Annotated in this window: 369 protein-coding genes, 2 tRNA genes, 3 rRNA genes and 3 pseudogenes (2 of these 377 cut by a window edge); 173 read left to right on the top strand and 204 right to left on the bottom strand. The window is 59.4% G+C overall.

The genetic code is table 11. The features are described 5' to 3' along the window. Positions 1 to 43, top strand: the end of a protein-coding gene (locus OQ460_RS10045; protein WP_410021968.1) for an NAD(P)/FAD-dependent oxidoreductase. 1,226 nt of this gene lie to the left of the window's left edge; only the last 43 of its 1,269 coding nucleotides appear in the window; its start codon lies off the left edge, out of view; the stop codon is at positions 41 to 43. 97 nt (positions 44 to 140) lie between these two features. Here the strand turns inward: OQ460_RS10045 and glsB are convergent, their stop codons facing one another. Then, positions 141 to 1,049, bottom strand: coding sequence for a glutaminase B (gene glsB, locus OQ460_RS10040; RefSeq protein WP_410021653.1), 909 nt, complete (start codon positions 1,047 to 1,049; stop codon positions 141 to 143). Positions 1,050 to 1,232: 183 nt separating this feature from the next. Beyond that, a complete protein-coding gene (locus OQ460_RS10035; RefSeq protein WP_410021652.1) occupies positions 1,233 to 2,120 on the bottom strand; it encodes a LysR family transcriptional regulator in 888 nt (295 codons plus the stop codon). Between the two features lie 241 nt (positions 2,121 to 2,361). On the opposite strand from OQ460_RS10035, the gene OQ460_RS10030 reads away from it, so the two are divergent. From OQ460_RS10030 to OQ460_RS10015, 4 genes are all read left to right on the top strand, one after another. Next, positions 2,362 to 3,084, top strand: a complete 723-nt coding sequence (locus OQ460_RS10030; protein WP_410021651.1) for a pirin family protein — start codon at positions 2,362 to 2,364, stop codon at positions 3,082 to 3,084. Positions 3,085 to 3,290: 206 nt separating this feature from the next. After that, positions 3,291 to 3,797, top strand: coding sequence for a sigma-70 family RNA polymerase sigma factor (locus OQ460_RS10025; RefSeq protein ID WP_410021650.1), 507 nt, complete (start codon positions 3,291 to 3,293; stop codon positions 3,795 to 3,797). Beyond that, positions 3,794 to 4,753 (top strand): FecR domain-containing protein, encoded by a 960-nt coding sequence (locus tag OQ460_RS10020; RefSeq protein ID WP_410021649.1) that lies wholly within the window; start codon positions 3,794 to 3,796, stop codon positions 4,751 to 4,753. Before OQ460_RS10025 ends, OQ460_RS10020 begins: the two co-directional genes overlap by 4 nt. Before the next feature lie 101 nt (positions 4,754 to 4,854). Beyond that, a complete protein-coding gene (locus OQ460_RS10015) occupies positions 4,855 to 7,299 on the top strand; it encodes a TonB-dependent siderophore receptor (RefSeq protein ID WP_410021648.1) in 2,445 nt (814 codons plus the stop codon). Between the two features lie 162 nt (positions 7,300 to 7,461). On the opposite strand, the gene OQ460_RS10010 is transcribed toward OQ460_RS10015, so the two are convergent. After that, positions 7,462 to 8,643, bottom strand: coding sequence for a sugar transporter (locus OQ460_RS10010; RefSeq protein ID WP_410021647.1), 1,182 nt, complete (start codon positions 8,641 to 8,643; stop codon positions 7,462 to 7,464). Between the two features lie 87 nt (positions 8,644 to 8,730). After that, positions 8,731 to 9,729, bottom strand: a complete 999-nt coding sequence (locus OQ460_RS10005) for a bile acid:sodium symporter family protein (RefSeq protein ID WP_410021646.1) — start codon at positions 9,727 to 9,729, stop codon at positions 8,731 to 8,733. A gap of 85 nt (positions 9,730 to 9,814) precedes the next feature. On the opposite strand from OQ460_RS10005, the gene OQ460_RS10000 reads away from it, so the two are divergent. Further along, positions 9,815 to 10,603: an AraC family transcriptional regulator gene (locus OQ460_RS10000; protein WP_410021645.1), complete on the top strand. Its 789-nt coding sequence runs from the start codon at positions 9,815 to 9,817 to the stop codon at positions 10,601 to 10,603. A 229-nt stretch (positions 10,604 to 10,832) separates the two neighbouring features. Continuing rightward, positions 10,833 to 11,261 (top strand): hypothetical protein, encoded by a 429-nt coding sequence (locus OQ460_RS09995; RefSeq protein ID WP_410021644.1) that lies wholly within the window; start codon positions 10,833 to 10,835, stop codon positions 11,259 to 11,261. Between the two features lie 441 nt (positions 11,262 to 11,702). Here the strand turns inward: OQ460_RS09995 and OQ460_RS09990 are convergent, their stop codons facing one another. From OQ460_RS09990 to gspG, 19 genes are all read right to left on the bottom strand, one after another. After that, positions 11,703 to 12,689, bottom strand: a complete 987-nt coding sequence (locus OQ460_RS09990; protein WP_410021643.1) for a LysR substrate-binding domain-containing protein — start codon at positions 12,687 to 12,689, stop codon at positions 11,703 to 11,705. 50 nt (positions 12,690 to 12,739) lie between these two features. Next, entirely contained in the window at positions 12,740 to 13,675 is a 936-nt protein-coding gene (locus OQ460_RS09985; RefSeq protein WP_410021642.1) for a peptidylprolyl isomerase, read from the bottom strand. Further along, positions 13,672 to 14,154: a YbjN domain-containing protein gene (locus OQ460_RS09980; RefSeq protein WP_410021641.1), complete on the bottom strand. Its 483-nt coding sequence runs from the start codon at positions 14,152 to 14,154 to the stop codon at positions 13,672 to 13,674. Before OQ460_RS09980 ends, OQ460_RS09985 begins: the two co-directional genes overlap by 4 nt. Positions 14,155 to 14,174: 20 nt before the next feature. Beyond that, on the bottom strand, positions 14,175 to 14,810 hold the full coding sequence (locus OQ460_RS09975; protein ID WP_410021640.1) for a DNA repair protein: 636 nt from the start codon (positions 14,808 to 14,810) through the stop codon (positions 14,175 to 14,177). 18 nt (positions 14,811 to 14,828) lie between these two features. Next, positions 14,829 to 16,529, bottom strand: a complete 1,701-nt coding sequence (locus OQ460_RS09970) for a putative porin (RefSeq protein WP_410021639.1) — start codon at positions 16,527 to 16,529, stop codon at positions 14,829 to 14,831. Between the two features lie 40 nt (positions 16,530 to 16,569). Next, on the bottom strand, positions 16,570 to 17,274 hold the full coding sequence (locus OQ460_RS09965; protein ID WP_410021638.1) for an energy transducer TonB family protein: 705 nt from the start codon (positions 17,272 to 17,274) through the stop codon (positions 16,570 to 16,572). A gap of 3 nt (positions 17,275 to 17,277) precedes the next feature. Next, positions 17,278 to 17,703, bottom strand: coding sequence for an ExbD/TolR family protein (locus OQ460_RS09960; protein WP_410021637.1), 426 nt, complete (start codon positions 17,701 to 17,703; stop codon positions 17,278 to 17,280). Between the two features lie 11 nt (positions 17,704 to 17,714). Continuing rightward, positions 17,715 to 19,514 (bottom strand): DUF2341 domain-containing protein, encoded by a 1,800-nt coding sequence (locus OQ460_RS09955; protein WP_410021636.1) that lies wholly within the window; start codon positions 19,512 to 19,514, stop codon positions 17,715 to 17,717. A 25-nt stretch (positions 19,515 to 19,539) separates the two neighbouring features. Further along, complete coding sequence (locus OQ460_RS09950; protein WP_410021635.1) at positions 19,540 to 21,138, bottom strand: ShlB/FhaC/HecB family hemolysin secretion/activation protein; 1,599 nt, start codon at positions 21,136 to 21,138, stop codon at positions 19,540 to 19,542. Positions 21,139 to 21,197: 59 nt separating this feature from the next. Next, positions 21,198 to 21,800, bottom strand: coding sequence for a transposase (locus OQ460_RS09945; RefSeq protein WP_410021634.1), 603 nt, complete (start codon positions 21,798 to 21,800; stop codon positions 21,198 to 21,200). 1,231 nt (positions 21,801 to 23,031) lie between these two features. After that, the gene (locus tag OQ460_RS09940; protein ID WP_410021633.1) at positions 23,032 to 35,547 is read right to left on the bottom strand and encodes a filamentous haemagglutinin family protein; all 12,516 of its coding nucleotides are present in this window, start codon (positions 35,545 to 35,547) and stop codon (positions 23,032 to 23,034) included. Positions 35,548 to 35,733: 186 nt separating this feature from the next. Then, entirely contained in the window at positions 35,734 to 36,957 is a 1,224-nt protein-coding gene (locus OQ460_RS09935) for a substrate-binding domain-containing protein (protein WP_410021632.1), read from the bottom strand. Between the two features lie 392 nt (positions 36,958 to 37,349). Continuing rightward, positions 37,350 to 38,561: a type II secretion system inner membrane protein GspF gene (gene gspF, locus OQ460_RS09930; RefSeq protein ID WP_410021631.1), complete on the bottom strand. Its 1,212-nt coding sequence runs from the start codon at positions 38,559 to 38,561 to the stop codon at positions 37,350 to 37,352. Beyond that, positions 38,561 to 39,979 carry a type II secretion system ATPase GspE gene (gspE, locus tag OQ460_RS09925; protein ID WP_410021630.1) on the bottom strand — a complete coding sequence of 473 codons (1,419 nt, stop codon included), beginning with the start codon at positions 39,977 to 39,979 and terminating at the stop codon, positions 38,561 to 38,563. The genes gspF and gspE overlap by 1 nt, the downstream gene beginning before the upstream one ends. Positions 39,980 to 40,416: 437 nt before the next feature. Continuing rightward, positions 40,417 to 42,729, bottom strand: a complete 2,313-nt coding sequence (gene gspD / locus OQ460_RS09920; RefSeq protein ID WP_410021629.1) for a type II secretion system secretin GspD — start codon at positions 42,727 to 42,729, stop codon at positions 40,417 to 40,419. Continuing rightward, a complete protein-coding gene (gene gspM / locus OQ460_RS09915) occupies positions 42,726 to 43,268 on the bottom strand; it encodes a type II secretion system protein GspM (protein WP_410021628.1) in 543 nt (180 codons plus the stop codon). Before gspM ends, gspD begins: the two co-directional genes overlap by 4 nt. After that, positions 43,261 to 44,400, bottom strand: a complete 1,140-nt coding sequence (gspL, locus tag OQ460_RS09910; protein ID WP_410021627.1) for a type II secretion system protein GspL — start codon at positions 44,398 to 44,400, stop codon at positions 43,261 to 43,263. The genes gspM and gspL overlap by 8 nt, the downstream gene beginning before the upstream one ends. After that, positions 44,397 to 45,317 (bottom strand): type II secretion system minor pseudopilin GspK, encoded by a 921-nt coding sequence (gene gspK / locus OQ460_RS09905; protein ID WP_410021626.1) that lies wholly within the window; start codon positions 45,315 to 45,317, stop codon positions 44,397 to 44,399. Before gspK ends, gspL begins: the two co-directional genes overlap by 4 nt. Before the next feature lie 8 nt (positions 45,318 to 45,325). Further along, the gene (gene gspG / locus OQ460_RS09900; RefSeq protein WP_410021625.1) at positions 45,326 to 45,775 is read right to left on the bottom strand and encodes a type II secretion system major pseudopilin GspG; all 450 of its coding nucleotides are present in this window, start codon (positions 45,773 to 45,775) and stop codon (positions 45,326 to 45,328) included. 148 nt (positions 45,776 to 45,923) lie between these two features. Between gspG and gspI the strand changes: the two genes are divergently transcribed. Next, positions 45,924 to 46,325, top strand: coding sequence for a type II secretion system minor pseudopilin GspI (gspI, locus tag OQ460_RS09895; protein WP_410021624.1), 402 nt, complete (start codon positions 45,924 to 45,926; stop codon positions 46,323 to 46,325). Here gspI and OQ460_RS09890 read toward each other — a convergent pair. Further along, the gene (locus OQ460_RS09890; RefSeq protein WP_410021623.1) at positions 46,312 to 46,743 is read right to left on the bottom strand and encodes a type II secretion system protein N; all 432 of its coding nucleotides are present in this window, start codon (positions 46,741 to 46,743) and stop codon (positions 46,312 to 46,314) included. The two genes, gspI and OQ460_RS09890, sit on opposite strands and share 14 nt — an antisense overlap. Before the next feature lie 87 nt (positions 46,744 to 46,830). On the opposite strand from OQ460_RS09890, the gene OQ460_RS09885 reads away from it, so the two are divergent. Next, complete coding sequence (locus OQ460_RS09885; RefSeq protein ID WP_410021622.1) at positions 46,831 to 47,289, top strand: GspH/FimT family pseudopilin; 459 nt, start codon at positions 46,831 to 46,833, stop codon at positions 47,287 to 47,289. Beyond that, the gene (locus OQ460_RS09880) at positions 47,286 to 47,894 is read left to right on the top strand and encodes a type II secretion system protein GspJ (protein ID WP_410021621.1); all 609 of its coding nucleotides are present in this window, start codon (positions 47,286 to 47,288) and stop codon (positions 47,892 to 47,894) included. Before OQ460_RS09885 ends, OQ460_RS09880 begins: the two co-directional genes overlap by 4 nt. A gap of 27 nt (positions 47,895 to 47,921) precedes the next feature. Here OQ460_RS09880 and OQ460_RS09875 read toward each other — a convergent pair whose 3' ends face one another. The 3 genes from OQ460_RS09875 to OQ460_RS09865 are packed head-to-tail and all read right to left on the bottom strand — an operon-like array spanning position 47,922 to position 50,074. Next, complete coding sequence (locus OQ460_RS09875; protein WP_410021967.1) at positions 47,922 to 48,845, bottom strand: FecR family protein; 924 nt, start codon at positions 48,843 to 48,845, stop codon at positions 47,922 to 47,924. A gap of 36 nt (positions 48,846 to 48,881) precedes the next feature. Beyond that, the gene (locus OQ460_RS09870) at positions 48,882 to 49,427 is read right to left on the bottom strand and encodes a sigma-70 family RNA polymerase sigma factor (RefSeq protein ID WP_410021620.1); all 546 of its coding nucleotides are present in this window, start codon (positions 49,425 to 49,427) and stop codon (positions 48,882 to 48,884) included. Then, positions 49,424 to 50,074, bottom strand: a complete 651-nt coding sequence (locus OQ460_RS09865; protein ID WP_410021966.1) for a secretin and TonB N-terminal domain-containing protein — start codon at positions 50,072 to 50,074, stop codon at positions 49,424 to 49,426. The genes OQ460_RS09870 and OQ460_RS09865 overlap by 4 nt, the downstream gene beginning before the upstream one ends. Before the next feature lie 269 nt (positions 50,075 to 50,343). On the opposite strand from OQ460_RS09865, the gene OQ460_RS09860 reads away from it, so the two are divergent. The 6 genes from OQ460_RS09860 to OQ460_RS09835 all read left to right on the top strand — a co-directional run bounded on the left by OQ460_RS09860 (position 50,344) and on the right by OQ460_RS09835 (position 55,005). Next, on the top strand, positions 50,344 to 50,610 hold the full coding sequence (locus tag OQ460_RS09860; RefSeq protein WP_410021965.1) for a hypothetical protein: 267 nt from the start codon (positions 50,344 to 50,346) through the stop codon (positions 50,608 to 50,610). A 91-nt stretch (positions 50,611 to 50,701) separates the two neighbouring features. Beyond that, positions 50,702 to 51,421: a response regulator transcription factor gene (locus OQ460_RS09855; protein WP_410021619.1), complete on the top strand. Its 720-nt coding sequence runs from the start codon at positions 50,702 to 50,704 to the stop codon at positions 51,419 to 51,421. After that, positions 51,418 to 52,761, top strand: coding sequence for a HAMP domain-containing sensor histidine kinase (locus OQ460_RS09850; protein WP_410021618.1), 1,344 nt, complete (start codon positions 51,418 to 51,420; stop codon positions 52,759 to 52,761). Before OQ460_RS09855 ends, OQ460_RS09850 begins: the two co-directional genes overlap by 4 nt. A gap of 138 nt (positions 52,762 to 52,899) precedes the next feature. Continuing rightward, the gene (locus OQ460_RS09845; protein WP_410021617.1) at positions 52,900 to 53,187 is read left to right on the top strand and encodes a DUF3649 domain-containing protein; all 288 of its coding nucleotides are present in this window, start codon (positions 52,900 to 52,902) and stop codon (positions 53,185 to 53,187) included. Next, the gene (locus tag OQ460_RS09840; protein WP_410021616.1) at positions 53,184 to 54,731 is read left to right on the top strand and encodes a PepSY-associated TM helix domain-containing protein; all 1,548 of its coding nucleotides are present in this window, start codon (positions 53,184 to 53,186) and stop codon (positions 54,729 to 54,731) included. The genes OQ460_RS09845 and OQ460_RS09840 overlap by 4 nt, the downstream gene beginning before the upstream one ends. Before the next feature lie 7 nt (positions 54,732 to 54,738). Then, complete coding sequence (locus OQ460_RS09835; RefSeq protein WP_410021615.1) at positions 54,739 to 55,005, top strand: DUF3325 domain-containing protein; 267 nt, start codon at positions 54,739 to 54,741, stop codon at positions 55,003 to 55,005. On the opposite strand, the gene OQ460_RS09830 is transcribed toward OQ460_RS09835, so the two are convergent. The 6 genes from OQ460_RS09830 to OQ460_RS09805 are packed head-to-tail and all read right to left on the bottom strand — an operon-like array spanning position 54,976 to position 63,149. Continuing rightward, the gene (locus OQ460_RS09830) at positions 54,976 to 56,028 is read right to left on the bottom strand and encodes a PLP-dependent cysteine synthase family protein (RefSeq protein WP_410021614.1); all 1,053 of its coding nucleotides are present in this window, start codon (positions 56,026 to 56,028) and stop codon (positions 54,976 to 54,978) included. The genes OQ460_RS09835 and OQ460_RS09830 overlap by 30 nt on opposite strands. After that, positions 56,025 to 57,173, bottom strand: coding sequence for a histidinol-phosphate transaminase (hisC, locus tag OQ460_RS09825; RefSeq protein ID WP_410021613.1), 1,149 nt, complete (start codon positions 57,171 to 57,173; stop codon positions 56,025 to 56,027). The genes OQ460_RS09830 and hisC (OQ460_RS09825) overlap by 4 nt, the downstream gene beginning before the upstream one ends. A gap of 22 nt (positions 57,174 to 57,195) precedes the next feature. Further along, positions 57,196 to 58,587, bottom strand: a complete 1,392-nt coding sequence (locus OQ460_RS09820; protein ID WP_410021612.1) for an MATE family efflux transporter — start codon at positions 58,585 to 58,587, stop codon at positions 57,196 to 57,198. Continuing rightward, positions 58,575 to 59,576, bottom strand: a complete 1,002-nt coding sequence (locus OQ460_RS09815; RefSeq protein WP_410021611.1) for a hypothetical protein — start codon at positions 59,574 to 59,576, stop codon at positions 58,575 to 58,577. Before OQ460_RS09815 ends, OQ460_RS09820 begins: the two co-directional genes overlap by 13 nt. Before the next feature lie 30 nt (positions 59,577 to 59,606). Further along, a complete protein-coding gene (locus tag OQ460_RS09810; protein ID WP_410021610.1) occupies positions 59,607 to 60,953 on the bottom strand; it encodes an alanine racemase in 1,347 nt (448 codons plus the stop codon). Positions 60,954 to 60,986: 33 nt separating this feature from the next. Continuing rightward, positions 60,987 to 63,149 (bottom strand): TonB-dependent receptor, encoded by a 2,163-nt coding sequence (locus tag OQ460_RS09805; RefSeq protein WP_410021609.1) that lies wholly within the window; start codon positions 63,147 to 63,149, stop codon positions 60,987 to 60,989. 178 nt (positions 63,150 to 63,327) lie between these two features. On the opposite strand from OQ460_RS09805, the gene OQ460_RS09800 reads away from it, so the two are divergent. Continuing rightward, positions 63,328 to 63,714, top strand: coding sequence for a cupin domain-containing protein (locus tag OQ460_RS09800; RefSeq protein WP_410021608.1), 387 nt, complete (start codon positions 63,328 to 63,330; stop codon positions 63,712 to 63,714). Here the strand turns inward: OQ460_RS09800 and OQ460_RS09795 are convergent. Then, the gene (locus tag OQ460_RS09795) at positions 63,711 to 64,274 is read right to left on the bottom strand and encodes a helix-turn-helix domain-containing protein (protein WP_410021607.1); all 564 of its coding nucleotides are present in this window, start codon (positions 64,272 to 64,274) and stop codon (positions 63,711 to 63,713) included. The genes OQ460_RS09800 and OQ460_RS09795 overlap by 4 nt on opposite strands. 92 nt (positions 64,275 to 64,366) lie before the next feature. On the opposite strand from OQ460_RS09795, the gene OQ460_RS09790 reads away from it, so the two are divergent. The 7 genes from OQ460_RS09790 to OQ460_RS09760 all read left to right on the top strand — a co-directional run bounded on the left by OQ460_RS09790 (position 64,367) and on the right by OQ460_RS09760 (position 71,528). Beyond that, complete coding sequence (locus tag OQ460_RS09790; protein WP_410021606.1) at positions 64,367 to 65,293, top strand: DMT family transporter; 927 nt, start codon at positions 64,367 to 64,369, stop codon at positions 65,291 to 65,293. A 165-nt stretch (positions 65,294 to 65,458) separates the two neighbouring features. Further along, a complete protein-coding gene (locus tag OQ460_RS09785) occupies positions 65,459 to 68,380 on the top strand; it encodes a monovalent cation/H+ antiporter subunit A (protein WP_410021605.1) in 2,922 nt (973 codons plus the stop codon). Beyond that, positions 68,380 to 68,724, top strand: coding sequence for a Na+/H+ antiporter subunit C (locus OQ460_RS09780; protein WP_410021604.1), 345 nt, complete (start codon positions 68,380 to 68,382; stop codon positions 68,722 to 68,724). Before OQ460_RS09785 ends, OQ460_RS09780 begins: the two co-directional genes overlap by 1 nt. Next, the gene (locus OQ460_RS09775) at positions 68,721 to 70,403 is read left to right on the top strand and encodes a monovalent cation/H+ antiporter subunit D (RefSeq protein ID WP_410021603.1); all 1,683 of its coding nucleotides are present in this window, start codon (positions 68,721 to 68,723) and stop codon (positions 70,401 to 70,403) included. Before OQ460_RS09780 ends, OQ460_RS09775 begins: the two co-directional genes overlap by 4 nt. Beyond that, positions 70,400 to 70,888: a Na+/H+ antiporter subunit E gene (locus OQ460_RS09770; protein WP_410021602.1), complete on the top strand. Its 489-nt coding sequence runs from the start codon at positions 70,400 to 70,402 to the stop codon at positions 70,886 to 70,888. The genes OQ460_RS09775 and OQ460_RS09770 overlap by 4 nt, the downstream gene beginning before the upstream one ends. After that, complete coding sequence (locus tag OQ460_RS09765) at positions 70,885 to 71,163, top strand: K+/H+ antiporter subunit F (protein WP_410021601.1); 279 nt, start codon at positions 70,885 to 70,887, stop codon at positions 71,161 to 71,163. Before OQ460_RS09770 ends, OQ460_RS09765 begins: the two co-directional genes overlap by 4 nt. Continuing rightward, positions 71,160 to 71,528: a Na+/H+ antiporter subunit G gene (locus tag OQ460_RS09760; RefSeq protein WP_410021600.1), complete on the top strand. Its 369-nt coding sequence runs from the start codon at positions 71,160 to 71,162 to the stop codon at positions 71,526 to 71,528. The genes OQ460_RS09765 and OQ460_RS09760 overlap by 4 nt, the downstream gene beginning before the upstream one ends. Before the next feature lie 27 nt (positions 71,529 to 71,555). Here OQ460_RS09760 and OQ460_RS09755 read toward each other — a convergent pair whose 3' ends face one another. Then, positions 71,556 to 71,993, bottom strand: coding sequence for a DUF3995 domain-containing protein (locus OQ460_RS09755; RefSeq protein ID WP_410021599.1), 438 nt, complete (start codon positions 71,991 to 71,993; stop codon positions 71,556 to 71,558). Between the two features lie 93 nt (positions 71,994 to 72,086). On the opposite strand from OQ460_RS09755, the gene OQ460_RS09750 reads away from it, so the two are divergent. Together OQ460_RS09750 and OQ460_RS09745 are read left to right on the top strand one after the other, a co-directional pair. Next, the gene (locus tag OQ460_RS09750; RefSeq protein WP_410021598.1) at positions 72,087 to 72,476 is read left to right on the top strand and encodes a DUF2946 family protein; all 390 of its coding nucleotides are present in this window, start codon (positions 72,087 to 72,089) and stop codon (positions 72,474 to 72,476) included. Positions 72,477 to 72,570: 94 nt separating this feature from the next. Beyond that, positions 72,571 to 74,697 (top strand): TonB-dependent receptor, encoded by a 2,127-nt coding sequence (locus tag OQ460_RS09745; protein ID WP_410021597.1) that lies wholly within the window; start codon positions 72,571 to 72,573, stop codon positions 74,695 to 74,697. 66 nt (positions 74,698 to 74,763) lie between these two features. On the opposite strand, the gene OQ460_RS09740 is transcribed toward OQ460_RS09745, so the two are convergent. The 3 genes from OQ460_RS09740 to OQ460_RS09730 all read right to left on the bottom strand — a co-directional run bounded on the left by OQ460_RS09740 (position 74,764) and on the right by OQ460_RS09730 (position 76,571). After that, a complete protein-coding gene (locus OQ460_RS09740; RefSeq protein ID WP_410021596.1) occupies positions 74,764 to 75,780 on the bottom strand; it encodes an ABC transporter substrate-binding protein in 1,017 nt (338 codons plus the stop codon). Between the two features lie 123 nt (positions 75,781 to 75,903). After that, a complete protein-coding gene (locus OQ460_RS09735; RefSeq protein ID WP_410021595.1) occupies positions 75,904 to 76,101 on the bottom strand; it encodes a hypothetical protein in 198 nt (65 codons plus the stop codon). Then, positions 76,101 to 76,571 (bottom strand): hypothetical protein, encoded by a 471-nt coding sequence (locus OQ460_RS09730; protein WP_410021594.1) that lies wholly within the window; start codon positions 76,569 to 76,571, stop codon positions 76,101 to 76,103. The genes OQ460_RS09735 and OQ460_RS09730 overlap by 1 nt, the downstream gene beginning before the upstream one ends. Positions 76,572 to 76,946: 375 nt before the next feature. Here OQ460_RS09730 and OQ460_RS09725 point away from each other — a divergent pair, with 375 nt between their 5' ends. The 3 genes from OQ460_RS09725 (at position 76,947) to OQ460_RS09715 (ending at position 77,905) form a co-directional block, all read left to right on the top strand. Next, positions 76,947 to 77,201, top strand: a complete 255-nt coding sequence (locus OQ460_RS09725) for a hypothetical protein (protein WP_410021593.1) — start codon at positions 76,947 to 76,949, stop codon at positions 77,199 to 77,201. A 145-nt stretch (positions 77,202 to 77,346) separates the two neighbouring features. Then, positions 77,347 to 77,577 carry a hypothetical protein gene (locus OQ460_RS09720; RefSeq protein WP_410021592.1) on the top strand — a complete coding sequence of 77 codons (231 nt, stop codon included), beginning with the start codon at positions 77,347 to 77,349 and terminating at the stop codon, positions 77,575 to 77,577. A gap of 85 nt (positions 77,578 to 77,662) precedes the next feature. Further along, positions 77,663 to 77,905, top strand: a complete 243-nt coding sequence (locus OQ460_RS09715; protein ID WP_410021591.1) for a DUF2789 domain-containing protein — start codon at positions 77,663 to 77,665, stop codon at positions 77,903 to 77,905. A gap of 132 nt (positions 77,906 to 78,037) precedes the next feature. Here the strand turns inward: OQ460_RS09715 and OQ460_RS09710 are convergent, their stop codons facing one another. The 12 genes from OQ460_RS09710 to OQ460_RS09655 all read right to left on the bottom strand — a co-directional run bounded on the left by OQ460_RS09710 (position 78,038) and on the right by OQ460_RS09655 (position 92,181). Further along, the gene (locus OQ460_RS09710; protein WP_410021590.1) at positions 78,038 to 78,442 is read right to left on the bottom strand and encodes a TraR/DksA family transcriptional regulator; all 405 of its coding nucleotides are present in this window, start codon (positions 78,440 to 78,442) and stop codon (positions 78,038 to 78,040) included. A gap of 348 nt (positions 78,443 to 78,790) precedes the next feature. Further along, positions 78,791 to 79,843 (bottom strand): ABC transporter permease, encoded by a 1,053-nt coding sequence (locus OQ460_RS09705; protein ID WP_410021589.1) that lies wholly within the window; start codon positions 79,841 to 79,843, stop codon positions 78,791 to 78,793. 59 nt (positions 79,844 to 79,902) lie between these two features. After that, a complete protein-coding gene (locus tag OQ460_RS09700) occupies positions 79,903 to 81,456 on the bottom strand; it encodes a sugar ABC transporter ATP-binding protein (protein ID WP_410021588.1) in 1,554 nt (517 codons plus the stop codon). 64 nt (positions 81,457 to 81,520) lie between these two features. Beyond that, positions 81,521 to 82,456 (bottom strand): sugar ABC transporter substrate-binding protein, encoded by a 936-nt coding sequence (locus OQ460_RS09695; protein ID WP_410021587.1) that lies wholly within the window; start codon positions 82,454 to 82,456, stop codon positions 81,521 to 81,523. A 48-nt stretch (positions 82,457 to 82,504) separates the two neighbouring features. Further along, positions 82,505 to 82,681 carry a hypothetical protein gene (locus OQ460_RS09690; RefSeq protein WP_410021586.1) on the bottom strand — a complete coding sequence of 59 codons (177 nt, stop codon included), beginning with the start codon at positions 82,679 to 82,681 and terminating at the stop codon, positions 82,505 to 82,507. 139 nt (positions 82,682 to 82,820) lie between these two features. Then, positions 82,821 to 83,873, bottom strand: coding sequence for a Gfo/Idh/MocA family protein (locus OQ460_RS09685; protein WP_410021585.1), 1,053 nt, complete (start codon positions 83,871 to 83,873; stop codon positions 82,821 to 82,823). Positions 83,874 to 83,901: 28 nt separating this feature from the next. After that, the gene (locus tag OQ460_RS09680) at positions 83,902 to 84,912 is read right to left on the bottom strand and encodes a Gfo/Idh/MocA family protein (protein ID WP_410021584.1); all 1,011 of its coding nucleotides are present in this window, start codon (positions 84,910 to 84,912) and stop codon (positions 83,902 to 83,904) included. Between the two features lie 19 nt (positions 84,913 to 84,931). Next, the gene (gene iolD, locus OQ460_RS09675) at positions 84,932 to 86,863 is read right to left on the bottom strand and encodes a 3D-(3,5/4)-trihydroxycyclohexane-1,2-dione acylhydrolase (decyclizing) (RefSeq protein ID WP_410021583.1); all 1,932 of its coding nucleotides are present in this window, start codon (positions 86,861 to 86,863) and stop codon (positions 84,932 to 84,934) included. A gap of 10 nt (positions 86,864 to 86,873) precedes the next feature. Then, a complete protein-coding gene (locus tag OQ460_RS09670) occupies positions 86,874 to 88,376 on the bottom strand; it encodes a CoA-acylating methylmalonate-semialdehyde dehydrogenase (RefSeq protein WP_410021582.1) in 1,503 nt (500 codons plus the stop codon). Between the two features lie 21 nt (positions 88,377 to 88,397). Then, on the bottom strand, positions 88,398 to 89,192 hold the full coding sequence (iolB, locus tag OQ460_RS09665; RefSeq protein ID WP_410021581.1) for a 5-deoxy-glucuronate isomerase: 795 nt from the start codon (positions 89,190 to 89,192) through the stop codon (positions 88,398 to 88,400). Next, positions 89,189 to 90,082: a myo-inosose-2 dehydratase gene (iolE, locus tag OQ460_RS09660; protein ID WP_410021580.1), complete on the bottom strand. Its 894-nt coding sequence runs from the start codon at positions 90,080 to 90,082 to the stop codon at positions 89,189 to 89,191. Before iolE ends, iolB begins: the two co-directional genes overlap by 4 nt. Positions 90,083 to 90,243: 161 nt before the next feature. After that, positions 90,244 to 92,181 (bottom strand): bifunctional 5-dehydro-2-deoxygluconokinase/5-dehydro-2-deoxyphosphogluconate aldolase, encoded by a 1,938-nt coding sequence (locus OQ460_RS09655; RefSeq protein ID WP_410021579.1) that lies wholly within the window; start codon positions 92,179 to 92,181, stop codon positions 90,244 to 90,246. A gap of 334 nt (positions 92,182 to 92,515) precedes the next feature. Between OQ460_RS09655 and OQ460_RS09650 the strand changes: the two genes are divergently transcribed. The 3 genes from OQ460_RS09650 to OQ460_RS09640 all read left to right on the top strand — a co-directional run bounded on the left by OQ460_RS09650 (position 92,516) and on the right by OQ460_RS09640 (position 95,603). Continuing rightward, a complete protein-coding gene (locus OQ460_RS09650; RefSeq protein WP_410021578.1) occupies positions 92,516 to 93,436 on the top strand; it encodes a MurR/RpiR family transcriptional regulator in 921 nt (306 codons plus the stop codon). A 111-nt stretch (positions 93,437 to 93,547) separates the two neighbouring features. Beyond that, positions 93,548 to 94,231: a response regulator transcription factor gene (locus OQ460_RS09645; protein WP_410021577.1), complete on the top strand. Its 684-nt coding sequence runs from the start codon at positions 93,548 to 93,550 to the stop codon at positions 94,229 to 94,231. Next, on the top strand, positions 94,209 to 95,603 hold the full coding sequence (locus tag OQ460_RS09640) for a sensor histidine kinase (protein ID WP_410021576.1): 1,395 nt from the start codon (positions 94,209 to 94,211) through the stop codon (positions 95,601 to 95,603). The genes OQ460_RS09645 and OQ460_RS09640 overlap by 23 nt, the downstream gene beginning before the upstream one ends. 8 nt (positions 95,604 to 95,611) lie before the next feature. On the opposite strand, the gene OQ460_RS09635 is transcribed toward OQ460_RS09640, so the two are convergent. From OQ460_RS09635 to OQ460_RS09615, 5 genes are all read right to left on the bottom strand, one after another. Beyond that, entirely contained in the window at positions 95,612 to 96,028 is a 417-nt protein-coding gene (locus OQ460_RS09635) for an SRPBCC family protein (RefSeq protein WP_410021575.1), read from the bottom strand. A 72-nt stretch (positions 96,029 to 96,100) separates the two neighbouring features. Continuing rightward, entirely contained in the window at positions 96,101 to 96,910 is an 810-nt protein-coding gene (locus OQ460_RS09630) for an aminoglycoside phosphotransferase family protein (RefSeq protein WP_410021574.1), read from the bottom strand. A 186-nt stretch (positions 96,911 to 97,096) separates the two neighbouring features. Further along, positions 97,097 to 97,267: a metallothionein gene (locus OQ460_RS09625; protein ID WP_410021573.1), complete on the bottom strand. Its 171-nt coding sequence runs from the start codon at positions 97,265 to 97,267 to the stop codon at positions 97,097 to 97,099. A gap of 80 nt (positions 97,268 to 97,347) precedes the next feature. Then, entirely contained in the window at positions 97,348 to 97,812 is a 465-nt protein-coding gene (locus tag OQ460_RS09620; RefSeq protein WP_410021572.1) for a DMT family transporter, read from the bottom strand. 4 nt (positions 97,813 to 97,816) lie between these two features. Next, positions 97,817 to 98,308 carry a DMT family transporter gene (locus tag OQ460_RS09615; RefSeq protein WP_410021571.1) on the bottom strand — a complete coding sequence of 164 codons (492 nt, stop codon included), beginning with the start codon at positions 98,306 to 98,308 and terminating at the stop codon, positions 97,817 to 97,819. Between the two features lie 116 nt (positions 98,309 to 98,424). On the opposite strand from OQ460_RS09615, the gene OQ460_RS09610 reads away from it, so the two are divergent. Then, the gene (locus OQ460_RS09610) at positions 98,425 to 99,357 is read left to right on the top strand and encodes a LysR family transcriptional regulator (RefSeq protein WP_410021570.1); all 933 of its coding nucleotides are present in this window, start codon (positions 98,425 to 98,427) and stop codon (positions 99,355 to 99,357) included. Between the two features lie 46 nt (positions 99,358 to 99,403). Here the strand turns inward: OQ460_RS09610 and OQ460_RS09605 are convergent, their stop codons facing one another. Continuing rightward, positions 99,404 to 100,966: a DUF726 domain-containing protein gene (locus OQ460_RS09605; RefSeq protein WP_410021569.1), complete on the bottom strand. Its 1,563-nt coding sequence runs from the start codon at positions 100,964 to 100,966 to the stop codon at positions 99,404 to 99,406. A gap of 166 nt (positions 100,967 to 101,132) precedes the next feature. On the opposite strand from OQ460_RS09605, the gene OQ460_RS09600 reads away from it, so the two are divergent. Together OQ460_RS09600 and OQ460_RS09595 are read left to right on the top strand one after the other, a co-directional pair. Beyond that, positions 101,133 to 102,941: a monovalent cation:proton antiporter-2 (CPA2) family protein gene (locus tag OQ460_RS09600; protein ID WP_410021568.1), complete on the top strand. Its 1,809-nt coding sequence runs from the start codon at positions 101,133 to 101,135 to the stop codon at positions 102,939 to 102,941. A gap of 191 nt (positions 102,942 to 103,132) precedes the next feature. Then, the gene (locus OQ460_RS09595) at positions 103,133 to 103,720 is read left to right on the top strand and encodes a hypothetical protein (RefSeq protein ID WP_410021567.1); all 588 of its coding nucleotides are present in this window, start codon (positions 103,133 to 103,135) and stop codon (positions 103,718 to 103,720) included. Here the strand turns inward: OQ460_RS09595 and cobF are convergent. The 3 genes from cobF to OQ460_RS09580 all read right to left on the bottom strand — a co-directional run bounded on the left by cobF (position 103,717) and on the right by OQ460_RS09580 (position 105,719). Next, entirely contained in the window at positions 103,717 to 104,475 is a 759-nt protein-coding gene (gene cobF, locus OQ460_RS09590) for a precorrin-6A synthase (deacetylating) (RefSeq protein ID WP_410021566.1), read from the bottom strand. The two genes, OQ460_RS09595 and cobF, sit on opposite strands and share 4 nt — an antisense overlap. Before the next feature lie 47 nt (positions 104,476 to 104,522). Continuing rightward, complete coding sequence (locus OQ460_RS09585) at positions 104,523 to 105,089, bottom strand: histidine phosphatase family protein (RefSeq protein ID WP_410021565.1); 567 nt, start codon at positions 105,087 to 105,089, stop codon at positions 104,523 to 104,525. 75 nt (positions 105,090 to 105,164) lie between these two features. Then, on the bottom strand, positions 105,165 to 105,719 hold the full coding sequence (locus OQ460_RS09580) for a DUF4865 family protein (RefSeq protein WP_410021564.1): 555 nt from the start codon (positions 105,717 to 105,719) through the stop codon (positions 105,165 to 105,167). A 93-nt stretch (positions 105,720 to 105,812) separates the two neighbouring features. Between OQ460_RS09580 and OQ460_RS09575 the strand changes: the two genes are divergently transcribed. Beyond that, complete coding sequence (locus OQ460_RS09575; protein ID WP_410021563.1) at positions 105,813 to 106,679, top strand: LysR family transcriptional regulator; 867 nt, start codon at positions 105,813 to 105,815, stop codon at positions 106,677 to 106,679. A 128-nt stretch (positions 106,680 to 106,807) separates the two neighbouring features. On the opposite strand, the gene OQ460_RS09570 is transcribed toward OQ460_RS09575, so the two are convergent. The 6 genes from OQ460_RS09570 to OQ460_RS09545 form a co-directional block, all read right to left on the bottom strand. After that, positions 106,808 to 107,257, bottom strand: coding sequence for a chemotaxis protein CheY (locus tag OQ460_RS09570; protein ID WP_410021562.1), 450 nt, complete (start codon positions 107,255 to 107,257; stop codon positions 106,808 to 106,810). 147 nt (positions 107,258 to 107,404) lie between these two features. Continuing rightward, a complete protein-coding gene (locus OQ460_RS09565; RefSeq protein WP_410021561.1) occupies positions 107,405 to 111,043 on the bottom strand; it encodes a transporter substrate-binding domain-containing protein in 3,639 nt (1,212 codons plus the stop codon). Between the two features lies 1 nt (position 111,044). Continuing rightward, entirely contained in the window at positions 111,045 to 111,671 is a 627-nt protein-coding gene (locus OQ460_RS09560; RefSeq protein ID WP_410021560.1) for a response regulator, read from the bottom strand. 343 nt (positions 111,672 to 112,014) lie between these two features. Further along, the gene (locus OQ460_RS09555) at positions 112,015 to 112,731 is read right to left on the bottom strand and encodes an MgtC/SapB family protein (protein WP_410021559.1); all 717 of its coding nucleotides are present in this window, start codon (positions 112,729 to 112,731) and stop codon (positions 112,015 to 112,017) included. 538 nt (positions 112,732 to 113,269) lie between these two features. After that, complete coding sequence (locus OQ460_RS09550) at positions 113,270 to 114,607, bottom strand: lysine N(6)-hydroxylase/L-ornithine N(5)-oxygenase family protein (RefSeq protein WP_410021558.1); 1,338 nt, start codon at positions 114,605 to 114,607, stop codon at positions 113,270 to 113,272. Between the two features lie 124 nt (positions 114,608 to 114,731). Continuing rightward, positions 114,732 to 115,214 (bottom strand): sigma-70 family RNA polymerase sigma factor, encoded by a 483-nt coding sequence (locus OQ460_RS09545; RefSeq protein WP_410021557.1) that lies wholly within the window; start codon positions 115,212 to 115,214, stop codon positions 114,732 to 114,734. A 314-nt stretch (positions 115,215 to 115,528) separates the two neighbouring features. On the opposite strand from OQ460_RS09545, the gene OQ460_RS09540 reads away from it, so the two are divergent. From OQ460_RS09540 to OQ460_RS09530, 3 genes are read left to right on the top strand one after another with little or no spacing between them, the layout of a single operon-like run. Further along, entirely contained in the window at positions 115,529 to 116,701 is a 1,173-nt protein-coding gene (locus OQ460_RS09540) for an efflux RND transporter periplasmic adaptor subunit (RefSeq protein WP_410021556.1), read from the top strand. Further along, positions 116,702 to 118,672: a MacB family efflux pump subunit gene (locus OQ460_RS09535; RefSeq protein ID WP_410021555.1), complete on the top strand. Its 1,971-nt coding sequence runs from the start codon at positions 116,702 to 116,704 to the stop codon at positions 118,670 to 118,672. It abuts the gene before it with no gap. 7 nt (positions 118,673 to 118,679) lie between these two features. After that, positions 118,680 to 120,074, top strand: a complete 1,395-nt coding sequence (locus OQ460_RS09530) for an efflux transporter outer membrane subunit (RefSeq protein WP_410021554.1) — start codon at positions 118,680 to 118,682, stop codon at positions 120,072 to 120,074. Between the two features lie 54 nt (positions 120,075 to 120,128). On the opposite strand, the gene OQ460_RS09525 is transcribed toward OQ460_RS09530, so the two are convergent. Then, positions 120,129 to 121,748, bottom strand: coding sequence for a PvdJ/PvdD/PvdP-like protein (locus tag OQ460_RS09525; protein WP_410021553.1), 1,620 nt, complete (start codon positions 121,746 to 121,748; stop codon positions 120,129 to 120,131). A 217-nt stretch (positions 121,749 to 121,965) separates the two neighbouring features. Between OQ460_RS09525 and pvdM the strand changes: the two genes are divergently transcribed. From pvdM to OQ460_RS09505, 4 genes are all read left to right on the top strand, one after another. Then, on the top strand, positions 121,966 to 123,303 hold the full coding sequence (gene pvdM / locus OQ460_RS09520; RefSeq protein WP_410021552.1) for a pyoverdine-tailoring dipeptidase-like protein PvdM: 1,338 nt from the start codon (positions 121,966 to 121,968) through the stop codon (positions 123,301 to 123,303). Between the two features lie 27 nt (positions 123,304 to 123,330). Beyond that, complete coding sequence (locus tag OQ460_RS09515; RefSeq protein WP_410021551.1) at positions 123,331 to 124,224, top strand: formylglycine-generating enzyme family protein; 894 nt, start codon at positions 123,331 to 123,333, stop codon at positions 124,222 to 124,224. 143 nt (positions 124,225 to 124,367) lie between these two features. Continuing rightward, a complete protein-coding gene (locus tag OQ460_RS09510) occupies positions 124,368 to 126,017 on the top strand; it encodes a cyclic peptide export ABC transporter (RefSeq protein ID WP_410021550.1) in 1,650 nt (549 codons plus the stop codon). A 101-nt stretch (positions 126,018 to 126,118) separates the two neighbouring features. Then, positions 126,119 to 128,554, top strand: a complete 2,436-nt coding sequence (locus OQ460_RS09505; protein WP_410021549.1) for a TonB-dependent siderophore receptor — start codon at positions 126,119 to 126,121, stop codon at positions 128,552 to 128,554. Between the two features lie 47 nt (positions 128,555 to 128,601). Here OQ460_RS09505 and OQ460_RS09500 read toward each other — a convergent pair whose 3' ends face one another. The 5 genes from OQ460_RS09500 to OQ460_RS09480 all read right to left on the bottom strand — a co-directional run bounded on the left by OQ460_RS09500 (position 128,602) and on the right by OQ460_RS09480 (position 159,282). Beyond that, positions 128,602 to 129,552: an alpha/beta hydrolase gene (locus OQ460_RS09500; RefSeq protein WP_410021548.1), complete on the bottom strand. Its 951-nt coding sequence runs from the start codon at positions 129,550 to 129,552 to the stop codon at positions 128,602 to 128,604. Positions 129,553 to 129,614: 62 nt separating this feature from the next. Then, positions 129,615 to 141,449 (bottom strand): amino acid adenylation domain-containing protein, encoded by an 11,835-nt coding sequence (locus tag OQ460_RS09495; protein ID WP_410021547.1) that lies wholly within the window; start codon positions 141,447 to 141,449, stop codon positions 129,615 to 129,617. Beyond that, a complete protein-coding gene (locus tag OQ460_RS09490) occupies positions 141,446 to 147,952 on the bottom strand; it encodes an amino acid adenylation domain-containing protein (protein ID WP_410021546.1) in 6,507 nt (2,168 codons plus the stop codon). Before OQ460_RS09490 ends, OQ460_RS09495 begins: the two co-directional genes overlap by 4 nt. A gap of 13 nt (positions 147,953 to 147,965) precedes the next feature. Continuing rightward, positions 147,966 to 151,376, bottom strand: coding sequence for an amino acid adenylation domain-containing protein (locus OQ460_RS09485; RefSeq protein ID WP_410021545.1), 3,411 nt, complete (start codon positions 151,374 to 151,376; stop codon positions 147,966 to 147,968). After that, positions 151,351 to 159,282 carry an amino acid adenylation domain-containing protein gene (locus OQ460_RS09480; protein ID WP_410021544.1) on the bottom strand — a complete coding sequence of 2,644 codons (7,932 nt, stop codon included), beginning with the start codon at positions 159,280 to 159,282 and terminating at the stop codon, positions 151,351 to 151,353. The genes OQ460_RS09485 and OQ460_RS09480 overlap by 26 nt, the downstream gene beginning before the upstream one ends. Positions 159,283 to 159,476: 194 nt before the next feature. Between OQ460_RS09480 and OQ460_RS09475 the strand changes: the two genes are divergently transcribed. Further along, the gene (locus tag OQ460_RS09475; RefSeq protein WP_410021543.1) at positions 159,477 to 159,728 is read left to right on the top strand and encodes a type II toxin-antitoxin system HicA family toxin; all 252 of its coding nucleotides are present in this window, start codon (positions 159,477 to 159,479) and stop codon (positions 159,726 to 159,728) included. Continuing rightward, complete coding sequence (locus OQ460_RS09470) at positions 159,725 to 160,090, top strand: type II toxin-antitoxin system HicB family antitoxin (protein ID WP_410021542.1); 366 nt, start codon at positions 159,725 to 159,727, stop codon at positions 160,088 to 160,090. The genes OQ460_RS09475 and OQ460_RS09470 overlap by 4 nt, the downstream gene beginning before the upstream one ends. On the opposite strand, the gene OQ460_RS09465 is transcribed toward OQ460_RS09470, so the two are convergent. Beyond that, entirely contained in the window at positions 160,072 to 161,274 is a 1,203-nt protein-coding gene (locus OQ460_RS09465) for an MFS transporter (protein WP_410021541.1), read from the bottom strand. The two genes, OQ460_RS09470 and OQ460_RS09465, sit on opposite strands and share 19 nt — an antisense overlap. Positions 161,275 to 161,416: 142 nt before the next feature. On the opposite strand from OQ460_RS09465, the gene OQ460_RS09460 reads away from it, so the two are divergent. Next, positions 161,417 to 162,004, top strand: a complete 588-nt coding sequence (locus OQ460_RS09460) for a TetR/AcrR family transcriptional regulator (protein ID WP_410021540.1) — start codon at positions 161,417 to 161,419, stop codon at positions 162,002 to 162,004. On the opposite strand, the gene OQ460_RS09455 is transcribed toward OQ460_RS09460, so the two are convergent. The 4 genes from OQ460_RS09455 to OQ460_RS09440 form a co-directional block, all read right to left on the bottom strand. Further along, positions 162,005 to 163,525, bottom strand: a complete 1,521-nt coding sequence (locus tag OQ460_RS09455; protein WP_410021539.1) for an MDR family MFS transporter — start codon at positions 163,523 to 163,525, stop codon at positions 162,005 to 162,007. After that, the gene (locus OQ460_RS09450) at positions 163,515 to 164,666 is read right to left on the bottom strand and encodes an HlyD family secretion protein (protein WP_410021538.1); all 1,152 of its coding nucleotides are present in this window, start codon (positions 164,664 to 164,666) and stop codon (positions 163,515 to 163,517) included. The genes OQ460_RS09455 and OQ460_RS09450 overlap by 11 nt, the downstream gene beginning before the upstream one ends. Further along, positions 164,663 to 166,123 carry an efflux transporter outer membrane subunit gene (locus OQ460_RS09445; RefSeq protein WP_410021537.1) on the bottom strand — a complete coding sequence of 487 codons (1,461 nt, stop codon included), beginning with the start codon at positions 166,121 to 166,123 and terminating at the stop codon, positions 164,663 to 164,665. Before OQ460_RS09445 ends, OQ460_RS09450 begins: the two co-directional genes overlap by 4 nt. Before the next feature lie 171 nt (positions 166,124 to 166,294). Beyond that, the gene (locus OQ460_RS09440) at positions 166,295 to 167,041 is read right to left on the bottom strand and encodes an AraC family transcriptional regulator (RefSeq protein ID WP_410021536.1); all 747 of its coding nucleotides are present in this window, start codon (positions 167,039 to 167,041) and stop codon (positions 166,295 to 166,297) included. A gap of 192 nt (positions 167,042 to 167,233) precedes the next feature. Here OQ460_RS09440 and OQ460_RS09435 point away from each other — a divergent pair, with 192 nt between their 5' ends. Both OQ460_RS09435 and OQ460_RS09430 read left to right on the top strand, forming a co-directional pair. Continuing rightward, positions 167,234 to 169,060, top strand: coding sequence for a glycoside hydrolase family 15 protein (locus OQ460_RS09435; protein WP_410021535.1), 1,827 nt, complete (start codon positions 167,234 to 167,236; stop codon positions 169,058 to 169,060). A gap of 138 nt (positions 169,061 to 169,198) precedes the next feature. Then, positions 169,199 to 169,762, top strand: a complete 564-nt coding sequence (locus OQ460_RS09430; protein WP_410021534.1) for a GNAT family N-acetyltransferase — start codon at positions 169,199 to 169,201, stop codon at positions 169,760 to 169,762. A gap of 89 nt (positions 169,763 to 169,851) precedes the next feature. Here OQ460_RS09430 and OQ460_RS09425 read toward each other — a convergent pair whose 3' ends face one another. Next, complete coding sequence (locus OQ460_RS09425) at positions 169,852 to 170,865, bottom strand: GlxA family transcriptional regulator (protein ID WP_410021533.1); 1,014 nt, start codon at positions 170,863 to 170,865, stop codon at positions 169,852 to 169,854. A gap of 89 nt (positions 170,866 to 170,954) precedes the next feature. On the opposite strand from OQ460_RS09425, the gene inhA reads away from it, so the two are divergent. From inhA to OQ460_RS09345, 16 genes are all read left to right on the top strand, one after another. Continuing rightward, a complete protein-coding gene (gene inhA / locus OQ460_RS09420; RefSeq protein WP_410021532.1) occupies positions 170,955 to 171,635 on the top strand; it encodes an isonitrile hydratase in 681 nt (226 codons plus the stop codon). Positions 171,636 to 171,742: 107 nt separating this feature from the next. After that, a complete protein-coding gene (locus OQ460_RS09415) occupies positions 171,743 to 172,258 on the top strand; it encodes a sigma-70 family RNA polymerase sigma factor (RefSeq protein ID WP_410021531.1) in 516 nt (171 codons plus the stop codon). Then, positions 172,245 to 173,225, top strand: coding sequence for a FecR domain-containing protein (locus OQ460_RS09410; protein WP_410021530.1), 981 nt, complete (start codon positions 172,245 to 172,247; stop codon positions 173,223 to 173,225). The genes OQ460_RS09415 and OQ460_RS09410 overlap by 14 nt, the downstream gene beginning before the upstream one ends. Before the next feature lie 98 nt (positions 173,226 to 173,323). Continuing rightward, on the top strand, positions 173,324 to 175,810 hold the full coding sequence (locus tag OQ460_RS09405; protein WP_410021529.1) for a TonB-dependent siderophore receptor: 2,487 nt from the start codon (positions 173,324 to 173,326) through the stop codon (positions 175,808 to 175,810). Positions 175,811 to 176,227: 417 nt separating this feature from the next. Then, positions 176,228 to 177,667, top strand: coding sequence for an undecaprenyl-phosphate glucose phosphotransferase (locus OQ460_RS09400; protein WP_410021528.1), 1,440 nt, complete (start codon positions 176,228 to 176,230; stop codon positions 177,665 to 177,667). Next, positions 177,667 to 179,142 (top strand): mannose-1-phosphate guanylyltransferase/mannose-6-phosphate isomerase, encoded by a 1,476-nt coding sequence (locus tag OQ460_RS09395; RefSeq protein WP_410021527.1) that lies wholly within the window; start codon positions 177,667 to 177,669, stop codon positions 179,140 to 179,142. Before OQ460_RS09400 ends, OQ460_RS09395 begins: the two co-directional genes overlap by 1 nt. Continuing rightward, positions 179,142 to 180,053, top strand: coding sequence for a glycosyltransferase family 2 protein (locus tag OQ460_RS09390; RefSeq protein WP_410021526.1), 912 nt, complete (start codon positions 179,142 to 179,144; stop codon positions 180,051 to 180,053). The genes OQ460_RS09395 and OQ460_RS09390 overlap by 1 nt, the downstream gene beginning before the upstream one ends. A gap of 6 nt (positions 180,054 to 180,059) precedes the next feature. Continuing rightward, positions 180,060 to 180,881 carry a polysaccharide biosynthesis/export family protein gene (locus OQ460_RS09385; RefSeq protein WP_410021525.1) on the top strand — a complete coding sequence of 274 codons (822 nt, stop codon included), beginning with the start codon at positions 180,060 to 180,062 and terminating at the stop codon, positions 180,879 to 180,881. 76 nt (positions 180,882 to 180,957) lie between these two features. Next, positions 180,958 to 182,937: a GumC family protein gene (locus OQ460_RS09380; protein WP_410021524.1), complete on the top strand. Its 1,980-nt coding sequence runs from the start codon at positions 180,958 to 180,960 to the stop codon at positions 182,935 to 182,937. Continuing rightward, positions 182,937 to 184,115, top strand: coding sequence for a glycosyltransferase (locus OQ460_RS09375; protein WP_410021523.1), 1,179 nt, complete (start codon positions 182,937 to 182,939; stop codon positions 184,113 to 184,115). Before OQ460_RS09380 ends, OQ460_RS09375 begins: the two co-directional genes overlap by 1 nt. Further along, the gene (locus tag OQ460_RS09370; protein WP_410021522.1) at positions 184,115 to 185,455 is read left to right on the top strand and encodes a beta-xylosidase; all 1,341 of its coding nucleotides are present in this window, start codon (positions 184,115 to 184,117) and stop codon (positions 185,453 to 185,455) included. Before OQ460_RS09375 ends, OQ460_RS09370 begins: the two co-directional genes overlap by 1 nt. 25 nt (positions 185,456 to 185,480) lie before the next feature. Then, on the top strand, positions 185,481 to 186,695 hold the full coding sequence (locus tag OQ460_RS09365) for a glycosyltransferase family 4 protein (RefSeq protein ID WP_410021521.1): 1,215 nt from the start codon (positions 185,481 to 185,483) through the stop codon (positions 186,693 to 186,695). Continuing rightward, the gene (locus OQ460_RS09360; protein WP_410021520.1) at positions 186,686 to 187,789 is read left to right on the top strand and encodes a glycosyltransferase family 4 protein; all 1,104 of its coding nucleotides are present in this window, start codon (positions 186,686 to 186,688) and stop codon (positions 187,787 to 187,789) included. The genes OQ460_RS09365 and OQ460_RS09360 overlap by 10 nt, the downstream gene beginning before the upstream one ends. Continuing rightward, positions 187,789 to 189,192, top strand: coding sequence for an O-antigen ligase family protein (locus OQ460_RS09355; RefSeq protein WP_410021519.1), 1,404 nt, complete (start codon positions 187,789 to 187,791; stop codon positions 189,190 to 189,192). The genes OQ460_RS09360 and OQ460_RS09355 overlap by 1 nt, the downstream gene beginning before the upstream one ends. After that, on the top strand, positions 189,189 to 190,010 hold the full coding sequence (locus tag OQ460_RS09350; protein ID WP_410021518.1) for an acyltransferase: 822 nt from the start codon (positions 189,189 to 189,191) through the stop codon (positions 190,008 to 190,010). Before OQ460_RS09355 ends, OQ460_RS09350 begins: the two co-directional genes overlap by 4 nt. After that, positions 190,010 to 191,416 (top strand): lipid II flippase MurJ, encoded by a 1,407-nt coding sequence (locus OQ460_RS09345; protein ID WP_410021517.1) that lies wholly within the window; start codon positions 190,010 to 190,012, stop codon positions 191,414 to 191,416. Before OQ460_RS09350 ends, OQ460_RS09345 begins: the two co-directional genes overlap by 1 nt. A gap of 24 nt (positions 191,417 to 191,440) precedes the next feature. Here the strand turns inward: OQ460_RS09345 and OQ460_RS09340 are convergent, their stop codons facing one another. The 11 genes from OQ460_RS09340 to OQ460_RS09290 form a co-directional block, all read right to left on the bottom strand. Further along, positions 191,441 to 191,986 (bottom strand): DUF4174 domain-containing protein, encoded by a 546-nt coding sequence (locus OQ460_RS09340; RefSeq protein ID WP_410021516.1) that lies wholly within the window; start codon positions 191,984 to 191,986, stop codon positions 191,441 to 191,443. Positions 191,987 to 192,203: 217 nt separating this feature from the next. Continuing rightward, positions 192,204 to 192,842 (bottom strand): glutathione S-transferase N-terminal domain-containing protein, encoded by a 639-nt coding sequence (locus tag OQ460_RS09335; protein WP_410021515.1) that lies wholly within the window; start codon positions 192,840 to 192,842, stop codon positions 192,204 to 192,206. A 50-nt stretch (positions 192,843 to 192,892) separates the two neighbouring features. Beyond that, a complete protein-coding gene (locus tag OQ460_RS09330) occupies positions 192,893 to 195,250 on the bottom strand; it encodes a DNA polymerase II (protein WP_410021514.1) in 2,358 nt (785 codons plus the stop codon). 95 nt (positions 195,251 to 195,345) lie between these two features. Then, positions 195,346 to 195,660 carry a protealysin inhibitor emfourin gene (locus OQ460_RS09325; protein ID WP_410021513.1) on the bottom strand — a complete coding sequence of 105 codons (315 nt, stop codon included), beginning with the start codon at positions 195,658 to 195,660 and terminating at the stop codon, positions 195,346 to 195,348. Next, complete coding sequence (locus OQ460_RS09320) at positions 195,635 to 196,711, bottom strand: M4 family metallopeptidase (protein WP_410021512.1); 1,077 nt, start codon at positions 196,709 to 196,711, stop codon at positions 195,635 to 195,637. The genes OQ460_RS09325 and OQ460_RS09320 overlap by 26 nt, the downstream gene beginning before the upstream one ends. A gap of 117 nt (positions 196,712 to 196,828) precedes the next feature. Further along, positions 196,829 to 198,721, bottom strand: a complete 1,893-nt coding sequence (mrdA, locus tag OQ460_RS09315; RefSeq protein ID WP_410021511.1) for a penicillin-binding protein 2 — start codon at positions 198,719 to 198,721, stop codon at positions 196,829 to 196,831. Between the two features lie 259 nt (positions 198,722 to 198,980). Further along, a 5S ribosomal RNA gene (gene rrf, locus OQ460_RS09310) occupies positions 198,981 to 199,096 on the bottom strand. A 156-nt stretch (positions 199,097 to 199,252) separates the two neighbouring features. Beyond that, a 23S ribosomal RNA gene (locus tag OQ460_RS09305) occupies positions 199,253 to 202,146 on the bottom strand. A 234-nt stretch (positions 202,147 to 202,380) separates the two neighbouring features. Beyond that, positions 202,381 to 202,456: transfer RNA gene (locus tag OQ460_RS09300), tRNA-Ala, on the bottom strand. Positions 202,457 to 202,486: 30 nt separating this feature from the next. Beyond that, positions 202,487 to 202,563: transfer RNA gene (locus tag OQ460_RS09295), tRNA-Ile, on the bottom strand. A gap of 125 nt (positions 202,564 to 202,688) precedes the next feature. Continuing rightward, a 16S ribosomal RNA gene (locus OQ460_RS09290) occupies positions 202,689 to 204,225 on the bottom strand. The 16S, 23S and 5S rRNA genes sit together here with 2 tRNA genes alongside, the layout of an rRNA operon. Positions 204,226 to 204,910: 685 nt before the next feature. On the opposite strand from OQ460_RS09290, the gene rhtA reads away from it, so the two are divergent. Together rhtA and OQ460_RS09280 are read left to right on the top strand one after the other, a co-directional pair. Continuing rightward, positions 204,911 to 205,798: a threonine/homoserine exporter RhtA gene (gene rhtA, locus OQ460_RS09285; RefSeq protein ID WP_410021510.1), complete on the top strand. Its 888-nt coding sequence runs from the start codon at positions 204,911 to 204,913 to the stop codon at positions 205,796 to 205,798. Positions 205,799 to 205,968: 170 nt separating this feature from the next. Then, entirely contained in the window at positions 205,969 to 206,250 is a 282-nt protein-coding gene (locus tag OQ460_RS09280) for a hypothetical protein (RefSeq protein ID WP_410021509.1), read from the top strand. 12 nt (positions 206,251 to 206,262) lie between these two features. On the opposite strand, the gene OQ460_RS09275 is transcribed toward OQ460_RS09280, so the two are convergent. Beyond that, positions 206,263 to 206,823, bottom strand: coding sequence for a TetR/AcrR family transcriptional regulator (locus tag OQ460_RS09275; protein WP_410021508.1), 561 nt, complete (start codon positions 206,821 to 206,823; stop codon positions 206,263 to 206,265). 92 nt (positions 206,824 to 206,915) lie between these two features. On the opposite strand from OQ460_RS09275, the gene OQ460_RS09270 reads away from it, so the two are divergent. Together OQ460_RS09270 and OQ460_RS09265 are read left to right on the top strand one after the other, a co-directional pair. After that, positions 206,916 to 207,647, top strand: coding sequence for an SDR family oxidoreductase (locus OQ460_RS09270; RefSeq protein ID WP_410021507.1), 732 nt, complete (start codon positions 206,916 to 206,918; stop codon positions 207,645 to 207,647). A gap of 34 nt (positions 207,648 to 207,681) precedes the next feature. Continuing rightward, positions 207,682 to 208,272: a 2-hydroxychromene-2-carboxylate isomerase gene (locus OQ460_RS09265; RefSeq protein ID WP_410021506.1), complete on the top strand. Its 591-nt coding sequence runs from the start codon at positions 207,682 to 207,684 to the stop codon at positions 208,270 to 208,272. Between the two features lie 32 nt (positions 208,273 to 208,304). On the opposite strand, the gene OQ460_RS09260 is transcribed toward OQ460_RS09265, so the two are convergent. The 4 genes from OQ460_RS09260 to OQ460_RS09245 form a co-directional block, all read right to left on the bottom strand. Continuing rightward, positions 208,305 to 210,113, bottom strand: a complete 1,809-nt coding sequence (locus OQ460_RS09260) for an aminopeptidase P family protein (RefSeq protein WP_410021505.1) — start codon at positions 210,111 to 210,113, stop codon at positions 208,305 to 208,307. Between the two features lie 50 nt (positions 210,114 to 210,163). Next, complete coding sequence (locus OQ460_RS09255; protein WP_410021504.1) at positions 210,164 to 211,324, bottom strand: cysteine desulfurase family protein; 1,161 nt, start codon at positions 211,322 to 211,324, stop codon at positions 210,164 to 210,166. A 232-nt stretch (positions 211,325 to 211,556) separates the two neighbouring features. Beyond that, positions 211,557 to 211,826 (bottom strand): hypothetical protein, encoded by a 270-nt coding sequence (locus OQ460_RS09250; RefSeq protein WP_410021503.1) that lies wholly within the window; start codon positions 211,824 to 211,826, stop codon positions 211,557 to 211,559. A 131-nt stretch (positions 211,827 to 211,957) separates the two neighbouring features. After that, the gene (locus OQ460_RS09245; RefSeq protein ID WP_410021502.1) at positions 211,958 to 212,323 is read right to left on the bottom strand and encodes an antibiotic biosynthesis monooxygenase; all 366 of its coding nucleotides are present in this window, start codon (positions 212,321 to 212,323) and stop codon (positions 211,958 to 211,960) included. A 221-nt stretch (positions 212,324 to 212,544) separates the two neighbouring features. On the opposite strand from OQ460_RS09245, the gene OQ460_RS09240 reads away from it, so the two are divergent. The 9 genes from OQ460_RS09240 (at position 212,545) to OQ460_RS09200 (ending at position 219,467) form a co-directional block, all read left to right on the top strand. After that, positions 212,545 to 213,018 (top strand): VOC family protein, encoded by a 474-nt coding sequence (locus OQ460_RS09240; protein ID WP_410021501.1) that lies wholly within the window; start codon positions 212,545 to 212,547, stop codon positions 213,016 to 213,018. A 249-nt stretch (positions 213,019 to 213,267) separates the two neighbouring features. Further along, entirely contained in the window at positions 213,268 to 214,476 is a 1,209-nt protein-coding gene (locus OQ460_RS09235; RefSeq protein ID WP_410021500.1) for a PepSY-associated TM helix domain-containing protein, read from the top strand. Further along, entirely contained in the window at positions 214,477 to 215,016 is a 540-nt protein-coding gene (locus OQ460_RS09230; RefSeq protein ID WP_410021499.1) for a thiamine pyrophosphate-binding protein, read from the top strand. Further along, positions 215,013 to 215,342: a hypothetical protein gene (locus tag OQ460_RS09225; protein ID WP_410021498.1), complete on the top strand. Its 330-nt coding sequence runs from the start codon at positions 215,013 to 215,015 to the stop codon at positions 215,340 to 215,342. The genes OQ460_RS09230 and OQ460_RS09225 overlap by 4 nt, the downstream gene beginning before the upstream one ends. Beyond that, complete coding sequence (locus OQ460_RS09220; protein WP_410021497.1) at positions 215,339 to 215,914, top strand: DUF6162 family protein; 576 nt, start codon at positions 215,339 to 215,341, stop codon at positions 215,912 to 215,914. The genes OQ460_RS09225 and OQ460_RS09220 overlap by 4 nt, the downstream gene beginning before the upstream one ends. Positions 215,915 to 215,948: 34 nt before the next feature. Further along, complete coding sequence (locus tag OQ460_RS09215) at positions 215,949 to 216,869, top strand: metal ABC transporter substrate-binding protein (RefSeq protein WP_410021496.1); 921 nt, start codon at positions 215,949 to 215,951, stop codon at positions 216,867 to 216,869. Then, on the top strand, positions 216,866 to 217,612 hold the full coding sequence (locus OQ460_RS09210; protein ID WP_410021495.1) for a metal ABC transporter ATP-binding protein: 747 nt from the start codon (positions 216,866 to 216,868) through the stop codon (positions 217,610 to 217,612). Before OQ460_RS09215 ends, OQ460_RS09210 begins: the two co-directional genes overlap by 4 nt. Next, positions 217,609 to 218,508, top strand: a complete 900-nt coding sequence (locus OQ460_RS09205; protein WP_169957238.1) for a metal ABC transporter permease — start codon at positions 217,609 to 217,611, stop codon at positions 218,506 to 218,508. Before OQ460_RS09210 ends, OQ460_RS09205 begins: the two co-directional genes overlap by 4 nt. Beyond that, positions 218,508 to 219,467, top strand: coding sequence for a metal ABC transporter solute-binding protein, Zn/Mn family (locus tag OQ460_RS09200; protein ID WP_410021494.1), 960 nt, complete (start codon positions 218,508 to 218,510; stop codon positions 219,465 to 219,467). The genes OQ460_RS09205 and OQ460_RS09200 overlap by 1 nt, the downstream gene beginning before the upstream one ends. Positions 219,468 to 219,614: 147 nt before the next feature. Here OQ460_RS09200 and OQ460_RS09195 read toward each other — a convergent pair whose 3' ends face one another. The 5 genes from OQ460_RS09195 to OQ460_RS09175 form a co-directional block, all read right to left on the bottom strand. Next, the gene (locus OQ460_RS09195) at positions 219,615 to 219,827 is read right to left on the bottom strand and encodes an MbtH family protein (protein WP_410021493.1); all 213 of its coding nucleotides are present in this window, start codon (positions 219,825 to 219,827) and stop codon (positions 219,615 to 219,617) included. Between the two features lie 81 nt (positions 219,828 to 219,908). Continuing rightward, positions 219,909 to 221,321: an aspartate aminotransferase family protein gene (locus OQ460_RS09190; protein ID WP_410021492.1), complete on the bottom strand. Its 1,413-nt coding sequence runs from the start codon at positions 221,319 to 221,321 to the stop codon at positions 219,909 to 219,911. 155 nt (positions 221,322 to 221,476) lie between these two features. Then, positions 221,477 to 222,250, bottom strand: coding sequence for an N-acetylmuramoyl-L-alanine amidase (locus OQ460_RS09185; protein WP_410021491.1), 774 nt, complete (start codon positions 222,248 to 222,250; stop codon positions 221,477 to 221,479). A 120-nt stretch (positions 222,251 to 222,370) separates the two neighbouring features. Continuing rightward, complete coding sequence (locus OQ460_RS09180; protein WP_410021490.1) at positions 222,371 to 223,690, bottom strand: ATP-binding protein; 1,320 nt, start codon at positions 223,688 to 223,690, stop codon at positions 222,371 to 222,373. Beyond that, on the bottom strand, positions 223,690 to 224,370 hold the full coding sequence (locus OQ460_RS09175; RefSeq protein ID WP_410021489.1) for a response regulator: 681 nt from the start codon (positions 224,368 to 224,370) through the stop codon (positions 223,690 to 223,692). Before OQ460_RS09175 ends, OQ460_RS09180 begins: the two co-directional genes overlap by 1 nt. Before the next feature lie 171 nt (positions 224,371 to 224,541). Between OQ460_RS09175 and dsbD the strand changes: the two genes are divergently transcribed. From dsbD to dsbG, 3 genes are read left to right on the top strand one after another with little or no spacing between them, the layout of a single operon-like run. Continuing rightward, positions 224,542 to 226,269 (top strand): protein-disulfide reductase DsbD, encoded by a 1,728-nt coding sequence (gene dsbD / locus OQ460_RS09170; protein WP_410021488.1) that lies wholly within the window; start codon positions 224,542 to 224,544, stop codon positions 226,267 to 226,269. Then, positions 226,269 to 227,138: a prolipoprotein diacylglyceryl transferase family protein gene (locus tag OQ460_RS09165; RefSeq protein WP_410021487.1), complete on the top strand. Its 870-nt coding sequence runs from the start codon at positions 226,269 to 226,271 to the stop codon at positions 227,136 to 227,138. The genes dsbD and OQ460_RS09165 overlap by 1 nt, the downstream gene beginning before the upstream one ends. After that, positions 227,114 to 227,875 (top strand): thiol:disulfide interchange protein DsbG, encoded by a 762-nt coding sequence (dsbG, locus tag OQ460_RS09160; protein ID WP_410021486.1) that lies wholly within the window; start codon positions 227,114 to 227,116, stop codon positions 227,873 to 227,875. Before OQ460_RS09165 ends, dsbG begins: the two co-directional genes overlap by 25 nt. A 186-nt stretch (positions 227,876 to 228,061) precedes the next feature. Here dsbG and OQ460_RS09155 read toward each other — a convergent pair whose 3' ends face one another. The 4 genes from OQ460_RS09155 to OQ460_RS09140 all read right to left on the bottom strand — a co-directional run bounded on the left by OQ460_RS09155 (position 228,062) and on the right by OQ460_RS09140 (position 244,880). Then, the gene (locus OQ460_RS09155) at positions 228,062 to 230,788 is read right to left on the bottom strand and encodes a hypothetical protein (RefSeq protein ID WP_410021485.1); all 2,727 of its coding nucleotides are present in this window, start codon (positions 230,786 to 230,788) and stop codon (positions 228,062 to 228,064) included. Between the two features lie 152 nt (positions 230,789 to 230,940). Then, a complete protein-coding gene (locus OQ460_RS09150; protein WP_410021484.1) occupies positions 230,941 to 243,870 on the bottom strand; it encodes a non-ribosomal peptide synthetase in 12,930 nt (4,309 codons plus the stop codon). A 76-nt stretch (positions 243,871 to 243,946) separates the two neighbouring features. Further along, complete coding sequence (locus OQ460_RS09145) at positions 243,947 to 244,705, bottom strand: thioesterase II family protein (protein ID WP_410021483.1); 759 nt, start codon at positions 244,703 to 244,705, stop codon at positions 243,947 to 243,949. Between the two features lies 1 nt (position 244,706). After that, positions 244,707 to 244,880 (bottom strand): hypothetical protein, encoded by a 174-nt coding sequence (locus tag OQ460_RS09140; protein ID WP_410021482.1) that lies wholly within the window; start codon positions 244,878 to 244,880, stop codon positions 244,707 to 244,709. A 137-nt stretch (positions 244,881 to 245,017) separates the two neighbouring features. On the opposite strand from OQ460_RS09140, the gene OQ460_RS09135 reads away from it, so the two are divergent. Next, positions 245,018 to 245,569, top strand: a complete 552-nt coding sequence (locus OQ460_RS09135) for an RNA polymerase factor sigma-70 (protein ID WP_410021481.1) — start codon at positions 245,018 to 245,020, stop codon at positions 245,567 to 245,569. A gap of 66 nt (positions 245,570 to 245,635) precedes the next feature. On the opposite strand, the gene OQ460_RS09130 is transcribed toward OQ460_RS09135, so the two are convergent. After that, complete coding sequence (locus OQ460_RS09130; RefSeq protein ID WP_410021480.1) at positions 245,636 to 246,649, bottom strand: GNAT family N-acetyltransferase; 1,014 nt, start codon at positions 246,647 to 246,649, stop codon at positions 245,636 to 245,638. Positions 246,650 to 246,828: 179 nt separating this feature from the next. Next, positions 246,829 to 247,452, bottom strand: coding sequence for a TetR/AcrR family transcriptional regulator (locus OQ460_RS09125; protein WP_410021479.1), 624 nt, complete (start codon positions 247,450 to 247,452; stop codon positions 246,829 to 246,831). A 156-nt stretch (positions 247,453 to 247,608) separates the two neighbouring features. Here OQ460_RS09125 and OQ460_RS09120 point away from each other — a divergent pair, with 156 nt between their 5' ends. The 8 genes from OQ460_RS09120 (at position 247,609) to OQ460_RS09085 (ending at position 256,847) form a co-directional block, all read left to right on the top strand. Next, the gene (locus OQ460_RS09120; RefSeq protein WP_410021478.1) at positions 247,609 to 249,387 is read left to right on the top strand and encodes an acyclic terpene utilization AtuA family protein; all 1,779 of its coding nucleotides are present in this window, start codon (positions 247,609 to 247,611) and stop codon (positions 249,385 to 249,387) included. A 12-nt stretch (positions 249,388 to 249,399) separates the two neighbouring features. Then, complete coding sequence (locus OQ460_RS09115) at positions 249,400 to 250,272, top strand: SDR family oxidoreductase (protein WP_410021477.1); 873 nt, start codon at positions 249,400 to 249,402, stop codon at positions 250,270 to 250,272. A gap of 3 nt (positions 250,273 to 250,275) precedes the next feature. Beyond that, positions 250,276 to 251,892 carry a geranyl-CoA carboxylase subunit beta gene (gene atuC, locus OQ460_RS09110; RefSeq protein ID WP_410021476.1) on the top strand — a complete coding sequence of 539 codons (1,617 nt, stop codon included), beginning with the start codon at positions 250,276 to 250,278 and terminating at the stop codon, positions 251,890 to 251,892. Positions 251,893 to 251,914: 22 nt separating this feature from the next. After that, positions 251,915 to 253,072, top strand: a complete 1,158-nt coding sequence (atuD, locus tag OQ460_RS09105; protein ID WP_410021475.1) for a citronellyl-CoA dehydrogenase — start codon at positions 251,915 to 251,917, stop codon at positions 253,070 to 253,072. Further along, positions 253,072 to 253,851 (top strand): enoyl-CoA hydratase/isomerase family protein, encoded by a 780-nt coding sequence (locus tag OQ460_RS09100; RefSeq protein WP_410021964.1) that lies wholly within the window; start codon positions 253,072 to 253,074, stop codon positions 253,849 to 253,851. Before atuD ends, OQ460_RS09100 begins: the two co-directional genes overlap by 1 nt. Before the next feature lie 114 nt (positions 253,852 to 253,965). Then, on the top strand, positions 253,966 to 255,900 hold the full coding sequence (locus tag OQ460_RS09095) for an acetyl/propionyl/methylcrotonyl-CoA carboxylase subunit alpha (RefSeq protein ID WP_410021474.1): 1,935 nt from the start codon (positions 253,966 to 253,968) through the stop codon (positions 255,898 to 255,900). Between the two features lie 71 nt (positions 255,901 to 255,971). Further along, positions 255,972 to 256,514, top strand: a complete 543-nt coding sequence (locus tag OQ460_RS09090) for an exonuclease domain-containing protein (protein WP_410021473.1) — start codon at positions 255,972 to 255,974, stop codon at positions 256,512 to 256,514. Positions 256,515 to 256,562: 48 nt separating this feature from the next. After that, positions 256,563 to 256,847: a pyrimidine/purine nucleoside phosphorylase gene (locus tag OQ460_RS09085; RefSeq protein WP_410021472.1), complete on the top strand. Its 285-nt coding sequence runs from the start codon at positions 256,563 to 256,565 to the stop codon at positions 256,845 to 256,847. 62 nt (positions 256,848 to 256,909) lie between these two features. Here OQ460_RS09085 and OQ460_RS09080 read toward each other — a convergent pair whose 3' ends face one another. Then, positions 256,910 to 257,716 (bottom strand): MOSC domain-containing protein, encoded by an 807-nt coding sequence (locus OQ460_RS09080; RefSeq protein WP_410021471.1) that lies wholly within the window; start codon positions 257,714 to 257,716, stop codon positions 256,910 to 256,912. Positions 257,717 to 257,779: 63 nt separating this feature from the next. Then, positions 257,780 to 258,715, bottom strand: coding sequence for a chemotaxis protein CheV (locus tag OQ460_RS09075; protein ID WP_410021470.1), 936 nt, complete (start codon positions 258,713 to 258,715; stop codon positions 257,780 to 257,782). A gap of 552 nt (positions 258,716 to 259,267) precedes the next feature. On the opposite strand from OQ460_RS09075, the gene OQ460_RS09070 reads away from it, so the two are divergent. The 3 genes from OQ460_RS09070 (at position 259,268) to OQ460_RS09060 (ending at position 261,562) form a co-directional block, all read left to right on the top strand. Then, a complete protein-coding gene (locus tag OQ460_RS09070) occupies positions 259,268 to 259,714 on the top strand; it encodes a hypothetical protein (protein ID WP_410021963.1) in 447 nt (148 codons plus the stop codon). A gap of 298 nt (positions 259,715 to 260,012) precedes the next feature. Continuing rightward, the gene (locus OQ460_RS09065) at positions 260,013 to 260,906 is read left to right on the top strand and encodes a sensor histidine kinase (protein ID WP_410021962.1); all 894 of its coding nucleotides are present in this window, start codon (positions 260,013 to 260,015) and stop codon (positions 260,904 to 260,906) included. Then, positions 260,903 to 261,562: a response regulator gene (locus OQ460_RS09060; protein ID WP_410021469.1), complete on the top strand. Its 660-nt coding sequence runs from the start codon at positions 260,903 to 260,905 to the stop codon at positions 261,560 to 261,562. The genes OQ460_RS09065 and OQ460_RS09060 overlap by 4 nt, the downstream gene beginning before the upstream one ends. Here OQ460_RS09060 and yegS read toward each other — a convergent pair. The 3 genes and pseudogenes from yegS to moaB all read right to left on the bottom strand — a co-directional run bounded on the left by yegS (position 261,473) and on the right by moaB (position 264,283). Further along, positions 261,473 to 262,448 (bottom strand): annotated as a pseudogene (gene yegS, locus OQ460_RS09055) (lipid kinase YegS). The gene OQ460_RS09060 and the pseudogene yegS sit on opposite strands and share 90 nt — an antisense overlap. Before the next feature lie 85 nt (positions 262,449 to 262,533). Further along, positions 262,534 to 263,721 (bottom strand): gephyrin-like molybdotransferase Glp, encoded by a 1,188-nt coding sequence (gene glp, locus OQ460_RS09050; protein ID WP_410021961.1) that lies wholly within the window; start codon positions 263,719 to 263,721, stop codon positions 262,534 to 262,536. 22 nt (positions 263,722 to 263,743) lie between these two features. Then, positions 263,744 to 264,283 carry a molybdenum cofactor biosynthesis protein B gene (gene moaB, locus OQ460_RS09045; protein ID WP_410021468.1) on the bottom strand — a complete coding sequence of 180 codons (540 nt, stop codon included), beginning with the start codon at positions 264,281 to 264,283 and terminating at the stop codon, positions 263,744 to 263,746. Positions 264,284 to 264,359: 76 nt separating this feature from the next. On the opposite strand from moaB, the gene mobA reads away from it, so the two are divergent. Both mobA and OQ460_RS09035 read left to right on the top strand, forming a co-directional pair. Beyond that, positions 264,360 to 264,962 (top strand): molybdenum cofactor guanylyltransferase MobA, encoded by a 603-nt coding sequence (gene mobA, locus OQ460_RS09040; protein WP_410021467.1) that lies wholly within the window; start codon positions 264,360 to 264,362, stop codon positions 264,960 to 264,962. A gap of 80 nt (positions 264,963 to 265,042) precedes the next feature. Next, positions 265,043 to 265,264, top strand: a complete 222-nt coding sequence (locus tag OQ460_RS09035; protein WP_339531873.1) for a YgdI/YgdR family lipoprotein — start codon at positions 265,043 to 265,045, stop codon at positions 265,262 to 265,264. 68 nt (positions 265,265 to 265,332) lie between these two features. Here the strand turns inward: OQ460_RS09035 and OQ460_RS09030 are convergent, their stop codons facing one another. The 3 genes from OQ460_RS09030 to OQ460_RS09020 form a co-directional block, all read right to left on the bottom strand. Next, positions 265,333 to 266,223 (bottom strand): pseudouridine synthase, encoded by an 891-nt coding sequence (locus OQ460_RS09030; RefSeq protein WP_410021466.1) that lies wholly within the window; start codon positions 266,221 to 266,223, stop codon positions 265,333 to 265,335. Between the two features lie 70 nt (positions 266,224 to 266,293). Further along, positions 266,294 to 266,629 carry a transcriptional regulator gene (locus tag OQ460_RS09025; protein ID WP_410021465.1) on the bottom strand — a complete coding sequence of 112 codons (336 nt, stop codon included), beginning with the start codon at positions 266,627 to 266,629 and terminating at the stop codon, positions 266,294 to 266,296. Positions 266,630 to 266,704: 75 nt separating this feature from the next. Continuing rightward, positions 266,705 to 266,944, bottom strand: coding sequence for a glutaredoxin family protein (locus tag OQ460_RS09020; protein WP_410021464.1), 240 nt, complete (start codon positions 266,942 to 266,944; stop codon positions 266,705 to 266,707). 154 nt (positions 266,945 to 267,098) lie between these two features. Between OQ460_RS09020 and OQ460_RS09015 the strand changes: the two genes are divergently transcribed. Then, complete coding sequence (locus tag OQ460_RS09015; RefSeq protein WP_410021463.1) at positions 267,099 to 268,829, top strand: cation:proton antiporter; 1,731 nt, start codon at positions 267,099 to 267,101, stop codon at positions 268,827 to 268,829. On the opposite strand, the gene OQ460_RS09010 is transcribed toward OQ460_RS09015, so the two are convergent. After that, entirely contained in the window at positions 268,816 to 270,024 is a 1,209-nt protein-coding gene (locus tag OQ460_RS09010) for an ammonium transporter (RefSeq protein WP_410021462.1), read from the bottom strand. The genes OQ460_RS09015 and OQ460_RS09010 overlap by 14 nt on opposite strands. Before the next feature lie 342 nt (positions 270,025 to 270,366). On the opposite strand from OQ460_RS09010, the gene OQ460_RS09005 reads away from it, so the two are divergent. The 7 genes from OQ460_RS09005 to OQ460_RS08975 all read left to right on the top strand — a co-directional run bounded on the left by OQ460_RS09005 (position 270,367) and on the right by OQ460_RS08975 (position 278,240). Further along, positions 270,367 to 270,681: a DUF883 family protein gene (locus OQ460_RS09005; protein WP_410021461.1), complete on the top strand. Its 315-nt coding sequence runs from the start codon at positions 270,367 to 270,369 to the stop codon at positions 270,679 to 270,681. A 2-nt stretch (positions 270,682 to 270,683) separates the two neighbouring features. Next, a complete protein-coding gene (locus OQ460_RS09000; RefSeq protein ID WP_410021460.1) occupies positions 270,684 to 271,070 on the top strand; it encodes a phage holin family protein in 387 nt (128 codons plus the stop codon). Beyond that, entirely contained in the window at positions 271,067 to 271,408 is a 342-nt protein-coding gene (locus OQ460_RS08995) for a hypothetical protein (protein ID WP_410021459.1), read from the top strand. The genes OQ460_RS09000 and OQ460_RS08995 overlap by 4 nt, the downstream gene beginning before the upstream one ends. Positions 271,409 to 271,649: 241 nt before the next feature. Then, entirely contained in the window at positions 271,650 to 272,981 is a 1,332-nt protein-coding gene (locus tag OQ460_RS08990; RefSeq protein WP_410021458.1) for a deoxyguanosinetriphosphate triphosphohydrolase, read from the top strand. Positions 272,982 to 273,239: 258 nt separating this feature from the next. Next, positions 273,240 to 273,686, top strand: coding sequence for a response regulator (locus OQ460_RS08985; RefSeq protein WP_410021457.1), 447 nt, complete (start codon positions 273,240 to 273,242; stop codon positions 273,684 to 273,686). A 295-nt stretch (positions 273,687 to 273,981) separates the two neighbouring features. Next, positions 273,982 to 274,608 carry a response regulator gene (locus OQ460_RS08980; protein WP_410021456.1) on the top strand — a complete coding sequence of 209 codons (627 nt, stop codon included), beginning with the start codon at positions 273,982 to 273,984 and terminating at the stop codon, positions 274,606 to 274,608. Between the two features lie 8 nt (positions 274,609 to 274,616). Continuing rightward, positions 274,617 to 278,240 carry a transporter substrate-binding domain-containing protein gene (locus tag OQ460_RS08975; RefSeq protein ID WP_410021455.1) on the top strand — a complete coding sequence of 1,208 codons (3,624 nt, stop codon included), beginning with the start codon at positions 274,617 to 274,619 and terminating at the stop codon, positions 278,238 to 278,240. A gap of 60 nt (positions 278,241 to 278,300) precedes the next feature. On the opposite strand, the gene OQ460_RS08970 is transcribed toward OQ460_RS08975, so the two are convergent. Beyond that, positions 278,301 to 278,783 carry a GAF domain-containing protein gene (locus tag OQ460_RS08970; protein WP_410021454.1) on the bottom strand — a complete coding sequence of 161 codons (483 nt, stop codon included), beginning with the start codon at positions 278,781 to 278,783 and terminating at the stop codon, positions 278,301 to 278,303. Further along, a complete protein-coding gene (locus OQ460_RS08965; RefSeq protein ID WP_410021453.1) occupies positions 278,780 to 279,670 on the bottom strand; it encodes an ATP-binding protein in 891 nt (296 codons plus the stop codon). Before OQ460_RS08965 ends, OQ460_RS08970 begins: the two co-directional genes overlap by 4 nt. A 164-nt stretch (positions 279,671 to 279,834) precedes the next feature. On the opposite strand from OQ460_RS08965, the gene OQ460_RS08960 reads away from it, so the two are divergent. Then, positions 279,835 to 282,159, top strand: a complete 2,325-nt coding sequence (locus tag OQ460_RS08960; RefSeq protein ID WP_410021960.1) for a hybrid sensor histidine kinase/response regulator — start codon at positions 279,835 to 279,837, stop codon at positions 282,157 to 282,159. On the opposite strand, the gene OQ460_RS08955 is transcribed toward OQ460_RS08960, so the two are convergent. The 3 genes from OQ460_RS08955 to msrB all read right to left on the bottom strand — a co-directional run bounded on the left by OQ460_RS08955 (position 282,143) and on the right by msrB (position 283,607). Further along, positions 282,143 to 282,595, bottom strand: a complete 453-nt coding sequence (locus tag OQ460_RS08955; RefSeq protein ID WP_410021452.1) for a MarR family winged helix-turn-helix transcriptional regulator — start codon at positions 282,593 to 282,595, stop codon at positions 282,143 to 282,145. The genes OQ460_RS08960 and OQ460_RS08955 overlap by 17 nt on opposite strands. Beyond that, complete coding sequence (locus OQ460_RS08950; protein WP_410021451.1) at positions 282,592 to 283,077, bottom strand: glutathione peroxidase; 486 nt, start codon at positions 283,075 to 283,077, stop codon at positions 282,592 to 282,594. Before OQ460_RS08950 ends, OQ460_RS08955 begins: the two co-directional genes overlap by 4 nt. A gap of 137 nt (positions 283,078 to 283,214) precedes the next feature. Beyond that, positions 283,215 to 283,607, bottom strand: a complete 393-nt coding sequence (gene msrB, locus OQ460_RS08945) for a peptide-methionine (R)-S-oxide reductase MsrB (protein ID WP_410021450.1) — start codon at positions 283,605 to 283,607, stop codon at positions 283,215 to 283,217. A gap of 203 nt (positions 283,608 to 283,810) precedes the next feature. Here msrB and OQ460_RS08940 point away from each other — a divergent pair, with 203 nt between their 5' ends. Together OQ460_RS08940 and htpX are read left to right on the top strand one after the other, a co-directional pair. Continuing rightward, entirely contained in the window at positions 283,811 to 285,022 is a 1,212-nt protein-coding gene (locus tag OQ460_RS08940; RefSeq protein WP_410021449.1) for a pyridoxal phosphate-dependent aminotransferase, read from the top strand. Between the two features lie 314 nt (positions 285,023 to 285,336). Further along, positions 285,337 to 286,224, top strand: coding sequence for a protease HtpX (gene htpX / locus OQ460_RS08935; RefSeq protein WP_084378201.1), 888 nt, complete (start codon positions 285,337 to 285,339; stop codon positions 286,222 to 286,224). A 55-nt stretch (positions 286,225 to 286,279) separates the two neighbouring features. On the opposite strand, the gene OQ460_RS08930 is transcribed toward htpX, so the two are convergent. After that, complete coding sequence (locus OQ460_RS08930) at positions 286,280 to 286,936, bottom strand: thiopurine S-methyltransferase (protein ID WP_410021448.1); 657 nt, start codon at positions 286,934 to 286,936, stop codon at positions 286,280 to 286,282. A 103-nt stretch (positions 286,937 to 287,039) separates the two neighbouring features. Between OQ460_RS08930 and OQ460_RS08925 the strand changes: the two genes are divergently transcribed. Further along, positions 287,040 to 287,807 (top strand): DODA-type extradiol aromatic ring-opening family dioxygenase, encoded by a 768-nt coding sequence (locus tag OQ460_RS08925; RefSeq protein WP_410021447.1) that lies wholly within the window; start codon positions 287,040 to 287,042, stop codon positions 287,805 to 287,807. Between the two features lie 76 nt (positions 287,808 to 287,883). Here the strand turns inward: OQ460_RS08925 and OQ460_RS08920 are convergent, their stop codons facing one another. Beyond that, positions 287,884 to 289,557 (bottom strand): DEAD/DEAH box helicase, encoded by a 1,674-nt coding sequence (locus OQ460_RS08920; RefSeq protein WP_410021446.1) that lies wholly within the window; start codon positions 289,555 to 289,557, stop codon positions 287,884 to 287,886. Positions 289,558 to 289,979: 422 nt separating this feature from the next. On the opposite strand from OQ460_RS08920, the gene OQ460_RS08915 reads away from it, so the two are divergent. Beyond that, positions 289,980 to 290,771: a crotonase/enoyl-CoA hydratase family protein gene (locus OQ460_RS08915; protein ID WP_410021445.1), complete on the top strand. Its 792-nt coding sequence runs from the start codon at positions 289,980 to 289,982 to the stop codon at positions 290,769 to 290,771. A gap of 85 nt (positions 290,772 to 290,856) precedes the next feature. Here the strand turns inward: OQ460_RS08915 and OQ460_RS08910 are convergent, their stop codons facing one another. Continuing rightward, on the bottom strand, positions 290,857 to 291,612 hold the full coding sequence (locus OQ460_RS08910; protein WP_410021444.1) for a spermidine synthase: 756 nt from the start codon (positions 291,610 to 291,612) through the stop codon (positions 290,857 to 290,859). 121 nt (positions 291,613 to 291,733) lie between these two features. Between OQ460_RS08910 and OQ460_RS08905 the strand changes: the two genes are divergently transcribed. Then, the gene (locus OQ460_RS08905) at positions 291,734 to 293,080 is read left to right on the top strand and encodes a class II 3-deoxy-7-phosphoheptulonate synthase (protein WP_410021443.1); all 1,347 of its coding nucleotides are present in this window, start codon (positions 291,734 to 291,736) and stop codon (positions 293,078 to 293,080) included. Here OQ460_RS08905 and OQ460_RS08900 read toward each other — a convergent pair. Together OQ460_RS08900 and OQ460_RS08895 are read right to left on the bottom strand one after the other, a co-directional pair. After that, positions 293,070 to 294,293: a winged helix-turn-helix domain-containing protein gene (locus OQ460_RS08900; RefSeq protein ID WP_410021442.1), complete on the bottom strand. Its 1,224-nt coding sequence runs from the start codon at positions 294,291 to 294,293 to the stop codon at positions 293,070 to 293,072. The genes OQ460_RS08905 and OQ460_RS08900 overlap by 11 nt on opposite strands. Before the next feature lie 64 nt (positions 294,294 to 294,357). After that, positions 294,358 to 294,564 (bottom strand): DUF1127 domain-containing protein, encoded by a 207-nt coding sequence (locus tag OQ460_RS08895; protein WP_410021959.1) that lies wholly within the window; start codon positions 294,562 to 294,564, stop codon positions 294,358 to 294,360. Between the two features lie 70 nt (positions 294,565 to 294,634). Here OQ460_RS08895 and OQ460_RS08890 point away from each other — a divergent pair, with 70 nt between their 5' ends. Next, positions 294,635 to 295,516: a LysR family transcriptional regulator gene (locus OQ460_RS08890; protein WP_410021441.1), complete on the top strand. Its 882-nt coding sequence runs from the start codon at positions 294,635 to 294,637 to the stop codon at positions 295,514 to 295,516. Here the strand turns inward: OQ460_RS08890 and OQ460_RS08885 are convergent. Beyond that, positions 295,506 to 296,255 carry a sulfite exporter TauE/SafE family protein gene (locus OQ460_RS08885; RefSeq protein ID WP_410021958.1) on the bottom strand — a complete coding sequence of 250 codons (750 nt, stop codon included), beginning with the start codon at positions 296,253 to 296,255 and terminating at the stop codon, positions 295,506 to 295,508. The two genes, OQ460_RS08890 and OQ460_RS08885, sit on opposite strands and share 11 nt — an antisense overlap. Positions 296,256 to 296,363: 108 nt before the next feature. Here OQ460_RS08885 and OQ460_RS08880 point away from each other — a divergent pair, with 108 nt between their 5' ends. Continuing rightward, entirely contained in the window at positions 296,364 to 297,314 is a 951-nt protein-coding gene (locus OQ460_RS08880) for a LysR family transcriptional regulator (protein WP_410021440.1), read from the top strand. 90 nt (positions 297,315 to 297,404) lie between these two features. On the opposite strand, the gene OQ460_RS08875 is transcribed toward OQ460_RS08880, so the two are convergent. Beyond that, positions 297,405 to 297,977: an elongation factor P gene (locus tag OQ460_RS08875; protein WP_410021439.1), complete on the bottom strand. Its 573-nt coding sequence runs from the start codon at positions 297,975 to 297,977 to the stop codon at positions 297,405 to 297,407. 49 nt (positions 297,978 to 298,026) lie between these two features. Next, a complete protein-coding gene (gene earP, locus OQ460_RS08870) occupies positions 298,027 to 299,160 on the bottom strand; it encodes an elongation factor P maturation arginine rhamnosyltransferase EarP (RefSeq protein WP_410021438.1) in 1,134 nt (377 codons plus the stop codon). A 163-nt stretch (positions 299,161 to 299,323) separates the two neighbouring features. On the opposite strand from earP, the gene OQ460_RS08865 reads away from it, so the two are divergent. After that, entirely contained in the window at positions 299,324 to 299,806 is a 483-nt protein-coding gene (locus OQ460_RS08865) for a GreA/GreB family elongation factor (RefSeq protein WP_410021437.1), read from the top strand. Between the two features lie 5 nt (positions 299,807 to 299,811). Here the strand turns inward: OQ460_RS08865 and cysB are convergent, their stop codons facing one another. The 4 genes from cysB to OQ460_RS08845 all read right to left on the bottom strand — a co-directional run bounded on the left by cysB (position 299,812) and on the right by OQ460_RS08845 (position 303,347). Then, a complete protein-coding gene (cysB, locus tag OQ460_RS08860) occupies positions 299,812 to 300,786 on the bottom strand; it encodes an HTH-type transcriptional regulator CysB (RefSeq protein ID WP_410021436.1) in 975 nt (324 codons plus the stop codon). Positions 300,787 to 300,889: 103 nt separating this feature from the next. After that, positions 300,890 to 301,390 carry a universal stress protein gene (locus OQ460_RS08855; protein WP_410021435.1) on the bottom strand — a complete coding sequence of 167 codons (501 nt, stop codon included), beginning with the start codon at positions 301,388 to 301,390 and terminating at the stop codon, positions 300,890 to 300,892. Positions 301,391 to 301,460: 70 nt separating this feature from the next. After that, positions 301,461 to 302,375, bottom strand: a complete 915-nt coding sequence (locus OQ460_RS08850) for a 5'-nucleotidase (protein WP_410021434.1) — start codon at positions 302,373 to 302,375, stop codon at positions 301,461 to 301,463. Positions 302,376 to 302,384: 9 nt separating this feature from the next. Beyond that, on the bottom strand, positions 302,385 to 303,347 hold the full coding sequence (locus OQ460_RS08845; RefSeq protein WP_410021433.1) for a putative 2-dehydropantoate 2-reductase: 963 nt from the start codon (positions 303,345 to 303,347) through the stop codon (positions 302,385 to 302,387). 193 nt (positions 303,348 to 303,540) lie between these two features. On the opposite strand from OQ460_RS08845, the gene OQ460_RS08840 reads away from it, so the two are divergent. Continuing rightward, positions 303,541 to 304,617 (top strand): 3-deoxy-7-phosphoheptulonate synthase, encoded by a 1,077-nt coding sequence (locus OQ460_RS08840; RefSeq protein ID WP_410021432.1) that lies wholly within the window; start codon positions 303,541 to 303,543, stop codon positions 304,615 to 304,617. Positions 304,618 to 304,680: 63 nt separating this feature from the next. Here the strand turns inward: OQ460_RS08840 and OQ460_RS08835 are convergent, their stop codons facing one another. Continuing rightward, positions 304,681 to 304,962, bottom strand: coding sequence for a GNAT family N-acetyltransferase (locus OQ460_RS08835; RefSeq protein ID WP_019692933.1), 282 nt, complete (start codon positions 304,960 to 304,962; stop codon positions 304,681 to 304,683). Between the two features lie 617 nt (positions 304,963 to 305,579). On the opposite strand from OQ460_RS08835, the gene oprI reads away from it, so the two are divergent. After that, positions 305,580 to 305,831, top strand: coding sequence for an outer membrane lipoprotei OprI (oprI, locus tag OQ460_RS08830; protein ID WP_003172710.1), 252 nt, complete (start codon positions 305,580 to 305,582; stop codon positions 305,829 to 305,831). Positions 305,832 to 306,003: 172 nt separating this feature from the next. On the opposite strand, the gene OQ460_RS08825 is transcribed toward oprI, so the two are convergent. The 3 genes from OQ460_RS08825 to OQ460_RS08815 all read right to left on the bottom strand — a co-directional run bounded on the left by OQ460_RS08825 (position 306,004) and on the right by OQ460_RS08815 (position 307,996). Continuing rightward, positions 306,004 to 306,966 (bottom strand): L,D-transpeptidase family protein, encoded by a 963-nt coding sequence (locus tag OQ460_RS08825; protein ID WP_410021431.1) that lies wholly within the window; start codon positions 306,964 to 306,966, stop codon positions 306,004 to 306,006. Positions 306,967 to 307,037: 71 nt separating this feature from the next. Next, positions 307,038 to 307,334, bottom strand: coding sequence for a hypothetical protein (locus OQ460_RS08820; RefSeq protein ID WP_084378177.1), 297 nt, complete (start codon positions 307,332 to 307,334; stop codon positions 307,038 to 307,040). Between the two features lie 56 nt (positions 307,335 to 307,390). Next, positions 307,391 to 307,996, bottom strand: a complete 606-nt coding sequence (locus tag OQ460_RS08815) for an arylesterase (protein ID WP_410021430.1) — start codon at positions 307,994 to 307,996, stop codon at positions 307,391 to 307,393. A 10-nt stretch (positions 307,997 to 308,006) separates the two neighbouring features. Here OQ460_RS08815 and OQ460_RS08810 point away from each other — a divergent pair, with 10 nt between their 5' ends. Together OQ460_RS08810 and OQ460_RS08805 are read left to right on the top strand one after the other, a co-directional pair. Further along, positions 308,007 to 308,690 carry an ABC transporter ATP-binding protein gene (locus OQ460_RS08810; RefSeq protein WP_410021429.1) on the top strand — a complete coding sequence of 228 codons (684 nt, stop codon included), beginning with the start codon at positions 308,007 to 308,009 and terminating at the stop codon, positions 308,688 to 308,690. Next, positions 308,690 to 311,200, top strand: a complete 2,511-nt coding sequence (locus tag OQ460_RS08805; protein WP_410021428.1) for an ABC transporter permease — start codon at positions 308,690 to 308,692, stop codon at positions 311,198 to 311,200. The genes OQ460_RS08810 and OQ460_RS08805 overlap by 1 nt, the downstream gene beginning before the upstream one ends. A 37-nt stretch (positions 311,201 to 311,237) precedes the next feature. Here OQ460_RS08805 and greB read toward each other — a convergent pair whose 3' ends face one another. Further along, positions 311,238 to 311,711, bottom strand: a complete 474-nt coding sequence (greB, locus tag OQ460_RS08800; protein ID WP_410021427.1) for a transcription elongation factor GreB — start codon at positions 311,709 to 311,711, stop codon at positions 311,238 to 311,240. 156 nt (positions 311,712 to 311,867) lie between these two features. Further along, a complete protein-coding gene (locus OQ460_RS08795) occupies positions 311,868 to 313,091 on the bottom strand; it encodes a hypothetical protein (RefSeq protein ID WP_410021426.1) in 1,224 nt (407 codons plus the stop codon). A gap of 249 nt (positions 313,092 to 313,340) precedes the next feature. Here OQ460_RS08795 and OQ460_RS08790 point away from each other — a divergent pair, with 249 nt between their 5' ends. The 3 genes from OQ460_RS08790 to OQ460_RS08780 are packed head-to-tail and all read left to right on the top strand — an operon-like array spanning position 313,341 to position 316,811. After that, the gene (locus OQ460_RS08790) at positions 313,341 to 314,267 is read left to right on the top strand and encodes an ABC transporter ATP-binding protein (RefSeq protein WP_410021425.1); all 927 of its coding nucleotides are present in this window, start codon (positions 313,341 to 313,343) and stop codon (positions 314,265 to 314,267) included. Next, positions 314,264 to 314,989: an ABC transporter permease gene (locus OQ460_RS08785; protein WP_410021424.1), complete on the top strand. Its 726-nt coding sequence runs from the start codon at positions 314,264 to 314,266 to the stop codon at positions 314,987 to 314,989. The genes OQ460_RS08790 and OQ460_RS08785 overlap by 4 nt, the downstream gene beginning before the upstream one ends. A gap of 13 nt (positions 314,990 to 315,002) precedes the next feature. Then, positions 315,003 to 316,811, top strand: coding sequence for a Gldg family protein (locus tag OQ460_RS08780; RefSeq protein WP_410021423.1), 1,809 nt, complete (start codon positions 315,003 to 315,005; stop codon positions 316,809 to 316,811). A 9-nt stretch (positions 316,812 to 316,820) separates the two neighbouring features. Here the strand turns inward: OQ460_RS08780 and OQ460_RS08775 are convergent, their stop codons facing one another. The 3 genes from OQ460_RS08775 to OQ460_RS08765 form a co-directional block, all read right to left on the bottom strand. Beyond that, positions 316,821 to 317,129: a class I SAM-dependent methyltransferase gene (locus OQ460_RS08775; RefSeq protein WP_410021422.1), complete on the bottom strand. Its 309-nt coding sequence runs from the start codon at positions 317,127 to 317,129 to the stop codon at positions 316,821 to 316,823. A 251-nt stretch (positions 317,130 to 317,380) separates the two neighbouring features. After that, positions 317,381 to 317,815, bottom strand: coding sequence for a DoxX family protein (locus tag OQ460_RS08770; RefSeq protein WP_410021421.1), 435 nt, complete (start codon positions 317,813 to 317,815; stop codon positions 317,381 to 317,383). 103 nt (positions 317,816 to 317,918) lie between these two features. Further along, the gene (locus OQ460_RS08765; protein ID WP_410021420.1) at positions 317,919 to 319,337 is read right to left on the bottom strand and encodes a transglycosylase SLT domain-containing protein; all 1,419 of its coding nucleotides are present in this window, start codon (positions 319,335 to 319,337) and stop codon (positions 317,919 to 317,921) included. Positions 319,338 to 319,565: 228 nt separating this feature from the next. On the opposite strand from OQ460_RS08765, the gene OQ460_RS08760 reads away from it, so the two are divergent. From OQ460_RS08760 to OQ460_RS08750, 3 genes and pseudogenes are all read left to right on the top strand, one after another. Then, entirely contained in the window at positions 319,566 to 320,372 is an 807-nt protein-coding gene (locus OQ460_RS08760; protein WP_410021419.1) for a TatD family hydrolase, read from the top strand. Between the two features lie 95 nt (positions 320,373 to 320,467). Further along, positions 320,468 to 321,949: a methyl-accepting chemotaxis protein gene (locus OQ460_RS08755; RefSeq protein ID WP_410021418.1), complete on the top strand. Its 1,482-nt coding sequence runs from the start codon at positions 320,468 to 320,470 to the stop codon at positions 321,947 to 321,949. A 232-nt stretch (positions 321,950 to 322,181) separates the two neighbouring features. Next, positions 322,182 to 322,543: pseudogene (locus OQ460_RS08750) on the top strand (terminase). A gap of 7 nt (positions 322,544 to 322,550) precedes the next feature. On the opposite strand, the gene OQ460_RS08745 reads toward OQ460_RS08750, so the two are convergent. From OQ460_RS08745 to OQ460_RS08735, 3 genes are all read right to left on the bottom strand, one after another. Beyond that, the gene (locus OQ460_RS08745; protein ID WP_410021417.1) at positions 322,551 to 323,348 is read right to left on the bottom strand and encodes an acyl-CoA thioesterase; all 798 of its coding nucleotides are present in this window, start codon (positions 323,346 to 323,348) and stop codon (positions 322,551 to 322,553) included. 112 nt (positions 323,349 to 323,460) lie between these two features. Further along, positions 323,461 to 324,222, bottom strand: a complete 762-nt coding sequence (locus tag OQ460_RS08740; RefSeq protein WP_410021416.1) for a CHAD domain-containing protein — start codon at positions 324,220 to 324,222, stop codon at positions 323,461 to 323,463. A 92-nt stretch (positions 324,223 to 324,314) separates the two neighbouring features. Next, the gene (locus tag OQ460_RS08735) at positions 324,315 to 324,593 is read right to left on the bottom strand and encodes a hypothetical protein (RefSeq protein WP_410021415.1); all 279 of its coding nucleotides are present in this window, start codon (positions 324,591 to 324,593) and stop codon (positions 324,315 to 324,317) included. A 217-nt stretch (positions 324,594 to 324,810) separates the two neighbouring features. Between OQ460_RS08735 and OQ460_RS08730 the strand changes: the two genes are divergently transcribed. Further along, positions 324,811 to 325,848 (top strand): patatin-like phospholipase family protein, encoded by a 1,038-nt coding sequence (locus OQ460_RS08730; protein WP_410021414.1) that lies wholly within the window; start codon positions 324,811 to 324,813, stop codon positions 325,846 to 325,848. A 27-nt stretch (positions 325,849 to 325,875) separates the two neighbouring features. Here OQ460_RS08730 and OQ460_RS08725 read toward each other — a convergent pair whose 3' ends face one another. The 6 genes from OQ460_RS08725 to kdpF form a co-directional block, all read right to left on the bottom strand. Beyond that, positions 325,876 to 326,571 carry a response regulator gene (locus tag OQ460_RS08725; RefSeq protein WP_410021413.1) on the bottom strand — a complete coding sequence of 232 codons (696 nt, stop codon included), beginning with the start codon at positions 326,569 to 326,571 and terminating at the stop codon, positions 325,876 to 325,878. A 46-nt stretch (positions 326,572 to 326,617) separates the two neighbouring features. After that, positions 326,618 to 329,269 (bottom strand): DUF4118 domain-containing protein, encoded by a 2,652-nt coding sequence (locus OQ460_RS08720; RefSeq protein WP_410021412.1) that lies wholly within the window; start codon positions 329,267 to 329,269, stop codon positions 326,618 to 326,620. Between the two features lie 66 nt (positions 329,270 to 329,335). Beyond that, positions 329,336 to 329,881 (bottom strand): potassium-transporting ATPase subunit KdpC, encoded by a 546-nt coding sequence (kdpC, locus tag OQ460_RS08715; RefSeq protein WP_410021957.1) that lies wholly within the window; start codon positions 329,879 to 329,881, stop codon positions 329,336 to 329,338. Positions 329,882 to 329,942: 61 nt separating this feature from the next. Then, positions 329,943 to 332,006, bottom strand: a complete 2,064-nt coding sequence (kdpB, locus tag OQ460_RS08710; protein WP_410021411.1) for a potassium-transporting ATPase subunit KdpB — start codon at positions 332,004 to 332,006, stop codon at positions 329,943 to 329,945. A gap of 9 nt (positions 332,007 to 332,015) precedes the next feature. After that, positions 332,016 to 333,710, bottom strand: a complete 1,695-nt coding sequence (kdpA, locus tag OQ460_RS08705; RefSeq protein WP_410021410.1) for a potassium-transporting ATPase subunit KdpA — start codon at positions 333,708 to 333,710, stop codon at positions 332,016 to 332,018. Positions 333,711 to 333,718: 8 nt separating this feature from the next. After that, positions 333,719 to 333,808 carry a K(+)-transporting ATPase subunit F gene (kdpF, locus tag OQ460_RS08700; protein ID WP_017128001.1) on the bottom strand — a complete coding sequence of 30 codons (90 nt, stop codon included), beginning with the start codon at positions 333,806 to 333,808 and terminating at the stop codon, positions 333,719 to 333,721. Positions 333,809 to 334,062: 254 nt separating this feature from the next. Between kdpF and OQ460_RS08695 the strand changes: the two genes are divergently transcribed. Further along, entirely contained in the window at positions 334,063 to 334,230 is a 168-nt protein-coding gene (locus tag OQ460_RS08695) for a DUF2897 family protein (protein ID WP_133098895.1), read from the top strand. A gap of 8 nt (positions 334,231 to 334,238) precedes the next feature. Here OQ460_RS08695 and OQ460_RS08690 read toward each other — a convergent pair whose 3' ends face one another. Continuing rightward, complete coding sequence (locus OQ460_RS08690; RefSeq protein WP_410021409.1) at positions 334,239 to 335,087, bottom strand: urea carboxylase-associated family protein; 849 nt, start codon at positions 335,085 to 335,087, stop codon at positions 334,239 to 334,241. A 196-nt stretch (positions 335,088 to 335,283) separates the two neighbouring features. Between OQ460_RS08690 and OQ460_RS08685 the strand changes: the two genes are divergently transcribed. Further along, positions 335,284 to 335,856, top strand: a complete 573-nt coding sequence (locus OQ460_RS08685) for a TetR/AcrR family transcriptional regulator (RefSeq protein WP_410021408.1) — start codon at positions 335,284 to 335,286, stop codon at positions 335,854 to 335,856. A gap of 28 nt (positions 335,857 to 335,884) precedes the next feature. On the opposite strand, the gene OQ460_RS08680 is transcribed toward OQ460_RS08685, so the two are convergent. The 23 genes from OQ460_RS08680 to mtnA all read right to left on the bottom strand — a co-directional run bounded on the left by OQ460_RS08680 (position 335,885) and on the right by mtnA (position 368,332). Then, positions 335,885 to 336,220, bottom strand: a complete 336-nt coding sequence (locus OQ460_RS08680) for a ComEA family DNA-binding protein (protein ID WP_410021956.1) — start codon at positions 336,218 to 336,220, stop codon at positions 335,885 to 335,887. 156 nt (positions 336,221 to 336,376) lie between these two features. Next, positions 336,377 to 338,371: a polysaccharide biosynthesis protein gene (locus tag OQ460_RS08675; RefSeq protein WP_410021955.1), complete on the bottom strand. Its 1,995-nt coding sequence runs from the start codon at positions 338,369 to 338,371 to the stop codon at positions 336,377 to 336,379. Positions 338,372 to 338,477: 106 nt separating this feature from the next. Further along, positions 338,478 to 339,500: an MraY family glycosyltransferase gene (locus OQ460_RS08670; protein WP_410021407.1), complete on the bottom strand. Its 1,023-nt coding sequence runs from the start codon at positions 339,498 to 339,500 to the stop codon at positions 338,478 to 338,480. After that, complete coding sequence (locus OQ460_RS08665; protein ID WP_410021406.1) at positions 339,493 to 340,458, bottom strand: UDP-glucose 4-epimerase family protein; 966 nt, start codon at positions 340,456 to 340,458, stop codon at positions 339,493 to 339,495. The genes OQ460_RS08670 and OQ460_RS08665 overlap by 8 nt, the downstream gene beginning before the upstream one ends. 81 nt (positions 340,459 to 340,539) lie before the next feature. Then, entirely contained in the window at positions 340,540 to 341,682 is a 1,143-nt protein-coding gene (locus OQ460_RS08660; RefSeq protein ID WP_410021405.1) for a glycosyltransferase family 4 protein, read from the bottom strand. Beyond that, on the bottom strand, positions 341,675 to 342,667 hold the full coding sequence (locus OQ460_RS08655; protein ID WP_410021404.1) for an NAD-dependent epimerase/dehydratase family protein: 993 nt from the start codon (positions 342,665 to 342,667) through the stop codon (positions 341,675 to 341,677). Before OQ460_RS08655 ends, OQ460_RS08660 begins: the two co-directional genes overlap by 8 nt. A 102-nt stretch (positions 342,668 to 342,769) precedes the next feature. Beyond that, positions 342,770 to 343,819, bottom strand: a complete 1,050-nt coding sequence (locus tag OQ460_RS08650; RefSeq protein ID WP_410021403.1) for an EpsG family protein — start codon at positions 343,817 to 343,819, stop codon at positions 342,770 to 342,772. Then, complete coding sequence (locus tag OQ460_RS08645; protein ID WP_410021402.1) at positions 343,816 to 344,658, bottom strand: glycosyltransferase family 2 protein; 843 nt, start codon at positions 344,656 to 344,658, stop codon at positions 343,816 to 343,818. The genes OQ460_RS08650 and OQ460_RS08645 overlap by 4 nt, the downstream gene beginning before the upstream one ends. Positions 344,659 to 344,722: 64 nt before the next feature. Further along, positions 344,723 to 345,733 carry a polysaccharide biosynthesis protein gene (locus tag OQ460_RS08640; RefSeq protein WP_410021401.1) on the bottom strand — a complete coding sequence of 337 codons (1,011 nt, stop codon included), beginning with the start codon at positions 345,731 to 345,733 and terminating at the stop codon, positions 344,723 to 344,725. Positions 345,734 to 345,752: 19 nt separating this feature from the next. Next, entirely contained in the window at positions 345,753 to 346,616 is an 864-nt protein-coding gene (locus OQ460_RS08635) for a dTDP-4-dehydrorhamnose reductase family protein (RefSeq protein WP_410021400.1), read from the bottom strand. A 39-nt stretch (positions 346,617 to 346,655) separates the two neighbouring features. After that, complete coding sequence (locus OQ460_RS08630) at positions 346,656 to 348,188, bottom strand: hypothetical protein (RefSeq protein WP_410021399.1); 1,533 nt, start codon at positions 348,186 to 348,188, stop codon at positions 346,656 to 346,658. Beyond that, on the bottom strand, positions 348,178 to 349,383 hold the full coding sequence (locus OQ460_RS08625) for a glycosyltransferase family 2 protein (protein ID WP_410021398.1): 1,206 nt from the start codon (positions 349,381 to 349,383) through the stop codon (positions 348,178 to 348,180). The genes OQ460_RS08630 and OQ460_RS08625 overlap by 11 nt, the downstream gene beginning before the upstream one ends. A gap of 614 nt (positions 349,384 to 349,997) precedes the next feature. Further along, complete coding sequence (locus tag OQ460_RS08620) at positions 349,998 to 350,240, bottom strand: lipopolysaccharide assembly protein LapA domain-containing protein (RefSeq protein WP_410021397.1); 243 nt, start codon at positions 350,238 to 350,240, stop codon at positions 349,998 to 350,000. Between the two features lie 24 nt (positions 350,241 to 350,264). Next, on the bottom strand, positions 350,265 to 350,561 hold the full coding sequence (gene ihfB, locus OQ460_RS08615; RefSeq protein ID WP_003218804.1) for an integration host factor subunit beta: 297 nt from the start codon (positions 350,559 to 350,561) through the stop codon (positions 350,265 to 350,267). A 325-nt stretch (positions 350,562 to 350,886) separates the two neighbouring features. Further along, positions 350,887 to 352,581 (bottom strand): 30S ribosomal protein S1, encoded by a 1,695-nt coding sequence (gene rpsA, locus OQ460_RS08610; protein WP_253394215.1) that lies wholly within the window; start codon positions 352,579 to 352,581, stop codon positions 350,887 to 350,889. 119 nt (positions 352,582 to 352,700) lie between these two features. Further along, entirely contained in the window at positions 352,701 to 353,390 is a 690-nt protein-coding gene (gene cmk / locus OQ460_RS08605; protein ID WP_410021396.1) for a (d)CMP kinase, read from the bottom strand. Next, the gene (locus OQ460_RS08600) at positions 353,387 to 355,597 is read right to left on the bottom strand and encodes a bifunctional prephenate dehydrogenase/3-phosphoshikimate 1-carboxyvinyltransferase (protein WP_410021954.1); all 2,211 of its coding nucleotides are present in this window, start codon (positions 355,595 to 355,597) and stop codon (positions 353,387 to 353,389) included. Before OQ460_RS08600 ends, cmk begins: the two co-directional genes overlap by 4 nt. A 28-nt stretch (positions 355,598 to 355,625) precedes the next feature. Next, positions 355,626 to 356,738: a histidinol-phosphate transaminase gene (gene hisC / locus OQ460_RS08595; RefSeq protein ID WP_410021395.1), complete on the bottom strand. Its 1,113-nt coding sequence runs from the start codon at positions 356,736 to 356,738 to the stop codon at positions 355,626 to 355,628. 9 nt (positions 356,739 to 356,747) lie between these two features. Continuing rightward, a complete protein-coding gene (pheA, locus tag OQ460_RS08590; protein ID WP_003172650.1) occupies positions 356,748 to 357,842 on the bottom strand; it encodes a prephenate dehydratase in 1,095 nt (364 codons plus the stop codon). Next, positions 357,842 to 358,927 carry a 3-phosphoserine/phosphohydroxythreonine transaminase gene (serC, locus tag OQ460_RS08585; protein ID WP_410021394.1) on the bottom strand — a complete coding sequence of 362 codons (1,086 nt, stop codon included), beginning with the start codon at positions 358,925 to 358,927 and terminating at the stop codon, positions 357,842 to 357,844. The genes pheA and serC overlap by 1 nt, the downstream gene beginning before the upstream one ends. Before the next feature lie 231 nt (positions 358,928 to 359,158). Continuing rightward, entirely contained in the window at positions 359,159 to 361,813 is a 2,655-nt protein-coding gene (gene gyrA, locus OQ460_RS08580) for a DNA gyrase subunit A (protein WP_410021393.1), read from the bottom strand. A gap of 325 nt (positions 361,814 to 362,138) precedes the next feature. Then, the gene (locus OQ460_RS08575; RefSeq protein ID WP_410021392.1) at positions 362,139 to 367,100 is read right to left on the bottom strand and encodes a membrane-targeted effector domain-containing toxin; all 4,962 of its coding nucleotides are present in this window, start codon (positions 367,098 to 367,100) and stop codon (positions 362,139 to 362,141) included. A gap of 155 nt (positions 367,101 to 367,255) precedes the next feature. Next, the gene (gene mtnA, locus OQ460_RS08570; RefSeq protein WP_410021391.1) at positions 367,256 to 368,332 is read right to left on the bottom strand and encodes an S-methyl-5-thioribose-1-phosphate isomerase; all 1,077 of its coding nucleotides are present in this window, start codon (positions 368,330 to 368,332) and stop codon (positions 367,256 to 367,258) included. A 109-nt stretch (positions 368,333 to 368,441) separates the two neighbouring features. On the opposite strand from mtnA, the gene OQ460_RS08565 reads away from it, so the two are divergent. The 4 genes from OQ460_RS08565 (at position 368,442) to OQ460_RS08550 (ending at position 372,041) form a co-directional block, all read left to right on the top strand. Then, on the top strand, positions 368,442 to 369,773 hold the full coding sequence (locus OQ460_RS08565; protein WP_410021390.1) for a TRZ/ATZ family hydrolase: 1,332 nt from the start codon (positions 368,442 to 368,444) through the stop codon (positions 369,771 to 369,773). A 62-nt stretch (positions 369,774 to 369,835) separates the two neighbouring features. Continuing rightward, positions 369,836 to 370,534 (top strand): bifunctional 2-polyprenyl-6-hydroxyphenol methylase/3-demethylubiquinol 3-O-methyltransferase UbiG, encoded by a 699-nt coding sequence (gene ubiG, locus OQ460_RS08560; protein ID WP_410021389.1) that lies wholly within the window; start codon positions 369,836 to 369,838, stop codon positions 370,532 to 370,534. A gap of 4 nt (positions 370,535 to 370,538) precedes the next feature. Next, on the top strand, positions 370,539 to 371,210 hold the full coding sequence (gene mupP / locus OQ460_RS08555) for an N-acetylmuramic acid 6-phosphate phosphatase MupP (protein WP_410021388.1): 672 nt from the start codon (positions 370,539 to 370,541) through the stop codon (positions 371,208 to 371,210). 90 nt (positions 371,211 to 371,300) lie between these two features. Then, positions 371,301 to 372,041, top strand: coding sequence for a YciK family oxidoreductase (locus OQ460_RS08550; RefSeq protein ID WP_410021387.1), 741 nt, complete (start codon positions 371,301 to 371,303; stop codon positions 372,039 to 372,041). A gap of 51 nt (positions 372,042 to 372,092) precedes the next feature. Here the strand turns inward: OQ460_RS08550 and OQ460_RS08545 are convergent, their stop codons facing one another. The 5 genes from OQ460_RS08545 to OQ460_RS08525 form a co-directional block, all read right to left on the bottom strand. Next, a complete protein-coding gene (locus OQ460_RS08545; RefSeq protein ID WP_410021953.1) occupies positions 372,093 to 372,851 on the bottom strand; it encodes a TenA family transcriptional regulator in 759 nt (252 codons plus the stop codon). A 79-nt stretch (positions 372,852 to 372,930) separates the two neighbouring features. Next, the gene (locus tag OQ460_RS08540; RefSeq protein WP_410021386.1) at positions 372,931 to 375,393 is read right to left on the bottom strand and encodes an EAL domain-containing protein; all 2,463 of its coding nucleotides are present in this window, start codon (positions 375,391 to 375,393) and stop codon (positions 372,931 to 372,933) included. Between the two features lie 75 nt (positions 375,394 to 375,468). Beyond that, on the bottom strand, positions 375,469 to 377,283 hold the full coding sequence (locus OQ460_RS08535) for an ABC transporter ATP-binding protein (protein WP_410021385.1): 1,815 nt from the start codon (positions 377,281 to 377,283) through the stop codon (positions 375,469 to 375,471). Further along, positions 377,276 to 377,911, bottom strand: a complete 636-nt coding sequence (locus OQ460_RS08530; RefSeq protein ID WP_410021384.1) for a DsbA family protein — start codon at positions 377,909 to 377,911, stop codon at positions 377,276 to 377,278. The genes OQ460_RS08535 and OQ460_RS08530 overlap by 8 nt, the downstream gene beginning before the upstream one ends. Positions 377,912 to 377,914: 3 nt before the next feature. Further along, a complete protein-coding gene (locus tag OQ460_RS08525; protein ID WP_410021383.1) occupies positions 377,915 to 378,856 on the bottom strand; it encodes a rhodanese-related sulfurtransferase in 942 nt (313 codons plus the stop codon). Positions 378,857 to 379,093: 237 nt separating this feature from the next. Here OQ460_RS08525 and OQ460_RS08520 point away from each other — a divergent pair, with 237 nt between their 5' ends. Genes OQ460_RS08520 through OQ460_RS08510 form a run of 3 tightly spaced genes read left to right on the top strand, consistent with a single transcriptional unit; the run spans position 379,094 to position 391,098 of the window. After that, positions 379,094 to 381,628, top strand: a complete 2,535-nt coding sequence (locus tag OQ460_RS08520) for a Tc toxin subunit A (protein WP_410040598.1) — start codon at positions 379,094 to 379,096, stop codon at positions 381,626 to 381,628. 33 nt (positions 381,629 to 381,661) lie between these two features. Beyond that, positions 381,662 to 386,533 carry a neuraminidase-like domain-containing protein gene (locus OQ460_RS08515; protein WP_410021381.1) on the top strand — a complete coding sequence of 1,624 codons (4,872 nt, stop codon included), beginning with the start codon at positions 381,662 to 381,664 and terminating at the stop codon, positions 386,531 to 386,533. Then, a complete protein-coding gene (locus OQ460_RS08510; protein ID WP_410021380.1) occupies positions 386,530 to 391,098 on the top strand; it encodes a SpvB/TcaC N-terminal domain-containing protein in 4,569 nt (1,522 codons plus the stop codon). The genes OQ460_RS08515 and OQ460_RS08510 overlap by 4 nt, the downstream gene beginning before the upstream one ends. A gap of 90 nt (positions 391,099 to 391,188) precedes the next feature. On the opposite strand, the gene OQ460_RS08505 is transcribed toward OQ460_RS08510, so the two are convergent. The 4 genes from OQ460_RS08505 to OQ460_RS08490 all read right to left on the bottom strand — a co-directional run bounded on the left by OQ460_RS08505 (position 391,189) and on the right by OQ460_RS08490 (position 398,064). Beyond that, positions 391,189 to 394,152, bottom strand: a complete 2,964-nt coding sequence (locus OQ460_RS08505; protein WP_410021379.1) for an RHS repeat-associated core domain-containing protein — start codon at positions 394,150 to 394,152, stop codon at positions 391,189 to 391,191. Between the two features lie 141 nt (positions 394,153 to 394,293). After that, the gene (locus tag OQ460_RS08500) at positions 394,294 to 396,981 is read right to left on the bottom strand and encodes an RHS repeat-associated core domain-containing protein (RefSeq protein WP_410021378.1); all 2,688 of its coding nucleotides are present in this window, start codon (positions 396,979 to 396,981) and stop codon (positions 394,294 to 394,296) included. 255 nt (positions 396,982 to 397,236) lie between these two features. Next, positions 397,237 to 397,530, bottom strand: coding sequence for a BolA family protein (locus OQ460_RS08495; RefSeq protein WP_410021377.1), 294 nt, complete (start codon positions 397,528 to 397,530; stop codon positions 397,237 to 397,239). Between the two features lie 12 nt (positions 397,531 to 397,542). Next, positions 397,543 to 398,064 carry a DUF2059 domain-containing protein gene (locus OQ460_RS08490; protein WP_410021376.1) on the bottom strand — a complete coding sequence of 174 codons (522 nt, stop codon included), beginning with the start codon at positions 398,062 to 398,064 and terminating at the stop codon, positions 397,543 to 397,545. A 205-nt stretch (positions 398,065 to 398,269) separates the two neighbouring features. On the opposite strand from OQ460_RS08490, the gene OQ460_RS08485 reads away from it, so the two are divergent. Next, entirely contained in the window at positions 398,270 to 399,658 is a 1,389-nt protein-coding gene (locus OQ460_RS08485) for a class II fumarate hydratase (protein WP_410021375.1), read from the top strand. Here OQ460_RS08485 and OQ460_RS08480 read toward each other — a convergent pair. The 3 genes from OQ460_RS08480 to pap all read right to left on the bottom strand — a co-directional run bounded on the left by OQ460_RS08480 (position 399,652) and on the right by pap (position 403,635). After that, a complete protein-coding gene (locus OQ460_RS08480; protein WP_410021374.1) occupies positions 399,652 to 400,611 on the bottom strand; it encodes a DMT family transporter in 960 nt (319 codons plus the stop codon). The two genes, OQ460_RS08485 and OQ460_RS08480, sit on opposite strands and share 7 nt — an antisense overlap. 230 nt (positions 400,612 to 400,841) lie before the next feature. After that, positions 400,842 to 402,026, bottom strand: a complete 1,185-nt coding sequence (locus OQ460_RS08475) for a thiolase family protein (RefSeq protein ID WP_410021373.1) — start codon at positions 402,024 to 402,026, stop codon at positions 400,842 to 400,844. A 91-nt stretch (positions 402,027 to 402,117) separates the two neighbouring features. Next, positions 402,118 to 403,635, bottom strand: coding sequence for a polyphosphate:AMP phosphotransferase (gene pap / locus OQ460_RS08470; protein ID WP_410021372.1), 1,518 nt, complete (start codon positions 403,633 to 403,635; stop codon positions 402,118 to 402,120). A 155-nt stretch (positions 403,636 to 403,790) separates the two neighbouring features. On the opposite strand from pap, the gene mnmC reads away from it, so the two are divergent. The 5 genes from mnmC (at position 403,791) to OQ460_RS08445 (ending at position 411,402) form a co-directional block, all read left to right on the top strand. Then, positions 403,791 to 405,782 (top strand): bifunctional tRNA (5-methylaminomethyl-2-thiouridine)(34)-methyltransferase MnmD/FAD-dependent 5-carboxymethylaminomethyl-2-thiouridine(34) oxidoreductase MnmC, encoded by a 1,992-nt coding sequence (gene mnmC, locus OQ460_RS08465; RefSeq protein WP_410021371.1) that lies wholly within the window; start codon positions 403,791 to 403,793, stop codon positions 405,780 to 405,782. 557 nt (positions 405,783 to 406,339) lie between these two features. Beyond that, on the top strand, positions 406,340 to 408,112 hold the full coding sequence (locus OQ460_RS08460; RefSeq protein ID WP_410021370.1) for an N-acetylglutaminylglutamine amidotransferase: 1,773 nt from the start codon (positions 406,340 to 406,342) through the stop codon (positions 408,110 to 408,112). Positions 408,113 to 408,115: 3 nt separating this feature from the next. Next, positions 408,116 to 409,864 (top strand): N-acetylglutaminylglutamine synthetase, encoded by a 1,749-nt coding sequence (gene ngg / locus OQ460_RS08455; protein WP_410021369.1) that lies wholly within the window; start codon positions 408,116 to 408,118, stop codon positions 409,862 to 409,864. 66 nt (positions 409,865 to 409,930) lie between these two features. Further along, positions 409,931 to 411,115 (top strand): osmoprotectant NAGGN system M42 family peptidase, encoded by a 1,185-nt coding sequence (locus tag OQ460_RS08450; RefSeq protein ID WP_410021368.1) that lies wholly within the window; start codon positions 409,931 to 409,933, stop codon positions 411,113 to 411,115. 59 nt (positions 411,116 to 411,174) lie between these two features. Further along, complete coding sequence (locus OQ460_RS08445; RefSeq protein ID WP_003192759.1) at positions 411,175 to 411,402, top strand: YheU family protein; 228 nt, start codon at positions 411,175 to 411,177, stop codon at positions 411,400 to 411,402. Here OQ460_RS08445 and OQ460_RS08440 read toward each other — a convergent pair. Both OQ460_RS08440 and OQ460_RS08435 read right to left on the bottom strand, forming a co-directional pair. After that, positions 411,399 to 411,584, bottom strand: coding sequence for a carbon storage regulator (locus tag OQ460_RS08440; protein ID WP_410021367.1), 186 nt, complete (start codon positions 411,582 to 411,584; stop codon positions 411,399 to 411,401). The two genes, OQ460_RS08445 and OQ460_RS08440, sit on opposite strands and share 4 nt — an antisense overlap. 164 nt (positions 411,585 to 411,748) lie before the next feature. Beyond that, a complete protein-coding gene (locus OQ460_RS08435; RefSeq protein ID WP_410021366.1) occupies positions 411,749 to 412,564 on the bottom strand; it encodes an SDR family oxidoreductase in 816 nt (271 codons plus the stop codon). A gap of 323 nt (positions 412,565 to 412,887) precedes the next feature. On the opposite strand from OQ460_RS08435, the gene OQ460_RS08430 reads away from it, so the two are divergent. Continuing rightward, positions 412,888 to 413,040 (top strand): DUF3309 family protein, encoded by a 153-nt coding sequence (locus OQ460_RS08430; protein WP_410021365.1) that lies wholly within the window; start codon positions 412,888 to 412,890, stop codon positions 413,038 to 413,040. Positions 413,041 to 413,134: 94 nt separating this feature from the next. Here the strand turns inward: OQ460_RS08430 and OQ460_RS08425 are convergent, their stop codons facing one another. Then, complete coding sequence (locus OQ460_RS08425) at positions 413,135 to 415,225, bottom strand: LTA synthase family protein (RefSeq protein ID WP_410021364.1); 2,091 nt, start codon at positions 415,223 to 415,225, stop codon at positions 413,135 to 413,137. Positions 415,226 to 415,542: 317 nt separating this feature from the next. On the opposite strand from OQ460_RS08425, the gene OQ460_RS08420 reads away from it, so the two are divergent. Further along, positions 415,543 to 416,013 (top strand): methylated-DNA--[protein]-cysteine S-methyltransferase, encoded by a 471-nt coding sequence (locus tag OQ460_RS08420; protein WP_410021363.1) that lies wholly within the window; start codon positions 415,543 to 415,545, stop codon positions 416,011 to 416,013. Positions 416,014 to 416,060: 47 nt separating this feature from the next. Here the strand turns inward: OQ460_RS08420 and OQ460_RS08415 are convergent, their stop codons facing one another. The 4 genes from OQ460_RS08415 to OQ460_RS08400 form a co-directional block, all read right to left on the bottom strand. Then, a complete protein-coding gene (locus OQ460_RS08415; RefSeq protein WP_010176042.1) occupies positions 416,061 to 416,252 on the bottom strand; it encodes a PLDc N-terminal domain-containing protein in 192 nt (63 codons plus the stop codon). 68 nt (positions 416,253 to 416,320) lie between these two features. Further along, on the bottom strand, positions 416,321 to 416,851 hold the full coding sequence (locus tag OQ460_RS08410; protein ID WP_410021362.1) for a hypothetical protein: 531 nt from the start codon (positions 416,849 to 416,851) through the stop codon (positions 416,321 to 416,323). Between the two features lie 44 nt (positions 416,852 to 416,895). Beyond that, positions 416,896 to 417,411, bottom strand: a complete 516-nt coding sequence (locus OQ460_RS08405; protein ID WP_410021361.1) for an ankyrin repeat domain-containing protein — start codon at positions 417,409 to 417,411, stop codon at positions 416,896 to 416,898. A gap of 96 nt (positions 417,412 to 417,507) precedes the next feature. Further along, positions 417,508 to 419,334, bottom strand: a complete 1,827-nt coding sequence (locus tag OQ460_RS08400; RefSeq protein WP_410021360.1) for a long-chain-acyl-CoA synthetase — start codon at positions 419,332 to 419,334, stop codon at positions 417,508 to 417,510. A gap of 340 nt (positions 419,335 to 419,674) precedes the next feature. Between OQ460_RS08400 and OQ460_RS08395 the strand changes: the two genes are divergently transcribed. Then, a complete protein-coding gene (locus OQ460_RS08395) occupies positions 419,675 to 419,953 on the top strand; it encodes a DUF3509 domain-containing protein (protein WP_410021359.1) in 279 nt (92 codons plus the stop codon). A gap of 55 nt (positions 419,954 to 420,008) precedes the next feature. Here the strand turns inward: OQ460_RS08395 and OQ460_RS08390 are convergent, their stop codons facing one another. The 5 genes and pseudogenes from OQ460_RS08390 to aroC form a co-directional block, all read right to left on the bottom strand. Continuing rightward, the gene (locus tag OQ460_RS08390; RefSeq protein WP_410021358.1) at positions 420,009 to 420,311 is read right to left on the bottom strand and encodes a response regulator transcription factor; all 303 of its coding nucleotides are present in this window, start codon (positions 420,309 to 420,311) and stop codon (positions 420,009 to 420,011) included. A 163-nt stretch (positions 420,312 to 420,474) separates the two neighbouring features. Then, positions 420,475 to 421,133 (bottom strand): annotated as a pseudogene (locus tag OQ460_RS08385) (PAAR domain-containing protein); the annotation flags it as partial. A 186-nt stretch (positions 421,134 to 421,319) separates the two neighbouring features. Continuing rightward, complete coding sequence (locus OQ460_RS08380; RefSeq protein WP_410021357.1) at positions 421,320 to 421,853, bottom strand: acireductone dioxygenase; 534 nt, start codon at positions 421,851 to 421,853, stop codon at positions 421,320 to 421,322. Then, entirely contained in the window at positions 421,850 to 423,010 is a 1,161-nt protein-coding gene (locus OQ460_RS08375) for an MFS transporter (RefSeq protein ID WP_410021356.1), read from the bottom strand. The genes OQ460_RS08380 and OQ460_RS08375 overlap by 4 nt, the downstream gene beginning before the upstream one ends. Before the next feature lie 13 nt (positions 423,011 to 423,023). Then, a complete protein-coding gene (gene aroC / locus OQ460_RS08370; RefSeq protein WP_410021355.1) occupies positions 423,024 to 424,115 on the bottom strand; it encodes a chorismate synthase in 1,092 nt (363 codons plus the stop codon). A gap of 142 nt (positions 424,116 to 424,257) precedes the next feature. On the opposite strand from aroC, the gene OQ460_RS08365 reads away from it, so the two are divergent. Both OQ460_RS08365 and OQ460_RS08360 read left to right on the top strand, forming a co-directional pair. Continuing rightward, positions 424,258 to 425,220, top strand: coding sequence for an alpha/beta hydrolase (locus OQ460_RS08365; RefSeq protein WP_410021354.1), 963 nt, complete (start codon positions 424,258 to 424,260; stop codon positions 425,218 to 425,220). 109 nt (positions 425,221 to 425,329) lie between these two features. Beyond that, complete coding sequence (locus OQ460_RS08360) at positions 425,330 to 426,121, top strand: hypothetical protein (RefSeq protein WP_410021353.1); 792 nt, start codon at positions 425,330 to 425,332, stop codon at positions 426,119 to 426,121. Between the two features lie 144 nt (positions 426,122 to 426,265). Here OQ460_RS08360 and prmB read toward each other — a convergent pair whose 3' ends face one another. Then, a complete protein-coding gene (gene prmB, locus OQ460_RS08355) occupies positions 426,266 to 427,174 on the bottom strand; it encodes a 50S ribosomal protein L3 N(5)-glutamine methyltransferase (RefSeq protein ID WP_410021352.1) in 909 nt (302 codons plus the stop codon). A 239-nt stretch (positions 427,175 to 427,413) separates the two neighbouring features. Between prmB and OQ460_RS08350 the strand changes: the two genes are divergently transcribed. The 5 genes from OQ460_RS08350 (at position 427,414) to OQ460_RS08330 (ending at position 430,196) form a co-directional block, all read left to right on the top strand. Then, the gene (locus tag OQ460_RS08350) at positions 427,414 to 428,004 is read left to right on the top strand and encodes a cysteine hydrolase family protein (RefSeq protein ID WP_410021351.1); all 591 of its coding nucleotides are present in this window, start codon (positions 427,414 to 427,416) and stop codon (positions 428,002 to 428,004) included. Between the two features lie 141 nt (positions 428,005 to 428,145). Next, on the top strand, positions 428,146 to 428,466 hold the full coding sequence (locus OQ460_RS08345; RefSeq protein ID WP_410021350.1) for a hypothetical protein: 321 nt from the start codon (positions 428,146 to 428,148) through the stop codon (positions 428,464 to 428,466). A 76-nt stretch (positions 428,467 to 428,542) separates the two neighbouring features. Then, on the top strand, positions 428,543 to 429,100 hold the full coding sequence (locus OQ460_RS08340) for a Smr/MutS family protein (RefSeq protein WP_410021349.1): 558 nt from the start codon (positions 428,543 to 428,545) through the stop codon (positions 429,098 to 429,100). Positions 429,101 to 429,177: 77 nt separating this feature from the next. Next, positions 429,178 to 429,723, top strand: a complete 546-nt coding sequence (gene folE / locus OQ460_RS08335) for a GTP cyclohydrolase I FolE (RefSeq protein ID WP_003442011.1) — start codon at positions 429,178 to 429,180, stop codon at positions 429,721 to 429,723. A 101-nt stretch (positions 429,724 to 429,824) separates the two neighbouring features. Next, positions 429,825 to 430,196 carry a glutathione S-transferase N-terminal domain-containing protein gene (locus tag OQ460_RS08330; RefSeq protein ID WP_410021348.1) on the top strand — a complete coding sequence of 124 codons (372 nt, stop codon included), beginning with the start codon at positions 429,825 to 429,827 and terminating at the stop codon, positions 430,194 to 430,196. A 16-nt stretch (positions 430,197 to 430,212) separates the two neighbouring features. Here the strand turns inward: OQ460_RS08330 and OQ460_RS08325 are convergent, their stop codons facing one another. Together OQ460_RS08325 and OQ460_RS08320 are read right to left on the bottom strand one after the other, a co-directional pair. Continuing rightward, positions 430,213 to 430,815: a glutathione S-transferase family protein gene (locus tag OQ460_RS08325; protein ID WP_410021347.1), complete on the bottom strand. Its 603-nt coding sequence runs from the start codon at positions 430,813 to 430,815 to the stop codon at positions 430,213 to 430,215. Positions 430,816 to 430,825: 10 nt separating this feature from the next. Beyond that, positions 430,826 to 431,992, bottom strand: a complete 1,167-nt coding sequence (locus OQ460_RS08320; protein ID WP_410021346.1) for a PLP-dependent aminotransferase family protein — start codon at positions 431,990 to 431,992, stop codon at positions 430,826 to 430,828. An 82-nt stretch (positions 431,993 to 432,074) separates the two neighbouring features. Between OQ460_RS08320 and OQ460_RS08315 the strand changes: the two genes are divergently transcribed. The 3 genes from OQ460_RS08315 to OQ460_RS08305 all read left to right on the top strand — a co-directional run bounded on the left by OQ460_RS08315 (position 432,075) and on the right by OQ460_RS08305 (position 434,746). Continuing rightward, complete coding sequence (locus OQ460_RS08315; RefSeq protein WP_410021345.1) at positions 432,075 to 432,506, top strand: MarR family winged helix-turn-helix transcriptional regulator; 432 nt, start codon at positions 432,075 to 432,077, stop codon at positions 432,504 to 432,506. Between the two features lie 191 nt (positions 432,507 to 432,697). Next, positions 432,698 to 434,056: an NCS2 family permease gene (locus OQ460_RS08310; protein WP_410021344.1), complete on the top strand. Its 1,359-nt coding sequence runs from the start codon at positions 432,698 to 432,700 to the stop codon at positions 434,054 to 434,056. A 63-nt stretch (positions 434,057 to 434,119) separates the two neighbouring features. Next, positions 434,120 to 434,746 (top strand): LysE family translocator, encoded by a 627-nt coding sequence (locus OQ460_RS08305; protein WP_410021343.1) that lies wholly within the window; start codon positions 434,120 to 434,122, stop codon positions 434,744 to 434,746. Positions 434,747 to 434,850: 104 nt separating this feature from the next. On the opposite strand, the gene uraH is transcribed toward OQ460_RS08305, so the two are convergent. After that, positions 434,851 to 435,204 (bottom strand): hydroxyisourate hydrolase, encoded by a 354-nt coding sequence (gene uraH / locus OQ460_RS08300; RefSeq protein WP_410021342.1) that lies wholly within the window; start codon positions 435,202 to 435,204, stop codon positions 434,851 to 434,853. Positions 435,205 to 435,677: 473 nt separating this feature from the next. Here uraH and puuE point away from each other — a divergent pair, with 473 nt between their 5' ends. The 8 genes from puuE to OQ460_RS08260 all read left to right on the top strand — a co-directional run bounded on the left by puuE (position 435,678) and on the right by OQ460_RS08260 (position 442,851). Further along, entirely contained in the window at positions 435,678 to 436,604 is a 927-nt protein-coding gene (puuE, locus tag OQ460_RS08295; RefSeq protein ID WP_410021341.1) for an allantoinase PuuE, read from the top strand. Beyond that, positions 436,601 to 437,116, top strand: coding sequence for a 2-oxo-4-hydroxy-4-carboxy-5-ureidoimidazoline decarboxylase (gene uraD, locus OQ460_RS08290; RefSeq protein ID WP_410021340.1), 516 nt, complete (start codon positions 436,601 to 436,603; stop codon positions 437,114 to 437,116). Before puuE ends, uraD begins: the two co-directional genes overlap by 4 nt. A 41-nt stretch (positions 437,117 to 437,157) precedes the next feature. Next, the gene (gene alc / locus OQ460_RS08285; protein WP_410021339.1) at positions 437,158 to 438,153 is read left to right on the top strand and encodes an allantoicase; all 996 of its coding nucleotides are present in this window, start codon (positions 437,158 to 437,160) and stop codon (positions 438,151 to 438,153) included. A 120-nt stretch (positions 438,154 to 438,273) separates the two neighbouring features. Next, positions 438,274 to 438,777, top strand: coding sequence for an ureidoglycolate lyase (locus OQ460_RS08280; protein WP_410021338.1), 504 nt, complete (start codon positions 438,274 to 438,276; stop codon positions 438,775 to 438,777). Positions 438,778 to 438,828: 51 nt separating this feature from the next. Beyond that, the gene (locus tag OQ460_RS08275; RefSeq protein ID WP_410021337.1) at positions 438,829 to 440,127 is read left to right on the top strand and encodes a urate hydroxylase PuuD; all 1,299 of its coding nucleotides are present in this window, start codon (positions 438,829 to 438,831) and stop codon (positions 440,125 to 440,127) included. A 131-nt stretch (positions 440,128 to 440,258) separates the two neighbouring features. Continuing rightward, positions 440,259 to 441,614, top strand: coding sequence for a nucleobase:cation symporter-2 family protein (locus OQ460_RS08270; protein WP_410021336.1), 1,356 nt, complete (start codon positions 440,259 to 440,261; stop codon positions 441,612 to 441,614). A 59-nt stretch (positions 441,615 to 441,673) separates the two neighbouring features. Beyond that, positions 441,674 to 442,069 carry a hypothetical protein gene (locus OQ460_RS08265; protein ID WP_410021335.1) on the top strand — a complete coding sequence of 132 codons (396 nt, stop codon included), beginning with the start codon at positions 441,674 to 441,676 and terminating at the stop codon, positions 442,067 to 442,069. Next, positions 442,066 to 442,851, top strand: a complete 786-nt coding sequence (locus tag OQ460_RS08260) for an outer membrane protein OmpK (protein WP_410021334.1) — start codon at positions 442,066 to 442,068, stop codon at positions 442,849 to 442,851. The genes OQ460_RS08265 and OQ460_RS08260 overlap by 4 nt, the downstream gene beginning before the upstream one ends. A 17-nt stretch (positions 442,852 to 442,868) precedes the next feature. On the opposite strand, the gene OQ460_RS08255 is transcribed toward OQ460_RS08260, so the two are convergent. Both OQ460_RS08255 and OQ460_RS08250 read right to left on the bottom strand, forming a co-directional pair. After that, positions 442,869 to 444,017 (bottom strand): patatin-like phospholipase family protein, encoded by a 1,149-nt coding sequence (locus tag OQ460_RS08255; RefSeq protein ID WP_410021333.1) that lies wholly within the window; start codon positions 444,015 to 444,017, stop codon positions 442,869 to 442,871. Positions 444,018 to 444,049: 32 nt separating this feature from the next. Then, positions 444,050 to 444,982 carry a lipid A biosynthesis lauroyl acyltransferase gene (locus OQ460_RS08250; RefSeq protein ID WP_410021332.1) on the bottom strand — a complete coding sequence of 311 codons (933 nt, stop codon included), beginning with the start codon at positions 444,980 to 444,982 and terminating at the stop codon, positions 444,050 to 444,052. Positions 444,983 to 445,100: 118 nt separating this feature from the next. On the opposite strand from OQ460_RS08250, the gene minC reads away from it, so the two are divergent. The 8 genes from minC (at position 445,101) to OQ460_RS08210 (ending at position 453,259) form a co-directional block, all read left to right on the top strand. Beyond that, entirely contained in the window at positions 445,101 to 445,838 is a 738-nt protein-coding gene (minC, locus tag OQ460_RS08245; RefSeq protein WP_410021331.1) for a septum site-determining protein MinC, read from the top strand. Between the two features lie 201 nt (positions 445,839 to 446,039). Next, entirely contained in the window at positions 446,040 to 446,852 is an 813-nt protein-coding gene (minD, locus tag OQ460_RS08240) for a septum site-determining protein MinD (RefSeq protein ID WP_154743210.1), read from the top strand. Between the two features lie 3 nt (positions 446,853 to 446,855). After that, entirely contained in the window at positions 446,856 to 447,110 is a 255-nt protein-coding gene (minE, locus tag OQ460_RS08235; protein ID WP_084381587.1) for a cell division topological specificity factor MinE, read from the top strand. Between the two features lie 190 nt (positions 447,111 to 447,300). After that, a complete protein-coding gene (locus tag OQ460_RS08230) occupies positions 447,301 to 447,936 on the top strand; it encodes an RluA family pseudouridine synthase (protein ID WP_410021330.1) in 636 nt (211 codons plus the stop codon). 118 nt (positions 447,937 to 448,054) lie between these two features. Then, positions 448,055 to 449,344, top strand: a complete 1,290-nt coding sequence (locus OQ460_RS08225) for a M18 family aminopeptidase (RefSeq protein ID WP_410021329.1) — start codon at positions 448,055 to 448,057, stop codon at positions 449,342 to 449,344. A gap of 116 nt (positions 449,345 to 449,460) precedes the next feature. Further along, the gene (locus tag OQ460_RS08220) at positions 449,461 to 449,628 is read left to right on the top strand and encodes a hypothetical protein (RefSeq protein ID WP_410022106.1); all 168 of its coding nucleotides are present in this window, start codon (positions 449,461 to 449,463) and stop codon (positions 449,626 to 449,628) included. Positions 449,629 to 449,701: 73 nt separating this feature from the next. Continuing rightward, entirely contained in the window at positions 449,702 to 451,861 is a 2,160-nt protein-coding gene (locus tag OQ460_RS08215; RefSeq protein WP_410021328.1) for a mechanosensitive ion channel family protein, read from the top strand. Positions 451,862 to 451,912: 51 nt separating this feature from the next. Continuing rightward, entirely contained in the window at positions 451,913 to 453,259 is a 1,347-nt protein-coding gene (locus OQ460_RS08210; protein WP_410021327.1) for an amidohydrolase, read from the top strand. A gap of 15 nt (positions 453,260 to 453,274) precedes the next feature. Here the strand turns inward: OQ460_RS08210 and OQ460_RS08205 are convergent, their stop codons facing one another. Then, the gene (locus tag OQ460_RS08205; protein WP_410021326.1) at positions 453,275 to 453,988 is read right to left on the bottom strand and encodes a UTRA domain-containing protein; all 714 of its coding nucleotides are present in this window, start codon (positions 453,986 to 453,988) and stop codon (positions 453,275 to 453,277) included. 349 nt (positions 453,989 to 454,337) lie between these two features. Between OQ460_RS08205 and OQ460_RS08200 the strand changes: the two genes are divergently transcribed. The 6 genes from OQ460_RS08200 (at position 454,338) to OQ460_RS08175 (ending at position 459,700) form a co-directional block, all read left to right on the top strand. Further along, positions 454,338 to 455,405, top strand: a complete 1,068-nt coding sequence (locus tag OQ460_RS08200; RefSeq protein WP_410021325.1) for an ABC transporter substrate-binding protein — start codon at positions 454,338 to 454,340, stop codon at positions 455,403 to 455,405. A 187-nt stretch (positions 455,406 to 455,592) separates the two neighbouring features. Continuing rightward, positions 455,593 to 456,399 carry an alkaline phosphatase family protein gene (locus OQ460_RS08195; RefSeq protein ID WP_410021324.1) on the top strand — a complete coding sequence of 269 codons (807 nt, stop codon included), beginning with the start codon at positions 455,593 to 455,595 and terminating at the stop codon, positions 456,397 to 456,399. Positions 456,400 to 456,404: 5 nt separating this feature from the next. Next, the gene (locus OQ460_RS08190) at positions 456,405 to 457,241 is read left to right on the top strand and encodes an ABC transporter permease (RefSeq protein ID WP_410021952.1); all 837 of its coding nucleotides are present in this window, start codon (positions 456,405 to 456,407) and stop codon (positions 457,239 to 457,241) included. Then, a complete protein-coding gene (locus tag OQ460_RS08185) occupies positions 457,228 to 458,028 on the top strand; it encodes an ABC transporter permease (protein WP_410021323.1) in 801 nt (266 codons plus the stop codon). Before OQ460_RS08190 ends, OQ460_RS08185 begins: the two co-directional genes overlap by 14 nt. Beyond that, a complete protein-coding gene (locus tag OQ460_RS08180) occupies positions 458,025 to 459,014 on the top strand; it encodes an ABC transporter ATP-binding protein (RefSeq protein ID WP_410021322.1) in 990 nt (329 codons plus the stop codon). The genes OQ460_RS08185 and OQ460_RS08180 overlap by 4 nt, the downstream gene beginning before the upstream one ends. Before the next feature lie 32 nt (positions 459,015 to 459,046). Next, a complete protein-coding gene (locus tag OQ460_RS08175) occupies positions 459,047 to 459,700 on the top strand; it encodes an HAD family hydrolase (RefSeq protein ID WP_410021321.1) in 654 nt (217 codons plus the stop codon). An 89-nt stretch (positions 459,701 to 459,789) separates the two neighbouring features. Here OQ460_RS08175 and OQ460_RS08170 read toward each other — a convergent pair whose 3' ends face one another. After that, entirely contained in the window at positions 459,790 to 460,752 is a 963-nt protein-coding gene (locus OQ460_RS08170) for a zinc-binding dehydrogenase (RefSeq protein ID WP_410021320.1), read from the bottom strand. A gap of 138 nt (positions 460,753 to 460,890) precedes the next feature. On the opposite strand from OQ460_RS08170, the gene OQ460_RS08165 reads away from it, so the two are divergent. Then, positions 460,891 to 461,373, top strand: partial view of a carboxy terminal-processing peptidase gene (locus OQ460_RS08165; protein ID WP_410021319.1) — the beginning only. Its footprint extends 1,593 nt past the window's final position; only the first 483 of its 2,076 coding nucleotides appear in the window; the start codon lies at positions 460,891 to 460,893; its stop codon lies off the right edge, out of view.

The raw sequence follows: 461,373 nt of genomic DNA, 5'->3' as shown, positions 1-461,373 counted from the left end.
AGTGGCGTGGTATAGCTTGCTGGACCGGTTGAACGTGAACTGACATCCCCTTGAAGGCAGCCCTTTCAAGGTCTATGGAAAGCCAAGCCTCACCCTTGCCCTCTCCTCACCGGGGAGAGGGGACCGACCGATCCATGCCGTTAAAACACCGACCAGCCAATCCGTTCGCTCAACAGCTCCAGCGCCTTCATCCCCGCCAACGAATTGCCCGCCGCATTCAGCTCTGGCGACCACACGCACACGGTAAATTGCCCCGGCACCACAGCCACGATCCCGCCGCCGACGCCGCTCTTGCCCGGTAACCCGACGCGGTAAGCGAAATTCCCGGCTTCGTCATACAACCCGCTGGTGGCCATGATCGAGTTGACTTGCTTGGTCTGTCGCGCGCTCAGGATCTGCTCGCCGCTATGGGTGCATACCCCTTCGTTGGCCAGAAAACAGAAAGCCTTGGCCAGGTCCAGGCAACTCATCTGCAATGCGCAATAGTTGAAATAACTGTGCAGCACCGCATCCACATCATTGTGAAAGTTGCCGAAGGATTTCATCAGGTAAGCCATGGCCGCATTGCGCGCGCCGTGCTGGGCTTCCGATTCGGCGACGACGCTGTTGACCAGCACCTGCGGGTTACCCGATAAGCGCCGGACAAAGTCGCGCATGGACAGGATCGGCACGGCAAAACGCGATTGGTTGATGTCGCAGATCACCAGGGCACCGGCATTGATAAAGGGGTTGCGCGGGCGGCCGCGCTCGAACTCCAACTGCACCATCGAGTTGAACGGCTGCCCGGAAGGCTCATGACCCAGGCGTTGCCAGATGGCCTCGCCGGAATGCTCGATCGCCTGGACCAGGCTGAAGACCTTGGAAATGCTCTGCACCGAGAACAGCGTATGGGCATCGCCTGCACAATAAAATGCACCGTCGTTGCCGTAGACCGCGATCCCCAACTGCTGGGCCGGTACATCAGCCAAGGCCGGAATGTAGTCAGCGACTTTGCCCTGGCCGATCAAGGGACGAACTTCGTCGAGGATCGACTCCAGCAACGCCTGCATATGTAGTCCTGTCATGGTTGAAAATAGGCAGTGATAAAAGGGCGGGGAGGATACCTGAAATCACCACCCCGCTCGCCATTGTGAGCGACGACACGGACCGAATCATGGGCTGGCAACTGTTATTTCCAACAGCAGGCGCATTCGGGCCCAGACTCTAACTTGCGAGTTGCACAACAATGCCGTTCAGCAGCCGCTGATCAGCTTTTCACGCAGGAACTCCACCAACGCCTGCACCGGTCGCGAACTTTGTCGATGCTGGGGGTATACCGCCGAAAGCGTCAGCGGTTCGGGGGCAAATGCTTCCAGCAACGTCACCAGTCGGCCTTCTTGCAACGCGTTGGCGACGATAAAGGTCGGCAGGTAGGTTACGCCCAACCCGGCGATGGCCGTGTCTCGCAACAACTCACCGTTGTTGACCCGCATGCGCCCGCTGACATTCAGGTGCTGCACCTTGCCATTGACCTGAAAGCGCCACTGCACCTGGCGGCTATGGCCGTATGGCAGGCATTGATGCCCGGCCAGATCTTCAGGCGCAAGCGGCGTACCGTGTTCAGCCAGATACGCGGGGCTCGCGCAATAGACTCGCGGGATACTGGCGATGCGGCGCGCGATCAGGGTCGAGTCCTCCAGGGTGCCGATGCGCAGCACCAGGTCGTAACCCTCGCTGATCAAGTCGACCGGGCGATCGCTCAAGTCCACTTCCACCGAGACGTGCGGATACCGTTGCAGGAACAACGGCAACAGGCAGCCAAGATGCGCCATGGCAAACGACAGCGGCGCGCTCAGGCGAATCGTGCCCCGAGGCTCGCTGTTTTGCCCACTGATGCCCTGCTCTACTTGCTCGACGTCACTGAGCAGGCGCAAGGCGGACTCGTAATAACTCTGGCCCAGCGGCGTAACGTCCAGGCGCCGCGTGGAGCGATTGAGCAGGCGTACGCCCAGGCGATCTTCGAGCTGGATCAGGCGGCGGCTGACAAATTGCTTGGACAGGCCCAACTGCTCGGCAGCAGCGGTAAAGCTGCCGGATTCCATGACCTGGCAGAACAGGCGCATGTCTTCAAAGGGGTTCATTGTCGCTTCTCGGTGGACATTTCGCTGTTTTATAGCTGCTCGGTCGCCCCGGCACAAACAGTTATCAAAAAGAATTCATGCCCACATCAAGCGGACGCCTGCGCTAGCGAAAACCGTCAACCATAAAGAGACAGTCATTCGCCTTTCATCTTCTTAATCGACCTGGTGAAAACCATTAACCTTCTTCTCAACCCAGGAGCCCTGCATACCGCAGCCCCGCTCCCCTTGAGGAGAAGACACCATGCTGACCCTTCGCAATGCACACGAACGTGGCGCCGCCGATCACGGCTGGCTGAAGTCGTCCCATACTTTTTCCTTCGCCAACTACTGGAACCCGAATGAACAGGGCTTTTCGGACCTGTTGGTGATCAACGATGACCGGGTCGCCGCCGGCAAGGGTTTCGGCCAGCACCCGCATCGCGACATGGAAATCTTCTCGTATGTGCTCGAAGGCGCGCTGGAACACAAGGACACCCTGGGCACCGGCTCGGTGATCCGTCCCGGCGATGTGCAACTGATGAGTGCCGGCAGCGGCGTGGCCCACAGTGAGTTCAACCACAGCCAGACGCATGGCGTGCACTTCCTGCAGATCTGGCTGGTGCCGAACGTGACCGGGGCACAGCCACGCTATCAACAGGAGCACTTCAGCGAGGCCCGGAAACGTGGACGCCTACAGTTGATCATCTCAGCGGACGGCGCCGAAGGCTCCCTCAATGTGCGTCAGGATGCGCGGGTCTATGCCGGGCTGTTCAACGGCAACGAAGCCGCCACCCTGGCCCTGGCACCGGCACGCTACGCCTACATTCATGTGGCGCGGGGCAGCGTCGAGGTCAATGGCCAGCGCCTGGGCGAAGGCGACGGCGCACGGGTGCGCAACGAGCGGGAAATCCGCTTGAGCGGCGGGCAAAACGCTGAGGTGCTGGTGTTCGACCTGCGCCCCAATGACCTGCCGCAGATGCCTTAAAGTGTCGCCGAAGGTGGTTCTGATCGGCAGCTGGAAAACCGTGTCTGATCCAACATAGTCCGCGCGCCCCCAAACCGGCTTGATCAGCCGGTTTTTTTCGTCTGGCACCCGATAATCCAACCCCACCGTCGCAGGTGATTGCAGCGACCCTCGCGCAAAAGGTAGTATTGAGAACGATTCACAATACCGTCCGAGAAAGTCGACCCGTGCAACCACCGTCAATCCGCAAGCTGGGCTTCTTTTTCAACGACCACCATCGTTGGCTGCTGCAACATATCCAGCGACGCGTGCGCAACCATGCGGACGCCGAAGACACTGCCGCCGACACCTTTTGCCAGATGCTGGCCGCACGAGTCGATCCCGACAGCATCGAGCAGCCCCGCGCCTACCTCTCCACCATCGCCCGTCGATTGATTTTCGACCGCTACCGTCGCAGTCGCCTGGAAACCGCGTACCTGGAACGTCTCGCCGCTGCCCCCGACGCCGTGTCACCCTCCCCCGAGGAACAGCTGCAACTGATCCAGGCCCTGGTGGCGATCGACCGCGCCCTCGACGGCCTGCCGCTGATCGTCAAGGCCACGTTTCTGTACAGCCAACTGGACGGCATGAGCTACGTGGCGATTGCACGCAAACTGGAGCTGTCGGAACGTACCGTCAGCCGCTACATGAAACAGGCGCTGCGCCAGTGCTACCTCAGTGAGTTGGCACCATGAGCAAAACACGTCTGGACCCGATCAGCGAGCAGGCCATCGACTGGATGGTACGCCTGCGTGCCGATCAACCGGATGCGCGCTTGCAAGAGCGCTTCAATGCGTGGTTGAACATGGACCCCGCCCATGCCCAGGCCTGGGCCCGGTTACAGGAGCGCCTGGGTGGTTCATGGAATACCCTGCGCACCCTGGATAAACGCCTGCCCGGCGAGGCCCGCCAAGTATTGCTGCAACCCCAAGGCTCACGGCGTGATGTGTTGCGCACCATCGGCGGCCTTGGCCTGTTGGGTGGTGGACTGTGGCTGGCCGCCCGCAGCCCTTTGGCAGATCGCGTGCTGGCCGACCTGCATACTGCGCGCGGCCAGCGCGAAACCTTCACCCTGGCCGACGGCAGCCGCTTGAGCCTGAACGCCGACAGTGCCGTGGATGTGCAATTCGACGTACGTCAGCGCGTGGTGATCCTGCGCCACGGTGAACTGGTGATCCAGGTCGCGAGCGATCCACAACGGCCATTGCGTGTACGCACCGCACACGGCGAAATCCAGGCGCTGGGCACGCGTTTTCTGCTGGCCCAGGCGCCGGATGCCACGCGCCTGGTGGTGTTGGAGCACTCGGTGCAAGCGACGCTGGCGGGCGGTATGCGACGCATCGTGCGGGAAGGCCAATCGGTACTGCTTTATACCGACCGGATCGTTGCAGTAGAGGGCGATCAACGCTATCGCAGTGACTGGCTCGGCGGACACCTCAACGTCCTGGACGATTCACTCGACCAGGTGGTCGCCGCCCTGCGCCCCTACAGCCGTGGTTTTGTACGAGTTTCACCGCAAGTGAGCAATTTGCGCGTCCAGGGTGTTTTCCCCCTGGACGATCCGGACCGCGCCCTGAATGCACTGGCCGAAACCCTGCCGATCCGCATCGAGCGCTTCAGCCCCTGGTTGACGCTGATCAGCGCCAAATAGGCGAATAGCAGCTTTTTTATGCAAATCACTCTTATTTGTGTCCGGTTTTTGTTTTTCGGCCCACCTATCTCCTGATACATCCACACCTTCAGGAGAATGCTGTGATTAACCGTTGGCCCCATGCCCTATCTGTCGCCGTTGCCCTTGCTACCCTGGCGAGCCCTGCCCTGGCACAGGCGCAAAACCTGTCTTTCAACCTGCCGGCAGGCCCGTTGGCCAATACGCTGAATGCGATTGCCAGCCAAAGTGGGCGGATAGTGTCCCTGGAGCCTGCGCTGGTGCAGGGCAAGCTGGCGCCTGCGGTGATTGGCCAGATGTCGGTCGAACAAGCCATGGACGGCGCACTGCAGGGCAGCGGTTTGCAGTTGCGTATCACCGGGCAAGGCAACTTCAGCGTCGAACCGCGCATCGACAACGGCTCCGCCCTGCAACTGGGTGTCACCTCCATCACTGAACACAGCGTCGATCCCACCACCACCGAAGGTTCCGGCTCCTACGCGGCGCAGGCGGTGAGCATCGGCAAAAGCAGCCACAGCCTCAAGGAAATCCCTCAGTCAGTCACCGTGATGACCCGCAAGCAAATGGACGATCAGGGCCTGGTCGATCTCAAGGACGCCGCCAACCAGACCACCGGCCTGGTCGGCGTGCAAGGCGTGGGCAAGGGCATGATTCTTACCTCGCGGGGCTTTCAGATCGACGACTGGCAGTACGACGGCGTGCCGATTCCGCGCAACACCTATGCCCTGGGTAACTGGGCAACCCAGGACCTGATTTTCTTCGACCGCCTGGAAGTGCTGCGCGGTGCGTCCGGTTTGCTCCAGGGCACCGGCAGCCCCGGCGGCGCGATCAACCTGGTACGCAAGCGCGGGCAGGCGGCACCCACCGTCAGCCTGACCGCCAAGGCCGGCAGTTGGGATCATTACGGCCTGCAACTGGACGCTGGCGGTCCGCTGAACCAGAGCGGCACAATCCGCGGGCGTATGGTCGCGGACGAAGATCAAAGCGATTCGTTTATCGACTACGAATGGAGCAAGACCCACTCGCTGTACGGTGCCCTGGACTTCGACCTGCAGGAAGACACCACCCTGGGCCTGGCCGTCAGTCGTACCAACGCCGAGTCGCGGCCAATGCTGCGGGGGTTGCCGCGTTACGCCAACGGTGATCCGATTGACCTGTCACGATCGACCTTCACCGGCTCACGCTGGAACCACTCGCAGATCGACGTCACAACCCTGTATGCCGACCTGGAGCACCGCTTCAACGACGACTGGAAACTCAAGGTCGGCGCCGTGCGCATGAGCGAAGAAAACACCGCCACCCACCAGCGCGTCCAGAGTACCGGTGCAGGCATCAACGCTGACGGCACCGGTTTGACGTATGCCGACTGGTACACCGACTTCGACTCTACCAAGGCGGGCCTGGACATGAACCTCACCGGGCATTTCGAGGCCCTTTCCATGGCGCAGGAAATCACCATTGGTGGCAACTACTCCAAGTTCACTTCCGACGACGTCATTGCGCGGACGTTCAACGCCAGCACCGATAACATCTTCGACATTGATCACAACCGCCCCGAAATCAGTTACGAAAGCCTGATGAACACCCCGGGCGGCAGTGCAACACCGAGCAAATACGACATCCGCCAAAAAGGCCTCTATGGCAGCTGGCGCGTCACGCCCATCGACCCGTTGACGCTGGTGCTCGGCGCTCGTGTCAGTTGGTATGACTACAGCTACACCTCCTCGAGCATCAAGGCAGTGACCCATGCCACCACGGTCAACGGGCCCAGTACCACGAACGAAACCGGTGAAGTCACGCCCTATGCCGGGATCGTCTACGACTTGAACCGTGAATGGGCGGTGTACGCCAGCTATACCGACGTGTTCGAGCCACAAACCCAACGCAACCTCAGCGGTGCGGTGGTCAAGCCAGTGATTGGCAGCAATTACGAGGTCGGCCTCAAAGGCCAATTGCTCGACGGCAGGGTCAATACGTCCCTGGCATTGTTCCGCTACGACCAGGAAAACCGCGCCATCACCGACTATTCCCTGGGCGAAATCTGTGGCGGCACCAACTGCGCCGTTGGCTCTGGCAAAGTGCGCAGCCAAGGCCTGGAAGCGGAAATCAGCGGCGAAGTATTGAGCGGCCTGCAACTGTTTGCCGGTTACACCTACAACACCACCAAGTTCCTCGAAGACCCGGAAAACAAGGGTCGTGTATTCAGCACCTGGACGCCCAAGCATATGTTGCGGGTGTGGAGCGACTATCAATTCACCGGCGACTGGAGCCAGGTCAGCGCCGGGCTGGGCTTTACTTCCCAGAGCCACACCCTGGGTTATGAGAGCACCTATGACGTGGCCGGCTACACCGTATGGAATGCGCGATTGGCCTATCAGTTGACGCCAGAGGTGGGCCTGGCAATGAATGCCAACAACCTGTTCGACAAGACCTACTACGCGTCCGGCTACAACCAATTGAATGGCAACAACTTCTATGGCGATCCACGCAACGTGATGTTCAGCGTGAAGTACACGCCGCAGTTCTGAAATGCGGCAAACCGAAGCTGTTTTGATATGAGGTCGATGGTTTGTGCATGACTTGAGAGCCTCCTCACCCTAGCCCTCTCCCCTTTGGGGAGAGGGCTAGGGTGGCTACCTCAAACAAAACAGCTCTCCAATTTGCCGGGCGAAAGCGCGGCCCAACCAGAATCAGCGCCCCCCACCCTGCCCAAACCGATAGATCGCCAAGCAGTAAATCCCCAGGGCCATGACCGCCAAGCCCCCGCCTGCCGCCCCAATCCAGGCAAACCCGAAGTGCCCCCCCACCCAACTCCCCAACAGGGCGCCACCACCAATCCCGATGTTGTAGATCCCGGAAAACATCGCCATCGCCACATCCGTCGCATCCGGCGCCAGCACCAGCACTTTCGACTGCAGCGCCAGGCCAAATGCCATAATCGCCATGCCCCAGAACACACTCAAACCCACCAGATACGAAACATCTCCACTGAGCGGCAACAACAACGCCAGGCACAGCGCCAGCACCGAAACGGCAATGATCAGAAAACGATAGGGATTGAAACGATGCAACAAACTGAACAGCAGTGAACCAATGATGCCCGCGCCACCAAACACCAGCAGCACCAGGGTCACGATATTCCCGCCCAAGCCCGCGACGCGTTCGACGAAGGGCTCGATGTAGCTGTAGGCCGTGAACTGCGCCGTCACCACCAGCGCCGTCAGCACATACAGCGCCACCAGCGCCGGGCGCTTGAACAGCAGCGGCAGGCTGCGTAGCGAGCCCGAGTTCTGGCTCGGCAGCAACGGCAGGGTCCGCGCCAGCCAAAATACCAATGCGGCGGCAAACGCGGCGATCACGATAAACGTGGTACGCCAGCCCATGGCCTCACCCAACAAGCGCCCCAGCGGAATCCCCAATACCATCGCCAGCGACGTACCAGTAGCGAGCAGTCCGAGGGCCTGGACCTGCTTGCCCTCCGGCGCCAGGCGCACGGCCAGCGAGGCGGTGATGGACCAGAACAATGCGTGGGACAGTGCAATCCCGATCCGGCTGATCATCAACAGGCCAAAGCTGTTGGCCACGCTCGACAGCACATGGCTGGCGATAAACATGCCGAACAGCACAATCAGTAGCTTGCGCCGTTCGACGTTGCGGGTCAGCAACATCACTGGCAGCGACGTCAGCGACACCACCCAGGCATAGATGGTCAGCATCAGCCCGACATTGGCAATCGGCATATCGAAGCTGGCGCCAATGGCGCTGAGCAAGCCGACGGGGACAAATTCGGTGGTGTTGAAGACAAAGGCCGCCAGCGCGAGGGCGATGACCGGTTGCCAGTTGGCCTGAGGTGTTGCGGCGGGTGTACTCATTGACGGGTCGCTTTACTCGATGGCGCGCCGGTCCTTGGGGCCCGATGCCAGCTTTGGAGCAGCGCGCAAAAATAGTAACACGATGGTTCAGGGATCGACGTGTGCCATCAACTCGGGAACGCTCTCCGGCCGTCGGGCATAGCGCTGGGCCAATACCGCGCACACCATCAGTTGGATCTGATGGAACAGCATCAACGGCAGGATCAACACGCCCATGGTGCTGCCGGCAAATAACACCTGAGCCATCGGCACGCCCGTGGCCAGGCTTTTCTTGGAGCCGCAGAACAGGATAGTGATGCGGTCTGCCTGGTTAAAACCACAAACCTTGCCCAACACCGCAGAGGCCACCAGCACCAATGCCAGCAATACACAGCAGGCCACCACCAGGCCACCCAGCTCCCACAACGGGATCTGGTGCCAGATGCCCTCGTTGACGGCTTCACTGAAGGCGCCATAGACCACCAGCAGAATCGACCCCTGATCGACAAATTTCAGCCAGTTCTTGTTGCGCCCGACCCACGCACCGATCCAGCGACGGGCAATTTGCCCGGCAATGAACGGCAGTAGCAACTGCACGCTGATCTTCAGGATCGCATCGAGGGTGGAGGCGCCATCGCCATGCACGTTGAGCAGCAACGTCACCAGCAACGGCGTAAGGAAGATGCCGAACAGGCTGGAGGCCGCCGCGCTGCAGATCGCCGCCGGAATATTGCCACGGGCCAGGGACGTAAAGGCAATCGCCGATTGCACCGTGGCCGGCAACGCACAAAGGTAAAGCATGCCCATGTACAGGTCTTTGCCGATCATTGGTGACAGCAACGGTTTGAGCGCCAGCCCCAGCAGTGGGAACAGCACAAACGTCAGGCTGAACACCAGCAGGTGCAAGCGCCAATGGCCGGCCCCGGCGACGATGGCCTGGCGCGAGAGCTTGGCACCGTGCAGGAAAAACAGCAGGCCGATGGCCAGGTTGGTCACCCAGCCGAAGGCCACGGCCGTCTGGCCGCTGGCGGGCAGCAGCGAGGCGAGGACTACCGTGGCAATCAAGATCAGGGTGAAGTTGTCGGGCAAAAAACGAGGGCGGGTCATGGGCTGGTTTTCCAGGGGTTGCCAAGAGCGTCGTGCCGACTCTAACGTAACCGCCTATTACCGACTAACGCCAACGAGCCAGTAAATGCCGCCAAAAGGACATGAAAAGGCCGTTCGCCGCACAATTCCCGGGCTGTCCAGCCTGCCACGCCCGGTATATGGCCGCACCGAATCCCTGCCCAACCGCGCCTTGACCCGCCGGCACAGCCACCCATGGGTGCAGTTGTCGTACGCGATTTGCGGAGTACTGGAAATCCAGACCAGCGCCGGACGTTTTGTCGCGCCCCCCCAGCGCGCGGTGTGGATCCCGGCGGGGATGCCACACAAGGTGTTCAGCTCGCCACATACCGAGATGCGCAGCCTGTATCTCGATTGCAGCGTCACCGGCTGGGCGGCCGATCGTTGCCAGGTGCTGGCGGTGAGCGCCTTGCTGCGCGAACTGATTAGCCGTTTCAGCGAACTGCCGGTGGCGTATGCCGAAGACGGACCGGATGGCCGCCTGGCCCAGGTTCTGCTGGACCAATTGGCAGCCGCGCCGCAGGTGGACCTGATGCTGCCGCTGCCCCATGACACGCGCTTGCGGCAGATTTATCGCAGCTTGAGCCTGCATCCGGAGCAGTCGACCACCCTGGGGCAATGGAGCCAGAAACTGGGGGTCAGTGAAAAGACCTTGAGCCGGCTGTTCCTGAGCGACACCGGCCTGACCTTCCGCACCTGGCGCCAGCGCCTGCGATTACTGGGCGCCCTGCCCGCCCTGGAGCGCGGCGAGCGAGTGACTGACGTCGCACTGGGTTGCGGCTACGAGTCGATATCGGCGTTTATTGCTGCGTTTCGCCAGCAGTTCGACGCCACTCCAGGGGAGTTTTTCCGTTGAGCCGGGCGGCTGGCTAGCGTTGTTGCATCGAATTCCATGCCGCCTCGGCCAGGAGATCACGATGAACGTGAAGATCGCCTAGGTTTTTGCAAAGGGTTTGGCAGTACCGAACCCTATCGGGCGGCTCGTGCCTGCGGGCCTTGACCCAGTCTTTGCAACCCGGTTGCCCTCTTGGCTGGTAGTATTGCGCGCTTTGAAAGCCAGCCGTAAACCTTTGAGGAAACACACCGTGAGTACTGACGCCAAAATGACCGGGGACCTGTTCGAAGTGGACAAGCGCCTGTCGCTCAAGCCCGTGGTGGACTTCAACCACTATCTGCTGGCGTCTTTCGGCGATGGCCCTTGCACCTGTGTGCGCTGTATTGCCAGCACAGGTGACGAGAGCGGTTATACGTATCAGCACACCTTCAACTTCCAGGGCCAGGTGACCCATCGCCGCTTTGCATTGACCGCTGGCAGCGATGTGCTGGCGATGTTGAAGAAAGCCTGGCTGTCCTACACCAAGGCGGAACTGCCCGGCAACGGTGATCTGGCGCTGGATACGGTGAAGGAATTTGTCGAGCCGCAGTTGCACAAGCGCTTGTTGCCGCTGTTACTGGCCAGCGGCATGGTCAAGGACGTCGACGGTGCGTTGCAGATTCAGGCAGTGGTAGCCTGAGCCTCGTCGGGCAAACGCACATTGCACATGCCCTATATACCGCTGACGTTAGTCAGCGAATAAGGATGTAAAGGCAACAGCGCATACGCTCACGATCAGGTCGGCTGTCAGGCCGCCTCGCTCTGTTTTGATTTTGACTTTGATCTTAGGCGCCCCGTTAAACCACGCTGGCCGCAGTCCGAGCCTGAGCGAGGCACCGAGTGGTGGGGCAAGAGCCTTTTGCTTACTTTTGGGCTCTATCCAAAAGTGAGTCGCCGTAAGGGCGAAACCAATAGTCGCCACAACCGCAGCAACGGATATGCCCCCCAACCCCACCCCCTTAAAACCCTTGAAAGGGCCACCTGTCAGGCCAAAACTCATGCTTGCTCGGTGCGCATCAAAACGGCAAATACACGGGATTCGTTGTACGTGACAAGCTCCATCATCGTGCAATTCCAACAGTCACCGCTCTGCGCCAAACCACTCGCGCCGTTCCTCGAATGTATTGAGCACCATCGCCACGATCATCTGCACCTCCTGCGGGTGCGCGGTCTCGGCGTTGACCGCCATCCATACCTGGCGCTGCATGTCTTCGGCAAACAATCCGGGCAAGGCCGTCAAGCCGCGGTCGAAACAACTCATGTAGCGCGGCAGCAAGCCAATGCACGCGCTGCAGCGAATCATCTCCAGCATCAACGGATACGCCTCTACCTGCACCACCCCAGCCAAGCGTTGCTCCACCAACCGGTTCCATGGCTGCAATGCATCCACCAGCCGGTCGGGCTGCCATTGCACCAACATATAGTCCGCCAGGTCGTCGACAGTGTCCGGACGGGCCGCCAACCGCGAATAGCGCTTGGCAATATGCGGCAGGTAATCCAGGCGCGCCAGGGCGTGCGGTGGATGCGTGACAAAGCCAGGCCCAGGTTGCGGCGAATCGACGCCCGCCAGCCACAGCACGACGTCCGCCTCGACCATCTGCAACGCAAACGGGCTGTCGATGGACACAATATCCAGTCGCACGCTGGCGTTGCGGCGCAGCAGCGCGATCAAGTCGCGGCCCAATATGTCATGCAGGATCGACTCGGCCACCGCCAGGCGAATCAACGGCTGCTCCTGTACTGGCAAGCGCCGCTCACGGGCCAGGGTAATCAGCCGGGCCTGCAACTGCTGGCCATCACGGCTCAGGGCCAGGACACTGCCTTGATAGCTGAACAATGAACGGTGCATCCGCTCTTCAAGCTGCGCCAGGCGCTTGCGCAACAGCGTGGCCTTGATATTCAGGCTACGCGCTGCCTGCATGAAGCAGCCGCAACGAGCACTGGCCAGGAAATACCGCACCACGTCCGCATCGATGGAGGCCGCCAGGGCCAGCCAGGCCTCTCGCGGCTCTCCAGGCGAACGGTACGGCGCCATACCTTGGGGTGCGGCGGGCTCGAGATAATCCATGCGAAACTCCCTGTCTGATGGGTCTATGCATCCATGCGCGCCGTCGTTGGCTACTCCAGCACTTTGTTCAACTCGGCGCCGTCGATGCTCAAGGTGGCGGTATTAAGCATGCCTTCCAAGTAGGCCTTGGCGATCTGTTCCTGGCGTTGCGCACGCAGGGCTTGCGTTAGGCGCTCGCGCAGTTCGTCAAGGCTGGCGGTGCGCGCCGGTTGCTGCTCGGTGACTTTGAGTACGTGGAACCCGGCTTCACTCTGTATCGCGTCCGAGACGGCTCCCGGCTTGAGACGCGAGACCACGGCACGCACCTGCGGCATCAATTGCTGCAAAGGTTGCAGGCCGGAATCGCCACCGCGTCGGGCCGTGCCTTCGTCCTGGGAATACTGGCTGGCCAAGGCGGCGAACTCAGCCGGCGCGGCCTGGGCCCTGCGACTCAATTCCTGGGCCTGGCGGCGCACCGACTCGGCGCTTTGTGGATTATTGACCGCCAGGAAAATCTGGCTGACCCGGTACAACGCTGGCGTCATCCACTGCGCCTTGCCACTGTCATAAGCCTGCTGCAATTCGGCGGCGCTGGGGTAATCGGCCGGCACCTGGCTGACCGACAGCATGTAGTCGCGAAATACAATCTGCTCGGTGGCCGCACGGGTTTGCTCCTCCACCTCCGGGCGTTGGCGCCAACCCTGGGCGTCGGCCTGTTCCAGCACAGCCTTTTGTGCCAGGCGCGAGCGGATCCAGGTTTCCAGGGCACCACGGTTGCCCCGCAGTTGCTCGCGCGACTCGACCGGCAGGGCCGCCAGCAATGCCTTGAGTTCCGGCAAGGCCACTTGCTGGTTGCCCAAGCGCGCTACCGCCGGGCCTTCTGGCACCATCGCAGCCGCTGGTTGCTGGGCCGCGACCGGGTCACTGCCCGGTCGCAGACTCAACCCCACCGCCACCACCAAAAGCGCCAGCGCACCGGCGCCGACCATCAGGGTTGGCTTTTTCACAGGGCTGGTGCCTCCTCGTGGGTATCCACCGCCGGCGCTGCCTCGGGCTGGGCCTGAAGTTGCGCGGCGGTCTGGCTGTACTCACGCAGGTAGACGATAAACTCCTGCAGCAACCGATCCCACAACTCCAGTTGGCTGCGCAGATGAAGCGCCCCAACGCCGGCCACCACCACGTCCATTTCCATCAGCAGGAACTCACCCTGCAATGACAGGCGGGCGAAACGTCGCGACGCATTCCACACTTGCGCCAGGCCTTCCGGCAACTGACCCTGGACCCGCAGCGCGCAACTATAGGTGAAGTCTACATAGCTGCCCTGCTCCGCCGCCGGGTTGCCGAAACGCACTGCAAAGCCGATACCCTGGCTGGCGCTGAGCAACTGCACAATACCGTTTTGCTCGGTCTGATTGACCCGGTAGCCGGCCTCCTGCAGCAGTTCGGTCAGGCTCTGGGTGGTCACGCTGGTAATCAATTGGCTCATGCTCGTCTCTTCCTTGTTGATCAGTGGTTGATCGCCGCCTGGGGCGCATCAAAACGGCTTTTGTACAGCTCGTCGCCAAAGCCCTGAGCCAGTTCTTCGAACTTGACCCGCGCGCCGCTGGCGAAGGGTTGGCGAATGCTCATCACCTCGGCCACATCGATTTTTTCGTAGGCTGCCAGCAGTTCCCGGGCCACGCCGTACATCTGTTGATTCTTGGCTGAACATTGCTGCACTTGTGTGTCACGCTCGGTTAATTGCGCCTGCAGACGTGCCCGCTCAGTCTCTTTGCCTCGTGCCAGCACCAGCAGTTCTTCATAGGCCTTCTTGAACTTGCCGGTCTGTTCGGCGCTGGCCGCCACCTGGGCCTGGGCCTGGCTGTGCAACGCTTGTTGCTGGCCGACCAGTTGCTCGGCCACCCCTCGGGTCTTGTCCAACTCGGCCGTCAATTGCTTGATCTGCGCCTGGGCTTGCTTGGCCTGGTTTTCGGCGGCAGTCCGCGCGGCGCTGGCCTGGGCCTGCTCGCTTTGCAGCGCCTGCAACTGCGCGGTGGTGCTGCGCAGTTGGGTACGCAGGCGCTCTTCCATGCCTTCGGCCGAAACGCCCGTGGCGCTAAGGCTGGCGATGACTAGCAGCAGGCCGCCAATTCGCGTGTTCATGGCTATTCTCCCGGCGCGTCAGAAGCGCGTGTTGAGTTCCAGTTGCATGACATCGACTTCGAACGGCGCGCCATAGACTTCCGAGGCGCTCAGCCAACGGGCGCTGGCGTAGATGTTCTTGTCGATGCCGTAGTTGCCGCCAATGAAGTAGCCCTTGGCATTGGTACCGCCCAGGTGGAATGACGAGTCATTGAAGCCGTCCGGCAAGGCATCGGGCTGGATGTACTTGTAGCCGGCCAACAGGTTCCAGTCGCCGGCCTTCTTCATTTCCAGTGCGCTGCCGAGGGTGAACTGCACCATCAGCGCATTGGCGCCGCTTTCGAACTCGCCGTTGCGGTTGATGTTGTTGACGATCTCGCCTTCGCTGCGCTTGAGCATTTCACCCTTGTCGTAGGCCAGGTTGTGAATGAAGTTGGTCTGGCTGCGCAGCTTGAGGTCTTCGGGCAACTCGCTGTCCCAGACCAGGTTCAGGTCCAGCACATCGAACTTGGACGCCAGGCCCACGTACTGCGGTTGCGGAGTCAGGCCCGGAGTTGCCGGGTTGGCGCTGATGTTGCGCAGCAGGAACACACTGTTGCCCTTCTGCATGAAGGCCACGCGCGAACCGTCGGTGTCACAGCCAGGCTGGCCGGCCCACGGCGAGCAAGGGCTGGAGCGCTGGCCTTCGATATCGTCGAAACGGTAGTACGCCAACGCGCCCTTGAGGCTGTTGCTGCGGTTGATCTTCCAGTTGGCGCCGATCTGCCCGCCAAACAACCATTTGTTGTCGCTTTCTTCCTTGTCGAAGCCGTTGCTGCTGGCGCTGTCGGAACTGTATTCCACCGGGAACGCTCCGAGGGTGCCGAACACCCCCCATTCGTTATTCAGCGAATGGTTGAAGATCGCTGCCACACCGTCGAAGTTGAGGTCGCCCGAATACATCATGTCGGTGGAGTAGAACGGGTTGGCAATCCGCCCGCCCGTCAGGGTCAGGTCCTGGGTGGCCTTCCAGCTCAGATAGCCCTGGTCAAGCCAAATGTCTTTCTTGCCAAAACCACCGCCCAACGTCTGGGTGGTGGACACCGGGTTGTTGTCGGAGCCGGTGCCGATACGAATGCCGGCGGTCCATTGCGGCGAGATGAGCGCCTTCATGCCCAAGCGGGCGCGCAGGCGGAACAGGTGCTCGCGGTCTTCGCGGGTATTGAGCAACGGCGGCAGCCGGGTGTTGGTGTCTTTATTGACATCGTATGGGCCGTTTTCGTTGAGCTTGGCGTAGTCGACGATTTCGTTGCTGTTATTGCCCGAGAAATAGCGCGATTCGTCCCGCAGGCGAATGTCGCCGTCGAAGCTGATGCGCGATACCCAATCGGGGAACGTGTTGGGCTGGGCCCAGTTTTCCTGCTTGGCAGTAGCCATGACTTCGGCCTTGACCTGATCGCGAATCTGATCGCGCACCGCTGCCGGTACGTATTGCACCCGCACATCCCCCGGTGCAGCGGCCGGACCGGCCGCCACCGCCGTCGCGGTATTGGCCTGGCGTGCCTGCACCGCTTCCTTTTCGGCCTGGGCGATCAGCCCTTCGGCCTGTTCCTGCTTGAGCACACCTTGCTGCACCAGCAAGCGGATCAGGTTGATCGTGGCATTTTCCGAAGGCGCGGCCGGGGCGGCCGTTGCCTGGCCGACCAGGGTCGCGATGACCATGCCGACCGCCAGGGTCAATCGATTCACGTGGGAAATCATCTGCACACAACTCCTGTAGAAAACTGCAAAAAGGGTTCGATCAATCCGGGCGTCGGCCCTTGAGTGACAGGCGCACCGGCAAGGTCAGGGACGCCGGTGTGCGTTCTTTCAAACGCGGTGTGGCACGCAGTGCAGCCAACACCTGGTCGTCGGTTTCGGCATCGCCGCTGGACTTCACCAATTCGGCGCGTGTCACCTGGCCATCGGCGCTGAGCCACACATCGGCCTGTACCGCGTAGGCCTTCTTGCGCAACTGTGGGTCTTCACGCAGCAAGCGCTGGAACACGCCGGCCAGGTATTGCTTGAACGTGCCCGTGCCCAGCCCGCCACCGCCAGAACCAGCCATGCCGCCGCCTTTGCCGGCACCGACGTTGAAGCCGTCGTTACCGGCCTGGGCGTCACCGTCGATCTGCATCGGGTTGGCCAGGTCCTCGGCAGGACTTGGCGGCGCCTCTTCCTCGGGCTTGACCTCCTCCGGCGCAGGTGTCGGCTCCGGCTCGGGGATTGTTTCTTCAACCTGCGGCTCTGGCTCCTTGGGTGGTTCCGGGGGCGGCGGCGGTGGTGGCGGCAACGGAATGATCATCGGCACCTTGGGCGCTTCACGGCGCACGCCACTCATGTCATTGGCCCATTGCCAGAGAAACCAGGCGGCCACCGCGCCCAGCAACAGGCCTGCGCCCCACTTCAGCGGGCGCAAGGGTGACTTCTTCACAGGCGTTGGCGGGATCGGCATTTGTGCAGTCATGACTCAGCCCTGGCTCGGTTTGCCGGTGACCAGCCCGACCTGGGACAGCTCCAGCCGACGCAGCAAATCGAGAACCTCGATCACTTTCTGGTACTGCACCGTGGCATCCCCACGCACGATCACCGGGAATTGCGGGTTCAGTGCTTTCTCGATGCGCAGGCGCTCCTCCAACTCACCGAGGGTCACCGGGTAGGCATCAAGGAATACCTGGCCGCCATCGTTGACCGAGATGGCCTTGGTCTTGGCCTCGGACAGCGACACCGCCGCGCTGGCCTTGGGCAGGTTGATCTGGATACCCGAGACCTGGGCAGTGGCGGTGAGGATAAACATCACCAGCACCACCATCAGCACGTCCACCAGAGGCGTGATATTGATACTGTCTACGGCGGCGTCATCGTCATCGTCGTGGGAAGTATTTACAGAAGCCATGACGTTGCTCCTCAGGCCGGTACGTTGGCGTGATGGGCGCGGCGATGGGCCGCTTCACTGGACTGGCTCTCGCCGTGCATTTCTGCCAGGCGCGTGATGAACTCATCGACGAACACCCGCATATCGGCACTGACTTCCTTGTTGCGCGTGATCAGGCGGTTGTAGCCGAACAGCGCAGGGATCGCGACGAACAGGCCCATGGCCGTCGCCAGCAAGGCTGCCGCCATGCCCGGCGCAATTGCGTTGATGTTGACGTCGCCGGCCATAGCCGTGCCGAGGAACACCACCATGATCCCCAGCACCGTGCCCAACAGACCGATGTAGGGGCCGCCGGCAATTGCGTTGGACAGGGTCGAGAGTTTGGAGCTGAGCATCTGGTTTTCGCGGGTGCGCACGCCATCCATCGAGCAACGAATGGCTTCGATGGTCGCCGCCGAGACCGACGAGGTATCCGCGCCTTGGGCACGCCGAGTGCGAATCTCCTGGACCGCCACCCGATACAGGCGCCACAACGAAGAGTGGGTCAAGCGTTCGGCCAGCATCTGGTCGTCGTAGTACATTTCCAGGCGCGTGCCGATCTGGGAAAATTGCTCGCGAAAGACCTCGTTGGCACTGCTGACGCGACTGACCATGCGGTTTTTGCGGACCATGATGACCCACGACTGGATCATCATCCCCACCAGCACCAGGATGATGACCCAGGCATCTATCGGCACCGCCTTGAGCAGGAAGCCCAGGCTGCCGAAACCAAAGCCCGACTGTTCTTCATCCACGCCATAGGCCACCAGCTTTGACTCCGCGCCCTGGGCATTGGCATCGGCCAGCAACAGGCTGGCGGGACGGGCCACCTTGGACAGGCGCAGTTCATCCATCGCCCCGGCAAACGGCACATAGCCGCTGGCAGCCTCAGGCAAATCGGCACCGATGAGCAACTGTGAATTGAACGCCGGCATGGCCAGCGCCAGGCTCGCGGCCTCGCGGCCGTTGACGTACAGCGTCACGCTGTTGCCTGCGGCGGTAAAGGCCAGGTGTTGCCATTGGCCGGGGTTCAACGGTTGAGTCGAGACTGCGCGCTGGCCGTCGATCTCCACAAACGGCGTGCCCTCGCCCAGGCCCAGCAGCAGGCTGCTGGCACCCTCACGACGGGCCAGGACCACCTGCTCGCCGCCAGCCTGATCCACACGCAGCCAGGCACTGAAGGTAAACGCCCCCGTGGCGCTGTGCTGCAACGACGGGCTGGCGGGCAGCACCAATGGTTCACCGCTGAACTGCAAGGCACGCCCGATAACCCCGTCGATGCTCGCGCCGGTGGCGTTCAGGGCAGTATTGCCGTAGGCCGTGGTGTCACGGGCCGGTGTGCCGTTGGCACCTTCGAAATGATAGAGCGCGGTGTAGTCGGGATCGAAAGTCAGTTGGCCGTTAGCCGTGGCCGGGGCTTTCTGGTTGCCGTAGTACATCCACAGGTCCTGGCGCTGGGCACCTTCGACCTTGGGCACGTCGACCCAAATCAGGGCCATGCCCATCAACGGATCGAAGCTCTCGATCTGGTGATTGAACACGGTCTTGTCATCGGCGCTGACAAAACGCAGGTCGCTACCGTCATCCTTGACCCCATCGAAGCTGAAGTTGCCGGTGTGCAGGCGTATCAGCAACGCCGTGCGCCCCAGCGCCTGATTGATCGCGGCACCTTGAGGCGTGGTGTCTACCGAGATTTGTTTGCGGTAGTGCCAGTCGTCCTGCCACCAGGCGTGGGCGGTGGCCGGGAGCGCGAAGCCCAGGCAAATCAACAGGCTCAGAAATAGGCGTTGCATGTGAAAGGTTCTCCGGAAAAAAGGGTCAGAAAGTCGCCTGCACACTGAAGTGCAATCGCGAGTCCTGTTTCTGGGTGTTCGGTCCTTCGAGCAGCGGGTAGCCCCAATCCAGACTGCCGGACAGCCACTTGCTCAAACTGGCGCGGGTACCCAGGCCGACGCTGGCCAGGCTGTATTCGTCTTCCTGCTCGGGCAGTGGGTCGTGCAGGCGCAGGCGCGCACCTTCGGCGAACGCATAAAAACGCCACTCCTGCACATAACTGCCGAGAAACCTGGCCAGGGATGGCGTGCGCAGCTCCTGGGACAACAGGTAGCCTTCGTCCCCGGTGCGTTCGGCAGCCAGGTAACCGCGGATCGAAGTGGCGCCACCGGCCGAATACTGCTCGTTGGAAACCAACGGCCCCGACGCCAGTTGGAAGCCGGCCTTGGACGCCGACTGCCAGTCGCCCTTGAAGGTGTAGGTGTAATTCAGATCGCCCTTGAGCGCGGCAAAACTGGCGCTGGCATTCCAACGCTTGGTGCTGAATTCTTCATCATCGCTGCCATAGCCAAAAAAGGCGCGGGTGCCTACCACCAGATTCAGGCCCAGGCCCAGTTGTGACTGCTCGGTATAGCGATAACCGTTGTAGCCAAAGGTCAGTGGTGCGTACTTGAGCGGGACTTGATCGCTGCTGCCCCCGAACCGCAGGGTTTCATCGAAGTCCTTGAAGTCCACGCCTACCGACAACGAGTTGGCCCAGTTGCCGCTGGTCGGCAGGTTGTAGATTGCCGAGATACCGTAGGAATGCCCCTTGCCCAACACGTTGCTGCCGCCGATGGTGGCGATGTTGCTGTCGGACTGGTAACCGGACAACTGCAAGGTCCAGCGCTCGTTGAGCGGCGCGCTGTAGGAACCCGACCAGACCTTGGCGTTTTCACTGTCCTGGGGCGCAGTGAAATACGTCAGGGAGACGCTGTGGCCCAATTGCCACAGGTTGTCGTAACCCAGGGTGGCGACACTGCGCAGCTTCTCGGTGTCGGCGCTGTAATCGTTGTTCAGGCCAAGACTGGCATGCCAGGGATTCTGGTCCTCGACTTGCAAGTCCACGTCCATGGTCCCGGGACGCTGGCCTTCGCGCACCAACGGTGTGACTTGGCGTCCGGCACCACGATTGAGGCCGGCGAGCTGGTTTTGCACGCTGGCAAAATCCGGCACCGCGCCCTCTTTGAGCGCCGGCACTTCTTCGCGGATTTCCACCGGTGAATAATGCTTGGCCCCCACTACCCGCACGCGGCCGACTTTGGTTTCACTGACTTGCAGATAGACGATGCCGTCATCGACTTTCTGCTCCGGCAACTCGACAAACACCGACTGATAACCGCGCGCCTGATAGATCTTCTGCAAGGCATCGCGGGCGCCCTCGATATCCGTCAGGGTCTTTTGCGGGCCAAGGAACGGGTACACCGCTTCCTCGATGGCCCGTGCATCGAGCACGGTATTGCCGCGCACAAAGTACTCGTTGACGTCTACCCGCCGCACCGAGGCATCGGGTTCCCCACCCGCCTCCTCGGCCAACACCGGTTGCGCCAGCGCGCCCAGTGTCAACCAGCACAGCGCCAGCGTTTTTTTGAACAGATGCTCCACACCGCCCCCTGGTTTACTGAAAATGTCCGCCTTCACTGTCTGCACAGCGTTCGGCCCACTCAATTGCTGGATGTCGAGGTGTTGGCATGCCGTGCCAGCCAGGTGTGCAACAAGGCAAAGTTCAAGGAGAACTCCGGCATGTGCAGCAAGGCGCCACAGAACACTTCACCGATGATTTTCTGGATCAACTGCACCGCACGCGGGTTGTTCAAAAGCGTGGCGATGTCGCGTTGCAGGACGTGAATACCCCAGACGCGCTGGTTCAGGTCCAGGCCGACGAACCAGCGGAACAGCAGGTTGTAGTTGAGTTGCTCATGTAGCTGCTGTTCGCTGGGGACCGAGTAGAGCAATTGCAGCAGCAGGATTTGCAGCACAGTGCGCGGGGCAATCAACATTCCGGGCTCGGCATCGAGGGCCTGGAGCAGGTCACGGTGCTGGTCGAGTACGTCGTCGATTTGCGGACGCAGCAGCATCAGGGAATGACCGGCCGGGATGTAGCTGGACACTTCTTTCAAGGCGCCTTGCCAGTCGTCCTGGGAAACGATCCAGACCCAGGGTGCGCCATAGCGATAGACCGAGACCGGCTTCTTGCGAGCGGCTTCGACGATCTTTGACAGGCGCTGGTCGAGCTCCTGCATGCCCACTTTCGAGTAGCGTTCCATAGTCCCCATCCGTACTGACCCCTGCACCTTGCTGCCGGCTGAAAAATCGCTTTGCGGCGTCCTTGAGCGCGTTACATAGCCAAGACGGGAGGGGCTGGGGACTACCGAACTTTTGTCACAAAAGCTTCATTCGTTGGGGGCGTTTTTTGGGTGGGTTGTATAGCGGTTGTGGCTGATGCTGGTTTTGCTCTTACGCTAATGTGGGCGCACCACGATCTAAATGTGGGAGTGGGCTTGCTCACGATTGTGGTGTGTCAGTCACTGAATGATTTTCTGATCCCTTGCACTCGCGAGCCCACATTTAGATCGGTGCATCAGGCCGTCGCGGGGGGATGTTCGACAGCCCCACAATGGTTTTACTTCACAAGCGGAAGACCTTGAAAGGCCAGCGCTTTCAAGGTCTCTGAAGAACGTAGTCGCATGGGGTTGGGGTTGGGGTTGGGGTTGGGGTTGGGGTTGGGGTACATATCCGTGGCTGCGGTTATGGCCTCCTTTGGTTTCGCCCTTACGGCGACTCACTTTTGGATAGAGCCCAAAAGTAAGCAAAAGGCTCTTGCCCCACCACTCGGTGCCTCGCTCAGGCTCGGCATGCCCGCAGTCCGACATTGATTCGGGGGGCCGCCGCGATGGGCCATCCATGGCCCAGCGCGGCTAAACCGGCGTCCTGCCGGTTTACCCCCCAAATCAATATCGGACTGCGGCCAGCGTGGTTTAACGGGGCGCCTAAGATCAAAGTCAAAATCAAAACAGAGCGAGGCAGCCTGACAGCCGACCTGATCGTGAGCGTATGCGCTGTTGCCTTTACATCCTTATTCGCTGACAACGTCAGCGGTCTGTTGATCTGCTCTGGCTCTGGCTCTGGCTTTTGATTGTGATCTTGATCTTGATCTTGATCTGAGGCGCCCCGTTAAACCACGCTGGCCGCAGGCAGGTATTGCGCAGTGGGCACCCCGGCAGGATGCCGGGGTAGCTGCCCCCGGCCATGGATGGCCGATGGCAGCGGGCCCACGGAGCAATGCCTGACTGCGGGCACACCGAGCCTGAGCGAGGTGCCGAGTGGTGGGGCAAGAGCCTTTTGCTTACTTTTGGGCTCTATCCAAAAGTGAGTCGCCGTAAGGGCGAAACCAAAGGAGGCCATAACCGCAGCCACGGATATGCCCCCCCTCCCCGAAAACCCCATCCAAAAACTGACCACCCCAAAACTCGCTACAACGAGAGGTTCTTTTTCACCCTACAAACTAATCTGCCGCCGCTCCTCATCCGTCAATTGCGCCTTGGCCTGTTCACTCAAAACCCCCGCGCCCAACACCTGGACCGGACTGTCCGGGTTATACGCCGGAGCCCTGCGAGCCTCTTCCTGACCACGCTGCACCGGTTCGGAACCAAACCCCAGCACCTCGACCGTGACAACTGACGCCCTGCCCTGGCGCGCCGCCGCCTGCTGGTTACGCGCCGCGTCCTCTGCCGCCTGGGACGCCGCCGCCCCCGCCGCGCTGGCGGAACTCATGGCCCCGGTATTCACCGCCGCCGTCACCGGCACGCCAGAAGATTTGCCCTGGGTCTGGATGTTTGTTGCGTTGACTACCCGCAAGGCGGCGATGTTGATGTTGCCCGAGACACGAATCCCCGCCTCGCCCGCATCGATGGTGCCCAGCGGCGCGATCAGGTCTATGTCTCCTGCCGGCACTTCCGGGATCGGGTTCAACGTCGCAATCCCCGCACCGGTACTCGGCACCGCCGGCGATAGCGTGACGTTGCCCCAGTTGTCATAGACACGCTTGGGCGGCGTGTACACCACGGTGGTCTTGGAACCGCGACCGGCGTTGATGTCACCCTCGCCGGACCAACCCATGATCGAGCCGCCGAAGGTGGTCATGATGCGGCTCTGGCCGAGCAGGATGCTGCCCAGGGAGTACAGCTGAATGTCGCCCGTGCCCTGGGTAATGACACCCGCCGAAGCCGGGGGCGCCACACCTTCGATACCAAAGGTCTGGCTACCTCCAGGGGTGAGCATCTGGATCGAGCCGCCGAAGTTGGTGTGTACACCTGCCCCGCCAAACATGCGGATATCGCCCTGGTAGGTGATGGTGTTGCCAGCCACATCTTTCTCCGGGAACAGCGCGGCAATCGCTGCCCGGCCACGGGCATAACTGCCTTGCCGTACACCGTCGACCTCGTTGTACTCACGCCCGCCCGCCTCCAGTTCGGCGAAGTACACCTCACGGGCAAACACCCGTTGCTGCTCGGCCGGCAATTGCATGAAGTAAGCCACAGCCTGCGCGCTGTCACCGGCAAACCCGAAGCGCTCGGTCAACCACGCCAGCAGTTCGTTTTCATAGGTCTTGGCCACTTTGGCGCCCGAAACCGACAATGGTTCACCCACCGCAATCTGGTTGGCCGGGTCGAGGTAAGCCGCCGCAAAGCGCTGGTAGTCCGCACCGTTGGCGCCTACACCGGCCTGCATGACGATGCTTGCGCCTGGACGCAAGTCGCCGGCGATGATCGGGCCGATACTGGTCACGCTGACCTTGTCGTCCATCACGATGTTGCGCCCGGCCGTGACCTCCAGCGCACCTGGGCCTGCGATGTTGAAGCTGCTGTAGATAATGTCGCGCCCGGCGGAAACGATGGAGATGTCGGTGGCGTTGTTGTGGACGAACAGGTTGCCCGTGGCAAGCACGCCCGGATTGATCTCGCCATTGTCATTGGGGTTGGCACCGCTGCTGACGATATCGCGCCCGGCCATCATCCATACCGGCCGGCTGCCTTCGTACCAGGTCTCGCCGGCATGAGGCACGTTGATGTTGTTGTAGCCGATGATCCGGCCGCTGCTGACGCCCACCAGATCCCCGACCAGGGCATAGAAACGTGAAGGATCAGCCGTATTGCTCAACGGCTCAGAGGCTGAGCCCGGGCCGAAAGCGAACAATGACAGTCCCTGATTGCCGTACGTGTTGTAGTTGCCCGTGCTGGACGTGTTGCCGTAGCTCTGCACGCCGAGAGTGGCAACAATAGCCGGATTCCATGGAGTGGCCATGCTGCTCGGCGCAGAACCGGACTGGGTGACGGTAAAACCACCGGCGTAAATCGAGTCCTGCGCCAGGAACTGCAATTGCCCGTTTTTGCCAGGGGCCAGCAGTAGCGGGTAGCTGTAGCTGGGGGAATCACGGAGCGTGGCGGCCTTGCCGTAGTAAAGGCTGCCACTGGCCGCAGTCGCCCTGACGATCGATGGATAGACCACCGCCAAATCCGTGCTAGTCGTAGCACCAACAAAAGGCGTCAGGTTGCCGCCTTCGGCATATAGGTCGATGGCGGTGTTTGGGGTCCACAAGGTAAACCAGCTGCTGGAGCCGCCATCCACACCGTCACGGCTGAAGGCCGAGCGGTTGTACTGGCGCACACGCCCGGCATCTTCAACCGTCTGCAGCACCAGGTCGCCCAAGGAATGCAAGCTGAACGTGGAATCACCTGCCACCAGGGTCAGCCCACCTGTCGGCGTACTGCGGTTGGAACGCAGAGGCTCTACCGCCCGGACCTCTCCGGGGACCTGGTTAGTGGTGCTGTACTGCAAGTCGATACGCCCGATGCTGGCGGCCTGCACTTGCACATTGCCGCGAGTATTCACCAGCACGCCATTACGACTGTCGGGAACCTCTGTGGCGGTGACAGGATTGAGCGCACCCCTGACGCGCACCCGCATGTCACCGCCACCGGTGAGTTGCAGGCTGCCATCACTGCTTACCCGACCGGTGCTGCCGACTGCCAGCACCAGGCCCTGGGTACGTTTGTTGGTGACATCCCCAACGAAATTCGGAATTTTCAACGAACCCGCATCGCCGCCCACGTTTACATCCAGGTCACCGCCACCCAAGGTGCCGAAACCGGTGAAGCCAATCAGGTTATCAGCGGCGATGTTGGTGTAGGTGCCAAAGTTGATCCACCACGCCGTGGGCTGGGCCTGCCCCCCGGTTGCAAAATTGCCACTGCCCTGGCGCCACAACCAGTTGCCGACATCGGCCGTATTACTACCCCCATCAAAGGGGTCGGGGCGCGAAGGGACTGAGAGGCCACCGATATCCAGGTGGCCTCTCAGGTTGCCACCCACGTTCAGCGTCAGGTTACCGCCCGCCTCCGGGTACCAGGCGCGGTACAGGCTCTCGCTGCCACCGTTGACGAACTGTTCGAAGTAGCTGTTCGGATCTTTAAGCACCGTGGTGCCACCTGCCAAGGCCCGAGGCTGGTTGAAAGGGTCACCCGCCTGCGTACTGGTGGACGAAGTGCCCGCCGTGTACACGCCGTACGTCGAGTTCACACTCAGGTTGCCAGCGCTCAGCAATTGCAGGTCACCGGTACCGGTACGGACTACGCTGAAAAGCGAGTTTGAGGGGGTCGGTGCGTATTCCTTGCCGCCCGAGGCAACACAGTGCGACGGCGTACTCTGGCAATATTGCGCCACTGTCTGGCCTGTCATCTCCAGCATCCAGGCGTCATCCATTGCACTTCCGGCTTCAACAATAACCCCTTGGCCAGCGAGTTCATCGGCAGCCTGCTGGCTCCAGGCAAAGGCCGCTTTGGCCGAACAGTATTCCGGACTTGAGCTGCAGAAATCGGCAACCGAACCCAGGCCAAACTCATCAAGGATCGACTGATCGACCGGGTCACCTTCCTTGACTTCCACACCGTTATTGGCAAGGTCTTGGACCGCATAAGCGGTCCATACCAGCACACCTTTGGGCGGCAACTCCTTGGCGAACATGCCGTAGTGGCTGTCGGCCAAGCGCAGCGTGCCGCTGCTCGGATGAGGCTGGAGCAGGCGATTGTCCGCAGCCTCGGTGTCAGCCCCCGCGACCAGACGCAATGACCAGGATTGCGAGCCTTCGGCCAGCATCGGCGCAATGGCCCAGAGTTTCCCCTGGCGCCCGGCCACTTCAGGGCGTAACTCGACCGAATCCACCCCACCCACCAGCTTGACGTCGGTGCCGATCGGAATCAGGGCGCCACGTGCCAGGGCGATATTGCCATCCAGGGTGACGACATTCTGGCTGCCGTCCAGAGCCCCGCTCAAGCCAGGCAACGGCACGCCTTTGGGCCAGGTCATCGCTTCCAGTTGGGTGGCCTGGCTCAGCAAGGTGCCGGCTTCCAGTTGCGCACCGGCTTGCAGGGTATACGGTTGGTTCAACAGCGTACCGGCCGCCAATAACACATCGCCCGAAGCATCCAGTACCGCTGCCGCGAGCACGGTGCCTGCAGGCAAGGTCAGGTCCTGGCCCAGCGTTGCCCGTGTCGGCAGGCGGGTGCCGGCCACTACGGTCATGCCTTTGATCGGCAAATCGTAGTTCAGCACCGAGCCGCCTATGTAGGTAGTGCCATCGGCCAAGACCACACCACTGCCTGGAACGATGATCTCGCCGCCGGCGAAGTCCTGGCCCGCCAACAACAGCCAGCCCTTGTCATTCATCGTTTCCGGTGGCGGCGAGAAGCCGTCGTTGATGCTGCCATAGATGTTCAGGTCCCCGCCGGCCCGCAAGGTCAGGCTGCCGGACTCGCCCGAGCCATACACCGAGGTTTTCTGTGTGTTGCGGTTGAGGCTGGCGTAGCGATAACCGGAAAGGTCGATATCACCCTGCACCACCAGGTCGCCGTCCGGGGTCTTGCTGATGATCTCCACGCCCGGGCGCAGGTGGAAGGCGTCGGCGTAAGTGGCGTTGTTCAAACCGGCCAGCTTATTGCTCAACAGGTGGGTGTTTTGCAATGCAGCGTTGATAAACGCCGTGCTCAACACGTGCTTGCCATCCAGATACGCCTGGTCGATGACCTGGTACGGCCTGCCGCTGGCGGTCGGGTCGGTCATCAGCGGCGCATCGTCGTAAGTCGCCATGCCGTTGAGGGTGATCGCACGCGCACCTTTGATCGTCAGGTTGCCTGGTGCATCAATGGCGATGTCATTGTTGTCGATGCGCGGCGCGTTCAATTCCAGGGTGCCGCGATGGCGTCCGTCATTGCCTGCTGTGCCCGCTGTGCCATGGCGCAGGTCGATGGTCGCGCCATCGGCCAGGGTCAGTTGCCCGGTGCCGGAACCCAGTACCACCATCGCCCGGTTCGGTGAGTCGATGATCTTGCCATAGCTGTCGATCCGCACTTGGCTGCCGTGGGCATCCAGCACCGCGCTGCCGTCCAGGGTCAGGCCTTTTTTGCCGGCCAGGTTGATGCTGCCGACGCGCTCACCACTGGCATCCACCAACCCGCTGACGCGCAGGCTGCCGTTGTCGACCGAGACGTTGATGGTGTTGGCCTTGAGGCCATTGCCGATGGTCAGGTCGCCTTGCTTGAGCTGGAAGCTGCGCGCGCCGAACACTTCGCCTTCGTTCAGGCGCTGGTTGAATGCGGCAAACTGCTGATCCAACGAGCCACTGGCGCCCAGGCGCTGAGCCTGGATTTGCACGATGCCACCTTGATACGGCACATAGGTACCACCAGCGTTGTAATAACCGCTGCTGCCTCCCAGGATCTTGCCTTGCAGGTCAACCATCCCACTCGCCGCATTCACCGCCACGGCGCGCAGTTTGCCGCCCTGGTTGTACTTGGCCGACAGGTCGATGGTCGAGCCCGCCGCCTGCCGGATATTGCCATTGCGGCTGTCGAGCAGCACATCGCCGCCAGCGCCGTATTTAGTGATGTCGTTGAACACCACGGCGCGACCGGCCACGTCGATCAACGCGTCATCGGCCAGCATTACATCGTCAGCGGCTTGCAGTGTGACCTTGCCGCTCGGCAGCACCACGGCGGTGGCCAAGCGAATGGTTTGACCTTTGAACGACAGTTCGCCGCCATAGCCTGCAACCGCACCATGGGTGCCGGCAGCCCCTGCAACATCAATCGTGCCGCCAGCGGTGATGCGGTTCAGCGAGCCGCCTTCACCGCTCATCAGCGGCGTCACGATGTTGAGGTTACCGCCACTGTAGGCAAAACCTGTGACCGGGTCATACGCGCCCTGGCGTTGATACACCGACAGGCTGCCTTTGTGGTTGGCCGTTATTCGCTCGCGGGCATTCAGGTTGACGTTGCTAAAACCCAGTACCAGGCGGTCAAAGACCGTGTTGGGATCGCGCTGGGCAAAAGCCCCATAACCGAACTCGATACGCTCGGCATTGATATCCAGGCGCCCGTTGCCATTGCCGGCGCCGTTAGCGATAACTGCACCCGGCGCGCCTATGGCGCCTTGCCAGATCAGGTTGGCGGTGTGAATGGTCGCCACATCATCGGCATTGCCCGAACCGTAGATCGCCGGCGTCGCCAGCACCAGATTGCTCAGCAACGACTTGCCAGTCACCGAATCATAGGTATCAAGGGTGGTGGTGCCGTAGAAGTTGAACGCCTGGCCGGCCGACAGTTGCAGGGTCTCCAGCGCCGGAGCACCCGACTGGGTGTCTCCGCGCATCAAACGTTCAAGCACTTGCTGGTTGAGGGTCAGGCCTGATGGCAGCACATTGCGTGCGGCAGCATCGGCCAGCCCCGCCGCGCTGCCGACGTTGATATTGCTCAGCGCCAGCGCCAGGTGGCGAGTGCCGTAGCGCACCTGGTCGTCCAGTTGCAGGTCTTTGTCGGTCGCCGCGACAATACTGCCCTCGGAATAGATCGTGGTCTGCCCCGAGCAATTGCCGCTCGGGCACACGCCAATCCTGATACCGCCCGAGGGCTCACCGTAGAGGTTTACGTAAGGCAGTACATTGAGCAGGCCGTTGGACACGGCCAGCATGCTCGGCACACCCTGGTAAACAAAACCATCACGCGCGTCATAGATCGCCGCACCGCGCCCCAGGGTACTGATCGACGCGCCCTGCTCAACCACGATGTCGCCACGGCCCGATACCATGATCACTTCCGGTGCCGACAGGATCGCACCGCTGCGCAGGGTGACCCCATATCCAGGGACATTGCTACCAAAGGGGAACTTGATGAGATTGCCGTTACGGCCATATTCCACTTGGGGCAAACCACCGATCATGAGGCGTTTGGCGCCCAGGTTATTAAGGCTTTGGGCGGTGAGGGTCAGGCCCTCGTAGGCTTGCAAGGGGCTGTCGGCATCAACGATCTGGGTGTCTCGGCTCTCGGCAGTGTCACCGCCCAGGTTGATCACCCCCACGGTGCCGCCGTAGCCGCCTTTGGCTGCTTCAAAGTTGCCGATGCCCTGGAACGAGAACGTATCCTTGCCCCCGCCGCCGTTAAACCCCAGCTTGAGAGTCTTGGCGTCCACCTCCAGCATCGGTCGTGGCACACCGAGCCTGATAGCGTCGGCGATGGCGAACTGGGCGTAGCTGGTTTCGTTGTACTGGGAGTAGCGGCGCAGGGTGTCGGCCGAGGTCAGAATCACCTGGCTGTTGACGCTGTTGTGAATGCCTGTGTTGACAATCGACAGATGCCCGGCCGTCGACCACGAACCGTTGCGCATCAGCGTGGTCGTGCTGTCGCTGCCCTGGGCGGCGAGCCCGTTGATCTCCACCCGGAAGGCCCCAGGTTTCAAGGCGTAGGTGGACGGCATCAAGGTGTAGGTGCCTGCCGGCAAGCCCGGAACGCCGGCGCCGATGGTGATCTGCTGGCCTACCAGCGGGGTACTGGCGCCGGCTTCGCCAGCCACCGGCGCATAGCCTGGTTGAACACCCGGCACGATGGCATAGACCGGGTTGGTGCTCAGCCCCGGCAGAGTGAAACCGTCATTGGTCCCGAACTGCACCAGCGGGTTGAAACGCGCATCGGTAGAACCGCCGCGCCCGGAAATAAAGCCGGCACCCAGCAATTCGCCGCCACCGGAAAGGTCCAGCGTGGCGTCGGGCAATACGTCCACCGACTTGCCGCCCAGAATCACCCCGACCGACAGTTCTCCACCGTTGGTAGCTCCGATCCCGCCCTGCCCGGTAAAGACCACGGTCTTGCCGTTATAGCGATAAACCTGGCCATCCACGGTGCCGCCATACGGCAGTACCAGGCCCTTGGCGCTGACCGAGGTCAGGCTGCCGGGCAGCAATTCAATCTTGGTGCTGCCCAGGTTGCCGAGTTCGATCAACCCCAGCGGCGCACGCAACACACCGCCCTGCTTGATGGTGTAAGCGCCCAGTTGCAGACGCCCGAACACCGAGTCCGGTGCAACGCCGTTATCATCGCCGACCTTCTCAATCGTCAGGGTGCGAGTCGGGTCGAAGATCAGTTGATTGCCGTTGTTGCCAAGGCTGCCTACCAGCACTTGGGCCTTGATCTCGGAGCCCGGGTAGATGCGCGCGGCGCGCAGGGTCATGTCCCCCGCCGAACTCAAGACGGTGCTGAAACCACTGGGTGTATTGCCGCCATCGCTCCCGGCGAGAAAGCGCAGGTCGCCGCTGCTGTTGAGCCGGACCTGATCGAAGCCCTGATCAGCCCCAAAGGCGAAGCGGTCGCGGATGTCCAGCAAGTCGCTGTCGACGGTCAACAAGCCCTGGCTGCGGAACGTCGGCGAGGTATCGCCGATGTACGCACGGGTCCACGCTTCCATCCCGGGTTTGTCCGGCTCAAGCAAACCGCTGAGGAGCACATGCGGGGCACTGAGATTGATCCGCGAAGTCGGGGTCGCATTGCGGGTCAGGCCAATACCGCCTGAATACAGCTGCAGGCTTTGCCCCATGTGCAGCGAGGCATCGCCGTCGAGGTTCAACCCCCCCCGCACCAGCAATGTCAGGTTGTCAAACCCCCCGGCCTGGATTTGGTCGATCCCGAGTGCGCCATGCCCGTAGATCAACGAGTCTGCCGCCGCTTCTGCACTGTCGGGCAAGGCGTTGGCTTGATGCTGCTGACTGATAACCAGTTCACGTAACGGCAGCACACGGTCTTTGACGTGCAGCTTCAAGTAATACGGCGACTCGAGTGCCAGCGCCAGACGCCCGCCTGCCGCTGCGACGCCACCGGCATTAGCCACGAAGCTGCCGTCCAGGTACAGGCCGTTGTTGGACGCGAACGCAATATCGCCACCGTTGCTGGCCACCAGCGTGCGGCCTTGGCCCGGTACATCGAGCAGCGCCTGGCTGCCGGATGCGTCCAGGCGTGCGCCTTCGCGCACCACTACAAACAGGTCGCTGGCCTTGGCAATGCCGGTGACCAGATCGATATCACCACCGACCGTGATCTTGCCGCCATTGCGTACCTGGCCATACACACCGCCACGATTGTCGACAGCGGTCACGGCCCGTGAGGCCACGTCAATCACTGCCTGTTCGCCGATCCAGATCGAACGGCCATGGCCGTTGCCTTCCACTTGTGTGGAGTCGCTGTTGCTCAAGCCCGCGAGGCTCACATTGCCGCCCCAGGCGTTGAGCGTGCCGTCGACGGTCAATTGGCCGATGCTGCGCAGGTTGATCGCCTGGCCGGGGTCGACATTAATCACCGCGCCTTTGCCTACCATCAGGGCGGTGGTCGCGGCCAGCGCGCCTGAGGCGGTCATGGTACCGGCGTTGAGGTTCAGACTGGCGCCACGGCGTTGCGTCAACAGGCCTTTGACGGCGTCCTCTTGATACAGCGGGGGTGCCCAGCGCTGCAGCGCCGTGGTCGGATCGCTGCCGCTTGGGGTGGACAGCGCCTGTTCGCCCAAGCGGTAGACCGGCATGGACACATCGACCTGGCTGCCGTCAGTGACCAGCAGCCCTTCGTTGCCGGTAATGTCGTAAGCCGAGAAGCCCTTGTTGAAGAAGTCCCCTGCCAGGTGCAGGGTGTCGTCGCTCGGCGCAGTGGCGTTATCGCCGACCTGCACCTTGCGCGCCTGTATGGCCAGCGTGCCGCCGCCGTTGACACCATAACCGCGAATCTCGCTGCCCAGTTCCAGCGCGTTCAAGGCCGCCAGGGTCGCACTGCCGCCCTTGCCACCGATAACCTTGCCGTCCAGGCCAATGGTGGCCCCGGAGGACACGTCCACCACACTGCCTGCCGCCAACTGCAGGTCGCCGGTGCTGCGCAGCGACACCTTGCCGCCGTTCAGATACGCCGCGCTGGCGTTGTTGACGCCATCCTGCGCCAGGTTGCTCCAGCGCCCAGAGGTGTCCAGCTTGACCCCTTCGGCCACATTGACCCAGGCCTGGGTACCCGCGGTTGGCAACAGGTACACATCGCCGACGGCCATGCTGCGATCTCTGTCGGGCTGGTTAAGCAAGTTGCCCGCGTTGAGGCTGCCACCGTTCGCAGTCAGATTGGCGTTGACCGCCACCCGAGGCGCAAACAGAGTGATGTCGCCACCATCGGCTACTTTAAGCGCGCCGTTGACGTTGATCTGTTGCGTGGCGGCACCTTTGATCGCGCCCAGTTCGAAGCCATTGAGTTGGTCGCTGTCAAGAATCACCTTGCCCTGACGGTCAGCGGGCAAGGCCGTGTCCAGGTCCAGGCCATCGGCGAGCTTTTGCGCACCGGACTCGAACAGAATCTCGCCGGTCACAGGGTTCAGGTTGTAGCGTAAGGTGCCGGTGTTTTTATTGAACACCGGTGCGTAGCTGCCGATGATCAGTTGCGCACGTTGCGCCGCAGCCTTTTGCGACTGTTGATAGCCATCGATGTTGATAATCGGAGTGTTGATCTGACGATCGCCCTGGAACACGTCGCTGATCAATCGGCCTTCAAGTACCGCACTGGTGGTGCCAATCACCAGCTTGCCCGCATCGCGGCCTACGGTATAACCCGCCTCGTAGCGCTGTTGCGCGGCAATCAGCGGGTTGTAGTAATAGTCGGTACGGCCCCAGCGTACGCTGGTGTCTTCATAGCCCTTGTAGAAACCCGAGTAGAGAATGTCCCCCGGCGCCCTGGACAATCCATACAGACGACCATCAGGACCCTTGAGCCAGCTTTGCCGAATATAGCCGTCCTGCACGTCAATCGTACCGCCCGACAGGTTGAACCGGGCGCCCTGTTCGGTCACCACCTCTTGGCCGGTAAACGTCAACGTGCCGCCCTGGGCCATCCACTCGCCTACGGTATGAGCCTGGGTGCCGAGGTAACCGCCGACCTCCAGCAAGCCACCAGCGGTGTACCAGCGATCGGTGGCGTAACCATTGGTGCCCGCAGGCACAAACACCAGGTCACGCAGATCAACCCATACATCGTTGTTGATCAGTTGGCCACCTTCACGGTTGACCGGCGCATCACGCTGCTCGTTACCCTGGACGTTGATCTTGATGTTATTGGATTCCATCGACACCTTGACGCCAATCGCGCCGGACACATCGATCATCGCGCCGTCACGCACCAGGCTGCGCTGGCCGGCCGTGACTGCGACCTGGCCGCCGGTGGCCAAGGTGATCGAACCGTCCTTGAACTCCACGGTGCCGCCGCTGACGACCTCTACCCGGGACTGGTCGATACGGTCACTGACCGTGCTCAGGTTGTTGAACCGCCCGGTGGCCATATTGACCGAGTCAGGGCGGCCATCGAGGTTGATCAGGCCGTTGTCGCGCTGGCTGTTAAGCGCGGTGTTGCCGGTGTTGTCGAGGAGGATTGCAGTGGTGCTGCCCTGCCCCAAGGTCACGCTGCCCGTGGTATCGGTAACTGAGTTGAGCAGGTGGATCGTGCCTCGGCTGTCCACCGAGGTGCTGGCCAGGGCCACACCGTTTTGCTGCACCTGGTGCCCGGTCAAGGTGATATCACCGGTGGAAGCCAATATCAGCCCATCGTTGCTCACCTTGCCCGCACTGCTGTCCGGCTTGAGGCTGGTCGCTACTTCGTTGCCGCGGGTGGTGGAACCCTGGTTACCCGAAGTCCCTACGCCACGGCGAATGTAAAAGCTGTCGCCAGCGGCCAGGGTGGTCTGGCCCTTGGCCGTGATGATCGTGCCGGCGTTCTCGACCTCAGAACCCAACAGCAAGGCGTAGCCGCCGGAGTCGGTGGAAAGCGTCGGGTTGTGGGTCTGGATCAGCGCGCCACGCTGCACCTGGACCTTGCCCGCGGCATCGGTAAAGGTCGGCTGCGAGCCGTTGATATCGACGTAAATCCCGCGCTGGGTGAACTGCTCATCGGTGATGTCGGCGGCGGCGGCCACCAGGTTGCGCACGTTGACCTGGCTGGTGCCGCTGAAGACCACGCCGTTACGGTTCATGATCATCACCGTACCGGCGCCGGTGACCTGGCCCTGGATCTCGCTGGGGCGTGCGTTGGGATCGTTGACCCGGTTGAGCAAGGCCCAGTTGGACTGCTGCTGGAAATCGACGGTGGTGTTGCGCCCGACGTTGAACGTCTCCCAGTTGAGGATCGCCTTGTCGGCAGTCTGCTCGATGGTCACCTTGGTCTTGCCGCCGGACTGACTTTGGGTCGGTCCTTTGGCATTGGCCCAACCTTGGGTCAGGCTGTTGTCGACCTGCAGGCCCCCTTTACCGAGGCCATCGGGAATATTCGAAACCTGGCCAAGCGCGGCCTGCCGGCCAGCCGCCTGGGCCGCCTGTTGGGCTGCAATCGCCGCGACGCTGGTGTTCAACGTGCTGATGGAGCGTGCCAACTGCTGGTTGACCTTCACCTGTTGATTCAACGCCGGAATCCCCGGCACCTGCCCACCGCCAAAACGTGCCGCCGTGGCTGCCCGGGAGGCGCCCTTGTCGGCAAACCAGCCGGAACTGAACGCCGCCGAAGCTGCATGGGCGTTGCCCGCCACCATCAACAAGGCAATGGCCTGGGCCAGCGGCTTGAGACGCAGGACTGTCTGGGCACGTGGCGCCCGAGCATTCAGGTTAACCGGTGGTTTGCAGCGGACCATCAGAAATCTTCCTTATTTGTAATCGCCCGGGGGCAAGACACGCTCATGTATGAGGGTTAGGCAGTTGGCGAGGGGCGGGACTGAACTTCTGTCATCGAAAGTTCATATGGGGCTGTTAGCGCAAAAAAAATCAGCAACGGCACAGGCCGTTGCTGATCGGTGTTGCGAGGTCGTTGGACGCTTGGGTTACAGCGGACGACCAATACCGTTGCAGATGTTGGACTTGCCGATGCTCAGGTTGCTGGTAGCGGTGAGGAACGTGTCGTTGATGGCGGTTTTCCAGGTGTTTGGCAGTGGCACGAAGCGGTTGTTGCGGATGGCCGCATCGTTGCTGCTGAAGGCGCTGGTGTTGTAGTGACGGGTAAAGAACGTGCGGACCTGGGAAGTCTGGTTAGCGTTGGCGTAGCACTGGCTGAATACCACGTTGGTGAAGCCCAGGATTGGGTAACCGGTGGTTGGGTAGGCGACTACGCTTGGGTCGGTAGAGCTGGCGGCGGCAGCAAACACTGGAACCCAGGCATTTGGCAGGGCGCGGTTGGTGGCAGACGGTACCGGTATCACGTTGATTGCCGCCGACACGTTGGCTGGGGCAGGCGAAACACCGGCAACGGTTGCAACTTTGGTGGCGTCATCCAGACCGGCCAGAGTAGCTGCAGCGTAATCCGGGCTCATGTAAGTGATGCGACCCTGGGCAGCGTTCAACGTGCTCATTACACCAGCGCTGGTGTCGGTGAAAAAGCCACCGGCCGGGTTGGCTTGTTGCAATGGGTTGAGTGCGCCAGCTGGCAAGCCGCCGGAGAAGCTGCTGCCGAAAGCCTGAGTCACGGCAAATTTACCGCCCTCCAGGGTCTCGCTGCACTTGGCGTTCAGGAAGCGCGTGAACAGTTCGGTGGTGCCACTGTTCTCTTTGCGGTAAATGACGGTGATCGGGCCGGTGCGGCCGGAGTCAGGAATCAGGTCCCAGGTGGTCAAGCGACCCGAGAACACGCCGCACAGATCGTTGACACTGAGGTTGACTTTCTTGCCTGCCAGACCGGTCTTGTTGAACGGAATGGCAACCGAAGTGGCCACCGAAGGCACCTGGATCAGCGGCCCCCAGGCTGCGCCATGGGCAGTCACGTAAGTGCTCAGTTCGGCTGAGGACAGCTTGGAATCGCTACCGGCCCAGTGCACGTTCTTGGGAGTGACAGTGGCGTCCAGCTTGCCGTAGTTGTTGGTCAGAAACGCCGCTTTGCCGTTGCCGCTGCCCACGCCGATGTATGGGGCGAAACCGGCAGTCAGAACCCCGGCAGTCTGGTACAGAGGCTGTGGCAAGGTGGCGCCGCCGCCGTTGACGTCAGCCATTGCAGCCTGGGCCGAGCACAGTGCAGCGAGGGTCAAGGAAACCGTGAGTACGTTGCGCTTAAACATGAAGAAGCTCCTTTCGTCGTGTTCATACGTTGAGGTAGATGGTTCTTGCATGACGCTATGGCGCTCGGTTCTCACGCCTTGAACCAGAGGGTTTGCGAGATGAGGCCATGACCCACAAGCTCGCAATTTCCGATGACAGATGTAGGAAAAAACCTCGGGAGGAACACCTTGATTTTTAAAAAAATTCTCGGGTGTTTCGGCAATGATTCTGGTGTGTTTCGGCACAGGTGACAGAGGGATTTCAGGCGCCAGGAGCTGGAGGTACTACGGGCTGTGCGTCGTGCCTGCAAAGATGACGGAATGAGGAACCCGAGGTTGGGCGGTGGGGGCTTGGGTTGCGTGATTACACATTTTTATTTTCTGCAAATACCGCTCCCACATTTTCAGATGGTTCAGGTCACCAACTGGTTGATTTCGATAATCGGCAACAGCACCGCCATCACAATCACCAGCACCACGGCCCCCATCACCACGATCATCAGCGGCTCAAGCAAGGCCGTCATGCCCATGGCACGGCGCTCGATATCCCGCGACAGGGTTTGCGCGGCGCGCTCGAGCATCGGTGGCAGGGACCCGGTTTTTTCGCCGCTGGCGATCAGGTGGATCAACACCGGCGGGAATACTTTCTCCACCGCCAACGCCGGCGCGAGGTTGACGCCTTCACGTACCTTGGCCGTGGCATCGCTCACGCTCTGGCTCAGACGGTCGTTGGACAGGGTCTGGCGCGCCGCTTCCAGGGCGCGCAACAGCGGCACACCGGCGGCCCCGAGGATGGCCAGGGTCGAGGCGAAACGCGCGGTATTGAGCCCCAATACAAAACGCCCGATCAGCGGCAGGCGCAGTACCCGCGAGTGCCAGTTCATGCGTGCCACAGAGTTGCGCAGGTACAGGCGCCAGCTCCAGAAGCCCGCCACGATTGCGGCAAAACACAGCCATCCCCAAGCGCGGATAAAGTCACTGGCATTGAGCATCGCCAACGTCAGCCCCGGCAGGTCCTGGCGCGCCTGGGAAAACGCGCTGACCACCTGGGGCACCACGTAGCTGAGCAGGAAAATCACAATGCCGATGGACACCAACCCCACCACCCCCGGATAGATAAACGCAGTGAGGATCTTACCCCGCAGGTTATTGCGCTCCTCGATGTAGTCGGCCAGGCGCTCCATGACCTGGGCCAGATCGCCCGACTCCTCCCCCGCCGCAATCAAAGCCCGGTAGATTGACGGAAAATCCCGCGGCCGCGCCGCCAGCGCATCGGCCAGGCGCATGCCACCGCGCACATCGGCACGCACGCCGCTCAAAGTCTGCGCGATGTGCTTTTTTTCGGCCTGCTCGACCGTGGCGCTCAGGGCCGCCTCCAACGGCAGGCTCGCCCCCAGCAGGCTTGCCAACTGCCGCGTGGCCCAGGCCAGATCGTTATCCGACAGCTTGGCGCTGAACACACCGCCGCCCACCGCTGTGTTGGGGCTGCCTTCGATTTGCACCAGTAACGCCGTCAGGCCCCGGCTGCGCAGGCTGGTAAACGCCGCGCTCTGACTGTCGGCTTCCAGGTGCCCGGATTCCAGTTTGCCGGTGGCATCGGCGGCTTCGTAGCGATAGCGATTCATCAGGCGTCCCGTGTTACGCGCAGGATTTCTTCGGGGGCGGTGGCGCCGCTGCGCACCCAGCGTTCGCCGTCTTCGCGCATGCTGAACATGCCGGCACGGCGTGCGGCGGCTCTCAAGTCCTGCTCGCCGGCGCCTTGATGGATCAGACCGCGCAGGTCATCGTCGATGCAGAACAGCTCATGAATCCCGGTGCGCCCGCTGTAGCCGACCTGGTTGCACTGCGCACACCCAACAGGCCGCCAGGTGCCCGGCGCCGCCGGGTCTTGCTGCTTGCAGTGCGGGCACAGGCGGCGCACCAGGCGCTGGGCCAAGACGCCGAGCAAGGAGGACGCCAGCAGGAATGGTTCGACGCCCATGTCGATCAGCCGGTTGACCGCTGAAACGGCATCGTTGGTATGCAGGGTGGCAAGTACCAGGTGACCGGTGAGCGAGGCTTGCACGGCGATCTGGGCGGTTTCCAGGTCGCGGATTTCACCGATCATAATGATGTCCGGGTCCTGGCGCAGGATCGCCCGCAGGGCCAGGGCGAAGGTCATGTCGATCTTGGCGTTGACCTGGATCTGGCTGATACCCGGCAGGTCGTACTCCACCGGGTCTTCGACCGTAAGAATGTTGCTGGTGCTGGCGTCCAGCCGGGCCAGGGCGGCGTAGAGGCTGGTGGTCTTGCCGCTGCCCGTGGGTCCGGTGACCAGCACGATGCCATGGGGTTGGCGGATCAGGGTGTCGAGTTTGCCCAGCACGTCGGGGTCCATGCCGAGGGTTTCCAGTTGCAGGCGCCCGGCCTGTTTGTCCAGCAGGCGCATCACCACGCGCTCGCCGTGGCCGGTGGGCACGGTGGACACGCGGATATCGATGGGGCGACCGGCTACGCGCAGGGCGATGCGGCCGTCCTGGGGCAGGCGTTTTTCGGCGATGTCGAGTTGGGCCATGATTTTGATCCGCGAGACCAGGGCGCCGTGGAGGGCCTTGCGCGGCGACACCACGTCGCGCAGGGTGCCGTCGACGCGGTAGCGCACCACGGAGTGGGTTTCGAAGGGCTCGATGTGAATGTCGCTGGCTTCGTCACGGGCGGCCTGGGTGAGCAAGGCGTTGATCATGCGGATCACCGGGGCACCGTCCTGGGTGTCGAGCAAGTCGGTGATTTCGGGGATGTCTTGCATCAGGCGGTCGAGGTCGACTTCGTTTTCGGCGGCGCCCACCACGGCGGCGGCGCTGCCGGTGTCGGCGTAGGCACTGGCGAGAAGGCCGTCGAGTTCGTCGTCGCGTACGTGTTCGATAGGGGCATCGCCGAATTGGCGCTGGACTTCGCTGATGGACCATCCGGGGGTGGAGGGGCAGATGGTCAGGGTGGGGCCTTGTGCTCCAGGGTGAAGGAGGATGCGTTGGGATTTGGCCCAGGCGTAGGGGAGCAGGCTCATGGCTGTGTCCGTTGTTTTGTGTCCATATCCATTCCTTCAGTCATGACTGACATGGGTTCCGCTCTTACAGCGGACTACCGCCCGGTTTGAATGGTGTAGAGCAAAAGCAAAGACAAACAAGGTCCAAATGTGGGAGCGGGTTTGCTCGCGAAGGTCGTTAACGATGATGCTGGCATCCTGATTGAACGCGGCGCTTTCAGATTTTTCGCGAGCAAGCTCGCTCCTGCACAAGAGCGGCTTTTGATTTTGATCTGCAGGCCCCGTCAACCACGATGGCCGCAAGCAGGCCCGGTGTAGCGGGTAAACCGGCACCGAGTGATGGGGCCAAGACCTTTTGGTCACTTCTGGGGCGTTTGCCAGAAGTGACCCGCTGTAAGCGCGCGCCCCTGAGTGGCCGTTACCGCAGCAACGGATATACCCCCAATCCACCCCCGCCATCACCGCGGCACCGCCCGAATCACCGCCCGAGGCATCTGCTCCCCAGGAATGGCCTTCTCCACCGAAGGCAGTTGCGGCGCCTGCACATCTGGCATCGCCCAGCTACGCTCCGGCTGCAACCCACCCTGAGCCCGACGCATAAAGTCATAGCGATTGAGCGTAATACTGCGCCCCGCCTCACTGTCACGAATGATGTAAGGCCGCAAAAACACCATCAAGTTCGTCTTGCTCACACTGCGCGCTTCGTTCCTGAACAACGCCCCCAACCCAGGAATATCCGACAACCACGGCACCGCATCATTGCTCTGGGTGTAGCCGTCCTGCAGCAGCCCGCCCAACACCATGATCTGCCCGTCATCCAACAGGATGCTGGTATCAATCGCCCGCTTGTTGGTCACCGTTCCCGCTTCCACCGACGCCCGCGCATCCACGCTGCTGACCTCCTGGTAGATATCCAGCTTCACCGTGCCGCCCTCGGAAATCTGCGGGCGTACGTTGAGCTTGAGCCCGACCTCTTCACGCTGCACCGTCTGGAACGGGTTGTTACTGGTACCTCCGCCACCGGTCACATAACTACCAGTGACGAAAGGAATGGTCTGGCCGACAAAGATGCTCGCCGCTTCGTTGTCCAGGGTCAGCAGGTTGGGCGTCGACAGCACATTGGTTCCGCCCTTGCTCTTCAGCGCCCGGGCCAGGACCTTGAGGTCCAGCACCTTGCCGATCCCCGGAATATCCACCGTGCCGTCCACCAGGCCGATGTTCAGGCCCTTGGGCAGCACATCGATGCTGGTCTTGCTGGCAGGCGTGCCATTGAGGCCGCTACCGCCGAGGTTGACCCCGCCAAAACCACCCTTGCCCCCCAGGTTCCCGGCTTGCCATTGCACGCCGAACTCACTGGCATCGTCCTCTCCCACTTCGACGATCAGGCTTTCGATCACCACCTGGGCACGGCGCTGGTCGAGCATGTCGATGACTTCCCGCAGGTTGCGGTACAACGGCTCCGGCGCGGAAATCAGCAAGGTGTTGGTGGTAGCGTCAGCCTGGATCGTCACGCCGCCGGCGCTGAACGCCGTGTTCTGATCATCGGCTGCATGGCTCGCGCCGCTGCTGGTGTCCTGGCCAAAACCGCTGGGCTGTACGCCATTGCCGGCAGGCGTGCCGCTGCTGTTCTGGGAACTGCCTTGCCCGTTGGCACCCGCTGCGCCCATGGCGCTCAACTTGGAACGCGCGTTGTCGCTCACGCCACTCTCGCTTTCGCCGGTCAGCATGCCCCGCAGCGACTGGGCCAGCTTGCCGGCCTGGGCGTTGCGCAGGTACACCACGTGCATGTTGCTGGGGTTGCTCTGGGCGTTGTCGAGTTTGTAGATCAGGTTACGCGCCAGCTCCGTGCGCTCTGGACTGCCGGTGCGGATAATGATCGAGTTGGAGCGCGGGTCGCCGATCACGTTGATTTTCTGGGTCTGGTCGCCGCCCTGGGTTTCCAGCAGTTCGGCAACCATCGCCGCGATATCCACGGCGATGCCGTTCTGCACCGGCACCACGTCGGTGTCGATGGCGCTCGGTGTGTCGATGCCGTCGATGATCTGCGCCACCCGCGCCAGGTTTTCCGCGTAGTCAGTGATGACGATACTGTTATTGCCGGGGTAGGCGTTGATCGGGTTGTTGGGTGACACAATCGGGCGCAGCACCGGGATCAGGTTCACCGCGTTCTCGTATTGCAGGCGGAAGGTGCGGGTCTGCATGCCATTACCGCTGGGGTTGGCCGCGTTGTAGATCGGCCCCCCCAGTAGTTTGGCATCGGCCTCCGGCACCACCTGGGCGACGCCGCTGACGTCCACCACACTAAAGCCCTGCATGCGCAGCGCCGCCAGCAACATGTCATAGGCCTGATGCGCCGGGACCTGGCCTTCACTGACCAGGGTCAAGTTGCCTTTTACCCGGGGGTCCACCAGAAACTGTTGGCCGGTGGCTCGGGACAAGGCCCGCACCACGGCCTGGATATCGGCCTCGACAAAGTTAAGTTGCACCGGCTGATCACCCAGCGGGTTGCGCACTTTACCAGGCGCGGCGGCGTGGCCGCGGGCGCGATGGGTGATCGGGTGCTGCACCGGGGGGCGCTGGACGATTTCACGCTGGCGGTCCAGCAGCGCATCGCCACTGCGACGGGTGTCGGCCAGGGGCTGCCCCAGCTCGCTGTCCACCAGCAAGGGCAGCGGAGTCGGCGACTGGGTGTTGCTGCAGGCACTGAGCGCCAGCAACAGCAATGGCGCGACTTGCCGAAACGGCGCCGGATGGGGCAATGACCACTTCATGAAGCTTCCTTAGCGCCAGGCGCCTGATCCATGCGAACGGTCCCGGACAAATGGCCGGCCGGGTTTTCAACGACGTCGCCGGCACGCTGCAAACGCGCTTCGGACACCTCCAGGAAAAATGCACGCGGGTTGGCCACTAACCAGCTCACCACGGCATCCGCCGGGGCCTTGTCAAAGGTCAGGCGCCAGCCGCCGGGTTCCAGCGCCTGCAACTGGTAAAGGCCCTGCAGGCCGGAGCTGTCGAGGCTCTGGCGCAGGGCGGCTTGCAGATCCTGCCCGGTGCCCACGGCGGCACCCATTGCAACGCCCTGCAATAACACTTGCAAGGTATCGGCCTGGGTGCGCAGCTTGGGCGTCTCGACCTGCCAGTATTCGATCTGTTTCAGCGCTGGCGCAATCAGCAGCAACCACACCAGCATCCCTGCCAGTACCGCCGTCCCGCCGCCCAGCAGGCGTTTTTCCCGCGGCGCCAAGCCAATCCAGACGCCCCGGAACTGTCCATGCAGGCGCTGGTAAGTAGCCGTTACGCGCTTATTCATGGTCGGCTCCAGGGTTCGATGGACCGTCGACCAGGTCGGCAAGCGGCTCGATGATCCACTCCTGTGCATCGCGTCGCGCCGTGAAGCCGGCCTGGGCCAGCGCCGCTTGCCATTCGCCTTCGGCGGCCGGGCTGCGACTGTCGGCCAACAGATTCAGGTGCAGGCGGCCTTGCTCGAAACTCAAGGTTTCGACACTGCCGACCATGAATGGCATGGTGTTGCCCGCCAGTTGCAACAGGCTGCTGAGGCCCTGGCTGGTGTCGGCGGTACCGTTCTGGCGTGCGGTCAACTGCTGGCGAGCCTGCTGCAAGGGGTTGAGAATCACCGGCAACTCGGGAAAGGCTTGCTTGACCTGGGCCACCATTCGCGCCTTGAGCTGCTGACCCTCGTTTACCTGACGCGCTGCATACAGGTTCAGGCCCAAGGTCCAGACCGTCATGGCCAATACCGATAACCCGAGCGCTCGCCCCCAGCCCGCACTACCCGCAACAGTGCGCTTGAGCCGCGCGTGCAAGCCCCAACCAGGCACCGCACCCTGCCAGCGCTCCGGGGCAGCACTTTGCACCTGATGCAAATCCACGCCGCCGCTGAGCAGCGCCTGCAACGCTTGCTCACCCAACGGATGCATATCCGCCTGCTGCAGGCTTTGGCGCACCAGCAAATGCCCCTCGATACAGACAACTGTCAAGCGCCCGGCAGGCGGTACGGGCAAAGCGTAGGGCGCCGGGTACAGGCCGCGCAGATTGATATGCGCCAGGGTCAGAATCCGCTGCAAATGTTCCAGACGGACTTTAGGCAGCCAGCCCACTTGGACCTGCCCGTTGCTTTCACGGGGTCCATGGACAACCTGCATCTGCTCCAACGGGCCAAGGATCAACGCCTGGGCGGCACAGGCCACGGCGGCAGCCACCTTGGCCGGCGGCAATTGCGGCAATTGCAGGCTGGTGAGCAAGCTGTCCCGTGGGTGCAGGAAGCACTCGGCCGTCAGAGCTTTATGACCTTTGCCTAACTGCACGAGACTGGCCTGGCCTTCGCGGCTGACCTGGCCGGCGCGGTCCAGCCAGGCAAACTGCACCGGGCTTTCGACACTCAGTTGTTCCAGCGGCGGCAAGGCAATCCGCAGGCGAGTCATGCGCCCACCCGCCACCAGATAACTCGGGGCTGCCGGTCTTCGGGGCGATGCAACAGCGCATCGCCCCTGACTCGGCGTTGCTCGCGGCGGGCCTGGCCCTGCCAGCGAAACCATTCGCTGGTGATGCCCACTTGCACCGTATCCACCGCAACCTGGGGCATACGCAGGCGGTTGACGAAATCCCCGCGATTGATGAACCAGCGTCCGCTGTCCCGCTCGGCCACCAATGCCTGGGCCTGAGACAGACTGAGCCCCGGCACCACCGCGCTAAGCACTTGGGCACTGGCGGTATTGCCGTTGACCCAGGTATTGCCCGGCAGCACGCTGACGAAGTTGGCCATGCGCTTGAGCACGCGCGGCTCCAGGCCCTTGATACCGGCCAGGTCATCCAGGCTGCGCAGCATCGGGTATCTGGCCGGGAGTATGTCACCACCGACGTCAGGCGATGAGGCGACTGGCGGCGCCGTGCGCAGATCATAGGAGGCAATCACACGCTGGCTGATGCGACGGCTGACCTGGGGGTCGATGCCGATCAACTGGCACAGGCGCTGGAAGTTCTGCAGTTGCGTGGCGTCCGACATCTGTTCTGTCACCAGGTTGCGCAGATTGAACTTGCCTTGCTCGTCGTCCATCTGCCCTTCGACAGTACCGCCAAAAGGCTGCGCCCACGGCTGATCGAGACGGGTCAGCACATCCTTCTGCCGCGCCTCCCATAACTGTTCGCGGCTCGCCTGCAGCCCGCCCTGCAACAACCAGTTGCCCTGCACCCGCAGTTGCTCGGCCTCAAGGCTGCGGGTGAAGACGGTTTGCCGGGTAAGCATCGCACCTGCCATCACCGCCACCACGGCGGCGATCAGCAAGGCACTGATAATCGCCATGCCGCGCTGCTTCGCCGCAATGGGCGAATGCCTGTTCATGGCGCGCCTTACAACTGCCAGGAGCCGATATCGGCATTGACGCCGTCACCATCCGGTTCGCCATCGGCGCCCAGGGAGAACACATCGACCTCGCCGTTGGCCCCCGGGTTCAGGTAGTGATAAGGGCGGCCCCAAGGGTCATTGGGCAAGCGCTCGAGGTAGGCGCGCCAGTTGGTATTTTTCGCCTCATTCGGGCGTTCTGCCAACACCTTCAAGCCCTGGGTCATGTTCGGATAGCTGCCGTGGTCCAGGCGATAGAGCTTGAGCGCCTGCATCAAGCCGCCGATGTCTTGTTTGGCAGCGGTAGCCCGGGCCTGGTCCGGGCGATCGAGCACCTTGGGCACGACCATCGCGGCGAGAATCCCGAGAATGACCACCACCACCATGATCTCGATCAAGGTGAAGCCACGCTGGCCAGCAGGGCCTCGCGACAGGGACTTGAAGTGCGCGATATCCATCTCGACGTTCCTTGGCTTGAGTGCTTTTCGTCGCGCAGTGTTGCAAGACTACATGTCAGGCGTATTGAAAATCCTCGGGAGCTTTGGTCGCCAATCGGTCAAGTCCAAAGGCTAGTCTGCGGGCCTGTTTCCCGGCATCGAGTAGACCATGCGCGGCCGCCGCAAGAGCGAAGGTTTCACCCTGATTGAGGTGCTGGTAGCCCTGGCGATTATCGCGGTGGCCATGGCGGCGGCCGTGCGTGTGGCCGGGTTGATGACCCAGAGCAACGGCCTGCTGCGAGACAAATCCATAGCATTGCTGGCGGCCCAGAGTCGCTTGGCCCAAGTGCGCCTGGACGGGAGCGTGAAACCCGGGCGCCGAACCTTCGAGTGCGATCAGGGCCGGCTGAAGCTGCGCTGTGAACAAGTGATCGGCATAACCGCCGGTGGCCGCCTGTTCAAGGTCAACGTGCAAGTGCTGGACGCTACCCGCGAGGCGCCGCCCTTGGCGCAACTGGAGACATTGGTCGCGCGCGCGCAACCGCAACAGAAGCAGGTTACGGCCCAGTGAGCACAGGCAAGGCCGGCGCGTCGGGCAGTTTGTCGAGCTTCACCCGTTGCTGTTCGCCACCGCGCTCGATCACCACCGCATCGCCCTCGATGGCTGCCAGCCGCATGCCGGGGCCCAGGCGCTCGCCGGGCAGGAAACTGCGCGGTGGGCCGTCGTTGAGGCTGAGGATCGCCACCGCCCCCTGGGCGCCGGCCAATACGCCAGACACCTTTATTTGCACGGCCGCCGGAACATTGGAGAACCACTGCAAGGCTGGATTATCGCTGCGGGCGGCCAATGCCTGGGGCACCACCGCAGGGGTATGGGATTGGGCGGATGTCAGCAATAACGGCGTCCAGATGACGACGCCGGCCAACGTCGTCACCAAGGCCAGGGCCTGGATGCCATGGACGAGAGATAAACGATCGGTGAATGCCATGGGTGGGACCTCCTGTTTGTCCGTCTCGACAGCCTACAGGGCAATTCTCACGGTTTTATTTCACCGGTTCATGCTTTGGGAGCAACCATGATTCGACGCCGACAACAGGGCTTCACCTTGATTGAGTTGATGGTGGTACTGGTGATCATCGGCATCGCCAGTGCGGCTATCAGCCTGAGCATCAAGCCAGACCCGTTGCACCTGTTGCGCAAGGATGCCGAGCGCCTGAGCCAATTGCTGCAAATAGCCCAGGCAGAGGCCCGCGCGGATGGCCGCGCCATCGTCTGGCGGGCAAATGCCAAGGGGTTTGGTTTCAGTCGCACGGGCGACAATGGCGTGGACGTTGATGGCTTCGACAGCGACTCGCAACTGCGCCCGCGAGCCTGGGAAAACACGCCGATGCAGGTGAGCATCGAACCTGGGCAAACCCTGATATTGAATGCCGAATGGATCAACCCGCCGCTGCGTATCATGCTGTCGGACGGACAGCACCGCATCAGCGTGCAACGAGATACCGCCGGCGTATTGCAAGTGGTGAACCCATGAAATATCCACAGCAGGGCTTTACGCTGATCGAAGTGATGGTGGCGATCATGCTGATGGCCGTGGTCAGCCTGATCGCCTGGCGTGGCCTGGACAGCGTGACCCGCGCCGATGCCCATTTGCAGGCCAGCACCGAGCAGACGCAGGCGCTGCTGCGCGCGCTGAACCAGTTGCAACTGGACGTCAGCCTGCGGGCGGGAGTGGAACTGGCGCCTCCACCCGGCGAGAACCAACCGCCGTCGCCTGACGCGCTGGCTGCGGTGACCGTGCGCAGTTCCGACAGCAAGGGTTTTGATCTGCAGTTGATCCGCAGCGCGCCGATCCCCGGTGACGGTCTGCAAAGGGTGCGCTGGTGGCTCAAGGGGCAGACCTTGTATCGCGCCGGCGCTGCAGCTCGGGATCGTTTTCCGCTGCCTGCGCCCAAGGCGGGGGTTGCGGTACTTGATCAGGTCAGTGACCTGCAAGTACGGGTCTGGGATAACGACAAAGGCTGGCGGCAGTTGAGCGGTAATCGCCAGGAAAACCCGGTGGGGATGGAAATCACCCTGGTACGCCAGACGCCCCAGGGCGTGGAGCACTATCGGCAGGTGCTGGGACCGCTGGACTGATGCCAGGCCTGACGCGCTTCAGTCCACCTAGCTGAGCAACACCACTCCTCCTGGCAGCTCGGTACATTTGGCCCCATAGGCATCGCGGATCAGCAACGCCACACCCGCCAATTGCTGCAGGCTGAACCGCGCCTGCACACGCCGGCTGCCCAGCTCGCGATTAAGCAATACCAACATCCCCGGACGATAACGGTTGATTTCGTCAATCACCGTATCGAGTGGCGCGTTGTTGAACACCAGCACTTGATCGCGCCAGGCAACGACCGCCTGGGCGTCCACCGCCACAGACTCGCCCAGGCCCGCAGCGTCATAGGTCAGTTGGCGACCGCCCTCCAGTTGCACGCTTCGCCCAGCCACCCGGACCGCAAGCGCACCTTCGATACAGGTCACGCATACGCTGTGATCGGTATTACGCACGTTGAACCGGGCCTGAGTCGCACTCAACCAGCCCGCACCCGCCTGGACCGTCAGGGGTTGCGCCACGCGAGCGAGCACTTCGACCTCGCCTTCGAGCAGCTCGATCCCCTGCTCGCGTCGGCTGATCCGGGTTCGGGTATTGAGTTCCAGGCTGATACCGTCGCGCAGTTCGATCCGCCGCTGTTCGCCCACCTCGGTCCGGTAATCGGCCGTCAGTCCGGCCACACCACCAGGAACCAACTGCACCATGAACAAGGCGGCCGACGCAGCAACCGCCCCGCCCAGAAAGGCACGCCGCCCAAAATGCCGCGGTGCCTGCAGTTGCCCGGCTGCCGGGGCCAATTGTTGCCACAGTACCTTGGCCTCTTCGAACGCCCGCGCATGCTCCGGGCTCTGGGCACACCAATGGCGCAAGGCCTTGGCGTCAGCCACCGTGGCCTGGCCCGAGGTCAGCAGCACCAGCCAGTCACGGGCTTCGCTGCGCAGTCGGCTGTGGGGCGTATCCCGGGTGGAGGGAAAGTTAAAGATGTTCAAGCGCACGGGTACTCACGGATTGTCAGGGACTCATCACTAAGACGGTTTTCCGGCCCCGGGACCGAACCTCTGGATGACTTTTCTTTCCAGGCGCAGGGCGCAGTGCCCCAGGGCGGCCTTGATTTCCTTCTCGACCATGCGCGTGGAGATGCCGAACCGCTGGCTGATTTCCAGGTGCGGCGCCTCTTCCAGGCGTGCAGCGATGAGGATTTTGCGACGCCGCGCCGGCAGTTCGTAGAGGGCTTTGAGCAAGGATTGGATATCTTTCTGGCCGCCTACCACACGGGACGGATCCTGGGCTTCGTCGCCGGTTTGCAGCAGCTCTTCGATTTCGCTGCCGGTCAATAGCCGCGCATCGGCCTGGCGCCGGTCGGCGGCGATGTTCAGGGCCATGCGGTACAGGTAGGCATTGGGCTGTTGCAGGTTCGGCGGCATGTCCATGCGATCGACCCGCAGATAAGTCTCGTGCAGCACATCGTTGGCCAGGTCGTCGGAGCCCAGGCGCTTGCGCAGGCGTACCTTGAAGTCGTCATAAGACGCCAGGAACAAACTGACCATCGGACTGTACCCGGTTTTTTTCATGCCCCCTGGGCTCCTTCCCGTACTGTGCATTCCATGGGTTTTCCTGTGGGACCGGGCGTTAACAGCAAGGTGAACGGCGAGCGCAGCGAACTGGGCGCCGGACGGTCCACCCGGGTAGTAGCGAGGCTGCGCACCAGGGCCTCGTCGCGCTGGGCATCGCCCGTGGAGCTGACCAGACGGCTGTACTCGATCAACCCGTTTCGGTTGATCCAGACCTGCACCAGCGCGCGAAAACTGCCCGGACGGGTCAGGGGCGATCGACACAGGCTGGATTCGACGGCCTGCTGCAAGGCCATGGCATAACTGCGGTTGACTCGCGCCGCACTGCGCGGCGTCAGCCCTTGGTTGGCGACCAGCCGGCTGACTTGCGGCTCCTGCAAGGTAAACGCATCACTGCGAGCATAACGCGCCATCAGACCACTCCCTGTCAGCAACAGGCTCAAGGCTTGCTGGGCGCTATAGCGCCCGTGTACCCCAATCGAACGCCGCCCCAGGGTCAGCTCGCGGTCCACCAGCACCGCCATCCCGGTTGCACGACTAAAGGCTTCCAGGGCTGACGCAAGGTCCTGCGCCGGCAATTGCAGCCTCAACAACCGCGGCTCATCGGTCTGCACCGCAGAGGCCGCCCATACCACGTCCGACACCATCCAGGCCAACAGCAGGCCCAGGCAGCAGCGCGTGCGCTTCCAAGCCCACTCCTGACCCCCTGCTCTGCATTGCTGCACGGCTGACGTGTCCTGGGAAAAGCGTCATCCTGAAGCCACTTTATGAACCTGATGTTACGGTGATAGCAAAAAAAACATCACGGTTCTGCCCAGCCCGACGGGCTAGACTTGCAGGCCACACCGGGCCACTTATCCAGGCCCGCCAGGAGGCTGCGATGAAAGCGTTTGCAATTTTTCTGTTGTGCCTGGGCATGCCGTTGGCCGTAAACGCCGACGACGCGCCAGCCGGGTGTGTCGAAGCCGAGGTCGGCGGCTACAAGTCCCCCGACTACGCCTGCCTGAGCCAGCAGATGAGCAATAACCCGCAGGGAACCAAGGCGGCGCAGAAGAACCGGCAAGCGCAGACAGTCGAGGTCCATAAACGCGCGCCACACCAGATCGGCCTCTCGACTCCGGCCGCAACCGGTGTGCGGATGGGCAATACATTCGGCAATTCGGTCACGCCACAGCGACCATGACACGCAGCAATAAACCGTAGCCGATAGGAATCTGCCGGGAGTTTTGCCAGAATGCGCAACTTGGAAACATTCGCATTCGCAGGAACCTCCCATGCACGCCCCTCATTCAATCCCCGTTACGCGTCGCATTCTGGCCGTCGAGGATGACCCTGTGCTCGCCGCCCACCTGGACAACCATCTGAGCCAACGGGGATTCGAGGTCACCCTGCGCCACACCGGCGCAGAAATCGTCGACCTGGTGCGCCGCAACACATTCGACCTGATCCTGATGGATATCATGCTGCCCGGCAGCAGCGGCCTGGAGGTTCTCGCGCAATTGCGCCCCCACTACCGCGTACCGGTAATCCTGATGTCGGCCCTGGGCGCCGAACAGGATCGCATCACCGGTTTCAGCCAGGGCGCCGATGACTACTTGCCCAAGCCTTTCAGCATGCAGGAGATGGACGTGCGTATCGACGCGATCCTGCGCCGCGTGGCTTATGAACATGAAGCGCCGGGCAGGCAGAGCAACGTCGATCCACAACTGATGTTTGACGAGCAGCGCGCCGATGTCAGCCTGGAGGGGCACTGGGCCGACCTCACGACCACCGAATACCGGGTACTGCAAACCCTGGTCGCACATGTGGATGAGGTGCTGAGCAAGGCCTTTCTCTATCAACAGGTCATGCACCGTGCCTACTCGCGGCATGACCGCAGCCTGGATATGCATGTCAGCCGCATCCGGCGCAAGCTGCAGGCGATCGGCTACACCGCCGGACGCGTGGAAACGGTCAGGAGCACCGGCTATATGCTGACGCGACTGGCGCCATGAGGCTGCCCCACCGTCATTCGCTGTTGTGGAAGTTGACGGGCGTGCTGGCGGTGTTTTGCCTGTTGGTGGTCAGCCTGCAAGTCGACCTGAGCCAGCGTCTCTACCACGCTAGCGCCCATCTACCCGCACCGACCCGGCAAATCCTGCAGGAATACGCGCGCCAGGCTGAAATCGCCTGGCGCGAGCGCGGCGCGGCGGGCGTTGATGAGTTCCTGCGCGACTTGCGTGAGCGCGAGCAGGTCTGGGCAGTGGTGGTCAACGAGCGACACGCATCGCTGTCATCCGTTGCATTGAGTGATGCGCAGCGGCTGAGGCTGGATTTCGTACGCGATATCAGCGGATGGCTGGGGCGTCCCGGAGGCCAGCCCACCTTATATGTGCCGTTCAGCGACAACACCTCGCGCCTGGTGATGGAACTGCCGCTGCACCTCGACCCACGCAAACACCTGGGCCTGTGGAACATGTTGCTGCAACAGGTATTGCCAGCGCTCCTGGCCTTGCTGTTTGGCGCGCTGCTGTACCGGGTGCTGATCTCGCCGCTGGTGATCCTGCGGCGCCAGGCCAACGCCTTGAGCGCCGGCGACCTGGCCTCGCGGGTCGGCCCTGGCGTCACCCGGCGCCGCGATGAACTGGGCGAACTGGCCCGGGCGTTCGACCATATGGCCGAACGCCTGGAAAGTACCGTGGTGCTGCAACGCCGCTTGTTGCGCGATTTATCCCACGAATTGCGCACGCCGTTGAGCCGCCTGCGCGTGGCCGGTGAGCGCGAGCCCGACGCAAGCGCCTTGCGCCAGCGCCTGGAGCGTGAAGTGCAAGGCATGGAGCGGCTGATCGGTGACGCCCTGGAGCTGGTGTGGCTGGACACCGAACGCCCGGCCATGCCGGTTGAAGCGGTAGACATGGAATCGCTGTGGGACCTGTTGCGTGAAGATGCCTGTTTTGAAAGCGGTTGGCCGAGCGAGCGCCTGCCCTGCCACTTGCCGCCTGACTGCTGCGTGCTGGGCAACCTGAATGGCCTGGCCCAGGCCCTGGAAAATATCCTGCGCAACGCCATCCGTCATTCTCCGCCAGAGGGTGTGGTGCGCCTGTCCGGCTCCCGGGACGGCGATTACTGGCACCTGCGCATTGAGGATCAGGGCCCTGGTATCAAACCCGACCAGTTGCAGCAGATCTTCCTGCCATTCACCCGGCTCAACGTCGCGCGACCGGGCGGCGACGGTTATGGCCTGGGCCTGTCAATTACCCGCAGCATTGTGCAACTGCAAGGTGGCGAAATATGGGCAGAAAACACCTTCCCCGGGCTGCGCCTGAATCTGCGGCTCAAAGTGTATAAGTTGTAAATTGCGTTTACTCTCATATGAGAATCACTAGCATTGGCGCCATGAATTTCTACTGACAACTCGATTTCCTGTGAGAGCGGGCTTGCTCGCTCCCACAAGGGGGGTTGTGTTGTCTGATCTGGCCCTGATGAGCCCACCATGAAAAACAAATCCCCTGCCTGGCCGACACTTTCGCGCACTGTCGCCGCGCTGATCGGTGGCTACCTGTTTACCTATGCATTTACCGCCGCCCTGGCGCGCCTGTTGCCGATGGACAAGGTCGATGCCCTGGTGGTCGCCAGCCTGCCCTCCTTCCTGGTCTATACCCTGGCCATCCTCTGGGCTTTTGGCTGTCGCAGCGCCCGTCGTGCATGGGCTGGAGTGGGATTGGCATTGCCGCTGTCGGCGATTGGTTTCTGGCCACAGTGGCACCAGGTGCTGGGATGAAGCACAAGACCTTGACCCAGGCCATGTCCTGGCTGCACACCTGGAGCGGCCTGATCTTTGGCTGGCTGCTGTTTGCGATTTTCCTCACCGGCACCGTGGCGGTATTCGACAAGGAAATCGACGGTTGGATGCGCCCCGAAATCCCTGCTTCGAACCTGTCACAAAGCGCCGCGGCGCAGCAAGCGCTTGATTACCTGAGCCGCGAGCATCCGCAGGCCCGGACCTGGAATATCGGCCTGCCTGGCGAGCGTTCAGACACCTTGAGTGTTTCGGCCGGCGAACAGCGCCGTGGCGGCGGCAAGCCCCTGGACCCGCAGACCGGCGAACTCTTGCAGGTACGCGAAACCGCGGGGGGCGGGTTTTTCTTCCGCTTCCACTTCACTCTCAACCTGCCGCGCAACCTGGGGATCTGGATCGTCGGTCTGGCCGCGATGGCGATGCTGGTGGCGCTGCTCAGCGGTATCGTGATTCACAAGAAGTTCTTCAAGGAGTTCTTCACCTTCCGCCCCGCCAAGGGCCAACGCTCCTGGCTCGACGCACACAATGCGACGGCGGTGCTGGTGTTGCCGTTCCACCTGATGATCACCTATACCGGGCTGGTGATTTTCTACCTGATCTACATGCCGGCGGCGGTGGACGCCTTGTTCGATGGCGAGCGTGAAAACCTCGGCCGGGCGTTACGCGGCGCACCAGCCGAGCATCAGGTTCGGGGTGAGCGCAATAAACCCGCAGAGCCAAGCCAGCCGGCACCATTGACCGCCCTCGGGCCGCTGCTGGCCGAAGCCGAGCGGCTGATGGGACCGGTGGCGGGCCTGTCGATCCAGAACCCGGGCCGCAGCGACGCGCGTATCGAGGCGCGCCCGGTGTTGGGAAACCGGATTGAACTGACCAAGGGCCAGAGCATGCTGTTTGACGGGGTCAGCGGCGAAGTCCTGCGCCCACCGGCAGTCAGCCGCCCGAGCCTGCTGACGCAAAAAGTCATGGCCGGCCTGCACTTTGCCCAGTTCGGTGGCTATCCGATGCGCTGGCTGTACTTCGTCTGCGGCCTGGCCAGTTGCGCGATGCTGGCGACCGGCGTGGTGCTGTTCACCGTCAAGCGGCGCCGACGTCATGATGGCGAGGGCGCTCTCGGCGCCCTGCTCTACCACGCTGCCGAGCGCCTCAACGTGGCCGTGGTCGCCGGCCTGATGGTCGCTTGCGTGGCTTTTCTGTGGGCCAATCGCCTGCTGCCGGTGGAGCTGGCCCAGCGTGGAGGCTGGGAAGTGCGGGTGTTCTTCCTGGTGTGGCTGCTGAGCCTGGGTCACGCTATCGTCCGCCCCTGGCGCTGTGCCTGGCGCGAACAACTCGGCCTGGCTGCCGTGCTGTGCATCACCTTGCCGGCACTGAACCTGCTGGGTGGCAGCCTGGGGGATTACCTCTACCTGGAACTCACCTGCATGGCCCTCGGCGTGTTATTGGCCTGGCCATGCGTGAAGCTTTGCCGACCGCTCAAGACACAGGCTGGCCGTCGCGCGACTGCACAGCCTGTCGTGGAGGCCAACTGAGATGGCGATGACTGCGGCTTTGTTGCTGGCCTGCGCGGGGATGCTGGGACTGTGCCTGGGGTTGGAGCGCCATTACAAACAAGCCTGGCGACGGCTGCCGCACAGATTCGTGCGTCGCAGCCTGCGTGTGATGGGTTGGCTGATGCTGGCAGCCAGCTTTGGCGTATGCGTGCAGATTTGGGACTGGGCGATGGGGCCGGTGGCCTGGCTCGGACTGATCTCCCTGGGAGGATTGGGGGTGGCCTTACTGCTGCCGTATGGGGTACGGAGCTGAGGAGCCGCCGGCCGCAACGGCCTGGCGAACCTGGGGCACCGGGTTCAACCACTGCAGAAGCTCACGATGGACCTGAGGCGCCAGCAGTTGGTGATCGGCCATCCATTGGTCGTTGAACACCGTGTCCAGGTACTTCTCGCCGCCATCGCATACCAGGGCCACGATCACGCTTTGGGGGGGGGCGCGAAGTGCTTCACGCAAGGCCTGGTAAATAACCCCGCCTGCCGAACCACCCACCAGCAGACCATGGAAGCGGGCAAGATGACGCGCCGTTTCAAACGCCTGGGTATCGCTGACCCGAACCCCCTTGTCAATCAGCGCATAGTCCACCAAGGCACCGATTTCGGCGCCTTCGGGGGTGCCGGTACCAGACTGGTGGTACGGCGCCCCCGGCCCACCGAAGATGACCGAACCACAGGGCTCGACCCCTATCACCTGCAAACCGGGGACGTGCGATTTCAACGCGCGCGCGCTGCCACATAACGAACCGCCGGTACCGACTGCGCCCACCAGATAGTGAATCTCGCTTCCCAATACCTCGCGTAATTCATCCGCCAGGGCTACGTAGCCATTCGCGTTGGCCGGGTTATGGTGCTGGCGCGTCCAGTAGGCGCCCTTCTCGACCGCGATACGCTCGGCGGTGGCATCGCGGTCGGCGGTACTCAGCCCACCGCCGGGGTCGCCCACTCGCACCAGGTGTGCGCCAAATGCCTGCATCGTCCGCAGTTTGTCGGGGCTGGCGTGCTCGTCGACCACGGCGGTGAAGCGATAGCCGCGCTCTGCGGCGATCAATGCCAGGCCCAGGCCGGTATTGCCCGAAGTCGACTCGACGATCCAGCCTCCCGGCTTGAGCTGCCCGCTGGCTTCCGCTTCATCGACCATCTGCCGCGCCATGCGGATCTTGGCAGTGCCGGTGGGATTGAACTGCTCCAGTTTGAGCAACACACAGGTGCCATTTTGCGTAACGCACAATTTGAGCAGCGGCGTACCGCCAATCAATTCAGACAGGTTGGACTTGATCATGACGACCTCTGGGCAGGGGAAAACACGGCAACGGCGCGCTGCAGGCTAGCGAGGAAGCACTCGTTCTGTGGCTCGAGGCCGATGGATACGCGGATGAAACGGGTGTACCCCGGCTCACGCCACGCCTTGACGATGATGCCGTCCTTGAGCAGCTCTTCGACCACTTGGAGGGCATTGCAACCGGTATCGACAAACAGGAAGTTGGCCTGGGACGGCGCCACTCGAAACCCGGCCGCACGCAGCGCCTGGCTCAAGCGCTGGCGCTCGGTGATTACGAATGCGCGGCTGCGGGCCACATGCGCACAGTCGAGCAACGCCGCGCGCGCCGCGTCCTGGGCCAGTTGGTTGACGTTGTAAGGGGTTCGCACCCGGTGCAAGGCCTCGATCAGGCGTGCATCGCTGGCAATGCCATAACCGACCCGCAGCCCGGCAAGCCCATAGGCCTTGGAAAAAGTGCGCAGCACGATCCACGGCCGTGACTGGGCAGCAAGAATCGCCAGGGCGTCGGCGCTGTCCTCGGTGAACTCGAAGTACGCTTCGTCGATCACCAGCAATGTGTCCGGGCGAGCCGCCGCGACCAACGCGCTCAGTTGCGCAGTGGACAAGCTGGTGCCCACCGGGTTGGACGGTGTGCTCAGCATCAGCATTTTCGCCGGCAATGCCAGCGCCTTGGCCCAAGCGTCCAGGTTGAAGCTGAAGTCATCATTGAGCGGCACTTTGTCGACCTGGGCACCCATCATCAACGGCAGGCTTTCATGCAGGCTGAAACAGGGTTGCTGGGTGACAACCCGGTCCGCAGGATCAAGAAGTGCCAGGCACAGCAGTTCCAGGATGTTCTCCGAGCCATTGCCGAGGACGAGCCGCGATGGATCGACATCCAAACGCTCCCCCAGCAGTTGCCTGAGTGCCTGGCCGGTAGGGTCGGGATAACGTTCCAACCCCTGCCCGCCGTGACCGGCAATCACCTGGGCCGCTGCCGGCGAGATACCCAGCGGGTTTTCGCAGTTGGACAATTTGGCTACCGCATGGACGCCGGGCCGAAGCGCCACTTGTTGCGCATCGGCGCCGGGGTCATACAGTGGCAGGCGCCGGATATTCGGGCGAATCAGCGCCTCGATTATCGATGGAACGTGCTCGGGTTTCATGGAACAGCTCCTTGTCCGGGTTCTACGAGAGCGCAATGGCGTCCGCGCGGTTAAGAGCCTTGAGTTGGCGTTCAAAAGACACAACCAACAACAGCGCCGTGGCCGCCAGCCCGATGGCCAGCCCGGCCCAGATGCCAAAGATTCCGTACGGGCAGATAATGCCCAGCAACCAGGCGGCCGGCAGCCCGACCAACCAATAACCGAACAGCGAAATGCGCAACGGCCCGGCGGTGTCTCCGATCCCGCGCAAAATGCCATTGCCGATGTTCTGGCTGGCGTCGAAAATCTGCAGCACGATGGCAATCAATAACCCGGTGCTCGCCAGTTGCACGGCGTTGAGGTTGTTGGCGTGCTCGACGCTGATAAACAGAGCGACCACCTGTTCGGGCACCAGTGCATAGGGAATGGCGAACAGCAACATGGTCGCCAGCCCCAGCAGCAGACCAAGACGCCCCAGTTGCCGGGCGCGCTGATAGTGCCCCGTGCCACAGGCCTCACTGATATGGATCGAGGCGGCATGGGAGATCCCCGCCGAGAACATGAATACGATGTAGATGATCTGGTTGAGGATGGTTTGCGCCGCCAACGCCTCCATTCCTAAAGTACCGATCAGCAGCGTCAGCACACTGAAGAAACCGGCTTCACTGGCATAGGTTCCGGCAATCGGCAGCCCCAGTTTCCACACGGCCTTGATGGCCTGGGGCGAAAAGCTCAACTGCGACAACACGAAATAGCCGCAAAGCCTGCGGTTGGTCAGCACCACCCCCAGGAACATCAGGAACGACAGCAGGAACACCACTGCACTGGTGATCGCCACGCCGATAAACCCATACGCCGGCACGCCAAATTTACCGAACACCAGCACGTAGTTCAGTGCCGCCGTCAGCAAGATCGAAATCAAGGTGATCGCCAACAACGGCCCTGGGTATTTCAGGCCGACGGTAAAGTGGCGCAACGCCTGGAACCACAGGCACGGCAACAGGCCGGGCGCAATGATCAGCAGGAAATCCATGGCGTCGGCGACTACCGTCTCGTCCTGGCCAAGCCAGGTCAATGGCTGACGCAAAGCCAGGAGCAGGAGCATGAACCCCAGGCCGCTGACCGTCGCCCACACCAGGCCAGCCACCAGCAGCGCTCGCACCTGGGCCTCATCGCCTCGTGCATTGGCCTGGGCCACCAGGTTACTGACGCCTGTCACCAACCCGGTCCCGGTGGTGCGCAATTGGTTGAACAGCGCAATGGCCAGGCCGCCGGCTGCCAATTCCCTGGCCCCCAGGGCACCCAGCACCACAATGTCGATGGTGGTGAGGGCCACGTACGCCAGATTGGTCAATATCAGTGGCAACGCCAACAACAGGAGTGACGCGCTGTCTGTCTTCCAGTTGAGCTTTTGAGCCTCGTTCAAGCCGACCATAGGTTGACCCTCTGCCCACGGTTTTGCGCCAGTGCGCGATCGGCCATCAAGCGGCCCAGGGCAACATCGGTCACCACCATCCCGCTGTTATAGGCAAACACCACATCGTCGGGGTGACGTCGCGCGGGGGCCAGGCCGAGGAGAATATCCGGCAGCTCTGCATCCACGTCGGGCAGGCTACCGTCGGCGGCCGCGAGATCGGCGCTGGTAACCTGCATTTGCGCGGTATCAGTGGCGATACGATAGTCGGCACCATGCAGCACGTCGGCGTCCACGCCATAACCCACGAGCACGGCGACGGCACCGGGCTTGAGCCAGGAGCGTTGCACCTGTTGCCTTGCCGACAGCCCGGCGACCCCAAGGATGATGTCAGCCTCGGCAGCCGCGCGCGGCAGGTCGTCGACCACGATCACCTCGCGCTGTGGGTGGTGTTTGCGCAAGTTGTCGCTGACCGCGCGCAAGCCATCGGCGTAGTGGCCGTAGACATACAGGCGCTCCAGGTCGGGCAGCGCCGCCAACAGCATCGGCAGCGCGACCTGCCCTTGTACGCCCGTGCCCACCACCAGCGCACTGCGGGCGTCGGGGCACGCCGCCCGAGCCATCAGCGCCGAGGTGGCCGACGTGCGCAGCGGGCCGAGCTTGACCACGTCCATCAAGGCAATCGGTCGGCCGGTGCGGTCATCACACAAAAAGATGAACGAATGAAACTGATAGGCGCCGCGTGTGCGCTGCGGGTCATGTTCATAGACCACCTTGAAGCCCACGGTGTGGCTCGCCCCGTCACGGCCGACCATCGAATAACTGATGGAGTGGCGGTCCTGGGGTTCGACGATGGTCTTCAGCGGGTTTTGCGAATCACCGCTGCGCAGGGCCTTGTAGGCCTGTTCGACCACTTGCAGCACTTCGCGATAGCTGACCCCCAGATCTTCGAGCGCCGCCTGGGGCAGCACCCACAGATCGGCGGCGGCAGCTTTGGTTGGACTGTTCACTCATGATTCCTTATTCGATGGTTTGAACGCTCAAGCCAGGTTGTCCAGCTTCCAGTGGAAGTGCTGGTCGCGCAGTTCCACCGCGACTTTTTGAGGCAACGCGACCTCGTGAAACGGCGATTCGTTGGAGTCCATCTGATACCCGGCGGTGTTGAGATAGATAAGCAAGTCACCGGGCAGGATCGGGCGGTCGAAGGCGACCTTGCGCCAGGTCAACAGGTCGGATTCCAGGCAGGTAGCACCGCCGATGCACGCGACAAAAGGCGCCAATGGCCTGGGTGATGTCGCCACCAGCAACGGGTCGGGCAGAAACTCGCTGTTGAACCATTGTTCAGAGAGGTTGAAGCTGCTGCCCTCGACCGTGACCAGCGCATATCCTTCGCTGGCACTGCGGTCCTTCACGCCCTGGACCCGGAACACGCTGACGCCGGCCTGGTCCAGCAGTGCACGACCGGGCTCGATAATCAGGCGCACGTCATGGTTACTGGCCTTCTGGGCCAGGGTCAGCCCGGGTCCGACGGGGCTTGCGAGGATGTCATCGAGCACCTCGGCACCTGCGCGCAACGCGCCGTAGGGATAGAAGCCGGCGAAATCCTTGCCCCCGTGAAACAGTTCGGGGTATTGCTCGTCCATAAAAACCTGCCACTGCTCTGGATCCATGTAGCGCACGGCAAATCCACCGCCCAGATTGACTGAGCGGCAGCCTTCCAGATCGCTGGCCAGGCACAGGTCGATCAACTGATTGGCGACCTGGGCGCGCTGCTGGGTGTCGTAACCACTCAAGTGAAACGAAAATCCCTCCAGTTCCAGCGTCACGCTGTGTTGCCGGCAGAACGCCAGGGCCTGCTCGCACTCCTGGGTATTCAGGCCAAAACGGCTGCCGGGCTGCATCTGCGGCAGGCAGCGCAGCAGCAGGCGCGCAGTTTGCCGGCGTGATTGCGCCAGCGCGTGCAAGCGATGCAGTTCGTCCAGGGAGTCGACCGCCACCAGGCAGTGGTGAGCCAGGCACAGCTTGAGCAGTTGATCGGTTTTGCGCGGGCCTGATACGCCAATATCGGTTCCGGCCACACCAGCGCCCAAGGCTTTTTGCAGTTCGCCAACGCTGGCCACGTCAACACCAATGCCTTTAAGGGCGCACGCTTTGATAAAGCAGCCGGCCTTGTTGGCCTTTTTTGCAAACAACAGGCTGCCGGCGACCTGGGCCCGGACGAAACTGCGCTGGAACGCCTCGACATTGGCACTGAAGACCGCCGGGCATACCAGATGCAGCGGCGATCCCAGGCCGTTGACCAGCTCGGTCAGGCTGCGCTGGTGTTGGTTCAGCAAGCGGTCGACCCAAGGGTGCCGCAGGCCGGGCAACGAACTGGAGTGTGTCATCGACTAATCCCTGTCAGCAGATTGAAGGTACGGTCAGAACTCGAACTTGGCCGAGAGAAACACTTCACGCTCGCGCCCCACGTCCAGCCCGCCCTGGTAATAAGCGCTGGCGTAGTAGTATTTGTTGGTCAGGTTCTTGCCGTGCAGGCGATAGGTCACTGGGGTATCCGCTAGCCTTGCGCGGTAGCTGACACCGGCGTCCAACAAGGTGTAGCTGGGGATATAGCCGCTGTTCTGCGGGTCCACCGGACGGCTGCCGACATAACTCAGCGTGCTGTCCACCGACAACCCGGGAACGGCAGGTACGCTGTAGAGCGCGCCAACTGCGCCCTTCCATTTCGGCACGCTTTCAGTGCGCTTGCCGGCGACGGTCACGTCATCCACATCTTCGAGGCGGGTGGCCAGGTAGGTGGCGTTGGCGGTGAGGGTCAAGGCCTCGGTGACGCGATTGCTCAACGTCAGTTCGGCGCCACGATGGTGGTATTCGCCATTATTGACATACAGGTTGTCGGTATTCAGGTAACTGGCCTTGCGGCGAATATCGAACAGCGCCAGGCCAAGGTTGAGCTGTTGGTTGAGATCGACCTTGAGGCCGATTTCGTATTGCTGGGATTCGATGGCATCCGTGGGTTGGTTGGCATTGACCGCGTTGTGGGGGGCGTAGTCGCCTTTTTCAAAGCCACGGGAATAGCTGACGTAGGTCATCACGCTTTCCCATGGCCGGTAGATCAGCGCAGCACTGGGCACGAACACATTGTGGCTTTGTGCAGGCGCATTAGCGGAAAGTTGCTCGGCGCGGTACCAGATGTAGCGCCCGCCGAGCATGACCTGGAACTGTTCGTTGAGGGAAATCAGGTCGCTGGCAAAGACCGAGGTTTCCTTGATGCTGGAGACAAAATCAGTCGCAAGCTGCGGGCCAAAATGCCATTTCTTCGGGTTGACCGGGTGACGGATATTGCCCACCGACACGTCGCCTACGCTGATGCCCGGTGTGTTGCTGTCCACCGAATCCCAGAACGGGCTCACATCCTTGAATTGCTTGTAGCCTGTGCCGAAGAACACATCGTGGTAAATGTCGCCGGTGGCAAACTTGCCGGCCAGGTACGACTGCAATGACCAGGTGCTGAACACCTCGCCGCGGGATACGTAGAAGTCGGCAGAGCCAATATCGCCATTGGGCTTGATACCAAATAGATCGTTGTAGCCGCCGTGACGTTCGACCCGCGAATAATTGCCCTGGGTGACGGAGGTCCAGTTGTCGTTGAGTTCGTACTCGAACTTGGCATCCAGGTTGGCGCCTTCGGTCTGGTGACGAAACCAGGAGCCGGTCAACAGATCCCGGCGATTTACCTTGGGCGGCAACACATAGCTGGAAGGGTCCAGTTGATTGGCACGGCCACTCTGGTCGGCACGCAGCAACGGATCGGCAACCGTGGATTTACGCGACCAATCGGCGTTGAGCTGCAATAGCGCGCGGTCGCTCAGGCGAAAGTCAGTGGCCAGGCCAATGAACTTGCGTTCCATGTCGCGGGCGTGATCGTAGTCGCCATTTTTTTCATAGCCGGCATTGAGGCGGTAGCCAAAGGCGCCTTCGTTGAACGAGTCGCTGGTATCAATGGCCACGTAGCGGCCCAGAAGAGAGGAGCCTTGCACGGTGACGTCCAGCAACGGTTCAAGCGTGGGCCGCTTGAGGATGTAGTTGATGGTGCCGCCCGGCGAGTTGAAGCCATAGAGAAAGCCCGATGGGCCCTTGAGTACATCAATGCGCTCGATGTTTTCCAGGGGCACATCGTGATGCGGAGCCAGTGTCAGACCGTCGCGGCGGATCGTGTTGAAATTGTCCATGGCAAAACCGCGCAGGCGCAAGTTGTCAAAGCCGCTGCCACCTGAGGCGCTGAGTACCGAGGAATCAAGACTCAAGACATCGACCGCAGTACGCGCCGAGGTGTTGGCAATGGTCTTGGCGCTGTAGCTCTGGATTGCCAAGGGGATTTCCATGGTGTCCTTGGCGCCGAAACCACCGGCATTGACCTCCAGCGCTTTATTGAGCGGTGCACTGATCCGTGTGGCTTCAAGCTCGGTAACCGACTCGTCGCGATCATCTGCCAGGGCGCTGGGCAAACCCGTGAGAGAGGAAATTAACCCCGCCGCCAGCAACGTTGAAAACCTGGGGGACATCCCGTGCAACTGGTTCATCAGCAATCCCTTGATCCGAGAAAGAAGTAAGCCGATCTCAGCTTCAATGCATGAGAATCGTTATCAAGAGATACAATATAACATTATGTTTGAATTGCCAATCGCACAATCATTCAATACCCGGTGGCGGGCTGCATTTAACGTCAGCGCTCGATCTTTCATTACATGAGCGCCTGCAATGTCCGACCTGACGGCTTCATCCCCCTACACTGCGATCAACTTTTCCCAGAAGTACGCCCTGTTCAGCGAACAATGGACGCCGAAAGTCATCGCCCAGATGAACGACTATCAATTTAAGGTGGTAAAGATCGAAGGCGACTTCATCTGGCACAGCCATGCCGATACCGATGAGACTTTTATCGTCCTGGACGGCACGCTGCGCATTGATTTTCGTGACAGTGCCGTGACGATCAATCAAGGCGAGATGTTTGTGGTGCCCAAGGGCGTCGAGCACAAGCCGTATGCGCAAAAGGAGGTGAAGTTGTTGCTGGTCGAACCCTGCGGGGTGCTGAACACCGGCGACCAGGGTGGGGAACGGACCATGAGCAACGATGTGTGGATCTAGATCACCACATTGCGCACAAAACGCACGGCCACGTCCCCATCATTGCGATAGACATGTGGCAAGTGGCTGGCAAACATGAAGAACTCGCCGCTGCCGACGAGCGTTTCGAGATCCGCCACTACCAGGGTCAGGCAACCTTCGAAGACAAATAACTGCACGCTCCAACTTTCCGGGTCGGGGTCCGGGCAATACGCGTCGCCGGGCTCCAGGCGCCACTCCCACAGCTCGACTTCACGCCGGGCGGTGGCCTTGGCCAGTAACACGGCCTTGCTGCCATCCACCTCGCCAGCCCAGGCCAACTCGTTGATGCGACTGGAGTCGCGGGCGTCCGGCGCCTGGATCAAGTCGCTGAACGCTACGTCGAGGGCTTCGGCCACGCGGTCGAGGGTCGTCAGGCTGACATTTTTTTCACCCCCCTCGATGGCCACCAGCATGCGTCGACTGACGCCGGATTTTTCGGCCAGCGCCGTCTGGCTCAACCCGGCGCCGTGGCGCAGGCCGCGGACGTTCTGACTGACATGCTGCAGTACGGAAGCTCGTTGCGGATTATCTTTGTGCACTATATTGCTCACTTGGTCGTCTTGCGCAGTATACTGCCCAGCTGCGGCGCATTGTGCGTTCCGCGCCTTTCCCATGCAAGACCAGGGCACCCATGAATACCTCGAACTCCTCGTTTTTCTTGCGCTTGAGCAAAGCCGAATGCGTGCTGGTGCTGATCACTATGATATGGGGCGGCACCTTTATTCTGGTGCAACATGCCATGAACGTCAGCGGGCCGATGTTTTTTGTCGGCCTGCGCTTTGCAGCAGCGGCGCTGGTGGTGGGTGCGCTTTCGTTGCGCACCCTGCGCGACCTGACCCTGCTTGAATTAAAGGCTGGCTGCTTTATCGGCACCGCCATCCTGTTCGGCTATGGCTTGCAGACCATCGGCCTGCAGACGATTCTCAGCAGCCAGTCGGCGTTCATCACTGCGCTCTATGTACCTTTCGTACCGTTGTTACAGTGGCTGGTAATGGGACAGCGCCCCGGCTTGATGCCAAGCATCGGCATCATGCTGGCGTTCGGCGGCCTGATGCTGCTGACGGGACCAGCCGGTGCATCGCTGAATTTCAGCCCTGGCGAGATCGCGACCTTGATCGGCGCGATTGCGATTGCCGCCGAAATCATCCTGATCAGCGCCTACGCAGGCCAAGTGAATATCCGCCGGGTGACCTTTGTGCAACTGGTCACGGCATCGCTCTTGGCGTTCTTGATGGTGGTGCCCATGGGCGAGGCACTGCCGGGGTTTTCCTGGTTGCTGCTACTCACCACCGTAGGGTTGGGGTTGAGCAGTGCAGTGATCCAACTGGCGATGAACTGGGCCCAGAAAAGCGTCTCGCCGACCCGCGCCACCCTGATCTATGCCGGTGAACCGGTGTGGGCCGGGGTCATCGGGCGCATTGCCGGCGAACGGTTCCCCCCGTTTGCCATGTTCGGCGCAGCGCTGATTGTGTTGGCGGTGATTGTCAGTGAGATGAAGAGAGGCAGCACAAAAGTGGTCGATACAGAAGGCTCGGTAGAACAGAACTCCCAGGGCTGATTTTTAAGCGGCAAGAGGCAAGAAATACATGCCGGCTCTTCACCTGCAGCTTGCAGCTTGTAGCTTGTAGCTGCTTCTCTTGTAGGATCCTGCCACAGGTTGACGTTTGGTGATCGTGAATCCGGCACGTATGATGCATCCCAAATCACCGCAGATTAGAAGCCTATGTCCCTGATAGTTCTACTGCTTCTGCCTTTCATCGGCAGCTGTCTGGCGGCCCTGCTGCCGCATAACGCCCGTAACACCGAATCGCTGTTGGCCGGCCTCGTGGCTTTGGCCGGCACTGTGCAAGTCGCGCTGCTGTACCCGCAGATCGCCGACGGCGGCGTGATACGCGAAGAGTTCTTGTGGCTGCCAAGCCTGGGCCTGAACTTCGTCCTGCGCCTGGATGGCTTCGCCTGGCTGTTCTCCATGCTGGTGCTGGGCATTGGTAGCCTGGTGTCGCTGTACGCCCGTTATTACATGTCCCCGGACGACCCGGTACCGCGTTTTTTCGCGTTTTTCCTGGCCTTCATGGGCGCGATGCTGGGCCTGGTGATTTCCGGCAACTTGATCCAGATCGTGTTTTTCTGGGAACTGACCAGCCTGTTCTCGTTCCTGTTGATCGGTTACTGGCACCACCGCTCCGACGCGCGCCGTGGCGCCTATATGGCGCTGATGGTGACTGGCGCGGGCGGTCTGTGCTTGCTGGCGGGGGTAATGCTGCTCGGCCATGTCGTCGGCAGTTACGATCTGGACCAGGTGCTTGCCGCCGGCGACCAGATCCGTGCCCACTCCCTGTATCCCATCCTGTTGGCGTTGATCCTGATCGGCGCCCTGAGTAAAAGCGCACAATTCCCCTTTCACTTCTGGCTCCCCCATGCCATGGCCGCGCCGACGCCAGTCTCGGCCTACCTGCACTCGGCGACGATGGTGAAAGCCGGCGTGTTCCTGCTGGCCCGCCTGTGGCCCTCGCTGTCGGGCAGCGAAGAGTGGTTCTGGATTGTCGGTGGCGCCGGGGCCATGACCCTGCTGCTTGGGGCATATTGCGCGATGTTCCAGAACGACCTCAAGGGCCTGCTGGCCTACTCCACCATCAGCCACCTTGGGCTGATCACCCTGTTATTGGGCCTCAACAGCCCGCTGGCCGCCGTCGCGGCGGTATTTCATATCCTCAACCACGCGACCTTCAAGGCCTCGCTGTTCATGGCCGCTGGCATCATCGACCACGAAAGCGGAACCCGGGATATCCGCAAGCTCAGCGGCCTGGTCCGGCTGATTCCGTTTACCGCCACCCTGGCCATGGTCGCCAGTGCCTCCATGGCAGGAGTGCCGCTGCTCAACGGGTTCCTGTCCAAGGAGATGTTCTTCGCCGAAACGGTGTTCATCTCATCGACACAATGGGTAGAAATTGCCTTGCCGGTGATCGCCACTATCGCCGGCACCTTCAGCATTGCCTATGCCTTGCGTTTCACTGTGGACGTGTTCTTCGGCCCGGCCGCCACCGACCTGCCGCATACCCCGCACGAACCACCACGCTGGATGCGTGCGCCGGTGGAGCTACTGGTATTCACCTGCCTGCTGGTGGGGATCTTCCCGGCCCAGGTCGTAGGTTCGATCCTCGCTGCTGCCGCGCTGCCCGTCGTCGGTGGCGCGCTTCCCGAGTACAGCCTGGCGATCTGGCACGGCTGGAATGCGCCCATGATCATGAGCCTGGTGGCCATGTCCGGCGGTGTGGTGCTGTACCTGCTGCTGCGCAAGCAACTCAAGCGCGGGCGCTTCAAGTACCCGCCGATCATCAGCTACTTCAATGGCAAACGCATGTTCGAGCGCTGCCTGGTGGTGATGATGCGTGGTGCGCGCAGGATCGAGAAACGCGTCAGCACCAAGCGCTTGCAGACACAGCTGTTCTTGCTGGTACTGGCGGCCGTGGTCGCCGGGATGATCCCGATGCTCGACAGCGGCCTGAGCTGGGGCGACCGACCGAAGATTCCGGGCTCCATCGTGTTTGTGACCCTGTGGCTGCTGGCAATTGCCTGCGCCCTGGGCGCCGCCTGGCAAGCCAAGTATCACCGATTGGCGGCCCTGACCATGGTCAGCGTTTGCGGCCTGATGACCTGCGTCACGTTTGTCTGGTTCTCCGCGCCCGACCTGGCGCTGACCCAACTGGCGGTCGAGGTAGTGACCACGGTGCTGATCCTGCTGGGCCTGCGCTGGCTGCCACGGCGGATCGAAGAGGTCTCGCCACTGCCCAGTTCGTTGCGCAAGGCGCGCATCCGCCGCTTGCGGGACTTGCTGTTGTCCACCGTGGTCGGTGGCGGCATGGCGTTGCTGTCATACGCAATGCTGACGCGCCAGACGCCCAACGATATCTCATCGTTCTACCTGAGCCGCGCCCTGCCTGAAGGTGGCGGCAGCAATGTGGTGAACGTGATGCTGGTGGACTTCCGCGGTTTTGACACCCTGGGCGAAATCACCGTATTGGGCGCCGTGGCGCTGACCGTCTATGCCCTGCTGCGACGTTTTCGTCCACCCAAGGAAAGCATGCAACTTCCTGCACAGCAGCGACTCCTGGCGCCGGATGTGGACACCGACCTGGTCAACCCGCGCCAGGCCAGCGACACCGCCCTGGGCTTCATGATGGTGCCGGCGGTGCTGGTACGCCTGTTACTGCCGATTGCCCTGGTCGTGTCGTTCTACTTGTTCCTGCGCGGTCACAACCAGCCGGGCGGTGGCTTTGTTGCCGGTCTGGTGATGTCGGTGGCGTTTATCCTGCAATACATGGTCGCCGGTACTCAGTGGGTCGAAGCCCAGATGAGTCTGCGACCGATGCGCTGGATGGGCTTCGGCCTGCTGTCAGCAACGTTGACCGGCTTGGGCGCGCTGTTCGCAGGCTATCCGTTCCTGACCACCCATACCGTGCATCTCACCTTGCCGGTGCTGGGTGACCTGCATATCGCCAGCGCATTGTTCTTCGACGTCGGCGTGTACGCCATGGTGGTCGGTTCGACCCTGCTGATCCTCACCGCCCTGGGTCACCAATCGGTACGGGCCCATAAACCCAGCAGCCAGGCGAAAGCCGCTGCAACGCCAGAAGGAGCTGCCTGATGGAAGAAGTCATTGCAATTGCGATTGGAGTCCTGGCGGCCTCCGGCGTCTGGCTGGCATTGCGACCACGGACCTTCCAGGTGGTGATGGGCCTGTGCCTGCTGTCCTATGGGGTCAACTTGTTCATCTTCAGCATGGGTAGCCTGTTTATCGGCAAGGAACCGATCATCAAGGACGGTGTGCCTCAGGACTTGCTCAACTACACCGATCCCCTGCCCCAGGCCCTGGTGCTGACAGCGATTGTGATCAGCTTCGCCATGACCGCGTTGTTTCTGGTGGTGTTGCTGGCGTCCCGCGGGCTGACCGGCACTGACCATGTGGACGGTCGGGAGCCCAAGGAATGAGCTGGATGAATCAACTGATCATTGCACCGATCCTGCTGCCGTTGCTGACCGCCGGACTGATGCTGATGCTGGGCGAAAAGCACCGCCCGCTCAAGGCCCGGATCAACCTGTTCTCGAGCATGCTTGGCCTGGGTATCGCCGTACTGATGCTGTACTGGACGCAAAAAGGCGGTCCCGGCTCCATCGGCGTGTATCTGCCGGGTAACTGGCAGGTCCCGTTCGGTATCGTGCTGGTGGTGGACCAACTGTCCGCGCTGATGCTGGTACTGACCGGGATCATCGGCGTCAGCGCCCTGCTGTTTGCCATGGCTCGTTGGGATCGTGCGGGTAGCAGCTTCCATGCACTGTTCCAGATCCAGTTGATGGGTCTTTATGGCGCCTTCCTGACCGCCGACCTGTTCAACCTGTTTGTGTTTTTCGAAGTGCTGCTGGCGGCATCCTATGGCCTGATGCTGCATGGCTCGGGCCGGGCACGGGTATCCTCGGGGCTGCATTACATTTCGATCAACCTGCTGGCCTCATCGCTGTTTCTGATCGGTGCGGCGCTGATCTATGGCGTCACCGGGACGCTGAACTTCGCCGACCTGGCGCTGAAAGTCCCGCTGGTGCCCGAGGCCGATCGTGGCCTGCTGCACGCGGGGGCGGCGATTCTGGCCACGGCGTTCCTGGCCAAGGCCGGGATGTGGCCGCTGAACTTCTGGCTGGCACCGGCCTACTCTTCGGCCAGCGCACCCGTGGCTGCGATGTTCGCCATCATGACCAAGGTCGGCGTGTACACCGTGCTGCGCCTGTCGACCTTGCTGTTCTCCGGCCAGGCGGGGGCTTCGGCGTACTTTGGCGGCGACTGGCTGATCTACGGCGGCATGGCAACCATCACCTGCGCTGCCCTGGCGATGCTCGCCGCCCAACGCCTGGAACGCATGGCCAGCCTGAGCATACTGGTGTCGGCCGGGATTCTGCTGGCAGCAGTGGGTTTCGCCCAGCCAAGCCTCACCGCCGGGGCGCTGTTCTATCTGGTCAGTTCCACCCTGGCGTTGAGCGCGCTGTTTCTGCTGGCCGAACTGATCGAACGTTCGCGCTCGGCCAACGAACTGCCGCTGGACGAAGACATCGAAGCCTTGGCCAAGACCGTGGAATCCCTGAACCCACCCAAGGGCACCAACCTGGACGATGAGCAAAAAGCGGTGGTCGGCCAGGTCATTCCGTGGACGGTCGCCTTCCTGGGCTTGAGCTTCATTGCCTGCGCATTGCTGATTATCGGCATGCCACCGCTTTCCGGGTTTATCGGCAAACTCAGCCTGCTCAGCGCCCTGATCAATCCGATGGGGCTGGGCAATGCCGTCGACACGCCTATCCGTCCGGCAGCCTGGGGGCTGGTGGCACTGTTGATTCTTTCCGGACTGGCCTCGCTGATTGCCTTTGCCCGACTCGGCATCCAGCGCTTCTGGACTCCGGAGGAGCGTCCCTCGCCGCTGCTGCGACGCTTTGAGTGCATACCGATCTTCATCCTGCTCGGTCTCGCCATCGGCCTGACCGTGAAGGCCCAGACCCTGCTGCAATTTACCCAGGACACCGCCACCAGCCTCGACAACCCGGAGCACTACGTGATGGCCGTCATGGCCACCCGGCCTGTACCGAGCCCCGAAGCCAAGGCCGCTGCAGTGGAGGTGCAACCATGAAGCGCTTGTTCCCGGCCCCGTGGCTGTCATTGGCCTTGTGGATGTTGTGGCTGCTGCTGAACCTGTCCATCAGTCCCGGCAACCTGCTGCTGGGGGCAATCCTGGGTTTCCTGGCACCGTTGATGATGGCTCCGCTGCGCCCGCTGCCGATCCGTATCCGTCGGCCCGGCGTGATCATCAGCCTGTTTTTCCTGGTGGGTCGCGATGTGCTCGTCTCGAACCTGCAAGTGGCCTGGAGCGTGCTGACATGCGGGTCGCGCCCACCCCGCTCGCGGTTCATCAAGATCCCCCTGGACCTGCGGGACGCCAACGGCCTGGCAGCCCTGTCGATGATCACCACCGTCATCCCCGGCACCATCTGGTCGGAATTGGCCCTGGACCGCAGCATCCTGTTATTGCACGTGTTTGATTTGGAGGATGAAGTGCAGTTTATCGAACATTTCAAGCATGCCTACGAACAGCCCCTGATGGAGATCTTCGAATGAGCGCCCTGCTCTCCAATGCGATCCTGTTCAGCCTGTTTGTGTTTTCCCTGGCGATGGTGCTGACCCTGGCGCGTTTGTTCAAAGGCCCGTCGGCTCAGGACCGGGTATTGGCACTGGATTACCTGTATATCCTGGCGATGTTGATGATGCTGGTACTGGGTATTCGCTATGCCAGCGACACCTACTTTGAAGCGGCGCTGCTGATCGCACTGTTCGGCTTTGTCGGCTCGTTCGCCCTGGCCAAATTCCTGCTGCGCGGGGAGGTAATCGAATGATCAATATCAGTGAGCTGCCGCTGTGGGTGGAAATCCTCGTGGCCGTGCTGCTGGTGCTCAGCAGCCTGTTTGCGCTGATCGGTGCGATAGGGTTGTTGCGGATGCGCGATTTTTTCCAGCGCATGCATCCACCAGCACTGGCGTCGACCCTGGGTGCATGGTGCGTGGCGCTGGCGTCGATTATCTACTTCTCGACACTCAAGTCCGGGCCCGTACTGCACGGCTGGTTGATTCCGATCCTGCTGTCGATCACCGTGCCGGTCACAACACTGCTGCTGGCGCGCACCGCGTTGTTCCGCAAGCGCATGGCGGGAGATGATGTGCCGGCGGAAGTCAGTAGTCGCAGGCCACAGGATGAGCAGTGATCCTGGGAGGTGGTCAGGCCGGGAACCTTAGGCCCAAGCCACCACCAACAACCCCGCACCCAACACCAGGCACAGTGGCGAATAGAAAAACGTATCCAGCCTGGCAAACCGTGACCCGCCGACTTTCTTGAAAAACCCCACCAGTTCCGAATCACCAATCGCCCGCGCAAACATGATCAAGGCAATGGCGCTTATCCCCCACTGCAGGGCCTGATGGCCCACCGGGTCGAAATACAACCCGGCGCGCAGGCATACCAACAACGCGATCACTACCAGGCCCACGGCTACCAACGATGTACCCAGTGCCGAGGGCTTGAACGCAGGCCGCGGCCCTCGGCCGAATTCCCCAGGCAACTGGGGAATGACAGCGGTACTGCCGAACTTGCCCCCCGCCGCCCAATACACATGCACCATGCTGATAAACGCAAAGACGCCGACAATCCACCGCGCAATGATAAAGCTCATGGCTGGAACCCTTATAAAAAGTCCGGGACAGGATAGTCCCTGTGAGATTTTTTGCAGGTATTTCGTCGGCAGCTGGTGCTAAAGTGCCGCCCTATGAAACTCGCCCGTGCCGACCGCTCGTTGATTGCCTGGATGCTTTATTGCTGCGTCCTGTTCAACGTATTCGCCTGCAGTATTGGTCATGGGCAGATGATCGGCATGCAGCTCAACGGCATTGGAGGCCAGTTCTGCTCAGTAGACCCGCGCACCCAGGCGCCGGCGCCCGTAAACACTACGGATGAGTCGCTGCCAACGCTCTCCAAGGCGTTCGGCTGTCCGCTGTGTTCCAGCGGCGGCATGGGACCAGCGCTCAATTCCAGCCTCAATGTCGCAGTCATGTCGCAGCCGCAGGCCCCGCCAATGGCGGTGTTGCTCGCAGCCGACATTCCCGCCCGCCTCACCTGGCCTGCGGCTAATCCGCGCGCCCCTCCCGCCTACGCCTGATACCTGCGTTTTCTGATCTGCACCCACATCGCTGCCCAAAGGATTACGGGCGGTTTTGCGTTGCGTTCAAACCATGTTTTTCAGGATTCAACACATGAAACATTTACCTTTGTTAGCGGGCCTGTTCGGCTGCCTGCCTTTTAGCGCCTGGGCGATTGAGCTGGCGCCCACGACTATTGACGGCCAATCTTCCAGCGAGCCAGGCCTGGCCCTGGATCAATCCAGTGGCATGGCTTCGCGCCTGGGCCTGAGCGTGCGGGAAACCCCGGCCTCCATCAGTATTGCCAAGCGCAACGACATCGAGCGCCGTGGCGCCAAGACCTTCCAGGATGCGCTCAATACCTTGCCTGGGGTCAACGCCACTGCGCCGCCGGGGTTTGGCGGTTTTATCTCCTATCGCGGCTTTACCAGCAGCCAGATTACCCAGATGTTCAATGGCATCAACGTTGCTGCAGGGCTGACGCGGCCGGTGGACGCGTGGATGTACGACCGCGTGGAACTGGTAGGCGGCCCCTCCTCGCTGATCAATGGTGCCGGCTCCGTTGGCGGTTCGCTGAACTATGTGACGAAGCTGGCCACCCGCGAGGAGCAGGCCGCCGAGGGCCGGCTCAGCTACGGCAGCTACGACACCGCCGGCATCGCATTCGGCCTGAACCACGCCCTGACCGAGCCCGCAGCCGAGGTCCAGCATTACGCGCGCCTGGATGTCAGTCGCAACACCAATCACAGCTACATCGACCGCCAGCAGCGCGAAGCCTGGAGCGTGGCCTTTTCCCTGCTCAGCGACCTGACGCCCGACCTGTCGCACACCCTGGCCCTGGAGTATCAGGACGAACACGAAGACAGCCCGTACTGGGGCACACCGGTACTCAACCCCAAGGGCGGCGAGTTGAAGATCGACAAACACAACCGCTTCAACAATTACAACGTCGCGGACGGTCGCTATGAGCAGCGCACGATCTGGGCGCGCTCGATCATCGACTACCGGATCGACGATCGCACCAGCCTGCGCAACACCCTTTATCACCTGGACAGCCAGCGCGACTACCGCAACCTGGAAACCTATCAATACAACGCCGACAACAGCCTGGTGAACCGTTCGACGGCTTATCAGGTCCGCCATCAAGGCGAGCAGAACGGCAATCAGTTCGAGTTGCGCCATGAAAATACACTGTTCGGCCTGGCGACCACCTGGTCCGCAGGGTTCGAGTACAAGGTCAACAGCACCACCAACAGCCCGTTGAACGTATCAGGCAAAAGCACGGTAGACCCGCACCACTACGATCCAGGGCACTTCTACGACATTCCCCAGACCCGGCCGGGGTTTATCAAGGACAAGACCAACGAGGTGACCACCCAGGCCCTGTTCGTGGAAAACCACTTGAGCCTCACCGACAAGCTCTCGCTGCTCAGCGGCCTGCGCTACGACGCAATCGAGCTGGACGTGACCAACCACCGCATGGCGACCGCGAGCAATCCCCGGCATTCAACGCGCCGCTGGGAGCCCACGACCGGACGGATCGGCCTGACCTACCAGTTCATTCCAACCGCCAATATCTACGTGCAATACAGCACGGCCGCCGAACAGCCGACCACAACCACGCAGGTGTTCGACGTTTCCACCGGCAAGCAATGGGAAGTGGGCAGCAAGTTCGACTATCTCGAGGGCCGCGGCTCGGCCACCGTCGCGGCCTACCGGATCGAGCGCAAGGATTTTGCCGTGACCGATCCACAGGACCCGACCCGCAGCATTCCGGTAGGCGCGCAGTCGTCCAGGGGGATTGAACTGGCCAGTTCGTTGCAGGTTACCCCAAGGCTTTTGGCAGAAGGCAACTTCGCCTGGGTCGATGCAGAGTACGACGACTTCAATGAGAAAATCGCCAACGGTGCAGTGGTGTCGCGCAAAGGCAATACACCGACCAACGTGCCCAAACGTGTTGCCAATCTGTGGCTGACCTATGATTTTTCATCCGACTGGCAAGGCGGCGTGGATGCGCGCTACGTCGCCTCGGTGTACGCCGATAACGCCAATACCCTGACAGTGCCGGCCTACGCCCTGTACGGCACATTTGTGACCTACAAGGTGGACCAGCATACGTCGGTGACGGGCCGGGTACGCAACCTGACCAATGAGGTGTATGCGCAATTCGCCCATGTGTCGCCGGCGTATTACCTGGGATCGCCGAGGACATTCGAGGTGGCGGTACAAAGCCGGTTCTGACACGAAAACTGTCTTGCAAGGGTAAGCTCCCACCCCTTGCTCGACAGCTGCTACAGGGGGCTGGCCTTATTTGAGGCTGGCCTCGACCTTTCGTGCCACATCATCGGGCAACCAGGCTTTCCACACCTGTGGATGCTCCTTGAGGAATGCCTGCGCCACTTCACGCGGCGCGGTGTGTTTTTCGCTCATGCTCGCAAGGGCCTGGTTCAGCGGCTCAATCGGAAAATCCACTTTCTCGAAGAACTGGGCAATCTGCGGATACTGCTGCTGGAATGGGGTGGACACGCCAATGCTCAGCTTCGAGGCCAGGGAACGTGTGGGTTTCGGCGCTGGGTGTTCGGGGTCGGTCAGGGTTTTCCAGGCCTCGGCGTCAAACGGTGGCTCTTGCAACTGAACCAGCTTGTAGCGCCCCATCAAGGGCGTAGGCGACCAGTAGTAAAAGAGGATCGGCTTGCCACGACGGATCGACGAGGCGATTTCGGCATCCAGCGCAGCACCTGAACCGCTGCGAAAGTTCACGTAGCTATCGTCTAGCCCATAGGCCTTGAGTTTCTGTTTGTTGACCACTTCCGAAGTCCAGCCGATGGGGCTGTTGAGAAAACGCCCCTTGGTCGGTGCTTCCGGGTCCTTGAACACATCCTTGTAGCGTGCCAGGTCCTGCACACTGCGCAGTTGGGGCGCCAGCGGCTCGATGCCCCTGGCCAGGTCGCCCTTGATCACATACTCCGGCACCCACCAACCCTCGGTAGCACCCTTGACGGTATCGCCCAGGCCCACCACCTTGCCTTCAGCCTCGGCCTTGACCCATACCGGACTGCGCCCCGCCCACTCTTCCCCGATCACCTGGATATCGTTTTTTGCCAGGGCCGTCTCAAGGGTGATGGTGGTGCCAGGCAAGGTGTCGGTGGGCACGCCATAGCCTTTTTCGACTATAAACCGCAAAACTTCGGTGATCAGGCTGCCACTTTCCCAGTTGAGGTCGGCAAAATGAATCGGCGCCTGGGCGGCGGACACCGATGATGGCATGGTTGTCAGACCTAGGGTCATGAGGGACGCCAACAACAGCGCTCGAATTGCTTGCATGCCTTGCACCTCGCGTTCGCACAGCCATAGCGGATGGCTTTGCTGTCATACCGCGAAGCCTCTGAATACTTAAGTCCATGCAACTGTAGTAGAGGTTCCGCAGAACCGGGCAAACCCCGGTGGTTACGGCAGGTTGTCCAAGCGCTGCAGTTCCCGACGCACCATGCTTGCAAATTCGGCAGGTCGAAGTTCATACAGTTGGCTGGCCACCCAATTCAACCAGGCACCTTGCAGATCGCTTTTACGAGCAAGTAGTTCGGCGGCCTTGGCCTGGGCATCCGGCAAGTTACGCTGGTGAAACTGTGCGCGGCTTACAGCCATTACTCACTGGCCTTGAACGTTACCAGTTCGCCCTTGCGCCATTTGGCGGCCTTGCCGGTTACGGCCTTGAGGGTCTTGGTCAGGCCTTCCTGCAGTTGTTCAGTGGCCGCGAAGACCAGCATGACACTGTGGCCTTCCTTGAACACAATCCCCTGGCCCTGCGTGGAAGATACAAAGGCGTAGTCCCCAAGACCGTAGACGCTCAACTTGATGTCGCGAAACTTGAGTTCGAACCTGCCACCTTCGCGACTGGGCAATACTGCCGCGCGAAAATGATCGCCAACCTTGAGTTCAAGCCGGGGTTTGTCATCGACTACCAGCGCTGTTTCGGTATCGATTTCGGCAATGTAAATGCCTTCAGGCGTTTGTTCAGTGATGTAAACGAAACGAGATTGAAACTGCTTGACCAACTTTGCGCGCAAATCACCCAGCACGAACAATGCGTGCATATCCAGATTACTGACTGCCAAGGAAACGCCCCCATATCTAAAAAGGCGCTGCCCGCCCAGGCAGGCAGCACGAATAAGGCCAATACGGCACCCAACACCGAACACACTGAAGAAGATCGACCCGCAGCATCACACGCTCATGAAGACGAGCCGGACCTTGTGCAGGATCGTCACGCGCCGCAGGAAATCACAGGTTTAACGGCCAGAGAATACCGGACACGCCACTTCAGAGAATAACCCATTTGAAAATGAAGTTTTCCGACAACAAAAACAAAAAAAACACCTTGGATGGAACCAGATGTCGAAGACTGACGACAATATTAAAACAGCAACATGGCTGAAAACCACTCGAAATACTGCAAGCGGGTCACCAGGACAGACCGACAGGAGCTGCACATGCAAAAACTTCAACGCCAGCCTGAACCTTGCCTTTCCATCTCCTCACACCTCGAGGACGCTGCATTCTACAGCCTGAACATCAATGACAGGTGCCTGCATTCGGCCTTGTACCGAGTGATTCCTGCCGGCAAAAACTTTTTCCATATCCTGGAAGTCCCCAGCGGTCGGATCAAAGGCTTTCGCAGCGGTCACAACCAAGCCTGCGCCCTGGCCAAGGAGTTGGAAGCGATCTTGTATACCGCAGCCGGCTGAACCGACGATAGTAGAACTTTTCGTCATATCAATGACGTTACTGCGCCCCCCAAAAGGCAACAGCTGCCATACTGGCCTATCCAATGAGGCTTACCCGCCTGGGAAAGGCTTTGTTTGCGCAACCACCTCCAAGGGAAGGCCATACGTGACGGAATTTGATATAGGCGAGTTTTTCATCCATGGCGATGCCAGGGAAGTAGACGGTGAATTTCAAGCGGTCATCGTGATGCGCGCCAAGCCGCCACTGACCACAGTCACCCTGCATCAGGTAGAGAAAGACCGCTGGTTCAAAACCGTGGAGGCCGCCTCGGTCGCGGCAAAAGAAGCCGCCATGGCGCTCAAGGCTGCCGTGGACTCCGGGGCACTGACTTCCTGACGGGCAAAGCGCGACGATTGAATTGAACTACGCCGCGCCATAGCTCTCCCAGCCATATCGATCATCAGTTCACATGGAGAACGGTATGGACACGATCAATCCAACGCTGCAAACCCTGTTCGATCAACTGGGCCTGGACTCAAGCCAGGAAGGCATTGAACGGTTTACCGCCAAACATCGCCTGCCCGACGACGTAAAGCTGATCGATGCACCGTTCTGGTCCGCTCAACAAGCGAGCTTCCTTAAAGAAAAGCTGCGTGAAGATGCTCAGTGGGCGCCAGTGGTCGATGACCTCAACGTGCGGCTGCACGATTCTCCTGAAACTTGATTCGATGCGGGCGGGCCGGCGGTCGGTGATACAACACCTTCCGCCAGGTGGCCCTCGACACGCAGCCCTCGCCTCTTTTCAACCAGCTGTGCGACAGCGCCGCGTCGCAGGCGTGGCGGGAGCTTCAACCTATCAAGCTTGGCGCTGATGCTTGTCGATTTGCTCGTGACGCTCTTGTGCTTCGATGCAGTACTTGGTGGTCGGGCTGATCAGCAGACGCTTGAGGCCGATCGGCTCGCCGCTGTCGTCGCACCAACCGAAAGAATCATCCTTGATGCGACCCAGGGCTTGTTCCAGTTGTGGCAGCATGCGCTGGTCACGGTCGATGGCATTGACCAGCCAGGTACGCTCTTCTTCAACTGAAGCGGCGTCAGCCGGGTCAGCCGGGGTGTCCAGGCTTTCAATGGCGATGCGGTTCAGCTCAATGCGCTCGTGGTGTTCCACTTTCATGTCTTGCAGCAACTGCTCGAAAAAAGCGTGCTGTTCGGCATTCATGTAGTCATCCGCCGGCATGGCCAGCAACTTTTCCTTTGTCATTGATTTCTCTATAAAAAATACGTGCATTAAGGCGAATAAGGGAGCGTTCCGGCCGACCCTTGCAGGTCTCGGAAAGGCGCCGTCCATTCCAAGCGCCACCCGGCACTCAATTTACGAGGGGCGGCAGTCTACGGCTGACTTGAGGGCACAGCAACTGAAATGACAGGCAATTTGTCCGACATTCCCCCAATAGGCACCAGGACGGGCTTGGCAGGTGGTCATCGGAGTGCTTTTATAGCAGGAAATTCAATAAAGCAGCTATAAGCCGCAAGCTGCAAGCGACAAGATGTAAGGCTCGTCGTGCTTGCAGCTTGCGGCTTATAGCTTGCAGCGTATGACTCAGCCCCCTCAGCGCTTGAGTTTGCGCTTGTTGCGGTATTGGTCGATCACTACTGCGACCACGATAATCAGCCCTTTGATGATGTCTTGGATATAGGCATCCACACCCACAAACGTAAACCCGCTGGCCATCACCCCAAGAATCAGCGCGCCGATGACCGTACCTGTGATGCGCCCTACTCCGCCTGCCAGGCTGGTACCACCGATCACTGCCGCGGCAATCGCGTCGAGTTCATAAGACATGCCCATCCCGGCCTGCCCGGTCGCCGCCCGTGCCGAGGCCACCACGCCCGCCAACCCGGCCAGCAAGCCGGCAATGCTGTAGACAATGATCAAGTGCCGCTTGACGTTGATGCCCGAAGTTCGCGCCGCCTGCATGTTGCCGCCGATGGCATAGGTGTATTTGCCGTACTTGGTATAGCGCAGCGCGATATGGAAGATCACCGCTACCACCAGGAAGATAATCACTGGCATTGCACCGTGGCCGATGGCCGTATAGGAATCCGAGAGCATGCTCACCGGTTGGCCTTCGGTGTAATAGCGAGCCAGGCCACGGGCCGAAACCATCATGCCCAGGGTGGCAATGAATGGTGGGATACCGGTAATGGCAATAATACTGCCGTTGATCGCGCCCGCCAGTAGCCCTACGCCCAACCCCACCACCACCGGAATCCATACCGGCAAGTCGGTCAGGGATGGAAACACCGCTCGCGAAAAGTCTGACGTTTGCGCCAGGCTGGCGGCGATCATTGCCGACAACGCGAGTACCGAGCCTGAAGACAGGTCGATGCCCGTCGTGATGATGACCTGCGTCACGCCAATTGCCAGGAGGCCGATGATCGATACCTGCAAAATCATCAACACCAGGCGCTGGGAGTTCATCAGGAAGCTCTGGTCACGAACGATCCAGCCAAACAGTTCGAATACCAGACCTATGCCAATCAGTACCAGGAAAATGCTCAACTCGGTGGGCAAACGTCTGCGACTTTTGCTGGGCGCCGTGTCGGGCTTCTTTTCCTCGGATTTCTTTCCCTCTGGTTTGCTTTCCAGTATCGCGTTCATAACCACTCACCTTTTATTCCGTGGCACCAACCGTTATCCGGCCGACGCTTTTTTATTCGTTAGTGGACCGCCGTCATACCGGAAGCCAGTTGCATGACCTTTTCCTGGGTTGCGTCGGCACGGTCCAGGGTGCCCATCAGGTCGCCCTCGTGCATCACCATCACCCGGTCGCTCATACCCAACACTTCCGGCAGTTCCGAAGAAATCATGATCACCGCCATGCCCTCGCTGGCCAGCAATGAGATCAACCGGTAGATCTCGGCCTTGGCCCCCACGTCGATGCCGCGGGTGGGTTCATCGAGGATCAGCAGGCGTGGATTGGTCATCAACCAGCGCGCCAACAAGGCCTTTTGCTGGTTGCCGCCGGACAAGGTGTCGATGCACTGCTCAAGAGACGGGGTTTTTACCCGCAGCTTCTTGCACATGTCTTCGCACAGCGCCCGCAGGGCTTTCTGCCGGATAAAGCCGTTGCCCAAATAATGCGGCAGTACGGCAATCTCCATGTTCTCCACCACCGACAGACAGGGGAACAACCCACTGAGCTTGCGGTCCTCGGTCAACAGCGCAAAGCCCTTCTCGATCGCCATCTGCGGATCAGTGATGCGCACCGTCTGGCCGTCGAGCCGGATCTCGCCGCCGGAGCTTGGGGTAATGCCAAAAATGGTCTCGGCGACGTTGGTTCGCCCCGAGCCCATGAGCCCGGCAATACCGAGGATTTCCCCGGCGTGCAGGTCAAACGAAACGCCCTGGAACACGCCGTCCAGGCGCAAGTCACGCACCGATAACAAGACCTCGCCGATGGGTTTGTCCCGCACCGGGAACAACTGGCTCAGCTCGCGGCCCACCATCATCGAGATCAGGCTGTCGCTGTTCATGCTGTCGGCCCGTTGCAGGCCGATATAGACGCCGTCGCGGAACACCGCCACTTCATCGGCTATGGTGAACACTTCATTCATTTTATGCGTGATATAGATGATGCCTTTGCCTTGGGCCTTGAGGTCGGCAATGATCGAGAACAGGTGGGCCACTTCCTTGTCGGTGATGGCCGAAGTCGGTTCGTCCATGATCAACACGTCGGAATCGTAAGACACCGCCTTGGCAATCTCGACCATCTGCCGTTCGGCAATGCTCAGATTGCCGACATGTTCTTCAGGGTCCAGATTTATCCGCAGCCGCGCCAGCAACTCGGCGGTGCAACGATGCATCTCCCGGTGACTGACCATACCCAGCCCATTGAGCTGTTCGCGACCGATCCAGATGTTCTCGGCGATGCTCATGTGGGGCATCAGGTTGAGTTCCTGGTGGATCATCGCGATCCCGGACTGCAGCGCCACCAGAGGTGTGTCGAACACCACCGGTTTGCCCCGCAAGCGAATTTCACCGGCATCGGGTTGATAAATGCCGGCGATGATTTTCATCAACGTCGACTTGCCTGCGCCGTTCTCACCCATCAACGCCAGCACCGAACCGGGCCGTACCCGCAGTTGCACATCGTCCAGGGCCACGACGCCAGGGAAACCTTTGCTGATGTTGACGATTTCCAGCAGGTAGGGTTCTTCCAGCGCCTGGGGCTGGGTACCGGAAGGCTGCGAAGCAATCGCTTGAGCGAGCATAAAAAGGTACTCCATCAGAGGAGCGACCATGGCCGCCCCTCTGGCTTATTGTTGTTTTGAAGGGCTACTTGAAGTCTTTGACGTTGTCCGGGGTGATCAACTTGAATGGCACCACCACGTTCTGCTCGACGGGCTCGTTGCGCGCCATCTTGCGCGCCGCTTCCACCGAACCGATCGCCTGGCCCTTGGCATCCTGGAACACCGAGACAGTCATCTCGCCCTTGGTAATGGCGTTCAAACCATCCGGCGTACCGTCGATACCGCCGATCAGCACGGTGCCCGACTTGACCCCGGCGGTCTTCAACGCCATTGCCGCGCCGATAGCCATTTCATCGTTGTTGGCAATGACCGCATTGAACTCACGGCCTTGGGTCAACCAGTCATTTACCAGCGTCATGCCCTTGTCGCGCAGCCAGATGCCGGTCTGTTCCTGCTCGATCTCGATATCCGGATACTTGGCCAGGATTTCCTTGACGCCTTTGGTGCGATTGGTCGTGGAGTTGTTCGCCAGGTCACCCAACAAAATGACGACCTTGCCCTTGCCACCGAGCTTGTCGGCGAGGTATTGCATCTGCAGTTTGCCGGCCTCGACATCTTCGGAAAATACCGCCACCACCCCCTTGGGCAGCTTGGCCTGATCCGGTCGACGGTTGACGTAGACCAACGGAATGCCCGCCTCGGTCGCGGCTTTGGTGATTCTCGCGGTGGAGGCCGTGTCCACCGGGTTGACCACCATGGCATCGACTTTCTGGCTGATGAAGTTCTCGACCTGGCTCAGTTGCTTGACCACGTCGGCGCGGGCGTCTTCGAACTGCAGCTGTACACCATCACCCTCGGGGTAGGACTTGGCTTGCTTGTCCATGTCTTCACGCAGGTAAGTCAGGAAGGTGTCATCGAACTGCGACATGCTGACGCCCACCTTGATATCGGCGGCCGTGGCGATACCGCTGGCGAGCATCATAGCCAGGGCCAGTGAGGCAAAACGGAGCTGGGTCTTCATGAACGGTATGTCTCCAGTTTCTTGTTGGTTTTTTGGACGTAGCGTTTATCAGAGCGGCGCTTGCAGCCGAACGATCGGTGCGCCGGGGATGCAGCACACCAGGGCGCCCTTGTTTTCGACGCACAGCACATTGAGGAAAGAGAAATAGAACGGCCGTGCGCGGGGTATGGCGCCAAGCGCAGAGGCGTAACGGAAGAGGTGCAGTACAGCGTTAAAGATTTTCATCTGACGGTACCTGGTTGTTTTTTATCTTGTTTTTGTTGAGCCTCCGCTCACTGCCTCGATGGCAGATCCGGACAGCACTTTAGCAACCTGAGGATGACTTTATTGGAAAATATTTTCCATATCAACAGATTTTAGAATTTTATTCTATTTTGCCGTCATAACTCTCAACAGAGGCCATTTCCACGACCTGCTGACGCTGCGCACTGAGCCGTGCAGCATCCAGTACACGCGTGGTTTCCCGGGCATCACGGGCATCCACCGGCAAGGGGCCGTTGCCTTGTATAGCGATTAACAACTGGCTGTAAAACTGATTCCAGCAACCCTTCTGTGTAGGTATGCGCTCACGCTCTGGCCCTTGTTCAAACCAGCCCCAGCGTCGGTGCTCCTCAGCCCCCCAGTGCTCGCCTTCGGTTTTCGGGGTCTTGCCTGCCATCAGTGCTTCTTCCTGGCCATCCAGTCCTTCGACGGTATAGCAACCCGCCGTACCACTGATGCGAAATCGCGGGCCCTGGCTGTTTTGCAAGGCGCTGCCCCACAGGTGCGAAATCACACCGCTGTCGTGGGTCAGCGACACGAAGAAGCCGTGATCGACACTGGGGTGTTCGGCGCTGTACTGCAATTGCGCAAAGACCCGAGCCACGGGGCCAAACAGTTGTATGGCCTGGTCTACCAGATGGCTGCCCAGATCCCGCAGGAAACCGCCACCACTGGCATTGCCCACGGCTGCCGGGCTGTAGCGCTCCACCCGCGACTCAAAGCGGGTAATGCTGCCCAAGGCGCCCGCCTCGATCAATTTGCGCAAGGTCAGGTAATCCGAATCCCAGCGTCGATTTTGATACACGCTGAGCAACACACCTTGACGCTCGGCGGCGATGATCAACGCATCCGCCTGGGCGGCATTGCTGGCGAAAGGTTTATCGCTGACCACCGCGACACCATGCTCAATGGCTTCCAGCACCAGGGCCGGGCGACCTTTGAGCGTGGTGGAAATTACCAACACGTCAACGCCGGACTCGACAATCTGGCCGATGGAATCAAACGCCTGGATTCCCGGATGATCGTTCGCCAATTGCTCGCGACGCTCGGGCGACCGCGTCACCACGCCGACAAAGGTCGCGCCAGGCAGGGTCGCAATCAACGGCGCATGGAAAAAACGACCGCCGTGGCCGTAACCGACAAGTCCGATTCGCATCGGTCGACTCCTTATGTAAAGCAGCGGTTCAGTCGTAGAAATGCGGCCGCGGCGCCAACCCAATCTTGACGATCTGCCCGCTGCCTTGCGCTTCGATACACGCATCGGCCGCCACCGCTGCCGCATAACCATCCCAAGCCGACGGCCCGCCCACTTGCCCGACGCGCACACCATCAATGAAGGCTTGCAGCTCGACGTCATAGGCGCCGATAAAGCGATCTTTCCAGTCCATCAGAATTGCATTCGACAATTTGGCCTCGCTGCGCAATTGCACCTGGGACGGTTCCGGCAGCCTGGCGATGCCGGTTTCCCCCACCACCTCGCATTGAATGTCATAGCCGTATTGGCAGTTCACAAACACTTCCACGTCAATGCGAGTGCCTTTTGCGGTTTCCAACAGAACGATCTGCGGATCGCGCAGGTGCGCCAGTGCCTTGCTGGTCTTGCGTGGGAATACCACTTGCACCGACACGTAGTCGTCGTTGAGCAACCAGCGCAACACGTCCAGTTCATGGATCAGGGTGTCGGTGATCGCCATGTCCGTCTTGTAGTTCTCACCCACCCTCGGGTTGCGGTGCGCGCAGTGCAGCATCAGTGGTTCACCGATCTGGCCGCTGTCGATCACGCGCTTCAGGGCGCGATAGCCCTCGTCATACGGGCGCATGAAGCCTACTTGCACCAAGCGCTTGCCATGGGCGAGTTCGGCTTCCACGATTTTGCGGCAGCCGTCGGCAGTGACAGCCAGGGGTTTTTCGCAGAACACCGGTTTGCCAGCGGCGATGGCGGCCAGTACGAACTCCTCGTGACTTGGCCCCCAGGACGTGACCAGCACCGCTTCGACTTGCGGCGAGTTGATCAACGCATGGCCGTGGGGATAGACCTCGGCGGCAATCTGCAGATCCGCCACCACTTTGGCGGCCTGCTCAAGGTTGATATCGGTGACCGCAACCACCTGGCTATTGAGCAACGTCTGACTGCACCGACGAATATGATCCTGGCCAATCGCGCCAGTACCGATAACACCCAACTTCAAAGACATGTAGACGCTCCTCTGGTCATTAGTACTGCCGGGCCTTGGCCAGGCGTTCGTTCAGTTGTTTGGCGGCCGCATTCGTGCGCGCGCTGGTGGACACTTGCGCCACCCCTACGCGCCACCAGGACAGGTAGCCGTGAATCATGGTCTTGGGCAGCACCTTGATATCGATCAGCGTCGATACGGTTTGCCTGCGCGCATCGGCCAGCGCCGCGTGCAACTGCTCCACAGTGCTGACCTTGTAGGTCTTGCAGCCATAGGCCGCCGCACTCATGGCGAAATCCACCGGCACCAGACCACCGTCGAGCTTGCCGCTTTCGGGGTTGCGAAAGCGGAACTCGGTGCCAAAGCTGTCCATGCCGTTGCCCATTTGCAGGTTGTTGATGCAACCGAAGGCCATGTTGTCCAGCAGCACCACGTTGATCTTGCGCCGCTCCTGGATCGAGGTCGCCAATTCCGAATGCAGCATCATGTATGAGCCATCGCCGACCAATGCGTAGACTTCACGGTCTGGCTCAGCCAGCTTGACCCCCAGCGCGGCGTTGATCTCATACCCCATGCACGAATAACCGTACTCCACGTGATAGGTATTGACGCCCTTGCTGCGCCAGCTGCGTTGCAGGTCGCCGGGCAGACTGCCCGCAGCGGCAACGATCACCGCGTCGTCGGCCAATGTGTGGTTGAGCACACCCAACACCCGGCTTTGGGTCAGGCACGAACCGGTCAGCTCGATAAACTCGCGCAGCACCGCCGGGTCCATGTGGTCGTTGATTTCCGGGACGAAATGCTCGCCCTGATATTCGATTCGATTCAGGCGCTCCACCTCGGCATCCAGCTGCGCCTTGGCTTCCCTTGGCTGCTCGCCCCAACCGGACCGGTAGTCCGACAGCGCGCTGGTCAATGCCTGCAACGCTGCCTGCGCATCGGCCAGCAGTTGTACACCGTCGAGTTTCAAGGCATCGAATGGGCAGATGTTGATGTTGAGAAACTGCACGTCGGGATGCTGGAACAATGATTTCGACGAGGTCGTGAAGTCGGTATAGCGCGTGCCGATGCCGATGATCAGGTCCGCATCCCTGGCCAGCAGATTGGCGGCCAGGCAACCGGTTTCACCGATACCGCCGACATTCAGCGGGTGACTGGAAAGCACCGCACTCTTGCCCGCCTGGGTTTCGGCAAACGGAATATGAAATTTTTCGGCAAAAGCTTGCAACGCCGCATTGGCGCCGGAGTATTTGACCCCACCGCCGCAAATGATCAGCGGTTTGCGCTTGCCCTTGAAGGCGGCCACCGCATCACCGAGCACGGCCTCGGTAGCCGGGCGGCGGTCGATACGGTGTACGCGTTTTTGCAGGAAATAGTCGGGATAGTCCCAGGCCTCACCCTGCACATCCTGCGGCAAGGCCAGGGTTACGGCACCTGTTTCGGCCGGGTCGGTGAGCACGCGCATGGCATGGATCGCCGCACTCATCAACTGCTCGGGGCGATTGATGCGATCCCAGTATTTACTCACGGCACGAAATGCGTCGTTGGTGCTGATGCTCAGGTCATGGAACTGCTCGATCTGTTGCAGCACCGGATCAGGCTGGCGACTGGCGTAGACGTCGCCGGGCAACAACAGCAACGGAATGCGGTTGGCAGTCGCCGTGGCCGCCGCGGTAAGCATATTCGCCGCGCCAGGGCCGACCGAGGCCGTACAAGCGTAGATCTTGCGGCGCAGGTGCTGCTTGGCAAAACCAATCGCCGCGTGGGCCATGCCCTGCTCGTTGCGGCCCTGGTGTACCACCAGGTCACCTGCATCCTGTTCCAGAGCCTGGCCCAGGCCCAGCACATTGCCGTGGCCGAAGATGGTGAACACCCCGGCGACGAACTTGCTTTGCACGCCGTCGACTTCGATGTACTGGTTATCCAGAAACTTCACCAGGGCCTGGGCCATGGTCAATCGTGTGGTAGTCATGACTTGCCCCTTACTTGGCCGTCGGCATGCTGAACTCTGGACCCTTGGCAATGCTGTCGGGCCAGCGCTGCATCACGCTCTTGTAGCGACTGTAGAAACGAATACCTTCTTCGCCATAGGCATGGTGGTCGCCAAACAGCGAGCGTTTCCAGCCGCCGAACGAATGCCAGGCCATCGGCACCGGAATCGGCACATTGATGCCGACCATGCCCACCTTGATATTGCGGGCAAAGGCCCGTGCGATACCGCCGTCGCTGGTGAAACACGAAACGCCGTTGCCGAATTCATGGGCGTTGATCAACGCCACGGCACTGGCGAAATCCGCCACCCGCACGATGCCCAGCACCGGGCCGAAAATTTCCTGCTGGTAAATGCTCATGTCCGTGGTGACGTTATCGAACAACGTGGCGCCGACGAAAAAACCACTCTCGGCTCCCGGTACCTTGAAGCCGCGCCCGTCGACAATCAGTTTCGCCCCCTGGGCCACGCCTTCGCCGATAAAGCCTTCGACCTTGGCCTTGTGCTCTGCCGTCACCAGCGGGCCCATTTCGCTGTCCTTGTGCATACCGTTGCCGACCTTGAGCTGGTCGATGCGCGGCAGCAGTTTTTCGATCAGCTTGTCGCCGACATCACCGACCACCACGGCAATCGAAATCGCCATGCAGCGCTCGCCGGCCGATCCATAGGCTGCGCCGATCAGGGCGTCAGCCGCCTGGTCGAGGTCGGCATCGGGCATTACGATCATATGGTTTTTGGCCCCACCCAGCGCCTGCACGCGCTTGCCGCGCTGGGTCGCCTGCTGGTGAATGTACTCGGCAATCGGCGTCGAGCCGACGAACGAAATCGCCTCTACGTCCGGGTGCTGCAGCAGGCCATCCACGGCACTTTTATCGCCTTGGACCACATTGAACACGCCATCGGGCAAGCCAGCCTCGGTCAGCAGGCGTGCCATCAGCAAACTGGCGGACGGATCGCGCTCGGATGGCTTGAGAATGAAGCAGTTACCGGTGGCCAACGCCAGTGGAATCATCCACAAGGGCACCATCACCGGGAAGTTGAACGGGGTGACACCCGCGCATACACCCAAGGGCTGGCGCAGGTTCCAGTTGTCGATGCCACCGCCGATGTTGTCGCTGAAATCGGTTTTCAGCAGGTTGGGCGCACCACAGGCATATTCGACGATCTCGATGCCGCGGGTGACTTCACCCTTGGCGTCGGAAAAAACCTTGCCGTGTTCGCGGCTGATGATTTCGGCCAACTCGTCATGGTGCTGATCGAGCAACTCCTTGAACTTGAACAACACCCGTGAGCGTCGCAGGGACGATTGCTCGGACCACGCCGGAAACGCTTTCAGCGCCGCGGCCACGGCCTCATCGACGGTTTGCTGGCTGGCCAGGCCAACCCGCGCCTGCACCTGGCCGGTGGCCGGATTGAACACATTACTGAAGCGTTCGCTGACGCTGTCCTGCACCTGGCCGTTGATGTAATGGCCGATTACCGGGGCATTGCTCATTGTTCTTGTTCTCCGAAGTCGTTAAAGGTCCAGCAGCCAGCTGTGCTGTGGATCGTTATGGAAATGCCAGGCACGCTTGGGGCCGGCCATCACGTTCAGGTAATACGACTCATAGCCATAAGGCACGCTGACCGGGTGATAACCCTTGGGCACAACCACAAGGTCACTGTTTTCCACGGCCATGGCCTGGTCGATACTGCGGTCGTCGGTGTAGACGCGCTGGAATACGAAGCCCTGGGGCGGGTTGACCTGGTGGTAATAGGTTTCCTCGAGAAAACTCTGGTGCGGCAGGTCGTCGGTGTCGTGTTTGTGAGGTGGATAGCTGGATGAGTGGCCGGAAGGCGTGCGCACCTCCACCACCAGCAGTGAATGCGCCGGTTCGCTGTCCGGCAGGATGTCGCACACATAGCGGGTATTGGCGCCTTTGCCGCGCACGCTGCGCTTGCACTGTTCGGGACGGATCAGGCGCGGGGCGAGGCCGCCCTCAGTTGAACCCGGTGCGGCGCACACGGCAATCTGCACATCGCTCAAGGCGCTGACCTGGGCGTTGCTGCCCGGTGGTAAGTAAGCTGCAAAGGGTGACTTATCTTCAAATACCGACTGGCGATCGCCCAGGTTCTGCCAACTGAAGCCTTCGCCCTCGATGTTGACCCGCCCACTGAGCAAGACCAGGCACAACTCCTGGTCACCGGCGCGCACAGGCAAGGTCTCACCAAGGCTTAGCCGGTACGCAGCGAAGCCTACGTATTCCAGGCGGCCGGCTTCCAGGGCCACCATGGTTTGACCGCGCGGGCGGCTTTTGACTAGCAGACTCATTGCCCTGTCCTCTCGTCAAGAAGCGCACGCAATGTGTCGTAGCCTTTTTTCGCATAGACATAGCTGGGCGCCACCGCAGGGTCCTGCTCAGCTTCGACCACCAGCCAGCCTTGATAATCGGCAGCCAGCAGCACGTCCAGCAGCGCGGCGAAATCGATATCGCCATCACCCGGCACGGTAAAGGTGCCGTTGACGATGCAGTCGGGGAAACTCCACATCTGGTTGCGCGCCAGTTGCACCACGGGCTTGCGCACATCCTTGAAGTGCACATGGCAGATACGCTTCAAGTGTTTGCGCAACACTTCGACGGGCTCGCCGCCGCCCATGTAGCAGTGGCCCGAATCAAACAGCAGGCCGACTTCCGGGCCAGTGAGGCTCATCAGTGTGTCGATGTCTTGCGGCGACTCGACGTAGGCGCCCATATGGTGGTGGTACGCCAGGCGCACACCTTGGGACAGCGTGAAGCGCGCCAGCTCGGTAAGTTTGTCGGCATACGCTTGCCAAGCCTGCTCACTGTGAAAACGCGGGCGCTCGATCAGGCGAATGGGTGAGCCCTGGATCGAATCGGCGACTTCACCGTAGACCAGTACCGTCGCGCCGTTTTCCTTGAGCAGTTGCACGTGACTGGCGATGGCGTCGATTTCTTCAGCCACCGAACGCCGGGCCAGGCGGCTGGAGTACCAGCCGGACACCAACGCCAGCTCGTAAGGGCGCAGCACATCGCCTACGCCCTTGGCATCCTTGGGAAACTTGCCGTTGAGTTCAAAGCCTTCGTAACCGATTTCCTTGCCTTCGCTCAACGCAGTGCTCAGCGGTGTTTCGCCGCCCAGCGCCGGCAGGTCGTCGTTGCTCCAGGAAATCGGGTTGATGCCAATACGGATTGCGGGCATGGCTGCACCTTTTATTGTTTTCTACAGATTAACTAGAGATCACTTGGATCTGCTTTATGTGGAAGCCGGGCTTGCCCGCGATGCAGACGATTCGGTCTGTCAGTAGCGTCGCGTTGATGCCATCGCAGGCAAGCCAGCCCCCACATTTGATTGCACGGCATTTAGCTTCGGGAACTGCGCCAGGCATCGATCAACTGTTCGAAGGTACCCTGGACTTGCTGGATCAGCACTTCGTCATCGATCTCCCCCGCCATCCACGCCCGGCTCGGTTCCTGGAAGATCGTGCGACCGACAGCAAACCCACGACAGGTCTGGCTCTGGCTGGCTTGCTGGAACCCCTGCGCCAGGTTCTGTGGCGAGGCATTGAGGCCCAGCAGCACCACGCCTCGGCAATAGGGGTCGCGCGCCTGGATCAGTTCGTCGAGCTTTTGCCAGTCTGCGGCGGACTGTGCCTCGATCTTCCACCACGCCGGGTAGATGCCCAGGTTGTACAGGCGCTTGAGGCTGCGATAGAGCACGTCAGGGTAAGTCGAGGGGTGATCCTTGGGCGGGATGATTTCCAGCAGCAGTTCATGGCCGCTGACCAATGACGCTTCGTACAAGGCCTTGATCTGGGCTTCCTGCTCCAGGCGCAGCAGCGGTTCGTCGTCGGGGTGAAATTGCACCAGGCACTTGATGATCTGCTCCCTGGGCCAGGCAATCAGGTTGCTACCCACTGAGCGACCATGCTCGAACGCCAAGGGCCGCGAGCCCTGGACCTCAACCGGACGGGCGATCCACCAACCGCGACCCGTCGCGTCGTTGAGAGCATCCTGGCCGAAGCGCTGGTCTGCCAGCAAGCCGACATCGGCCTCGATGCCCAGCTCCTGCAATTTATGTTCGACGCGTTCCACCGCCTGGATGAACAACTGCTTGATGGCGCTGATGCGCGCTGGGTCCTGGCCACCTTTTTGCGCCAGCTCCAGCAACTGCCAGCGATGGTCGAAGGCGAATACAAACAGCTGCTTCCAACTCTTGCGTGGCACGCTGACCTGATGCAGGCGTTGCAGCACAACGTCCTGGTCCGGCCGGGTGATAGGTACCGGGCTGTTGAACAGGTACTCCAGCTCGGCCGGCGTCGGCATGGCAGGTGCGCAGGCGTGGCGCGACACCACCAGAGCGCCACAGGCGTTGGCCAGTTGGCTGCAACGCTCATCACTGGCCTCGTTCAACCAGCCACTGAGAAAGCCTGACATGAACGCATCGCCAGCCCCCAGCACATTGAGCACCTCGACACGCACGCCGGGGTAGATTGCGCCATCTTCCAGACGAGCCGGAATGGCACCGTGGATTACCGTGCAGCCTTGCGGGCCAAGCTTGACGACCAGAGTCGCCGGTGTCAGGCGCCGTACCGTGCGCAACGCGGTGAGCAGGTCTTCGCTGCCGCCGGCAATCAGGAATTCTTCTTCGGTGCCGACGATCAGGTCAAAACGCCCAAGGATGCCCTGCACATGTTGGCTGACGCTCTGATCGGCGACAAAACGGGTCTCGCCGTCCGCCTTGCCGGCCAAACCCCAAAGCACTGGGCGATAGTCGATGTCCAGCACGCGCCGGACATTATGCTTTTGAGCATACTCCAGCGCCTGGACGCTGGCCTGGTACACGCCGTCGGTGGAAAAATGCGTGCCGGTGATCAGCAGGGCTTTGCTGGAGGCGATAAAGGTTTCGCTGATGTCTTCGGCACGCAGCGCCATGTCGGCGCAGTTTTCGCGATAGAACACCAGCGGAAAGGTCTCGCGATCCTTCAGGCCCAGCAGGACCATGGCGGTCAAGCGCTGCGGATCGACCTGGATGCTGCTGACATCGCAGCCTTCGCGAGCCAGGGACTCCACAAGGAAGCGCCCCATATGGTCATCGCCGACACGAGTCAACATGGCCGACTTGAGCCCCAGGCGAGCGGTGCCGAACGCGATATTGGCAGAGGATCCACCCAGGTACTTGGCAAAGCTCGAGACGTCCTCCAACCGCGCCCCCACCTGTTGGGAGTAAAGGTCGACGCCCAGGCGCCCGAGGCAAATAAGATCCAATTGACGCCCATTGGCAAAACGAGTCTGGCCCATGCTGGCTCCTGTTATTTTTATCAGCCTGCGCCTGCCGTCTTAGAGACAGCGACGCTCTTGGTGGATGCAGACTAAAACGTCCGCTCGCACCAATCAATATTTATTCTATAAATATTTTCAGTGGAATTAATTTTCCATTAGGCTTCCATACAGGCGATTTTGCGCCCCTGCATCGTTTCAGTAGCGGCGTGGGCCGGGATGCCGGGGTATTTTCTTGCGCCTACGCTGTAGACTGGCATCCGTAAGCCGTGGGTACTCCAAGAGTGTGTGCATGCTCGACCGCTGCTACGCGATACCGCTTTATGCCCGTTAGAACACGCCAGAAGGATTTTTCATGCCCCGTACCGATCAGCAGGCCAGCCCCGAGAACGCTCCGGAAAATGATCTCGCCAGCCCTCCGATCAATGCCGAGCGTCTGCTGCAGTTGATCACTGACGAGTACGAAAGCCTGCCGCGCCAGCTCAAGCGTATCGCCAGCTACATGAGCCAGCAGAGCGATCGGATCATGGTCGACCGCATCAGCGACATCGCCCGGGAATGCGAGGTGCATCCGTCGGCCATCGTGCGTTTCTCCCAACGTTTCGGCTTTAGTGGTTTCAGTGAGATGCAGGCACTGTTTCGCGAGGCGTATACCCACAAGACCACGCCCGTACAAAACTACCAGCAGCGCATCCGCAGCATGATCGCCAACAAGTCGCAGAAAGCCAGCGGTGGTGACCTGGCCCGGGAATGTGTGAATGCCACGCTGTCGGGCATCGAGCGCCTCGGACTGGAGTTGGACGACGCCGCTTTCGACAAAGCTGTGGATCTTGTGGTCAACGCCGACAACATCTACGTGGTGGGCGTGCGCCGCTCCTTCGCCGTGGCCGACTACCTGGTCTATAACCTGCAACACACCAACAAGCGCATTCATCTGGTCTCCGGTCTGGGCGGCAGCTACCGCGAGCAGATGCGCAGCGTGAGGGCCAATGATCTGGTAATCGCTATCAGCTTTACCCCCTATGGCAAGGAAACCCAGCATTGCCTGCGAATTGCCCAGCATCACCAGGCGAAAACCCTGATCATCACCGACAGCAACCTGTCGCCCCTGGCCAAGCGGGCAAACACAGTGTTGCTAGTCAATGAGGGGTCGTCGTTCGCGTTCCGCTCGTTGAGTGCAACCCTGTGCCTGTGCCAGGCGTTGTTTATCGCCGTGGCGTATCGACTGGAGCTGAAGGTGGATGAAATTCACGAGCAGGCGGGGTTTGACGACTGACACCGCGCCCACCAGCGGGAGCAGGAACATGAAGTTTTTTTTAGGAAGCCTTCGCACGTTTCTTGGCAAAATGCGAAGGCTTCAGTGTGAACCGCTCACCAGGTATTGTTTATGACCCGCATTTTGACCATCGAAGACGATGCCGTAACGGCCCGCGAGATCGTCGCCGAGCTCAGTAGCCATGGGCTGGACGTGGACTGGGTGGATAACGGCCGCGAAGGCCTGGCTCGGGCGGTAAGCGGCGACTACGACCTGATCACCCTCGACCGCATGCTTCCCGAACTCGATGGCCTGGCGATCGTCACCACCTTGCGCACGGTTGGCGTGTCGACACCGATCCTGATGATCAGCGCGCTTTCCGATGTCGACGAGCGGGTGCGCGGACTGCGGGCCGGTGGCGATGACTATCTGACCAAACCCTTTGCCTCCGACGAAATGGCCGCCCGGGTCGAGGTGCTGCTGCGCCGCAACAGGACGGTCAAGGAACGGGATACCGCGCTGCGAGTAGCCGACCTGGAGTTAAACCTGATCAGCCGCGAAGCCAGGCGCGCCGAACAGCACTTGAACCTGTTACCCACGGAGTACAAGTTGCTGGAGTTCCTGATGCGCAATACCGGGCAGATCCTCTCGCGGATGATGATTTTCGAGGAAGTCTGGGGTTATCACTTCGACCCGGGCACCAACCTGATCGACGTCCATATCGGCCGCCTGCGCAAGAAAATCGACCCTCCGGGCCTGGCACCGCTGATTCGTACGGTACGAGGTTCGGGTTATGTCATTGCTGAACCCCTCTAAAGGCTGGCGCTCTTCCAGCAGTCGTTTGCTCGCGCTCTACAGCACGCTGTTCGTGGCCTGGAGCTGTATCCTCATGGGAGTGCTGTACTACGAAGTTTCAGGTTACCTGAGCAACCTCTCCCGCCATTCTCTCCTGCAACGCCAGCATCTGTTCCAGCGCTTTGAAGGCGAGCAACTGGTGGAAGCCCTGACCACCAGCATGACCTTCGATATGAAGGGCGTCGACGCCTACGGCCTGTTCGACGAGCAGTTGCGCCCACTCAGCGGGCCAATCTTGCACGTACCCGCGCAGTTGCCGCTCGATGGGCGCATCCACGCCCTGGACCACTGCATCGAGTCCAACGACCCGACGTTGCCCCGCGACAGTTGCGATGCCGTGGCCACGCACACTGCGGACGGGCGCTGGCTGATTCTGGTCCGGGAAAACGGTTCGCTGTTCGGCGTCACCCGGATCATTTTGCACGCGCTGTTGTGGGCGCTGTCGCTGACCATCATCCCTGGCATCGCCGGCTGGCATTTGCTGCGCAGGCGCCCCCTTCAACGGATTCGCGGGATCCAGGCCAGCGCCGAGGCAATCGTCGCCGGTGACCTGACCCATCGCCTGCCCTTGTCCAACCGGCGTGACGAACTGGACATGCTGGCGGCCATCGTCAACGCCATGCTCGATCGCATCGAAAAACTGATGAACGAGGTCAAGGGCGTGTGCGACAGCATCGCCCACGATCTACGCACGCCGTTAACCCGCTTGAGGGCGCAGTTATACCGCATCAAACAGCAGGCTGTTGACGGTTCGCCCCATGCCCTGCAACTGGATGAAGTGATTAGCGAAACCGATACCCTGATGGCGCGTTTTCGCGGTTTGCTGCGCATTTCCGAACTGGAGGATCATCAGCGCCGCTCCGGTTTCCTGAGGCTTGATCCGCTGCCTTTGCTGCGTGAACTCCATGACTTCTACCTGCCCCTGGCGGAAGAAGGCGAGCTGCAGTTGTTGTTGCAAGTGCCCGAATCTCTGCCATGGATTACCGGGGACCGGGCGCTGCTGTTCGAGGCGCTGGCCAACCTGCTGAGCAATTCGATCAAGTTCACCCCACCGGGTGGCGAGGTAATTTTGCTGGGCGTCAACGATGCCGGCAGCACACGCATCGAAGTGCTCGATTCCGGGCCGGGCATTCCACAAGCCGAACGTGCGGCGGTGTTCCAGCGCTTTTACCGGATCGATGAGAGCGATCAGCAGGGCGGCTTTGGTCTCGGCCTGTCGATTGTTGCGGCGATCATCAACCTGCATGGTTTCATGCTGACAGTGGGCACCAGCGAACGCGGGGGAGCGCGGCTGGTGCTGGAGTGTCGGCAACAGTTGATGCCGCAGGCCTGAGGGCGGGGTCAGGTCGGGAAGTTGCCGCGTAGCGCCTCCAGTCCGCCGCTATATACACCGGCAAACAGTTGCTCCACCGCCGCGTCCGTCACCCCCGCTTGCGGGGTAAACACGCCGGACCAGGTAACCTTTGCCGAGCTGTCCGTCAACGCTTCTACCTGCAAGGTCGCAAGGTACGCGCTTACCGGAAACGGCGACTCTTCGATGGTGTAGCTGTAAGTGCGTGCCAGGTTATCGAAGGCCTGCAAGCGCTCCACAATCACCCCACCGTCGGCAGCCTGCAGATGGCGCAGGCGCCCGCCTTCACTGGGCTCGCTCCTGGCAATAAGAGGTAGCCAGTCCGGCAGCGAATTGAAGCCGCCAACCAGTTGCCAGACCTGATCGGCCGATACCGGTATTTCAATCACAGAAAATGCTGTAGCCACGTCAAGCCTCCAGGAAAATCGTCGGGATAAAACTGTGTGTACCGCGATGGATCTGCCTCATCGCAACCCTGATCAGGCGCCACCATTTACCAAGGCCCGTTGAGCCAGGCGCGCCACGGCCAGATCCACGTCTACCCGCCCGCATTCATCGTCCTCAAGGAACCAGGCGGCGGATAACCCGGCGTGGGCCATGACCCATTGCAACAGACGCTGGCGGGTCAACCCGGCGGCTTGGGCGATGACATCGATCTGTCGCTTGAAGCGCGCCGGGTTGGCACACGTGGGCAGGTCAGGATTGCAAATCAGGTTGGCATAGTCATAGCCCCGCTCGCCCATCACCCGCTTAGGGTCGATGGCCCGCCAGCCCCGTGGGCCGAAATCGAGGATATTGTCGTGGTGGACGTCGCCATGCAGTACCACGACCTCCTGTGGAGTTGCCAACAAACTGCGCGCGGTCGCTGCACAGTCAAGGAACAACCCACCCTGTTGTTCAGCGGCGGCCCACAGCGACTGGAACCAGCGCTCCAGCGACAGCAATCCTTCGGGCGGGGACGGACGCGGCGCGTGCAAGCGCGCGACCGTGGCGCAGGCGATGAGGCTGGCGTCGTCGTCGCGTCCATCGAGGGCCATTTGCATCAGGGAACCCGGGCCGGTGGCCCGCTCCATCACCAGCGCCGGGCCGTCATAGGCAAACACTCGCGCAGCGCCCTCACCCGCCCACCAACTCATCAGTCGCCCACCCATGGCTTCTTCCGGTGTGTGAGCGATTTTCAACATCGCCGGTTCGCCCTGCCAGCGCACTGGTAGCAGATGGCTGCCGCACGTGATGATGGCCTGGCCGTCCGGCGTCAGCTTCCAGCACTGCAGATAGTGATCGAACATTACCAACTCTCTGTCTATGACACTGCAGGATGCCACAGGTAAGTCGAAGTGTTTCTGACTAAAAACAGATACCTTTCGTCCCCGCTCGGATGGCTGGGGATACTACGCGGGCGTGGGTTATCAATGCTGCCCTACAGTCCATCAATGCAAGACAAGGGAGCTGGCATGCCAGCCCCCATTTTGCGTCTAGCCGTGGGCCGCCTTGGCGCACTCACAGCCGGTTGCCGAAGCGCATGGCTCGCCATGTGCATGCTGATCGGCGCAACCCTGGCAGCAATAGCCCTTGCCGTCTTTATGCACAGCGTTTTGCCCCAGGATACAATTGCAATGCGGGCAGGCACAGGTTGGATCTGACATGTTCAGACTCCTTTTGATGGTCGTCCCGGTGCGGCGGACGCCGACACCTTAAGCAGTGACCCCAGGCAAACCGACAAGGTTCAACCGCGGCAGGCCGCCTGACGGCTATTGCTGCGGTACATGAAGACCAACGCCAGGGCCAGACACAACATCGCCACAATACGGCTGCCGGACAGTTCGATGGACGGGTTGCCCAGCCAGCCGAAGTTGTCGATCAACATGCCCATGGCCAACTGGCCGACAATCACCGCGACTGTCGCCACCGCCGTGCCCACAACCGGGACTGCGCCGACCATGACGATCATGTACACCACGCCAAACAGGGATCCGGTCAATTGCCACTTGGGCACCTGCAACAGACTGACGGCTTGGGCCGGCTCGAAGAACAGAATCAGCAACCCGGTCACCAACGCACCCACTGCAAAAGTCAGCAGACTGCTGCGCAGCACCCCGACCGTCTGCCCCAGACGGCCATTGACTGCCGCCTGCACGCTCAAGACGGCTCCTGCTGCCACTACCAATACCAACAAAACAAGCAGATTCATCGTCTTAACCCCGTGCCATCAAAACCAGCGCTGCCACAATCAGCAGCAGCGCGATCCAGCGTTCGCCGTTGACCCGCTTGCGCGCGGTGCCAAACCAACCAAAGTGGTCGATCAGTACGCTCTTGCCGACCTGGCCAGAGAGAATGGCGATCATGGTCATGGCAATTCCGATATGGGGTGTGGCCAGGGTCAGTACCACCACATACATTGGCCCCAGGAAGCCGCCGATCAACTGCCAGCGCGGTAGTTCGGTCAATGCCGGCCCCTTCTGCGGGCCACTCAACAGCAACAGCAAAAGCAGGATTGCACTGCCGACGCCGAAGATGCTCAGGGTGGCCCATAAGTGCCCGACCTGCTCACCCAGGGGCCCAAGTAGCCCGGCCTCTACCGATAGCCCCATGCCTGCCAGAATCACCAGGGGCAGAAGTAACAGCCCAAGCAGGTTTTTCGGTTTGCCCGGCACTTGCGCCGCCGTATCAAGGGAAGAAGTTTGCATACACCACCTGCATTTCAGAGAAGAACAATGGCGGGCATTATCCGATGGTGTTGCTGTGCGATAAATGGCAGCATGCGGATAACACTTTTGCGCAACACGCACAGCATGGAGTCTTTATGCAGGGCTTGAACGAGTTGAGCTTCAAGGCACTGCGCTTGTTTGTCGCGGTGCTGGATTGCGGTAGCTTCTCTGAAGTCGCTCGCCGTGAAGGTTTGGCACCCTCTTCCATTTCCCGGCAGATCCAGCTGATGGAGCAGGCGTTGAGCCAACAATTGCTCTATCGCCACACCCGCGCCGTAAGCCCCACTGAAGCCGGGCGCTTGCTCGGCCATCATGCGCGGGTGATGTTGCAGCAACTGGAAGAAGCCGGGCAGGCCCTGCAGGAACAGGAAAGCGAACCCAGCGGCCTGGTGCGAATCAATGCGCCGATGGTCTTCGGTCAGCGTCACCTGTCACCTTGGCTGGCAGAGTTGTGCCAGCGTTACCCCAAACTGCAGCTGGATATCCAACAAACCGACACCTTCGTCGATCCGTTGCAAGAAGGCGCGGACTTGTTGTTTCGCATTGGCGTACTCAACGACTCCGGCATGCAGGCGCGCATTTTCGCCCCCCAGCGCTTCTGCATCGCCGCCAGCCCCCAGTACCTGGCACGCTACGGCACGCCGCGCCATCCGGATGAGTTGGCCAACCATCAATGCCTGGCCTACAAAGGCGTGAACGGCCAGCAGCGCTGGTTCTTTCGCAGCGGCCAGGCCGATTGGACACCCTACTCCGTCAAGGGCCCCATCACCGGCAATCACGCCGACACATTGGCGCGGGCCGCCGAGCAAGGCCTGGGTTTTGTGGTGTTCCCTTCGTGGCTGATTGGCGAAAGCCTGCGTGCAGGCACCTTGCAGGCTGTATTGCGCGACTACGAAGTGGCAACCACTCTGGAGCCCCAACAGATCGCCGCTTTATGGCCCGGCAGTCGGCGTTTGTCGGTAAAGGTGCGCACGGTCATCGATTACTTTGTCGAAAAGTTCGGCACCGTGCCGTACTGGGATCGCTGAGTCAGAACAGGCCGACCAACCCGGTATTCGCCTTGCGGATGCAGTCTCAAGAACAGCAATCGGACGCGACCGTGCGCATCACCGTATCCCGGGGCAGGTCAAACGCCTCGACAACCTGCACCACCAGGTCCATTTCCTGATTCTGCGCCTCACGCTCCAGGCGCTGGCGAATCACGCCGAGCACCAGCACTGCCAGGGTGGTGATGGAATACGCCGGCCCGGAGAAGGCCCGCACCCCGCTCACCAGCAGCATCGCCGCCGCCAATGCCTGGCCCACCACTGGGATCGCAGTGGCCGCACCTCGACGCAGGATAAAGCCGGTCAAGCCCGCCAACGCCGTGCCACTCAAAGCGGTGGTCGCCGTGCGCCCGACATCGAAGCGATTGAAGAAACCTTGTTCCTTCTGCGCCGCAGCCTTGAGTTCGGCCTCAAAAGCCTGGCGGTCCGCCAGGCTGAGCTTGTCCTTGTACTGCTCGACCAGCCGCTCGGCGACCTGCGCCTCGAGATCCGCCAGAGCTACTTTGTCGAGGGGGTCGTCAAACTTGATCCCCACTCGCTGCGCCACATCCTGGGCCATTTGCCGGTAGCTGACGCCATGGCCGCGCGCCAGATTCATAAAGGTATCACCGCCCATGCGCTGCAACTCGACGGCCAACTTCAGCGGTTCGCGCACGCTGGCATCAATCGTCGCACTGCGTTTTTGCGCGATCAATTCGGCGAGGAACTTCAACTCTTCCGGTCGTGCCTGCACCAGCAACGGGAACAGGTCCACATCATCTTCGGCGAAACGCACTTCGCTGCTGCGCTGATCGGCGCGGATCATGCCGCGCCGCTCCTGCAACAGGTCGGTGTATTGCACCACGGTTTTCAACTGTGGCCAGTAGGCAGCGTGGTCGAAGGTGGCCAGATGCACGTTTGCCACCTTAGCCTTGAGCGCCGGGGTCACGGGGATCGCATACCGGCCGATGCAACGCTCGCTGTCAGGCTTGAGCGCCAGCGCCCAGTCCTTGCTGGAGTGACAATTGATCACCCGCCCCTTGAGAGGTGCCGAGACTTCGTCCCATGGGCTGGAAGTACAGATCGCACCGCCCATCAACAGCAGATTGTTCAATGGCAACTCGTGGGCTGTTTCAGGGCTGGCCAGCAGGCTCTTGACCAGAATCCGCGCGCCCAGGGAGTGGCCTATCAGGTTGATCCGCTGCACCTCGATGGATTCGCGATGCAGATAATCGGCCAATTCAGGCAAAAGGCTCTTGGCCACTTCGTCGACCCGCGCCTCGACACTTTTGTAGTGATCGAGGAAATAACCAATCGCCTTGCCCAGGCCAATCGTCGTCGCGCCCAAAGTGCCGCCGCCGAGCATTGAGCCGATCACATCCTTGAACGGCGCAAACAGGTTCTCCAGGAAATGCCCCGCCGGCCAGAACAGCATCAGGTTGGTCGAGCCTTCGATGCTCGCCAGTTGCTGCTTGAAGTTGCCCAACTGTTGCTGATTGAAAAAGGCCGAATAGCCGTGGACATAGAGATTGAGCACTTCCCCCTGAGGCTCGCCGCACAGGACGAACGTGGGCTTGCGAGTGCGGTGCATTTCCTCCCACTGGTGCTGCATGAGGCGGTGACTCCGAGTGACGGTGGGCAGCGATAGTAGCAAAGGGGGCGGGCTTTGGGTGATCCACACGACGAGCCTCGCTCACAGCAAAAAATTCAGATTCCCCAACGCAAAAAAGCGCTCTAATAGCGTCCTGTCGATTCGATACAAGATCCTGGAGTAAGCGATGCCCCATGAAGGCAACCTATTACAAGCAGCAGTGGTTTTCCTGTTTGCTGCCGTACTCACCGTGCCCCTGGCCAAGCGTCTGCAACTGGGGGCCGTGCTGGGCTATCTACTGGCCGGAGTCATCATCGGCCCTTCGGTGCTGGGGCTGGTGGGCAACCCGCAAAGTGTTGCGCAGTTTTCCGAACTGGGTGTGGTGTTGCTGTTGTTCATCATTGGCCTGGAGCTGTCGCCAAAACGCCTGTGGGTGATGCGCAAGGCCGTGTTTGGCGTGGGTCTGGCCCAGGTAGTGTCGACCGCTGTGGTGATGGGCGCCGTAGCCCTCTGGGCATTTGGCCAATCGTGGAACAGTGCCATCGTGCTCGGCCTGGGCCTGGCGCTGTCTTCCACCGCCTTCGGCCTGCAAAGCCTGGCTGAACGCAAGGAGCTGAACAGCCCTCACGGGCGCCTGGCCTTCGCCATTTTACTGTTCCAGGACATCGCGGCCATCCCGCTGATCGCTATGGTGCCGCTGCTGGCTGGCAGCGACCACACCACCACTGCCGCCCAGGACCTGAACCATGGGTTGCAGGTATTGGGCAGTATCGTGGTGGTGATCATCGGCGGGCGTTACCTGCTGCGGCCGGTATTTCGCATCGTCGCCAAAACCGGTCTGCGCGAAGTGTCTACCGCCACCGCCCTGCTGGTGGTGATCGGTACGGCCTGGCTGATGGAGCTGGTGGGCGTGTCCATGGCCCTTGGCGCATTCCTCGCAGGCTTGCTGTTGGCCGACTCGGAGTACCGCCACGAACTGGAATCGCAGATCGAGCCATTCAAAGGCTTGTTGCTGGGGCTGTTTTTTATCAGCGTCGGCATGAGCGCCAATATCAGCCTGTTGTTCAGCTCACCCTTCGTGGTATTGGGGCTGACGTTATTGCTGATCGGCATTAAATTGCCATTGCTGTACGGCGTCGGCCAGATGGTCGGCGAGTTGAACCGCGAAAGCGCGCTGCGTCTGGGCGTGGTACTGGCAGCCGGTGGTGAGTTCGCCTTTGTAGTGTTCAAGATCGGACGGGATCAGGGTCTGTTCGAGCCCCATCTGTATGACATGCTGGTGCTGACCATCACCTTGTCGATGGCCCTGACACCGTTGCTGTTGCTGTTGTGCCCGAAACTGTTCAAGGCCAAGGCCAAGCCCGTGGAGGTACCAGAAGAGTACCGTGCCATCGAAAGTGATGCGCCGCGGGTAGTCATCGCCGGGATGGGCCGCATGGGGCAGATCGTGGCGCGGATCCTGCGGGCGCAGAACATCTCGTTTATCGCTCTCGACACCTCCGTGGAAACCATCGAACTGACCCGCAGTTTCGGCGGCATGCCGGTGTTCTATGGCGATCCCCAGCGTCCGGAAATCCTGCATGCGGCGAAAGTCGATCAGGCAGAGTATTTCGTGATTGCCATGGATGATCCCGAGATCAACATCAAGACCGCCGAATTGGTGCGCAACCTCTACCCGCACATGAAGATCATCGCGCGCGCGCGCAACCGCCAGCACGTGCATCGCCTGGTTGATCTGGACGCGTCACCGGTGCGCGAAACGTTCTATTCCAGCCTGGAGATGAGCCGGCAGACCCTGGTCGGTCTCGGCCTGAGCCAAGCCCAGGCCGACGCACGGATCAATCGCTTCAAGCATCACGACCTGCAATTGCTGACGGCGCAGCACGCGGTCTACGACGACGCGGCCAAAGTGATGCAATCGGCCCAGGAATCCCGCGCAGAACTGGCGCGCTTGTTTGAACTGGACCGTCTCGAGGAAGAGTCCGGCAAGGCCTAAGGCTCATCCCTTCCAAGGGTCTTTGAAGAACCAGTCGCATTTGACTGTCTGTGAAGTGAAATAATTGCGGGGGTGTCGAGAGTTAGCTTTTCAAAGACCTTGAAAGAGCTGGGCCGGAGGCTGGGAAGTGAACGAATTTGCGAATTTTCTGACAGAATACTTCGCAAATTCGTTCTTTTCCGGAGAGTTTCATGGCCATCCTCAGCAAAACCGCGGCCTTCCTGACCCTTACGCTGGCCGTCGGGTTCGGCGTCAGCCAAGGGGTCTGGGCAGCCAAACCCACCGCGCAAGAAACCGCGACCCAGGCCATCTCCACCCTGGACGGCAAGTTCACTTTCAACCTGCCAGCAGCCTATGTCGCCGAGACCCTGTCCACGGGTGACGAAGCTCATGGCACGGCTGGCACACGCGGCACTATGTACACCAACCAGGCCGGCAAAAGTGTAGTGATCGTGGCCGAGACCGTGCGCAATGACGGCATCACCATCCAGGACAATGACCCACAATTTCTCGATGGCGCCGTCGCCGGCTTCGTTAAGGACCAAAGCGCGGCGTTGCCTGACTTCAAGAAGCAGAACGAGCAAAAGCTGACCGTCAAAGGCCTGGGCCTGCGCCAGGTGGACAGCACTGCAACCATGGGCGGCGGTGAGACGCTGAACTCGACCTTCCTTGCCGGTTCAGGCAATCGCTTGCTGGTGATCCAGGCCATTTCCCGCGCCGACGATACGAAAGGCCACGGTCTGATGGTGAAGCAGATTACCGGTAGAAAACGCCCCTAAGGCTTGCGCAACAAATAAGTGTCCATGATCCATCCATTGGCCTGGCGCGCGGCCTTGCGCACGCGCTCGATGTCCGCGGCCACTTCGGCAACCTTGCCGCTGATCAGAATCTCGTCTGGCGTGCCCAGGTAAGCGCCCCAGTAGATGTCCAGGTCCTGATCGGCAACACTGCGGTACGAGTCTTCGGCATCAAGCATCACTACCAGCGTATCGGCATCACTGACCTGCCCCGCAGCCAACCGCCGCCCGGTGGTGATTTCAATGGAGCGCCCGATACGGTTCAGCGCCACCTTATGCTGGGCAGCCAGCGCCTGGACGCTGGTGATGCCGGGAATGACCTCGAATTCGAACGCGCAATTCCCGCTGGCGAGAATCGCCTGCAAGATGCGAATGGTGCTGTCATACAGCGCCGGATCACCCCACGCCAGAAAGGCACCTGTTTCCCCGTCGGCCATTTGCTCGTTGATCATCCGCTCAAACGTCTGTTGCTTGTCCCGATTGAGGTCCTGGACAGCCGTGGTGTAGTCGATTTCGCCGCGAACCCGCTCGGGGCAATCGGCTTCGACGAATCGATAAACATGCTCGGCGCTGATATAGGTGGCGCAGATTTCCCGGCGCAGGTCGATCAGCTTGTCCTTGCTCTTGCCCTTGTCCATCAGGAAAAACACATCGGTACGGTTCAGCGCCTTCACCGCCTGCATCGTGATGTAGTCAGGGTTGCCGGCGCCAATGCCGATGATCAGGATTTTCTTCATGACGGTGTTCTCAATGCGGGGGGCGGATTCTGCCATGTTCGCGCAGCTCAGGTCTCGCGTGTTTGCAGGCGCAATCGCCATATATGGTTGAAACGCAGCTCGGTGCAAGACAGCGGATCCACATCGATCATGTTGAACTGCGCGAGCGGGCACTGCATGACATGCACCAATGCAGCGCGGATGATAAAGGGGTGAGTGACCGCCAGCACATGCCCCGGCGTACGCTCCAGCGACTGCAACCAAAGGCCCACTCGCTCGGCCAGTTGCGCCAGCGATTCGCCGCCATGGGGCGCTGCCGCAGGGTCCGTCAACCAGGCCTGCAATGCTTCGGGCTCCGTCTGCTGGATCTGCTCAATGGCTACTCCACGCCAGCGTCCAAGGTCGCAGTCACGCAACGCCTCCTCAACCTCTGCCTCGCGGCTGAACAACGTTGCCGTCTGCCGGGTCCGGGCTTCTGGCCCACACAGCACCCGTGGCACGCGCTTGAACCGCGAAGCCAATGACTGTGGCGCACTCTGCCAGTCCATTTGCAACGGTTCATCAAGTGCAAAACAACCACGTTTTTGAGCACGGGTGCCGGCATGACAAATGAGGGTCAAACGGATGGCTTGCATCTTCAGTCGCTCAGATTCCAGCAGGGAAATAACGTAACCGGCAAAGCGGCCTCAATATGTTACAGGGATCTGGGCTCATGCTGCCGAGCGGGCCAGGTAAAGCACCTCATACCCGATCCCCGGGTGCTGGAGGTCCAACGCCTTGGCCGAAAGAGTAATACGCACCAGTTTCCAGGCTTGCACATCCAGCGCCAGAAACACTGCAACGTTATCGTCACCACTCGCCACCAACTGGTTGCGTGCGGTTTCGTCCGCCATGACCTGGGCCCGATCTGCGCCCGGCGCCAACGACCACTCTTCACGGTACAAACTCAAGGCATTTTGCGCAGGACCGCGTTGCACATCCAGTGGCACCCAGCATTCGATGTAGGGCCGACCAAAACTGTCGAGAACCTTCTGAAAGCGCTCACCCATCAGGAAATCAGCAGCGGCCGACGAGTTGGACCACAGGTAAATCGAGGCATAAAGGTTGCCCATCTGCTGACCCTCTGCCCGTTCCTGGATGATAAACGCCTTGAACAGCAAGCCGTCGGTGTGATCCCAAAGCGGGCCGAGTCGGGTGGCACGCTGGCGGATGAGGCTCATGTCGTAATCGGCGGGCAGGCGGTGGGAATACTGTTTGGCGATCATCAGGTTGCTCCTGCTCAAGGTAAGACGTGAGCTTGTGCAACCCTTATGATTTCAGCAAGATATCACTCAATATACTTATGATAAGAATATGAAATGACTGATACCCTCAAACCCCTCGACATCGACACGGTACAGGCCTTTGTACGGGTGGCCGATTTCGCCAGCTTTACCCGGGCGGCCCAAGTACTGGATACCTCACAGGCAGCGATCAGCCTCAAGCTCAAACGTCTTGAGGAACGCCTCGGTTATCGCTTGCTGGAGCGCACGCCGCGACATGTACGGCTGTCACCTCAAGGTGAACACTTCATCATAGCCGCCCGCGCCTTGCTCAACGCCCACGAGCGTGCACTGGGGAGCATGAGCCAAAACGCCCCGCGGCGCCTGGTAATCGGTATCAGCGATCATGTCGCCGGAGCTGACCTGCCGTTGTGGCTCAGCCGCTTGGCAGCCTACGATCCGCTGATGATCCTGGAGGTTCGGATAGCCTCCTCCCGTGATTTGATCGCAGCCTTTGATCGCAATGAACTGGACGCCGTTATCGTGCGTAACGAAGGTGCCCGCCAGGACGGCGAAGTTCTGGTGGTGGAACGCTTCGGCTGGTTTGCGTCCCCAACCTGGCACCATACACCGGGGACGCCATTGCGCATGGCAACCATGGCCGCGCCTTGCGGCGTGCGCCAATTGGCGGTGCGAGCACTGGAGGAGGCGAAAATCGACTGGGTCGAGGTGTTTGTCGGCGGCGGCGTGATGTCCGTTGGAGCAGCCGTCAGCGCCGGCTTGGGCATTGCCGCCCTCGCCCGCCGTGTTGCGCCGGCAGGCGCCGTGGAGGTCAGTGAGTCTTTTGGATTACCGAGGCTGCCGGTCAGCGAAGTGGTGCTGTATAGCCGGATCAGCGACGAGCGCTCCAGGGAAACACTGCGCGCACTGAGTGCGACCTTCAGAGGCGTGCTGGAGCGCTGAGTCACTGTCATTGGTATTCCGAAACATTGCGATCTTGCTCCCACCACTCGTGACACCGGGTCAGTCCCTTGATGACTCAGCGGTGCTTTTCGATGAATACCGGGCAGGTGCTGTCTATCGCAGATCGGTCAAGCCTTGCGGCCAATGGGCGCGATCCGCGCAGGGCTGCGAGCCAACTCCCGCAGCCACGGCAAGACTCGCAAGCCATACGCGGTGGAAGGCGGATCGATGATATCCATAAAGTGTTCAAGCGTGACGCCGTCCGGAGAGCCAGGCAAACGCACCAGGGCCGACTGCGACAACCTGTTATGCGGCCCTAGATCCTTATCGTCATAGACCAGCACGTGACGCACCCGCGGGTGCCGTTGCAACACCCGCCCTTCGCCAGCGGCCAGGCCGGCATTGATGATCAGCACATCGAATGGCTCGGCCGGAATATCGATGAGGATCCGCACTTCTTCAAAGCTCTGCACAGGCACAATGCGGTGGTAGCCCAGCTGGTTGAGCATTTTTTCGATATACAGCCGTTGCAGGTGCTGTTCATCGGCGACCAGGATGGTCAATGCTGCATTTGGCATGGTAAGCCCTGGACGAGCATCGCTCGCGAAAGGAAAAGAGAGGCCTACTTTTCCAGACATATCCCGATGACAAAATCAGTATTGTTCCCAACTGGCGTAGGAGTTGTCCCAAACAGGCCGAGACATCCTCCCATGCCGCCAAATCATTCAACCCTGGTTGCAATAGTCCACGAGGGTTTGATGCAAGGCTTCGATGGCCGCGCCCATCTCCTGCGCTGCCGTGGCCAATGCTCGAATGTCGCGTTGCTCACACGCCGACTCCAGTGCATCGCAGCAACTTTCCAATGCCCGGGCATCAACAAGGCGCGCCCCGCCTCTGGTTCTGTGAGCCAGATTATGCAGGCCGGCGTAGTCCTTTTTATCCAGCAGTGTTGCCAACTGCGAACGGTCTGTTTCCAGGCTTTCGAGCAACGGCGCGAGCAACTCCTTGATCGCGTCGATGTTGGCACCGGTCAACTTCATCAATCGGCTCAGGTCGATCCCTTCAACTGGCTGTGGCGCCACCGGCTCGCGGACTGAGGGTATCGCGCTACGTGACGCCAGCGCGGTATGCAAGTCCTCGAGACCGGTGGGTTTGAACAAGCAGCCGTTCATACCGGCCTGCAGGCAGCGCTCAGTTTCTTCCGGCTGGGCGTTAGCGGTAAACCCCAGCAATAAACAGGGTGGCAACCCACGGGCATGTTCATCGGCACGAATCTCACGGGCCAATTCATACCCGTTCTTGAGCGGCATATTGCAGTCGGTGATCACCCCGTCGAAGCGCTCGGAACGCCATCGCGCCAGCCCCTGTACGCCATCCTCGGCCGTACTGATGCGGTGCCCCAAGAAACTCAGTTGCCGGGCAAGCAATAGACGGTTGGCAGGATAGTCGTCCACTACAAGGATGTTCAGCGCATGGGCTGGCGGCGCGTCCAAAGGTGCAGGTGGGGCCCGGCCAGAGGTCGAATCGGCCACTGCCAGGGCCAGCGTCACGTCCACCCTGGTGCCTTGGCCCAATGAACTTCTCAATTTCAACTGACCACCCATCATCTCGCACAGGCTGCGACTGATCACCAGCCCCAGGCCGGAACCGCTGCGAGCCGACTGCTCCGTATTACGCCCCTGGACGAACGGGTTGAACAGGTGCTTCTGGTCCTCGTCGCTGATGCCAATGCCCGTGTCCTCCACCACCAGGCGCAAGCTCAGGTAACCATTGGCGGCAGCGGGCGAACCACTGGCGCTCAATCGGACCTGCCCGTTGGCCGTGAACTTGATGGCATTGCTCAACAGATTGGAGACCACCTGTTTGAACCGCAGCGGATCGATCAACACATACCGGTCGATCAATGGCTCAAGCTCCACCCGCAGCGTCAGCCCCTTGGCCCGTGCCAATCCTTCGAAGATCCGCGCCACGGACGCCAGCAACTCATGCAGGTTCGAAGGCTCCAGTGTCAAAGACAGGTGCCCGGATTCAATGCGGGCGATGTCGAGAATATCGCCAATCAATTCCAGCATGCCCCGAGACGCGTCGGAGGCCACTTCCAGCGCATCGTGATCGATCCGCCCCTGCTCGGCATTCTTCAAGGCCAGTTCGATCATGCCGATCACCGCGTTCATGGGCGTGCGGATCTCATGGCTCATGGTCGCCAGGAACGTGGTCTTGGCACGGTTGGCGGAGTCAGCGTCTTCCTTGGCCGCTTGCAATTGCCCAAGCAGATTCTGGCGCTCGCTCACATCCACCCAGCCGGCGATCATGCCCACGACTTTGTCGTCGCCATCACGGTACGGCAGCATCCAGTGGTAGATGGTCAGGGTCAGACCGCCCGGCACCTTGAGCACACGGTCGTGAATCTGCGGTTCGCCCCGCTCCATCAGTTGCAGGTAGTCCTCATGGTAGGACTGGGCCTGGGGAAGATTACCGGTATCGGTCTGGATCACTGTCTTGCCGATGACCTCTTCGAGCTTGAACCCGAAGACATCGAGGTAAGCACTGTTGCACGCCATCAGCCGCCCCATGCGGTCACGTACGTAAATCGGGTGAGGTGTGCCGTCGATCAATACGCTCATGAAGCGCATCTGGTCGCTCAATGCGCGTTCGGCCTCGGTTCGCTTGCGAATCAGGCTGCGCAGGTAAATCGCCCAGCCCAGAGTGACCAGCAGCAACAGCGCTGCCAGCGCAAAACCCTGGATGATGGTGCTGCGATGCCTCAGCCAATAGCTGTCGTCGATCACCACATCACTACGCCACTGACTGGCCAACTCATCCATTTCCTGCGGGGAAATGCTCAACAACGCCTTGTCCAGGATCGAGTACAACTCCAACTGGCTGCGGTTGACCCCAAAGGATACCCATGCCGGCTGGGAGCCGACGGTGCTGGTCACCCGCAGGCGATTGCGGTATTCGTGATCGATGATATAGCGGGCCATGACCAGCGCGTTGACCGCTGCGTCAACTTCACCATTGGCCACCATCGCCAGGCCCTGGGCAGTGTTGTCCACGTCCACGAACACAATATTGGGATAATCCCGGGCGATGCTGTCACGAAGGGCGTTGCCGCCGATCAGCGCCAGGCGTTTACCTGCCATATCCTCAAGGGTACTCACTGCGTTTTTTTCGTTGCGAGTGACCAGCACGAAGGGGCTGGTCAGGTACGGTCGGGTAAAGCGGATTTTGTCTTCACGCTCTGTACTGGGCGTAACCACCGCAACCATATCGATGTCGCCCGCACTTACCTGATCGACCTGAAGCGGCAGCGAATTGCCGCGCACCACATCGAACTTCAAGCCTGTACGCAAACTGATCTGGGCCAGTACATCGGCAGTCATGCCGACGAACTGCCCTCTCTGGTTGAACAATGACAGCGGCAGGAGTTTGTCGACGACCGCAACCTTTATCCTTGGATGCTTGTTCAACCAGCGCTGCTCGCTGGTGCTGAAACGCAAGCGTTCCTTGCCGGCGAAGCCGAGATTACCGGCACTCCAGCGCCGCAGGATTTCCATCTGCTCGCTGGCCGGGATGGCCGCCAGTGCAGCATTGATAATACGCAGCAGACGTTCATTATCACGCACCAGCGCAAAGGCGAACGGATTGACCTCCATGCTCGAAAAGTCAGCCATACGCACATTGTTGAGATAGTTTTTGGTTATCAGGTAGTTGGCACTGATCGCATCGCCCAGATAGACATCCGCCTGGCCGAACGCCACGGCGCCGACCGCCTCGATCGTCGAGGGAAAAAGTTGCAGTGACGCCCCGGGATAAAATGCCGCCACCGCCTCGGGCTGCATGTAGTGATAAAGCATGGCAAGTCGCTTGCCAGCAAGATCACCCGTCAAGACTTGGTTTTCACCAACGCGCGTCACCAGGGTCGGCTGATCATTGGCATAGGAACGCGATAGGATCAGTTCTCGGTCGGACGCCTCGTACCCATTGGCCGAACCCAGGAAGTCCACCTCGCCGCGCTTGAGTGCCGCAATGACCTCGTCTCGATGGCTATAGCGGCGCACCTGGACCTTGACGTTCAATAACTGAGCGAGCAGTGCGGCGTAATCGGCCGTGATGCCTTGGAACTCATCGTTATTATTTACCAGATCGAATGGCGGGTACTCGGGAGTAGAGATCCCCAACGACAAAATGCGTCGCTCATGCAACCATCGCAAATCCGACTCATCGAGCTTGATAGTCTGTTTTTCGAGATGGGAGTGGCCCAGCAAACGCAACGACTGTGACTCGCCATGAGCCACATTTACCGTGAGTGACAGGCCCGCCAGGCAGATCGCCGCAAGCCACTTTCCCAGAAGCGCCGGCATGTCAGATCAGATGGTTGCGCTGAGCGAACTTGGACAAATGTACGACAGATGACATGCGCAGTTTTTCCTTCAACCGGGTCTTATAAGTGCTGATGGTCTTGTGACTCAGCAGCATGTCTTCGGAAATTTCCTTGTTGCCCAAACCCAATGCCAACTTTTGCAGCACCGTCAACTCCCGGTCTGAAAGAGCATCCACCAGTTGCTGCTCGGTAGTCTGCAAGTCATCCCGGCGTACAGAGCTGGTGGGCAGGCTGGGAAAGCAGCTGTAGTTGGACATGACCGCCTTTATGGCCTTTTCCAACTCATCCAGTTCACCTGTTTTCGAGACAAAGCCCATTGCACCGGCACGCATGCAGCGTGTCGAAAAGAACACTGCCAAGTAAGAGGTCAGCACCAGAATCTTGCACGGCAGGCCAAGCGCCTTGACTCGGTTGATGACCTCCAGCCCGCCCAGTTTGGGCATCGCCAGATCCAGGATAATCAGGTCTGGTCGCTCTTCCCTGGCGATCTGCACCGCATCAGCGCCATTGCCAGCCTGAAAAATCTCCTCAAAACCTTCCTTCTTCAGCAGGTATTGGACGGTTGCACGAATGAACGGATGGTCATCCACTATTAACGCTTTGCTCATGCGACTCCCCTGGGAAAGCACCACGACTGGTTGATTGCATTACTGGCGGCTCACCGGTTCGTCAAGACGCCAATACCCTTACACATCACACAAAGCCCGGATACCTGTGAGAAATCACAGTTCCGACGAGCGGTATTACCTACCGGCAACGACGAAAATGAACCTGACCCTGCAGGTTAAACAGCAGCACCGTCACGTGTGACTAGCCCCAACAGCGCAACATTAACAATGCAAGGATGTCGGGACCGAAGGGAGAATCCGATCTATTTGTAGGATTAATCCTCATCTAAATATAGACATCAAACGCCGTCCAGGCCGGGAGACTCGCCGGCGCCGCCCCGGTTCATTCGGTGGTGCTGGGGCTCCAGAAGGCCTGAACTACCAGGCTCGAACGGGAGATCCGCGCCACCAGCGCATCCAGTTCGTCACCGTCGACCGAGGTTGCCGCCAGCATGGCCTCGATCTCGATTTCTTCATTGCCGAAGGAACGTACGTCGACATCACTGGCCGGGTAGTTGCATCGCGCCAGCTCCGCTTCCAACAAAGCCAGCACGGCTTTCTGCTGGGTACGAAGGGCGATCACATAGAGAATATTGGTGACCTCGGCGGAAACCACGTCCAGGGGTTGGCGATTGATGTTATTGACGATTGGCCGCAACAAGGTGTTGGCCGCCAGCACAAACAGCGTGCCCAGCAACGCTTCCAAGACCAGGTCGGCACCGGCACAGGCGCCCACGCCCGCCGAAGCCCACAGCGTGGCGGCGGTGTTGAGCCCGCGCACATTGCCTTCCTCGCGCATGATGACCCCGGCACCGAGAAAACCGATGCCGGACACCACGTACGCCACCACCCGTACCGCGCCGTCGGCGCCGCCGAGACGGTTGGCCATGTCGACAAAAATCGCCGCGCCCACCGCGACCAGCACGTTGGTGCGCAGCCCCGCCGTGCGCTGGCGATACTGGCGCTCATAGCCGATCAACCCACCCAGGATAAATGCGGCACTCAGGCTGACCAAGGTGTCGATCAAGGAGGCGAGGTTAATGTTGTTGATTGCTTGCATGAAAAATATCCCTTCGTAACCTGCAGAGTCCACAGCAGGCTTGCCCGATAAAGCGACACCAGAATTGGGATCACGGGCTGTTGGGCATCAAACAAGGGGGAACTTCGGCACAGAACCAGGGTTGGCTGCTACCGGAATGCCGCTTCTCGCTGTATCGGCGAGACAACGGCAGGAGAAATGCGCGTTATCTTGCCGAGAATGTGCCGCGGGCCGTGATAGGCCGACAACTGTGACTCGAACAAGTACCCATCGAGGGGCTCCGCTATTGATGAAAACGCGCGCAGTTTACGTGGGGGTTTAGGGGGAGTAAATCGTCGGGAAGATTCTGGACGTGGAATAAGATGTTTCTTCAGGAAGGGTTCAGGCTAGGCCGAGACAAGAGACAGCAACACCTTCGTTGTAGGAGCGAGCGTGCTCACGAAAGACCCGAGCACGCCTCGGAGTGCCGGATTCCCCGCATCATCGTTAATGACCTTCGCAAGCAAGCCCGCTCCTACAGAAACAGAAGTCCAGTCGGCTGAAGCCGTGACCGCAGTTCTCAGCTTGCCGTAGCCAGCAACACATCACCTACCGAGCGCCCCTGCCCGCGGCTGCGGTCATGCTCATGCAGCGACGCAGCAATCTCATCCGCCCGAATCGGCAGGACCGACAACAACGTATCACTCAAGCCATGACTCGCCTGGCTGAAGCCCTGCATGTAAATACCCGCCTTGCAACGGTCATCCGTCACCACGCGATAATCGCGAGTCACTTCAAAGTCGCCCATATACGTCTGCAGCGGCGCCAACAACTGGCGATGCATCTGACGCTCATACCCGGTGGCCAGCACCACCGCGTCGTAATGGTTGACTACCGTTTCACCGGTGGCGTTATGGCGCACCGCCAACTCGATACCCAGCGCCCCGGCGCTGGCTTTCTCCACCGTGGTCAATGTCCGGAACGCATGGCGGGCAATACCGGAGACTTTCTGGCGATAGAAGATCCCGTAGATACGCTCGATCAGATCCAGGTCCACCACCGAATAGTTGGTGTTGTGGTACTCGTTGACCAGGCGCTGGCGTTCGCTGCTGGCTTGCTGGAAGACCAGGTCGGTGAACTCCGGGGAAAATACTTCGTTGACGAACGGGCTGTCATCGGCCGGTTTGAGAGCCGAACCGCGCAGGATCATGTCCACCTGCACCGAGGGGAAGCTGTCATTGAGGTCGATAAAGGCCTCGGCTGCGCTCTGCCCGCCCCCGATGATCGCGACGCGCATTGGCTTGCCTTCGACACACGGCTGCTGGGCCATGCGCGCCAGGTATTGGGAATGGTGGAACACCCGCCCGTCGTCCTTGAGTGCCTTGAACGCCTCGGGAATCCGCGGCGTACCGCCGGCACTGACGACCACCGAGCGTGCGGTACGGACCAGTTGTTCGCCATGGGCATCGCGGGAAATCACCCGCAGGGCCTCGACCTGTTGCTGATGCAGGATCGGCTCGATCGCCAGCACTTCCTCGCCGTAGCGGCTTTGCTCGGTGAACTGCCCGGCCACCCAACGCAGGTAGTCGTTGTACTCCATGCGGCACGGGTAAAACGTACCCAGGTTGATGAAGTCCACCAGGCGCCCGTGGGCCTTGAGGTAGTTGACGAAAGAATAAGGGCTGGTGGGATTGCGCAGGGTCACCAGGTCCTTGAGGAAGGAAATCTGCAACTCACTCTGGCTCACCAGGGTGTTGCCGTGCCAGCGGTAGTCGGCCTGCTTGTCGAGAAACAGCACATCCAGTTTGCCCTGGGCTTTCTCGCGTTCTTGCAGGGCGATGGCCAACGCCAGGTTCGAAGGGCCGAAACCGATCCCGATCAGGTCGTGAACCGCGGGCGATGCAATTGCCTGTGTCATTCCAGTGTCCTCTGGATAAGCCCCGTGGCTTTGGGGCGAAAAGCCTCAGCGACCTGCTGAACAACAGGTCATGTGTTGATAGGAAACGAGGACAATGAAAAGAAATTTAAGCCAGCCGTTTTATTCAGTGACGGTCCCACTCGCGCATCCGTACCCGGCAATGCTTCATCGCGTTGACGATGTGTTTCTCCACCACGCTGCGCGAAACATTCAGGCGCTCGGCGATTTGAGGATGGGTCAGGCCTTCGACTTTGCGCAGCAGGAAACTGTCACGGCATGCCGGCGACAACTCGGCAAGGGCGCGCCCGAGCATGTCCAGGCGTTGGTGGTGATCCAGGCTGACTTGGGGCGAGGGGCTGAAGAAGCGCTCTTCGGTATCCAGCACCTCCAGCGACTCGACCTGGCGCAAGGTGTTGCGTCGATGGCCGTCAATCACCAGGTTCAAGGCCGTACGATAAAGAAAGGCGCGAGGTTGTTCGATCGGCGTATCGCTGGCGCGCTCCAACACTCGGACATAGGCGTCATGCACCACATCCTCGGCCACCTGACGGTTGCCCAGCTTGGCGTTGAGGAAACATACCAACTCGCGATAGTAGCTTTCCAACATGACTCCCGACCGTATTTTTAACGGCTTATGACCCTTGAGTGCGAAGAGAACCGACGAGGATATAGAGTGATGGCAGTTTGAACCAGTGTAATTTATAGTAATTCTCATATAGATTTAAAGACGACTTATACCTGTAGTCCCCGGCCTGTATTTCCGCGAGCTGTAACTGCATATGTAAACACCTAAATTTCAGGACAAACCTCTCGTTTACCTGACAGCTCCCCCGCTTCTGTCGTCTCTCGACAGCCCTCATATCCGCCGCCTGATGCGCGCGATTGAGCCGCGGCCCGATCTTTCCTGGCTGGAAACCGTGCATGAAACGTCCTCCCACCGCCCGACGCGCCTTGCTTGTCATCGCCGCCCTGGCCCCCGTTATTGCTGTCGCGGCCTGGCAGATTCTGCCGTCGGGGCGGGAAAATCTAGCGACCGTCACCGTTACCCGGGGCGATATCGAAAGCAGCGTCACCGCCCTGGGCACCCTGCAACCAAGGCGCTATGTGGACGTCGGCGCCCAAGCGTCCGGACAGATCCAGAAAATCCACGTCGAAGCCGGCGATATGGTCAAGGAAGGCCAATTGCTGGTGGAAATCGATCCATCGACACAAAAGGCCAAACTGGACGCCAGTCGCTACGCCATCGAGAACTTACAGGCCCAATTGCAGGAGCAACGGGCACAGCATGCGTTGGCGCGCCAGAAATACCAGCGTCAGCAGCGCCTGGTGGCCGGCAACGCCACCCGCGAGGAAGACGTGCAAACCGCCAAGGCCGAACTGAGCGCCACCCAGGCGCGGGTCGACATGTTCCAGGCGCAGATCCGCCAGGCCCGGGCCAGTCTGCGCAGCGATGAAGCCGAACTGGGCTATACGCGCATCTATGCGCCGATGAGTGGCACAGTGGTTGCCGTGGACGCCCGCGAAGGCCAGACCCTCAACGCCCAGCAACAGACACCGTTGATCCTGCGAATCGCCAAACTGTCGCCGATGACGGTGTGGGCGGAAGTTTCAGAGGCAGATATCGGCCATGTCAAACCGGGGATGCACGCTTATTTCACTACCCTCAGTGGTGGCAATCGACGCTGGACCAGTACCGTGCGCCAGATCCTGCCCGTGCCTCCCAAGCCCCTCAATGAAACCAGCCAGGGTGGCGGCAGCCCCAGTAGCTCCGGGAAAAGCGGCAGTGGCCGGGTAGTGCTTTATACGGTGCTGCTGGACGTCGATAACGCCGACAACGCGCTGATGGCAGAGATGACCACCCAGGTATTTTTCGTCGCCAGCCAGGTCAAGAATGCCCTGACCGCCCCGGTTGCCGCCCTGCAAGGCTCCTCCGGCATTGATCAACAGGTCGCTCGGGTCGTGGCCAAAAACGGCAGCATCGAAACCCGCCAGGTCCGCCTGGGCATCAGTGACCGCTTGCGCGTCCAGGTGCTCGAGGGCCTGGACGAAGGTGATCACCTGCTGATCGGCCCGGCTGATGGCAGCGGAGGTTGAATGTCGGCGCCACTGATCGAACTCAAGGGCATTCGCAAATCCTACGGAGGCGGTGAAACGCCGCAGGTCGACGTGCTTCGCGGTATCGACCTGTCGATCCATGCGGGCGAATTCCTGGCGATTGTCGGGGCTTCCGGGTCCGGCAAATCCACACTGATGAACATCCTTGGCTGCCTCGACCGCCCAAGCGAGGGCGACTACCTGTTTGCCGGGCAAAACGTCGCCCACCTGGGTAGCGACGAGCTGGCCTGGCTGCGCCGCGAAGCGTTCGGCTTTGTGTTTCAGGGCTATCACTTGATCCCGTCCGGCTCGGCCCAGGAGAACGTCGAAATGCCGGCGATTTATGCCGGCATGAGCGCCAGTGAACGTCACGCCCGCGCCAGCGCATTGTTGACGCGCCTTGGGCTGGCGGGACGCACCGACAACCGCCCGCACCAGCTTTCCGGCGGCCAACAGCAACGGGTTTCGATTGCACGCGCCTTGATGAACGGCGGCCATATCATCCTCGCCGACGAACCGACCGGCGCCCTCGACAGCCACAGCGGCGCCGAGGTCATGACACTGCTGGACGAACTGGCGAGCCAGGGTCATGTCGTCATTCTCATCACCCACGACCGCGAAGTGGCGGCGCGCGCCAAGCGCATCATCGAAATCCGCGACGGCTTGATCATCAGCGATACCGCAGACACCCCCTCCGAGATCACCACCCTCGACACCCGCGCCCTGCAAGCAGTGGACCTGCGCCAACGCCTGGCTGACGGTGCCGAGCACAACGGCGCCTGGAAAGCCGAGCTGCTGGACGCTGTGCAAGCGGCCTGGCGCGTCATGTGGGTCAACCGGTTCCGCACGGCACTGACGCTGCTGGGGATCATCATCGGGGTCGCCTCCGTGGTGGTGATGCTTGCCGTGGGCGAAGGCAGCAAGCGCCAGGTAATGGCACAAATGGGCGCCTTCGGCTCAAACATTCTCTACGTCAGTGGTTCGGCGCCCAACCCGCGTACACCGCCCGGCATCATCACCCTGGACGATGTCGCGGCCCTGGCCGCCCTGCCGCAGGTTCAACGCATCATGCCAGTGAATGGCGCGGACGCCGGGGTACGCTTCGCCAATGTCGACCACCTCGCTTATGTGGGAGGTAACGACACCAACTTCCCGGCGATTTTCAACTGGCCGGTGGTCGAAGGCAGCTACTTCACCCAGGCCGACGAGCGTGCCGCCGCTACCGTGGCGGTGATCGGCAAGAAAGTGCGCGACACGCTGTTTACCAATGGCAGCGACCCGATCGGCCAGTACATCCTGATTGAAAACGTGCCATTCCAGGTGGTGGGGGTGCTCGCGGAAAAAGGTGCCAGCTCCGGCGACAAGGACAGTGACAACCGCATTGCCATCCCTTATTCGGCGGCCAGCGTGCGCTTGTTCGGCACCTATAACCCTGAATATGTGGTGATCGCCGCTGCCGATGCGCGCAAGGTCCACGACGCCGAAAAGGCTATCGACCAGTTGCTGCTGCGCCTGCACAACGGCAAGCGCGACTACGACCTGACCAACAACGCCGCCATGATCCAGGCCGAAGCGCGGACCCAGAACACCCTGTCGCTGATGCTCGGCGCCATCGCTGCCATTTCATTGCTGGTGGGAGGCATCGGCGTGATGAATATCATGTTGATGACCGTACGCGAGCGCACCCGGGAAATCGGCATCCGCATGGCCACCGGCGCGCGACAGCGCGACATCCTGCGCCAGTTCCTCACAGAGGCGGTGATGTTGTCGGTGGTCGGCGGCGTGACAGGCATCGGCCTGGCCCTGCTGGTGGGTGGCGCGCTGCTGCTCAGTGACGTGGCGGTGGCCTTTTCCCCGGCCTCGGCCCTCGGCGCCTTTGCGTGCGCGTTGGTCACCGGAGTTATCTTCGGCTTTATGCCGGCTCGCAAAGCGGCTCGCCTTGACCCCGTCACGGCCCTTACCAGTGAATGAACACGCGATGAAAGCCACCTTGACCCTGATTGCCGCCAGCGTCTTGCTGTCGGCTTGCACCAGCCCTGCCCCGCGCCCCGACAGCGGCCTGCAGCCACCCACTAACTGGGATGCATCACAGGATTCGGCCAGCCTGGCAGACAATCGACAATGGTGGACGGCATTTGCCAGCCCGCAACTCAACCGCCTGATCGAGCAGGCCCGTATCGGCAGCCACGACCTGGCCGGCGCCATGGCCCGTGTACGCCAGGCCCAGGCCAGCGCGGTGATCGCCGGCGCGCCACTGCTGCCGGAACTCAAGGCCGGGCTGAATGCCAACCACCAGAAACTGCTGGGCGGCAACGGCTACCGCCAACTGAGTGCCGACAACGATAATCGCGCGGTGGATTACTTCGATGCGAACCTGACCGCCAGTTACGAAATCGACTTCTGGGGCGGCAAGCGCGCCAGTCGCGACAGTGCGCTGCAGGATGTGCGAGCCAGCGAGTTCGACCAAGCGACTGTCGAACTGACCCTGCTCAGTGGCGTCGCGACCCTCTATACACAGGTGCTGGCGCTGGATGAGCAACTACGCATCGCCGAACTCAACCTGGCTAACGCGCAAAGCGTGTTGAACCTGGTGCAGACCCGGCATGACGCGGGTTCCGCCACTACCCTTGAACTGGCTCAGCAAAAAAGCCTGGTCGCAGCGCAGCAACGACAACTGCCCAGGGTGCAGCAGCAGACCCGCGAGGCCCGTATCAGCCTGGCCACCCTGCTGGGCCAACCGGTCCAGGAACTGGTCCTGAGCCCGCAGCCCTTTGCCAGCCTGACCTGGCCGACGATTGCCGCCGGCGTGCCCAGCCAGTTGCTGAGTCGGCGCCCAGACATCGCCAGTGCCGAAGCCAGGCTGGCGGCAGCCCAGGCCGACATCACCGTCGCACGTGGGGCCATGTTGCCCAGCGTCACTCTCACCGCCAACCTGGGATCGGGTGCAAACCAGGCCGCAGACCTGTTGCGCAGCCCGTTCTACAACCTCACGGGCGGGCTGCTTGCGCCGATCTTCAACCATGGCCGCCTCGCCGCCGAACGTGACAAAGCCACTGCGCGCCAGGAGGAACTGTTGCACAGCTATCGCGGCACCATCATCCAGGGTTTCGCCGACGTGGAATCCGCCCTGAGCAGCATTCGCGGACTGGATGAGCAACGTCAGTGGCAGACCGAGGAACTGGAAGAGGCGCAAAGTGCATTTCGCATCGCACAAAACCGCTACCAGGCAGGCGCAGAAGACCTGCTCACGGTTCTGGAAACCCAGCGCACGCTATATGCCGCGCAAGACTTGAACGTACAACTGCGCCAGGCCCGCCTCAGCGCGAGCATCGCTTTGTATAAAGCCTTGGGCGGTGGCTGGCGGGTGTACTGAGCGTCAGGCTCGGCCAAGAATCGCCCCTCAAGGTTTTCACCCGGCTGGCACCCCCTAGTCCCCAACCTTCAAGTGCCGCGCATACCAAGGCCTGCGAGGCACTTTGCGGAACAGGTCGGCGAGCTTTTTGTCATCCGTGCCGAAGGTGATACGCAACGCCAGCTTCATGGTCTCCGGGTCCATTTCCACCGTTTTGCCCATCTGCAGCCCAGGCGTCGTGCTACAGCCATGAGTCACCGGCCCCAGCCAGGGATCACCGATTTCTACCCAGCGACCAGGCGCGAACCAGGGAATCCCGTTGACCCGCAAACGCGTGACTTCGCCCGGATGAAAGCGTTCATGGGCCCGAAACCAGTCTTCGATGCGGTCATCGATCCAGCCGTGGAAATGCCAGAACACCGGGTTTACATGGGACGAAAACGGATCGCCGAGAAAGTCGTTTTCGGCCACGTACCAACGGGGTGAAAAGTCATCCAGTTCGCGCGCCAGCGGCACCGGGGCGCCGTTGGACGGATCGCGAGGCACCGACGCCCAGCGCATGTGCAGCCAGTCGTGCAGGCCCAGTTCGATTTCCGAACCAAACTGCCCCAGGGTCAAGCGCGACAAATACCGCGAATCGCTGTAGCGCGCCTCCCAGACCCGAAAGTTGCCGTGAAACGTGTCCGCCTGCTTGATGTCACTGATCCAGCGGGTGAAGGCGTCGTCGTCCGCAGCCGTCCAGGTCGGTGGCAACGCAAAGCCGTCATGATTATCAAAATATCGCGCAAACCCCACACGATCACGCTCGAGCTCCGGTTGCGGCAGTGGAAACCGTGGCCAGGAAGGCAAGTCCTGCAGAGACCGCGCGGTGGCGAGCATATGGCGATGCATGAAGAAAAAATCGATGCCCGAGCCATTGCGGTCCTTGCGCACTCCGCGGGCGTCACGCTCCTTGTCCCTGGGGCCAGGCTGCCAGCCAATACCGCGCAAGGCGTCGCGCTTGTCCTCGGGCAGGGTGTGCCATTTATCCCGGGAGGCATGCCACAGCTGGTGAAACAAGCGGTGCTCCGGGGAGATCAGCCATGCGAGCAATGCCTGATTCAAACCAATGCGCTGGCGTGCTTCGGGAAACAAACGCTTGGTGGCGACAAAACGGTGGTCTTCGACGGGTAACGACAAGGGGCGATCAAGTCGCGAAACCTGGCCACTGAGAGTACCGCTGCCCGCATTGCCGAACTCGGCCCAGACTTCATCAAGCGTCATGCTGAACTCATAGATCGGCGTCGGTACACCCTCGACGGTACGCAGCAACCGCCAATAGTGTTGCGGTTCGCCGGGTTCGGCCAGATCGCCCGACACGTGGTAGAGCGGCTCGCCTGCGCCCTGCAATACTTCATCATGATCCAGGTAGCCGATCAGCCCGCGCCCCTTGGAGGCAATATCCAGAAAAACCGTCAACCCCTGCAGGGGCAGGCCATCCAGACCCGCGTCACGCCCTTCGAAACGAATATCCCAGATGCCACGCAAGCGATTGGCCAACTGCTGGCCGGTTGTGTCGGCCAGTTCTACGGACGCCTCGCCGGGCGTCACGGGTTCCTCCTCCCGGGTCAAATGGCGGTGCGCATAATAAGCCGCCGGCACCGCCGCACCCGTCAACGCCAGACCTGCAATAAACCCACGCCGCGAAATCGTCATTGCCCTACCTGTTTGAGCCATGGAGCAGGCCTTATCCAAGCTAATACGTTTCCCATGCCGGCAAATTTAGCCATCTGCTGCCCCAAGGCCCGCCCACCCTGCACGGATCATTTGCCGACACACTCCAAGGCCTAAATTTGCCGCCAGGCCAATCGTTCTTCCCAGATAGCGAAGGCCCTGTGCCTGTGCCTCGACCGCGAACCTGACTGAGATGGCAATGACAAAACCACGTTCGAAAAAAGCCCTGCTGATCGGCTTGCCCCTGGCCGTCGCACTCACAGTGGGCGCAGGCTTCCTGGCCTGGGAGTTCGGCTTCGGAACCACCCCCGGATACCCGCTCAAGCTGCTCAAACAAGCCGATGAGCTGCAGGACCGGATCATCTCCTTCGACAGCCATATCACCATTCCCCTGGACTTCGGCACCGAAGGCCGGGAAGCCGACAAGGACGGCCCAGGGGAATTCGACCTGGCCAAGGCGGCACGCGGGCGCTTGTCGGCAGCCGCACTGACCATCTTCGGCTGGCCCGAACTGTGGAACGGGCCCAACGCGCCTCACAAACCCACTGCCGGTTTTGTCGACGAAGCCCGCAACCAACAGGAAGTGCGCTTCAAGATCATCAGCGCGATGGTCCGCGATTACCCCAACCAAGTGGCAATCGCCTATACCCCGGATGACATGCGGCGCCTGCATGGCGAGGGCAAGTTTGCGATCTTTATCAGCATGCTCAATGCCTACCCGCTGGGCCACGACCTCAATCAGCTGGATTTCTGGGCGGCGCGGGGCATGCGCATGTTCGGCTTCAGCTACGTAGGCAACAACGACTGGGCCGACTCTTCGCGCCCGCTGCCGTTTTTCAACGACTCGCCCGATGCCCTCGATGGGCTCTCGGAGATTGGCAGGCAGGCCGTGCAGCGCTTAAACGACCTGGGGGTGATCATCGACGTCTCGCAGATGTCGAGCAAAGCCCTGGCACAAGTGGCGCACCTGAGTCGCACGCCGTTGGTGGCGTCCCATTCGGCGCCCCAGGCGATGGTGGATATACCGCGCAATCTCAGCGACAAGGAACTGCAACTGATCAAGCAGAGCGGTGGCGTGGTGCAGGTGGTGGGGTTTTCGGCGTACTTGCGGCCGTTGACCCAAGCCACTCAAGACAAGCTCAACACCTTGCGCAGCCGATTTGACCTGCCACCGCTGCCCAACCTGGCCATGGCCCTGATGCCAGGCGACCCGATCATCGCGGCCTGGCCCGAACAGAAGTTCGGGGAGTACGCCCAGGCGCTGTACGCCATCCTCGACGAAGAACCCAAGGCCACCCTCAAGGACCTGGGCGATGCCATTGACTACACCGTGAGGAAAATCGGTATCGACCATGTCGGCATTGCCTCGGACTTCAATGACGGCGGCGGCATCAAGGGTTGGAAGGATGTCAGCGAAGTGCGCAACGTCACTGCCGAGCTGCTGCAGCGCGGCTACTCCGAAGCCGACATCGCCAAATTATGGGGCGGCAACTTCCTGCGGGTCTGGGAGCAAGTGCAGAAGGCCGCCAAACCCTAGCCCGTTTTTTCTTCCAAGAGGTTTGTCATGACGAGTCAATTACTACATCCGCCCCGAGGTCCTCGCACCCGATTGTTGCTCGCACTGGTTTTGGCCGGCCTGTGTGGCTCGGGCGCCGCCCAGGCCAGCGCCGCAGCACCGGCACCCGGCAAGGTGTTCAAGGACTGCAAGGACTGCCCGGAAATGGTCGTGCTGCCCACCGGCACGTTCACCATGGGCACGCCGGAGGACGAAGCCGGCCGGCAACCCGATGAAGGCCCGATGCATGAGGTGACGTTCAGCAAACCTTTCGCCATCAGCCGCTTTCAAGTGTTGGCCGGCGAATGGGACGCCTATATCCGCGACACCGGTTATGTCATGCCCGACGGCGACACCCGTCCCGGCCGCGAATGCAAGGCCGGGAAGCCGCGCTACCCGCTGACACCCAGGCAGCCAGCGGTATGCATGGATTTCGCCGAGGCCAATGCCTACATTGCCTGGCTGTCGAAGAAAACCGGCAAGGCCTATCGCATGGTCAGCGAATCGATCCGTGAATATGCAGCCCGGGCCGGCAGCAGAGGGCCTTTCCCCTTCCCGTTCGATGAGGGCAAGGAATACAGCATCGCCAAGCACGCCAATACCTATGGCGCCTCCGACGGTTACAACTACACCTCGCCAGCCGGTAGCTTCCCGCCTAACGCATTCGGGGTGTATGACATGCACGGCAATGTCTATGAGTGGGTCGCCGATTGCGCCCACCGTGATTATGTCGGCGCCCCCACAGACGGCAGTCCGTGGCTGGAAGCCGATTGCAAACTGCAACAGATTCGCGGCAACGACTATGGCGAGGCGCCGATTTTCTCACGCTCGGGCAACCGCAACGATCTGTTCCCGGGCGAGCGCGGCGATTGGGTCGGCTTTCGCGTCGTGCGCGACCTTTAAGCAACCTGGCTGGGGCGACCGCCGCCTGGCGGTCGGCCTTAAATTAGCGCGCGCCAAAGTCGTTCTTACTGAACAGGCCCCGGCGCCCGTAACCCACCCCTACGCCTCCCTACCCCTCGTTGAACTGAAGCGGAACCATGCCCATGACCAACACCTCACGCGGAGCCCTCAGTGAACTGTTTGGCCTGCTCAAGCCTTTCTGGCCCATCGTGGCCGTTTCGATTGCCCTGGGCATGGTCGGGGGCCTGAGCGTCACCGCCCTGTTGGCCACCATCAACAACGCCCTGCATACCGAGGGCAGCCTCACCCAAGGGGCCATGCTGGGCTTCGCCGGCCTGTGCCTGCTGGCGCTGCTGAGTGCAATCTTCTCCGACATCGGTACCAACTACGTCGGGCAAAACATCATCGCCCGGCTGCGCAAGGAGCTGGGCGAAAAAGTTCTCGCCGCACCGATTGACCAGATCGAGCGCTATCGCAGCCATCGACTGATCCCGGTCCTGACCCACGACGTCGATACCATCAGCGACTTTGCCTTCGCCTTCGCGCCGCTGGCGATTTCCATGACCGTCACCCTGGGCTGCCTCGGCTATCTGGCGATGCTGTCATGGCCGATGTTCGTATTGATGCTGGTGGCGATTGCCATCGGGACCGTGGCCCAGTTCATCGCCCAGGCCAGCGGTGGCCGTGGCTTCGAAGCGGCCCGCGAAGCCGAGGACGATCTGCAGAAGAGCTACCACGCCATCGCCGAAGGGGCCAAGGAGTTGCGGATCCACCGCCCGCGTCGGCATCGCATGTTTGTCCACGGCGTGCAGGCCACCGCCGACTTCATCTGCAAAACGCAGATCCGCGCCATCAACACGTTTGTCATCGCCAAGACCTTCGGTTCGATGCTGTTTTTCGTGGTCATTGGCCTGGCCTTGGTCATGCAGGCGTTCTGGCCGACCGGCGACAAGGCGGTGATGAGCGGTTTTGTGTTGATCCTGCTGTACATGAAAGGCCCGCTGGAACACTTGATCGGCACCCTGCCCATCGTCAGCCGCGCGCGCATTGCCTTCCGCCGTATCGCGCAATTGTCGGAACAGTTTTCATCGCCGGAACCGCACTTGCTGCTCAGCCCCGGCGTGGCCAAGCCGGCGCCGGTGCAAAGCCTGGAACTGTCGAATGTGTCCTACGGCTTCGCCCCGGTCGAAGGCAGCGAGCCGTTCATCCTTGGGCCGGTCAACCTGCGGATCGAGCAAGGCGACATCATTTTTATCGTCGGCGAAAACGGTTGCGGCAAGACCACGCTGATCAAGTTGCTGCTGGGCCTTTACCCGCCTCAACAGGGTGAAATTCGCCTCAATGGCCAGCCCGTGAGCGCCGTCAGCCGCGATGATTATCGCCAGCTGTTCACTACCATTTTTGCCGACTACTACCTGTTTGACGATGTGGTGCAAGGCGACCAGCAGATTCCCGCCGATGCCAACAAGTACCTGCAACGCCTGGAAATTGCCCATAAAGTGAGCGTGCGTGACGGCAGCTTTACCACCACCGACCTGTCCACCGGCCAGCGCAAGCGCCTGGCACTGATCAATGCCTGGCTGGAAGAACGCCCGGTACTGGTGTTTGATGAATGGGCCGCAGACCAGGATCCGACCTTCCGGCGAATTTTTTATACCGAACTGTTGCCGGACCTCAAGCGCCTGGGCAAAACCATCATTGTGATCTCCCACGACGACCGCTACTTCGACGTGGCGGACCAACTGGTGCGGATGAAAAATGGCAAGGTCACGGCTGAGCTGGTGACGGCCTGAAAAACAAGTGTGCGATTTTTTCCGGTTTTGTTGCACAGGTGCGTCTCACTACCAATAGCAATGAGAACCACTCCCAACATTAACTACAACGAGCCCTTCGGATGTCGCCACTTCACCGCTTAACTCCCCTGGCATCACTGGTCATGCGCTGCACGCTGAACCTGAAGACCCTGCCCCGCCTGTCGCTGCTGGTGGCACTGCCGTTCGCCGCACAGGTGCAGGCGCAAACGATCAGTTTCGCCATACCCGCACAACCGATGACCAGCGCACTCCAGGCTTTTGGCCAGCAAAGCAAACTGCAGGTGCTGTACAACCCACAGGACCTGCAAGGACTGAACAGCACAGCGCTCAATTCAAACCTGTCGCCCACAGCCGCATTGGCCGTGTTGCTGGGGGGTACCGGCCTGAGCTTCAGCATGCAGGACGAAACCCTGGTGCTGGTCTCCAAGCGCGATAACGCAGCCGGGCTGGAGCTGGGCGCCACCACTATCAGCGGCTTCAACAGCGACAGCGGCACCACCGAAGGCACACATGCCTACAGCGCCGGCAAGTCAGCCACCGCCACCAAGTTGCCGATGTCACTGCGCGAGACCCCGCAATCGGTGACGGTGGTCACGCGCCAGCGCATGAACGACCAGGGGATGAAGAACCTTGATGACGTGATGCAGAACGCCACCGGTATCACCGTGGTCAAGAACGGCGCCGAACGTTCGTTGTACATGTCACGCGGGCAACAGGTCGATAGCTTGCAGATTGACGGCATTCCCACCAACTTCGCCAACGCCTACTCCATGGACGCCCTTGCCAAACCGACCACCGATATTTATGACCGGGTCGAAATCGTCCGTGGTGCCACCGGCCTGATGGAGGGCGCCGGTAACCCGTCTGCCTCCATCAACATGGTGCGCAAGCGCCCCACCGCCACGCCCCAGGCATTGATCGAAACTTCGGTTGGTTCGTGGGACGACTACAAGACCATGGTTGACCTGTCGTCCCCACTGAACGAGGAAGGCACGATCCGTGGACGTACCGTGCTGACCTACAACAATGCCAATAGCTATCTGGACACGGCTAAAAAAGAAAATCAGGTGTTCTACAGCATCATCGAAGCTGACCTAACTGAAAACACCATGGCCACCTTGGGTTTTACCTACCAGAAGGATCGCAACTCCGGCTACGACTGGTCCGGCCTGCCTACTCGGGCTAACGGCAGTTTCTACCCACTGTCCCGTTCCACCTCGCTCACCGGCAAGTGGAACCATCTGGACAAGCACAACACCACAGTCTTCGCCGACGTACAGCACTACTTCGACAACGACTGGAAACTGGTGGTGGCGGCCAACCAAACCTGGGCGAAATCGGACTTTCTCGGCAACTTCACCCAGCGGGTGGCCGGCACCACTGATAGTTTCAGGCTACAACCGCGCCACTTCCGCTATAACGACACTCAGACTGGGGTGGATACTTATCTTTCCGGTCCATTCCAGTTACTGGGCAAACAACATGATTTCGTTATAGGCAGCAACGTGCGGGTCGATGACTTTGATTATCACGGCGGCAACGACACCACCTATAACTACGTTTTCGATATCAACGACCCTGGATCATTCGATCCACCTAAACCGACGGCATTGAATGTCGCCAAGTGGAAGTACAACCAGACTCAAAAACAAGCTGGGGTTTATGCAGCAGGCCGTTTCAGCTTGACTGACTCAACCAAATTGATTCTGGGTAGCCGCGTCAGTTGGTACAAATCCAACAGCCTGGTCAAGGGATCTGAATTCACCAAAAACGGTGAAGTGACGCCCTACGCCGGTCTGGTCCAGGAGTTAAACGAAAACTTCTCTGCGTACGCCAGCTACACCGAGATATTCAAACCTCAGAACAACCTCGACGCGAGCGGTACCGCCCTCAAGCCCATGACCGGTTCCAACTATGAGCTGGGACTCAAGGGCGAGTTTCTCGACAAGCGTCTGACCACTGCCATTGCCCTGTTCCAGTCGGATCAGACCGGACGCGCCGAGGCATTGAGTGATGCCGAGGCCGAGACCGTCTGCCCGAACGGCTGCTATCGCGCATCAGAAAAGGTCCGCAATCGCGGTATTGATCTTGAGATCAACGGCGCGTTGACCGCCGATTGGAACGTGTCCGGTGGCTATACCTATACCCAGTCCAAGTACATTGCTGGCGCACAGAAGGGCGATGATTACTCTGCCTCGGCTCCCCGACACCTGTTCAAAATCGCCACTGACTATCGTCTACCGGGCGTTCTTAACAAAACGCGCGTGGGTGGTAGCGTCATTACCCAAAGCAAGATGACTCAGACGGAAGTCGGCGAAGACTACAAGATCCAGCAAGGAGGCTATACCCTGACCAACTTGCACGCGATTTACGAGATCAATAAAAATCTCGAAGTGCAGTACAACCTGGATAACGTCTTCGACAAAAAGTACATCCAGACTACCGGCAACCCGAACTACTGGAACGTCTACGGCGAACCCCGCAACTTCAACCTGGCCTTACGCGCCAAGTTCTAAGCCAAAAAAACCGGGTGCGCAATGCACCCGGTCTTGTTTCAACTCGCTTACTTCAAATACGCCTTCAACGCCTGCGCAATCATCTGCTGGGCATCCTGCGCCTCGTCGACCAGCGCATCCATGCGCAAAAAGTCATGGATCATGCCCGCAAATACCTCTACGTCCACCGCCACGCCAGCCTCGCGCAGGCGTGCGGCGTAGGCCTGGCCTTCATCGTGCAGCGGATCACACTCGGCCAGCACCAGTAACGCCGGTGCGGCTTGCGGGTTGATAGTGGCCAGCAACGGTGAAAAGCGCGGATCCAGGCGATCCTCTGTGCTGCGCTGGTAATGCTGGTAGAACCACTGCAACGTCTGCGCCTCCAACAAATGCCCACTGGCGTAGCGCACAGTGGACGCGGTGCTGGCGCTGGCGTCGGTCACCGGATAGATCAGCACTTGCACCCGTGGTTGCTCAGGTGCCTCACAACCGTTGGCAACCACCGTCGCCAGGCTGCCGCCGACGCTGTCACCGCCGATGGCCAATCGGCTGCCATCGATCCCCAACCCCGCCGCCTGCTTGCGCAGCCAATGCCAGGCATCCTCGGCGTCCTCCACGGCAGTGGGGAAGCGCCATTGCGGCGCCAGGCGATACGCCACCGACACCACCACGCACTCGGCCAACTCGGCCAATGCCCGGCACAGTGCATCATGGGAATCGAGGCTGCCCACCACATAGCCGCCGCCGTGAAAATACAGCAGCGCGGGTTGCGGCGTGTCCGGGCTGGGGCTGCGGCGGCTGTACAAGCGCGCAGGCAGTTCGCTGCCGTCACGTACTGGCAAGGTCAGTTCCTCGACGTGTTCCACTTCGTCACTGGCGAAGCTCATTTGTTGCGAGGATTGATCAAATGCAATTCGCGCCTCCTCCGGGGTCGAGGCGTGCATCGAGACCGTCTTGCCTTCGGCACGGGCCTGGTTGACCAATTTGAGGTAAGCGGCGATATCAGGATTCAAAGGCATGAACAACAACTCCAGGCCGGTGCGCGTCGTACGCCACCGGCCGTTTGCAGGTTAAAAAGGGCTCAGCCGGGCACGCCACACGTGTCCAGCGCCGCCAGGGCGCGTTGCAGCGAGCGGACAAGCGTCTCGTCACGCGGGATTTCAAAATGCCCGCAACGCAACACGCTTGCGTCGCTCAAAGGCTGAGCGATCTGCGACGCCAACGCCTGGCATTCAGCTTCGCGCCCAGGTGTCCACCAACTCATTGGCGCCACCGTGACTGGCGTGCAGCCTTGCAGCTGTATCGACAACGCCTTGAGACGCCGCGCGACCATAAACACGTTGGTCAGCTCCTCCCCGCCCAGCGCCGCATAAGCCGATGCACCGGGTTCCTGGCTGGCGACCTGGGCCATCGCGCTATCCATCACACTGCGGATCGCTTGCGCGCTCTCGAGAGCGAGCACCGTGTCCATGCGCACACTGGGCAACAGCACGTGCAGGAACTGCTGTAGATCCTCCTGCCAGTCATCGGACTCGACACGTGCCATTGGCACAAAGCTGTCCACCAAGCCGACAAATGCCACGCGCTGGCCCTGGCGTTCCAGCTCCGCCGCCATCAACAACGCGAGGGTGCCGCCCAGCGACCAGCCCGCCAGGTGATACGGTCCATGAGGTTGTTTGAGGCGTACGTCAGCGACGTAATCCCTGGCCATGCTCTGCAGGGATTCATCGCGCCACGTTGGGTCGAGCAAGGTGCGGTTGCCGATCGCGATCACCTGGCGTTGGCCGTTGAGCTGCTTGGCCAGCGGTTCATAATCAAACACGGTGCCAAAGCCGGCATGCACGCAGAACAACGGCAGGTTCTGCGCGACCTCGCTGTTGAGCGCCAGCAGCGACGACGGCGCGGATGGCTCGGGCGCCTGGCTGGCGGTGAGCTGTGCAATGGTCGGCTTCTGCACCAGGTCGCGCAGTTTCAGGCGCAAGCCCTGGGACTGCAGGCCACGGGCCTTGGCCACCACTTGCAGGCTGAGGATCGAGTCGCCACCCAGCTCGAAGAAACTGTCGTGGATTCCGACTTGCGGCACCTTGAGCACCTTCTGCCAGATCTCGGCCAGTGCGCGCTCCAGTTCGGTTCGCGGGGCGACGTAGGCCTGGCTGCCAGGCATCGCGTCCGGCGCGGGCAAGCCCTTGCGATCCAGCTTGCCGTTGGGGGTCAGTGGCAGGCGCTCCAACACCACCAGATGGGTGGGCACCATATAATCGGGCAGGCTCTGCTTGAGGTATTCGCGCAAGCGCTCGCACAACTGTTGCGGCGCGATCAGTTCGTCAGTCTGCACCACATAGGCTGCCAGTTGCTTGCCACTGCCACCGTCCCTGGCAACCACAACGGCCTCGGCCACGCCTTCGGCCTGAAGCAGTCGCGCTTCGATTTCCCCCAGCTCGATGCGAAAACCACGGATTTTTACCTGATTGTCCACACGGCCCAGGTAGTCAAAGACACCATCGGGCCGCTGGCGCACCAGGTCCCCGGTGCGATACAGGCGCGCGCCATCGAGGCTGAACGGGTCGGCGACAAAACGTTCGGCGGTTTGCCCGGCGCGGTCCAGATAACCCCTGGCCAGCCCTTCGCCCCCCAAGTACAACTCCCCCGCCACACCAGCCGGTAGCGGGTTGAGGTCCTGATCGAGGACATATGCATGGCGCTCACCGACGCAGCTGCCGATGGGCGCGTAGGCTGCCCCGCACTCGGTTTGCGCCGAAGCCTTCCAGAGCAGTGGCGTAACCACGGTTTCGGTCGGCCCATATCCATTGATGATGAATTGCGGCTTGAGCGTACGCCGGGCCAAGTCGTAGCTGGCCTGCGGTACCGCATCGCCGCCAAAGCAATAGATCCGCACCGCCGGCGGGTTGCCATCCACTTCGGCATGCTCGGCCAACTGCTGCAGGTACACCGGCGGGAACGCTGCAACCGTCACGCCGTGGCGATGCATGGCCTGATAGGTCTGCTCCGGCGTCCACAAGCTGTCATCGCGTAACAGCAGACGGCCGCCATGGGACAGGGTTGTCAACCAGCGTTCATGGGCGCCGTCGAAGGCGAACGACATAAAATGCAGTTCGCAATCCTGCGAGCTCATGCCGTAACGCTCGCCGATCGCCTGGCAGTGCATCGCCAACGGACCGTGACTCACCGCCACGCCCTTGGGCTGGCCACTGGAGCCGGAGGTGTAGATCACATAGGCCAGGTTGTCGGCCTGCACGCCACTGACCGGCGCGGTCTGCGGCAGGTCGCGCAGGTCCAGGCTATCGAGCGCCAGTACCGGCAACAACGGCGGCACCGGCAATTGCGGCAAGGTCATGGTATCTGTGAGCAACAGCGCAATACCCGAGTCCTGCATCAAGTAGCTCAAGCGTTCGCGGGGATAGTGCGTGTCCAGTGGCACATAGGCGCCACCGGCCTTGAGCACCGCCAACAACGCGACAATCAGTTCAGCGTTTCGAGGCAAGGCGACGCCGACGCGCACTTCAGGCCCGACACCGCGTGCAATCAGGCCATGGGCCAAGGCATTGGCACGGGCCTCCAGCAGGCAAAAACTCATCTGCCGTTCACCGAACAGCAGCGCATCCTGCTGGCCCTGCTCGCCGGCCCAGTGGGCGATGCGTTCATGGATCAGCGGCAGCGCCGGCGCCGGCAGGCGAGCGGCACGCGGCGCCACATATGCGCTCGGCAGGCCGATTTCACCCAACGGCCGCGCCGCGTCGCTGGCCAATTGCAGCAACAAGCCTTCCATGTCCTGGCGCAGCACCTGCACCGCCGACTCAAGGAAATGCTCGCGCAGGAACATGTATTCGATCACCAGGCCCTCCTCCAGCGTGACCATCAGGTCCATCGGGAAGTTGGTCAGGCCGGCGCTGTCCATCTCGCCAAACCGCAGGGACTCGCCGCTCCATTCGCGCAAGGTGCGGTCCACCGGCTGGTTTTCGAAGACGATGATGCTGTCGAACAACGATTGGCCGTTGCGCCCGGACCAGCGCTGGATGTCGGTCAAAGGCGTGTATTCATACTCGCGCATCTGCAAGTTGTAGCGCTGCAAGTCGCGCAGCCATTGGCCAACGCTTTGTCCAGGCTCGATGGACTGAATCACCGGCAACGTATTGATAAACAACCCGAGGATCTGCTCGGACTGCGCAAGGCTTGCCGGGCGACCGGCCATGGTCGCGCCAAAGGTCACGCTGCGCTGACCGCTGTAGCGGCTCAGTAACAAGGCCCAGGCGCCCTGCACCAAGGTGTTGAGGGTAATTTGCTGGGTGCGGGCAAAGGCTTTGAGCTGCTCGGTGCGCGATGCGTCCAGACGCGTGTACAGCGCCTGGTGCCCTCGCCCTTCACCACTGGCCACGGCGTCGGCAAGGTACGTCGGCTCATCGAGCAGCGCCAGTTGCCGGCGCCAGAAACCTTCGGCGCTGACCGGGTCCTGCGCATCCAACCAACCGATGTAGTGATGGTACGGCACGGGCGGTGGCAGGGTCTGGCCCGCATAGTGCGCCAACAGCTCGCCCATCAACGCCGAAGTGCTCCAGCCATCGATCAGAATATGGTGATAGGTCCAGATCAACTGGTAACTGTCTTGCCCCAGGCGCACCAGCACAATGCGCTGCAAAGGTGCCGACTCCAGCGCAAAACCACGCTCGCGCTCGGCATCGGCCAACGCTTGCAGGCGCTGCGCGCAACAGTCCTGGTCACGCCAATCCAACTCGCTCAACGGAACCGGCAAGTCCTTGAGCACAAATTGCAGCGGCTCTTCCAGGTCCTGCCACAGGAAACCGGTGCGCAACACCGAATGCCGCTGGCAGACCGCTGCCCAAGCCTTGATGAAACGTGCACTGTCGAGGCCGTGGACATCAATACTCAACTGGTTGACGTACATGTCGTCCTGAGGCGCGTTGAGCCCCAGGAACAACATGCCCTGCTGCATTGGAGACAGGCGGTACAGGTGCTCCACCTGGGCGTGCGGCAAAGGCAGCGCCAGGCGTTGCGCATCGCTCAAGCCATGCAGCACCCGCGCCACTGGCGTGGCCGCGGCATCCTCAGGCAGGGCGACCGTGCAGCACGCTGCCAGTTGTTCGATGGTCGGCTGCTCGAACAGGTCCTTGGGGCTGATTTGCAACCCGGCCTGGCGTGCGCGGCTGACCACCTGAATCGAAATGATCGAATCGCCACCCAAGGCAAAGAAGTTATCGGTGACACCGACTTGCTCCAGGCCCAGCACCGCCTGCCAGATATCCACCAGAGTACGCTGGGTGGTGTCACATGGCGCCTGATAGCTGGCCTGCAGCGCAGAGGAATCCACCGCCGGCAAGGCCTTGCGGTCCAGCTTGCCGTTGGGGCTCAAGGGCATTTTCGCCAGCAGCAGGGTCTGGCTTGGCACCATGTAGTCGGGCAAACCGCGCAGCAACTGTTCGCTCAAGTGCTGGTGAAACTCAACCTGGCCCCCCGGGTTACCCAACAGTTGTTCATCGTTGGGCACCACGTAGGCCACCAGTCGCTTGCCGCCTTTGACGTCCACCGCCAATACCACCGCCTCACGCACGCCTGGCTGCTCCAGCAGACGTGATTCAATCTCACCCAACTCGATACGCAAACCGCGGATTTTCACCTGATGATCGCTGCGCCCCAGGTAATCGATCACGCCATCCGGGCGGTGACGACACAGGTCGCCGGTGCGATACAAACGCTCGCCGGGCACAAAAGGACTGGCGACGAAACGCTCCGCCGTCAGCCCCCCACGCCGGTGATAACCGCGCGCCAGGCCGACGCCCGCCAGGTACAACTCGCCCGTGACCCCGACCGCAACCGGCGCCAGCTCGGCGTCGAGGATGTAGGTGCGCAGGTTGGCGATCGGCTCGCCAATCGGCACATTGCTGGCGTTTTCGCTGCGACAGGTCCAGTGCGTCACGTCGATCGCCGCTTCGGTGGGGCCATACAGGTTGTACAGCCTGGAGGCCGGCAAGCGCGCGAAGACCTGCTGTTGTGTATCCAGCGCCAGTGCCTCGCCGCTGCACACAATGCGCTGCAAACTGCTGCAACGCTCCACGGCCGGGTCTTGCAAAAACGCCTGGAGCATCGAGGGTACAAAATGCAAGGTGGTTACTTGGTGAGTGACGATCAACTCGATCAACTTCGCCGGATCACGGTGATCACCGGGCGCCGCCATCAGCAACCGCGCACCAGTGATCAATGGCCAGAAGAATTCCCAGACCGATACGTCGAAACTGAAAGGGGTCTTCTGCAAGACGCAATCAGCACCTTGCAAGCCATAGGCCTGCTGCATCCAATACAAACGGTTGCTCAGCGCCACATGGCGGTTGCCCGCGCCTTTGGGCTGGCCGGTGGAGCCGGAGGTATAGATCACGTAGGCGAGATTCTGCGGGTCTACATGTACATCAGGATTACCGGGGTCGACATCGCTGTCACCGTCCGGCAACTCATCGAGCAACAGTGCCTGTAGCCCCTGCGTCAATGGCAGTCGTTGTACCACTGTGCCCTGGGTCAACAGCAGCGCGACGCCGCTGTCTTCGAGCATGTAGGCCAAACGCTCGCGGGGGTAATCAGGGTCCAGCGGCACATAAGCGCCGCCGGCCTTGAGGATCGCCAGCAAGCCGACCACCATCTCCACACTGCGTTCCATGGCAATGCCGACCAGCACATCCGGGCCAACCTTGCGGTCGATCAGGCGCTGGCTCAAACGGTTGGCCTGCGCATTCAACTGAAGGTACGTCAGTTGCTGCGCACCAGACACCAGTGCGATTGCCTGCGGCGTGCGTTCGACCTGGGCTTCAAACAGCTTGTGCACCGCATATTCGTGAGGGTAGCGGACGTCAGTGGCGTTCCAGGTTTCCACCAGTTGCTGACGCTCACCGACCTCCAGAATCGCGATTTCGCCCAGCGGGCAATCACCGGCTTCGCTCATCTGCAGCAGCAGGTGTTCGAGCTGGCCGCACAGCCGCTCGATGGCCTGGGCGCTGAAGTACCGGCAGTTGTAGCTCATCTGCAACGACAGCACCTGGCCAAGGTTGACCGCCAGGGTCAAGGGATAGTTGGTCTGCTCGTGGACGCTGACGTCACCGAAGCTCAAGCCTTCCGGCTGGCCCTGGCGCAGGACCTCGGAGACCGGGTAGTTCTCGAACACCAGCAAGGTGTCGAACAACGCGCCGCCTTCCAGGCCAGACCAGCGCTGGATGTCGAACAGCGCCGAGTGTTCGTGCTCGCGCAACGCCAGATTGGTGTCCTGGACTTGCTGCAACCAGGCGCTCAAACGCTGTTCGGGATGCAGGCTGGCAATCACCGGCAAGGTGTTGATGAACAGGCCGATCTGCTGCTCCACGCCTTTGAGGTCCGCCGGCCGACCAGCCACGGTGGCACCAAAGGCCACGGTGTCCTTGCCGGTGTAACGCTGCAGGATCAATAGCCACGCCGCTTGCACCAGGGTGTTGAGCGTGACTTTCTGCTGCCGGGCGAAGCTGGACAGACGTTGGGTCTGGGCTTCATCCAGCAGTCTTGCATGCTCACCGGAGCGGTGTTCGTCGTCCGCTTCGTGGGCAATCGCCCTGGCCAGATGCGTGGGTTCGGTAAGATTCGCCAACTGTTCTTTCCAGAAACGCTCACTGGCGCCACTGTCCTGGCGTTGCAGCCAGGCGATGTAGTCACGGAAGCGACCCGGCTGGCGCACCACGCTTTGGCTGCAATAGTGCTGGAGCACTTCGCCGAGCAACTGCGAGTTGCTCCAGCCATCCATCAGCACGTGGTGGTTGGTGTAAATCAGCTGATACCGCGAAGCCTCGGTGCGCACCAGCACCAGACGCAACAGCGGTGCGCGTACCAGATCAAAGCCTTGCTGGCGCTCGCCACGTGCCAGTTCATCCAGCGCGGATTCAAGCTGCGGGTGGTCGCGCCAATCGTGAACCGTAAAGGGCACCTGGGCATGCTTGTACACCACTTGTACCGGCCGCTCGAAGGCGCCTTGCCAGAGGAAGCCGGTGCGCAGGATGTCATGGCTGTCGAGCATGGCCTGCCAGGCCTGGCGGAAGCGCTCGGGGTCCAATCCGTCGACATCCAGGCGCAGTTGGTTGATGTAATGGCCCTGCTCCTGCTCGTACAGGCTATGGAACAACATGCCCTGCTGCATGGGCGAAAGCGGGTAAATGTCTTCGATCTGCGCGGCGGCCATCGGCAGGCTGTCCAGTTGCGCCTGCTCCAGGCGCACCAGGTTGAAGTCGCTGGGCGTCACGCCTTGCCCGGCGCCCTGGCAGCAATGTTCGATCACGGCCTGCAACTGCGTGGCGTAGTCATCGGCCAGACGCTGCACCAGGCGCGGGTCGAAGCGCTGGTCGCTGAATGTCCAGTTCAAACTCAGTTCGCCAGCGAATACCTGGCCGTTGAGGGTCAGCCAGTTACCCAGCGGGGCGTGGGGGCTGTGGTCTGCACCGGCGTCTTCCGAGGCCGGTACGAACAGCGCGCCCTGGGCGTCATCGAAACTGCCGTCGAATTGCCCCAGGTAGTTGAAGGTAATCCGGGGCACCGGCAGTGCGCCAACGGCCTGGCGGGTGGCGTCATCGGCCAGGTAGCGCAACACACCGAACCCGATGCCCTTGTCGGGAATTGCGCGCAGTTGTTCCTTGATCTGCTTGATCGAATCTGCGATCTGCAACCCAGGCGTCAGGTTGACCGGGAACACACTGGTAAACCAGCCCACGGTACGCGTCAGGTCGATCTCATCGAACAGCGTTTCGCGGCCATGGCCCTCCAGTTGAATCAACGTCGAAGGCTGCCCTGTCCACTGGCAGATAACCTGCGCCAAGGCGCTCAGCAACAAGTCATTGACCTGGGTCCGGTACGCCGCCGGCGCGCCTTGCAGCAGGCGTTCGGTGAGACCTTGATCCAGACGGGTCTGCACCGTGTGGGTTTGCCCCTGGCGTGGAACGCTATCTACGTCGCGGCACGGCAGATCTGGCGACGCATCCTGCAAGCGTGCCTGCCAGGCTTGCAACTGAGCCGCTTGCTGCGGCTGATGCGCGTATTGTTGCAGGCGCTCGGCCCAATGCCGATAGGCGCTGGTCTTGGCCGGCAGACTGCATGGCTGGCCCTTGAGTGCCTGCTGATAGGCGCTTTGTAAATCATCAAAAATGATTCGCCAGGACACCCCGTCGACCACCAGATGGTGAATGATCAACAGCAAGCGTTGGCTACCATCGCCCAGGGTCGCCAACACCGCCCGCAATAACGGCCCGTGTTCAAGGTCGAGACTGGCCTGGGCTTCGTTGCCCAAGGCTTGCAGTTCGCTGACCTGATTGAGCGTGGCCTGCCACAGCAGCCCGTCGGTATCGACCTCATGCCCACGGTAGCTGGCCCGCCACGTGCCCTGTTCCAGAACAAAGTTCAAACGCAACGCGTCGTGATGCCGGATCAACGCCGCCAACGCCTGCCTCAGTGGCTCGACCGCCAGGGGTTCGATTGGCCTGAGCAGTACCGACTGGTTCCAGTGATGCCGCCCGGGAATATCGGTTTCGAAAAACTCCTGCTGCACCGGCAACAAGGGCGACGCACCGATCACCGGGCCCTGGTCAATGACCTGGGCAGCGGCGCCTGTCTGCGCGACACCCGCCAGCCCCTGGACCGTCTGGTAGAGAAACAGGTCCTTGGGAGTAAAGCGAATGCCCGCCTGGCGCGCGCGGCTGACCACTTGGATAGAAATAATCGAGTCGCCGCCCAACTCGAAGAAGTTGTCGGTCAGACCCACCCGCTCCAGCTTGAGCACCGTTTGCCAGATGCCGGCAATCGCCTGTTCCAGCTCGCTGCGCGGCGCCACATAGTGCTGTTGTTGCTGGGTGGAGAAGTCGGGTTTGGGCAGGCCCTTGCGGTCCAGCTTGCCATTGGGCGTCAATGGAAACTGCGCCAGGAACATCACCTGCGCCGGCACCATGTAGTCGGGCAGCAGGCTTTTCAGTTGGCTGCGCAAAGCTTCGCCCAGACCGTCATGCCCCAGGCCTTCGCGTGCGATTACATAGGCCACCAGTTGCTTGCCGGACAGGCCGTCCTGGGCGATCACTACGGCATCCGCCACGTCGTCCAGGGCCTGCAAACGCGATTCGACTTCGCCCAACTCGATGCGAAACCCACGGATCTTGACTTGGTTATCGATACGCCCGAGGTAGTCGAAAGTGCCATCGGCACGCTGACACACCAGGTCGCCCGTGCGGTACAGACGCCCGCCGGATCGGTCGAACGGGTCGGCGACAAAGCGCTCGGCAGTCGCTGCCGGACGATCCAGGTAACCCCGGGCCAGGCCTTCGCCACCCAGGTACAACTCGCCTTTGGCCCCGGCCGGCAGCAGATTGAGGTCGGCATCCAGCACACAGGCGCGGCGCCGGCCGATCCGGCTGCCGATCGGTGCATAGGCGGCGTCGCAGCTATCTTCCGGGCCGGCTTTCCAGATCAGCGGGGTGACCACGGTTTCCGTCGGGCCGTAACCGTTGATGATATGCGCGGGTTTGAGGGTGTGCTTGACCAGCTCGAAGCTGGCATGAGGCACCGCATCCCCGCCAAAGCAGTAGATCCGTACCGCCGGCGGGTTGCCCTGGACCAGGGCGTGTTCGGCCAATTGCTGCAAGTAAACCGGCGGGAACGCCGCGACAGTCACCCCATGCCGGTGCATCTGTTGGTAGGTCTGCTCCGGCGTCCACAGACTGTCGTCGCGGATCAACAGGCGCGAACCATGGGTCAGCGCCGTCAACCAACGCTCATGGGCTCCGTCGAAGGCAAACGACATAAAGTGCAGTTCGCAATCGTCGGGGGTCATTGCATAGCGTTCGCCAATCGCCACGCAATGCATGGCCAACGGGCCATGGGCGACCGCGACGCCCTTGGGCTGCCCGGTGGAGCCCGAGGTGTAGATCACGTACGCCAGGTTATCCGCTGCAAGCTCGACTCGCGGCGCATTGCTCGCAAAAACCTGGACATCGAGCTGATCGAGCGCCAGCACCGCTACACCGTCAGGCACCGGCAATTGCGCTTGCAGCTGTGAATCACTGATCAGCAAAGCAATACGCGCGTCGCGCATCAGGTATTCCAGGCGTTCGCGCGGATATTGCACATCCAGTGGCACATAGGCGCCCCCGGCCTTGAGCACCGCCAGCAGCGCCACAATCAGGTTTTCGCTGCGGGGCAAGGCGATACCGACCCGCACTTCCGGGCCCACTCCCTGGGCGATCAGCGCGTGGGCCAGGCGATTGGCACGCTCGTCGAGTTGTTGAAAGGTCACTCGACGCTCATCGAAGATCAGGGCAATGGCGTGGGGCATGGTCAACGCCTGCCGCGTGATCCGTTCATGCACCCACGGCAAGGGCGCGGTCTGCTCCGGCAGCCAATCGCGCAGCAGCGCTTGTTGTTCCTGACGCCCCAACATCGGCAACTGCGCGATGGCGCACTGCGGATCGGCGACCAACCCGTGCAACAAATTGAGCCAGTGCGCGGCCATGCGCTCGGCAGTGGCTGCGTCGAACAAGTCGGTGGCGTAGATCAGCGTGGCGGCCAGGCCTTGAGGGCCTTCCACGGTATCGAGGGTCAAGTCCAGGTGCGCGGTGCGAACATCCCATTCCAGCGCTTCAACCTGCAGGTCAAAGTGCTCGGCGCGCGCGTCCTGCTTGAGCGTTTGATGGTTGTACATCACCTGGAACAGCGGACTGTGGCTCAGGCTGCGTTCCGGTTGCAGCGCTTCTACCAGTTGCTCGAACGGCAAGTCCTGATAATCCTGGGCCTGCAACGCCGTGTCCTTGACCTGTAGCAACAGGCTGAGGAACGGCGTGCTGCCTTGCACTTGCGCCTTGAGCACCTGGGTGTTGACGAAAAACCCGATCAGTCCTTCAGATTCGACACGGTTACGGTTGGCCACTGGCACGCCGACCCGGATGTCCGGCTGGCCGCTGTAGCGATACAACAGCGCCTGGAAGGAGGCCAGCAGCACCATGAACAAACTGGCGTTGTGCTGTTGCGCCAGGCGCTTGAGACGCTCGGCCAACGCGGTTTCCAGGGCGATGTCCAGGCGCGCGCCACGGTGGCTCTGCACCGCCGGGCGCGCATAGTCGGTGGGCAGTTCCAGCACCGGCTGGTGATCACCCAGTTGCGCGGTCCAGTACGCCAACTGGCGTTCGCGCTCACCGGCTTCCATCCAGCGCCGCTGCCAGATCGCGTAGTCGGCATATTGGATCGGCAACGCCGGCAACTGCAGTGCCCGGCCTTGGCTGGCGGCGGTATAACAGGCGATCAACTCGTCGACCATCAGGCCCATGGACCAGCCATCGGAGACGATGTGGTGCTGGGTGATCACCAGCACATGCTCTGCCTCGCCGAGGCTGATCAGCTTGACCCGCATCAGTGGCCCCTCGAGCAAGTCGAACGGGCGCCGCGTTTCTTCATCCACCGCCTGGCGAATTCGCGCCAGGCGCATTGCAGGATCGTCGCCAAGCGCCAGCGATGTTTGCTCGATGAACACCTCGCCAGCCGGGTGTATTACCTGATGAACCTTGTCCTGATCATCGCAGAACGTGGTGCGCAACGGCTCGTGCCGGGCCACCAACTGATTGAAGCTGGCTTGCAACGCCTGCAGGTCCAGCGGGCCTTGCAGGCGCAGGGCGCGGGGGATGTGGTAGGCGCTGCTGTCGGGTTCCAGTTGCCAGAGGAACCATTGCCGCTCCTGGGCAAAGGACAGCGGCACCTGCTCGAAGCTGGCGCGGGTCTGGGGAATCGGCAGATTGGCCGGCGAGATTCCTTCCTCGAGCATTTTTTGCAAGTACACCTTGCGCTTTTCCAGCGGCAAAAGGATGAAGCGTCCAGCAATTTTCAGTGCAGCCGCGTTATCGTCCATCATGCTTCATCCACCTCATCCAACAAACTTTCCAAACGACTCAACCGGGAGGCATCCAACCGCGCTACGGGGACCTCCAGGTGTTCGACAAATTCACCCAAGGTGCTGAACCTGAAAATCAACTGCGCACTGGCCTTGATCCCGTGCTCCAGTTGCAGGCGCGACAGCACGCCCATCACCAGCAATGAATGCCCGCCCAGTTCGAAGAAACTGTCACCGAGCCCTACCCGCTCCACTTGCAGGACGTGTTGCCAGATCAGGGCGACTTGTTGCTGCAGCTCGGTCTGCGGCGCAACGTAGGCCGCGCGCAGCACGCTCAGGTCGGGTAACGGCAAGGCCTGGCGATCCAACTTGCCGTTGGCGGTCAGCGGCAGTTTTTCCAGGGCGACCACGTGGGCCACCACCATGTGCTCGGGCAACCGCTCGCGCAGCCAGCTGATTACAGCTTCGCGCAGCGTTGCCTGGGCAGCAGGTGCCAGGTCATCTGTGTGACGCGGTACGACGTAGGCCACCAACTGTTTGCCGTGGCTGCCTTCACGGGCGATCACCACGGCGTCGTCAAGGCATTGCAGGCCGCGCAGGCACGCGCCGACTTCGCCGGGCTCCACCCGAAACCCACGGATCTTCACCTGGTCGTCGATCCGTCCATGGCTGTCGATCCGCTCGCCACGGATGCCCATGCGGTCACCGCTACGGTACAAACGCTCGCCTGCGGCGCCAAAGGGGTCGGGCACGAAGCGTTCGGCAGTCAAGGCCGGCAGCCCCAGATAACCTTGCGCCAGGCAGGCACCGCCGATGTACAGCTCACCCAATACGCCGGGCGCGACGGGCTCAACGTCTGCATCGACCAGGTGTAGCCGCACATTGGCCAAGGGTTGGCCCAACGGCACGGGTTCGTCGAGTGCCAAGGTCGGCACCAGCCCGGCCAATACGCCGACGCTGGCCTCGGTAGGGCCGTAGTGGTTGAACACCTGGCAATCGGGCGCCAGGGTGCGTATCTGATTCAACAAGGTCGGTGGACAAGCCTCGCCGCCCAGCACCAGGCACCGGCGCGGCAACGCATGCGCCGGGTTGCCGGCCTTGAGCAGGGACTCGAGATGGGATGCAACCACCTTGATCGCGTCCACTTCGTGCCTGTGCAGGTACTCGGCGCAGGCATTGGCGTCCATCGCCCGCTCCGGGTCGATGATATGCAGGGTACGCCCGGCACACAGCGCGCCGAACAACACGGTGTAGCCCAGATCGGCAGCGACGGTGGACACCAGCGCCATGCTGCGGATTTCGCCCATCGGCAACAGGCCATGAACCGACTGCACGTAGTCCACCAGCGCCGCGCCACTGACCACCACGCCCTTGGGCTTGCCGGTGGAGCCGGAGGTGTAGATGACATAGGCTGGCATCTGACCGTGGTAAGTCACCGTGCGCAAAGGTATCTCGCTGTGCGCTTCAGCGCTTTGCACACTCAGGGTACGAATCGACGGCGGGCATTCGAGCGCTTGCAATAACTCGCCGGGAGCGATCAGCAGGTCTGCCCGGCTGTCTTGCAACAAGCCGGCCAGACGCTGGTGCTGGACATGGGGATCGAGTGGCAGGAACGCCGCGCCTGCGCGCAGCGCGGCCAGCATCGCGACGACAAACGCCACGCCGCGTTCGACGGCGATCGCCACCAGGCTCCCCGGCCCGACCTCCATCGCCTGCAGGTGCCGCGCCATGGACTCGACACGCTGATTCAACTGCCGATAGGTGAGCTGTTCTTCACCACAAACCAGTGCCAGGGCTTGCGGCACGCGCTCGGCCTGGTGCTGGAACATGCGCTGCACGCTATCTTCCATTTGCGCAGTGCGTGAAGGACCGGTAAGCAGCGCCTGGATCTGCTGGCGGGTCGCTGCATCGCCCAAGGCGACCCGGCCCACGGGCTGCTCGGCATCGCTGGCAAACGCCTGGAGCAAGCGTTGCCAATCCTGCAGTTGCCGTTCGGCAGTGCAGGCGTCGAACAAGTCGGCGTTGTAGATCCAGGACACCCCGATGCCATCCGGCGTTTCGCTGGTTTCCAGGGTCAGGTCGAACTTCGCCGCGCTGTCATCGCCCACCAAGACTTCAACCGCAAGGCCCGCCGGCAACGAACCAAAACCTGTGGCGACCTGCGCTTGGTGGTTGAACATCACTTGAAACAACGGGCTGTGGCTTAGGTTGCGCTGCGGCTGCAAGGCTTCGACCAGTTGCTCGAACGGTAGGTCCTGATACTCCTGGGCCTGCAGGGCATGGTGCTTGACCTGTTGCAGCAGCTCGGCAAATGAGCGATGCCCTTCTACGTCGGCTTTCAACACTTGGGTATTGACGAAAAAGCCGATCAAACGCTCGACTTCAATGCGATGACGGTTGGCCACGGGCACCCCGACGCGGATATCCGCCTGGCCGCTGTAGCGGTGCAGCAATACCTGGAACGACGCCAGCAACAACATGAACAGGGTCACGCCCTGCTCCTGGGCCAGGCGCTTGAGGTCGGCACTCAGTCTGGCATCCAGCAGCAGGTCGCGCCGGGCACCGTGCTGGCTCTGGATGGCCGGGCGCGGGCGATCAGTGGGCAGTTGCAGCACCGGCTGCTCGGTGCCCAAGTGCTGGGTCCAGTAGGCCAACTGGCGCTCACGCTCGCCCGCCGCCATCCATTGGCGCTGCCAGGCCGCGTAGTCGGCATATTGGATCGCCAGCGCCGGCCACTGGATCGGGCGTGCGGCGCAACATGCCTGATAACCGGCCAGCCATTCTTCGACCATGATCTGCATCGACCAGGCGTCCGTGGCGATATGGTGCTGGGTCAACACCAGCACATGCTCATGCGCTCCCAGGCACAACAGTTCGACCCGCAGCAACGGCCCGTGTTCGAGGTCGAATGGCCGCCGCACCTGCTCCTGGACAAAGGCCATGACGGCCGTATCGTCAACCGTGCGCCCGGTCCAGTCATGCGGCGTGATCGCGACGCCGGCATCGGCAGCTATTACTTGCAATGCCCCGCCGGGCGCCTGGACAAAGGTGGTACGCAGCGGCTCATGGCGGGCCACCAGCGCATTCAGACTGTCCTGCAGCGCTTCGACATTCAACGGCCCACGCAGGCGTAACGCCCGTGGCAAATGATAGGCCGAGCTGTCCGGCTGCAATTGCCACAGGAACCACTGGCGTTCCTGCGCAAAAGACACGCTCAAAGGCTGGTCGCGGGCCACAGTTTGCATGACGGGCGCGCTATCGCTGCCACGCTGGCCGACACTTGAGGCAAAAGCCTGGAGCGTACTGTGCTCGAACAGATCACGCAGCGGCACCGTGCGCCCCAGATCATGGCGTACCCGGGACATCACCTGGGTTGCCAACAAGGAGTGGCCGCCCAGTTCAAAAAAGTCATCGTTGAGCCCGACTCGCGAGACCTTCAGCACCTGCTCCCAGATCGTCGCCAGTTGCGCCTGCAATAGCGTGTGCGGCGCTGCATAAGCGACCTGCAGTTGGCCGACATCCAATGCCGGCAATGCCTTGCGATCCAGCTTGCCGTTCGGCGTCAGGGGCATCGCTGCCACAAAGACAAGATGCGCCGGCACCATGTAGTCGGCCAGGGTGCATTTGAGCCAGGCCTTGAGCTGCTCACGCACTGCCAACTGAGTGGATGCATCGGTCTGCGGCAGGCCAGCCTGGTGCGACACAATGTAGGCGACCAACTGATCGCCAGTGGCCGTCGAGACTGCAACCACCGCGGCTTCACGTACCCGCTCACTGGCCAGCAGACGGGCTTCGATCTCGCCCAACTCAATGCGAAAACCGCGGATCTTGACCTGGTGGTCGAGCCGGCCAAGGTATTCAATGACGCCATCGACGCGGTAGCGCGTCAGGTCGCCGGTGCGGTACAGCCTGGCGCCCGGCGCCCCGTAGGGATCGGGCACAAAACGTTCGGCCGTGAGGGCGGGCCGCTGGTGGTAACCGCGCGCCAGGCCTTCGCCACCGATCAGCAACTCGCCGCTGGCGCCCAGCGGCATCGGGGCGAAATCCGCACCGACAATAAACAGCGTGGTGTTGGCCACCGCACGCCCCAGGTAAGGCACTGGCTGCTGTTCGCTGATCGCGTGGCAAGCCGACCAGATCGTGGTTTCAGTGGGGCCGTAGAGGTTCCACACCGGACCGACAGCCTGCAACATCCGTGCGGCCAGTGCCTGGGGCAAGGCTTCGCCGCCACACAGCGCCTTGCAGCCCTTGAGGCAGCCGCTGTGCTCATGGTCCAGCAACATACGCCAAGTGGAAGGCGTGGCTTGCAGTGCGGTCACCGCGTGTTCCACCACCAGCGCCAGGATAGCTTGCGGGTCTTGGGCAACGTCCTGGCCGGCCAGCACGATGGTCGCGCCCTGTACCAGTGGCAAGTAGATTTCCAGGGCAAAGATGTCGAAGCAAAAGGTGGTCAGCGACAAAAGGCGATCACTGGCCGCCAGGCCAGGCCGTTGCGCCATGCTTTGCACAAAATTACTCAAGCCGCCGTGGCGCACCATGACGCCCTTGGGCTTGCCGGTGGAACCCGAGGTGTAGATCACGTAGGCCAGGTCGTCAGCCGACACCGGTACTTGCGGGTCCGGCAGATCCACAGATACCGGCTGCTGGTCGAGCAATAACAAACGCAGCCCCGGCTGGCTGGCAAAACGCGGTGTCAGCGGCGCCTGGGTCAACAGCAGATCGATGCCACTGTCTGCAATCATGTAGTCCAGTCGTGCCTGTGGATACGCCGGATCCAGCGGCACATAGGCGCCACCGGCCTTGAGCACCGCCAACAGACCCACCACCATATCGACACTGCGATCGACCGCGATCCCCACCAGCACGCCCGGCGCCACGCCTTGTGCGATCAAGGTGTGGGCCAGGTGGTTGGCACGGGCTTGCAGAGCCTGGTAGCTCAGGGATTGCCCCGCCACCGTCAACGCCACGGCCTCGGGGGTGCGGCGCGCCTGGTCGGCAATCTGCTGGTGAACGGCCTTGGCAGGCAAGGGCGTCGTGGGCGGGTTCCATTCGTGGACGATGCGCTGGCGCTCCAGCGTATCCAGCAGCGGTAAATCATCGATACGCTGTCGAGAGTCGGCAACGATGCCATGCAGCAGGTTCAACCAATGGCCCTGCAAGCGGGCAATGGTCGCAGCCTCGAACAGATCGGTGGCAAACACCAGTGAAGCGCTAAGGCCGTCACGGGTTTCGTAGGTTTCCAGGGTCAGGTCGAATTGCGCGGCGTGGTGCGCGACGCTCATGTTTTCAATCAGCAAACCCGGCAATTGCGCCACCACCGGGCTCGAGCGCTCCAGCCCCTGGTGGTTGTACATCACCTGGAACAATGGGCTATGGCTCAGGCTGCGCTCCGGCTGGAGCAGCTCCACCAACTGCTCGAACGGCAGATCCTGATACTCCTGGGCCTGCAGCGCGGTTTGCTTGACCTGTTGCAAAAACCCGGCAAAGGATGCGTGGCCGTCGACCTGGGCTTTCAATACTTGAGTGTTGACGAAGAAACCGATCAAACGCTCCGTCTCGGCGCGGCTACGGTTCGCCACCGCGACGCCGATGCGCACGTCTTGCTGGCCGCTGTAGCGATACATCAGCACCTGCAACGATGCCAGCAACAGCATGTACAACGTCACGCCTTCACGCTGGGCAAGGTTTTTCAGGCCTGCGGCCAATGCCGAGGGCAATGCGCTGTCGAGCCGCGCGCCGCCATAGCTGCGGGCAGCCGGGCGCGGGAAATCGGCAGGCAATTGCAGCACCGGCTGCTCGCCCCCAAGTTGCTTGCGCCAATAGGCTTGCTGTCGCTCGCGCTCGCCAGCTTGCATCCAGTTGCGCTGCCACAGGCCATAGTCCGCGTACTGAATCGCCAGTGGGGGCAAGGTGGCCGGTTTGCCGTGCTGGAAACCGGCGTATAGCTGGATCAGCTCTTCGACCATGATCTGCATCGACCAGCCATCGGAGACGATGTGATGCTGCACCAGCACCAGCACATGCTCATCCGGCCTCAGACGCAGCAACTTGACCCGTAGCAACGGCCCACATGTCAGATCGAAGGCCTGCTGGGTAGCGCCGCTAATCAGCGCGCGCAACGCCTCTTCGGACAGCGACCGGGCGCTGACATCCTGTAGCTCGATGCTCAATGACACCTGCTCGGCGATGCGCTGCACCACGCGACCGGCGTCTTCGGCAAACGTGGTGCGCAACGGCTCATGCCGGGCGATCAGGGCATTGAAGGCCGATTCGAGGGCCGGCACATCCAGCGATCCCTGCAGGCGCAGGACCGACGACATGTTGTAGGCGGTACTTTCAGGCTCCAGTTGCCAGAGAAACCATAAACGTTCCTGTGCGTAGGACAACAGCAGCGGCTCTGAGGCATCTCGCTTGAAAATCGGCGCAATCGCAAACAGATTGATGCCTTTTTTTCCAAGCAGAACGGCGAGGGCTTTTCTTTCTGTCAAAGAAAGCGTTCCCACCGACTCGATTAACTTTTGCACGCCGCAGTCCTCACTAGGAAATCAGATTTTCAAGCTCATCTGCAGATAGACGTTTGAGGGCGGCCAAGGATTTAGCCAACTCGTCCTGCAGCGGCTGGACATCGGATTGCAATAAGCGCACTTGCTGGACAAAATCGCCGAGCGTGCTGGTTACGAACAGGGTTTTGAGGGGAACGTCGAGATTCATCGCGGTGCGGATCTGCATCATCATTTGCGTGGCCAGCAACGAATGGCCGCCCAACTCAAAAAAATCATCGCTCAGTCCCACCTGTTCCACGCCCAGCAGCCGCTGCCAGATGTCGGCGATCTGGCACTCCAAATCATCCAGGGGCGCCAGGTAATCGCGGCGTCCACGGGCCGCCTCCGGTACCGGCAAGGCCTTGCGTTCAAGTTTGCCATTGGGGCCGACGGGCAGCGCACTGAGCAGCATGATCTGGGCAGGTACCATGTAGTCCGGCAGACCCTGGCGCAACTGCGCGCGAATGGTCTCCAGCCAGGCGTGTTGGGTATTGGCATCTGCTTCAGCCAAGTGACAGTCCGAGGGCACGACATAGCCCACCAACTGCAAGCCACCGGCGCCCTGCACCGCCAGCACCACCGCTTCGCGCACGCTGTCTTGTTCCAGCAAGCGCGCTTCGATCTCGCCCAACTCGATGCGCAGGCCGCGCAATTTCACCTGATGATCGATACGACCCCGGTATTCGATGACCCCATCAGCGCGCTGGCACACCAGGTCGCCCGTGCGGTACAGGCGCGTACCCGGCACAAACGGGCTGGCGACAAAACGCTCGGCCGTGAGCCCTGCGCGGCGGTGATAACCCCGCGCCAGGCCTTCGCCCCCCAGGTACAACTCTCCCACCACACCGACCGGCACCAAGGCCAGGTCCGCGCTCAGTACGTAGGTCTGCACATTGCCGATCGGCTGGCCAATCGGCACGCTGTCGCGGCCTTCGTCGCGGCAGGTCCAGTGGGTCACGTCAATCGCCGCCTCGGTCGGCCCGTAGAGGTTGTAGAGTCCGGCACCGGGCAGCTTGGCGAACACTTGCTGCTGGGCATCCACCTGCAAGGCTTCGCCGCTGCACACAATGCGCGTCAGGCTGCGGCATTCGCTGACCTGCGGGTCCTGCAAGAACACCTGCAACATCGATGGCACAAAGTGCAGCGTGGTAACGCGCTGTACGTTGATCAAGCGCACCAGTTTTGCCGGCTCGCGGTGATCACCGGGAGCCGCCACCACCAAGCGGGCGCCGACCATCAGTGGCCAGAAAAACTCCCACACCGACACATCGAAACTGAACGGGGTCTTCTGCAGCACTGCATCGTCCGGCGTCAGCTCATAGGCCTGTTGCATCCAGCACAGGCGGTTGGTCAGGGCTTTATGGCGGTTGCCAGCGCCCTTGGGCTTGCCGGTCGAGCCGGAGGTGTAGATCACGTAGGCGAGGTTTTCCGGCGACAGCACGACATCTGGATTGGCCGTGGAAAACGTCGCGTCGCCCGGTTCGTCCAGGCACAAGGTCTTCAGGGCAGCGGGCAGCGTCAGCGATGCCAGTACAGAACGCTGGCTCAGCAGCAGACCGATGGCGCTGTCCTCGATCATGTAGGCCAGGCGTTCGCTTGGGTAATCGGGGTCCAGCGGCACATAGGCGCCACCGGCCTTGAGCACCGCCAGCAGGCCGATGACCATTTCCAGGCTGCGTTCCAGTGCCAGGCCCACCAGCACGTCCGGGCCAACGCCGAGGCCGATCAGTTGATGTGCCAGTTGGTTGGCGCGCCGGTCCATTTCTCGGTAGCTCAGTTGAGTGTCGCCAAACACCAGCGCAGCTGCCTCGGGGGTGCGCCGCACCTGATCCTCGATCAGCTGATGAACGCAGCGTTCGAGGGGGTATGGCGTGGCGCTGGCGTTCCAGTCGCGTTCCTGCAACTGTTGCGCGTCGGGTTCCAGCAACGGCAGATCACCGAGGGTTTGCCCTGGGTTGGCGACCACCGCCTGTAGCAGGTTGAGCCAGTGTCGACTCAGGCGTCCGACGGTGGCGGGCTCGAACAAGTCAGTGGCGTAGGTCAGGGTCGCCGCCAAGCCCTGCTCGTCCAGAAGCTCGCTGACGTCCAGAGTCAGGTCGAACTGCGCCCAGGCTTGCGGCCGCGTGATCCCCTGGACCTGCAAGCCCCCTACCCCAACGCCTTCGGCTCGCGTCTGTTGCTGATGGTTGTACATCACCTGGAACAGTGGGCTGTAGCTCAGGTTGCGCTGGGGGTGCAGTGCCTCCACCAGTTGTTCGAAGGGCAAATCCTGATGTACCTGGGCCTCTTGCGCGACGCGGCCCACTCGCTGCAGAAACTGCTCGAACGGCACACTACCGTCGACATCCACCTTGAGCACCTGAGTGTTCACGAAGAAACCGATCAGCCCTTCGGTTTCCAGGCGATTGCGGTTGGCGGTGGGCACGCCGACGCGAATATCCTTCTGCCCGCTATAGCGGTACAGCAGCACCTGAAACATACCCAGCAGCAACGTAAACAGCGAGACACCCTCACGCTGCGCCAAACTGCGCAGGCTTTCGGTCAATGCTGCCGGCACACTGAAGTCGAAGCTGGCCCCCCGATAGCTCTGCACCGCCGGCCGCGCATGGTCCGTCGGCAAGGCCAGCACCGACGATTCCCCCGCCAATTGTTGCTGCCAATATGCCAACTGCCGGTCACGCTCGCCGGCGTCCAGCCACTGGCGCTGCCATTGGGCGTAGTCGATGTATTGAATGGGCAAGGCCGGCAGGTTCGCCGTCCGTTTCTCAAGACCTGCGCGATAGTATTCGAGCAGTTCTCGCACCATGACTGCCATCGACCAACCATCGGTGATGATGTGATGTACAGTCACCGCCAGCACGTGATCGTCCTGCCCCAGCTCAAGCAGGCGCACCCGGATCAACGGCCCCCGGCTCAGATCGAAGACCCAGTCGGCTTCGGCAGCCAGGCACTGTTCGATGGCTTGCTCGGGTGTACTGGCGGTCACGCCTTGGCTATCGATCTGAATAAGGGTTGATTCAGCCGGCTCGACACGCTGGAAAACCTGGCCATTTTCCTCGACGAATACCGTACGCAAGCTGGCATGACGCGCCGCCAGCCGATTGAAGCTGTCGGCCAGAAGTGCAGCGTCCAGAGGACCACGCAGGCGCAAGGCCGAACAGATGTTGTAGGCACTGCTGCGTGGTTCCAGTTGCCAGAGAAACCACTGGCGCTGTTGCGCATGGGACAGCGCCAACGCGCCTGTTTCCTTGGCGGGCAGGATCGGCAAGCGCGCCACGTTCACGCCGGACTGGGCCAGTTTGCTGAACAGTTGCTGGCGCTTGTGGCCGTCCAGGCCCTTGATTCGCTCAAGCATTTCCTCAGAGCGCAACGGGTCGGGCTTAAGCATTGTGGTTCTCCAATTCATCAAGGGCGTCGAAGATCAGGTCGAATTCAAGGGCCGACCCCGCCCCTGCCGCTGCGTGCAGATGGGCTGCCAGGTCTTCAAACTTGCGCAGGTCGTAGAACGTCTTGAGCGCCAGCTCCACACCCAGGGCACTGCGCACCCGGGACTGAAGCATGACCAGTTGCAAGGAGTGCCCGCCCAGTTCGAAGAAATCATCGTCCAAGCCAATCTGTTCAAGACCGAGGACGTCCTTCCACAACTCAGCCAACTCATGCTCGAACTGCGTGACAGGCACTCGGTGGACCGACCGCTGCAAAGCGTCGGGCGCTGGCAAAGCCTTGCGCTCGAGCTTGCCGTTGGGGCTCAGTGGCAAGGCGGCCAATAGCAGCAAGTGGCTGGGCAACATGTAGTCCGGCAGACTGACGCTGAGCCGCGCCTTGAGTTCGTCGCGCCAGGCCGACTGTGCCGAAGGCGATGCCAGCAACAGTTCTGCGCGCACCGGCACCACATAGCCCACCAGTTGCAAGCCACCGGCGCCCTGCACCGCCAGCACCACCGCTTCGCGCACGCTGTCTTGTTCCAGCAAGCGTGCCTCGATCTCCCCCAACTCGATGCGCAGGCCGCGCAATTTCACTTGATGATCGATACGACCCCGGTATTCGATGACCCCATCAGCGCGCTGGCACACCAGGTCGCCCGTGCGGTACAGGCGCGTACCCGGCACAAACGGGCTGGCGACAAAACGCTCGGCCGTGAGCCCTGCGCGGCGGTGATAACCCCGCGCCAGGCCTTCGCCCCCCAGGTACAACTCTCCCACCACACCGACCGGCACCAAGGCCAGGTCCGCGCTCAGTACGTAGGTCTGCACATTGCCGATCGGCTGGCCAATCGGCACGCTGTCGCGGCCTTCGTCGCGGCAGGTCCAGTGGGTCACGTCAATCGCCGCCTCGGTCGGCCCGTAGAGGTTGTAAAGCCCCGCACCGGGCAGCTTGGCGAACACTTGCTGCTGGGCATCCACCTGCAAGGCTTCGCCGCTGCACACAATGCGCGTCAGGCTGCGGCATTCGCTGACCTGCGGGTCCTGCAAGAACACCTGCAACATCGATGGCACAAAGTGCAGCGTGGTAACGCGCTGTACGTTGATCAAGCGCACCAGTTTTGCCGGCTCGCGGTGATCACCGGGAGCCGCCACCACCAAGCGGGCGCCGACCATCAGTGGCCAGAAAAACTCCCACACCGACACATCGAAACTGAACGGGGTCTTCTGCAGCACTGCATCGTCCGGCGTCAGCTCATAGGCCTGTTGCATCCAGCACAGGCGGTTGGTCAGGGCTTTATGGCGGTTGCCAGCGCCCTTGGGCTTGCCGGTCGAGCCGGAGGTGTAGATCACGTAGGCGAGGTTTTCCGGCGACAGCACGACATCTGGATTGGCCGTGGAAAACGTCGCGTCGCCCGGTTCGTCCAGGCACAAGGTCTTCAGGGCAGCGGGCAGCGTCAGCGATGCCAGTACCGAACGCTGGCTCAGCAGCAGGCCGATGGCGCTGTCCTCGATCATGTAGGCCAGGCGTTCGCTTGGGTAATCGGGGTCCAGCGGCACATAGGCGCCACCGGCCTTGAGCACCGCCAGCAGGCCGATGACCATTTCCAGGCTGCGTTCCAGTGCCAGGCCCACCAGCACGTCCGGGCCAACGCCGAGGCCGATCAGTTGATGTGCCAGTTGGTTGGCGCGCCGGTCCATTTCTCGGTAGCTCAGTTGAGTGTCGCCAAACACCAGCGCAGCTGCCTCGGGGGTGCGCCGCACCTGATCCTCGATCAGCTGATGAACGCAGCGTTCGAGGGGGTATGGTGTGGCGCTGGCATTCCACTCGTGTACCAGCACTTGCCGTTGCTCCTGGCTCAACAGGCTCAGTTCGCCCAGAGTGCGTTCGCCACGAATGCACAACTGCTCTAGCAGGGAACGCAAGTAGCCATCTATTGCCTCGATGGTCGAGGCCCTGAAGTAACGGGTGTCGAAGTTGTAATGCAGTGCCAGGCTTGCGCCCAGGGTCACGCCGAGGGTCAACGGGTAGTTGGTCTGGTCATGGTTGGCCACCGGACCAAACACCAGCCCCGCTGGCGCGCCCTGCTCGAGGGCCGCTGAAACCGGATAGTTCTCGAACACCAGCAAGGTGTCGAACAACGCATCGCCGCTGTGGCCGGCCCAGCGCTGTATATCGAACAACGCCGTATGCTCGTGCTCGCGCAATACCAGGCTTTGTGCCTGGACCGCTTGCAGCCATTGGCCGACGGTGTATTGCGGCTTGGGCTCGGCCACCACCGGCAGGGTATTGATGAACAATCCCAACTGCTGTTCGATACCGGCAAGGTCCGCCGGGCGACCGGCTACGGTCGAACCGAAGACCACCGCGTCGTGACCGGTGCAGCGCTGCAGCAGCAACAGCCACGCGGCTTGCACCACGGTATTGAGGGTGACTTTATGCTGACGGGCAAAGGCGTCCAGATTACGCGTGTGTTCCGGCGTCAAACCTTGCAGGAACAGGCCATGACCCGCCTGCTCGGTGAGCGGCATCACCTGCCCCAGTGCCGGGGCCAGCAGCGTAGGCTCTTGCAGCTCGGCCAGATGGGTCTTCCAGAAGGTCTCATCCCGAGTCACATCCTGGCGCTGCAACCACTGGATATAGTCGCGGAAACGCCCCACCGGCGCAGTCGCAGGTTGGCCGCTATAGCGTTGCAGCACTTCACCGAGTAACTGCGCGCTGCTCCAGCCGTCCATCAAAATATGGTGGTTGGTAAAGACCAGATGATGACGCTGGGGCGCGACCTGGATCAGGGCCAGGCGCAACAGTCCCGGCTGGTCCAGCTCAAAACCCCGGGCGCGATCAACCTCGACAAAGTGCGCCAGCGCCGAAGATAAATCAGCCCGTCCTTGCCAGTCATGGCAGGTAAGCGTCAACGCCAGTTGGCGGTGGATGACTTGCAGGGGGCTGTCCAGTTCGCCCTGCCAGAGAAACCTGCAGCGCAAGATGTCGTGCGCGTCCACGCAGGCTTGCCACGCAGACTTGAAACGCTCCACATCCAGGCCATCGACATCCACGCACAGCTGATTGATGTACGTGCCGTCGTCCTGCTCGTACAGGCTGTGAAACAGCATGCCCTGCTGCATGGGCGACAACGGGTAGATGTCCTCGATGTTCGAGGGCGTGTCCAGCGCGTCGAGCTGTGTTTGATCCAGGCCCGACAAAGGCATGTCCGATGGTGTGATCCCCGCCTGTTGCAGATCGCAGCAATGCTCGATCAACGCCTGCAACGCGGCGTGATAGTCATCGGCCAGACGCTGGATCGTTGCGGTGGCGAACATGTCGCGGCTGAAGGTCCAGCGCAGTTCCAGCTCACCTTCGTACACCTGTCCTTCAATGGACAGCCAGTTGTCCAGCGGTGCATCGACGCTTTGCTCGGCGCCCGCGCTTTCCCCGGCCGGTGCAAACAATGCCCCCTGGCCGGCATCGAAACTGCCATCGAACTGGCCCAGGTAGTTGAAGGTAATCCGCGGCTGCGCCAGCGCCTTGAGCATGCGCCGGTTCGCTACGCTGCCCTGGTAGCGCAACACCCCGAAACCGATACCCTTGCGGGGAACGGCCCGCAGTTGCTCTTTGATCTGCTTGATGGACGCCGGCAACGAAGCCGCCGGGGTGAGCTTTACCGGGAACAGGCTGGTGAACCAGCCCACGCTGCGGCTCAAGTCGATGTCGTCGAACAGCTCTTCACGGCCATGGCCTTCAAGCTGGATCAGGGTATTCGCATGACCGGTCCAGTGGTTCGTGACCTGAGCCAATGCAGTCAAGAGCAGGTCATTGACCTGGGTGCGGTAGGCCGCGGGGGCATCTTGCAGCAAACGACGGGTCAGCTGTGGCTCCAGACGGCAGCGCACGACCTGGGCATGGCGACTTTGCAGGCTGCCCCGAGGGTTTTCACAAGGCAAGTCGACCTCGGCGCCCTGTAGCTGTGCGGTCCAGTACGCCAGTTCATGCTCCACCGTTTCCCGACGGGCATAGGCGTGCAAGCGCTCGCTCCAGGCTTTGAACGAACTGGTCTTGGCCGGCAGACATACGGGCTGGCCCTGTACTAGCTGCTGATAGGCCCGCTGCAAGTCCTCCAGCAAGATCCGCCAGGACACGCCATCGACCACCAGATGATGGATCACCAGCAACAAGCGCTGGCTACCATCGGCCAGACTCACCAGCACCCCACGCACCAGGCCATGTTGCAGGTCGAGACTGGCCTGGGCCTCAAGCCACAAGCTCGGCAGTTCATCAGCTGTGCCTGCCTGCACCTGCCATAACAGGTCATCGGCCAGGGTCTCTGCCTTGGCCAACGCGCCTACCCACCCGTCAGGGCCTTCGTGGAAACGTGCCCGCAGGTTGTCGTGATGGTTGATCAGCGCCGCCAACGCCTGGGTCAAGACCTCGACACGCAGGGGTTCGACCGGGCGCAACAGCACTGCCTGGTTCCAGTGGTGCCGTTGCGGTACTGGGCTTGCAAAAAACCACTGCTGGATCGGTGACAACGGCAACGCTCCAGTCACCGGTCCTTGATCCACGGTAAAGCCCTGGCCACTGTGACGCGCGACACCGGCCAGCGCCTTGACGGTCTGATGGACAAACACGTCGCGGGACGTCAGGTTGATACCCGCCTGACGAGCACGGCTGACCACCTGGATGGAGATAATCGAGTCGCCGCCCAACTCGAAGAAATTGTCGTTCAGGCCAACCTGCTGCAGCTTGAGCACGTCCTGCCAGATCCCGGCGATCTGCTGCTCCAGCACGGTGCCCGGGGCGACGTAGCACTGCTGCGCCAGGCTGGCATCAGGAAGCGGCAGCGCCTTGCGGTCGAGTTTGCCATTTGGGCTCAACGGCAATGCGTCGAGAAACAGCAGGTGTGCCGGAATCATGTAGTCGGGCAGATGCTCGGCAAGCCGCGCGCGGATCGTTTCGCGCAGCGCTGCAGCCGACGTCTGGACCAGCACCGGGTTGGCTGCCACCGCATAGCCGACCAATTGCAGGCCGCCAGCTCCGGGTTGCGCCAGGACAACCGCGTCACGTACGTCGTCCAACTCCAGCAACCGCGCCTCGATTTCGCCCAGTTCGATGCGAAAGCCACGGATTTTCACTTGATGATCGAGGCGACCAACGTATTCGAGAATGCCTTCGTTATTGAAGCGCGCCAGATCACCGGTGCGATACAGCCGTGCACCCGAACCGTTGAAGGGGTCCGGGATAAATCGTTCGGCACTCAGCGCCCCACGGCCGAAATAACCACGGGCCAGCAACTCGCCACCGATCACCAACTCTCCTACGACGCCAATCGGCGCCGGCAGGCCGTTATCGTCCAACACCTGTACGCTACGACCTGGCAACGGGCGGCCGATGGGCAGGGTCAACGGTACTGCGCGGCGGCCTTTGACATAGTCGGTGCAATCGAGGGTAGTCGTGGTGACAGTCGCTTCGGTCGGCCCATAAGTGTTGAGTAAACGGACATGGGCCAGCCCCGCCTGACGCCAGGCCAATACGCCTTCCGGGGGCATCGCCTCGCCACCGCTGTGGACCTGGCGCAGCGCGCCATAATCACGTGCCCCTGCGCCGGCAAACTCCTTGGCCAGCATGTTCCAGTAGGCCGTGGTCAAGTCCATGATGCTGATCCGCTGTTCGATCAACTGGCGGTACAAGGTTTCACTGTCCCAAACCTCGTTGCCACGCAGTACCACCGAAGCTCCGCAGATCAATGCAGGGTAAAGCTGCTCGACGAAACCGTCGAAGTTGAACGTAGAGAACTGCAACACCCGATCCACAGCGCTCAACCCCATATATTCCAGGGACACATAGGTGTGCTTGCTCAAGGCAGCGTGACTGATACCGACACCTTTGGGCCGACCGGTTGAGCCCGAGGTAAACATTACATAGGCGAGGTTTTCACCCTCGATGACACGATCCGGGTCGTGGCTGTCAGTGTGGCGCCAGTCCGCATCCTGATCCAGGCACAGGCATTGCACCGAATCGGGTATCGGCAAGCGGTTCAACACACTCGACTGAGTCAGCACCAACGCGCAGGCGCTGTCTTCAATCATGCACAGCAAGCGATCGGCAGGGTATTGAGGATCCAGCGGCACATAACCGCCCCCCGCCTTGAGCACCGCCAACAGGCCGACCGCCATGCCCAGCCCGCGCTCCACGGCGATGCCCACCAGCACTTCCGGCCCGACGCCGTGTACCAGCAAATGATGAGCCAGGCGGTTGGCTCGGCTGTTGAGTTCGCCATAGCTCAGGACGTGGCCGTCGAAGATCAGTGCCACCGCATCTGGTGTGCGAGCCACTTGTTGCTCGAACAATTGGTGCACGCAGCAATGGCTCGGATAGGCCATATCGTGACGGCCCCACTGCGCCACCACCTGACGGTATTCGTCAGCCCCCAGCAACGGTATTTCCCCTACCCTTGCGGCTGGATCTTCCACCAGGCAACGCAGCACACGGTTCCAGTGCTGCGCCAGGCGCTGGATCGACTCGGGCTCGAACAGATCTGTCGCGTAGGTGAATGCGCCGTGCAATTGCCCGGCCTTTTCATAGGTGTCCAGGCTTAAATCAAATTGGGTGCTGCGGCTCTCCCACTCGATCACGTTCAGCGCCAGGCCACCCTTGAGGGTCAGCGCCGTGACGTCCGCAACTTCTGGCTGATGGTTGTACATCACCTGAAACAGCGGGTTGTAGCTCAGGCTTCGTTCAAGCTTGAGGGCATCGACCAGGCGCTCGAATGGCAGGTCCTGATGGGATTGCGCGCCCAGGGCAGCCTCTTTGACTATCGCCAGCAGTTGCTGCACCGAGGTTTGCCCGTCAAAGGGCAGGCGCAACACCTGGGTGTTGACGAAAAAACCAATCAGCCCTTCGATTTCATTGCGGTTGCGGTTGGCGATAGGCACGCCGATACGCAAGTCCTCTTGCCCGGTGTAGCGCTGCAGGAGGATGGCGAAAGAGCCCAGCAGCAGCATGAACAGTGTCACGCCCTGTTGCCGGGCGACGTTGCGCAACTGATCGGTCAAGCCTGCGTCCAGAGCCAGCTCATGGCGCCTGCCCCGGTAGCTGGGGATAGCCGGCCGGGCATGATCTGCCGGCAACTCCAGCACCGGGTGCTCGTCCCCCAATTGCGCCAGCCAGTAATCCAGCTGGCGCTGTTGCTCGCCAGCTTCAAGCCAGCGACGCTGCCACAGGGCGTAGTCACTGTACTGAATCGCCAGCGCAGGCATATCCAGGGTGGTCAAGCCGTCATGAGCATCGTAGAAACGGCAGAACTCCTCGATCAGTACATTCATTGACCAGCCGTCAGACACAATATGGTGCAAGGTCAGCAGCAATACATGCTCCTGGTCTGCCAGCTTGAGCAAGCGCACCCACAGCAAGGGCCCATTGGCCAAATCAAAAGGGCGCAACGATTGCTCTTCGACCTCCAACAGCACCTGGGACTCGCGCTCCTCGGCCGGCAAACCGCTCAGGTCCACGCGTTCGATATTTACCCCGCGCTGCGCCGGAACCTGCCGGAGGCTGTCATCGGCCTGCTGCACAAACACCGTGCGCAAGGTTTCATGGCGCTCGACCAGGCTGACAAATGCTTGCTCAAGCGCCTGCTCATTCAACCGGCCCGTCAGGCGTACGGCACTGGGCAGGTTGTAGGCACCGCTCTGTGGGTCCAATTGCCAAAGAAACCACATGCGCTGCTGGGCATAGGACAACGCCTGACGGTCCTCGGCCTCTACCTGGGCCGGGATCGGAAAGCGTGAGAAGTCGATCCCTTCCTTTTGCAGCGCCTGGAGAAACATCTGGCGTTTTTCCAGGGGCAGTCCGATAAACCGGCGAGCAAGTTTCAAGGAGTCTTCAGCGTTCATTTCTTGGGATCCGGAGCAATAGGCAGGAAGCACAAAGGCACGTCGTCCCTATAAAACGAATCCAGGCGAGAAAAATTAGCGGGCGGCAGGTGTCATGAAGCGTTACATCAAAGCCGGGAAGAGCACACGAAGGCGGCCTATCATTGACGAACCACACCATTTGCAACTACATTTAGTTACACGCAGGGAACGCCGTGTCCAAAAATGAAAAGCTGCTCGCCAAACTGCTCAATCCGCAGATGGCATTTACTTGGACCGAACTCGTGACGCTGTTGCGTTGGCTGGGCTACAGACAAATCGAAGGGGCTGGTAGCCGCGTCAAGTTCGACATTGGCGACCCCAGTGCAATGATCACCTTGCACAAGCCCCACCCTGGCAATGAACTCAGACACTACATTCGGCGCCAAATCATCGAACAGTTGGAATCAGGAGGCTTGATTCAGTGAGCAACCAGTTGAAACACAAAGGCTACATCGGCTCGATAGAAGCCAGCATCGAAGACAACTGCCTCTTCGGAAAGCTGCTGTTCATCCGTGCCCTGGTCAGTTATGAAGGGCAGACTGTGGCGCAGTTGGAAAGCGCGTTTCGCGAAGCCGTCGAGGACTACCTCAACACCTGCCAGACACTTGGCCAGACACCCGAAAAACCGTGCAAGGGTTCGTTCAACGTCCGGGTCGGCCACGACCTGCATTTGGCCGCCGCCCTGGCGGCGACCCGCAAGAAGGTCACACTCAACGACCTGACGCGCCAGGCGTTGAATGAGTTCCTGTTACATCATGCCCCGGACAGTCACCCCGTAACGGGTTGACTCACACACTTCTCTTCCAGGCGCCGATACCCCGACAGCGCTGATACCAACACCACTGCACCCGCCGCCAGCGCCACCCAGAACCCACTGGGGGCGCCAAAGCGATCAATCATCCAGCCGGAACCCGCGGCGCCGATCGCCACGCCGATGCTCAGGCCTGTGATCAGCCAGGTCATGCCCTCGGTAAGGCGACTGGCCGGGACAACACGCTCCACCAGGGCCATGGATACGATCAGTGTCGGGGCGAAGAACAGCCCGGAAATGAACACCGCCAGCGATAGCCCGAGGATATCGGCTACCAGCAACAAGGGCAGCGTGGTCAGGGCCGTGGCCAAGCCACAGAACAGAAACTGGCGGGGTAACGGCATTTTCAACGTGAGGGTGCCGAATGCCAGGCCCGCCAGGCACGAGCCAATGGCATACACCGACAGCACGATGCTTGCGGCAGCCGGCTGGCCCTGATGTTCGGCAAATGCAACGCTGACCACATCCACAACGCCCACAATAGTGCCCATGGCCATCAGCAGGATCATCAGCACCAATAGCGACGGTGAGGCGATCAGCCAGCGGCCATGCTGATCGTGATGGGTGTAGATAGGCGGCTCGGTGTCTTTTTGCAGGACGAACGCAGTCACTCCCACCGCCAGCAATATCGCCCCCACCAACGGACCGGCTTCTGGGAACAGCAACACACACAACCCCACAGACAGCGGCGGGCCGAGGATAAAGCACACCTCATCGAGTACCGACTCCAGGGCAAATGCGGTTTGCAGGCGCGGCTGGCCCCGGTACAACTCGGTCCAGCGCGCCCGTACCATGGCCGACATACTGGGCATGCAGCCAGCCAGGGCGGCGAATATAAACAGCGTCCAGTCCGGCGCTTCGAGGCGCGTGCAGAGCAGCAGCAGCAACAGCGCTGCGCCACCAACGATGGCTGCCACCGGTAACACGCGACCCTGCCCATAACGATCGACCAGTCGCGAAACCTGAGGCGCACAAAAGGCGGTGGCCAAGGCAAAAGTCGCCGCGACCGCTCCTGCCAGCGCATAGCTGCCGCGCACTTGGGACAGCATGGTGATCAGCCCTATTCCCGTCATCGAGATGGGCATGCGCGCAAGCATGCCCGCCGACACAAAAGCCCTGGATCCTGGCGCCTGGAACAACTCGGCGTAAGGGTTTGCCATGATGCATACCTCTTCCTGAGCGCCCTGGCAGTTGCTATCTCGTGCTATCAGGGCAAAATATATACGGTGCGTATGTGGCAGATCATGCTTAACATACGCAGCGTATGTCAATCACTCACCCGCTTATTTGCGAGCATTACCCATGACCCGAGCCCGCGCCGACATGATCGAAGACACCCGCGCCCGCCTGATCGCCAGCGCCCGTCACGCCTTCGCCACGCAAGGCTACGCCCATACCTCGATGGATGACTTCACCGCCCGCGCCGGCCTGACACGTGGGGCGTTGTATCACCATTTCGGTGACAAGAAAGGTTTGCTCGGCGCAGTGGTTGCGCAGCTCGATGGTGAAATGGATGCGCGCCTGCAACAGATTACAGAGCAGGCAGACGAGCCCTGGAGCGGCTTTTGCGAACGCTGTCGCGCTTATCTGCGCATGGCCCAGGATCCGGAAATCCGGCGCATTGTGTTGCAAGATGCACCGGCTGTACTCGGGGACGCCGCTTCAGCCAACCAACAGCTGTGCATCGACTCGCTGCGCCAGTTGCTCGACACGCTGATGCAGGCCGAAATCATCGAACCCGCGCCCAGCCAGGCCCTTGCGCGCCTGATCAATGGCAGCCTGGTGGACGCTGCATTGTGGATTGCCCGTGACGAACAACCGGGCGAGCGCCTGGAACAGGCGCTGCAAGGCCTGGAGTTATTGCTTCGCGGCTTGAAACACCCAGGCTGATCACGTACGCCGCAACAACAACGCCGCCACCGCACAGATCAACAGCGCCACGCACGCCAGGAAAAATGCATCACTGTAGGCCATCAGAAATGCCTGGTGACGAATGCCCTGGTCAAGCAACCCCAACACCTGCTGGTGATCCGGCAGTTGCTCCTCCAACACTCCGGCACCGGGCAGGTGTTGTTGCATGGCCGGTGCAAAAATCGTCACGGACTCGCCAATCCGCGCCGAATGCACCTGTTCACGCACCACCACCAGTTGCGCCAGCAATGCCGTGCCGACGGCGCCACCGAGGTTGCGCAGCATCGAGAACACCGCCGACGCCGAGCCGGACTCGGCCTTCGCCAGGCCATGCACGGCCAGCACCGACAGCGCCACCATGATCAGCGGCTGGCCAATGCCGCGCACCACTATCGAGGGGACAATCACATTGCTCGCACTGTCCGCCGACAGATGCGCGCCCATCCAGCAGCCCAGGGCCATAATCGCAAAGCCTGAAGCCACCAGCATCTTGGCACTGAGCCATTTCATCAGGCGGGGCAGGAACGGCGCCAGAACCAGTTGCACCAAGCCGTAGGCAATCAGGCTGAAGCCAATTTCGCTGGCGTTGTATCCCTGCATCTGGGACAGGTAGTTGGGAACCAGGAACACCAGCCCGTAGGTACTGGCACCAAAGATAAACATCGCCACGCTGGCCACGCCAAAATTGTAATGACCCAGCAGCCGCAGATTGATAAAACCTTGGGTGCCCCAGAGTTGCCGGCTGATAAAGCCGACCAGGCCGATCAGCGCCGCCACGCTCATCCAGACAATAAAGGGCGAGCCGAACCAATCCTTGCGCCCGCCCTCCTCCAGCACAATCTGCAAAGCACCCAAGCCCAGAACCATGCAGCCGATACCGAGCCAGTCGCCCTGGCGCAAAAGCCCAAGGTTCATCGGTTGCCGATCAATCGACCAGGCCACGGCAGCCAGCAGGGCAATGCCGGGAAACAGTTGCAAGTAGAAAATCCAGCGCCACGAATAGACATCGGTCAGCCAGCCACCGATGGATGGCCCTGCCGCCTGTGCGACGCTGTTGGCCAGGCTGAACAGGGCCATGCCCAAGGGGATCTTGCTGGCGGGCATTTCGGTGATGATCAATTGGAACGACAACGGGATCAGTACCGCCCCCGCGGCACCTTGAATGACCCGGATGATGATCATGACTTGCAGGTTCGGCGCCATCGAGCAAGCCACCGAAGCCACCAGGAATACCGCAGAACCCCACAGCATCACCTGGCGCAGGGAGAACACCTGCACCAGCCACGCCGTGAGGGGGATCATGATGATCTCTGCCACCAGGTAGGCGGTGGAAATCCATGACCCCTCTTCAAACGTGGCCCCCAGCGCGCCTTCGATTTCCGGGAGCGCGGCGCTGGTGACATGCACATTCATGCCCGCCATGAAGCAGCCGAACAGGCCGCCGATCACCGCCACCCAGGCGCGAAACGACATCGTCGATGCGTGGTCATCAGCCGCCATGAGCAGGCCCCTTACGGATGTCGGAACGCGTATCGACCGTAGCAATCACTGACATCCCCGGCAGGATCCGCGCAGCGTTGGATTCATCCGGTACCAGGCGGATCTTTACCGGGAAACGCTGGACGATCTTGGTGAAGTTGCCGGTGGCGTTGTCCGGCGGCAGCAGCGCAAACACAGCGCCGGAACCGGGAGCGATACTCTCTACCTGACCGCGCCAGTGCTGGCCGGTGAAGCTGTCCACGGCGATGTCCACTGCCTGGCCCGGCGCCATGTGCTGCAACTGGGTCTCCTTGTAGTTGGCAATGACGTAGGCCTGTTCCACGGGCACCACCGCCAGCAGTGGCAAGCCAGGCATTACGTACTGCTGGCGACGCACCTGGCGCTGGCCCACCACGCCATCGAACGGTGCGCGAATCGCCGTGTCGTTCAGCGCATTTTGCGCCAGGGCCAGGTTCGCCCGGGCTTCACTCACTCCCGCCTGGGACTCGACGATCCGCGCCTGGACCTGCTGCCGACGCGCCTGCAACACTTTCCACTGCGCCTGTTGTCGAGCCACATGGGCGCGGGCCTCGATGACAGCTGCCTGCGCCTTGGCCTGGCTGGCACTCACCGTTTCCAGGTGTTGGGTGGTCGCGACCTGCTGGGCCACCAGTTCGCGATAACGCAGGTAATCCAGGCGTGCCCGTTGGGCCTCTGCCTGGCTGCTGTTCAACGCGGCCTGGGCCTGGGCGATACGCTGTTGCTGTTCACTCAACCGCGCATCGAGGGTGTGCAAACTGAACTGGCGGGCCGTTGCCGCCGCCTCGGCCTGTTGCAGACGAGCCTGGGTGCTGCGTACACGCTCGATAAAATCGCGATCATCGATGCACACCAACACATCCCCGCGCTTCACCGGTTGGTTGTCTTCCACCAGCACCTTTGCCACATACCCGGCAATGCGCGGGCTGATCGCCACCCAGTCGGCGCGCACATAAGCATCATCGGTCTCTTCAAGAAATCGCCCCAACTGCCACCAATGCACGGCGAACACCAGCAGCCCTGACAAGATGGCGAGCGCAGCGGCCGCCAGGAGTGTACGGCGATGCCGCTGCATCAAGGTGGGTACAGGTTGCAAGATGAGCGGTTCAACAGCCTGATTCATGGCTTGGCTCCGAGGATGGCAAGAGGTGAAGGAACGGTTTGATCATTGCGCTGCCAGCCGCCACCCAACGCCTGGAACAGGTCGATCTGACGGTTGAGCAGACGCAGGTCGGCCTGGGCCAGAGTGGCTTGCAGGCTGACCAGGCTGCGCTCGCTGTCCAGCAGCTGCAGGGCATCAAGGGCTCCGGCCCGAAAGCTTCGAGCGGCCAGATCAAAGGCTTGGCGGCTGTGGTCCAAAGCCGCTTCAAGGGTCTGGCGACGTTGCTGCTCGCCCTGGTACAGCGCCAGGGATTGCTCAACCTGTTTGAGTGCGTTGAGCACCGTGCCGTCAAACCGAGCCAGTGCCTCACGTGCCTCGGCACGGCGTTGGTCCACCTGCGCCAGCGCAACATTACGGTTTGGAAAGCGCCAGGACACCAGCGGCCCTATGGAATAAACCAGCGCGTGACTGTCTCCCAGTTTGCCCAGGCTACTGGCGGATGATCCCAGCAACGCACCAAACGTCACCCGTGGATACAACTCGCTGCGCGCTACACCAATGGCCAGCGTAGCGGCTTGCAACTGGCGCTCGGCCCGGCGGATATCGGCACGCCGCTGCACCAGCGCCCAGCCATCGCCCACGGGCAACGCTGCCTGCAATTGCGGCGTTTGCATGCAGCTTTGCTGGCTTATCCGATCCGCAGGCAAACCGCTGAGGACGGCCAGTTCGTACAACGCTGCCTGGCGGTGGGCAACAAACATCGGCAACGGCGCCCGGGTTTCCTCCAGCAATCCGTTCAGGCGTGCCAGGTCCAGCGCTGTCGCCGCGCCGGCGCGTTGTAATTTGCGGGTGACGGCCACCTGCTCTTCCAGTACCTGCACCGAGCGGCGCTGCACCTGGGCAGCGAACCCATAGACACACGCCTGGCCATAAGCCCGGGTCGTTTGCGCGGCCACCGTCACCCGCCACTCATCTTGCAGCGCGCGTGCAGCATCGGCGTCGGCCCGGGCAGCAGCTAGGCGATAACGCATCTCACCCCACAGATCCAGGGTGTAGCTCAGGGAAAACTCCGGGGCATGGCTCCACTCGGCACCGGCACGTTGCCCGCTGGCCTGGGCCAGGGTCTGATCGTCACGACTGCGACCGTAGTCCAGGCCATACGCCAGAGTGGTCGAGGGCTGACGCTGTGCGTCGACTTGATTCAGGCGGGCGAGCAAGACGTCAACATGAGCAGCCGCCGCTTCAAGGTCTTTGTTGTGGGCCAGGGCGTGCTCCACCAGCGCGTCCAATTGCGGGTCGCGGTAAAGTTGCCACCAGCGCACAAGCAACGCTTGGCCCGGGGACTCGCTGGGCAACTGCGCCACCACCTGTGCCTTCAATGGCGAAGACAGCTCGCCAGGCACACTGTTGCATCCTGTGAGCGCGCCCAGCAGCGCAGCGGTCATCAACCTCCGATTGAGGTTTGGACCGCTACGCATGATCACGCTCAGTAGGTGTAGAACGCTATTGGGGAGGTGAACTACAAGACTGGGCATCACAAGGCTCGCTCAAGAATAAGCCTTGCAGATTAGTCAGCCAGCGTGGCGGATTCGCTCGCGCCAAGGCCATGTGTCGTCGCCAAATGGACAATAGGGTTACTTGAAGCAACATCAGGCCCCGGGCCGAAAGTGACTCGGCGGATATCCCAGCGAACGACGAAACATCGCACTGAACGCGCTCGGGCTCTGGTAACCGTGCTCCAGGGCGACTTCCAGGATCGACACACCCTGGGCCAAAAGTTTCAGACTCAGCGCCAACCGAGCACGCTTGCGCCACTCGCCGAAGCTCATGCCCAGTTCGCGCTGGAAGATCCGGCTCAGGGTCCGGGCGCTGACGTTCAGCGTTTCGGCCCAGGATTCCAGGCTGCTGTCATCCGCCGGGTTGCGGATAAATTGCGTACACAGCTTGGCCAACCGCACCTCACCGGGAACCGGCACATGCATGGCAACCACCGGCGCGGCGAGCAGCTCCATGCGGATCAACTCCAGCATGGCCTGCAGGCGCGAGTTGTCGAGCTGGTCGACAATCCGGGTGGTGGCGACAATCAACTCCCGCAGCAAGGCCGAGACTTCAATCACCTGACACGTACGCCCCAGGCTCGGCTCGACTTCCGGCATCAGAAATAGCGTGCGCATGTGCACCTCCCCAGCCATGCGGATTTCATGGGGCGTACCGGCTGGCACCCACAACGCATGCCCGGACGGCACCAGCCAACTGCCCTGGGCCGTACTGACCACCATGACCCCGGAAACCCCGTGAATCAGTTGGGCCTGGGCATGACAGTGGGGATTGATCACTTCGTCATTACGGTAATTGTCGGCGTAGGCTTCAAGCCAGGGCCGGGGCGCAGTTGTCATGAGGGGAGCATCCCAGATCGTTCAAGCTGCGATTCTAGCGAAAAGCCCGGTGGCGCAAACGATAGATATAGACAGCCATCGTCGCATTCCAGACAAGTGATGAACTTGTGCCACGGGCTGTCAGTCAGTTGCTTGGGCAACGCACTTTGCTAATTGGCGGCGGCACAGGCCTTTATCCGGAGTTCCAGCACAATGGTTGATCTGAAAAACGAACCTCAAAGCGCGATTGGTGCCCACGGCATTATTGGTGATATGCGCAGCGCCGCACTGGTCAACGACCAGGGCAGCATCGATTTTTTCTGCTGGCCGGAATTCGACAGCCCGTCGATCTTTTGCGCGCTGCTGGACTCCCCCGCCGCCGGGGTATTTCAGTTGACCCCGGACCTGCCCCTGGCTCGCCGGGAACAGATTTACCTGCCAGACACCAATGTCCTGCAAACCCGCTGGCTGAGCGATGAGGCAGTGGTGGAAGTCACCGACCTGCTGAGTATCAGTGATGATGTCGACGACCTGCCGCTGCTGATACGGCGAGTGCGGGTGATCAGCGGAAAAGCCACTCTGCATATGCGCTGCGCGGTGCGTCACGACTACGCGCGAGCGCCGACCCGCGCCATGGCGGACAACAGTGATGTATGTTTTTCGGCACCGGGCCAACCGGGCCTGCGCCTGGCCAGCAGCCATGCCATGATCATTGAAGACGACGCCGCAATTGCGCAATTGAGCCTGGAACAAGACCAGGGTGCCGAATTTGTCCTCGGCGGGCTCGACGACAGCCGCGTCGAAAGCCGCGGCACTGACTTATGCCTGGCGCGCACCTTGACGTACTGGCGCAGCTGGCTGGCCCAGTCCAACTACCGTGGCCGCTGGCGGGAAATGGTCAACCGTTCGGCGCTGGCCTTGAAGCTGCTGACCTCGCGCAAACACGGTGCGATTCTCGCCGCCGCGACTTTCGGCCTGCCGGAAACGCCCGGTGGCGAACGTAACTGGGACTATCGCTACACCTGGATCCGCGACGCGTCATTTACCGTCTACGCCTTCATGCGCCTGGGCTTTGTCCACGAAGCCAACGACTACATGCGTTGGCTGCGAGGACGGGTGAGCGACTGCCGCGGCCAGCCGATGAAAATCAACATTCTGTACGGGATCGATGGCCGCCAGGACTTGCCAGAGATCGAACTGAACCACCTCAGCGGCCACGGCGGCGCACAGCCGGTGCGCATCGGTAACGGCGCCTTCGATCAGATACAACTGGATATCTTCGGCGAACTGATGGACGCGGTGTACCTGGTCAACAAGTACGGCGAAGCCATCTCCCACGAGGGTTGGAAACATACCGTGGAGGTGGTGGACCAAGTGTGCGTGAGCTGGGACCAAAAAGACGTAGGTATCTGGGAAATGCGTGGCGAGTCGCATCACTTCCTGCACTCGCGGCTGATGTGCTGGGTCGCCCTGGACCGCGCCATCCGCCTGGCCTCCAAACGTTCATTGCCGGCTCCGTTCGCACGCTGGGACCAGACCCGCCAGGCGATTTACGCAGACATCTGGAGCAACTTCTGGAATGAAGAACGCGGACACTTCGTGCAGCATATCGGCAGCACCAACCTCGACGGTTCAATGCTGTTGATGCCGCTGGTACGCTTCGTCGCGGCCACCGATCCACGCTGGCTGTCGACCCTGGAAGCGATTCAGAAAACCCTGGTACGCGACGGAATGGTCTACCGATACCGCAACGACGACAGCCAGATCGACGGGTTGCAAGGCACCGAGGGCGCATTCACTGCCTGCTCCTTCTGGTACGTCGAATGCCTGGCCCGCGCCGGTCAAGTGGAAAAGGCTCACCTGGAATTCGAACAACTGCTGCGCTACGCCAACCCGCTGGGGCTGTATGCCGAAGAGTTTGACGGGCAGGCACGACACTTGGGCAATACGCCACAGGCGTTAAGCCATTTGGCGCTGATCAGCGCGGCGACGTTTCTGGATCGCAAGTTGAGTGGCGAGAAGACGGTCTGGCAACCTTGAAACAGGGCGTGCACACTAGGGCCCCGCTTCGACTGCTGCAAGGATTGCAATGGGTCCCTTCCTCATCCATTTGCCCCACTGGCGCCTCTATGCCCTGCAGGGCAAGTGCATTGACTTGCGCCAACCGGGTGATGTGACATGACGCCCTTTCCGGTCCTGCATACCGAACGTTTGTGCCTTAGAGAATTGATCGCCAGCGATGCTGCGAGCCTGCTGGAGATTTATCGTAATGCCGAAGCCATGCGCTGGTTCGGTGTGGATCCCATGACCGAGCTTTCTCAAGCCCAGGCACTGATAGACACTTTCTCTCAATGGCGGGCCCAGGCCAATCCCGGTACACGCTGGGGACTTGAACATGAAGGAAAGTTGCTCGGCAGCTGCGGGCTGTACAAGTGGAATCGGGCCTGGAACAGCTGCTCCCTGGCCTGTGAGCTCGCGCCCTCGGCCTGGGGCAAGGGCCTGATGAGCGAGGCGCTGCGAGCCGTGCTCGGCTGGGGGTTTGCGCAGATGCAACTGCATCGTATCGAAGCCTTGGTACACCCGCAGAACCTGGCCTCCCAAGCGCTGCTGAACCGGCTGGGCTTCACTGCAGAAGGCGTACTGCGCGACGCGGGATTCTGGGGTGGCAGTTATCAGGACCTGCAAGTCTTTTCGCTGCTTTCCCACGAATACGAACCTGCATCGCCCCAGGTCTCGGGCTAAAGTCCAGGTCCACTGCTGTCAGCCAATCACCGCGCCTTCGTTCGATAACCCGGATGTGGGGCCGACGATGGGGTCGGCCACAACATTCCTCAAGAAGCCCCGCAGGCCACGCTTGCGGCGCTGTTCGAGCAGACTGGGATCGGCGCCGAAAACCGCTCACGATAAACCTGCGGCGTTACCGACAGGGCCCGCAGGAAACTACGGCGCATGGTTTCTTCGCTGCCAAAGCCACATTGCGTGGCGATGCGCTTGATCGCCACAGTGCTGTCCGCCAGTTGACGACGTGCGGTTTCCACGCGAATCAACTCCACGGCCCGTGCCGGGGTCTGGCCGGTTTCGGCGCGGTAATGGCGCACAAAACTGCGCTCGCTCATGCCGCACTGCGCCGCCAGGGTCGGGATGCTCAGGTCCAGGTTGAGGTTTTCGGCGATCCAGGCATGCAATTCACTGAAACGGCTGCCGCCCTTTTGCAATGACAGGGTCACGCTGAATTGCGATTGCCCGCCGGGGCGCTTGAGAAACACCACCAGATGCCGCGCTACATCCAGGGCCACCGTACGACCAAGGTCTTCTTCCACCAGGGCCAGGCACAAATCGATGCCGGCAGTGACGCCCGCCGAGGTCCAGACCTTACCCTGGCGAATAAAGATCGGGTTGGCTTCGACCTGAAGCCTGGGGTACCTGCGAGCCAACTCTTCGCAGCGGGTCCAATGGGTCACCACCCGACAGCCATCCAACAGGCCACTGGCGGCCAGCAAGAAAGCGCCGGTACATACCGACGTCGTGCGCCGTGAACGGGCGGCCTTGTGCCTGACCCAATCCACCAGATCCGGATCCTCGGCGGCGCCGTACACGCCCCAACCTCCGGCAACCACCAGGGTATCGCATGCTGTATCGACCGTGGGCAGCGGCTCTGCCAGCAGGGCCAGCCCGGCGGAAGTCATTACCGGCTCGGCCTGGGCCGCGATCACATTCACCGCATAGGGCAACGACAAACCTTGCTGGCGCGCCAGATCGTTGGCCGAGGCGAACACTTGCAACGGCCCGGTGACGTCAAGGACCTGCACATTGGGAAAGGCGAGCACGTGAACGATTCTTGGCATGATTGGCGTAATACGTGGGGTAAATGGCGTATGCGCCAAAGCCTAGGCCCCTAGAGTGGAGCCGTCCATCATTTTCCAGGAGTTTCACCATGACCTTGCACATCGGCTTCCTGTTGTTTCCGGGCATCCAGCAACTGGACCTTACCGGCCCTTACGACGTACTTGCGTCATTGCCGGATGTGAAACTGCATCTGATCTGTAAAGGCCTGGAACCCGTCACTTCCAGTACCGGCCTGGTCTTGTGCCCCACCATTACCTACGACGAATGCCCGACACTGGATGTGATCTGCGTGCCGGGTGGCTCGGGGGTCGGGCCGCTGATGGAAGATGAGCAGACCCTGGACTTTCTCAACGCGCAATCACTGACCGCACGCTATGTGACTTCAGTGTGTACCGGCTCGCTGGTGCTCGGGGCGGCCGGGTTGCTGCGAGGGCGCCGAGCGACCACCCATTGGGCCTATCACGACCTGCTGGAGACGCTGGGAGCCATTCCGGTGCAGGGCCGCGTGGTGCGTGACGCAAATCTGTTCACCGGCGGCGGAATCACGGCGGGGATAGATTTCGCCCTGACCCTGGCGGCCGAGCTATACAGCGAAGCCGCCGCGCAATTGGTACAACTGCAGCTTGAGTACGCGCCGGCCCCGCCGTTCAACGCCGGCCGACCAGGCACCGCGCCGGCCCATGTGCTGCGAGAAGCCAACAAGCGCACCGCCGAATCGCGCCAGTCCCGCCGGGAAATCACGGCGCGGGCGGCTGCACGGCTGGGGTGAAACGCCGGTCAAGGCGCACAGACTAAAATATCGGTGATTGCTCAATCCCACGGGCCATGGCTAGAATGCGAACCGTTATCAGTTAAGACTCCTGCGCCAGGATGCCCATGTCGAGCGATCACCCACTGGATCACGCCGCAATCGGCCAGCTCTACCAGGCCCACAATGCCTGGCTGCGCGGCTGGCTGAACCGGCGCACGGGCTGCCGCGAGCATGCCGCCGACCTGGCTCAGGAAACCTTTGTGCGCCTGCTCAATAGCCGCAGGCAACAGGCCTTGCTGCAACCTCGGGCTTACCTGAGCAGCATCGCCCGCAGCCTGATGATCGACCAGTATCGCCGCCGCGAACTAGAGCGCGCCTACCTCGACAGCCTGACGCATTTCCCCGAATACGAAGTGCCATCGCAAGAAACCCGCTGCCTGATTCTCGACAGCCTGGAACGCATCGACCGCCTGCTCGATCAGCTCAAGCCACGCGTGCGCGAGGCGTTCTTGCTGGCGCAATTGGACGGCTTGACCTGCTCGCAAATCGCCCTGCGCCTGGGTGTTTCCAAGGCCACTGTGGAGCGCGACCTGGCCAAGGCACTGCATGCCTGTTATCGGTTGCGTTATGCCGGACTCTGAACAACATTCCCTCGACCCGCATCGGGTGGAGCAGGCCATCCAATGGATGATCACGCTGCGCTTCAATACCGCCGACGATGCCAACGCCGCTGTCTTTGAGCGCTGGCTGGCCAGCGACCCGCAGAACGCATGTGCCTGGGAGCGGGTCGCGGCGATGAGCGATGATTTCAGTCAACTGCCGGCACAACTGGGCCGCCGCACCTTGGACGGGGCACGCCGACGCATCGGTCGTCGTGAAAGCTTGAAACTGCTGGGGCTTTGCGCCGGTGCCGCCGGGCTGACCTGGCTGGGCCGCGACTACACGCCCCTGCCCGGCCTGCTGGCCGAATACCGCACCACCCTGGGCGAGCGACGCTGGGTCGATTTGCATGACGGCAGCCGTATCCAGCTCAACAGCGCCAGCGCCATCGATACCGCGTTCGATGTGCACCGGCGCCTGGTCCAACTGCGCCAAGGTGAAATCCTGATCAATACCGGACCGGACCGCGACACCGCGCGACCATTCTGGGTACAGACCCACAACGGTTACCTGCGCGCACTCGGTACGCATTTTGTGGTGCGTGAAGAACCCCAAGGCACGTTGCTCGCAGTACGACAAGGCCGCGTCGCCGTGTTTGCCAATGATTCGGCCAGCCACCCACGCCAGATCTTGAACCCCGGCGAGGCCGTGCTGTTCACTGCCGGCAGTATCCGCACGCCGGTGCCCAGCGGCCTCGACCCCTGGGCCTGGAGCGACGGCGTGATCAGCGCACATAACATGCGCCTGGACGCCTTTCTCGCCGAACTGGGCCGCTACCGCAATGGTCTGCTGCGCTGCAGTGAAGCGGTAGCCGGCTTGCGCGTGTCAGGCACTTACCAACTGGACGACACCGATCAGGTGTTGAACCTGGTCGCCCGCACATTACCGGTAAGCGTCACGTATCGCAGTCGATATTGGGTGACGGTAGCGCCTCGCGATGCGGCGTGAAAAATAAATGAGGTGAATTCTCATTGTCATTCGACCTGTAAGGAAAGGCCGATCAACAGGCCCGTTCAACCCACTTCCTTCAGGAGCAACCCGCGGTCATGCAAGCGTTCCCTTCTATGCGTTCACCCCTCAGGCAAGCCATCAACGCCACCCTGCTCGGCGTCTGCCTGGCGGGCGCTACCCTGCCCATTCGCGTCCATGCCCAGGAACCGCTCGATGAGCGCCAGGCGCGTGACTGGAATATCGCCGCCGGCTCGCTGGCCGGTGCCCTCGATCAATTTGCCCGCCAGGCCGGCATCAGCCTGTCCTATGACGCGGGCAGCGTGGCCGGCAAAAACAGCCCGGGCCTCAACGGCACACTTGACCGCCAGCAGGCACTGAGCCGCTTGCTCCAAGGCCAGGGCCTGCAAGCCCAGCGCCAGGGCAACAACACCTGGTTGCTGCTGCCCCAGGCGGTAGACAGCGGCGTACTTAACCTCGGCGCCACCACCGTTACCGGTCAGCGCCTGGGCGCCACTAGTGAAGGTAGCGGTTCCTATACCACCGGCGCGGTGACCATCGGCAAAGGCGAACACAGCCTGCGCAGAACCCCGCAATCGGTGAGCGTAATGACCCGCAAACTGATGAATGACCAGAACATCACCACCATTGACCAATTGCTGGAACGCACACCCGGGATCACCACCTACGAGTCGCCCATGGGCGGCAAATACTTCTATTCCCGTGGCTTCAAGATGCTTGGCCAGTACCAGTACGACGGCGTACCACTGGACATCGGCAAGGACTACGTACAGGCGGACAGTTTCAGCGCGAACATGGCGATCTATGACCGCGTAGAAGTCCTCAAGGGGGCCGCCGGCATGCTCAAGGGCGCGGGCACCGCCAGTGGCGCGGTGAACTTCGTACGCAAGCGGCCCCAGCACACACCCACCACCAGTCTCGCGCTCTCGGCCGGCACCTGGGATAACTACCGCGCCGAAGTCGACACCGGCGGCCCGCTCAATGACAGCGGTACGGTGCGTGGCCGCGCGGCGGTCAGCCAGCAGAAGCGCGGTTCCTACATGGACGTTGACAAGCGTCAGGAGCAGGCGTTTTACGGCGCGCTGGACGTCGATTTGACGCCCGATACCACGCTCGGCCTGGGCGCCAGCCATGAAGATGTCGACGCCACACCCTGCTGGGGTGGCCTACCGCGCTACAGCGATGGCAAGAGCATCGGCCTGAGCCGCTCCAGCTGCCTGGGCCAGTCCTGGAACGACTGGCAAAGCCGCCGCACCACGTTATTTGCCGACCTGACCCATCACTTCAACGAGGACTGGAAACTCAAGGTCGGTGCCGTCCACAGTCGCAACCTGCAAGACATCAAATACGCCGCCAGCGAAGGGACCGTGGCCTATGGCGACCCAGCGCCGAGCTCCACCAGCTACGCCGCCCTGCTTGACTACGACCATAAGGACTACGGCCTGGATGCATATATCGACGGCACATTCGAAGCCTTTGGTCTGACCCATGAACTGATCCTCGGCGCCAACGGCAGCCGTGGCAGCCAGGACGATATCTACGCGATCCGCAACCTGCCCCAGCGTCAAAACCCTTATCAGCCCGATCATCACTTCCCGGAACCGGCCGACGGGACATTCTGGCCAAATATGTACCGTGGCGGCACCGCCAAGGAAACCGCTACCCAGTACGGCACCTACGCCACCTTGCGCCTGCGCCTGGCCGAGCCGTTGATGTTGATTCTCGGCAGCCGCGTGAGCTGGTACGACAACCGTCGCCAGTCCCACAACCTGGCCTGGGGCGAGTGGAGCGATCAAGATGCTCGCACCAAGGAAACCGGGGTCGTCACGCCGTTTGCAGCGCTGATCTACGACCTCAATGAAAACCTGTCGGTCTACACCAGCTACGCCGATATCTTCCAGCCGCAAAGCTCCTACGCCACGACGAGCGGCGCGGCCCTCAAGCCAAAGATAGGCGACAACTACGAGCTGGGGATCAAGGGCGAATGGTTCGATGGGCGCCTCAACAGCTCCCTGGCATTGTTCCGTGCCATCGAGAAAAACGCTGCCGAAACCGACTTCACCACACGCTGCGGCACCTCCGCCGACGGCTATTGCTACACCGATGGCGGCAAGGTCCGCGCCCAAGGTGTCGAAGCGGAAATAAGCGGCGAACTGCTCGAACGCCTGCAAGTGTTCGGCGGCTATACCTACACGCAAACCAAGCATCTGAAGAACATCAACAGCGACAACGTGGGCGCTGTGTCCAACAGTTATGTACCGCGACATATGTTCAGGCTCTGGAGCGACTACCAACTGGACGGTGCCCTGTCCAAATGGACTGTAGGCGCCGGGGTCAACGCCCAGAGCAGTAACTACAGAATCCAGAACATCAAGCTGGAGCAGGCCGGCTATGCAGTGTGGAGCTCGCGCCTGGCTTATCGGGTCGATGACACCTCGACCGTGGCACTCAACGGCAACAACCTGTTCGACAAAAACTATTACCAGACCGTGGGCACCGCGAGCTGGGGTAATTTCTACGCAGAGCCACGTAACTTCACCGTGAGTGTGAAGGGCAACTTTTAAACCTCGTCCGATCCTCGAATATCACTGGGAGCGAGGCGCCCGCTTCGCTCCTGCGATCGATTTGCCCAGCCAGAAAACCATCCGTCCCCCGCCGTTCCCCCCCTGAGCGCCTGTCCGTGCCGGTCAAAAAATCATTCGCTGCCTGACGGGAAACCGCTTCTGTTGTTCCTGCACGTCTAAAAACCCTCAACCATTCTCGATAAATCTGAAATGCCGGCTTTAAATGTCAACATAACGTCACCCTAAGAGTATCTTATGAACCATAGCGTCGACAGATCGCAACAAAAGCCAATATATTGACGACGGCTCAGGAGTGAGCCATTGTTTAGCCATTACCTCGCAAATCCTGCAGTAGACAGGCAATTGCGTTTTACCCAGCAACAGCAACAGTGCTGGTGGTGCCTTGAGGGATGATTTATGCGTGGGAAGTCGTCAGTCGATAGCCTGTTTCTGACTCGCACTGGTTTTGTCGAGTTTTTTGTCATGTTCGTCAAATTGCTGCACGGCCTGACGGCTGTCTTGCCGGCAACGATCCTGTTGTTTTATCCCGACCCGGTCGCCCAGGAGATGCGTGGCCATTACCTTGGCCTGCTGCTGTTTTTTGCGTTCCTGACGGTTATTTTGTTCCAGGCTCTGGAAGTTTACTCCGACGACCTGTTCAGCAATCGCTTGCGCTTTCGCGTGATGCTGGTGGCCTGGGTCTCGGCGTTTTGCATCTTGTTGTTCATGTACCAGATCCTGCAGCTGTTTCCACAGTTGAGCCCGCGCAACCTGTTGTTCTGGTTTTGCGTAAGCCTGGCGCTGTTTGGCGTCGAGCGGATACTGATGCTGCGCCTGTATGGCCACTTGATGAAGAACGGAAAATTCCTCCAGCGCACAGTCATCCTCGGTTTTACCGACACCGCGATACACGTGGCCGAACACCTGTCGCGCAACAGTGATATCCGCTCCGGGCTGATCGGTTTTATTGACGACCGTACCGCACGTATCCCCAATGAGCTGAGCAGCCTGCCTCTGCTGGGCAATACTCGTGAACTGGAAAACCTGATCCGTAGCGAGCAGGTCAACCAAGTCATGATCACCCTGCCCTGGGCCGCCGAACAGCGCATCAACGGGCTGGTCAAGCGCCTGCGCCAGCTGTCGGTCAACGTGATGCTGGTGCCGGACATGGCCGCTTTGCGCTATGGCCACAACCGTATCACCGACGTCGGCGGCATCCTGATGTTCAATACCTCGCAGCTGCCGCTGCGGGGCTGGTCGCCATTTATCAAGCGCTGTGAAGACCTGCTGCTGGCGGGCACGGCCCTGCTGTTGCTGTCACCGATCATGCTGGTGACCGCCCTGGCCATCAAGCTCGACTCCAAGGGCCCGGTGCTGTTTCGCCAGAAGCGCTTTGGCTACAACGACAACCTGATCCGGGTGTTCAAGTTCCGCTCGATGTACGTCGAGCAGACCGATCTTGATGCCGAACGCCAGACCACGCGCCTGGACCCGCGCATCACCCGTGTTGGCCGGTTCATTCGCAAGACCAGCATTGATGAACTGCCGCAACTGTTCAATGTGTTGCTGGGCAATATGTCGATTGTTGGCCCGCGGCCCCACGCCACAGCGACCAAAGCCGCCGGGATTCCGTTCGAGGAAGCGGTCAGCGAATACAGTTCGCGGCACCGGGTCAAGCCAGGTATCACCGGCTGGGCGCAGATCAATGGTTACCGCGGCGAAACCGACACCTTGTTCAAAATCCAGAAACGGGTCGAATACGACCTCGAATACATCGCCAAATGGTCGGTGTGGCTGGACCTCTACATCGTTTTCATGACGATCCCGGCCGTCCTGTCCACCAAGGAAGCTTACTGATGAATACCCTCAGCGGATTGATTCCGTGCATCATTTCCGGGGGGTCGGGCACGCGGCTGTGGCCAGTGTCCCGACAAAACATGCCCAAGCCTTTCATGCGCATGCGTGATGACCAGAGCTTGCTGCAGAAGACCTTTCTGCGCGCAGCCAGTCTGCCAGGGGTGCAGAGCGTGTTGACGGTGACCAACCGCGACCTGCTGTTTCGCACCCTGGATGACTACCGCGGGGTCAATACCACGCAACTGGCGCTGGATCTGTTGCTGGAACCGTTCGGGCGCAACACCGCTGCCGCCATCGCGGTCGCGGCCCTGCATGTGCAAGAGCATTTCGGTGGCGACGCGCTGTTGCTGGTGATGCCCGCCGACCACCTGATTGTGGATGAGCAAGCATTTGCACAAGCCGTGGCACAGGCCCGTGATCTTGCCGGGCGTGGCTATCTCGTGACCTTCGGGATCCAGCCCGACAGGCCCGAGACCGGCTTTGGCTACATCGAACAAGGTGACGCCCTGCCCCAGGGTTTCCAGGTAAAACGCTTCGTCGAAAAACCTGACCTGGCCACCGCCCAAGGGTATCTGGATGGCGGCAGGCACCTGTGGAATGCCGGGATGTTCTGCTTCAAGGCCGACACCCTGCTGCAAGAACTGGCCGGCCACGCTCCCGCCGTGCTGGAAGCCGCCGTTGCGGCCCTTGAACACAGCCAGACCCTGAAAAACACCAACTGCCGTCAGCGGGAGCTGAGCGCCAAAGGTTTCGGCACCGCGCCGGATATCTCCATTGACGTGGCGCTGATGGAAAAGTCCGCCCAGGTCGCCGTCGTGCCCTGTGACATCGGCTGGAGCGATATCGGCTCCTGGGAAGCCCTGCGCCAGCTCACTCCCAGTGACGACAAGGGTAACCAGATAAACGGCGAGGCGATCCTGCACGACGTCCACAACTGTTATATCGACTCGCCCAAGCGTGTTCTGGGCGCGGTGGGGGTCAGCAACCTGATCATTGTCGACACCCCCGATGCGATCCTGATTGCCGACGCCAACCGCAGCCAGGATGTGCGGCACATCGTCGCCGAACTCAAGCGCCAGAACCATCCGGCGTTCAGCCTGCACCGCACCGTTACGCGTCCCTGGGGCACCTACACCGTGCTGGAGGAAAGCACCCGGTTCAAGATCAAGCGCATCGTGGTCAAGCCCAACGCCTCGCTGTCCCTGCAGATGCACCATCACCGCAGCGAACACTGGGTCGTGGTCAGCGGTGCGGCGCTGATCACCAATGGCGACCGGGAAATCCTGCTTAACATGAACGAGTCCACCTACATTCCCGCCGGCCACAAACATCGCCTGACCAACCCCGGCATCATCGAACTGGTGATGATCGAAGTGCAGAGCGGCGAGTACCTGGGCGAGGACGACATCGTGCGGTTTGACGACATCTACGGTCGTGGGCCGACGAACGCAGAGCCAAGCGAGCCGAAAAGCTGATGCACACCTCGCTGATCATCCCCACCCGCAATGCGGCCAGCCACCTGGATCGACTGCTGCCGGCATTGCGCATGCAGACCTTGCAGCCGAACGAAATACTGGTCATCGACAGCGCGTCGAGCGATGACACCGTGGCGCGCTTTCGCGAGTTTGGCGCGCGAGTGCATGTGATCGCAGCCAAGGGCTTCAACCACGGCGGCACCCGGCGCCTGGCCAGCGAGCTGGTCGGCGGCGACGCCTTGATCGTGATGACACAGGACGCGATTCCCGCAACACCCGATACTTTCGCCAACCTGATCAACGAATTGCAACTCGATCCACTCAATGGCGTGGCCTACGGCCGGCAATTGCCGCACCCCGGCGCTGGCGTACTCGGCGCGCAATCGCGGCACTTCAATTATCCGCCCCAGAGTTGCACCAAGCGCCTGGCCGATGCGCCAGTGCTGGGGATCAAGACCTGCTTCAGCTCTGACTCGTTTTCCGTGTACCGACGCACGGCCCTGCAAGCCGTGGGTGGTTTCCCTGTCGACGTGATCGGCAGCGAGGACGCCTACGTGGCTGCGCGCATGTTGCTGGCGGGCCTCACGGTGCGCTATGCCGCCAGCGCCCAAGTCTATCACTCCCACGATTACCGCCTGATGGAAGAGTTTCATCGCTACTTCGACATCGGTGTGTTCTACGGCCGCGAGACGTGGATCCGCCATGCGTTTGGCGACATCGGCGGTGAAGGTAAACGTTATGTACTGGCCGAACTGCGCGCGTTGCGCCAGGCCCACGCCCTGCACCGAGCACCTGAAGTTGTGGTGCGCAGTGCCTTTAAATTGCTGGGCTATCGCCTCGGCCACCTTGAACGCTACTTGCCCAACTCGCTCAAGCAGCGCCTGGGCATGTTTTCCACTTACTGGACTTGAGCTGTCATGAAGACTCCCAACCGACGTTACCGTCTTACCCTGCTCGGCCTCTTGAGCGCCTCAATCTGGCTGGCCGGCTGTTCGACCCCTGCGCGGGTGCCGCTTCCTGATAACGATACGCTCAAGGCCGGCCACCAGGCAGCGCTGACCCTGGCCGACCTGCCGCCGCCGCAGGTATTGATTCAGAGCGGTGATCTGCTGCGCATCGTGCGTGATGCCCAGGAGCCCGCCGCAGCCGATGACATGACGGTGTTTCCGGTACGGCCCGACGGCGTGATCTCGATGCCCAATATCGGGCGCATCAAGGCCGCGCTGCGCACACCGGAAGACCTGGGCAAGGAAATCACCGACAAGTACAAGCGCATCTACCGCGAACCTGCGGTGACGGTGAACATCGCCAGCGCGCCGAGCAACAAAGTGTTCATCGGTGGCGCAGTGCCGAACCCGGCGTTTTTCGATCTGGCGGGCTCGGTCAGTGTGGAGCAGGCATTGCTCAGTTCCGGCGGGGTATTGCCGACCGCCGACAGCTCCAACATTGCGTTGCTGCGTACCGGCGCCGATGGCAAGTACAAGATGTACTTCGTCAACCTGGAAAGCATGTTGACCAACCCCAACCACCCTCGTGTGGCGTTGCAGCGCGGGGATTTGATCTATGTGCCGCAATCGACGATCGGTGCCACGGTGGAAGCGGTGGATTTGTATTTCACGCGGCTGTTTCCGATCAACAAGGGCATCGGTGTGGGCTTGAACTATGACCTCAACGACAGTGGTGTGAAGAACAGCGGCAACACCATTCACAACTACCCACCCGTCAACGCAGGCCAATGATTATGCAGCGGGATTCTTGTCACTCGAACCAACCGTTCCCGTCTGGCTTAAACCACATATTCAATGGAGTGATCCTGTGATCGAAATCCGCTCTCTACGCGACCTGCTGCGGTTGTTCTTCATCTTCCGCCGCGAGTTCAAACTGGCCGTGATCACCACCATTGTGGTCGCCGTGCTGGGTGCCTTCCTGTTGCCGGCGCGCTATGAGTCAGACGCACGCTTGCTGGTCAAGCCAGGACGCGACAACACCACATTGCCCATCGAGGCTACCAATCGCCAGACCCTGATTGCGCCGAGCACCCAGCACGATCCGATCGTCGACGAGGAAAAAATGCTCACCGGCCGGCCGATCGTGCACATCGTTGCCGAGCGTTACCTGGCCATGGCTTCCGAACCGCCACAGGGGTTCTGGAAAGTCACCAAGTTCTACATTAAAAAAGCCATTGGCGAAGTGCTCGACCTGGTGCGCAGCGTACTGCAATTTGTCGGTCTGGCCGAGAAGCAAAGCCCGTTGGAGCGCCTGGCAACCAAGCTGGAAAAGAACTTCGAAGCCGGCCATGAACCCGGCTCTTCGGTGATCGAGATTTCTTTCACCTGGGACGACCCGGTGATCGCACAAAAAGTTGTCGAGACCTGGGTCGATGCCTACCTGGAAGAACGTGCGCGGATTCTCGGGCGCAAGAGCCTGCATACCTTCTATGAAACCGAAGGGGCCAAGGTGGCCAGCACCATCCAGGGCCTTAAAGAGCAACTGCAAGGCCGCTTGAAGCAGATCGACTCCATCAGCGTCGAAGCGCGCCTGAAAAACCTGACCAGCCAGATCGACCGCGTCACCGACGCCAAGGTTTCTGCGCAAAACCAGGTGTCGGGGATCCGTAGCTTTCTGGTCAACGCCAGCCAGCAGATCAAAAATCAGCCCGCCGAAGTGGTGACTGCCCGGGAAACCAGCCTCAACCCGACGCAACTGGATCTCAAGCGCCAGCTCAATACGCTGCAAGTCGAGCGCGCACGCCTGCTGCGCACTTACTTGCCGGGTACGCCGCAGGTCAACCAGATCGAACAGAATATTCGTGACCTGCAAGCCCTCAGCGCACAGGAAGCCACACGCCTTGAACGTTCGCAAAACACTGCGCCCAACAGCCTGGTGCTCAACGTCAAGCAGCAAGTGATCGACGCCCAGTTGCAAGAGCGCAAACTGATCGGGGAAATCGAAAACTACGACAAGGTTCTCGATACCCTGCGCACCGAGCGTGACCGGGTCATGACCGAGGAACCCGAGCTGAACCGCCTGACCCAGCAACTGCGCACCGCCGAAAAAAGCTATGCGCTGTACTCGCAAAACCTCGAACAGGCACGTATCGACCACGAGCTGGACAGCAGCCAGATCAGCAACATTGCCCTGATCGAACACGCCACCCTGAACCCGGCGCGAGTATTTCCCAAGAGCCTGCTGATTTTACTGTTCACCCTGCCTGCCGGCCTGGCCGTAGGCTTGCTGACCATTTACGTGCTGTACCTGCTGGACCAACGCATCCACGATGGTACGCGGTTGCAGGAGATGTTCCAGGTGCCACTGTGGAGCAGCATCCCGGACGTGCAAGACGCCACGCCGGCTGCCGTCACCGCGAGTATTTATCGCCTGTACAGCTTGCTGCCCCTTGATCGCATCGCCAGCGAGGGATTTGCCCTGGGCCTTATCTCGGCGCGTCACGGCGAAGGCGTGAGCTTTATCGTCGAGCAGCTCAAGCGACTCCTGGAGGAGCGCGGCCATCGCGTCTCGGTCAATGGTGCCGAAGCGCCGAAGGCGGGTGAAGTGTTGCTGCTGGACGCTTCTGCCCTGTCCTCCAACTCGCAGGCATTCTTGATGCTGCGCCGGGCCGAGCAGATTGTGCTGGTGATCGAAGCCCGTACCAGCACCGTGCCGACCATCGAAAATGCCTTGTCGCTGCTGAACACGGCGTTTGGCAAGGTGGACGGCGTGATCCTCAACCGTCGCCGCTTTGAAGTGCCGGCCAAGGTCTTGGCCCGACTCAGTAGCTGGCGCGGGGCGGCCTGATGCGCATTGCGTTGCTGGCACCGTTGCCACCGGAGCAGACCGGTATCGCCGACTACGCAGCGCACCTGTGCAATGCGTTGCGCGCACTGGGTCTTGAGGTGGTCACTCCGTTACAAGGGTGCCAGGACCTGGCCGAGCAGCTACGACGCTTGCATGCTTTTGACTGGCGCAGCGTCGACCTGGTGCACGCTGAACTGGGCGGCGGTCGCTTCGGCGAGTTCCAGGCCCTGGAATACTTGCGCCAGGCCCAACCGCAGTTGCCGTTGACGGCCACCGTACATGATCCGGAGCGCCTGATCTGGCGACGTACCAAGCTGTTTTTCCCGCTGACCCTGCTGGAGCGCCTGCCCCACCCCCTACCCCAGGCTGCGGCATTGCTGGCGGATCCGTTGACCCTGCATGAAGAACGACGCCTGGCCAAAGGTATGCGCCGCCTGATCACCCTTACCCGCCTGGGCGGCGATTGCCTGCGCCAGCGCATGAACCTGCGGCCCGAGCAAGTGGCAGTGATCGCCCACGGCAACCTGCCCATTGCTGCGCAGGCCTTGCCGCCGCTGGCGCCGTTGCGCCTGCTGTACTTCGGTTTTATCTACCGCGGCAAGGGTATTGAGGATTTGCTCCAGGCACTGGCCCGCTCCCTGGCCGCCCACCCGCAATGTCGTGCCCAGGTACGCCTGACACTGGCCGGCGGCACTGCGCCGGAAATGACCTTCGACCCGGCCGATAACTACCTCGATGGCCTGCGCCGGCAAATCCACACCCTGCAACTGAGCGACATCGTGGACTGGCAACTGAACCTGCCTTCCAACGACATCCCTCACACCATCCAGGCGCACCACGTGATGGTCTTGCCCTACCGTGAATCGAAAAAACTCGGTTTCCTCGGCCAGATGCGCGGTACCAGTGGTGCGCTGTCCTGGGCCAATGCGTGTGGGCGCGGGGTGATCACCTCCAACGCCCGCGCATTTGCCGAGGAGGTGGCCGCCGGCAATGGCGTCACCTATCAGCAGGGCGATATCGACTCATTGAGCGAGGCCTTGAACCGCTTGATGCTCGATCCACAACAGGCCCGGCAGTGGGCCGGGCACGCCGCCGAGATCGGCCGGCAACGCCAGTGGGACAACACAGCGCAACGTTTCGCCGAATTGTTCCGGGACGTCTGCAAGGAGCCTTTGTAATGATCATTTCACCGACTCGCCCGATGTTGCGCTACGCGCCTTTGGTGGCGGCGCTGGCCGTCTGCGGCGCCCTGCTGCTGAGCGAAAAGGTCGACGCGGAGCCTGTGAACCTGGCACCCGCGCGTACGGTTGTGTGGCGTGACTTCCTGGGAGTGAACGCGCACTTTCTGTGGTTCAAGCCCGAGCAATACCGCAAGCAGATCAAGCAGTATCAAAAGCTCGGGTTGGATTGGGTGCGTGTCGACCTGCATTGGGATCGCCTCGAGCCCAAGGAGCAGGATTACCAACTGAGCACCTTCGATGAACTGGACCGGACCCTCACTGCCGAAAACATTCGTTCGGTGTTCTACCTGGTCGGTTCCGCGCCCTTTATCACGACAGCGCCCAAGGGCGTGCCGTTCCAGGATCAGTACCGCCCACGGGACGCCAGGAGCTACGCCCTGCGCCTGGCGCTGCTTGCCAAGCGCTATCCGAATATCGACGCCTGGCAAGTGTGGAACGAACAGAACCTGCCCAACAACTGGCGCCCTGCGGTCAATGCCAAGGAGTACGGACAGTTGTTGCTGGCCAGTCACCAGGCCTTGAATATCGCCGCTCCGGGCAAGCTGCAGGTCATGGGTGGCATGGCGTACTACAGCCAGATGCCGCCCCGGGGCAAGACCCTGATGTTTGAAGCCCTCGGCGCGCTGGGTGTCCAGACGTTGGGCATGGTCGCGGCCTATCATCCCTACTCGATGACCCCGGAAACCGACGAACCAGGCAAGAACGAAGTGCTGCTGCGCGGTGATCAGCTCAACGCCACGTTGCATAACGCCGGTGTCAAGAACGTATGGGCGACCGAGTGGGGCTGGTCCAGCTACGCCGGCCCCAAGGAGATGCAAGATCTGATCGGCACACACGGCCAGGCCGACTACACCCTGCGCCGCCTGGCCCTGATGGCTTCCCAGGATTACCAGAAGATTTTCCTGTTCGCCCTTTCCGATCTCGACGAACGCGCCTCTGCCCGCGACCAGCACTACGGTTTGCTGGATCTCAACGGCGAAGCGAAACCGGTATACACCGCCCTCGCCCGCTTCCTGCAGATCACCGGCCCCACCCTCAAGCCCGGCGCTACGCCGAGGCTGGAGGAGGTTCCCGCCACCTTCTACAGCGTTGCCTGGACCCGCACCGACGGTAAACGGCTGTTGATGTACTGGAGCGCCAAAGGCACAAGCGTCCATTTGCCCGAGGTAAAAAACGCCGAATTGCTCGACCCGTTGGCCGGCGCCCGGCAATCCCTGGACAACTACAACGGTATTCGCCCCGTGGTGAAACCGAGTTTGCAGATACTGGTGTGGTAGCACGCCCAGGCATGGAGAGTTGCACGTGAGAATCCTGTGGATTGTGCCTTATCTGCCGTGGCCCATGACCAGCGGCGGCAAGACCCGGCAGTATCATTTGCTGAGGACCTTGAGTGAGCGCGGGCATCACATCACGCTGCTGGTGCAATCGAAAACCGCGGCTGACGCGTCGGTGCATGCTGCCCTCGAGCCCCTGCTGGAGCGGCTGATCGTGGTACCACGTCGCCCGCTCAAACACCCTATGACCTTGCTCGCAGGCCTGTTCGCACCCTGGCCGCTGCTGACCACGGTCAACGGTCTGTCGACGCCCTTGCAACTGCGCTTTGCCGAACTGTTGAGCCAGACCTGGGATGTGATTCAAGTGGAGCATAGCTACAGCCTGCAACCGTTCCTGCAAACCCTGCGGCAACAGCACCGGGATTTCGTGCTCACCGAACACAATCTGGAATCCAGCCTGGGCGGCGCCACCTATGACCGTTTCCCACGATGGGCCGGTCTGTTTGTGCAGTACGATCAATGGCGCTGCCGGCTGTGGGAACGCAAGGCGTTCGAGGCCGCCAACCATGTCATCGCCGTTACCCAGGCGGATGCACAAGCCATGCATACCATCACCACGACGCCGGTCAGCGTCGTGGTCAATGGCGTCGACAGTCGGGCCTTTGGCGACGTCAACGCCGACCCAGGCAGCCAGCGCCTGCTCTTTGTCGGCAACTACGAATACGCGCCGAACCTGGACGCAGTGGAGTGGATGCTCGACGAGATTTTCCCCAGGGTCTGGTTGCAAAAACCTGGCGCCCGCCTGGCCATCGCCGGATACGGTTTGCCCGAGCACTGGCGCAGTCGCTGGCCGGACGCGCGCATCGAATGGCTGGGTTTTGTGCCAGACCTGACCGCCCTGCAACGTCGCTGCGCGGGGTTTGTCGCCGCGTTGCGCCATGGTGGCGGCTCCAAGCTCAAGGTGCTGGAGGCGATGGCCGCCGGGCTGCCACTGGTGAGCACCGCCCAAGGTGTGTCCGGGCTCGCCGTACAGACACAAAAACACTATTTGCCGGGCGAAAGTACTGAGGCCCTGGCCGAGGCCGTTGTCCTCCTGCTGGGGCAACCGGTGATGGCACGTCAACTGGCCGATGCCGCACGTGACTATGTGCGCAACTATCACGACTGGGCGGTGGCCGGTAACGAACTGGAGCAGATCTACCGCGCCTTGCCCACCCATCAGGAGCCTCAAATATGCGCGTAGCCCTGGATTATCGCCCCGCTACCGTGGCGCCGTCGTCGGGTATCGCCCGCCAGGTCAAGGCCCTGGAGCAAGCCCTGCGCACCCTCGACGACACCCAAGTGTTGCTGTTCAGCGAGGCGCCACTGGATCATCCGCAGCGCGAAACTGCGGTTTGCCCGGCATGGGCCAGCCCGCTGGAAGGCTTGCAGCGCCCCCAGGTGCGACTGCGTTTCGAACGTGGATTCTTGCCCCGGGCGATCCGCGAGGAGCGTATCGACCTGTACATCGCAACCGCGAACATGGGCCTGCCCCTGGGCCATAAACCCGCCGGAACCCGTTACGTGCTGGTGCTGCACGATCTGTTTCAACTGACCCATCGGAACTTCCATCGCTCCAGGCTCAAGGCCATGGCCTATCGCTTGATCGACGGGGCTTCGATTGCCTGGTCCGTATGGCGGGCCGACCGCGTGTGGTGCCCGTCGCAGTTTTCCTGCGATGAAGCGACGCGGCTTTTTCCGTGGGCGCGGGCCAAGCTCCGGGTGCTGCACAATCTGGTACCGGCGTTCAGCGAGGCGCCACAAGCACTGCCCGAAGGCGTGCCGTCGCGTTACTGGCTGGTAGTGGGCACTCGCGAGCCGCGCAAGAACATCGAGTTTTTTCTCCGGCAATGGCAGGCCAGCCGCGCCAACAACCCCAACGTGCCAGACCTGGTGCTGGTAGGCCACGCCAGTGACGTGCCCGCACCGCTGGGCGAGCTGGCCGGGCTACATTGGTGCAACGGTTTGTCGGATGGTCAACTGCACGCGCTCTATCATCACACGGCGTGTTTGTGGCAACCCTCTTATGCCGAGGGGTTTGGCCTGCCGGTGGTAGAAGCCCTGAGTGCCGGTACGCCAGTGGCGGTCGCACGCGGGTCGGCGCTGGATGAAATCGCACCGCCCATGGCCGCGCGCTTTGATCCCCATGACGCGGAGCAACTGCAAAAGGTCATGGCGTCGCTGGCAGCGCCTGGGATCAAGGTTGATCCTGAACCACAACGTGCATGGGCCCGACGATTCGCCGAGCCGGCCTATCGCCTGCGCCTGGATACTTTGCTCAAGGAATTGAATCGCTGATGCTGCCAGGAAAACTCGTTAGTCTGCTCCTGGGCCTGGTGTTCGGTGTTTTGCTGCTGGCATTACCGCCGATGAAGGTCCTGATGGTCGTGGCCGGTGTTGGCGTGGCCCTAACCTTGGTCCGCAAACCGCTGTGGGGCTTGCTGATTTTCGCCGTCCTGGCCACCAGTATTCCTTACACCACCCTGCAACTGGGGATCCGTACCACCGTCAGCGAGGCGGTATTGGGACTGACCTGGGTCGGGGTATTCTGGCAGTCGTTTATTGGCAAGACCCGCGGTTTCTTGCTATGGCGCCCGACCGAGCGGGCGCTGATGTGGCTGATGCTGTTCAGTACGATTCCCTTTATCTGGGGCATGATCGTCATTCAGGCCGAAGGCAACGGACCGGTGAACTGGGTGCGCTGGCTGATGAACCTGTCGCTGCTGTTTATGGTGCCGCTGCTGCTGCGCACTGAGGCCGACCGCGACAAAGTGGTGATTGCCCTGCTGCTGGGCAACCTGGCAATGCTGCTGTTGTCGATCTTCATGTTTCTCAAGACACGCAACGCGATGTCGATGATCGATATCCTCACCGACCTCAAATACGCCCACCCAGAAGCAGTAAAAGACATCTTCTCCGCCAACTACAAGCGCATGGCCTCGCCCTGGGTCCACCCGAACCTGACCGGTGGTGTACTGGTGCTGTTTATCCCGTTGGCGCTGTTTTATGGCTGGACCCGTACCGGTTGGCGCCGAGCCTTGGGCCTGGCGGTGGCGGTGCTGGGTTGTGCGGGCCTGCTGTTGAGTATCTCTCGCGGGGCAATCGTTGCCCTGGCGCTGGTGCTGATCTGGCTGGCCTACAAGCGCGTGCCCAACAGTGGGCGAATCATTGGCATCGGTGCCGCGTTCGCCGTGGCCCTGGTGATGTTCTATCCGCCGCTGCAGGACCGTTTGATGACTATGTTCTCGGCGACCAACGCGAGTACTGAAATCCGTTTCGAGGAGTACGCGCGCTTTCCTGAAGTCATGGCGCGTTATCCATTGGGGATCGGCTTCAAGGTCGACCCACCGGTGCCTGGCAGCGGTCTGCTGGGGATTTCCAACCTGTGGCTGAACTTCATCTACAAGGTCGGCATCCCGGGGATGCTGCTGTTTATAACGGTCACCGTGTTGTGGTGGCGTGAAGTCCGGCCGCTGGGCCAGGTGCGCGAAGTCACCGCTGATAACGCCCTGTGGCTGGGCTGTGTGTGTGGCGTGATGGCGGCGCTGCTGACCGGGATTTTCGACCACTACTTCAGTTTTACCTTTGTGTTGATTGCCTTGTTCTGGCTGTTGATGGGCATCAGCCTGCAACAGGTTCGCCGGAACCCGACCATTACCGCGCCTGTTGCTGTTTCCGTGCCGAAGGATAACCAACCATGAAACACCGCACGCTGCATTCCCCTGATCTGCGCGACAGACTGCCGGCCTTGGCCAGTGAAATAGGTGTGAGCCTGGAAGAGTTGCAGGAAGCCCTGGACTGGTGCCTGGCCCATGATGTGATTTTCGAAGAGGGCGAAGGCGAAAACAAACGCTTCTGGATGAGCTCCATCGATCTGGAACCGACCCTTTCGCAGCCGGTGGCGCGCCGTTTGTTCCGTCGCATGAAACAGGACATTCCCGCCAGGCTCCTGCCCCGCTACGGCAAAAACTGGGAAACCCTCAAGGATCGCTGGCAAAGTGCCTGGGACATGGCCTACAACATCCTGATCAATAAGATCCCCAGCCACCATGTACGCGTGGCGTGGCTGCGTTTGGGAGGCGCGAAAATCGGCAAGGGCAGCAGCTTGTGGCGTAATACCGAAGTGCTGGGTATCCACAATCTGGTCATCGGTGACGATACGGTGATCGGCTGGCATTGCCAGGTCGACGCACGCGCCGGACTGGTGATCGGCAACCACGTGGCGATTGCCTCTCATGTGCTGATCATCGCCGGCAGCCACGATTTGCAGGCGCCGGAATTCTGGTCGATTTCCGCAGCGATCTACATCGACGATTACGTGTGGATCGGCAGCCGCGCGTTGATCGGCTTTGGCACCCGCCTGGGCTATGGCTCGGTGGTGACTGCCAACACCGTGGTCGGTAAAACAGTGGCACCTTACAAAATCATTGGCGGCACCGGCGCCAAAGTCATGGGCGAGCGCGCCCACGATCTGAACTATAAGGTGGGTGGCAAGGGCCTGTTCACCCTGTTCCATTAATGTTTGGCAGCACCCTGTGGCTGACCCTGGCGACACTCGCCGGGCTGGTGGCAGGTTTTGCCCGCGAATGGCTGCTGGTGGCAGCCTGGGGGGCAGGTAGCCGTAGCGACAGTTTTCTGGTGGCGGTGTTTTTGCCCGAGGCGCTGCGCATGACCCTGGCCGCAGGCTTGCTCGCCGCCGCCGCCCTGCCCCTGTACCAACAACGCGATTCACAGCGCCAGCAAGCGTGGTTGGCCAGCCTGTCGCCGCGCCTGCTGGGCGTGGGCCTCGCGCTGTTTGCCTTGTTGGCGTTAGGCGCACCGCTGTGGGTACGCCTGATCGGCCCCGGGCTGGACCCCGCCGCCCAGGACCAGGCGGCTGCCAACCTGCGCTGGCTGGCGGCCTGCGCGCCAGGGCTGGTAATGCATGGCTTGTTGAGTATTCCCCTGCAGGCGCGCCAGCGCTTTGTGCTGCCGGGGCTGGGTTCGTTGCTGTTCAACTTGCCACCGGTGCTGTACCTGTTTATCCGAGGCGCCTCCAGCGACAACACTGAACTGGCGATGAGTTTTTTTGCCGGCAGCCTGCTGATGTGCCTGCCTTTGCTGGCACCGGTCTGGGCATTCGGCTGGCGGCCATGGCAAATCAAGGGTGATGCCCAGGCCGGGCGCGAGTTGCTGGGGCGAATCGGTCCGTTGCTCGCCAGCAACGCCGCCAGCCAGGGTCTGGCGTTGCTCGAACGACTGATCGCCAGCTACCTGGGCGAAGGGGCCGTCACCTGGGTCAACCTGGCACGCAAGCTGATCAATCTGCCGCTGATTGCACTGATGAGCCTCAACCAGGTGCTGCTGGGCATGATGAGCGCAGAACACGGCCAACAACGCCTGGCCCTGCTGCGCCGTGGCATGGACGCGGCGACGCTGCTGAGCCTGCCCGCGGCCCTCGGACTGGTCGGGGCCAGCCCAGTGCTGATCCATCTGCTGATGCCCGGGCAAAGCGCCGACGGTCCACTGCCTGCCCTGCTCGCCTGGTTTGCCACGCCGTTGGTGTTCGGCGCCTGGAATGCCATGCTCGCCCGCTACGCGTACGCCGGCGGCGATACCCGCCTGCCGCTCAGGTGCGAACTGCTGGGGAGCGTGGTCAATGCAGGGTTACTGGTATTGCTGGGGTATGGGTTCGGTCTGCCGGGGATTGCGTTGGCTGCATTGGGGGGAGTGGTTGTCACCAATGTGCTGCTGATGCAACGCCAGCAACTGCTCGGCCAACTGAGTTGGCTCCTGCAGTGGGGTTTGAGTGTGTTGCTGCTTGGAGGAGCGGCCCTGGTCCTGCATCCACTGCACAACGATGGCTGGCAACTGGGGCTGAGTACTCTGGCGAGCGCGCTGGTACTGTTGGGATTGGGAGCGTGGCTCAAGCCGTGGAAACAGTGAGGTGCTCCCCTCGCGCCAATCGGCTCAATCGTTCAATTGTTGAGGTTGCTTACCGGTTTTGGCAGTTGCCTTGCCGGGCGCCGGTGCAGCAGGCTCTGGCTCGACAGTCGCGCCGGCTTCTTTTTCAGCCATTGGCATCTTGTCGACGGCAGCGAAAAACTCTGCAAGATCAAGGGTATCGGGGGGTACGGTTTTCTCGACTTTCTTCTCGCCGTCCTTGCCCACCAGAATCACTTTGGTGCCGGCACTGGCGCCCAGTTTCAGTGCACGGATCAACGCGTTGGTGTCCTGGGCGCCGAGGTCTTTGCCGTCACGCTGTCCAACGGTGCCGATGTTGGTGTAGTTCACGGTATAGAGCACCATGTTGCGCTCGTTGAATTTTTGCTTGTTTGCAGCCTCTTCAAGGTCTTGCTTGAGCTTGACCTGTGTCGGGTCGATGGAACTGGGGGCAATGACGATCAGCGGGCGGAACTTGCCCTGATCTTGCTCCAGTGGCCCACGGTTATCCGCAGCCAACAACGGCCCCGTAAACGCCATCAAGGTAGCCAGGGTCAGCGACCGGATGAGCATGCGTACCTCCTTTTTAATTCCATGCAGGGTTCTTGAGTTTCATGTCTGCGACAATCAAATTCAAGGATGATTCCTACACGACTTTCAGAAAGATTAGGCCACGAGCCCCGAGACGCAAGGGCTTGAGTGATAACAGGCTCATTGTTTCTTTTGATTGCCGCAACCCAAGCGGCGATAAACAGACGCCCCATCAACATTGAGAACAGGCTGGCATAGATCAGGCGGACTCTTGCGGCCAGTTCGGCCAGTGCCAGGCGAATACCGGTGCCACCTGCGGATCGGCATCAATTCGCGCCAGCGCTTGGGCAAACTCCGGTCGGGCTTGCTCCAGCACGGCCCGCGCCCCATCCCAGCGGGATACCGCCGCCGCCATGATGCCCAGGGCATTCGGCCCTGCCTGTGGCGACAACAATTGCCCGGCAAACTGATCGGCAAACATCTGCCAAACCCGGTGCAAGTGTTTTCGGGTACCGTTGGCCAGGCGCGCCTGTAGCTGCTCATCCTCGCTGTCGAGCCAGCGTTGTGGATAGTCGATGATGCTGATCGCCGAATAACAGTTGGCCGCGATGTACACCAGGCCGCGAATGACTTGGGCCGGGTATTCAGGCAGCAAGTCGGACTTGGGGAACTGAAGCCCCAAATGAATCAGGATCGCCGCGCTTTCGGTCAACACGCTGCCGTCAGGCAATTGCAGCGTCGGGATTTGCTTGAGGGGATTGATTTGCGCCAATGCCACCATGCTGGCTGGGTCTCCCCAGGGGCTGGCGTCAATCTGGCGCCACTGCACGCCGCAGCGTTGCAGGGCAATTTCGATGATGCATGCGCCAGAGTTCCGGGTGCCGTAGAGCGTATACATGGGGTGCTCCTCCTTGAAGTCATGGACCTGAGTGAAGCGTCTTGGGGCCCTTAAAACAAGCCCATTTGCCCACCGACCAGGGTGCCGAAATCGTCGTTCACAAATGGCAGAATCGCATCGGCCACCGGCTGTAGCTGGCGGCTGACGTAATGGTCGTAGTCAATCGGCGCCTGGCGCACTTCCAGGGGTTCAGGGCCGTTGACGGTGATCACATAGTGAATCCAGCCACCGTTCTGGTACTGCCGTGGACGCCCCTGGCGTACGTTGTACTCATCCGCCAGCCGCGCTGCGCGCACATGAGGCGGGACGTTGCGCTCGTAATCATTCAACTGGCGGCGCAGGCGTTTGCGGTAGATCAGCAGGTCATCGAGTTCACCGCCGAGGGTACGACGCACGTAATCGCGCACATAATCCTGATGCGGCTGGCGGCGGAAGATGCGCTGATACAGCTCCTGCTGGAACTGACGGGCTAGCGGCGACCAATCGCTGCGCACGGTTTCCAGGCCTTTGTAGACCATGTCCTCACGGCCATCCACCCGGACGACCAGGCCCGCATAGCGCTTCTTGCTGCCCTCCTCCGCGCCACGGATGGTCGGCATCAGGAAGCGACTGAAATGGGTCTCGTACTGCAGCTCCAACGCGCTTTGCAGACCGTACGCCGTGCGCAGGTGCTCGCGCCACCATTGGTTGACGTGTTGTACCAGGCTCTGGCCGATCCGCGCGGCCTGCTCTTGGGAATGCGCGCTGCCGAGCCAGACGAAGGTGGAATCGGTGTCGCCATAGATCACTTCATACCCCTGGGCTTCGACCAACTCGCGGGTCTGGCGCATGATCTGGTGACCACGCATGGTGATCGACGATGCCAGGCGGGTATCGAAGAACCGGCAACCGCTGGAACCAAGCACGCCGTAGAAGGCGTTCATAATGATTTTCAGGGCCTGGGACAAAGGTGCGTTATGTTCGCGCTTGGCCACTTCACGCCCCTCGGAGATCCGCGCAACGATAGACGGCAGGCAATGCCGGGTACGGGAAAAACGCGCACCGCGAAAGCCTTCCACCGACTCGCTGTTATCGGGGTGACGCAACCCTTCGATCAGGCCCACCGGGTCAATCAGGAAACTGCGGATAATGGATGGATAGAGACTTTTGTAATCGAGCACCAGCACCGACTCATACAGACCGGGCCGCGAATCCATGACAAAACCACCAGGGCTGGCCTGGGGTGGCTTGTCTCCCAGGTTCGGCGCAACGAAGCCCTGGCGGTGCATCAATGGCATATACAAGTGGGTGAAGGCCGCCACCGAACCGCCATTGCGATCCGCCGGCAAACCGGTGACGCTGGCGCGCTCCAGAAGGAACTTGAGCAACTCGGTCTTTTCGAAAATCCGTGTCACCAACTCGCAGTCCTTGAGGTTGTAGCGCGCCAGGGCGGGCTTGTCCTCGGCGAACATGCGGTTGATTTCATCCATGCGTTGGTACGGTGTGGAGATGTCCTTGCCTTCGCCCAGCAGAGTCTGCGCGACGTTCTCCAGGCTGAAGGATTCGAAACTCCAGGTCGCAGAGCGCAGGGCTTCGATGCCGTCGATGATCAGACGTCCGGCAGCGGCTGCGAAGTAGTGTTTGCGGCTGCCATGTTCGCGCCAGGCCATCGGCTCTGTGCCACGCCCAAGCATGAGCGGCACGTTGAGGCGCTGGGCATGTTCGTGGAGCACGCGCAGGTCGAACTGCACCACATTCCAGCCGATGATTGCATCAGGGTCGTGAAGGGCGAGCCATTGGTTGAGGCATTCGAGCAATTGGGCGCGGGTTTCGCAGTAGTCGAGTTTGAAGTCCACTGCGTCGGTTTTGTTGGCCGGCCCGAGCATGTAAACCTGACGCTCGCCGCAGCCTTGCAGGGCAATGGAGTAGAGATCGCCCTGGGCGGTAGTCTCGATGTCCAGGGACACCAGTTTTAACGGCGGGCGGTAGTCGGGCGCAGGTTTCATCTGCGCCTCCAGCAAGGCGCCGGTTGCGTCGGGTGTACCGTCGAACCAAACGGGCGCGGTGATGAAGCGTTCCATCATGTAGCGCTCGGGCGGGCGCACGTCACCCTCGTAGACATCAACACCGGCGGCGCGCAGGCGCTTTTCCACATCCATAGCCTGGCGGTGCTGGCGGGTATACAGGCCCAGCACCGGGCGGTGATGGAAATCGCACAATTGCAACGCACGCAACTCGATGTCGCGCTCGCCCTTGAGCAGCCAATCCAGCGGCTTGCGATGGGCCTCAGGGATAAACATCACCGAGGTCTGCACGGGTAGGCGAATAAACCTCGGACCACGGTCGGTGGCCAGCCAGAAACTCACCTCCGTGCCCGTCGGGGTATCGCGCCAATGCCGGGTCAGGACAAAACCCTGCTGTAAATCCACCGTACTGCACCTCAGGAATCGCGTTCAGGGCGCGATTCTACTCCGTTCGCCATGCCCCCGGGCGCGACCGACGAAATGGATTGACGCCTTCCTCCTCAGGATTCCTGGCCATTGTTCCAAAGCCGGACCAACTCTATGGGCGCCAGATCTTCGGGTATCTGCAACATCAGTTGATCATCCAGGCGAATGCGCACTTCAATCTGATAGAAACGCCGGTCGCCCTGCCCCGCCTGCGACGAGTCCAGGGGCAGGCAGACTTCGATGACATTCAGAATCTGCTGGCGCTGGTCGAGATCACATTGCGCAAAGTCGATTTGCCGCGGACGGCTCAATGCCTGAATCGCTGCCACGCCGCCCTGGCGGGAAAGCTTGACGGTGGCCTCGTTACCCAGGGGTGGCAGGGTTTTCATCGCTTGTTCCTCCTTTGAGTCGTATTCCCACCTGCGCCCATGCTTGCTGTACCGAATCGGCCTGGGTGCTGCCGAAGCGCTGCCGGGCATTATCGACCGTCAGCTTGGCAAAACCTTGAAAATCCGCATCATTGTCCAGGCGCTTGTCACACAACGTGTCGTACCAGATCTGCCCGGCCTGCTCCCACGCAAAACCACCCAAAGCCTTGGCGGCCAGGTAGAACGCGCGATTGGGTATGCCGGAGTTCAGGTGCACACCACCGTTGTCATCCTGGGTGACGATAAAGTCGCGCATATGCGCTGGTTGTGGGTCTTTACCCAGCAGCGGATCGTCATAGGCAGTACCGGGGTCGGACATCGAGCGTAGCGCCTTGCCCTTGACCTTGTCCGTCAACAAATCCGCACCGATCAACCAGTCAGCTTGATCAGCAGTGTGTTTGCGCACGTATTGCCGGGTGAGCACGCCGAACACGTCGGAAATCGACTCATTGAGCGCGCCGGACTGGTTGCGATAAACCAGCCCCGCTTCGCTCTCGATGATGCCGTGGGCCAGCTCGTGAGCGACTACGTCAAGGGCGCGGGTAAAACGCTGGAAAATCTCGCCATCGCCATCACCGAAGACCATTTGCGCGCCATTCCAGAAAGCATTTTCATAGCCATCGCCGTAGTGCACGGTCCCCGCCAGGGCAAAGCCACGGTTGTCGATGGAATCACGCTTGTAGACGGTCCAAAAAAAGTCGTGGGTCGCGCCCAATGCATCGTAGGCTTCGTCCACTGCAGGATCGCCGCTGGCTCGTTGCTCCTCGCTGCGCACCAGAGTGCCAGGCAATTGGGTCAGGTTCTGGGCATCGTAAATATGACGCTGCAACGTGCCTGGCTTGGACGACTTGGCTATCGGAGGCTGCCCTGGCTGTGAGATCCCGGCTTGCAACTGGCGGACGTGAGTCAGGGTATGCAGGGCTCGCGAGCGTTGCCACTCGGAGCCATGATCAATCAGACGATGAAGAATATAAGGAGGAATGAAGCCTTGATAATCGCGCGGGCTTGGCATGGGCAGCTCCCTGGCAAACTGAGACCGTTACTGTTGTGATTCAGTCTGGTGCCAGAGGTTCGCTTTGACTAGTATCGAATGTGCGCACTGGACCAAGGTTTTTGGCAGGTATCGGTTTCAAACGTGAGGTTTGTCCGACTTATTGCCGGGAGCCGCGTACTGCGCTTTCAGATGGCCTTGCTGGTCCAGCAACCAGGCGTCCATGATCTGCCGCACCACCGGGCCTGCCACACGGCCACCGGCTTCGCCGTTTTCGATCATCACCGAAATCACAATCCGGGGTTGCTCCGCCGGTGCAAACCCCACGAACAATGCGTTGTCTCGATTGCGCTCCGCGGTCTTCAGGCGGTTGTATCGCTCACCCTGCTTGATCGCTACCACCTGTGCGGTACCGCTCTTACCGGCAATTCGATACTGCGCACCCGCAGCCGCTGCACGGGCAATCCCCCGCGGGTCATGCATCACCATTTGCATACCATGGCTGACCTGCTCCCAATCCTGCGGGTCCTTGAGGACAATATTGGGCATGGGGTTTTGATCCATCGGCGCTACGCCGTCGACACTCTTGGCCAGGTGCGGACGGTTCCACACACCTTTGTTGGCAATCAGTGCCGTGGCTTGGGCCAATTGCAATGGCGTAACCTGCATGTAGCCTTGGCCAATACCGAGAATCACGGTTTCTCCGGGAAACCAGGGCTGGCGCCTTGTGGCACGTTTCCAGGCTTGCGACGGCATCAAGCCTGCTGACTCTTCGAACATATCCAGGGAAACCTTCTGCCCAAGGCCAAACTCAGCCATGTAGTCGTGCAGGCGATCAATCCCCAACTTGTGGGCCAGGTCGTAAAAGTAAGTGTCATTGGAGCGCATGATCGCGGCGTCCATATCAACCCAACCGTCGCCACTGTGGTTCCAGTTACGGTACTTGTGATCGAAATCCGGGAGCTGATAGTAACCGGGGTCAAACACGCGGGTACGCGCGGTGACAACGCCGCTATCGAGGCCGGCGATGGCCACTTCCGGCTTGATCGTCGAACCTGGCGCGTAGAGCCCGCGCAGCACCCGGTTGAACAACGGCCGGTCGATGGAGTCGCGCAATGCAGCATATTCCTTGAAACTGATGCCAGTGACGAACAAGTTCGGGTCAAAGCTCGGCTTGCTGACCATAGCCAGAACCTCACCGGTCTTCGGATCAAGGGCAACGATTGAGCCACGGCGATTACCCAGGGCCTCTTCGGCAGCTTCCTGAAGTTTTACATCCAGACTGAGGACAATATTTTTCCCGGGGATCGGGTCAGTATGCTTGAGCACTCGCAAGACCCGGCCTTGGGCGTTTGTCTCAACTTCTTCGTAACCGACGTGGCCATGCAGCTGTGACTCGTAGAAACGCTCAATACCTGTCTTGCCGATCGATTGAGTGCCACGGTATTCCACCGAGTCCAGCTCCTGGGATTCCTTTTCGTTGATGCGTCCAACGTAGCCGATAGAGTGCGCAAAGTGCGCGCCCAGTGGATAGTGGCGAACGAATTGAGGCTCCACATCAACGCCCGGCAGGCGGAACTCATTAACAGCCAGTACGGCAATTTGCTCTTCGGTCAGTTGGTAAAACAGCGTAACAGGGACAAATGGATGCCGTGCCTGCTTCAACGCCTTATCGAACAACGCACGTTCTTCCCTGGGTAGATGCAGGAGAGCAACGATGGCGTCCAACTCTTGCCCAAGATCGGAGGTGCGCTCGCGCGTTATGGTCAAGTTGTAGCTGGGACGGTTATCGGCCAGCAGCACCCCATTTCGGTCATAAATCAGTCCGCGTGCAGGAGTGATGGGTAAGACATGAACTCGATTGTTTTCCGAGATAGTGGAGTGGTAGTCAAACTCCACCACTTGCAGAAAGTACATTCGCACTACCAAGGCGCACGTAATGCATAGCACGAATATTGCGCAGGCCAGCAGGCGCTTATTGACCAGACGGTGTTCTTTCTCGTGATCTTTAATAGGAATAGGAGCGGGCATTTCTACAGCATCTCGTTGAACGGTGAGGATGCCGCGTCCTGCGGTTGAACGACCAGTCCTTGGAAAAGGAGCTGCACCATACCAAAAATACTGAAATACCTTGCATCAATTTTCTTATGCAGCTATTTATTTTGGGCAGGAAATATTGCAAAGGGTACGCCCTGCTCGTAAGGCTAGCGGCTTGAAGGCAACCGCCGCACTTTTCGACCGTCCAAAACAAAACCCCATCTGCTTTCGCAAATGGGGTTTCGGAATTTAATCTTGACGATGACCTACTCTCACATGGGGAAACCCCACACTACCATCGGCGATGCATCGTTTCACTACTGAGTTCGGGATGGGATCAGGTGGTTCCAATGCTCTATGGTCGTCAAGAAATTCGGGTACTGAGTCGTGACCAGATGGCCTCGCTTCAGCAAATTGGGTATGTGACAGCGTTCGGTGTTTTGTGAGCGCAAACTTTCGGTTTGTATCGTCTTCACACACCGCAATCTGATGCTCTTTCGAGTACTCAAATTGCTTGGGTGTTATATGGTCAAGCCTCACGGGCAATTAGTATTGGTTAGCTCAACGCCTCACAGCGCTTACACACCCAACCTATCAACGTCGTAGTCTTCGACGGCCCTTCAGGGAACTCAAGGTTCCAGTGAGATCTCATCTTGAGGCTAGTTTCCCGCTTAGATGCTTTCAGCGGTTATCTATTCCGAACATAGCTACCCGGCAATGCCACTGGCGTGACAACCGGAACACCAGAGGTTCGTCCACTCCGGTCCTCTCGTACTAGGAGCAGCCCCTCTCAAATCTCAAACGTCCACGGCAGATAGGGACCGAACTGTCTCACGACGTTCTAAACCCAGCTCGCGTACCACTTTAAATGGCGAACAGCCATACCCTTGGGACCGGCTTCAGCCCCAGGATGTGATGAGCCGACATCGAGGTGCCAAACACCGCCGTCGATATGAACTCTTGGGCGGTATCAGCCTGTTATCCCCGGAGTACCTTTTATCCGTTGAGCGATGGCCCTTCCATACAGAACCACCGGATCACTAAGACCTACTTTCGTACCTGCTCGACGTGTCTGTCTCGCAGTCAAGCGCGCTTTTGCCTTTATACTCTACGACCGATTTCCGACCGGTCTGAGCGCACCTTCGTACTCCTCCGTTACTCTTTAGGAGGAGACCGCCCCAGTCAAACTACCCACCATACACTGTCCTCGATCCGGATAACGGACCTGAGTTAGAACCTCAAAGTTGCCAGGGTGGTATTTCAAGGTTGGCTCCACGCGAACTGGCGTCCACGCTTCAAAGCCTCCCACCTATCCTACACAAGCAAATTCAAAGTCCAGTGCAAAGCTATAGTAAAGGTTCACGGGGTCTTTCCGTCTAGCCGCGGATACACTGCATCTTCACAGCGATTTCAATTTCACTGAGTCTCGGGTGGAGACAGCGCCGCCATCGTTACGCCATTCGTGCAGGTCGGAACTTACCCGACAAGGAATTTCGCTACCTTAGGACCGTTATAGTTACGGCCGCCGTTTACCGGGGCTTCGATCAAGAGCTTCGCGTTAGCTAACCCCATCAATTAACCTTCCGGCACCGGGCAGGCGTCACACCCTATACGTCCACTTTCGTGTTTGCAGAGTGCTGTGTTTTTAATAAACAGTCGCAGCGGCCTGGTATCTTCGACCGGCATGAGCTTACGGAGCAAGTCCTTCACCCTCACCGGCGCACCTTCTCCCGAAGTTACGGTGCCATTTTGCCTAGTTCCTTCACCCGAGTTCTCTCAAGCGCCTTGGTATTCTCTACCCAACCACCTGTGTCGGTTTGGGGTACGGTTCCTGGTTACCTGAAGCTTAGAAGCTTTTCTTGGAAGCATGGCATCAACCACTTCGTCATCTAAAAGATGACTCGTCATCAGCTCTCGGCCTTAGAATCCCGGATTTACCTAAGATTCCAGCCTACCACCTTAAACTTGGACAACCAACGCCAAGCTGGCCTAGCCTTCTCCGTCCCTCCATCGCAATAACCAGAAGTACAGGAATATTAACCTGTTTTCCATCGACTACGCTTTTCAGCCTCGCCTTAGGGACCGACTAACCCTGCGTCGATTAACGTTGCGCAGGAAACCTTGGTCTTTCGGCGTGGGTGTTTTTCACACCCATTGTCGTTACTCATGTCAGCATTCGCACTTCTGATACCTCCAGCAAGCTTCTCAACTCACCTTCACAGGCTTACAGAACGCTCCTCTACCGCATCATCCTAAGATGATACCCGTAGCTTCGGTGTATGGTTTGAGCCCCGTTACATCTTCCGCGCAGGCCGACTCGACTAGTGAGCTATTACGCTTTCTTTAAAGGGTGGCTGCTTCTAAGCCAACCTCCTAGCTGTCTAAGCCTTCCCACATCGTTTCCCACTTAACCATAACTTTGGGACCTTAGCTGACGGTCTGGGTTGTTTCCCTTTTCACGACGGACGTTAGCACCCGCCGTGTGTCTCCCATGCTCGGCACTTGTAGGTATTCGGAGTTTGCATCGGTTTGGTAAGTCGGGATGACCCCCTAGCCGAAACAGTGCTCTACCCCCTACAGTGATACATGAGGCGCTACCTAAATAGCTTTCGAGGAGAACCAGCTATCTCCGAGCTTGATTAGCCTTTCACTCCGATCCACAGGTCATCCGCTAACTTTTCAACGGTAGTCGGTTCGGTCCTCCAGTTAGTGTTACCCAACCTTCAACCTGCCCATGGATAGATCGCCCGGTTTCGGGTCTATTCCCAGCGACTAGACGCCCTATTAAGACTCGCTTTCGCTACGCCTCCCCTATTCGGTTAAGCTCGCCACTGAAAATAAGTCGCTGACCCATTATACAAAAGGTACGCAGTCACCCAACAAAGTGGGCTCCCACTGCTTGTACGCATACGGTTTCAGGATCTATTTCACTCCCCTCTCCGGGGTTCTTTTCGCCTTTCCCTCACGGTACTAGTTCACTATCGGTCAGTCAGTAGTATTTAGCCTTGGAGGATGGTCCCCCCATATTCAGACAAAGTTTCTCGTGCTCCGTCCTACTCGATTTCATGACTAAGAGATTTTCGCGTACAGGGCTATCACCCACTATGGCCGCACTTTCCAGAGCGTTCCGCTAATCTCAAAACCACTTAAGGGCTAGTCCCCGTTCGCTCGCCACTACTAAGGGAATCTCGGTTGATTTCTTTTCCTCAGGGTACTTAGATGTTTCAGTTCCCCTGGTTCGCCTCTTGCACCTATGTATTCAGTACAAGATAACCATCTTATGATGGCTGGGTTCCCCCATTCAGACATCTCCGGATCAAAGTCTGTTTGCCGACTCCCCGAAGCTTTTCGCAGGCTACCACGTCTTTCATCGCCTCTGACTGCCAAGGCATCCACCGTATGCGCTTCTTCACTTGACCATATAACCCCAAGCAATCTGGTTATACTGTGAAGACAACATTCGCCGAAAATTCGCAATTACTCACAAATTTTACCTTAGCCTGATCCGTTACCAGTGAAAGTAACGTCCAGTCTATCTTTCTATCACATACCCAAATTTTTAAAGAACGAACTAGTCAAAGACTAGAAATCAACATTCACCATCATCACAATGGAATGCTCATTTCTAAGCTTTATACCGACAGAAGCAGTAGTGGTGGAGCCAAACGGGATCGAACCGTTGACCTCCTGCGTGCAAGGCAGGCGCTCTCCCAGCTGAGCTATGGCCCCGTATTTCTACAGGCGTTTCCCACACAAAATTGGTGGGTCTGGGCAGATTCGAACTGCCGACCTCACCCTTATCAGGGGTGCGCTCTAACCAACTGAGCTACAGACCCAATTTTGATGCGTTACGCAATCAAACTTGAAGCTTGTAGCTTAAAGCTTGAAGCTGCTTCTATCGTCTTCTTCAATGAATCAAGCAATTCGTGTGGGAACTTATGGAGCAGCTGATGTCGTCGATTAAGGAGGTGATCCAGCCGCAGGTTCCCCTACGGCTACCTTGTTACGACTTCACCCCAGTCATGAATCACACCGTGGTAACCGTCCTCCCGAAGGTTAGACTAGCTACTTCTGGTGCAACCCACTCCCATGGTGTGACGGGCGGTGTGTACAAGGCCCGGGAACGTATTCACCGCGACATTCTGATTCGCGATTACTAGCGATTCCGACTTCACGCAGTCGAGTTGCAGACTGCGATCCGGACTACGATCGGTTTTGTGGGATTAGCTCCACCTCGCGGCTTGGCAACCCTCTGTACCGACCATTGTAGCACGTGTGTAGCCCAGGCCGTAAGGGCCATGATGACTTGACGTCATCCCCACCTTCCTCCGGTTTGTCACCGGCAGTCTCCTTAGAGTGCCCACCATGACGTGCTGGTAACTAAGGACAAGGGTTGCGCTCGTTACGGGACTTAACCCAACATCTCACGACACGAGCTGACGACAGCCATGCAGCACCTGTCTCAATGTTCCCGAAGGCACCAATCTATCTCTAGAAAGTTCATTGGATGTCAAGGCCTGGTAAGGTTCTTCGCGTTGCTTCGAATTAAACCACATGCTCCACCGCTTGTGCGGGCCCCCGTCAATTCATTTGAGTTTTAACCTTGCGGCCGTACTCCCCAGGCGGTCAACTTAATGCGTTAGCTGCGCCACTAAGAGCTCAAGGCTCCCAACGGCTAGTTGACATCGTTTACGGCGTGGACTACCAGGGTATCTAATCCTGTTTGCTCCCCACGCTTTCGCACCTCAGTGTCAGTATCAGTCCAGGTGGTCGCCTTCGCCACTGGTGTTCCTTCCTATATCTACGCATTTCACCGCTACACAGGAAATTCCACCACCCTCTACCATACTCTAGTCAGTCAGTTTTGAATGCAGTTCCCAGGTTGAGCCCGGGGATTTCACATCCAACTTAACAAACCACCTACGCGCGCTTTACGCCCAGTAATTCCGATTAACGCTTGCACCCTCTGTATTACCGCGGCTGCTGGCACAGAGTTAGCCGGTGCTTATTCTGTCGGTAACGTCAAAATTGCAGAGTATTAATCTACAACCCTTCCTCCCAACTTAAAGTGCTTTACAATCCGAAGACCTTCTTCACACACGCGGCATGGCTGGATCAGGCTTTCGCCCATTGTCCAATATTCCCCACTGCTGCCTCCCGTAGGAGTCTGGACCGTGTCTCAGTTCCAGTGTGACTGATCATCCTCTCAGACCAGTTACGGATCGTCGCCTTGGTGAGCCATTACCCCACCAACTAGCTAATCCGACCTAGGCTCATCTGATAGCGCAAGGCCCGAAGGTCCCCTGCTTTCTCCCGTAGGACGTATGCGGTATTAGCGTCCGTTTCCGAACGTTATCCCCCACTACCAGGCAGATTCCTAGGCATTACTCACCCGTCCGCCGCTCTCAAGAGAAGCAAGCTTCTCTCTACCGCTCGACTTGCATGTGTTAGGCCTGCCGCCAGCGTTCAATCTGAGCCATGATCAAACTCTTCAGTTCAAACATCTTTGGGTTTTTAAGAAACCCTAAACTTGGCTCAGCAATCGTTGGTTACATCTTTGATTTCTCGCGGAGTAACTTGTGATGCTGATAATCTTGTTGACTATCAGTCTGACTCCACAAGCACCCACACGAATTGCTTGATTCAGTTGTTAAAGAGCGGTTGGTTAAGATCTTTCGTCTCAACCGAGGCGCGCATTCTACAGCAGCCTCTGTTGCTGTCAAGCGGTTATTTTAAGAAGTTTTCAAAGTTTCCTCTGCAACTTCAACCACTTGCGCTTCCGATCTCTCGTTAGCGGGAGGCGAATTCTACAGCGTTACACGCTGCTGTCAACACCTCTTTTTCTCCGCTTTCGACCGAGAAGATCGAACCGTTAATAGAGCCAAACAACCTTGCTCTACCAACTCCTTCCAGGCTTCGATGATCTGAAGCAGGTCGCTGTCGAATTCCGCATAACTCTTTGTTTACCAAGGAGTTTTCCGTTTCGACTGCGCCGGAAGTGGGGCGAATTATAGACAGATATAAATCGCCGTCAACAGTTAATTCCCTTTTTCCATCGAAACATCGTAAAGATACCCGTTATAGAAAGAACGCCCTTCGAACTGAGCAATATATTGCTCAGCATCGGCGACTTGAGCATCATAGACACCTCTGCCTCCTTATATGAACCCGGACGAACACCCAATGACCACTTCACCCCGCAGCATGGCCTCGGCATTGTTTCCTGTCGGCTTGCTGCTGATTGCCATGGCCTCCATACAATCAGGCGCCTCCTTGGCCAAAAGCATGTTCCCTATTGTTGGTGCCCAGGGCACTACTACGCTGCGGCTGATTTTCGCGAGCATCATCATGCTGCTTCTATTGCGCCCATGGCGCGCTAAGCTCACCGCCAGTTCGTTGCGTACGGTAATCGTGTACGGGATGGCGCTCGGCGGCATGAACTTCCTCTTCTATATGTCGTTACGCACCGTTCCGCTGGGTATTGCGGTTGCCCTTGAGTTCACCGGCCCACTGGCTGTCGCTATCTACGCTTCACGGCGCGCCGTGGACTTTCTCTGGATAGCGTTGGCCGTCGTTGGCCTGCTGCTGTTGATACCTGTGGGAGAAACCAGCAAAGGTATCGACCTGACAGGTGCGGCCTATGCATTAGGCGCGGGTATCTGTTGGGCACTCTATATCCTGTTTGGACAAAAAGCCGGGGCGGACAATGGCGTTCAGACCGCCGCTCTTGGCGTTATGATCGCCGCTCTGTTTGTCGCGCCTATCGGAATAGTCCATGCCGGCGCCGCGTTACTGACGCCTTCGCTGATTCCCATCGCCATTGGTGTCGCAATCCTTTCCACCGCCCTCCCCTACACTTTGGAGATGGTTGCGCTGACCCGCCTGCCTGCCCGCACGTTTGGCACACTGATGAGCGTAGAGCCTGCGTTCGGTGCGCTTTCCGGTCTGTTTTTCCTGCAGGAGTACCTATCAATGGCGCAGTGGCTCGCCATCGCCTGCATTATTCTGGCCTCAGTGGGCGCGACCTTAACTATGCGCAGCGAATCAAAGCCAATGGTCGCAGCCGATTGATTCCGGATTTAACGTAGCTCTGGCATTTGCCGCTCAATTAGGCCATGTTTAGGCTGTAACTCAGTGCCAGTCATGGAAATTTTCGAATAGGGACATCCAAGAACGCTACATTCGAGAGCGAGCAAAGCCAACGTGGCGCGGTCACGCGACCAGGGCTATTAAGGATGGTAATGAAGCGAATTTTGATAATGCTTGTCGTGGTCGCCCTTGCCGGTTGCGCCGCGACCACCAAGACAGAAGTTAAACGCGGAAAGAAAGGGTTGCATATCAACTGCTCTGGCCTGTCTTCCTCCTGGGACAAGTGCTACACCAGTGCAGCCAGCTCATGCGGCAAAAAAGGCTATAAAGTCATTGCCAAGTCGGGGGACAACACAGAAGAGCCAGGGGATTATCCTTTCGGCCTGAATCCCGCCGGTTATACGAGCCGCAGCATGATCGTCATCTGCAAGTAAGCCACGTGCGGGTCAATGATCGGCAATCTGCCGACTGAGCTCTTGATAACTGGATGAGAGCACCTGCGCCTGAACCTGTGGATCGACCAACATTCTAGCGACTACCAGCGCACCAACGCACTGGGACAGAATTGCCCACGCCAGACTGTCACTTTCCAAAGTACGGGCCCAATTGGCGTGCAGCTGACAGATCCACGTCTGTGCGTGTTCACGCACGACAACATCCGAACGCGCAATCTCCGCCCCCATGCTCGGCAACGCACAGCCAGTTGCCGCATGTTCCACATGAGCCATGCTCAGATAGAACTTCAGGCAACGGTCCAACCGTTCACGACTTTGCGCATCCCCTGCGCCCAGCCGCTCAAGGCTCTGGCTCAACTCCCGCTCGATGATTGAACCGAACAGCTCGTCCTTGGAAGAAAAGTGGCTGTAAAAGGCGCCACCACTAAGCCCAATGGCCTTCATCAAACCATCCACGCCGACGCTGGCAAATCCTTGCGTCTTTGCAAGGGCTGCACTGCTCTGCAAAAGCCTTTCCCTAGTCTGTTGCTTGTGGCTGATCGAATAACGCATCACCTCTCCTCTGGAATTCACAACCTTGACGTTCAACGAATCGTAGCATAACGTTCGTTTAGTTAACGATCGTTTACCAAAAGGTTGATCCAATGACTGACAATAAGAAAATCGTACTGGTGGTCGGCGCAGGCGATGCCACAGGCGGCGCGATTGCCAAACGTTTTGCCAGTGAAGGTTATGTGGCCTGCGTCACACGGCGCAGTGCCGATAAGCTGCAACCTCTGGTAGAAAGCATTCAGTCTGCTGGCGGCGATGCTTACGGCTTTGCCTGCGATGCACGCAAAGAAGACCAGGTTATCGCCTTGATAGAGAGGATCGAGAGCGAACTGGGGCCCATCGAAGCATTTGTTTTCAACATCGGTGCGAATGTGCCTTGCAGTATTCTGGAAGAAACCGCGCGCAAGTACTTCAAGATTTGGGAGATGGCCTGCTTCTCAGGCTTCTTGAATGCCCGTGAAGTGGCAAAACGGATGGTGACTCGCCAACGGGGGACGATCCTGTTTACCGGTGCAACCGCCGGGTTACGTGGCGCGGCCGGCTTTGCTGCATTCGCCGGTGCCAAACATGGGATTCGTGCCCTGGCTCAAAGTATGGCGCGAGAACTGGGCCCCTTGAACATCCATGTTGCACACGTGGTAGTAGACGGCGCCATCGACACCGACTTCATCCGCGATAACTTCCCGCAAAAATACGCCCTCAAGGATCTCGACGGCATTCTCGACCCCCAGCATATTGCTGAAAGCTACTGGTATCTGCACAGCCAACCTAGGGACGCCTGGACGTTCGAGCTGGACCTACGCCCTTGGAGCGAGCAGTGGTAAGCACTCCCCATAATAATAAGCAGCGAGCCCAACCATGAATAAAACCCTGGATTTCTATTTCGACCTCGGCAGCCCCACCACTTACCTGGCTTATACCCAGCTTCCGGGTATCTGCGCTGACACCGACAGCCTGTTGGTGTACCAACCGATGTTGCTGGGAGGCGTATTCAAGGCCACAGGCAATGCCTCTCCGATAACGATTCCTGCAAAAGGCCGATACATGCTTCAAGACCTGGAGCGCTATGCCCGGCGTTACGATGTACCACTCAAGTTCAATCCACACTTCCCTATCAACACTCTATTGCTGATGCGTGCTGTCACTGCCATTCAACTACGCCAGCCGGAACGCTTTGTCGATTTTATCGACTGCCTGTTTCGGGCGATCTGGGTCGATGGGCGCCATCTCGGTGATCCTGCAGTGGTGGCTGACGTCCTTGTCGAACACCGTTTTGACCCTGCCCAGGTGCTGGAATGGAGCAATGCCGAGAACGTGAAGATCGCGCTCAAGGAAACGACCGAGCAAGCCATTCGGCGCGGAGTGTTCGGTGCGCCCAGCATGTTTGTCGGCAATAAACTGTTCTTCGGCCAGGACCGCCTGGACTTTGTACGCGCAGCCCTGAGTTAGGCAGCACAGGGTGAGCCCAGTGCTGCCGGCCTTTAGATAGCCGCCGTACGGACCTGCAACCACTCCAGAGCAGCCCCGCCGAGCAACGGACTCAGACGCTCACACACTTGCGCGTGGTAATCGTTGAACCACTGCCGTTCCTCGACCGTCAACAACGACGGTATCAGGCAACGGGTATCGATTGGACACAAGGTGAGGGTTTCAAACGCGAGAAACTCGCCGAACTCAGTCGTGCCGGCTTCACGGTTCATTGCCAGGTTCTCGATACGCACTCCCCAGCGACCCGGTCGGTAGGTACCCGGCTCGATGGAAGTAATCATCCCAGGCTGCATGGCCGTTTGTGGTGCCGCAGCTGCCTGATAGGCGATTACCTGCGGGCCTTCATGCACATTGAGAAAGTACCCGACACCATGACCTGTGCCATGGCCGTAGTCCACCCCTTGCGCCCAGATAGGCGCACGGGCGATTGCGTCCAGCAAGGGTGAGAGGATACCTCTGGGGAAATGCGCGCGGGACAGAGCAATGACACCTTTGAGTACCCGTGTGCAATCGCGCTTTTGTTCATCGGTCGGCGTGCCGATAGGCACCATGCGGGTGATATCGGTGGTGCCACCCAGATACTGGCCGCCCGAATCGATCAGCAACAAACCATTGCCTTCGATCACTGCATGCTCTTCTTGCGTAGCGTGATAATGCGGCATCGCACCATTGGCATTGAATGCGGCAATGGTGTTGAAGCTCAGCGACACATAACCCGGCCTACGCTCGCGTGCGGCGCTCAGGCGCTCATCGATAGTCAACTCAGTAATGCGCTCACGACCCAAAGCCCCCTCCAGCCAAGCGAAGAATTCGCACAGCGCCGCACCATCCTGCTCCATGGCCTGCCGAATGTGTTCAGCATCCGCCTGGCTTTTGCGGGACTTGGCCAATGTGGTTGGGTTGAGCCCTTCGATCAGTTTGACGCCGCTGGCCAGGTTATTCAGCAACCCGGCTGTCACCCGCGCAGGATCGACTTGCAGGCTGTCGCCAACGGGAACCTCACGCAAGGCTGCAGCCATTTCGCTATAGTCGCGCAACGTTACGCCATCCAGCTCCAACACCTCGCGCAACTCGATGTCGACCTTTTCCAGGGCAACAAACAGCGTCGCTTGCTGCTGGGTGATCAGGGCGAAAGACACAAATACCGGATTGAACGAAACATCTGCACCACGCAGATTGAACAGCCAGGCGATATCGTCCAGGGTTGCGATGAAGTGCCAGTCGGCCCCCTTCTCTTTCAAGCTCTCGCGCAGAGCAGCCAATTTCTCGACCCGGCTGACCGTGGCTTGTGGCGGCAAATGCTGATAGACCGGCTGGCTCGGTAACGCCGGACGGTCGTGCCAGGCTTCGTTGAGCAAATCGATATCAGTGCGCAGGCGAGCACCCCGCGCTTCCAGCTTGCCGCCCAAGGTACGTGCGGACGCCACGGCCATCACCGCGCCATCGACCGCCACTACACCACCTTCCGGAGTTTGCTCGCCCAGCCACTCCAATGGCCCTGGTTGGCCCGGCTGCAGTTTCACCAACTCGATGCCGCTGCCCTTGAGTTCCTTTGTCGCCTGTTCCCAGTACCGGCTGTCCGCCCAGACTCCAGCGAAATCTGCAGTGACAATCAACGTGCCCACCGAGCCATGAAACCCGGACAACCACTGCCGCCCCTGCCAGTAACCCGGCAAGTATTCGGACAAGTGCGGATCAGCCGATGGAACCAGCAGGGCATGAACCCCTTCCCGATTCATCAACTCGCGGATGCGCACAATGCGCTGGGGAACCGTTCCATGGGTCAAGGGCTGCGTACTCATTATTTCTCCTGCTAACCACTAATAATTGTTATGCACTGCGAACAACCCAATCACACTGCCCAAAAGGCCGGCGCACTAGCCAAGGCGGTCCTGATCAACTGTACAGTTTGATCAACATCCTCCTCGGTCGTAAAGCGTCCCAGACTCAAGCGGATGGTGCGGGCCGCGTCGCGCGCGTCATGGCCCAAAGCTAGAAGCACATGGGAAGGCGTGTTGCTCGCCGAATTGCACGCGGAAGTGGACGAAAACGCAATACTGCTGCTCAACGCCGCCAGATTGAACTCACCTTCGCTGAAAGTCAGGCTCAGAGTATGAGGAATACGCTGCGTGGCGCTACCGTTAAGACGCACGCCGGGGATGCTCAGCAATTGCTCAAGCAAACGCTGGCGCAAAGCGATAATAACCCTCGACTCTTCAGCAAAGGATTCCCCAGCCAATGCAAAGGCGCTGCCCATGCCGGCAATCTGGTGGGTCGCCAAGGTGCCGGAGCGCAAGCCGCCTTCATGACCACCACCGTGTATTTGCGCCAGTACCTTTTGCTGCGCTCGCGGCCCGACATACAACGCACCGATGCCTTTTGGACCGTAGAGTTTATGCGCTGAGAACGACATCAGGTCCACCGGCCAGCGGGCCAGGTCAATGACCACCTTACCCACCCCTTGTGCTGCGTCCACGTGCAATAACGCGCCATGTTCACGGACACGCGTACCGATGGCCGGAATGTCGTTCAACGTGCCAAGTTCGTTGTTGACCAGCATCAACGACACAAGAAAGGTATCTTCACGCAGTGCCTCGTTGAGCGCTTCGACGCTGATCAACCCTTCTGCGTCGGGGACCAGGTACGTGACAGCAATGCCGGCTTTCTGCAACTGTCGAGCGGTATCGAGGGTGGCCTTGTGTTCGATCTGGCTGGTGATGATATGCCCGCCACTGACACCCCGCGCCTGGGCCACACCTTTGATCGCAAGGTTGTTGGACTCGGTAGCACCGGAGGTCCAGACAATCTGTTGCGCCTGCGCGCCCACCAATTGCGCAACCTGGCTCCGCGCCTGCTCAACCGTTTGCCGTGCCTGTTGGCCGAACGCATGGGCGCTGGACGCAGGGTTACCAAAATTGGCGTTGAAACCGAGGCATTCGACCATGACCCGGATGACCCGCTCATCCACTGGAGTGGTGGCGGCATAATCAAAATACAGAGGACGTTTATTCATGACAGTGAGGACTCGCAGAGCATGTTCCCGAGAGCAGTGTCCCAGGGGCAGCGACCAGAAGAGAGGTTGTCTGATTTACCTGATCGAATGCCGTTAAAGAAGACCACTTTTCCTAAAAGTGCGTAGGAACGCTCCTGGAATTCAGCTTAACAGGCTCGGCGAAAGGGTTGGAAAACAAAAAACCCGCCGTTCCTGCGAGGGAACGGCGGGCTCGGCGATACCAACTGCAGCCTTAGCTGGGACGTCCCTGTAGCGTCACACTATGCTCGGCATTCATTTCGCCTCTGCGATCAAAACCAAAAGGCTGCTGTGGCTGGGCAGTCAACTGCGCCTTCTGCTGATGATATTCCTCAAACGACAGACCGCGGCGGTTCAATGCCTCCATCGCCAATTGCCGGCTTTCTTCGGCAGAGTACGGCCGCAGCTCGGGCGCAGGATGCGTCGCACAACCGGCGAGGACAGAGGCGGCAAGCAACAGCGAAATGGCGAGTAAACGGTTCATGGCGAAGGTCCTGCGAAACGTGCTGAAGTCAATGAGCACAGGCTACTGCAGCCCTGTCGCAATGAAAAATCATCCTCCGTGATAGTCGCTATCAGCAATGCCAGCACATGCAACCCGAACGGGCATCCCCGCTATCGGTTCAGGCTGCATTGCAGGGCGTTGTCATGGCTGCGCTCAATGCTGCGCAGCACCTGGAACGAGCCGAAGGTGACGGCGCTCGCTTGATGGGCGCTGATCAACCGCCAAAAACCTTGTCCCTCCTGCTCGAAACGCCTGAAAGCCGCCTCACCATCTTCACGGGACAGCCACTGCAGGTAGTTCAGCACCCGTCGCCCATCATCACTGACCTGCACACTGGCACTGAGAAATCCCGCATGCCCCTGGGCCAGGCGCTCAGTCTGCTCGGACAGCGCCAACACCAAGGCAAACTGCTGCCTGGGTTCTATATGAAATTCGATCATTTGGGTAAAACCACGACTTTTCGCTAATTCATGCATGAAGACTCCCCACTTACCGTAAGTGCAATCTTTCGATCCAATGCCTCGCAAGGTAAAACCTCAAGTTAAGTAGAGGTCAAGATTTTTCGGGCTTCTGTTTATTGCTGTCAGCTCTCGCAAAAAACTGACGGTCGTCGGTTACCCGTAAGCAGACAAACCCGTGGCCTATAGTGAAAAGGCCGGCAAAACGGCGCCCTCTACAACAACCTGAGGAGACCGAAATGAGCGTGAAACCCATCCCCGAGGGCTACCACAGCCTCACGCCTTACCTGGGCATCGAAAAAGCGGCTGAAGCTATCGACTTCTACATGGCAGCTTTCGATGCCAGACAGATCATGCGTCTGGACATGCCCGACGGAAAAGTCGGCCATGCCGAACTGCGAATTGGCGACTCGGCAATCATGTTGGCCTCGCCTTGTGACCAAATGGCCTTCGGCAGTCCCGGAAAAGAACTGCCCAGCGTCGGCTTGCATTTGTATGTACAAGACGTGGACAAGCAGTACGAGCAAGCGATCGCGGCCGGAGGCACGGTAATTTCAGAACCCAAGGATCAGTTTTATGGCGACCGCTCAGGGACGCTGAAAGATCCTTTCGGGCACGTGTGGTTCCTCGCCACGCATATAGAGGATCTGACGGAAGAACAGATCCGCCAGCGCGCAGAAGCGATGTTCCAGCCGGGCGCACCAGACGCATAACGTTATCTGACGCCCTTCAAGGAGCTGTTGAGAGGCTGCGCCTCTTCAGCTCCTGCATTGGATTGTGCGGCCAAAAAAATGCAGACGACGCCCGCAAATGCGCATCTGAAACATTTGCTTTCATTTATCGCTTAGGGTTTTTTGATTCTCATCCGTCTTAACTTAGATACAGCCTGTCGCGTAAGCAAAAGCTACGACTGGCCTTTTTCGGGCCTGCATTGCCCCCCTCCGATCAAGACCCTCATTAATATGTCGAAGAAGTCACGCTCCAAACTCTGGTTTCTTGTACATAGCTGGCTGGCGCTGCCCATCTGGTTCTTCGTACTGATCGTTTGCGTCACCGGCACCCTGGCGGTGGTCAGCCAGGAAATTGTCTGGCTGGCCAACCCCGAAATGCGCGCCAGCAAACCGTCGGACGATGCCCAGCCCCTGAGCTATGACCAGGTCATCGCCGCCATCAATCGCGCCGAACCCAAAGCAATCGTCGAAGCCCTGAGTCGTCCGGATGAATCGCATTTTGCCCTCGACGTTGATATCAGCTACCCCGACGGACGCTCCGTGACGGTGTATGTCAACCCTTACACCGGGGTGATCCAGGGCGTCAGCCCAGCGTTCAACTTTCAAGCCTTCACCCGCGCCCTCCATGGTTGGTGGCTGGTGCCCTTCACCAATGGCTATAGCTGGGGCTGGTACCTGGTGTCTTTCCTCGGGCTGCCGATGCTCGCGTCATTGGTCACCGGGCTGGTGGTCTACAAACGCTTCTGGAAAGGTTTCTTCAAGCCCACCCTGCGTTTCAACCACGGTGCGCGGATCTTCTGGGGTGATTTCCACCGCCTGAGCGGTATCTGGTCGATCTGGTTTATCGCAGTCATTTCGATCACCGGGACCTGGTTCATGATCCAGGCGATCCTGGGAGACAATCAGATCACCATTTCCAGCCAGCCAGTGGTCCCGGTGATTGCCCGGGACAAGGTGCCGATGTCCAGTCCCGGCGTGCCGGCGCCGATGATCCCCCTGGACGATGCCATCAACATTGCCACCCAACGTATTCCAGGGCTTGAAGCCAGCTTCGTCAGCCTGCCGAGTAACGCTTATAGCCACTTACGCATCGGTGGACGTGGCTGGTACCCGCTGATGTTCCAGACAGCCGAAATCAATCCATACAATGGTGAGATCGCTGCCTCGCACTTGCTGTCCGACCGCTCCGGCCTTGAGTTTGTCACCGAGTCCATGCGCCCGCTGCACACCGGTGACTTTGGCGGACTCTGGATCAAATTGATCTGGTTCTTCTTCGGCCTGCTGTTAAGCATGATGGTCTTGAGCGGCTTGCTGATCTGGAGCAAGCGCACTGCCCTGGCCACCCTGCATGCTCTCAAGCGCAGTGCCAAGGAACCACGCAAGAGCACCACGCCTCGCCCCATTGCCGTCATGCAAGCTGAAACCTCGGAGGGCAAGTAAATGAGCAAGGCCATCCCCGTTCAACCGCCCTCGCCCCTGCGTGTCTTTTGGCTTAAATGGCGTTTCCATATCAATATCCTGCTGTTGCTGGTACCGCTGGGCTTCATGCCCAAGTACTTTGCCGACGCTGCTCTGTTTCGCGGTGACAGCGGCTTGGGCGAGCGCGAGATCGGTGAGGTACAAGTCGGCCCATGGAGCATCAGACTGGCCGAGTTGCGTAACGAGGGGCCCAGCCCCAACCCGGCGGGCCCGATGAAATTTTTCAACGCGGCCCTGTGCGACACCTGCGCCGACCATGTCAAGGCTACCTACCTGCGCATTGGCAAGCCGCGCAGCCTGCGCGCTGCTGGCGTGATTTTCTTCGGTACCGCATACCGTATGGGCGCGGCCTTGCCGATACCTGAACGCACCTCGCCCGACGCTGAACTGTGGATCACCATGGAGGGCTGGGACGGCAGCATGCAACAGGCGTCCATTCCCTTGAGCCAGGCCTCGCCTGCCACGATTGCCTGGCTGAACAAGCAAGGAGTTAAACCATGACTTTCACGCACCTGACCCGCGCCTGCGCCGCACTGATCCTCTGCGCGGGCGTGAGCACCTATGCCGTAGCCCACAACCCGATGTGCGAATGCAAGGAAATCCCCGGCGAGCAAATCCAGTGCACCGGCGGCTTCTCCGACGGCAGCGGCGCACCCGGCGTGACCCTGGATGTAATCGGCTACGACGAAACCATCCTGGTACCCGGCAAACTGGGCGAAGACTCGACATTGACCTTCAAGAAACCGGCAGCCGAATTCTACGTGCTGTTTGATGCCGGCCCTGGCCACGTTGTCGAGATCGACCAAGCGGATATCCAGCCCCAATGACTGCTGCCACTCGAGGAACTACGCACATCGTCCGACCGGCCGGCGCCGGTCACGAGACCCTCTACGTGTTGCTGCTGTGCCTGATCATCCTGGCCGTCGCCGGCACGGTGGTGGCCTTGCATGGCGAAACCCAGGAAGTCCACGCCGTTGCCAGTCATGAACTGGACGCACGCCGTGACCTGAACGCTGCCGAGCAAGGCATCTATGCCGATCTGCGGGTAACCCTGGATGAAATCCAGCTGCTCCAGCAGGAGCAAAACGCCCTGCCGACACCAGCCCAACTGGCCGAAGAAGGTTTTGCACCCTTCGCCCAGGACGCCAGCTCGGTCAGCCGTGGCGGCCATCAGTGGCTCTTGCTGGAGCCCTCGTCTTACCTGGGCGTGAGCCAGGCAATAGAGACCAGCGGCTCCCTGCTGATGCGCGTGAGCGGTGCCGAACCGGACATCTGGCTCAATCGGCGCCCCAACCTCGCCGCGCCGACCGACCTTGCCGACCAGGCATTGATTGATGCCGGCTGGCAACAGGTCGTAGCGCAATTCGACGCTGGCGTCACCCGCCAGCATCGCCACTGAATTCACGCCGTATCCGAGAGAAGACCGAGTCCCTATGTCTATTTCATCTCCCCTGTTACGCCTGCTGCTGGTGGGTTTGTTCAGCCTGTTGCTGGCACCACTGGCCAATGCCGAGGCAAGCAAGCGCCTGCGCATAGGTATCACTCTGCATCCGTACTACAGCTACGTGACCAATATCGTCGGCGACAAAGCCGATGTGATACCGCTGATTCCAGCCGGCTTCAACCCTCACGCCTACGAGCCTCGGGCCGAAGACATCAAGCGCATCGGCGGGCTGGACGTGGTTGTACTCAACGGCGTTGGCCACGATGACTTTGCCGACCGCATGATTGCCACCAGCGAGCGCCCGGATATCCCGGTGATCGAAGCCAATGCCAATGTGCCGCTGCTGGCGGCTACCGGCAATGCCGCACGTGGCGCTGGCAAGGTAGTCAATCCGCACACGTTTCTGTCGATCAGCGCGTCCATCGCCCAGGTCAACAACATCGCCCGAGAACTGGGCAAGCTTGACCCGGACAACGCCAAGGTCTACACCCAGAACGCGCGGGCCTATGGCAAGCGCTTGCGGCAGATGCGCGCCGCAGCCCTGGCCAAGCTCACCAGCGCGCCGAACGCGGATCTGCGTGTAGCGACGGTACACGCCGCCTATGACTACCTGCTGCGCGAATTTGGCCTGGAAGTCACGGCCGTGGTGGAGCCCGCCCATGGTATCGAGCCCAGCCCGAGCCAACTGAAGAAGACCATCGACCAGCTACGCGAGCTGGACGTCAAGGTGATTTTCTCGGAGATGGATTTTCCGTCCAGCTACGTCGATACCATCCAACGTGAGTCCGGAGTCAAGCTGTACCCGCTGTCTCATATTTCCTACGGTGAATACAGCGCGGAAAAGTACGAAGTTGAAATGACCAATAACCTCAACACCGTGGTTCGCGCGATCCAGGAGTCCGGGGCATGACGGCGGCCGAACAACTGCATGTGGCCAGCATTGGCCCGACCATCGAGTTCAACAAGATCTCGCTGACCCTTGGCCGTACCGCGATCCTCGACACCGTGAGTCTCCAGGTCCAGCCGGGCAGCATCCACGCATTGGTCGGCCCCAACGGCGGCGGCAAAAGCTCGCTGATCAAGACGCTGCTGGGGCAAACGCCGCACCAGGGGCAACTCAGCCTGCATTGGCCGGACACGCCGGGCACCATCGGCTATGTCCCCCAGGCGCTGGAGTTCGATCGCGGCCTGCCGATGACCGTCGATGACTTCATGGCTGCCATGTGCCAGCGCCGCCCGGCCTTTCTCGGCTTGTCCCGGCACTACGCCGGCTCGATTGGCGAAGCGCTGGAGCGGGTTGGCATGCAGGACAAGCGCAAGCGCCGCATGGGTGCTCTGTCTGGCGGCGAGCGGCAACGTGTATTGCTGGCCCAGGGCCTGATCCCGGCGCCACAGTTGCTGGTGCTCGACGAACCAATGTCAGCGCTCGACGAAGCCGGGATCCAGGTGTTCGAACGCCTGCTCAACGACTGGCGGCAAAGCGGCATCACTGTGCTGTGGATCGAGCACGACCTGGAAGCCGTCGGCCGCCTGGCGGACCGGGTAACCGGCTTGAACCGTCGCGTATTGTTTGACGCCACACCCAGGGAGGCACTGACGCCAGATCGTTTGCTGACGCTGTTTTCCACCCACCCAAGGAGCACAGCCCAATGAGCTATGAAGCCTTTCGCTTGATGGTCCAGGGCTGGGCTTCTTCCGGCTATCTGCCAGAAGCCCTGGCCTATGGGTTTGTGGTCAACGCCTTGCTCGCCGGCCTGCTGATAGGTCCGGTGCTGGGCGGCTTGGGCACGTTGGTGGTGGTCAAGCGCTTTGCGTTCTTTTCCGAAGCCGTCGGCCATGCCGCACTCACCGGTGTGGCCGTGGGCATTCTGCTGGGGGAACCCTACACCGGGCCCTATGGCAGCCTGTTCGGCTACTGCCTGCTGTTCGGCATCCTGCTCAATTACCTGCGCAACCGCACCGGCCTGGCACCCGATACGCTGATCGGCGTATTCCTTTCGGTGTCATTGGCATTGGGTGCCAGCCTACTGCTGATCCTGGCGGGCAAGATCAACGTCCACATCCTCGAGAACGTCTTGTTCGGCTCGGTACTCACGGTCAATGGCAACGACTTGCTGGTGCTGGCGGTTGTCGGTTCGTTGGTGATGGCGCTGGCGTTGCCACTGTACAACCGCATCATGCTCGCCAGCTTCAACCCACAACTGGCCGCTGTACGCGGCGTCGCGGTAAAGACCCTGGATTATCTGTTCGTGATCCTGGTGACCCTGATTACCGTGGCTGCCGTGAAGGTAATCGGCGCGATTCTGGTGGGTGCCCTGCTGGTAATCCCGGCCGCTGCCGCGCGTTTGCTGAGCCAGTCGCTCAAGGGTTTTTTCTGGATTTCGGTGGTGATCGCCACCCTCAGCACTTTGTGCGGGATTCTGCTGCCGATCATCTTTGACCTGCCCATTCCGTCCGGCGCCGCGATCATTCTGGTCGCCGGCATCGCCTTCGCCCTTGCCGCCATCGCGCGCGGCACGGTCCCCAGCCTGAAAGGGAATCTCGGATAATGCACCCTGTCTTACGTCCCCTGGCCCTGGCCATCGCCTGCCTGATCAGCACCCCGCTGCTGGCGGGCGACAATATCAAACCGCTGCCCGTCACCGGCAACCAAGGGATAGGCCAGGCCGACCTGCCCAAGGCCAAGTCAGTCAACCCGGTGAAAGTCCTGGCGGCCTTGCCGGTGACCTACGGGCTGGCCGAACATCTGCTCAAAGACACCGACGTCCGGCTTGAACGCGCTGCGCCCGCCAACTTGCCGGGCTCGCGCCAGACCTCCTATTTCACCGGTCGCGGCGCAGCGGCCCTGCACACCCTGGCCCTGGACGCCGACGCTACTGTCGGCCTGCGCTCGATCTGGCCGGATGACCCGCTGTACCCGGTGGCCCGCCGCAGCAATATCCGCATCGTTGAAGTAGACGCCGCCCGGCCGGTGGACGGCGCCCTGCCGGGGATCGCCCTGCAACCTGGCGCTATCGATGGGCTCAATAGCCAACCCTGGCAGTCAAGCAACAACCTGGGACGCATGGCCGACGTGATGGCTGCCGACCTGTCACGCCTGGCGCCCGGCGCCAAGGCGCAAATCGACAGCAACCTGGCGAGCCTCAAGCAACGCTTGCTCAAGCTCAGTGCCGACAGCGAAGCACGCCTGGCCAAGGCCGATAACTTGAGCGTGGTGAGCCTGAGCGATCATTTCGGCTATTTGGTCAGTGGGCTGAATCTGGAACTGGTCAGCACTGACGCACGGCCTGACACCGAATGGAGCGCTGAAGCACTCCAGGTGTTGACCGCCAGTTTGAAAGACAACGACGTGGCGCTGGTGCTGCACCATCGTCAACCGACTGAGGCGGTGAAAGCGGCGGTCAGCGCGGGCGATGCCAAATTGCTGGTGCTGGGTACCGACGGCGCGGACCCGTTGGCGGAACTGGAGGAAAATGTGGATACACTGATCAAGGCCCTGACCTTGTAGAAACCCAGCCACGTCTGCAGGAGCGAGCTTGCTCGCGAAGAACGCCAACGATAACGCGTGTATTCAGGATAAACGCGGCACATTTGAGTTTTTCGCGAGCAAGCTCGCTCCTGCATTATAGAAGGGCCTTGGTTGTTTCAGCCCTGGTCAGCCCGCCGCCATCTTCTGGCGCAAGCTCAGCGGTCGCATATCGGTCCATACCTCTTCGATGTAAGCCAGGCACTCTTTCTTCATCCCGCTTTTACCCACCGTACGCCAGCCTTCCGGCACGGCCTTGTAGTCCGGCCAGATGGAATATTGCTCTTCATGGTTGACCACTACCTGAAACAGGATGTCTTCGCGGTCGAATACTGAGGTCATTGCGCTTCTCCGTCACTCAAAGGCTGGCCGCGCACCACGCGCGGCACTGATGTAGTAGGAACGTACAAGGGCTGGGAAAAATTACAGGCTGGCCACAGCTGCCGCCATGGCCCGACCAAAGATCTGCGCGACCCGGTCGATTTCCACGGCAGTGATTACCAGCGGTGGCAAAAAGCGCACGACGCCGCCATGGCGCCCGCCCAACTCCAGGATCAACCCGCGCTTGAGGCATTCACGCTGAACCAATGGCGCCAACTGCCGGTGGACCGGTGGATGGCCCTGGGCGTCGGGCGTACCGTCAGGATCCACCAACTCCACACCCAGCATCAGACCGCGGCCACGAATATCACCCAGTTGCGGGAAGTCGCGCTGCAAAATGCACAGGTGTTCGCCCAACCGCTCGCCCATGGCCGCCGCGTGTGCCGCAACGTCGTGATCCTTGAGATAACGCATCACCGCCGAACCTGCCGCCATCGCCATTTGATTGCCACGGAAAGTCCCGGCGTGGGCGCCCGGCAGCCAGGTATCAAGCCAGTCGCGATACACCACTACCGCCAGCGGCAGGCTGCCGCCGATGGCTTTGGACAGCACCACCACGTCCGGGACAATGCCCGCATGCTCGAAGGCAAACATCTTGCCGGTACGCGCAAAACCGCTCTGGATCTCATCGACAATCAACGCAACGCCAGCTTGCTCGGTAATCCGCCGCAGCCCACGCAACCAGTCGAGATCCGCCGGTATCACACCACCTTCACCCTGCACGACTTCGACAATCACTGCCGCCGGCAACAGCACCCCGGCCTCAGGATCATTCAGCAGGTTTTGCAGATAATGCAGGTTTACCTTGACCCCTTCCGAACCGCCCAGGCCGAACGGGCAACGATAGTCGTAGGGAAATGGCAGAAATTGCACACCATTGGCAAGCAAGGCACCCAGGGGCTTTTTCGGTCCCAGGCTGCCCATCAGGCTCAATGCGCCCTGGCTCATGCCATGATAACCGCCCTGGAACGACAGAACCGTGCTGCGACCGGTAGCGGTGCGTACCAACTTCAACGCCGCTTCCACCGCATCGGTACCCGTGGGGCCACAAAACTGGATTTTCGCCTCCCGTGCAAGCTTTTCGGGCAACAGACCGAACAGGTCCTGGACGAAGCGGTCCTTGACCGGCGTGGTCAGGTCCAGGGTATGCAAGGGCAACTCATCGAGTAGCACCTGCTGGATCGCTTCGATGACCACCGGGTGGTTATGCCCCAGGGCCAAGGTTCCGGCGCCGGCCAGGCAGTCGATAAAACGCCGGCCTTCGATGTCCTCGACGTAAATACCCTTGGCCCGTTTGAGGGCCAGGGGAATACGCCGAGGGTAGCTGCGCGCATTGGACTCCTGCTGGCGTTGACGGGCCAGCAGCGGTGATTCATTGAACTCATAAAGCGTTTCGACGGGTGCCGGGCTGGCCGGAACCTGAAAATCTTCGATATGGCTGGTAGCGACTGACATCTCTCGATCCCTCAATACGCTGATGATAGTGACCAAACTGCCAACCCGTTGGCGTCTGGCCCCAGGAGGGCATGCGCACGGATTTCCTGTTCTGGAAACGCTTCAGCGGCTTGAGGATTTACACCGCGGGTCGCTAAAAGCCAGCGAATACCCCGTCACTCGGCAGCGCAGGTGTACTTCTCATTCAGGGCATACAAAATTGCGCAGGTTTCGACATCCAGTTGCCCGCTAAAGTCATCAGGCCGGAAATGCATCTGGAACGCCCGGACCCGCTGGCGGAAAGCCTGACGATTTTTTGCCGGCGCATAACCGTAGCGTTGGAATGCGCGCTCGATTTCCACTTCTACTGGCAAGCCCATCCTGAACCGGCGCTGATAAGCGGCTTTGGTGGCCTCGTCGAACCAGGCTCCGATACCCGCCTCGAACAGGCAGCGCCATGGCAGCCGAGGGCCAGGGTCGCTTTTGCGTGCATAGGCCACGTCCGAATGGCCGAGAATGTCAGTGGCGCCAACCTGTGGATAGCGACGACAGATGTCACGGATCAGGGCAATCAAGGCTTCGATTTGCTCCGCGCCGTAGGGCGCAAAGGTAAACACTCCACCCTCATCACGGGCCAGATTGACGATTTCGATGCCGATCGAGCGGCTATTGAGATCATCCTGCCCTGCCCAATAGCTGCTGCCGGCATGCCAGGCGCGCTGGCGCTCGTCCACCAGCCGAAACACGCGCAGCTCGTCATAACCGGCGGCTTTGTAGCTTGGCTCACAAGGATCGGGAAGCAGGTAATGCGCGCTGACCCCATGCTGGGTCAAGGTTCGCAGGGATGAAGCAAACGGTGCGGCGGTGTAATGCACGATCACCTGGCGCACGGCTTCGCCATTACGCTCATTGAAGTCTTTTGCAGAGTAAGTGGTATCGATGACCAACATGGCGCTGTCCTTTTCAACACAGGCTGAGTCATTCAGCCGGTAAACCTTCAAACCCAAAAAAATACCGTCACCCCTATGGAGGGTGGCGGTATCTATGTGGTGCTGCAGGTAACCGAAGATTCAGCGACGCAAAGGCATACCCAGATCGACCCGCAGACCGTCTGCCTGGCTGTCGAACCGCAATGAACAGGAACAGCGCTGTACGATCGCCTGCACAATGGCCAGGCCCAGGCCACAACCGGCGCTGTTGCCGTTGCGCCAGAAGCGTTGGGTCAGGTGTTGCAGGTCTTCGCTGGAAATCGGCTCGCCATGATCACGTACGCGGAACACCACCTGATCGCCTGTGCTGAACACACTCAGCTCCACCCGTGTGTCGTCCGGGGTATGGCGCAAGGCGTTATCCAGCAGATTGCGCAAGGCGGCAACCGCCAGCCCCACCGGCATTTCTACCGGAGTCTGGGGCAGGTTGTCGGGCAGGATCAGGTCGATTCGTCGATTGTCCCCGGCATTGGCGTCTTGAATGGCCAGGCTCGCCACTTGTTCGGCGCTCGATTGCAAGCCGTCATCAAATGACAGGCTGCCCTCCACCCTCGCCAACAACAGCAGCTGTTCCAAGGTGCGATGCAAGCGATCAGCACCTTCCTCGGCGTGAGCCAGGGATTGGTCACGAGCCGCACCGTCTGTCATGCGTGCCACCTGCAGGTGAGTCTTGATCGCCGTCAGCGGGCTGCGCAATTCGTGGGCCGCGTCGCCAGTCAAACGGCGCTCACGTTCGATGGTCTTGGCAATGCGTTGCAGCAGTTGGTTCTGGGTGTCGAGCAGCGGCTTGAGCTCACTGGGCAAAGGGTGAATCTGCAACGGCTCAAGGGAATCGGCACTGCGACGCATCAGCGCATCACGCATCCTGTTGAGCGGCACCAGGCTCTGACCGATCCCCAGCCACAGCAGGCACAGGCAGCCCAGCAACGCAACACCCACCGGCACCGAAGCCGCCAGCAGGATCGACATATTCAAGGCCTCGCGCTCCACTTGACGATCCGCCGTGGTGATAAACAAATCCCCACGGGCCAGGGTAAAACTGCGCCATGCAGCACCGTCGATGAGCTGGTCGCGAAAACCGCTTTGCCGGGACTCCAACCCCTGGTCCGGAGTGGTATGGCTTCGAGCCAGGATTTCGCCCCGCAGGGAACTGACCTGGCACGCCATGCCACCAGGCACATTCAGTTGTTCTGCACCAAAGCGCTTACCTTCGCCCACACTCGCCAGGCCAGGCATCTGCTCCATCAGCCCCGCCACCATGCGTGCCGATGCCACCAGGCGCTGATCCAGGGAAAACATCATCTGGTTACGCAGGTCGTTGAGCATCCAGGCCGCCGCCAGCACCCAGATCAAGACAAAAGCGGCGCCCAGCTTGAAGGTCAGCCGCAGACGCAGGCTCATCACGGGGCATCCTCTGCACTGCCTGCCGGGCCCAAGCGATAGCCGAGCCCACGCACAGTCTCGACGATGCCATTGCCCAACTTGCGCCGAAGATGATGGATATGGACGTTCAAGGCGTTGCTTTCCAACTCATCGTTGAAACCGTAGACGCTGTCCTTGAGCTGTTCGCTGGACAGCACCCGGCCCTTGTTATGCAACAACGCTTGCAGCAGCGCCTGCTCGCGGCGGGACAGGTCCACCGACTGACCGCCCAGCAAGGTTTCGCGGCTGCTGGGGTCATAGCTCAGCAGTCCATGTTCGATCAGGTTGACACTGCGCCCAGCGACGCGGCGCAACAAGGTTTGCAAGCGCGCAGCCAGCTCTCGCAGGTCGAAGGGTTTGAGCAGGTAGTCGTCAGCACCGGCTTGCAGGCCATCGACCCGGTTGGTCACCGAATCCCGCGCCGTAAGGATCAGCACCGGGATTTCCAGCCCCGCGCTGCGCTGTTGCTGCAACAGCTTGAGGCCGTCTTCATCCGGCAGGCCAAGGTCGAGAACCATGATGTCAAACTCCGCCGCCTTGAGCATCGCCCTGGCAGCCGCCGCCGTGCCGACGCGCTCGACCGTGAAGCCCTGTGCGCCGAGGCCGGCAACAATGCCGCTGGCGATCAGTTCATCGTCTTCACAGACCAGTACATGCATGGTGGACCCTTCGCAAAAGTGCTGATTTAAAAGAGCGTGGATTAAGCACGCATTATGCCGTTAAAAGATGCACGTCCAGATACTCCCTACACTTTAGAATAGCGCGGTTAATCATCGGTTAATCAGCGCCACACATTGTGTGCCCCACTTGCATCGAACTAAGGCTTGATCATGCGGCATCTGTTTATCTTTCTGCTGGTATTGTTCGCGGGATTCGCCCAGGCCTCGCCTGGCAATCCTTTCGAGACCAAACCCGACTTCCTCCCGGTGGGCAAGGCCTTCACCTTTACCTCCGAACGCCTGGCCTCCGGTGAAACCCAACTGTATTGGCAAATTGCCGATGGCTATTACCTGTACCAACAACGCATGAAATTCGACGGTCTGGCCGAAAAACCAACATTGCCAGAAGGTGAAGCCCATAGCGATGAGTTCTTTGGCGAGCAGCAAGTGTATCGCCAGGGCCTGGAAGTGAAGATTCCCGCTGATGCCACCGGACAGATCAAGCTGGGTTGGCAGGGCTGCGCGGATGCAGGGCTGTGCTATCCACCGCAATCGATCACCGTGGACCTAGGCGGCAACCCTGCTGTCGCGGCCACGACCCAAGCCCAGGACCAAAGCCTGGCCAGTGGCCTGCAACAGCGCAGCCTGGGTTGGAGCCTGCTGGTGTTCTTCGGCCTGGGGTTGTTGCTAGCCTTCGCTCCTTGTTCGCTGCCAATGTTGCCGATCCTCGCCGGGTTGGTGGTGGGCAGCGGCGCCAGCCCACGGCGCGGCTTTGCCTTGGCCACCAGCTATGTCGTGTGCATGGCCTTGGTGTATGCGGCCCTCGGTGTGCTGGCTGCGCTATTGGGCGGCAACCTTGCCGCGTGGTTGCAGACCCCATGGATTCTCGGCAGCTTCGCCGCACTCTTTGTGATCCTGTCCCTGCCGATGTTCGGTTTTTTCGAGTTGCAATTGCCGGCATTCCTGCGTGATCGCCTGGACAATGTCAGTCGTCAGCAAAATGGCGGCAGCCTGGTCGGTGCCGGCGTGCTCGGGGCCTTGTCCGGCCTACTGGTGGGGCCGTGCATGACCGCGCCCCTGGCGGGTGCCTTGCTGTACATCGCGCAAAGCGGCAACGCCCTGCACGGCGGACTGATCCTGTTTGCCATGGGTATCGGTATCGGCGTGCCATTGCTGCTGCTGGTCACCGTAGGCAATCGCTTCCTGCCCAAACCCGGCACCTGGATGAATGTGCTCAAGGGCGTCTTCGGCTTCCTGTTCCTCGCCACCGCGGTTTTGATGATTCGCCCCGTGGTCGGCGAAAGCCTGTGGCTTGGTTTGTGGGGCGTGCTGGCGTTGGTCATGGCCTATTGCGGCTGGAGCCTGGCCCGTGAGGCTGGCCTCGCCGCCAGGGTATTGGGCGCCGCTTCCCTGGTCCTGGGCCTGTGGGGAAGCATTCTGATGATCGGTGCGGCAGGCGGCAGCGAGGACTTGTGGCAGCCGTTGAAGGTCTACGGCGGCTCGCCAGTCGCCGGCGTCGTAACCGCCCACGACGCCTTTATCACTCTCAATAGCCCGGCAGAACTGCAAAACCAACTCGACAGCGCCAAGGCCCAGGGCCAATGGGTCCTGCTGGACTACTACGCCGACTGGTGCGTGTCCTGCAAGATCATGGAAAAACAGGTGTTCGGCAAACCTGAAGTGATGAATGCCCTGAAAGACGTGCGCCTGCTGCGCCTGGACGTCACCGCCGACAACGCTGCCAGCCGTGAACTGCTGGGGCGCTACAAGGTGCCGGGCCCGCCCAGCTTTGTCTGGATCGGCCCCGACGGTGAAGAGCGACGCAGCCAGCGCATCACCGGCGAAGTAAACGCCGAGGCCTTCCTGCAACGCTGGAACCAGACCCGGGACGCCCTCTGATGCTGACGCTGACCATTGGCACCTTTGCCATCGCGCTGAATCACTTGCTGCTGATCAGCGCGCTGATCCTCGCCACGTTGGTAGGCTGGCGCGTGGCCAAGCGCGGCGGCGAGAACCCGGAATCAGTGCTGTTCAGCCTGTTTCTGCTGGGCATGCTCAGTGCGCGGATCAGTTTCGTGCTGATGTATTGGGCCTATTACCGTGACGACCCGTTGCAGATCGTTGACCTGCGTGACGGTGGTTTCTTGGTCTGGCCCGGCGTCATCGCCCTGCTGCTCGGCGCAATAGTGTGGGGCTGGCGTCGTCCGGCCCTGCGCAAGCCATTGAGCGCGGGCGTCATTGTTGGCCTGACTTTCTGGGCGATGACCAGTCTCTCCTTGAACCTCTACGAAAAAGGCACGCGCCTGCCGGACATTGCCCTGCGCAATGCCGATGGCGAAACCGTGCAGTTGGCCGATTATCAAGGCGGTCCCTTGGTGATCAACCTGTGGGCCACGTGGTGCCCGCCGTGCCGGCGGGAAATGCCGGTACTGGAGAATGCCCAGAAGCAACGCCCCGATGTGACATTCCTGTTCGTCAACCAGGCTGAAAGCATGCAAAGCGTCAGCACCTACCTGGCGACCCAGGGATTGAACCTGGACAACATATTGTTCGACGCCAGTGGCCGCCTCGGCCAGGCCGTCGGTTCGATGGCGCTGCCGACAACGTTGTTCTATGAACCCGACGGCCGGCTGATCAACAGCCATCTGGGTGAGCTGTCCCAAGCCAGCCTGGCCCGCGCCATGGAATATTTCGAGCCCACGGATACGACCGCCGCCAAGCCGGCCCCCACAAGGAAACCATTATGCCCCGCCTCCGCCACCTGCTGAGCCTGCTGCCACTGGCCCTCGCCACCCCTCTGGCCCACGCCGAAGAATGGCCGGCACCGATCAAGCAGATCGAAGCCAAGGGTGCCAAGATCGTCGGCAGCTTCAATGCTCCCGGCGGCCTCAAGGGCTACGCCGCGCAATACCAGAACCGCGGCATGGCGCTGTACCTGACCGCCGACGGCCAGCACGTTATCGCCGGCAACCTGTACGACGCCAAGGGCAATGATCTGAGCACCGCCCCTCTGGAAAAACTGGTGTACGCACCAATGGCCAAGGAAATCTGGGCCAAGATGGAGCAAAGCAGCTGGATCCAGGACGGCGACAAGAACGCGCCACGCACCGTCTACCTGTTCAGCGATCCCAATTGCCCGTACTGCAACATGTTCTGGGAACAGGCACGCCCATGGGTGAAAGCCGGCAAGGTGCAGTTGCGCCACATCATGGTCGGGATCATTCGCGAAGACAGTCCGGGCAAATCGGCGGCGCTGCTGGCCAGCCAAGACCCGGCACAAGCCCTGCAAGAGCATGAATCGGCGGGCAAAGGCAGCAAGCTAAAGGCGCTGAGCAGCATTCCCGCCGAAATCCAGGCCAAACTCGATGCCAATATGAAGCTGATGGATGAGTTGGAGTTGTCCGCAACACCAGCGATCTTCTATCTGGATGACAAAGGCCAGTTGCAGCAACAACAAGGTGCGCCGTCGCCGGACAAACTGGTGAAGATTCTCGGAATCAAATAACCGACGATGAACAAAAATGCCCGACAAAGCGGCAACTCTGTTCATCCAAGGAAAAATGCCGCATACCCTGAAATGGGAAAGCGGCATTTTTCTTGGAGCTAACCATAGAATCAGAAATCAAAAGTATCCGGCCAATGCCTGAAGTGAACAACATTGCGACAAAGCGGACATTTATTGATAACGCTCTTAAATCTCCATGATCAGAAAATCATCCATGAGGTAGTCATTGCCTGTTCTGCGCGCATCCTCCTCATGACTGTAGACCTCCAACAGCACCGCCGTGGCATCGGCTACAAATATGAAGCTGAGGGTATACCAATTCAGATCAATGAGTTCCTTGATATCCGTCTGCCGCACGGAATTCTTGCGTAGCGATAACTTAGGTGTCGGATTTGCACCGTTATAACGACGAACCCGAACAGAGAATTGATATTGACGACCATATTCAAGATCGCTGAATGTCCTTTGCACGATAGGCCCGATATTACGAGCCGAATACGTGTAATTTTTCAGCGCAAATCCATCTGCTTGTGGCTCAAGGCTCAGATCCCTTGAATCGGGGGCCCCTGAACCTCGGGTCCATCCTCGCCAGTCACGATTATCGAAATTGGTCAGATCTTTGTAGGGCTTTGTGATTTCCAACGTCAACAAAGGAAACTCGATCGCCTCACTTTCATGCGTGCTGCCATCGGTTGTGACCTTACACGTAAAGGTCAAAGCACTGCTGTCCTCCAACAACTCAAGCTCAGCGCGTTTCAAGATACCCGCAAGCCCTGCGTTTACCTCATCAACCGTGACGACTTTGCCCAAATACACATTGATCGTGTAAGCGTCTCCATTTTCCAACTTCCCGCTACCCCGCAGCCAGACGCGCTGCCCGACCAAGGCAAACCACCAGGCACTCTCGTAGTTTTCATCATAGACGGTGATATCGGCATCACCGTCGAAAGTCCGCAAATCCAGAATCCCGTTAGTCGCCTGTGGCACCACCAGCATCGGCAAACGCACGGGCTCGCTGATGTTCAATGCAAGCAACTTCGAAGTCGCCAACTTGCAGGCGCTGCTCACGGTGTAACTGATCAGGATCGTTTTGCCCGCCCCATGAATCACCGCTTCACGGGAGACAGCGAAATCAACATAACCGGGGTCGCTGTTGCCTGGTTTCGGGGCCAGCAGCAAGCTGCTACCGTCCGCCTTGACCCACTGCACATTGATCGTATGATGCGGGCTGATTCGCTCATACGCCACCCGCACGGTCAGGCCATGGCGGGCGTTCCAGATCGTCAGGTCCGCCCCCACTGCTTCGCGAACCGTGGGTGCACCGAGCACCAGGTCTTCATGGACGATCCCCAAGCTCAACACCGGGAATGCCTTCGCACTGGCCTTGTCCGCCAGGCCATTGAAGTTCACTGCAAAATGCACCTGGAAGGGTCTGCAATCGGCTAGCCGTTGCAGTTCTTCACGAGGCAAGGGTGTATTGACACCGCTGGCCAGCCATTGCGCGGAAACGGGCTCGCCCTCCAGCACCTCAAAGCTGTATGCAGTGCCGTCCTCCAATTCACCCGTCACCCATAACCAACAAGCTTGTTCCAGCTCGATGTAAGGCCACCGAATAACAGCAGCGTCCGCATCCCCGGAGAAGGTATTGAGATCCAGCGTTTTTCCGGTGGCCTGTTCCACCGTCGGCGTGGGCAAGCCACTGATATCGAGAACGTTCACCACCCCTGGCGGAGACAGCCAAGGGCCTGTGCCGTTGTAGCTGACTGTGTAACTCAAGGTAATCGGCGCACCAAAATTGGCGCTGATGGCCGAGGCTGGCACGGGGAACTCCAGGCGGATTTCACCTTCCTGAACCGTGCGACATTCCAGAGCCGGTGAACCCCGCCCGGGTGTTCCCTCGAACTTAGGGCAAACAATGTCACCTTTGTACATCCCGTTATAAACGATGACAATATGCCCACCATTCACCGTGTTCACCGGGTTGACACACCATCCCTCGGTACCACATTCCACCGCTTCCTTAAGGTGCGGTGGTGGCAGATCCAAGGCCGGGTCCACTCGCAACAGTGTGGTAGTACGCAAGTGAAAATCCTGGGCATTGATCGGCAGCGGGTTCTCATGCGCCGGGTCATCGGGCTTAGGGAGTAAGGGCGCCGTCTGGTCCCAGATGACGCCCATATGGGTGGTCAGGGCTGAATAGTCCGCCCGGCGCGACATCCAGCCACGGGACAACTTGAATTCAAACACGTGCTCTGGATCCGTCTCGGCAGACGTGACCACATGATCGAATGCTACCCAGGTGAATTGATAGGGCACCTGATGCTGGTCGCCCGCCACGGTCACAAACAACCGCTGCCCAGCCTGGATCATAGGCCACGCCTTGACGCGAATGGTTTCATCGCCTTGGAACGTGTGCATGTCCAACCACCAGGTGTTCCACTCCAGTTCCGAGTGCACAAACACCGGCAGCGCCCCCTGGAGGTCCGCTTCCCGAATATGCTGGATCTCCAGCTCCAGCACCAAGGATTGTCGGAGTTGGCCGCCCTGCGTCGCGGTATACCAGATCAGCACGGTGTGCCCGATGCAGGTACTCACATATTCCCAGGGAATATCCACCTCGACACTGCCATCGGCCCCACCCGTGGTCTGGATCGGCTCGAAGACCGGCAAGTCGCTGCCACCGCCTTCGGTTTTCTTGATTCCCCAGTACAGAGTGATCGGCGTACTGCCCATACCATCAAAGGCGATAGTCGCCTTGGTGCCCGCTTTCGCATCGATGGGGTACAGCACGCTGTTGTTGGCCGCGTACTCGATAATCGGATAAGGCAGCTCAGCCACGTCGCCCGATCGGGGCGCTGAAGCGCGAGCCGCTCTCGAAGAAGAGACGCTTTGCGCGGGTATTTTTTTAGCCATGATAAGACCTCCTGTCCGGCGATAGATAACCACTTCGCCCACGTGTGCAGACGAGAAACTCCGGTTATCTATCGCTCAATCCGACAGGCTTGCCTACTGTCAAAATTGGCAGTTCTGCTGGAAAATCGCGATTTCTCCGACCGACGGTTAGCTCACATCCCCTCCAGCTCCGCCATCAAATTACTCAACCGATCCACCGCCCCAGCACTGATCTCACTGGCCGCCAGGCCGTCGATATACTCGGCCAACTCTTCCACCGTGCTGCACTCGAACATCGCCCGCAGCGGCACATCCCGCTGCAAGGTCTTCTGTACCCGCGACGCAATCTGCGTGGCCAGCAACGAATGCCCGCCCAGTTCGAAGAAGTTGTCCCTGACCCCGACCCGCTCCACCTTCAGCACTTCGGTCCAGATCTCAGCCAGCGTCTGCTCCAGCGCGTTGCGCGGCGCCAGGTAGTCCTGGCTGTGCGACTGGCCGATCTCCAGGGCCGGCAATGCGTTGCGGTCGAGCTTGCCGTTGGCGTTCAACGGCAGGCGCTCCAGCCATAGCCAATGCAGCGGCACCATGTATTCCGGCAGTTCGACACGCAGCCTTTGCTTGATGCGGTCCAGATGCTCGCCGGGGTTGAGGCTGGTATCGGCCGCAACCAGATAACCGACCAAATGCTTGCCATTGACACCGTCCTGTACACCCACCGCCGCATCGCGTATTTGCGGTTGCTCGTGCAGACGGGCTTCGATTTCCCCCAGCTCGATGCGATAGCCGCGAATCTTCACCTGATGGTCGATACGCCCGACATACTCCAACACACCATCGCTGCGTCGACGTGCCAGGTCGCCGGTGCGGTACAGACGCGCGCCAGCGACACCAAACGGATCAGGTACGAAGACTGGAGCAGTGCGCAGTGGATCACTGACGTAACCGCGGCCGACACCGATACCCGCCACGCACAGCTCGCCGATGGCACCTTGCGGCACCAGCTCCAGCGCGCCATCAAGCAGGTACAAACGGTTGTTGTCAGTGGGCGTGCCAATCGGCAGATACGTACCGCGGGTAGACGCCTGATCGACGCGAAAAAACGCCACGTCATCCGAGCATTCCGCCGGGCCATAGGCATTGACCAAGCCAATGTCCGGGTAACGCAGCAACCATTGGTGCGCCAGCTCCGGCGGCATCGCTTCACCGGTGGGCAGCATCCAGCGCAGGCCATCAAGGCCGATGCGCTCTTGCGCCAACATGCCCTGGATCAGCGACGGCACACTCTCCAGCACGGTAATGCCCTGGACCTGGACATGCGCCAGCAAGCCTTGCGGGTCATGGGCGATACTGTTTGGCACGATGTCCACCCGAGCGCCGAACAGCGGTGCAGCGAGAAATTGCCAGACCGAAATGTCGAAGCTTTGCGAAGCGGTCTGGGCGATCACATCGTGCTCGCTCAATTGCAGGTACGGCACCTTGCTCAACTGGTTATTGAGCATGCCACGTTGCTCCACCATCACGCCCTTGGGCTGGCCGGTGGAGCCCGAGGTGTAGATCACATAGGCGAGGTTGTCCGGGGCGCTGTAGATCCCGGGATTGTCGTGCGACCCAGCCACGTCTTCCCACACCAGCAACTTGGGCCTGCCAACGCAGGAGAATTCGTCCAGCAATGCCAGGGCCTGCCCGTGACAGGCTTGGGTACATACCAGCAACGGCGTACGGCTCAAGTCAATGATCCGGCTCAAACGCTGGTTCGGCAGGCCAGGGTCCAGCGGCAGATAGCCGGCGCCGGCCTTGAAGCTACCGATGATCATGCCGAGCAAATCGAGACTGCGCTCGGCCAGCAACGCCACGGGCTGGTCCAGCCTGACGCCCGCTGCGATCAAGGCATGCCCCAGGCCATTGCTATGACGGTTGAGCTCGGCATATGTCCATTGCCGGTCCAGGCAACTGGCCGCGATGCGCTGTGGATGCTCGGCCACCTGCGCTTCAAACAGCTCGACATAGCTACGCTGCAGCGGGTAGTCACGCTCGCTCCGGTTGCAACCGTCCACCAGGAACTGACGCTCCTGCATACCGATCAGTGGCAGCTCGGCCATGTCGCCATGAAAACCCTCGACCAGCGCCAACAGCAGGCGCTTGAACTCACCGAGCATGCCTTGCACGGTGCTTTCGTCGAAGTAGCGCTGGTCGTAGGAGAGGTGCAGGCCCAGATCATCGCCGGGATAGCATACGGCCGTCAGCGGGAAGTTGGTGTGGGTACGTCCAGAATCCGATGTGGCGTTCAGGCTTTGCGCCCGGTCCAGTACCGACACGTGCACCGGAGCGTTCTCAAACACAAACAGGCTGTCAAACAGCGGTTGGCCCTTGGACAGCTCGCTATGTTCCTGGATCGTCACCAGCGGCAGGTATTCGTACTCACGCAATTGCATATTGCTGTCGAGCAGACCATTCAACCACTGGCGCACGCTGCAGCGCTGGCCGTCCTGCGGCAGCTTGACCCGCAGGGCGATGCTGTTGATAAACAAGCCGACGGTATGCTGCATCTGCGGCATATCCACCGGACGCCCGGCCACGGTGACGCCGAACAGCACGTCACGCTCACCGCTCAAGCGGCGCAGCACCAATGCCCATGCAGCCTGGGCGAAAGTGTTGACGGTCAGTTGATGAGCCTGCGCCAACTCGCGCAATCGCGCGCCTTCGCGCACATCCAGACGGGTGTAGCAATCACCCACCAGCATGCCGCCACTGCCACCTGCATGTTCGCGCAGGAACGGCCTGTCACTGGGGATTGGTGTAGTGCGCTCGAAACCCTGCAGGTTCTGTTGCCACCACTGCCGCGCCTCGGCCAGGTTCTGGCGTTGCAGCCAGGCGATGTAGTCGCGGTAGCGCGGCGGCGCGGCCAGTTGCGCTTCGCGGCCTTCGCCGAGCGCCATGTAGATGTCGAAGAAATCATTCATCAGCAATGAGCGGCACCAGGCATCGATCAGAATGTGGTGGTTGCTCATCATGAACCAGTAGCGTGCCGCACCGACCCGGATCAGGCGCAGGTGAAATGGCGCCTGATTAAGCAGGTCGAAGCCAGCTTCACGCTCGGCTTTGAGCAACGCTTGCAGGCGCGGCTCCTGCTCGGCCTCGGGAGCGTTGCTCCAGTCCAGGTACTCGATCGGCGTGCTTGCGGGCTTATGGATCACTTGCAACATGTCTTCGCCAACGTTCCAGCAAAACGATGCGCGCAAGGCTTCGTGACGGGCGATCACCGCTTGCCAGGCCTGGGCGAAACGCTCGGGGTCCAGCTCGCTGTTGATGCGGTAGCGGTCCTGCATGTAGTAGAGGCCCGTACCTGGCTCCAGCAGGGTGTGCAGCAGCAGACCCTCTTGCATCGGTGTCAGCGGGTAGACATCTTCGATGGCACTGGCCGGTACCGGCAGCGCATCGAGTTGCGCCTGGGTCAGGCGGGCCAACGGGAAGTCGGACGGTGTGAGGCCACCAGAGGTATCCTTGAGGCAGTGTGCGATCAGGCTTTGCAGCTCGGCCAGATAGTTCTCGGCAAGGGCACGAATGGTGGATTCGTCATGACGTTCGCGACTGAAAGTCCAGCGCAGTTCCAGTTCACCGCCATACACCTGGCTGTCCACGCTCAGTGCATTGGGCATCGGCGCGTCCGGATCATGGGCCTGGCCTGCGGGTTCATCCAGCGGATGGAACAGCGCATCGGTACCAAAGCTCTGGTCGAACTGGCCTAGGTAATTGAAGGTGATACCGGCGCCAGGCAATGCTGCCATGGTTTGCTTGCACAGGTCGTCCGCGAGGTAGCGCAGCACCCCGTAGCCCAGGCCTTTGTGGGGCACGCCGCGCAGTTGCTCCTTTATCGCCTTGATCGAATCGCCCTGCTCCGCCAACGGGGTCAGCCGTAGCGGATATGCACTGGTGAACCAGCCGACGCTACGGGTCAGGTCGATCTCATCGAACAGGGTTTCGCGGCCATGGCCTTCCAGTTGAATCAACGCCGATGTATGCCCGCTCCAGCGACACAACACACGAGCCAAGGCGGTCAACAACAGGTCGTTGACCTGAGTGCGATAGGCACTCGGCGCCTGTTGCAGCAATTGACGGGTGTGCTCGGCGTCCAGGCGTACGCTGAGCGTCTCGGCGTCGCGATTGCGCAGTGAGCCTTGCGGACGATCCACCGGCAGCTCCACCGCCGGACCCGCCAACTGGTGCTGCCACACACTCAACTCTTCGCGCAGGGATTCACTGCCGGCATAGGCCTGCAGACGTGTGGCCCAGTCACGTAGCGCACTGGTCTTGGCCGGCAGGCTGACCGACTGACCATCACTGAGTTGGCGATAAACGTTCTGCACATCTTCCAGCAATACGCGCCACGACACGCCGTCCACCACCAAGTGATGGATCACAATCAGCAGCCGTTGCTGACCTTCAGAACCGTCCACCAGCAAGGCGCGCAGCAGCGGGCCGTGCTCCAGATCGAGGCTGCGCTGGGTGTCGGTGAACAGCGCCGTGCATTGGTCCATATCGCGCACCTGCGCCTGCATCAGCACGCCGCCCTGGGGCACGGCCAAATGCTCGGCGTGCCACTTGGCGTCCCGTTGAGTGAAGCTCAGGCGCAGGCCATCGTGATGTTCCAGCACCGCCAGCAGCGCTTGCTCCAGACGATGGGGGTCCAGCAATTGCAGCGGTTTGAGTAGCAGGGCCTGGTTCCAGTGCTGACGCGCTGGAATGTCGGTGTCGAAGAACCAGTGCTGAATCGGCGTAAGACCCGAGCTGCCGGTGAGCACGCCTTGCTCGGCTGTCACCTGTTCGCTGCGACTGGCGACCGTCGCCAAGGCTTGTACAGTCTGGTGCTGGAACAGGTCGCGGGGGCTGAAATGAATCCCGGCCTGGCGCGCACGGCTGACCACCTGGATCGACAGGATCGAGTCGCCACCCAGCTCAAAGAAGTTATCGTCCAGGCCGACTTGCTGCACGTTCAATACCGCGCACCAGATCGCTGCCAGTGTTTGCTCAAGCTCGTTGCGTGGCGCCACGTACTGTTGACGATTGGCTTCAGGATCTGGCTCCGGCAAGGCGCGACGGTCGAGCTTGCCGTTGGCGGTCAGTGGCATCGCGTCCAGTATGATCAAATGGGCGGGCACCATGTAGTCCGGCAGTTGCGCCTTGAGGTGCGCCTTCAGCGCTTCGTGCAAAGCGCCGTGGTCTGCGTCGCTGACCAGGTAGGCCACCAGTTGTTTGCCGCTGGGTGAGTCCAGCGCCAGCACCACCGTTTCACGCACGGCTTCGTGTTCCAACAGGCGGGTTTCGATTTCGCCCAGTTCGATACGGAAGCCCCGGATCTTCACTTGATGGTCGATACGCCCCATGTACTCCACCAGGCCGTCAGCACGCTGGCGCACCAAGTCGCCGGTGCGGTACAGGCGGCCACCGTTGCTAGCAAACGGGTCAGCGACAAAACGCTCCGCGGTCATACCCGGACGTTCGTGGTAACCCTGGGCCAGACCGGCGCCGCCGATATACAACTCGCCGGTTGCACCTTGCGGCACCAGCGCCAGGTCGGCGTCCAGAATACAGGCCACGCGCTCACCGATAATGCTGCCGATCGGCACACTGCCCGCGCCCTCCTCCAGTTGCTCCGGCGCCAGGCTGGCCAGTGGCATCACCACGGTTTCGGTCGGGCCGTAGGCGTTGAAAAACACCTGTGGCTGGAAGGCTGCGCGAATGCGTTGCAGGTGCTCGCCGGTCAGCGCCTCACCACCGGTGATGCACATGCGCACCGGCAGGATTTGCTTCTGGGTTGCCAGCCATTGCGCCAGCTGGCTGCCGTAGCTCGGGGTAAAGCCGAGGACATTGATGCGATGGGTGCGGATCAGCCCACAGATTTCTTCGGCATCCCATTGGCCCTGGGCGCGCAGTACCACATGCGCGCCACTGAGCAGCGGCACCAGCAAGCGTTCGGTGGCCGCATCAAAGTTGATTGAATAGAAGTGCAATTCGCAATCATCGGAGCGCATGCCGAAGCGCTTGATCACGGCCTGGCAATGCATGGCGATTTCACCGTGGGACACCACCACGCCTTTGGGTTTGCCGGTGGAGCCGGAGGTGTAGATCAGGTACGCCTGGTGTTGCGCCAGGCTGATAAACGGCAACTCATCGGCCGGGTAGTTCGCCAGCACCGGCGAGTCCTTTTCCAGGCACCAGCAGGCCACCGTTGCCGGCAGTTCACCGAGGGCTTCGAACATCGCCGCGTCGCTGAGCAGCAAACCGATGCCGCTGTCGTCGATCATGTAATGCAGGCGGTCCAGCGGGTATTCCGGGTCCAGCGGCACATAAGCGCCACCGGCCTTGAGGATCGCCAGCAGACCGATGACCATTTCCAGGGAGCGCGGCAGCGCCAGGCCGACCCGTACCTGCGGGCCCACGCCGCGTTCGCGCAACATTCGCGCCAGGCGATTGGCGCGGTCGTCGAGTTCACGGTAGCTGAGGGTAACGCCTGCAAACGTCAGGGCCGGGGCGTCAGGACGATCAAGTGCCTGTTGGCTGAACAGTTGATGGATGCACTGGTCGAGGCGATGCTCACCAGCTTCAATCCCCAGGCTGTCGCGCAACGTATGTTGCTCAGTGGCGGTCAGCAACGGCAGTTCACTGAGGCGTTGCATGGGGTCTGCGATCAACGCTTGCAGCAGGTTGCACCAATGCTCGGCCATGCGCGCAATGCGCGGTTCGTCGAACAGATCAGTGCTGTAGGTCAGGCAGCAACCCAGGTGCTGATCGAGGTCCGTGACTTCCAGATTGAGGTCGAATTTGGTCGCGCGGGCGTCGTTGGCCAGATACTCCACGCTCATGCCGGCGAGCTGGCGGCGTTGCTGGAACTCCCAGCGCTGCACGTTGCACATCACTTGGAACAACGGGTTGTACGCGGCGCTGCGTGGCGGCTGCAGGGCTTCCACCAGGTGATCGAACGGCAGGTCCTGATGGGACTGGCCCTCGATCACGGTGTGACGCACTTGCTCGAACAGCTCGCCGACACTCATCTGCCCGTTGAGTTGGCAACGCAGGACCTGAGTGTTGAGAAAAGCACCGATCAGCCCTTCACTTTCCGGGCGAATACGGTTGGCCACCGGCGCGCCAATGCGCAGGTCGGTCTGGCCGCTGTAGCGGTAGAGCAGCACCGCCAGGGTTGCGGTCATGGTCATGAACAACGTCAGGCCGCGTTCGGCATTGAACGTGCGCACGCGGGCAGCGAGTTCATCACTCAGGTTAAAGCGATACAACCCTCCCTGATGGCTTTGCACTGCCGGGCGTGGACGGTCGCTCGGCAACTCGAGCAAGGGGTGCTCGTTGCCCAGTTGCGCGGTCCAGTACTCCAGCTGGCGCTGGCGCTCGCCGGATTCCATCCATTGACGTTGCCACACGCTGTAGTCCAGGTATTGCACCGGCAACGGGGCCAGAGGCGATTCGCGTTCGTCGATAAAAGCTTCGTACAGGGCGCTGAGTTCGCGGGCAAAGATGTCCATGGCCCAGCCTTCGGTCACGATGTGGTGCAGGGTCAGCACCAGGTAGTGCTCCTGCTCACCGGCCTTGACCAGGCATGCGCGCAGCAACGGGCCGGTTTCCAGGTTGAATGGGGTATGGGCTTCACGGTCGGCCAGTTGCTGCAGGCGCTGCTGGCGAGCGGCTGGGTGCAGGGTGGAAAAATCCTGCCAATCCATGCGTATGCCAGTTTGCGCGGCGACCTTCTGCCGGGCCACGCCATCGACGCTCGGGAATGTGGTACGCAGGGTTTCGTGACGCATGATCAAGGCTTGCAATGCTGACTCGAAGCGCCCGATATCCAGCACCCCACACAGGCGTGCCATGCCGCCGACGTTATACGCCGGGCTGTCCGGTTCCATCTGCCAGAGGAACCACATGCGTTGCTGGGAATAGGACAGCGGCACCGGCTGGCTGCGGTCGACCTTGCCGATCACAGCTTGCTGATTGCGTTGCCCGGCAGCCTGGATCAGGCGTATTTGTTCAACAAAATCGCCCAGTTCGCTGGCTTCAAACAAGGTACGCAGCGGCAATTCCACATCACAGGCCTGGCGGGTGCGGGAGATGATTTGCGTGGCCAGCAGCGAGTGACCACCCAACGCGAAGAAATCGTCCCGCAGCCCGACGCGCGCAAGGCCCAGCACTTCACGCCAGATGCCGGCGATCTGTCGTTGCAGTGCCGTCTGTGGCTCGACATGTTCGCGCACCTGCCACACAGGTTCCGGCAAGGCACGACGATCCAGTTTGCCGCTGGGGCTCAGGGGCATGCCGTCCAGGCGCATCAACTGCGCAGGCACCATATATTCCGGCAACTCGGCAGCCAGGGAGTGTTTTACCGCCTGTTCGTCCAGCTTACCGTCGGCCGTGTAATAGCCGATCAACTGAGCACCGGCGGCAGTATCGCGCACCAGTACCACGGCCTGGCCGATACCTTCGCAGGCCAGCAAGCGCGCTTCGATTTCTTGCGGCTCAACCCTGAAACCACGCAACTTGACCTGCTGATCCAGACGGCCCAGGTACTCCAATACCCCGTCGGCACTCCAGCGCACGCGGTCACCGGTACGATACAGGCGTGTGCCCGCTGCGCCCGATGGATCGGCGACAAAGCGCTCTGCGGTCAGCCCGGCACGCCCCAGATAACCCCGCGCCAGCCCTGTGCCGCCGATACACAGCTCACCGGGCACGCCGTTTGGCAGTGAGTTGAGCTGCTCGTCGAGCACCCGGCAAATCACGTTCCCCAACGGTCGACCAATCGGCGAGCGCTCGCCATCGTGCGCCTGGCAGTGCCAATGAGTGACGTTGATTGCGGTTTCGGTCGGGCCATAACGGTTGTGCAATTGCACCGCTGGCAGCAGCGCCAACACCCGATTGCGCAACTCGGCGGGCAAGGCTTCACCGCCCGAGAACAGGCGCCGCAGACTCGTGCATTCGGCCACCTGCGGCTCATCGATAAACAGCTGCAACAACGGCGGTACAAAGTGCAGTGTGGTCACGCCATGTGCCTGCACCAACTGCGCGATACGATGCGGGTCGCGATGCTCGCCGGGGCCGGCCAGGACCAGGCGGCAGCCGATGATCAGCGGCCAGAAACACTCCCACACTGAAACGTCGAAACTGATGGGCGCCTTTTGCATCAGCACATCGGTTTCATCCAGTTGATAGGTAGCCTGCATCCATTGCAGACGTTCGGCCAGCGCCGCATGGGTAATACCGACGCCCTTGGGTTGGCCGGTGGAGCCAGAGGTGTAGATCACATAGGCAAGGTTATCGCCATCCAGGTGCAACCCCGGCGCCTGGGCCGGCCAGTTATCGAGCTTGAGGCTGTCCATGGCAATCATGCAGACGCCATCGGCAACCGGCAGTTGTTCCAACAATGAAGATTGCGTCAACAGCAGCTGCACGCCGCTGTCCCTGAGCATGTAGGCCAGGCGTTCGCGTGGGTAATCGGGGTCCAGCGGCACATAGGCGCCCCCGGCCTTGAGGATGGCCAACAGGCCGATCAACAACTGCGGCGAACGTTCGGCGGCAATCGCCACGCATACATCCGGGCCGACGCCCTTGTCTCGCAGGTAATGGGCCAGGCGATTGGCCTGGGTGTGCAGTTGCGCAAAGGTCAGAGTCCCGTCCTGCCAGATCAGCGCAGTGCGTTCAGAGGACTGCCGGTTGAGTTGCTCCGGCAGCCAGGCTTGTGCGGGCGGGCACTCTGCCTGGCCCCATTGAAGTTGCCGGGCCTGCTCCTCGGCGCTCAGCAGGTTCAAATCGCCAATGGCCTGTTGCGGCTGCGCGCAGACGGCGTGCAGCAGGTTGATGAAGTGCTGGGCCAGACGCTCGATGGTGGCGGCGTCGAACAGTTCGTCGGCGTAGTCGAAGGCCAGGCTAAGGCGTGCGTTGCGGTCTTCCTCGCTGTGCAGTTGCAGGTCGAACTTGGCTTCGCGGCTGTGCCACGGCAACTCTTCCGCCAACAGGCCCGGCAAGCGGCGCAAGGCGCCCAGGTCTCGTTGCTGGTGGTTGAACATAACCTGGAACAAGCCGTGCTCACGGGCGTTCGGCAAGGCTTCCAGCAATTGCTCGAACGGCAAGTCCTGATGCGCTTGTGCGCCCAACGCCGCCTGTCGGGTCGCCGCCAGTAGTTCACTGAACGGCAGGCGCCCGTCCAGTTCAGCGCACATCACCTGCGTATTGATAAAGAAACCGATCAAGCCCTGGGTTTCGTGACGCGGGCGGTTGGCGTTGGGTACGCCGATACGGATGTCACGCTGGCCGCTGTAGCGATGCAGCAAACTGTGGAACGCTGCCAGCAACAGCATGAAGGGCGTGGCTTCATGGGCCTGGGCGGTCTGGCGGATCGCTTCACCGAGGCTCGCATCCAGGCGCACGCTGTAACGTGATGCGCTGCGCCGCTGCTGCGCCGAGCGCGGATGATCGGTGGCCAGGCTCAAGGTCGGATGCTCATTACCCAACTGCTGCTTCCAATAGGCCAACTGCCGCTGTCCTTCGCCTTCGTCCAGCCACTGACGCTGCCAACTGCCGTAATCGGCGTATTGCAGGGCCAGGGGCGGCAATTCAACGCTCTGGCCCTGGGAAGCTGCGGCGTACAGGCGCGCGAATTCATCGATCAGCACATTCAGTGACCAACCGTCGGCGATGATGTGGTGCATCGTCACCAGCAGTTGATGATCCTCGTCGCCCAGGCGCACTAGCGTGACCCTGAACAGGTTGCCTTTCTCCAGATCGAAGCAGGTGCAGGCTTGATCTTCCCGGGCTTGTAGGGCGCGGGCTTCACGCTCGACGATTGGCAAATCACTAAAGTCGATGACCTGCAGATCAACCTCGCGGCGGGCGTCCACCCGCTGGAACGCCTGGCCATCACGCTCATAGAAGCGCGTGCGCAGGGCTTCATGACGCTGGATCAACTGCTCGAAGCTACTGCGCACGGCCTCTTCATCCAGTTCGCCGCGCAGGCGCAAAGCGCCGGGGATGGTATAGGCATTGCTCTGCGGGTCGAGCTGCCAGGTAATCCACAGCCGGTTTTGTGCCAACGATTGCGGCAGTTCTTGCTGACGCGAGAGCATATGGATCGCGCCTTGTGCCACGCCTCCATCCTGCTGCAATTTCCCGACGCTGGCGGCAAAAGCGGCCAGTGTCGGGGCTTCGAACAACAGCCGCAGGTTGAGCTCAAGGCCCAGGGCTTCGCGCAGGTGAGCTACCACCTGGGTGGCGCTGATGGAGTTGCCCCCCAACAGGAAAAAGTGATCGTCGGCGGCAACGCTTGCCACCTGCAACTGTTCGCACCAGATCGCGGCGATCTGGCTTTGCAATGCGCTTTCCTGGGTTGCGCAGCCTGCCTGCACACTCAAGCCCGGGAACTGCGCATAGCTGTCGAGGCTGCCATCGGCCAGGCGATTGCGGCAGGCAGAGCGCTGGACTTTGCCGCTGGAGGTTTTTGGCAGCGCACCGGGGTTGAGTAACACCACCACGCACGGCGCCTCTTGATAGGCCTCGGCCACCGCTTGGCGAATGGCCTTGATCAGGGCTTCAGGCGCCAGGGTTTTCTGCACGCTGCGGCCGATTTCCGCCGCAATGCCAATACCTTCCAGGCCCTGGTGGTTGACGGCAAACGCCGCGACCCGGCCCTTGCGCACCACCTCGACTTCACGTTCGATGGTTTGTTCGATGTCCTGGGGATACAGATTGTGCCCGCGCACGATCAACAGGTCTTTCAGACGCCCGGTAATGAACACTTCGCCATTGCGGATAAAGCCCAAGTCCCCAGTACGCAGCCAGGTGCGGCCCTGATGCTGGACGAAGGTGTTGGCGCTCGCTTCGGGGTTGCGCCAATAGCCATGGGCGATACTCGGGCCGCTGGCCCAGATTTCACCGACGGTGCTGTCTGCCAGCTCGCCCAGCGTCTGGGGATCGGCAATCAGCACCGCATGGTCCGGTTGGCTGGTGCCGCAACTCATGATCGCACTGCCCTGCCCAGGCTCGGCACGGTTGGCCGCCAGGGCCCGGTCGTCCAGGCGCAAGGTCGAGATACCCTGGCCACGGGTGCCACCGGCAACGAACAAGGTCGCTTCGGCGAGGCCGTAGGAGGCGAAGAAATTGTTCGGGGTAAACCCGCAACAGGCGAACTTTTCGGCGAAACGTTCCAGTGTGTCCAGGCGGATCGGTTCGGAGCCGGAATAGGCCACGCGCCAACGGCTCAAGTCCAGGCGCTCGAGCGCCGAATCACTGACTCGCTCGCTGCACAGGCGGTAGGCAAAGTCCGGGCCGCCGCTGATGGTGCCGCCGTATTGGCTGATCGCTTCCAGCCAGCGCAGCGGTCGCCCAAGGAAATACGCCGGCGACATCAATACGCAAGGCACACCACTGAAAATCGGCTGCAACAGACCGCCGATCAAGCCCATGTCGTGGTACAGCGGCAACCAGCTGACGATCACGTCGTCCGGGTTCAGGTCGATGCCAAAACCACGGCGGATCAGCAGTTCGTTGGCCACCAGGTTACCGTGGGTGACTTGCACGCCCTTGGGCAAGGCGGTGGAGCCGGAGGTGTATTGCAAAAAGGCAATATCATCGCCCTCAAGCTTCGGCACGCGCCAGCCGTCAGCAATCGCGTTATTCAAATCGTCGACACACAGTAACGGCGGCGCTTGATCCATCTGCGCCAGTGAGTCACGCAAGTCCGTGCTGGTCAGCAAGAGTCGCGGCTGGGCATCGGTAATGATCGACAGCAACCGCTCCTGATGGTGGCGCCGGGTGGACTCCGGCGGATAAGCCGGCACCGCAATTACGCCCGCATACAGACAGCCAAAAAATGCCGCAACGTAGTCTGGCCCGCTGGGAAACAACAGCACTGCACGGTCGCCAAAGTCAGCCGAAGCCTGCAACGCAGCGGCAATGGTACGGGCGCGCAGGTCCAGGTCACGATAGCTGAGCACGACGTTTTGCTCGCCAGACTCGGCCAAAAAGCGCAGGGCCACTTGGTCCGGGGTCTGCGCGGCACGCTGTTGCAGGGACTGGACCAGCGTGCTGGGAAGTTCGAAGGCGTCCATCATGAAAGGTTCCTGCCTGAAATCGGCTTACGGGGAAATCGGGGATAGAAAGTAAATGCGCGTGCAGGCGCCGGGCAGATCAGCCGGCAGCCAGGGCCAACCGCCGTGCCGCACCATGACGCCAGCGGGTCAGGTGTTCGTCGCAATAGCGGCGCAGACAACGCAGCAGTGCGCTCTCTTGTTGCACCAGGTAGAAGTGGTGTCCGTCAAACATGTCCAGGGAGAAACCACTGGCGGTATCTTCCTGCCAGTCGAGCAACTCGTCGGCACGCACACTGTCCTGTTTGCCGCCAAACACATGGATCGGCATCGACAGCGGTTGGCGCTCGCCATATTCGAAGCTGCCGCACAGCAGGAAATCGGCGCGCAGGATCGGCAGCATCAGTTGCATGAGTTCATGATTGTCCAGTGCGTCTTCTGCGGTGCCCTTGAGGTCACGCAACCGCTCGATCAACTGCGCGTCGGTTTTTTCGATGGCGTACTCACTGACATCCCGTCGCGCCGGACCTGCGGTGGCCGATGCAAACAGCGCCAGCGGTTGCGGCAAGCCCCGTTCACGCAGGGCATGGGCCAACTCGAACGCCAGCAATCCACCCAGGCTGTGACCGAACAGGGCGTACGGTGTGTCGAGTTCGGCGCCGATCTCGTGCGCCAACTGCGCCGCCAAGACGTTGATATCGCGCTGCAGTGGCTCATCCATACGCATGCCACGCCCCGGCAATTCCAGCGGGCATACCTGCAACCAGTCCGGTAACGCGCGGCGCCAGCGACTGTAGAACATGGCGCTGGCGCCGGAATACGGTAAGCAAAACAGGCGCAATCGGGTCGACGTGCTCATCTCAAACCACCCCTGCCTGGAACACGCTGCTTTCGCGATAGAAACCCATGTCGTCCTCCTCCGGGTGCAAATCCTTGGCCGGCAGCTTGCCCGGCCTGTCACCAATGGAAACGGATGGCAAGGGCAAATAATTAGTCGTGCGATCGGAGTCCGACCACAAAGAGATGCGCCTCACAGTTCACACCTGCAAACATGATTACTTCGCTTTCTCAATTGACAACAATTATCATTAAGAATAATTTGTTGCCCGATGTGTAGGAGGACTCAGCACGGATGCCCTCCACTAACCTTATTTGCAGCAAGGTGATTTCCATGACGGAACAAGTCTTCACAAGCAGGTGCGACTCGCCACTCCTCCAAGCCTTCGTTGACAACCGCCTGATCCTGGTCAAGATCGCAGCACGCATTACCGGCTGCCGCTCTCGAGCCGAAGATGTTGTGCAAGACGCCTACTTCAGGCTGCAATCTGCCCCGCAGATCACCTCATCGTTCAAGGCCCAGCTCAGTTACCTGTTCCAGATCGTGCGCAACCTGGCCATCGACCACTACCGCAAGCAGGCGCTTGAACTCAAATACTCCGGGACCGAAGAGGAAGGCTTGAATGTGGTTATCCACGGTGCGTCACCGGAAACTTCGCATATCAACTTTTCCACCCTGGAAAACATCGCAGACGCCCTGACCGAACTGCCAAAACGAACACGCTATGCGTTCGAGATGTACCGTCTGCACGGCGTGCCGCAAAAGGACATCGCCAAGGAACTGGGGGTCTCGCCAACCCTGGTGAACTTTATGATCCGGGATGCTCTCGTGCACTGTCGCAAGGTTTCAGGGACTCATAGCGACACGTTTGCGCGACGCGTCTGAACCCGCCGCTGAAGCAGGTTTTGCGGTGGCGGGCCCAGGGGTTGCCGCCACTGCACACCGCCCCTCCTACGCCAGCCCACATCGCTCAAAAAAGCGCTCGCGTCCCAGAATCATCAGCGCCGCACGCTTATGCGGAAAATCGAATTCTTTCTCGCAGTGAAAACACTGGTTCTGCATATAGCTGATCATCCTGGCGTTGTCGGCACGCGGCTCGGCCACCACACGCTGGGTACGCGGGTCATCGAGAAACAGATAGTGCACCAGCGCCGACAACCAACTGGCGACCTTATGTGGTCCTCGGTGATGCTCCTCCCCCACCAGCATGTGAATGCCACGGTCATAGTCGCCCGCGTCATAGAACGGCGCGATCCGATCTTCCTTGGCCCAGTAAGCCTCGAAATAGGCGAACGGCTCATCATCGAAACAGCCGATCAACGTCAGGCTATGGGGATCAGCGTCCAATTTGCCCAGGTACTCGCGATGCTGTTCAAGGCTGCCGCTCTCCTGCCAGAAGTTCGCCACCCGAGTGCTGTTCTGCCAGCGATTGAAGCGCGCCAGGTCAACCTCGACTTCAAGGGTGCGCAAAGACACCCAGGCACCCAGGCGCGCGTCAAAACGACGATAGACTTCGCCACGGGGCTTGGGTGCGCGAACCGGGTGACGCTTGCCCGTGCTGATGACCATCTGCTGCGGGTAGCTGCCGCTCAAGGGCTGGCTCAACCAGGGCTGCGGCAGTTGCCAGAACAGCGTGCGCTCGCAGAGGAACTGGCCAGCAACCCCAGTGGCTAGCAGCAAGCCACTGCGCAAGGCATCGTCAGGAGCGTGCGCGAGGTGCCACGTCAGTTGCTGGCATTCGGGCTGCCTGGCGAACAACCAGTAACAGGCCGCCCACACGGCACGTGCGGCAGGCACCTGTTGCGGTGCCAGCAAATGCAGATGCAGCGTCTCACCGCGCTCCAGGCGTAGGTGTAACAGGGGCTGTCCTTCAAGGGTCAGCGTCAGGCGGTTATCGCTTTCGTCCGCGTTTAGCACGGGCCCCGTGGGAAGCGGCAGGATGGACAAGTCATTGAGATTGGACATGAAGGAGGCTCACAGGATTCGTCTACGGTTAAACGAAGTGACGTGAGCCAGCAGAAAAAATTTAAGCCACTGTGATCCCGCTCATGGCGCAACGGTCGCTGGCTTGACGATGATCCTGCGCAATTGGCCGTTGCCGCGCAGGCCCGCGAGCAAATCGGCGCGGCCCCGGGCAAAGCTGTCTAGTCGGACTTGAGGACCAACAACAGCGCCTCATCGGCCAATTGCTCCAGGGTCATGCTGCCTTGGGCGCGGAACCAGGTGGTGGTCCAGGACAACGCTCCCGTGAGGAAACGCCGGGTGATAAATACATCACCCTTGATGTAGCCGGCTTGCTTGGCTTCACCGAGCACCTGCAGCCAGATGTCTTCATACACATCACGCAACGCCAGGACCTGGGCCTGACCTTCGGCCGACAGCGAGCGCCATTCGTACACCAACACCGCCATCGCCTCGCCACTGCCGCCCATGATCGACTGCAATTCGCAGCGAATCAGCGCCAGCACCCGCTCACGCACATTGCCGGCCTCGGCCAGGGAAGCGCGCATCATCGCGGTGTTGTAGTGAATGGTTTCCTCCATCACTGCCCGCAGGATTTCGTCCTTGCTCTTGAAGTGGTGAAAAATACTCCCGGACTGAATCCCCACCGCGCTGGCCAGATCGCGCACCGTGGTGCGTTCAAAACCTTTATTGCGAAACAGGTGAGCTGCGGTTTGCAACAACTTGCCCCGCGCACTCTCGGGGTCGGTCAGTTGCCCGCCGTCCACCATGCTGCGCATTACCAGCAGGGCTTTTTGCTCATCCATGGGGCTCTCCTCAACTACGTTGGTTGCGTCATGGCCGGCAATTTAGGCCGTGGCAGCCACCCAAGCAAGCGCTTGGGTAAAAGTTGCGTGTGGAGTTTACAAACCAAGCGCTTGCTTGGTAGTCTCGCTGGCAGGGTTTTCAGAGAAGGACTTCTCATGAACAAGACCGTTCGTATCGGCTGCGCCAGCGCATTCTGGGGCGATACCTGTACCGCCGCCGCTCAGTTGGTAAAGGGCGGCGCCCTGGATTACCTGGTGTTCGATTACCTGGCGGAAGTCACCATGTCGATTCTCGCCGGGGCGCGGATGAAAGATCCCCAGGCCGGCTACGCCACGGACTTCATCGAAGTGCTTGGGCCACTGCTGGGCGAGATCCAGCGCCAGGGAATCCGCGTGATCAGCAACGCCGGTGGCGTCAACCCCACGGCCTGTGCAGCGGCGCTGCAAGCCGCCTGCGATCAGGCGCGGATCCCGCTGAAAATCGCCGTGCTGCTCGGCGATGACCTGCAACCGCAGGCCAGGCGACTGCAAGACGTAACCGATATGTTCAGCGGTGCCCCCCTGCCGCCAATGTGCGTATCGATCAATGCCTACCTCGGCGCACCGGGCATCGTCCAGGCCCTGCAGATGGGCGCCGATATCGTGATCACCGGCCGCGTGGTCGACAGCGCAGTGGTCAGTGCAGCCTTGGTGCATGAGTTCGATTGGTCATGGCAAGACTACGATCACCTGGCCCAAGCCGCACTGGCCGGGCATATCATTGAATGTGGCGCGCAATGTACCGGCGGCAATTTCACCGACTGGCAAGAGGTACCCGACTACGAGCACATCGGCTTTCCGATCGTCGAGGTGGCGGCCGATGGGCAATTCGTCGTGTCTAAAGTCGACGGCAGCGGCGGGCTGATCAGCGAACTGAGCGTTGCCGAGCAACTGCTGTATGAGATCGGCGATCCCCGCGCTTATCTGCTGCCAGATGTGATCTGTGACTTCAGCCAGGTCAAGCTACGACAACAAGGCAAGAACCAGGTGCGCCTGCACGGCGCCAAAGGCCTGCCACCGACCGCACAATACAAGGTCAGCGCCACCTACCTGGATGGTTTTCGCTGCACCGCCAGTTGCCTGCTGGCCGGCATCGACGCAGTGGCCAAGGCCGAACGGGTCGGTCAGGCGATCATCAACAAGACCTCGCAATTGTTCAGCCAGCGCGACTGGGCGCCCTATACCGAGGTCAATCTCGAACTGCTGGGCAGCGAAGCCACTTACGGCCCGCACGCCCGACGCCAGGATTGCCGTGAAGTGGTGCTCAAGCTAGCGGTGCGCCATCCCGATAAAAAAGCACTGGTGCTGTTCGCCCGGGAGATCGCCCAGGCGGCCACCGGCATGGCGCCAGGCTTGACCGGCATTGTCGGTGGCAGGCCAACCGTGTACCCGCTGATACGCCTGTTTTCATTCCTGATCGACAAGAGCGCCTGTGCGCTGAGCGTCGATTTTCAAGGCCAGCGCCACCCCTGCGCGCTTGCGCCGACGATGCCCCTGGGTACACCGCAAGCGCCAATTGAACCGCCCCGCCCCGAAGGCCACGCCGACGCCAGCGTAGCGCTGGTGAAACTGGCCGTGGCGCGCGCCGGCGACAAGGGCAACCACAGCAATATCGGGGTAATCGCGCGTCAACCCGACTACCTGCCATGGATTGCCGAAGCCCTGACGCCTGAAGTGATCGTCGACTGGATGCGCCACGCTCTCGACCCGATCCATGGACGTGTAGAGCGTTGGTACCTACCCGGCAGCCACAGCCTGAATTTCCTCCTGGAAAACGCTCTGGGCGGCGGCGGGATCGCCAGCCTGCGTATCGATCCCCAAGGCAAAGCGTTTGCCCAGCAACTGCTGGAGATTCCCATTGCGGTGCCGCAACACCTCGCTGATCAACTTAAATAAAGGACGCACGCCGTGGCCTTCGACTCGATCTTCAAAGCCGACCTGTTCCAGGGGCAGACCATCATCGTCACCGGCGGCGGTAGCGGTATCGGCCGCTGCACCGCTCACGAACTGGCGGCGCTCGGCGCCCATGTGGCGCTGGTCGGACGCAAGCCTGAAAAGCTGCAAACCGTCGCCCGGGAAATCGCCGAAGACGGCGGCCACGCCACTTGGCAGGCCTGCGACATTCGCGATGAGGAAGCGGTAAAAGCCCTGGTCCGCCACATCATCGAGGCACACGGGCCGATCCATGGACTGGTGAACAATGCGGGCGGCCAATACCCCTCGCCCCTGGCGTCGATCAATCAGAAAGGCTTTGAGACAGTGCTGCGCACCAACCTGATAGGCGGTTTCCTGATGGCGCGGGAAGTGTTCAACCAATCAATGAATAAACACGGCGGCGCCGTGGTCAACATGCTTGCCGACATGTGGGGCGGCATGCCCGGCATGGGGCACTCGGGTGCAGCGCGTTCGGGCATGGACAATTTCACCAAGACTGCTGCATTCGAATGGGGTTACGCCGGGGTGCGGGTCAATGCGGTGGCGCCGGGCTGGATCGCTTCCAGTGGCATGGACACCTATGAAGGCGCGTTCAAGGCAGTGATCCCTACCCTGCGCGAACATGTGCCGCTCAAGCGCATCGGCACCGAATCGGAAGTCAGCGCGGCGATTGTCTTTCTGCTCAGCCCTGCTGCCGCATTCATCAGCGGCAGCACCTTGCGCATCGACGGTGCCGCCAGCCTCGGCAGCCGCGCCTGGCCGCTGCACAAGGCGCAACCGCCCAGCCCTTCCTTCAACGGCTTTCACCGGGCATACCTGCCGGATGTACTCAAGGAAGAGGATTAAGGCATGCCGGTCATCGACTCACAACTCGACACCCACAGTCCGCAATTTGCCCGTAACCGCGAAGTCATGCTCACGGCCATCGACCAACTGCGCCAGCTGGAGCAGAACCTGTTAAGCAAGGCCGCCGAAGCCAAGGACAAGTTCGACAAACGCGGCCAGCTACTACCCCGCGAACGTCTGAATCTGCTGCTGGACCCCGGCGCGCCGTTTCTCGAACTGGCAAGCCTGGCCGGCTACAAACTGCATGACGACAAGGACGGCAGCGCCGCCGGCGGCGGACTGATCGCCGGTATCGGCTATGTCTGCGGCGTGCGCATGTTGGTGGTGGCCAACAACAGCGCGATCAAGGGCGGAACCATTTCGCCGTCGGGCCTGAAGAAATCCCTGCGCCTGCAACAGATCGCCATGGAAAACAAACTGCCGGTGGTGACCCTGGCGGAGAGCGGCGGCGCCAATCTCAATTATGCGGCAGAGATTTTCGTCGAAGGCGCGCGCAGTTTTGCCAACCAGGCGCGCATGTCGGCCATGGGCCTGCCGCAGATCACCGTGGTACACGGCTCAGCCACCGCCGGCGGTGCCTACCAGCCGGGGCTCTCGGATTACGTGGTGGTGGTGCGCGGTAAGGCCAAGCTGTTTCTCGCCGGCCCTCCGTTGCTCAAGGCAGCCACCGGCGAGGTGGCAACAGATGAAGAACTCGGCGGCGCCCAGATGCATGCACAAGTCGCAGGCACCGCCGAATACCTGGCGGAAAATGACGCCGATGGCGTGCGCATCGTCCGCGAGATTGTCAGCCTGTTGCCGTGGAATGAGCAACGGCTGCTCAAACCTGCCCGGGCCTACGCCGAGCCGCTGTATCCGATTGAACAAGTGCTGGGATTGATCCCCGACGATCCGAAAAAACCTTATGACGTACGGGAAATCATCGCTCGCATTGCGGACGCGTCCAACTTCCTGGAATTCAAAAATGAGTTCGATCCACACACGATCTGCGGCCACTTGCACATCCAGGGTCGAGCCTGCGGTTTCATCGGCAACAATGGACCAATCACACCCAAGGGTGCGAGCAAGGCGGCGCAGTTTATCCAGCTGTGCGACCAGAGCCAGACACCCTTGCTGTTTTTCCACAACACCACCGGATTCATGGTCGGCACCGAATCGGAACAGCAAGGCGTGATCAAGCACGGCGCCAAGATGATCCAGGCCGTGGCCAATGCCCGCGTGCCCAAGCTCACCCTGGTCATCGGTGGCTCTTATGGCGCCGGTAACTACGCCATGTGCGGCCGGGGCCTGGACCCGCGCTTCATCTTCGCCTGGCCTAACAGCCGCACGGCGGTAATGGGCGGTGCACAGGCCGGCAAGGTGCTGCGGATCGTTACCGAGGCCAAGCAATTGAAAGACGGCCTGGTGCCCGACCCCAAGATGCTCGACATGCTGGAGCAGGTCACCGCACAGAAACTCGACAGCCAGTCCAGCGCACTGTATGGCAGCGCCAACCTGTGGGACGACGGGCTGATTGATCCACGGGACACCCGCACGCTGCTGGGTTACCTGCTGGATATCTGCCAGGAAGCGCAGGTGCGGCAATTGCAACCCAACAGCTTCGGCGCGGCACGCTTCTAACGTTTTGAGGAGAACAATAAGAATGATCTTTACCCAGGAACATGAAGCACTGCGCCGCACTGTTCGCGCCTTTGTCGAGCATGAGATCAACCCTCATGTCGAGGCATGGGAGAAAGCCGGGCGTTTTCCGATCCACGAGGTTTTCCGCAAGGCCGGCGACCTCGGCCTGCTGGGCATTTCCAAGCCGGAACAATTCGGCGGCATGGGCCTGGACTACAGCTATTCGATTGTCGCCGCGGAAGAGTTCGGCACCATTCGTTGCGGTGGGATCCCGATGTCCATCGGCGTGCAGACCGACATGTGCACCCCAGCCCTGGCGCGCTTCGGCTCGGATGAACTGCGCGATGAATTCCTGCGCCCCGCCATCACCGGCGAACAGGTGGGCTGCATCGGCGTTTCGGAAACCGGTGCCGGCTCTGACGTGGCCGGCCTGAAAACCCACGCCCGCAAAGACGCCGGCGACTACGTGATCAACGGCAGCAAAATGTGGATCACCAACTCGCCCAGCGCCGACTTTATCTGCCTGCTGGCCAATACCTCGGACGACAAACCGCACATCAATAAATCGCTGATCATGGTGCCGATGAACACGCCGGGCGTGAGCGTCAGCGCGCCGCTGGAGAAGCTGGGCATGCACAGCTCGGAGACCGCCCAGGTGTTCTTCGATGACGTGCGCGTACCCCAGCGCAACCGCATCGGCCATGAAGGCGCGGGGTTCATGATGCAGATGTTGCAGTTCCAGGAGGAACGGCTGTTCGGCGCCGCCAATATGATCAAGGGACTGGAGTATTGCATCGACAGCACGATCGAGTACTGCAGGCAGCGCCAGACCTTCGGCAAGGCGTTGATCGACAACCAGGTAATCCACTTTCGCCTGGCCGAATTGTCCACCGAAGTCGAATGTCTGCGGGCGCTGGTTTATCAGGCCACCGAGCAGTACATCAAGGGCCAGGACGTGACACGCCTGGCCTCGATGGCCAAGCTCAAGGCCGGACGCCTGGGGCGGGAAGTCAGCGACAGTTGCCTGCAATATTGGGGTGGCATGGGCTTTATGTGGGACAACCCGGTGGCCCGGGCCTATCGCGATGTGCGGTTGGTATCGATTGGCGGCGGTGCCGATGAAATCATGCTGGGAATCATCTGCAAATTGATGGGCACACTGCCGGGGAAAAAGTCGTGATCAACACTGAGACGCTGTTGCTGCAACCCCACAACGGCGTGCTGCATATCACCCTCAACCGTCCCCAGAGCCGCAACGCTATGAGCTTGCAGATGGTCAACGAACTGCGAGCGGTACTGGCGGATGTCGCTTGCGACGACCAGGTCCGTGCGCTGGTGCTCAGTGGTGCTGGCGGGCACTTCTCGGCGGGCGGCGATGTGAAGGACATGAGCAGCGCCGGGAGCCTGGAAGCATTGCGCGACCTGAACCGGATCTTCGGGACGTTGTTGCAAGAGGTCGAAGCGCTGCCGCAGGTAGTGATTGTGGTGCTGCAGGGCGCGGTGCTGGGAGGTGGTTTTGGCCTGGCGTGTGTCAGTGATATCGCGTTGGCAGATCATCAGGCGCAGTTCGGCTTGCCCGAGACCGGTCTCGGTCTGCTCCCGGCGCAGATTGCGCCGTTTGTGGTCAAGCGCATCGGCCTGACGCAGGCCCGGCGCCTGGCGTTGACTGCGGCACGATTTGACGGAATCGAGGCGCAGCGCCTGGGGCTGGTGCATTTTGTCGAGCATGATGCGCAGGGCTTGGCCGAACGCCTGGATGAGGTGTTGGGGCAGGTGTTGCGTTGTGCGCCTGGAGCCAATGCGCGGACCAAGGCGTTGTTGCTGGGAAGTGTCGGACAACCCCTGGGGCCGGTGCTGGATCAGGCAGCGCAGTGGTTTGCCGAGGCCGTGGCTGGGGAAGAAGGGATTGAGGGGACTCAGGCTTTTGTGCAGAAGCGTAAGCCGCGATGGGCAGGCTGAGCAGTGGCCCCGTAGCAGCTGTCGAGCGCCAGCAAGGCTGCATGCCCTAGATTTTTCTCCACCCTCGTTACCGCGAAAACGGATATGCACATCATCAAACAAAGGGGTTCCCCATTGCCCACCTTCCAAAAAGTCCTGATCGCCAATCGCGGTGAAATTGCCTGCCGCATCCAGCGTACCGCGCAAGCCCTGGGCTACCGCACCGTAGCGGTGTACAGCGAAGCCGACGCCGACGCGCTGCATGTACAGATGGCCGACGAAGCCGTAAACATCGGCCCGGCTCCTGTCCAGCGTTCCTACCTGAACATCCCGGCGATCCTCGAAGCCGCCCGCCTCACTGGCGCCGATGCGGTCCATCCCGGCTACGGCTTCCTCTCGGAAAACGCCGAGTTCGCCAACGCCTGCACCGCTGCCGGACGGGTATTTATCGGCCCCAGTGCCGAAGCCATCGAACTGATGGGCAGCAAGCGCCTGTCGAAAATCGCCATGCTCAACGCCGGTGTACCCTGCATCGCCGGCTATCAGGGCGGCGCGCAGGACGACGCCACACTGCAACAGGAAGCCGAACGTATCGGCTACCCACTGATGATCAAGGCCAGCGCTGGCGGCGGTGGACGCGGCATGCGTCTGGTCCACAGCAGCGAACATCTGGCGGAACAACTGCGCACCGCGCGCTCCGAGGCGATGAATGCCTTTGGCAGCGACGAACTGATTCTCGAGCAGGCGCTGATCCAGGCGCGCCACGTCGAGGTGCAACTGTTCGGCGATACCCATGGCAATCTGATCTACCTCGGCGAACGGGATTGTTCCGTGCAGCGACGCCACCAGAAAGTCATCGAAGAAGCGCCCTGCCCGATCATGACCGAGTCTCTGCGCCAGGCTATGGGCGAAGCGGCGATCAAGGCCGGGCGTGCAGTCAATTATGTCGGTGCCGGCACCGTGGAGTTTTTGCTGGACAAGAACGGCCGGTTTTATTTCCTGGAAATGAACACCCGCCTGCAAGTGGAGCACCCGGTAACCGAACTGATCACGGGCCTGGACCTGGTGGACTGGCAACTGCAAATCGCCGCCGGCCTGCCCCTGCCCTTGCGCCAGGAACAGGTAACGCTCAACGGCCATGCCATGCAAGTGCGACTCTACGCCGAAGATCCGGCCCGGTTTTTTTTGCCGCAGACCGGCGATGTGCTGCGCTGGGAGCCGGGTACCGACGTGCGAATCGACCATGGGATATGTGAGGGCCAGCGGATCAGCCCGTTCTACGATCCGATGCTGGGCAAGATCATCGCCCACGGTGCGACCCGTGAAGAGGCGCGGCGCAAATTGCTGCGGGCCGTGGAAGACTGCGTATTACTGGGGGTCACCAGCAATCAGCGGTTACTGGCTGATTTGCTCAAGCATCCGCGCTTCGTCGCGGCTGATTTCGATACCGGATTTATCGGTGAGCACTTCAGCGAGATTGCCGCCCCACAGATAACGAACGAACAACTGGCCCTGGCCGCCGCGCTGTTTTACCGGCACAGCGCCCAGGCACATCACCCCGTGTTGTCCGGATGGCGCAACAACGCCAGCGTGCCCGGCATTTACCGCCTGGGCGTCGGCGATGACATCACCGAAGTGAGTCTCTGCGTATTGGCGAACAATCACATGCAAGTCGCCGATGTCGACATTCGCGACCTCGACACCGATGGGCGCTGGGCCACCCTGACCCTCAATGGCGTTCGCCGCCGGGTAGCTTATAACCTGCAAGGTACGCAACTCTGGCTGTTCAATGCCGGGGCCAGCCTGTGTGTAACCAACCGTACGCAAATCGTCGCCAGCCCCCAGGCCCAGGCCAGCAATGGCACGGTAAAGGCGCCGATGGACGGGGCGATTGCGCTGGTGCAGGTACGCGAAGGTGATTCTGTGAGCAAAGGCCAATTGTTGCTGGTGCTCGAAGCGATGAAAATGGAACACCCGCTCAAAGCCGGGATCGATGGAGTGGTCAAACTGATTCAGGTGTCCACTGGCGATCAAGTGCGCAATCGCCAGGTGTTGCTGGTGATTGAGTAACCTGCGGGCGGAACTACCAGGCTTGACTACGCTCTATCCCCATCAGAAAGGGAAGAGTACGGGAACCTGCGATGCCTCATTGGCTGATTATTGATCTTGAAGCCACAACGGATGAAGGCGGCTGGCCCGTGACCGAGATGGAAATCATCGAGATCGGCGCAAGCCTGGTCAACCGCCAAGGCCACGAGCTGGACCACTTCCAGCGTTTCGTACGGCCCTTGCGCCGTCCCTTGTTGGCGCCGTTCTGCCGCCAGTTGACGCACATCAGCCAGGCTAACATCGATGGCGCTGCGCCGTTGACCGAGGTCTGGCCGTTGTTCGAGCGCTGGCTGGGCCAGCATCAACCGCGCCTGGAAGGTTGGGCCAGTTGGGGCGACTACGACCGCCAGCAACTGGAGATCGAGTGGCAACGCCATGGCCTGAGCAGCGTTCTGGGCCATACCCCTCATGTGAACCTCAAGCAACGCTTCGCCAAGGCCAGGCGCCTTGACAAGCCTGTAGGGCTCAACGGTGCGCTACAACTGGCGGGAATGCAGTTCAACGGCCAACAACACCGGGCATTGCAAGATGCACGCAATACAGCGCGGCTGCTGCCGTTGATTTTGCCCGTATAGAAGGCATACTGGCCGACCTTTCCTGCCCCTTTCTTCGAGGATTCATCCATGTTCAAAGTCAATGAGTACTTCGACGGCACCGTCAAGTCGATCGCTTTTGGCACTACCGAAGGCCCCGCGACCATCGGCGTCATGGCCCCGGGTGAATACGAATTCGGCACTGCCCAGCGTGAAATCATGCATGTGGTATCTGGCGCCCTGACCGTCAAGCTGCCAGGCGTGGACAGTTGGGAAACGTTCGAAGCCGGCAGCCAGTTCAAGGTGCCCGCCGACAGCAAGTTCCAGTTGAAAGTCGCGGTAGATACCGCTTACCTGTGTGAATACCGCAGCTAAGGCTTTCCCCGAGCAAAAAAATGCCCGCCTCCAATGAGGCGGGCATTTTTTTGTGCGATCGGTTACTCGAGGATTGTCAGCGGCATGCCGACTTCGAGTCGCCCCGCACCCTCGTTGACCAGGTTCTGGCCAAACAGAATGTCACCGTCCTGTTCACGGAACGTCTTGAGTGTGGTCAAGGGCTCGCGGTCTTCACTGCGCTCTCCGGTTCGCGGATCAATGGTGGTCAGGACGCAGCGCGCGCAGGACTTGACTACCCGAAACTCCACCTCGCCGATGCGCACCCGCTTCCAGCGGTCCTCGGCAAAAGGCTCACTGCCTTCGATCACCAGATTGGGACGAAAGCGCAGCATTTCCATAGGTCGGCCGATACGCCTCGACAGATCCTCGAGGGAGCCCTGGCCGATCAGCAACAACGGAAAGCCGTCGGCAAAGGCCACTTTGTCGTCATCCCTGCCGTAGCCCGCCGCCGTAGTGCGCGCCCGCTCCAGCGGCACGTGTACCAGGCGCGTGGGTTTGCCGATGAAATCACTGACCCAGGATGCGGCAGCGTCACCGGCATCCGGAACCCGTAACGTGTCGCGCCAGATAGTGACACCGCGCAGATTGGCGTCAGCGCCGGGCAATGGCACATCCAGTGCAGGGAAGCCTTCGGCGCTCAAAGTCAGGCCGCCGCCGGCATTCCAAAGTGCCGACAGTTGGCTCATCTGCGCCACGGCACGCTGGGTCAGGAAGCGTCCGCTGGCTTCGTCCACCAGCATCCAGCGTCGATCCCCCTCCAGCCCGAGCTTATCGAGGCCGATATGCTGCAAGGCTTCACTCCTGCCCGACTTCAAAGGGTACCGGTACAACGCGCTGAGACGCAGCATGAGCGAGCTTTCCTGTGAGCAAAAAACAACACCCTATACGAGCCCTTGCAGAGAATCAAAAGATCAGGCCGGCACTTTATCCAGCAACAGGCGCTCACGCACCACGTCAACCAGCTTGTCCGGCTGGAATTTGGAGAGGAAGTTGTCACAACCGACCTTCTTCACCATCGAGTCGTTGAAGCTGCCCGATAACGATGTATGCAGCACCACATAGAGGCTACGCAGGCGCGGGTCGTTGCGGATCTCGGTGGTGAGGCGATAACCGTCCATCTCGGGCATTTCGGCGTCGGTGAAGATCATCAACAACTTATCGGTCATCACCTCGCCGCTGTCCGCCCAGCCCTTGAGCATTTTCAAGGCCTTGAGGCCGTCACTGGCGATGTGCATCTTCACCCCCAATTGCCCCAGCGTGTCGCGCAATTGCGACAGCGCGACATTGGAGTCATCCACCAGCAGCACTTCGCGGCCGCGAGCGCGTTCCAGTACAGGGTCTTCGAGTTTTTCACGGGAAACCTTGGCGTTGTAGGGCACGATTTCCGCCAGGACTTTCTCCACGTCGATAATCTCCACCAACTGGTCGTCGACCTTGCTGATGGCCGTCAGGTAATGCTGGCGCCCGGCGCTGGCCGGCGGTGGCAGGATCGCTTCCCAATTCATGTTGACGATACGATCCACGCTCCCCACCAGGAACGCCTGCACCGAGCGGTTGTACTCTGTGACTATGATGGTGCTGCCAGGACCCGGCACCAATGGCCGCATGCCGATAGCCTGGGACAGGTCGATGACCGGCAACGTCTGGCCACGCAAGTTGACCACCCCACACACGAAAGGATGACGCTGGGGCATCAGCGTCAGCTTGGGCAATTGCAGGACTTCCTGCACCTTGAACACATTGATCGCGAACAACTGCCGCCCGGCCAGGCGAAACATGAGGATCTCCAGGCGATTCTCACCCACCAATTGCGTGCGTTGATCTACCGTGTCGAGAATGCCGGCCATTAAGGACTCCTGGTTGCGCTAAAGGGTTTTGCTGCTCTCTGATGGAGGTTATCGGCGGCAAATGCCAGACCTTGACCGTGCGTAAGATGCCACGCAAACGCATTGATGTCATACTGACATCATGTTTTACTGGCTTCGGTTCTATCCAATCTCGACAGCGCTCGGTGACCAGTAAATCGTTGTGTGGTTCCGCGACGTAAGGGATTCCCCTAGCCGCAATCAGGCCCAACCTGATATTCGCGATATCCAATAGCCATTAATGTGACGCCATTCTCATTGCATGAATGGAGTCAGGCTTTTGTTTGCTATCGCAAGCCCACGGCCAACAGGCCTTCCAGGCACTTACGCCGTGGCAATCAATGTTAAGCCAATACCCCTCGATAGTTCACTTGCCCCCAGGATTACTCGTCGCGGCGCCTATCACCAAAATAAAATTCCTACGGGAAAATCAGAAACGAACTACAGATTCTGGTCATATTTCAGCGGTAGCTTAAAGCCCTTGGCCCGGTGCGATATCTCATCATCTGACCGTATGTTGTGGAGACTTTCATGATGAACGACGGTAAAGAGTGGCAAGACACACTTCCCGCATTCCTCCTAGAGGCTGAGATGCTGCTGGCCAAGTCTGAAGAGTGCTTGAGTCACCTGCACCTGATCCGCAACGATAACGACGCCATAGAGTGCATGAAAAACAGCCTGACCAAGTTAGCGGAAAAGGCCGACGCCATGGCGTTGGGCGCCATCAGCACCCTCTCCAGACACATCCAGGGCTTGATCAACAACGCCCAAAGTCCCTTGCAACTGCACGATGAGGCTCTGAATGCCTTGCACGACTGCCTGACATTGGTCGCCTGGCAGTTGGAGTTGATCGACGCCAGAACCGGCAAACTCAGCCTCGACGACAGCGAACAAACCACCTTGATTGCGGCCGCCGCCCAGCTGATTCCGCAAAAAACCTTTGGCTATCTGTCTCGACAATCGCTGCCCCACGCATCTTGATGCCTGAAGATCAGATGTACATTGTCCACGGCTGCTCTGAGCAGACTTGCCTTCAGCCAGTCCCCGCTCATTAGAAACCTGACAAGAACAGCGCCAGGCGACCCGTAATAATGGTTAGTGATACGATGCCGCGCTTAAGTGGCTGAACTTCATGATGCAAGCAAACGTGAAAAGCACCGCCAACCCACATCATGTCAACCCTGATCGGGATCATGCCCCGCAAGTGTTTTCCAAACAGAGCCCGGCCAGCCTCCGTGACCGACCTACCCGCAGCGAACATCCATTGGCTCCATCCGCTATGTACGCCAAGCTCCAGTCTTTCATTGCAAAGTCCGTGTCCCGAAGCAATGCATGCTGGATGACACTCGGCCTGTCGAGCAGCGCGACGCTGGCCAGCCTGTGGGTGTTCCTACACACTGCCCCGCTGCCAATCATTGTGCTGATACTCAACCTGGCGACACTGCTCGCTATCGGCTTGCAGCAGTGGCGGTCGCGCAAATCCATCAAGTTCCAGCCTCGGGAGCTGGCCGAACGACTGCTGCAGGTCCAGGAAAACGAGCGCCATCGCCTCAGTCGCGAATTGCACGATGACATCGGCCAACTGCTGACTGCCGCGAAGCTGCAAAGCGACTGGCTCAAGCGCCGCTTGCCGGAAGAACTGCAAGACCACTGCGTCTTATTGTGCGGCACCTTGAACGAAACCCTGGCCAAGGTGCGGGACGTGTCCGCCATTCTCAATCCCCGGCAACTGACCAGCCTGGGCCTGGAAGCGAGCCTACGAGCGCACCTGCTCAAGACGCTGGAACATACGCCAGTGCATTGGAGCCTGGAATGCCAGCAACGCCTGGATGGAATTGCCGAAGAAATAGCCGTCGCGACCTTTCGCATTACCCAGGAAGCGGTGACCAACATGCTGCGTCACGCGCAGGCACATAACCTGCTGGTGCGCCTGCAACGTCTGCCCCAGGGCCTGTCGCTGTTTATCAGCGATGACGGCCAGGGGTTTTCGCCCGTCATCAACCCTGGCCTGGAAGGGCAGCAGGGCATGGCGGGCATGTCCGAGCGAGTCGACCAACTGGGAGGCACTTTGTCCGTCAAGAGCCAAGCGGGCAAAGGGACACGGATCGAAGCGCTTTTCCCCTGGGCGCCACGCGCCGTCGAAAGGGCCAGCCCCCATAAGGTTCCACAGTGACCTGCAACTTACTCCTGGTGGATGACCATGCCTTGATCCGGGCCGGCGTACGTGCGCTGGTCATGGATCTTCCCGGCTATACAGTGATTGGCGAAGCCGATGATGGTGCGCAGGTACTGGAGCAATTCGAAGCGTTGCGGCCGGATATCGTCCTGCTGGATTTGTCGATGAAGCACACAGGCGGCCTGGACGCCCTGCAACAACTCAAGCACGCCTATCCCAAAAGCAAAGTGTTGATCCTGTCGATGCACACCGACCCGCAATTGATCATGCGCGCCCTGGAGTCAGGTGCTCACGGCTACCTGCTCAAGGACACTACCGCCAACGAGCTGGAACACGCCCTGCAGGCATTGCGCAATAACGAGCGTTACCTGAGCCCCGCGATAGCCCATACGGTAATCAACCAAGCGCTGATCCGAACTCAAGCCACGACCTCGACGCCCTTGCCTCGCCACAACCTGACGCCACGCCAGCTGGAGATTCTGCGCCTGATCGTGCGCGGCAAGTCCACCCGGGAGATTGCCAACGGGCTGGGCCTGAGCATCAAGACTGTGGAAGCCCATCGCTCACAAATCATGAAGCGCTTGCAGATCTTCGACGTCGCCGGCCTTGTGTTGTTTGCCGTACGCGAGCAAATCATCAGTCTGGACGATTAGCCAGCAACGGTGAACCGACCGGCAAATGGACCCACAATGCACCGGCCAACACTTCAAAACGCAGGTCATCGCCCTTGAGCGGCTCACCGTCAAGGTTGATATTCAAGCCTTCGGCAACCTTGATTTCCACCCACGGCAGTCGCGCGCGGACGAACAGGTTGTCCAGCCCCCAACCGTCAGTCATCAAGCTGCGCAGTGTGCCGACCACTTCCTGGGGGGCCGGCAAAATGCTGATATCCAGCAAGCCATCGTCCGCCATGGCACCGGGGCATAATTCATGACCGCCACCGGCCTGACGACCATTGCCGATGCCCAAGGCCAGCAAGTCGCCGCGCCAATGGAAATCCGGGCCCTGCAATTCACCGTAAGCTGCATGTAGTTCACTGAATCGCGACAAGCCGGTAAACAGATAGGCCGCCCCGCCGAGCACTTTTTTCAGATCCTCGGACGTGTTGGCGGTGACCTGGCTGCCAAAACCGCCAGTGGCCATGTTCAGGAAAACCTGCCCGCCCACCTGCCCCAGATCGATGGCGCGCGCCGGAACGTCGAGCAACGCCAGAGCCTGATCCGGCTCCAACGGCACGCCCGCGGCACGCGCGAAGTCATTGGCGGTGCCCAGTGGCATCAGCACCAGGCTGGCGTCGGTCCTGGCGAGCGCCATGGCCTCGGCCACATCGCGCAGGGTACCGTCGCCACCACCGGCGATCAGCCGCGTGTATCCGGCCTCCAGTGCCTCGCCCACCAGCCGCTGGGCATCACCGCCCTCCCACGTCACCCGCACTGCCAGATCCCAGCCCTGCTCACGCTTGCCTCGCACGGCGGCCCGGACATCTTCGTTGAGGGCCTGTTTGCCGTGCAGAATCAACAATGCCTTGGGCTTGCTCATGGGTGAAGCTCCTATCATTCATGGGGACCTGAGGAATGTGGACCTTCCAGAACGGAAAAAAAGCCATTGCCGGTGAATTAATTCATCAGCCCAGCAATTCGCTCAAGGGAATGAAGTTGACACGATCACCCTCGTTCAACGTAGTACCTTCCAACACTTCCACCAGCCCCTCAGCCCACGCGGCGCTGCGCAGCACGCCGGAGCTCTGGTTGTGGTAGATAATCGCTCGCCCGTGTTCCAGGCGCCCGCGCAGATATTCACGACGGCTGCCCGCCTTGGGCCAGACAAATCCCGCCGGCACCTCGAAGCGCAGTGGCTGCACCGCCTCGACGCCCTGGCGCCGCAACAGATATGGCCGGGCGAGCAAGGCGAACGTCACCAGGGTGGACGCCGGGTTGCCCGGCAAGCCGATCACCGGCACACCTTGGAAATGACCGAACGTCAGTGGCTTGCCAGGCTTGATCGCCAACTTCCACAACGCCAGCTCGCCCTCCTCGCGCAACGCAACGCCGAGAAAGTCAGCCTCGCCCACCGAAACACCGCCAGTGGACAAAATCAGGTCCACTGAACCCAATGCCGCCAGCCGTGTACGGGTCTGCTGCAGATCGTCCGGCAGGATGCCGGCGTCTATCACCTCACAACCGAGGCGCTCCAGCCAACTGCAAAGCACGCGGCGATTACTGTTATAGATCTGCCCCGGGCCCAGCGGCAGGCCCGGCTCGACCAGTTCATCACCGGTAGACAATACGGCCACACGGGCGCGCCGCACCACCTCCAACTGAGCGCATCCCAGGGAAGCGGCAAGGCCCAATTCGATCGGACCGAGTCGCGTTCCCAAGGGCAAGACTTCTTCGCCGACCGTGGTTTCCTGGCCTTGGGGCCGAATGTTCTGACCCACACGCAACGCTTGGCTAAAATGCACCCGCTGATCCGCCTGGACCTCGACGTTTTCCTGCATTTCCACGCAGTCGGCACCCGGTGGCACCGGCGCGCCGGTAAAGATTCGCGCGCAGGTACCCGCCACCAGCGGCTCTGGCGCAACTCCCGCGAAAATACGTTGGCTTACCACCAGTGGCTCGCCCGTCCAATCGGCCAGCCGCAGCGCGTAACCGTCCATGGCACTGTTGGGCCATGGCGGCAGATCGAGTGTGGATACCAGCGCTCGAGCCAATACACGGCCCTCGCAGGTAGCCAGCGGCAAGCGTTCCTGCTCGCGGATCGGAGTAGCTCCGGCCAACGCCAGCAAGCGCTCGAGGGCATCTTCCAGCGGCATCAGTGCGCCGCTCTTGCCGGGCTTATCCACGGGATTCACACGGTGCGGCCTGCTTGAGATGCGCGACGAAATTGCACGGGCGATGGCGCGCATCCAGTTGCTCGGCGAGAATCCCGTCCCAACCGGTGCGCACAGCATTGGTGGAGCCCGGCAGGCAGCACACCAGGGTACCGTTGGCCAACCCGGCCAGCGCTCGCGATTGCACGGTGGAGGTGCCAATATCGGCCACCGAGATTTGCCGGAACAGTTCGCCAAAGCCGTCCACTTGCTTGTCCAGCAAACAACTGACGGCTTCCGGTGTGCTGTCACGGCCGGTGAAGCCGGTGCCACCTGTGATCAACACCACCTGCACCACGTCCTCGGCGATCCAGTGGGCAACTTGCGCGCGGATTTTGTAGAGATCGTCTTTGAGCAATACCCGCTCGGCCAGGTGATGACCGGCAGCAAGCAGACGGTCGACGAAGACCTGTCCGGAGGTATCGGTTTGCAGGGTGCGAGTGTCGCTGACGGTCAGTACAGCAATATTCAAGGGTACGAAAGGCACATCAGCCTTGGCTTTCATGGCTTGGTCCGGTTGTCGAAGGAACAGTCCGATGTTATATCACAGCCCCCTATTTCACTGCCGCAGCGGAGCCGTCATGCCACTCAATTGTTCCACCTTGCCTTGCTCGGTCCTGCTGCTGGCCGGCGGTCGCGGCCAGCGCATGGGCGGTCAGGACAAAGGCCTGCTCGACTGGCAAGGGCAACCGCTGATTGCCCACCTGCATCGACTGGTACGCCCATGGACGGATGACCTGATCATCTCCTGCAACCGCAACCAGCCACAGTACGCTGCCTATGCAGACCGCTTGGTCGGCGATGACAGCCCCGACTTTCCAGGTCCGCTGGCGGGCATTCGAGCCGGGTTGGCGGTAGCTCGCCATGCGCATCTGCTGGTGCTGCCCTGCGATGTGCCGCAAGTCGATACAGGGCTGTTGAACGCCATGCTCGAGCAAGCACAACAGCATCCACAGGTGCCCTTGATGCTACGTCACGGTGACTTCTGGGAGCCCTTGCTCTGCGTCATACCGACACAGCTGGGAGCGCAGATTGAAAACGCCTGGCTGGCTGGAACGCGCAGCCCGCGGCAAATCCTGCTGGATCTGGGCGCCCAGGCCCTGGTTTGCCCCGCAAATGACCCGCGGCTGGACAATTTCAACACACCAGAGTTGTTGCACCCCCGACCCAGCGTGTCAGAATGAGCCTTGAACAAGGAACTTTGCGCGCGTTCTATACGTCACAAGGTCGGTAATCAAAACAGTATTCTCTCGGAGACAGACTCATGACCCAACGGACCATCGCCGCTTTCATGCTTGCACTGGGCCTCGCTACCCTTGCCGGTTGCGCTTCGCCAACAGTGATCACCCTGAATGACGGTCGCGAAATCCAGGCTGTCGATACCCCTCAGTTCGACGAAGACTCCGGCTTCTACGAATTCGAACAACTTGATGGCAAGCGCACCCGGATCAACAAGGATCAGGTTCGCACCGTTAAAGACCTGTAAGTCTTAGCGCCAGATACAACGAAGCCCGCTTTTGAGCGGGCTTCGTTGTATCTGGCGCCTGGAAACCCTCACCACTCAAGGGCGATCTCACTGTTGAACCGGCGCTCGACCCCACTCACCGGATCGATGAAGCGCACGCCCTGGGCCAGTAGCTTGAGCGGGTTGGCATAATCGTCCTTGGCGTCCTGAATGACCTCGGGGTAGAACGGATCGTTGCAGATACTGGCCCCCAACGCCGTCATATGCACCCGCAACTGATGCTTCTTGCCGGTCACCGGAAACAGCCCATAGCGCCATAGATCACCATTGCGTTCCCGGACCTGCACCGCCGTTTCCGTGTTGCTGGCGCCAGCCACTTCCTGCATGCGGAAGAAGGGTTCGCCGTCCACCAGGCGACTTTTGTGCACCAGGGGAAAGCTCAGGCCTGGCAGCGCGGGTGCAATGGCTTCGTAGAACTTGTCGATCCGACGAGTCGGGAACAGCTGCTGATACGCAGAACGCGTCTGGGGGTTGGCGGAAAACAGCACCAGCCCCGCGGTGTGACGATCGATGCGATGCAGAGGCACCAAGGCCGGGTTATCCATGCGTCGGATCAGGCGCCGCAACAAGGTTTGTTCAACATACTCACCGGCAGGTGTGACCGGCAAAAAGTGCGGTTTGTCCGCAACCACCAGATGCTCGTCGGCATACAGGATTGTCTCCTGTACCGGGATCGTTTTTTCATCCGGGACTTCGCGAAAGTAATGGATGCGCAGGCCTTCCTTGTAGGCCAGATCCACGGTAATTGGCTGGCCGTGGCCGTCGAGCACTCGGCCACGGGCAATACGGTCCAGCCATTGTTCACGGCCAATGGCGCGAAAGTGTGCGCACAAGCAATCCAGTACCGTCGCCCAGGGGCCAGGCGGCAGGTACAAGGTGCTAGCCTGGTTCTGCGAAGCGGAAAAACCAGTATCGGACATACGAATGCTCAAAACCTGAAAGTACAGGTGAGCATTATCTCCCATGAGCGCGCGCCAAGCCTGGAAAATCTCAAGCCTTGGCCAATTCGGCCCGCAGCAGTGGCGACCCGTTGGCAGCCTCGGTGTATTCCTTGAGCCAGCGCAGCACATCCACTGCCTCCCAGCGACCGGGATCGTATAACGCGTACAACAAGCCTTGGTAGCCGACCACATCCAATTGCCGGTGGTACCCGGCACGCTGGAACAGTGCCTCGATTTCCGCAAAGCAGGTATTGAAATGCACTTTGTTGAACGGCGTCTTGCCTTCCGTGACCAGGCCATCGCGGCGCAGCTCAGTCACCGCGTCCCCCACCACATCGGCGGACATGCGATTGACGCTGCTTTTCAGTTGTTCGACATTCACCACGGGCGTTCCCTCTCACTCAATCACTGTACAACCATACAGTAACCGAATAATCAGAAACCTTCCATTGGAATAGCACTAGCCTGAAAGAAAGCCGACCACTTGCCTGGTATCAAAAGGCCAGCTCAGTTCGGCTCCCGTATCCACCCGGCGCAGCACCGGAATACGCAGCCCATAGGTTTCGAACAGGGCTTCAGATTCGGCAATGTCCACCAACTCCACCAGCAACCCATGCTCGACCAACGGCATGAGTTCTTCTTCAGCGACTTCACAGAGATGGCAACCCAGGGTGCCGAACAGTTGACATTCAGGAGGCATGATGAACAAACCGAATCAGAAACCGGTGTTCATTCTAGGCCGCCGGAAAAACCTCGTCGAGTCATGACAAACACCTGATGCAGATCAGCATGACCTATAACTCATTCAGCGATTCTCGCGACCTTTTGCCGCAACACCCCCAACGGAGATGTTTGTGTTTGCCAACCTGCTGATCATTCTTGCCTCATCCCTGGTGGTCATCGCGCTGTTCCGCCGGCTGCAACTGCCCCCTGTGCTCGGCTACCTGTGCGTGGGGCTCGCCGTCGGGCCAACTGCCCTTGACTGGGTCAACGACAGTGAAGACCTGCCAGACCTCGCCGAACTGGGGGTGGTGTTTCTGCTGTTCTCCCTGGGCCTGGAGTTTTCCCTGAGCAAAATGCTTGCCTTGCGCCGAGTGGTGTTTGGCCTGGGCAGTCTACAAGTGCTGTGTTGTGGATTGCTGCTGGGAGGTTTGCTAGTACTCATGGGCCTATCGCTCAACACAGCCCTGCTACTGGGCGCCGGGTTGGCGCTATCGTCGACCGCCATTGTCAGCAAAGAGCTGACCAGCCTCGGGGAGATTTTCAGCAGCCACGGCCAGAATGCGATCGGCGTACTGTTGTTTCAGGACGTGGTGGCGGTACTGTTGTTGACGCTGGTTCCGGTGTTCGCCGGCAGCAGTGATCAAGCCTGGTATTGGGCATTGCCCGTGACCCTGGGCAAGACCGTGCTGCTGTTTTTGGGGTTGCTGCTGGCCAGCCGTTGGTTGTTGCCACGCCTGTTTCATGAAGTGGCCGCTTCCCATTCGGCAGAACTGTTTGTGCTGCTGGCCCTGGTAATCGTGCTGCTCACGGCGTGGCTGACGCATCTGCTGGGTCTGTCCCCTGCCCTGGGGGCGTTCCTGGCAGGCATGTTATTGGGAGAAAGCCACTACCGGCATCAGATCGAAGCAGATATACGGCCCTTCCGCGACATTCTGCTGGGGCTGTTTTTTGTCAGTATCGGCATGCTGATCGACTTGCAATTGTTCCTCAGCCACAGCCTGCAGATTCTCGGCCTGACCCTTGCCTTGATACTGATCAAGGGCGGTATCGTCGCCCTGCTGGTCAAGCTGCGCGGCAGTGACCGTGAAACTGCCTGGCGCAGCGGCCTGGCGTTGGCTCAAGGGGGTGAATTCTGTTTCGCGCTAATGGCGCAGATGCAGCTGAACAACCTGCTGCCCGCCGAGAACAGCAGCATGCTGCTGGCGGCGACCTTCTGCTCGATGCTGCTGACTCCGTTATTACTCAGGGCCGCTCCCGGTATCGCCCGGCGCCTGCACCGCAAACCCAACCAGCAAGTCCAACTGGAAGAAATCACCGCCCTCAACGCCGAGCTGCGAGGACATGTATTGATCTGCGGCTATGGCCGGGTGGGCCAGGCCATTGGGCGTTTCCTGCGCAGCGAACAACATGCCTTCATTGCCCTGGACGACGACCCGGAGCGGGTCCGGGAAGCCACCACCGAAGACAGCAGCGTGCATTATGGCGATTGTCGTCGTGGCGAGCTGCTCAGTGCGGTGGGACTCGAACGGGCACGCTTGTTGGTAATTGCCGTGGACAACACTGATGTGGCCCTGGCGATACTCAAGGAAGCACGACGTATCAACCACAAAGTACCGATCCTGGTGCGTACCCGCGACGACAGCCAACTGACCGAACTGAAAGCCGCCGGGGCCAGCGAAGTGGTGCCCGAGTTGCTGGAGTCCAGCCTGATGCTCGCCTCACATGCGCTGATCATGTTGGGGTTGCCAGACCAGCAAGTACGCAACCGGGTCGACGAGGTCAGGCACAACCGCTACCGCTTGCTCCACGGTTTCTACCAGAAGACCAACACCGACCGAGACGGCCCCATCAATCCTGACTGACAGCGCCGATCTTGTGGATCGACAAGTCCGCGCCGTAGTACTCCTCTTCCTGATTCAAGCGCAAGCCACAGATATGTTTGATCAGGCCATACACCAATAAACCACCAGCCAGGGCGACGACAACTCCCAGCGCGGTGCCGATCAACTGGCTGATCAGGCTCACGCCACCCAGCCCACCCAAGGCGCTCTGCCCGAAAATCCCACAGGCAATCCCGCCCCATACACCGCACAAGCCGTGCAGCGGCCATACGCCCAGCACATCATCAATCTTCCATTGATTCTGGGCAGCGATGAAGCACCAGACGAACAAGGCTCCAGCGACGACACCAGTCACCAGGGCGCCTACGGGGTGCATGAGGTCGGAACCTGCACAAATCGCGACCAGGCCGGCCAACGGACCATTGTGCAAAAAGCCAGGGTCATTACGCCCGATTACCAGCGCTGCCACGGTACCGCCAACCATTGCCATCAACGAGTTGACCGCCACCAACCCGCTCACCCCGGACAAGGTCTGCGCGCTCATTACGTTGAACCCGAACCAGCCGACGATCAATATCCACGAGCCCAATGCGAGGAACGGAATACTCGATGGGGCGAACGCCACCAGGCGCCCGTCCCGATAACGTCCCTGGCGCGGCCCGAGTAACAACACGGCCGCCAGTGCCAGCCATCCGCCCATGGCATGCACCACCACAGAGCCGGCAAAATCATGGAACGTGGCGCCAAAGTTTGCCAGTAACCAGCCTTGCAGCCCGAAATTGCCGTTCCACACAATGCCTTCGAAAAACGGGTAGATGAACGCCACGATCAATGCGGTGGCAAACAGCTGTGGAGCAAACCGCGCACGCTCGGCAATGCCACCGGAGATAATCGCCGGGATGGCCGCCGCGAAGGTCAACAGGAAAAAAAACTTCACCAGGCCATAGCCATGGTCGGCACTAAGCACCGCAGCCGGCTGCATGAAACTGACGCCGTAAGAGATCCAATAGCCTATAAAGAAATAGGCCAGGGTCGAAACGGCAAAGTCACTGAGGATCTTCGACAGTGCGTTGACCTGGTTTTTCTGCCTGACAGTACCGACCTCCAGAAACGCGAAGCCGGCATGCATGGCCAACACCATCACGGCGCCGATCAGAATAAACAGGGTATTGGAACTGTGGATCAGCGTGTCCACCGCACTTTGCACATTTTCCATGGAGTTGGCAGACCTGCAATTTAGGAAAAAGCACCAAGACAGATCATTGGCCGCATGCCGCGCACTAAATTGGCGCCGACGGTTGCACGCGATTGAAGGGGTATGAACCGCTTTAACGCAGCGCAAGCAATGACTACCGGGTTTTTTCACGAGTTTTAGTTATTTAGGGTAAGGTTTTTCATGGCCTTCGCCGAAACCGCCCAGATTCAGCGCAAGCCCCGGGGCTCGCGCACCAAGGCAAAGCAAAAGCTGTACCAGACAATTGCAGTGAACCTTCACCGATACCGGTGACTCGAAACCAAAACCATTGAAAGCACCAGACAGCCACCCACGGAGATAACCATGGCCAGCAAAACGGCAAAGACTGCTCAAGAGATATTGATGGAAGACTTCCAGACCCTGGTCAGCGATACCGAGAAGCTATTGGACGATACCGCGGTATTGGCCGGTGACCAGGCCGATGAACTGCGTACCAAAATTCACGACAGCCTGCTCAAGGCCCGGGAAACCCTGCAACTGACTGAGGACTCCTTGCGCGAACGCGGCAAAGCCGCAGTCACCGCTACCGAAGACTATGTCCAGGCCAATCCGTGGCAGTCCGTCGGCATCGCAGCCGGTGTCGGGTTTCTGATTGGCCTGTTGGCCACAAGGCGCTAATCATGGCTATCGGTGAATCCGGCTCCTCCTCGGGCCCAAGTTCTTCATCGCGGCGCCTGGGCGCAGCTGTTCTGGGGCTGCTGCACAGCCATGTCGAGTTGTTCGGCATTGAGTTGCAGGAACAAAAAGCACGCACCGTCAGCCTGCTGTTGTTCGCCGGCCTGGCACTGGTGTTTGCCCTGTTACTGTTGGTGGGATTATCGGCGCTGGTGATGATTCTCGTGTGGGATACCTATCGCCTGACCGGGATCATCAGCCTATGTGTTTTCTATGTGCTCGCCGCAGCCTTCTGTGGGTTGCGCTTGAAGGCCGCGGTGTTCGATGAGTCCACACCGTTCCATGCCACGCTCGAAGAGCTGGCCAATGATCGGGAGCGCTTGCTGCCATGAGTACGACTGAACTGCCGCAGACCAACTCCCGGCGGGAAATGCGCAAGGCGTTGATTCGCTTGCGCATGGAAATGCACCGCCAGGAAATTCGCCATGAGTCGCAGCAAATGTTGCTGCCGCTGCAAAAGGTGAGAAACCTGGGCCAAAGCTGGCATGAGGGGTTTGGCATCAAACATGCGCCGCTGTGGGGCGTTGCGGCCGTGACGCTGCTAGGGTTCTTTACCGGCAAAGGAGCCAAGGGAGGAAGCCTGAGCACCATGACCCGCCTGGTACGACTCAGTGCCGGCCTCATTCCCTTGATCAAGCTGGCCATGCAGGGGGCTGCTCGCAAGCCCTGATCGATGCTGGCTGTTGGGAGGAGTCAAGCCTGGCTTCCTCATTGAGGGGCCGGTTTTTTTCATGCCGACCATTCGTACGTCGCTCAATCGACGATGCTCCACTGCAAGGCAATTCTTCGACAACGGTCAGCGTTTACTGTTAATCAATATTGACGCCGTTGGCTTGCGGTTTTTTGCTTGCTCCCGGCAGGCTGAACCGGGAAGCTGAAGGCTGTCATTTACCGCATGGAGAGACCACGCCTTGGATTGGCCCACCCTGCTTACCCGCGAACGTCTCGGGAAATCCCTGCATAGCCCGCAAGAACTGGGGCGCAGCCCCTTTCATAAAGACCATGACCGGATCATCTTCTCTGGTGCCTTCCGCCGCCTGGGCCGCAAGACCCAGGTACATCCGGTCACGAGCAACGACCATATCCATACCCGACTGACCCACTCCCTGGAGGTCAGCTGCGTCGGCCGGTCGCTGGGGATGCGTGTCGGCGAAACCATTCGCAGCGCCCTGCCCGACTGGTGCGACCCCAGCGACCTAGGCATGGTAGTGCAATCGGCCTGCCTGGCCCACGACATCGGCAACCCGCCGTTCGGCCATTCCGGTGAAGACGCGATTCGCCACTGGTTCCAACAAGCCTCAGGTCGTGGCTGGCTGGATGACATGAACAGCGCCGAACGCAATGACTTCCTTAACTTCGAAGGCAACGCCCAGGGTTTTCGCGTGCTGACACAGCTGGAATACCACCAGTTCGATGGCGGCACTCGCCTGACCTACGCGACCCTTGGCACGTACCTGAAGTACCCCTGGACCGCCCGCCATGCCGACTCCCTGGGTTACAAGAAACACAAGTTCGGCTGCTACCAGAGCGAACTGCCGATCCTTGAGCAAATCGCCCAAAAATTAGGGCTGCCGCAACTCGAGGAGCAACGGTGGGCGCGTCATCCCCTGGTTTACTTGATGGAGGCTGCTGATGATATCTGCTACGCCCTGATCGATCTGGAAGACGGCCTGGAGATGGATCTGCTGGAATATGCGGAAGTCGAATCGCTGCTATTGAATCTGGTGGGTGACGATTTGCCGGAGACGTATCGCCAACTCGGCCCCCTGGATTCCCGGCGACGCAAGCTGGCGATCCTGCGTGGCAAGGCCATCGAACATCTGACCAATGCCGCCGCACGCGCCTTCGTCGAACAGCAGCCAGCCTTGCTCGCCGGCACCTTGCAAGGCGATCTGGTCGAGCATATGCATGGCCCCGCCAAGCGTTGCGTACTCAATGCCAAAGACATGGCGCGCAAGAAGATCTTCCAGGACAAACGCAAGACCCTCCATGAAATCGGCGCCTATACCACCCTGGAAATTCTCCTGAACGCCTTCTGCGGTGCAGCCTTGGAGCAACATGGTGGCCGCACACCGTCCTTCAAGAACAGAAGGATCCTGGATTTGCTGGGCAACAGCGCGCCACATCCGGATTGGCCGCTTCACCGCTCATTCATGCGAATGATCGACTTCATCGCGGGCATGACTGACAGCTATGCCAGCGAAATGGCACGTGAGATGACCGGGCGTTCACATTCGCAATAAGCGACAACTCTGCCAGCTTGCGCTGGCAGAGCATTCATCTCAAGGAAACTGCCTACACAGGGACCAGAGCAAACTGATCGCCCATCCCAGATTCTCGATAAATAATTACCAGAATATTCACCGAGTTCTTATCTACTGTTGCGCTTAGCTCCTACATACCTACAACTCAACGCAGGGTCGACACCTGGCTCACAGGCCCACCCCATGCAGATCCAGGCTGGAATCCTTCCAGCATGCGCTCCCCCCACGGAACTTCCTATGCTCGAACAACAACTGCGCATCTTGCTGGTGGAGGATCACCCTTTTCAACTTCTGGCTATCCAAAGCCTGCTCAACAGCTTCGGCTTCAATCAATTGACGCCCACTGAAAATGCCGAGCAGGCGATCAGACTGATGGCAAAAACTGATATCCCATTCGATATCATGCTTTGCGATCAATGCCTACCCGACATGACCGGGCTCGCATTGGTGGAAATAGCCAGTCGCGCAGGGTTTATCAAACACGCCATATTATTAAGCGGGCTACCCGCCACAGAACTGGAAGCCCTGAAAACTCAAGCGCTGGAAAGCAACATACCGTTACTGGGTTACTTGGCAAAACCACTGGACAAGGAAACATGGACCCAAATGGTACGTATGTCCGGGCTCGCACGGGACAACCAACCACTCTTTGAAAACGAGCATTATTCCAACAGAAGTGGCTGACATCCTCCTGTTAGATTTCATACTACGTTACCTAAACTCCACGTAGGAAATTAAACACGAGGCGATACGAAATATCAAACTTAACGAAACCACAGCACTACCAACTCCACGTTCATAACCCTCCGCCCAGCAAACTCTTACACCGCAACCAAGAATGCCTTGGCAGAAGGTAGTCCGACACCCTATTTTATGTGGGATTTTTCCTGTTTTGTACCTGCCCAGCCTTCCCTTCATGCTCCTACCCTGCCTTCTGAGCTAATGTGCGCGCTTATTTACATCTGCGTGGAATTGGATCATGAACTCAGTTTTTATTATCGACGATCATCCTGTTATCCGACTAGCAATACGAATGTTACTGGAACACGAAGGCTACAAAGTAGTTGGCGAAACCGACAATGGCTGCGATGCAATACAGATGGTCCGCGAATGCCTTCCAGACCTTATAATTCTTGATATCAGCATTCCGAAACTCGATGGCCTGGAAGTACTTTGCAGATTCAATGCAATGAGTACGCCGATGAAAACCCTGGTTCTCACAGCCCAATCTCCAACGCTGTTCGCCACACGTTGCATGCGATCCGGTGCCGACGGCTATGTTTGCAAAGAGGGTGACTTGAGTGAGCTTCTGAGTGCCATAAGGGCAGTTCTATCTGGATACAACTACTTCCCAAGCCAGGCGTTGAATACCAGCAACCCTGAAGAAGGTTGCAACGAAGAGCTTGAACTTTTCAGGTCTGTCAATGATCGGGAATTAATGGTTTTGCAACTTTTTGCACAAGGGCGCACAAACAAGGAAATCGCCAAAGGTATGTTCCTCAGCAACAAGACCGTGAGCACTTACAAAAAGAGACTAATGCAAAAACTAAAAGCAAAGTCCTTGGTAGAACTTATCGAGATGGCAAAACGCAACGCGTTAGTGTGAGAGACCGGATGTCAAGGCATTTAAAGTACTATTTAATCATATTAAGTACCGGCCTGTGTTTGAGTACTTTAGTGTCAGCCACCCAAACCACTCCAGAACGTTACTCGCTGCTGAGTCGTATAAGCAATGCTCCACTGGCTACTACACTGAACCAGACACAGCACCAATGGCTGCAAAACAAACGGGAACTGGTGCTGGGAACATCGGCCCCCGACTACGCGCCGTTCGACGTGACCGTCAGCGGCCGTGACTATGAGGGCATCACCGCCGATTACGCCGGCATCATTGCGAAGACCCTCGCACTGCCCGTCAACGTAGTGCGCTACCCGTCGAGAGAAGCCGCGATCGAGGCACTGGAAGCGGGAGATATCGACATACTGGGGACCGCCAACGGCTTCGAGGCTGTAAATCCCAACATCGTCCTATCGAGACCTTATGCCGTAGACCAGCCTGTGCTGGTCACTCGCGAAGGAGAAAATACTCCACTCAATAACGGACTTGCCGACATCCGGCTAAGCCTTGTCTACCATTACCTACCCTTGGCGGAAGTCGAAACGCTTTATCCAGACGCCATTATCCAGACTTATCCGTCCTCTCAAAACGCGCTGAATGCCGTGGCTTTCGACCAAGCCGACGTATTTCTCGGCGATACCATTTCCACCCACTATATGATCAACAAGGGTTATCTGAAAAACATCCGGATGGCCAATTTCGGCGAGCATGAGGCCTATGGTTTCAGCTTTGCAGTACATCGCAACCAACAAGTCCTGCTTAGCGTCATCAACTCGATTCTGTCCGGCGTTACAACCAATGATCGTGAAAGTATCTCCAAGCGATGGAGCGCCGGTAGTGACATCTTGTTGACCGACCAGAAGCTGAAACTGAACCTGCGAGAGGAGCGCTGGCTCAAGCAGCACCCCGTGGTGAAAGTCGTGATCAATGAAACCTTCGCACCACTGACCTTTCTGGATACAAATGGTCGTTTGCGTGGCATCACTGCCGATCTTCTGGAGTTGATCCGACTACGTACCGGGTTGCGCTTCGAGGTGCAAAACACTCGCAGCGTCAGCGAAATGATCGAGCAAATCGAAGCCGGTGATGCAGATATGATCGCGGCAATCCTCCCCAGCCCAGCAAGGGAAACCAGGCTGAATTTCAGCCGGCCCTATCTGGAAAACTCTTTTGTCTTGCTGTCACGCAAAGAGCCTGGCACGCCTTCAAGCCTGGAGCAATTGGCCGGTAAACGCCTAGCGGTTACCGAAGGAAATCCTCTGATAAGTTATCTGCAGCGCGAGTTTCCGCAGATCATCCTCGTGGAAGTCAGCGACACCTTCAAGGCAACAGAAATGTTAGCCCGCGAGCAAGTGGACGGTGCCGTAAACTCGCTGGTAATCGCCAATTATTTCATCTCCTCACACGTGTTCCAGGACAAGTTGCAGATCAGTTCCAGTATCGGCACTCAACTCGCATCCTTTTCATTAGCAACCTCTCGCGGCGCCACCGAACTGAACTCGATCCTCGACAAGGCACTGCTGAGTATCGCCCCCGATGAGCTAGGGGTCATCAACAGTCGCTGGCGTGGTTACGCGGCGGCGCCCGACAGTTACTGGCGCAACTATCACCGGCTGATTTTCCAAATCATCATGGGCGCCGGGCTCCTGTTGCTGACTTCATTGGCCTGGAATGCCTATATGCGCAGGCAGATCAAACAACGCCAGATGGCAGAACGTGCGCTTAACGACCAATATGAATTCATGCGCGCCTTGGTCAACGAAACGCCTCACCCCATCTACGTGCGTGACTGCGACGGCTTGCTCCAGATCTGCAATGACAGCTACCTGCAGGTTTTCGACGTCAAGCGTGAGGACGTGATTGGCAAGTGCATCACTCAGATGGGCCTGGACATTGATTCGGAAGCCAAGCAATACCACGCCGATTACCAGCGGGTGGTGAAAGAAGGCAGCTCCCTGATCCTCGATCGGCCACTGCACATCCATGGGCAGAAGTTGACGATTTATCACTGGATCCTGCCGTATCGCAATTCCCTCGGCGAGGTCCAGGGCATTATCGGCGGCTGGATCGATATCAGCGAGCGACGACAACTGTTCGATGAGCTGCGCGCTGCCAAAGATCGCGCAGATGAAGCCAATCGTGCCAAAAGTACGTTTTTGGCAACCATGAGCCATGAAATCCGTACGCCGATGAATGCGGTCATCGGCATGCTTGAACTGACGCTCAAGCGCGCCGATCATGAAGGATTGGATCGCCCGGCCATCGAAGTTGCCTACAACTCCGCTAGAGATTTGCTGGAGTTGATCGGCGATATCCTGGATATCGCGCGGATCGAATCCGGTCGCTTAAGCCTGGCACCAGAACGTGTCAACCTGCGGGAGTTGATCGAGTCGGTGATACGCGTTTTCGATGGCTTGGCGCGCCAGAAAAGCTTGCGATTGCTGCTGGAGTTCAATTCCGGCGTCAGCGAAAGCGATGTGCAGATAGATCCCCTGCGCTTCAAACAGATTCTGTCCAACCTGGTAAGCAATGCCATCAAGTTCACCGAACAGGGCGTAGTGAGGATCAAGGTGGACGTCCTTTCCACCCTGCAGCCACAACAAATCGAAATGAAGCTGGTGGTCGAAGACACAGGAATCGGCATCAGCCGCAATGATCAGCAGCGGCTGTTCGAACCGTTCTCCCAAGCCGACAACGCCGGGCACCTGGGCAGAAGCGGCGCGGGCCTTGGACTGGTGATCTGTCGCAGCCTGTGCGAAATGATGGGCGGGGAACTGACGCTCAGCAGCGTGCCTAGCATCGGTACCGAGGTTTTTGTCTCACTCAAGTTGACCAGTCTGCCGCCTGCCCAGTCTTTGATCGAGTTGCAGCCGGCGGCCCAGAATGCAGCGGTGCTGAGCGTACTGGTGGTGGATGACCACCCTGCCAACCGCTTGCTCATGTGCCAGCAACTGGGTTTCCTGGGCCATCAATTTACCGCTGTCCAGCACGGCGCAGCGGGTTTCCAGGCGTGGCGCCAGGCACACTTCGACCTGATCATCGCCGACTGCAACATGCCGATCATGAACGGCTATGAGTTGGCTCGCTCGATTCGCGAGCATGAACAACGGGAAAATCTCGAGCCTTGTATCATCTTGGGCTTTACCGCCAATGCCCAACCAGAAGAAAGGCAACGTTGCAAAGACGCCGGCATGAATGATTGCCTGTTCAAGCCCATCAGCCTCACGATGCTGGAGCGCCACCTGGCCGACATCACCCCCAAGCCGCCCTGCGAACTCTTCGAGTTCGGCAACCTGAATGCTCTTACTGGCGGTGATCCCTTGCTAAGCCAGCGACTGCTGGGAGAACTGCTCAAAAGCAGTCGTCATGACCGCGAAGAGCTGATGTCAATACTGGAACAAGGCTCGCGCCAAGACCTCATCGATCAAGCCCACAAGATCAAAGGCGCCGCCAGGATCGTCCAGGCTCGCAGCTTGGCAGAGCAGTGCGAAATCCTGGAGCAGGCTGGCGAGGGCGTCGAACAACCGCAAATCGACGCTTGGGTCAAATCCATCGAAAAAACCATGCTGGAACTTGAACGCACCCTGAAAATGCAACTGGACCACCCACCGTCACACTGAGAACCACCTGGTATTCGTCCGAGCGCCCGAACAGCGGGCGCTCGTGTACGCCAGCTGTATTCAGCAATCAGTCAAGCGCAGGAAAATCGCTGCCAGGTGCTCGATACCTACCTGATCTTCTGATGTAAAACGCGCCAGTTTCGGACTGTCCAGGTCAAGCACCCCCACCAACTTCCCATCCTTGATCAACGGGACAACCAGTTCGCTGTTGGATGCGCTGTCACACGCAATATGTCCGGAAAACGCATGAACATCTTCCACTCGTTGAGTTTGCCGCGTAGCCGCGGCAGCCCCGCAAACGCCTCGGCCAAAGGGGATTCGCACACAGGCGACCTGCCCTTGGAACGGTCCGAGAACCAGCTCTTCGTCACGATTAAGATAGAAGCCCGCCCAGTTCAAATCATCGAGCTGATTGAACAGAAACGCAGAAAACTGCGCCGCGTTGGCAATGAAATCCCGTTCATCAGCCAGCAAGGATTCGAGCTGCGCACATAGCATCGCGTACCCATCGAGGCCCATACCGGCCTGCCGCAAATCGATCATGCCTGACGCTCCAGTAGTTTCAGGCCCACCCAATAGCGGGCGAACTGATAGGCACAACGACCGTTTCGATTTCCCCGCCCCGTGGCCCAACGCACCGCAAGGATGTCCAGATCCTCATCCCGCTGCCATTGCAGGCCAGCCTTGCTCGCCAGTTCGCCGATCCAATGCTCGACCACGTCGAGGAAATGCCCCTGGCTGAACGGATAGAACGACAACCACAACCCAAAACGGTCGGACAGGGCAATCTTGTCTTCTACTGCTTCGCTTGGATGGAGCTCGCCATCCACCCTCTTCCAGTTCTCATTGTCACTCTGGTTTTCCGGGACCAGGTGGCGACGGTTGGAAGTAGCGTACAGCAGAACGTTTTCCGGAGCCTGTTCCAAAGAGCCATCGAGTACACTTTTAAGAACCCGATAATCGCTCTCGCCGGCCTCGAAGGACAGATCATCGCAGAACAACACAAAGCGTTGCGGCAAAGTGACCAATTGCTCAACTACCCGCGGCAAATCCGCCAGGTGATCACGCTCGATCTCGATCAGCCGCAGACCCGCCCTGGCATGCTGCGCCAGCAAGGCGCGCACCAGCGAGGATTTACCGGTACCTCGCGAGCCCCAGAGCAACGCATGGTTGGCCGGTAACCCGTCGAGAAATTGCTGGGTATTGCGCGCCAATTGTTCACGTTGTTTGTCTACACCGATCAAATCGGACAAACGCATGTCCAGACTGACCTGCAGTGGCAACAAAAAACCGCTGCGACCTTCACGCTGCCAACGGGCCGCAAGGCAGTGTTCCCAATCAATGGCTTGGCGGGGGGCAGGCAACAACGGTTCCAGACGAGCGAGCACCGCATCGGCCCGTTCAAGAAAGGCATTCAATCGAGAATCCACGACTATTCCTCTGGCAAGTTCTTGTAAAAGATGGCGTATTGGCAACCTGACGCAGCCCCGAGGGCCGCACCTGAATAAATCGACTCACGCCGGACAAGGCCGATGCTGTGGATGTTCAGCTATGCTTGCCGGGCGAAAGGAAACGTAAAGTGGTTCAGCACTCGATGGATATCAAGTTCGCCCACCGCTTGTCTTATAAACAAGCCAGACTGACTGTGCTGGTCGGTTTCGTGCTGGGAACCTTGCTCAGTTTGATCCAAATCGGCATCGATTATGCCAGCGAAGACGCGTCTATCAACCGTGAAATACGCTCCCTGATTGAAATCAGCCATAACCCCGCTTCACGCATTGCCTACAACATCGACGCGGAGCTGGCCCAGGAGTTGACACGCGGCCTGCTGCACTCTCCCGCTATCACCCGTGCGCAACTGATCGATAACACCGGCATGGTCCTGGCTGACGTTGCTCGCCCGCGCCAGGAAAGCAGCTACCGTTCCATCAGTGATTTCTTGTTCGGGGCCAACCGTCAGTTCGAAGACCGGCTTTATCTCACGCCTATGCCTGGCGAGCCCTTGGGCGTCTTGCGCCTGGATGTAGACACCTACACGTTCGGAAGCCGCTTCCTGCATCGTGCCGAGATAACCCTGTTCAATGGGTTTGCCCGCAGCCTGCTCCTGATAGTCATTTTATTGGGGTTGTTCTACGTGATGCTCACGCAACCGCTGGTGCGAATCATCCGTGAACTGAGTACTTATGGCGCCCACAACGGCTCGCGCAACCGCCTGGAGTGCCCGCCGGGGCACGCGCATGATGAAATCGGCGTACTGGTCAGTGTTGCCAACCAGCAATTCGAAAATATGGACACCGAAATACAGCAGCGGCGTCAAGCTGAAGACCGCCTGACTGAATACCTCGGGCAACTGGAAAATATTGTTTCGACACGCACGACCGAACTCAAGGCGATCAACCATCGATTAAGCCAGTCCAACAAAGAGTTGGAGGCGGCGAAGATGATGGCCTTGGGCATGGCTCAGGCCCGGGCCGCTTTCCTGGCCAACATGAGCCACGAAATCCGTACCCCACTCAATGGCTTGCTGGGGATGATCGCCCTTTCCCTGGACAGCCCGCTCAATACCGAACAACGGCAACAGCTTTCAATTGCCCACGACTCCGGCAAAGTCCTGGTGGAACTGCTCAACGACATCCTCGACCTGTCCAAGTTCGATGCCGGCCAGTTGGAACTGGAGAGCATCCCGTTCGACCTCGGTTCATTGGTGGAGGACACTGCCAACCTGCTCTCGCAAAACGCCGCACCGAGTGTCGAACTGACCTGTCTGATCGCCCCGGGGTTTCCCGCCCAAGTCATCGGTGATCCGACTCGAGTCAGGCAGATCGTCAGCAACCTGCTGTCCAACGCCTTGAAGTTCACCCGCTTCGGCCGGGTCGATGTACGCCTCGGCATGCATCAGGGCGGTGTGCGCATCGAAGTGTGCGATACCGGCATCGGGATTGCGCAGGAGGCTCAGGTGAAGATTTTCCAACCCTTCACCCAGGCCGGCGCCGGCATTACACGACAGTTTGGCGGGACTGGCCTGGGCCTTGCCCTGACTCATAACCTTTGCGAAGCCATGTGCGGCCGCCTCAGTATCAGTTCGCAGGTGGGATTTGGCAGCCAATTCTGCGCCGACCTGCCATTGCCGGCCTGTACCCCGGCCGTGGAATTAAACCCTCTGACAGGCGAAGTGGCAGTGATTACCGGGACCAGCAGTGGCCTGGCAGAATTGGTGAACTTGTTGTTGCCCGCCTGGGGCTTGAACCCGCGTTGCTACACTATCGATGACGACCTGAGCAGACTCACTCCCGACCTGTTGATTGCCGACTGCCCTGAGTGCCTGTTCCAACTGCGGCCAGCCATCGACGCCCCGATTTTGTTGGTCACGGCCTATGGCAACTTCATGCCTAGCGAAGAGGTGGCCGCCCTCGCCCCGCTGCAGCAGCAGGCACGTCCACTGAGCCGCAATGCGCTGTATCAGATACTGCAGCGCACTTTGCGCGCCGGCACCGACACCGTGCTTGACCTTACCCAACTGGAAAGCGGCCCAATCGCCTACCGGGCCCGAGTCCTGCTGGTGGAGGACAACCTGGTCAACCAATTGGTTGCCAAAGGTATGCTGGGCAAGCTCGGCTGCGAAGTAATCGTGGCAGCTCACGGTGGCGAGGCGCTGAAATTGCTGGAGGGACAGCGTTTCGACATGGTGTTGATGGACTGCAACATGCCGGTCATGGATGGCTACGAGGCGAGCCGGCAAATTCGCCGCAGCGGTCGCTGGCCTGAGCTGCCAATTGTAGCGCTGACTGCCAACGCCCAGTCCGAAGAGCGGGAACGTTGCCGGGCAGCGGGCATGAACGACTATCTGGCCAAGCCATTTCATCGGGAAGAACTTAATGCCCTACTCGACCTTTGGGTACCGATTACGTCAAGTCTCTGAGTTGCCTGAGCAACTGATCCAGATCTCGGCGCAACGCCTGAGCCTGACTCAGGTCCACGCCACTGTCACACAACAAGCGGGCCTTTAGCGGCAGGACGTGCTCACGCAGCTCTATGCCCGCTTGTGTGAGACTCAAATGCACCTCGCGTTCATCACTGGTGCCACGTTGCCGCCTGATCAATGCCAACTGCTCGAGACGCTTGAGCAGCGGTGTAAGCGTGCCGGAATCGAGCAATAGCTGCGTCCCCAAGGCCTTGACCGTGGGCTGCGCAGTGGCCGTCTCCTGCCATTGCCACAACACCAGCATTACCAGATATTGCGGATAGGTCAGGCCCAATTGTTCCAGCATCGGTTTATAAGCACGCGTTACCGCCCGCGAGGCAGCGTACAGTTTGAAGCACAACTGATTATCGAGAACCAGGGACTGAGTGTTCATTTGAGTAGCGCTTCAATCTCTCGGGTCAGTTCCTGTGGCTTGGTGGTCGGGGCAAAACGCGTGACCAGTTGTCCATCGTGGCCGATCAAGAACTTGGTGAAATTCCACTTGATGCCCTTGGAGCCCAACAACCCCGGAGCCCGTTGTTTCAATTGCACAAACAATGGGTGAGCAGCATCACCGTTGACATCGATTTTTTTGAACAGTGGAAAGCTCACGCCGAAATTCAGCTCGCAAAACTCGGAAATAGCGCCTTCGCTACCCGGCTCCTGTTTGCCAAACTGATTACATGGAAAGCCCAGCACCACCAGGCCTTGATCCTTGTACTGCTGCCAGAGCTGTTCCAGCCCCTTGTACTGCGGGGTGAATCCACATTTGCTGGCGGTATTGACCACCAGAATTGCCTTGCCGGCAAAGTCCGCCAAGGTCTTTTGCTCGCCCTTGATAGTGGTGCAGGGAATAGTCAGCAGGTTGTCGCTCATGACGGCGTCTCGAAACGCAAAGATGTAAAAACATAGCGAGCAATTAAATTGTGTGCAATTTAATTGATTGCGCTGATACCCCGGTATAACTCTTCACGACAGGAGCGAGCTGGCTCGCCCCCGCGCAAGGTGATCGGCTAGCGCGGTACCAGATCCAGGCACACCGAGTTGATGCAGTAACGCAAACCTGTCGGCGGCGGACCATCTGGAAAGACATGCCCCAGGTGTGCATCGCATTTGGCACAGGTGACTTCGGTGCGAATCATGCCGTGGCTGACATCACGGATTTCGATCATTGCGTTATCGGCAATCGGCTCGTAGAAGCTGGGCCAGCCACAACCGGCATCAAACTTGGTTTTTGAATCGAATAATGGCTCATTGCAGCAAATGCAATGGTAGAGACCATCGGTAGTAGTGGCGTTGTACTTTCCAGAAAACGGCCGTTCGGTGCCTTTGAGACGGCACACCTGATACTGCGCCGGATCCAGCATGTCCTGCCATTCTTGAAGGGTTTTCTGCAGCTTATCCATCGATACACCTCGGCAACTGAAAAAGCCTGATCTGTGTCTTTTCCAGGGATCAGGCGGCACGTATGATTGCGCCTCTGTCAAACTGCCAGTCTGGCACCCGCGTTATCGGCATTCAAACGTATTTATGGGGCAAGCCAACGCAGGATTCCCGGCACTGTCATCTACACTCCGTCCGGATCGTTCATTTTCAGGATCACATCGCCATGCAGGTCAGCAAATCGAACAAGCTCGCCAACGTCTGCTATGACATTCGCGGCCCAGTGCTCAAGCACGCCAAGCGCCTGGAAGAGGAAGGCCATCGCATCCTCAAGCTGAATATCGGCAACCCGGCGCCCTTTGGTTTCGAGGCGCCGGACGAAATTCTCCAGGATGTGATCCGCAACCTGCCCACCGCCCAGGGCTATAGCGACTCCAAAGGCTTGTTCAGCGCACGCAAGGCGGTGATGCAGTACTACCAGCAAAAACAGGTAGAAGGTATCGGCATCGAAGACATCTACCTGGGCAACGGCGTATCCGAGCTGATTGTGATGGCCATGCAGGCCCTGCTCAATAACGGCGACGAAGTGTTGGTGCCTGCCCCCGATTATCCGCTCTGGACTGCCGCCGTGACCCTGGCGGGCGGCCATCCCGTGCATTACCTATGCGACGAGCAAGCCAACTGGTGGCCGGACCTGGCAGACATCAAAGCCAAGATCACACCCAATACCAAGGCCCTGGTGATCATCAATCCGAACAACCCTACCGGCGCCGTGTATTCCCGGGAAGTGCTGCAGGGGATGCTGGAACTGGCTCGCCAACACAATCTGGTGGTGTTCTCCGACGAGATCTACGACAAGATCCTGTATGACGACGCCGTGCATATCTGCACTGCCTCCCTGGCACCGGACCTGCTGTGCCTGACGTTCAATGGCCTGTCCAAATCCTACCGGGTCGCGGGCTTCCGCTCCGGTTGGGTTGCGATCTCTGGCCCCAAGCATAACGCCCAGAGCTATATCGAAGGCATCGACATGCTCGCCAATATGCGCCTGTGTGCCAACGTGCCAAGCCAGCACGCGATCCAGACCGCCCTCGGCGGATACCAGAGCATCAATGACTTGGTGCTGCCAGCAGGTCGCCTGCTGGAACAGCGCAACCGCACCTGGGAACTGCTCAACGACATTCCCGGCGTCAGTTGCGTCAAGCCCATGGGGGCGCTGTATGCCTTTCCACGGATCGACCCGAAGATATGCCCGATCCATAACGATGAGAAATTCGTACTCGACCTGCTGCTCTCGGAAAAACTGCTGGTGGTCCAGGGCACGGCGTTCAACTGGCCATGGCCCGACCACTTCCGCGTGGTGACCTTGCCACGAGTGGACGACCTGGACATGGCCATCGGTCGCATTGGCAACTTCCTGAAGTCTTATCGCCAGTAACGGCTTTTCGGCTGTACGACCTGCATCAGGTCGTACAGCGATTATCTGGCAACACATCCGCGGCCGGACCTCTACCGCCCCCTGCAAAGACTCTGCTTCATCACCCCGCTCCCGGCACATCCCTGCAATCACGGGCCGCAAAGGCTACCGCGCAGTAATTTTCATCTGTCTGCAAGCTCGGAAAAGCCCTTCAAGGCTCTGCGCTCATGCTGTAGGACACAGTTTGAAATAGTCGCCCGGTTGAATAGCCCAGTGCCGCACCTTATATACCCCGCAGTACGCGACATATTTAGCATGAGGAGAATTCTACAACCATGATGCGCATCCTGCTGTTCTTGGCCACTAACCTGGCGGTCGTGCTGATTGCCAGCATCACCCTGAGCCTTTTTGGCTTCAACGGGTTCATGGCGGCCAACGGGGTTGATCTGAACCTTAATCAGCTGCTGGTTTTCTGTGCGGTCTTTGGTTTTGCCGGCTCGATTTTCTCGCTGTTCATCTCCAAGTGGATGGCGAAAATGAGCACCAGTACCCAGATCATCACCCAACCGCGCACCCGCCATGAGCAATGGTTGCTGCAGACCGTCGAGCAATTGTCTCGCGAAGCCGGGATCAAGATGCCCGAGGTCGGGATTTTTCCGGCCTATGAAGCCAACGCATTTGCCACCGGCTGGAACAAGAACGATGCTCTCGTTGCCGTCAGCCAGGGTTTGCTGGAACGCTTCTCGCCCGATGAAGTGAAGGCCGTACTGGCTCACGAAATTGGTCACGTGGCTAACGGTGACATGGTCACCCTGGCACTGGTGCAAGGCGTGGTGAACACCTTCGTAATGTTCTTCGCGCGGATCATCGGCAACTTCGTCGACAAGGTGATCTTCAAGAACGAAGGCGGCCAGGGTATCGCTTACTACGTGGCGACCATCTTTGCCGAACTGGTCTTGGGCTTCCTCGCCAGCTCCATCGTGATGTGGTTCTCGCGCAAACGGGAGTTTCGTGCCGACGAAGCCGGTGCCCAATTGGCCGGTACCAATGCCATGATCGGCGCCTTGCAACGCTTGCGCTCCGAACAGGGATTGCCGGTGCATATGCCCGACACACTGAATGCCTTCGGCATCAACGGTGGTGTCAAGCAAGGCCTGGCCCGGATGTTCATGAGTCACCCGCCGCTGGAAGAGCGTATCGACGCACTGCGTCGTCGCGGCTGATCCAGGGCAGCAACGAAAAGGGGCGATCGAATCGCCCCTTTTTCGTGGGCGCCGTTTACGCTCTGATTAACTGGTAAACCCGCTCCTCAAGCCGTCTGGCGCCCGCCTGAACGAACTTGGGACTCTCCTCCAGAATATCGCGCCGCTCCAGTGTACTCAGACGCCAGTGCGCCCCCAGCAGTGTCTGCACCTCGACATCGTCCACCGCAAACGGCGGACCAGCCTTCTGCCCTTGGTCATAATCCAGAGTGATCAACAGGCCACTGCTGCCTTGAACGAACAATGCGTTCAAATGGCCGGCATATTGCTCGCGCATCGACTTCGGTAAGGCGATCAGCGCCGCCCGGTCATACAGTGCGGTGCAACCTGCCACATCATCGGCAGTCAATGTGAAAAAGTCCCCGCACCACAACTCGACCGCTCCCGCCTGATAGACCTTGAATGCGCCTCGCTGACTGATGCTCGCGGTCAGCCTTTGCTCGCAGAAAAACTCTTCAACGGCCTTCTGCGACAGCTCGACACCCACCACCCGATGCCCCTGATTGGCCAACCACATCAAGTCCAGGCTTTTGCCGCACAACGGCACCAGCACCCTTGCGTCATGCGCAAGCGCCAGGCTCGGCCAGTACCGTTGCAGGTACGGGTTTACCTCTGGCAGGTGAAAGCCAATCTGATTATGTGCCCAGCGCTCATGCCAAAACGTGGAATCCATGATTCCCCCTGAAAATTCGATCAAATAACACTAAAACTTATATTGGATTTAGATCAGTGATCCGATTGAAGATGGCCCCATCTTAACCTTGAGGAGCCTGCTCATGCTGCCCAGCCTGTATATCTCCCACGGATCGCCCATGCTTGCGCTCCAACCCGGCGCCAGCGGGCCCGCACTTAAGCGCCTTGCCGCCGAGTTGCCTCGACCCAAGGCGATTGTGGTGATGTCTGCCCACTGGGAAAGCCAGGAACTGCTGGTCAGTGGCAGCCCTGCGCCCGAGACCTGGCACGACTTCGGCGGTTTCCCGCGAGAATTGTATGCTGTGCAGTATCCAGCCCCAGGCAATCCAAAACTGGCACAACAGATTATCGAGTTGCTCGCAGCCAATGACCTGAAAGCGCGTATCGATGATCAGCGCCCTTTTGACCATGGCACCTGGGTGCCCCTGTCGTTGATGTACCCGAGCGCCGATATTCCGGTGGTGCAAATATCGCTTCCCAGCCATTTGGGTCCAGCCCCGCCCGTGCGAATCGGGCACGCCCTTGCCGGCCTGCGCGGGCAAGGCGTGCTGCTGGCTGGCTCAGGCAGTATTACCCACAACCTGGCGGAACTGGATTGGCAGGCCGGCACGGACAGCGTTGAGCCCTGGGCACAGGACTTTCGTGATTGGATAGTCGACAGGCTGACCGCTGGGGATGAAGCCGCATTGCACGACTACCGACGACAGGCGCCTCATGCAGCACGCAACCACCCCAGCGATGAGCACTTACTGCCCCTGTATTTCGCACGCGGCGCGGGGCGGGTGTTCAGCGTTGCACATCAAGGATTCACCCTCGGCGCGCTAGGCATGGACATCTATCGTTTCGACTGACCCCGGTATTAAGACAAAAAAAATCCCCGAACCAGTCGGGGATTTTTTATGGACGATCAATCAGCTCAAGAGCCGATCAATCTTCGCGATAGCGACGCAGCTTGAGCTGTTTGCCGGCAACGCGGGTGTCCTTCAGCTTGGTCAGCAGTTTTTCCAGGCCATCTTCCGGCAGCTCGACCAAGGAGAAGCTGTCACGTACCTGGATACGACCGATCGCTTCACGTGCCAGGCCACCCTCATTGAGGATAGCGCCCAGCAGGTTCTTGGCGGCGATGCCATCACGCGCGCCCAGCGCGGTACGGCAGCGAGCACGACCTTCGGCCAATGGAATCGGAGCACGACGCTCGCGGTCACCACGGTCCGGACGGTCGCCGGAACGCTCTGGACGATCACCGCGCGGAGCGTTGTTCGGTACCAGTGGGCGTTCTTTCTCGATGGCTGCCAGCGTCAGCGCCTGACCATTGGTGGCCTTGCGCAGCAAGGCAGCAGCCAGGGCACGCGGGGTGCAACCGATATCGGCGGTCAGGCGATCCAGCAGATCGCCATGAGTCGCTTCAGCGTCAGCTACCAGCGGCGACAGGCTGTTGGTCAGCTTTTTGATGCGCGCATCGAGAACAGCCTGGGCATCCGGCAGACGGACTTCGGCAACCTTCTGACCGGTTACACGCTCGATCACTTGCAGCATGCGGCGCTCACGTGGAGTGACCAGCAGCAGTGCACGACCTTCGCGGCCCGCACGGCCGGTACGGCCGATACGGTGAACGTAGGACTCAGGATCGTAAGGCATGTCAACGTTGAACACGTGGGTGATACGTGGGACGTCAAGACCACGGGCAGCAACGTCGGTCGCCACAACGATGTCCAGGCGGCCATCCTTGAGGGAGTCGATCACGCGCTCACGTTGGTTCTGGGCAATGTCACCGTTCAGCGCAGCGGCTTTGTAGCCCTTGGCTTCCAGGGCACTGGCCAGGTCCAGGGTCGCTTGCTTGGTGCGCACGAACATGATCAGGGCATCGAAGTCTTCGACTTCCAGCAGACTCAATACAGCGGAGGTCTTCTGGTCAGCGTGAACCAACAGGTGAGCCTGTTCGATCGCGGTAACGGTCTGAGTCTTGGTCTGGATCTTTACGTGTTGCGGATCGCGCAGATGGCGCTCTGCAATGGCACGGATCGACTGTGGCAGGGTGGCCGAGAACAATACGGTCTGACGGGTCGGTGGCAGTGCCTTGAAGATGACTTCCAGGTCATCCATGAAGCCCAGCTTCAACATTTCGTCGGCTTCGTCCAGAACCAGGTGGTTCACGGTCGACAACACTTTCTCGTCACGACGCAGGTGGTCGCACAGACGGCCCGGGGTGGCGACAACGATCTGTGCGCCATTACGGATCGCTTTCAGTTGCGGGCCCATAGGTGCGCCGCCGTAAACGGCCACAACAGTAACGCCCGGCATTTGCTTGGCGTAGGTTTCGAAAGCGGTTGCTACTTGCAGCGCCAACTCGCGGGTTGGCGCCAGGATCAGGGCTTGCGGCTCGCGCTTGGCAGGATCGATGCAATGCAGGATAGGCAAAGCGAACGCGGCGGTTTTACCGGTACCGGTTTGCGCCTGGCCAATCATGTCCTGGCCGGCCATGATGATCGGGATCGATTGCTGCTGAATAGCCGAAGGTTCTTCGTAGCCAGTCGCGATGACAGCTGCAAGAATGTTCGGGTTAAGATTAAAAGCGGCGAAGCCGCCGGTTTCCTGGGTCATGGGTCTGCCTCTAAGTGCATCCGCAAAGACCCATGCTCCAAAGCTGCGCATGCCGTGTTGAGACTCAAGAGTCGCCCTGGCTGCTTTGTCGGCGGGGATTTGCGAAAACGAATGAATGAAAAAGATTCGTCAAGGGAGAGTCCGCTGTGCGGACGAGCAGCCGAAGCTGACTTCGGGGAATTGCGCTACCTAAACGCGGCCCGGTTAAAGGCCGGCGCGCACTATACCGGAAATCCCTGAAAAAGGGAGCTTTTTTTATCGAAAAACACCATTCAACTGCTCTGTGTCACAGGCTTTGCGCTTCCTTGCAAGAGCGTCTATTTTTCAAAGGCCCGGCCCTGTTGGTCATGACGCTTAAACGCTTCACCTTTTGCAGCGGGCCCTTCGGTCCGAAACTGCCCTTCGCGCCTGAGGACACCGCCATGATTCACGCCAATAGCAGCCGCGTCAGCCGTGAACAGCAAGGACATGTGCTGCTGCTGGGACTCGATCGCGTGGCCAAGCGCAATGCCTTCGACCTGGACCTGCTCAACGAACTGAGCCTGGCCTATGGCGAATTTGATCGCAATGACGAGGCCCGCGTGGCGGTGGTGTTCGGCCATGGCGATCACTTCACCGCCGGCCTTGACCTGGCTAATGTCGCCCATACCATGGCCCAAGGCTGGCAACCACCGCTGGGCGGTTGCGATCCCTGGGGCGTGTTTGCAGGGCCACGGGTCAGCAAACCGGTGATCGTCGCCGTTCAGGGTTATTGCCTGACCATTGGTATCGAGCTGATGCTGGCTGCGGATATCAACCTGTGTGCCAGCAATACGCGATTTGCCCAGATGGAAGTGCAGCGCGGGATCTTTCCCTTCGGCGGTGCGACCCTTCGCTTCCATCAGATCGCTGGCTGGGGCAATGCAATGCGCTGGCTCCTGACCGGCGACGAGTTTGATGCCCATGAAGCTCTGCGCCTGGGCCTGGTGCAGGAGGTCATGGCCAGCGAAGACCTGCTGCCCCGCGCCCTGGAACTGGCCAACCGCATTGCACGCCAGGCGCCGCTGGGCGTGCAGGCCACCCTGATGTCGGCACGCCAGGCGCGCATGGAAGGCGAAACCGTGGCGGCCGCCGCATTGCCGTCGATGGTGGATAAATTGCTTAACAGCGAGGATGCCAAGGAAGGCGTGCGGGCGATGATCGAGAAGCGGCCGGGGGTGTTCAAAGGTATATGAATACCCTGATTTGACCGCATTCCTACAGGATGCACGCGGTCAAATGTGGGAGCGGGCTTGCTCGCGAAAGCGTCGGTACAGACGCCTAGGTCGCCGGCCGAATCGCCTTGATCAGCGGCTGCAACGAATAGCCCAAACGCGGTGCCAAGGCTTCGGCACGAGCGGACAGCGCCCCCAGGTCCAATGCCTGGTCCAGCTCCGAAGGCACCAGCAAGATCACATTGCCCTCCTTCACTGGCAGCTCCCAGTAATGCCGGTGATACAGCCCGCGCAACAAGGCTGCCCCCAAGGGTTTGCCATCGTCAGTGGCCCACTGATTGATGACCAGCCAACCGCCGCAGTTGAGCTTTTTCTGACAGTTCTCCAGAAATGCCCAGGCCAAATGACCGACTCCCGGCCCGACGTCGGTATACAGGTCGACGAAAATCAAGTCCGCTGGCTCCGCCGTCTCCAGCAACTCCAGCGCATCGCCGACGCGGATATACAGGCGCGGATCATCATCGAGCCCCAGATATTCGATGGCCAGGCGTGGCACATCCGGGCGCAACTCGATGGCTTCGACATCTTCCAGGGGCAGGAACTTGAGGCAGGCCTGGGTCAGCGTCCCGGCACCCAAGCCGAGAAACAGCGCGCTTTCAGGCTGCTCATGACACAGCGCGCCGATCAACATGGCACGGGTGTAGTCGTACTCCAGCCAGCTCGGATCGGCGGTGAACACACAACTTTGCTCGATGGCATCACCAAATTCGAGAAACCGGTAATCGGCCACTTCCAGTACACGGATCATGCCAAAATCATCGTGGACCTCGGCCAGCAGGCGCTCGACGCGCTCCTCTGTCATCACTACTCCTAACGTTGCGGCACGGCAAAGGCGCGATTGTCGGCCAACTGGCGACAACAGGTCACGCACTAATTGCTGATAATATTGGCGCCCGACCGCCAACCAACCAATCGAGTTCATGATGAGCCAACCCTGGAGCCCCGACAGCTGGCGCACCCTGCCGGTCCAGCAACAACCCCAGTACCCCGATCCCGCGCATTTGCTGCAAGTGGAGCAGAATCTGGCCAGCTACCCACCCCTGGTATTTGCCGGAGAGGCCCGTGAACTGCGCCGTCAGTTTGCCGAGGTGACCCAGGGTCGTGCGTTCCTGCTGCAGGGCGGCGATTGCGCCGAAAGTTTCGCCGAGTTCTCGGCAGCAAAGATCCGCGACACCTTCAAGGTGCTGCTGCAAATGGCGATCGTGATGACCTTCGCTGCCGGTTGCCCGGTGGTAAAGGTCGGGCGCATGGCCGGCCAGTTTGCCAAGCCGCGCTCGTCCAATGATGAAACCATCGGTGGCATTACGCTGCCGGCGTACCGCGGCGACATCGTCAACGGCATCGGCTTCGACGAAAAAAGCCGGGTGCCGGATCCCGACCGCCTGCTGCAGTCCTATCACCAGTCCACCGCCACCCTGAACCTGCTGCGGGCTTTTGCCCAGGGCGGTTTTGCCGACCTGCATCAGGTCCATAAGTGGAACCTGGACTTTATCGCCAACTCCGCCCTGGCCGAGAAGTACAGCCAACTGGCGGATCGTATCGATGAGACCCTGGCGTTCATGCGCGCCTGTGGCATGGACAGCTCGCCACAATTACGTGAAACCAGCTTCTTCACCGCCCACGAAGCCCTGCTGCTCAATTACGAGCAAGCGTTCGTGCGCCGTGACAGCCTGACCAATGATTACTACGACTGCTCGGCCCACATGCTGTGGATCGGCGACCGCACCCGCCAACTCGATGGCGCCCATGTCGAGTTCCTGCGGGGCGTCAACAACCCGATCGGGGTCAAGGTCGGTCCGAGCATGAACCCGGACGACCTGATTCGCCTGATCGATATCCTCAACCCGGATAACGACCCCGGCCGCCTGAACCTGATTGCGCGCATGGGCGCCAACAAGGTTGGCGATCACCTGCCTGAGCTGATTCGCGCCGTACAGCGCGAAGGCAAGCAAGTGCTGTGGAGCAGCGATCCGATGCATGGCAATACAATCAAAGCCAGCAGCGGCTACAAGACCCGCGACTTCGCGCAGATCCTTGCTGAGGTGAAGGAATTCTTCCAGGTGCATGAAGCCGAAGGGACCTACGCCGGCGGGATTCATATCGAGATGACCGGACAGAACGTCACCGAATGCATCGGCGGCGCGCGACCGATCACCGAAGACGGGCTTTCAGACCGCTACCACACCCATTGCGATCCGCGGATGAATGCCGATCAGTCGCTGGAGTTGGCGTTCCTGATCGCCGAGACACTGAAACAAGTCAAACGCTAAACAACAGTGCCGCCCGCAACCGGGCGGCACTGGGCCGCAGGCAATTGAGCCGAACCTGTTCAAGCCCCAGCCAATCGGCCATTTGCCGCAGACTCAGAGCCAGCGCCTGCATCCCCTGCTCATCCAGGCCCGGCTCCTCCTCATGCACCGCATGCACCGCCAGACGCCCCGAAGCCCGCTCGGCGCGCAAGTCGACCCGCGCGACAATCCGCTCGTTGTGCAGAAACGGCAATACGTAGTAGCCGTACACCCGTTTGTCTTGCGGGGTATAGATTTCCAGTCGATAGCGAAAGTCGAACAGACGCTCGGTACGGCTACGCTCCCAGATCAGCGAGTCAAACGGTGACAGCAACGCGCTGGCCGACACCTTGCGCGGGATTTTCGGTTCGGGCACACAATAAGCCATCTGCCTCCAACCCTGGACCTGACAGGTGAGCAACTGGCCGTCCTCGACCAGTTCAGCCAGGCGCTCACGGCTATCCAGAGGGTCCAGTCGAAAGTAATCGCGCAAATCCTTTTCAGTGCCCACGCCTGTCGCCGTCGCAGCGTGCAGCAACAATCCGCGCTGTGCCTCGGCTTCACTGAGAGGCGCCTGCTGCAGAATCGCAGCGGGGATAACCCGCTCCGGCAAGTCATACAGCCGTTCGAAGCCACGCCGCCCGGCGACTGTCACCAAACCTGCGGCAAACAGCCATTCCAGGGCATGCTTCTCATCGCTCCAGTCCCACCAGGGCCCGGCCCGCTCTTCACGGGTCGACAGGCTGCCGGCGCCCAATGCGCCCTGTTGCTCGACGATGTCCAGCACCCGGCGAATAGTGGACTGTTGCTCACGACCGAAACGCGCCATTTGTTGATATATACCTCGCCCCTCACTGGCGCGCTGCATACGCCAACGCATCAATGGGTAGAGCGTGATCGGCAACAACGAAGCCTCATGCCCCCAATACTCGAACAGCGAGCGTTTGCGTCCCAGGCTCCAGGCCGCCTGCTCAAGAATGAGCGGGGAGTAACTGCCCAGACGGGAAAACAGCGGCAAGTAGTGCGAACGCACCACGGCATTGACCGAATCGATCTGCAATACACCCAGCCGATCAATCAAGCGATTGACCTGCGCTGCCTTGACCTGCGCCGGCGGCTGGCGCCCATTGAAGCCTTGTGCGACCAGCGCCAGGCGCCGCGCCTGCTTGAGGGAAAGGGACAGTTCGGCGGGCATGTGCATCTCCTTTGTGTGCTCGCAAACTACCTGACTACCCTAGTTGTTGTGTAGCGCGATTTCGTCATTTACCCAGCGGGTCACTCCAGAAGTGCCGGTGACGTTCACGCTCGACATCTGCACGAGTCAGTCCGATGTCCTTGAGTGACTCATCCGTCATGCTTGCCAGAAACTGACGCTCGCAATGCAATGCATACCAACGGGACAGCCGCTGAAACAGCCTGGGAAACGGCCGTTTAATCATCAACACATAACCTCTTTGACCTTTCATCATCTCGCCCTCCAGTGGGGATGACTGAAGTCTGTGCCTGGCGCTATGATCAATCCAACGAATGTTTCTTATGAAATACATCTTGGAGATTGATCAATTGCCCAGCTACCCGAGCATCGACACCGAAGTGCTGCGTACCTTCGTCGCTATCGCCGATCAGGGTGGCTTCACCCGCGCCGGCGAACAAGTCAACCGCACGCAGTCGGCAGTGAGCATGCAGATGAAGCGCCTGGAAGAAGACGTGCTGCAACGCAAGCTGTTCGAGCGCGATGGCCGGCAAGTCAAACTCACGCCGGAGGGCCAGGTGCTGCTGGGGTATGCGCGACGCATCCTGAAGCTGCACAGTGAGGTGTTCAATACGCTGCGCGAGCCGCATATGATCGGGCTGGTGCGAATCGGTACCCCGGACGATTACGTAATGCGATTTCTACCGGGCATCCTCAAGCGCTTTTCCAAGGCCTACCCACTGATCCAGATTGAAATGCACTGCGAGGCGTCTCCCATATTGATGCAGCGCCGAGACCTCGACCTGACCGTAGTCAGCCGCGCCCAAGGCGATGACATCGGCGAGCTGCTACGTCTTGAACGGATGGCCTGGGCCGCGTCTACATGCTTTTGCCTGGATGAGCACACCACCCTGCCCCTGGCCATTTCAGGCATGGACAGTTTTTGCACCCAATGGGCCCGCGCCGCGCTGGACGCCCAAGGCCGGGAATATCGCCTGGCCTATCACAGCTCCAACGGTGCCGCGATCCAGGCGGTGGTCGGCGCTGGCCTGGCGGTGACGGTCAGCATGGAGAGCCTGGTGAACGAAGAGCTGCGGGTCTTGGGGCCAGCCGAAGGTTTCCCGCCCTTGCCTTCGGTCAACCTGCGCCTGCTGCGCAATCCACACACCACTTCGCCCATCACCGAGTGCCTGGCGGACTACATCATCGAAGGCTTTAAACTTTAAAGGTCAGCATCGCCGCACACACCACCAGAAAGCCGCAGAACAGGCCACGTAGCAACCGTTCGGGCAAGGCGTGGGCCACCTTTACCCCCCAACTGATACTCAGCAGGCCGCCGGCGGCCAGGGGCAATCCGATCAGCCAGTCCACCTCCTGATGCCAGGCATACGTTACCAAGGTGACGCCGGTGCTGGGCAACGCCAGTGCCAGGGACAAACCCTGGGCCACCACCTGGCTGGTGCCGAAAATGCTGGTCAGGACCGGCGTCGCAACCACTGCCCCCCCTACACCGAACAAGCCGCCCATCGATCCCGATACCGCACCCAGCACTCCAAGCCATGGCCAGGAATAACGCATCTGCGCCGAAGGCGGCGCATTGCTGGTGAACATGCGCACCAGATTGTAGGCCGATAACGTGAGCAGAAACGCAATAAAGCCGATACGCATGACACCAGCATCGATGCCCACCGCCCAAATTGATCCCAACCAGGCGAAGCAAAAACCCATCAGCCCCAGCGGCAAAGCGTGACGCAACTCAATACGATTACGTTGGTGGTAACGCCACAGCGCAAGCATCACATTCGGCACCACCATCACCAGCGCCGTGCCCTGGGCAATTTGCTGGTCCAAGCCGAACATAACACCCAACACCGGGATGGCAATCAAGCCGCCACCAATGCCGAACAAGCCTCCGACCGTGCCCAACGCCACACCCAGCACCAGGTACATCGCCATATCAACCACTACGTCTTGCTCCATTACCCAATCCTTGCATGCTACGCCGCCAGGTCTGGCGCGCAAATGCACAGCAACGCACAATGGCTATGCCAATTTCGCACAAGCGCAGGCCTTATGAATCCCAACTTCTTGACCGACCAGCTCGGATTATTTCTGGATGTGCTAGAGACGGGCAGTTTTTCCGCGGCCTCGCGACGCCATCCGCTAACACCTTCGGCCGTGGCCCGGCGCATTGATAGCCTGGAAAACTCCGTAGGCAGCCGGCTGTTTATGCGCAGCACTCACGCGGTCGTTCCTACACCCGCAGGGCTGGCCTTTGCCGAACGGGCGCGGCGGATCGTTCGCGAACTGCAACTGGCCCGGGCCGAAGCGGTGTCCTTGAGTCATGCGCCTGAGGGCCTGATTCGCGTGGACGCCCCTGCTGCGTTTGGCCGGCGCCACCTGGCGCCAGCTATCGCGGATTTTCTCAACGTGTATCCAGGCCTGGACGTACATCTGCACTTGATCGACAGCTTTGTCGACATGCAAGGCGAACATTTGGGCAAGGTTGACCTGGTATTGCGCGCGGGGCATATCGTCGATAGCCGCCTGATTGCCACCCCGCTGGCCAGTATCGTGCGCATCGCCTGCGCCAGCCCGGCATACCTCAAAAGCCGCGGCACACCGACCCATCCCAGCCAGTTGGATGAACACGACGGACTCGACTGGGAAGGCCTGGCTCCAATGTTTGCCTGGCGCTTCGAGCTGGATGGACGCAAGAACACCTTCCGTCCGCGGCGAATCCGCATGAGTGCCAATAATGCCGAGGCCCTGTTGTCTGGTGCCCTGGCCGGATTGGGCGTCGCCCATCTGCCCACGTGGTTGGCCAGCGAGCATTTGGTACGCGGCGAACTGGTGCCCTTATTCTGCGAAAACGGCTTGCCAAGTGCAGAAACGGCGGGCATTTATGCACTGCGCCTTGAGCAGCACGCCAATGCGCGCAGCCGATTACTGCTGGAATACCTCAAGGCCCGCTTCAGCCCCGTTCCACCCTGGGATCTGGCTTTGCAAGGCGGCTTGGGCTGACATCAGCCAAAACGCATCCTGCGGTAAAAACAACGCCCACAAAAAGCCCGACACAGTGGTCGGGCTTTTTGCGTGTCGGTAACGCCAGAGTTACTTCTTGGCGCGACCTTTGTACGAACCACCTTCACGGGTGTCGATCTCGATCAGGTCGCCGATTTCGATAAAGTCAGCCACTTGCAGCTCGGTACCGTTAGCCAGTTTGGCAGGCTTCATCACCTTGCCCGAAGTGTCGCCACGAGCGGAACCTTCGGTGTAGTCAACCTTACGCACAATAGTGGTCGGCAGCTCTACGGAAACCAGGCGCTCTTCGAAGAAAATAGCTTCGCAAACGTCGGTCATGCCTTCTTCGATGAACGGCAGAACGGCTTCGATATCTTCAGCGTTCAGCTCGTACATGGTGTAGTCGGTGGTGTCCATGAACGTGTAGGTGTCGCCGCTGATGAACGACAGGGTCGCTTCTTTGCGGTCGAGGATCACATCGTCCAGTTTGTCATCGGCGCTGTAGACGATCTCGGTCTTGTAACCGGTCAGCAGGTTCTTCAGCTTGGTCTTCATGATTGCGCTGTTACGACCAGACTTGGTGAACTCAGCTTTCTGAACCAGCCAAGGGTCGTTTTCGAGACGGATCACTGTACCGGGTTTCAGTTCTTTACCAGTTTTCATTGCGAATATCCGAAATTTGGATGGGATTTACAAAAATCAAGGTCGCGTATCATATCCAATTTCCGTAAAGCTGTACCAGCGTCGTTGCAAGATCTGCCTGCAAGCCTTGTTCCAAACACCATTCTTCGGCGTGCCTGGTCATCTCCGGCCAGTGTTCAAGCAGCATTGTCCAGCTTTTGGCCATGTCGCCGTCGGCGTTCCAGGCTTGCCAAAGGGCAATCAGCGCGGCTTTCGCGGCCGGGGACAAACCTTCGGTGTACAGGCCGAGGAAGGCGTCGAGCTTGTCCAGATGAATGTCTTCGTCCTGGCGGTAGATGTGCCATAACAGTGGGCGCCCGGCCCATTGCGCACGCACAAAGGAATCTTCGCCGCGCACCGCGTTGAAGTCACAGCACCACAAGAGGCGGTCGTATTGCTCCTGACGCACGAAAGGCAGCACCTGCACGGTCAAGGTGCCTCGCTGGTGCACGTCACCCACGGCCAGCACCTCGACTTCCAGCCAACGCTGTACGTCACCGAGAATGCGCCCGTGAGGCACCAACAAATGCGTGACCTGCCTGTCCGCAGCCAACACATCCAACCAACTGGCCAGCCCGGCGTTTTCGTAGGCAAACAGCGATATCAATCGTGCGCCGGCCGGGGGAAACACGCCCAGCGATTGAAGGAATTGCTGCTGGGCCTCAGGGTCCAGTTGAAACGCCTGACGCCGCTCAATCAACCCTGACTCCCTCAATAAGCCCCCCGTTCCTGGCTGGAACCCCGGAAAAAAGAAGTACTTTTGCACGCCCTTGAACTTCACCGAGGGCAAGCCATGACAGCCGACCACCCAACCCTCGGCGCTCAAGTAGTCCAGGTTCATCCACAACGGCGGGCGCTTGCGCTGCGCCATGGCCTCCATGTAGTCATGGGGCAACTGACAGGCAAATGCAGCAATCACCACATCCGCAGACTTCGTAGCTACCCAGTCCCGAGGCCAGTGACGCACGTCCACGCCCTCTTGCCATTGCTGCGACACCTGCACATCCACTTCAGGGCACATGCGCTCGAATGCCCGCAAATCATCAACCCACAGACGTACCGTGCAGGCGTGTTCCGCCGCCAGTTGCCGGGCCAGGCGCCAAGTCACGCCGATGTCGCCGAAGTTATCCACGACGCTGCAAAAAATATCCCAGCGGACTTTCATTCCGGGCTCCAACATTCAAAGGCTCGATTGTCCGCATAAATACGGCCATACAGAAGAGTTGATAAGGATTATTCTGCGAAGCAGCTATGCGACAATCAAAATACCCCTGGCGAAAAAACCGAGCCAATGTCCTGCAATCTTGCGACTGATCAAATAGCCCTCCATGAATAAACACGCCGTCCACCAATTGATCCTGGAAAAACTCGTCGCCGATCTCGATATCGCCCAGCGCGCCGCGCAAACCGCCTACGAAACCGCGACCCACGAAGAGAACATCGCCGAAAACAAATACGACACCCTGGGCCTGGAAGCATCTTATCTCGCTGCCGGGCAAGCCAGGCGGGTCGAGGAAATCAGACAGTCGCTGCTACGCTGCGAGACCTTGAACCTGCACCCCTACGATGATCAACGTGGCATTGAGGTAGGTTCGCTATTGGGGCTCGAGGATGAGCACGGTCGCCAGCAGTGGCTGTTTCTTGCGCCGGATGCCGCGGGCTTGAAAGTGGATGTGGTCGGGCAACCAGTGACCGTCATCACCCCTCGCTCACCGCTGGGCAAAAGCCTGCTGGGCAAGTTCGAAGGGGATGAAGTGGAGATTGTGGTGGCCGGCGCTCGGCAACAGTTTGCTGTTACCGAGGTCAAGTAAGCCGATCAGTGAACGGGTAGTTCAACACCGTCGAACAGTTCTTCCAGCTCTTGCTTGTTGTGGCACTGGATGGCTTTGGCCATGACTTCGCGGGTCAAGTGCGGGGCGAATTTCTCGATGAAATCGCACATGAATCCACGCAAGAAGGTGCCACGTCGGAAACCGATCTTGGTTATGCTCGATTCAAACAGCTCACTGGCGTCCAATACCACAAGGTCGCTGTCAAGCTTGGTATCGACCGCCATCTTGGCCACGATGCCGACGCCCAGGCCCAGGCGCACATAGGTTTTGATCACGTCGGCATCCGCTGCGGTGAACACTACCTTAGGCGTCAGCCCCCGATGACTGAACGCTTCGTCCAGCTTGGAGCGGCCGGTGAAGCCAAACACGTAGGTCACGATCGGGTATTCCGCCAAGGCTTCGAGTGTCAGCTTGGGCAGCTTGGCCAGCGGGTGCCCCTGGGGAACCACCACGCAGCGATTCCAGCGGTAGCACGGCATCATCACCAGGTCACCGAACAGCTCCAGGGCTTCGGTGGCAATAGCGAAGTCGACGGTACCGTCCGCGGCCATCTCGGCGATCTGCATCGGTGAGCCCTGGTGCATGTGCAAGGCCACGTCCGGATATTGCTTGATAAACCCGCTGATTACCGGCGGCAGTGCATAACGAGCCTGGGTGTGCGTGGTCGCAATCGACAAGGTGCCCTTTTTTTCGTTGGAGAATTCCTGGGCAATCTGCTTGATGCTCTCGACCTTGCGCAAGATCTCCCCGGCAGTGGTGATGATGCGCTCACCTGCGGGCGTGACGCGGGTCAGGTGTTTGCCACTGCGGGCGAATACTTCGACACCCAACTCGTCTTCGAGCAGGCGGATCTGCTTGCTGATACCAGGTTGCGAGGTATAGAGGCTTTGGGCCGTGGCGGAAACGTTGAGGTCGTGGTGCGCCACTTCCCAGATGTAGCGCAATTGTTGAAGCTTCATATGTATCCCTCAAAGCAGATAGACGCCACGGGTATCAGCGACGATATATAACTATATTAAAGGTGCAAGGCACAAATCTAGAACTTTTTATCATCCCCGCTCATCACGCGCCATCGCCCCGCCGACGCTGCAATAAAGGCACCAGATACACCGGCACCGTGGCCAACTGCAACACCCGAGCGGCGGTACGTCCCAGCGGGGTCGCGAGACCTGAGCCCTGGCTATGACTACCTACGATCAATAAATCCACCGAGAGTTTCTGCGCCTGGGCAAGAATCGCCTGGGCGGGATCCCCTTGGATCACCCGCACCGAACGAATCAACTGCAGGTCCTGCTCCCCATCTGCCAACTCTTCACGAAAACTGTCCAGCACGCGCTGCTCGATACCTGCCATCACCCTGCTCAGCCCCTGAGCCTGCCAGTCATTGAGCGCCTCATCATCAAGATAGCTTTGCAGCACGGATTCGGCGAACAAGCCGATCGGCTCGACGACATGAACCACATACAGATCAGCCTTGAAGGTTCGCGCCATCGCCAGTGCATGCTGCATCACATAAGGCGCATACACACCGAGGTCAGTGGCGTAGAGCATCGAGCGAATCATAGAACCTCCTGGTAGGCCAGGATGGCGGGGATTGCTTCAGCTTAGCAGCGCCTTCGAAAGTTCAATGACCTCAAGGGACCTGGATTTTCGGTTCATTGCTGATACCGTGAGGCACGTGCCCGGTGGCCACGACTTCCCTGGCTTTCTCGCAGTGGCCAGCCTGGTCGTCAAAAAACACATCGGCGGCGAACGCCTCGAGAAACGCCGACTTTTCCAGCCCGCCCAAAAACAGTGACTCATCCAGACGGATGTCCCACTCACGCAGGGTACGAATCACACGTTCGTGGGACGGCGCCGAGCGGGCCGTCACCAGCGCCGTGCGGATCGGGCAAGCCTCATCGGGAAATTCACGCTGCAACAGATTGAGGGCCGCCAGAAACCCCTTGAATGGCCCTCCACGCAAAGGTTCACGGGCAGACTGCCGTTCGCTGGCCTGAAACGCTTCCAGGCCGCCAGACTGATAGATACGCTCTGACTCGTCGGAAAAGAGCACCGCGTCGCCATCGAAGGCAATCCGCAGCTCGGCACTGCTAGCCCGACGGGCGCCGCCAGACAGAATAGTCGCTGCAGCAAACCCGGCATCCAGGGCGCTGCGCACATCTTCTGCGTGAGTGGAAAGAAACAGATGACAACCGAACGCCGCCAGATAAGGGTAAGGGCTACGCCCACCGACGAACGCGGCACGCGAGATATCCAGGTCGTAATGCTGGATCGAGTTGAATACGCGCAAGCCGGTGTCGGCGCTGTTACGCGACACCAGCACGACTTCGACCCGCGCGCGCCCCAGGCTCGCATTGAGGCTCAGGAGCTTTTTGACCAAGGGAAAAGCGTCACCCGGCTCAAGGATTTCCTCCTCGTGATCAATCTGGTACTTGCGATACGTCTCGACACCTTCGGCCAGATAGACCTTATGGCTTTCGCTCAAGTCAAACAGCGCCCGCGAGGAAATCGCCAGCACCAGTTTGTCGCTCATTCCTTTCGCCATGCTCGCTCCTCAGCGGTTGCGCCGATCGATAAAACTCAAGGCGTGGTACAACGCCTGCATTCGCGGTAATTCACAACCCGCCGCCCTGGCGGCAGCCAAAGGACGGGCATAGATTGCTGCCAGCTCCAGTGGGCGTTTGTGCAAGTGATCGTGATACATACTTGGCCAATAATCAGTCAGTTGCTCGGTCATGCTGAACATCTGCTCGGCATAACTGGCGGCAATTTCATGGCCGCATGCCTTGGCCCCCTGTACGACTTCAGCCATCAGGGCCTGAATCATTTCACGACTCGACTCATCAGCCATCAACGCCGTAGTGCCCGCGCCAAGCAATACCGATAGCCCGTTGTACGGCACATTCCACACCAACTTGTGCCAGCGCGCTTGATGCAGGTTGGGCATGGCCTGGGAATCAATCCCGGCCTGCTGGAAGAGCGCGGCCCCCTCCTCCACAATAGCCTGCCGGCGAGCCTCGTCATTGGCGGCACGGCCACTGTGGTAGCCAAGGTTGACCCTGCCCATCGCCTGATGCTCGACAACACCAGGTGCGCCGCGATGAACGCAGATATAACAAAGCCCACCCAGCAAATGCAGTGAATCAGGCAAGTGTTCCCTCAAGCTGTCTTCGACATCCAGTCCATTTTGCAACAACACCACCTTGGCATCCGGGGCAGCGGCTCGGGCAATGGTCGGCGCAAGTTCGACGTTACCGGTGGTTTTGGTCCCCACTAGCAACCAATCGCATGGCGGCATGTCCGCTACACAGGCATAAGCCTGGACGGGATTCAGGCTAACTGCGCCATGCACCGTGCTATTGAGTTGTAATCCACGCTGGCTGACCACCTGGAACTCACTGCGCAGCAAGAAATGCACATCGAAGCCGGCCTGCGCCAGCATCAGCCCGTAAAAACCACCGATGGCACCGGTCCCGATAATGCCGATACGTGGCGTGTGGCCTGCTGTATCCGTCATGACAACTCCCCTGGTTCTCGTTCAAACACCGCAGGCACACTATCAGGCCACGCGACAACGGGCGCAATTGCCCATTGTCGAGCGGGCTTGTTACGCGCTAAGGTTCGGCACCCCCGCTGCATTTAAATCATGCTGTGCTCCGCCGCACGGGGATCGCTGGCGGCCGGCACCCGTGACCCTGACGAGTAACACGATGGCTGATTTACCGATCAACGACCTAAACGTCGAATCCAACGAGACCCTGATCACGCCCGATCAGCTCAAGCGCGAGATCCCTTTGAGCGACGCTGCCCTGCAGACCGTCACCAAGGGCCGCGAAGTCATTCGTGACATCCTCGACGGCACCGACCATCGCCTGTTCGTGGTGATCGGCCCTTGCTCTATCCACGACCTGAAGGCTGCCCACGAGTACGCCGAGCGTCTCAAGGTGCTGGCCGCAGAAGTGTCCGACACCTTGTATCTGGTGATGCGTGTCTACTTCGAGAAGCCACGGACCACCGTTGGCTGGAAAGGCTTGATCAACGATCCTTACCTGGACGACTCTTTCAAGATTCAGGACGGCTTGCACATCGGTCGTCAGCTACTGCTGGACCTGGCGGAAATGGGGTTGCCGACAGCAACCGAGGCCCTCGACCCGATTTCCCCGCAGTACCTGCAAGACCTGATCAGTTGGTCGGCCATTGGCGCACGTACCACCGAATCGCAAACCCACCGGGAAATGGCCTCTGGCCTGTCCTCGGCGGTAGGCTTCAAGAACGGCACCGATGGTGGCCTGACGGTCGCTATCAATGCCCTGCAGTCGGTCTCCAGCCCGCACCGCTTCCTGGGGATCAACCAGGAAGGTGGCGTCTCCATCGTCACCACCAAAGGCAACGCCTATGGCCACGTGGTACTGCGCGGCGGCAACGGCAAGCCCAACTATGACTCGGTCAGCGTTGCTCTGTGCGAACAGGCCCTGGCAAAGGCGAAGATCAAGCCAAACATCATGGTCGATTGCAGCCACGCCAACTCCAACAAAGACCCGGCGCTGCAACCGCTGGTGATGGAGAACGTTGCCAATCAGATCCTGGAAGGCAACCAGTCGATCATCGGCCTGATGGTCGAAAGCCACTTGAACTGGGGCTGCCAGGCTATTCCAAAGGATCTGGCAGACCTGCAGTACGGTGTGTCGATCACCGATGCGTGCATTGACTGGTCCGCTACCGAGACCACCCTGCGCAGCATGCATGCCAAGCTCAAGGACGTATTGCCCAAGCGCAAACGCACCTGACTGCAAGCTACGCACACAAAAACGCCGGGCTAGCCCGGCGTTTTTTATGAGCGCTGAATCAGTTCATAGCTTTGCGGCATGGCGCTGATGGCGCTCCATGTAGCGTTCGACATAGGAGCAGGACGGGATCACCGTGTAACCCATCTCCTCGGCGTATTGCAACGCCTGCTCGGTCAGCGCAGCGGCAATGCCACGCCCACGCAGGGCATTGGGCACAAACGTGCGATAGATATCCAGGGTCTGCTTGCCCAGGTCCATATAGGTCAGATAAGCACGATGACCGTCCACATTGGTCTCGAACTGATGACCAGCCTGGTCATGGTGGATGGACAACGCCTCGCTCATCACTACTCCTCGCGGGTCTAGGTTTCTGACCCCTACCTTACCGATGTTTTTCCGGCGAAGGAACATCTACGCCACCCGTGCCGGGTTTCGACAACGAGAAAAGCCTTACAGCGCTTACGACCAGCATGTAGGAATAGTAGGCGCCAATCCTGCGATTGCTCAAGACGCACTCGTCATTCTGCATGGCTGGCGAACATAGAAAGGGCCAATCGAACATCCTGAAGTCGATGGCCTGAACATTGCCGGCAGTTGAAGCATGAGACGAACAATCGTTCTTAAAGTCACCGCGACATGCATAAAAGATACCGTCAGCTGAAAAGACAAGCTGAACAATAGTGCCCGTATGGATATATAAACTGACGCAGGTTTACAACGCTTAACACTTGCCCACTGGCGCTTTCAGCGCTGGATCCAATCTTCGGCGACACCCCAATAGCTGGATGTTTTTTATACGAACTCGCTAAAGATGAGCCAAAAAAAGATCCGGCAAAAGAATTTTTTTTGCTTCTTGCGCTACGTCAGTTTACTTACTACAAGTAATGGGTAGTATGTACGCCGGCTATTAGCTCACTCTGAGCAAGTAGCCATTAAATAGAAAGTCCTTGAAGGGGAACACGATGAACAACGTTCTGAAATTCTCTGCTCTGGCTCTGGCCGCAGTTCTGGCTACCGGTTGCAGCAGCGTATCCAAAGAAACCGAAGCTCGTCTGACTGCAACTGAAGACGCAGCAGCTCGCTCCCAGGCCCGTGCAGACGAAGCCTACCGCAAAGCTGATGAAGCTCTGGCTGCTGCTCAAAAAGCACAACAGACTGCTGACGAAGCTAACGAGCGTGCTCTGCGCATGCTGGAAAAAGCTAGCCGCAAGTAATAATCCCTTGGGATTGTTATCAAGCCGATCCATTCTTGGATCGGCTTTTTTATGCCCGGACGATAGTGCAGGTTGAATGCAGGAGCTGGCTTGCCAGCGAGAACTGCAAGGCCCGCACTCATTCCAGGCAAACCAGCGTCATCGTTGACGGCCATCGCCGGCCAACCGGCCCCTACAGGTCGAGCGGAGTAGTGCTGATCATCGCTGCCTCGCCGGGCACTCCGATCTCCGCTGGCAAACCATCTTCCGCCGCAACTACGTCTCGCACTTCGTCCCAATTAATCCTCAGGTTGTTGGTCAGGTCTTCACGTTTGAGCATCGCGTTGATCACTGCCGTGTGCTTGTCGACCACCGAAGGGGTGCCGTCATCGTTCAGTGGCGCATGCGCCTCCAGATAGACCTTGCCGCCACTCATGCCGAACTTGTAGGCCTCATTGATGATCCGCACTGGCGTACCCACCGGCACCATATCCGCCAACTCCAGCACATTCTGGTTGAACATGCGGAAGCAACCGTGGCTGGTCCGCGTACCGATACCAAACTTTTTGTTGGATCCGTGGATCAGGTAGCCCGGCGTACCCAAGGTAAACTTGAACGGCCCCAAAGGGTTGTCGGGGCCGGCCGGGACCACATTGGGTAACGGATCACCATCAGCAGCGTGCTCAGCCTTGATCGAGGCCGGAGGTGTCCAGGTAGGGTTCGGCGTCTTGGCAATGATGCTGGTATGTGCAATCGGCGAGCCCCAGCCCTCACGACCGATCCCAAGGGGGAAGGTATAAACCACACTCTGGCCCTTGGGGTAGTAATACAACCGGTACTCAGCCAGATTGATCACGATGCCTTCACGTGGCCCCGGCGGCAGGATGAAACGGGTCGGCAGCACAATCTTAGCCCCGGTGCCTGGCAGCCAAGCATCGACACCCGGGTTGGCCGCAACCATCTCCGAATAACCCAGGTCGTAGGTCGTTCCCAGGTCAGCAAAGGTATCTTCATACTTGGCGGCGATCTCCTGGACCTGACCGACAATGTCTTCACCCGGTGGCGGCATGGGCAACTGCAAGGCTGCAACAGGACCGGCTGCACACAGTGCAGCGAGAGACAGGCAACGGGTGACGGCAGGGAGGCGCGACAACATCCGGAAAATCCTTCGCAGATCGACGGGTAGTAGAAATTCGATTGTACACGGGAGCCCGACGGGCACCACACTCAAAGCTCGAAGCGCAACTCCGGCCAGATCGGCGGCGTACCACGTTTTTGCGATTCGAGAATCGCACGGCACAGGGGGCACAGGCGCTGATCCTGGAAGATCGAGCGGTCCACCGACGACCAGCGCGGCTGGGCGGGCAGCAACGTGCCACAGAGCGTACGGTCGATGGAACCGCCAAGCTCTAGCTGGCGCGTTACCAGATGCACTCGCACTTCCTGGCAGGCGAACAGATCCAGCTGCTCGTCTGGCTCGATCAGTTGGTAGGCAAACAAGGACCAGGCAGGACGCGACGACATCGGGGGCTCCAAATCGGGGGCGCCACCTTAGCCGAAAGACCGCTGCTAGAAAAGCGTCATAGCAGCGGTTTCAGTGTCGGCCAGACATTTTCCAGCAACTTGCTCTGTGCGCCGAGTGCCGGGTGGATGCCATCGGCTTGCATCATCTCGGGATGACCACCGATTCCCTCAAGGAAAAACGGCACCAGCGGAACCTCTTTTTCCTTGGACAGGGTGACAAATACCTTGGCAAATGCGCGGGTGTAGCGCGAACCATAATTAGGTGGCAATTGCATGCCCAGCAACAGCACCTTGGCACCGCTGGCCTTGGAGCGATCAATCATCGACGCAAGATTTTGTTGCAATTGCGCAGGCGGCTGGCCACGAAGGCCGTCATTGCCGCCCAGCTCGATGATCACCACCTCGGGTTTGTGCTCTGCAAGTGCCGCCGGCAGCCGCGCCAGGCCTCCGGCACTGGTGTCGCCACTGATGGAGGCATTGACCACTTTATCGTCAAAACCCTCGAGCTTGAGCCGTTGTTCCAAGAGCGCCACCCACCCGCTACGGGTATCCAGGCCGAAACCGGCACTGATACTATCGCCAACGATCAGGACTGTACCCGCCGCTGCGCCCTGGGCCACGCACATCAAGGCCAGGCCAGCACTCAAAAACCACATTCGCATCGGATTCTCCATGGGCGCAAGCATTCTCACCGCGCGGAACCTTAGCAAAGTGGTTCCCAGCGCGGAAGGTGAACTGACTATCCTGCACGAACTGAGCCTGGAACTGAACAAGGGCGATAGCCTGGCTATCGTCGGTAGCTCCGGTTCCGGAAAATCCACCCTTCTTGGCCTGCTGGCCGGCCTTGACCTGCCCAGCAGCGGTGAAGTGACACTCGCAGGGCAAGCCCTGAGCATTCTGGACGAGGACCAGCGAGCGCGAATCAGGGCCGAGCACGTCGGTTTTGTATTTCAATCCTTCCAATTGCTGGACAGCCTCAATGCCTTGGAGAACGTCATGCTGCCGCTGGAGCTGGACGGCCGCAAGGACGCCCGCGAACGTGCCCGGCATCTGCTGGAGCGCGTAGGCCTGGGCCAGCGCCTGACCCATTCGCCGCGCCAGCTTTCCGGTGGCGAACAGCAACGCGTCGCCATTGCCAGGGCGTTTGCCGCCGAGCCGGACGTGCTGTTTGCCGATGAACCAACGGGCAACCTCGACAGCCATACCGGCGAACGCATCAGCGACCTGTTGTTCGAACTCAACAAAGAGAACGGCACGACCCTGGTGCTGGTGACCCATGACGAGCGTCTGGCCCATCGCTGCCGCCGCCTGATCCGCCTTGAAGCCGGCCTGATGGTCGCGCCACTGGAGCCTTGATGGCACGTTTGCCGCTGTTACGCCTGATCAGCCTTGCACTTCGTCAATTACTGCGCGATGCCCGTGCCGGTGAGTTGCGCGTGCTGTTCTTTGCTTTACTGGTGGCCGTGGCAGCCAGCACTGCCATCGGGTATTTCGGCGCTCGCCTCAATGGCGCGATGTTGATGCGTGCCACCGAGTTCCTCGGCGCCGATCTTGTGCTCGAAGGCAGCTCTCCTGCCCGGCCCGAGCAAATAAAAAGCGGCACCGACCTGGGGCTCGAACATGCCCGTGTCGTAGAGTTTTCCAGCGTCATTGCCACCGACAACGGCATTCAGCTTTCAAGTATCAAGGCAGTCAACGAGCAGTACCCGTTGCGCGGCGAACTGAAAAGCGCCATCGAACCCTTCGCCGAAGAAACACCGGGAGGCGGCCCAAAACCGGGAGAAGCCTGGGTCGAGGCGCGACTGCTGACAGCGCTGGAGCTGAAAATCGGCGACAGCATCGATGTCGGCATGAAGAGCCTGCGCATGACTCGTGTTCTTACCTATGAACCTGATCGTGCCGGCAACCTCTACAGCCTGACGCCCAGGGTGATGATCAATCTGGCCGACCTCGAGGCCACCGGAGTGGTCCAACCCGGCAGCCGCGTCAGTTACCGCGAGCTGTGGCGCGGGCCGCCAGCCAGCCCCGTCCTGCAAATCTACCGCGACCTGATCGAACCGAACCTGGCTGCCAACCAGCGCCTGCAAGACGCCCGGGACGGCAACCAGCAAATCGGCGGTGCCCTGGGCAAGGCCGAGCGTTATCTGAACATGGCCAGCCTGGTGGCGGTGTTGCTGTCCGGCGTGGCCGTCGCCCTATCAGCGAATCGCTTTGCCAGCCGGCGCTTTGATGCGAGCGCCCTGCTGCGTTGCCTCGGGTTGTCCCGGCGGGAAACCATGTTGTTGTTCAGCCTGCAACTGACCGTTCTGGGCCTGCTGGCCAGTCTTGCCGGAGCGGTGCTGGGGTGGCTGGCGCAACTGGGGCTGTTTTATCTGTTGCACGACCTGCTGCCGACAGACGTTCCCCCTGGCGGGTTGTTGCCCGCAGTCGCCGGAATCGGTACCGGCCTGGTGGCGCTCGCAGGTTTTGCCTTGCCGCCTCTGGCCGCGCTGGGCCGCGTACCGCCGCTGCGAGTATTGCGTCGCGACTTGCTGCCGATTCCCTCCAGTACATGGATGGTCTACGGCATGGCGCTGCTTGCCTTGGGGCTGATCATGTGGCGCTTGAGCCTGGACCTGTTGTTGACGTTCGCCCTGCTGGGAGGCGGCATAATTGCGGCCCTGGTATTGGGCGGCCTGCTGCTTCTGCTGTTGCAGAGCCTGCGCCGCTTACTCGCCCGGGCCTCCTTGCCTTGGCGCCTGGGACTGGGTCAGTTGCTGCGCCACCCACTGGCGGCGGCCGGCCAGTCCCTGGCCTTTGGCCTGATCCTGTTGTCCATGGGCTTGATTGCCTTACTGCGCGGGGAGTTGCTGGACACTTGGCAAAACCAGTTACCCAAGGACGCACCCAACTATTTCGCCCTGAACATCCTGCCGGCAGACAAAGACGCTTTTGGTGCCCGGCTACTTGAGTTGCAAGCGCAGGCGGCCCCTCTGTACCCGGTAGTACCGGGACGCCTGATCAGCATCAACGATGAGCCGGTGCAGGACATTGTCAGCAAGGACTCCAGTGGCGACCGTGCGACACAACGGGATTTAAGCCTGACCTGGGCCGCCAACCTGCCGCCGGGCAACAGCCTGACATCGGGAGAGTGGTGGCCGGATCAACCGAGCGATGGCATCCCCGGCGTCTCGGTAGAAACCAAGGTCGCCGACAGCCTGAAACTCAAGCTAAATGACCACATGGTCTTCACCGTTGGCGGGGAAACCCGAGAGGCTCGAGTCACCAGCCTGAGAGAAATCAATTGGGATAACTTCCAGCCCAACTTCTTCATGATCTTCCAGCCCGGCACGCTGAAAGACCTCCCGACCACGTACCTGACCAGCTTCTATCTGGCAGCCGGGCATGACCAGCAGATCGTCGATCTGTCCAGGGCCTTCCCTGCAGTAACCATCTTGCAGGTGGAAGCCCTGCTGGCTCAACTGCGCAGCATTCTTGCCCAGGTCACGCTGGCCGTGGAATACGTACTGTTGTTTGTGCTGGCAGCGGGCATGGCGGTGCTGTTCTCAGGGCTGCAAGCCACGCTGGACGAGCGCATTCGCCAAGGCGCGCTACTGCGTGCGCTGGGTGCGGAACGCAAGTTGCTGGTCAAGGCACGCCGAATTGAGTTTGGGCTGCTGGGAGCGGTCAGCGGACTGCTGGCCGCGCTGGGAACAGAGTTGGTGACCCTGGTGCTTTACCGCTATGCCTTCGACCTGGACTGGCATCCTCATCCCTGGCTGCTGGTACTCCCAATCATCGGTGCGATGCTGATCGGTGGCGCCGGGGTATTCGGCACTCGTCGCGCCTTGAATGCCAGCCCTCTTACCGTCTTGCGCGAAGGCTGAGCCAACAGCGGCCCGCCGGTTTCACGCCGCGCGGGCTTTACTTCACATACTCAATGCTGGTGATCCACCAACACACCTCGCCACCGGGGGTCTGGACGATCGCTTCGTCGTCCACCTCCTTGCGCAACAATGCCCTTGCCATGGGCGAGTCGATGGAGATGTAGTCCATACGTTCATAAATTTCGTCATAGCCAACGATACGAAAGCGCTTGGTCTCGCCTTGCTCGTTTTCGATCACCACCCAAGCGCCAAAGAATACTTTGCCTTCCTGCTCCGGCATGTATTCAACCACGCGCATATCCTCAAGACGCTTGCGCAGATAACGTACCCGACGATCAATCTCGCGCAGCAGCTTCTTGTTGTACTGGTAATCGGCGTTCTCGCTCCGGTCACCCAGCGATGCGGCCCAAGTTACTTTACGCGTCGTGTCAGGACGCTTTTCACGCCATAGATAATCAAGCTCTTTCTTGAGCGCGTCATGACCTTCTTTGGTTATCAGCTTGGTACTCAAAAGCTTCGCATCCCCGGAAAATTATAAACAGTTGCGACCTCCAGCAGGTGCGCACTGACCACCCGGCTCCGATCGCTGGAGCCCGATGATAAATGAACACGGGAAAGTCGCCACACTCGAGAATAACGCCGAGACAGCCAAATGATTGATCTTTTTTCAATCGGATGCTGATGATCCCAAGGGGCCGCACTCCTGCTTACGATCAATCACAACGCCAGCCAATGTGCCATCGAGACGAAAAAGCAGGTCCTTCAGACTGTCCCTGATCTTTGAAACTTGAGCCAGCCCCGCCGATAACTGTTCTTGCTTTTGGAGAGCCTCCAGATCATGCGCCTGCAGCCGAAAAGATTCATTCTCCAGTTGCCGAGCCCAGTCCTCCAGACGACGCTGCTCGGCCTGTTGTACCTGCGTATCACGGCCCAGTGCCTCTTCACGACCACTCAAGGACCGGGCCAACTGCTGTAGCGCAGCGTCCTGATCAATCGTTTGCCGGTTTGACTGTTCTAAAGCGGCCTTTTCCTTCTGCAATTGGCCACGCAGTTGCTCAAGCTCCGCCTGTTGCTTGATGACCGCGAGTTTCTCCTGCGTCAACTCCTGAGCCAACCGGGCGAGGTTGGTCAGCGTATTGTCTACGTCAAACAGGGAAGCCTGGTCTTCTTTGATAGACGCTAATGGCTTGTCAGGTTCTGGAGAACACGCCTGATCTTCACCGACAGGTTGCAGTGGCACATTGATCACAGGCGCCATCGAAGGCTCAAGCGATGCGGTCGGCATATTTTTTTCATCAGGCAGCGCCTCGGCTCCCCCACTCATCGGCACTTGCGGTTCCTCAAGCAATGCCACCGTTTCAGATTCAGGGCGACTTTCGGTCTTGATGGGCGACACCATTTTGGAAGAAAAGCGTATAGAGGGAACAATCAACTCCGAGCTTTCAATGGCCGGCAAACCGATAACCGATGTTCCCAGGCTGATCAGCTTCATCACCAATGCCTTCTTGATCATCAAAGAGTGGTGATCTTCTGGCCGTGCAGGCGGCAACTTGCAGCCTTTCAAATCTATAAAGTGATACGGCACTTGAGGCTCTGCGACATTTCCATCCTTGGTCCCGGTCGCGGCAGCCAGAGTCAGGATTTGCTTGAAGACACGCATCGCTACCTGCAGGTCATCCTTGGAATCAATACCTCCAAGAAAATACCTCTCTGACTTTTTACGCAACGCCGCGATATACACCCGGGCACTTCCAGGTTCCATCTCTTCGTCCAGACTATACGCCAGGTAATTCGATGAAAGTTGTGGAACGGCAAAACAGCACAACAATGCACCATTGACCGGGGCGTCATGGCCGGATTGCTCAAGAACAAGGGTACGTAGAAGCATCATGAATTCGGGCTCCGTGACAGCAATACTTGAATGCACAAAATTTATAAATAGAAGATGCTAGAGCTTCAAGAACGAAGCAATTGTCTCAGGCAATGATCGAACAACGTGTAGGACTTACCTTATTCACCAATTTCAACGTTCCCTAAATCCCCCATTGAACGTACCATTTTTTTACAAACCAGTACCGGGACTACTCGAGACGCTCGCCAACACAGTGAGCATTGGCAAACTTATCAAGTAGAAAACACAATGATCGAGATATCAAATCTAACAAAGAGAATTAGCCAGGCATTCGCCATCCATGATTTGACGTTCCGTGTCGAGCCCGGGGAGTGCGTAGGACTTTTCGGATATGACGGCGCAGGTAAAAGCACGCTAATCAAGCTACTGGCAGGATCGATCCAGCGCTCTTCAGGCAACATAAAAATATGTGGAATTGATATCTACACGCAACCGCTGAACGCAAAAAAAATAATAGGCTATCAACCAGACTCCGCGCTTAGCCATAGCACCATGACCGTTAAAGGGTTCCTTAATTTTATTGCTGAAGTCCGTGGGTTCCGGGGAATGGATAAGCGCAAAATGGTTGACCGGGCCGTCACACGCCTGGAACTTTGGCCAGCGCTGAAATCACCGGTGCAAACACTACCTCCAGGATTAAGACGCAAAGTGGCACTTGCCCAAGCCATTCTTCACGATCCCAAGTTGCTATTGCTCGATGAGCCTACTGACGGCCTCGATGCGTCGCAAAAACACAAGATCAGAATGCTCATCAAGTCCCTGGCGCAAGAAATGACGGTCATAACGGCCTCCCGAAATCCTGAGGAGCTGTCCGGCGTATATAGCCGCGCGCTAGTCATTGGTGATGGGCGCCTGCTGGCAGACGTTCCACTGCAGGAGTTGCAACGCAGCTCACGCCACTATCAAGCGGTCACACTGGCAGCCGATGAACCCTTGGATTTGCTGGCCCTGGCGGTATTGCCCGGCGTAGCAGGCATTGAAGAAGACCGGGTCTCCCCAGGCAGCGTCACAGTACTCGCTATGCCGGGTCAGATCATTTATCCACATATCAACACCTTAATTGCCAACCGCCGTTGGAAAATCAACTCGTTGACCTTGGAACCCGGGCGGCTGAGCGATGTAATCCACCACCTGAGCCAGGAGACAGCCAAATGAAACTTCTTCCGGCGATCTTCAAGCGTCAGCTCATTAGTTACTTCTCCCTGCCGATAACGTATCTCTGCATCGTGACGTTCTTGATAGCCAACGCGGCACTTGGCTTCTACGCTGGAAATTTTCTTGCGAAAGACGAAACCGATTTAAGTGCATTTTTCCAGCACCACCCCTGGCTTTACCTTGCGTTCATTCCCGCCATTTGCGTACACCTTTGGTCAGATGAACATATAGAGGGTGCGCAAGACTTCTTCAGCGCCCTTCCCGTATCTGCATTTGAATTGACGTCGGGAAAGTTCATGGCCGCATGGATGGTATGTGGACTCACACTATTATCAACTTTCCCAACACTCGTCATACTTAAGTATTTGGGCACGCCAGATGATGGCATCATCATCGCTCAATACCTTGGAAGCTGGCTATTGTCAGGGGTTTACCTTTCTGTGGGTTGTTTTATCTGTGTAGTGACACGCAACAGATTGATCATCTTTAGCAGCACCATGGGACTCCTGTTGGCCACCAGTATTTTATTCTCAATCATTGACGCACTGGATCACCAAATACCAATTTTCATCGTTGACAGCTTGATGACTCTTAGCCCATCGACGCGGTTCGACACGATCACTTCAGGGCTCCTGACTTCACACGACATATTATACTTCGCAAGTATGATCCTTGCTTTTCTCACCGCGACAAGCGTCACGTTAAATTTCAGACACGGTTGAGCGGAATATTCCAATGAAGAACCCTATACGCTTTGGCATGACGTTAGCCGTCATCATCTTGCTCTTTCTCGCTTTTAATCTGGTATGGGCGCTGAAGCTTCCAAAGCTGAGGCTGGACCTATCAAGCAATAAAACCCATTCATTATCTGCTTCAACTACAGCATTGCTCACCACACTTGAAAGCCCTGTGGACCTCTATTTTTTCAACTCAAACAACTATCTACAAAAAAGACTGGACCTGAAAAAATACAGCGAACGCGTGACCACCCTGCTCAAAGCATATGAGAATGCGGCAAAAGGCAAGATCAATCTCCATCTGATTGATCCTGCACCGTTTTCGGAAGATGCATACAAGGCTGGTTTACTGGGTCTGGATGACAAACACGGTTTCTTTGGCCTGGTTGGCACCCGTGTAAATCAGGAACCACAGCGAATAGAGTGGTTCGCCCCCGAGCGAGAGGCATTTTTGGAATATGAAATCAGCCGGTTGATTCACAACGTCGTGCGCCAGAGCCAACCGGTGATCGGCTTGATATCCACACTGCCGATGGATAGCCATCGGGACGAACGCACCCAGCAAGCGGTACCCGCGTGGCAATTACTGCAAGAGATCCGTCAGCAGTTCAACCTGATGAGCCTTGCTCAGGACAGCCAGCACATCCCAGAGCATGTAAAGACCCTGATGGTCGTTCATTCCAGCCAACTTCCCGAAAAAACGTTGATTGCAATAGAGCAATTCGTACTGGGAGGAGGCAAATTGCTGATGTTTATCGACCCCCTAAGCGAGTGGAACTCAACCATTGCAACGCCCTCTTCTCTTTCCAGCCTCAAAGGCTTGCTGGCAGCGTGGGGTGTGCAGATACCGATGAACAAAGCCGTGGCTGACAGCCTATACGCAACATCAGCCATCCTGAGCAGTGGACAATCTCCCGTACAGCATCCAGGAGCCCTCACGCTTCCCAGAGAAGCATTGGCGCAAAACGATATCAGTACCATGAAGTTGCAAAACGTCAGGTTGCTGAGTTCAGGAGCGTTCAAACCACTCAAAAAAAGCCGCACCACGTTCACTCCCTTGCTCCATAGTTCTGACCGGGCGGCGCTGTTTGATATTGAACGCCTCACCCAACCAGCCAGCTTCGACTCATTGATCCGCGACGCGGCAGCCCAAGCCCAGCATCATGTGCTAGCAGCCCGCATTCAGGGCCCTGCGTATTCCGCCTTTGCCGAAGTTATCGACGGGCAGAAACGTCCCTTGCACAACGCTGCCAATATTCACGTAGTGGTGGTTGCTGACACCGATCTACTCAGTGATCGCGTCTGGAACTCAGCACGAAGCAACAACGGGCAAAAAACTGTTCGCTCGGATAACGCAACCTTCGTCTTGAACATACTCGACAACCTATCTGCCCCCGATACCCTGATAAATGTCGGCGCCCACGCAAGTATTCACGGCCCTGCAACACCGTTGGACAGGTTGCGCGCAGATGCTGGCAAGGCCTATCGGGAAAAGGCCGGCCTTCTGGAACAGCGCCTGATTCAGACGGAAAAAGAGTGGCAGTCACTGACCTCATCTACCTCGTCATTTGGGACTCAAGCGACTACTTCCAACACCTTGCTGCAAGCGCTCAATAAAGAGCGTTTGCGCTTGCCCATGGAACTCCACGCATTGAAAAACGAGACCTTCCGGCAAGTTCGCCAGTTCGAAATCAGGGTAGAACTGCTCACCATCGTGGCTATGCCAGTGATCGTGAGTCTGCTTGGACTGGGCGTTTTCCTGATGCGCAGACGTCGTCGACATACGCCTGCAGCGGCATTCTATTGATCCCCCTTCTCAGCGACGGGTGATCAGGCCCTGGCGCGCAACACGGGTCAGGTGCTGGATGAACTCGCCAGCATCCGCAGCGCTAGGCGCCTGAATCACTGCCAGATCGAAACTGTCCGTGGCGAAGCGGGCAAGGGATTCTCCGTCCTCGACAAACTGGATCAGAAATGCCGAAGGACGACCGGTTCGACGAGGCCAGCCATCCAGATAACGCAACAGCGTCGGCTGGTGCTTGCCACCAAGGAGAATCTTCGGATTGCGCTGAGTGAGGCCCGCGGTGATCGGGGCCAGGCGTACAAGAGGTCGTAGTGCATTCATCGTGTCGTGTCTCTGCCTCAAAAGTCTGCGGGCAGGTGAGAGGCAACACCGAACCAGCGCTTTAGCGGTATTTCGAAACCTGGGCCAGGCTTCTGTCGGGACTGCAATGAGTCTCCTGTGGCGCCCCGCAATTAGCTGTTTAAATCGGCGCATGGTCAGCATCCTAGAGAAGCAGACCGGGCAGTGTCAAGAATCCCGTACAACGAAAAGGCCCGCACGAGGCGGGCCTTTGAAAGAAGGTTGCGGCCAACTCAATCGGCTATGGCTCGGTCGGCAGACAATTTGCCAGCACCTTCGAACAACACCGCAACACAACCACCCAACAGTGCCAGGGCAAACTCATAACCGTTGTTCGCCATGAACAAACCGTGGCTGATATGCACCGAGAAAATCGCAACCAGCGAGACGATTGCCAATCCCAAGGCTGCAGGTCGTACCAGCAGGCCTATGATCAATGCCAGCCCGGCGAAAAACTCAGTCCCGCCCGACAGCAATGCCATCAAGGTGCCTGGCGCCAAGCCGATGCTTTCCATCCACTGCGCCGTACCCGCCAGGCCACCGCCGCCAAACCAGCCAAAGAGTTTCTGCGAACCGTGGGCGGCGAAGATGATACCGACAAAAATTCGCAATACCGTCAAGCCATAGCCGGCACGCGTGGACAGAACGTTTTTGATCAATGGGCTCATGCGGATAATCCTTTTCAAGTTAGGAGATGGTTGGCCGCTATATTAATCAGTTTAAACAATGATTAAAGTGGAAAAAAGCCGTTATTAAAATCGAATTTATCGATCATTTTCGTAAGGCGGTTTTTGTCACTGGCGGCTCCAGAGTGTCTCTTTCGCGATCGAACGCCAGATAATACTTGTTGACGCTATTAACATAGCTGACGACGCCCATTCCCACCTGCTCCATGGCGATACGCTCGACCTGAAAGAACCACTGATTGGGGTTCAAGCCCCTGCGTCGCGCCTCCGCACGCATGCCTTGCACCCGTTCGGGCCCCATGTTGTAAGCCGCAAGCACAAAGGCCATGCGTTCGCGCTCGTTAAGCTTGGGGCTGGCGAAAAACTTGCGGCGAATCATTGCCAGATAGCGCGCAGCGGCCTGGACATTACTGTCCAGAGACTGGATGTTACTGACCCCCACCCGTCGAGCAGCCGACGGCGTAATCTGCATCAGGCCCGTAGGTGCTTTCCCGCTTTTCGCGCCGGGATTGAGCGATGACTCCTTGAAAGCCAGTGCTGCCAGGTTCAACCAATCCATGCCTTGTTCGCGAGCATGCTTTTGCAATACCGGGCGCAGCTTCTCCAGACGCTGGCGATCAACCCGCGCCAATGGGTAGCGCACGCGATAGAGGCGACGGTAGATACGCTGAAATCCCACGTCCTGGTCGGACGGCGTCTTGTAGGTTTTCAGGAAACGATCAATGCTCGCCCGCAACATCGAGGCATCCTGACGTACAAACCAGTACTCATCGCCTGGCTCGCTGATTATCACCTGTCGATCGAAGCGCAACTTGGGCAGGACTTTCGACCAGCGCTCGGCAATCGGGCGCTCAACGATGGTCAGGTTGAAGATCCCGGCGTGGACCATTTCCAGCACATCTTCCACCGCAAGGCTGGGGTCCACCCACTCCACCTTGACGGGCGGCAGCTTGCGCAACGCCAGCTTCTGGTTGATCTGGTTCACCGCCTCCCCCGCCACGCTGCCTGTCGTCAGCGCCAAGGTACGTCCAGACAACTGCTCCAGGCGGGTATAACGGCGTCCGCCCTTGTGGCCCACCAGCCAAAGAGGCACGTTACTGACAATCGGATCACTGCTGGCGATCTTGTGCACCGTCGTCACATCGAGTAATTCGCCGGGAGCCACCAAGTCAGCTTCTCCACGGGCCAGTGCGCCGAGCAACTGGTCCTTGGCTTTGGGGATGACCTTGAAGCGGATTTCCTGCCCGGCACGGGCGCGGCTGTTCAGATATTGCTCGAAGGCACGCAGGCGACGGTATTCCACACCTATAGCCTCGCCCCGGACTTCGCCGGAGCTGTTGCGGCTCTGATTGACCAGCACACGCAAGGTTCGGCTGCCGCGGATTTCCGCCAGATCTCGCACCTTTCCGGGCTTGATCACTTCCAACGGTCCATCCAGGCGTGCCACCGCCGTCATGGGCAGCAACATCAGGCACGACATGAGCAACGCCGAGGGTCGAATCATCCGCTCTCCGGAAAGAAACTGCCCATTGCACCGCAAATAACGAGACATTGGGGAACAGAGCGCTGTGAGCGCAAGCTTTGGACACAAAAGTAGCACAGCCTTGCCCCATGGACCGACCGCCGTACCACTTTCGAGCTTTAAAGACAGCTATAACTCGTTGTAGTTCTTTGTTTTTCTTATAATTCTACAGCTCTGATATGCTTTCCGACCGCAGGCGGAGGTAGCACCATGCAACTCATTGATATTGGCGTCAACCTGACCAACCCCAGTTTTGACGACAAACATCAGGCCGTACTCGACCGCGCCTACGCCGCCGGGGTCAGCCAGTTGATACTCACCGGTACCAGCCTCGAGGGCAGCGAACAGGCGCTGGAGCTGTGCCAGCAATGGGATGAAAGTACTCAGCGGTTATTCTCCACTGCCGGTATTCATCCCCACTCTGCCAGTGACTGGAACGGCGATAGCGACCGGCGCTTACGCCAGTTGCTCAACGAGCGCCGTGTCCGAGCGGTCGGCGAATGCGGGTTGGACTTCAACCGCGATTTTTCGCCACGCCCGCAGCAGGAAAGAGTTCTCGAGGCGCATCTGGCCTTGGCCGTCGAACTCCAGTTACCGGTATTTCTTCACGAACGAGACGCCAATCAGCGCCTGCTGGAAATCCTGCGGGACTACCGTGATCACCTGCCCGCCGCTGTGGTGCACTGCTTCACCGGCGAACAGCGCGCACTGTTCAGCTACCTGGACCTGGACCTGCATATTGGTATTACCGGCTGGATCTGTGACGAGCGGCGCGGGACGCATCTGCATCCACTTGTCAGGGAAATCCCCCAGGGTCGCCTGATGTTGGAAAGCGATGCGCCATACTTGCTGCCGCGCACCTTGCGCCCGAAACCGAAAAATGGCCGTAATGAACCCGCCTATTTGTCGGAAGTCTTGCGCGAGGTAGCGTTGCACCGAGAAGAAAGCATGGAAGAGCTGGCGCAACACAGCACCGCTTGTGCCCGGGCATTCTTTGGGTTGCCACTACCGCATTGACGCGGCTTTTGACCCACATCAACACGTTCTTGATGAATAGCGGCACAATAGTGGCACCTTGCCAATGCTGTTTCCGCTATCAGAGAAAACCTTCCATGGGTGCCTGGCTTAGCAATATCTCGCTGAAGTACAAATTCTGGGCCGTGAATGCGGTCGCCTTCATCACCACCTTGCTCCTGGTGCTGTACGCCGTGCAGCTCGAACAACAGGCCCGCAGCCACGCCTCCCAAGCCTCGGCGCAAGCCCAGGCAAGACTGCTCGCGTCCTGGCCAGCCGGGCAACCGCTGCCCAAGGGCGAACACTGGCTGACTTATGCCCGCGGCCAAACTCCCCAGTCAGCAGAGCACGACCTGTCAGCCTTGAACAGCGCCAGCGGCTGGGTCGAGTTCAGCCATATGCCGTTGTTCGGTGAAAACCCGTTGATGGGCGCCGAAGTGCTCATGCGCCCAGACGAGCAACAGGTCGCGGTATTGGCTTATGGGCCAAGCCTGACCCAGGTCTTCTCCGAGCGGTTTGCCAACTACGCGGTGGCGGTATTGATCCTGATGCTGGCGATGCTTTGTGCCTCGCAGTTGCTGATCCGTTTTCTGCTCAGCCAGCTCAACACCTTGAAAGACGTCATGCTGCACGTGGAAAAAACCGGCGACCTGTCGGCCCGCGTACCTCTGGCGTGCAAGGACGAAGTCGGGCAGATGGCAAATGCGTTCAACGCCATGCAGGCAGGCTATCAACGGGTGGTCAACACCGTAGCACGCACCGCCAGGCAATTGGATGAGGGGGCTGCACGCCTGGCCAGCAGCATGAACGAGGTTCAGCACGGCATGCTCGGCCAGCAAAGCGAGACCGATCAGGCCGCTACCGCCATCAACGAGATGACCGCTACCGTACATCACATTGCCCAGCATGCCGGCGCAACCCGCGACCTGTCCCAGACAGCAGACACTTTGGCCGGTAGTGGCCAGGAAGTGGTAAGCCGGGTACAGCGCTCGATCGCCGGGTTATCCACCGGTGTGCAACAGACAGCCGAGATGATCCAGAAGCTCGCCGAGGACAGCCAGAAAATCAACGGCGTGGTCAGCGTCATCCATAGCATCGCCGAACAAACCAACCTCCTGGCCCTCAACGCCGCCATCGAAGCAGCCCGCGCTGGCGAAATGGGCCGGGGTTTTGCGGTAGTTGCCGACGAAGTGCGCAACCTGGCCAAGCGGGTGCAAAGCTCTACCGATGAAATCACCCGCATGGTCTCCGCCCTGCAGGCCGGCACCCGTGATGCGGTGGACTTTATGCAGGAAAGCTCCTTCAAGGCGGACGACTGTGTGCAGCAGGCCCAGGAAGCCGGTGCCTCACTCATGGAAATCACCAGCGCCGTAGCGCAGATGCGCGAGAGCAACACACAGATTGCCGTCGCCGCCGAACAGCAAAGTCATGTCGCCGAAGAGATGAACCGTGCGGTGGTGAGCATTCGTGATGTCACTGAAAACACCGTGCAACAAACCGTGGACTCCGCGACCACCAGCAATGAACTGGCGACCTTGGCTGGCGAGTTGAACAAAGCGATCGGGCAACTGAAGCTGTGAAAGCCTTTGACCGGGAAGCCGGGGCCTTGCCTTAAGCCATGGAGCCCTGGCGAGACAGCTTCTAGGGCGGTTTTGCTGCGCATGTAGGATTTGCGTTCCGTAACTGACCGGCTTCAGGCAATCGAGGCACACTAAAAACCTATCCCATCCATAGCCAACCCCAATTCGCCCCCTTCCCTCCCCCGGCCTAAACTTTGTCCATCACGTTTCAACGGACAGAGGATTCATCATCATGGGCAAACGTCATCCCGATCTCCCCGCCTGGCAATGGCGCGCCTACCCGCAGAACCATCAGCACCCGACCAACCTGGTGTTGCACCTGATTGCCGTGCCACTGTTCATCATCGGTTTTCTGTTGATTGTGTCCGGGGTGTTCAGCCTGAGTCTGGCCAGTGCTGCCATTGGCGTGGTCGGCGTGCTCGCCGGCCTGACGCTGCAACGTCACGGCCATAGTCTGGAATCCCAGGCCAGCGAGCCGTTCAGTGATCGTAAAGACGCAGTGCAGCGGTTGGTGGTCGAGCAGTTTTGACTTTTCCACTCTTTGTCCTGAGCGGTGGTTGGTGGCAGGCCTGGCTCCAGCGTCATCGGCGCTGACATTCGATCAGGCAAACACCACGACAGTCTGGCGACTGATAGCGATCAGTTGGCCGTCAGGACTCCATAGCGCGGCAGCTGCATGACCGTACCCATCACGGGCATGCTCTATCTCGACGTGGTATTGGCACCAGTCCAGCGTAGTCAGTGACACCAATGGCTGGATGAACTCAATGGTCCAGGTCAATGTGCTGCCAGGCGCCGGTTTTTTCAGGTGTGGCAGCAAGGCTGGCGGCCAGGCGTCTACCAACGCGAGGATATGCGCCTCGGTAAGTGGCTCTTCTTTCACGTCCCCGCGCAAGCGCACCCAGCCACCCATGTCCCGGGATTTGTTACCGGTGAAAGGCAGGCCGCCCACGCTCCAGCGCATCGCCAGATGACGCATGAACTCTGGCGTCACGCCTTTGATATAAGGCAGCTCCTGGCACTCGCCCCAATGTTTGAATGACGGCGCAGGCGTTGCTTGCACGTCGATTTCCGAGCTGCGTGAAGCGCCAAAGCTGGCTTGCACCAATGTCATCACTTCGCCGTTTTGCACGACCCGCCCGAGCAACTGACTGACCGCCTTACCCTCGCGCAATACTTCGACTTGGTAACTGGCAGAAACGTCTGGTGCCACTGGCCCGACAAAAGTAATGGCCAATGAGCGCAATGGGCGGTCATCCGGCACTTGTGCGCGCAGGGCTTCGTATTGCAAGGCGGCAACCAGGCCGCCAAATGTGGCACGTCCCTGAGCCCACTCAGCCGGAATCGTCACGTCCAACGGAGTGCTACGGGCAGCATCGAGCAAATCACTAAAGCGCATGGCGACCTCACATCAAGAAAATCGATTGAGGGATCTTACCCAGCGCGCCCATCAGACACAGCACTTATTCCGGCCAAATACCCGGACAGATAAGCCGCCGAGTCCGCTGGCCTCAGAAGCACTGCGCTGCAAGCTTATGCAAAACCCGATCAGCCTTGCCTTCTGCTTGGGCCATGGTGCGATGCCAAACCGCAACACAGGGCTGCAGGTCCGCCTGATGCTCGGCCTGAGCCAACCACTGCCAGTGATCATGCCAGTCCCCCAGCGCCCCCTGCGCAGACTTGAGGCGGGACATCGCCTTGGCAGGCAGCTTCCCCAGTCGCGGATAAGCCTCGGCAGCGTAACGCACGCGCTTGATCAGCAGGCGCAACCGGTGGCGGTCGTGATCGGGGTCATGCAATGCGGCATCGAGCTTCTGCCATTGTTTGGCCAAGCGCTTTTCGATGCGCACACGTAAACCCTTGAGCAGTTTTTGATGCTGGGACGCGCGGATAAATCGGGGGAAGGCAGCCAGGATCAGCAGTAACTGCGCCAACTCCGGACTTTGAGCGACCTCGCGGTAGGCCTGTGGCTGTTGACGCATACGCCGCGTAGCCGCTTGGTGGTAGCCATGTTGCTGGAGGTGGGCCGCCAACACTTCGCGGTCCCGCAACGGCGTGGTGAGTTGGCCGACTGCGCTGGCGGCAGCCCCAAGCTGCTCGACACCGGGTAAATCGCGCAAGGGCCGCAACAGGCTGCGCAGTCGCCGCACGGTAGTACGCAAATCGTGCAAGGCCTCATCATCCGTGACTGCGCCAAGACGTGCCTGGCAACTCAACAAACCGACTTCCAGACCGATGATCTGAGCGACTAACTGATCCACCAACGCCGACATACTGCTTCCCCTGTCAAACAACATTGAGGCACAAGTGAACCCTTGCCCCAAAACCACCTTAACGGTTATCGCTCGCTGGCATCTGACCCGGATCAACGGCCTGCGCGGGATTCACGAATATAGAAGCGGGCCTTTTCGGCCTTGTTGGCACAGCCTTCAAACGCTTCGAACTGTTGCTGCGTCTTGGCACCGGTCAACAAAGACAAGGCCTTGGAGTAACTGACAGTACCGGCAAAACCTTCGGCCTTAGCCAGGTCCAGCTCATGCCAGGCGGCATCCAATTGGCTGCCACAGCTGTCGCGATAGGCAGTTTTACCGGCACAACCGGCCAGGGCCAACACGATCACAGGCACACACATCCAGGCTTTCATCAATGACACCTCAAGAAAAAGAAAAACAGTCGTGGGATGTAGACGTTGCCTACATCAAAAAGTGCCTTCTTGCACTGCCTGAAATGCACAGTACCAATTGCCAGAGCATACCCGAGCAAACAACTCGGCTTGGAAAATAATCGCTTTCGTCAATTGGGATTGAAGCTGCTCCCGTGATGGGTGCATTGTGGACGTCTGTCTGGCGAAGGATCGAGTTATGAAAAAACGGGTTGCATTGGTCCTGGGCTCCGGGGGCGCGCGGGGTTATGCCCATATCGGAGTGATCGAAGAGATCGAAAGGCGTGGCTACGACATCGCGTGTGTCGCCGGTTGCTCGATGGGCGCGGTGGTCGGAGGGGTCTATGCCGCCGGCAAACTTCCGGACTATCGAAACTGGATCGAAAGCCTGGACTACCTGGATGTGTTGCGACTAGTGGATGTCAGCTTTCGCCTGGGGGCGATACGCGGTGAAAAGGTTTTCGGACAGATCCGCAAGATCGTCGGCGAAATCAACATCGAAGAGCTGCGAATCCCCTATACGGCTGTCGCCACGGACCTGACCAATCAGCAGGAGATCTGGTTCCAGGAAGGCTGTCTGCATCAGGCGATGCGGGCCTCGGCGGCAATTCCCAGCCTGTTCACCCCCGTGATGCAAGGCAACCGCATGCTGGTGGACGGCGGCCTGTTGAATCCGCTGCCGATCGTGCCCGTGGTGTCGAGCCATTGCGACCTGATTATCGCAGTCAACCTCAACGCTACCAATCAGAAACACTACAAACTGCCAGTGATCCAACGCCCGCCGGCGTTCAAAAGTCGTTTCGACAATCTGGTGCAATCTTTGGGCGCGCATCTCCCGTTTCGCCGCAAACAAGCCGAGCAGCTGTTGCTGCTGGAACAAGAGGCCCTGCAGGCCCAGGCTGCCGACATCAATCCATGGCCGGAAGGCGCCGACCCTGAAGCCCAGCAACCTGCCGCCGCCCCACAAGAAGCCGGCACCCCCAAGTCGGCTACCGGTTCATTCATCATCGACAACGTGGGACCTGCCTCGCTGCTGGACTTGATCAACCAGAGCTTCGAGGTGATGCAAACGTCATTGGCGCAGTACAAGATTGCGGGCTACCCGCCGGATATTCTCATCAACGTGCCCAAGCGGGTATGCCGGTTTTTCGAGTTCTACAAGGCGCCGGAGTTGATCGCACTGGGACGTGAGATTGCCAGCGATACGTTGGATCGGTATGAGAGTGAGCAGTCGTAGACGCCCCTGACAGATAGCCAGTGTCTGTCAGGCCGGCGCACCCAACAATCGATACCCTACCCCCGCCTCGGTCACGATAAACCGTGGCTGCGCCGGATCGTCCGCCAGTTTCTGGCGCAAATGTCCCACCACGATCCGCAGGTAATGGCTGTCTTCGGTATGGGTCGGCCCCCAAATATCCTTGAGCAATTGTTGCTGGGTAATCACTCGTCCGGGATGACGCGCCAGTTGCGCCAGCACCGCATACTCCTTGCGGGTCAGCGCCACTTCGGCACCGTCCAGCGAGACCCGGCGATAGGCCAGGTCCACGGTCAGCGGGCCGAAGCACAATGCGGCCTCCTGGGCCTCGCCGGCCGGCGCCTGGCGTAGCAGGGCTCGTATCCGGGCGAGAAACTCCTGGATACCGAAAGGTTTGGTCACGTAATCATTGGCGCCACCGTCCAGTGCCTGAACCTTCTGCTCTTCGTTGGCGCGTACCGACAACACCAGTACCGGCACCGTCGACCATTCGCGAAATTCGCGCAGCACTTGTTGCCCATCGATGTCCGGCAGGCCAAGGTCTAGCACCAGCAGGTCCGGTTTGTTCAGCGCAGCCTGGGCCAGTCCTTCATTGCCGCTTGCGGCTTCAATCACTTTATAGCCCTGGGAAGCCAGGCTGATGCGCAAGAATTTGCGGATCTGCGGCTCGTCATCAATGACCAAAATCGTCGCAGTCTGGCTCATGGTGTTCCATCAAAATCGGTGAAAAAAGAGAGTAGCGCAACTGAGGTCAAGGTTCACTTTCCAGGTCAGGTTGAGCCGGCAGCGGCAAGAACAGTGTGATGCTGGTACCTCGACCGCCAATCCCCTCGGCCACGCTGATATGCCCGCCATGGGCGCCGACCATTCCCTGGCAGATTGCCAGGCCCAGGCCAGTGCCTTGCCCGCCACGATCGCCCCTGGCAGCGGTGTAGAACATGTCGAAAATCTTCGCCCGCTCGTCCTCGGGAATGCCCGGGCCCTCGTCGCTGACAGAAAAAAACAGCTGCTGATCAGTCACGCCAGCGCTTAATTGCAGATGGCCGTGAGGCGGGGAAAACCGCGCAGCGTTTTCCAGCACATTGACCAGCGCCTGTTCGATCAGGGCCGCATGCACATACAGTAACGGCAGTTCGGCCGGTACATCGGTGCTCACTTGCAACGGCGTCAACACCGCGCGCAAACGGCCGAGGGCACTGCCGACAATATCACCGGGAGATACCCAATCGCGCGCCAGTTTCAAGGCGCCGTGGCCGAGACGGGTCATGTCCAGCAGGTTCTGGATGTAGCGATCCAGCCGCTCGGCTTCGTCACGGGTGCCTTCGAGCAACTCCTGGCGATCGGCCAGGGGAATCGCCTCCCCCAGGGCCAGCAAGCTGTCTATGCTGCCGCGCATGGAGGTCAGCGGCGTGCGCAAGTCATGGGACACTGACGCCAGCAACGCACTGCGCAGCTGTTCGGTTTCGCCGTGCAGGCGCGCCGCCTCCAGGTCCTGGGCCAACTGCGCGCGCGCCAGCGCCTGGGCCAACGGTTGGCTCAAGGCAGTGAGCAAGCGACGGCGCTGGCCGCTCAACTCCAGGCCGCTCTTGGGGCTGACACCGAGCAAGCCCAAGGGCCCATCCTCGCCGGACAACGGCCACCACCACCAACGCCCCAGTGGCAGTGTCCCGGTGCCTACCCCCGCTGGCTGGTCATGCTGCCAGGCCCAGTCGGCGGCGGCGCTTTCGGCTTCGGTAAAGGTGATTGGGCCACCCGTCTCGACCTTCCAGGCGCCCTGCCCATCACGATTGACCAGGCACAGCTGCAGGTCACTCCAACCTTGCAGGTGATGGGCCGCAGCACTGATCACCGCCTGGCGATCCGTGGCGGCGGTAAGTTTGCGCGACAGATCGAGCAGTTCGCTGGTTTCTTCCTGCGTGTCACGCAGAGCCTGCAGTTGCCGGCGCTGGCGAGCCGCCAGATTGCCGGTCAACGCGGCCATCAGCAGGAAGAACACCAGTGTCAGCACATCTTCCTCACGCTGGATGGCGAAGGAGAAATTCGGTGGAATAAACAGGAAATCATAAGTCAGAAACGATAACGCCGCGCAGGCCAGCGCAGGCCCCAGGCTACTGCGCACGGCCACCAGCAGCACGGCAGCGAGAAATACCAAGGAGATATTGGGTAATGCCAGAAGGCTCGATACTCCCCAGGCCAAGGCACTGGCGAGAACCGTTGCCAGCACCGCCAGACCATAGTCGAACCAAACAAGGCCACGCATATCGGGCAAACGCGGTGGCGCCGGAGCATCGTCGCTGTCGAGCACGTTGATTTCCAGGCCTCGCGCATTGCGCAACAACCGCGCCGCGAGCCCCCCGCCAAACAGTCGGCGCCGCCAGCGGGGGCGGGACTGTCCGACCAATACCAGGCTCGCACGGCGCTCGGCGGCGTGCTGGATAAGGGTCTTGGCCACCTCGCCGGCACGCAGCAACACCACTTCGCCCCCAAGGCGCTCTGCCAATTGCTGGGCGTTTTGCAGGCGCAGACGTGATTGCTCGTCGCGCACGCGACCGTTGTCGACATGCACCAGGCTCCAGGGCAGATGCCGACGCTGGGCCACGCGACTGGCATGGCGTACCAACCGCTCGGCCTGGGCATCACCATCGATCCCAACCAACAGCCGCCCACGCACTGTCGGTACGACCTGGCCAAGTTGGCGATAGCCCTGGGCCAAATCATCATCGACGTGAGCGGCGGCGGTTTGCATCGCCAACTCCCGCAGAGCCATGAGATTGGTCTGGGTGAAGAATGCATCAATGGCTGCGCGAGCCTGCTCCGGTACGTAGACCTTGCCATCGCGCAAGCGCTCCAACAGCTCACGGGATGGCAGGTCGATCAACAGCAGTTCATCTGCCTCCTGCAGCACCCAATCAGGCAAGGTTTCACGCACTTGCACACCGGTAATGCCCCGCACCTGATCGTTGAGGCTTTCCAGGTGTTGGACGTTGACCGTCGTGAACACATTGATGCCGGCGGCGAGCAGTTCCTGAATGTCCTGCCAGCGCTTTTCATGGCGGCTGCCGGGTGCGTTGCTGTGAGCCAGTTCGTCCACCAGCACCAGCGTGGGTTTGGCGGCGAGCAAGCCGTCGAGGTCCATCTCCTCCAACATCACGCCTCGGTATTCGCAGCGCAGCAAAGGCTGCTGCACCAAGCCACCCAGCAAGGCCTCGGTTTCGGCGCGAGCATGGGTTTCGACCACACCGGCAACTACCTTGACGCCTTGGCGCAACTGGCTGTGGGCGGCCTGGAGCATGGCGTAAGTCTTGCCCACACCCGGGGCGGCGCCGAGAAACACTTTTAGTCGGCCACGGCCATTGCGGGACAGATCGGCTAACAGGGCATCGGCGCGGCCGGAGTTGCTCATGAGGTCAGTCTTCTTTCAGTGATCAATATAAAGAACAGGCTACCGCCATCACGGCGGTGCTGTGGCCTACAGCTTTTCCAGCGCCATGTTCAGCGCCAGCACATTCACTACCGGCGGCCCAACCAGCGGGCTTTCGATGTGTGCGTCCATCAGTCGTTCCAGGGCCGACACCGATAGATGCCGCGCCGCAGCCACACGCGCCAGTTGATAGGCAATCGCTTGCGGAGGCAAGTGTGGATCAAGGCCGCTGCCAGAAGTCGTCAACAGCGCCAGCGGCACCGGGCCCTGGCCTGGAACCTGCAATTTACCGGCGTCTTCGAACACCCGCGTCGCCAGTGCCGGGTTGCTGGGCCCCAAGTTGCTGGCACTGCTGGAAACAGTCGCATAAGCACCTGCCGACGGCCGCGGGTGGAACCAGCCGTCACCGGTAAAATCCTGGGCGATCAGGCTGGAGCCTCGCACCTTGCCATCGGCATCGCGCACCAGGCTGCCATTGGCCTGTTCGGGGAAAGCCACCTGGGCAACACCGGTCACCACCAAAGGGTACGCCACACCGGTGATCAGGCTCATCAACACCAGTAGGCTCAAGGCCGGGCGGATCATCTTGGTCATCATCAAATCCTCAAAGAAAACACGTCACTGAGTGCCGCAGCCCAACGACTGCGGCATCGCTTCAAACCAGGTGCAACGCAGTCAATAGCATGTCAATCGCCTTGATCCCCACGAACGGCACCACAATCCCACCAACGCCATAGATCAACAGGTTGCGCCGCAGCAACGCCGAAGCGCTCGCTGCCTGCACCCGCACACCCCGCAGGGCCAGCGGAATCAGCACCACGATGATCAAGGCATTGAACACGATGGCCGAGAGGATCGCGCTCTGGGGACTACTCAGGTGCATCACATTGAGCACGCCCAGTTGCGGGTAGATCGAAGCGAACAGCGCCGGCAGGATGGCGAAGTACTTGGCCACGTCGTTGGCAATAGAGAACGTGGTCAGCGCACCTCGAGTCACCAGCAACTCCTTGCCGACCTGTACCACGTCCAGCAGCTTGGTAGGGTCGCTATCGAGATCGACCATGTTTGCCGCCTCGCGAGCCGCTTGCGTACCGTCATTCATCGCCATGCCGACGTCTGCCTGAGCCAGTGCCGGCGCGTCGTTGGCGCCGTCGCCGCACATGGCCACCAGGCGTCCGTCATTCTGTTCAAGGCGAATACGCGCCAGCTTTTTCTCGGGCGTGGCTTCGGCCAGTACATCGTCAACGCCCGCCTCGGCGGCGATGGCAGCGGCGGTCAACGGGTTGTCGCCCGTCACCATCACCGTGCGGATCCCCAGCTTGCGCAGTTCGGCGAAACGTTCGCGAATACCGGGCTTGACCACATCCTTGAGGTGAATCGCACCGAGCAGCTTGCCGTCGGCACACACCAGCAGTGGCGTGCCACCACTCTGGGCAATCTTGTCGATTTCCCTGTACAGCACCGGCAGCAAGTCGTGACGTTGCATGCCGATAAACGCCAGCACCGAGTCGACGGCGCCTTTACGCAATACGCGCCCCTGATAATCGACACCGGACAAACGTGTCTCAGCACTGAACGGCACGCCGGTCAGCTCCTCGGCAGCCGGCTCGTTTTGCGGATGCAACGCACGCAGGTACTCGACGATGGATTTGCCTTCGGCGGTGTCGTCCGCCAGAGAAGCCAGCAACGCACCTTCGGCCAGTTCCTTGCCGCTGACGCCTGGGGCTGCGTACACCGCCGCGCACCGGCGATTACCAAAGGTGATGGTGCCGGTCTTGTCCAGCAGCAGTACATGCACGTCACCCGCCGCTTCCACTGCGCGGCCGGACTTGGCGATCACGTTGAGGCGCACCAGACGGTCCATGCCGGCAATGCCGATGGCCGACAACAGACCGCCAATGGTGGTAGGAATCAGCGTCACCAGCAGGGCGACCAAAAACACCAGCGGCAGGCTGCCATTGGCGAAGTACGCGAACGGCTGCAAGGTCACCACTACTAACAGGAAGATCAAGGTCAGGCCGATCAGCAGGATATCCAGCGCCACTTCATTGGGGGTCTTCTGGCGCTTGGCCCCTTCTACCAGGGCGATCATCCGGTCCAGGGTCGACTCGCCCGGGTTGGCAGTGATGCGGATCAGCAGCCAGTCCGACACCAGGCGGGTATTGCCGGTGACGGCCGAGCGATCACCACCGGACTCGCGAATCACTGGCGCCGACTCGCCGGTAATCGCCGCTTCGTTGACTGCGGCAATGCCCTCTATGACTTCGCCGTCACCGGGGATCATTTCCCCGGCGGCGACCCGCACCACATCGCCTTTGCGCAGGCTGGTGGCAGGCACTGTCTTGAAGCTGCCATCTGCCTCTTTTCGCTGGGCATTGAGGCCATCACTGCCGGCCTTGAGGCTATCGGCACGGGCCTTGCCACGCCCCTCTGCCAACGCTTCGGCGAAGTTGGCGAACAGCACCGTAAACCACAGCCATAACGCGATTTGCACAGCGACGAAGGTGGACACGGCGGCATCAGGTATAAAGCACAGCACGGTGGTGAACACCGCAGTCAGCTCCACCACCAGCATCACAGGCGAGCGTTTCAACTGTCGTGGGTCCAGCTTGACGAAAGCCTGGACCAGCGCCGGGCGCCACAGGGCCGAGATTGCGGTTTTGGCCGGCTCCTGGGTGTTGACCGGTGCGGCATTTTTTACAGGCATATTCATGTTCATATCCCTTTTTTAGAAACCCATGCTCAGGTGTTCCGCGATAGGTCCCAATGCCAGTGTCGGCAAGAAGGTCAGGCCGCCCACCAGCAAGATGGTCACGGTCAACAGGGTCACGAACAGCGGTCCATGGGTCGGAAAGCTGTTCTGGCTGACAGGTGCACTCTTCTTCATCGCCAGGCTGCCGGCCAGGGCCAGTACCGGGAGGATGTAGCCAAAACGACCGATCAACATGCCCAGGCCCTGCATCAGGTTGTGAAAGGGCGTGTTGGCACCAAAGCCGCCGAATGCCGAACCGTTGTTGGCGCCGGCGGAGGTGTAGGCGTAAAGCAACTGGCTAAAACCGTGGGGACCAGGGTTGCTGATCGCAGCCGCAGGGCCTGGCAGGCTGGCGGCGATAGCGCCGAGCACCAGCACGGCTACCGGCATGACCAGCAGCGTCACCACCAGCAGTTGCACTTCCCTGGCCTGGAGCTTCTTGCCCAGGTATTCCGGTGTACGACCGATCATCAGGCCGGCGAGAAACACCGCGATCAGCACATTGAGCAACATGCCGTACATCCCGGCACCGACGCCGCCGAAGATCACTTCGCCGACCATCATATTGACCAGCGCCACCATTCCACTGAGGGGGCTGAGGCTGTCCTGCATGCCGTTGACCGAGCCATTGGACGCCGCCGTGGTAGTCACCGACCACAGCACGGTGCCGGTAGTACCGAAGCGGGCTTCCTTACCCTCCAACGGTGCAACCTGCTCGACAGCGGGGTTGTCCAGGGTCGGATTGGGCTGGTATTCGGACCAGAGCGACACCGAGCCCCCGATCAGGAACAGTGCGAGCATGCAGCCGAGAATCGCACGGCTCTGGCGCAGGTCTTTGACGTAATGGCCAAACGTGAACACCAGAGCAGCCGGGATCAGGATGATCGAAGCCACCTCAAACAAATTGGACCAGGCCGTCGGGTCTTCGAATGGATGCGCCGAGTTGACGCCAAAGAAGCCGCCGCCGTTGGTGCCCAATTGCTTGATCGCGATCTGGCTGGCTGCCGGCCCCAACGGAATCAGTTGATCCGCGCCCTGCATCGTCAGTGCATTCACGTAATGGGCAAAGGTCTGGGGTACGCCCTGCCAGACCAGAAACAACGCCAGCACCAGGCACAGTGGCAACAGCCCATAAAGGGTGGCACGGGTCATGTCGACCCAGAAGTTGCCCAGTGTGCTTGCCGATTTGCGACCAATCCCGCGGCACAAAGCAACAAGGACAGCCAGGCCGGTGGCCGCACTGACAAAATTCTGCACGGTAAGACCGACCATCTGGCTGAAGTAGCTCAGGGACGCCTCACCGCTGTAGGACTGCCAGTTGGTATTGGTGATAAAGCTGACGGCAGTGTTGAAGGCCTGCGTCCACTCCATGCCCGGCAGTTGCTGCGGGTTGAGGGGCAATGAGCCCTGCAGCAGCAGGATCGAGAACAACAGCACAAAGCCTGCAAGGTTGAAGACCAGCAAGGCCAAGGCATACTTCTGCCAACTTTGCTCCTGTTGTGCATCAACTCCCGACAGGCGCAAACAGACACGCTCGACCGGCCCGAGCACAGGCGTCAGCCAGGTGCGCTGCCCCTCCATCACCTTGTAGTAGAACCGTCCCAGAAAGGGCGCCGGAACCAGCACTACGGCAAAAAAGGCGATGACCAGCCAATAGTCATAACTGTGCATAGCCGCTCCTAGTTCCGATCTGCGCGTAGCAGCGCAACCAGCAGGTAAATGAACAGCGCCACGGCCAATAGCAGTGACACCCCGTCCAGAATGCTCATGGAAGTTTCTCCGTCGTACGGCGAGTGCCGCGTGTAGGAGGATTGTCCGCAGGAGTGGCGTAAAGGAACGAGAGCGAGTAGGCAGTCGGAGCGTAAAATCGGCGTAAAGAGTGGGTTTATGCGGGGTTTATGTGGCTAGAACGTCCTGCGAGGCAGAACGGGCCTACAATGGAACGACTGACGAAGCCCGTTACTCAAAGCTGATAGTGCTGTGGGAAATCCTCCCCACGGCAGTCGGCCTCAAGGAGAGCCCTATGCCCTGGTATGCCTGGTTAATCATGGCCGTCGCTATCGGTTCGATTGTCGGTGGTTTGATGATGTTGCGCGACAGCGCCCACAAAGTGGAACTGACCGATGAGCAACGCAAGCGCGTAGCCGAACGCAACGCGCAAGCGGATGCCAAAGATGCACAGGACCGCTGACTGATCATCTACTCCCAATCTGCTTTCGCGATATGCAGGCCGTGCTGGCCGTCGTAGGCAGCACGCTCTGGCGAATTCCATCCCTTCAGCAGGTCATCCTCCAGTCGATAGATCTCTATTCCCAACGGCCGGCAAACGCTGAGGGGGTCCTGCGCATCAGGGCCCCACATCGGCAACGACAAATCCCCCCCCGGACAGGTCGATAGTGCGCACAGCACATCGATCTCAGCGAAGAACTCGAGGTAGTCACCTTGCTGCGCCGGACACGCTTTCATGAAGTACATGTCATCGTGGTTAAGGCCCGTGCACTGGAAAATGTTCAGCACGTCATGCACATCAAACTCGGTCAGCCCGTGAGGCAGCACCGCGCGAGTCAGGTTCGAGTGGCAGTGATGATGAAAGTCCTCCCCGGTAAGCATCTTGTTCACGTAGGGATCGCAACGAGTTCCCAACAGGTCGTGCAATCGTGCGCCGTGCTCATCGATTCCATAACCAGCCAGACTGTCATCGGTAATCGTCAGCAGCGGGCGCAGGAACGGCAGGTTTGACCACAGCCGATCATGGGTTGTGACATGCGCGCCCTGTAACTGTCGGGTACGCGCCGCCCACAGCCGCTCGCGCGGATCGTTGGCATTCCACACGTTAAAATCCCCCACCTGCGGGCCTACCGGGGTAGTCACTCGGAACACATGGCCAGCCGGGACTTTCCATGCCCTGCCAGTCCTTATCGGGACTTCGAATTGCTCAATCAGCGTGCGTCGCTCAGCCTCGTCGCGAACCCGTTCATAGAACGCCTTGTCGACCTGCAACGCTGAACCTTTGCTGACTTGATAAGCCGCTGGGTAGTCTTTGTACATGGTGCAATGCTCCAATTAACGGTGGGTTGCGAGTCGGCAACGGGCTTTCGTGATTGTTCGACAATCTTTGCGGTACATAATCACTATTCATGCCAAACAGCAAAGGAGCCGCGATAAATCTCGCGACTTTGTAAAGAGCCGGGAATCCGCACAAAAGCTTGGTTAATATGGCGTGATGTATCGGAGGGTGCCATCAATGCGCTATTCGCAAGATCACAAAGCTCAAACCCACCAGCGCATCATCAAGGAGGCCTCTGTCCGATTTCGCCGCGACGGCATCGGCGCCACCGGCCTGCAGCCCCTGATGAAAGCCCTGAGTCTCACCCATGGTGGGTTCTACGCCCATTTCAAATCCAAGGACGAACTGGTGGAAGAGGCCTTGCAAGCCGCCGCCGAAGAGCTGGACGCCCATTGCGCGGCGCTGTTCAGCCAGCAACGACCGCTGGAAGCATTTATCGACAGTTATCTATCCGAATGGCACCGGACATCACCGGCCCACGGCTGCCCATTACCCACCATGTCCTCGGAACTGGGGCAACACGGGCGGCAGAGCCCCACCACCGATGCGATACTGGCTGCAAGACTCACCCAAATCGAAGCCGCGCTCGACAATACAAATGCGCAGGAGCAAAGTTTGGTCATGATGTCGACCTTGGTAGGCGCGCTAGTGTTGGCGAGAAGCGTAAAAAACCCTGGTTTGGCAACGCGGATTCTTGAGGTAGTGAGCGGGCATCTGAAAACCCTGGGCGAAAAAAAGACCGGTCAATAACCGGTCTTCTTTTTGCCTGCCTTTTGCCCTACCTGATTTCCAGACGGTCGCGATTCTTCTCCAGAAGCGACTTGCCAATCCCCTTCACCTCCAGCAACTCATCCACCGCCGTGAAAGAACCATTGGACTCCCGATAAGCGATGATTGCCTTCGCCTTGGCCGCGCCGATGCCGAACAGATCCCGCTGCAGGGTTTGCGCATCAGCCGAGTTGAGATTTACCTTGGAAGTGGATTGCTCGGCTTTGACCATCTGGGCCGCGACCGGCGATGAGGCCTCTGGTTTTACAGAAGGGGCGGCTGTGGCAGCGAGGGAAAAACTGGTGAGAACGGCAAACACCAGGGAGGAAAAACAGGATCTACGCATTTGAAAACGCTCCATGACATCGATGAGTAAAGCAGCTTTCCGAAGCTGCTTTTCAAACTTAGGCGATGTGCCGGGATAGTCAAAAGTGGGTGAGTTACAGCATATGAATATCCGTACCCGACCCTGTCGCGGCGGATAATCCTTGGGCAGTGGACCTCAAGGTTCGAGACGACGCTGCTGGTGAAACCAGTCGACGATTTCACCATCCGGACTGTAGCCACTGACTGTTTCACGCAGCAATTGGCGAACGCGGGGATAGTCATTCTGATCCACAGCAGCAAGAAGCTCAGTCAACTTGCCTTTGAGCACATCCCACGCAAAATGATCTTCGTTAGCCCGCATGATCATCGGATGCTGGGTAGCAGCCACGTTGTCGCCAATCAGTAACTCCTCGTAGAGCTTTTCTCCAGGACGCAGTCCGGAGAACTCGATCGCGATGTCACCATGGGGATTCTTGTCAGAACGAACACTCAAGCCAGACAGGTGGACCATCTTCTCGGCCAGTTCGACAATCTTTACCGGCTCCCCCATATCCAGCACGAAAACATCCCCGCCCAGGCCCATGGAACCGGCTTGGATTACCAGTTGGGCGGCTTCCGGAATGGTCATGAAGTATCGGGTGATCTTCGGATGAGTGACCGTCAACGGGCCACCCGACTTGATCTGCTTGTGAAATAGCGGAATCACTGAACCGGAAGACCCCAGTACATTGCCGAAGCGAACCATGGTGAAGCGTGTTTTGTTGACCCGCGATACGTTCGACTGATCACCGAACAGTACAGGCGCCAGTTCGCGGCTAAGGGCTTGAAGCGTCAATTCCGCAAGGCGCTTGGTGCTGCCCATGACATTGGTAGGACGGACAGCCTTATCAGTGGAAATCAGCACGAAGTTGGCCACGCCCGTCTGCAAGGCAGCTTGAGCTGTGTTCAGCGTCCCGATCACGTTGTTCAACACACCTTCGGCGATGTTGTGCTCAACCATCGGCACATGCTTGTAAGCGGCTGCATGGTAGACAGTGTTGATGCCCCAGGTTTTCATGACGCTTTCAAGCTTGGACTGATTGCGTACAGAGCCCAGTATCGGCAGTAACTTTACGGACAGCGACTCACGCGTAACACGTTGCTCAAGCTCCGATAGGATGCTGTAGAGATTGAACTCGCTGTGTTCGAACAACAGGAGCGTGGTCGGACGCAGGGCGAGAATCTGCCGGCACAGTTCAGACCCTATGGACCCCCCGGCTCCGGTTACCAGAACGTTCTGGCCCTTGATGCAATGCTCCAGTAGCTCACCCTGGGCAGGCACTGTGTCGCGTCCCAAAAGGTCGGCGATGTCCACTTCCTGAATGTCATCCACCTTGACCCGGCCACTGGCCAGGTCCATGAAACCTGGAACGCTTCGTACGTGAAGTGGAAAACCCTCAAGGAAACCGAGAATTTCCCGACGGCGGCCGCGATTGGAAGACGGGATTGCCAACAGGATTTCCTGGGCACCGGTGACATCGATCATGCGCTGGATATGCTTGGGTTTGTACACCTGCAAACCTGAAATAACACGATCGGAGATACTGGAGTCATCATCGATGAAGGCCACCGGACGCATCACTCGGCCCATCCTCAGTGCAGCAACTAGTTGGTTACCAGCAGCTCCCGCGCCGTAAATGGCCACTCGTGGAAGACCATCTTCACGACTGGTAAAAGGCACATGCTGCGCTGCCGCAAACCAATCTCCCAGAAAGTACTGGCGCATGGCCAGACGCAGGCCACCCACCATGATCAGGCTAAGCCACCAATAGTTGAAAATAATCGAGCGCGGAACGACGCTCTGGTGATTGCTATACCAATACACCAACACGCCCAGAATGAGGGATGAAAGGCTGACCGCCTTGATGATCGCGATGAGAGCATCGTTGCCGAAATACCGCATTACCGCTCGGTACATTCCGAAACGGATAAACAACGGTATAGCCACTATCGGGGCAGCGAGAAACAACCAGAAGTGAACACGAACGGGGTTAACCATTTCGTCCAGTCCAAGCCTTACGACGAACGCAAGCCATAAAGCCGCCCAAACCATGAAGACGTCGGTACCGACTTGAATCAGCCGTTTTTTGCGACGTGGCAGCCCCACCAAAAATGCTCGCAATCTGTTCATAGTCCCTTCACTCACCTCAGACTCACCCCAAAGCTTATTCAACGCAGCTATTCTACGTTTTTAAACACATCAGTACTCACAGAAAACAAACCCTTTGGGAGATTAGTTAATCTTCAGCCTTTTCCAGTGCACCGGCCTGAAACTTTATCGCGAGAATAACGAGTGGCAAATACGCCACTACCACAGCTGACGCGCCATCAAGCCCAAGATAGACAACACATAAAGCGATGGGCAGTAGCCACAGAGAATTTATACATGCAACTGCCAATGTAACCGGTAAATGGCGGCCAAAGCGCCTGCTGGCAAATTGATATGCATGGCTGCGATGCGCTTCATATACTTTATCTCCACGTACAAGACGTCGGATCAATGTAAATGTCGCATCAACGACAAATACGCCAAGCAGGATCAGCCAAGCCCATAATAACTGCGAAGACGCCCAGGCGGCCTGAATCGAAAGTACACCCAATATGATTCCCAGAAAACCACTGCCCGCATCGCCCATGAAGATACGTGCCGGGGGGAAATTCCAGAACAAAAACCCCGCCACGGCTGCCGCCAGTAGCATCGGGAGCCAGATCAAACCTTCAAATCCCGCCAACCAATAAAGTAAACATGCCCCCAGGCACACGCAAATAGCTTCGACACTGGCGATCCCATCGATGCCATCCATGAAGTTATACAGATTAAGCATCCATACAAGATATAGAACGGCCAAAAATTGCCCCAACCAACTCAGGTAAACAGCCATGCCAAAAAAAGTGATTGGCGGCAACCCGCCCAACCAGAACAGAGCCCAACCCGCAGCGAAAAAGTGGCCGAGCAACCGCCACCTTGCGGCTATATGGCCGTGATCATCCATGAAACCAATCAAAGCGACCAAGGCACCGGCACCGCCCAATGCAACCGCTGCGGATAGTGGAGCAAGCCCGGCCATTAATAATAAAGGAAGGGTAAAAAGAAACGTCAGTACGATCGACACTCCGCCACCACGAGGGGTGGGTACGGTATGTGAACTGCGCGCATTTGGCACATCAATGATACTTTTAGCCAACGCATACCGGCGTAACGCGGCGGTCAAGATGAAAGACACGAACACAGCAACGAGTATCAACCACCAACTAATCATTATTTTTCAGTTCCATATAATACGAGGCGGCTATTTTTAACGCGTGATCAACTGAAACTGGCGGCGTCCAGGATAACAATGACCGCGTTTTATCAATATCAACCTGTAAAGAGCCACAAAGTCGTTGAGACAATGACTTTTTACCGAGAAGGCGGGCACCAATACTCAACAAAACCCCGGGCACCGGAAGTAGACGGGCCTTCCTGTTCAGCGCTGTCGCCATTCGGTGCAACAACTGAGTCGTAGATAGATCTTCACCATCACTGACCAGAAACGTTTGATTGGCTGCCGAAGGGTGAGTGACCGTGGTGATGATAAGGTCGACGAGATTATCCAGCGCCACCAGACTACGGCGGTTGGAGATAGCACCGAACGGAAGTGGAATACCTTTATCCAACCAGCGCATCATACTCAAAAAGTTGGCCTTGACCCCAGGCCCATACACCAATACTGGCCGGATGATCACGACCTCCAAGCCACTGGCAATAGCCAAGTCTCGCAGCCCCGCTTCCGCCTCCATCTTGGATACACCGTAAGGATCTGCCGGCGCGGGAACATCTTGTGCCGTGTATGGAGAGCCGGGAACAGTACCCTCGCCGTTGACCTTGATGGAACTTATAAAGATGAACCTGCGGACTCCCGCCGCCACGGCCTGGCGCGCCAGATTCAATGTGCCTTCGACGTTGACCTTGCGAAAAGCGACAAGAGGATCGGTCTCCAGGTCATTCATCACATGAACGCGCGCTGCAGCATGCACAACCACGTCAACGCTTGAAAGTGCTTCAGACCAATCAGTCTCGAAGGAAAGGTCACCGACATTAACGAGTTTCACCGCGTCGGTATGCGCAGCATTATTGCCACGTACGGTCCCGGTTACGAGAAAGTTATCATTTTGCGCCAAGGTCTCTACCAATCGCTTGCCTACAAACCCTGAAGCACCGGTGACGAGTACATGCATCAATAATTACCCCAAGAGCAACGTTCACACCGCAATTGCAGTAGCGCCTCATTAACCGACAGGATATGCCGGACCAACGTATTAAAGCACCAACCGATCAATATAAGCGGCCATTTCATTGACAATCATCGACTGAGTAAAATCAGTATGTGCCCGCTTGCGCGCCTCTTCGGCAAGAGAAACTCGCAATTCGCCATCTGAATAAAGCCTTGCCATGGCTTCGCTGATCTCATCGATGGCGCCGGGCTTATGGAGAAGGCCTGTCATGCCCTCTTGAACTGCATCGCTCAACCCATATATTCGAGAAGCAATCGCGGGTAAACCGACACCTGCGGCCTGGATAGTCGCCAAACTGAATCCTTCGCGATAGCTCGGTAAACTGAAAATATCGGCAGCGGCCATATAGGCCTCGGGGTTATTGGTAAATCCAACCCGGTGAACTCGTCCCTTGAACGTTGAACTCAGCTCGGTTACCACCTCCTCCACACCATCTTCATCAGGACCCACTATCAACAGATGAGCATTTGGGCAGGTCATTGCGATATGCGTAAAAGCCTGTGCCAAATCCACGATACCTTTGGCATAGGTCAGTCGTGCCATGAATAGAAAAACCAGCGCCGATTCATTCAGACCCAACTCTTGCCTGATTTTTTTTCGCGCCATCGGATCCGGTTTGAAACGAGCCAAGTCCACGCCACTGATCGAGCCCTTTCCCAGCACTTCGATTTTTTCCGGTCTTACGACTTCTTCTTCAATCAGAAATGCTCGTTGTGATGGGCTGTCCGCGAGCAGGTGAGTTGCAGAAAACGCAAGAAGCTGGTCAAGCTTTTTCAGAGCAAATCTGGAAAACCCTTGCTTGGTATACCAGACCTGTCCTGTGAATATATGAACACGCCGTGGGACCCGCGCCAAATACCCGGCAAGCATTGTCAGGAGACCTGACTTGGGCATAATTGAAAGTACACAGTCGAATTTTTCAGAACCGAAAATCTTGAACAGCTTTATCAACGATACCAAGTCACTAAATACTGAGACCTTACGCTGTATCGGAAGCGGTATAAATTTTATACGCCTATCCAGAAAGCGATAAACTTCCTCAGCTTCAGCGTTGGTCATTACCGTGACACTGTAGGTTTCTGCCAGCTTATTAATGTGCTCTACCATGAATACTTTCAAAGCAACAGGCACAGTAGCAACCACACATATTCTTTTCAGTTTAGTCATTGTTTGCCACAGCTTTAGATTTTGATTTTCTGAGGAATTGGTCCAGCAATTCAGGCATCGCACTCGGTATGGATTGCTGAAACTCAAACCCAAGCTCTCGTTTTAGCTTAGCCGAACTGTAGCTTGTACGTTTTACAAGTTCATCTATCCGCTCGTTCGTCAACGGCAGCTTGATGAGAGGGGAAACAAGCCTGACCAGCAGGCGCAGTATGCGTTCAGGGACCTTCAATATGGGCTTCGATACACTGTAGACATCTGCAATGGACTCAATGACCTCGGAAAGCGGACAGTCATTGGACAAGATGAATATCTCTCCTCTTGCCTTAACGTGTGTAGCGCACAAAATCAACGCCCTGACCACGTCATTCACATGTACATAGGTCGACAGCGCTTGTTTAGACCCGATATAAAAGAACAGACCTTTGCGAACCATAGCCGCCAGCTGAAAAAAAGATTGGTTCGGCATGTTCGCACCAATTACGATCGAAGGACGTAAAATAGTGTAAGTAAATCGAGGTTCGATTTTCGAGAAACTGACTACCAACTCATCCGAAATAGTCTTTGTAACCTCGTACTCACCCACTGGGGCGGGTGAAAACCCTTCATCAACAACAGTCTGGCTGGTGGCTGTGCGCCTACCATAGGCCCCCGTACTGCTCAACTGAACCCAGTGAAAACCTTGTCCAGTCCGATTGATTTTTTCACTCACAGCCTTAAGAAGATTACCGGTTCCATGAACATGCAGGTCATACATCAAGTCAGTGTTTTTTATTTCTCCGGCACAGTGAAATAAAACATCACAATCCTCAATGAAACTCAGAAGTGGCTCACCCCCTTCAAGCAAATCACCAGCAGTCACCACCAATCCCGGGGCCTGCGCGCGGTCTGTTCGAGAAAGCATTTTGACTGCATAGCCCTGGCTCAGCAAAGCAGTACAAAGAGGGCCACCGATGAACCCAGTGCCGCCTGTTATGCAAACTTTCATAGGCTACTCCCGGACGGAATTAGAAGCTGAGACGCTGATTGCATCAGTGCCACGGCACTGGATTTATCCCATTCAAAAAAGCCAGGAGTTCTCATTGAGCTATCACTCGCCAAAAAACGCGTTGAGCTGATAAGGCATAAAGGGTGACGGCCCCTGGCCTGCTTCAGATGTGAAATTCCTGTAACTGCTCACGGCGGCAAGCAAGCCGGCCAATAAAAAGACAACCTTGATGGCGCGATCAAAGTCTAATCGGCACCTGTTATAGGTAAGCAATATTGCAAGTGGAAATGCGAAGGAAATGAGATCCAAGAACCGTAACCCAGCATACGAAATGCTAGAAATACCCCAGAAAACCACTGTAAAACCACCACCAAGGAAAGCGAGTTTCAGTTTTTCAATATTAGGCAGCCTCGACAGCATGACACCCAATACAAGCACCAAAAGCACCACGACCTTCCCCAGGCCTGAAAACGGGCTAGGTGATTCAGAAACTTGATATGAGAGCAGCTTTGCAAAAAAGTAATCACTATTGATACTGAAAATCACCAACACTAGCGCACTCGCGACAGGCACAACCAAAATATTGGATGCCTTTACCCAGCGAGCTTGCGAAGCCCATATGAATACTAAGGAGACAAGCGAAGAATAGTGGAAAATCAGTGCCGAGAGTGCAAGCACTACACCTGACGCGTTATTAAGCCTTCTTATTTTTTGCACCGCTAGTAGCAGTAACATTGCTGCAATACCAATCCTCAAACCGTTCATGGTGTATTGATAAACAAATGCAGGCAGCATATAAGAAAGCAGCAAGAATTTTTCATTCTTATCAGAACGAAACAGGTATATAAACATCACCAGAAATATGGCAGCACTGACAAGCCTTACGGCAACTGAAGCCGAGCCTGTCAACGTCACGAGCGACCAACTTAAAAAAACAAAGCCTGGCTCCATCCCCGTCCAGGACAGCCCTTGCATCAACTGGCCGACGAGAAATTCGTAGGTATTCGTATCCGTACCCACGGAACCGCGAAAAACTGAAAGAAACAAAAAAAACAACATTGCAATAGCCGCAAACAGGCGGGTTCTATAGCCCGATAGCGAAGTCAGAAAAAGTGTGACAAGCAAAATGATCCAGCCAGTTATATAAATCATTGCGGACCACTACTATAGCGTATCTTTAGTGCACGGCGAACATACCGTACCAAAGACCAGGCCTTTAGAGCACAGCTATGAACACGCCCAATCTTGCGCTTCTCACGCATCGCACTGTATACACCCAGTTCGCCTTTTTCCATTTTCCATAGATGGCTGCTCAACCCCGCAGCTCCATAGAGTGGCTTATGGCAGAAAGTCAAAGGCTGATCCATCGAATAGCATTTCAGACCTGAACAGCACAGCTCGCACCAAAGCTCGTAGTCTTCACAAAACCGCTTGCTTTCGGGAAACCTGAAGGTAAGTTCTCGCCTCAACATAATTGAGGGTGTAGAAAAATGATTGGAGATTAACAAACGCTTCTTGATAACCTCAGTGAATTTTACGTCACCGTGCCCATATAATGTACGGACTTCGCTGGACGCTACGTCAATCATGAGACCTTTCTGCCCAGTCAGAACCGCTTCCGGATTACGCTCCATCCAATCGTACTGCAGTTCAATTTTGTTATGATGCCAACTATCATCCGAATCGAGAAACGCCACATAACGTTGAGTCGCCATATCCCAGCCCTTGTTCCTCGCGGTACCGGGGCCGGAATTCACTGCCAAAGAACCAACCTTAATCCAGCCCTTGGAATACTCAGCAGCCAGTTCATATAAAAAACTCAATGTATCGTCAGGACTGGAATCGTCAATTAAAATAACTTCAGCTGGCCGTAGTGACTGTAGATAAACAGACTCAAGCGCACGCCGTATTGTACTTTTACAACAATAGCACGGAATAACAACACTCACGCGAGCGACGCTTGGTTCTTGATCAGAGTATCCATTAGCCATTCAGCACTTCCAGCCCTATATACCAACAATCCCCACATTGAAGCGAAGGTTATATACCACCAACCTATCGACCAATACTTTGCTTAATGTAATCCAACGTCATAAGTAACTCCTTGATTTTTTCAACACTAAGCAATTCTGTATTATGCGAAGTGTAATCGTCGATGGCGTTCGCCTCGACGTGCCCTTCTATAATGAACTTGTCGTAGTTCAGATCGCGATTGTCAGCGGGAATACGATAGTATCGCCCCATGTCCTTGGCCTTAGCCATTTCCTCACGAGAAACCAGCGACTCGTAAAGTTTCTCGCCATGGCGAGTACCAATGATATTTACCTGCGCATCACTCGAAAATAGCTCTTTCAATGCAGTGGTGAGTTCACCGATAGTACTGGCCGGTGCTTTCTGGACAAATATGTCTCCCTGCTCTCCGTGCTCGAATGCATGAAGTACCAGGTCGACAGAGTCCTCCAGACTCATCAGGAACCGAGTCATTTTAGGGTCGGTAACAGTCAACGGAACGCCAGCCTTGATCTTCTCGACAAAAAGAGGAATAACCGATCCACGTGATGCCATTACGTTTCCATAACGAGTCGCACAAAAGACGGGGCCGCCTTCCCGAACCGTTCTCGACTTGGCAATCAGAATCTTCTCGCCCATTGCCTTTGAAATACCCATTGCATTGATAGGGTATACAGCCTTATCCGTACTCAACAATACGACACGCTTGACATCATTATCGATGGCAGCATTCAGGACGTTCTCAGTTCCTGTGACGTTTGTCAGTACCGCTTCCATCGGGTAAAACTCACAGGACGGGACCTGCTTTAGCGCTGCCGCGTGAAAAACATAGTCAACACCCGCCATGGCGCGGTTTATACTTTCATAATTTCTTACATCGCCAATATAGAACTTGACCTTCGGATTATTTAAAGCAATCCGCATATCCTCTTGCTTTTTTTCATCTCGACTAAATACGATAATCTCTTTGACATCCGTATTCAGAAATCGATTCAAGACAGTATTACCAAAAGAGCCGGTCCCGCCCGTTATCATCAAAACCTTATTATCAAACATAACCACACCCGGAAATTGATTAAATTAAAGATGCTTTACGCATATTAGCTACCAGTGCATGCCATGAGGGCGGGTTGTACCCCACTTCAGAGCGAAACCGTGTAGAGTCCAACGAGCGGTCTATTACAAAAGAAGGATCAGCAGTCAGAGTAATGTTCTTCTCATACTCTTTCGCCACCATCTCCAACAAAGAAAACTTGTCTATCGGATCAGCGGAAACGTGATACAGACCATAAATATCACTACGCGGAATAACGTAATCACTGATCACGTTTGCCAGCTCATCCGTGGGTAAGCCTGAAAATATGGCCTTCGAATAACCTTTGACAGCCCCCTGCTGCGCTAGAAACCAATCAAGCAGTGAATTAGCCGAGTTCAATTCACGACCTATAATCGAAGTGCGCAGAGTAATTGCATACCTGGATTCTGTTACTTCGCCGATGTATTTCGACTTCCCATAAAGATCTTCAGCATCCGAAACATCCGACTCCAGATAGTTACCTTTAATCCCAGAAAATACACAGTCGGTGCTTATTTGAATCAATCTAGCACCGGTCAGTTCGCAGAGTTTCAAAAGCCTGTGCGGCAGTAAAGAGTTTATCGGAAGCGTCGCGAGCGGATCTTTTGCGCTGGAAAACTGCTTAATCAACCCCACACAGTTGATCACTACCTCTGGCTTAACTTTAACGAACAATTCTGTTAACTCGTCAGCATTCAAAACGTCGACGTTTGAAATCAGGCGAGTCTGCTGCTCAGCCGCAAAATATTTCATGCCCGCCGCGCTGCGCATCGTCCCCGATGTGTCGTAACGGGAGTCACGATCGAGCCGTTTGAAAACCGCGCTGCCCAACATTCCTGTTACACCCAGGATCAATACTTTCATCGCAACCTCTTCAAACTCGTTAATTCTCGAGTGTCGACATCATTTAAACTGTAATAGGCTGCCTCGAAACACATAAGCACCCGCTGCTATAATTGCCACCACGCACGCGGCCTCGAAACTCAGCGCGACATACACGTTGAGTATAGACATTGCCACCCATTGCGCAAAATAGCAGACCAGCATGCATATCAGTGTCGACATGACTACCAAACGAACAAGCTCGAAGTTTATTTTCTTCAGGAACGCAAACTTTCTCGCCAGCAACATAAAAGTCAAAACAACTGAAAATATATTATAGATCAACCACATATAAGCCCCCCCGGCCACTCCAAACTTATCAACCATCATTGGCATCAATAAGAGCGCAATGGGTATCCAAGCCAGATTCAACCGCAGGGAGATATGAGTCCATTTAGCCGCCAACTGCAGAGCAAACGGCACAATCAATATCGATTGAAGAGCGGTACCCACCAGCAACACAGGTAAAACAGACGCGATGCTGCCAGCCAACTCCGCAGGGAAAAGCAGCGCGATTGGACGCTCACCAAAATAATAAGCCGAGACGCATAGCACCACCATCAAAAATGTTATGCCAGAGCATGCCGCGCGAAAGACACTTGCCACTCTGCTTTCATCAGCCGAGTTGAGATTGATTGAAAATCGCGGAAAAAGTACGGAATTCAATGCTGACGAGAAGATGTAGGGTAGCCCCGCCAACGTGCTTGCCAGGGAATAAGCGGCATAGTCGGAAAGTTCAACACTACCACTTAAATATAACTTATCGTATTGAACCACGAAAATTGAAGTTATGGAGATCAGCAGAACACTCCGACTAAACGCCCACCCTTTTTTCAGGTAAATAAATCTAGGTGAGATTGAGGACAGCACACCACGAAATTCTCTCGCAACAATAAAAAGCAGGGAAAGTACATAGACTATTTGGATAAAAACCTGGATCAAGAAGTAGGTTTGTATATTACGCCACTCCGGAATGGCCAACAACAGCAACAAAACACCGATAGTCCTTGCCAAAGAGTAAGGTATATAGACAAGATTAAGTTGGACTTGTCGCTCACGACCAACGAATACGCCCTGCAAAATCAGTATAGGCAAGTTTAGACCTATAAATAGGGCTATACAGATCAAGGAATACTTAACCTGATGGGCTGACAACTCTGCAAAGTTTAGCCATTTCCCTACGATGAAATCTGACAGCAGAATAATCAGGCCTGACAAACTTAAGCCCAAGACTGCAAAAAAACACAGGTACGTAACAATCAGAGAGCCTGAAGATAAAGAAAAGCGCACTTTTGCTCGATGCTCACGCCCCTTACGCCAGGCGAGTTGCTGGATCACATTACTCGTCAGCCCACCTTCAAACACCATCATTACCATCACGACGGTCGAGAAAAAGCCTATCAGGCCCACCGCTTCTGTACCCAGCAGACTGGAAAGCAAAGGCAGCGCTGCTATGCTGGCTAACGCATAAACAAATCGCCCGGAAAAGCTGGCGAACAATAAAGATTTGAGGCTACTTTGCTTATTCACACCAGGCCCGCCGTCATTTTTCAAGGATCGGCAGGTCCACTAACCGAGTAAACAACGAATCGCCATTTAACTTATGCTCAAGATTCTGATCAAGCTTGTCTCTAGCTTGGCTAACGTCATTGACGACAGCGACCACTTCCGCGCCGTTACTAGGGCCGGGCCTTAATATTCTTTTTAGCTTCGCCAGAACATATCGACCGCCCACCGAAACAAGCTCCCCTAGCAAACTCACCGTTCCAACGCCGGTGGCGCGATGGGAGGCTGCTTTGCGCCATGCGCGGAAGGTTTCGCGAGCGTAGTCTGGATGGTGAAAAAAGCACAAGGCGTAGAGACGCGCCAGGTTATACCCTTCGGTGGTTTCACGCTGCTCCAGCGTCTCCCAGGCAGCATGCCCCCAAACTGTTTCAACACTGAAAAAGCGAGGCATGACGTCTGGCCAATTAAGGTTCTTGAACGGCGCCAGATGTGGGTCTTTTTCAAGCCCTCCTTTATGCTTGCCCGTAGCACTTCGACCACTGTTACTGCCGCCACCGCCACCGGGCATAGTGAATGGGAAATCCAGCAGATAATACTCACCACCTTCCAGACACAGGGATACAGCAGCCGACATATCTGGACTGGTACCGTAAAGCAGCGTGCCATTGTGCGCTGTGATCGTCTCCAGCAACGCTCGAGAAACTAAACCGTGATAGAGTTTTGGCATTCCGTCTGTACCTTGGAATGCGCCAGCCTTGGCAACCGCGAGCATGTCCCTAACGTCATACTTCGCTAAAGACAAATCGAAGGATGACAGGTAAATACGTCCTGCATGCGCCGAGCCGTAGTTTTTGGTTTTGAAGTCAGGCCAGTAGTAGGAAGCCTTGACCTTTGGCGTGATCAACTTTATGCCGTTTATCTTTGCAAACTTGGTGACGTCAACTATATAGCTGGAAACTGTGTCATCGTCACCGATCAAGCAGACGTATTCGCCAATCGCAAGTTTTAACGCTTTTTCATGGTTTTCGGTCATCGAGAGCCGTTCAGCCCAATGCACATAAGTTAGTCGCGGATCTTTCTGAGCCTCAGCCCAGGCGGCCAGTTCACACGCGTCATTGCTTGTATCGTGGACAACCACTTGAATCTCATCCGAAGAGATACTCAGCAGGCTTCCAACGCAAGAAATTGCATATTTCGACCGATTATGAGTGGCAATTACAATGGAAAGCAGACAGTCACTCATTCAAACACCCATATAATCGTACATGCTTCAAAAATCACAACACGCTGTACCTGCCCGAGCATCATCGCTACTGTGAGCCCCAGATACTCATGAAAGTTCTTTTAACTCATCCCCGGCCCTCGTCTGCGGAAGAATCAATAGGCCATCAATCCGCTGACAAATTGAAGATTTTTACCTAACCAAAAAAATAGACCAGATGTTGCAACCTTACATCAAGCGGGCTGCCGCTGACAATTTTGCCAATCAGGTAGAAGCAAAAGGCATAACACGCTCCGACTCTATGACCCCATGATTGGCGATTGGTTTCTGGCCGGGCTGCAAAACAGCGCCCATTCTGACCAGCATCTGATTTAGAGAAAGAGCTTGAGATGACTACTGCAAGCTCTAGGCAGGCCGCAGCGATAGCAGAACGCTATTGATTTGATATTTAGCTGTAAATATGTGAGCGACAACTATGGGAGTAGTGTCGATAACCCATGCCAGAACCTACATTTCCGGTCCCTGATGAATTGACTGAAGATAAAAAGAATTACTTTCCAGAAGGACTCCAGTATAAAAACTGGTGGCGAGACATCAGAAGTCCATCAAGCAACGACAGGCATCTTCCCGCCCTCTCAGCGCGATTTCGGCAGCCGATCAGGACGCCTACTTCGCTTGGCCAACAAGCCCAGGAGCGGCCCGAGCAGCATCCCTACGATCAATGCCAACGTCACGAACACCGAAACCGGCATCTGCGGTGTACTCCACCCCAGGAACGCTAATGCGACACCCTGCTGGTTTTCCAGTACGAACGCCAGGATCGCCAGTACAACGACCAAGACGATCAGCACCAAGACAACGCGCTTGACCCCACGCATAAACTTCTCCTATTCCAAAAAAACTCAGACGCCCTCTTCTTCGTCTTCGTTCACCCGATCCCGCAATTCTTTGCCCGGCTTAAAGTGAGGAACAAATTTCCCATCAAGGCTGACGGACTGCCCGGTTTTCGGGTTGCGACCAACGCGGGGAGCACGGTAATGCAGAGAGAAGCTGCCAAAGCCGCGAATTTCGATTCGATCGCCAGTCGCCAGGCACTGAGACATTTGTTCGAGCATAGTCTTGATGGCCAGCTCGACATCCTTCGATGAGAGCAGCCCTTGATGGGTGACAATTCGTTCGATCAACTCCGACTTCGTCATATTTTTCCCTTCTTTTTCAAGCAGCTAGGAAAAGCGATCCGAAGGTTTTAGCATGACCTGACGAATTTGAACAGCCTGTCCCTTGACTTATCTTGCATAACTAATAGGCCAGCGGCAAAGAACACGAATTCCAAAGGCGCAGCGCAGAATAGCGAAGGCGCCGTTTCGTTACAAAAGCACTGGCAGAGCCGAGGCAGAATGATTCAAGCCTGTAGCGGCGCTCACATGGCCAGGAAGGCCTCGCTGCTCAGTAATGTCGCAGGCTCAAATTTCAGGCACAAAAAAGGGCAACCGAAGTCGCCCTTTTTCTATGGTCCAGCAGAACTTAGTTCTGTTTTTCCATTTGTGCACGCAGCAGGTCACCCAGAGTGGTCGGACCCGAAGCAATGTCAGAAGTCGCTGGCTTATCGCGCAGGCTCTGGATAGCTTCTTTCTCTTCGATCTCGTCTTTCGACTTGATGGAGAGTTGGATCACGCGGCTCTTGCGGTCAACGCTGATGATCTTAGCTTCTACTTCCTGGCCTTCTTTCAGAACGTTACGCGCGTCTTCAACGCGGTCACGGCTGATTTCGGAGGCTTTCAGAGTCGCTTCGATATCGTCGGCCAGAGTGATGATGGCGCCTTTAGCGTCAACTTCCTTCACGATGCCTTTAACGATTGCACCTTTGTCGTTCTCTTGAACGTACTCGGAGAACGGATCGCTTTCCAGTTGCTTGATACCCAGGGAGATGCGCTCACGCTCTGGGTCAACCGACAGGATAACGGTGTCCAGTTCGTCGCCCTTCTTGAAGCGACGAACAGCTTCTTCGCCCACTTCGTTCCAGGAGATGTCGGACAGGTGAACCAAGCCGTCGATGCCACCGTCCAGACCAATGAAGATACCGAAATCGGTGATCGACTTGATGGTGCCGGAGATTTTATCGCCCTTGTTGAACTGGCCAGAGAAATCTTCCCATGGGTTGGATTTGCACTGCTTGATGCCGAGGGAGATGCGACGACGCTCTTCGTCGATGTCCAGAACCATGACTTCCACTTCGTCGCCGACTTGTACGACTTTCGAAGGGTGGATGTTCTTGTTGGTCCAGTCCATTTCGGAAACGTGTACCAGGCCTTCCACGCCTTCTTCCAGCTCTGCGAAGCAGCCGTAGTCGGTCAGGTTGGTTACGCGCGCGGTAACGCGAGTGCTTTCTGGGTAACGAGCCTTGATAGCGACCCATGGATCTTCGCCCAGCTGCTTCAAGCCCAGGGAGACACGGTTGCGCTCACGATCGTACTTCAGAACCTTGACATCGATCTCGTCGCCAACATTGACGATTTCGGAAGGATGCTTGATACGCTTCCAAGCCATGTCGGTAATGTGCAGCAAGCCATCGACACCACCCAGATCGACGAATGCGCCGTAATCGGTGAGGTTCTTGACGATACCTTTGACTTGTTGGCCTTCCTGCAGGGATTCCAGCAGAGCTTCACGCTCGGCGGAGTTTTCTGCTTCCAGGACGCTGCGACGGGAAACGACAACGTTGTTGCGCTTCTGGTCGAGCTTGATGACCTTGAATTCGAGTTCCTTGCCTTCCAGGTGCGTGGTGTCGCGCACTGGACGAACGTCGACCAAAGAACCTGGCAGGAACGCACGGATGCCGTTAACGTCGACAGTGAAGCCGCCTTTAACCTTACCGTTGATAACGCCCTTGACCACTTCTTCAGCTGCGAAGGCTGCTTCGAGAACAATCCAGCATTCAGCGCGCTTGGCTTTTTCACGGGACAGCTTGGTTTCACCGAAACCGTCTTCAACCGAGTCCAGAGCAACGTGAACTTCGTCACCGACATTGATTGTCAGATCACCAGCATCGTTGTAGAACTGTTCCAGCGGGATCAGAGCTTCAGACTTCAGACCAGCGTGAACGGTTACCCAGCGAGCTTGGTAATCGATATCAACGATAACACCGGTGATGATGGAGCCTGCCTGAAGGTTCAGGGTTTTTAGGCTTTCTTCAAAGAGTTCCGCAAAGCTTTCGCTCATTTTAATTCCTGTTGATAAGGGCGAAGAATACGCCCATCTCCACACCCCAGACGGTGTGGGTCAGTTTCAATTAAAAGAAGCACCACAGGACTATGACTGGTCCCCCGCGGTCTTCTTGGTCACCCGGCGATGTCGCGAATGGCGATCTCGCTCATGATGCGTTCCAGCACCTGCTCGATGGACAGCTCCGTGGAATCCAGCTGTATGGCATCAGCCGCCGGCTTGAGCGGGGCTACTGCGCGCTGGGTATCACGCTCATCGCGTGCACGGATCTCATCTAGCAGACTCGACAGACTAACACCTTCGACTTTGCCCTTCAACTGCAAGTAACGGCGGCGAGCACGCTCCTCGGCGCTGGCGGTCAGGAAGATCTTCAGTGGAGCGTCGGGAAATACTACCGTGCCCATGTCGCGGCCATCAGCCACCAGGCCCGGCGGCTCCTGAAACGCCCGCTGACGCTGCAACAAGGCGTCGCGCACAGCGGGCAGTGCGGCAACCTGGGACGCCCAGGAACCGACTTGTTCGTTGCGCAGATCATCCGTCACATCATCGCCTTCGAGGATGATGCGCTGGGGATGACCTTCAGTCGCGCCAACGAATTGCACATCAAGGTGCGCCGCCAGCAGCTTCAGGGATTCTTCATTGGTCAGGTCGACGCTATGGTTGCGGGCGGCAAATGCCAGCAGGCGGTACAGCGCGCCCGAATCCAGCAGATTCCAGCCCAGGCGCTTGGCCAGGATGCCGGCGATCGTGCCTTTGCCCGAGCCGCTTGGCCCGTCGATGGTTATCACCGGTGCTTTGATATTCACAATTGAGCCTCTTGGGCAACACGGATGCCGACATGGGCACACAGTGTCAGAAAATTCGGAAAAGACGTGGCAACATTGGCGCAGTCACGGATACGAATCGGCGCAGCCGCCCTTAGGGAAGCAACGCTGAAAGCCATGGCAATCCGATGATCGCCATGGGCATGAACCTCACCGCCACCGATCAGCCCGCCGTCAATGATAATCCCATCAGGGGTCGGCTCACACTTCACTCCCAGCCCCGCCAGACCATCAGCCATGACCTGGATACGGTCAGATTCCTTTACACGCAGCTCCGCAGCACCACGCAGCACGGTTCGCCCTTCGGCACAGGCCGCCGCAATAAACAGCACCGGGAATTCATCAATCGCCAACGGCACCAGCGCTTCGGGAATTTCGACCCCCTTGAGTGCGGCCGCCCGCACCCGCAGGTCAGCCACTGGCTCACCGCCGACTTCGCGCTGGTTTTCCAGGGTGATATCCGCGCCCATCAACCGCAGGATATCGATCACCCCGGTACGTGTCGGATTGACGCCGACATGCTCGAGCAACAACTCGGAACCCTCGGCAATCGACGCGGCTACCAGGAAGAAAGCCGAAGAGGAAATATCACCCGGCACTTCAATATGAGTGGCGGTCAACGCATGACCGGACTCCACCGACGCTGTCGCACCCTGCACGGTCACCGGATACCCAAAGCCGCGCAACATGCGTTCGGTGTGGTCACGGGTTGGCGCAGGCTCGCTCACCGACGTCTTGCCCTTGGCGTACAGCCCAGCCAGCAACAGGCAGGATTTGACCTGGGCACTGGCCATCGGCATGGCGTAAGTCAGGCCTTTCAACGATTGGCCGCCACGGATGGTCAGCGGCGGGCGCCCTTCCGGACCCGTTTCGATCACTGCGCCCATCTCGCCCAAAGGCAGGGCCACGCGATTCATCGGACGCCCGGACAACGACACGTCGCCGGTCAACACGCTGTCGAAGCTTTGCGCCGCCAGCAAGCCAGACAACAAACGCATCGAGGTGCCGGAGTTACCCAAGTAAATAGGCCCCGGCGCCGGTTTCAAGCCATGCAAACCCACACCATGAATGGTCACGCGCCCATGGTGCGGACCCTCAATCACCACGCCCATGTCGCGAAATGCCTGCAAGGTCGCCAGGGCATCTTCGCCCTCAAGGAACCCTTCGATCTCGGTTACACCCTCGGCCAACGAGCCCAGCATGATCGACCGATGAGAGATCGACTTATCACCTGGCACCCGGATACGCCCGCTCAAACGTCCGCCCGGTTTGGCCAGGAAGGTCAGGTCGTCAGCGTCCACAGCGGTTTCCATATAGGCCCGGCGAGCCAGGATCTTGCTGAAATGCTCACGCGCAACCCGCGCACGGGTGAACACGCCCAATAATTGATGACCATCCCCGGCATCGACCGCATCACGCAAGGCGTCGAGGTCGCTGCGGAAGGTGTCCAGGGTGCGTAACACTGCTTCGCGGTTGGCCAGAAATATGTCGTGCCACATCACCGGATCGCTGCCGGCAATCCGCGTGAAATCGCGGAAGCCACCGGCAGCGTAACGGAAAATCTCGAGGTTCTCGTTGCGTTTGGCCAACGAATCGACAAGGCCAAATGCCAGTAAATGCGGCAGGTGACTGGTCGCCGCCAGCACCTCGTCGTGGCGCTCAACCTGCATATGCTCGACATCCGCGCCCAACTCGCGCCACAGACGATCGACTACCGCCAGCGCAGCCGAATCGGTTTGCGCAAGCGGCGTCAGGATGACTTTATGGCGACGGAATAGCTGCGCATTGGACGCCTCTACCCCGCTCTGCTCGGAACCGGCAATCGGATGGCCTGGCACGAATCGCGCAGGCATGCCGCCAAAGGCCAATTGCGCCGCGCGCACCACATTGCCCTTGGCGCTGCCGACATCCGTCAGGATCGCCTGACCCAGGTCCATGCCAGCCAGCACGGCGAGCAATTTCTCCATGGCCAGGATCGGCACGGCGAGCTGGATCACGTCCGCACCCTGACAGGCAAGCGCCAGGTCCGCTTCACAGCGATCCACCACACCCAACTCAACCGCCAACTCGCGCGACTGCGGGTCCAGGTCCACACCGACCACTTCGCCACACAGACCGCTTTCACGCAGGCCTTTGGCGAAGGAGCCACCGATCAAGCCGAGACCAACCACCACTAGGCGACCGATCATAGGCACAGCAGGTTGCAATGCAGTGACATCAACCACGAGCCAGAACCTTGGCCAGCGCCTCCAGGAAGCGGTTGTTTTCAGCCGGCAAGCCGATGGTGATGCGCAGATGGTTCGGCATGCCATAGTTGGCCACCGGCCGCACGATCACGCCTTCGCGCAGCAGACCCTGGAACACAAGGGCAGCCACTTGTCCAAGGTCGACGCAGATGAAGTTGCCCTTGGACGGAATCCAGCCCAGGCCTAACTCGCGGAAGCCTTCCTGCAATTGCAACATGCCGCTTTCGTTGATGCGACGCCCCTCCTCCAGGTACTCGGCATCCTTCACTGCCGCACAGGCCGCTGCCAGGGCCAGGCTGTTGACATTGAACGGTTGGCGTACACGGTTCAGAACGTCAGCGACCACCGCGGAGGACAAGCCGTAGCCGACCCGCAACGACGCCAGGCCATAGGCCTTGGAGAAGGTGCGCGATACCAGCAGGTTCGGGTAGGCCGCCAGGAAGTCCAGGCCGTCCGGCAGGTCGCTGCCTTCGGCGTATTCTATGTAGGCTTCATCCAATACCACCAACACGTGCTCCGGTACGCCTTGCAGGAAGTCGTCCAGAGCTTGCGCGTCGAACCAGGTACCAGTCGGATTGTTCGGATTGGCGATGAAGATCACGCGGGTCTGTGCGTCGATCGCCGCCAGCATCGCTGGCAGGTCGTGCCCCCAATCCTTGGCTGGAATAACCCGTGCATCGGCACCGACAGCCTGGGTAACGATGGGATAGACCGCAAACGCGTGCTCGCTGAACACTGCATTCAAACCCGGCGCCAGGTAGGCACGGCCGACCAGCTCGAGAATATCGTTGGACCCATTACCCAGGGTCACCTGGCTCAGCTCGACTCGGCATTTTTGCGCCAGCAGCGACTTGAGGGCAAAGCCGTTGCCATCGGGATAACGGGTCAGCTCGGCCAGCTCTTCACGAATCGCCGCAAGCACTTTAGGGCTAGGACCCAGCGGGTTTTCGTTACTCGCCAGTTTGACGATTCTGGACGGGTCCAGATTCAACTCGCGCGCCAGCTCGTCCACAGGCTTGCCCGGGACGTAAGGCGACAGTTGTTGCACGCCCGGCTGAGCCAGAGCGAGGAAGTTGCCACTCATGTTAACGCCTCACAAAACCGCTTTCGGGTAAGAGCCCAGCACCTTGAGTGCCACGGCTTCCTGACTGATTTTCTCAAGCACACCTTTGACCAATGGGTCGCGGTGATGGCCGATGAAGTCGATAAAGAACACGTAAGTCCATTTACCGCTGCGCGATGGACGAGTCTCGATGCGCGTCAGGTCAATCCCATTGTCGTGAAACGGCACCAGCAGCTCATGTAGCGCGCCGGGCTTGTTGCTCATGGAAACGATAATCGAGGTCTTGTCGTCGCCGGTTGGGGGCACTTCCTGGCTGCCGATCATCAAGAAGCGCGTGGAGTTGTCCGGGCGGTCCTCGATTTTCTCGGCAAGGCGCGTCAAGCCATACAGGCCCGCCGCCATATCACCGGCGATGGCCGCCGAATTCCACTCGCCCTTGACCCGCTTGGCCGCCTCGGCGTTGCTGGAAACCGCCACGCGCTCGACGTTCGGGTAATGGGCGTCCAGCCACTTGCGGCACTGGGCCAGGGACTGGGCGTGGGAGTAGATGCGACTGATGCTGTCGGTCTTGGTGTTTTCGCCCACCAGCAAATGGTGGTGGATGCGCAGCTCGACTTCGCCACAGATGACCATGTCGTGCTCAAGAAAGCTGTCCAGCGTGTGGTTGACCGCACCTTCGGTGGAGTTTTCCACCGGCACCACGCCAAAATTCACCGCACCTGCCGCCACTTCGCGGAACACCTCGTCGATTGCCGCCATCGGCTTGCTGATCACTGCGTGGCCGAAGTGCTTCATGGCTGCCGCCTGGGTAAAGGTGCCTTCAGGGCCGAGGTAGGCCACTTTCAACGGCTGTTCCAGCGCCAGGCACGAGGACATGATTTCACGGAACAACCGCGCCATCTCTTCGTTGCCCAGCGGGCCCTTGTTGCGCTCCATCACGCGCTTGAGTACCTGGGCTTCACGCTCGGGACGGTAGAACACCGGCACTTCGCCTTCCGCCAGGGAAGCCATTTTCACGCGTGCCACTTCCTGGGCGCACCGCGCGCGCTCACTGATCAGCTCCAGGACTTTCTCGTCCAGACTGTCAATGCGCACACGCAGGGCCTTGAGTTCTTGCTCAGACATTAGCCGTGTTCCTTTTCGAACTCTGCCATGTAAGCCACCAACGCATTGATGGCGTTGATATCGACCGCGTTGTAGATCGAAGCACGCATGCCACCCACCGAGCGATGGCCCTTGAGGTTCAACAGGCCACGCTCATCGGCGCCTGCCAGGAATGGCTTGTCCAGGCGGTCGTCAGCCAGGCGGAACGGCACGTTCATCCACGAGCGGTCGGTGAGGTTGATCGGGTTGCTGTACAGGCCGCTGGCGTCGATGAAGTTGTACAGGGTGCGCTTCTTCTCTTCGTTGCGCTTGCCCATGGCTGCCACGCCGCCCTGTTCTTTCAGCCACTCGAACACCAGGCCCGACAGGTACCAGGCGAATGCCGGCGGGGTGTTGTACATCGAGCCGTTGTCGGCCGCGACCTTGTAGTTGAGCATGGTCGGACACAGCGAACGGGCGCGACCCAGCAGGTCTTCGCGGATGATATTGACCAGAATGCCGCTCGGGCCGATGTTCTTCTGCGCGCCGGCGTAGATCATGCCGTATTTGGACACGTCGATCGGGCGCGAGAGGATGTCCGAGGACATGTCGCACACCAGTGGCACGTCACCTACTTGCGGCACCCAATCAAATTCCAGGCCACCGATGGTTTCGTTCGCGACGTAGTGAACGTAGGCTGCGTCCTTGGACAGCGTCCACTCGTTCTGACCGGGAATGGCAAAGTAGTCGTAGGGCTTGGCGGTGCCTGCCACGTTGACATGCCCGTAGCGCGAGGCCTCTTCAATGGCCTTCTGCCCCCAGATACCGGTGTCGATATAGTCGGCCGTGCCGTTTTCCGGCAGCAGGTTCAGCGGGATCTGGGCGAACTGCTGGCTGGCGCCGCCTTGCAGGAACAGCACTTTGTAATCGGATGGGATGTCCAGCAAGTCACGCAGGTCCTGCTCAGCCTTGGTGGCGATGGATACAAACTCATCGCTGCGATGGCTCATCTCCATCACGGAGAGGCCTTTGCCATGCCAGTCGAGGAGTTCACCCTGCGCGCGCTGCAGGACTGCTTCAGGAAGCGCCGCGGGACCGGCACAGAAGTTATAGGCTCTCTTGCTCACATCCAATCTCACTCTGATTTGGTGGTAGTCACGCAAACATATCAGCCGACACTGGATCCAGTGTGGGAGCGGGCTTGCTCGCGAAGGCGGCGTGTCAGTCAACACATCTGGCGACTGACTCTCCGCCTTCGCGAGCAAGCCCGCTCCCACAAGAGGTCTCCATCGTTGTCGATATTTCCATCCGGACAAACAACAAGGGGGCGAATCTTCATCCGCCCCCTGTGTGTCCGCTTATTCCTGCGGTTCTTCTTCGTCTGCGGCCGCATCGAGGGTTGGCTCGTCGACGTTATCATCGCCTGCTGCGATTACCTCGCCATCGAAACCTTCACCTTCAAGCTCCTCGCCTTCAACTTCCGAAGGCTCCTGGACACGCTCCAGGCCGACCAGTTTTTCGTCCTTGGCCAGCTTGATCAAGGTCACGCCCTGGGTGTTACGGCCCAGGCTCGACACTTCAGCCACACGAGTACGTACCAGGGTGCCCTGGTCGGAAATCAGCATGATTTCCTCGCCATCGAGCACCTGGACCGCGCCAACCAGACGGCCATTGCGATCGTTGCTGACCATGGCAATAACACCTTGACCGCCACGCTTGTACTCCGGGAACTCGCTGATGGCCGTACGCTTGCCATAACCACGCTCGGAAGCAGTCAGGATCTGACTGCCTTCTTCCGGGATCAGCATCGAAATCAGCTTCTGCCCTTCTGGCAGGCGCATACCGCGCACACCGCGGGCGGTACGGCCCATGGCGCGAACATCGGACTCCTTGAAGCGCGTGACCTTGCCGCCGTCGGAGAACAGCATCACTTCACGCTCACCATCAGTGATCGCGGCGGAGATCAGTACATCGCCTTCGTCCAGCTCAAGGGCGATCAGGCCCACACTGCGCTGACGGCTGAAGGACTCCAGCGGAGTCTTCTTCACGGTGCCTTTGGCGGTAGCCATGAAGATGAAATGACCTTCGGTGTATTCCTCGACCGGCAGCATAGTGGTGATGTATTCATCACTGTCCAGCGGCAGCAGGTTGACCAGCGGACGACCACGAGCGGCGCGTGACGCTTCCGGAATTTCGTAGGTTTTGAGCCAGTACACCTTGCCCTTGCTGGAGAACAGCAGCAGCGTGGTGTGGCTGTTGGCAACCAGCAGGTGAGCGATGTAGTCCTCATCCTTCACGCCGGTAGCCGATTTACCTTTACCACCGCGACGCTGGGCCTGGTACGCAGCCAATGGCTGGGTCTTGGCATAGCCACCGTGGGAGATGGTCACCACGCGCTCTTCTTCCGGGATCATGTCACCCAGGGTCAGGTCGAGGCGGGCATCAAGGATTTCGGTGCGGCGCACATCGCCGTATTCGGCGCGGATCACTTCCAGTTCTTCGCGGATCACTTCCATCAGGCGCACGGCACTGCTGAGGATGCGGATCAACTCACCGATCTGGTTGAGAATCTCCTGATACTCGGCCAGCAGCTTCTCGTGCTCCAGGCCGGTCAAACGGTGCAGACGCAGCTCAAGGATTGCCTGGGCCTGCTCCGGCGACAGGAAATACTTGCCTTCACGCAGGCCGTATTGTGGATCCAGAGTCTCCGGACGGCACGAATCGGCGCCGGCACGCTCAACCATCGCCACTACGGCGCTGGATTCCCACGGCATCTTGATCAGCGCTTCCTTGGCTTCCGACGGAGTCGGTGAAGCCTTGATCAGCGCGATCACCGGATCGATGTTCGACAGCGCCACCGCCTGGCCTTCCAGGATATGGCCGCGTTCGCGGGCCTTGCGCAGTTCGAACACGGTACGACGGGTGACCACTTCGCGACGGTGACGTACGAAGGCTTCCAGCAGATCCTTGAGGTTCAGGATACGAGGGCGGCCATCGATCAGTGCCACAACGTTGATACCAAACACGCTTTGCAGCTGAGTCTGGGCGTAGAGGTTGTTGAGGATAACCTCAGGCACTTCGCCACGACGCAGCTCGATCACCACGCGCATGCCGTCTTTGTCGGACTCGTCGCGCAGTTCGGTGATGCCTTCGAGCTTCTTCTCTTTAACCAGCTCGGCGATCTTCTCGATCAGACGCGCCTTGTTCAACTGGTACGGGAGTTCGGTGATGACGATCTGCTGGCGACCACCGACTTTGTCGATGTCTTCGATCATCGAGCGGGCACGCATGTAGATGCGGCCGCGACCGGTGCGGTAGGCTTCGATGATGCCGGCGCGACCATTGATGATCGCGGCGGTCGGGAAGTCCGGACCAGGGATATATTGCATCAGCTCATCGACAGTCAGCTCAGGGTTGTCGATGAGTGCCAGGCAACCGTCGATGACTTCACCGAGGTTGTGTGGCGGGATGTTGGTGGCCATGCCCACGGCGATGCCGCTGGAGCCGTTGACCAACAAGTTCGGGATCCTGGTCGGCATGACCGCCGGGATCATTTCGGTACCGTCGTAGTTCGGCACCCAGTCCACGGTTTCTTTATGCAGGTCGGCCAGCAGCTCGTGCGCCAGCTTGGTCATGCGTACTTCGGTGTATCGCATGGCCGCGGCGTTGTCGCCATCGACCGAACCGAAGTTACCCTGGCCGTCTACCAGCAGGTAGCGCAGGGAAAACGGCTGGGCCATCCGAACGATGGTGTCGTACACCGCAGTGTCGCCGTGAGGGTGATACTTACCGATCACGTCACCGACAACACGGGCAGATTTCTTGTACGGCTTGTTCCAGTCGTTACCCAGCTCGCTCATCGCGAACAGCACACGCCGATGCACGGGCTTCAAGCCATCGCGCGCATCAGGCAGTGCCCGCCCGACAATTACGCTCATTGCGTAGTCGAGGTAGGACTGCTTCAGCTCGTCTTCGATATTGACCGGGAGGATTTCTTTGGCCAGTTCGCCCATGAGAAGCCTGATTCCTTTTTCGGGTGAAACCTCGTCACATCCATATGGGACGAACGAAGCTCGCCGCTGCCGGCATGATGCCTAGCAACGACTTACGACAAATCAACGAGTTATGACACGGATCTGCGCATTAAGGGCCGCCCCTTGGGGTGACCCTGGAAACCGCCGGATGGTACCACAATCGCCGCCACGCACCTATCCCCCTGATGCGCATGGAACGTAGTAAGTTGACGAATGACAGGCTTGGTGGCGACGAGAAGGGGCTCAGGGTCGACTGCCCGTTAAATTGGCGGCTGGTTTTGTCGAGCCGGGACGAAGCCAGTGCTCAACTCCATACCGTATTCGGTGCCATGGGTGTGCGTACCGTGGAAGTCGATAACGCCATATCGACCTGAACGTCGCCCGAAGGCCTGGAGTACCAAAACCTGTCGACCGGAAACGTGATCGCAGTCGCCTGCCCAGGCTTGGCATCCCTGATTTTCACACCAAATGCGCCAGTAAGCTCCGTGAGGCCCGGCACCCCGGAGGACGTGCTCATATGGTCAGACCCAACCCACGCCACCCACTTTCCGTCGTCGAGGGTGCGATATGTTTCAATTTGTCGAACAGCGAAATAGTTCATTTCCTCAAGTCGCGTGGACATTTCTATGTGGGCAGCCATGGTGTGCGGGTCCCTGTGCAAGGTCAAAGCATCATCATCCAGGCCGCGCACGCGAATCCCACAGCTTCTGGCCTTCGCCGCCACGATATGCCGTGAATCACTAGAGTTTCGAGCAGCGGTTATCGGTGCCGCGGTGGCATGGCTGCCCTCTATGTAGAGCGTGCGAACGCCTCGATCGTAAAGCACCTGCATCTTCTCTTGGAGGAAGGTGATACTGGCGGCTTGGTTATGCACCTCCCCAAGCACCATGCCATCCGCCTTGGCAAACACCTGCTCAATCAGATCATCCAGGGTTGCCGAGGGTGCCAGTGAGAGCGGCTCAGGCCTTCGCGGCTTAACGACACTCTTGTAGAAGCGCTGCCAATCCCTTTTAAACCAGGCGCTATGGAAGATACCGGTCGATTCCGGCAGATCAAAAGCCAGATGCTTTCCATCCCTATAGTCGACAGACGACAAAAACTCCTCTCCAGGCAGGTCCGCGGCCGACCTTGAACTTCCTCCCCCTCCACCCCGAAGCGCCACAGGGCGCCATTGGCCATATCCGCCATATTGCAGAACGCCGACCTCGATACGGCTGCGTCCATCAATGATGCTTACCGTCAGCTCGTCGCCTTCATACAGCTTGAAATCACCTTTGATCCGATACACCGCCGCCTGCCCATCAGCGCTCAGCGGACGAATCAGGTAGTCGCCGGCTGCGGTGCGGTAAATTCCTTTGCTGTTGGGCTCCAGCCCTCGCAACAGCGCAACCGCCTCATCCTGCGGCACCGCCGCGCTGCGCCACCCTGGCGGGACAAACGAGGTCAGCGCCAGTGGTGCGGGAACCTCGAAGAGCGCCGAAGGAGCCGTTACCGTCGAGCTCGCCGCAAAAGGAGAGACGGGCAAGGGCTTGACCCCCAGAACGGGCTGGCCGATGACATCACCTACCACTTCCATGCTCACCACACGCCTGGCGCCAGGTCCCCGGCGCAGGACCAGCCCAGGAATAACCAGCCCCCGGGTACGAAATGTGCGGACCATGTTGTGTGAAAGGCGCCGCCAGATTCCCAGGGCCCCTGTTGCCCAATGCGCTGCCCAAGGGAACATGTCCAATAAATTCCCAGCCACCTCAATCCCGAACATCACCTTGTTGAAGGTGGACTGGCGGGCGACTTGCGCGTTGCTCACCGAGCCTCGATCGGCCAACTCCATCTGCCGCATGACTTGCATGTAATACATACCGTGCAGCAAGGATGCCAGGCAGGGTACGAGACTGATTTTCATCATCGGCAGTCCAGCCGGGTCAGGCCCGATTGGTGGCAGTACTGACACGATGGTTTTGAGAAAGACAGAGTCAGTCAGCAATAACCGCATTTCTTGAGTGAGCCACGGTGCGCGTGCAATGCCCTCGCCTTTGACCACAATCCGCTGCATCAGGTACGCCCGCCATGCCGGGCCGCTCAGCAGTGCCAGCAACGCTGCCTCGTCAGGCAGCTCACGTAGATTCATGCCATCCGGCGCATCGGGTGCGTAGAGTATCCTTTGCGCATCTTCATCCGTGCAGATGACGAGAAGCCCCAGCACCAACTGACCTCCGCCAACTTCAGGGGCCTCTTTGGGCGTACCCAGCACCAGAAAGTTCGCAACCACGGCCTTGCCTTCCACCAGAGGCCTGCTCTGCGGCGCCCAGGATGCCAGCACGGCGCTAACCCATTGCTCTCCGCGTTTGCGGGCCGGGTCATCGGCCAAAGGGGTTTGGTAAACAGCCGGGTTAAGACGGGCGAGTTGTGCCTCATATTCCAGAGTAGCGCCCTGAGCCGACATCCAGGCTTGTGCCCGTTGTTCGGCTTCCTGCGACTGGGCGGGCGGCGCGAATTTTATCTTGAGCACTCCTGATCGGTAGCTGTCACCGACATTGATGTCCTTGACCCACTGCTCAAGCCGCTCCCGCGACAGCACCAACGCCTCACCGCTGCTACTAAACACCCGGCTGCCATCTGCGTAGTTCAGTGGTGCCTCGAGGGTTTCACGGGAGGTCCAGGAAAGACTCTGATGCCAGGGCTCGACGTTTTTCAAGGCCAGCTCAGTCAGACTCACCCGCTCCACATAGCTTCGCTCAACCGGTTGCGTTACGCCTGGCGCAGGCGAGTAAGTCAGTCTTACGTGCTCGGTTTTGACAACCACCACTTTGTCCGGGTCGATCCGTTGCGCGGCGCTGGCGGGCAGGCCTTTGGACTGAAGGAATGTCTGCAGCTTGTTACGCAGAGCTTGCCGCGCATACTCGGCGAGGCTTGGGATCCCCTCAAGCCAAACGGCCAACTGGCGATTTTTGTTTTGCGCAGCCAGCTCCAAGCGCTGCAACACCCGCCGTGCATCCGCAGCCAGCGCTTTTTGCCAGGCAGGCAAGGCTTGGTCCTCCAGGCGCCGGTTACGTGCCACAAACGCGCCCGCGATATCCAGTTGAGGGGCCAGGTCAATCCGCTGATCCGGCACGCCAACCTGCAACAGTTCAGCGCTGGCAAGCAGCGAGTTCAGTTCCTGCTGCTGCATTGTCAACAAGGAATGAATGCTATCCGCGACAAAATCGCAGGCTACCTCGGTCAGTTCGAGGCGCTCGGATTCCCCCCACATCCCGGCCCATACAGTTCGCACCTTCACCGGCAGGCTGCGAGCAAGCAAGACGCCGGGCGGCCCCGCTTGATTGAGACGCTGAATGATTGCGCCGTATAAAGCGGCGCGATCGGCGTACTCTTCAAACCCATCGCCGGGCGTCCACAGAATCAGCGGCGTTCTGTGAGCTCTCTGTGCGTTGCCACTCAGAATGAACACACCCGCGAATCGAGTACCGTCAGCCAGCGACAAGGCGTAAACCTGCGGGCGCGGCGTACCGCGATACGCTAATTCCCGCGCAGCGTGGGTGGGGTACTGCAAGAAGCGGTCAATCAATGCCCTGCTCAACGGCTGCAATGTGCCATCCAGTGCCCGCAATGCCGCTTCGATAGCCAGCGCCTGCTTACGAGCGCGAATCAACAGTTCACACCGTAGCCCTTGATTCCCCTGGCGGGCGTTCCAGAACTCGCTAATCAAGGTCGGCAATTGAGCTCTCAGCGCCGCAACCAGATCGTTCAGCGTACCGATCGGATGGAGCTTGTATTGATCATTCAAGCTGTCGGGCTCAACATAAAAAGCCCCATCGCTATGCAGGTTCTGATTGACGGCATCTTCCTGACTCGCCAGCAATTGCGTCAACAGCGCTTCCAGCGTTTCGCTGGACTGAAATTGCTGTACTCCCTGTTCATCGACATGCGAGCGAGTGAAGTAAATTTCTGTCGGACGGATCTGCTCAGCGACCGCACCAAACATCTTCTTGAGTTGCAGCTGAAAAAAACGCTCCACCTGCGGCTTACCCGCCAGCAACTTGGCGATTAGCGTATTGAGGGCACCCATCTGGCGCACAAGGTTTTTTTGCTGATCTTCCAGCGACACACCCACTACGGGCAGGACCGGCAGAGTGTCGGGACGAAGCGGCCTGCTGGCCAGATCTCTGGGCAACCCTTGCGCCAGGGCCAATACCGCCGAAAGGCGAACGCTCACATCGGGTTCGAGCGCCTCCAGCACCGTGATCAGGTTGCTTTGCTGCTGCGCCAACTGCTCATTCAGCACCCGCTCCATCAAAGACTCTGCCGCCTCGGGGAAAAGCCTGACAGCGACCCAAACCGCGCGTCCCGCTCGGCGCAGGGCGAGCGCCCGGTCAAAATCCGCAACCGCGACATTGCCCAAAATTCCGTCACGGCCCCCATCAGTGATCCACCGTAAGCTCAGTTCATTGAGCATCTCGGAATACGATACAAATTCCTCCAGACCTCGCTGCGGCGTATACAACAACACGGGGTTCAGGCTGTTTAGTCCGCCGGTGGTCAACATGAAGGCGGCGGTCAAATCAATATCCGCATCTGCCCCTTTGATCGCCAGACGATACAGGCCCATTGCAGGACTTTCGGGTAGCTCGGACGTATCCGGCTGAATCAGAGCCCGTACGAGCTCCAATCCATGCGCAGTGATGCCTTGAGTCGAATCCGCAAGGTTATCGGCCCTGCGCAGTGCCGCCTCCCAGGCCAACGCATCGCAGCGATGTTGCAGCAAAACTTCGCGCCGGGTGCGGCTGCTATCCGCAACGGCAGGTGCACGCCAGAACTCACTCAGGCGCAGCCGGTAACGCTCTGACAAGCGCGTGAGACATTCACTCACCACGCCCTCGAAGCGTTGCGACTCAATATCGACTAGCACGCCATCAGCGGTGCAAAAAGCCAGTATTTGAGCACCCACAGGAGCTCGCCCGCTGGTCAATGCCTGTTGAAACAACTGTGTCAACGACTGCTGCGGCGCACCCGTCACCGATTCACTCGATAGGTAAACCGTATCCGGATCGATATTTTGGCCACTGAATGTGCTGGAAAACGCCTGCCTGAACAACTCCTCAGCCAGCAGCGCCGGGCTCGGTTGCCGGGCCAGCAGCTCCTGGCCGGCAGCAATCGCTTGTTGCAACTGCCCCAGTTGCCAAGCACGAGTGGGCGGCGGCAAGACCCCCATCAAATCAATGGCATCAATCGGGGAAACAGCTAATGAGGTAGACGTGTTGGTAGACATTGGCAAGTACCCTGAAAACGTGCAAGGGGTCACTCGCAGCTGCGATCAGATGCAAAGTGAGAGTTCCCCTAGCCTGCCAAACAGGCTCACTCGACGTGCTCTACACTTGTCTCACTCCTGGGACGCCGAAGAAAAAACAGCCGGCACAGCGCCCTTCAGTGCAATCGCTTACGACACATCAACTTCGCCAGCTTGACGGTGTCCGGCCGTTCGACCACACCTTTTTCGGTCACGATCACGTCAATCAGGTCGGCCGGGGTCACATCAAACACCGGATTGTAGGCACTCACATCGGCAGCGAAGCGCTGGTCAGCCACTTCCAGTAACTCGCTTGCATCCCGCTCTTCCAGAGCGACGTCATCACCAGTGACCATCATCAAGTCGAGGGTCGAGCTTGGCGCCACCACCATAAAGCGCACACCATGGTGCATGGCGCATACCGCCAACTGATAAGTGCCGATCTTGCTGATCACATCACCATTGGCCGCAATACAATCCGCACCAACGACTACCCACGTCACACCCTTGGTCTTGAGGATATGCGCGCCGGCCGAGTCGGTATTCACAGTGACCGGGATGCCCTCGCCCGCCAACTCCCAGGCAGTCAGCCGAGAACCTTGCAGCCATGGGCGGGTTTCGTTGACATAGACTTGCTCGACCAAACCTTCCAGGAAAGCGGCACGAATCACACCGAGTGCCGTGCCGATACCGCCCGTCGCCAAGGCACCTGCGTTGCCGTGGGTCAGAATCGCCTGAGCGTTGCCCTGGTGCTTGCGAATCCGCTCAACGCCCAACTGGGCCATAACCAGATTGGCTTCCCGGTCGCTTTCATGGATAGCAATAGCTTCTGCCTCCAGCGCCGCCAGCGGATCGGCGTGCTTCTTGACGCGGTCCAGGCGGTCGCGCATGCGCTTGAGGGCCCAAAACAGATTCGACGCAGTGGGACGGGTATCGGCCAGTAGTGCGTAGTCCTCTTCCCACGCAGCCTGCCAGTCACCACCTTCAGCGATGCGTTCACGGGCGGCAAGCACCAGGCCATAAGCCGCGCAGATGCCGAGGGCTGGAGCACCACGCACCACCATCGTGCGAATGGCCGCAGCCACTTCGTCAGCCGTGGAGCAGGCCACCCAGCTTTCCCGGGACGGCAAGACGCGCTGATCAAGCAGGTGCAGCGTGTCATCACGCCAATCGATGGCCTTCACCTTCTCCGCAGCCAACAGTCGGTCGCGCATCCCTCACCCCGCACTCATAAACAAAAGCCGCCGATTATAGCGATCCGCCAGCCGGGGCGCTCGGGTATACTTCGCCCTTCCTTAATAACAGCCTCGGACGACGCTTGCGATGACACCACCCGCCGCCCCGCTCGACTTATTGCTACTGCCCACCTGGCTGGTACCGGTCGAGCCGGCCGGGGTCGTGCTCAAGGAACACGGCCTGGGTATCCGTGACGGACGCATTGCCTTTATCGGACCACGCACCCACGCCCTGAAACTGGCGGCAACCGAGGTGCGGGAACTGCCCGGAATGTTGCTCAGCCCGGGCCTGGTCAACGCCCACGGCCACGCTGCCATGACACTGTTTCGTGGCCTGGCGGACGATCTGCCCTTGATGAACTGGCTCGAAAATCACATATGGCCTGCCGAAGCCAAGTGGGTGGATGAAACCTTCGTCCGTGACGGCACCGACCTGGCGATCGCCGAGCAGCTCAAAGGTGGCATTACCTGTTTTTCGGACATGTATTTCTTTGCGAAAGTTGCCAGCGAACGGGTACATAACAGCGGCATCCGTGCACAGATCGCCATCCCGATCCTGGACTTTCCGATTCCGGGCGCCAGCAGTGCCGACGAGGCGATTCGCCAGGGCATCGAGTTGTTTGGCGACCTCAAGCACCACCCACGCATCAATATCGCGTTCGGGCCGCACGCGCCGTATACCGTCAGCGATGAAAACCTGGAGAAAGTGCGGGTGATCGCCGAGGAACTGGACGCCGCGATTCACATGCATGTCCACGAAACCGCCTTCGAAGTGCAGCAATCACTGGAGCATCGCGGTGAGCGCCCACTGGCACGTCTTGGCCGCCTGGGTTTGCTGGGACCGCGCTTCCAGGCGGTTCACATGACTCAAATCAGCGACGAAGACCTGACCTTGCTGGTAGAAAGCAACAGTAGCGTCATTCACTGCCCGGAATCGAACCTGAAACTGGCCAGCGGTTTCTGCCCAGTGGAGCGCCTGTGGCAGGCCGGCGTCAATGTAGCAGTAGGCACCGACGGCGCCGCCAGTAACAATGACCTCGACCTGCTGGGCGAAACCCGAACCGCCGCCTTGCTCGCCAAGGCCGTCGCCGGCTCGGCCGCCGCCCTGGATGCCCATCGCGCACTGCGCATGGCCACCCTCAACGGAGCCAGGGCCTTGGGCCAGGAAAGCGAAATCGGTTCCCTGGAAATCGGCAAGGCCGCAGACATAGTGGCGTTCGATTTGTCGGGCTTGGCGCAACAACCGATCTATGATCCCGTCTCGCAGCTTATATATGCCACCGGACGCGATTGTGTAAAACACCTTTGGGTCGATGGCAAGCAATTGCTCGACGACCGGCAACTGACTCGCCTGGATGAGCAACAGTTGTGCGCCACGGCCATCGCCTGGGGCCAACGCATCAGCGGTCACACCGAATAACGCCGCCCCTGAGCCACGCCTCATGACCGGCAAACCGCTTTATCAGATTTAGAGGATGATCCATGAGCAACGTCGACCACGCTGAAATCGCCAAATTCGAAGCCCTGGCCCATCGTTGGTGGGACCGCGAAAGCGAGTTCAAACCCCTGCACGATATCAACCCATTGCGCGTCAACTGGATCGACGAGCGCGTCAACCTGGCCGGCAAAAAGGTGCTGGACGTCGGATGCGGCGGCGGCATTCTCAGCGAAGCCATGGCCCTGCGCGGCGCAACCGTAATGGGTATCGACATGGGTGAAGCACCGCTGGCGGTAGCTCAACTGCATCAGCTCGAATCCGGCGTGAGCGTCGAATACCGGCAGATCACTGCCGAAGGGTTGGCTGAAGAAATGCCCGAGCAGTTCGACGTGGTCACTTGCCTTGAAATGCTTGAACACGTGCCGGACCCATCGTCGGTGATCCGCGCCTGCTTCCGTATGGTAAAGCCCGGCGGCCAAGTGTTCTTCTCTACCATCAACCGCAATCCGAAGGCCTACCTGTTCGCGATCATCGGTGCCGAATACATCATGAAGCTGCTGCCTCGTGGCACCCATGACTTCAAGAAATTCATCCGCCCCTCCGAACTGGGTGCCTGGAGCCGCCAGGCCGGGCTGACCGTCAAGGACATCATCGGTTTGACCTACAACCCGCTGACCAAGCATTACAAGCTGGCCAGCGACGTTGACGTCAACTACATGATCCAGACCTTGCGCGAGGAATAAACCGGTGAAGTTGAAAGCAGTTCTCTTCGACATGGACGGTACCCTGCTGGACACCGCGCCGGACTTTATCGCCATCTGCCAGGCCATGCGTACTGATCGCGGGCTGGCGCCGATCGACGACAAACATATCCGTGATGAAATTTCCGGTGGCGCCAAGGCCATGGTTGCCGCGACCTTCTCGATGGATCCCGAATCCCCTGGCTTTGAAGAACTGCGCCAGGAGTTCCTGGAGCGCTACCTCAAAGGCTGCGCAATCCACAGCAAATTGTTCGACGGCATGGGCGAACTGTTGGCCGACATCGAGAAATCCAAGCTGATCTGGGGCGTGGTCACCAACAAGCCATTGCGCTTTGCCGAACCGATAATGCAGCAGTTAGGCCTGGCCGAACGCTCGGCATTGTTGATCTGCCCGGATCACGTGAAAAACAGTAAACCGGACCCCGAACCACTGATCCTGGCCTGCAAGCTGCTCGACCTTGACCCGGCCAGCGTACTGTTCGTAGGCGATGACCTGCGCGATATCGAGTCAGGACGTGACGCTGGCACCCGCACCGCTGCGGTAACCTACGGTTATATTCATCCGGACGACAATCCGCGCCACTGGGGTGCCGATGTGGTAGTGGATCACCCGCTGGAGTTGCGCAAGGTACTGGATAACGCGCTGTGCCGTTGCTGATTGCTGGGCGGTGAAGATCCAGAAATGTGGGCGCTGCACAGAGACTCAAGCCAGGTATTTGCAACCTGTTTAGTTTTATCGAGGATGTTTATGTTTGATTACTCCGCACACCCTGAATTGCTCAAGGGCCGAACCATCCTGGTCACCGGTGCCGGTCGCGGAATTGGCGCGGCTGCGGCAAAGACCTATGCAGCTCACGGTGCCACGGTGCTCCTGCTGGGCAAGACCGAAGCCAATCTGGCTCAGGTCTACGACGAAATCGAAGCCGCCGGCCACCCGCAACCCGTGGTTATCCCGTTCAACCTGGAGACCGCCCTGCCCCACCAGTACGATGAGCTGGCGGCGATGATCGAAAAAGAATTCGGTCATCTCGACGGGTTGCTGCACAACGCTTCGATCATTGGCCCACGCACGCCGATCGAACAACTGTCCGGCGAAAACTTCATGCGCGTGATGCACGTCAACGTCAACGCGATGTTCATGCTGACCGCTACGTTGCTGCCATTGCTCAAGCTGTCTCAAGATGCCTCGGTGGTATTCACCTCCAGCAGTGTGGGACGCAAGGGTCGCGCCTATTGGGGAGCCTACGGGGTTTCGAAATTTGCCACCGAGGGACTGATGCAAACCCTGGCCGACGAGCTCGACACGGTTGCTGCCGTACGCGCCAACAGCATCAACCCCGGCGCCACACGCACCAGCATGCGTGCGCAGGCTTACCCAGGGGAAAACCCTGGCAACAACCCGCTGCCTGAAGACATCATGCCGGTGTACCTGTACCTGATGGGCCCGGACAGCACCGGGATCAATGGCCAGGCATTCGACGCACAGTAGCCGTAACGCACTCGATACTGGCGGGGCAGACACCACCCCGCCAGTGTCTTATCAGGCCTCGCTGGTTTCCAGAACGTGTCGCTCGTGAGCGATCGGCGCCTTTTCCAGCTGCATGCATCGTTCCAGGAACAGGTACATGTAGTCGTAGCTTTTGCAGACTGCCTGGCGCAGCTCTACCTGCAGGGCCTTGCTCGGGTTCGTCCCGGCCAGGGTGCAAATGATTTCCAACGCCTCCCATGGATGGGCGTCATCGTACTGGGCATGCATTTTCAGCCATTTCATCGCCCGCTTGCGATCTTCCTCGGGGAAGGCCGCGGCATAGACACCTGTCGAGCACACCACGGCCGACCACTCCCCAGTGGCGCCTTCGATAGCATAGTTGGTGGCTGCAATGGCAACGATCAGAGAATCCGCCGAACTGGTGTGCCAGCACCAATGGCTCAGTGCATGCAACTCGGGCGGAACGTCCTGTGCCTGCAGCTCTTCCAGGCTGACCCCATGGGCGCGCGCCCAATGTACCCAGTAGTCGGCGTGATTGAGCTCCACGCGAATATTGCGCATCAACCAGCGCCGCGCCATATCCTCCCCTGGATGGCGGGAAAACTTGGTCTTGGCGAGGTTTTGTGCCATGTACAACGCAAACTGTTCAACCACCGGCCACCCGCCAATCAGGTAGTGGCGCATGGTCTTGGCGCTGAGCTTGTTATCGCGCATACGCTGGTACAGTTCGTGTTCGACAACTCGACGCTTGCTCTCGCTACAGTCCTGGATCAGTTGCTGAGCCCAGGCGGGGTAACTTGAGGCATCCATGAGCGGACCGGTTCTGTTGAATGTGTCGATCACTGTAGGGCTCCTTTTGATGTGTGATATGTACAGACCAGCAAATGTTTCAGCGGAACGTGCCAGGCGCCCTGAATAACAGAGGCTGCGGCCGCACAGGTCGACACTGCAAACTATCAAAGGTAAACAATTGCGGACGCTCGATCAGGTAGCCCTGAGCGTAATCCACGCCAATCTCAAGCAAGGCCTGCTCAATCTGCGGCGTTTCAACAAATTCGGCAATTGTACGTTTACCCATGACATGGCCAATGTGATTGATCACTTCGACCATTGCGCGGTTAATCGGGTCGTCCAGCATATCCTTTACGAAACTTCCATCGATCTTCAAGAAGTCTACAGGTAAATGTTTAAGATATGCGAATGAAGACATTCCGGCGCAGAAGTCATCCAGCGAAAACTGACAACCTAAGCCTTTGAGCTCATTGATAAAACGAATTGCACTGCCCAAGTTTGAAATTGCACTGGTTTCGGTAATTTCAAAACAAATCATTTCTGCTGGAATATTGTAAGCAACGAATCTGTCACGTAAAAAACCGAGAAACTCATCATCGCCGATAGTTATTCCTGACAGATTTATCGCACATACCGCCATAGGCCGGCCTGGGCGCTCGAACATGCACTTGGCGATGACTTTAAATACATTCTCTACAACCCAGCGGTCCAATGACGTCATTAACCCATAACGCTCGGCAGCCGGAATAAAACTGTCAGGCAAGATAATCCGCCCCGCCTCATCTTGCAGGCGCAGCAGAATCTCAATGTGTCCATTGCCCTGCTCGGTATGCCCCAGAGGAGCGATTTCCTGGGCGTACAGACAGAACCGATTCTCTTCCAAGGCGATGTGCAGGCGCTGCACCCAGGCCATCTCACCGAAACGCAAAGACAGCTCCGAGTCATCGGAGTGATAGACCTGCACCCGGTTGCGGCCCTTTTCCTTGGCCATGTAGCAGGCCATGTCGGCAGCCCGCAGCGATGCTTCCAGCGTCGTCGGGGATTGCGCGATATGCACCAGGCCAATACTGACGGTGGTGACGAAAGGCCGTCCCTTCCACACAAAGTGCAGGCTTTGCACGGTATGGCGCAAGCTCTCGGCGATTTTCTCGGCTGCCGGGGCTGGGCAGTTCTTCAGCAAAATGCCGAACTCATCACCTCCAAGGCGAGCCAGGGTGTCACTTTCGCGAAGATCGGACTGCAACAGGGCGCAGATATGCCGCAACAGCTCATCGCCCGCGGCATGCCCACAGGTGTCATTGACCAACTTGAACTGGTCCAGGTCCAGGAACATCAACGCGTGCTGGCCGCCATGCTGGCGTCCGACGTTGTGCAAAACCTGCTCCAGGCGATATTCGAACTCGCGGCGGTTGGCCAGGCCGGTCAGTGCATCGTGGGACGCCTGCCAGGACAGATTGGCAATGTACTGTCGTTCCTGGGTCATATCGTGCAATACCAGCACCGTGCCGCTGATCTTGCCGGCACTGCGGATCGGCGCGCCAACCAAGGTCACGGCCACCGTGCTGCCATCGACCCGCTGGATCAACCTCGAATGCTCACTGCCCCCATAGAGGTTGCCGGCAAGAATGTGCTCGATCAGCATAAACCCGTAGGACTGGGCATTTTCATCCAGCAAATTGAACAACGCATCCAGCGGCAACCCCTGGGCCTGAGCCGCCTTCCAATGGGTCAGGGCCTCGGCCGCAGGGTTCATATAAGTGATGGCTCCCTCGACATCCGTGCTGATGACCCCATCACCAATAGACTCTAACGTAATCTGCGCCCGCTCCTTTTCCAGTTCCAGGGCATCGGCAAAAGCGCGCCGTTGAGTCAGCAGCTTGTGGGTACGCCACAGCGCCAGCACGATCAAGCCCAGCGCCGTGGCCAGGTTGGTCAACAGCAGCAGACGCAGAATGACCCGCGACCCCTCGCCCAGGGCATCACTGAAAGCCTTGGCAGCCGGCGTTACACCATCATTGATGGCAAAGATGCGCGCCTTCCAGCGTTTCACATCACCCTCGGCTACCTGATTGCCAATGATTGCCCGGTGCATCTCATGCGCCAGGTCATCCAACTGCACCAGGTAGGCATCCCCCACCGCCCACCATTCGATGGCCTTTTCCAGATAACTGAAGTGGCGAAAGTTGAGGTACAGCCAGATCAGGCTGGAGACATCATCACTATGGTTGCCGCCCTTGAGAATACTCAGACGTGCGGCGGCAAGGTCTGGCGTCGGACGATTCAGAGCGGTCCGTAGTTCGTGTCCACCGTGGGGCACGGCGATGGCGTTCTGGTATTTGAGGAAAGTGGCTTCGTCGCGACTGTCTGCGTACAGCGTCAGGTAGTAGATGGCATCTTTCTGGCCCTTGGACCACAGACTCTCGCCAGCCACATACCCGCGCACCGCCGAGAGCATATAGAGGCTGACGCCCCCCAATAACGCCTGGAACAGCACGACGGCGATAAATGGCCAGACGATGCCCAACAACCGTGGCGTCGCGAAAATCCGCTTTTGCTTCATGAGGTCCCTTGCACATGCACAGCCAAAATACGCACGCGAATCAAACACGCCCCTGAGAGCACAGCCTAGGCTATATCACCGCACTTGTTGCAGATGTCCGTAAAGTTTTGCATACAACCCGCCATCGGCGATCAACTGCTGGTGGTCACCATCTTCGGCGATATGACCGCCATCAAATACCAGTACTCGATCAGCTTGTTTTACCGCCGACAGCCGGTGGGCGATGATCAGAGTAGTGCGACCACTGAGAAACCGCGTCAATGCCTGGTGCAGGTTGTACTCGGTGGCCGCATCGAGGGCAGATGTCGCTTCATCGAGTATGACAACCTTGGGCTCGGCCAACACCATGCGGGCAATGGCCAGACGCTGACGCTGCCCACCGGAAAAACGCACCCCGGAACGCCCTACCACACTGTCCAGGCCCAAAGGCAAAGCCTTGACGGTAGCATCCAGTTGGGCGATTTCCAGTGCCTGCCAGCAGGCCTGATCGCTGCGATCACGGCCCATGGTCAGGTTGGCGCGCACGGTATCGTTGAACAAGGCCGGATGCTGCAACACCACTGCAACGTTTTCACGGATCGTTGCCAGTCCGATTTCCTGCTGGGTTGCACCACCGAAACGGATGGCGCCCGACTGCGGCGTATAAAGCCCCAGCAACAGTTGCACCAGGGTACTTTTACCGCCGCCACTGGCTCCGACAATCGCCACTTTCTCACCCGGCGCAATATCCAGGTCGAGTTGGTCGAGCACCCGATCTTCACCGTACCCGAAACTCAGGCCGCGAACTTCGATCCCCACCGTCTCTCTCCCGGCAAAAGGGTCGGTTTCGCCCGCGTATTGCGGCTCGTCGGCCCGGGCCAGCAGTTCGTTGATCCGCGTCAGCGCGCCACCTGCCGCGTAGTAGGCGTATTGCAGGTTCAGCAACTGCTCCACCGGACCGATCATGAACCACAGGTAACTGAACACCGCGAGCATCTGCCCGATGGACAGGTCGGAAAACAGCACCGTAAGCATTGCTGCCGCCCGGAAGATGTCGATTCCAAACTGGAACAGCAAGCCGCTGGCGCGACTGGAAGCATCGCTTTTCCATTGTGAGTTGACCGCAAAATCCCGTACTTCCTGGGCTCGGTGCCCCAGCCGTCCGAGGAAAAAACCTTGGCGGTTGCCCGCTCGGACTTCCTGGATGGCATCAAGGGTTTCGGTCAGGGCCTGGGTAAACCGTGACGTACTGTCGTTTTCCAGCTTTTTCAGATGTTTGACACGTTTGCCCAACTGTACCGTGGCGTAGATCACCAATGGGTTGAACAACAGGATCAACAACGCCAGTTGCCAATGCATCCACATCAGAATCGCGGAAGTGCCCACCAAGGTCAGCATAGCCACCAGGAAACGGCTCAGGGTTTCACCGACAAACTTATCCAGCGTATCCAGATCGGTCACCAGATGAGTCGTCACGGTACCGCTGCCCAAGCTTTCGTACTCGCCCAGGGAAATTCGCTTGAGGCGCTCGATCAACCGCACGCGAATACGGTAGACAATATCCTTGGCCAACTGCGCAAACAGCCGGGCCTGCAATACGTTGAACACCAGGGCACCGCAACGTAGCACCAGGGTGAGAAACAGCATCAGGCCAATATAGCCAGCGGCCGTCTGCCAGCCCAGCGGCAGCGCATGGTTCATCACCTTCAGCGCAGCGTCGCCGTGGCCCAGCAGCACTTCATCCACCAGCAACGGCAACAGCAGGGGAATCGGCACGCTGCAAAGGGTCGCGAGTACGGCGACACCATTGGCGACCCACAGGGATTTTTTGTGGCGCAGGGCCAGACGCCGAATCTCCGCCCAGGTCAGCCGATCGACACGCCGGGCCTGTTCAGCAGGCTGATCAGGCACAGGCGGCGCGCTCCAGCCAGCGACCGAGCAAAGGCGCCAGCTCGGACAGCGGCTGGTAGCCGTTGGTCAACAAGGCCAACTGGCCATTACGCTCGGCCAGCAATGTAGGAAAACCAGCCACGCCCAGGTCCTGGACCCAGGTGAAGTCAGCAGCAGTGGCTGCGTGCTGGTCGGCGCGATCAAACGCTTCGGCAAATTCGATGCGCGGTATGCCAGCCTGTTCGGCCAACTCCACCAACACGCTGGCGTGGGTCACGTCGCGGCCCTCGACATAAAACGCACGCTGGATCAGCCCCAGCAGCCTCCAGGCACAATCCGGCGCCAGGTCGCGGGCGGTGACAATGGCACGACACGCAGGCTCGGTGTCGTAGACAAAACCTTCAGGCAGAGCGCCTTCGCGGTTGAACGGCTGGCCGGTGGCGTCAGTGACTGCCTGCCAGTGCTCTAGGATATAGCGTCGGGTCGTCGGCTCCAGGGCTGCACCACTGCCGGTGCGCAAGCCGCCCACCACTAGGTGCAGCTCGACGCCGGCGGCCTGCGCCTGCTCCATAAGTGCCTTGGCCACCGGTGCGAAGCCCCAGCACCAGGAACACATGGGATCCATTACATAGAGCAGGCGCGCGGACATGGCTCAGGCCTCGGAAGATGATTGCTTGTAGTTGTAGCCAATTGGGTGCGGCATGTTGCGGGCCTTGGCCAGTTCAATCTGCTTCTGGCGGTCGATCGCGCTGCGGCGGGTTTTCTCGGAGAGCTTATCCCAGCAATGCGGGCAACTGATGCCGGCCACATAATGCTCGGACGCCCGGTCTTCGACGCTGATGGGTGTACGGCAGGCATGACATTGATCGTAGTCGCCTTCACTCAAGTCGTGACGCACGGTGACACGATTATCGAAGACAAAGCAGTCGCCCTGCCATTTGGTTTCTTCCTGAGGCACCTCCTCAAGGTACTTCAAGATCCCGCCCTTGAGGTGATACACCTCGCCGAATCCCTCGCCGAGCATATAGCTCGAGGCCTTTTCACAGCGAATGCCACCGGTGCAGAACATGGCGACTTTCTTGTGCCTGGTCGGGTCGAAATTGGCTTTTATGTAGTCGGGAAATTCGCGAAAACTGGTGGTCTTCGGATCAACAGCACCTTCAAAGGTGCCGATCGACACTTCGTAGTCGTTGCGGGTATCGATCAACAGCACTTCAGGATCGCTGATCAACGCATTCCAGTCTTTCGGGTCGACGTAGGTACCGACCTTTTTGTTCGGGTCGACGCCTTCGACGCCCAGGGTCACGATCTCTTTCTTGAGCTTGACCTTGGTACGGTAGAACGGCTGCTCGTCGCAATACGACTCTTTGTGATCGAGGTCGACCATGCGTGGATCGTTCTTGAGCCAGGCGATCAAGCCATCAATGCCTTCACGGCTACCGGAAACGGTACCGTTGATGCCTTCTTCGGCGATCAGCAAGGTGCCTTTGATGCCGTTGTCGACCATTGCCTTGAGCAGCGGCTCGCGCAGGGCGACGTAATCTTCGAGGGTGACGAACTTATACAGTGCCGCCACGACAATCGGGTGTGTCATGGGTATCTCTCCAGGTGGCTACCCTCGTAAGGGGTGAACCGGATGCAAAAAAACGCGCCAGCCAAGTGGCGCGCCACGGATTCTAGCAAAACTACGGCGCGATAACATCGACACTGCGGCGCTGATATTTCCCCATCGCCATCGCGGCATTGGCTGACCCCGGCCCTGGCAACTTGCGTGATAGCGTCTTTCGTCGCCCATCGGATGTACCTGTGGGCTCTCTGGAAGGTCGTTAATATGGATATTTTAAGCAGTCCCTTACTACTCAATCTGATAGCGAACCCCGTCACGCCAGGCCGTGGAAAAGTTGACTTCAAGACTGCTCTGGTTAAGTTGGGTATCACCTCGATATTCGACATTGTCGAGATGCCCAGAGCCGACTTCGCTCAGAGGCTGAATGAACTCAACGATGACAACAGCGCCCAGGCCTACGACAACGCCTTGGTCTATGCCACCCAACTGCAGTGGTTGTACGAACATCAATCGCTGTCATCCACCCAAGCCCCGCCGCCGCGCAGTAAACGCGATCTGGAATCGACCTACGCCACCACGTTTGAGGAGAACTGGGGGAGCATCTGCGCGCCCGACGCCATCGCGGCTATCGACTCTCCCGCGGCCTATCTTCGAGCGCTGGTTCTTTTTGCCCGGCAAGTGGAGGCAAATGGCAAGGGATCGCTGGCAAAAGTCACGCTGAAGGAACGCCGCCCGGATTTGGACGAACTGCAGATCGATCAGGAAAGCACCTTCAGCCAGCGCCCGCTGTTGTCGATCATCGACACTATTCTGCGTCAGCACATCGCCACAGCACGCCCAAATCAACATATCAATACACTGCTCAGTACACACTACTACCCCTACGTGCTGCCGTACAACGTCCACCACCATCAGTGTTGCCTGGGGTTGCCAGGGACCCTGCACAGCCTGGGGGAGTTGAACTATCGAATCAGTAAAAGATTACCGTTCGACGCAACCGCCTGTGCAAAATATGGCACGGTAAAAGCATTCAACTTTGATGTGCAGTGCTTGTTAAGCGGGTTAAGTCCGGAACAGCAACAAGTCTTGAAAAGCCCAGCGCTAAACGGGGAATCACTGTTTCGAATACACTACAACTGGCCCCAGCCTCCTGACACCCAGGCAAAAAAAGGCTCCCCCAAAAAGGTTGCCGACTTCCTGCAATGCACGGGTTTGAACAGCACACAGCTTCAGGCACTTTTGGCAGAAGGCAGCTTCGCCCCCCACGCCTCGCCTTCGACAGCAGGGCAAACATTGCGAGCGTATGGGGCACGCTACGTCAACGGCGATACCAGCGCGGCCAGCAGCGGTACCGGCATTGCCATGACATTGGATTACCCCGCTGGCAAAGCCCCGAACCTGAAAGACACCACCGAAGAGCGATTCGACCGAATGCAACGGATGATCCGTCTGCAACAGTGGGCCGATATACCTTTCGCCGAATTGGATACCCTGATCGTCAGCGCAATGGCGCATGAGAGCCAGCCCAACACCACGCCTCCGATCAGTCACAACACGTTGCGTACACTGGGCATCTATCGTTACCTCAGTCAGCGTTACGCGTTAACACCGCTCGAATTTTGCGCGCTATTGCATCGCATGCCGGTGCAAGCCAGCGTCAAAGAGCAGCCGTTGTTCGATCAAGTGTTCAATCGCACACTGTTTTCCAAGCAGCCGCTGCCCCTGGACAACAAGCCCTTCGATGCGCAAACCCGTCAGCAGCTCTGCGCAGCACTTGAACTGAGTGATACGCCGCACTCGTTGCAACTGTTGATCGAGGCGACGCCTCGACCTGTTCACAGAGATCTCACGACCTTCTCGTCTATCTACCGGCAGGCGCGCATCGCCCGATTATTCGGTATGACTGTGCTGCATTGCACGCAGTTGGCCGAGATAGTCGGAGCATCCCTGGTTACGCCCACATTGCGTTCAGAGGCGGACACGGTGGACTTTCTCGATATTCTGATGCAACTGGACTGGGTGATCACCTGGCTGAAAGACAGTAACAGCAGCGTAGCGCAATTGCGCAGGCAACTGCTGCTGGAGCCTGTTCACGAGAGTCCAGCGCTCAAGCGATGGGGCGACCTGCTGCTTGAGCAACCAGACTCCACACTGACAAAGCAGGATCTCACCTCGTTTATTGCGCAGCTTCTGGACGGTAGAACGTCGACCGCCCACACCACCGAACTCCGCAGGCACTACACAACAGCCCACGAGAACGCTTTCCAAACCACAGGGAAGTGGCCCGCGTCCAAGCACTTGATCCTGCTCGCCCCGGACATTGCAACGCTCTTGTCGTTACCCATCGACACTACGTCACTGGATCAATTGTTACTCAACCCGCATTGGCTGGACAGCGCCCAGCCACCTACGGCGCGGGTTGAACTGAGCCTGGGCACGCTTTACCTGCTGCAGAGCTTGCGGTCCTGCTGCGACACGTACGGCCTGGCGGAGGACAGCCTCTTGGAATACTTCCAGCACGCCAACGCCCCTCTAAAAGAGCCGCCTGAAACCCTCAATACTCAGTTATCCCAATGGCTGGGCTGGAGCGAAAAAGAACTTAAGGTATGGGCCGACACGTTGCCATCCAGGACGGTCACCGCCATGGACCAACTGGACTGGATCATTCGATGCCGACAAGCCTGCACCGTGACCGGGCTTTCCAGCCAAACCCTGCTCGACGCCAGCGAACTGAATACCAGCAGCACCTTCGACGCCTGGAAGTCTCTGGGCGAAGCCGTCATCGCCAAACACCACTAATTTTATTTCAACGACCGGACTCAAGGAATGACTATGTCTGAGACCATCGATCGACACCTCAATGAAGCCCTGCGTGACGCCATGCTCGGCTACTACATGGCCCACGGCATCAGCGAAACCCTCAAAAAAACGATTCGCACGCCCAATGACCTGTACAACCATTGGTTACTCGACGTACAAGTCAGCCAAATGGTGCCCAGCAGCCCCGTGGCCAGCGCAATCACCAGTGTGCAGCACTACATCAACCGAATTGAATCAGGGCTCGAACCGGGTTATGAAACCCAAGGTATGTCAGCCGACGAGTCCCTGGCCTGGCGCGAGTTCCTGCAGACCTATCCACTGTGGAGTGCCAGCCAGCAACTGCGCTATCACCCCGCTGACTACCTGGACCCCACCCTACGCCAGGACAAAAGCGAGAGCTTCCTGCAGTTGGAGAACGACCTTAGCCAGTACCGGATTCAACCCGACACCGTATTGAACGCCGTGCAAAGTTATCTGTCTCGGTTCGAAGAAATCGCCAACATCCAAACCCTCAATGGCTACATTGACGGGGATGCAGGGCAGTTGACTGACAGCACGTATTACTTCGTCGGTAAATCCAGTACCGACGACACTTACTACTGGCGCTCACTGGATCTATCGAAACGCTCCACCCTGAAGCCCGACACGCCTGCGGCGGTGGCTTGGACTGACTGGAAAAAAATCAACCTGACCTTTTCCGCCGACACAGCAGCCCACAGCATTCGCCCGGTCTTTTTCAACAATCGGCTATTCATCGTTTGGGCCGAGACCATACAACCTTTACCTTCCAGCCTATTTACATCACATACAAACGACGCTGCCCAAAACCCAAGTGAAAACGAAAAAAAACGTCAGGCAGAATGGCGGATCAGTCGGTATGTAAAATTTCGCCTGTGCTTTGCATACAGAAAAGTGGATGGCTCCTGGAGCCTGCCACGCACCGCCCTTGAGGAACTCTGCGTCTTCCGTAGTTTGAATGCACTCACACCCGAGCAACTCAAAAACGTCACGCAGACCGTAGCCGTAGTGGATACCCGATCGCCCCCTACGCTGTTCATGGGCATGATGGCCACCCAGTTGGACTCCGACAGCAACCAACAGGCCAGGTTTTTTCAAGCCGTCAGTGTCGATCAATCGCTGGACATCAAAATAGTCGCTGCAGCCGGCAGCCCCGGCAGGTATACCGTCCCGCCAAACGTAGATCTCGCGCGGCTATACGCAGTACTTACGACCCTGTTCGCCCCCAAATCCATCCAAGCGGGTCTTCAAGCCCCCTTAGGGGGAGGGCCCGACAGATACAATTATTTTTCCGAACCCTTACTACCCCAATTTGCCCATCAATACTTCACGCTATTTCTCGACTACAACAAAGACAACTTACAGTTCAAGACCAGAACACAGAACGGGAAATCGATAACTCTGACTGATGAAACCCCCTCACACGCCGATGAAAAAAAGTGGAACTTCGAATCAAAAAGTGCGGCTATAGAGAATGCAAAAACCATCACCTCCACCTATGATCCGGCCACTAAAGAGATTATTTTCACCTCAAAGATAACGTCCGACTTCCTACCGTCCTATAGCATCAAACTTTCAAGCAAAACACCTTATATCCCACCTGAACTCGAAGGCAGCTTGCAGGCTGAGTATAGCAATTCGCTGCTCTCCATTATCCTGACCAGTGCACCTGAGCTGAGTGATTCTAACACCTCCGAGATTAAACTTGGCGAGCGCTCAATGATCAGAATACACCAACTAGTGCAGCCCTCCGGAAACTTCTCACATCACACGTTATTCTTCAAAAACCTCCTGAGTGGCGACGCTTTCCCCAATGCTATTCATGACGAAAACTCTATTCTTTTGACACTCGAGTCGAGAAAACCTGATGGATATATCGAGTTCTCCCTGGAAGGAAAATTCATCAACAAACATGCGTTCACTCACCTGATCACTCACGCGGACAGAATGAAGCTCGTCATCGACCGCTACAGCGGCTATAGCCTTCCCGGCGACCTGTCTTCAAGCAAAAAATTGCACTTCGAAAACGCCATGACTGGCGAAAACATGGAAGTTTCCACACCCAGTATCCGCTTCTACAAACACGTCATCATGCAGTCCAAATTGCCGGACGTCGCAACCCCGCAAGCCATCAACAACAGCACTGCCCGTATCCTCAACTTTACCGACACAGAACACGAAAGCCTGGCGGGGGCGCTTCTCGAGCTGAAGACTGGCAACGTCGCGACTGCACGGATCAAAATTCCCGAAACATCATCACTGCAGTCCATCACTGTTATCCATGGGGTCATTGCCCTAGAAAGCCACGAGGAAACCGGCGTTAAAAACCTCGGTCACGCACTCAAGGCCGTCACCTGTGCGATCGAGGAGCAAAGCAGTGACGCGCCGACTTACGCCCCTTGCATCAAGCAAGAGCCTCGAGAGTCCGGTGGTACAACCCAATTCATTGATTTTTCCGCCAGTTCCACCCCAAAGCTTCCGGCGATTCACCTGAATACCGACTTAGCCGGAGAACTGGTGAAGATCACCGACGCCAGCCTCGAACCACTGTTTTCATACGCGGCTCAGAACGGGACAGAACCGGCAAAAGCTGGAAATTCGCCGCCTGGATTTCCCGACTTCCAGAGTGCACAAGGCAAATATTTGCGCGAACTGTATCTCTACCTGCCCTGGACAATCGCCCATCGCTTGAACCAGGAGCAACAGTACGCCCATGCCGAGACTTGGTTGCATTATCTGTTCGACCCTCGCCACGAGCAAACCTGGAAGCTCAGCCTACTTGACCCAAAAAACCGAGAACTCAGCTACGCCTGCCACAGCCCTGTAGAACCGCATTACCTGGCCCTCAGTTTCCCGACCTACCTTCGCAAAGCCCTGTATCACCTTTATGTAGATATCCTGATCAATCGGGGGGATGCGGCCTATCGACTGTCTACCCCCGACAGCCTGGCCGAAGCCAAACTTTGGTACATCCGGGCGCAAAGCTTGCTGGGCACCCGCCCGTCAACCACCCGCGCCGACGTCTGGGTTCCACTGTCGCTGGAGTCGCTGCTCAAGCCCTCCTCCGAGGCGATACGCCAGTTAGAGCACACGCAGGCCAGCCAACTTTCCCAACACTGTAAAAACGCTAAACAACAACCTTGGTTCAGTAACAATCCCTACTTCCACCGCCCGTTGAATACGCACCTGGTCGCTCGTTGGGACATGCTGGAGAGTCGACTACACGGGCTGCGCCATCATCTTGATATTACCGGCAAGCCGATGCGCCGCTCCCTCTTCGCTGCCCCTTTGCCACCGTCTGCACTATTGACGCGGCGTGCGCAGGGCACCTCTGCTCTGGCGACACTTTCCCTTTCGCCACTAACTGAAGTGGGGCACTATCGTTTCCAGGTCATATTCGGGCATGCCCTGGGTGCCGTGGAGAGCCTGCTACAGTTCGGCACTACATTGCTTTCGCTCATCGAACGCAAAGAACAGGCGCAACACCTTGAGCTGCAACAGCAACATGCCTGGGAGTTGGCGGAGTTGGTAGTCACCCAACAGACCCAGGCTTTGATCATTGATGAAAAGAATAAAGAAGCACTCCACCGAAGCCGTGCAATCATCCAAGGTCGACTGGACTTCCTGGCGCAACAACTCAAAGAAGGGATCAGCGCCAATGAAAGATTGGCCGGTCAACACTATGTAGAAAGCGCCGATTACGAACTCGCGGCGGCCATCGCGGGGGCGGGTGCCGGGCTCGCCATGCTGGCACCGAACATTTTTGGCACCTCCGTCGGAGGGGTGCGCCTGGAGGGCCCGTTTTATACAATACAAGCCATTGCCCAAGGTCAGGCCAACACCGCGCGCGCCAACGGTAACGACCTTGACCGGACCGAGCTGTTCAAGCGGCGGGCCCAGGAGTGGACACACGCCCATCAACAGGCGCACCTGGAACTGGGGCAGATCGATACGCTGCTGCTGGTACACACCGAGCAGGAAAAAGCGACTCACCTGCAACTGCGCAACGCCCGCACCGCATTGGCCCAAACCAAAGCCTCCTATCAATTGCTCGGCAGGCGCTTTACCACTGCACAGCTTTATCAATGGCTCAATGCGAAGCTGAGCACGTTTTATTACGCGCTGTATGACAACGCCCAATCCCTATGCCTCGCCGCCGAAGCCTGTTGGCAATATGAAACCGCCATTGACCGGGAGTTTTTTCAAAGCGATGCCTGGCATAACGCCTCCCGGGGGCTGCTGAGCGCTGAAACGCTGAAGCTGAACCTGACAAAAATGAACACGGCGTACCTGCAACACACCCCCCGCGAGTTGGAAATAACAAAAACCGTGTCTTTGCGCCATCGCTTGGTGGAGTGCTCCGTCGCGACCTCAATCATGGGCGCGGCCGCTACTGCCACCAAGACATGGGAAGAGCATAAGGCAGACCTGGTAAAAACCGGCACCGTGGATTTTGCCCTGAGCAAAGCCTTGCTGGATGAGGACTATCCCGGTCACACGCTGCGCCGGATCAAATACATCAGCGTCTCGCTGCCCGCAACATTGGGGCCATATGAAGACATCAGGGCGACATTGATCCAAACCCGCAGTGAAATAGAAAGGCCTGACGCTTCACCCAAGGTAGACCTACGGGTACACCAGCAAATCGCACTCTCGAGTGGCCTTGATGACAGCGGCCTTTTTACGCTCAGGTTCGACAGCAACGACCGCTACTTGCCCTTTGAGTACACGGGTGCCATTTCCAAATGGACCCTGGCGTTTCCCAACCCAGCCAAGCAAAAAGCAGTGCTCGAATCGATCAACGACATCGTCATCCATTTGCGCTACACCGCCAGGGCGACGCCTCAAACAGGGGGCAGAACATGAGTAGCGACACTCCCGACTTGCAGATCAACCCTCCGTCCCTGCCCAAAGGCGGCGGTGCCATTCAGGGAACTGGCAAGGGCTGGGGCAATGTCGGCGCAAGCGGCACGGCAACCTTTGAAATCCCCTTGCCGATTTCTCCCGCAAGAGGCTATGCGCCGGCCATGGCGCTGACTTACCACAGCACGGCGGGGAACGGCCCGTTCGGACTCGGCTGGACGGTCCCCCTGAGCGCCATCAGCCGGCGCACGTCCAAAGGCGTGCCCACCTATACGGCACAAGACGAGTTCATCGGGCCTGACACGCAAATCTGGTTGCCCGAGCGCAACGCAAGGGGTGCATCTGTCAGTCGCTCATCCACCGTATCGGATACGGTCTATAGCGTGACTCGTTACTTCCCGAGGATCGAAAGCAGCTTCGACGTCATCGAACACTGGCTATCACCAATCGATACGGCGGGCTTCTGGCTGATACAAGGTGCAGATGGTAACCAGCATTTCTATGGAAAAACCCCATTGGCCCGCATCGCCGATCCGGATCGTCCCCACGCCGTAGCGCAATGGTTACTACAGGAAAGCCTGAGTGCTCACGGCGAGCACATCTACTACCACTACAAAAAAGAAACCGACACCGCACGCTACCCACGCGATTGCCGTGCCCAGCATTATCTGGAACGGGTCTGCTACGGCAACTTTTCAGCGCGCAAGAAAGAGCAGTTGTATCTCTGGAAGACCGATGACAAGCCGGACATGGGCTGGCACTTTCAGTTGCTGTTCGATTATGGCGGGCCTGCCCTGGAGTTGGATAAACAGCCCGATTATGCGCAGCCTCGACCCTGGAGTTTACGACGTGACCCCTGCTCGGATTTTTCCTTCGGCTTTGAGCTACGCACCCTGCGTCTGTGCACGCAGGTTTTAATGTATCACCACTTTCCCGATGTCCCGCAAATGGGCGCCGATCCCATTCTGGTCAAGCGTTTGCTGCTGGAGTACAACCGAAGTAGCAGTATCAACCTGCTGAGTGCGGTTCATGAACAGGGCTTCGACAGCTCGGGCAAGAGCCAAGGCCGTCCGCCCCTGGAGTGCCTCTATCAATCAAGCCGGCTCAAGTCGGACCCTGGCCGCTATCAGGCACTCGGATCATTGCCGGGACTCAATGACGGCTATCGTTATCAACTGGTGGATCTGTATGGCGAAGGGATCCCTGGGATCCTGTATCGCAGTGACAAAAGCTGGTATTACCGGGAGCCACTCAGGGACGAGTCAGCCTTGAACAGCGACAACGTGATCTACGGTGCGGCGCGAGAGTTGTCGCGGGTGCCCGTCGCCGACAGTACCCGCCCTATCCACCAGGCATTGACTGACCTGGAAGGCGATGGACGGTTGGATTGGCTGGTCGCCCACCCTGGCATGAACGGCTTTTTCAGCCTGGACGAACAACACGATTGGTCGGCCTTCACCCCCTTCGATGCGTTTCCGACAGAGTTTTTCCATGCCCAGGGTGTGCTAGCCGACTTGATGGGGGCCGGGCGTCATGACTTCGCCATGATCGGCCCGCGCAGCGTACGCCTATACGCCAATCGCCAGAAGTCCGGTTTCGCACCCGCGATCGAGGTCCCCCATCCGATAGGCGATACGTTGCCGACCATCTCTTCCTCGCCTGACGAACTGGTAGCCTTCAGCGACGTGCTCGCCACTGGGCAACAGCATCTGGTCCGCATCCGCCACAACGAAGTGAAATGCTGGCCAAACCTGGGCCAGGGACGTTTCGCCAAGGGCTTTGTCATGGCCACATTGCCGTTCTCACATCACACATTCAAGGCGCAAAATGTATTGCTCGCCGACCTGGCAGGCACCGGTGCCAACGACTTGCTGTACCTGACTGCCGAGCACGTGTGGATTTTCCTCAATAAAGCTGGCAATGGCTTCGAGACCGCCCCTATCAAGCTGCCGTGGCCGACAGGCATCGTGCATGACGACCACTGCCAGGTCAGCCTTGTCGACGTACAGGGCCTGGGCTGCCCCAGCCTGATCCTGAGCGCGGCGCACCAGTCTTCCATTCACTGGCGCTATGACTTTTTCAACAGCAAGCCCGGGATGTTGATACGCACCCATAACAACATGGGAGCCCAGACATCAATCCAGTATCGCAGCAGCGCGCAAGAGTGGCTGGATGAAAAGCGCCAGCTCAATGCCGACGGCCAGTCGGCCATCAGTCACTTGCCTTTCGCAATCCATCTGGTGAGCCAACAAACACAACAGGACGAGATTACCGGCAACCGACTCACGCACCACGTACGTTATCGTCATGGCTATTACGATCGGGTAGACCGGGAGTTCCGTGGCTTCGGGCTGCTGCTGCAAACCGACACCGAAAACAGCAATGGCGAACAACGCGATAACGGTTTCAGCGCCCCGGTCCTGAACAAGACCTGGTTTCATACTGGGCAATTTGTCAACACGCCGACCCCAGGCGCCAGTACACACGATGCGCATGCCAAGACGCTGGGCAGCACGCTTGTAAGCAAGCACAGGGTTGTCGCGCCGGCCAATCCCCTCGACCATCACGACGACTTGATTGGCGAACCTACCCCTGCCCTCATGCGCCAGGTCGCACGGGCACTGAGCGGGGCGGTGCTGCGAGTGGAGGTCATGGCCGCCGATCCGCATTCAGGCACTGTTCCCTATTCAGTACAGGTGCATCGCTATAGGGTCCGTGAGTTGGCACCGATAAGTGCCCATACAGCCGATGCCAGGCTTCTGCCATTGCCGCTGGAGTCCATCAGCTATCGATATGAAAGCGTGGCAGACGATCCCGTCTGCCAGCATCAGATCAATCTACGCTGGGATGCCTATGGGTGTCTGGTACATGGCCTCACCATTCATTATGCCCGTCGTACTACCCCGGATGACGCACCGCCCGCCGTTTTGGCAGGTGACCATGAGCAGCGATGGTGGCGCGACACCCATGACAGCGCACAGCAGTCGTATTACCTGAGCGAAACGTTGACGCAGTACATTCACCTGGAGGAGTCAACGCGCTGGCGCCTGGCCCTGCCGTATCGCCAACGAAGCAATGCGCTGGTGCTGGGCAAGTCACCTGCTGCTGGCGGGTTGAGCCTTGCACAAATCACCTATGAGACGTTCATCGATCTCCAAAATGGCCCTTTGGCGCCAGGTGCTACCCGTGAACTCATCGGTTTGTCGGTCCAGCACTACCGTGAACCCGGTGGCCATGGCCTAACCCTGGCACCAGGCGCCGCGACCCTCGAGGCCTTGACCGATTACCTGGAAACCGCAGAACTGGACGAACAGGCCCTGGCTGTCTACAAGGACATACCGGTAATGCCCAACCAACCCGCGGTTGACTTGGTACAAAAGCTCAAGGACAGCGGCTATCACACCTTGAACCGGTTTTTCCTGTTTGCGGGTGAGACGGCGACCAAGGAAAACAGCCTGTGGTCCATCCGACGTTACTTTCCCCAATATGGAAATGCCACACAGTTCTATCGGCTAAAGACACTGCGGGCGACCCAGGCGCACGGTAAAATAACGATTACCTATGACCCCTACTGGCTACAAATCATCAGTGTAAAACTGCCCGACGGGTGTCTGACCAAAGCCGAATATGACTATCGATTACTGCTGCCCAGGAATGTTGTCGGCCCCAATGGCAATGTTCAAGAAGCGCTTTATGACGGATTTGGACAGTTGCTCGCCAGCACCTTCTACGGCCATGAACAGGACGTAAAAGTGGGCTTCGCCGCCCTGGCTGACTACAACCTGCCGGAGGCTGTAACCCCTGCCGCAGCCATTAAGGACGCCAAAAGCCTTCTGCAGAAGATGGCCAGTGCCCACTGCTACGACGCCTTCAGTTGGATGGGTGCCATCGATAAAGCCCAGGTGAAACCAGAGTGGATTACCAAAGGCTATCTTCTTCCCGGCGGATATATCCGGATGACCACTCGGTTGCGCCTGAACAATAGCTCCCAATCACTCAACAATAACGAAAAAGCACTCAAGGCCTTGATCGACAAGGCCAGCCGAGTGCCGGTGCATGGCCTCATGATGCAAGCCGACCGATACCCGGACGACACCGAACAACAGATCCGTCTGACACTGACCTGTTGGGACGGCTTTGGCCGTACTTTGCAGAGCAAACAGAAAACCGAGCCGGGCCCTGCCAATGCGGTGGACGAACAGGGCAACCTGCTGGTCGAGGATAAACCTGACTCCGCTGCCCAAGCCCAGAAAAAACAACTGCGCCAGGTAGAGGCCGATCCCCGCTGGCGAGTCAGCGAGCGTGTCGAATACAACAACAAGGGCTTGATCATTCGTGTGTACCGCCCCTACTTTGCCGACAGACACGGCTACGTCAACGACCAGTCCCTGCGCGAGCTGGGTTACAGCGACCGGCAGTTCTACGACCCTCTCGGACGCCCTACCCGCACTCTTACTGCCGCCGGCTTCATGAGGCGTAATACCTATTGGGCCTGGTATACAGTTAATGAGGATGAAAACGATACCTACGAAGACGTAAATCTTTTACAAGAGTCGCCGCCCCACTGACCCTTATTGAAAAGGCCGTCACCGAGTACCCGTGACGGCCTGGGGTTTTGCAGCAACAAAGGGTGCTTTACGCGGTGTTGCAGATCGACATTAGAGCCGTGTAACCCGGGGTCGCGACCAGCTCGACACCAGGTTCGAATACCCCTCCCTCGCCCCCTGTACGAGGAACCCGCGAAATTCAGTGAGCGCCGAAGTAACGCCACGTGCAACCATCACAAAGGTACGCGTCAACGCACGTTGCCCTGCCATGGGCAAGCCGGTTATGTGGACGACCAATGCCTCAATGGCCGTCGAGGCCCAGTACCCCCAAACCTGACTGAGCATCCTGCTCAGGCCGCCATGCATCATCGCTTCTGGGTCAGGAAACTGCAGGGTTTCACCATGAGCATCGGCGACGGCTGTTGCATGACCGCTACGAATCAGCGTACCCGCCGCCGCGTCGTAGGCCTCTACAAAGGGTGTGACATTCGGCACCAGAGGCAAAGGCACGTCCTCTCCGAATAACGTGTTGCCAATAGTCGCGACCGCATAGGCCGCCGTCGCCCCGGAGGTTCTTGCAACTCTGCCCCGCAGGGGCGTCGTCCCCCAGGAGTAACCACTGCCATGCCCGCGAATAACCTGCTGGATCAGTTCTCTGGAGAATGATCGCACGTGCCCAGCCAACCGCAGCCGCGCAACAGGGTCCCAGCCTTCCTCGGTTTGCGGATGCAGGGACTGTGCATGCCCGGCATAACCCGCTCCCGCCACCCCCCCCGCTATCAGCCCGATCAGTGGCGCATAGCGCGTCCAACGACCGGCGATCCCCGTACTCATATGGATGACAGCCAGTGCATCCAGCGCCGCGACGCTATAGCGCAAGGCCTGGTTGCCGGCCGCTGTCGGTGCGATGTTGCCAAAAATCGCCACGTCGATGACCGCCGCGATGGCGTTGGCCAAATATGTCGACAAACCATCGCGAATCGCTGCCGAACCGGCCGCTTGTATCCGACTAGCGATACGGGAAGGAATTGTGCGCAGTCGCCTGAACAGGGAAACGTGCGTGGGCGTTGAAGTTGCCAACCCCTGGTCATCAGTCTGGGTGACTGGGTTACCGCCGACCATTGCATACAGGTTCAACCCGTCAATGTCGCTAGCCGGGTCAGGACTGATCCAGCGGCATAACCAGGGCGCATAGTACCTAAAGCCATAGTAATAAAGCCCACTGGTATCGCGTTCCTTCCCCGAATAACGAATGAATTTGTAATCCGCCTCGCTGGCATTTTTGGCCGCCCACCACGCGGTGCCGCCATAGGGGTAGTAACTCTCATGGCTGATGCGTTGCGCCTGCTCGTCCAATTCCAGAGTATTGCTACCCAACTGGTCCGTCAGCCCAAAACGAATCTGCGCTGGCTGAACAACCCCAGAAGGATGACGATCCCATTGCAGCACCCGCACGGTGGTAGTGCCGACAGCCAGGTTGAGTACGTTCAGTTGTTCGCCAGTGGCGCTGTCATGGCGGATTTCCAGCCCCGGCAGGTACCGCACCTCGGCCGTATGGATGCGCCCACTGGCCTTGAACAACCGACGTTTGCGTATTCGCTGCCCTGCGGCGTCGTACTCGTAGCGCTCCTCATCATCGCCCTCACCCTGGCGCGCTATCTGGATCAGGTGCGTCAATTGATTGCGCACACCCCACTCCATCCGGCTGACACCCTCCAGGACCTGAAGATTGCCGCAGCGATCATAACCCTCCCCCAATCCCGGCGCAGCCGCACCATCAACCTCAGGCAAAAAATGATTGCTGTGCGCACCCACGGTCATTGTGCGGGTGTAACCGACCCCACTACTCGGCACATGACGCAGTTGAAGCAGATTTCCGGCCTGATCATAGCGAAAGTGCTGGGTGTAACGACGCCAGACACTGTCGTCAGTCGAACCGAACGTCACCAAACCCGGTAACGCAGGACGGCCGCTGTTGCCGGCAGTTTCCCGTCCGCTGGCCTTGATCAGTCGAGACAACGTGTCGTACTCATAAGTACTGGCGGCACCCACCCGGGTGTTGCGCGACCATTGCGTCACCTGCTCCCGATCTTCGATCCGCACGATATTGCCGACGCGGTCATAGTCGTATTCGAGGTCTTGCAACTGCCCCCCATCCCCTGGAAGCTGAGCTGTCAACTTTCGCAGACGGCCATCCAATGGGTGATAGTGCAAAGTACACACGACGCCATTTGCAGCGCGTTCGCGCAGCAAATGCCCCGCCGCGTTGTACCGGTGCTGATCCACCAGGCACTTGCGCACGCCGCCTTTGGGTAACAGGAAAACACTCGCCGATTGGCCGTCGACTCCATAGTCGTACTCAACGCGATTGCCCTTGGCATCGGTGTGATGCAAGCACTCACCGAGCGCGTTAAACCCGGCGGTCGTGGCAAAACCTTCAGGTTCCAGGCGCGCGTCTCGTTGCTCCTCTGGCTGTGGCCAATCCAACACTGGCGCCACCTGTCGAAAACGCCGGGTCTGCAGCGCGACTTCTCCATGAATCCCATAGCGTTCATGGAACACACTGCCGCCGCCATCATCATGTCGGATGACCCGACCACAGCGATTGAGTGCCGCCTCTGCAACCGAATAAACGCCGTACCCAAGACGCTCGACACATTGGGGTTGCGCGTCACCGGCTGCCTGTTCGAACACAGCCACCACTCGCAGATACTGGTCATAACGATGAGCCTGGTGGGAGCCGCGTCCATCCCAGACGTCCAGCACCTGCCCAGCCCCCCCGGGCAGCATTAACTGCCAGCCCGCATCCACGCTGTCCGTGCGCAAGGCTTGACCGCCAAGGCTGTAGACCGTGCGTTGATTGGGGAGCGTCGCAGGCTGCGAACGCTGCAATTGGAACAAACGTGGGTCCCACTGCTCGATCATCAAGCCGGTACTGCCATACACCTGCCGGCGAATGTGCGGCTGGGGAGGGTCCGATACTGTAGAGCGGTGATAGTCGACATTACGCACAATCAACCCGCGAGGATCGTGCGCCACCAGCGAAGGGGTGAATTTATGGAAGGAACTGGACATGGTTTCGTGATCATCATTTATGAAATGGTCATCAAAGCCTATGGCTCGGTTCGCGCTAAAGAGCGGTAGTAGTGGAGCGTTTTCTGTATCCAGATGCTGGGGGGTCATCTCGGCCCGTCTGCAAGGGTCGAGACCTCAAGGTCAGCGACGCGCCCTTCTTGCCGGAGCACGCCCCCCCTTCGGTTGGTAGCGGGCCCACTGGCTGGTGTGGCTTTCCCAGGGTGCTTCAACCCGTTGGTGATTTTTGTAGAAAACCACCTTGCCGGACAATTGCGTCCGATGACGATAGAGCCAGCGCAGTTCCGAGGCAGTAGCAGACCGTTGCGATTTATTGATCACGCGATCCAGGTCCAGGTAGTCAAGGACAAAATGAACCACTGCAGTGCTCTGGGTGCTCGTCAAGGTCACCAGAGAAGACTTACTGCTGCGACTGATCAATTTTTGCTGGATTTTCCGCAGTCCCTCACCAATATATTGGCCGGCAGTCTTCTCGACTGAATAATCACCAGAAGCCAGATCAGCAACGAATCTTCTCGAGAACTGCTGGTTGTAGAAGGTTGCCGTACAGCCTGAGTACTTCGAAGCAACCCCCTCATAGAACCGCCGCGCACTCGCCGAAATTTGATCACGCAGCCCTTGCTTGAGTTCTTGGACGGTTCGCTGGGATGCATTGGGACCTTGCGCTTCCAAGTCTCTGAAATCGTCTGGCAGCTCTTTGCGGAAACTGGCGAACGCACGGGCGCTGGTCCCCAGCTCGGCCGTCCACCGTTCCACGTCTGCCCCAGAGAAATAGGCAGCCATCAGGTCACCGCGCCCACTGAGCTTGGACCAGAAACTCCGGTAACCCTGCACGGCTTCGGACAAACCGAAGATCATATCCCCTCGACTGGGTTGGAACTGCTCGCCAAACGTCGCCTGCGCACCAGCGACATCCATGAATCGTATGGGGTTGCCCAGAGTCATCGCATACAAATTGAGACCGTCGGTATCCCCCAATGGATCCGGACTGATCCAGCGCTGCAACCAGGGTGCGTAATAACGCAGTCCGTAGTAATACAACCCCGTGGCATCGCGCTCCTTGCCTGAGTATCGGCGAATCTTGTAGTTCGCCTGAACCGTATTGCCGGTTGCCCACCACGCCGTTGAGCCATAAGGATAGTAATGTTCTTGGCTCAACAATCGCGCCTGCTCGTCCAATTCCAATGAACTGCTGTTGAGGTGGTCAAGGATGCTGAATTGCATCTGGTCAGGGATCACATCACGTGGACGACCCAGCTCCCATTGCCATACGGTAACGCGCCCGTTGCCCGTTTCAATTTCCAACACATTCAAGCGCTTTCCCTGAGATGTATGCACTTGCAAACCAGGTAAGTAATGGACCTGCTGGGTGTGTGGTTTGCCGGCGACCTGGTTGCTTGTGATCTTCAGCGCCCGCTGTGCCTGACTATCGTAGGTATAGTTTTCCACATCAGAATCCCCCTCCTCACGCCGTACCTGGGTTGCGTGAGTCAACTGGTTACGGACGCTCCAGCCTAACTGCTGCCCTCCACCCAAGGTTCGTTGATTGCCATTGGCATCAAAGGCAGTCTCCAGCAAGGCCCGCGCATCGGAGCCAACCGACAAGGCACGGTTACTGCCCGCCGCCACGCTCATTTGCCGGGTGTAACCCGTCCCGCTGCTTGGCACGTGCTGAAGACGCACCAGGTTACCGCCTGCATCATAGGAGTAATGCTGGGTGTAATTGCGCCACAGTCCGTCATCCACTGCACCGAACGTCACTCGCCCTGGACCATATTGCCCATAGGTAGCAAGGGAGTTTTCACGACCGGTAGCCTGGGCCAACTGATACAGAGTGTCGTACTGATAACGGCTGACCGCATCAATCCGGGCATTGCTATGCCATTGAGTCGGCTGGGCCAGATCGCTGATTTCAAGGATGTTGCCTACCGGATCGTATGCATACACCAGGTCCTGCAAAGGTTTTTTGTTCTCGCCCTTGCGATGAACCGTCAACTGCAGCAGACGAGCATCTTGAGCGGCGTATTTCGCCACTCTGATCACATCATTGCCCGACTGCTCCGACTCTACTTGTCCATTGGCGTCGTACACACACTGGTTCATCAATACCTTGCGCACGCCGCCCTTGAGGGTCAGAGCAACCTCCGTCAGCCATCCCGACTGCCCATAGCACCAATGTTGACGATTGTTCTTGGCGTCGGTTTGCTCAAGCAGAGCACCCAGTGCATCGTAGCGCCAAGCAGTGGTATAGGCCTGGCTATCCAACTGTTGATCTTGCTCTTCATTGCTCGACGTCCAATCCACAGGCGAAGTTTGCGTGCGCAACTGCCGGGTTTGCCTAAGTACGCTCTGATCGACTCCATATTCATCCAGCAGTAAAACCCCGGCCGGGTCTGCATGCCGAATCAGTCGACCACATCGATTGCCAGCCGCCTCTGCGGGTACAGCCTCGGCGTACGTCAACCGTTCGACACAACGCAGCTGCGGATCTTGCGCAGCTTGTTCGAACACCGCTATCGGGCGTAGCGAACCGTCGTATCGTTGCTCTTGATGAGCTTGACGTGAATCCCAGGTATGCAAAAGTTGCCCCGCCTGACCGCGTAACATCAGGCGCCAGCCGGCATCGGCGCTCTCGGTACGCACGACCTGACCTGAGAGACTATAAATTCCCGATTGCGACGCAACGCCCGTCACGCCCAATGCGAACTGACGTGGATCCCACTGCTCAAGCAAAAAGCCACTGGCTCCGAAAACCTGGCGGTTGACACGTGTTTGGGGATTATCCGTCACGCCCGTGCGGTGGTATTGCACGGTGCGTAGCACCAACCCGCGAGGGTCAAAAGCTTGCAAGGAGGGTGTATTACGATGGAGAGAGCTAGACATGACCTCATGACCTGATTTGCACTATGGTCGAAAAAGCCTAGATATCCGTCCTTTGGAAAGGGGGTATTGCGAAGGTATTTTATGTGTCCGGATACTGAAAACGAATACAGGCATCAGCTTCGGATGGGGTGGCGTGTTGAGGGGTTCCACCGATTAAGCATCGATCGAACCCCGCACACTCTCTCAATGCCCGCCGGCGCAGGTCGGCGAGGCCGGGGCTGCGTCGATTTGCGCCCACTCATCAGGCGTGTAGGTATGTAGCGCCAGCGCATGAAACTCGCTCATCAATTCCCCCAGGGTGGCGTAGACCTTCTGGTGACGCTTGACGCGATTAAGCCCTTCGAACTGCTGGCTGACCAGCACCGCCTTGAAGTGGGTCTGCAACCCACGGCTGTGCATATGGCTTTCATCCAGCACACTCAGGTGTTCCGGGCCCAATGCCGCCAGCGCGGTCTCGATGCGTTGTTGCATGATCATTGCAGGCTCCACTTACTTCTTCGCAGGGGCTGCGGATTTTTGGGCCGGGGCCAACTCGTTGGTCATGTCTTCGAGCAACTTGTTCACCACCGGTACCGCGCTTTCCAGCTTGGCTTGGGTCAATTGGGCCGATTGCTGGGTCAACTGCGGCATTTTCTCCAGGACTTTCTTGCCCAGGGGCGACTTGTAGAACGCTACCAGTTCCTTGAGTTCGGATTCGCTGAAGTTGCTGGTGTAGAGCTTGACCATGTCAGGCTTGAGCTTTTTCCAGCCGATAGCCTGGTCCAGGGCGGCGTTGGCCTTGGCCTGATAGGTATCGAGTACGGTTTGCTTTGCGGCAGGCGCCTTGGTCTGTTCGAAACGCTGGGCGAACATTTGCTGCACTTGCATGTACACAGGGGTACCCAGCTTGTCAGCATGGGCCAGGGTAAGGAAGGCTTCGGCACTGGCGTTGTGGCTGGCGGTATCGGCAAGAACCTGGCCGCTGGCACATACCAGAGCAACCGCGGTACAGATGGCACGAAGACGAGTCATCGAGTTTCCTTTTCTAGCAGGCGAGGTAAGACCCCAAGGGCGACCATTCTGCGCCTAAAAAACGCCGGCACTCAACCCCACCCCTTGCAGGGCCTGGTTTTGCGAGGGCTCAGGATACAAAGCGGCCGATGAAAGGTATTCGATGGAACCCCTCTGCCCCATCAGAGCCTAAACTGCGCTGACCGACTTAAGGAGAGTCCTCGCGATGAACCGTATCGAAACCGATAGCCTGGGAGACGTACAAGTCCCGGATGACGCTTACTGGGGTGCACAAACCCAGCGTTCGCTGGTCAATTTCGCCATTGGCGAGCAACGCATGCCGCTGGCAGTGCTGCACGCCCTGGCCCTGATCAAGAAAGCCGCCGCGCGGGTCAATGACCGTAATGGCGACCTGCCTGCCGACATCGCCCGGTTGATCGAGCAAGCCGCCGATGAAGTACTCGAGGGCCAGCACGATGACCAGTTCCCGCTGGTGGTCTGGCAGACCGGAAGCGGCACCCAAAGCAACATGAACGCCAACGAGGTGATCGCCGGGCGGGCCAACGAACTGTCAGGCCAGCCGCGTGGCGGCAAGAGCCCGGTCCACCCCAACGACCACGTCAACCGCTCCCAAAGCTCCAACGACTGCTTCCCTACCGCCATGAGCATTGCCGCTGTACAAGCGGTACATGAGCAGCTACTGCCGGCGCTCCGCGAGCTGTCAGGGGGCTTGGCCGAACTGTCGGCACGCCATGCGAAACTGGTGAAGACCGGTCGCACCCACATGATGGACGCGACGCCGATCACCTTTGGCCAGGAAGTCTCGGCGTTCATCGCGCAACTGGATTACGCCGAACGGGCGATCCGCAGCGCTCTTCCCGCGGTATGCGAACTGGCCCAAGGTGGTACAGCCGTGGGTACAGGGCTCAACTCACCCCACGGTTTCGGCGAGGCGATGGCGGCGGAAATCGCTGCACTGTCGGGTCTGCCGTTTGTCACCGCGCCCAACAAGTTTGCCGCGCTGTCGGGCCATGAGCCGCTGACTACCCTGTCCGGCGCCCTGAAAACCCTGGCCGTGGCCTTGATGAAAATCGCCAACGACCTGCGCCTGCTGGGCTCGGGCCCGCGCACTGGATTGGCTGAAGTCAAGTTGCCCGCCAACGAGCCGGGCAGTTCGATCATGCCCGGCAAGGTCAACCCGACCCAATGCGAAGCGCTGTCGATGCTGGCTTGCCAGGTGATGGGCAATGACGTGACCATCGGCTTTGCCGCAAGCCAGGGGCATTTGCAGTTGAACGTGTACAAGCCGGTGATCATCCACAACCTGCTGGAATCGATCCGCCTGCTGGCCGACGGGTGCCGCAACTTCCAGGAACACTGCATCGCCGGCCTCGAACCGGATGCCGAGCAGATGGCACAACACCTGGAGCGCGGCCTAATGCTGGTGACCGCACTGAACCCGCACATCGGCTATGACAAGTCGGCGGAGATTGCCAAGAAAGCCTACGCCGAAGGCCTGACCCTACGGCAGGCGGCGCTGGACCTCGGCTACCTCACCGACGCTGAGTTCGATCAGTGGGTACGCCCGCAAAACATGCTCGAAGCCGGTCACTGAGACAGCACCCGTGCTCGCCGGGCCTTGAGCCCGGCGAACAACGATGGTGCCAGCGCTATCATCGCCGACCCCAGTACCACCAATACCGCACCGCCATAACCCAGGCCGTTGATTTGCTCGGCCTGCACATAGTCAGGCCAGAACCAGGCCGCGACAGCCACCGCCACGAAGGTCACCAACGGCGTCAGCGCCAGGGTCGCGCTCACCCGCGATGCTTCCCAATGGGCCAGCGCCTCGGCAAAGGCACCGTAGGCAATCAACGTATTGAAACAACAGGCCAGTAACAGCCAGCCCTGCAACGGGCTCAGTTGCAGCGCCTCCATGGGATGGGCCCAAGGTGTCAACAACACGGCGCAGGACAGGTAGATCACCATCATCACTTGCAGCGAATTCCACACGGTCAGCAATTGCTTCTGTCCCAAGGCGTAGAGCACCCAGATGGTAGTGGCGAGCAGAATCGTCAGCACCCCGGACGTATAGGCCCCCAGGGACGTCAACAGCTCTGCCAGGCGCTGGTTGAAGAACAGCGCAAAACCGACAATCAGCACCAGCAGGCCTGCGCCCTGCCCCAGGCTGAAGCGCTCCTTGAATACAAAGACGCTGGCAATCATCAAAAAGATCGGTCCCATCTGCACCACCAGTTGCGCAGTGCCTGGGCTCAATAGTTTCAGCCCCACCAGATACAGCACGTAGTTGCCCACCAGGCCACACACCGCCATCGCCACCAGCCAGCCGCCCCGTGGACCGAGAGCCCGCGGGTCGGGTAGGCGCCTTACGGCCGCGAGGTAGACGAACAGAAAACTGCCGGCAACCATCAGGCGAAACCAGGTTACGGTGATCGGATCCATCACCTGCAGCACCTGCTTGAGCTTGATCGGCAAAATGCCCCAGAGCAGCGCGGTCAGGAGGGTCAGCGATAAACCGTAGACCCAGCGGCCAGAAGAGATGTGCATGAGCGCCCCAGAAAGCCAGAGTAGGTGGATCGGGCATTCTAGGGGCAAGTGAATGACTTGGGCTACGCCGCAGTTCAATTGTATGGCTTGCCTGCGATGGCCATAGGCGCCTACGCAACTTTGGGGCATATCCGTTGCTGCGGCTATGGCGGTGTATCAGTGGACTCATTCGGAGCTGACCCACCGCCATCGCAGGCAAGCCCACATTGACCTGGCTTCTGCGATGAAACCTAGCGTACGGCTTCGAAAAGGCCAGTGGCGCCCATCCCTCCGCCCACGCACATGGTGACGATGCCGTAGCGCAGGTTACGCCGTTGCAACTCACGCACCAGATGCCCGACCTGCCGCGAACCGGTCATGCCGAACGGGTGACCAATGGAAATCGAGCCTCCGTTGACATTGTATTTGGCGTTATCAATCTCCAACCGATCACGCGCATACAAACACTGGGAAGCAAACGCTTCGTTCAGTTCCCACAAATCGATATCCGCCACCTGCAAGCCACGCGCCTTGAGCAGCCTGGGCACCGAGAACACCGGCCCGATGCCCATCTCGTCCGGCTCGCAGCCGGCCACGGTAAACCCACGGAAAAACGCCTTGGGCTTGAGCCCCAACTCCAGGGCTTTTTCCAGGCTCATCACCAACGTCATCGATGCACCATCGGACAGCTGCGACGAGTTGCCCGCCGTCACCGAACCATCTTCGGCAAACACCGGCTTCAATCCGGCCAGGCTGGCCAAGGTTGTGTCAGGACGATTGCAGTCGTCCCGATCTACCACCCCATCGAGGATCTGCACTTCACCGCTGTTCTTGTCCTCAACTTTGTACTTGACCGCCATCGGCACGATTTCATCGTCGAACAAGCCGTCGGCCTGAGCCTGTGCCGTGCGTTGCTGGCTCTGCAGGGCATACAAATCCTGTTCTTCACGGCTGACGTTATAACGGCGAGCGACGATTTCGGCGGTCTGGCCCATGGGGAAGTAGATGCCCGGCACCTGTTCCTTGAGGAGCGGGTTGATCAGGTTGTCGGTGTTGACGCTTTTCATGGTCAGGCTGATGGACTCGACGCCACCGGCAACGATGATGTCGCTGCACCCCGATGCGATCTGGTTGGCCGCAATCGCAATCGCCTGCAAGCCCGACGAGCAAAAGCGGTTGAGGGTCATGCCAGCCGTGCCGGTGCCCAGGCGCGAAAGCACCGCCACATTGCGCCCGATGTTGTAGCCCTGGGCACCTTCGTTGGAACCGGCACCGACAATGCAATCCTCGACGCTGGCCGGGTCGATCCCGCTGCGTGCCAGCAGGGCATTGACGCAATGCGCCGCCATGTCATCGGGACGGGTCTGGTTGAACTTGCCGCGAAAGGACTTGGCCAGGCCGGTTCGTACGCTGTCGACGATCACTACTTCACGCATGGGCTACCTCGATCTTGTCGTTGTTGGGAGATGGATCGAGGATAGATCCACGCCTGCCCGACTGCGATGATCATTCACCCGGCATATAGGCCTACTTCTTCTTGCCTTTCTTATCGTGTTTGTCGGACTTGTCGAACGCCGTCTCCAGCGCCCGATTGATCGTGCGCAGCACCTTGACTCGCGCCCAGCGTTTGTCATTGGCCTCCACCAGGGTCCAGGACGCTACTTCGGTGCTGGTGCGGTCGACCATATCGCCCACCGCAGCCCGATAGGCGTCCCACTTGTCGCGGTTGCGCCAGTCGTCCTCGGTGATCTTGAAACGTTTGAAGGGAATTTCCTCCCGGGCCTGGAAGCGCTCCAACTGGGTCTGCTTGTCGATGGCCAGCCAGAACTTGACCACGATCACACCGGCGTCTTGCAGTTGTTCTTCAAAATCGTTGATTTCACCGTAGGCGCGCATCCAGTCGGCGGGCGAGCAGAACCCTTCGATCCGCTCCACCAATACCCGGCCGTACCAGGAACGGTCGAACACGGTAAACATGCCCCGCCCCGGAATCTGCCGCCAGAAACGCCACAAGTAAGGCTGGGCCCGTTCGTCTTCGGTCGGCGCAGCAATCGGTACGATGTGATATTGGCGCGGGTCCAGCGCGGCCGCCACACGGCGAATCGCTCCGCCCTTGCCGGCCGCATCGTTACCCTCGAACACCGTGACCAAGGCATGCTTGCGCATGCGCTTGTCGCGCATCAAGCCAGACAAACGGGCCTGCTCAGTAATCAGTTGTTCTTCGTAATCATCTTTATCAAGGCGCTGGCTCATGTCCAGGCTGTCCAGCAGGCTCTTTTTATCCACGGAGGCCAGCAACGGTGCTGGTTTCATCCCGCTGGCCTTGCCCTTCGGGACCTTCAAGGCGTTTTGCAGGCCTTCAAGCAGGATTTTGCCGACAGTCAGCCCACGATAGTTTGGATCGACACCTTCAACCACATGCCAAGGCGCGTAGTCACGGCTGGTGCGACGCAATACGCGCTCGCCGAAATGCACGAACTTGTCATAGGTCTCGGACTGCTGCCAGTCCAAAGGGCTGATGCGCCAGCTGTGCAGCGGGTCGTCTGCCAGCGCTTTGAGCCGCGCCTTCATTTGCTTCTTGGACAGGTGGAACCAGAATTTGAAGATCAACGCGCCTTCGTCGCAGAGCATCTTCTCCAGGCGCTCGGCGCCGGCGATGGCCTGGTCGAGCCGTGCATCCTTGATGCGCCCGTGCACCCGACCTTGCAGCATCTGGCTGTACCAATTGCCGAAAAACACGCCCATGCGACCTTTCGCCGGCAACTGGCGCCAATAACGCCAGGCCGGTGGGCGGGCCAGTTCTTCGTCGGTTTGCTGGTCGAAGGTACGCACCTCAATCAGGCGCGGGTCCATCCACTCGTTAAGCAGCTTGACCGTCTCGCCCTTGCCCGCGCCTTCAACGCCGTTGATCAGGACGATCACCGGGAAGCGCTTCTGTTGTTGCAGTTCGTACTGCGCTTCCAACAGTGCTTCGCGCAGGGCCGGGACTTCGGCGTCATAGGTGTCTTTGTCAATGGCGTGACCGATTTCGGCAGATTCGAACATGAGCGGCTCCGTAGCAGGTTTGAGCAAGACTAGCGGATCGGACAGAACGCGCGGCAGGAAATTGCACCTGCCCTTGCCGTGGGTCAATTCAAAGCCTGTTGATCGGCTAGAATGGCCGCCTTGCCTTTGCCTGTTTTTATTTTTATGAGCCGCCCATGAAACCCGTGCCCCACGCCCAGCTTGACTGGGATGAACAAGGTCGCCCGCATTCGCGGGTGTTCGACGACGTGTATTTTTCCGACAAGTCGGGGCTTGAAGAAACCCGCTATGTGTTTCTTGAACAGAACCGCTTGCAGGAACGCTTCGCGGCCCTGCCAGCGGGCGGCAGGCTGGTGATCGGCGAAACCGGCTTCGGCACCGGGCTGAATTTCCTGTGCGCCTGGCAATTGTTCGAACAACACGCAGTGGCCGACGCGCGACTGCATTTTGTCAGCGTGGAGAAATACCCGCTGAGCCATACCGACCTGCAACGGGCACTGGCCCTCTGGCCGCAACTCAAGCCATTTGCCGATCAGTTACTGGGGCAATACATCGCCATCCATGAGGGTTTCCAACGCATCGAACTGGACAGCGGTCGCGTGACCTTGACCCTGCTGATCGGCGACGCCCTGGAGCAGCTGCCGCAACTGGATGCGCAGGTTGACGCCTGGTTTCTCGACGGCTTCGCCCCGGCCAAAAACCCCGACATGTGGACTGCCGAACTGTTTGCCGAACTGGCGCGCCTGGCCGCGCCGGGCTCGACGCTCAGCACCTTCACCAGCACCGGCTGGGTGCGTCGGCTGCTCAACGCCGCCGGCTTCAAGATGAAGCGCACACCAGGCATCGGCCACAAATGGGAGATCCTGCGCGGTGAATACCTCGGCTGGCCCGAGCAAACGCCAAGGCCGGCGACCGCCGCGCCCTGGTTCGCCCGGCCTGCGCCGCACGCTGGCGAGCGTCACGCCCTGGTCATCGGTGGCGGGCTGGCCGGTTGCGCCACCGCCCACAGCCTGGCGGCCCGTGGCTGGAGGGTTAGCCTGCTGGAGCGCCACACGGACTTGGCCCAGGAGGCTTCCGGCAATCCCCAGGGAGTGCTGTACCTCAAGCTGTCGGCCCACGGCACCGCACTGTCACAACTGATTCTCAGCGGTTTTGGCTACACCCGGCGCCTGCTTGAACATTTGCAGCGCGGTGTCGATTGGGACGCTTGCGGCGTGCTGCAATTGGCGTTCAATGCCAAGGAGGCCGAGCGCCAGGCGCAACTTGCGCAAGCCTTCGCCCCGGACCTGTTGCGGCAAGTCGACGCCGAGCAGGCACAAGCCTGCGCCAATGTACCGCTGGACCAGGGTGGGCTGTTCTTTCCCGAAGGCGGTTGGGTCCACCCTCCGGCGTTATGCGCCTGGCAAGCTCACCACCCGTTGATCGAAAGATGCCTGCATCAGGAGGCGCTCACGTTGCAACGGGTCGACGGCCAATGGCAGGCCTGGGACGCCGAAAAGCAATTGGCTAGCGCACCGGTGGTGGTACTGGCCGGTGCCGCCGAGATCAAGCGGTTCCCCTTCAGCGCCGCGCTGCCGCTCAAACGCATTCGCGGGCAAATCACCCGCTTGCCGCACACCGCCCAAAGCCAACAATTGAGCACGGTGGTCTGCGCACAAGGTTATGTCGCCCCCGCGCGCCTGGGCGAACATACCCTGGGCGCCAGCTTCGATTTCCATAGCAACGATTTGACCCCAACCCTGGCCGAGCATGCCGAAAACCTGGCCATGCTGCGGGAAATTTCCAGCGCGCTGCTGCAGGCGCTGCATGCCGATGGCGTGCCGCTTGAAACCTTAGAGGGCCGCGCCGCTTTCCGCTGCACCAGCCCCGACTACCTGCCGATTGTCGGACCGCTGGCCGAGGCGTCGGCCTTTGCCACAGCGTACGGCGTACTCGCCAGGGATGCCCGTCAAGTACCCGATACGCCTTGCCCCTGGCTGGAGGGCGTGTACATCAACAGCGGCCATGGCTCACGCGGCTTGATCACCGCCCCGTTGGCGGCGCAGTTACTGGTGGCGTGGCTGGATAACGAGCCGTTGCCCCTACCCGCCACCGTCGCCCACGCCTGCCATCCCAATCGCTTTGCCTTGCGCGAACTGATTCGCGGCAAATCACGCAAAGACTTTTGAGGCGTGGCTAAGGCAGTTCGCAGAGCTCTGGTGCGCAACACCGTGCCCGGAGCCGTCCAGGCTCGCGGCTCGACAAACCGAATTAACGTGGGGTTCGCGCCCATTTAAACCTTCTTTGATCGTGCTTGAATAATCGCGTTCGACGATAAACCGAATGTCCCACGAGAAAGGTTTGAATAGCTGTTGGGAAGGCCAGGCTAACGACCCGGACTTTGCCGCCCGCCTTGACGTATGTAGCACCACCCAAGGGCCGCACTGACCGTCGACGCCTATCGGGGCAAGTTTTATTGAACGATCAGCTCGCACATCACTCGAAAAAACCGGACTGCTTACGACGGCGCGCTCTGATTGTGGATTTTGCGCTGGAAGGAACGGGCGAAAATCAGAGCTGTACGCCCGCTCCGAAACAGGGCCGCAGCGCTACTGGATGCTGCACGTGATCAGCTCACCCACACAGGTTGAGCTGAATAGGCTGGACATGCTGAAGACCGGTACAAATACGGTACCGACACTCGGTAGTAGCGCCAAGGCCCGGCCAAGACAAGGGCTTTAGCACAATGTGCGGATTAGCTGGCGAGTTACGCTTTGATCATCAACCTGCCGACCTGGCAGCCGTGGAACGCATCACCCATCACCTCGCCCCGCGTGGCCCAGACGCCTGGGGCTTTCACGCTCAAGGGCCGATTGCCCTCGGCCATCGGCGCCTGAAAATCATGGACCTGTCGGACGGTTCTGCCCAGCCGATGGTCGATGCCCAACTGGGCCTGTCCCTGGCCTTCAACGGCGCGATCTACAACTTCCCAGAACTGCGCGCCGAACTCGAAGCATTGGGTTATGCCTTCTATTCCGGCGGTGACACCGAGGTGCTGCTCAAGGGCTATCACGCCTGGGGCGAAGCGTTGCTGCCCAAGCTCAATGGCATGTTCGCCTTCGCCATCTGGGAGCGTGATGCCAAGCGCCTGTTCATCGCCCGTGACCGCCTGGGTGTCAAGCCGTTATACCTTTCGCGTACCGGCCAACGTCTGCGCTTTGCCTCGGCGTTGCCGGCGCTGCTCAAGGGCGGCGATATCAACCCGATCCTGGACCCCGTGGCACTCAATCACTATTTGAACTTCCACGCCGTGGTGCCTGCGCCGCGTACCTTGCTGGCAGGTATCGAAAAGCTGCCGCCGGCAAACTGGATGCGCATCGACGCGGAGGGCAACACCGAGCAGAAAACCTGGTGGACCCTGCCCTACGGCCCACACGAGGACGAGCAGCACCTCACCCTGCAAGACTGGACCGACCGCGTACTGGACAGCACCCGCGAAGCCGTGGCGATTCGTCAACGTGCCGCCGTGGATGTGGGCGTGTTGCTCTCCGGCGGCGTCGATTCGAGCATGCTCGTGGGCTTGCTGCGGGAAGTCGGCGTACAAGATTTGTCGACCTTCTCCATCGGTTTTGAGGATGCCGGTGGCGAGCGTGGCGACGAGTTCCAGTATTCCGACTTGATCGCCAGACACTACGGCACGCACCACCACCAATTGCGCATCGCCGAAAGCGAGATCATCGAGCAACTGCCGGCGGCATTCCGCGCCATGAGCGAGCCCATGGTCAGTCACGACTGCATCGCCTTCTACCTGCTGTCGCGGGAAGTGGCCAAGCACTGCAAAGTGGTGCAAAGCGGCCAAGGTGCCGACGAGCTGTTCGCCGGGTACCACTGGTACCCGCAAGTAGACGGCGCGAGCGACCCGTACGCCGCCTACCGCGAGGCGTTTTTCGACCGCAGCTACGACGACTACGCCGCCACTGTCGCACCGCAATGGCTGACCGCCAATGACGCCGCCGGTGACTTTGTGCGCGAGCACTTTGCAATGCCGGGTGCAGACGCCGCCGTGGACAAGGCCCTGCGCCTGGACAGCACGGTGATGCTGGTGGACGACCCGGTCAAGCGAGTGGATAACATGACCATGGCCTGGGGCCTGGAAGCGCGGACGCCGTTTCTCGACTACCGCCTGGTGGAACTGTCGGCCCGTGTGCCGGGCAAATTCAAATTGCCCGACGGCGGCAAACAAGTGCTCAAGGAAGCCGCGCGCCGGGTGATCCCAAGCGAAGTCATCGACCGCAAGAAAGGCTACTTCCCGGTGCCGGGCCTCAAGCACTTGCAAGGTGACACCCTTGACTGGGTGCGGGACCTGCTATTGGACCCGAGCCAGGATCGCGGCCTGTTCAACCCGGCCATGCTCGATCGCCTGCTCACAGACCCGCAAGGCCAATTGACCCCGCTACGGGGCTCCAAACTGTGGCAGTTGGCGGCACTGAACCTGTGGCTCAGCGAACAAGGAATCTGATCGATGAAACCTCATGCCACAGCGTATAGCCAACGCTTGCTGCGCGGCCAGTCGCCGTCCTACGAACGCCTGCAGGCCCGCTTGGCCGAAGATGGCAGTGAGCTGAGCCCTGCATCGGTTGCCGTGCATTGCGGCTGGGGCCGTTTGTTGATCGGTCACACATTCTGCGACCCGGCAAGCCTGGCCAGGGAGTTGCTCAACGAGCAGCCCGGGGAGCGTGACATCGCGCTCTATGTGGCAGCACCGCAACAGATTCTGGGGATTGATCCACAACAGCTGTTCCTGGATCCGTCCGACACGCTGCGGCTGTGGTTCAGCGACTATCGTCCAGCCACCCGGGTGTTTCGCGGCTTTCGCATTCGGCGGGTGCAGAGCGATGCAGATTGGCAGGCCGTCAATCATCTTTACCAGGGACGCGGCATGCTGCCTGTCACGCCGGCCCTGCTGACCCCCCGTCATCAGGGCGGCCCGGTGTACTGGCTGGCCGAGGACGAGGACAGCGGCGCGGTGATCGGCAGCGTGATGGGTCTCAATCACCAGAAGGCATTTCACGATCCGGAAAACGGTTGCAGCCTCTGGTGCCTGGCAGTCGACCCGCAATGCAGTCGTCCGGGCGTGGGTGAGGTGTTGGTGCGCCATCTGATCGAACACTTCATGAGCCGAGGCTTGAGCTATCTGGACCTGTCGGTGTTGCACGACAATCGCCAGGCAAAAAACCTCTACGCCAAACTGGGTTTTCGAGCACTGACCACGTTCGCTATCAAGCGCAAGAACGGCATCAATCAGCCGCTGTTCCTCGGGCCTGGGCCCCAGGCGGGATTCAATCCCTATGCACGAATCATTGTCGAGGAAGCCCATCGGCGCGGCATCGATGTGCATGTGGACGATGCCGATACCGGCCTCTTCACTTTGAGTCACGGCGGTCGCCGGGTGCGCTGCCGCGAGTCACTGAGCGATCTGACCAGCTCTATCAGCATGACCCTGTGCCAGGACAAAAGCCTGACCCATAAAGTGCTCAAGGCCGCCGGGCTTAATCTGCCGGCCCAGCAACTGGCCGCCAGCGCAGACGACAACCTGGAGTTCCTCGACGAACACCGGCGCGTGGTGGTCAAGCCGTTGGATGGCGAACAAGGCCAGGGCGTGGCGGTGGACTTGCACAGCATCAAAGAGGTGCAAGACGCTATCGAGGCGGCCCGCCAGTTCGATAGCCGAGTGCTGCTGGAAAGCTTTCATGAAGGCCTGGACTTGCGCATCGTGGTGATCGGTTTCGAGGTGGTCGCCGCCGCAATACGCCGGCCGGCCGAGGTGATTGGCGACGGCCAGCACACTATCGGCGCACTGATCGAAGCCCAGAGCCGACGACGACAGGCCGCGACCGACGGCGAAAGCAAAATCCCGTTGGACCACGAGACCGAGCGCACCTTGCAGGCGGCTGGCTACGACTACGCCAGCATCCTGCCCCAAGGCGAGCTTCTGGCCGTGCGACGCACCGCCAATCTGCACACGGGTGGCTGCCTGGAGGATGTCACCGAAATCCTTCACCCCACGCTGGTGGACGCCGCCGTGCGCGCTGCCCGAGCGCTGGACATCCCCATGGTTGGCCTGGACCTGATGGTGCGGGCCGCCGATCAACCGGAATACGTGTTTATCGAAGCCAATGAACGGGCCGGGTTGGCCAACCATGAGCCACAGCCGACGGCAGAAAAATTTGTGGATTTGTTGTTTCCCCACAGTCAGCCGACCGCTCAATAACTCCCGCGCAAGTCGCGATCCCATTAGGGTCAGAGGCTTGCCAACATTAATTGCCCAGGAGTTTCCATGACCCGAACCATTCCAGAACCGGACCTCGCCTACCTGCAAAAAGTGCTGTTGGAAATGCTCGCCATCCCCAGCCCCACCGGGTTTACCGACACCATCGTGCGCTACGTCGCCGAACGCCTTGAAGAGCTGGGTATTCCTTTTGAAATGACCCGCCGCGGCACCATTCGCGCCACACTCAAGGGCCAGAAAAACAGCCCCGACCGTGCTGTCTCGGCGCACCTGGACACCATCGGCGCCGCTGTGCGCGCAATCAAGGACAACGGCCGCCTGACCCTCGCACCGGTAGGCTGCTGGTCCAGCCGCTTTGCCGAAGGCAGCCGCGTCAGCCTGTTTACCGACAGCGGCGTGATTCGCGGCAGCGTGCTGCCGTTGATGGCCTCCGGGCACGCGTTCAACACGGCAGTGGATGAAATGCCCATCAGTTGGGACCATATCGAACTGCGCCTGGACGCCTATTGCGCCACGCGCGCCGATTGCGATTCCCTGGGGATCAGCATCGGTGACTACGTCGCCTTCGATCCGCTACCGGAATTTACCGAAAGCGGCCACATCAGCGCCCGTCATCTGGACGATAAAGCCGGTGTCGCCGCTCTACTGGCGGCACTCAAGGCCATTGTCGACAGCGGCGAAACCTTGCTGATCGACTGTCATCCGTTGTTCACCATTACCGAAGAAACCGGCAGCGGTGCGGCTGCGGCACTGCCGTGGGACGTCAGTGAATTCGTGGGTATCGACATTGCTCCGGTCGCCCCCGGCCAACACTCCAGCGAACATGCGGTGAGCGTGGCCATGCAGGATTCCGGTGGCCCCTACGACTATCACTTGTCCCGTCACCTGCTGCGCCTGGCCGCGGATAACGAACTGCCGGTTCGCCGCGACCTGTTTCGCTATTACTTCAGCGATGCACATTCTGCCGTGACGGCCGGCCACGATATCCGCACCGCGCTGCTGGCATTCGGTTGCGACGCCACCCATGGTTATGAGCGTACCCACATCGACAGCCTGGCCGCCTTGAGTCGCCTGCTGGGGGCATACATCCTCAGCCCGCCAGTATTTGCCAGCGATGCACAACCAGCCCAGGGCTCCCTGGACCGTTTCAGTCATCAATTGGAGCATGAGACACAGATGGAGAGCGATACACGCGTCCCGTCCGTGGACAGTCTGGTGGGTCACAAAACCTGAAGCTGGCAACAATGGTCCCGGCGCAGTAGCATCGCCGGGATTAACCCCATGAGGCTTGTATGCTGATTCCCTACGACGCGCTTGAAGTCGACACCCTGACCCGCCTCATCGAAGACTTCGTGACCCGTGACGGCACTGATAACGGCGATGACACACCTCTGGAAACCCGCGTATTGCGTGTGCGCCAGGCACTGACCAAGGGCCAGGCCCTGATCGTTTTCGACCCCGAGAGCGAGCAATGCCAGTTGATGCTCAAGCACGATGTACCCAAGCACCTGTTTGACTAAGGATTGGGCACCGGCGCAGTCGTTGCGGGAGCCCTTTGATAGACCTCCGCCCGATATACCTTGATCCCGCTCCGTGCTTGCACACCGAGCTTGACCTGCGTGCTGTTTACCTCCAGGACTTTCAAGGTGATGTGATCACCAATGGCAATGATTTCGCCTACCGCACGGCTTAATACCAGCATGACGCTTGTCCTTTGAAAGTTAACGGACTTTGACCATGCCCCCTGGCCTGGGGCCCATCAATGCCACACCGACAAAACAGACTGATCCCACCAGCATGGGTTAACTTTGCTGACAGACAAATTTCATTTCACCCTGAAAGACACCCAGAATTTAAACACTTTGTTCAGGCTCTTCCCGACTGAGCCTTTGCGCGCATTTTGTCTGACATGCTGGTCATTTCGTCGTAAAGCAACTGCGGATTCTTCTGTTTCAGGGCCCAGGCCATCCGCCCCTGCTCATGGGGCAGAATCATGAATTCGCCCGCGGCGACCCGCTGATAGATGTAATCGGCAATATCGGCGGCGCTGATGGGGGAACTCTCCAGTAGCTTGCCGACCTGGGCCTTCATTGCCGGTGTCGGGCCACGGAAAGAATCCAGCAGATTGGTCTGGAAGAATGACGGACAGACGACATGCACGCCGATCTCCTGCTGCTTGAGCTCCACTAACAGGCTCTCCGACAGTGCAACCACGCCAGCCTTCGCCACGTTGTAATTGCTCATGGCCGGACCTTGCATCAGAGCAGCCATGGAAGCGATGTTGATGATCCGCCCCCGGCTTTTTTCCAGCAGCCCCAGGAACGCCTTGCAGCCCTTGACCACGCCCATCAGGTTGATTGCGATCTGCCAATCCCAGTCTTCGAGGGACAGTTCACTGAAAAATCCGCCCGATGCCACGCCAGCGTTATTGACGATCACATCAATGCCACCGAGCTTGACCTCACAGGCCTGGGCAAACGCGGTGAGCTGGCTGTAGTCGCGTACGTCGCAACGCTGGACAAACCCATCGCCACCGGCCTCGCGCACCAGCCTGAGGGTTTCTTGCAATCCCGGCTCGCTCACATCCGACAAGGCCAACTGCCAGCCTTCACGGGCCCAGCGCAGCGCGATTTCGCGACCCAGGCCGGACCCGGCGCCAGTGATCATCATGCGATTTTGCATAGCAAATGCCTTGTGGTTCAGGGAAGAAGTAGTCGCCAGTGTAGCGAAGGTCATTGAGCCATCGGTGCACCATCAAACTGCTGAATGCCCCAGGCAAACCAACGGCTGGGTCGAATATCGCGACTTTGGCGAAGTTCAATGTTTTTTAAACTAAGCAGGCGCCACGCGGATAACTAAAAAGAAATAAGCGACTGGCCAAAATGCTTTAAAAAATACTGAATCTTTTGCTCCACGCACCAGTCGGATTTATTAAGGCAGCCGTAATTATCGGCTTGCAACTGGACCATCAGGTCTTTTTAGAAGACGAACAAGGAAAACACGCCATGACGCTCATTCTGATCATTGTCCTGATTCTGCTGCTGGTCGGCGGTTTGCCAGTGTTCCCACACTCCCGTAACTGGGGCTATGGGCCATCGGGCATTCTCGGTACGGTATTGGTTGTGCTGTTGATCTTGTTGTTGCTTGGCAAGATATAAAACCGCAGGCTTGTTCTTGCAGTAGCCGCCAAGTACGAAAAAAATGCAAAAAAAGAGGCCTTCTTCAAGGCCTCTTTTTTATTGACTTGCTTACTTAGTCCGGCATGCCGTCCACGACACCTGCGGTGTTGTCCAACAGGCTCTTGGTCGCCGTCTGCAGGAAGGCTTCGAGTTTCTGCTTGAGCGCCGCCTCGTCGGCCGACTCAGGAATCACCTTGCCGGTCGGGTTGGCGCCCAATTCGTACTGCCACAATTTCGGCGGCATTTCCTTGGGCAGTACCAACACACGATCAGCGGTGAGCAAGGCCACGGTCTGATCGCTGCCCGAAGGTTTGATCACGCCAAAGCCCTTGTCGCCTTCCGGCAAGTTGAGCAGGTCACGACCCCAGCATTGATGACGGGTTTCACCGCCCAGGCGCCCCATGATGGTCGGCACGATGTCGATCTGCGTCCCCACGGTGTGGTCGCGCACGCCGAACTTGTCTTGCACTCCTGGTGCGATCAGCAGCATAGGCACGTTGAAGCGGCCCAGGTCCATTTCGGTGATCTGCTGCTCATTGCCAAAGCCATGGTCACCGACGATCACAAACAGGGTGTCCTTGAAATACGCCTCCTTGCGGGCCTTCTCAAAGAACTGGCCCAGCGCCCAGTCGGAGTAGCGCATCGCCGTCAAATGCTCGTTGAGGCTGCCACGATCAGTCACGGGCTCAACCGGCAATGGCGTCGGCAAGGCATATGGCGTGTGGTTGGACAGGGTCTGCAGCAACGCATAGAACGGCTTGCCGTTCTCACGCGCCTTCAGCTCGACCAGACCACGATCGAACATGTCCTGGTCGGACACGCCCCACGTCGGGTCGGAGAACACCGGATCAACGAAGTCGTTGCGGCCGATGAAGTTGGTCATACCCTGATTGCTGAAGAAGCCTGACTGGTTGTCCCAGGCAAAATCGCCGTTGTAGACATACACATCGTCAAAATCACGGGCACTGAGCAATTGCGGCAAGCCCGACAGTTTATGGCTGCCTTCGGGCGTCTGCATCAGGTATTCGAAACCCGGCAGGTTCGGGAAGCAGGCCATGGTGGCGAACATACCCTGGTGGGTATGGGTGCCGTTGGAGAAGAAACGGTCGAACAGCAGGCCTTCCTTCGTCAACTGGTCAAAGTACGGCGTGATATTGCCCGGACGGCCCAGCGCACCCACCGAGTGGCCAGCGAAGCTTTCCATCAGGATCACGACGACGTTCTTGATCGGCAGGGTCTTGTCGGCCGGCGGCGTGAAGTCACGACGCACGGCAGCGGTATCGGCATCCACCAGCTTTTCGTCGGGCATTACCAACATATCGCGCACGGTCTGGGTCGCCAGCGGCTGTTCCTGCGTGGCCTTCCAGACGTTGGTGCGGTGCTCGGAAAAACGCGCCTTTGCGGCGCCGATCAGCGACAGGGTACCGTTGAGGCCCAACTGGTTGGCGAAGATCGAATCGGTGGTATAGACATCACCCCAGCGCAGCGGCGGGCCTTGGCGCAAGGTGCCACGGGCGGCTACCACAGCGATCAGCAGACACACCACGAACACCGCGATACGGCTGTACCACGGGGCTACTTGGCGGGTGCCGATGGTGCCGCCACTGAACGGGCCACGAGGCCGGGTCGCGCGATCTGCGCCCTTGAAGGCCATGCTCAGGATCAAGGTGCCCACCGCCCAGGCCAATAGGTAGCGAACCACCGGGAAACCGTACCAGAGCATGCTCATGACGGTACTCGGGTCTTCCTTGACGTATTGGAAGACCAGGCCATTGAGACGCTGGTGGAACTCACGGTAGAAATCCATCTCCATCAAGCCCAGGAAAAGGGCAATGCTGGAAACCACAGTCAGCCAGAGGCGGAAGAACCCACGGGCAGCCATGGCCCGCACGCTGAACAGTGCCAGGATCAGCGGAATGCTCAGGTACACCACCAGGCGCAAGTCAAGGCGCAGGCCGTTGGCGAACGCTTCGAGGAAGGTCGAGGCCGGGGTGTCGAGGATCATCTCGCGGTTGTACACCAGCAGCGCCAGGCGCAACAGCGAGAGCATCACCATCATGACCAGTGCACAAAGCAGCGTATACGCCAGATGGGATTTGACGGTCGGTTGCAGCAGGCGAGCTTTAGCATCTCGCTGCTGATTCAGGGCGTCCGGGTTTGCCATGTCGTTTTAGGACCCATTGGAAGTTGAAGTTGCGAAAATAATGCAGCGCTATCCTGCCCGGGCCTGATCAGGCATTGGCAGGATCGTGAGTAACGCGGTGGGCAAATGGTGCCCGATCAACGCCAGCAACGCCATTGATTACTCAGGATCGAGGCCCGCCCGCTGCTGTAGAGGCAGTTTTCAGCGCCTAGGCGGCAAATAAGCCGGCGAATTGTCTTGGATCAAGTGTGAAAATTTCGTGCAGCGAATATCTCGATACACAAATAACGCGACAGCCCTTATTGTTGAAGCCGGCCCGTCGTCCTGGATTGTCTCGCATGTTTTATCGCTATCACCCAAGCCCCCTTGGCTCGCTGCTTGTGGCGGGGGATGAACAGGGCCTGCGTGCGCTGTACATGGATCCCCATCAGCAGCATGCCCAAACCCAATGGGTACCGGCCACCCTGCAGTTGGACGAGGTGTGCCGCCAACTGGACGAGTACTTCGCGCGCAAACGGGAGGTCTTCGATCTACCGTTGGCACCGGTAGGCACACCGTTCCAGCAAAACGTATGGAAAACCCTGCTGTTGATCCCTTACGGACGCACCTGGACGTATGGGGAACAGGCCCGGCACCTGGCCAACCCCAAGGCGATCCGTGCGGTGGGCACCGCCAACGGCGCCAATCCGATTTCCATCATTATTCCCTGCCATCGTGTGGTGGGCAGCAATGGAACGCTGGTGGGATATGGCGGCGGGATCGAGAACAAGTTGAAGTTGCTTGAGCTGGAGGGCAGTTGGTTGATTTGAACAACGCAACCGCCGTAGCCAGAAAGTCCTGACCGGCAATCCTGTGCTTAGATCCGCACATTGCCCCGTGGTCCGGCAATTGCCCAGATAATCAGGCCCAACACCGGTAGCAGCAGGATCAGCAGGATCCAGAGCACCTTGGCACCGGTGCCCGCGCCGCTCTTGAAGACATTGATGATCGCCCAGATATCCAGCGCCAGGATGATCAACCCGATCAAACCATTAAATGTCGAACCCATGGTGTCGCTCCTAAGTGAAGGTTTGCCTGCTTAGGATAGTCAGGCCCTGGCGAGGGTTCCGTTTTATTTCATACATGAATCGCTACGCGCAGTGCCTCCAGGGACGGCGCGGCGTGGATACCCACCTGAGCGCATAACTCCAGCACGCGTGGCACATCATTGCCGTAGACCAAAACCGCCTGGATTTCATCATCGAGCAAATGGCTGAAGTTCATCAGCGAATAGCCGCCGTTTTCCCGGTTCATGGCACTCAGTTGAATCTGGATGCGGTTGAGCGCCGTCAACGCCTCCGTCTTCGCCAACTGCTTGGGCTTGAGGTTGAATGTCACGTCGGGGCCGAACGAGGCGACGATCTGCGCGAACAGGTCCTGATAAGTGTCTGCCTGGAACAGCACGGTCGGCGGCAAGCTGCCTACGACGACCCACTCACCCAGCGGGATTGGGAAGCTGTCGTCGTAGTTGATGTCCGGGTTGGCCGTCAGAAACCCCTCGGCATCGGCGTAGGCTTGAGCCGCTTCGTCGGCGATCTGCGCAACCTCCTCGTCGCCCATGACCCCTGCGCTGATTTTGCCGATAAGTTCGATGAGTGCAGTTTTCATGGAGGGGATTCCTGTGGCCGGGCTGATTTTCGAGGGCGCAAAGCCTACACCAGTTTTTGCAACTGCGCCGCCGTGTCCACCGCGCCCATGGTTTGGGCGGCCACCAGCGCGGTCACACCCTGGGCATCCATCGCCTTGGGATCGGCGCCTGCGCTGATCAGGTAGTCCACCATCTCGGTGCGGTTGAACATCGCCGCCATCATCAATGCAGTACGGCCGTCGGATGATGCGCCTTCAATCTGGGCACCACCGGCGATCAACGCCTTGACCACGTCGAGGCTGCCTTTGAAAGCCGCGCCGGCAATCGGCAGTTGGTTCTTGTCGTTGGCGATCTGCGGATCTGCCTTGAATTCGAGCAGCACTTTCACCGCCTCGACGTGGCCATGGTAGGCCGACAGCATCAGCAAGGTATCGCCGTTGTGGTTACGCAGGTTGGGCGGCAAGCCCTTGGCCAGCAACGCTGCAAGCATCGCAGCATCGCCCCTGCGCGCGACGTCGAACACCTGCTCGGCAAATTCGGCGGCTTCGTCGGGAGTCATTTGTTTGGCTTGGTCTGACATGAGGGGCTCCTGTTCTGATGCTTCGTAAGGCGCCCAGTCTCACGAGGGAGTTCCCCCCTGTCATGTCTTTTTTCCGAAAACCTGCAATAGTCAAAATCAATAGCGGTACTTGCCGCCCTGGATTTCAGCCACCAGTTGGCTGGTCACCGGAACGTAACTGTCAGCCCCCGGCAACCATGCATAGACTGGGTCCTCACCGGTCTTTTCAGGGTCAAACGCTTGCTCCTTGAGCTTCACCTTCTGGTACTTGAAGGTGCCTGTGGTTTCCATTTTCACCTTGATCCGCAAAAACAAGGGTACGGCATAGGTGGGCAGCTGGCTCTGGGCAAACTGCAGCAGTTCACGCATGTCCAGGGATGCCAGAGACTCGGTTGGAGTAATCGCAGCCATGCCGGCTCGCCCGTTGGTGTTATTGATTTGCACACCATAGGCCACCACTTCGCAAATCTGCGGATGTTGCAGCAGGAAATTTTCCACCTCAGTGGTGGAGACGTTTTCGCCTTTCCAGCGATAGGTATCGCCCAGCCGATCGACAAATTGCGCATGCCCAAAACCGATGCTACGCAGCAGGTCCCCGGTGTTGAAATAACGGTCCCCCTTCTCGAACACGTCGCTCAAGACCACCTTGCGGTTTTTTTCAGGGTCGGTGTAGCCATCAAACGGGGCCTTGTCGTCGATACGCGCCAGCAACAGACCCTGCCCCCCCTTCTGTACTTCGCGCATAAAACCGTTGCTGCCACGTATTGGCTCGCAGGTGTCATGGGCGTAGTCCACCAGCGCCCAGTGCATCAGGGAAAAGCCGATGGTGTTATCGAAATTCAGGACATTGGTGAAGCCGATATTGCCGTCACTGGCAGCATACAACTCGCAGACATGGTCGACACCGAAGCGCTCCTTGAATTGCGTCCATATCCCGGGGCGCAAGCCATTGCCAATCATTTTGACAACCCGGTTAGCCCGGTCGCGCGCAGTGGGCGGCTGGTCGATCAGGTAGCGGCACAACTCGCCCACATAGCCGACGGTCGTTGCGTTGAATTTGCGCACGTCATCCCAGAACCGGCTGGCGCTGAACCTGCGACGGATGGCAAAGCCCGAGGCTCCGGCGATTGCCGCTCCCCAGCACACACACAAGCCAGTGGCGTGATACAGCGGCAACGTGCAATAGACGACGTCCTCTGGGCCCATGTCCAAGGCAATGATGCCGAAACTGGCCGAAGACTTCATCCAGCGGCCATGCTTGAACACACCGGCCTTAGGCAACCCGGTGGTGCCGGAGGTATAGATGTAGAAGCAAGGATCATTGAAATAGATTTGCTGGCTACTGACAGGGTTGTCCACCGAGCCCGCCGCGCTCGCCGCCATAAGATCGACATAACCCTGCGGCGCGGGAGTCGGCGACTGGTCGGCAACAAACCAGGTGCGCCGGGAATCGATCACCACCTGGTCACGCACCGCCGTGTAGGCGTCGACCAATTCGGCGCCCACCACTATCGCCACCGGGCTCACCAGATTGAGGCTATGAACCAGCACCGCCTGAGTTTGCGCTGTGTTGAGCATCGCGCAGATGCCACCAAGCTTGGCCACTGCCAACACGCTGAGCAGCAGTTCGGGACGGTTTTCGATGAACAGTGCGACCACGTCGCCCTTGGCAACCCCCTGTTCGTGCAGATAATGGGCGATACGGTTGGCTTGCTGATTGGCCTGTCGATAGCTGAGCACCGTGTCGCCATACAGCAACGCAGGGCCTTCCGGATTACGCAGGACTGCTTGCTCGAAGCTCCAGGCCAGCCCGCATGGCTGATGGGGGTCGGTGATATTGGCGACGCGCATACCCCGGACCAATCGTGGCAAGGCCCTGACAATGGTCGGTACCTTACGCAGCATCATGCTCCAGGTAATCATCTCGCTTTGCTGGTGATTCATGTGCAGCCGTCCTTTTTCTTATTATTCGTATGATCCGTGAGCGTCCAACCGGCGTAGGAGCGATAACACACGCCTTGCAGGAAAATACGCCAGCCATTCTTTGGCTGTACACGCAGGATTTGAAAAGTTTTGTATCCCGGCCTTCCGTTGCAAGCATCGGCGGTGAACAACGCAAAATGCAGGATGCACGATGGCCATTCATGCAAATTGCACGAATTCGTAAATGCGGTTTTTTTATAACTTATTGATTTAAAAGAATTTTGTATAAAGCAGGATACTGGCACAATCACTGCACCTATCACTTCACGCTGCCCAACTTGAGCCAATGGAGTTGATAGACATGAGCTTGATCCAAGATAAATTTGCCTCTGTATTCTCCAACTACGACGTTACCACCCAAGCCCGTCCGGACGGTGGCATCCTGCTCACCTTGCGTAACAGCGAAGGCAAGCAGGTCAAGCGTTCGATTTCTTATCAGCAACTGCACACGGCCGACCAATTGACTTGGGTCATCAGCGCCATCCGTCGTGACTTGGCCGAACAGGCCAGCGATTTGCCACAGATTTCGATGCTGCAAAGCCAGAACCGCTTCGCCCTGCCGACCTACCATTCGGTATAAACACAGGCTCCAAACAAACGGGCCGTGATGCAAGGCGCATCACGGCCCGTTTTTGTTATCTGCACAAACCTCGCTTGATCGCCTCTCCCGCCGCCTGGACGCGATTGTTGACTTGCAACTTGCCGTAGATGTTGCGCAGATGAAACTTTACTGTGGCCTGCGAAATGGAACGGATGCGGCTGATCTCCCACACAGTCTTACCCTCGGCGGCCCAGCGCAGGACTTCCAGTTCTTTGGCACTCAATGGTTTATTCGCCAATAAGCGGCGCGTGGAACTGGCGGCAACCCGCCCTCCCGCCGGCAGCGGGCTGCCCTCTCGTGTACAGATTGATCCGGTTGCGCTGGACTGCTCATTCATCTCTCCCTCTCTTATTGGTTTGAGCTGTCAACATTCGGACTGCTGACCGCTGGGTACACGTTGAGAAAAAGAGTTACACAAAGCTCGCACTTAACAAATCAGTCGCCAGACAAATAGCTTGAGCTTACGAGGAGACGAGTCATTTCCTACAAAGCTACTCCGTCTTGTCCCAGTGATGCACCAGGCTCTTGCTGGAAATACCCAGCGCCGTTTTCAACTTCGGGTGATCGCCGAAAGTTGTCTGGCCACGCAGGCGGGTGGAGTTCAAGAGATGGGCGTCCAGCTGTTTGAGCAGGTGCTGGCGATCGGCGAAGAATTGCGCTGACTTGAGGGATCAGGCACAGGAAAAAGCATGGCCTCCAGTGCTTCGCGGGGCATGCTTTTGGAGGGCACGTAGAAGCCCGGTTCCTCGCCTTGCACGTCCGTAAACGTGAATGGCGCCGGGTTGTTTGGTGGGGTGTAGGAAGTCGTCGCTACCGGGCGGCTGGCTTGGGTTGGCGGAGCCGGCTCAGCGGCACGTCCGGTTGATTGCGATGAATAACCTTGATTGCTGTAGCTGACGGTGAATACCGACGGAATCAATTGGGCCCGACACGGGCAACTGCTGAAGCTGTCCAGCGTGCCAGCCATATGCCGGCCATGACTGCTTATATGGGAAATGCCGCCGAGAATCGTATACGCCTGCCCGTTCTTTCCACAGGTGACCCGGTCTCCTTCGCACGCATGAAGCAGGCCATAGAGACTGACCCTGTTGTCACCCTCCAGGACTTCGCCACCGCAGGTGGTTTTGTCACCCCGGCCAATGAAATACCCTGTATCCATCCGTGCGTCTCTCCAGTTCGCAAGCCAATTAGCGGAACGGGAGATGAAACGAAGGGGGACGCGCCCGTCACAAACCCACGGGCTGGGTTGTCAGTAACGAAAAGGAAGCGTCTCCCAGGTAAAAACCCGATGTCCTACTGCGCTGTCTTACCAGGTATCGATTTGCTGGGTACGACTGCAGAACCTTCAGTCATCCAGACCCGGGAATACCGCCGCAATAGGTTCGCCCGTGACGCTTGGCACTGTCCCCTGCCGGGTATTGAACATACGTAACGTCATGAAGTGCGGGTTCTGGCCTATATCGAACCAATGCGGCGTCCCCGCCGGGATGACCAGCAGATCGTTTCGCTCACACCGCACGGCGTATACATAATCGTCCAGATGCAGGGTAAACAGACCTTGGCCAGCGATGACAAGGCGCACATGGTCTTCGCTGTAGCAGTGTTCGACGAGGTTCTGCGTGCGCAATTGGGCTTTGTGTGGGTGATCGCAGGTGACACTGGACAATTCAACATCCGCGTAGCCCAGAGCCTTGATCTGCGATTGGTAAGCCGCGATCAGTTCAGCCTCGCTGGCACCCTTGTCCAGCGCAGTAGCGGGCTGCCAGCGTTCGAAGCGTACACCGAGCGCGGCCAGGGTCGAGGCAATATCCTCGACGTGAGTCAGGACCTTGTTCGGGGTGTCAGGTGAAGCGACGCCATAGACGGCTACATAACTCATTGGACGGTTCCTTGGTTCTGCTCTTGCAATCGAAGGCCGATGATAATGGCCGCGGCCAATGCGGCGAGGCTGGCAATACTGAAGGTCAGGGTGGGCCCCAGCAGGTTCCAGCTATAACCGGAATAAAGTGCACCCAGAGCGCCGCCAGTACCGGCCAACGCGGCATATAACGCCTGGCCCTGACCTTGCTGGCGGTCGCCGAAACTGCGCTGTACAAAGGCAATCGCCGCCGCATGGAAACTGCCGAAGGTCGCCGCGTGCAATACCTGCGCCAGCAGCAACACCCAGAAAAACTCGGCAAATGATCCGAGCAGCAGCCAGCGCAATGCGGCCAGCAGGAAACTGGCCATCAGTACCCGGCGCACCGAGAACCGGGCCAGCAGGCGGCTCATGGCCAGGAACATCAGGACTTCCGCCACCACCCCCAGTGCCCACAACAGGCCGATCACGCCTCGGCTGTAACCGAGGTTTTCCAGGTGCAGGGTCAGGAAGGTGTAATACGGGCCATGGCTCATTTGCATCAGTGCGACACAGGCATAAAACGCCAGCACGCCAGGGCTGCGCAACTGCCGCAAAAAGCCATCGCTGGCCGGGCGATCGCCTTGGGGGGCCGGCAGGGCGTTGGGCACCCACAGGCTGGCACCGATAATGCCAGCCATGATCAGGACGATCGCCACCGGGTAGATATCCAGGCTCAACGCTTCGAACAGACGACCCAAGGCCACCACCGCAAGAATGAAGCCGACGGAGCCCCACAGGCGAATCTGGCTATAGCGCGAGGTCTGGCCTTGCAGGTGCGCCAGGGTAATCACTTCGAACTGGGGCAATACCGCGTGCCAGAAAAACGCGTGCAAAGCCATCACCAGTGCCAGCCAGGCATAGCTTTGGCCGAAGAAGATCAGCGAAAAGCTCAATAAAGTGCTTACCGCGCCAAACCGCACGATGGCCAGGCGCCGGCCGGTGTAGTCTCCCAACCAGCCCCAGATATTGGGAGCCACACAGCGCATCAGCATGGGGATGGCCACGAGCTCACCAATACGCGCGCTGGAGAAACCCAAGTGATGGAAATACAGCGCCAGGAACGGCGCCGTAGCCCCCAACAGGGCGAAATAGAACAAGTAGAAGCTGGAAAGTCGCCAGTACGGAACGCTTGGCACCCTCGTCAGACCGTCACAACTGGCCCAGCACCGGCGTAGTCACACGCACATCGGCATTTTGCCCACGATGGCGCAACAGGTGATCCATCAACACGATAGCCATCATTGCTTCGGCAATCGGCGTGGCACGGATGCCGACGCACGGGTCATGGCGGCCCTTGGTGATCACGTCCACCGGGTTGCCGTGGATATCAATCGAACGTCCCGGCGTGGTGATGCTGGATGTAGGCTTGAGGGCCAGGTGCGCAACAATTGGCTGGCCGGAGGAAATCCCGCCCAGGATCCCGCCTGCGTTGTTGCTGACAAAACCTTGCGGAGTCAGCTCATCACGGTGCTCGGTGCCGCGCTGGGCGACACAGGCAAAGCCGGCGCCGATTTCCACGCCCTTGACCGCGTTGATGCTCATCAGCGCATGGGCCAGCTCGGCATCCAGGCGGTCGAAGATCGGCTCGCCCAGGCCGGGCATCACCCCTTCGGCGACCACGGTAATCTTGGCGCCGACCGAATCCTGGTCACGGCGCAACTGGTCCATGTAGGCTTCCAACTCCGGCACTTTATCCGGGTCAGGGCTGAAGAAGGCGTTGTCTTGCACGCTGTCCCAGGTCTTGAACGGGATTTCGATCGGGCCCAACTGACTCATGTAGCCGCGAATGACGATGCCCTGGGTCGCCAGGTATTTCTTGGCTATGGCACCGGCAGCCACGCGCATCGCGGTTTCCCGCGCCGAGCTGCGGCCTCCGCCACGGTAGTCGCGCTCACCGTACTTGTGGTGGTAGGTGTAATCGGCGTGGGCGGGACGGAACAAGTCCTTGATCGCAGAGTAATCCTTGGACTTCTGGTCGGTATTGCGAATCAACAGGCCGATGGCGCAACCCGTGGTGCGGCCTTCGAAAACGCCGGAAAGGATTTCGACTTCGTCGGGTTCCTGGCGCTGGGTAGTGTGGCGACTGGTGCCGGGCTTGCGACGGTCCAGGTCACGTTGCAGATCCTCCAGCGACAGCTCGAGGCCCGGCGGGCAGCCGTCGACAATGGCGACCAACGCCGGACCATGGCTTTCGCCAGCGGTGGTGACAGTGAACAGCTTGCCGTAGGTATTGCCGGACATGCAGGGCGCTCCGTGAAATCAGTTGAATCAACTCAACCGCGATAACTAAGCTGGCCAGTATACGCAGGCTAACCGAGTAGTTCATCCTCGAAACCTTACCGGTAGACATTGGTCCAACCGGCACTTCCCTGATGATGGCGCGATGATGCTTCGAGTTTTGCTGCTTACCTTCACCTTGTTCTGCGCCGTGGCCCATGCCGCGTCGCCTATCGTGCTGCAACGCCCCATCAGCCTGGACACCGGCAACGGCAAGTTGTTTGGCTCATTACTGTTGCCCAAATCCGACGACCCGGTACCGGTGGTGCTGATCATTGCCGGCTCGGGCCCCACCGATCGCAACGGTAACAGTGCCGACGGCGCCCGTAACGACAGCCTCAAACGCCTGGCCTGGGTACTCGCCAGGCACAACATCGCCAGCGTGCGCTACGACAAGCGCGGCGTGGCTGCGAGCCTTGCGGCCACGCCTGACGAACGCAACCTGACGCTGGATGCCTATGTCGCCGACGCCGTCGCCTGGGGCAAGTTGCTCAAGGCTGATTCGCGCCTGGGGCCATTAATTGTGCTGGGCCACAGCGAGGGAGCCCTGGTCGCGGCCCTCGCCGCCCCGCAACTCAATCCGGCAGGGGTCGTGTCCCTGTCCGGCAGCGCCCGCCCCGTGGATCAGGTGATTCGCCAACAACTGGCCGATCACCTGCCGTCGGCCCTGTTGTTGCGCAGCAACCAGATTCTAGATCAGCTCAAGGCTGGCAACGTCGATACCGATGTGCCCGCTCCTCTTGAAAGTATTTTCCGCCCCAGTGTGCAGCCCTACCTGATCAGCCTGTTTCGCGCCGACCCTTCGGCAGCGTTTGCCAGACTGACGATGCCGGCGCTGATCATCCAGGGCAGCCACGACCTGCAAGTGGGTGTCGCCGATGCCCGCAAGCTCAAGGCGGCCAAGCCAGATGCCGAGCTGACGGTGATTGCCGGCATGAACCACGTCATGCGGATCGTGCCCAACGATGTGAAACAGCAACTGAGTTCCTACAACAATCCGCAATTGCCTCTCGCGGCCCAGTTGGGTGCCCGCCTGGTTCGCTTTATCGACGGGCTTGGCCACCGTTAACTTCGTCAAGCCAGCGTTTACCCTCCAGTCCTGAAGAAAACGGCCGATAAGCACAAGGTCGACAGCAAAAAGCCTGTCGGCTCGCAAGGTTTGGACAGGATCGCGCCGAATGACGAACACCGATGCAACACCGCAATCTCCCCCCGAAACAGAAGAGGCTGCGTCGGCCGCCTTGCCGTGGGCGGAGGTTCAGGCTGAACACTTCAAGATGCTGCGCCTGGCGCCCTTGACCACTGACCGCACCACCGGCGCACGTCCGCTGCGTTTTGTGCAGTTCGGTTATGCCGAACGCAACAACAAGGACCACAGCCTGTTGCGCATGGTCATCCAACTGCCCGGTCAACGGGTGCGGCGCGAACAGAATCAATTGGATATCCACGTCGACCACGCCACTGGCCGCGTACATTTCGGCCCGGGCAACAGCCTGGAGATTGAGCCGGCAAACCGAGGCCTGGGGCGCTTCCTCGTGGCCCAGGGCGCCGCGTGGGCGAAAAAGAAGTGGTCGCACTATCGCGTCGATGGGGTCGATCTGGCGAACAAAGACGCGTTGAATGAATCCACGCGGCTACGCCGTGATCATTTCCTGCGGATCCAGGGTTTCGATGTGGCTTATGCCGATGTCCAGCATTTGAAAGGCCATGTGCAGCCGGGCAAGGTCAGCGATGTGCTGGATAGCTGGAACACCGAAAAGGTGCAATTCGTGGAAATCCTCGAAGCCGCGCAGATGCTGCAACAGGCTGAGCAGAACCTGGCGGAACAAGAGGTGAAACTGCGTAACGAGGAAGAAAAAGTCATCAAGTTCAAGCGCGAGGACAGCGGGTTGCGCTTTACCATTACCTGCCTGGTGGCATTTACCGTGTTTCAGGCCGGGTTATTGATCTGGATTGCCACGCACCGCTGAAAGCCCCCTTCCCTGCAGGAGCGAGCTTGCTCGCGAAGCCCGCTAACCAATGACGCGAAAAACCTGGCACCTTGCGGCATCCTCAGGTTTTTCGCGAGCAAGCTCGCTCCTGCATAATGAGCTTGCGGCACCGGCCAACCCCACTCAAACCCGAGAAGCAAACACCGCCTGATGCGCCCGGCACTGCTCCGCCGTCAGCATGAATACCCCATGCCCACCACGCTGGAAGTCCAGCCAGGCAAAATCCACTTCCGGATAAAGCGCTTCCACGTGAACCTGGCTGTTGCCCACTTCGACAATCAACAGCCCCTTCTGCGTCAAATGCTCGGCCGCCTCGGCCAGCATCCGCCGCACCAGGTTCAAGCCATCATCCCCGCACGCCAGGCCCAGCTCCGGCTCATGCTGGTATTCATCAGGCATGTCGGCAAAGTCTTCGGCATCGACATAGGGCGGATTGGAGACGATCAAGTCAAAGCGCTGCCCCGGCAAGCCATCAAAGCCATCACCCTGGACGGTATAGACCCGCTCGTCGACGCCATGGCGCTCAATATTCTGATTGGCCACCTCCAACGCTTCGAAAGACAGGTCCGCCAGCACCACTTCGGCCTCCTGGAACTCGTAGGCACAGGCAATACCGATGCATCCGGAACCGGTACACAGGTCCAGGATCCGCGCAGGTGGTGCGCCCAACCAGGGCTCAAAGCGGTTTTCGATCAATTCGCCGATGGGCGAGCGCGGAATCAGTACCCGCTCATCGACGATGAACGACATGCCACAGAACCAGGCCTCGCCCAACAGGTAGGCGGTGGGTATACGTTCCTCGATGCGGCGCTTGAGCAAACGTTGCAGGTTGACTAACTCATTGTCTTCAAGATTGCAGTCCAAGTAGCTGTCGGCAATTTCCCAAGGCAAGTGCAAGGCACCGAGCACCAATTGCCGGGCTTCGTCCCAGGCATTGTCGGTGCCATGGCCAAAAAACAGGTCTTCCCCATGGAAACGGCTGACAGCCCAACGGATATGGTCGCGCAAGGTGCGCAGGCGAGAAGTGATCACGGGGCTAGCTCCTGGAAAAAACGACTGGCAATTCTAACAGCCTTCAGCTGTACGGACGATGTACGAAAACACCTTTGCCTTGCGTCGGATTGCATCCGCTTTAGGTATTTCCAGCTACACATGCGACCCTCTTGACACCGCTGTAGGCCAACAACGGCGTACCTTACGTTAGTAGCGATTCACAGAACCGCTCAGCCAGAGGACAATGTCGCAAAAGCCCCACTCACAGGAGCCCCAGAATGTCCGTTCCAAAGACGATGTTTCAACTCAGCGGTCGTGGTTACGCGCCGGCCAATTTGAGCCATGCGACCCTTGTGATCATCGATGCCCAGAAAGAATACTTGAGCGGCCCCCTTGCCTTGTCAGGCATGGACGCCGCCGTGGAAAACATCAGGCAATTGACCTTCGCCGCACGTAATGCAAGTCGTCCGATCGTCCACGTGCATCACCTGGGCACCGTCGGCGGCCTGTTCGACCCGCAAGGTGAACGCGGTGCGTTCATTCCAGGCCTGGAGCCTGTGGGTGACGAAACCATCATCGGCAAGTTGCTGCCCAGCGCCTTCCACGGTACTACTCTGGAAAAGCGCCTGCAGGACCTGGGCTCACTGGACCTGATCGTCTGCGGTTTCATGAGCCACTCCAGCGTCAGCACCACGGTGCGGGCGGCGAAGAACCTAGGTTTCCGCTGCACTCTGGTGGAAGACGCCTGCGCTACGCGGGATTTGCCTTACAAGGGCGGCATCCTCAGTGCCGAACAGGTACAGCAAACCGAAATGGCCATCATGGCTGACAACTTCGCCACGCTCGCGCTGACCAAAGATCTGATCTGATCGCCCTTGCGATGAGCGGCGTCGCTACCGGCAGGCCCCGCTCATCCGTAAAAGCCTGTCATTTACCGCAATTGCCTCCCCGTCAGGAACAAGTTGTTTATCTTCCGGTCGAAGGGCCGATACCCTGGAGGAAAGGTCGGAATGAAGATATCCGATGGTTTTGACGCTCGTCGCTTGCGCCCCAAAGGCCAGAGCAATTGGCGTCTGCGCCTGGGCGCGTGCTTTGCCGCGCTGCTGGCACTGTTTGGCGTGCTACTGGCATTGGCCGGTATGATCGGCCTGTTTGGGCTCTCGCCCGCCCTTGGCGAACTGAATGCCAGCCCCGCCGGCTCTGCAACACTGCTGCTGATCGGGCTGTTGACCCTATGGTTCGGCGTGTGGTTGTGGCGCCGTTGCCGGCGCCGCATGCGCGAGCCGTTGGCACTGAACATTGCCTCGCACCTGATGAAAAAGCACGATTGATGCAGCCCTGATAGCGTTTTGTCCCGCATTGAGCGCCACGTTTTGGGTAAACTGCCCGCCCTTCGCGGAGGCTGACATGCAAGACGACGATTTTTCCCTGTTCAAGAACGAGCTTCGCGGCGTCAAGCCGATCAAGCACGACCGCGCCGACACCGGCAAACCCAAGAGCGACCGCGCGCAGCTCGCCAAGCTGCGCCAGGCGGCCACGCTGCGCACTGACGCCACTACGGTAGACGGCCTGTCGGACCAGTTCGTCATCGATGTCGGCCCCGAGGATGAACTGATGTGGGCCCGCGACGGGGTCCAGGAAAGCCAGCTGCGCAAACTCAAATCTGGCCAGATCCCCTTCGAAGGCAGCCTCGACCTGCACGGCATGAATGTGGAAAAGGCCCGGGAAACCCTCTGGGCGTTTCTCGCTGAAGCTACCCAGTTCGAAATCCGCTGCGTGCGCGTCACCCATGGCAAGGCGGTACGCCTGGACGGCAAGCGACCGATGATCAAGAGCCACGTCAATACCTGGCTGCGCCAGCACGCCCAGGTGCTCGGGTTTACCTCTTGCCAGCCGCGTCATGGCGGCGCCGGCGCGGTCTACGTGATGCTCAAGCGCACCATGCTCGAAGGCCGTGACGAGTAACAAGGCCATCGTCAGGCTTGCAGCGATGTGCCGGCCACCGTACCCTTGCGCTTTGCGAAAATCCCACAGGTAGTTTCATGTCCCTGGAACAGAATTACACGGCGATCCTCGGCCAGCTCGGCGAGGACGTTTCCCGCGAGGGCCTGCTCGACACGCCAAAACGTGCCGCCAAGGCGATGCAGTATCTTTGCCGCGGCTATGAGCAGACTCTGGAAGAGGTCACCAACGGTGCCCTGTTCAGCTCCGATAACAGCGAAATGGTGCTGGTCAAGGACATCGAGTTGTACTCGCTGTGCGAACACCACCTGCTGCCTTTCATCGGCAAGGCCCACGTGGCGTATATCCCAAGCGGCAAGGTCCTGGGCCTGTCGAAGGTCGCGCGTATCGTCGACATGTATGCCCGTCGCCTGCAGATCCAGGAAAACCTCAGTCGCCAGATCGCCGACGCAGTGATGCAAGTCACCGGCGCCCTCGGCGTTGCCGTGGTGATCGAGGCCAAGCACATGTGCATGATGATGCGCGGTGTAGAGAAGCAAAACTCATCGATGATCACGTCGGTGATGCTCGGTGAGTTCCGCGAAAACGCGGCAACCCGCAGCGAGTTCCTCAGCCTGATCAAGTAACGGCTGCCTGGATAAAACCGGCGTTCATCGCCGGTTTTTTTTCGCCTGCGCAAAATCAGGTAAGCTGCCGCCCCTTCTGTCATGGGCAAGAGGTTTCAGCCATGTTCGTCAAAGCACTTCGAGTGGGCCTCGGCCAAGTCATCATCGCCGCCGATTTCATCACCCGCCCGCGCAAAAAGCAGCGCCCTGCCGAGCAACAGGCGCAGGTGAACGCGGCAGCCAAGGACTTGACCCTGTATCAATTCCACGCCTGTCCCTTCTGCGTGAAGACCCGCCGCACCCTGCATCGCTTGAATGTGCCGGTGGCGTTGAAGGACGCCAAGAACAATGCACAGGATCGCCAGGCTCTGCTTGAGCAAGGCGGCAAGATCAAAGTGCCCTGCCTGCGTATCGACGAAAATGGCCAGACCACCTGGATGTACGACTCCAAGGTGATCATCGACTATCTGGACAAGCGCTTCGCGGCAATCTGAAATCCCCGCGCCTTGATCAATCGAGCATCGCCACGTGTTTCGGGTGGCTGGCTACCCGTTCGAGCCAAGCCCGTACCGCCGGATACGGGCTCAGGTCAAATCCCCCTTCGTGGGCCACATGGGTGTAGGCATACAGCGCAATGTCGGCAATGGAGTACTGCTCACCCACCAGGTAAGGCGTGGCTTGCAGCTGTCGCTCCATGACCTTCAAGGCCTTGTAGCCGCCCTTGTGGGTGGTCTTGTATTCCTCCAGCCGATCTTCTGGCATCCCCAGATAGAACTGAATAAACCGCGCCACGGCGATATACGGCTCATGGCTGTACTGCTCGAAAAACTGCCACTGCAACACTTGCGTACGCAGGCGCGGTTCGCTGGGCAGGAATTCGCTGCCGTCGGCGAGGAAGTTGAGGATCGCATTGGACTCCCACAGGCAGGTGCCGTCTTCGAGCTCCAGCACCGGGATTTTGCCGTTGGGGTTCTTTGCCAGAAACTCGGCAGTCTGGGTGTCGCCCTTCAAAATATCGACATCCACCCACTGATACGGGATGTTCAGCAGGTTAAGCATCAACTTGACCTTGTAGCAGTTGCCCGAACGGTAATCGCCATAAACCTTGTACATGGGGCTCCCCTTATGCCGCTTGCGCGAGCTGTGCTTGACGGATAACCGTCGCGAGACGCTCGAGACCTTCGTCCAGGCGCGCTGGATCGATGTGGCTGAAATTGAGCCGCAAGTGACCGTGATGCTGATCCGGTTCGCAAAAGAACGGCTCCCCGGGCATGAACGCGACATCCTGATCGAGCGCTTGAGCCAATAAAGTGCGGGTGTCCAAGGGGTGTTTCAAGGTCAGCCAGAAGAATAATCCGCCCTGGGGTACCTGCCAGTCGGCCAGTTCACTGAAATGACGCTCCAGCGCTGACTGGAATCCATCGCGACGCGCCCGATAGAAACTGCGCAGTTGCGCGAGGTGGCGCTGATATTTTTCGCTGCCGATCCACTGCATCGCCTGCCATTGGCCAACGCGGTTGGTGTGCAGGTCTGCCGACTGTTTGAGCTTGAGCAGATGCGGGAACACGTCCGGGCTGGCGATCAGGTAGCCAACGCGCAGCCCAGGCAGCAGCGTCTTGGACACCGTGCCGGTGTAGATCCAACTGGCAGTACGCAAGCGGCTGGCAATCGGCCGGGCACTGGCGCCATCGAAGCTCAGTTCGCGGTAGGGTTCGTCTTCGATCAGGGTCACCCCGAACTCATCCAGCAAGGCTGCCACCGCGTCGCGCTTGGCTTCGCTGTAGCGCACGCCAGAGGGATTCTGAAAGGTCGGGATCAGGTAGATAAACGCGGGGCTGTGCCGTTCCAGGTTACGGCGCAGCGCCGCCAGGTCCGGGCCATCGGCTTCAAGTTCGACGCTCAGGCAATCCGCGCCAAACAACTGAAATATCTGTAATGCCGCCAGGTAGGTCGGGCCTTCCAGAAGAATCTGCGTGCCTTGATCGATATACAACTTGGCAGCCAGATCCAGGGTTTGCTGGGAACCGCTGACCACCAGCACCTGGCTGGCCTCACAAGCAATCCCTAACGCCTGCGCCTCGGCCGCCAGCAACTCACGCAATTGCGGCTCGCCCTCACTCATGCCGTATTGGCCGATGTTAACCGGCATCGCCTGCCAGTCCAGCTCCGGCAGCATGGCCTCGGCGGGCAAGCCACCGGCAAACGACATCACCTGCGGACGCTGCGCCGCGGCAAGAATTTCACGGATCAAGGAGCTTTTAAGGCGCGAAACACGTTCAGAGAAAGCCATGGGGGTCACCGGTAGCAAAGCCAAGGGAAAATACGTCAAACTAGTTGACCGAAATTACGATGCCTTGAGCAGATACGTCAATATGCTTGACCTTAAAAACCAAACCTCCCAACAAGCGGCCATGGAAGCATTCTTCTTTGGCTATCAAGCCTTCACCGCCAAGGCTGACGAAATGCTCGAACGGCGCGGCTTGAGTCGCGTGCATCAACGCATTGTTTTTTTCATCGCCCGCTACCCGGCCCTGAGCGTCAAGCAATTGCTGGAACTGCTCGGTGTAAGCAAGCAGGCACTGAACATGCCGCTACGCCAATTGCAGCAAATGCACCTGGTCAACAGCGTCGCCTGCGCCAACGACAAGCGTAAACGCCTGCTGGAACTGACCGAAGAAGGGCTGCGTTTCGAGCAATCCCTGCGCCGAGAGCAAGTGAAACTGTTGCAGCGGGCTTTTACCGAAGCTGGCGAGCAGGCAGTGAATGGCTGGCTGGCAGTCAACAAGGCATTGACGTTGCCGTGATGTAGCCTTCCATCTTTTTTGCACACATAATCGAAAACATTAATTGCTTTATTTGTATACAAAAGCATAATTCGCTTCATGCGAGTTCCTGACCTAATAGTCAACAAACCCGCTGGTACCTCAAAGCGCCGCTGCCCACTCTCTGTGCCCGGCGCTGGAAATAACAATAAAACTCTTGAGGAGTACTTGCTGTGGAAAGCCGCAAATCCGAAGCCCCGCTGGACCTCGCGCCGCCGAGCCTCACCCCCACCAAGCACGGCTGGCTGGAACGCCTGTTCAAACTGAGTTTGCATGGCACCACAGTGAAAACCGAGCTGATCGCCGGCCTCACGACCTTTATCACCATGGCCTACATCATCTTCGTCAACCCCAACATCATGGCCGACGCCGGCATCGATCACGGTGCAGCTTTTGTCGCCACCTGCATCGCCGCCGCACTGGGCTGTCTGTTGATGGGCCTGTATGCCAACTGGCCCGTAGGCCTGGCGCCGGGCATGGGCCTGAACGCATTTTTTACCTACACCGTGGTCGGCACCATGGGCTACACCTGGGAAACGGCGCTGGGTGCGGTATTTGTCTCGGGTGTGTTGTTCATGATCCTGACGTTGTCGCGTATCCGTGAGTGGCTGCTCAACAGCATTCCGGTAAGCCTGCGCCATGCCATGGGCGCAGGGGTCGGCCTGTTTCTCGGGGTGATCGGCCTGAAAACCGCCGGCATCATCGTTGACAGCCCGGCCACCTTGATCAAGCTTGGCTCCCTGCATGAACCTGCCCCACTGTTGGCGGCGGTGTGTTTCCTGCTGATCGCGATCCTCAGCTACCACCGCGTGTTCGGCGCCATCCTGATCAGTATCATCGCCGTGACGCTGGCCGGCTGGGGCCTGGGCCTGGTGCAATATCAGGGCATCCTCGCCACGCCGCCGAGCCTGGCGCCGACCTGGATGGCAATGGATGTGATGGGTGTGTTCAACGTCAGCATGATCAGCGTAGTGTTTGCGTTTCTGTTCGTGCACATGTTTGACACTGCCGGCACCCTGATGGGCGTCGCCCAACGGGCGGGCCTGGTAAACCCGGACGGCAAGATTGAAAACTTGTCCCGGGCCTTGAAGGCCGACAGTACCTCCAGTGTATTCGGTGCCATGGTCGGTGTTCCTCCCGTTACCAGTTACGTGGAAAGCGCGGCCGGCGTCGCCGCCGGCGGTCGTACCGGACTGACGGCCGTGACCGTGGGCGTACTGTTTGTGGCGGCGATGTTTTTCGCGCCGTTGGCTGGCATGATTCCCGCTTACGCCACCGCCGGCGCGCTGATTTATGTAGCGATGTTGATGATGAGCAGCATGGCGCATATCGAATGGGATGACGCCACCGACACCATCCCGGCGATTGTCACCATGATCATGATGCCGCTGACCTTTTCAGTGGCGGACGGCATCGCCCTGGGCTTTATCACCTATGTGGCGCTGAAGGCCGGCACCGGCAAATACAAGGAAATTTCCGTCAGCCTGTGGGTGCTGTGTGCAATTTTCATCGCCAAGTTTATCTTCCTGTAACCCGGGATCCGGCGAAAACCGCCTCGCCTTCGGGCGGGGCTTTTGCATGAATGGAGGAATGTAATGAGCGTGGAAACCTGGCTGCTGTTCAGCGGCGCTGCACTGGTGGTGATCCTGATTCCAGGCCCGCTGTCCCTGCTGATGATCAGCAACAGCTTGAACTATGGCCTGCGCCGTTCGTATCCGGCGTTTCTTGGCGGCGTATTTGCCTCGATCTGCCTGCTGAGTGCCTCGGCCCTTGGACTGGGCGCCTTGTTACTGGCTTCGGAGCAACTGTTCAGCGCATTGAAGATCGTCGGTGCTCTGTATTTGTTCTACCTTGCCTGGCAAAGCTGGCAGCAATCGCGGCAGCCGAGCCATGCCGTAGAGGTCCCGCAAGCCGCCCCGGTACCGCGTTTTCGCACATTGTTCGGGCGGGCGTTCGTGCTGGGCGCCAGCAACCCCAAGGACATCCTGTTCTTCGCCGCCTTCCTGCCGCAGTTTCTCAGCAGCCAGCAACCCTTCCTCCCGCAATTGCTGATCATGATCGCTACCTGGACCGTCCTTGATCTGCTGTGCAAGCTGGCTTACGGCCTCAGCGCCCACGGGGCGGCTCGGTACTTGCGCAGCGGCAAGGGCCAAAGCTGGTTCAACCGTATCAGCGCCGGGTTGTTTAGCGGTGCCGGCGCGGCCTCGTTGCTCAGTCGCTGAAGCTACGCCCAGGGCTGACCTCCCAGTAGGCAGACGAAAAAAAGCCCGCAGTGTGAGCGGGCGAAACCAACGAAGAGCTTGGGGGTGTGAAGCGAGGTGACGACTCAGCTACCGCGATAAGTGGAGTAGCTGTAAGGCGAAATCAGCAGGGGCACGTGGTAATGATCCTGTTGGGCACTGATGCCAAAGCGCAGTACCACCACGTCGAGAAAGGCCGGCTCCGGCAATTGCACACCACGGGCACGGTAGTAATCACCGGCACTGAACTGCAATTGGTAGACACCGCTGCGGTAGTCATCACCCTGCAGCAGCGGCGCGTCGCAACGCCCGTCGCTGTTGGTCAGGGCGCTGGCGACCAGCTCCAATTGCTCGCCTTCGACGCGGTACAGCCGCACCTGGATGGCGCTGCCGGGGCAGCCGTGCGCAGCATCCAAAACGTGTGTAGTCAAACGTCCCATGGCGTCCAAGCGCCTCCCGAAGTCAGTAGAAGAGAAATCCGCACTTTTTCAGGGCATCGAAAAAGCCGGCGATGCTCGATTAAGACACTTTTCAAAAAAATTGTACACAATAAATTCAACATCCACTTCTATCAGCTTCCGACCAGGAGCGAGATTGCTCGCGAAAATCGCCAACGCTTGCGCAGTGCATCAGGTTTACCACAGCGCACTTACGCTTCGCGCGAGCAAGCTCGCTCTTACAACAAGCGCACGCGCAAAGGATAGATTCAGCGCAGGTCCTTATTTTGATTTAGTTGACCAATAAGGCAGGTTTCTTGCAACCCTATGTAAACCGACCGCTCAGAAAAATTGCAGAAATACAGGCTTACAAAGTGACCAACAAGTTGTATACAATCAGCTCATCGCTGTGACGTCACCCAGTCTTTCCACTGGCCGCCACGCACTAGCTACCACGAACAAGAAGGAAGACTGCAGTGAGCGCTGACTACCCACGCGACCTGATCGGTTACGGCAGTAACCCTCCTCACCCTCACTGGCCGGGCAAGGCGCGCATCGCCTTGTCGTTCGTACTCAACTACGAAGAAGGCGGTGAGCGCAATATCCTGCACGGCGACAAAGAGTCGGAAGCCTTCCTTTCGGAAATGGTCTCGGCCCAACCGCTGCAAGGCGAGCGCAACATGAGCATGGAGTCGCTGTACGAATACGGCAGCCGCGCGGGGGTCTGGCGCATCCTCAAGCTGTTCAGGGAGTTCGACATTCCGTTGACCATCTTTGCCGTGGCCATGGCTGCCCAGCGCCATCCAGATGTGATCCGTGCGATGGTCGCCGCCGGTCACGAGATCTGCAGCCACGGCTACCGCTGGATCGACTACCAATACATGGACGAGGCCCAGGAGCGCGAGCACATGCTCGAAGCCATCCGCATCCTCACCGAGCTGACCGGCGAGCGCCCGCTTGGCTGGTACACCGGGCGCACCGGCCCGAATACGCGACGGCTGGTGATGGAGGAAGGCGGTTTCCTGTATGACTGCGATACCTACGACGACGACCTGCCCTATTGGGAACCCAACAACCCGACCGGCAAGCCGCACCTGGTGATCCCCTACACCCTGGACACCAACGACATGCGCTTCACCCAGGTCCAGGGTTTCAACAAGGGCGACGATTTTTTCGAGTACCTCAAGGATGCGTTCGACGTGCTGTACGCCGAAGGCGCCGACGCCCCGAAAATGCTTTCTATCGGTTTGCACTGCCGCCTGATAGGCCGCCCGGCACGCCTGGCTGCGCTCAAGCGCTTTATCGAATACGCCAAGGGCCATGAACAGGTGTGGTTCACCCGCCGCGTCGACATTGCCCGCCACTGGCATGAAACCCACCCATTCCAGGGAGCCGCCAAGTGACCGCTTTCCAGACCGTCAAACCCTCGACCTTGAGCCGCGATGCGTTTGTCGTCGCCTTCGCCGATATCTACGAACACTCGCCATGGGTGGCCGAAAAGGCCTTCGACCTGGGCCAGGATGCCTCGATCGACCAGATCGAAACCCTGCACCAGCGCATGAGCGATATCCTGTTGAGTGCTGATCATCAGAGCCAGCTGGCCCTGATCAACGCTCACCCGGACCTGGCCGGCAAAGCCGCCGTCCAGGGCCAACTGACCGAAGCCAGCACCAACGAACAAGCGGGCGCCGGTATCCACCAATGCACGGCCGAAGAGTTTTCTCGCTTCACCGAGCTGAACGACGCCTACAAGGCCAAGTTCAAGTTTCCCTTCATCATGGCGGTAAAAGGCAGCAACCGGCATCAGATCCTTGCAGCGTTTGAAACGCGCATCCACAACTCGATCGACACCGAGTTCAAATGCGCGCTGGCAGAGATCAACAAGATCGCGTTGTTCCGATTACTGACCCTCTAAACGACCATCCCCAGCCACTCTATCCAAGGCAGACAAGAAGAATGAAAGCGCAACCCGTACCTTTCGAGAAGTTCGTCAACCTGGCCGATGCCCGCCTGGGCACCAAGATCATCTCTGTGACCGATGACTGGTTCGCCGACGCCAACCGCCTGTTCCAGCCGACCCCGGCCGTGTGGAAGGAGGGCGTGTTCGATGACAACGGCAAGTGGATGGACGGCTGGGAGTCACGCCGCAAGCGCTTCGAAGGCTACGACAGCGCGGTGATCCGCCTGGGCGTGCCCGGCTCGATCAAAGGCGTGGACATCGACACTTCATTCTTCACAGGCAACTTCCCGCCATCGGCGTCCCTGGAAGGCTGCTTCCTGGCCGAGGGCGAACCGACTGAAAACACCCAGTGGGTCGAAGTGCTGTCTGCCGTCGAGTTGCAGGGCAACAGCCATCACTTCCATGAGATCAACAACGACCAGGCGTTCAGCCACCTGCGCTTCAACATCTACCCGGATGGTGGCGTGGCCCGCCTGCGCGTGTACGGCATTCCGTTCCGTGACTGGTCGGCTGTAGGCGACAACGAGCAGATCGACCTGGCCTCCTCACTCAATGGCGGTCGCGCCCTGGCGTGCTCCGACGAACACTTCGGGCGCATGGGCAACATCCTCAACCCGGGCCGTGGCATCAATATGGGCGATGGCTGGGAAACTGCCCGCCGTCGCACGCCAGGCAACGACTGGGTGATCGTCGCCCTGGGTCACGCCGGCGAAATCGAAAAGGTCATCGTCGACACCCTGCACTTCAAGGGCAACTACCCGGACACCTGCTCGATCCAGGGCGCGTTCGTCAAAGGCGGCACCGACAGCCAGATCGAAACCCAATCGCTGTTCTGGCGGGAACTGTTGCCTGCGCAGAAGCTGGAAATGCACGCCGAACACACCTTCGCCGAGCAGATCAAGGCACTGGGCCCGATTACCCACATCCGCCTGAACGTGTTCCCGGATGGTGGCGTGAGCCGCTTGCGGGTCCTCGGTAAAGTTTCGAAGTAAGCGGTGATGTCATTCGCGAGCAAGCCCGCTCCCACATTTAAAATGTATTCCCCTGTGGGAGTGGGCTTGCTCACGAAGGCGTCAGAACTAACAACACAGCATTCGGATAAGAAGACAGCCATGCGCACACTGATGATCGAACCCTTGACCAAAGAAGCCTTCGCGCCTTTCGGAGACGTTATCGAAACCGATGGCAGCGATCACTTCATGATCAACAACGGTTCGACCATGCGTTTTCACAAACTGGCAACGGTCGAGACCGCCACGCCAGAGGACAACGCCATCATCAGCATCTTCCGCGCCGACGCGCAGGACATGCCGTTGACCGTGTGCATGCTGGAGCGACACCCGCTGGGCAGCCAGGCTTTCATTCCGCTGCTCGGCAACCCCTTTCTGATCGTGGTCGCGCCACTTGGCGATGTACCTGTATCAGGCTTGGTCCGCGCCTTCGTCACCAACGGCAGGCAGGGCATCAATTACCATCGCGGCGTCTGGCACCATCCGGTGCTGACGATCGAAAAGCGGGATGACTTCCTGGTGGTTGATCGCAGTGGCACAGGCAATAACTGCGATGAGCATTTTTTCAAAGAGGATGAGCGGTTGATCCTCGCCCCCCACCAATAAGAGAAGGTCCGATCACCCGACAACAAGGGTGACGGGCGAGAGGTAAAGACTGTGGAAGCACATCTGTTGGAATGGCTGAACCTGAGCGTGCGCTGGGTTCACATGATCACTGGCGTCGCCTGGATCGGCGCTTCTTTCTACTTTGTCTGGCTGGAAAACAACCTTAATCGCGTCAACCCCAAGAACGGCCTGGCCGGTGACTTGTGGGCAATCCACGGTGGCGGTATCTACCACCTGGAAAAATACAAACTGGCCCCGCCGACCATGCCGGACAACCTGCATTGGTTCAAATGGGAAGCCTATTTCACCTGGATGTCGGGCGTCGCGCTGCTGTGCGTGGTGTTCTACCTCAACCCGACGCTGTACCTGCTCGCCCCCGGTAGCAGTCTCAGCGGCACCGAAGGTGTCTTGCTGGGCATCGGCTCGCTGTTTGCCGGCTGGTTCATCTACTCCTTTCTCTGTGATTCGGCCCTGGGCAAACGCCCTGCCCTGCTCGGCTTGATCCTGTTCGTGCTGTTGATTGCAGCGGCCTATGGCTTCAGCAAAGTGTTCAGTGGCCGTGGTGCATACCTGCACGTGGGCGCCGTGATCGGCACCATCATGGTGGGTAACGTATTTCGCATCATCATGCCGGCCCAGCGTGCGCTGGTGGCAGCTATCGCGGAAAACCGCACGCCTGATCCGGCGCTGCCGGCCAAGGGTCTGCTGCGTTCACGCCACAACAACTACTTCACCTTGCCCGTGCTGTTCATCATGATCAGCAACCACTTCCCGAGCACCTACGGCAGCCAATACAACTGGTTGATCCTGGCCGGGATCGCGGTGGCGGCGGTGTTGGTACGTCATTACTTCAACACCCGTCATGACAGCCAGAAATACGCGTGGACGTTGCCCGTCGGCGCCCTGGCGATGATTTGCCTGGCCTATGTCACAGGTCCCAAGCCTGTGGCGACGGCACCGGATGTGGCCAAGGCGCCTGCCGCCATCGAGTACCAGCCCTTGCCGGAAACCGCATTGGGCGGTGGCCTGAAACCTGCTGCACCCGCAACGCCCGCGCCGGCCGCCGAACCGGCACCGGCCCAGGCATCGACGGACTTCGGCAAGGTTCACAGCGTGATCGAAGAACGTTGCACCGTGTGCCATTCGGCCAAGCCCACCAGCCCGCTGTTCAGTACTGCGCCTGGCGGAGTGGTGTTTGATACGCCCGCTCAGATCCAGCAACAGGCGGCGCGGATTCAAGCCCAGGCGGTCGCGACCCAGATCATGCCGCTGGGCAACATCACCCAGATGACCCAGCAGGAACGGGACTTGATTGGCAGCTGGATCACCCAGGGGGCACGTACCAACTGACTGATCGAAATGTGGGAGATTGTGTGGGAGCGGGCTTGCTCCCACAGGGTCCGCTGGTGCTTTGAAGAATGAGCTCCACCTGGCAATTGAATGCCAAACAACACAAAAATAAAAAAGATCCGAGGTGTTGCATGTCCGAGTTAGCCGAACCGCAGATTCCTGCCGCACCCGCCATGGCGCGGCTCCCCCTGCTGCAACTCATCCTGGTAGGCCTGCAACACGTATTGCTGATGTACGGTGGTGCTGTGGCAGTGCCCCTGATCATCGGCCAGGCCGCAGGCTTGAGCCGTGAAGAAATCGCCTTCCTGATCAACGCCGACTTGCTGGTCGCCGGGATCGCCACCATTGTGCAATCCCTGGGCATCGGCCCGGTGGGCATCCGGATGCCGGTGATGATGGGCGCCAGTTTTGCCGCCGTCGGCAGCATGGTGGCCATGGCGGGAATGCCGGGGATCGGCCTGCAAGGGATCTTCGGTGCGACTATCGCCGCCGGCTTCTTTGGCATCGTGATAGCGCCGTTCATGTCCAAGGTGGTGCGCTTCTTTCCGCCCCTGGTGACCGGAACAGTGATCACGGCCATCGGTCTTTCGCTGTTCCCAGTGGCGGTGAACTGGGCCGGCGGCGGTGCTACCGCCGTGCAGTTTGGCTCGCCTATCTACCTGGCCATCGCGGCCCTGGTCCTCGCGACCATTTTGTTGATCAATCGCTTCATGCACGGTTTCTGGGTCAATATTTCGGTGCTGATCGGCATGGCCCTGGGCTATGCCTTGTGCGGGTTGCTCGGCATGGTCGATCTCGGCGGCCTGGCACAGGCGCCTTGGGTGCAAGTAGTTACGCCGTTGCATTTCGGCATGCCGAAGTTCGAGTTGGCGCCGATCCTGTCGATGTGCCTGGTGGTGGTGATCATTTTTGTCGAGTCCACCGGCATGTTCCTGGCCCTGGGCAAGATCACAGGCCAAGAGGTCAGCCCAAGGATGCTGCGACGCGGCCTGCTGTGTGATGCCGGTGCGTCATTCTTCGCAGGGTTCTTCAATACCTTTACCCACTCCTCTTTCGCACAGAACATCGGCCTGGTGCAGATGACCGGCGTGCGCTGTCGCTCGGTGACCATCGCGGCCGGGGGTTTCCTGATCATCCTCAGCCTGCTGCCCAAGGCAGCCTTCCTGGTCGCCTCGATTCCTCCTGCGGTGCTCGGCGGCGCAGCCATCGCCATGTTCGGCATGGTAGCCGCGACCGGAATCAAGATCCTCCAGGAAGCCGACATCGCCGACCGTCGCAACCAACTGCTGGTGGCGGTGAGTATCGGAATGGGCTTGATTCCGGTGGTGCGTCCTGAGTTTTTCGCCCAACTGCCGCTATGGATGAGTCCGATCACCCATAGCGGCATCGCCATGGCGACCATCAGCGCGTTGTCGCTGAACCTGTTGTTCAACATTCTGGGCGGTGCCGAACGCGCGGCCGCCACGGCACACGTTCACCAGCATTGATTCAGAAAACCGCTCACCCGGCGTCACAACAACAATAAGAACGATCAGGGAGCAACACCATGCACGCCATCCACCCGGGGCCGGCTCCAGGCCGCGCCCCATTCTCGCCCCAGGCGCTCTGTAACAGCGCACTTGAGCACAGGCTTGGGAGCCAGTATTCTCCGCGCCCGCTCAAATCAACTCAAAAAAAAACAGCGAATGTAAAACCTGACTTTAAGGCCAACTTACCCCGGCCCACGGTCAGCCGACACGGCACGCAAAAAAGCCTTGGATTCGACTGCGTTTATCGCAGCCGGCGGGGTTTTTTTGGCTTTTTTTATGCCTTGGCGCAGCTCTTGCTAAAAGCACTAAAGCTGACCGAACAGACGATTTTTGCTGCACCTCAAAAAGCGCCAACCCAGAGCGCTTTGTTTAGAAGAAAAACACAAAACTTTAACTCGGGAGCAACCGAATGAAACGTACCGTGAACAGCCTGATACTCGCCGGTTCCCTGTTGGCCGGGGGCCAGGCGCTGGCCGAAGATCTGCTGCAGTGGCAGAACAACAGCCTGACCTACTTGTGGGGCAAGAACTTCACTGTTAACCCACAGATCCAACAAACCGTCACGTTCGAGCACGCCGATGCCTGGAAGTACGGCGACAACTTCTTCTTCTTCGACCGCATCTTTTATAACGGCAAGGAAGATGGCAACGTTGGCCCCAATACCTACTACGGCGAGTTCAGTCCACGACTGTCATTTGGCAAGATCCTTGATAAGGATTTGGCTTTCGGACCGATCAAAGACGTATTGCTGGCATTCACTTACGAGTTCGGCGAAGGCGATAACGAGTCCTACCTGGTGGGCCCGGCCTTTGACCTGGCAATCCCTGGTTTCGACTACTTCCAGTTGAACTTCTACCAGCGCCATACCGAAGGCAATCGCCCGGGTGACGGCGTGTGGCAGATCACTCCGGTCTGGTCGTACACCATTCCCGTCGGCAACTCCGATGTGCTGATCGACGGCTTTATGGATTGGGTAGTGGATAACGATAAAAACGCCCGAGGTACGTCCCACGCCAACTTGCACTTCAACCCACAGGTCAAATATGACTTGGGCAAGGCGATGAACTGGGGCGACAAGCAATTGTATGTCGGTTTCGAATACGACTACTGGAAGAACAAGTATGGGATTGAAGACTCGGGCGCGTTCAAGACCACCCAGGATACGGCGAGCTTTTTGCTCAAGTATCACTTCTAACGGCTGAATGTTTGAAGCTAAGCCAGGCCGAGGAATCGTGATAGCTCCTCGCGCTTGGCCAATGCATCGTGCCGGCCCAACTCAATCAACTCGCTGCAATATCCCGCCTCGAACAACAGATAGCTGAGCACCCCCGCCCCGCTGGTCTTGGTCGCCCCCGGCCCACGCAAAAACAAACGCAACGCCGCCGGCAACTCCTGACGATGACGGGCCGCTATTTCATCGATGGGCTGGCTTGGCGCAATCACCAACACGTCCACCGGCGAAATCCCCCGCGTGGCGCTATCGACCGGTTGCAGGTGACTGAACTGGTTCAGACGTTCGAGCAACTCGATATCGCTTTCCAGGCTGTCAATGAACGTACTGTTGAGCATATGCCCACCGATCTGCGCCAGGGTTGGCTCCTGGCCGGTGTACGTGCGCTGAAGCGGTGCAGAAGGATCCACAGATCGCGGGTTACCACTGACACCGACCACCAGCACGCGGGTGGCACCCAGATGCAAGGCAGGACTGATGGGCGCCGATTGCCGCACGGCGCCATCGCCGAAATACTCCTGATCGAGTTTGACCGGGGCAAACAACAGGGGAATCGCGGAACTGGCCAACAGATGCTCCACGGTCAATGCAGTGGGCAAGCCAATGCGGCGATGACGCAACCAGGCGTCAATGGTGCCGCCGCCTTGATAAAAGGTCACAGCTTGCCCGGACTCATAGCCAAAAGCGGTGACGGCCACTGCGTGCAAGTGTTTGTGGCGGATAGCTTCGTCGATCCCTTCGAGGTGCAACTTGTCTTGCAGCAGATCGCGCAGCGGCGAGCTGTCGAGCAATGCAACCGGGACCGGTGAACCCAGCCCCAGCAAGCTGCGTGTCAGGAAGCGGCTGGCCTGGCGGATCACGCCTGGCCAATCGCTGCGCAGCACCAGGTGGCTGCGAAAGCCCTGCCAGAACGTCGTGAGCCGCTGGATCGACGCGCTGAAATCCATGGCACCACTGGCCAGGCTCACTGCATTGATTGCTCCGGCCGAGGTGCCGACGATTACCGGAAATGGGTTGGGCGCACCCGGTGGCAGCAGCTCGGCAATCGCCGCCAGAACGCCCACCTGATAGGCCGCTCGCGCCCCGCCGCCGGAAAGAATCAAGCCTGTGACCGGTTCAGCTGGGTGCATTGCATCACTCCATGTGGGATTGGGTCGCGCCGTCAGCGGCGTTTTTCGTACAGTTTGGGTTCGCCCGGTGGCCGGCTCTTGAAGCGGCGATGGGTCCACAAGTATTGCTCTGGACATTCACGGACCGAGGCTTCCACCCATTGATTGATACGCAGGCAATCGATTTCGTCGGTTTCGCCGGGGAAATCGCTCAAGGCTGGATGAATCACCAGGCGGTAACCGCTGCCATCCGCCAGGCGCTCCTGGGTAAACGGCACGACCAGGGCCTTGCCCAAGCGGGCAAATTTGCTGGTGGCGGTGACCGTGGCCGCTTGAATCCCGAACAACGGCACAAAAATGCTCTGCTTGGCACCGTAATCCTGATCCGGCGCATACCAGATGGCCCGACCGGCACGCAGCAGCTTGAGCATACCGCGCACGTCTTCACGCTCTATAGCCAGGGAGTCGAGGTTGTGCCGTTCGCGGCCACGCCGCTGGATGAAGTCGAACAGCAGGTTGCCGTGCTCACGGTACATCCCATCGATAGTGTGCTTCTGCCCCAGCAGGGCAGCACCGATTTCCAGGGTCGTAAAATGCAGGGCCATGAGAATCACGCCCTTGCCCTCCAATTGCGCCTGCTTGAGGTGCTCCAGGCCTTCGACATGGGCCAGGCGTGCCAACCGAGGCTTGGACCACCACCAGCTCATGGCCATTTCAAAGAAGGCGATGCCGGTGGAAGCAAAGTTTTCCTTGAGCAAATGTTTACGCTCCCGGGCAGACTTTTCCGGGAAGCACAGTTGCAGATTTCGCTCGGCAATACGTCGACGATCACCGGCCACCCGGTACATAAACGCCCCCAGGACGCGGCCAATCCCCAGCAAAACCCGGTATGGCAACTGCACGATCAGCCACAGCAAACCGAGTCCCAGCCATAGCAGCCAGAAACGCGGGTGAAAAAATACAGCTCGAAAACGCGGGCGATCCATTACAGATTCCGGTAAAGACAAGGGCCGCGCATTCTACAACGGTTCGACTCGGCTTGCGGCTAGCAGATGTTCTCGTTATAAGTCTCGACACTTTTCGTGACAAGCCGCTTTGCCGACCATGAGCCAAACTGAATCGCTAGACCAAGATCCCGTGTTCCAGCTGAAGGGCAGCATGCTCGCCATTACCGTGCTGGAACTGGCGCGCAACGACCTCGACGCCCTGGACCGCCAGCTCGCCGCCAAGGTTGCACTGGCGCCGAATTTCTTCAACAACGCCCCGCTGGTGCTGGCCCTCGACAAATTACCCGCAGGCCAGGGTGCCATCGACCTGCCTGGCTTGATGCGTGTGTGCCGCCAGCATGGCCTGCGTACCCTGGCCATTCGCGCCAGCCGTATTGAAGATATTGCGGCCGCCATCGCCATTGAACTGCCAGTACTGCCTCCGTCCGGCGCTCGCGAGCGCACGCTGGATCCGACGGACGGCGAAACGAAGAAAAAACCGGAGAAACCGCCGGAACCGACGATCAAGCCGACAAAGATCATCACCTCGCCCGTACGCGGCGGACAGCAGATTTACGCCCAGGGCGGCGACCTTGTAGTGGTTGCTCCGGTCAGTCCCGGCGCGGAACTTCTCGCCGATGGCAACATCCATGTATACGGCCCGATGCGCGGACGTGCATTGGCCGGTATCAAGGGCGATACCAAGGCACGTATTTTTTGCCAGCAATTAACCGCTGAATTAGTGTCCATCGCAGGCCAGTACAAGGTTTCGGAAGATTTGCGCCGCGATCCGCTGTGGGGGGCCGGGGTACAAGTCAGCCTGTCGGGCGATGTGTTGAACATCATCCGTCTTTAACGGATACTGCCGCATTTTCCAAGCATCTCTAGACTCTGATAGCACAGCGAAACCGGCAAGACTTGTGTAGGAATATTTGAATTTGGAGCTTTCCCTTACGGAAGGAACATTTTTTTCCTACGAAGACTGTCCGCCTGCAGCGAGTTTCAAGAGATGTTTTTCAGGGACTGAAAGGTCCTTTTTCCTTAGGGGTGAAACACCTTGGCCAAGATTCTCGTGGTTACATCCGGCAAGGGTGGTGTGGGTAAGACCACCACCAGCGCCGCTATCGGTACCGGTCTCGCTCTGCGCGGCCACAAGACAGTCATCGTCGACTTCGACGTTGGCTTGCGTAACCTTGACCTGATCATGGGCTGCGAACGCCGCGTGGTGTATGACTTCGTCAACGTGGTCAATGGTGAAGCCAACCTGCAGCAGGCCCTGATCAAGGACAAGCGCCTTGAGAACCTGTACGTGCTGGCCGCCAGCCAGACCCGCGACAAAGACGCACTGACCAAAGAAGGCGTGGGTAAAGTCCTGGCCGAACTCAAGGAAACCTTTGAGTACGTGGTGTGCGACTCCCCGGCGGGTATCGAAACCGGTGCTCACCTGGCCATGTACTACGCCGACGAAGCTATCGTAGTGACCAACCCGGAAGTTTCCTCGGTGCGTGACTCGGATCGCATGCTGGGCCTGTTGGCCAGTAAATCCCAGCGCGCCGAGAAGGGCGAAGACCCGATCAAGGAACACCTGCTGCTGACCCGCTACAACCCTGAGCGCGTCAGCAATGGCGAAATGCTTGGTGTTGAAGACGTCAAGGATATTCTGGCAGTGACCCTGCTGGGTGTGATTCCGGAATCCCAGGCGGTCCTGAAGGCCTCCAACCAGGGCGTACCGGTGATTCTTGACGACCAGAGCGACGCCGGCCAGGCGTACAGCGATGCAGTCGATCGCTTGCTGGGCAAGACCGTGGAACATCGCTTCCTCGATGTTAAGAAGAAGGGATTCTTCGAGCGTATCTTTGGAGGCAACTAAATAATGAAATTTCTCGACTTCTTTCGTGCCAGCAAAAAGCCAAGTACCGCGTCGGTAGCGAAAGAGCGTCTACAGATCATCGTGGCGCATGAACGCGGCCAACGCAGCACCCCGGACTACCTGCCGGCCTTGCAAAAGGAGCTGGTGGAGGTGATCCGCAAGTACGTCAATATCGGTAACGATGACGTGCATGTCGCCCTGGAAAATGACGGCAGCTGCTCGATTCTGGAACTCAATATCACCCTGCCTGATCGTTGATCGAACAGGTAGTCGCCACGGCGGCTGCGCTATCTGGCCTTTCTGCAGGAACGAGCTTGCTCGCGAAGAACCTGAGGACACTGCGTTTATCCTGAATGAACGCGCTGCCCTTGAGTTTTTCGCGAGCAAGCTCGCTCCTACAGAGGGTGTTTAGCGCAGCCGCCGTTGGCGTTTGTTACGAGGCTGTTTAATGCCGCTGTCCAACATCCATATTCTTCACCAGGACGCTGCCGTCCTGGTGGTGAACAAGCCTACCCTGCTGCTGTCGGTGCCTGGTCGTGCCGACGACAACAAGGACTGCCTGATCACGCGCCTGCAGGAAAACGGCTACCCCGAAGCCCGCATCGTCCATCGTCTGGACTGGGAAACTTCGGGCATCATTTTGCTGGCCAGGGACGCTGATACCCATCGTGAACTGTCGCGCCAGTTCCACGACCGCGAAACCGAAAAGGCCTATGTCGCCTTATGCTGGGGCCAGCCGACGCTCGACAGCGGCAGTATCGACCTGCCACTGCGCTACGATCCACCCACCAAGCCGCGTCACGTGGTGGACCACGAGTTCGGCAAGCACGCCCTGACCTTCTGGAAAGTGCTGGAGCGTTGCGGCGACTGGTGCCGGGTTGAGTTGACGCCAATTACCGGGCGCTCGCACCAGTTGCGCGTGCATATGTTGTCCATCGGTCATCCGTTGCTGGGCGACGGTTTGTATGCCCACGAACAGGCCCTGGCTGCCTGGCCGCGCTTGTGCCTGCATGCGAGCATGTTGAGCTTCACCCATCCCCAGAGCGGCGAACGCTTGCGTTTCGAGTGTCCCGCCCCGTTCTAAAGTTGAAAACAGCTAAATGTGTGTGCGGGCTTGCTCGCACACACTCGATCTGCGTCACTTCTCGCCACGGAGCCAAACCAATACGGTAAACTGCGCGCATTGCTGTCTGGAGCTATTTATGCGCGAAGCGTTGAACCAAGGCCTGATCGACTTCCTCAAGGCCTCTCCCACCCCCTTTCATGCCACAGCTGCCCTCGCCCAGCGCCTGGAAGCAGCCGGTTTCCAGCGCCTCGACGAGCGCGATACCTGGACCACCGAGGCCAACGGTCGTTACTACGTCACCCGCAACGACTCCTCGATCATTGCCTTCAAGCTCGGCCGCCACGCTCCACTGCAAGACGGCATTCGTTTGGTGGGTGCCCATACCGACAGCCCGTGCCTGCGCGTCAAGCCGCAACCGGAACTGCAACGCCAGGGTTTCTGGCAACTGGGCGTGGAAGTCTACGGCGGCGCGTTGCTTGCACCGTGGTTCGACCGCGACTTGTCACTGGCGGGCCGTGTGACCTTCCGGCGCGACGGCAAGGTCGAAAGCCAGTTGATCGACTTCAAGCTGCCTATCGCCACCATCCCCAACCTGGCCATCCACCTGAACCGTGAAGCCAATCAGGGCTGGGCGATCAATGCCCAGACCGAACTGCCACCAATCCTCGCGCAGTTTGCCGGCGATGAGCGGGTGGACTTTCGTGCGGTGCTCACCGACCAACTGGCTCGCGAGCATGGCCTGAATGCCGATGTGGTGCTCGACTATGAACTGAGCTTCTACGACACCCAGGATGCTGCCGTTATCGGTTTGCACGGCGACTTTATTGCCGGTGCGCGCCTGGACAACCTGCTGTCATGCTATGCGGGCCTGCAAGCCTTGCTCACCAGCGATACCGACGAGACCTGCGTATTGGTCTGCAATGACCACGAAGAAGTCGGCTCCTGCTCGGCCTGCGGTGCCGACGGCCCGATGCTGGAACAAACCCTGCGCCGCCTGTTGCCTGAAGGTGATGAGTTCGTGCGCACCATTCAGAAGTCACTGCTGGTGTCCGCGGACAATGCCCACGGTATCCACCCCAACTACGCCGATAAACACGACGCCAATCACGGCCCCAAACTCAATGCCGGGCCTGTGATCAAGGTCAACAGCAACCAGCGCTACGCCACCAATAGCGAAACCGCCGGGTTCTTCCGCCATCTGTGCATGGCCGAAGAAGTCCCGGTGCAGAGTTTCGTAGTGCGCAGCGACATGGGCTGCGGCTCGACCATCGGCCCGATCACCGCCAGCCACCTGGGCGTACGCACCGTGGACATCGGCCTGCCGACCTTCGCCATGCACTCGATTCGCGAACTGTGCGGCAGCCATGACCTCACGCACCTTGTAAAGGTGCTGAGCGCGTTCTATGCGAGTCGCGATTTGCCCTGACCGCGGCGGGTCCCAGACCCGCTGCGTCTACATCTGACATACATCAAAGCAGCCGTCGCCAAAGCGGCCTAGACTTGGCTTATCCCCAACGACAAGGCCGTCACCTTATGATCTCCATGTCCGCATTCCACTCCATGCTCATCCCTATCCTCATCGGCATGATCCTGTTGGCCGTCGGATTCAACTTCCGCGACAAGAACCTCGGCGTATTCGGGATGTGGATCGGTATGCTGCTGATCCTCGCAACGGTGGTCTACAAGATCCTCGCCAAGCTGGCTGAATAGCCAATTGCACTCGCATTGGGAATAACGGCCTCGTACACTCGGTCAATTCGTCGTTTCCAAGGTTGACCGCCTCGTGTTTTCCCGTTTTTTTACCCTGTCGTATTACCTGTTCGCCTGTCTGTTGATCTTGCTGCCGATCGCTCCCGCACAAGCCGTCGGCCTGCCCGGCATGCTGGGCGGCTCCAGCAAGGCCCAACCCCAGGCCGATGTTCCTTTGGGCCAGTCACTGGATGAAGTGATCAAGACCCTGGAGAACGACCAGCAGCGCACGCAACTGCTGAGCGACTTGAAAAAACTGCGCGAAGCCACGCAAAAAGCCCAGCCAGTGGCAGAACAAGGCGTGCTTGGCCTGATCGGCGGCACCCTGGCGAGCCTGGAACAGCAGTTTTCCGGCGCTGACAGCCCACTGGGCCGCTGGTCCAGCGAGTTCGACCAGGCCAAGGGAGAGTTCAATGCCTTGATGCTTCCCGCCAGCGAATGGCTGCCCATTATCTTTGGCTTTGCGATGATCCTGGCACTCTGGAGCCTGCTGGCTGCGGCGCTGATCTGGCTCAGCCACCGGCTGCGCGAACGCTTCGGGCTGCCCGAAGAGCTGCCGCAACACCCACGGACCTGGGACATGCTGCGCTTCGCCCTGCGCAAGCTGGGCCCCTGGCTGATCGCCCTGGTGATCACCGTCTACTTGAGTTACGCACTCCCTTCCTCCCTGGGCAAATCCCTGGCCATGGTGCTCGCCTACGCGTTGGTGGTCGGTACCTGCTTCTCGGCAATCTGCGTGATTGCGTTCTCGCTGCTCGACGGCCCGCATCGACACCGGGCCTTGTACATCCTGCGCCGCCAGGCCTTTCGTCCGCTGTGGCTGATCGGCAGCTTCGCCGCCTTCGGCGAGGCCTTGAGCGACCCTCGCATGATGCAAAGCCTGGGCCTGCACCTTGCGCATACCGCCGCGACGTTCGCCAATGTGATGGCCGCGTTGTCCACCGGCGTGTTTGTCCTGCGCTTTCGCCGGCCCATCGCACACTTGATACGCAATCAGCCGCTGTCGCGCCGCCTGACCCGTCGTGCCCTGAGCGATACCATCGAAGTCGTCGGTTCGTTCTGGTACTTGCCGGCGCTGTTGCTGGTCGGCATCTCTCTATTTGCCACTTTTGTTTCGGCGGGCGATACCAGCACAGCGTTACGCCAATCATTGCTGTGCACCGTGTTGCTGGTGCTGTGCATGGTGATCAACGGCCTCGTGCGCCGTCACTCACTCAAGCCCCAGCGCGGGCACAAGCGCCACGCGCTGTATTCCGAGCGCTTGAAGAGTTTCATCTACACCCTCGCCCACTTGCTGGTCTGGGCCGTGTTTATCGAACTGGGCCTGCGTGTCTGGGGCCTGTCGCTGATTCGCTTTATCGAAGGCGAGGGCCACGAAGTCGGCGTCAAGCTGCTCGGGCTCGGCGGTACGTTGCTGTTTTCCTGGCTGATCTGGATCCTTGCCGACACGGCCATCCACCACGCTCTCACCCGCTCGCGCAAAGGCCTGGCCAACGCGCGGGCGCAGACCATGATGCCGTTGATTCGCAACGTGCTATTTGTGACGATCTTCATCATTGCCGCCATCGTCGCGCTGGCGAATATGGGCATGAACGTCACGCCACTGCTGGCCGGTGCCGGTGTAATCGGCCTGGCTATCGGTTTCGGTGCCCAGTCGCTGGTAGCGGATTTGATCACCGGCCTGTTCATCATCATCGAAGACTCCCTGGCCATCGACGACTATGTCGATGTCGGCGGCCACCTCGGCACCGTCGAAGGGCTGACGATCCGCACCGTTCGCCTGCGGGACATCGACGGAATCGTGCATACGATTCCGTTCAGCGAGATCAAGAGCATCAAAAACTATTCCCGGGAATTCGGCTATGCGATTTTCCGTGTTGCGGTGCCCGCCAGCATGGACATCGACGAGGCAATCAAACTGATGCGCGAAGTTGGGCAGAAAATGCGCGCCGATCCGCTGCAGCGTCGCAATATCTGGTCGCCACTGGAGTTCCAGGGGGTAGAAAGCTTCGAGTCCGGCAACGCCATCCTGCGCGCGCGCTTCAAGACGGCGCCGATCAAGCAGTGGGAAGTGTCGCGGGCGTTCAATCTATCTCTCAAGCGTCATATGGATGAAGCCGGCATGGACTTGGCGACGCCGCGCCTGAGCGTGCAAGTGGTAACAGCGTCCGCAGGTGCTCAAGAGAAAGAATAGCGCTGCCCGGACGACACGAAGATCAACAATAATAATCATGGAGAAGCCCCTATGCGGTTAACCGGTCTTAAACACCAATGGGTATTTGGTCTGTTGTGCGGCGTCGCCAGCAGTACAATCATCGCCGCCAGCAGCGGCCAGGACCACGCCCGTGAAGAAATCGCTGCACAGGCGAAAATCATCGAGCCAACCCTGCTGGAAACCCGTCGTGATATCCACGCCCATCCTGAACTGGGCAATACCGAAAAGCACACCGCCGACCTGGTCGCCAGGCAATTGCGGGAGATGGGCCTGGAGGTAAAAACCGGCGTTGCACGCACCGGCGTGGTGGCCATCCTCAAAGGTGCGTTGCCCGGCCCGACCGTGGCCCTGCGCGCGGATATGGACGCACTGCCGGTCAAGGAAGTCTCCGACCTGCCCTTTGCCTCGAAAGCCAAAGGCGTTTATCTGGGCAAGGAAGTGGACGTGATGCACGCCTGCGGCCACGACGCCCATACCGCCATTTTGCTGAGCACCGCAAAAATCCTCAGCGGTATGCGCGACCGCTTGCCGGGCACCGTCGTGTTCTACTTCCAGCCTGCCGAAGAAGGCCCGAGCGACTTCATTCCCGATGGCAAAAACACCTGGGGCGCGAAGATGATGGTGCAGGAAGGCGTGATGAAATCGCCCAAGCCAGACGCGGTCTTCGGCCTGCATGTCTGGGCTGGCATACCCGCCGGGCAGATCGCCTATCGTGCAGGGCCGACGCTGGCCAGTTCCGACGACCTGCGCATCAAAATCCTCGGTAAACAGACCCACGCCGGCCGGCCATGGGATGGCATCGATCCAATTACGGTAGGCGCGCAAACCATTGTCGGCCTGCAAACCGTGGTCAGTCGTCGCACCGACATTTCATCGTTCCCCTCCGTGGTGAGCATCGGCACCATCAATGGCGGTACTCGCTACAACATCATTCCCGAGTCTGTGGACATGAGTGGAACCATTCGATCCTACGACTATGGCATCCGCCAGAAACTGCACGCGGATGTGCGCCAGACCGTCGAGAAGATTGCTGAAAGCGGTGGCGCGAAGGCCGAGGTGACGATCATTGAAAAGTACGACCCAACCATCAATAACCCGGCGCTGACCGAGAAGATGCTGCCAAGCCTGCAGTGGGCAGCCAACGGTGATGTGAAACAAGGACCGTTGGTGGGTGGAGCTGAGGATTTTTCGTTTTATGCCAAGGAGGCGCCTGGCTTGTTCGTGTTTCTGGGGGTGACCCCGCGGGACCAGGAAATGAGCAAGGCGGCGCCCAATCACAATCCGGGGTTCTTTGTGGATGAGTCGGCGTTGGTCGTGGGAGTCAGGACCCTGGCTTCGCTGGCTACAGATTATCTGTATGCCAGCGCGCAACCTTGAGGCCTTGCCCGACCGCTAAACCACATCCACCCCAACATGAATGGCGTCGTGTCGCCAGAACTCCAGATCGCAATCGATCAGCCGTTCATGTTGGTCGTAATTGACCCGGGCGATCCGCAGCCCGGGGCTGCCCACCGAGACTTTCAATGCCGCCGCCGCCTCCATCTGCAATGAAGTCGGCACAATTTCGAACCGCACCCGCCCGTAGTGCAGGTCGTACTTGCGCGCATACAACTCGGTCATCGACTGATTCAGGTCACAATCCAAAATCCCCGGAAAATACTGCGGGTTGAGGTAGTGCTCGACATACAGCACCAGCCGGCCGTCTATCCGTCGACCCCGGCAGATCTGGATCACGCTGGACAGTGCTGGCAGTTGCAACCATGCGCAGACGGCTGCCGACGCCGGCTGCAGGCGCGCCGAGATCACTTCGGTAGACGGCACCCGGCCTTGAGCGCTGACCATGGCGTGAAAGTGACTGCGTTGCATCAAGTTGTAGGCCAGCCGGGGTGGCGAGACAAACCAGCCACGGCGCTCCTCACGATAAATCTGGCCCTGTGCCTCCAGTTGCAACAAGGCTTCGCGCACGGTAATGCGGGTAGTGCCGAACAACTCGCTGAGCTTGCGCTCGGCGGGCAACTTGCTGGTGGCGCTCAGCAACCCATGGTCGATTTGTTCCTGCAACGCCAGGCCAATGGCTGTCACCGCTTTGGTTGCTTCATCACGCATCAACGTTACCTATTTGGACTAGTCCAGCACTGTCTGGGTGCGCAAGACGCCCCTCGGATGAGCGGTTGCCGGAGCCTGCAAGCCTAGACATTGCACATGACCGACAGATGACAACGCCTCCCCGGGCGCTGCCACACAACCTGCAAGACATCGGCCAAGTCCAGCAATTCCGGGGATTCGAGCATGGTCTACGCTTACCCGGCAACCGCCTGCCCAGACGTGCAAAAAACGACATCGACACGAAACTGTCATCCAGCGCGCCTAAATTGGCTCGTGTATTGCTGACCTAGACCAATACCAACCGCGCCATCAAAGAACGCAGCGTTGAAAACGCCCAAAGGAGCTTCGGATGAAACAGCTTTTCCTGGCATCACTGTTAGGTTCGACTATCGCCATGTGCACCGCCGCCATGGCGGCTGATACCGATTTGAAAACCCTGGAAGCCGCCGCCAAGGCGGAAGGCGCCGTCAATAGCGTCGGCATGCCCGATGACTGGGCCAACTGGCGAGGTACCTGGGAAGACCTCGCGTCCAAGTACGGCCTCAAGCACATCGACACCGATATGAGTTCCGCCCAGGAAATCGCCAAGTTCGCTGCGGAAAAAGACAACGCCAGCGCCGACATCGGTGACGTGGGCGCAGCCTTCGGCCCGATTGCAGTGAAACAGGGCGTGGTCCAGCCGTACAAGCCGAGCACCTGGGAGCAGATTCCGAACTGGGCGAAGGATAAAGACGGCAACTGGGCGCTGGCCTACACCGGGACCATCGCCTTCATCGTCAACAAAAAGCTGCTGCACGGCTCCGAAGTCCCGACCAAGTGGGCAGACCTGAAAACCGGTAAATACAAGGTTTCCATCGGTGACGTGAGCACTGCAGCCCAAGCGGCCAACGGGGTACTTGCCGCTGCACTGGCCAACGGCGGGGATGAGAAAAACGTCCAGCCCGCGCTGCTGATGTTCGCCGACATCGCCAAGCAGGGGCGTATTTCCCTGGCCAACCCGACCATCGCCACCATGGAAAAAGGTGAAGTGGAAGTCGGCGTGGTCTGGGATTTCAACGGCCTGAGCTACAAGGCCAAGATGGCCAACCCGGACGACTACGTAGTCCTGATCCCCTCGGACGGCTCGGTGATTTCCGGCTACACCACCATCATCAACAAATACGCCAAGCACCCCAACGCAGCCAAGCTGACCCGCGAGTACATCTTCAGCGACGCAGGCCAGATCAACCTGGCCAAGGGCAATGCACGGCCGATTCGTGCCGAGCACCTGACCTTGCCGCCAGAGGTGCAAGCCAAGCTGCTGCCCAACGAGCAATACAAGAACGTGACGCCGATCAAGGATGCCGACGCGTGGGAGAAAACCTCCAAGGCGCTGCCGCAGAAGTGGCAGGAAGAAGTCATCATCAACATGCAGTAAGGCATTAACCCACATTGGAACGCCTCTGGAGTTCCAATGTGGGAGCGGGCTTGCTCGCGATAGCGGACGGTCAGTTGAAGCATCTGTATCTGATCCACCGCTATCGCGAGCAAGCCCGCTCCCACACTTTTGACCCCGTTCTTCCGATGACTTTTAATCAGGCCTATTGTTGCGGAGCCTTACCCCCATGAAACACAACGTCATCCTTGTGGTGCTCGACGGCCTCAACTACGAGGTTGCGCGGCACGCCATGGGGCACCTGCAGGCGTATGTCTGTACAGGACGCGCAGCGCTCTACAAGCTGGAATGTGAACTGCCAGCCCTGTCGCGCCCCTTGTACGAATGCATCCTCACCGGCGTCCCTCCTATTGAAAGCGGGATCGTCCACAATCAGGTTGCACGCTTGTCCAACCAGCGCAGTATTTTCCATTACGCCACAGAGGCAGGCTTGACCACTGCGGCGGCGGCCTACCATTGGGTCAGCGAGCTGTATAACCGCTCGCCGTTCATCGCGGCCCGCGATCGTCATACCGACGATGGGACACTGGCGATCCAGCACGGCCATTTCTACTGGAGTGATCATTACCCGGACGCGCACCTGTTTGCCGACGCAGAAAGCCTGCGACTCAAGCACGCACCCAACTTCCTGGTGGTACACCCGATGAATATTGACGACGCCGGCCACAAGCACGGCCTCGACACCCCGCAATATCGCAACAGCGCCCGCTCGGCCGACATCATCCTCGCCGACTATCTGCAGGGCTGGCTCGACGCCGGTTATCAGGTACTGGTGACAGCCGACCACGGCATGAACAACGACCGCTCCCACAACGGCCTGCTGCCAGAAGAACGTGAAGTGCCGCTGTTTGTGCTGGGGGAAGCCTTCAGCCTCGACCCCGGAGCCCGCCCAAAACAAACTGAAATCTGCGGCACCGTCTGCGCCCTGCTTGGCGTTGCCCACGACAAACCTGTCTGCCGGGAGCTGTTGAAGTGAGTTCCATGATCCGTGGTAAATGGCTGGCGGCCTTGTGCCTGGTGCCCTTCGCCGTATTCTTTATCGTGTTTCAAGTCGCGCCGCTGCTGTGGGTGATGGTCAACAGCCTGCAAACCGAAGAGTTCGGCTGGGGCCTTGAGAACTTCACCAAAATCTTCAGTTCGAAGTTCTATCGGCAGGCGATCCAGCACAGTCTCGAGATCAGTTTCTACTCCAGCGTGTTCGGCATCATCATTTCCATATTGGGCAGCTACTCCCTGCGCAAGGTGGATTCGCCACTGCGCAATTTCGTCACTGCCTTCGCCAACATGACCAGCAACTTCTCCGGCGTACCCCTGGCCTTTGCCTTCATCATCCTGCTGGGGTTCAACGGCAGCATTACCTTGATGCTCAAGCAGGCCGGGATCATTCAGGACTTCAACCTGTACTCCAAGACCGGCCTGATCATTCTGTACACCTACTTCCAGATTCCTCTCGGCGTCTTGCTGCTCTACCCGGCGTTCGATGCATTGCGCGAAGACTGGCGCGAATCTGCAGCGCTGCTGGGCGCCAGCGGTTGGCAGTTCTGGCGGCATATCGGCCTACCAGTGCTGACCCCGGCGCTGCTGGGCACTTTCGTGATCCTGTTGGCCAATGCGCTGGGCGCCTATGCCACCGTCTACGCGCTGACCACCGGTAATTTTAACGTGCTGCCGATCCGGATTGCCGCGATGGTCTCCGGCGATATCTCCCTGGACCCGAACATGGCAAGTGCCCTGGCGGTGATCCTGGTGGCGCTGATGACGGTGGTCACCGTGGTTCATCAACTGCTGCTCAAGAGGAGCTACCATGTCTCGCGCTGAAACCAGCCAGGCCGCCCTCTACCATCGGGTAGTGGTGTTCCTGTTGTTTGCCATCCTGGTGCTGCCGCTGATTGGCACCCTGGTGTATTCGATCGCCAGCAGCTGGTCGGCGACAATCCTGCCTTCAGGCTTTACCTTCAAATGGTATGTGCAACTGTGGAGCGACCCGCGCTTCCTGCATGCCTTTGGCCAGTCGTTGCTGGTGTGTGTCGGCGCGCTGATCCTCTCGGTGGTATTGATCCTGCCACTGTTGTTTGTGGTGCATTACCACTTCCCCAGGCTCGATGCGCTGATGAATATCCTGATCCTGCTGCCCTTTGCGGTACCGCCAGTGGTGTCGTCAGTGGGCCTGCTGCAGTTATATGGCTCCGGGCCGCTGGCGATGGTCGGTACACCGTGGATTCTGATCGGCTGCTACTTCACCGTGGCGTTGCCGTTCATGTACCGGGCGATCACCAACAACCTGCAAGCCATCAACCTGCGCGACCTGATGGACGCCGCCCAACTGCTCGGCGCCAGCACCTTTCAGGCAGCGTTCCTGGTGGTGTTGCCGAACCTGCGCAAGGGCTTGATGGTGGCGCTGCTGCTGTCGTTCTCGTTTCTGTTCGGCGAGTTCGTGTTTGCCAACATCCTCGTCGGCACACGCTACGAGACCTTGCAGGTGTACCTCAACAACATGCGCAACAGCAGCGGCCATTTCACCAGCGCCGTGGTCATCTCCTATTTCCTCTTTGTACTGCTGCTCACCTGGGCTGCCAATCTCTTGAACAAGGACAAAAGCCAATGAGCTTCGTCAGCGTCCAGCACCTGCAAAAAAGCTACACCGGCACCCCGGTGTTCAGTGACATCAACTGCGAAGTCGCCAAGGGCGAGTTCGTCACCCTGCTCGGCCCGTCGGGCTGCGGCAAGTCCACGCTGCTGCGTTGCATCGCCGGGCTGACGTCGGTAGACAGCGGCCAGATCCTCTTGGATGGCCAGGACATCGTACCGCTGAGCCCACAAAAACGGCATATCGGCATGGTGTTCCAAAGCTATGCGCTGTTCCCCAACATGACCGTGGAACAGAACGTCGCCTTTGGCCTGCGCATGCAGAAAGTCAACGCCGATGACAGCCACAAGCGGGTACAGGAGGTGCTGCAACTGGTGGAGCTCAAGGACCTGGCGGGTCGTTATCCGCACCAGATGTCCGGCGGTCAATGTCAGCGCGTCGCGCTCGCCCGCTCCCTGGTGACTCGCCCGCGCCTGCTATTGCTCGATGAGCCACTGTCGGCGCTGGATGCGCGGATTCGCAAACACTTGCGTGAACAGATCCGCCAGATCCAGCGCGAATTGGGACTGACAACCATTTTTGTGACCCATGATCAGGAAGAGGCCCTGACCATGTCCGACCGCATTTTCTTGATGAACCAGGGCCGGATCGTGCAGAGCGGCGACGCCGAAACCCTCTACACGGCGCCGGTGGATGCCTTTGCCGCGGGGTTTATCGGCAACTACAATCTGCTGGATGCCGACAAGGCCAGCAAGCTGTTGCAACGCCCCGTCAGCGGACGTATCGCCATTCGCCCGGAAGCCATCGAGCTCAGTCGCCATGGCGAGCTGGATGCCCTGGTACGTAGCCACAGCCTATTGGGCAACGTGATTCGTTACCGTATCGAAGCCCGGGGCGTGGAGCTGGTGGTGGACGTGCTCAATCGCTCGGCCGACGACTTGCATGCGGACGGCCAGCGCCTGGCACTTTCTATCGATCCCGCCGCGCTGTGTGAGGTAGCCTGAGGTTATTGGGTTTTATTGAGGAAAAATGACTGATGGCATTGGTAATCTTTGATCTGGACGACACCCTGATCCATGGCGACTGCGCCACGCTCTGGGCTGAGCAGATGGGGCGTTTGGGCTGGGTCGATCCTGAATCGTTCATGCGCAGGAACACTGAACTTATGGACGCGTACAGCCGGGGCGAGCTGGCCATGGAGGACTACATGGACTTCAGCCTGGAGCCGATGATCGGCCGCAAGCCGGCAGAAATCGAGCATCTGGTGGAGCCGTGGGTCGAGGACATTATCGAACCGTTGATCTATAGCGAGGCTACCAAGACCATTGCCCGGCACCGCAAGAACGGGGACCGGATCCTGGTGATCTCGGCTTCGGGCACTCATCTGGTCAAGCCGATTGCGACGCGGATCGGCATTGATGAAGTGCTGGGGATTGAGCTGGATGTCGCTCACGACGAGTACAGCGGCAAGACCGTTGGCGTACTGACTTACCGTGAAGGCAAGATCACCCGCCTGCTTGAATGGCTGGAACAACAAGGCGAAACCCTGGAGGGTGCGTATTTCTATTCCGACTCACGCAATGACTTGCCGTTGCTGCTCAAGGTCGATCATCCGCAAGTGGTGAATCCTGATCCAGTACTGCGCGAACATGCGCAAAAGGCCGGTTGGCCGATCCACCAGTGGACCTGACGCCCCTTTTTTGAACTCAAACCCAATCAAATGTGGGAGCGGGCTTGCTCGCTCCCACATTTTTGATCCGGTTCAACTTGGAATCGTAGTCAGGTCAGCGTCTCGTCGATTACCAGCACCAGTTTCCCGGAAATCTGGTTAGTGGCGAGTTCGGCGAAGGCTGCCTCGGCATCCAGGATCGGGAAGGTCTTGGCCAACTGTGGGCTCAACCGCCCTTCCGCAAACAGCGGCCATACCTGTTGCCCCAAATCACTGAGCAGGTCCGCCTTGAACTGCTCATCACGGCTGCGCAAGGTCGAACCCAGCAGTTGCACACGTTTGGCCAGCACTTGCGCCAGGTCCAATTGCGCATCGCGTCCGCCCATCAAGCCGATTAACACCCAGCGACCATCCAGCGCTATCAGCTTGAGGTTCTGTGCGGCGTAACTGCCGCCCACCGGGTCGAGAATGACATCGAATGGCCCAAAATCGCGCAGCGCATCAATACCGTCGGTACGTACCACTCCTCCTTGGGCACCTAGCGCCTCACAGTACGCCAGGCGTTCTGCCGAACCGACACTGACCCAGCAGGGACTACCAAATGCCTTGCACAGCTGGATCGCCGCAGAACCCACGCCACTGGCGCCAGCATGCAACAGCACCTTCTCGCCTGGCTTGAGCGCCGCCAGTTGGAACACATTCAACCAGGCGGTGCTGTACACCTCGGGCAAAGCCGCCGCCTCGGCCAGGGACAAGCCTTCGGGCACTGGCAACACGTGACGCGCATCGACGACCACTTCTTCGGCCATACCGCCGCCCGCCAACAGTGCGCATACCCGATCACCCACCTGCCAGGAAGAACCGGCCCCTACTTCGCTGATCACTCCGGAACACTCCAGGCCCAGGACATGACTCGCACCGGCCGGTGGCGGATAGAGCCCCGCACGCTGTAATAAATCGGCCCGATTCAATCCCGCTGCCGCCACACGAATGCGAACTTGGCCTACATCACATGTAGGACTTGGCTCTTCGAGCCACTCCACATGACCGTCAACGCCTTGCAATGCTTTCACAGTGCCTCCATAGTGAGTCTGGACTGAGCCCGTTGCTGTTGCGTCGGGCTTTTTGCATTATGCGACCGGCCCACATGGAACCGGCGACTTCAAAGACGGCCTAATATGCGTTATCAATTGCCCCCGCGTCGAATCAGCATGAAGCATTTGTTCCCCAGCACCGCCCTCGCTCTTTTCATTGGTCTCGGCCTGACGTCGACCAATACGTTCGCAGCCAACAGCTGGGACAAACTTCAGCCTGATCGCGACGAGGTGATAGCCAGCCTTAACGTCGTCGAGTTACTCAAGCGCCACCATTACAGCAAGCCGCCACTGGACGATGCACGTTCGGTGATCATCTATGACAGCTACCTCAAGCTGCTGGATCCCTCGCGTAGCTACTTCATGGCAAGCGATGTCGCCGAGTTCGACAAGTGGAAGACGCAGTTCGACGACCTCCTCAAGAGCGGCGACCTGCAACCTGGCTTCACCATCTACAAGCGCTACCTGGACCGCGTCAAGGCGCGCCTGGACTTCGCCTTGGGCGAACTTGGCAAAGGCGTCGACAAGCTCGACTTCACCCAGAAGGAAACCTTGCTGGTCGATCGCAAGGACGCCCCATGGCTGACCAGCACTGCCGCC

Source organism: Pseudomonas imrae (assembly GCF_046352735.2).
In the GTDB taxonomy this organism is placed as follows: domain Bacteria; phylum Pseudomonadota; class Gammaproteobacteria; order Pseudomonadales; family Pseudomonadaceae; genus Aquipseudomonas; species Aquipseudomonas imrae.
This window is presented reverse-complemented; position numbering and strand designations above follow the sequence as displayed.

Coding starts and splice junctions, on each gene's coding strand:
- glsB (WP_410021653.1), bottom strand. CDS start 1,049: ATGCAGGCGTTGCTGGAGTCGATCCTCGACGAAGTTCGTCCCTTGATC.
- OQ460_RS10035 (WP_410021652.1), bottom strand. CDS start 2,120: ATGAACCCCTTTGAAGACATGCGCCTGTTCTGCCAGGTCATGGAATCC.
- OQ460_RS10030 (WP_410021651.1), top strand. CDS start 2,362: ATGCTGACCCTTCGCAATGCACACGAACGTGGCGCCGCCGATCACGGC.
- OQ460_RS10020 (WP_410021649.1), top strand. CDS start 3,794: ATGAGCAAAACACGTCTGGACCCGATCAGCGAGCAGGCCATCGACTGG.
- OQ460_RS10010 (WP_410021647.1), bottom strand. CDS start 8,643: ATGAGTACACCCGCCGCAACACCTCAGGCCAACTGGCAACCGGTCATC.
- OQ460_RS10005 (WP_410021646.1), bottom strand. CDS start 9,729: ATGACCCGCCCTCGTTTTTTGCCCGACAACTTCACCCTGATCTTGATT.
- OQ460_RS10000 (WP_410021645.1), top strand. CDS start 9,815: ATGCCGCCAAAAGGACATGAAAAGGCCGTTCGCCGCACAATTCCCGGG.
- OQ460_RS09990 (WP_410021643.1), bottom strand. CDS start 12,689: ATGGATTATCTCGAGCCCGCCGCACCCCAAGGTATGGCGCCGTACCGT.
- OQ460_RS09980 (WP_410021641.1), bottom strand. CDS start 14,154: ATGAGCCAATTGATTACCAGCGTGACCACCCAGAGCCTGACCGAACTG.
- OQ460_RS09975 (WP_410021640.1), bottom strand. CDS start 14,810: ATGAACACGCGAATTGGCGGCCTGCTGCTAGTCATCGCCAGCCTTAGC.
- OQ460_RS09970 (WP_410021639.1), bottom strand. CDS start 16,529: ATGATTTCCCACGTGAATCGATTGACCCTGGCGGTCGGCATGGTCATC.
- OQ460_RS09965 (WP_410021638.1), bottom strand. CDS start 17,274: ATGACTGCACAAATGCCGATCCCGCCAACGCCTGTGAAGAAGTCACCC.
- OQ460_RS09960 (WP_410021637.1), bottom strand. CDS start 17,703: ATGGCTTCTGTAAATACTTCCCACGACGATGACGATGACGCCGCCGTA.
- OQ460_RS09955 (WP_410021636.1), bottom strand. CDS start 19,514: ATGCAACGCCTATTTCTGAGCCTGTTGATTTGCCTGGGCTTCGCGCTC.
- OQ460_RS09945 (WP_410021634.1), bottom strand. CDS start 21,800: ATGGAACGCTACTCGAAAGTGGGCATGCAGGAGCTCGACCAGCGCCTG.
- OQ460_RS09940 (WP_410021633.1), bottom strand. CDS start 35,547: ATGGTCCGCTGCAAACCACCGGTTAACCTGAATGCTCGGGCGCCACGT.
- OQ460_RS09935 (WP_410021632.1), bottom strand. CDS start 36,957: ATGTTTAAGCGCAACGTACTCACGGTTTCCTTGACCCTCGCTGCACTG.
- gspF (WP_410021631.1), bottom strand. CDS start 38,561: ATGAATCGCTATCGCTACGAAGCCGCCGATGCCACCGGCAAACTGGAA.
- gspE (WP_410021630.1), bottom strand. CDS start 39,979: ATGAGCCTGCTCCCCTACGCCTGGGCCAAATCCCAACGCATCCTCCTT.
- gspD (WP_410021629.1), bottom strand. CDS start 42,729: ATGAAGTGGTCATTGCCCCATCCGGCGCCGTTTCGGCAAGTCGCGCCA.
- gspM (WP_410021628.1), bottom strand. CDS start 43,268: ATGAATAAGCGCGTAACGGCTACTTACCAGCGCCTGCATGGACAGTTC.
- gspL (WP_410021627.1), bottom strand. CDS start 44,400: ATGACTCGCCTGCGGATTGCCTTGCCGCCGCTGGAACAACTGAGTGTC.
- gspK (WP_410021626.1), bottom strand. CDS start 45,317: ATGAACAGGCATTCGCCCATTGCGGCGAAGCAGCGCGGCATGGCGATT.
- gspG (WP_410021625.1), bottom strand. CDS start 45,775: ATGGATATCGCGCACTTCAAGTCCCTGTCGCGAGGCCCTGCTGGCCAG.
- gspI (WP_410021624.1), top strand. CDS start 45,924: ATGCGCGGCCGCCGCAAGAGCGAAGGTTTCACCCTGATTGAGGTGCTG.
- OQ460_RS09890 (WP_410021623.1), bottom strand. CDS start 46,743: ATGGCATTCACCGATCGTTTATCTCTCGTCCATGGCATCCAGGCCCTG.
- OQ460_RS09885 (WP_410021622.1), top strand. CDS start 46,831: ATGATTCGACGCCGACAACAGGGCTTCACCTTGATTGAGTTGATGGTG.
- OQ460_RS09880 (WP_410021621.1), top strand. CDS start 47,286: ATGAAATATCCACAGCAGGGCTTTACGCTGATCGAAGTGATGGTGGCG.
- OQ460_RS09870 (WP_410021620.1), bottom strand. CDS start 49,427: ATGAAAAAAACCGGGTACAGTCCGATGGTCAGTTTGTTCCTGGCGTCT.
- OQ460_RS09865 (WP_410021966.1), bottom strand. CDS start 50,074: ATGGTGTCGGACGTGGTATGGGCGGCCTCTGCGGTGCAGACCGATGAG.
- OQ460_RS09860 (WP_410021965.1), top strand. CDS start 50,344: ATGCCGTTGGCCGTAAACGCCGACGACGCGCCAGCCGGGTGTGTCGAA.
- OQ460_RS09855 (WP_410021619.1), top strand. CDS start 50,702: ATGCACGCCCCTCATTCAATCCCCGTTACGCGTCGCATTCTGGCCGTC.
- OQ460_RS09850 (WP_410021618.1), top strand. CDS start 51,418: ATGAGGCTGCCCCACCGTCATTCGCTGTTGTGGAAGTTGACGGGCGTG.
- OQ460_RS09845 (WP_410021617.1), top strand. CDS start 52,900: ATGAAAAACAAATCCCCTGCCTGGCCGACACTTTCGCGCACTGTCGCC.
- OQ460_RS09840 (WP_410021616.1), top strand. CDS start 53,184: ATGAAGCACAAGACCTTGACCCAGGCCATGTCCTGGCTGCACACCTGG.
- OQ460_RS09835 (WP_410021615.1), top strand. CDS start 54,739: ATGACTGCGGCTTTGTTGCTGGCCTGCGCGGGGATGCTGGGACTGTGC.
- OQ460_RS09830 (WP_410021614.1), bottom strand. CDS start 56,028: ATGATCAAGTCCAACCTGTCTGAATTGATTGGCGGTACGCCGCTGCTC.
- hisC (WP_410021613.1), bottom strand. CDS start 57,173: ATGAAACCCGAGCACGTTCCATCGATAATCGAGGCGCTGATTCGCCCG.
- OQ460_RS09820 (WP_410021612.1), bottom strand. CDS start 58,587: ATGGTCGGCTTGAACGAGGCTCAAAAGCTCAACTGGAAGACAGACAGC.
- OQ460_RS09810 (WP_410021610.1), bottom strand. CDS start 60,953: ATGACACACTCCAGTTCGTTGCCCGGCCTGCGGCACCCTTGGGTCGAC.
- OQ460_RS09805 (WP_410021609.1), bottom strand. CDS start 63,149: ATGAACCAGTTGCACGGGATGTCCCCCAGGTTTTCAACGTTGCTGGCG.
- OQ460_RS09800 (WP_410021608.1), top strand. CDS start 63,328: ATGTCCGACCTGACGGCTTCATCCCCCTACACTGCGATCAACTTTTCC.
- OQ460_RS09790 (WP_410021606.1), top strand. CDS start 64,367: ATGAATACCTCGAACTCCTCGTTTTTCTTGCGCTTGAGCAAAGCCGAA.
- OQ460_RS09785 (WP_410021605.1), top strand. CDS start 65,459: ATGTCCCTGATAGTTCTACTGCTTCTGCCTTTCATCGGCAGCTGTCTG.
- OQ460_RS09780 (WP_410021604.1), top strand. CDS start 68,380: ATGGAAGAAGTCATTGCAATTGCGATTGGAGTCCTGGCGGCCTCCGGC.
- OQ460_RS09775 (WP_410021603.1), top strand. CDS start 68,721: ATGAGCTGGATGAATCAACTGATCATTGCACCGATCCTGCTGCCGTTG.
- OQ460_RS09770 (WP_410021602.1), top strand. CDS start 70,400: ATGAAGCGCTTGTTCCCGGCCCCGTGGCTGTCATTGGCCTTGTGGATG.
- OQ460_RS09765 (WP_410021601.1), top strand. CDS start 70,885: ATGAGCGCCCTGCTCTCCAATGCGATCCTGTTCAGCCTGTTTGTGTTT.
- OQ460_RS09760 (WP_410021600.1), top strand. CDS start 71,160: ATGATCAATATCAGTGAGCTGCCGCTGTGGGTGGAAATCCTCGTGGCC.
- OQ460_RS09755 (WP_410021599.1), bottom strand. CDS start 71,993: ATGAGCTTTATCATTGCGCGGTGGATTGTCGGCGTCTTTGCGTTTATC.
- OQ460_RS09750 (WP_410021598.1), top strand. CDS start 72,087: ATGAAACTCGCCCGTGCCGACCGCTCGTTGATTGCCTGGATGCTTTAT.
- OQ460_RS09745 (WP_410021597.1), top strand. CDS start 72,571: ATGAAACATTTACCTTTGTTAGCGGGCCTGTTCGGCTGCCTGCCTTTT.
- OQ460_RS09740 (WP_410021596.1), bottom strand. CDS start 75,780: ATGCAAGCAATTCGAGCGCTGTTGTTGGCGTCCCTCATGACCCTAGGT.
- OQ460_RS09735 (WP_410021595.1), bottom strand. CDS start 76,101: ATGGCTGTAAGCCGCGCACAGTTTCACCAGCGTAACTTGCCGGATGCC.
- OQ460_RS09725 (WP_410021593.1), top strand. CDS start 76,947: ATGCAAAAACTTCAACGCCAGCCTGAACCTTGCCTTTCCATCTCCTCA.
- OQ460_RS09715 (WP_410021591.1), top strand. CDS start 77,663: ATGGACACGATCAATCCAACGCTGCAAACCCTGTTCGATCAACTGGGC.
- OQ460_RS09710 (WP_410021590.1), bottom strand. CDS start 78,442: ATGACAAAGGAAAAGTTGCTGGCCATGCCGGCGGATGACTACATGAAT.
- OQ460_RS09705 (WP_410021589.1), bottom strand. CDS start 79,843: ATGAACGCGATACTGGAAAGCAAACCAGAGGGAAAGAAATCCGAGGAA.
- OQ460_RS09700 (WP_410021588.1), bottom strand. CDS start 81,456: ATGCTCGCTCAAGCGATTGCTTCGCAGCCTTCCGGTACCCAGCCCCAG.
- OQ460_RS09695 (WP_410021587.1), bottom strand. CDS start 82,456: ATGAAGACCCAGCTCCGTTTTGCCTCACTGGCCCTGGCTATGATGCTC.
- OQ460_RS09690 (WP_410021586.1), bottom strand. CDS start 82,681: ATGAAAATCTTTAACGCTGTACTGCACCTCTTCCGTTACGCCTCTGCG.
- OQ460_RS09685 (WP_410021585.1), bottom strand. CDS start 83,873: ATGCGAATCGGACTTGTCGGTTACGGCCACGGCGGTCGTTTTTTCCAT.
- OQ460_RS09680 (WP_410021584.1), bottom strand. CDS start 84,912: ATGTCTTTGAAGTTGGGTGTTATCGGTACTGGCGCGATTGGCCAGGAT.
- iolD (WP_410021583.1), bottom strand. CDS start 86,863: ATGACTACCACACGATTGACCATGGCCCAGGCCCTGGTGAAGTTTCTG.
- OQ460_RS09670 (WP_410021582.1), bottom strand. CDS start 88,376: ATGAGCAATGCCCCGGTAATCGGCCATTACATCAACGGCCAGGTGCAG.
- iolB (WP_410021581.1), bottom strand. CDS start 89,192: ATGAGTCTGCTAGTCAAAAGCCGCCCGCGCGGTCAAACCATGGTGGCC.
- iolE (WP_410021580.1), bottom strand. CDS start 90,082: ATGCCCGCAATCCGTATTGGCATCAACCCGATTTCCTGGAGCAACGAC.
- OQ460_RS09655 (WP_410021579.1), bottom strand. CDS start 92,181: ATGGGCCAGACTCGTTTTGCCAATGGGCGTCAATTGGATCTTATTTGC.
- OQ460_RS09650 (WP_410021578.1), top strand. CDS start 92,516: ATGCCCCGTACCGATCAGCAGGCCAGCCCCGAGAACGCTCCGGAAAAT.
- OQ460_RS09645 (WP_410021577.1), top strand. CDS start 93,548: ATGACCCGCATTTTGACCATCGAAGACGATGCCGTAACGGCCCGCGAG.
- OQ460_RS09640 (WP_410021576.1), top strand. CDS start 94,209: ATGTCATTGCTGAACCCCTCTAAAGGCTGGCGCTCTTCCAGCAGTCGT.
- OQ460_RS09630 (WP_410021574.1), bottom strand. CDS start 96,910: ATGTTCGATCACTATCTGCAGTGCTGGAAGCTGACGCCGGACGGCCAG.
- OQ460_RS09625 (WP_410021573.1), bottom strand. CDS start 97,267: ATGTCAGATCCAACCTGTGCCTGCCCGCATTGCAATTGTATCCTGGGG.
- OQ460_RS09620 (WP_410021572.1), bottom strand. CDS start 97,812: ATGAATCTGCTTGTTTTGTTGGTATTGGTAGTGGCAGCAGGAGCCGTC.
- OQ460_RS09615 (WP_410021571.1), bottom strand. CDS start 98,308: ATGCAAACTTCTTCCCTTGATACGGCGGCGCAAGTGCCGGGCAAACCG.
- OQ460_RS09610 (WP_410021570.1), top strand. CDS start 98,425: ATGCAGGGCTTGAACGAGTTGAGCTTCAAGGCACTGCGCTTGTTTGTC.
- OQ460_RS09605 (WP_410021569.1), bottom strand. CDS start 100,966: ATGCAGCACCAGTGGGAGGAAATGCACCGCACTCGCAAGCCCACGTTC.
- OQ460_RS09600 (WP_410021568.1), top strand. CDS start 101,133: ATGCCCCATGAAGGCAACCTATTACAAGCAGCAGTGGTTTTCCTGTTT.
- OQ460_RS09595 (WP_410021567.1), top strand. CDS start 103,133: ATGGCCATCCTCAGCAAAACCGCGGCCTTCCTGACCCTTACGCTGGCC.
- cobF (WP_410021566.1), bottom strand. CDS start 104,475: ATGAAGAAAATCCTGATCATCGGCATTGGCGCCGGCAACCCTGACTAC.
- OQ460_RS09585 (WP_410021565.1), bottom strand. CDS start 105,089: ATGCAAGCCATCCGTTTGACCCTCATTTGTCATGCCGGCACCCGTGCT.
- OQ460_RS09580 (WP_410021564.1), bottom strand. CDS start 105,719: ATGATCGCCAAACAGTATTCCCACCGCCTGCCCGCCGATTACGACATG.
- OQ460_RS09575 (WP_410021563.1), top strand. CDS start 105,813: ATGACTGATACCCTCAAACCCCTCGACATCGACACGGTACAGGCCTTT.
- OQ460_RS09570 (WP_410021562.1), bottom strand. CDS start 107,257: ATGCCAAATGCAGCATTGACCATCCTGGTCGCCGATGAACAGCACCTG.
- OQ460_RS09565 (WP_410021561.1), bottom strand. CDS start 111,043: ATGCCGGCGCTTCTGGGAAAGTGGCTTGCGGCGATCTGCCTGGCGGGC.
- OQ460_RS09560 (WP_410021560.1), bottom strand. CDS start 111,671: ATGAGCAAAGCGTTAATAGTGGATGACCATCCGTTCATTCGTGCAACC.
- OQ460_RS09555 (WP_410021559.1), bottom strand. CDS start 112,731: ATGCAAGCAATCAACAACATTAACCTCGCCTCCTTGATCGACACCTTG.
- OQ460_RS09550 (WP_410021558.1), bottom strand. CDS start 114,607: ATGACACAGGCAATTGCATCGCCCGCGGTTCACGACCTGATCGGGATC.
- OQ460_RS09545 (WP_410021557.1), bottom strand. CDS start 115,214: ATGTTGGAAAGCTACTATCGCGAGTTGGTATGTTTCCTCAACGCCAAG.
- OQ460_RS09540 (WP_410021556.1), top strand. CDS start 115,529: ATGAAACGTCCTCCCACCGCCCGACGCGCCTTGCTTGTCATCGCCGCC.
- OQ460_RS09535 (WP_410021555.1), top strand. CDS start 116,702: ATGTCGGCGCCACTGATCGAACTCAAGGGCATTCGCAAATCCTACGGA.
- OQ460_RS09530 (WP_410021554.1), top strand. CDS start 118,680: ATGAAAGCCACCTTGACCCTGATTGCCGCCAGCGTCTTGCTGTCGGCT.
- OQ460_RS09525 (WP_410021553.1), bottom strand. CDS start 121,748: ATGACGATTTCGCGGCGTGGGTTTATTGCAGGTCTGGCGTTGACGGGT.
- pvdM (WP_410021552.1), top strand. CDS start 121,966: ATGACAAAACCACGTTCGAAAAAAGCCCTGCTGATCGGCTTGCCCCTG.
- OQ460_RS09515 (WP_410021551.1), top strand. CDS start 123,331: ATGACGAGTCAATTACTACATCCGCCCCGAGGTCCTCGCACCCGATTG.
- OQ460_RS09510 (WP_410021550.1), top strand. CDS start 124,368: ATGACCAACACCTCACGCGGAGCCCTCAGTGAACTGTTTGGCCTGCTC.
- OQ460_RS09505 (WP_410021549.1), top strand. CDS start 126,119: ATGTCGCCACTTCACCGCTTAACTCCCCTGGCATCACTGGTCATGCGC.
- OQ460_RS09500 (WP_410021548.1), bottom strand. CDS start 129,552: ATGCCTTTGAATCCTGATATCGCCGCTTACCTCAAATTGGTCAACCAG.
- OQ460_RS09495 (WP_410021547.1), bottom strand. CDS start 141,449: ATGATGGACGATAACGCGGCTGCACTGAAAATTGCTGGACGCTTCATC.
- OQ460_RS09485 (WP_410021545.1), bottom strand. CDS start 151,376: ATGAATTGGAGAACCACAATGCTTAAGCCCGACCCGTTGCGCTCTGAG.
- OQ460_RS09480 (WP_410021544.1), bottom strand. CDS start 159,282: ATGAACGCTGAAGACTCCTTGAAACTTGCTCGCCGGTTTATCGGACTG.
- OQ460_RS09465 (WP_410021541.1), bottom strand. CDS start 161,274: ATGGCAAACCCTTACGCCGAGTTGTTCCAGGCGCCAGGATCCAGGGCT.
- OQ460_RS09460 (WP_410021540.1), top strand. CDS start 161,417: ATGACCCGAGCCCGCGCCGACATGATCGAAGACACCCGCGCCCGCCTG.
- OQ460_RS09455 (WP_410021539.1), bottom strand. CDS start 163,525: ATGGCGGCTGATGACCACGCATCGACGATGTCGTTTCGCGCCTGGGTG.
- OQ460_RS09450 (WP_410021538.1), bottom strand. CDS start 164,666: ATGAATCAGGCTGTTGAACCGCTCATCTTGCAACCTGTACCCACCTTG.
- OQ460_RS09445 (WP_410021537.1), bottom strand. CDS start 166,123: ATGCGTAGCGGTCCAAACCTCAATCGGAGGTTGATGACCGCTGCGCTG.
- OQ460_RS09440 (WP_410021536.1), bottom strand. CDS start 167,041: ATGACAACTGCGCCCCGGCCCTGGCTTGAAGCCTACGCCGACAATTAC.
- OQ460_RS09435 (WP_410021535.1), top strand. CDS start 167,234: ATGGTTGATCTGAAAAACGAACCTCAAAGCGCGATTGGTGCCCACGGC.
- OQ460_RS09430 (WP_410021534.1), top strand. CDS start 169,199: ATGACGCCCTTTCCGGTCCTGCATACCGAACGTTTGTGCCTTAGAGAA.
- OQ460_RS09425 (WP_410021533.1), bottom strand. CDS start 170,865: ATGCCAAGAATCGTTCACGTGCTCGCCTTTCCCAATGTGCAGGTCCTT.
- inhA (WP_410021532.1), top strand. CDS start 170,955: ATGACCTTGCACATCGGCTTCCTGTTGTTTCCGGGCATCCAGCAACTG.
- OQ460_RS09415 (WP_410021531.1), top strand. CDS start 171,743: ATGTCGAGCGATCACCCACTGGATCACGCCGCAATCGGCCAGCTCTAC.
- OQ460_RS09410 (WP_410021530.1), top strand. CDS start 172,245: ATGCCGGACTCTGAACAACATTCCCTCGACCCGCATCGGGTGGAGCAG.
- OQ460_RS09405 (WP_410021529.1), top strand. CDS start 173,324: ATGCAAGCGTTCCCTTCTATGCGTTCACCCCTCAGGCAAGCCATCAAC.
- OQ460_RS09400 (WP_410021528.1), top strand. CDS start 176,228: ATGCGTGGGAAGTCGTCAGTCGATAGCCTGTTTCTGACTCGCACTGGT.
- OQ460_RS09395 (WP_410021527.1), top strand. CDS start 177,667: ATGAATACCCTCAGCGGATTGATTCCGTGCATCATTTCCGGGGGGTCG.
- OQ460_RS09390 (WP_410021526.1), top strand. CDS start 179,142: ATGCACACCTCGCTGATCATCCCCACCCGCAATGCGGCCAGCCACCTG.
- OQ460_RS09385 (WP_410021525.1), top strand. CDS start 180,060: ATGAAGACTCCCAACCGACGTTACCGTCTTACCCTGCTCGGCCTCTTG.
- OQ460_RS09375 (WP_410021523.1), top strand. CDS start 182,937: ATGCGCATTGCGTTGCTGGCACCGTTGCCACCGGAGCAGACCGGTATC.
- OQ460_RS09370 (WP_410021522.1), top strand. CDS start 184,115: ATGATCATTTCACCGACTCGCCCGATGTTGCGCTACGCGCCTTTGGTG.
- OQ460_RS09360 (WP_410021520.1), top strand. CDS start 186,686: ATGCGCGTAGCCCTGGATTATCGCCCCGCTACCGTGGCGCCGTCGTCG.
- OQ460_RS09355 (WP_410021519.1), top strand. CDS start 187,789: ATGCTGCCAGGAAAACTCGTTAGTCTGCTCCTGGGCCTGGTGTTCGGT.
- OQ460_RS09350 (WP_410021518.1), top strand. CDS start 189,189: ATGAAACACCGCACGCTGCATTCCCCTGATCTGCGCGACAGACTGCCG.
- OQ460_RS09345 (WP_410021517.1), top strand. CDS start 190,010: ATGTTTGGCAGCACCCTGTGGCTGACCCTGGCGACACTCGCCGGGCTG.
- OQ460_RS09340 (WP_410021516.1), bottom strand. CDS start 191,986: ATGCTCATCCGGTCGCTGACCCTGGCTACCTTGATGGCGTTTACGGGG.
- OQ460_RS09335 (WP_410021515.1), bottom strand. CDS start 192,842: ATGTATACGCTCTACGGCACCCGGAACTCTGGCGCATGCATCATCGAA.
- OQ460_RS09325 (WP_410021513.1), bottom strand. CDS start 195,660: ATGAAAACCCTGCCACCCCTGGGTAACGAGGCCACCGTCAAGCTTTCC.
- OQ460_RS09320 (WP_410021512.1), bottom strand. CDS start 196,711: ATGCCAAGCCCGCGCGATTATCAAGGCTTCATTCCTCCTTATATTCTT.
- mrdA (WP_410021511.1), bottom strand. CDS start 198,721: ATGCCCGCTCCTATTCCTATTAAAGATCACGAGAAAGAACACCGTCTG.
- rhtA (WP_410021510.1), top strand. CDS start 204,911: ATGACCACTTCACCCCGCAGCATGGCCTCGGCATTGTTTCCTGTCGGC.
- OQ460_RS09280 (WP_410021509.1), top strand. CDS start 205,969: ATGAAGCGAATTTTGATAATGCTTGTCGTGGTCGCCCTTGCCGGTTGC.
- OQ460_RS09275 (WP_410021508.1), bottom strand. CDS start 206,823: ATGCGTTATTCGATCAGCCACAAGCAACAGACTAGGGAAAGGCTTTTG.
- OQ460_RS09270 (WP_410021507.1), top strand. CDS start 206,916: ATGACTGACAATAAGAAAATCGTACTGGTGGTCGGCGCAGGCGATGCC.
- OQ460_RS09265 (WP_410021506.1), top strand. CDS start 207,682: ATGAATAAAACCCTGGATTTCTATTTCGACCTCGGCAGCCCCACCACT.
- OQ460_RS09260 (WP_410021505.1), bottom strand. CDS start 210,113: ATGAGTACGCAGCCCTTGACCCATGGAACGGTTCCCCAGCGCATTGTG.
- OQ460_RS09255 (WP_410021504.1), bottom strand. CDS start 211,324: ATGAATAAACGTCCTCTGTATTTTGATTATGCCGCCACCACTCCAGTG.
- OQ460_RS09250 (WP_410021503.1), bottom strand. CDS start 211,826: ATGAACCGTTTACTCGCCATTTCGCTGTTGCTTGCCGCCTCTGTCCTC.
- OQ460_RS09245 (WP_410021502.1), bottom strand. CDS start 212,323: ATGCATGAATTAGCGAAAAGTCGTGGTTTTACCCAAATGATCGAATTT.
- OQ460_RS09240 (WP_410021501.1), top strand. CDS start 212,545: ATGAGCGTGAAACCCATCCCCGAGGGCTACCACAGCCTCACGCCTTAC.
- OQ460_RS09235 (WP_410021500.1), top strand. CDS start 213,268: ATGTCGAAGAAGTCACGCTCCAAACTCTGGTTTCTTGTACATAGCTGG.
- OQ460_RS09230 (WP_410021499.1), top strand. CDS start 214,477: ATGAGCAAGGCCATCCCCGTTCAACCGCCCTCGCCCCTGCGTGTCTTT.
- OQ460_RS09225 (WP_410021498.1), top strand. CDS start 215,013: ATGACTTTCACGCACCTGACCCGCGCCTGCGCCGCACTGATCCTCTGC.
- OQ460_RS09220 (WP_410021497.1), top strand. CDS start 215,339: ATGACTGCTGCCACTCGAGGAACTACGCACATCGTCCGACCGGCCGGC.
- OQ460_RS09215 (WP_410021496.1), top strand. CDS start 215,949: ATGTCTATTTCATCTCCCCTGTTACGCCTGCTGCTGGTGGGTTTGTTC.
- OQ460_RS09210 (WP_410021495.1), top strand. CDS start 216,866: ATGACGGCGGCCGAACAACTGCATGTGGCCAGCATTGGCCCGACCATC.
- OQ460_RS09205 (WP_169957238.1), top strand. CDS start 217,609: ATGAGCTATGAAGCCTTTCGCTTGATGGTCCAGGGCTGGGCTTCTTCC.
- OQ460_RS09200 (WP_410021494.1), top strand. CDS start 218,508: ATGCACCCTGTCTTACGTCCCCTGGCCCTGGCCATCGCCTGCCTGATC.
- OQ460_RS09195 (WP_410021493.1), bottom strand. CDS start 219,827: ATGACCTCAGTATTCGACCGCGAAGACATCCTGTTTCAGGTAGTGGTC.
- OQ460_RS09190 (WP_410021492.1), bottom strand. CDS start 221,321: ATGTCAGTCGCTACCAGCCATATCGAAGATTTTCAGGTTCCGGCCAGC.
- OQ460_RS09185 (WP_410021491.1), bottom strand. CDS start 222,250: ATGTTGGTCATCGATACCACTTACTCTGCAAAAGACTTCAATGAGCGT.
- OQ460_RS09180 (WP_410021490.1), bottom strand. CDS start 223,690: ATGAGCCTGCGTCTGCGGCTGACCTTCAAGCTGGGCGCCGCTTTTGTC.
- OQ460_RS09175 (WP_410021489.1), bottom strand. CDS start 224,370: ATGCATGTACTGGTCTGTGAAGACGATGAACTGATCGCCAGCGGCATT.
- dsbD (WP_410021488.1), top strand. CDS start 224,542: ATGCGGCATCTGTTTATCTTTCTGCTGGTATTGTTCGCGGGATTCGCC.
- OQ460_RS09165 (WP_410021487.1), top strand. CDS start 226,269: ATGCTGACGCTGACCATTGGCACCTTTGCCATCGCGCTGAATCACTTG.
- dsbG (WP_410021486.1), top strand. CDS start 227,114: ATGCCCCGCCTCCGCCACCTGCTGAGCCTGCTGCCACTGGCCCTCGCC.
- OQ460_RS09155 (WP_410021485.1), bottom strand. CDS start 230,788: ATGGCTAAAAAAATACCCGCGCAAAGCGTCTCTTCTTCGAGAGCGGCT.
- OQ460_RS09150 (WP_410021484.1), bottom strand. CDS start 243,870: ATGATGGACGCCTTCGAACTTCCCAGCACGCTGGTCCAGTCCCTGCAA.
- OQ460_RS09145 (WP_410021483.1), bottom strand. CDS start 244,705: ATGAGCACGTCGACCCGATTGCGCCTGTTTTGCTTACCGTATTCCGGC.
- OQ460_RS09135 (WP_410021481.1), top strand. CDS start 245,018: ATGACGGAACAAGTCTTCACAAGCAGGTGCGACTCGCCACTCCTCCAA.
- OQ460_RS09130 (WP_410021480.1), bottom strand. CDS start 246,649: ATGTCCAATCTCAATGACTTGTCCATCCTGCCGCTTCCCACGGGGCCC.
- OQ460_RS09125 (WP_410021479.1), bottom strand. CDS start 247,452: ATGGATGAGCAAAAAGCCCTGCTGGTAATGCGCAGCATGGTGGACGGC.
- OQ460_RS09120 (WP_410021478.1), top strand. CDS start 247,609: ATGAACAAGACCGTTCGTATCGGCTGCGCCAGCGCATTCTGGGGCGAT.
- atuC (WP_410021476.1), top strand. CDS start 250,276: ATGCCGGTCATCGACTCACAACTCGACACCCACAGTCCGCAATTTGCC.
- atuD (WP_410021475.1), top strand. CDS start 251,915: ATGATCTTTACCCAGGAACATGAAGCACTGCGCCGCACTGTTCGCGCC.
- OQ460_RS09090 (WP_410021473.1), top strand. CDS start 255,972: ATGCCTCATTGGCTGATTATTGATCTTGAAGCCACAACGGATGAAGGC.
- OQ460_RS09085 (WP_410021472.1), top strand. CDS start 256,563: ATGTTCAAAGTCAATGAGTACTTCGACGGCACCGTCAAGTCGATCGCT.
- OQ460_RS09080 (WP_410021471.1), bottom strand. CDS start 257,716: ATGCTGCGTCTCAGCGCGTTGTACCGGTACCCTTTGAAGTCGGGCAGG.
- OQ460_RS09075 (WP_410021470.1), bottom strand. CDS start 258,715: ATGGCCGGCATTCTCGACACGGTAGATCAACGCACGCAATTGGTGGGT.
- OQ460_RS09070 (WP_410021963.1), top strand. CDS start 259,268: ATGAACGACGGTAAAGAGTGGCAAGACACACTTCCCGCATTCCTCCTA.
- OQ460_RS09065 (WP_410021962.1), top strand. CDS start 260,013: ATGTACGCCAAGCTCCAGTCTTTCATTGCAAAGTCCGTGTCCCGAAGC.
- glp (WP_410021961.1), bottom strand. CDS start 263,721: ATGCCGCTGGAAGATGCCCTCGAGCGCTTGCTGGCGTTGGCCGGAGCT.
- moaB (WP_410021468.1), bottom strand. CDS start 264,283: ATGAAAGCCAAGGCTGATGTGCCTTTCGTACCCTTGAATATTGCTGTA.
- mobA (WP_410021467.1), top strand. CDS start 264,360: ATGCCACTCAATTGTTCCACCTTGCCTTGCTCGGTCCTGCTGCTGGCC.
- OQ460_RS09035 (WP_339531873.1), top strand. CDS start 265,043: ATGACCCAACGGACCATCGCCGCTTTCATGCTTGCACTGGGCCTCGCT.
- OQ460_RS09030 (WP_410021466.1), bottom strand. CDS start 266,223: ATGTCCGATACTGGTTTTTCCGCTTCGCAGAACCAGGCTAGCACCTTG.
- OQ460_RS09020 (WP_410021464.1), bottom strand. CDS start 266,944: ATGCCTCCTGAATGTCAACTGTTCGGCACCCTGGGTTGCCATCTCTGT.
- OQ460_RS09010 (WP_410021462.1), bottom strand. CDS start 270,024: ATGGAAAATGTGCAAAGTGCGGTGGACACGCTGATCCACAGTTCCAAT.
- OQ460_RS09005 (WP_410021461.1), top strand. CDS start 270,367: ATGGCCAGCAAAACGGCAAAGACTGCTCAAGAGATATTGATGGAAGAC.
- OQ460_RS09000 (WP_410021460.1), top strand. CDS start 270,684: ATGGCTATCGGTGAATCCGGCTCCTCCTCGGGCCCAAGTTCTTCATCG.
- OQ460_RS08995 (WP_410021459.1), top strand. CDS start 271,067: ATGAGTACGACTGAACTGCCGCAGACCAACTCCCGGCGGGAAATGCGC.
- OQ460_RS08985 (WP_410021457.1), top strand. CDS start 273,240: ATGCTCGAACAACAACTGCGCATCTTGCTGGTGGAGGATCACCCTTTT.
- OQ460_RS08980 (WP_410021456.1), top strand. CDS start 273,982: ATGAACTCAGTTTTTATTATCGACGATCATCCTGTTATCCGACTAGCA.
- OQ460_RS08975 (WP_410021455.1), top strand. CDS start 274,617: ATGTCAAGGCATTTAAAGTACTATTTAATCATATTAAGTACCGGCCTG.
- OQ460_RS08970 (WP_410021454.1), bottom strand. CDS start 278,783: ATGATCGATTTGCGGCAGGCCGGTATGGGCCTCGATGGGTACGCGATG.
- OQ460_RS08960 (WP_410021960.1), top strand. CDS start 279,835: ATGGATATCAAGTTCGCCCACCGCTTGTCTTATAAACAAGCCAGACTG.
- OQ460_RS08955 (WP_410021452.1), bottom strand. CDS start 282,595: ATGAACACTCAGTCCCTGGTTCTCGATAATCAGTTGTGCTTCAAACTG.
- OQ460_RS08950 (WP_410021451.1), bottom strand. CDS start 283,077: ATGAGCGACAACCTGCTGACTATTCCCTGCACCACTATCAAGGGCGAG.
- msrB (WP_410021450.1), bottom strand. CDS start 283,607: ATGGATAAGCTGCAGAAAACCCTTCAAGAATGGCAGGACATGCTGGAT.
- OQ460_RS08940 (WP_410021449.1), top strand. CDS start 283,811: ATGCAGGTCAGCAAATCGAACAAGCTCGCCAACGTCTGCTATGACATT.
- htpX (WP_084378201.1), top strand. CDS start 285,337: ATGATGCGCATCCTGCTGTTCTTGGCCACTAACCTGGCGGTCGTGCTG.
- OQ460_RS08930 (WP_410021448.1), bottom strand. CDS start 286,936: ATGGATTCCACGTTTTGGCATGAGCGCTGGGCACATAATCAGATTGGC.
- OQ460_RS08925 (WP_410021447.1), top strand. CDS start 287,040: ATGCTGCCCAGCCTGTATATCTCCCACGGATCGCCCATGCTTGCGCTC.
- OQ460_RS08920 (WP_410021446.1), bottom strand. CDS start 289,557: ATGACCCAGGAAACCGGCGGCTTCGCCGCTTTTAATCTTAACCCGAAC.
- OQ460_RS08915 (WP_410021445.1), top strand. CDS start 289,980: ATGATTCACGCCAATAGCAGCCGCGTCAGCCGTGAACAGCAAGGACAT.
- OQ460_RS08910 (WP_410021444.1), bottom strand. CDS start 291,612: ATGACAGAGGAGCGCGTCGAGCGCCTGCTGGCCGAGGTCCACGATGAT.
- OQ460_RS08905 (WP_410021443.1), top strand. CDS start 291,734: ATGAGCCAACCCTGGAGCCCCGACAGCTGGCGCACCCTGCCGGTCCAG.
- OQ460_RS08900 (WP_410021442.1), bottom strand. CDS start 294,293: ATGCCCGCCGAACTGTCCCTTTCCCTCAAGCAGGCGCGGCGCCTGGCG.
- OQ460_RS08895 (WP_410021959.1), bottom strand. CDS start 294,564: ATGAAAGGTCAAAGAGGTTATGTGTTGATGATTAAACGGCCGTTTCCC.
- OQ460_RS08890 (WP_410021441.1), top strand. CDS start 294,635: ATGAAATACATCTTGGAGATTGATCAATTGCCCAGCTACCCGAGCATC.
- OQ460_RS08880 (WP_410021440.1), top strand. CDS start 296,364: ATGAATCCCAACTTCTTGACCGACCAGCTCGGATTATTTCTGGATGTG.
- OQ460_RS08875 (WP_410021439.1), bottom strand. CDS start 297,977: ATGAAAACTGGTAAAGAACTGAAACCCGGTACAGTGATCCGTCTCGAA.
- earP (WP_410021438.1), bottom strand. CDS start 299,160: ATGAAAGTCCGCTGGGATATTTTTTGCAGCGTCGTGGATAACTTCGGC.
- OQ460_RS08865 (WP_410021437.1), top strand. CDS start 299,324: ATGAATAAACACGCCGTCCACCAATTGATCCTGGAAAAACTCGTCGCC.
- cysB (WP_410021436.1), bottom strand. CDS start 300,786: ATGAAGCTTCAACAATTGCGCTACATCTGGGAAGTGGCGCACCACGAC.
- OQ460_RS08855 (WP_410021435.1), bottom strand. CDS start 301,390: ATGATTCGCTCGATGCTCTACGCCACTGACCTCGGTGTGTATGCGCCT.
- OQ460_RS08850 (WP_410021434.1), bottom strand. CDS start 302,375: ATGGCGAAAGGAATGAGCGACAAACTGGTGCTGGCGATTTCCTCGCGG.
- OQ460_RS08845 (WP_410021433.1), bottom strand. CDS start 303,347: ATGACGGATACAGCAGGCCACACGCCACGTATCGGCATTATCGGGACC.
- OQ460_RS08840 (WP_410021432.1), top strand. CDS start 303,541: ATGGCTGATTTACCGATCAACGACCTAAACGTCGAATCCAACGAGACC.
- OQ460_RS08835 (WP_019692933.1), bottom strand. CDS start 304,962: ATGAGCGAGGCGTTGTCCATCCACCATGACCAGGCTGGTCATCAGTTC.
- oprI (WP_003172710.1), top strand. CDS start 305,580: ATGAACAACGTTCTGAAATTCTCTGCTCTGGCTCTGGCCGCAGTTCTG.
- OQ460_RS08825 (WP_410021431.1), bottom strand. CDS start 306,966: ATGTTGTCGCGCCTCCCTGCCGTCACCCGTTGCCTGTCTCTCGCTGCA.
- OQ460_RS08820 (WP_084378177.1), bottom strand. CDS start 307,334: ATGTCGTCGCGTCCTGCCTGGTCCTTGTTTGCCTACCAACTGATCGAG.
- OQ460_RS08815 (WP_410021430.1), bottom strand. CDS start 307,996: ATGCGAATGTGGTTTTTGAGTGCTGGCCTGGCCTTGATGTGCGTGGCC.
- OQ460_RS08810 (WP_410021429.1), top strand. CDS start 308,007: ATGGGCGCAAGCATTCTCACCGCGCGGAACCTTAGCAAAGTGGTTCCC.
- OQ460_RS08805 (WP_410021428.1), top strand. CDS start 308,690: ATGGCACGTTTGCCGCTGTTACGCCTGATCAGCCTTGCACTTCGTCAA.
- OQ460_RS08795 (WP_410021426.1), bottom strand. CDS start 313,091: ATGATGCTTCTACGTACCCTTGTTCTTGAGCAATCCGGCCATGACGCC.
- OQ460_RS08790 (WP_410021425.1), top strand. CDS start 313,341: ATGATCGAGATATCAAATCTAACAAAGAGAATTAGCCAGGCATTCGCC.
- OQ460_RS08785 (WP_410021424.1), top strand. CDS start 314,264: ATGAAACTTCTTCCGGCGATCTTCAAGCGTCAGCTCATTAGTTACTTC.
- OQ460_RS08780 (WP_410021423.1), top strand. CDS start 315,003: ATGAAGAACCCTATACGCTTTGGCATGACGTTAGCCGTCATCATCTTG.
- OQ460_RS08775 (WP_410021422.1), bottom strand. CDS start 317,129: ATGAATGCACTACGACCTCTTGTACGCCTGGCCCCGATCACCGCGGGC.
- OQ460_RS08770 (WP_410021421.1), bottom strand. CDS start 317,815: ATGAGCCCATTGATCAAAAACGTTCTGTCCACGCGTGCCGGCTATGGC.
- OQ460_RS08765 (WP_410021420.1), bottom strand. CDS start 319,337: ATGATTCGACCCTCGGCGTTGCTCATGTCGTGCCTGATGTTGCTGCCC.
- OQ460_RS08760 (WP_410021419.1), top strand. CDS start 319,566: ATGCAACTCATTGATATTGGCGTCAACCTGACCAACCCCAGTTTTGAC.
- OQ460_RS08755 (WP_410021418.1), top strand. CDS start 320,468: ATGGGTGCCTGGCTTAGCAATATCTCGCTGAAGTACAAATTCTGGGCC.
- OQ460_RS08745 (WP_410021417.1), bottom strand. CDS start 323,348: ATGCGCTTTAGTGATTTGCTCGATGCTGCCCGTAGCACTCCGTTGGAC.
- OQ460_RS08740 (WP_410021416.1), bottom strand. CDS start 324,222: ATGTCGGCGTTGGTGGATCAGTTAGTCGCTCAGATCATCGGTCTGGAA.
- OQ460_RS08735 (WP_410021415.1), bottom strand. CDS start 324,593: ATGAAAGCCTGGATGTGTGTGCCTGTGATCGTGTTGGCCCTGGCCGGT.
- OQ460_RS08730 (WP_410021414.1), top strand. CDS start 324,811: ATGAAAAAACGGGTTGCATTGGTCCTGGGCTCCGGGGGCGCGCGGGGT.
- OQ460_RS08725 (WP_410021413.1), bottom strand. CDS start 326,571: ATGAGCCAGACTGCGACGATTTTGGTCATTGATGACGAGCCGCAGATC.
- OQ460_RS08720 (WP_410021412.1), bottom strand. CDS start 329,269: ATGAGCAACTCCGGCCGCGCCGATGCCCTGTTAGCCGATCTGTCCCGC.
- kdpC (WP_410021957.1), bottom strand. CDS start 329,881: ATGACCAAGATGATCCGCCCGGCCTTGAGCCTACTGGTGTTGATGAGC.
- kdpB (WP_410021411.1), bottom strand. CDS start 332,006: ATGAACATGAATATGCCTGTAAAAAATGCCGCACCGGTCAACACCCAG.
- kdpA (WP_410021410.1), bottom strand. CDS start 333,710: ATGCACAGTTATGACTATTGGCTGGTCATCGCCTTTTTTGCCGTAGTG.
- kdpF (WP_017128001.1), bottom strand. CDS start 333,808: ATGAGCATTCTGGACGGGGTGTCACTGCTATTGGCCGTGGCGCTGTTC.
- OQ460_RS08695 (WP_133098895.1), top strand. CDS start 334,063: ATGCCCTGGTATGCCTGGTTAATCATGGCCGTCGCTATCGGTTCGATT.
- OQ460_RS08690 (WP_410021409.1), bottom strand. CDS start 335,087: ATGTACAAAGACTACCCAGCGGCTTATCAAGTCAGCAAAGGTTCAGCG.
- OQ460_RS08685 (WP_410021408.1), top strand. CDS start 335,284: ATGCGCTATTCGCAAGATCACAAAGCTCAAACCCACCAGCGCATCATC.
- OQ460_RS08680 (WP_410021956.1), bottom strand. CDS start 336,220: ATGCGTAGATCCTGTTTTTCCTCCCTGGTGTTTGCCGTTCTCACCAGT.
- OQ460_RS08675 (WP_410021955.1), bottom strand. CDS start 338,371: ATGAACAGATTGCGAGCATTTTTGGTGGGGCTGCCACGTCGCAAAAAA.
- OQ460_RS08670 (WP_410021407.1), bottom strand. CDS start 339,500: ATGATTAGTTGGTGGTTGATACTCGTTGCTGTGTTCGTGTCTTTCATC.
- OQ460_RS08665 (WP_410021406.1), bottom strand. CDS start 340,458: ATGCATGTACTCGTCACCGGTGCTTCAGGGTTTGTAGGCAAGCGATTG.
- OQ460_RS08660 (WP_410021405.1), bottom strand. CDS start 341,682: ATGACTAAACTGAAAAGAATATGTGTGGTTGCTACTGTGCCTGTTGCT.
- OQ460_RS08655 (WP_410021404.1), bottom strand. CDS start 342,667: ATGAAAGTTTGCATAACAGGCGGCACTGGGTTCATCGGTGGCCCTCTT.
- OQ460_RS08650 (WP_410021403.1), bottom strand. CDS start 343,819: ATGATTTATATAACTGGCTGGATCATTTTGCTTGTCACACTTTTTCTG.
- OQ460_RS08645 (WP_410021402.1), bottom strand. CDS start 344,658: ATGGCTAATGGATACTCTGATCAAGAACCAAGCGTCGCTCGCGTGAGT.
- OQ460_RS08640 (WP_410021401.1), bottom strand. CDS start 345,733: ATGTTTGATAATAAGGTTTTGATGATAACGGGCGGGACCGGCTCTTTT.
- OQ460_RS08635 (WP_410021400.1), bottom strand. CDS start 346,616: ATGAAAGTATTGATCCTGGGTGTAACAGGAATGTTGGGCAGCGCGGTT.
- OQ460_RS08625 (WP_410021398.1), bottom strand. CDS start 349,383: ATGAGTGACTGTCTGCTTTCCATTGTAATTGCCACTCATAATCGGTCG.
- OQ460_RS08620 (WP_410021397.1), bottom strand. CDS start 350,240: ATGCGTGGGGTCAAGCGCGTTGTCTTGGTGCTGATCGTCTTGGTCGTT.
- ihfB (WP_003218804.1), bottom strand. CDS start 350,561: ATGACGAAGTCGGAGTTGATCGAACGAATTGTCACCCATCAAGGGCTG.
- rpsA (WP_253394215.1), bottom strand. CDS start 352,581: ATGAGCGAAAGCTTTGCGGAACTCTTTGAAGAAAGCCTAAAAACCCTG.
- OQ460_RS08600 (WP_410021954.1), bottom strand. CDS start 355,597: ATGATCGGTCGCCTAGTGGTGGTTGGTCTCGGCTTGATCGGTGGCTCC.
- hisC (WP_410021395.1), bottom strand. CDS start 356,738: ATGAGTGGCAACTTCCTCGCTCTGGCTCAGCCGGGCGTGCAACAACTG.
- pheA (WP_003172650.1), bottom strand. CDS start 357,842: ATGTCTGAGCAAGAACTCAAGGCCCTGCGTGTGCGCATTGACAGTCTG.
- gyrA (WP_410021393.1), bottom strand. CDS start 361,813: ATGGGCGAACTGGCCAAAGAAATCCTCCCGGTCAATATCGAAGACGAG.
- OQ460_RS08575 (WP_410021392.1), bottom strand. CDS start 367,100: ATGTCTACCAACACGTCTACCTCATTAGCTGTTTCCCCGATTGATGCC.
- mtnA (WP_410021391.1), bottom strand. CDS start 368,332: ATGCGCGACCGACTGTTGGCTGCGGAGAAGGTGAAGGCCATCGATTGG.
- OQ460_RS08565 (WP_410021390.1), top strand. CDS start 368,442: ATGACACCACCCGCCGCCCCGCTCGACTTATTGCTACTGCCCACCTGG.
- ubiG (WP_410021389.1), top strand. CDS start 369,836: ATGAGCAACGTCGACCACGCTGAAATCGCCAAATTCGAAGCCCTGGCC.
- OQ460_RS08550 (WP_410021387.1), top strand. CDS start 371,301: ATGTTTGATTACTCCGCACACCCTGAATTGCTCAAGGGCCGAACCATC.
- OQ460_RS08545 (WP_410021953.1), bottom strand. CDS start 372,851: ATGGATGCCTCAAGTTACCCCGCCTGGGCTCAGCAACTGATCCAGGAC.
- OQ460_RS08540 (WP_410021386.1), bottom strand. CDS start 375,393: ATGAAGCAAAAGCGGATTTTCGCGACGCCACGGTTGTTGGGCATCGTC.
- OQ460_RS08530 (WP_410021384.1), bottom strand. CDS start 377,911: ATGTCCGCGCGCCTGCTCTATGTAATGGATCCCATGTGTTCCTGGTGC.
- OQ460_RS08525 (WP_410021383.1), bottom strand. CDS start 378,856: ATGACACACCCGATTGTCGTGGCGGCACTGTATAAGTTCGTCACCCTC.
- OQ460_RS08520 (WP_410040598.1), top strand. CDS start 379,094: ATGGATATTTTAAGCAGTCCCTTACTACTCAATCTGATAGCGAACCCC.
- OQ460_RS08515 (WP_410021381.1), top strand. CDS start 381,662: ATGTCTGAGACCATCGATCGACACCTCAATGAAGCCCTGCGTGACGCC.
- OQ460_RS08510 (WP_410021380.1), top strand. CDS start 386,530: ATGAGTAGCGACACTCCCGACTTGCAGATCAACCCTCCGTCCCTGCCC.
- OQ460_RS08505 (WP_410021379.1), bottom strand. CDS start 394,152: ATGTCCAGTTCCTTCCATAAATTCACCCCTTCGCTGGTGGCGCACGAT.
- OQ460_RS08495 (WP_410021377.1), bottom strand. CDS start 397,530: ATGATCATGCAACAACGCATCGAGACCGCGCTGGCGGCATTGGGCCCG.
- OQ460_RS08490 (WP_410021376.1), bottom strand. CDS start 398,064: ATGACTCGTCTTCGTGCCATCTGTACCGCGGTTGCTCTGGTATGTGCC.
- OQ460_RS08485 (WP_410021375.1), top strand. CDS start 398,270: ATGAACCGTATCGAAACCGATAGCCTGGGAGACGTACAAGTCCCGGAT.
- OQ460_RS08480 (WP_410021374.1), bottom strand. CDS start 400,611: ATGCACATCTCTTCTGGCCGCTGGGTCTACGGTTTATCGCTGACCCTC.
- OQ460_RS08475 (WP_410021373.1), bottom strand. CDS start 402,026: ATGCGTGAAGTAGTGATCGTCGACAGCGTACGAACCGGCCTGGCCAAG.
- pap (WP_410021372.1), bottom strand. CDS start 403,635: ATGTTCGAATCTGCCGAAATCGGTCACGCCATTGACAAAGACACCTAT.
- mnmC (WP_410021371.1), top strand. CDS start 403,791: ATGAAACCCGTGCCCCACGCCCAGCTTGACTGGGATGAACAAGGTCGC.
- OQ460_RS08460 (WP_410021370.1), top strand. CDS start 406,340: ATGTGCGGATTAGCTGGCGAGTTACGCTTTGATCATCAACCTGCCGAC.
- ngg (WP_410021369.1), top strand. CDS start 408,116: ATGAAACCTCATGCCACAGCGTATAGCCAACGCTTGCTGCGCGGCCAG.
- OQ460_RS08450 (WP_410021368.1), top strand. CDS start 409,931: ATGACCCGAACCATTCCAGAACCGGACCTCGCCTACCTGCAAAAAGTG.
- OQ460_RS08445 (WP_003192759.1), top strand. CDS start 411,175: ATGCTGATTCCCTACGACGCGCTTGAAGTCGACACCCTGACCCGCCTC.
- OQ460_RS08440 (WP_410021367.1), bottom strand. CDS start 411,584: ATGCTGGTATTAAGCCGTGCGGTAGGCGAAATCATTGCCATTGGTGAT.
- OQ460_RS08435 (WP_410021366.1), bottom strand. CDS start 412,564: ATGCAAAATCGCATGATGATCACTGGCGCCGGGTCCGGCCTGGGTCGC.
- OQ460_RS08430 (WP_410021365.1), top strand. CDS start 412,888: ATGACGCTCATTCTGATCATTGTCCTGATTCTGCTGCTGGTCGGCGGT.
- OQ460_RS08425 (WP_410021364.1), bottom strand. CDS start 415,225: ATGGCAAACCCGGACGCCCTGAATCAGCAGCGAGATGCTAAAGCTCGC.
- OQ460_RS08420 (WP_410021363.1), top strand. CDS start 415,543: ATGTTTTATCGCTATCACCCAAGCCCCCTTGGCTCGCTGCTTGTGGCG.
- OQ460_RS08415 (WP_010176042.1), bottom strand. CDS start 416,252: ATGGGTTCGACATTTAATGGTTTGATCGGGTTGATCATCCTGGCGCTG.
- OQ460_RS08410 (WP_410021362.1), bottom strand. CDS start 416,851: ATGAAAACTGCACTCATCGAACTTATCGGCAAAATCAGCGCAGGGGTC.
- OQ460_RS08405 (WP_410021361.1), bottom strand. CDS start 417,411: ATGTCAGACCAAGCCAAACAAATGACTCCCGACGAAGCCGCCGAATTT.
- OQ460_RS08400 (WP_410021360.1), bottom strand. CDS start 419,334: ATGAATCACCAGCAAAGCGAGATGATTACCTGGAGCATGATGCTGCGT.
- OQ460_RS08395 (WP_410021359.1), top strand. CDS start 419,675: ATGAGCTTGATCCAAGATAAATTTGCCTCTGTATTCTCCAACTACGAC.
- OQ460_RS08390 (WP_410021358.1), bottom strand. CDS start 420,311: ATGAATGAGCAGTCCAGCGCAACCGGATCAATCTGTACACGAGAGGGC.
- OQ460_RS08380 (WP_410021357.1), bottom strand. CDS start 421,853: ATGAGTTATGTAGCCGTCTATGGCGTCGCTTCACCTGACACCCCGAAC.
- aroC (WP_410021355.1), bottom strand. CDS start 424,115: ATGTCCGGCAATACCTACGGCAAGCTGTTCACTGTCACCACCGCTGGC.
- OQ460_RS08365 (WP_410021354.1), top strand. CDS start 424,258: ATGATGCTTCGAGTTTTGCTGCTTACCTTCACCTTGTTCTGCGCCGTG.
- OQ460_RS08360 (WP_410021353.1), top strand. CDS start 425,330: ATGACGAACACCGATGCAACACCGCAATCTCCCCCCGAAACAGAAGAG.
- OQ460_RS08350 (WP_410021351.1), top strand. CDS start 427,414: ATGTCCGTTCCAAAGACGATGTTTCAACTCAGCGGTCGTGGTTACGCG.
- OQ460_RS08345 (WP_410021350.1), top strand. CDS start 428,146: ATGAAGATATCCGATGGTTTTGACGCTCGTCGCTTGCGCCCCAAAGGC.
- OQ460_RS08340 (WP_410021349.1), top strand. CDS start 428,543: ATGCAAGACGACGATTTTTCCCTGTTCAAGAACGAGCTTCGCGGCGTC.
- folE (WP_003442011.1), top strand. CDS start 429,178: ATGTCCCTGGAACAGAATTACACGGCGATCCTCGGCCAGCTCGGCGAG.
- OQ460_RS08330 (WP_410021348.1), top strand. CDS start 429,825: ATGTTCGTCAAAGCACTTCGAGTGGGCCTCGGCCAAGTCATCATCGCC.
- OQ460_RS08325 (WP_410021347.1), bottom strand. CDS start 430,815: ATGTACAAGGTTTATGGCGATTACCGTTCGGGCAACTGCTACAAGGTC.
- OQ460_RS08320 (WP_410021346.1), bottom strand. CDS start 431,992: ATGGCTTTCTCTGAACGTGTTTCGCGCCTTAAAAGCTCCTTGATCCGT.
- OQ460_RS08315 (WP_410021345.1), top strand. CDS start 432,075: ATGCTTGACCTTAAAAACCAAACCTCCCAACAAGCGGCCATGGAAGCA.
- OQ460_RS08305 (WP_410021343.1), top strand. CDS start 434,120: ATGAGCGTGGAAACCTGGCTGCTGTTCAGCGGCGCTGCACTGGTGGTG.
- uraH (WP_410021342.1), bottom strand. CDS start 435,204: ATGGGACGTTTGACTACACACGTTTTGGATGCTGCGCACGGCTGCCCC.
- alc (WP_410021339.1), top strand. CDS start 437,158: ATGAAAGCGCAACCCGTACCTTTCGAGAAGTTCGTCAACCTGGCCGAT.
- OQ460_RS08280 (WP_410021338.1), top strand. CDS start 438,274: ATGCGCACACTGATGATCGAACCCTTGACCAAAGAAGCCTTCGCGCCT.
- OQ460_RS08270 (WP_410021336.1), top strand. CDS start 440,259: ATGTCCGAGTTAGCCGAACCGCAGATTCCTGCCGCACCCGCCATGGCG.
- OQ460_RS08265 (WP_410021335.1), top strand. CDS start 441,674: ATGCACGCCATCCACCCGGGGCCGGCTCCAGGCCGCGCCCCATTCTCG.
- OQ460_RS08260 (WP_410021334.1), top strand. CDS start 442,066: ATGAAACGTACCGTGAACAGCCTGATACTCGCCGGTTCCCTGTTGGCC.
- OQ460_RS08255 (WP_410021333.1), bottom strand. CDS start 444,017: ATGCACCCAGCTGAACCGGTCACAGGCTTGATTCTTTCCGGCGGCGGG.
- OQ460_RS08250 (WP_410021332.1), bottom strand. CDS start 444,982: ATGGATCGCCCGCGTTTTCGAGCTGTATTTTTTCACCCGCGTTTCTGG.
- minC (WP_410021331.1), top strand. CDS start 445,101: ATGAGCCAAACTGAATCGCTAGACCAAGATCCCGTGTTCCAGCTGAAG.
- minE (WP_084381587.1), top strand. CDS start 446,856: ATGAAATTTCTCGACTTCTTTCGTGCCAGCAAAAAGCCAAGTACCGCG.
- OQ460_RS08230 (WP_410021330.1), top strand. CDS start 447,301: ATGCCGCTGTCCAACATCCATATTCTTCACCAGGACGCTGCCGTCCTG.
- OQ460_RS08225 (WP_410021329.1), top strand. CDS start 448,055: ATGCGCGAAGCGTTGAACCAAGGCCTGATCGACTTCCTCAAGGCCTCT.
- OQ460_RS08220 (WP_410022106.1), top strand. CDS start 449,461: ATGTCCGCATTCCACTCCATGCTCATCCCTATCCTCATCGGCATGATC.
- OQ460_RS08210 (WP_410021327.1), top strand. CDS start 451,913: ATGCGGTTAACCGGTCTTAAACACCAATGGGTATTTGGTCTGTTGTGC.
- OQ460_RS08205 (WP_410021326.1), bottom strand. CDS start 453,988: ATGCGTGATGAAGCAACCAAAGCGGTGACAGCCATTGGCCTGGCGTTG.
- OQ460_RS08200 (WP_410021325.1), top strand. CDS start 454,338: ATGAAACAGCTTTTCCTGGCATCACTGTTAGGTTCGACTATCGCCATG.
- OQ460_RS08195 (WP_410021324.1), top strand. CDS start 455,593: ATGAAACACAACGTCATCCTTGTGGTGCTCGACGGCCTCAACTACGAG.
- OQ460_RS08190 (WP_410021952.1), top strand. CDS start 456,405: ATGATCCGTGGTAAATGGCTGGCGGCCTTGTGCCTGGTGCCCTTCGCC.
- OQ460_RS08185 (WP_410021323.1), top strand. CDS start 457,228: ATGTCTCGCGCTGAAACCAGCCAGGCCGCCCTCTACCATCGGGTAGTG.
- OQ460_RS08180 (WP_410021322.1), top strand. CDS start 458,025: ATGAGCTTCGTCAGCGTCCAGCACCTGCAAAAAAGCTACACCGGCACC.
- OQ460_RS08175 (WP_410021321.1), top strand. CDS start 459,047: ATGGCATTGGTAATCTTTGATCTGGACGACACCCTGATCCATGGCGAC.